The organism is Saccharothrix sp. DSM 118769, from assembly GCF_052936295.1.
In genome coordinates, this window is sequence record NZ_CP193627.1 from 8,977,476 (window position 1) to 9,434,619 (window position 457,144).

Annotated in this window: 437 protein-coding genes, 10 tRNA genes and 4 pseudogenes (2 of these 451 only partly in view); 161 read left to right on the forward strand and 290 right to left on the reverse strand. The window is 72.9% G+C overall.

Annotation, left to right across the window (positions count from 1 at the left end; all coding sequences use genetic code 11):
• Positions 1-237, reverse strand: the 5' end (the start) of a protein-coding gene (locus ACRAKJ_RS38315; RefSeq protein WP_438922935.1) for an SMI1/KNR4 family protein. It extends 330 nt beyond the left edge of the window; the window shows 237 of its 567 coding nt (coding positions 1-237); the start codon lies at positions 235-237; its stop codon lies off the left edge, out of view.
• 153 nt (positions 238-390) lie between these two features.
• Here ACRAKJ_RS38315 and ACRAKJ_RS38320 point away from each other — a divergent pair, with 153 nt between their 5' ends.
• The 5 genes from ACRAKJ_RS38320 to ACRAKJ_RS38340 all read left to right on the forward strand — a co-directional run bounded on the left by ACRAKJ_RS38320 (position 391) and on the right by ACRAKJ_RS38340 (position 4,070).
• On the forward strand, positions 391-714 hold the full coding sequence (locus ACRAKJ_RS38320; RefSeq protein ID WP_438922934.1) for a type VII secretion target: 324 nt from the start codon (positions 391-393) through the stop codon (positions 712-714).
• 1 nt (position 715) lies between these two features.
• Positions 716-1,894 carry an NlpC/P60 family protein gene (locus tag ACRAKJ_RS38325; protein ID WP_438922933.1) on the forward strand — a complete coding sequence of 393 codons (1,179 nt, stop codon included), beginning with the start codon at positions 716-718 and terminating at the stop codon, positions 1,892-1,894.
• Positions 1,895-1,898: 4 nt separating this feature from the next.
• The gene (locus ACRAKJ_RS38330) at positions 1,899-2,282 is read left to right on the forward strand and encodes a hypothetical protein (RefSeq protein WP_438922932.1); all 384 of its coding nucleotides are present in this window, start codon (positions 1,899-1,901) and stop codon (positions 2,280-2,282) included.
• A 22-nt stretch (positions 2,283-2,304) separates the two neighbouring features.
• Positions 2,305-2,793 carry a YbaB/EbfC family nucleoid-associated protein gene (locus ACRAKJ_RS38335; RefSeq protein WP_438922931.1) on the forward strand — a complete coding sequence of 163 codons (489 nt, stop codon included), beginning with the start codon at positions 2,305-2,307 and terminating at the stop codon, positions 2,791-2,793.
• Between the two features lie 65 nt (positions 2,794-2,858).
• Positions 2,859-4,070 carry a primosomal protein gene (locus tag ACRAKJ_RS38340; protein ID WP_438922930.1) on the forward strand — a complete coding sequence of 404 codons (1,212 nt, stop codon included), beginning with the start codon at positions 2,859-2,861 and terminating at the stop codon, positions 4,068-4,070.
• A gap of 54 nt (positions 4,071-4,124) precedes the next feature.
• On the opposite strand, the gene ACRAKJ_RS38345 is transcribed toward ACRAKJ_RS38340, so the two are convergent.
• Positions 4,125-5,186: an adenosine deaminase gene (locus ACRAKJ_RS38345; protein WP_438922929.1), complete on the reverse strand. Its 1,062-nt coding sequence runs from the start codon at positions 5,184-5,186 to the stop codon at positions 4,125-4,127.
• 383 nt (positions 5,187-5,569) lie between these two features.
• Here ACRAKJ_RS38345 and ACRAKJ_RS38350 point away from each other — a divergent pair, with 383 nt between their 5' ends.
• On the forward strand, positions 5,570-6,793 hold the full coding sequence (locus tag ACRAKJ_RS38350; RefSeq protein ID WP_447008822.1) for a hypothetical protein: 1,224 nt from the start codon (positions 5,570-5,572) through the stop codon (positions 6,791-6,793).
• A gap of 265 nt (positions 6,794-7,058) precedes the next feature.
• Here the strand turns inward: ACRAKJ_RS38350 and ACRAKJ_RS38355 are convergent, their stop codons facing one another.
• The 6 genes from ACRAKJ_RS38355 to ACRAKJ_RS38380 form a co-directional block, all read right to left on the reverse strand.
• A complete protein-coding gene (locus ACRAKJ_RS38355) occupies positions 7,059-8,333 on the reverse strand; it encodes a thymidine phosphorylase (RefSeq protein ID WP_438922927.1) in 1,275 nt (424 codons plus the stop codon).
• Complete coding sequence (locus ACRAKJ_RS38360) at positions 8,330-8,719, reverse strand: cytidine deaminase (RefSeq protein WP_438922926.1); 390 nt, start codon at positions 8,717-8,719, stop codon at positions 8,330-8,332. The genes ACRAKJ_RS38355 and ACRAKJ_RS38360 overlap by 4 nt, the downstream gene beginning before the upstream one ends.
• A complete protein-coding gene (locus ACRAKJ_RS38365; protein ID WP_438922925.1) occupies positions 8,712-9,977 on the reverse strand; it encodes an ABC transporter permease subunit in 1,266 nt (421 codons plus the stop codon). The genes ACRAKJ_RS38360 and ACRAKJ_RS38365 overlap by 8 nt, the downstream gene beginning before the upstream one ends.
• Positions 9,974-11,044, reverse strand: coding sequence for an ABC transporter permease subunit (locus tag ACRAKJ_RS38370; protein ID WP_438922924.1), 1,071 nt, complete (start codon positions 11,042-11,044; stop codon positions 9,974-9,976). Before ACRAKJ_RS38370 ends, ACRAKJ_RS38365 begins: the two co-directional genes overlap by 4 nt.
• Positions 11,044-12,591: an ATP-binding cassette domain-containing protein gene (locus ACRAKJ_RS38375; protein WP_438922923.1), complete on the reverse strand. Its 1,548-nt coding sequence runs from the start codon at positions 12,589-12,591 to the stop codon at positions 11,044-11,046. The genes ACRAKJ_RS38370 and ACRAKJ_RS38375 overlap by 1 nt, the downstream gene beginning before the upstream one ends.
• Positions 12,592-12,711: 120 nt before the next feature.
• Positions 12,712-13,848: a BMP family ABC transporter substrate-binding protein gene (locus tag ACRAKJ_RS38380; protein WP_438922922.1), complete on the reverse strand. Its 1,137-nt coding sequence runs from the start codon at positions 13,846-13,848 to the stop codon at positions 12,712-12,714.
• A gap of 415 nt (positions 13,849-14,263) precedes the next feature.
• Between ACRAKJ_RS38380 and ACRAKJ_RS38385 the strand changes: the two genes are divergently transcribed.
• The 7 genes from ACRAKJ_RS38385 to ACRAKJ_RS38415 all read left to right on the forward strand — a co-directional run bounded on the left by ACRAKJ_RS38385 (position 14,264) and on the right by ACRAKJ_RS38415 (position 45,050).
• Positions 14,264-14,764 carry a YbaB/EbfC family nucleoid-associated protein gene (locus ACRAKJ_RS38385; protein ID WP_438922921.1) on the forward strand — a complete coding sequence of 167 codons (501 nt, stop codon included), beginning with the start codon at positions 14,264-14,266 and terminating at the stop codon, positions 14,762-14,764.
• A 17-nt stretch (positions 14,765-14,781) separates the two neighbouring features.
• A complete protein-coding gene (locus tag ACRAKJ_RS38390) occupies positions 14,782-16,434 on the forward strand; it encodes a WXG100 family type VII secretion target (RefSeq protein ID WP_438922920.1) in 1,653 nt (550 codons plus the stop codon).
• A 3,599-nt stretch (positions 16,435-20,033) separates the two neighbouring features.
• Entirely contained in the window at positions 20,034-41,414 is a 21,381-nt protein-coding gene (locus tag ACRAKJ_RS38395) for a hypothetical protein (protein WP_438922919.1), read from the forward strand.
• 238 nt (positions 41,415-41,652) lie between these two features.
• On the forward strand, positions 41,653-42,081 hold the full coding sequence (sdhC, locus tag ACRAKJ_RS38400; RefSeq protein ID WP_438922918.1) for a succinate dehydrogenase, cytochrome b556 subunit: 429 nt from the start codon (positions 41,653-41,655) through the stop codon (positions 42,079-42,081).
• Between the two features lie 2 nt (positions 42,082-42,083).
• The gene (locus tag ACRAKJ_RS38405; RefSeq protein ID WP_438922917.1) at positions 42,084-42,494 is read left to right on the forward strand and encodes a succinate dehydrogenase hydrophobic membrane anchor subunit; all 411 of its coding nucleotides are present in this window, start codon (positions 42,084-42,086) and stop codon (positions 42,492-42,494) included.
• Between the two features lie 22 nt (positions 42,495-42,516).
• The gene (sdhA, locus tag ACRAKJ_RS38410) at positions 42,517-44,268 is read left to right on the forward strand and encodes a succinate dehydrogenase flavoprotein subunit (RefSeq protein WP_438922916.1); all 1,752 of its coding nucleotides are present in this window, start codon (positions 42,517-42,519) and stop codon (positions 44,266-44,268) included.
• Complete coding sequence (locus tag ACRAKJ_RS38415) at positions 44,268-45,050, forward strand: succinate dehydrogenase iron-sulfur subunit (protein WP_447008823.1); 783 nt, start codon at positions 44,268-44,270, stop codon at positions 45,048-45,050. Before sdhA ends, ACRAKJ_RS38415 begins: the two co-directional genes overlap by 1 nt.
• A gap of 72 nt (positions 45,051-45,122) precedes the next feature.
• Here the strand turns inward: ACRAKJ_RS38415 and ACRAKJ_RS38420 are convergent, their stop codons facing one another.
• Entirely contained in the window at positions 45,123-46,427 is a 1,305-nt protein-coding gene (locus tag ACRAKJ_RS38420) for a D-alanyl-D-alanine carboxypeptidase family protein (protein WP_447008824.1), read from the reverse strand.
• Positions 46,428-46,487: 60 nt separating this feature from the next.
• On the opposite strand from ACRAKJ_RS38420, the gene ACRAKJ_RS38425 reads away from it, so the two are divergent.
• On the forward strand, positions 46,488-46,712 hold the full coding sequence (locus ACRAKJ_RS38425; RefSeq protein ID WP_438922141.1) for an SCO4848 family membrane protein: 225 nt from the start codon (positions 46,488-46,490) through the stop codon (positions 46,710-46,712).
• Positions 46,713-46,737: 25 nt separating this feature from the next.
• Entirely contained in the window at positions 46,738-47,082 is a 345-nt protein-coding gene (locus tag ACRAKJ_RS38430; protein WP_438922140.1) for a hypothetical protein, read from the forward strand.
• Between the two features lie 46 nt (positions 47,083-47,128).
• Here the strand turns inward: ACRAKJ_RS38430 and yhjD are convergent, their stop codons facing one another.
• The 9 genes from yhjD to ACRAKJ_RS38475 all read right to left on the reverse strand — a co-directional run bounded on the left by yhjD (position 47,129) and on the right by ACRAKJ_RS38475 (position 56,920).
• Positions 47,129-48,139, reverse strand: coding sequence for an inner membrane protein YhjD (gene yhjD, locus ACRAKJ_RS38435; RefSeq protein ID WP_438922139.1), 1,011 nt, complete (start codon positions 48,137-48,139; stop codon positions 47,129-47,131).
• A 51-nt stretch (positions 48,140-48,190) separates the two neighbouring features.
• Positions 48,191-49,171 carry a tryptophan--tRNA ligase gene (gene trpS, locus ACRAKJ_RS38440; RefSeq protein WP_438922145.1) on the reverse strand — a complete coding sequence of 327 codons (981 nt, stop codon included), beginning with the start codon at positions 49,169-49,171 and terminating at the stop codon, positions 48,191-48,193.
• A gap of 108 nt (positions 49,172-49,279) precedes the next feature.
• Entirely contained in the window at positions 49,280-49,540 is a 261-nt protein-coding gene (locus ACRAKJ_RS38445; RefSeq protein ID WP_438922138.1) for a hypothetical protein, read from the reverse strand.
• A 125-nt stretch (positions 49,541-49,665) separates the two neighbouring features.
• Positions 49,666-52,221, reverse strand: coding sequence for a bifunctional FO biosynthesis protein CofGH (locus tag ACRAKJ_RS38450; RefSeq protein WP_438922137.1), 2,556 nt, complete (start codon positions 52,219-52,221; stop codon positions 49,666-49,668).
• 76 nt (positions 52,222-52,297) lie between these two features.
• Complete coding sequence (locus tag ACRAKJ_RS38455; protein WP_438922136.1) at positions 52,298-53,986, reverse strand: TIGR03767 family metallophosphoesterase; 1,689 nt, start codon at positions 53,984-53,986, stop codon at positions 52,298-52,300.
• Positions 53,987-54,095: 109 nt separating this feature from the next.
• Positions 54,096-54,902, reverse strand: a complete 807-nt coding sequence (locus ACRAKJ_RS38460) for an exodeoxyribonuclease III (protein WP_438922135.1) — start codon at positions 54,900-54,902, stop codon at positions 54,096-54,098.
• Positions 54,903-54,911: 9 nt separating this feature from the next.
• Entirely contained in the window at positions 54,912-55,130 is a 219-nt protein-coding gene (locus tag ACRAKJ_RS38465; protein WP_438922134.1) for a hypothetical protein, read from the reverse strand.
• Positions 55,131-55,146: 16 nt separating this feature from the next.
• Positions 55,147-55,461 (reverse strand): SH3 domain-containing protein, encoded by a 315-nt coding sequence (locus ACRAKJ_RS38470; RefSeq protein ID WP_438922133.1) that lies wholly within the window; start codon positions 55,459-55,461, stop codon positions 55,147-55,149.
• A 238-nt stretch (positions 55,462-55,699) separates the two neighbouring features.
• Positions 55,700-56,920, reverse strand: a complete 1,221-nt coding sequence (locus tag ACRAKJ_RS38475) for an NADP-dependent isocitrate dehydrogenase (RefSeq protein ID WP_438922132.1) — start codon at positions 56,918-56,920, stop codon at positions 55,700-55,702.
• 268 nt (positions 56,921-57,188) lie between these two features.
• On the opposite strand from ACRAKJ_RS38475, the gene ACRAKJ_RS38480 reads away from it, so the two are divergent.
• Both ACRAKJ_RS38480 and ACRAKJ_RS38485 read left to right on the forward strand, forming a co-directional pair.
• The gene (locus tag ACRAKJ_RS38480; protein WP_438922131.1) at positions 57,189-57,995 is read left to right on the forward strand and encodes a metal-dependent hydrolase; all 807 of its coding nucleotides are present in this window, start codon (positions 57,189-57,191) and stop codon (positions 57,993-57,995) included.
• Positions 57,996-58,132: 137 nt separating this feature from the next.
• Complete coding sequence (locus ACRAKJ_RS38485) at positions 58,133-58,666, forward strand: hypothetical protein (RefSeq protein ID WP_438922130.1); 534 nt, start codon at positions 58,133-58,135, stop codon at positions 58,664-58,666.
• Here the strand turns inward: ACRAKJ_RS38485 and ACRAKJ_RS38490 are convergent.
• From ACRAKJ_RS38490 to ACRAKJ_RS38500, 3 genes are all read right to left on the reverse strand, one after another.
• Positions 58,635-58,892, reverse strand: a complete 258-nt coding sequence (locus ACRAKJ_RS38490) for a Prokaryotic metallothionein (RefSeq protein ID WP_438922129.1) — start codon at positions 58,890-58,892, stop codon at positions 58,635-58,637. The genes ACRAKJ_RS38485 and ACRAKJ_RS38490 overlap by 32 nt on opposite strands.
• Positions 58,893-59,001: 109 nt before the next feature.
• Positions 59,002-59,075 (reverse strand) — tRNA-Pro (locus ACRAKJ_RS38495).
• A tRNA-Phe gene (locus ACRAKJ_RS38500) sits at positions 59,076-59,149 on the reverse strand.
• Positions 59,150-59,208: 59 nt separating this feature from the next.
• Between ACRAKJ_RS38500 and ACRAKJ_RS38505 the strand changes: the two genes are divergently transcribed.
• Both ACRAKJ_RS38505 and ACRAKJ_RS38510 read left to right on the forward strand, forming a co-directional pair.
• On the forward strand, positions 59,209-60,321 hold the full coding sequence (locus ACRAKJ_RS38505; protein WP_438922128.1) for a DnaJ domain-containing protein: 1,113 nt from the start codon (positions 59,209-59,211) through the stop codon (positions 60,319-60,321).
• Positions 60,322-60,512: 191 nt separating this feature from the next.
• Positions 60,513-61,085 carry a hypothetical protein gene (locus ACRAKJ_RS38510; protein ID WP_438922127.1) on the forward strand — a complete coding sequence of 191 codons (573 nt, stop codon included), beginning with the start codon at positions 60,513-60,515 and terminating at the stop codon, positions 61,083-61,085.
• Positions 61,086-61,412: 327 nt separating this feature from the next.
• Here ACRAKJ_RS38510 and ACRAKJ_RS38515 read toward each other — a convergent pair whose 3' ends face one another.
• Positions 61,413-62,174, reverse strand: coding sequence for a hypothetical protein (locus ACRAKJ_RS38515; protein ID WP_438922126.1), 762 nt, complete (start codon positions 62,172-62,174; stop codon positions 61,413-61,415).
• Entirely contained in the window at positions 62,174-62,437 is a 264-nt protein-coding gene (locus tag ACRAKJ_RS38520; RefSeq protein WP_438922125.1) for a hypothetical protein, read from the reverse strand. Before ACRAKJ_RS38520 ends, ACRAKJ_RS38515 begins: the two co-directional genes overlap by 1 nt.
• Before the next feature lie 140 nt (positions 62,438-62,577).
• Between ACRAKJ_RS38520 and ACRAKJ_RS38525 the strand changes: the two genes are divergently transcribed.
• The 8 genes from ACRAKJ_RS38525 (at position 62,578) to ACRAKJ_RS38560 (ending at position 68,482) form a co-directional block, all read left to right on the forward strand.
• On the forward strand, positions 62,578-63,144 hold the full coding sequence (locus tag ACRAKJ_RS38525) for an HhH-GPD-type base excision DNA repair protein (RefSeq protein WP_438922124.1): 567 nt from the start codon (positions 62,578-62,580) through the stop codon (positions 63,142-63,144).
• A 9-nt stretch (positions 63,145-63,153) separates the two neighbouring features.
• The gene (locus ACRAKJ_RS38530; RefSeq protein ID WP_438922123.1) at positions 63,154-64,680 is read left to right on the forward strand and encodes a protein kinase domain-containing protein; all 1,527 of its coding nucleotides are present in this window, start codon (positions 63,154-63,156) and stop codon (positions 64,678-64,680) included.
• Positions 64,681-64,820: 140 nt separating this feature from the next.
• Complete coding sequence (locus tag ACRAKJ_RS38535) at positions 64,821-65,129, forward strand: helix-turn-helix domain-containing protein (protein ID WP_438922122.1); 309 nt, start codon at positions 64,821-64,823, stop codon at positions 65,127-65,129.
• The gene (locus ACRAKJ_RS38540) at positions 65,126-65,551 is read left to right on the forward strand and encodes a hypothetical protein (protein WP_438922121.1); all 426 of its coding nucleotides are present in this window, start codon (positions 65,126-65,128) and stop codon (positions 65,549-65,551) included. The genes ACRAKJ_RS38535 and ACRAKJ_RS38540 overlap by 4 nt, the downstream gene beginning before the upstream one ends.
• 26 nt (positions 65,552-65,577) lie before the next feature.
• Positions 65,578-66,381: an ABC-2 family transporter protein gene (locus ACRAKJ_RS38545; RefSeq protein WP_438922120.1), complete on the forward strand. Its 804-nt coding sequence runs from the start codon at positions 65,578-65,580 to the stop codon at positions 66,379-66,381.
• An 88-nt stretch (positions 66,382-66,469) separates the two neighbouring features.
• Positions 66,470-67,171, forward strand: a complete 702-nt coding sequence (locus tag ACRAKJ_RS38550) for an ABC-2 family transporter protein (RefSeq protein WP_438922119.1) — start codon at positions 66,470-66,472, stop codon at positions 67,169-67,171.
• On the forward strand, positions 67,168-68,148 hold the full coding sequence (locus ACRAKJ_RS38555; protein WP_438922118.1) for a bacteriophage spanin2 family protein: 981 nt from the start codon (positions 67,168-67,170) through the stop codon (positions 68,146-68,148). The genes ACRAKJ_RS38550 and ACRAKJ_RS38555 overlap by 4 nt, the downstream gene beginning before the upstream one ends.
• A 109-nt stretch (positions 68,149-68,257) precedes the next feature.
• The gene (locus ACRAKJ_RS38560) at positions 68,258-68,482 is read left to right on the forward strand and encodes a DUF1918 domain-containing protein (RefSeq protein WP_438922117.1); all 225 of its coding nucleotides are present in this window, start codon (positions 68,258-68,260) and stop codon (positions 68,480-68,482) included.
• On the opposite strand, the gene ACRAKJ_RS38565 is transcribed toward ACRAKJ_RS38560, so the two are convergent.
• A complete protein-coding gene (locus ACRAKJ_RS38565) occupies positions 68,404-68,931 on the reverse strand; it encodes a WHG domain-containing protein (protein ID WP_438922144.1) in 528 nt (175 codons plus the stop codon). The genes ACRAKJ_RS38560 and ACRAKJ_RS38565 overlap by 79 nt on opposite strands.
• A gap of 65 nt (positions 68,932-68,996) precedes the next feature.
• Here ACRAKJ_RS38565 and ACRAKJ_RS38570 point away from each other — a divergent pair, with 65 nt between their 5' ends.
• Positions 68,997-69,341: a hypothetical protein gene (locus ACRAKJ_RS38570; RefSeq protein WP_438922116.1), complete on the forward strand. Its 345-nt coding sequence runs from the start codon at positions 68,997-68,999 to the stop codon at positions 69,339-69,341.
• 48 nt (positions 69,342-69,389) lie between these two features.
• Here ACRAKJ_RS38570 and ACRAKJ_RS38575 read toward each other — a convergent pair whose 3' ends face one another.
• Together ACRAKJ_RS38575 and ACRAKJ_RS38580 are read right to left on the reverse strand one after the other, a co-directional pair.
• Positions 69,390-70,205, reverse strand: a complete 816-nt coding sequence (locus ACRAKJ_RS38575) for an inositol monophosphatase family protein (RefSeq protein WP_438922115.1) — start codon at positions 70,203-70,205, stop codon at positions 69,390-69,392.
• A 100-nt stretch (positions 70,206-70,305) separates the two neighbouring features.
• A complete protein-coding gene (locus ACRAKJ_RS38580; protein WP_438922114.1) occupies positions 70,306-71,295 on the reverse strand; it encodes a malate dehydrogenase in 990 nt (329 codons plus the stop codon).
• 156 nt (positions 71,296-71,451) lie between these two features.
• Here ACRAKJ_RS38580 and ACRAKJ_RS38585 point away from each other — a divergent pair, with 156 nt between their 5' ends.
• A complete protein-coding gene (locus ACRAKJ_RS38585; RefSeq protein WP_438922113.1) occupies positions 71,452-72,051 on the forward strand; it encodes a pentapeptide repeat-containing protein in 600 nt (199 codons plus the stop codon).
• Positions 72,052-72,067: 16 nt separating this feature from the next.
• Here ACRAKJ_RS38585 and ACRAKJ_RS38590 read toward each other — a convergent pair whose 3' ends face one another.
• The 8 genes and pseudogenes from ACRAKJ_RS38590 to ACRAKJ_RS38625 form a co-directional block, all read right to left on the reverse strand.
• Positions 72,068-74,959 (reverse strand): glycohydrolase toxin TNT-related protein, encoded by a 2,892-nt coding sequence (locus ACRAKJ_RS38590; RefSeq protein ID WP_438922112.1) that lies wholly within the window; start codon positions 74,957-74,959, stop codon positions 72,068-72,070.
• A 77-nt stretch (positions 74,960-75,036) separates the two neighbouring features.
• Entirely contained in the window at positions 75,037-76,560 is a 1,524-nt protein-coding gene (locus tag ACRAKJ_RS38595; RefSeq protein ID WP_438922111.1) for a TNT domain-containing protein, read from the reverse strand.
• Positions 76,557-77,033: a hypothetical protein gene (locus ACRAKJ_RS38600; RefSeq protein WP_438922110.1), complete on the reverse strand. Its 477-nt coding sequence runs from the start codon at positions 77,031-77,033 to the stop codon at positions 76,557-76,559. The genes ACRAKJ_RS38595 and ACRAKJ_RS38600 overlap by 4 nt, the downstream gene beginning before the upstream one ends.
• Positions 76,996-80,493 (reverse strand): TNT domain-containing protein, encoded by a 3,498-nt coding sequence (locus ACRAKJ_RS38605; RefSeq protein ID WP_438922109.1) that lies wholly within the window; start codon positions 80,491-80,493, stop codon positions 76,996-76,998. Before ACRAKJ_RS38605 ends, ACRAKJ_RS38600 begins: the two co-directional genes overlap by 38 nt.
• Positions 80,494-80,798: 305 nt before the next feature.
• Positions 80,799-81,275 carry a hypothetical protein gene (locus ACRAKJ_RS38610; RefSeq protein ID WP_438922108.1) on the reverse strand — a complete coding sequence of 159 codons (477 nt, stop codon included), beginning with the start codon at positions 81,273-81,275 and terminating at the stop codon, positions 80,799-80,801.
• A gap of 1,372 nt (positions 81,276-82,647) precedes the next feature.
• A pseudogene (locus ACRAKJ_RS38615) lies at positions 82,648-83,037 on the reverse strand (WXG100 family type VII secretion target); the annotation flags it as partial.
• An 11-nt stretch (positions 83,038-83,048) separates the two neighbouring features.
• Positions 83,049-83,360: a WXG100 family type VII secretion target gene (locus tag ACRAKJ_RS38620; protein ID WP_438922106.1), complete on the reverse strand. Its 312-nt coding sequence runs from the start codon at positions 83,358-83,360 to the stop codon at positions 83,049-83,051.
• Entirely contained in the window at positions 83,357-83,857 is a 501-nt protein-coding gene (locus ACRAKJ_RS38625; protein ID WP_438922105.1) for a YbaB/EbfC family nucleoid-associated protein, read from the reverse strand. The genes ACRAKJ_RS38620 and ACRAKJ_RS38625 overlap by 4 nt, the downstream gene beginning before the upstream one ends.
• Positions 83,858-84,025: 168 nt before the next feature.
• Between ACRAKJ_RS38625 and ACRAKJ_RS38630 the strand changes: the two genes are divergently transcribed.
• The 4 genes from ACRAKJ_RS38630 to ACRAKJ_RS38645 are packed head-to-tail and all read left to right on the forward strand — an operon-like array spanning position 84,026 to position 87,343.
• A complete protein-coding gene (locus tag ACRAKJ_RS38630) occupies positions 84,026-85,234 on the forward strand; it encodes an MFS transporter (protein ID WP_438922104.1) in 1,209 nt (402 codons plus the stop codon).
• A complete protein-coding gene (locus ACRAKJ_RS38635; protein WP_438922103.1) occupies positions 85,227-86,156 on the forward strand; it encodes a DMT family transporter in 930 nt (309 codons plus the stop codon). Before ACRAKJ_RS38630 ends, ACRAKJ_RS38635 begins: the two co-directional genes overlap by 8 nt.
• A 16-nt stretch (positions 86,157-86,172) precedes the next feature.
• On the forward strand, positions 86,173-87,030 hold the full coding sequence (locus tag ACRAKJ_RS38640; RefSeq protein WP_438922102.1) for a bifunctional methylenetetrahydrofolate dehydrogenase/methenyltetrahydrofolate cyclohydrolase: 858 nt from the start codon (positions 86,173-86,175) through the stop codon (positions 87,028-87,030).
• 19 nt (positions 87,031-87,049) lie between these two features.
• The gene (locus ACRAKJ_RS38645; RefSeq protein ID WP_438922143.1) at positions 87,050-87,343 is read left to right on the forward strand and encodes a DUF3017 domain-containing protein; all 294 of its coding nucleotides are present in this window, start codon (positions 87,050-87,052) and stop codon (positions 87,341-87,343) included.
• A 285-nt stretch (positions 87,344-87,628) separates the two neighbouring features.
• On the opposite strand, the gene ACRAKJ_RS38650 is transcribed toward ACRAKJ_RS38645, so the two are convergent.
• Entirely contained in the window at positions 87,629-88,192 is a 564-nt protein-coding gene (locus tag ACRAKJ_RS38650; RefSeq protein WP_438922101.1) for a TetR family transcriptional regulator, read from the reverse strand.
• 75 nt (positions 88,193-88,267) lie between these two features.
• Here ACRAKJ_RS38650 and ACRAKJ_RS38655 point away from each other — a divergent pair, with 75 nt between their 5' ends.
• Positions 88,268-88,834: a dihydrofolate reductase family protein gene (locus tag ACRAKJ_RS38655; RefSeq protein ID WP_438922100.1), complete on the forward strand. Its 567-nt coding sequence runs from the start codon at positions 88,268-88,270 to the stop codon at positions 88,832-88,834.
• 108 nt (positions 88,835-88,942) lie between these two features.
• Here the strand turns inward: ACRAKJ_RS38655 and ACRAKJ_RS38660 are convergent.
• From ACRAKJ_RS38660 to ACRAKJ_RS38680, 5 genes and pseudogenes are all read right to left on the reverse strand, one after another.
• Positions 88,943-89,817 (reverse strand): annotated as a pseudogene (locus ACRAKJ_RS38660) (helix-hairpin-helix domain-containing protein); the annotation flags it as partial.
• Position 89,818: 1 nt separating this feature from the next.
• Positions 89,819-90,316 (reverse strand): annotated as a pseudogene (locus ACRAKJ_RS38665) (PHP domain-containing protein); the annotation flags it as partial.
• A 639-nt stretch (positions 90,317-90,955) separates the two neighbouring features.
• Positions 90,956-92,332: a Y-family DNA polymerase gene (locus tag ACRAKJ_RS38670; protein ID WP_438922099.1), complete on the reverse strand. Its 1,377-nt coding sequence runs from the start codon at positions 92,330-92,332 to the stop codon at positions 90,956-90,958.
• A 104-nt stretch (positions 92,333-92,436) separates the two neighbouring features.
• On the reverse strand, positions 92,437-93,150 hold the full coding sequence (locus tag ACRAKJ_RS38675; protein ID WP_438922098.1) for a hypothetical protein: 714 nt from the start codon (positions 93,148-93,150) through the stop codon (positions 92,437-92,439).
• Positions 93,151-93,496: 346 nt separating this feature from the next.
• Positions 93,497-93,676, reverse strand: coding sequence for a hypothetical protein (locus tag ACRAKJ_RS38680; protein WP_438922097.1), 180 nt, complete (start codon positions 93,674-93,676; stop codon positions 93,497-93,499).
• 138 nt (positions 93,677-93,814) lie between these two features.
• Here ACRAKJ_RS38680 and ACRAKJ_RS38685 point away from each other — a divergent pair, with 138 nt between their 5' ends.
• A complete protein-coding gene (locus tag ACRAKJ_RS38685) occupies positions 93,815-94,429 on the forward strand; it encodes a hypothetical protein (RefSeq protein WP_438922096.1) in 615 nt (204 codons plus the stop codon).
• Between the two features lie 55 nt (positions 94,430-94,484).
• Here the strand turns inward: ACRAKJ_RS38685 and purH are convergent, their stop codons facing one another.
• The 7 genes from purH to ACRAKJ_RS38720 form a co-directional block, all read right to left on the reverse strand.
• Positions 94,485-96,068: a bifunctional phosphoribosylaminoimidazolecarboxamide formyltransferase/IMP cyclohydrolase gene (gene purH, locus ACRAKJ_RS38690; protein ID WP_438922095.1), complete on the reverse strand. Its 1,584-nt coding sequence runs from the start codon at positions 96,066-96,068 to the stop codon at positions 94,485-94,487.
• Positions 96,065-96,700, reverse strand: coding sequence for a phosphoribosylglycinamide formyltransferase (gene purN / locus ACRAKJ_RS38695; protein WP_371320613.1), 636 nt, complete (start codon positions 96,698-96,700; stop codon positions 96,065-96,067). Before purN ends, purH begins: the two co-directional genes overlap by 4 nt.
• Before the next feature lie 55 nt (positions 96,701-96,755).
• Positions 96,756-98,363, reverse strand: coding sequence for a cell division protein PerM (locus tag ACRAKJ_RS38700; RefSeq protein WP_438922094.1), 1,608 nt, complete (start codon positions 98,361-98,363; stop codon positions 96,756-96,758).
• Between the two features lie 135 nt (positions 98,364-98,498).
• Positions 98,499-99,170 carry a DUF5336 domain-containing protein gene (locus ACRAKJ_RS38705; protein WP_438922093.1) on the reverse strand — a complete coding sequence of 224 codons (672 nt, stop codon included), beginning with the start codon at positions 99,168-99,170 and terminating at the stop codon, positions 98,499-98,501.
• Positions 99,171-99,356: 186 nt separating this feature from the next.
• Positions 99,357-100,247, reverse strand: a complete 891-nt coding sequence (gene sucD / locus ACRAKJ_RS38710; protein ID WP_438922092.1) for a succinate--CoA ligase subunit alpha — start codon at positions 100,245-100,247, stop codon at positions 99,357-99,359.
• Positions 100,248-100,249: 2 nt separating this feature from the next.
• Positions 100,250-101,419, reverse strand: coding sequence for an ADP-forming succinate--CoA ligase subunit beta (gene sucC, locus ACRAKJ_RS38715; RefSeq protein WP_438922091.1), 1,170 nt, complete (start codon positions 101,417-101,419; stop codon positions 100,250-100,252).
• 263 nt (positions 101,420-101,682) lie between these two features.
• Positions 101,683-103,311, reverse strand: coding sequence for a hypothetical protein (locus ACRAKJ_RS38720; protein WP_438922090.1), 1,629 nt, complete (start codon positions 103,309-103,311; stop codon positions 101,683-101,685).
• Positions 103,312-104,093: 782 nt separating this feature from the next.
• Here ACRAKJ_RS38720 and ACRAKJ_RS38725 point away from each other — a divergent pair.
• Positions 104,094-104,849, forward strand: a complete 756-nt coding sequence (locus ACRAKJ_RS38725; RefSeq protein ID WP_438922089.1) for a peptidoglycan DD-metalloendopeptidase family protein — start codon at positions 104,094-104,096, stop codon at positions 104,847-104,849.
• A gap of 372 nt (positions 104,850-105,221) precedes the next feature.
• On the opposite strand, the gene pcrA is transcribed toward ACRAKJ_RS38725, so the two are convergent.
• A complete protein-coding gene (gene pcrA, locus ACRAKJ_RS38730; protein WP_438922359.1) occupies positions 105,222-107,534 on the reverse strand; it encodes a DNA helicase PcrA in 2,313 nt (770 codons plus the stop codon).
• 217 nt (positions 107,535-107,751) lie between these two features.
• On the opposite strand from pcrA, the gene ACRAKJ_RS38735 reads away from it, so the two are divergent.
• Positions 107,752-108,057 (forward strand): chorismate mutase, encoded by a 306-nt coding sequence (locus tag ACRAKJ_RS38735; RefSeq protein WP_438922358.1) that lies wholly within the window; start codon positions 107,752-107,754, stop codon positions 108,055-108,057.
• On the opposite strand, the gene ACRAKJ_RS38740 is transcribed toward ACRAKJ_RS38735, so the two are convergent.
• Positions 108,026-109,123, reverse strand: a complete 1,098-nt coding sequence (locus tag ACRAKJ_RS38740; RefSeq protein WP_438922357.1) for a histone deacetylase — start codon at positions 109,121-109,123, stop codon at positions 108,026-108,028. The two genes, ACRAKJ_RS38735 and ACRAKJ_RS38740, sit on opposite strands and share 32 nt — an antisense overlap.
• A 64-nt stretch (positions 109,124-109,187) precedes the next feature.
• On the opposite strand from ACRAKJ_RS38740, the gene ACRAKJ_RS38745 reads away from it, so the two are divergent.
• The 6 genes from ACRAKJ_RS38745 (at position 109,188) to ACRAKJ_RS38770 (ending at position 116,046) form a co-directional block, all read left to right on the forward strand.
• Positions 109,188-109,505: a hypothetical protein gene (locus ACRAKJ_RS38745; RefSeq protein WP_438922356.1), complete on the forward strand. Its 318-nt coding sequence runs from the start codon at positions 109,188-109,190 to the stop codon at positions 109,503-109,505.
• Positions 109,506-109,713: 208 nt separating this feature from the next.
• A complete protein-coding gene (locus ACRAKJ_RS38750) occupies positions 109,714-110,622 on the forward strand; it encodes a hypothetical protein (RefSeq protein ID WP_438922355.1) in 909 nt (302 codons plus the stop codon).
• A gap of 254 nt (positions 110,623-110,876) precedes the next feature.
• The gene (locus ACRAKJ_RS38755; protein ID WP_438922354.1) at positions 110,877-111,572 is read left to right on the forward strand and encodes a hypothetical protein; all 696 of its coding nucleotides are present in this window, start codon (positions 110,877-110,879) and stop codon (positions 111,570-111,572) included.
• A 159-nt stretch (positions 111,573-111,731) separates the two neighbouring features.
• On the forward strand, positions 111,732-112,610 hold the full coding sequence (locus tag ACRAKJ_RS38760) for a hypothetical protein (protein WP_438922353.1): 879 nt from the start codon (positions 111,732-111,734) through the stop codon (positions 112,608-112,610).
• A gap of 358 nt (positions 112,611-112,968) precedes the next feature.
• Positions 112,969-114,324 (forward strand): protein kinase domain-containing protein, encoded by a 1,356-nt coding sequence (locus ACRAKJ_RS38765; RefSeq protein WP_438922352.1) that lies wholly within the window; start codon positions 112,969-112,971, stop codon positions 114,322-114,324.
• A gap of 105 nt (positions 114,325-114,429) precedes the next feature.
• Positions 114,430-116,046: a protein kinase domain-containing protein gene (locus ACRAKJ_RS38770; protein ID WP_438922351.1), complete on the forward strand. Its 1,617-nt coding sequence runs from the start codon at positions 114,430-114,432 to the stop codon at positions 116,044-116,046.
• Positions 116,047-116,076: 30 nt separating this feature from the next.
• Here ACRAKJ_RS38770 and ACRAKJ_RS38775 read toward each other — a convergent pair whose 3' ends face one another.
• Positions 116,077-116,970, reverse strand: coding sequence for a LysR substrate-binding domain-containing protein (locus ACRAKJ_RS38775; protein WP_438922350.1), 894 nt, complete (start codon positions 116,968-116,970; stop codon positions 116,077-116,079).
• 63 nt (positions 116,971-117,033) lie between these two features.
• On the opposite strand from ACRAKJ_RS38775, the gene ACRAKJ_RS38780 reads away from it, so the two are divergent.
• The 3 genes from ACRAKJ_RS38780 to ACRAKJ_RS38790 all read left to right on the forward strand — a co-directional run bounded on the left by ACRAKJ_RS38780 (position 117,034) and on the right by ACRAKJ_RS38790 (position 119,932).
• Positions 117,034-117,969 (forward strand): EamA family transporter, encoded by a 936-nt coding sequence (locus tag ACRAKJ_RS38780; protein ID WP_438922349.1) that lies wholly within the window; start codon positions 117,034-117,036, stop codon positions 117,967-117,969.
• Between the two features lie 184 nt (positions 117,970-118,153).
• On the forward strand, positions 118,154-118,564 hold the full coding sequence (locus tag ACRAKJ_RS38785) for an SsgA family sporulation/cell division regulator (protein WP_438922348.1): 411 nt from the start codon (positions 118,154-118,156) through the stop codon (positions 118,562-118,564).
• A 24-nt stretch (positions 118,565-118,588) separates the two neighbouring features.
• Positions 118,589-119,932: a protein kinase domain-containing protein gene (locus tag ACRAKJ_RS38790; RefSeq protein ID WP_438922347.1), complete on the forward strand. Its 1,344-nt coding sequence runs from the start codon at positions 118,589-118,591 to the stop codon at positions 119,930-119,932.
• Positions 119,933-119,983: 51 nt separating this feature from the next.
• On the opposite strand, the gene ACRAKJ_RS38795 is transcribed toward ACRAKJ_RS38790, so the two are convergent.
• Both ACRAKJ_RS38795 and ACRAKJ_RS38800 read right to left on the reverse strand, forming a co-directional pair.
• Positions 119,984-120,634, reverse strand: coding sequence for a response regulator (locus ACRAKJ_RS38795; RefSeq protein ID WP_306743570.1), 651 nt, complete (start codon positions 120,632-120,634; stop codon positions 119,984-119,986).
• 20 nt (positions 120,635-120,654) lie between these two features.
• Positions 120,655-121,914 carry a PspC domain-containing protein gene (locus ACRAKJ_RS38800; RefSeq protein ID WP_438922346.1) on the reverse strand — a complete coding sequence of 420 codons (1,260 nt, stop codon included), beginning with the start codon at positions 121,912-121,914 and terminating at the stop codon, positions 120,655-120,657.
• Positions 121,915-121,974: 60 nt separating this feature from the next.
• Here ACRAKJ_RS38800 and ACRAKJ_RS38805 point away from each other — a divergent pair, with 60 nt between their 5' ends.
• Together ACRAKJ_RS38805 and ACRAKJ_RS38810 are read left to right on the forward strand one after the other, a co-directional pair.
• Positions 121,975-123,186, forward strand: a complete 1,212-nt coding sequence (locus ACRAKJ_RS38805) for a PspC domain-containing protein (RefSeq protein ID WP_438922345.1) — start codon at positions 121,975-121,977, stop codon at positions 123,184-123,186.
• Positions 123,179-123,382, forward strand: coding sequence for a hypothetical protein (locus ACRAKJ_RS38810; protein WP_438922344.1), 204 nt, complete (start codon positions 123,179-123,181; stop codon positions 123,380-123,382). Before ACRAKJ_RS38805 ends, ACRAKJ_RS38810 begins: the two co-directional genes overlap by 8 nt.
• Before the next feature lie 83 nt (positions 123,383-123,465).
• Here the strand turns inward: ACRAKJ_RS38810 and guaA are convergent, their stop codons facing one another.
• Positions 123,466-125,025: a glutamine-hydrolyzing GMP synthase gene (guaA, locus tag ACRAKJ_RS38815; protein WP_438922343.1), complete on the reverse strand. Its 1,560-nt coding sequence runs from the start codon at positions 125,023-125,025 to the stop codon at positions 123,466-123,468.
• A gap of 51 nt (positions 125,026-125,076) precedes the next feature.
• Between guaA and ACRAKJ_RS38820 the strand changes: the two genes are divergently transcribed.
• A complete protein-coding gene (locus tag ACRAKJ_RS38820; RefSeq protein ID WP_438922342.1) occupies positions 125,077-125,787 on the forward strand; it encodes a phosphotransferase in 711 nt (236 codons plus the stop codon).
• Positions 125,788-125,822: 35 nt separating this feature from the next.
• On the forward strand, positions 125,823-127,268 hold the full coding sequence (locus ACRAKJ_RS38825; protein WP_438922341.1) for an aldehyde dehydrogenase family protein: 1,446 nt from the start codon (positions 125,823-125,825) through the stop codon (positions 127,266-127,268).
• Here the strand turns inward: ACRAKJ_RS38825 and ACRAKJ_RS38830 are convergent.
• Positions 127,258-127,821 (reverse strand): TetR family transcriptional regulator, encoded by a 564-nt coding sequence (locus tag ACRAKJ_RS38830; protein WP_438922340.1) that lies wholly within the window; start codon positions 127,819-127,821, stop codon positions 127,258-127,260. The genes ACRAKJ_RS38825 and ACRAKJ_RS38830 overlap by 11 nt on opposite strands.
• A 122-nt stretch (positions 127,822-127,943) precedes the next feature.
• Between ACRAKJ_RS38830 and ACRAKJ_RS38835 the strand changes: the two genes are divergently transcribed.
• Complete coding sequence (locus ACRAKJ_RS38835) at positions 127,944-128,735, forward strand: SDR family NAD(P)-dependent oxidoreductase (protein WP_438922339.1); 792 nt, start codon at positions 127,944-127,946, stop codon at positions 128,733-128,735.
• On the forward strand, positions 128,735-130,081 hold the full coding sequence (locus ACRAKJ_RS38840; RefSeq protein WP_438922338.1) for a cytochrome P450: 1,347 nt from the start codon (positions 128,735-128,737) through the stop codon (positions 130,079-130,081). Before ACRAKJ_RS38835 ends, ACRAKJ_RS38840 begins: the two co-directional genes overlap by 1 nt.
• Here the strand turns inward: ACRAKJ_RS38840 and ACRAKJ_RS38845 are convergent.
• The 4 genes from ACRAKJ_RS38845 to guaB all read right to left on the reverse strand — a co-directional run bounded on the left by ACRAKJ_RS38845 (position 130,062) and on the right by guaB (position 135,636).
• Positions 130,062-131,033: an MBL fold metallo-hydrolase gene (locus ACRAKJ_RS38845; protein WP_438922337.1), complete on the reverse strand. Its 972-nt coding sequence runs from the start codon at positions 131,031-131,033 to the stop codon at positions 130,062-130,064. The genes ACRAKJ_RS38840 and ACRAKJ_RS38845 overlap by 20 nt on opposite strands.
• Before the next feature lie 67 nt (positions 131,034-131,100).
• Positions 131,101-132,822, reverse strand: coding sequence for an FAD-dependent oxidoreductase (locus tag ACRAKJ_RS38850; protein WP_438922336.1), 1,722 nt, complete (start codon positions 132,820-132,822; stop codon positions 131,101-131,103).
• 108 nt (positions 132,823-132,930) lie between these two features.
• Complete coding sequence (locus ACRAKJ_RS38855) at positions 132,931-134,064, reverse strand: GuaB3 family IMP dehydrogenase-related protein (protein ID WP_306743583.1); 1,134 nt, start codon at positions 134,062-134,064, stop codon at positions 132,931-132,933.
• Positions 134,065-134,124: 60 nt separating this feature from the next.
• A complete protein-coding gene (gene guaB / locus ACRAKJ_RS38860; RefSeq protein WP_438922335.1) occupies positions 134,125-135,636 on the reverse strand; it encodes an IMP dehydrogenase in 1,512 nt (503 codons plus the stop codon).
• Positions 135,637-135,702: 66 nt separating this feature from the next.
• Here guaB and ACRAKJ_RS38865 point away from each other — a divergent pair, with 66 nt between their 5' ends.
• Positions 135,703-136,152: a DUF5319 domain-containing protein gene (locus ACRAKJ_RS38865; RefSeq protein WP_438922334.1), complete on the forward strand. Its 450-nt coding sequence runs from the start codon at positions 135,703-135,705 to the stop codon at positions 136,150-136,152.
• An 80-nt stretch (positions 136,153-136,232) separates the two neighbouring features.
• On the opposite strand, the gene ACRAKJ_RS38870 is transcribed toward ACRAKJ_RS38865, so the two are convergent.
• The 5 genes from ACRAKJ_RS38870 to ACRAKJ_RS38890 form a co-directional block, all read right to left on the reverse strand.
• The gene (locus tag ACRAKJ_RS38870; RefSeq protein ID WP_438922333.1) at positions 136,233-137,132 is read right to left on the reverse strand and encodes an anti-sigma-D factor RsdA; all 900 of its coding nucleotides are present in this window, start codon (positions 137,130-137,132) and stop codon (positions 136,233-136,235) included.
• Positions 137,133-137,168: 36 nt separating this feature from the next.
• Positions 137,169-137,741 (reverse strand): sigma-70 family RNA polymerase sigma factor, encoded by a 573-nt coding sequence (locus ACRAKJ_RS38875; protein WP_438922332.1) that lies wholly within the window; start codon positions 137,739-137,741, stop codon positions 137,169-137,171.
• Between the two features lie 228 nt (positions 137,742-137,969).
• Positions 137,970-138,566, reverse strand: a complete 597-nt coding sequence (locus tag ACRAKJ_RS38880) for a response regulator transcription factor (RefSeq protein ID WP_015805222.1) — start codon at positions 138,564-138,566, stop codon at positions 137,970-137,972.
• 80 nt (positions 138,567-138,646) lie between these two features.
• On the reverse strand, positions 138,647-139,543 hold the full coding sequence (locus ACRAKJ_RS38885; RefSeq protein ID WP_438922331.1) for a hypothetical protein: 897 nt from the start codon (positions 139,541-139,543) through the stop codon (positions 138,647-138,649).
• Between the two features lie 243 nt (positions 139,544-139,786).
• Entirely contained in the window at positions 139,787-140,782 is a 996-nt protein-coding gene (locus tag ACRAKJ_RS38890; RefSeq protein WP_438922330.1) for a MerR family transcriptional regulator, read from the reverse strand.
• Between the two features lie 186 nt (positions 140,783-140,968).
• Here ACRAKJ_RS38890 and ACRAKJ_RS38895 point away from each other — a divergent pair, with 186 nt between their 5' ends.
• Complete coding sequence (locus ACRAKJ_RS38895; RefSeq protein ID WP_438922329.1) at positions 140,969-141,265, forward strand: WhiB family transcriptional regulator; 297 nt, start codon at positions 140,969-140,971, stop codon at positions 141,263-141,265.
• A gap of 98 nt (positions 141,266-141,363) precedes the next feature.
• On the opposite strand, the gene groL is transcribed toward ACRAKJ_RS38895, so the two are convergent.
• Complete coding sequence (gene groL, locus ACRAKJ_RS38900) at positions 141,364-142,986, reverse strand: chaperonin GroEL (protein ID WP_438922328.1); 1,623 nt, start codon at positions 142,984-142,986, stop codon at positions 141,364-141,366.
• 80 nt (positions 142,987-143,066) lie between these two features.
• The gene (gene groES / locus ACRAKJ_RS38905; RefSeq protein ID WP_033428811.1) at positions 143,067-143,360 is read right to left on the reverse strand and encodes a co-chaperone GroES; all 294 of its coding nucleotides are present in this window, start codon (positions 143,358-143,360) and stop codon (positions 143,067-143,069) included.
• A 273-nt stretch (positions 143,361-143,633) separates the two neighbouring features.
• Between groES and ACRAKJ_RS38910 the strand changes: the two genes are divergently transcribed.
• Positions 143,634-145,154 (forward strand): alkaline phosphatase D family protein, encoded by a 1,521-nt coding sequence (locus tag ACRAKJ_RS38910; RefSeq protein WP_438922327.1) that lies wholly within the window; start codon positions 143,634-143,636, stop codon positions 145,152-145,154.
• A gap of 10 nt (positions 145,155-145,164) precedes the next feature.
• Here ACRAKJ_RS38910 and ACRAKJ_RS38915 read toward each other — a convergent pair whose 3' ends face one another.
• The gene (locus tag ACRAKJ_RS38915) at positions 145,165-146,031 is read right to left on the reverse strand and encodes an imine reductase family protein (protein ID WP_438922326.1); all 867 of its coding nucleotides are present in this window, start codon (positions 146,029-146,031) and stop codon (positions 145,165-145,167) included.
• A gap of 71 nt (positions 146,032-146,102) precedes the next feature.
• Between ACRAKJ_RS38915 and ACRAKJ_RS38920 the strand changes: the two genes are divergently transcribed.
• Positions 146,103-149,297, forward strand: coding sequence for a BTAD domain-containing putative transcriptional regulator (locus ACRAKJ_RS38920; protein WP_438922325.1), 3,195 nt, complete (start codon positions 146,103-146,105; stop codon positions 149,295-149,297).
• Positions 149,298-149,522: 225 nt separating this feature from the next.
• On the forward strand, positions 149,523-149,693 hold the full coding sequence (locus ACRAKJ_RS38925) for a hypothetical protein (protein WP_438922324.1): 171 nt from the start codon (positions 149,523-149,525) through the stop codon (positions 149,691-149,693).
• A gap of 21 nt (positions 149,694-149,714) precedes the next feature.
• Here ACRAKJ_RS38925 and tsaD read toward each other — a convergent pair whose 3' ends face one another.
• The 3 genes from tsaD to tsaB are packed head-to-tail and all read right to left on the reverse strand — an operon-like array spanning position 149,715 to position 151,889.
• The gene (gene tsaD, locus ACRAKJ_RS38930; RefSeq protein ID WP_438922323.1) at positions 149,715-150,767 is read right to left on the reverse strand and encodes a tRNA (adenosine(37)-N6)-threonylcarbamoyltransferase complex transferase subunit TsaD; all 1,053 of its coding nucleotides are present in this window, start codon (positions 150,765-150,767) and stop codon (positions 149,715-149,717) included.
• On the reverse strand, positions 150,760-151,218 hold the full coding sequence (rimI, locus tag ACRAKJ_RS38935; protein WP_438922322.1) for a ribosomal protein S18-alanine N-acetyltransferase: 459 nt from the start codon (positions 151,216-151,218) through the stop codon (positions 150,760-150,762). The genes tsaD and rimI overlap by 8 nt, the downstream gene beginning before the upstream one ends.
• Positions 151,215-151,889 (reverse strand): tRNA (adenosine(37)-N6)-threonylcarbamoyltransferase complex dimerization subunit type 1 TsaB, encoded by a 675-nt coding sequence (gene tsaB, locus ACRAKJ_RS38940; protein ID WP_438922360.1) that lies wholly within the window; start codon positions 151,887-151,889, stop codon positions 151,215-151,217. The genes rimI and tsaB overlap by 4 nt, the downstream gene beginning before the upstream one ends.
• Positions 151,890-151,991: 102 nt before the next feature.
• On the opposite strand from tsaB, the gene ACRAKJ_RS38945 reads away from it, so the two are divergent.
• The 4 genes from ACRAKJ_RS38945 to ACRAKJ_RS38960 are packed head-to-tail and all read left to right on the forward strand — an operon-like array spanning position 151,992 to position 155,257.
• Positions 151,992-152,363, forward strand: a complete 372-nt coding sequence (locus tag ACRAKJ_RS38945) for a MerR family transcriptional regulator (protein WP_438922321.1) — start codon at positions 151,992-151,994, stop codon at positions 152,361-152,363.
• Positions 152,351-152,665: a thioredoxin domain-containing protein gene (locus tag ACRAKJ_RS38950; RefSeq protein ID WP_438922320.1), complete on the forward strand. Its 315-nt coding sequence runs from the start codon at positions 152,351-152,353 to the stop codon at positions 152,663-152,665. The genes ACRAKJ_RS38945 and ACRAKJ_RS38950 overlap by 13 nt, the downstream gene beginning before the upstream one ends.
• Before the next feature lie 34 nt (positions 152,666-152,699).
• On the forward strand, positions 152,700-154,025 hold the full coding sequence (locus tag ACRAKJ_RS38955; protein WP_438922319.1) for an acyl-CoA synthetase: 1,326 nt from the start codon (positions 152,700-152,702) through the stop codon (positions 154,023-154,025).
• Positions 154,022-155,257, forward strand: a complete 1,236-nt coding sequence (locus ACRAKJ_RS38960; protein ID WP_438922318.1) for a carboxyl transferase domain-containing protein — start codon at positions 154,022-154,024, stop codon at positions 155,255-155,257. Before ACRAKJ_RS38955 ends, ACRAKJ_RS38960 begins: the two co-directional genes overlap by 4 nt.
• Positions 155,258-155,303: 46 nt before the next feature.
• Here the strand turns inward: ACRAKJ_RS38960 and tsaE are convergent, their stop codons facing one another.
• The 5 genes from tsaE to glmS all read right to left on the reverse strand — a co-directional run bounded on the left by tsaE (position 155,304) and on the right by glmS (position 161,423).
• On the reverse strand, positions 155,304-155,762 hold the full coding sequence (tsaE, locus tag ACRAKJ_RS38965; protein WP_438922317.1) for a tRNA (adenosine(37)-N6)-threonylcarbamoyltransferase complex ATPase subunit type 1 TsaE: 459 nt from the start codon (positions 155,760-155,762) through the stop codon (positions 155,304-155,306).
• The gene (locus ACRAKJ_RS38970; RefSeq protein ID WP_438922316.1) at positions 155,759-156,862 is read right to left on the reverse strand and encodes an alpha/beta fold hydrolase; all 1,104 of its coding nucleotides are present in this window, start codon (positions 156,860-156,862) and stop codon (positions 155,759-155,761) included. Before ACRAKJ_RS38970 ends, tsaE begins: the two co-directional genes overlap by 4 nt.
• On the reverse strand, positions 156,859-157,959 hold the full coding sequence (alr, locus tag ACRAKJ_RS38975; RefSeq protein WP_447008825.1) for an alanine racemase: 1,101 nt from the start codon (positions 157,957-157,959) through the stop codon (positions 156,859-156,861). Before alr ends, ACRAKJ_RS38970 begins: the two co-directional genes overlap by 4 nt.
• 182 nt (positions 157,960-158,141) lie before the next feature.
• Complete coding sequence (locus ACRAKJ_RS38980) at positions 158,142-159,545, reverse strand: NAD(P)H-hydrate dehydratase (protein WP_438922314.1); 1,404 nt, start codon at positions 159,543-159,545, stop codon at positions 158,142-158,144.
• Between the two features lie 15 nt (positions 159,546-159,560).
• On the reverse strand, positions 159,561-161,423 hold the full coding sequence (glmS, locus tag ACRAKJ_RS38985) for a glutamine--fructose-6-phosphate transaminase (isomerizing) (protein ID WP_438922313.1): 1,863 nt from the start codon (positions 161,421-161,423) through the stop codon (positions 159,561-159,563).
• A gap of 135 nt (positions 161,424-161,558) precedes the next feature.
• On the opposite strand from glmS, the gene ACRAKJ_RS38990 reads away from it, so the two are divergent.
• On the forward strand, positions 161,559-162,374 hold the full coding sequence (locus ACRAKJ_RS38990; RefSeq protein WP_438922312.1) for a poly(ethylene terephthalate) hydrolase family protein: 816 nt from the start codon (positions 161,559-161,561) through the stop codon (positions 162,372-162,374).
• Between the two features lie 54 nt (positions 162,375-162,428).
• Here the strand turns inward: ACRAKJ_RS38990 and ACRAKJ_RS38995 are convergent, their stop codons facing one another.
• The 15 genes from ACRAKJ_RS38995 to eccCa all read right to left on the reverse strand — a co-directional run bounded on the left by ACRAKJ_RS38995 (position 162,429) and on the right by eccCa (position 185,730).
• Complete coding sequence (locus ACRAKJ_RS38995; protein ID WP_438926824.1) at positions 162,429-162,899, reverse strand: hypothetical protein; 471 nt, start codon at positions 162,897-162,899, stop codon at positions 162,429-162,431.
• Positions 162,896-165,802, reverse strand: coding sequence for a WXG100 family type VII secretion target (locus ACRAKJ_RS39000; protein ID WP_438926823.1), 2,907 nt, complete (start codon positions 165,800-165,802; stop codon positions 162,896-162,898). Before ACRAKJ_RS39000 ends, ACRAKJ_RS38995 begins: the two co-directional genes overlap by 4 nt.
• A complete protein-coding gene (locus ACRAKJ_RS39005) occupies positions 165,802-166,104 on the reverse strand; it encodes a hypothetical protein (RefSeq protein WP_438926822.1) in 303 nt (100 codons plus the stop codon). Before ACRAKJ_RS39005 ends, ACRAKJ_RS39000 begins: the two co-directional genes overlap by 1 nt.
• Before the next feature lie 160 nt (positions 166,105-166,264).
• On the reverse strand, positions 166,265-166,606 hold the full coding sequence (locus ACRAKJ_RS39010) for a hypothetical protein (RefSeq protein ID WP_438926821.1): 342 nt from the start codon (positions 166,604-166,606) through the stop codon (positions 166,265-166,267).
• Positions 166,607-166,629: 23 nt separating this feature from the next.
• On the reverse strand, positions 166,630-167,964 hold the full coding sequence (gene glmM, locus ACRAKJ_RS39015; RefSeq protein ID WP_438926820.1) for a phosphoglucosamine mutase: 1,335 nt from the start codon (positions 167,962-167,964) through the stop codon (positions 166,630-166,632).
• Between the two features lie 138 nt (positions 167,965-168,102).
• Entirely contained in the window at positions 168,103-168,777 is a 675-nt protein-coding gene (gene rpsI / locus ACRAKJ_RS39020) for a 30S ribosomal protein S9 (protein WP_438926819.1), read from the reverse strand.
• Positions 168,774-169,217, reverse strand: a complete 444-nt coding sequence (gene rplM / locus ACRAKJ_RS39025; protein ID WP_438926818.1) for a 50S ribosomal protein L13 — start codon at positions 169,215-169,217, stop codon at positions 168,774-168,776. Before rplM ends, rpsI begins: the two co-directional genes overlap by 4 nt.
• 293 nt (positions 169,218-169,510) lie before the next feature.
• Positions 169,511-169,801 carry a WXG100 family type VII secretion target gene (locus ACRAKJ_RS39030; RefSeq protein WP_438920451.1) on the reverse strand — a complete coding sequence of 97 codons (291 nt, stop codon included), beginning with the start codon at positions 169,799-169,801 and terminating at the stop codon, positions 169,511-169,513.
• Between the two features lie 73 nt (positions 169,802-169,874).
• Positions 169,875-170,186 (reverse strand): WXG100 family type VII secretion target, encoded by a 312-nt coding sequence (locus ACRAKJ_RS39035; RefSeq protein ID WP_438920452.1) that lies wholly within the window; start codon positions 170,184-170,186, stop codon positions 169,875-169,877.
• Positions 170,187-170,321: 135 nt separating this feature from the next.
• Positions 170,322-170,750, reverse strand: a complete 429-nt coding sequence (locus ACRAKJ_RS39040; protein WP_438920453.1) for a hypothetical protein — start codon at positions 170,748-170,750, stop codon at positions 170,322-170,324.
• 31 nt (positions 170,751-170,781) lie between these two features.
• Positions 170,782-172,614, reverse strand: coding sequence for a type VII secretion-associated protein (locus ACRAKJ_RS39045; RefSeq protein ID WP_438920454.1), 1,833 nt, complete (start codon positions 172,612-172,614; stop codon positions 170,782-170,784).
• A 100-nt stretch (positions 172,615-172,714) separates the two neighbouring features.
• Positions 172,715-175,450 carry a BTAD domain-containing putative transcriptional regulator gene (locus ACRAKJ_RS39050; RefSeq protein ID WP_438920513.1) on the reverse strand — a complete coding sequence of 912 codons (2,736 nt, stop codon included), beginning with the start codon at positions 175,448-175,450 and terminating at the stop codon, positions 172,715-172,717.
• A gap of 67 nt (positions 175,451-175,517) precedes the next feature.
• Positions 175,518-178,268 carry a BTAD domain-containing putative transcriptional regulator gene (locus ACRAKJ_RS39055; protein WP_438920455.1) on the reverse strand — a complete coding sequence of 917 codons (2,751 nt, stop codon included), beginning with the start codon at positions 178,266-178,268 and terminating at the stop codon, positions 175,518-175,520.
• 220 nt (positions 178,269-178,488) lie between these two features.
• Positions 178,489-181,302: a BTAD domain-containing putative transcriptional regulator gene (locus ACRAKJ_RS39060; RefSeq protein WP_438920456.1), complete on the reverse strand. Its 2,814-nt coding sequence runs from the start codon at positions 181,300-181,302 to the stop codon at positions 178,489-178,491.
• 426 nt (positions 181,303-181,728) lie between these two features.
• Positions 181,729-185,730: a type VII secretion protein EccCa gene (gene eccCa / locus ACRAKJ_RS39065; RefSeq protein WP_438920457.1), complete on the reverse strand. Its 4,002-nt coding sequence runs from the start codon at positions 185,728-185,730 to the stop codon at positions 181,729-181,731.
• Between the two features lie 306 nt (positions 185,731-186,036).
• Here eccCa and eccD point away from each other — a divergent pair, with 306 nt between their 5' ends.
• Positions 186,037-187,431 (forward strand): type VII secretion integral membrane protein EccD, encoded by a 1,395-nt coding sequence (gene eccD / locus ACRAKJ_RS39070; RefSeq protein WP_438920458.1) that lies wholly within the window; start codon positions 186,037-186,039, stop codon positions 187,429-187,431.
• Between the two features lie 7 nt (positions 187,432-187,438).
• Positions 187,439-188,872, forward strand: coding sequence for a type VII secretion-associated serine protease mycosin (gene mycP / locus ACRAKJ_RS39075; RefSeq protein ID WP_438920459.1), 1,434 nt, complete (start codon positions 187,439-187,441; stop codon positions 188,870-188,872).
• Between the two features lie 56 nt (positions 188,873-188,928).
• Here mycP and ACRAKJ_RS39080 read toward each other — a convergent pair whose 3' ends face one another.
• The 3 genes from ACRAKJ_RS39080 to eccB form a co-directional block, all read right to left on the reverse strand.
• On the reverse strand, positions 188,929-190,050 hold the full coding sequence (locus ACRAKJ_RS39080; protein ID WP_438920460.1) for a WXG100 family type VII secretion target: 1,122 nt from the start codon (positions 190,048-190,050) through the stop codon (positions 188,929-188,931).
• The gene (locus ACRAKJ_RS39085; protein WP_438920461.1) at positions 190,050-190,418 is read right to left on the reverse strand and encodes a hypothetical protein; all 369 of its coding nucleotides are present in this window, start codon (positions 190,416-190,418) and stop codon (positions 190,050-190,052) included. Before ACRAKJ_RS39085 ends, ACRAKJ_RS39080 begins: the two co-directional genes overlap by 1 nt.
• A 61-nt stretch (positions 190,419-190,479) precedes the next feature.
• Positions 190,480-192,117: a type VII secretion protein EccB gene (eccB, locus tag ACRAKJ_RS39090; RefSeq protein ID WP_438920462.1), complete on the reverse strand. Its 1,638-nt coding sequence runs from the start codon at positions 192,115-192,117 to the stop codon at positions 190,480-190,482.
• Between the two features lie 129 nt (positions 192,118-192,246).
• Here eccB and eccE point away from each other — a divergent pair, with 129 nt between their 5' ends.
• The 4 genes from eccE (at position 192,247) to ACRAKJ_RS39110 (ending at position 196,823) form a co-directional block, all read left to right on the forward strand.
• A complete protein-coding gene (eccE, locus tag ACRAKJ_RS39095; RefSeq protein WP_438920463.1) occupies positions 192,247-193,623 on the forward strand; it encodes a type VII secretion protein EccE in 1,377 nt (458 codons plus the stop codon).
• A gap of 65 nt (positions 193,624-193,688) precedes the next feature.
• Positions 193,689-194,342, forward strand: a complete 654-nt coding sequence (locus tag ACRAKJ_RS39100) for a hypothetical protein (protein WP_238598838.1) — start codon at positions 193,689-193,691, stop codon at positions 194,340-194,342.
• 250 nt (positions 194,343-194,592) lie between these two features.
• Positions 194,593-196,155 (forward strand): S8 family serine peptidase, encoded by a 1,563-nt coding sequence (locus ACRAKJ_RS39105; RefSeq protein WP_438920464.1) that lies wholly within the window; start codon positions 194,593-194,595, stop codon positions 196,153-196,155.
• Between the two features lie 119 nt (positions 196,156-196,274).
• On the forward strand, positions 196,275-196,823 hold the full coding sequence (locus tag ACRAKJ_RS39110) for a Uma2 family endonuclease (protein WP_438920465.1): 549 nt from the start codon (positions 196,275-196,277) through the stop codon (positions 196,821-196,823).
• Here ACRAKJ_RS39110 and truA read toward each other — a convergent pair.
• The 37 genes from truA to rpsL all read right to left on the reverse strand — a co-directional run bounded on the left by truA (position 196,810) and on the right by rpsL (position 220,199).
• Complete coding sequence (gene truA, locus ACRAKJ_RS39115; protein ID WP_438920466.1) at positions 196,810-197,601, reverse strand: tRNA pseudouridine(38-40) synthase TruA; 792 nt, start codon at positions 197,599-197,601, stop codon at positions 196,810-196,812. The two genes, ACRAKJ_RS39110 and truA, sit on opposite strands and share 14 nt — an antisense overlap.
• Before the next feature lie 59 nt (positions 197,602-197,660).
• Positions 197,661-198,236, reverse strand: coding sequence for a 50S ribosomal protein L17 (gene rplQ, locus ACRAKJ_RS39120; RefSeq protein WP_438920467.1), 576 nt, complete (start codon positions 198,234-198,236; stop codon positions 197,661-197,663).
• A gap of 60 nt (positions 198,237-198,296) precedes the next feature.
• Complete coding sequence (locus tag ACRAKJ_RS39125) at positions 198,297-199,349, reverse strand: DNA-directed RNA polymerase subunit alpha (RefSeq protein WP_438920468.1); 1,053 nt, start codon at positions 199,347-199,349, stop codon at positions 198,297-198,299.
• A gap of 148 nt (positions 199,350-199,497) precedes the next feature.
• A complete protein-coding gene (gene rpsD, locus ACRAKJ_RS39130) occupies positions 199,498-200,103 on the reverse strand; it encodes a 30S ribosomal protein S4 (protein ID WP_077011048.1) in 606 nt (201 codons plus the stop codon).
• Positions 200,104-200,126: 23 nt separating this feature from the next.
• Entirely contained in the window at positions 200,127-200,534 is a 408-nt protein-coding gene (rpsK, locus tag ACRAKJ_RS39135; RefSeq protein ID WP_015105236.1) for a 30S ribosomal protein S11, read from the reverse strand.
• 33 nt (positions 200,535-200,567) lie between these two features.
• Entirely contained in the window at positions 200,568-200,948 is a 381-nt protein-coding gene (gene rpsM, locus ACRAKJ_RS39140) for a 30S ribosomal protein S13 (protein ID WP_380723443.1), read from the reverse strand.
• 220 nt (positions 200,949-201,168) lie between these two features.
• A complete protein-coding gene (gene rpmJ / locus ACRAKJ_RS39145; RefSeq protein WP_010148647.1) occupies positions 201,169-201,282 on the reverse strand; it encodes a 50S ribosomal protein L36 in 114 nt (37 codons plus the stop codon).
• A 52-nt stretch (positions 201,283-201,334) separates the two neighbouring features.
• A complete protein-coding gene (gene infA, locus ACRAKJ_RS39150) occupies positions 201,335-201,556 on the reverse strand; it encodes a translation initiation factor IF-1 (RefSeq protein ID WP_005166804.1) in 222 nt (73 codons plus the stop codon).
• A 388-nt stretch (positions 201,557-201,944) separates the two neighbouring features.
• A complete protein-coding gene (gene map, locus ACRAKJ_RS39155; RefSeq protein WP_438920469.1) occupies positions 201,945-202,721 on the reverse strand; it encodes a type I methionyl aminopeptidase in 777 nt (258 codons plus the stop codon).
• 47 nt (positions 202,722-202,768) lie between these two features.
• A complete protein-coding gene (locus tag ACRAKJ_RS39160) occupies positions 202,769-203,320 on the reverse strand; it encodes an adenylate kinase (RefSeq protein ID WP_438920470.1) in 552 nt (183 codons plus the stop codon).
• Complete coding sequence (gene secY / locus ACRAKJ_RS39165) at positions 203,320-204,630, reverse strand: preprotein translocase subunit SecY (RefSeq protein ID WP_438920471.1); 1,311 nt, start codon at positions 204,628-204,630, stop codon at positions 203,320-203,322. Before secY ends, ACRAKJ_RS39160 begins: the two co-directional genes overlap by 1 nt.
• 273 nt (positions 204,631-204,903) lie before the next feature.
• Positions 204,904-205,500, reverse strand: coding sequence for a LysE family transporter (locus tag ACRAKJ_RS39170; RefSeq protein WP_438920472.1), 597 nt, complete (start codon positions 205,498-205,500; stop codon positions 204,904-204,906).
• Positions 205,501-205,844: 344 nt separating this feature from the next.
• Positions 205,845-206,288 carry a 50S ribosomal protein L15 gene (gene rplO, locus ACRAKJ_RS39175; protein WP_438920473.1) on the reverse strand — a complete coding sequence of 148 codons (444 nt, stop codon included), beginning with the start codon at positions 206,286-206,288 and terminating at the stop codon, positions 205,845-205,847.
• Complete coding sequence (gene rpmD / locus ACRAKJ_RS39180) at positions 206,285-206,470, reverse strand: 50S ribosomal protein L30 (protein ID WP_141980311.1); 186 nt, start codon at positions 206,468-206,470, stop codon at positions 206,285-206,287. The genes rplO and rpmD overlap by 4 nt, the downstream gene beginning before the upstream one ends.
• A 2-nt stretch (positions 206,471-206,472) precedes the next feature.
• Positions 206,473-207,078, reverse strand: coding sequence for a 30S ribosomal protein S5 (gene rpsE / locus ACRAKJ_RS39185; RefSeq protein WP_037329520.1), 606 nt, complete (start codon positions 207,076-207,078; stop codon positions 206,473-206,475).
• Positions 207,079-207,112: 34 nt separating this feature from the next.
• A complete protein-coding gene (gene rplR / locus ACRAKJ_RS39190; protein ID WP_438920474.1) occupies positions 207,113-207,511 on the reverse strand; it encodes a 50S ribosomal protein L18 in 399 nt (132 codons plus the stop codon).
• Position 207,512: 1 nt separating this feature from the next.
• The gene (rplF, locus tag ACRAKJ_RS39195) at positions 207,513-208,052 is read right to left on the reverse strand and encodes a 50S ribosomal protein L6 (protein ID WP_053715225.1); all 540 of its coding nucleotides are present in this window, start codon (positions 208,050-208,052) and stop codon (positions 207,513-207,515) included.
• Positions 208,053-208,069: 17 nt separating this feature from the next.
• Complete coding sequence (gene rpsH, locus ACRAKJ_RS39200; RefSeq protein ID WP_438920475.1) at positions 208,070-208,468, reverse strand: 30S ribosomal protein S8; 399 nt, start codon at positions 208,466-208,468, stop codon at positions 208,070-208,072.
• 129 nt (positions 208,469-208,597) lie between these two features.
• Positions 208,598-208,783, reverse strand: coding sequence for a type Z 30S ribosomal protein S14 (locus tag ACRAKJ_RS39205; protein ID WP_053715226.1), 186 nt, complete (start codon positions 208,781-208,783; stop codon positions 208,598-208,600).
• Position 208,784: 1 nt separating this feature from the next.
• Positions 208,785-209,348, reverse strand: a complete 564-nt coding sequence (gene rplE / locus ACRAKJ_RS39210; RefSeq protein ID WP_438920476.1) for a 50S ribosomal protein L5 — start codon at positions 209,346-209,348, stop codon at positions 208,785-208,787.
• Positions 209,348-209,662, reverse strand: a complete 315-nt coding sequence (gene rplX / locus ACRAKJ_RS39215) for a 50S ribosomal protein L24 (RefSeq protein ID WP_033436722.1) — start codon at positions 209,660-209,662, stop codon at positions 209,348-209,350. The genes rplE and rplX overlap by 1 nt, the downstream gene beginning before the upstream one ends.
• Positions 209,663-209,664: 2 nt before the next feature.
• Positions 209,665-210,033, reverse strand: coding sequence for a 50S ribosomal protein L14 (gene rplN, locus ACRAKJ_RS39220; RefSeq protein ID WP_438920477.1), 369 nt, complete (start codon positions 210,031-210,033; stop codon positions 209,665-209,667).
• A gap of 65 nt (positions 210,034-210,098) precedes the next feature.
• Positions 210,099-210,380 carry a 30S ribosomal protein S17 gene (gene rpsQ / locus ACRAKJ_RS39225; RefSeq protein WP_438920478.1) on the reverse strand — a complete coding sequence of 94 codons (282 nt, stop codon included), beginning with the start codon at positions 210,378-210,380 and terminating at the stop codon, positions 210,099-210,101.
• On the reverse strand, positions 210,377-210,625 hold the full coding sequence (gene rpmC / locus ACRAKJ_RS39230) for a 50S ribosomal protein L29 (RefSeq protein WP_438920479.1): 249 nt from the start codon (positions 210,623-210,625) through the stop codon (positions 210,377-210,379). The genes rpsQ and rpmC overlap by 4 nt, the downstream gene beginning before the upstream one ends.
• Entirely contained in the window at positions 210,625-211,044 is a 420-nt protein-coding gene (rplP, locus tag ACRAKJ_RS39235; protein ID WP_306743638.1) for a 50S ribosomal protein L16, read from the reverse strand. The genes rpmC and rplP overlap by 1 nt, the downstream gene beginning before the upstream one ends.
• Before the next feature lie 3 nt (positions 211,045-211,047).
• Entirely contained in the window at positions 211,048-211,890 is an 843-nt protein-coding gene (gene rpsC, locus ACRAKJ_RS39240; protein ID WP_438920480.1) for a 30S ribosomal protein S3, read from the reverse strand.
• Positions 211,890-212,309, reverse strand: a complete 420-nt coding sequence (gene rplV / locus ACRAKJ_RS39245) for a 50S ribosomal protein L22 (RefSeq protein WP_438920481.1) — start codon at positions 212,307-212,309, stop codon at positions 211,890-211,892. The genes rpsC and rplV overlap by 1 nt, the downstream gene beginning before the upstream one ends.
• A gap of 36 nt (positions 212,310-212,345) precedes the next feature.
• Positions 212,346-212,627 (reverse strand): 30S ribosomal protein S19, encoded by a 282-nt coding sequence (rpsS, locus tag ACRAKJ_RS39250; protein ID WP_015105260.1) that lies wholly within the window; start codon positions 212,625-212,627, stop codon positions 212,346-212,348.
• Positions 212,628-212,645: 18 nt separating this feature from the next.
• Positions 212,646-213,479 (reverse strand): 50S ribosomal protein L2, encoded by an 834-nt coding sequence (gene rplB, locus ACRAKJ_RS39255; protein ID WP_438920482.1) that lies wholly within the window; start codon positions 213,477-213,479, stop codon positions 212,646-212,648.
• Positions 213,480-213,501: 22 nt separating this feature from the next.
• A complete protein-coding gene (rplW, locus tag ACRAKJ_RS39260) occupies positions 213,502-213,801 on the reverse strand; it encodes a 50S ribosomal protein L23 (protein WP_121009862.1) in 300 nt (99 codons plus the stop codon).
• On the reverse strand, positions 213,798-214,490 hold the full coding sequence (rplD, locus tag ACRAKJ_RS39265) for a 50S ribosomal protein L4 (RefSeq protein WP_438920483.1): 693 nt from the start codon (positions 214,488-214,490) through the stop codon (positions 213,798-213,800). The genes rplW and rplD overlap by 4 nt, the downstream gene beginning before the upstream one ends.
• A 2-nt stretch (positions 214,491-214,492) precedes the next feature.
• Positions 214,493-215,143 carry a 50S ribosomal protein L3 gene (rplC, locus tag ACRAKJ_RS39270; protein WP_438920484.1) on the reverse strand — a complete coding sequence of 217 codons (651 nt, stop codon included), beginning with the start codon at positions 215,141-215,143 and terminating at the stop codon, positions 214,493-214,495.
• Between the two features lie 52 nt (positions 215,144-215,195).
• Entirely contained in the window at positions 215,196-215,501 is a 306-nt protein-coding gene (gene rpsJ, locus ACRAKJ_RS39275) for a 30S ribosomal protein S10 (RefSeq protein ID WP_003938093.1), read from the reverse strand.
• A gap of 329 nt (positions 215,502-215,830) precedes the next feature.
• Positions 215,831-217,024, reverse strand: a complete 1,194-nt coding sequence (gene tuf / locus ACRAKJ_RS39280; protein WP_438920485.1) for an elongation factor Tu — start codon at positions 217,022-217,024, stop codon at positions 215,831-215,833.
• 135 nt (positions 217,025-217,159) lie between these two features.
• Positions 217,160-219,262: an elongation factor G gene (fusA, locus tag ACRAKJ_RS39285; RefSeq protein WP_438920486.1), complete on the reverse strand. Its 2,103-nt coding sequence runs from the start codon at positions 219,260-219,262 to the stop codon at positions 217,160-217,162.
• Positions 219,263-219,354: 92 nt separating this feature from the next.
• Positions 219,355-219,825, reverse strand: a complete 471-nt coding sequence (rpsG, locus tag ACRAKJ_RS39290; protein WP_306743645.1) for a 30S ribosomal protein S7 — start codon at positions 219,823-219,825, stop codon at positions 219,355-219,357.
• Positions 219,825-220,199, reverse strand: coding sequence for a 30S ribosomal protein S12 (gene rpsL, locus ACRAKJ_RS39295; RefSeq protein ID WP_030473471.1), 375 nt, complete (start codon positions 220,197-220,199; stop codon positions 219,825-219,827). Before rpsL ends, rpsG begins: the two co-directional genes overlap by 1 nt.
• Before the next feature lie 529 nt (positions 220,200-220,728).
• Between rpsL and ACRAKJ_RS39300 the strand changes: the two genes are divergently transcribed.
• From ACRAKJ_RS39300 to ACRAKJ_RS39310, 3 genes are all read left to right on the forward strand, one after another.
• The gene (locus ACRAKJ_RS39300; protein WP_438920487.1) at positions 220,729-221,613 is read left to right on the forward strand and encodes a phosphotransferase; all 885 of its coding nucleotides are present in this window, start codon (positions 220,729-220,731) and stop codon (positions 221,611-221,613) included.
• A gap of 39 nt (positions 221,614-221,652) precedes the next feature.
• Complete coding sequence (locus tag ACRAKJ_RS39305) at positions 221,653-221,946, forward strand: zf-TFIIB domain-containing protein (RefSeq protein WP_438920488.1); 294 nt, start codon at positions 221,653-221,655, stop codon at positions 221,944-221,946.
• A gap of 105 nt (positions 221,947-222,051) precedes the next feature.
• On the forward strand, positions 222,052-222,402 hold the full coding sequence (locus ACRAKJ_RS39310; RefSeq protein ID WP_438920489.1) for a hypothetical protein: 351 nt from the start codon (positions 222,052-222,054) through the stop codon (positions 222,400-222,402).
• Positions 222,403-222,554: 152 nt separating this feature from the next.
• Here ACRAKJ_RS39310 and ACRAKJ_RS39315 read toward each other — a convergent pair whose 3' ends face one another.
• The 15 genes from ACRAKJ_RS39315 to rplJ all read right to left on the reverse strand — a co-directional run bounded on the left by ACRAKJ_RS39315 (position 222,555) and on the right by rplJ (position 243,064).
• A complete protein-coding gene (locus ACRAKJ_RS39315; RefSeq protein WP_438920490.1) occupies positions 222,555-226,451 on the reverse strand; it encodes a DNA-directed RNA polymerase subunit beta' in 3,897 nt (1,298 codons plus the stop codon).
• 98 nt (positions 226,452-226,549) lie between these two features.
• Entirely contained in the window at positions 226,550-230,032 is a 3,483-nt protein-coding gene (gene rpoB / locus ACRAKJ_RS39320) for a DNA-directed RNA polymerase subunit beta (RefSeq protein WP_438920491.1), read from the reverse strand.
• Between the two features lie 517 nt (positions 230,033-230,549).
• The gene (locus ACRAKJ_RS39325; RefSeq protein WP_438920492.1) at positions 230,550-231,566 is read right to left on the reverse strand and encodes a hypothetical protein; all 1,017 of its coding nucleotides are present in this window, start codon (positions 231,564-231,566) and stop codon (positions 230,550-230,552) included.
• 16 nt (positions 231,567-231,582) lie between these two features.
• Complete coding sequence (locus ACRAKJ_RS39330) at positions 231,583-232,095, reverse strand: hypothetical protein (protein WP_438920493.1); 513 nt, start codon at positions 232,093-232,095, stop codon at positions 231,583-231,585.
• Positions 232,096-232,106: 11 nt separating this feature from the next.
• Positions 232,107-233,342, reverse strand: a complete 1,236-nt coding sequence (locus ACRAKJ_RS39335; RefSeq protein ID WP_438920494.1) for an MCE family protein — start codon at positions 233,340-233,342, stop codon at positions 232,107-232,109.
• A complete protein-coding gene (locus tag ACRAKJ_RS39340; RefSeq protein ID WP_438920514.1) occupies positions 233,339-234,502 on the reverse strand; it encodes an MCE family protein in 1,164 nt (387 codons plus the stop codon). Before ACRAKJ_RS39340 ends, ACRAKJ_RS39335 begins: the two co-directional genes overlap by 4 nt.
• Before the next feature lie 29 nt (positions 234,503-234,531).
• Entirely contained in the window at positions 234,532-235,701 is a 1,170-nt protein-coding gene (locus ACRAKJ_RS39345; protein ID WP_438920495.1) for an MCE family protein, read from the reverse strand.
• Between the two features lies 1 nt (position 235,702).
• Positions 235,703-236,749, reverse strand: coding sequence for an MCE family protein (locus tag ACRAKJ_RS39350; RefSeq protein WP_438920496.1), 1,047 nt, complete (start codon positions 236,747-236,749; stop codon positions 235,703-235,705).
• A complete protein-coding gene (locus tag ACRAKJ_RS39355) occupies positions 236,746-237,774 on the reverse strand; it encodes an MCE family protein (RefSeq protein ID WP_438920497.1) in 1,029 nt (342 codons plus the stop codon). The genes ACRAKJ_RS39350 and ACRAKJ_RS39355 overlap by 4 nt, the downstream gene beginning before the upstream one ends.
• Positions 237,771-239,102 carry an MCE family protein gene (locus ACRAKJ_RS39360; protein ID WP_438920498.1) on the reverse strand — a complete coding sequence of 444 codons (1,332 nt, stop codon included), beginning with the start codon at positions 239,100-239,102 and terminating at the stop codon, positions 237,771-237,773. Before ACRAKJ_RS39360 ends, ACRAKJ_RS39355 begins: the two co-directional genes overlap by 4 nt.
• Entirely contained in the window at positions 239,099-239,938 is an 840-nt protein-coding gene (locus ACRAKJ_RS39365) for an ABC transporter permease (RefSeq protein WP_438920499.1), read from the reverse strand. Before ACRAKJ_RS39365 ends, ACRAKJ_RS39360 begins: the two co-directional genes overlap by 4 nt.
• Before the next feature lies 1 nt (position 239,939).
• Complete coding sequence (locus tag ACRAKJ_RS39370) at positions 239,940-240,671, reverse strand: ABC transporter permease (RefSeq protein WP_438920515.1); 732 nt, start codon at positions 240,669-240,671, stop codon at positions 239,940-239,942.
• A 50-nt stretch (positions 240,672-240,721) separates the two neighbouring features.
• Positions 240,722-241,792: an ATP-binding cassette domain-containing protein gene (locus ACRAKJ_RS39375; protein WP_438920500.1), complete on the reverse strand. Its 1,071-nt coding sequence runs from the start codon at positions 241,790-241,792 to the stop codon at positions 240,722-240,724.
• A 266-nt stretch (positions 241,793-242,058) separates the two neighbouring features.
• A complete protein-coding gene (gene rplL, locus ACRAKJ_RS39380; RefSeq protein ID WP_438920501.1) occupies positions 242,059-242,445 on the reverse strand; it encodes a 50S ribosomal protein L7/L12 in 387 nt (128 codons plus the stop codon).
• A 61-nt stretch (positions 242,446-242,506) separates the two neighbouring features.
• The gene (gene rplJ, locus ACRAKJ_RS39385) at positions 242,507-243,064 is read right to left on the reverse strand and encodes a 50S ribosomal protein L10 (protein WP_438920502.1); all 558 of its coding nucleotides are present in this window, start codon (positions 243,062-243,064) and stop codon (positions 242,507-242,509) included.
• Positions 243,065-243,319: 255 nt separating this feature from the next.
• Here rplJ and ACRAKJ_RS39390 point away from each other — a divergent pair, with 255 nt between their 5' ends.
• Complete coding sequence (locus ACRAKJ_RS39390; RefSeq protein WP_438920503.1) at positions 243,320-244,096, forward strand: hypothetical protein; 777 nt, start codon at positions 243,320-243,322, stop codon at positions 244,094-244,096.
• A gap of 60 nt (positions 244,097-244,156) precedes the next feature.
• Here the strand turns inward: ACRAKJ_RS39390 and rplA are convergent, their stop codons facing one another.
• The 5 genes from rplA to ACRAKJ_RS39415 all read right to left on the reverse strand — a co-directional run bounded on the left by rplA (position 244,157) and on the right by ACRAKJ_RS39415 (position 246,900).
• Positions 244,157-244,873: a 50S ribosomal protein L1 gene (gene rplA / locus ACRAKJ_RS39395; protein ID WP_438920504.1), complete on the reverse strand. Its 717-nt coding sequence runs from the start codon at positions 244,871-244,873 to the stop codon at positions 244,157-244,159.
• Between the two features lie 82 nt (positions 244,874-244,955).
• Positions 244,956-245,390 (reverse strand): 50S ribosomal protein L11, encoded by a 435-nt coding sequence (gene rplK / locus ACRAKJ_RS39400; RefSeq protein ID WP_306743667.1) that lies wholly within the window; start codon positions 245,388-245,390, stop codon positions 244,956-244,958.
• An 85-nt stretch (positions 245,391-245,475) separates the two neighbouring features.
• On the reverse strand, positions 245,476-246,330 hold the full coding sequence (gene nusG, locus ACRAKJ_RS39405; RefSeq protein ID WP_438920505.1) for a transcription termination/antitermination protein NusG: 855 nt from the start codon (positions 246,328-246,330) through the stop codon (positions 245,476-245,478).
• Between the two features lie 64 nt (positions 246,331-246,394).
• On the reverse strand, positions 246,395-246,796 hold the full coding sequence (gene secE, locus ACRAKJ_RS39410; RefSeq protein ID WP_438920506.1) for a preprotein translocase subunit SecE: 402 nt from the start codon (positions 246,794-246,796) through the stop codon (positions 246,395-246,397).
• A gap of 31 nt (positions 246,797-246,827) precedes the next feature.
• Positions 246,828-246,900: transfer RNA gene (locus ACRAKJ_RS39415), tRNA-Trp, on the reverse strand.
• Positions 246,901-247,087: 187 nt separating this feature from the next.
• Here ACRAKJ_RS39415 and ACRAKJ_RS39420 point away from each other — a divergent pair.
• Together ACRAKJ_RS39420 and ACRAKJ_RS39425 are read left to right on the forward strand one after the other, a co-directional pair.
• Positions 247,088-248,329 (forward strand): aminotransferase class I/II-fold pyridoxal phosphate-dependent enzyme, encoded by a 1,242-nt coding sequence (locus ACRAKJ_RS39420; protein ID WP_438920507.1) that lies wholly within the window; start codon positions 247,088-247,090, stop codon positions 248,327-248,329.
• Between the two features lie 215 nt (positions 248,330-248,544).
• Positions 248,545-248,946 carry an MmpS family transport accessory protein gene (locus tag ACRAKJ_RS39425; RefSeq protein ID WP_438920508.1) on the forward strand — a complete coding sequence of 134 codons (402 nt, stop codon included), beginning with the start codon at positions 248,545-248,547 and terminating at the stop codon, positions 248,944-248,946.
• 39 nt (positions 248,947-248,985) lie between these two features.
• Here the strand turns inward: ACRAKJ_RS39425 and ACRAKJ_RS39430 are convergent, their stop codons facing one another.
• The 7 genes from ACRAKJ_RS39430 to ACRAKJ_RS39460 all read right to left on the reverse strand — a co-directional run bounded on the left by ACRAKJ_RS39430 (position 248,986) and on the right by ACRAKJ_RS39460 (position 254,019).
• Positions 248,986-249,405 carry a MaoC family dehydratase gene (locus ACRAKJ_RS39430; protein ID WP_438920509.1) on the reverse strand — a complete coding sequence of 140 codons (420 nt, stop codon included), beginning with the start codon at positions 249,403-249,405 and terminating at the stop codon, positions 248,986-248,988.
• Positions 249,402-249,851: an FAS1-like dehydratase domain-containing protein gene (locus ACRAKJ_RS39435; protein WP_438920510.1), complete on the reverse strand. Its 450-nt coding sequence runs from the start codon at positions 249,849-249,851 to the stop codon at positions 249,402-249,404. Before ACRAKJ_RS39435 ends, ACRAKJ_RS39430 begins: the two co-directional genes overlap by 4 nt.
• 74 nt (positions 249,852-249,925) lie before the next feature.
• Positions 249,926-250,090, reverse strand: coding sequence for a 50S ribosomal protein L33 (gene rpmG / locus ACRAKJ_RS39440; protein ID WP_015105301.1), 165 nt, complete (start codon positions 250,088-250,090; stop codon positions 249,926-249,928).
• A 74-nt stretch (positions 250,091-250,164) separates the two neighbouring features.
• A tRNA-Met gene (locus tag ACRAKJ_RS39445) sits at positions 250,165-250,237 on the reverse strand.
• Between the two features lie 42 nt (positions 250,238-250,279).
• A tRNA-Thr gene (locus tag ACRAKJ_RS39450) sits at positions 250,280-250,355 on the reverse strand.
• 64 nt (positions 250,356-250,419) lie between these two features.
• Positions 250,420-253,023: an EAL domain-containing protein gene (locus tag ACRAKJ_RS39455; protein WP_438920511.1), complete on the reverse strand. Its 2,604-nt coding sequence runs from the start codon at positions 253,021-253,023 to the stop codon at positions 250,420-250,422.
• A 492-nt stretch (positions 253,024-253,515) separates the two neighbouring features.
• A complete protein-coding gene (locus ACRAKJ_RS39460) occupies positions 253,516-254,019 on the reverse strand; it encodes a hypothetical protein (RefSeq protein WP_438920512.1) in 504 nt (167 codons plus the stop codon).
• Between the two features lie 239 nt (positions 254,020-254,258).
• Here ACRAKJ_RS39460 and ACRAKJ_RS39465 point away from each other — a divergent pair, with 239 nt between their 5' ends.
• Entirely contained in the window at positions 254,259-254,531 is a 273-nt protein-coding gene (locus ACRAKJ_RS39465; RefSeq protein ID WP_438925496.1) for a hypothetical protein, read from the forward strand.
• 81 nt (positions 254,532-254,612) lie between these two features.
• On the opposite strand, the gene ACRAKJ_RS39470 is transcribed toward ACRAKJ_RS39465, so the two are convergent.
• The gene (locus ACRAKJ_RS39470; RefSeq protein WP_438925497.1) at positions 254,613-255,458 is read right to left on the reverse strand and encodes a GNAT family N-acetyltransferase; all 846 of its coding nucleotides are present in this window, start codon (positions 255,456-255,458) and stop codon (positions 254,613-254,615) included.
• Between the two features lie 311 nt (positions 255,459-255,769).
• Between ACRAKJ_RS39470 and ACRAKJ_RS39475 the strand changes: the two genes are divergently transcribed.
• Positions 255,770-257,173, forward strand: a complete 1,404-nt coding sequence (locus ACRAKJ_RS39475) for a pentapeptide repeat-containing protein (protein ID WP_438925498.1) — start codon at positions 255,770-255,772, stop codon at positions 257,171-257,173.
• Positions 257,174-257,931: 758 nt separating this feature from the next.
• Positions 257,932-258,597 (forward strand): hypothetical protein, encoded by a 666-nt coding sequence (locus ACRAKJ_RS39480; RefSeq protein WP_438925499.1) that lies wholly within the window; start codon positions 257,932-257,934, stop codon positions 258,595-258,597.
• Between the two features lie 97 nt (positions 258,598-258,694).
• Here the strand turns inward: ACRAKJ_RS39480 and ACRAKJ_RS39485 are convergent, their stop codons facing one another.
• A complete protein-coding gene (locus tag ACRAKJ_RS39485) occupies positions 258,695-259,618 on the reverse strand; it encodes an NAD(P)-dependent oxidoreductase (RefSeq protein ID WP_438925500.1) in 924 nt (307 codons plus the stop codon).
• 48 nt (positions 259,619-259,666) lie between these two features.
• Positions 259,667-260,515 carry a GntR family transcriptional regulator gene (locus tag ACRAKJ_RS39490; protein WP_438925501.1) on the reverse strand — a complete coding sequence of 283 codons (849 nt, stop codon included), beginning with the start codon at positions 260,513-260,515 and terminating at the stop codon, positions 259,667-259,669.
• Between the two features lie 186 nt (positions 260,516-260,701).
• Between ACRAKJ_RS39490 and ACRAKJ_RS39495 the strand changes: the two genes are divergently transcribed.
• The 11 genes from ACRAKJ_RS39495 (at position 260,702) to ACRAKJ_RS39545 (ending at position 269,646) form a co-directional block, all read left to right on the forward strand.
• Positions 260,702-260,950 carry a hypothetical protein gene (locus ACRAKJ_RS39495; RefSeq protein WP_438925502.1) on the forward strand — a complete coding sequence of 83 codons (249 nt, stop codon included), beginning with the start codon at positions 260,702-260,704 and terminating at the stop codon, positions 260,948-260,950.
• 34 nt (positions 260,951-260,984) lie between these two features.
• Positions 260,985-261,650, forward strand: coding sequence for an NUDIX domain-containing protein (locus ACRAKJ_RS39500; RefSeq protein WP_438925503.1), 666 nt, complete (start codon positions 260,985-260,987; stop codon positions 261,648-261,650).
• Between the two features lie 94 nt (positions 261,651-261,744).
• Complete coding sequence (locus tag ACRAKJ_RS39505) at positions 261,745-261,915, forward strand: hypothetical protein (protein WP_438925504.1); 171 nt, start codon at positions 261,745-261,747, stop codon at positions 261,913-261,915.
• The gene (locus ACRAKJ_RS39510; RefSeq protein WP_438925505.1) at positions 261,908-262,348 is read left to right on the forward strand and encodes a RapZ C-terminal domain-containing protein; all 441 of its coding nucleotides are present in this window, start codon (positions 261,908-261,910) and stop codon (positions 262,346-262,348) included. Before ACRAKJ_RS39505 ends, ACRAKJ_RS39510 begins: the two co-directional genes overlap by 8 nt.
• A complete protein-coding gene (locus ACRAKJ_RS39515) occupies positions 262,345-262,638 on the forward strand; it encodes a hypothetical protein (RefSeq protein WP_438925506.1) in 294 nt (97 codons plus the stop codon). The genes ACRAKJ_RS39510 and ACRAKJ_RS39515 overlap by 4 nt, the downstream gene beginning before the upstream one ends.
• A complete protein-coding gene (locus ACRAKJ_RS39520) occupies positions 262,635-263,723 on the forward strand; it encodes a DUF2637 domain-containing protein (RefSeq protein WP_438925507.1) in 1,089 nt (362 codons plus the stop codon). The genes ACRAKJ_RS39515 and ACRAKJ_RS39520 overlap by 4 nt, the downstream gene beginning before the upstream one ends.
• Entirely contained in the window at positions 263,720-265,885 is a 2,166-nt protein-coding gene (locus ACRAKJ_RS39525; protein WP_438925508.1) for an FtsK/SpoIIIE domain-containing protein, read from the forward strand. Before ACRAKJ_RS39520 ends, ACRAKJ_RS39525 begins: the two co-directional genes overlap by 4 nt.
• A gap of 284 nt (positions 265,886-266,169) precedes the next feature.
• The gene (locus ACRAKJ_RS39530) at positions 266,170-266,787 is read left to right on the forward strand and encodes a DUF2742 domain-containing protein (RefSeq protein ID WP_438925509.1); all 618 of its coding nucleotides are present in this window, start codon (positions 266,170-266,172) and stop codon (positions 266,785-266,787) included.
• Positions 266,784-268,061: a DUF3631 domain-containing protein gene (locus tag ACRAKJ_RS39535; RefSeq protein WP_438925510.1), complete on the forward strand. Its 1,278-nt coding sequence runs from the start codon at positions 266,784-266,786 to the stop codon at positions 268,059-268,061. Before ACRAKJ_RS39530 ends, ACRAKJ_RS39535 begins: the two co-directional genes overlap by 4 nt.
• Positions 268,062-268,063: 2 nt before the next feature.
• Positions 268,064-268,249 (forward strand): helix-turn-helix domain-containing protein, encoded by a 186-nt coding sequence (locus ACRAKJ_RS39540; protein WP_438925511.1) that lies wholly within the window; start codon positions 268,064-268,066, stop codon positions 268,247-268,249.
• Positions 268,246-269,646, forward strand: a complete 1,401-nt coding sequence (locus ACRAKJ_RS39545) for a tyrosine-type recombinase/integrase (RefSeq protein WP_438925512.1) — start codon at positions 268,246-268,248, stop codon at positions 269,644-269,646. The genes ACRAKJ_RS39540 and ACRAKJ_RS39545 overlap by 4 nt, the downstream gene beginning before the upstream one ends.
• A 726-nt stretch (positions 269,647-270,372) precedes the next feature.
• Here the strand turns inward: ACRAKJ_RS39545 and ACRAKJ_RS39550 are convergent.
• Positions 270,373-270,453: transfer RNA gene (locus ACRAKJ_RS39550), tRNA-Tyr, on the reverse strand.
• 122 nt (positions 270,454-270,575) lie between these two features.
• Here ACRAKJ_RS39550 and ACRAKJ_RS39555 point away from each other — a divergent pair.
• The gene (locus ACRAKJ_RS39555; RefSeq protein WP_438925513.1) at positions 270,576-271,067 is read left to right on the forward strand and encodes a YajQ family cyclic di-GMP-binding protein; all 492 of its coding nucleotides are present in this window, start codon (positions 270,576-270,578) and stop codon (positions 271,065-271,067) included.
• On the forward strand, positions 271,064-271,939 hold the full coding sequence (gene rfbA, locus ACRAKJ_RS39560; protein ID WP_438925514.1) for a glucose-1-phosphate thymidylyltransferase RfbA: 876 nt from the start codon (positions 271,064-271,066) through the stop codon (positions 271,937-271,939). The genes ACRAKJ_RS39555 and rfbA overlap by 4 nt, the downstream gene beginning before the upstream one ends.
• A gap of 43 nt (positions 271,940-271,982) precedes the next feature.
• Here rfbA and htpX read toward each other — a convergent pair whose 3' ends face one another.
• Genes htpX through ACRAKJ_RS39580 form a run of 4 tightly spaced genes read right to left on the reverse strand, consistent with a single transcriptional unit; the run spans position 271,983 to position 274,436 of the window.
• Positions 271,983-272,843, reverse strand: a complete 861-nt coding sequence (gene htpX / locus ACRAKJ_RS39565) for a zinc metalloprotease HtpX (RefSeq protein WP_438925515.1) — start codon at positions 272,841-272,843, stop codon at positions 271,983-271,985.
• A 21-nt stretch (positions 272,844-272,864) separates the two neighbouring features.
• Positions 272,865-273,455, reverse strand: a complete 591-nt coding sequence (locus ACRAKJ_RS39570) for a 4Fe-4S binding protein (RefSeq protein WP_438925516.1) — start codon at positions 273,453-273,455, stop codon at positions 272,865-272,867.
• Complete coding sequence (locus tag ACRAKJ_RS39575) at positions 273,448-274,020, reverse strand: NADH-quinone oxidoreductase subunit C (RefSeq protein ID WP_438925517.1); 573 nt, start codon at positions 274,018-274,020, stop codon at positions 273,448-273,450. Before ACRAKJ_RS39575 ends, ACRAKJ_RS39570 begins: the two co-directional genes overlap by 8 nt.
• Entirely contained in the window at positions 274,017-274,436 is a 420-nt protein-coding gene (locus ACRAKJ_RS39580) for an NADH-quinone oxidoreductase subunit NuoB (protein WP_438925518.1), read from the reverse strand. The genes ACRAKJ_RS39575 and ACRAKJ_RS39580 overlap by 4 nt, the downstream gene beginning before the upstream one ends.
• Positions 274,437-274,677: 241 nt before the next feature.
• Here ACRAKJ_RS39580 and ACRAKJ_RS39585 point away from each other — a divergent pair, with 241 nt between their 5' ends.
• Complete coding sequence (locus tag ACRAKJ_RS39585) at positions 274,678-275,715, forward strand: LysR family transcriptional regulator (protein WP_438924470.1); 1,038 nt, start codon at positions 274,678-274,680, stop codon at positions 275,713-275,715.
• A 13-nt stretch (positions 275,716-275,728) separates the two neighbouring features.
• On the opposite strand, the gene ACRAKJ_RS39590 is transcribed toward ACRAKJ_RS39585, so the two are convergent.
• Together ACRAKJ_RS39590 and ACRAKJ_RS39595 are read right to left on the reverse strand one after the other, a co-directional pair.
• A complete protein-coding gene (locus tag ACRAKJ_RS39590) occupies positions 275,729-275,872 on the reverse strand; it encodes a hypothetical protein (protein WP_438924469.1) in 144 nt (47 codons plus the stop codon).
• Between the two features lie 81 nt (positions 275,873-275,953).
• Entirely contained in the window at positions 275,954-276,838 is an 885-nt protein-coding gene (locus tag ACRAKJ_RS39595; RefSeq protein WP_438924468.1) for an AraC family transcriptional regulator, read from the reverse strand.
• A 63-nt stretch (positions 276,839-276,901) separates the two neighbouring features.
• Here ACRAKJ_RS39595 and ACRAKJ_RS39600 point away from each other — a divergent pair, with 63 nt between their 5' ends.
• Positions 276,902-277,471: a TIGR03086 family metal-binding protein gene (locus ACRAKJ_RS39600; protein ID WP_438924467.1), complete on the forward strand. Its 570-nt coding sequence runs from the start codon at positions 276,902-276,904 to the stop codon at positions 277,469-277,471.
• 71 nt (positions 277,472-277,542) lie between these two features.
• On the opposite strand, the gene ACRAKJ_RS39605 is transcribed toward ACRAKJ_RS39600, so the two are convergent.
• Complete coding sequence (locus ACRAKJ_RS39605; RefSeq protein ID WP_438924466.1) at positions 277,543-277,773, reverse strand: DUF2188 domain-containing protein; 231 nt, start codon at positions 277,771-277,773, stop codon at positions 277,543-277,545.
• A gap of 74 nt (positions 277,774-277,847) precedes the next feature.
• A complete protein-coding gene (ddaH, locus tag ACRAKJ_RS39610) occupies positions 277,848-278,726 on the reverse strand; it encodes a dimethylargininase (RefSeq protein WP_438924465.1) in 879 nt (292 codons plus the stop codon).
• Between the two features lie 74 nt (positions 278,727-278,800).
• Between ddaH and ACRAKJ_RS39615 the strand changes: the two genes are divergently transcribed.
• The 4 genes from ACRAKJ_RS39615 to ACRAKJ_RS39630 all read left to right on the forward strand — a co-directional run bounded on the left by ACRAKJ_RS39615 (position 278,801) and on the right by ACRAKJ_RS39630 (position 283,173).
• On the forward strand, positions 278,801-279,241 hold the full coding sequence (locus ACRAKJ_RS39615) for an AsnC family transcriptional regulator (protein ID WP_438924464.1): 441 nt from the start codon (positions 278,801-278,803) through the stop codon (positions 279,239-279,241).
• Between the two features lie 35 nt (positions 279,242-279,276).
• Positions 279,277-280,044 carry an enoyl-CoA hydratase gene (locus ACRAKJ_RS39620; RefSeq protein WP_438924463.1) on the forward strand — a complete coding sequence of 256 codons (768 nt, stop codon included), beginning with the start codon at positions 279,277-279,279 and terminating at the stop codon, positions 280,042-280,044.
• Between the two features lie 193 nt (positions 280,045-280,237).
• Positions 280,238-282,121: a 2-oxoacid:acceptor oxidoreductase subunit alpha gene (locus ACRAKJ_RS39625; protein WP_438924462.1), complete on the forward strand. Its 1,884-nt coding sequence runs from the start codon at positions 280,238-280,240 to the stop codon at positions 282,119-282,121.
• Positions 282,118-283,173 carry a thiamine pyrophosphate-dependent enzyme gene (locus ACRAKJ_RS39630; RefSeq protein WP_438924461.1) on the forward strand — a complete coding sequence of 352 codons (1,056 nt, stop codon included), beginning with the start codon at positions 282,118-282,120 and terminating at the stop codon, positions 283,171-283,173. The genes ACRAKJ_RS39625 and ACRAKJ_RS39630 overlap by 4 nt, the downstream gene beginning before the upstream one ends.
• 79 nt (positions 283,174-283,252) lie before the next feature.
• On the opposite strand, the gene ACRAKJ_RS39635 is transcribed toward ACRAKJ_RS39630, so the two are convergent.
• The gene (locus tag ACRAKJ_RS39635) at positions 283,253-285,670 is read right to left on the reverse strand and encodes a sunset domain-containing protein (protein ID WP_438924460.1); all 2,418 of its coding nucleotides are present in this window, start codon (positions 285,668-285,670) and stop codon (positions 283,253-283,255) included.
• 196 nt (positions 285,671-285,866) lie between these two features.
• Here ACRAKJ_RS39635 and rarD point away from each other — a divergent pair, with 196 nt between their 5' ends.
• Complete coding sequence (gene rarD / locus ACRAKJ_RS39640) at positions 285,867-286,781, forward strand: EamA family transporter RarD (protein ID WP_438924459.1); 915 nt, start codon at positions 285,867-285,869, stop codon at positions 286,779-286,781.
• Positions 286,782-286,920: 139 nt separating this feature from the next.
• Here the strand turns inward: rarD and ACRAKJ_RS39645 are convergent, their stop codons facing one another.
• The 19 genes from ACRAKJ_RS39645 to ACRAKJ_RS39735 form a co-directional block, all read right to left on the reverse strand.
• Positions 286,921-287,922 (reverse strand): polyprenyl synthetase family protein, encoded by a 1,002-nt coding sequence (locus tag ACRAKJ_RS39645; protein WP_438924458.1) that lies wholly within the window; start codon positions 287,920-287,922, stop codon positions 286,921-286,923.
• A gap of 20 nt (positions 287,923-287,942) precedes the next feature.
• Positions 287,943-289,562, reverse strand: coding sequence for an NADH-quinone oxidoreductase subunit NuoN (gene nuoN / locus ACRAKJ_RS39650; RefSeq protein WP_438924457.1), 1,620 nt, complete (start codon positions 289,560-289,562; stop codon positions 287,943-287,945).
• Position 289,563: 1 nt separating this feature from the next.
• A complete protein-coding gene (locus ACRAKJ_RS39655) occupies positions 289,564-291,126 on the reverse strand; it encodes an NADH-quinone oxidoreductase subunit M (protein WP_438924456.1) in 1,563 nt (520 codons plus the stop codon).
• Positions 291,123-293,057 carry an NADH-quinone oxidoreductase subunit L gene (nuoL, locus tag ACRAKJ_RS39660; protein WP_438924455.1) on the reverse strand — a complete coding sequence of 645 codons (1,935 nt, stop codon included), beginning with the start codon at positions 293,055-293,057 and terminating at the stop codon, positions 291,123-291,125. The genes ACRAKJ_RS39655 and nuoL overlap by 4 nt, the downstream gene beginning before the upstream one ends.
• Before the next feature lie 10 nt (positions 293,058-293,067).
• Positions 293,068-293,367 carry an NADH-quinone oxidoreductase subunit NuoK gene (gene nuoK, locus ACRAKJ_RS39665; RefSeq protein WP_053715303.1) on the reverse strand — a complete coding sequence of 100 codons (300 nt, stop codon included), beginning with the start codon at positions 293,365-293,367 and terminating at the stop codon, positions 293,068-293,070.
• Positions 293,364-294,206 carry an NADH-quinone oxidoreductase subunit J gene (locus tag ACRAKJ_RS39670; RefSeq protein WP_438924454.1) on the reverse strand — a complete coding sequence of 281 codons (843 nt, stop codon included), beginning with the start codon at positions 294,204-294,206 and terminating at the stop codon, positions 293,364-293,366. Before ACRAKJ_RS39670 ends, nuoK begins: the two co-directional genes overlap by 4 nt.
• On the reverse strand, positions 294,203-294,769 hold the full coding sequence (gene nuoI / locus ACRAKJ_RS39675; RefSeq protein WP_438924453.1) for an NADH-quinone oxidoreductase subunit NuoI: 567 nt from the start codon (positions 294,767-294,769) through the stop codon (positions 294,203-294,205). The genes ACRAKJ_RS39670 and nuoI overlap by 4 nt, the downstream gene beginning before the upstream one ends.
• Entirely contained in the window at positions 294,756-296,087 is a 1,332-nt protein-coding gene (nuoH, locus tag ACRAKJ_RS39680) for an NADH-quinone oxidoreductase subunit NuoH (RefSeq protein WP_438924452.1), read from the reverse strand. Before nuoH ends, nuoI begins: the two co-directional genes overlap by 14 nt.
• Entirely contained in the window at positions 296,084-298,570 is a 2,487-nt protein-coding gene (locus ACRAKJ_RS39685) for an NADH-quinone oxidoreductase subunit G (protein WP_438924451.1), read from the reverse strand. Before ACRAKJ_RS39685 ends, nuoH begins: the two co-directional genes overlap by 4 nt.
• Positions 298,567-299,847 (reverse strand): NADH-quinone oxidoreductase subunit NuoF, encoded by a 1,281-nt coding sequence (nuoF, locus tag ACRAKJ_RS39690; protein ID WP_438924450.1) that lies wholly within the window; start codon positions 299,845-299,847, stop codon positions 298,567-298,569. The genes ACRAKJ_RS39685 and nuoF overlap by 4 nt, the downstream gene beginning before the upstream one ends.
• Before the next feature lie 12 nt (positions 299,848-299,859).
• The gene (gene nuoE / locus ACRAKJ_RS39695; RefSeq protein WP_438924449.1) at positions 299,860-300,660 is read right to left on the reverse strand and encodes an NADH-quinone oxidoreductase subunit NuoE; all 801 of its coding nucleotides are present in this window, start codon (positions 300,658-300,660) and stop codon (positions 299,860-299,862) included.
• Positions 300,657-302,060, reverse strand: a complete 1,404-nt coding sequence (locus tag ACRAKJ_RS39700) for an NADH-quinone oxidoreductase subunit D (RefSeq protein WP_438924448.1) — start codon at positions 302,058-302,060, stop codon at positions 300,657-300,659. The genes nuoE and ACRAKJ_RS39700 overlap by 4 nt, the downstream gene beginning before the upstream one ends.
• The gene (locus ACRAKJ_RS39705; RefSeq protein ID WP_438924471.1) at positions 302,057-302,755 is read right to left on the reverse strand and encodes an NADH-quinone oxidoreductase subunit C; all 699 of its coding nucleotides are present in this window, start codon (positions 302,753-302,755) and stop codon (positions 302,057-302,059) included. Before ACRAKJ_RS39705 ends, ACRAKJ_RS39700 begins: the two co-directional genes overlap by 4 nt.
• Before the next feature lie 110 nt (positions 302,756-302,865).
• The gene (locus ACRAKJ_RS39710; protein ID WP_438924447.1) at positions 302,866-303,414 is read right to left on the reverse strand and encodes an NADH-quinone oxidoreductase subunit NuoB; all 549 of its coding nucleotides are present in this window, start codon (positions 303,412-303,414) and stop codon (positions 302,866-302,868) included.
• Between the two features lie 11 nt (positions 303,415-303,425).
• Positions 303,426-303,791, reverse strand: a complete 366-nt coding sequence (locus ACRAKJ_RS39715) for an NADH-quinone oxidoreductase subunit A (protein ID WP_306743720.1) — start codon at positions 303,789-303,791, stop codon at positions 303,426-303,428.
• Between the two features lie 346 nt (positions 303,792-304,137).
• A complete protein-coding gene (locus ACRAKJ_RS39720) occupies positions 304,138-305,415 on the reverse strand; it encodes a geranylgeranyl reductase family protein (protein WP_438924446.1) in 1,278 nt (425 codons plus the stop codon).
• Between the two features lie 268 nt (positions 305,416-305,683).
• On the reverse strand, positions 305,684-306,373 hold the full coding sequence (locus ACRAKJ_RS39725; protein WP_438926466.1) for a demethylmenaquinone methyltransferase: 690 nt from the start codon (positions 306,371-306,373) through the stop codon (positions 305,684-305,686).
• 9 nt (positions 306,374-306,382) lie between these two features.
• The gene (locus tag ACRAKJ_RS39730) at positions 306,383-307,492 is read right to left on the reverse strand and encodes a glycosyltransferase (RefSeq protein ID WP_438926465.1); all 1,110 of its coding nucleotides are present in this window, start codon (positions 307,490-307,492) and stop codon (positions 306,383-306,385) included.
• Positions 307,489-308,592 (reverse strand): glycosyltransferase, encoded by a 1,104-nt coding sequence (locus ACRAKJ_RS39735; RefSeq protein ID WP_438926464.1) that lies wholly within the window; start codon positions 308,590-308,592, stop codon positions 307,489-307,491. Before ACRAKJ_RS39735 ends, ACRAKJ_RS39730 begins: the two co-directional genes overlap by 4 nt.
• A gap of 144 nt (positions 308,593-308,736) precedes the next feature.
• Between ACRAKJ_RS39735 and ACRAKJ_RS39740 the strand changes: the two genes are divergently transcribed.
• The gene (locus ACRAKJ_RS39740) at positions 308,737-309,561 is read left to right on the forward strand and encodes an inositol monophosphatase family protein (protein WP_438926463.1); all 825 of its coding nucleotides are present in this window, start codon (positions 308,737-308,739) and stop codon (positions 309,559-309,561) included.
• Between the two features lie 132 nt (positions 309,562-309,693).
• On the opposite strand, the gene ACRAKJ_RS39745 is transcribed toward ACRAKJ_RS39740, so the two are convergent.
• From ACRAKJ_RS39745 to ACRAKJ_RS39775, 7 genes are read right to left on the reverse strand one after another with little or no spacing between them, the layout of a single operon-like run.
• Positions 309,694-310,329, reverse strand: a complete 636-nt coding sequence (locus ACRAKJ_RS39745; RefSeq protein ID WP_438926462.1) for a hypothetical protein — start codon at positions 310,327-310,329, stop codon at positions 309,694-309,696.
• An 18-nt stretch (positions 310,330-310,347) separates the two neighbouring features.
• Positions 310,348-311,394 carry a 1,2-phenylacetyl-CoA epoxidase subunit PaaE gene (paaE, locus tag ACRAKJ_RS39750; protein ID WP_438926461.1) on the reverse strand — a complete coding sequence of 349 codons (1,047 nt, stop codon included), beginning with the start codon at positions 311,392-311,394 and terminating at the stop codon, positions 310,348-310,350.
• Entirely contained in the window at positions 311,395-311,889 is a 495-nt protein-coding gene (gene paaD, locus ACRAKJ_RS39755; RefSeq protein ID WP_438926467.1) for a 1,2-phenylacetyl-CoA epoxidase subunit PaaD, read from the reverse strand.
• Positions 311,883-312,773 (reverse strand): 1,2-phenylacetyl-CoA epoxidase subunit PaaC, encoded by an 891-nt coding sequence (gene paaC / locus ACRAKJ_RS39760; RefSeq protein ID WP_438926460.1) that lies wholly within the window; start codon positions 312,771-312,773, stop codon positions 311,883-311,885. Before paaC ends, paaD begins: the two co-directional genes overlap by 7 nt.
• Complete coding sequence (gene paaB / locus ACRAKJ_RS39765) at positions 312,770-313,054, reverse strand: 1,2-phenylacetyl-CoA epoxidase subunit PaaB (protein ID WP_438926459.1); 285 nt, start codon at positions 313,052-313,054, stop codon at positions 312,770-312,772. Before paaB ends, paaC begins: the two co-directional genes overlap by 4 nt.
• Complete coding sequence (gene paaA / locus ACRAKJ_RS39770; RefSeq protein ID WP_438926458.1) at positions 313,051-313,983, reverse strand: 1,2-phenylacetyl-CoA epoxidase subunit PaaA; 933 nt, start codon at positions 313,981-313,983, stop codon at positions 313,051-313,053. Before paaA ends, paaB begins: the two co-directional genes overlap by 4 nt.
• Positions 313,984-314,025: 42 nt before the next feature.
• Positions 314,026-314,511, reverse strand: coding sequence for a DUF3592 domain-containing protein (locus ACRAKJ_RS39775; protein WP_438926457.1), 486 nt, complete (start codon positions 314,509-314,511; stop codon positions 314,026-314,028).
• 12 nt (positions 314,512-314,523) lie between these two features.
• Here ACRAKJ_RS39775 and ACRAKJ_RS39780 point away from each other — a divergent pair, with 12 nt between their 5' ends.
• Genes ACRAKJ_RS39780 through ACRAKJ_RS39790 form a run of 3 tightly spaced genes read left to right on the forward strand, consistent with a single transcriptional unit; the run spans position 314,524 to position 317,457 of the window.
• The gene (locus tag ACRAKJ_RS39780; protein WP_438926456.1) at positions 314,524-315,753 is read left to right on the forward strand and encodes an isochorismate synthase; all 1,230 of its coding nucleotides are present in this window, start codon (positions 314,524-314,526) and stop codon (positions 315,751-315,753) included.
• Positions 315,750-316,355: a sigma-70 family RNA polymerase sigma factor gene (locus tag ACRAKJ_RS39785; RefSeq protein WP_438926455.1), complete on the forward strand. Its 606-nt coding sequence runs from the start codon at positions 315,750-315,752 to the stop codon at positions 316,353-316,355. The genes ACRAKJ_RS39780 and ACRAKJ_RS39785 overlap by 4 nt, the downstream gene beginning before the upstream one ends.
• Positions 316,348-317,457, forward strand: coding sequence for a CU044_5270 family protein (locus ACRAKJ_RS39790; protein WP_438926454.1), 1,110 nt, complete (start codon positions 316,348-316,350; stop codon positions 317,455-317,457). Before ACRAKJ_RS39785 ends, ACRAKJ_RS39790 begins: the two co-directional genes overlap by 8 nt.
• Positions 317,458-317,629: 172 nt before the next feature.
• On the opposite strand, the gene ACRAKJ_RS39795 is transcribed toward ACRAKJ_RS39790, so the two are convergent.
• On the reverse strand, positions 317,630-319,123 hold the full coding sequence (locus ACRAKJ_RS39795; RefSeq protein WP_438925637.1) for a M1 family aminopeptidase: 1,494 nt from the start codon (positions 319,121-319,123) through the stop codon (positions 317,630-317,632).
• A 57-nt stretch (positions 319,124-319,180) separates the two neighbouring features.
• On the reverse strand, positions 319,181-320,809 hold the full coding sequence (gene menD, locus ACRAKJ_RS39800; protein WP_438925638.1) for a 2-succinyl-5-enolpyruvyl-6-hydroxy-3-cyclohexene-1-carboxylic-acid synthase: 1,629 nt from the start codon (positions 320,807-320,809) through the stop codon (positions 319,181-319,183).
• Positions 320,810-320,971: 162 nt separating this feature from the next.
• On the opposite strand from menD, the gene ACRAKJ_RS39805 reads away from it, so the two are divergent.
• The 4 genes from ACRAKJ_RS39805 to ACRAKJ_RS39820 all read left to right on the forward strand — a co-directional run bounded on the left by ACRAKJ_RS39805 (position 320,972) and on the right by ACRAKJ_RS39820 (position 325,285).
• A complete protein-coding gene (locus ACRAKJ_RS39805; protein WP_438925639.1) occupies positions 320,972-321,883 on the forward strand; it encodes a 1,4-dihydroxy-2-naphthoyl-CoA synthase in 912 nt (303 codons plus the stop codon).
• Between the two features lie 4 nt (positions 321,884-321,887).
• Complete coding sequence (gene menE / locus ACRAKJ_RS39810; RefSeq protein ID WP_438925640.1) at positions 321,888-323,024, forward strand: o-succinylbenzoate--CoA ligase; 1,137 nt, start codon at positions 321,888-321,890, stop codon at positions 323,022-323,024.
• Between the two features lie 127 nt (positions 323,025-323,151).
• On the forward strand, positions 323,152-324,357 hold the full coding sequence (locus ACRAKJ_RS39815; protein WP_438925641.1) for a hypothetical protein: 1,206 nt from the start codon (positions 323,152-323,154) through the stop codon (positions 324,355-324,357).
• Between the two features lie 55 nt (positions 324,358-324,412).
• Entirely contained in the window at positions 324,413-325,285 is an 873-nt protein-coding gene (locus ACRAKJ_RS39820) for a 1,4-dihydroxy-2-naphthoate polyprenyltransferase (protein WP_438925642.1), read from the forward strand.
• A gap of 8 nt (positions 325,286-325,293) precedes the next feature.
• Here ACRAKJ_RS39820 and ACRAKJ_RS39825 read toward each other — a convergent pair whose 3' ends face one another.
• Complete coding sequence (locus ACRAKJ_RS39825) at positions 325,294-325,692, reverse strand: hypothetical protein (RefSeq protein WP_438925643.1); 399 nt, start codon at positions 325,690-325,692, stop codon at positions 325,294-325,296.
• A gap of 103 nt (positions 325,693-325,795) precedes the next feature.
• Positions 325,796-326,845, reverse strand: a complete 1,050-nt coding sequence (locus ACRAKJ_RS39830) for a PLP-dependent cysteine synthase family protein (protein WP_447008826.1) — start codon at positions 326,843-326,845, stop codon at positions 325,796-325,798.
• 68 nt (positions 326,846-326,913) lie between these two features.
• Between ACRAKJ_RS39830 and ACRAKJ_RS39835 the strand changes: the two genes are divergently transcribed.
• Entirely contained in the window at positions 326,914-327,921 is a 1,008-nt protein-coding gene (locus ACRAKJ_RS39835; RefSeq protein WP_438925645.1) for an ADP-ribosylglycohydrolase family protein, read from the forward strand.
• 49 nt (positions 327,922-327,970) lie between these two features.
• Here ACRAKJ_RS39835 and ACRAKJ_RS39840 read toward each other — a convergent pair whose 3' ends face one another.
• The 3 genes from ACRAKJ_RS39840 to ACRAKJ_RS39850 all read right to left on the reverse strand — a co-directional run bounded on the left by ACRAKJ_RS39840 (position 327,971) and on the right by ACRAKJ_RS39850 (position 330,069).
• Positions 327,971-329,128, reverse strand: a complete 1,158-nt coding sequence (locus tag ACRAKJ_RS39840; protein ID WP_438925646.1) for an alpha-lytic protease prodomain-containing protein — start codon at positions 329,126-329,128, stop codon at positions 327,971-327,973.
• Positions 329,129-329,320: 192 nt separating this feature from the next.
• Positions 329,321-329,590, reverse strand: a complete 270-nt coding sequence (locus tag ACRAKJ_RS39845) for a DUF4229 domain-containing protein (protein ID WP_438925647.1) — start codon at positions 329,588-329,590, stop codon at positions 329,321-329,323.
• 11 nt (positions 329,591-329,601) lie between these two features.
• Positions 329,602-330,069 carry an AsnC family transcriptional regulator gene (locus ACRAKJ_RS39850; protein WP_438925648.1) on the reverse strand — a complete coding sequence of 156 codons (468 nt, stop codon included), beginning with the start codon at positions 330,067-330,069 and terminating at the stop codon, positions 329,602-329,604.
• Between the two features lie 151 nt (positions 330,070-330,220).
• Here ACRAKJ_RS39850 and ACRAKJ_RS39855 point away from each other — a divergent pair, with 151 nt between their 5' ends.
• Positions 330,221-330,436: a BldC family transcriptional regulator gene (locus tag ACRAKJ_RS39855; RefSeq protein ID WP_438925649.1), complete on the forward strand. Its 216-nt coding sequence runs from the start codon at positions 330,221-330,223 to the stop codon at positions 330,434-330,436.
• 54 nt (positions 330,437-330,490) lie between these two features.
• Positions 330,491-330,673, forward strand: a complete 183-nt coding sequence (locus ACRAKJ_RS39860) for a hypothetical protein (protein ID WP_438925650.1) — start codon at positions 330,491-330,493, stop codon at positions 330,671-330,673.
• Positions 330,674-330,731: 58 nt separating this feature from the next.
• Here the strand turns inward: ACRAKJ_RS39860 and ACRAKJ_RS39865 are convergent, their stop codons facing one another.
• The 4 genes from ACRAKJ_RS39865 to ACRAKJ_RS39880 form a co-directional block, all read right to left on the reverse strand.
• Entirely contained in the window at positions 330,732-332,198 is a 1,467-nt protein-coding gene (locus tag ACRAKJ_RS39865; protein ID WP_438925651.1) for a nucleotide-binding protein, read from the reverse strand.
• A 178-nt stretch (positions 332,199-332,376) separates the two neighbouring features.
• The gene (gene ccsB / locus ACRAKJ_RS39870; RefSeq protein ID WP_438925652.1) at positions 332,377-333,318 is read right to left on the reverse strand and encodes a c-type cytochrome biogenesis protein CcsB; all 942 of its coding nucleotides are present in this window, start codon (positions 333,316-333,318) and stop codon (positions 332,377-332,379) included.
• Entirely contained in the window at positions 333,318-334,919 is a 1,602-nt protein-coding gene (gene resB / locus ACRAKJ_RS39875) for a cytochrome c biogenesis protein ResB (protein ID WP_438925653.1), read from the reverse strand. The genes ccsB and resB overlap by 1 nt, the downstream gene beginning before the upstream one ends.
• On the reverse strand, positions 334,919-335,695 hold the full coding sequence (locus ACRAKJ_RS39880; protein WP_438925654.1) for a cytochrome c biogenesis CcdA family protein: 777 nt from the start codon (positions 335,693-335,695) through the stop codon (positions 334,919-334,921). The genes resB and ACRAKJ_RS39880 overlap by 1 nt, the downstream gene beginning before the upstream one ends.
• A gap of 160 nt (positions 335,696-335,855) precedes the next feature.
• Between ACRAKJ_RS39880 and ACRAKJ_RS39885 the strand changes: the two genes are divergently transcribed.
• Positions 335,856-336,812, forward strand: a complete 957-nt coding sequence (locus ACRAKJ_RS39885; protein ID WP_438925655.1) for a M64 family metallopeptidase — start codon at positions 335,856-335,858, stop codon at positions 336,810-336,812.
• Positions 336,813-336,875: 63 nt separating this feature from the next.
• On the opposite strand, the gene ACRAKJ_RS39890 is transcribed toward ACRAKJ_RS39885, so the two are convergent.
• The 19 genes from ACRAKJ_RS39890 to ACRAKJ_RS39980 all read right to left on the reverse strand — a co-directional run bounded on the left by ACRAKJ_RS39890 (position 336,876) and on the right by ACRAKJ_RS39980 (position 353,226).
• Positions 336,876-337,451, reverse strand: coding sequence for a TlpA disulfide reductase family protein (locus tag ACRAKJ_RS39890; protein ID WP_447008827.1), 576 nt, complete (start codon positions 337,449-337,451; stop codon positions 336,876-336,878).
• Positions 337,448-338,074 (reverse strand): histidine phosphatase family protein, encoded by a 627-nt coding sequence (locus ACRAKJ_RS39895; RefSeq protein WP_438923892.1) that lies wholly within the window; start codon positions 338,072-338,074, stop codon positions 337,448-337,450. The genes ACRAKJ_RS39890 and ACRAKJ_RS39895 overlap by 4 nt, the downstream gene beginning before the upstream one ends.
• Complete coding sequence (hemL, locus tag ACRAKJ_RS39900; protein ID WP_438923891.1) at positions 338,071-339,375, reverse strand: glutamate-1-semialdehyde 2,1-aminomutase; 1,305 nt, start codon at positions 339,373-339,375, stop codon at positions 338,071-338,073. The genes ACRAKJ_RS39895 and hemL overlap by 4 nt, the downstream gene beginning before the upstream one ends.
• 11 nt (positions 339,376-339,386) lie before the next feature.
• Complete coding sequence (locus tag ACRAKJ_RS39905) at positions 339,387-339,761, reverse strand: hypothetical protein (RefSeq protein WP_438923890.1); 375 nt, start codon at positions 339,759-339,761, stop codon at positions 339,387-339,389.
• Positions 339,762-339,773: 12 nt separating this feature from the next.
• Positions 339,774-340,214, reverse strand: coding sequence for a hypothetical protein (locus ACRAKJ_RS39910; RefSeq protein WP_438923889.1), 441 nt, complete (start codon positions 340,212-340,214; stop codon positions 339,774-339,776).
• Entirely contained in the window at positions 340,215-340,733 is a 519-nt protein-coding gene (locus ACRAKJ_RS39915; protein WP_438923888.1) for a hypothetical protein, read from the reverse strand.
• A 13-nt stretch (positions 340,734-340,746) separates the two neighbouring features.
• Positions 340,747-341,163 (reverse strand): hypothetical protein, encoded by a 417-nt coding sequence (locus ACRAKJ_RS39920; protein ID WP_438923887.1) that lies wholly within the window; start codon positions 341,161-341,163, stop codon positions 340,747-340,749.
• Positions 341,160-341,669, reverse strand: coding sequence for a hypothetical protein (locus ACRAKJ_RS39925; protein WP_438923886.1), 510 nt, complete (start codon positions 341,667-341,669; stop codon positions 341,160-341,162). The genes ACRAKJ_RS39920 and ACRAKJ_RS39925 overlap by 4 nt, the downstream gene beginning before the upstream one ends.
• A 79-nt stretch (positions 341,670-341,748) precedes the next feature.
• Positions 341,749-342,375: a hypothetical protein gene (locus ACRAKJ_RS39930; protein WP_438923885.1), complete on the reverse strand. Its 627-nt coding sequence runs from the start codon at positions 342,373-342,375 to the stop codon at positions 341,749-341,751.
• 43 nt (positions 342,376-342,418) lie between these two features.
• A complete protein-coding gene (locus ACRAKJ_RS39935; RefSeq protein WP_438923884.1) occupies positions 342,419-342,970 on the reverse strand; it encodes a hypothetical protein in 552 nt (183 codons plus the stop codon).
• The gene (gene hemB, locus ACRAKJ_RS39940; RefSeq protein ID WP_438923883.1) at positions 342,967-343,944 is read right to left on the reverse strand and encodes a porphobilinogen synthase; all 978 of its coding nucleotides are present in this window, start codon (positions 343,942-343,944) and stop codon (positions 342,967-342,969) included. The genes ACRAKJ_RS39935 and hemB overlap by 4 nt, the downstream gene beginning before the upstream one ends.
• A gap of 83 nt (positions 343,945-344,027) precedes the next feature.
• Positions 344,028-345,560 (reverse strand): uroporphyrinogen-III synthase, encoded by a 1,533-nt coding sequence (locus ACRAKJ_RS39945; RefSeq protein ID WP_438923882.1) that lies wholly within the window; start codon positions 345,558-345,560, stop codon positions 344,028-344,030.
• Between the two features lie 14 nt (positions 345,561-345,574).
• Entirely contained in the window at positions 345,575-346,516 is a 942-nt protein-coding gene (gene hemC / locus ACRAKJ_RS39950) for a hydroxymethylbilane synthase (protein WP_438923881.1), read from the reverse strand.
• Entirely contained in the window at positions 346,513-347,835 is a 1,323-nt protein-coding gene (locus ACRAKJ_RS39955) for a glutamyl-tRNA reductase (protein WP_438923880.1), read from the reverse strand. The genes hemC and ACRAKJ_RS39955 overlap by 4 nt, the downstream gene beginning before the upstream one ends.
• A gap of 34 nt (positions 347,836-347,869) precedes the next feature.
• Positions 347,870-348,688, reverse strand: a complete 819-nt coding sequence (locus ACRAKJ_RS39960) for a redox-sensing transcriptional repressor Rex (RefSeq protein WP_438923894.1) — start codon at positions 348,686-348,688, stop codon at positions 347,870-347,872.
• A gap of 338 nt (positions 348,689-349,026) precedes the next feature.
• A complete protein-coding gene (locus ACRAKJ_RS39965) occupies positions 349,027-349,698 on the reverse strand; it encodes a fasciclin domain-containing protein (protein ID WP_438923879.1) in 672 nt (223 codons plus the stop codon).
• 79 nt (positions 349,699-349,777) lie between these two features.
• Positions 349,778-351,373, reverse strand: coding sequence for a molybdopterin-dependent oxidoreductase (locus ACRAKJ_RS39970; RefSeq protein ID WP_438923878.1), 1,596 nt, complete (start codon positions 351,371-351,373; stop codon positions 349,778-349,780).
• Positions 351,374-351,472: 99 nt separating this feature from the next.
• Entirely contained in the window at positions 351,473-351,709 is a 237-nt protein-coding gene (locus ACRAKJ_RS39975) for a glutaredoxin family protein (protein WP_306743781.1), read from the reverse strand.
• A 47-nt stretch (positions 351,710-351,756) separates the two neighbouring features.
• A complete protein-coding gene (locus ACRAKJ_RS39980; protein WP_438923877.1) occupies positions 351,757-353,226 on the reverse strand; it encodes an AMP-binding protein in 1,470 nt (489 codons plus the stop codon).
• Positions 353,227-353,397: 171 nt separating this feature from the next.
• Between ACRAKJ_RS39980 and ACRAKJ_RS39985 the strand changes: the two genes are divergently transcribed.
• The 3 genes from ACRAKJ_RS39985 (at position 353,398) to ACRAKJ_RS39995 (ending at position 356,219) form a co-directional block, all read left to right on the forward strand.
• On the forward strand, positions 353,398-354,051 hold the full coding sequence (locus ACRAKJ_RS39985) for a sigma-70 family RNA polymerase sigma factor (protein ID WP_438923876.1): 654 nt from the start codon (positions 353,398-353,400) through the stop codon (positions 354,049-354,051).
• Between the two features lie 83 nt (positions 354,052-354,134).
• Complete coding sequence (locus ACRAKJ_RS39990; RefSeq protein ID WP_438923875.1) at positions 354,135-355,289, forward strand: DUF5667 domain-containing protein; 1,155 nt, start codon at positions 354,135-354,137, stop codon at positions 355,287-355,289.
• A 39-nt stretch (positions 355,290-355,328) separates the two neighbouring features.
• Complete coding sequence (locus ACRAKJ_RS39995; protein ID WP_438923874.1) at positions 355,329-356,219, forward strand: HAD-IB family hydrolase; 891 nt, start codon at positions 355,329-355,331, stop codon at positions 356,217-356,219.
• Positions 356,220-356,326: 107 nt separating this feature from the next.
• Here the strand turns inward: ACRAKJ_RS39995 and ACRAKJ_RS40000 are convergent, their stop codons facing one another.
• The 20 genes from ACRAKJ_RS40000 to ACRAKJ_RS40095 all read right to left on the reverse strand — a co-directional run bounded on the left by ACRAKJ_RS40000 (position 356,327) and on the right by ACRAKJ_RS40095 (position 374,784).
• Positions 356,327-357,283, reverse strand: coding sequence for a 1-acyl-sn-glycerol-3-phosphate acyltransferase (locus tag ACRAKJ_RS40000; RefSeq protein WP_438923873.1), 957 nt, complete (start codon positions 357,281-357,283; stop codon positions 356,327-356,329).
• A 29-nt stretch (positions 357,284-357,312) separates the two neighbouring features.
• Positions 357,313-358,350, reverse strand: coding sequence for an NAD-dependent epimerase/dehydratase family protein (locus ACRAKJ_RS40005; protein WP_438923872.1), 1,038 nt, complete (start codon positions 358,348-358,350; stop codon positions 357,313-357,315).
• Positions 358,351-358,556: 206 nt separating this feature from the next.
• Positions 358,557-358,658: a 30S ribosomal protein bS22 gene (locus tag ACRAKJ_RS40010; RefSeq protein ID WP_015105422.1), complete on the reverse strand. Its 102-nt coding sequence runs from the start codon at positions 358,656-358,658 to the stop codon at positions 358,557-358,559.
• A 128-nt stretch (positions 358,659-358,786) separates the two neighbouring features.
• A complete protein-coding gene (locus ACRAKJ_RS40015) occupies positions 358,787-358,990 on the reverse strand; it encodes an excisionase family DNA-binding protein (RefSeq protein WP_438923871.1) in 204 nt (67 codons plus the stop codon).
• A gap of 120 nt (positions 358,991-359,110) precedes the next feature.
• Entirely contained in the window at positions 359,111-359,923 is an 813-nt protein-coding gene (gene proC, locus ACRAKJ_RS40020) for a pyrroline-5-carboxylate reductase (protein ID WP_438923870.1), read from the reverse strand.
• A 56-nt stretch (positions 359,924-359,979) separates the two neighbouring features.
• Positions 359,980-360,786 (reverse strand): acyl-CoA thioesterase domain-containing protein, encoded by an 807-nt coding sequence (locus ACRAKJ_RS40025; RefSeq protein ID WP_438923869.1) that lies wholly within the window; start codon positions 360,784-360,786, stop codon positions 359,980-359,982.
• 8 nt (positions 360,787-360,794) lie between these two features.
• The gene (locus ACRAKJ_RS40030; protein ID WP_438923868.1) at positions 360,795-361,676 is read right to left on the reverse strand and encodes a proline dehydrogenase; all 882 of its coding nucleotides are present in this window, start codon (positions 361,674-361,676) and stop codon (positions 360,795-360,797) included.
• A gap of 25 nt (positions 361,677-361,701) precedes the next feature.
• The gene (locus ACRAKJ_RS40035; RefSeq protein WP_438923867.1) at positions 361,702-362,487 is read right to left on the reverse strand and encodes a TIM barrel protein; all 786 of its coding nucleotides are present in this window, start codon (positions 362,485-362,487) and stop codon (positions 361,702-361,704) included.
• Positions 362,484-363,797: a hypothetical protein gene (locus ACRAKJ_RS40040; protein ID WP_438923866.1), complete on the reverse strand. Its 1,314-nt coding sequence runs from the start codon at positions 363,795-363,797 to the stop codon at positions 362,484-362,486. The genes ACRAKJ_RS40035 and ACRAKJ_RS40040 overlap by 4 nt, the downstream gene beginning before the upstream one ends.
• Complete coding sequence (locus ACRAKJ_RS40045; RefSeq protein ID WP_438923865.1) at positions 363,797-364,807, reverse strand: Ppx/GppA phosphatase family protein; 1,011 nt, start codon at positions 364,805-364,807, stop codon at positions 363,797-363,799. Before ACRAKJ_RS40045 ends, ACRAKJ_RS40040 begins: the two co-directional genes overlap by 1 nt.
• Before the next feature lie 27 nt (positions 364,808-364,834).
• Positions 364,835-365,515 carry a response regulator gene (locus ACRAKJ_RS40050; protein ID WP_438923864.1) on the reverse strand — a complete coding sequence of 227 codons (681 nt, stop codon included), beginning with the start codon at positions 365,513-365,515 and terminating at the stop codon, positions 364,835-364,837.
• Complete coding sequence (locus ACRAKJ_RS40055; RefSeq protein ID WP_438923863.1) at positions 365,512-366,726, reverse strand: ATP-binding protein; 1,215 nt, start codon at positions 366,724-366,726, stop codon at positions 365,512-365,514. Before ACRAKJ_RS40055 ends, ACRAKJ_RS40050 begins: the two co-directional genes overlap by 4 nt.
• A gap of 291 nt (positions 366,727-367,017) precedes the next feature.
• Positions 367,018-367,764 carry a phosphoglyceromutase gene (locus ACRAKJ_RS40060; protein WP_438923862.1) on the reverse strand — a complete coding sequence of 249 codons (747 nt, stop codon included), beginning with the start codon at positions 367,762-367,764 and terminating at the stop codon, positions 367,018-367,020.
• A gap of 129 nt (positions 367,765-367,893) precedes the next feature.
• Positions 367,894-368,136 (reverse strand): hypothetical protein, encoded by a 243-nt coding sequence (locus ACRAKJ_RS40065; RefSeq protein WP_438923861.1) that lies wholly within the window; start codon positions 368,134-368,136, stop codon positions 367,894-367,896.
• Between the two features lie 251 nt (positions 368,137-368,387).
• Positions 368,388-369,953, reverse strand: a complete 1,566-nt coding sequence (locus ACRAKJ_RS40070; RefSeq protein WP_438923860.1) for a 4-coumarate--CoA ligase family protein — start codon at positions 369,951-369,953, stop codon at positions 368,388-368,390.
• Between the two features lie 417 nt (positions 369,954-370,370).
• Positions 370,371-371,279, reverse strand: a complete 909-nt coding sequence (locus ACRAKJ_RS40075) for a DUF4349 domain-containing protein (protein ID WP_438923859.1) — start codon at positions 371,277-371,279, stop codon at positions 370,371-370,373.
• Between the two features lie 69 nt (positions 371,280-371,348).
• On the reverse strand, positions 371,349-371,843 hold the full coding sequence (locus ACRAKJ_RS40080) for a YbjN domain-containing protein (RefSeq protein WP_438923858.1): 495 nt from the start codon (positions 371,841-371,843) through the stop codon (positions 371,349-371,351).
• Positions 371,840-373,093 carry a D-inositol-3-phosphate glycosyltransferase gene (gene mshA, locus ACRAKJ_RS40085; RefSeq protein ID WP_438923857.1) on the reverse strand — a complete coding sequence of 418 codons (1,254 nt, stop codon included), beginning with the start codon at positions 373,091-373,093 and terminating at the stop codon, positions 371,840-371,842. Before mshA ends, ACRAKJ_RS40080 begins: the two co-directional genes overlap by 4 nt.
• Positions 373,090-373,530 (reverse strand): alpha/beta fold hydrolase, encoded by a 441-nt coding sequence (locus tag ACRAKJ_RS40090; RefSeq protein ID WP_447008828.1) that lies wholly within the window; start codon positions 373,528-373,530, stop codon positions 373,090-373,092. Before ACRAKJ_RS40090 ends, mshA begins: the two co-directional genes overlap by 4 nt.
• Positions 373,531-373,638: 108 nt before the next feature.
• Complete coding sequence (locus ACRAKJ_RS40095; RefSeq protein ID WP_438922361.1) at positions 373,639-374,784, reverse strand: Ig-like domain-containing protein; 1,146 nt, start codon at positions 374,782-374,784, stop codon at positions 373,639-373,641.
• A gap of 80 nt (positions 374,785-374,864) precedes the next feature.
• Between ACRAKJ_RS40095 and ACRAKJ_RS40100 the strand changes: the two genes are divergently transcribed.
• The gene (locus ACRAKJ_RS40100; RefSeq protein WP_438922362.1) at positions 374,865-375,596 is read left to right on the forward strand and encodes an SDR family NAD(P)-dependent oxidoreductase; all 732 of its coding nucleotides are present in this window, start codon (positions 374,865-374,867) and stop codon (positions 375,594-375,596) included.
• Here the strand turns inward: ACRAKJ_RS40100 and ACRAKJ_RS40105 are convergent.
• Complete coding sequence (locus ACRAKJ_RS40105; protein ID WP_438922363.1) at positions 375,550-376,545, reverse strand: hypothetical protein; 996 nt, start codon at positions 376,543-376,545, stop codon at positions 375,550-375,552. The two genes, ACRAKJ_RS40100 and ACRAKJ_RS40105, sit on opposite strands and share 47 nt — an antisense overlap.
• A gap of 103 nt (positions 376,546-376,648) precedes the next feature.
• On the reverse strand, positions 376,649-377,776 hold the full coding sequence (locus ACRAKJ_RS40110; protein WP_438922364.1) for a UDP-N-acetylmuramate dehydrogenase: 1,128 nt from the start codon (positions 377,774-377,776) through the stop codon (positions 376,649-376,651).
• Between ACRAKJ_RS40110 and ACRAKJ_RS40115 the strand changes: the two genes are divergently transcribed.
• Genes ACRAKJ_RS40115 through ACRAKJ_RS40135 form a run of 5 tightly spaced genes read left to right on the forward strand, consistent with a single transcriptional unit; the run spans position 377,763 to position 381,780 of the window.
• Complete coding sequence (locus ACRAKJ_RS40115) at positions 377,763-378,257, forward strand: DUF2505 domain-containing protein (protein WP_438922365.1); 495 nt, start codon at positions 377,763-377,765, stop codon at positions 378,255-378,257. The genes ACRAKJ_RS40110 and ACRAKJ_RS40115 overlap by 14 nt on opposite strands.
• Entirely contained in the window at positions 378,236-379,039 is an 804-nt protein-coding gene (locus ACRAKJ_RS40120; protein ID WP_438922366.1) for a class I SAM-dependent methyltransferase, read from the forward strand. Before ACRAKJ_RS40115 ends, ACRAKJ_RS40120 begins: the two co-directional genes overlap by 22 nt.
• Positions 379,040-379,049: 10 nt before the next feature.
• A complete protein-coding gene (locus ACRAKJ_RS40125) occupies positions 379,050-379,784 on the forward strand; it encodes a maleylpyruvate isomerase N-terminal domain-containing protein (protein ID WP_438922367.1) in 735 nt (244 codons plus the stop codon).
• Positions 379,785-379,796: 12 nt separating this feature from the next.
• Positions 379,797-380,675 carry a formyltetrahydrofolate deformylase gene (gene purU / locus ACRAKJ_RS40130; RefSeq protein ID WP_438922368.1) on the forward strand — a complete coding sequence of 293 codons (879 nt, stop codon included), beginning with the start codon at positions 379,797-379,799 and terminating at the stop codon, positions 380,673-380,675.
• 34 nt (positions 380,676-380,709) lie between these two features.
• Entirely contained in the window at positions 380,710-381,780 is a 1,071-nt protein-coding gene (locus ACRAKJ_RS40135; protein WP_438922369.1) for an SLOG cluster 4 domain-containing protein, read from the forward strand.
• Here ACRAKJ_RS40135 and ACRAKJ_RS40140 read toward each other — a convergent pair.
• Positions 381,777-382,325: a YbaK/EbsC family protein gene (locus ACRAKJ_RS40140; RefSeq protein WP_438922370.1), complete on the reverse strand. Its 549-nt coding sequence runs from the start codon at positions 382,323-382,325 to the stop codon at positions 381,777-381,779. The two genes, ACRAKJ_RS40135 and ACRAKJ_RS40140, sit on opposite strands and share 4 nt — an antisense overlap.
• A 71-nt stretch (positions 382,326-382,396) precedes the next feature.
• On the opposite strand from ACRAKJ_RS40140, the gene ACRAKJ_RS40145 reads away from it, so the two are divergent.
• Positions 382,397-383,155, forward strand: a complete 759-nt coding sequence (locus ACRAKJ_RS40145; RefSeq protein WP_438922371.1) for a TipAS antibiotic-recognition domain-containing protein — start codon at positions 382,397-382,399, stop codon at positions 383,153-383,155.
• A 59-nt stretch (positions 383,156-383,214) separates the two neighbouring features.
• Here the strand turns inward: ACRAKJ_RS40145 and ACRAKJ_RS40150 are convergent, their stop codons facing one another.
• The 5 genes from ACRAKJ_RS40150 to ACRAKJ_RS40170 form a co-directional block, all read right to left on the reverse strand.
• Positions 383,215-383,763 (reverse strand): type 1 glutamine amidotransferase domain-containing protein, encoded by a 549-nt coding sequence (locus ACRAKJ_RS40150; RefSeq protein ID WP_438922372.1) that lies wholly within the window; start codon positions 383,761-383,763, stop codon positions 383,215-383,217.
• Between the two features lie 9 nt (positions 383,764-383,772).
• Positions 383,773-384,435: an alpha/beta fold hydrolase gene (locus tag ACRAKJ_RS40155; protein ID WP_438922373.1), complete on the reverse strand. Its 663-nt coding sequence runs from the start codon at positions 384,433-384,435 to the stop codon at positions 383,773-383,775.
• Complete coding sequence (locus ACRAKJ_RS40160) at positions 384,429-384,719, reverse strand: DUF2516 family protein (RefSeq protein WP_438922415.1); 291 nt, start codon at positions 384,717-384,719, stop codon at positions 384,429-384,431. The genes ACRAKJ_RS40155 and ACRAKJ_RS40160 overlap by 7 nt, the downstream gene beginning before the upstream one ends.
• 110 nt (positions 384,720-384,829) lie before the next feature.
• Entirely contained in the window at positions 384,830-385,525 is a 696-nt protein-coding gene (locus ACRAKJ_RS40165; protein WP_438922374.1) for a hypothetical protein, read from the reverse strand.
• A gap of 5 nt (positions 385,526-385,530) precedes the next feature.
• Positions 385,531-385,905 (reverse strand): helix-turn-helix domain-containing protein, encoded by a 375-nt coding sequence (locus tag ACRAKJ_RS40170; RefSeq protein WP_438922375.1) that lies wholly within the window; start codon positions 385,903-385,905, stop codon positions 385,531-385,533.
• A gap of 111 nt (positions 385,906-386,016) precedes the next feature.
• Here ACRAKJ_RS40170 and ACRAKJ_RS40175 point away from each other — a divergent pair, with 111 nt between their 5' ends.
• A complete protein-coding gene (locus tag ACRAKJ_RS40175) occupies positions 386,017-387,138 on the forward strand; it encodes a methyltransferase domain-containing protein (RefSeq protein WP_438922376.1) in 1,122 nt (373 codons plus the stop codon).
• Here ACRAKJ_RS40175 and ACRAKJ_RS40180 read toward each other — a convergent pair.
• Complete coding sequence (locus ACRAKJ_RS40180) at positions 387,135-387,851, reverse strand: zf-TFIIB domain-containing protein (protein WP_438922377.1); 717 nt, start codon at positions 387,849-387,851, stop codon at positions 387,135-387,137. The two genes, ACRAKJ_RS40175 and ACRAKJ_RS40180, sit on opposite strands and share 4 nt — an antisense overlap.
• A 73-nt stretch (positions 387,852-387,924) precedes the next feature.
• Here ACRAKJ_RS40180 and ACRAKJ_RS40185 point away from each other — a divergent pair, with 73 nt between their 5' ends.
• Positions 387,925-389,856: an NACHT domain-containing protein gene (locus ACRAKJ_RS40185; protein WP_438922378.1), complete on the forward strand. Its 1,932-nt coding sequence runs from the start codon at positions 387,925-387,927 to the stop codon at positions 389,854-389,856.
• 47 nt (positions 389,857-389,903) lie between these two features.
• Here ACRAKJ_RS40185 and ACRAKJ_RS40190 read toward each other — a convergent pair whose 3' ends face one another.
• Positions 389,904-391,076 carry a pyridoxal phosphate-dependent aminotransferase gene (locus ACRAKJ_RS40190; protein WP_438922379.1) on the reverse strand — a complete coding sequence of 391 codons (1,173 nt, stop codon included), beginning with the start codon at positions 391,074-391,076 and terminating at the stop codon, positions 389,904-389,906.
• Between the two features lie 29 nt (positions 391,077-391,105).
• Here ACRAKJ_RS40190 and ACRAKJ_RS40195 point away from each other — a divergent pair, with 29 nt between their 5' ends.
• Positions 391,106-392,362, forward strand: coding sequence for a DUF445 domain-containing protein (locus tag ACRAKJ_RS40195; RefSeq protein ID WP_438922380.1), 1,257 nt, complete (start codon positions 391,106-391,108; stop codon positions 392,360-392,362).
• Between the two features lie 9 nt (positions 392,363-392,371).
• Here the strand turns inward: ACRAKJ_RS40195 and ACRAKJ_RS40200 are convergent, their stop codons facing one another.
• On the reverse strand, positions 392,372-392,908 hold the full coding sequence (locus ACRAKJ_RS40200) for a CGNR zinc finger domain-containing protein (protein ID WP_438922381.1): 537 nt from the start codon (positions 392,906-392,908) through the stop codon (positions 392,372-392,374).
• Positions 392,909-393,060: 152 nt separating this feature from the next.
• Here ACRAKJ_RS40200 and ACRAKJ_RS40205 point away from each other — a divergent pair, with 152 nt between their 5' ends.
• The 8 genes from ACRAKJ_RS40205 (at position 393,061) to ACRAKJ_RS40240 (ending at position 403,435) form a co-directional block, all read left to right on the forward strand.
• Positions 393,061-393,585 (forward strand): helix-turn-helix transcriptional regulator, encoded by a 525-nt coding sequence (locus ACRAKJ_RS40205; protein WP_438922382.1) that lies wholly within the window; start codon positions 393,061-393,063, stop codon positions 393,583-393,585.
• Positions 393,582-394,259 (forward strand): ATP-binding cassette domain-containing protein, encoded by a 678-nt coding sequence (locus ACRAKJ_RS40210; protein ID WP_438922383.1) that lies wholly within the window; start codon positions 393,582-393,584, stop codon positions 394,257-394,259. The genes ACRAKJ_RS40205 and ACRAKJ_RS40210 overlap by 4 nt, the downstream gene beginning before the upstream one ends.
• Complete coding sequence (locus ACRAKJ_RS40215; protein WP_438922384.1) at positions 394,256-396,565, forward strand: FtsX-like permease family protein; 2,310 nt, start codon at positions 394,256-394,258, stop codon at positions 396,563-396,565. Before ACRAKJ_RS40210 ends, ACRAKJ_RS40215 begins: the two co-directional genes overlap by 4 nt.
• Positions 396,566-396,975: 410 nt before the next feature.
• The gene (locus ACRAKJ_RS40220; RefSeq protein ID WP_438922385.1) at positions 396,976-399,153 is read left to right on the forward strand and encodes an FtsX-like permease family protein; all 2,178 of its coding nucleotides are present in this window, start codon (positions 396,976-396,978) and stop codon (positions 399,151-399,153) included.
• Between the two features lie 88 nt (positions 399,154-399,241).
• Positions 399,242-399,787: a sigma-70 family RNA polymerase sigma factor gene (locus ACRAKJ_RS40225; protein ID WP_438922386.1), complete on the forward strand. Its 546-nt coding sequence runs from the start codon at positions 399,242-399,244 to the stop codon at positions 399,785-399,787.
• A complete protein-coding gene (locus ACRAKJ_RS40230; protein ID WP_438922387.1) occupies positions 399,784-400,215 on the forward strand; it encodes a hypothetical protein in 432 nt (143 codons plus the stop codon). Before ACRAKJ_RS40225 ends, ACRAKJ_RS40230 begins: the two co-directional genes overlap by 4 nt.
• Positions 400,212-402,008 carry a CHAT domain-containing protein gene (locus ACRAKJ_RS40235; RefSeq protein WP_438922388.1) on the forward strand — a complete coding sequence of 599 codons (1,797 nt, stop codon included), beginning with the start codon at positions 400,212-400,214 and terminating at the stop codon, positions 402,006-402,008. The genes ACRAKJ_RS40230 and ACRAKJ_RS40235 overlap by 4 nt, the downstream gene beginning before the upstream one ends.
• Before the next feature lie 431 nt (positions 402,009-402,439).
• Complete coding sequence (locus ACRAKJ_RS40240) at positions 402,440-403,435, forward strand: hypothetical protein (RefSeq protein WP_438922389.1); 996 nt, start codon at positions 402,440-402,442, stop codon at positions 403,433-403,435.
• Positions 403,436-404,175: 740 nt separating this feature from the next.
• Here the strand turns inward: ACRAKJ_RS40240 and yczR are convergent.
• Positions 404,176-405,636, reverse strand: a complete 1,461-nt coding sequence (gene yczR, locus ACRAKJ_RS40245; RefSeq protein WP_438922390.1) for a MocR-like transcription factor YczR — start codon at positions 405,634-405,636, stop codon at positions 404,176-404,178.
• A gap of 61 nt (positions 405,637-405,697) precedes the next feature.
• Between yczR and yczE the strand changes: the two genes are divergently transcribed.
• Positions 405,698-406,327 (forward strand): membrane protein YczE, encoded by a 630-nt coding sequence (yczE, locus tag ACRAKJ_RS40250; protein WP_438922391.1) that lies wholly within the window; start codon positions 405,698-405,700, stop codon positions 406,325-406,327.
• Here yczE and ACRAKJ_RS40255 read toward each other — a convergent pair.
• Positions 406,296-406,829: a Clp protease N-terminal domain-containing protein gene (locus ACRAKJ_RS40255; protein ID WP_438922392.1), complete on the reverse strand. Its 534-nt coding sequence runs from the start codon at positions 406,827-406,829 to the stop codon at positions 406,296-406,298. The two genes, yczE and ACRAKJ_RS40255, sit on opposite strands and share 32 nt — an antisense overlap.
• On the reverse strand, positions 406,826-407,038 hold the full coding sequence (locus ACRAKJ_RS40260) for a helix-turn-helix domain-containing protein (RefSeq protein ID WP_077010893.1): 213 nt from the start codon (positions 407,036-407,038) through the stop codon (positions 406,826-406,828). Before ACRAKJ_RS40260 ends, ACRAKJ_RS40255 begins: the two co-directional genes overlap by 4 nt.
• 66 nt (positions 407,039-407,104) lie before the next feature.
• Between ACRAKJ_RS40260 and ACRAKJ_RS40265 the strand changes: the two genes are divergently transcribed.
• Complete coding sequence (locus ACRAKJ_RS40265; RefSeq protein ID WP_438922393.1) at positions 407,105-407,950, forward strand: hypothetical protein; 846 nt, start codon at positions 407,105-407,107, stop codon at positions 407,948-407,950.
• 44 nt (positions 407,951-407,994) lie between these two features.
• On the opposite strand, the gene ACRAKJ_RS40270 is transcribed toward ACRAKJ_RS40265, so the two are convergent.
• From ACRAKJ_RS40270 to ACRAKJ_RS40290, 5 genes are all read right to left on the reverse strand, one after another.
• Positions 407,995-408,068 (reverse strand) — tRNA-Phe (locus ACRAKJ_RS40270).
• A gap of 35 nt (positions 408,069-408,103) precedes the next feature.
• Positions 408,104-408,177: transfer RNA gene (locus tag ACRAKJ_RS40275), tRNA-Asp, on the reverse strand.
• A 37-nt stretch (positions 408,178-408,214) separates the two neighbouring features.
• Positions 408,215-408,287, reverse strand: a tRNA-Glu gene (locus tag ACRAKJ_RS40280).
• Positions 408,288-408,462: 175 nt separating this feature from the next.
• The gene (locus tag ACRAKJ_RS40285) at positions 408,463-409,089 is read right to left on the reverse strand and encodes a ScbR family autoregulator-binding transcription factor (protein ID WP_438922394.1); all 627 of its coding nucleotides are present in this window, start codon (positions 409,087-409,089) and stop codon (positions 408,463-408,465) included.
• A gap of 164 nt (positions 409,090-409,253) precedes the next feature.
• Positions 409,254-409,499, reverse strand: coding sequence for a hypothetical protein (locus ACRAKJ_RS40290; RefSeq protein WP_438922395.1), 246 nt, complete (start codon positions 409,497-409,499; stop codon positions 409,254-409,256).
• Between the two features lie 164 nt (positions 409,500-409,663).
• On the opposite strand from ACRAKJ_RS40290, the gene ACRAKJ_RS40295 reads away from it, so the two are divergent.
• The 3 genes from ACRAKJ_RS40295 to ACRAKJ_RS40305 all read left to right on the forward strand — a co-directional run bounded on the left by ACRAKJ_RS40295 (position 409,664) and on the right by ACRAKJ_RS40305 (position 411,005).
• On the forward strand, positions 409,664-410,188 hold the full coding sequence (locus ACRAKJ_RS40295) for a hypothetical protein (protein ID WP_438922396.1): 525 nt from the start codon (positions 409,664-409,666) through the stop codon (positions 410,186-410,188).
• Between the two features lie 47 nt (positions 410,189-410,235).
• Complete coding sequence (locus ACRAKJ_RS40300) at positions 410,236-410,442, forward strand: cation transporter (protein ID WP_438922397.1); 207 nt, start codon at positions 410,236-410,238, stop codon at positions 410,440-410,442.
• A 251-nt stretch (positions 410,443-410,693) separates the two neighbouring features.
• On the forward strand, positions 410,694-411,005 hold the full coding sequence (locus ACRAKJ_RS40305) for a hypothetical protein (RefSeq protein ID WP_438922398.1): 312 nt from the start codon (positions 410,694-410,696) through the stop codon (positions 411,003-411,005).
• Positions 411,006-411,093: 88 nt separating this feature from the next.
• On the opposite strand, the gene ACRAKJ_RS40310 is transcribed toward ACRAKJ_RS40305, so the two are convergent.
• From ACRAKJ_RS40310 to ACRAKJ_RS40320, 3 genes are all read right to left on the reverse strand, one after another.
• Positions 411,094-411,297: a cold-shock protein gene (locus tag ACRAKJ_RS40310; protein ID WP_015105489.1), complete on the reverse strand. Its 204-nt coding sequence runs from the start codon at positions 411,295-411,297 to the stop codon at positions 411,094-411,096.
• 215 nt (positions 411,298-411,512) lie between these two features.
• On the reverse strand, positions 411,513-412,340 hold the full coding sequence (locus ACRAKJ_RS40315; protein WP_438922399.1) for a glutamate ABC transporter substrate-binding protein: 828 nt from the start codon (positions 412,338-412,340) through the stop codon (positions 411,513-411,515).
• Between the two features lie 164 nt (positions 412,341-412,504).
• Positions 412,505-413,341, reverse strand: a complete 837-nt coding sequence (locus ACRAKJ_RS40320) for an oxygenase MpaB family protein (RefSeq protein WP_438922400.1) — start codon at positions 413,339-413,341, stop codon at positions 412,505-412,507.
• Positions 413,342-413,384: 43 nt separating this feature from the next.
• Between ACRAKJ_RS40320 and ACRAKJ_RS40325 the strand changes: the two genes are divergently transcribed.
• Both ACRAKJ_RS40325 and ACRAKJ_RS40330 read left to right on the forward strand, forming a co-directional pair.
• Positions 413,385-413,795 (forward strand): TIGR03618 family F420-dependent PPOX class oxidoreductase, encoded by a 411-nt coding sequence (locus ACRAKJ_RS40325; protein ID WP_438922401.1) that lies wholly within the window; start codon positions 413,385-413,387, stop codon positions 413,793-413,795.
• Positions 413,796-413,882: 87 nt separating this feature from the next.
• Positions 413,883-414,461 carry a hypothetical protein gene (locus ACRAKJ_RS40330; protein WP_438922402.1) on the forward strand — a complete coding sequence of 193 codons (579 nt, stop codon included), beginning with the start codon at positions 413,883-413,885 and terminating at the stop codon, positions 414,459-414,461.
• A gap of 159 nt (positions 414,462-414,620) precedes the next feature.
• Here the strand turns inward: ACRAKJ_RS40330 and ACRAKJ_RS40335 are convergent, their stop codons facing one another.
• A complete protein-coding gene (locus tag ACRAKJ_RS40335; protein WP_438922403.1) occupies positions 414,621-415,475 on the reverse strand; it encodes an exodeoxyribonuclease III in 855 nt (284 codons plus the stop codon).
• Positions 415,476-415,595: 120 nt separating this feature from the next.
• Positions 415,596-415,671: transfer RNA gene (locus ACRAKJ_RS40340), tRNA-Lys, on the reverse strand.
• Between the two features lie 150 nt (positions 415,672-415,821).
• Here ACRAKJ_RS40340 and dusB point away from each other — a divergent pair.
• The 5 genes from dusB (at position 415,822) to phoU (ending at position 423,122) form a co-directional block, all read left to right on the forward strand.
• A complete protein-coding gene (gene dusB, locus ACRAKJ_RS40345) occupies positions 415,822-416,967 on the forward strand; it encodes a tRNA dihydrouridine synthase DusB (RefSeq protein WP_438922404.1) in 1,146 nt (381 codons plus the stop codon).
• 1 nt (position 416,968) lies between these two features.
• Entirely contained in the window at positions 416,969-417,427 is a 459-nt protein-coding gene (locus tag ACRAKJ_RS40350; RefSeq protein ID WP_438922405.1) for a hypothetical protein, read from the forward strand.
• Positions 417,428-417,624: 197 nt separating this feature from the next.
• Positions 417,625-418,491 (forward strand): diguanylate cyclase, encoded by an 867-nt coding sequence (locus ACRAKJ_RS40355; RefSeq protein ID WP_438922406.1) that lies wholly within the window; start codon positions 417,625-417,627, stop codon positions 418,489-418,491.
• A gap of 321 nt (positions 418,492-418,812) precedes the next feature.
• Positions 418,813-422,376, forward strand: a complete 3,564-nt coding sequence (locus ACRAKJ_RS40360) for an LCP family glycopolymer transferase (RefSeq protein WP_438922407.1) — start codon at positions 418,813-418,815, stop codon at positions 422,374-422,376.
• An 80-nt stretch (positions 422,377-422,456) separates the two neighbouring features.
• Positions 422,457-423,122 (forward strand): phosphate signaling complex protein PhoU, encoded by a 666-nt coding sequence (gene phoU, locus ACRAKJ_RS40365; RefSeq protein ID WP_438922408.1) that lies wholly within the window; start codon positions 422,457-422,459, stop codon positions 423,120-423,122.
• A gap of 24 nt (positions 423,123-423,146) precedes the next feature.
• Here the strand turns inward: phoU and ACRAKJ_RS40370 are convergent, their stop codons facing one another.
• The 10 genes from ACRAKJ_RS40370 to ACRAKJ_RS40415 all read right to left on the reverse strand — a co-directional run bounded on the left by ACRAKJ_RS40370 (position 423,147) and on the right by ACRAKJ_RS40415 (position 432,449).
• On the reverse strand, positions 423,147-423,944 hold the full coding sequence (locus ACRAKJ_RS40370) for an ESX secretion-associated protein EspG (protein ID WP_438922409.1): 798 nt from the start codon (positions 423,942-423,944) through the stop codon (positions 423,147-423,149).
• Complete coding sequence (locus tag ACRAKJ_RS40375) at positions 423,941-425,542, reverse strand: hypothetical protein (protein WP_438922410.1); 1,602 nt, start codon at positions 425,540-425,542, stop codon at positions 423,941-423,943. The genes ACRAKJ_RS40370 and ACRAKJ_RS40375 overlap by 4 nt, the downstream gene beginning before the upstream one ends.
• A gap of 15 nt (positions 425,543-425,557) precedes the next feature.
• Complete coding sequence (locus tag ACRAKJ_RS40380) at positions 425,558-426,097, reverse strand: hypothetical protein (protein ID WP_438922411.1); 540 nt, start codon at positions 426,095-426,097, stop codon at positions 425,558-425,560.
• 13 nt (positions 426,098-426,110) lie between these two features.
• A complete protein-coding gene (locus tag ACRAKJ_RS40385; protein ID WP_438922412.1) occupies positions 426,111-426,512 on the reverse strand; it encodes a hypothetical protein in 402 nt (133 codons plus the stop codon).
• A 162-nt stretch (positions 426,513-426,674) separates the two neighbouring features.
• Positions 426,675-427,451 (reverse strand): phosphate ABC transporter ATP-binding protein PstB, encoded by a 777-nt coding sequence (gene pstB, locus ACRAKJ_RS40390; RefSeq protein WP_438922413.1) that lies wholly within the window; start codon positions 427,449-427,451, stop codon positions 426,675-426,677.
• 10 nt (positions 427,452-427,461) lie between these two features.
• On the reverse strand, positions 427,462-428,376 hold the full coding sequence (gene pstA / locus ACRAKJ_RS40395) for a phosphate ABC transporter permease PstA (RefSeq protein WP_438922414.1): 915 nt from the start codon (positions 428,374-428,376) through the stop codon (positions 427,462-427,464).
• On the reverse strand, positions 428,373-429,428 hold the full coding sequence (pstC, locus tag ACRAKJ_RS40400) for a phosphate ABC transporter permease subunit PstC (protein ID WP_447008829.1): 1,056 nt from the start codon (positions 429,426-429,428) through the stop codon (positions 428,373-428,375). The genes pstA and pstC overlap by 4 nt, the downstream gene beginning before the upstream one ends.
• A 34-nt stretch (positions 429,429-429,462) precedes the next feature.
• A complete protein-coding gene (gene pstS, locus ACRAKJ_RS40405) occupies positions 429,463-430,584 on the reverse strand; it encodes a phosphate ABC transporter substrate-binding protein PstS (RefSeq protein ID WP_438923895.1) in 1,122 nt (373 codons plus the stop codon).
• A 193-nt stretch (positions 430,585-430,777) separates the two neighbouring features.
• Positions 430,778-431,671, reverse strand: coding sequence for a mycothiol synthase (gene mshD / locus ACRAKJ_RS40410; protein WP_438923896.1), 894 nt, complete (start codon positions 431,669-431,671; stop codon positions 430,778-430,780).
• Between the two features lie 25 nt (positions 431,672-431,696).
• The gene (locus tag ACRAKJ_RS40415) at positions 431,697-432,449 is read right to left on the reverse strand and encodes a winged helix-turn-helix domain-containing protein (RefSeq protein WP_438923897.1); all 753 of its coding nucleotides are present in this window, start codon (positions 432,447-432,449) and stop codon (positions 431,697-431,699) included.
• A gap of 211 nt (positions 432,450-432,660) precedes the next feature.
• Here ACRAKJ_RS40415 and ACRAKJ_RS40420 point away from each other — a divergent pair, with 211 nt between their 5' ends.
• From ACRAKJ_RS40420 to ACRAKJ_RS40465, 10 genes and pseudogenes are all read left to right on the forward strand, one after another.
• Positions 432,661-433,386, forward strand: coding sequence for an alpha/beta fold hydrolase (locus ACRAKJ_RS40420; RefSeq protein WP_438923898.1), 726 nt, complete (start codon positions 432,661-432,663; stop codon positions 433,384-433,386).
• Entirely contained in the window at positions 433,383-434,177 is a 795-nt protein-coding gene (locus ACRAKJ_RS40425; RefSeq protein ID WP_438923899.1) for an LmeA family phospholipid-binding protein, read from the forward strand. Before ACRAKJ_RS40420 ends, ACRAKJ_RS40425 begins: the two co-directional genes overlap by 4 nt.
• Positions 434,174-434,647 carry a TlpA family protein disulfide reductase gene (locus tag ACRAKJ_RS40430; protein WP_438923900.1) on the forward strand — a complete coding sequence of 158 codons (474 nt, stop codon included), beginning with the start codon at positions 434,174-434,176 and terminating at the stop codon, positions 434,645-434,647. Before ACRAKJ_RS40425 ends, ACRAKJ_RS40430 begins: the two co-directional genes overlap by 4 nt.
• 65 nt (positions 434,648-434,712) lie before the next feature.
• Entirely contained in the window at positions 434,713-434,790 is a 78-nt protein-coding gene (locus ACRAKJ_RS40435; protein ID WP_411970356.1) for a putative leader peptide, read from the forward strand.
• Between the two features lie 105 nt (positions 434,791-434,895).
• A complete protein-coding gene (locus ACRAKJ_RS40440; RefSeq protein ID WP_438923901.1) occupies positions 434,896-435,333 on the forward strand; it encodes a DUF4395 domain-containing protein in 438 nt (145 codons plus the stop codon).
• A 28-nt stretch (positions 435,334-435,361) separates the two neighbouring features.
• Positions 435,362-436,207, forward strand: a complete 846-nt coding sequence (locus ACRAKJ_RS40445; RefSeq protein ID WP_438923902.1) for a rhodanese-like domain-containing protein — start codon at positions 435,362-435,364, stop codon at positions 436,205-436,207.
• Positions 436,208-436,209: 2 nt separating this feature from the next.
• Positions 436,210-436,512: a DUF1416 domain-containing protein gene (locus ACRAKJ_RS40450; RefSeq protein WP_438923903.1), complete on the forward strand. Its 303-nt coding sequence runs from the start codon at positions 436,210-436,212 to the stop codon at positions 436,510-436,512.
• Between the two features lie 347 nt (positions 436,513-436,859).
• Positions 436,860-437,453 carry an FABP family protein gene (locus tag ACRAKJ_RS40455; protein WP_438923931.1) on the forward strand — a complete coding sequence of 198 codons (594 nt, stop codon included), beginning with the start codon at positions 436,860-436,862 and terminating at the stop codon, positions 437,451-437,453.
• Between the two features lie 86 nt (positions 437,454-437,539).
• Positions 437,540-438,139 (forward strand): annotated as a pseudogene (gene pxpB / locus ACRAKJ_RS40460) (5-oxoprolinase subunit PxpB); the annotation flags it as partial.
• Positions 438,140-438,462: 323 nt separating this feature from the next.
• Positions 438,463-439,326 carry a 5-oxoprolinase/urea amidolyase family protein gene (locus tag ACRAKJ_RS40465; protein WP_438923904.1) on the forward strand — a complete coding sequence of 288 codons (864 nt, stop codon included), beginning with the start codon at positions 438,463-438,465 and terminating at the stop codon, positions 439,324-439,326.
• 31 nt (positions 439,327-439,357) lie between these two features.
• Here ACRAKJ_RS40465 and ACRAKJ_RS40470 read toward each other — a convergent pair whose 3' ends face one another.
• A complete protein-coding gene (locus tag ACRAKJ_RS40470; protein WP_438923905.1) occupies positions 439,358-440,200 on the reverse strand; it encodes an aminodeoxychorismate lyase in 843 nt (280 codons plus the stop codon).
• 34 nt (positions 440,201-440,234) lie between these two features.
• Between ACRAKJ_RS40470 and ACRAKJ_RS40475 the strand changes: the two genes are divergently transcribed.
• From ACRAKJ_RS40475 to ACRAKJ_RS40495, 5 genes are all read left to right on the forward strand, one after another.
• Positions 440,235-440,684, forward strand: coding sequence for a transcriptional repressor (locus ACRAKJ_RS40475; protein ID WP_438923906.1), 450 nt, complete (start codon positions 440,235-440,237; stop codon positions 440,682-440,684).
• On the forward strand, positions 440,681-441,775 hold the full coding sequence (ygfZ, locus tag ACRAKJ_RS40480; RefSeq protein WP_438923907.1) for a CAF17-like 4Fe-4S cluster assembly/insertion protein YgfZ: 1,095 nt from the start codon (positions 440,681-440,683) through the stop codon (positions 441,773-441,775). Before ACRAKJ_RS40475 ends, ygfZ begins: the two co-directional genes overlap by 4 nt.
• Positions 441,776-441,964: 189 nt before the next feature.
• Complete coding sequence (locus tag ACRAKJ_RS40485; RefSeq protein WP_438923908.1) at positions 441,965-442,813, forward strand: 3-keto-5-aminohexanoate cleavage protein; 849 nt, start codon at positions 441,965-441,967, stop codon at positions 442,811-442,813.
• A 60-nt stretch (positions 442,814-442,873) separates the two neighbouring features.
• On the forward strand, positions 442,874-443,455 hold the full coding sequence (locus tag ACRAKJ_RS40490; protein ID WP_438923909.1) for an RsiG family protein: 582 nt from the start codon (positions 442,874-442,876) through the stop codon (positions 443,453-443,455).
• Between the two features lie 46 nt (positions 443,456-443,501).
• Positions 443,502-444,704 carry an MFS transporter gene (locus tag ACRAKJ_RS40495; protein WP_438923910.1) on the forward strand — a complete coding sequence of 401 codons (1,203 nt, stop codon included), beginning with the start codon at positions 443,502-443,504 and terminating at the stop codon, positions 444,702-444,704.
• Here the strand turns inward: ACRAKJ_RS40495 and ACRAKJ_RS40500 are convergent.
• Positions 444,657-445,538, reverse strand: a complete 882-nt coding sequence (locus ACRAKJ_RS40500) for a hypothetical protein (RefSeq protein WP_438923911.1) — start codon at positions 445,536-445,538, stop codon at positions 444,657-444,659. The two genes, ACRAKJ_RS40495 and ACRAKJ_RS40500, sit on opposite strands and share 48 nt — an antisense overlap.
• 162 nt (positions 445,539-445,700) lie before the next feature.
• Between ACRAKJ_RS40500 and ACRAKJ_RS40505 the strand changes: the two genes are divergently transcribed.
• Entirely contained in the window at positions 445,701-445,886 is a 186-nt protein-coding gene (locus ACRAKJ_RS40505) for a DUF3073 domain-containing protein (protein ID WP_438923912.1), read from the forward strand.
• A gap of 73 nt (positions 445,887-445,959) precedes the next feature.
• Here the strand turns inward: ACRAKJ_RS40505 and ACRAKJ_RS40510 are convergent, their stop codons facing one another.
• The gene (locus ACRAKJ_RS40510; protein WP_438923913.1) at positions 445,960-447,024 is read right to left on the reverse strand and encodes an NADH:flavin oxidoreductase/NADH oxidase; all 1,065 of its coding nucleotides are present in this window, start codon (positions 447,022-447,024) and stop codon (positions 445,960-445,962) included.
• 333 nt (positions 447,025-447,357) lie between these two features.
• Here ACRAKJ_RS40510 and ACRAKJ_RS40515 point away from each other — a divergent pair, with 333 nt between their 5' ends.
• The 3 genes from ACRAKJ_RS40515 (at position 447,358) to ACRAKJ_RS40525 (ending at position 449,372) form a co-directional block, all read left to right on the forward strand.
• A complete protein-coding gene (locus tag ACRAKJ_RS40515) occupies positions 447,358-448,059 on the forward strand; it encodes a cyclic nucleotide-binding domain-containing protein (protein ID WP_438923914.1) in 702 nt (233 codons plus the stop codon).
• Between the two features lie 118 nt (positions 448,060-448,177).
• On the forward strand, positions 448,178-449,038 hold the full coding sequence (locus tag ACRAKJ_RS40520; protein WP_438923915.1) for a hypothetical protein: 861 nt from the start codon (positions 448,178-448,180) through the stop codon (positions 449,036-449,038).
• A 1-nt stretch (position 449,039) separates the two neighbouring features.
• Entirely contained in the window at positions 449,040-449,372 is a 333-nt protein-coding gene (locus ACRAKJ_RS40525; protein ID WP_438923916.1) for a hypothetical protein, read from the forward strand.
• Positions 449,373-449,406: 34 nt separating this feature from the next.
• Here ACRAKJ_RS40525 and iolD read toward each other — a convergent pair whose 3' ends face one another.
• The 8 genes in view from iolD to ACRAKJ_RS40565 are tightly spaced (at most 17 nt apart) and all read right to left on the reverse strand, a layout consistent with a single transcriptional unit that may run on beyond the window.
• Entirely contained in the window at positions 449,407-451,323 is a 1,917-nt protein-coding gene (gene iolD, locus ACRAKJ_RS40530; protein ID WP_438923917.1) for a 3D-(3,5/4)-trihydroxycyclohexane-1,2-dione acylhydrolase (decyclizing), read from the reverse strand.
• The gene (iolB, locus tag ACRAKJ_RS40535; RefSeq protein ID WP_438923918.1) at positions 451,320-452,216 is read right to left on the reverse strand and encodes a 5-deoxy-glucuronate isomerase; all 897 of its coding nucleotides are present in this window, start codon (positions 452,214-452,216) and stop codon (positions 451,320-451,322) included. Before iolB ends, iolD begins: the two co-directional genes overlap by 4 nt.
• Before the next feature lie 17 nt (positions 452,217-452,233).
• Complete coding sequence (gene iolC / locus ACRAKJ_RS40540) at positions 452,234-453,169, reverse strand: 5-dehydro-2-deoxygluconokinase (RefSeq protein ID WP_438923919.1); 936 nt, start codon at positions 453,167-453,169, stop codon at positions 452,234-452,236.
• Positions 453,169-453,948 (reverse strand): ATP-binding cassette domain-containing protein, encoded by a 780-nt coding sequence (locus ACRAKJ_RS40545; protein WP_438923920.1) that lies wholly within the window; start codon positions 453,946-453,948, stop codon positions 453,169-453,171. Before ACRAKJ_RS40545 ends, iolC begins: the two co-directional genes overlap by 1 nt.
• A complete protein-coding gene (locus tag ACRAKJ_RS40550) occupies positions 453,945-454,985 on the reverse strand; it encodes an ABC transporter permease subunit (protein ID WP_438923921.1) in 1,041 nt (346 codons plus the stop codon). The genes ACRAKJ_RS40545 and ACRAKJ_RS40550 overlap by 4 nt, the downstream gene beginning before the upstream one ends.
• On the reverse strand, positions 454,982-455,971 hold the full coding sequence (locus ACRAKJ_RS40555) for a sugar ABC transporter substrate-binding protein (protein WP_438923922.1): 990 nt from the start codon (positions 455,969-455,971) through the stop codon (positions 454,982-454,984). The genes ACRAKJ_RS40550 and ACRAKJ_RS40555 overlap by 4 nt, the downstream gene beginning before the upstream one ends.
• Entirely contained in the window at positions 455,968-456,888 is a 921-nt protein-coding gene (locus ACRAKJ_RS40560) for a TIM barrel protein (RefSeq protein ID WP_438923923.1), read from the reverse strand. Before ACRAKJ_RS40560 ends, ACRAKJ_RS40555 begins: the two co-directional genes overlap by 4 nt.
• Positions 456,885-457,144 carry the 3' end of a Gfo/Idh/MocA family protein gene (locus ACRAKJ_RS40565; RefSeq protein WP_438923924.1) on the reverse strand. The gene runs 745 nt beyond the window's last position, so 260 of the gene's 1,005 nt are visible here — the last part of the coding sequence; its start codon lies off the right edge, out of view — the gene reads right to left on this strand; the stop codon is at positions 456,885-456,887. The genes ACRAKJ_RS40560 and ACRAKJ_RS40565 overlap by 4 nt, the downstream gene beginning before the upstream one ends.

The window sequence follows — 457,144 nt, forward strand, 5'->3', positions numbered from 1 at the left end:
GTTCGACGGGCCGAGCGGCGTGTAGAACGGCGGCAGGACCTCGGCGAACGCCAGGTCGACGGTGCCGCCGCAGACCGTCCACCACGCGCGCAGGTCCTCGGGCGGGTCCAGGCCGGTGGCAGCGGACAGCGCCTCGACGGCGGCGGTGCCCTCGGGGGGCACGAACACCGATCCGGTCGAGGGGGCGTGGTCGTCCAGCCACGCCACGATCCGTTGCCAATGGCGCAAAACACCCACCCGTACATGATCAGGTCGCGATACCCCGGCGCGGTACCGCTCATCGGGGCACGATCCGCCGGAACGCCGCACGGGCGGGACCGGCATCGGGCAGGATCGTGGCCGCAGGGCGCCCTTCCGGGGCGCGAGAGGGCATCGCAGGGGGACGCGAACGTGGAACGGGGTTTCGGCGTCGACACCGCGGCGCTGTCGGCGTACGGCAGCGCTGCCTCGGGGTTGGCGGGCGAGGTCGGCGAGGTCGGTACGTCGACGTTGGCGGGCACGACGTCGTTGGCCGCCGGCAGCTTCGGCCGGATCGGCGACGAGGTGGGCCTGGGCGCGGCCTTCCAGCGGGCGGCGCAGGCCCAGGTGGACGGGGTGGCCGCCGCGGCGGCCGGGTTGACCGGGTTCGCCGACGCCGTGCGGAAGTCCGGCGAGGCGTACGTGGAGCAGGAGGCGCGCACGAGCGCCGACCTCGGCCGGACCTACCGGGTCTGACGTGGACGTCGGAGGTTTCCTCGCGGGCCTGGTCCAGCCGATGGAGGACCACCTGGCGCGGCTGGAGGGCGACACCGGCGGCGCGTCGGGCGCGGCCGACGCCTTCGGGCGGGCGTCCTCGGCGCTGGCCGAGGTCGACGGCCGGCACACCGGCGCCGCGAACGCCGCGCTGGCCGGCTGGTACGGCGAGAAGGCGAACGCGTTCCAGGAGCGGGTGTCCGCGTTCTCGACCGGCGTGGGCGCGCTGGCCCGCAACGCGACGACCACCCAGCAGGCGGTGACCACCGCCGTGGACGCGGTCACGTCCGGGCGCGCGGCGATCCGGGGGTTGATCGACGAGTTCACCGGCTGGGCCTGGCCCCGGCTCGCGGCGGCCGCGGCGGCGTCGGTGCTGGGCGGGATCGGCGCGGTGCTCGCGGTCGCGGCCGAGGTGACCGCCAAGGCGCGTGAGTACGAGGGGAAGACCGGCCGGGAGCTGGAGCGGGTCCGCACCGAGCTGACCGCCGCGGTCACCCGGTTGCAGGGGCTCCAGCAGCCGGACTTCGCCGGGCTGGGCGCGCCGTTGGGCGCGGAGAGCGGCGGGACCACGTCCACCTCGTCCGTCGGCGACGCCGGCGGCGGCAACAACGGCAACGGCAGCAACAACGGCAGCGGCAGCGGTAATGGTGGGAGCGGCGGCGGCAACGGGGCCGGTGGGGGTTCGGGTGGCGGGTCCGGTGGCGGTTCGGGCGGGGGTGGTGGCAGCGGGCCGCGGTTGCCGGTGGCCATCCCGCCCCAGCCCGGGACCGGCGTGGGCGTGAACCTGCCGGACGGCAGCTCCGCCGAGGCGCCCAACGAGACCGCGGCGCGGGCCGTGCGCAACGCGCTGTCGGCGCTGGGCACCCCGTACGTGTGGGGTGGCGCGAACCCGCCGCAGGGCACGGACTGCAGCGGCCTGACGCAGTGGGCGTACGCGGGCGCCGGGTTCGACCTGCCGCGGCCCGCGTCGTCGCAGGCGATGGGCGCGTCCGTGCCCGCCGACCAGCTGCTGCCCGGCGACCTGGTGGTCTGGGACGGGCACGTGGCCATGGTCATCGGCAACGGGCAGATGGTGGAGGCGGGCGACCCGGTGCAGGTGGGCGCGATCCGCACCGGCAACAGCGGCATGTCCTTCTACGGCTTCTACCGACCGACGGGCTGACGACGTGGACGAGGTGGACGGGGTGGGGAGGGCGGCCCGGCGGGTCGCGGACACCGGGCGGCGGGTCGCCGAGCACGTGGCGCGCACCGGGCCGGTGCTGGGCCGTGCTTCGTCGCCGGACGGCGCGGTCACCGTGGTGGCCCCGCCGGGGGGACCACCGCGCGAGGTGCGGGTGTCGCCGGCGGCGCTGGGCATGGGGCCGCGCGCGTTGGCCGACGAGATCCTGCGGGTGTCGCGGCGGGCGTCGCGGGACGCGGCGAGCCGGGCGCACCGCTCGCTGGAGCGGGTCGCCGGGCCGGAGGCGCTGGCCGCGCTGGCCGGGATCGGGTTCGAGCCCGGCCCGGAGCGCGGTGCCGACGACGACCTCGACGGGGGTTACCTGCGATGAGCTTCGACGGGAGTGGCCCGCGATGAGCGCGGAGGAGCGGCTGGCGGCCGCGGAGACCCTGACCTCGGTCCTCGCGCGGACGACGGGCAGCGCGGAGCACCCGTCGGGGCTGGCGCGGGTCACGGCGACGGCCAACGGCGACCTGGTGGCCCTCGACCTGCACCCGGCGGCGTTGGCGCGCGGACCGGGGGCGGTGGGCGCGCTGGTCGTGGAGACGGCGGCGCTGGCCACCGACGCGGCCGTGCAGAAGAGCTACGACGAGCTGGCGAAGTCGCTGGGTGACGGCGTGGCGATGGCGGTGGAGGCGTTCGCCGGACCGCCGCCGTTCGCGGTGCGCGGGAACCCGAACCGGGCGCGGGAGGCCGTGCCCACCGCACCCCCGGTGAGCCCGCCCGGCCCGCCGCCGCCCTGGGCAGGTCAGGTCGGGCGGGCCCCGCGACGGGGACGACCCGTCGAGCCGGAGGACGACGACGACTACTTCGCCGACCCTTTCCGTGGTCAACGGCAGTAGCCGGTGATCGACCCCGTAGTCTTGCCCCCGCATCGCAAAGGGGCATGGCGTGACCGGGAGGTCGGATGGCACAGGACATCGTCCCGATCGAGCTGGGGTTGACCCAGGGTGATGTCGTCACCCTGTGGGCCCCACGCTGGCGGGAAGAGGGCGAGGAGTGGGAGGCGTTCCTCGGCCACGAGGAGGACCTGTACGTCTTTCCCGACGCCGCCCACCTGGCGGCGTTCGTGCGCACGGCCGAGGAGCACGACCTGACCGACCACCCGGCGTGGCACGTGGTGCCCGCGCTGACGGTCGGTGAGCTGTCCCCGGACGACAACCACCAGTTCGACCTGGTCGGCGTGCCGGAGCTGGTCGCCGAGGAGCCCGACACCTGGGTGATCGGCGAGCTGGCGGACGTGATCTCGATCGTGCGGTCGCTGGCGGACGTGTGCGAGCTGGAGAAGGTGCACGAGATCCTGGACTCGGCGGAGGGCTTCGCGCTGCTGCCGCAGGGCACGCTGCCGTTCACCGGCCGCGAGGGCCAGGCGCTGTGGACCGAGATCGCCCAGGTCGTCTCGGACAAGTGGGACGAGGTGCTCGACGCGATCGACGAGGTCGTGACGACGCCCGACGTCGACGAGACGGTGCTGAAGGTGGCGCAGGAGGAGCTGGCCGCGTTCGAGGAGGCCAACGCCGCCGCCACGGCCGGGTCCGACGAGGACGACGAGGACGGCGACGACGAGCCGGTCGGCTTCTGGGGCGAGGTCGGCATCGACCCGATCAAGATCATCAGCGGCGCGGGCGAGTACTACACGCTGCGCTGCTACCTGGACGACCAGCCGGTGTTCCTGGGCCGCAAGGGCAAGATCGACGCGTTCGGCTCGCCGCGCGCGCTGGCCCGGTTCATCGTCGAGGCCGACGACAACGACATGACCGAGGTCTCGACCTGGGGCGAGCTGGTCACCAAGGCGACCGGCGGCGACCTGGAGGTCGAGGTCGACCCGGACAACGTCTACGTGCTCACCGGCCTGGACGAGGACATCGCCGACGGTCCGGACGCGGTGGACCCGACGCAGCTCGACCTGGTCGTGGAGCTGCTGGAGGACACCGGCGAGTGGGCCCACGACGACACCGTGAAGGTGGCGCTCAACGGGTCCGAGCGGCTGGGGTGGCTGGTCAACTACGTGCTCAAGCCGGACCCGACGCGACTGGCGCCCAGTGCGCCGTTCGACGACGAGGTGACGGCGTGGCGCGCGCTCGTGGCGCAGTTCGAGGACCGGTTGAAGGTCCACTAGCCGGGTGGTGACGCGGAACGGGGGGCGGCCTTGCGGGGTCGCCCCCCGTTCGCGTCAGACCAGCGCGTCGTAGGCGGGGTTGATCACGTTCCGGATCAGCGCGCGGCGCTCGTCGTGGGTGATGAACGCGGCCTTCGCGGCGTTGACCGCGAAGGTGCGCAGGTCCTCCCAGCCGAAGCCGAAGTGCTCGACCGCGGTGGCCAGCTCGCCGGTCATCGAGACCTGGCTCATCAGGCGGTTGTCGGTGTTCACGGTGACCCGGAAGCCCAGCTCGTGCATCCGCTTGATGGGGTGCTCGGCGAGGGAGCGCACGGCGCCGGTGTGCACGTTCGACGTGGGGCACATCTCCAGCGCGACGCGCCGGTCGCGCACGTAGGCGGCGAGGCGGCCGACCTCGTCGCCCTTGATGTCCTCGGCCAGGCGCACGCCGTGCCCGAGGCGTTCGGCGCCCGCGAGCTGCACGGCCTCCCAGGCCGACTCGGCGCCGGCGGCCTCGGCGGCGTGGATGGTGAAGTGCGCGTTCTGCTGCCGCAGGTACTCGAAGGCGGACAGCTCGCGGCTCGGCGGGAACCCGGCCTCGGGGCCCGCGATGTCGAAGCCGACGACCCCGGCGTCCCGGTAGCGGACGACCAGGTCGGCGACGCGCTGCCAGCCGTCGTTCTGGCGCATCGCGCAGAGCAGCGCGCCGACGCGGATCGTGCGGCCGGCGGCCTCCTCGCCCTTGCGGAAGCCCTCCAGCACCGCCTCGACCGCCTGCTCCATGCTCAGGCCCTTGGCGGTGAACAGCTCGGGCGCGAACCGGATCTCGGCGTAGACGACGCCGTCGGCCGCGAGGTCCTGGACCGCCTCCGCGGCGACGCGGACGAGCGCGGCCTCGTCCTGCATGACCCCGCAGGTGTGGGCGAAGCCCTCCAGGTAGCGGACCAGCGAGCCGGAGTCGGCGTTGTCGCGGAACCACCCGCCCAGCGCGACGGGGTCGGTCGTGGGCAGGCCCTGGTGGCCGGAGGCGTCGGCGAGTTCGATCACCGTCTGGGGTCGGAGGCCACCGTCGAGGTGGTCGTGCAGCAACACCTTCGGTGCGCTGCGGAGGGCCTCCTGGTTAAGCGGGGTCGGCATGGCCGTCACCGTATACGGGTCCGTCGGGTGACACGTCGTGTCGTTGCGGGCCGTGGTGATCTTGAGCCGGTATGATCACGGCTTTGACTCGGACGGGTGTGTGCAGAACCACTCGATCAGGTTCGTTTGGTTGTTGTGCAGTCGTGATGCAGAACTTTCCGCTACCTCGACCAGGGGTTCAGTCACTCGCACGGCGGATGCTCACGCGACGCAGTCAGGCACCGTCTGGCGGTTACCTTCGGGTAGGGTCGGTCGTTGTAACTCGAACGGACTACACGGAAGGTCTCTGCGGGCGGTCCCCCTCGGGGGCTGGTACAGCTCCGCGCCCCAACCTGGTTAGGCTCCCGGAGGTCTCCCCTCCCCTGGACGAAGGCACCCGAGCCGTGAACGAGAACAGCAACTCCACGATGTCCTTCGATCGGATGCGCAACATGCTCACGCGCGCCGCGGAGATCCGTGAGAGCGAACAGCAGCAGATCTTCGACGCACTGGACGAGATCCACGCGCGGATGTCCCCGCTCGAGTCGCTGGGTTCCGTTCGCAAGCGCCTGTCCGAGCTGCCCGACCGGACCGAGGTCAGCGTGCTGGCCGAGCGCCTGGACGAGGCGCTCGCCCGGCTGGAGGCGCAGGACAACGCCGTGCAGGGCATCGGCCGCGCCGTGGACGGGCTGGTCGACAAGCTCGCCAAGCCGTTCGCGCAGCTCGACGGCCGACTGGACGGGGTGGCCGGTCGGTTCGAGGGCGTCGCGGGCCGGATGGACGGCCTGGAGGACAAGCTCTCCCACATCCACAAGCGCATCGACGACCTCGACTCGCACCTGGAGAAGCAGGACACCAAGGTCGACCAGGTCCCGAACGCGATCATCGCGCCGCTGCGCGAGCGCATCGAGGCCCTGGAGGTCGCGCTGCGCGGTCGCCTGGACGAGGTCGACGAGGGCGTGCACGAGCACCTCGACGGCACCCGCGAGGCGCTCCAGCGGTCGCTCACCGACTCGACGAACGCGCTCCACGGCCGCATCGACGAGACCCGCGACAACATCAACAACACCCGCGACGGGCTGCACGGGGCGCTCACCGAGACGCGCGACTCGCTGCACTCGTCGCTGGCCGACACGCGCAGCACCGTGACCGGCAAGCTCGACGAGGCGCGCGAGGCGCTGCACGCGGCCCTGGACGAGACCCGCGACCAGGTCGACGCGACGGACCGGCTGGAGGCGCTGGCGCAGCGCCTGGAGCAGGTCACCTCGCGCCTGGACACCATGACCACGCGGCTCGACTCCGTGGAGGACGACTTCGCGACGCGGCTCGGCGAGCTGTCGGGCGTCGTGGAGCAGGGCATCGCCCGGGTCGAGGGCACGGTGTCGGCGCGTCCCGACTCGGAGTCGCTCGCGTCCATGGTGCGCCGCAGCAACCAGGAGTCGGAGCTGCGGATCGGCGGTCAGCTGGACGAGGCGATGGCCACGTTCGCGGAGCTGATCCTGGGTGGCGGCTCCCCCACCCCGCCCCCGCCGCCCACCGCGCTGCCCCGGCCGCAGCGGCGGACCCGGAAGAACGGGCCCAAGTCGGACGTCCGGGACGACGACGACCTCACGGCCGAGGGTGCTTGATCCGCATGGGGTGACGTAGTTCGGGTGCAAGGCTTTGCAGGGGTCCCCTCCCAGGGGGCCCCTGCTTTTATTTTGCCCTGGGGGTCTGACAATTTTTGTTTTGGTGCTGGTGGGGGCGGTGGCGGGGCGGGAGAAAAGAAAAAGAGGAAGAGTCCTCGCCGGACCGGCAGGCCGCCGAGGAGGGTGGGGCGCTCGCGTTCTCCCCGCACGGCCTGCCGGAGGCAACCGCGCGGGGAGAACGCGAGGGCCTGGGGTGCGGCTGCGCTCAGCCCCGGATCGTGTCGATCAGCAGGGGGGTGGGGGTGGGTGCCTCGTCGCCCACGCGGTGGGCGTCCGCCAGGGTGGCCAGGGCCGCGGGGAGGGCGTCCGGGGTGTCGGTGTACAGCTCCAGGAGGGGCTGGTCCGCCTCGACCCGGTCGCCCGGCTTGGCCAGGCAGAGGATGCCCGCGCCGGCCTGGACGGGGTCTTCCTTGCGCGCCCGGCCCGCGCCCAGGCGCCACGCGGCCACGCCCACCGCGTAGGCGTCCAGGGTGGTCAGGTAGCCGGTGGCACCCGCGGTGACGACGTGCTTGTGCTTGCCGCGCGGGAGGGGGGCGTCCGGGTCGCCGCCCTGGGCGCGGATCATGCGGGCCCACGTCTCGTACGCCTCGCCGGAGGCGAGCACGGCCCGCGGGTCGGCGGTGACGCCCGCCCTGGCCAGCATCTCCTCGGCCAGGGCGACGGTGAGGTCGACCACGTCCCGCGGGCCCCGGCCCTGGAGGACGTCCACGGACTCCTCCACCTCGACCGCGTTGCCGACCGCCCGGCCCAGGGGGACGGACATGTCGGTGAGCAGGGCGGAGACCTCCAGGCCGTGGTCCACGCCGATGGAGACGAGGGCGTCCGCCAGGGCGCGTGCGCGGGCTTCCGTCTTCATGAACGCGCCCGAGCCGACCTTGACGTCCAGGACGAGGGCTTCCGCGCCCTCGGCGATCTTCTTCGACATGATCGACGAGGCGATCAGCGGGATGGCCTCGACGGTGCCGGTCACGTCGCGCAGGGCGTAGAGCTTCCGGTCGGCGGGGGCGAGGCCCTCGGTCGCGGCGCAGACGACGGCGCCGACGGTGCGCAGCTGCGACTGGATCTCGTCCAGGGTGAGCTGGGCGCGCCAGCCCGGGATGGACTCCAGCTTGTCCAGGGTGCCGCCGGTGTGGCCGAGGCCCCGGCCGGAGAGCTGGGGGACGGCCGCGCCGCAGGCCGCGACCAGCGGGGCCAGGGGGAGGGTGATCTTGTCGCCCACGCCGCCGGTGGAGTGCTTGTCCACGGTGGGGCGGCCCACGTCGAGGTGGAGCCGGTCGCCCGAGTCGACCATGGCGCGGGTCCAGCGGGCCGTTTCGCGGGCGTCCATGCCGTTGAGCAGGATCGCCATGGCGAGGGCGGACATCTGCTCGTCCGCGACGCGGCCCTTCGTGTAGGCGTCGACCACCCAGTCGATCTGGTCGTCGGACAGGGCCTCGCGGTCGCGCTTGGTCCTGATGACGTCCACGGCGGTGTGGCTCACGGCAGGTCTCCGGGTCCGAAGGCGTCCGGCAGGACACCGGTCATCGGTGTGATGCCGGACGGGGTGTCGATCAGGCAGGTCGGGCCGCCCAGCTCGTAGATCACCTGGCGGCACCGGCCGCACGGCATGAGCAGCTCGCCCGTGCCGCTGCGGCAGGCCAGGGCGACCAGCCTGCCGCCGCCGGTGAGGAACAGCTGGCCCGCGAGGGTGCACTCGGCGCAGAGGCCGACGCCGTAGGCGGCGTTCTCGACGTTGCAGCCGGTGATGACGCGGCCGTCGTCGCAGACGGCCGCGGCGCCCACCTGGAGGTTCGAGTAGGGGCAGTAGGCGGCCTGGGCGGCCTCCACGGCCTTGGCGCGGAGGGCGTCCCAGTCGATGTCAACCACGGCGGTACACCACGCCGTCCGCCGCGGGCATCCGGAGCCGTTGGGACGCCACGGCCAGCACGATCAGCGTCACCACGTGCGGGGCGTAGGTGGTCAGCTCGGACGGCACCTCGTCGACGCTGTAGTACACCGCGTAGAGCAGGCCGGCGGCGACGAAACCGCCTGCGGCGGCGAACCAGCGGCGGCGGACGAGCTGCCAGACGACGATGACCACGAGGAGCAGGACCGCGCCGTAGACGAGGGAGAGGAACGTCTGGCCGCCGGAGCGCAGCTGGAGGCCGTCGGCGTAGCCGAACAGGGCCGCGCCGCCGAGGAGGCCGCCGGGGCGCCAGTTGCCGAAGATCAGCGCCGCGAGGGCGATGAAGCCGCGGCCGTTGGTCTGGCCCTCCAGGTAGCCGGGCTGGCCCGGGTTGAGCACGAGGGCCGCGCCGCCGATGCCGGCCAGGGCGCCGGAGGCGATGACCGCGACGTACTTGTGCAGGTAGACGTTGACGCCGAGGGACTCGGCGGCCACCGGGTTCTCGCCGCACGAGCGCAGGCGCAGGCCGAAGCGGGTCTTCCAGAGGACCAGGTAGCTGGCGACCACCAGGGCGATGGCGAGCATGGTCAGCGGGGAGACGCCGGTGATGAGGCCGCGCAGGATGCCGGCGACGTCCGAGAGGCCCACGCGCTGCTGCGCTTCGAGGTCGGCGAGCCAGTCGGAGACGCCCGGCGCGGAGTAGGTGTCGAACTTCGGCACGGCCGGGGACTCGCGCGGGTTGTTCGACAGCGGGAAGAAGATCAGCGTGGAGAGGTACTTCGTGAGGCCCGCGCCGAGCAGGTTGATGGCCACGCCGGACACGATGTGGTTCACGCCGAACGTGACCGTGGCGACCGCGTGCAGCAGGCCGCCCAGCGCGCCGAAGACGGCGGCGGAGACGAGGGCCGCCCAGGGACCCCACTGGTAGCCGGCCCAGGCGGCACCCCAGGTGCCCATGATCATCATGCCTTCGAGGCCGATGTTCACGACGCCCGCGCGTTCCGCCCACAGGCCGCCGAGGGCGGCGAGCAGGATCGGGAGCGCGAGGCGGACGGCGGTCTGGATGGTGCCGGTCGAGGTGAGCTGCGGCACGCCGGTCAGGTAGGACGTGGTCGAGAGCAGCACGACCGCGCCGGCCACGCCGAGCGCGCCGACCGCCCAGCCGGGGATCTTCCGGGACTTGCGGGGCGGCGGGACCGTGGCAGGTGCCTCGGAGGGGTTCATCAGGGAAGTACTCACGCCGCACCCACCGTTCCGAGCTGCTTGCCGACCTGGCGCTGCTGCGCGGCCAGTTCGAACCGCCGCACCACCTCGTAGGCGACGACGACGGAGAGGACGATCGCGCCCTGCATGATCGTCACGATCTCGCGGGGCACCCCGACGTTGTCCAGGGCGAGGCCCGACTTGTCGAGGAACGCCCACAGCAGGGCGCCGAACGCGATGCCGCCGGGGTGGTTGCGGCCGAGCAGCGCGATGGCGATGCCCGAGAACCCGAGACCGGCGGGGAAGTTCAGGTTGTACGTGTGGTCGCGGCCCAGGATCTCGGGCATCGAGACCAGGCCCGCGATGCCGCCGGAGAGCAGCATCGCGACGAGGACCATCTTCTTGGCGTTCACGCCGCCCGCGGCGGCGGCCGTCGAGGACTCGCCGGAGGCGCGCAGCTCGAAGCCGAAGCGGGTGCGGTTCATCATCACCCAGTAGCCGATGCCCAGCGCCGCGGCGAGGAAGACCAGGCCGAACACGGTGCCGGACGAGCCGAAGGGGATGCCGGGCACCCAGCCGCTCTCCGGGATCTCCGGGGTGCGGATGTTGTTGCCGCGCAGCTCGCCGAACACGTCGTCGCCGATCAGGTAGGCCGCGAGGCCCAGGGCGAGGCCGTTCATCATGATCGTCGAGATGACCTCGTTGACGCCGCGGGTCACCTTGAGCACCGCCGGGACCGCGGCCCACAGCGCGCCGACGGCGGCGGCGGTCAGGATGACCGCCAGGGCGTGCAGGCCGGGCGGCAGGACGATCGAGCCGCCGACGACCGCGGCCACGACGGCGGCGACCCGGTACTGGCCCTCGACGCCGATGTTGAACAGGTTCATCTGGAACCCGATCGCGACGGCGAGCGCCGCGATGTAGTAGGTGCCGGTGCTGTTGACGATGTCGACGGCGGTGGTGCCCTCGCCGACCTGCGACACCATGACCCCGAACGCCCGCAGCGGGTTGGCGCCGGACACGACCAGCGCGATGCCGCACAGCAGGGCGGAGAACAGGATCGCCAACACGGGCGGCAGCAGTTTGCCGCGCAGGATTCCCATCACTCGCCTTCCACTTCCGCACCGGCGGCGGTCGCACCCGCGCCCGCGCCGGTCATCGCGCTGCCGAGGTCCTCGGGGGTCACCGTGGCCGGGTCCGCGTCGGCCACGAGACGGCCGCGCAGCATCACCCGGATGGTGTCGGACAGCCCGATCAGCTCGTCCAGGTCGGCCGAGATCAGCAGCACGGCGAGGCCGCGCGCGCGGGCGTTCTTGATCTCGTCCCAGATCAGGGCCTGGGCGCCGACGTCCACGCCGCGGGTCGGGTGCGACGCGATGAGCAGGACCGGGTCGCCGGACAGCTCGCGGCCCACCACGAGCTTCTGCTGGTTGCCGCCGGACAGCGCGGCGGCGGCCACCTCGATGCCGAGGGTGCGCACGTCGAACTCGTCGACGATCCGCTGGGTGTCCTTCCTGGCCCCGGCGAGGTCGAGCCACTGGCCCCTGGCGACGGGGCGGCGCGTCTGGTGGCCGAGGATGCGGTTCGCCCACAGCGGCTGCTCCAGCAGCAGGCCCTGGCGGTGGCGGTCCTCGGGGACGTAGCCGATACCGGCCTCGCGGCGCTGGAGCGTGCCGGCCTTCGTCAGGTCGCGGTCGCCGAGCAGCACGCGGCCGTGGTGGGCGCGGCGGATGCCCATGATCGCCTCGACCAGCTCGGTCTGCCCGTTGCCCTCGACGCCGGCGATGCCGACGACCTCGCCCGCGCGGACCTCCAGGTCGATGCGGTCGAGGACGGGGCGGGTGCCCTCCTCGGCGACCAGGCCCAGGTTCTCGACCTTGAGCACGACGCGGTCGGTGACGGTGGACTCGCGGGTCTCCGGGCTGGGCAGCTCGCTGCCGACCATCATCTCGGCCAGCTGGCGGGAGCTGACGGCCTTCGGGTCGGCGGTGCCGACGGTGGTGCCGCGGCGGATCACCGTGACGGAGTCGGCGATGGCGCGCACCTCGTCGAGCTTGTGCGAGATGAACAGGAACGTGAAGCCCTGCTCCCGCATGCCGCGCAGGGTGGTGAACAGCTCGTCCACCTCCTGCGGCACGAGCACGGCGGTCGGCTCGTCCAGGATGACCACCTTGGCGCCCCGGTAGAGGACCTTGAGGATCTCCACGCGCTGCCGGTCGGCCACGCCGAGCCGCTCGACCAGGACCCCCGGGTCCACGGTCAGGCCGGTGGCCTTCGCCAGCTCCTGGATGCGCTTGCGCGCCCGGCCGCCGATGCCGTGCAGCGCCTCCGCGCCGAGCACGACGTTCTCCTGCACGGTGAGGTTGTCGGCGAGCATGAAGTGCTGGTGCACCATGCCGATGCCCGCCTTGATGGCGTCGGCGGGGGTGCGGAACCGGACCTGTCTGCCGGCCACCTCGATGGTGCCCTCGTCGGGCTGCTGCATCCCGTAGAGGATCTTCATCAGGGTGGACTTGCCCGCGCCGTTCTCGCCGCACAGGGCGTGCACCTCGCCGGCCCGCACGCTCAGGTGGACGTCGCTGTTGGCGACGACCCCCGGGAAGCGCTTCGTGATGCCCGACAGGACGACGGCAGGGGTGGTAGTGCTCATGGAAGCTCCGTCAGTTCTCCGGCTGCGCCGGGGCTAACCACGCACCGAGCCCTGCGAGGGTGCTCGCAGGGCCCGGTGCGCCGGAGGCCGGATGGGGTGGATCGGGTTGCGCCGGCTGGGTCAGGGCGCGGACTTGACGGTGATCTTGCCCTCGATGATCTGGGCCTTGTAGCCCTCCAGGACCGCCTGGAGCGCCGCGTCGATCTTGCCGCCGGACGTCGAGTAGCCGACGCCGTCCACCTTCAGGTCGAACACCTTCGGCAGGGCGGCCAGGTCGTTCTTGGCGACCGCGCCCACGAAGTCGTACACCGCGACGTCGACGCGCTTGAGCATGGACGAGACGATCACGTCCTTGGACTCCGCGACGGTGGTCTGGTTGTACTGGTCGGAGTCGACGCCGATGGCCTTGGCGTTGCCCGCCTTGGCGGCGGAGAAGACGCCCTTGCCGGACGCGCCGGCCGCGTGGTAGAGCACGTCGGCGCCGGCCTCGATCTGGCCGGTCGCGGCCTCCTGGCCCTTGGTCGGGTCCTGGAAACCGGTGAAGTCACCGGCCGGGGTGAGGTACTTCTCCTCGATCTTGATGTCCGGCGCGGCGGCCTTGGCGCCCTGCTCGAAGCCGGCCTGGAACTTCTGGATCAGCGGGATCTCCACGCCGCCCACGAAGCCGACGTGGCAGGACTTGGACTGGTAGGCGGCGATGACGCCGGCCAGGAAGGAGCCCTGCTCCTCGGCGAACACCAGCGGGGTCACGTTGGCCGCGCCCTCGACGGCGCCGTCGACGATGGCGAACTTGACGTTCGGGAACTCCGGCGCCACGACCTTCAGCGACTCGGCGTACGCGAAGCCGACGCCGATGATCGGGCTGAAGCCCTCACCGGCGAGCTGGCGCAGGCGGGTCTGCTTGGCGTCCTCCGCCTCGTTCGGGGCGGCGGTCAGCTCCTTGACGTTCTCCGGCTTGATGCCGTAGTCGGCCTTGGCCTTGTCCAGGCCGGCCGCCGCGGAGTCGTTGAACGACGCGTCGCCGCGACCGCCGATGTCGTAGGCCAGACCCACCTTCAGGGCGCTGCCGTCGATCTTCTCACCGGCGTTGGACGCGCTGGAGGTGGCCGAGGCGGCGGCCGGCTTGTCAGCCAGCTTGCAGCCCTCGGCCGTGTTGGTCGACCCGGACCCGGCGGTGTTGCCCCCGGTGTCCTTGGCGCACGCGGCCATCGACAGAACGCTGGTCAACGCGACCGCGGCCACCGCAAGGCCACGCATACGACGACGCACAGCTCGTCTCCCTCCCTGCTCACAGAGCAGACTTTCCCGACGGCCATGTCGGGTTCCGAGTGGCGAACCGTACCCCGTAGTAATGACGCCCGCGCACGTACCGGCCCGCCGTGACCTAATCGTTGGTGCCACCGGGCGACACCGCCACTCGACGTGATCCCGCGTGTTCCACGCGTCGTGGCCGGTCACGCAGCGTGAGCCGCTGAACGACCCGGTGGAGCGACGCGTAGTGCCTGGTGGAGGTCGGGACCAACGGCGGGGTCCCGGCCTCCGCCGCGCGTGCGGCGTTCCGCGGCGTCGTCGGCGTCCTCGGGCCGTTAGCCCGTTGGTGACGCGTTGGGCCCGCGTTGGCGGGTGGGGGTGCACTCCAGGCTGCACCGGTATCCACCCCAGGAGGTTGACCTTGGACCCCCAGCAGTGGCTCGACAACTTCGAGGCCAGGCTGGCCGACCTTCAGCGCAAGTCGGCGGACCTCCAGGAGAACTTCGAGAACTCCCAGGCCACGGCCACCAGCCCGGACGGTTCGGTGTCCGTCACGGTGGGCCCGAACGGCGGCCTGCTCAACCTCCAGCTGGGGCACCGCGCCGTCGAGCTGGGCTCCGCCCGCCTGACCGCGCTCATCCTCCAGACCGCCCGCACCGCGCAGAAGCAGGCCGCGCAGAAGGTCATGGAGGCGTTCGAGCCGCTCGGCGAGGGCACCGAGGCCATGCGGATGGTCAGCGACTCGATCCCGGACGACGACCAGCAGGTCGACGACCGCGACTACGCCGAGGCCGAACCGGAGCCGGAGCCCGAGCCCGTCCGCGCCACCCCGCCGTACGCGTCCCGGCAGATGCAGATGCCGGCGCGCCCGGCGCGCAGGTCGGCCGCGGTCGAGGACGACGACGAGAACCAGCCCTGGTGACGAGGAAGGTCTGAACCATGCCCGAAACCCCCATCGCCTCGCCTCCCGGGATGGAGATCACCGAGGAGAACAAGTTCAAGGGGTCCCTGTTCATCTCGGCCTGGGACGAGATGATCACGACCATCGGCAAGGACGCCGAGACCGAGACGGAGAAGGCGCTCGACATCACCTTCGCCGCGATCGGCACGGCGTCGTCGATGGCCATGCTCGCCGTGGACCCGTTCGGCACCATCCTCGGCGCGGGCATCGGCTGGCTGATCGAGCACGTGAGCTTCCTCAAGGAGCCGCTCGACCAGCTGATGGGCGACCCCGAGGAGATCAACGCCAACGTCGAGGCGACGAAGGCGCAGGCCGCCGAGATCCGGGTGCTGGCCGAGGACCACCGCAGCGGGCTGGCCACGTTCGACGGGTGGAGCGGCAGCTCGTCCGAGGCGTTCAAGTCGAACATGGACAGCATGGGCCAGGAGCTGGACGCGCTGGCCAACGCGGTCGAGCAGAAGGCGAAGATCGTCGCGATCTGCGGCGTGCTGGTGTCGGTGCTGCGCGACATCGTGCGCGACCTGATCGCCCAGCTGCTCGGGTCGCTGCTGGCGGGCGCCCTGATCGCCGCCGCCACCGCGATCATCACGTTCGGCGCGTCGATCGCCGCCTACATCGGCTTCGCGGTCGGCAAGGCCGTGGCGCTGGGCGTGAACATCGCGTCCCGCATCGCCCGCCTGACCGCCGCGCTCGCCCGCCAGATGGGCCGGATCAAGAACCTCGACGAGATCACCGAGAAGGTCGGCAAGGGCTGGAACCGGTTCGAGAACATCGCCGACGTCGCCGAGGTCGGCTACGAGTCGTGGAAGGCGCAGAAGGGCGTCGACCGCGAGATCGACAAGGCGCTGGCCAAGGACGTGCAGGACGACAAGGTCACCGAGGCCAACAACAGGGCCGAAGAGGCCAACAAGAAGTACGAGGACGCCAAGGCGGCGGAGACCAAGGCCGCCGAGGAGGCCAAGGCGGCCAACGAGTCGCTGAACACCGCCTCGGAGAAGGCCGCCGCCGCGAACGACAAGGTCGGCAAGGCCATCGACGAGGCCAACGCCGCCGCCGCGCGCGGTGACCAGGCCGGGTACGACGCCGCGATGGCGAAGTACGAGTCGGCCAAGGGCGAGGCCGAGTCGGCCCGCTCGGAGGCCGCGAAGGCCGCCGAGGCCGCCGCGAAGGAGAGCCGGGACGTCGCCGACGCGGCCAAGGCCAGCAACGACGCGCTGAACGCGGCGAAGCCCTCCGACGAGGCCGCGAAGGCCGCGTACGAGGAGTACAAGAAGAACAACCCGGGTCCGGAGGACCCCGCCCGCACCTCCGCCGAGACCGACATGTCGTCGAAGAACGACGCGGCGAAGGCGGCGAACGCCTCGTACGAGCGGGCCAACGTGGACTTCGCGGCGGCCAACGCGGCGGCGGCCGAGGCCAACGCCAAGGCGTTCGCGTCCGGCAGCGACGCCGACATCAAGGCCGCGGAGGAGGCGTCGAAGAAGGCCGAGCAGGCCGGCGACGCCGTGCAGCGGGCGGCGGACGACGCGAAGTCGGCCGGCGAGGCGGCGAAGTCCAGCTACGACGACTACCAGAAGAAGTACTCGCAGCCCGACACCAGCACGACGAGCACCGGTTCGGTGACGGTCTAGGTTCGGTCACGGTCCGAAGAGCGTCACGGTCCGAAGAGCGCGGAGAAGCATCCATGGCACGCGGTGGCGGCGCAGACCCCAATCCCACGGGCAACCCCTCGGGCAACCCGTCTTCGCCCCCGCCCCCCGCCCCGCCACCCCCGGCCGGTTCGCCGACCGGGGGTTCCGGCTTCGGCATGAGCAACGACTCGATGGACGGCCTCCAGCGCAAGGCCGGGGACTTCCAGGCCCGCCTCGCCGCCATCTCCAGCGGCCTGACCGGGTTGAAGCTCGGCCCGAACGCCCTGGGCCCCATCGGCATCGTCGCCGTCCCGGCCCTGAACAACTCGAACGACGCCTCGGTCAAGCAGGCGAACAACGCCTCGACCGCGATGGGCAACGTCCAGTCCGGCCTGAAGGCCACCGCGCAGACGCACGTGCAGAACGACCAGTTCAGCCGTGACCAGTTCAAGGCCATCGACCCGAACTCGAACGCCCAGCGCCAGCCGGGTTCGCCCGGCAACGGCCCGCTCGGCGTGAAGGGGCCGGGCGGTCCGCAGGTCTCGCCGAACAACGTCCAGCCCGGGGCGTCCGGGCCGAACGGGTCGGGTGGGTCGAAGACCGCCGGCGGGCCGTCGGTGAGCCCGGTGAAGAACGTGCCGGGGGCGTCCGGGCCCAACGGGTCGGGTGGGTCGAAGACGGCCGGCGGGCCGTCGGTCGGGCCGGTCAAGAACGTGCCGGGGGCCACCGGACCCACCGTGTCCGGTGGCGGGAGGACTCCCGGTGGGCCGGGCGTCGGCCCCATCGGCACTGTGCCCGGGGCTACCGGGCCCAACTCGCCCGGCGGCGGCAGGACTCCGGGTGGGCCATCGGTCGGGCCCATCGGCACCATCCCCGGCGCGACCGGCCCCAATGCCCCTGGTGGCGGCAAGACTCCGGGTGGTCCGGGCGTCGGGCCCATCGGCACTGTGCCCGGAGCTACCGGGCCCAACTCGCCCGGCGGCGGCAAGACCTCCGGCGGGCCATCGGTCGGGCCCATCGGCACCATCCCCGGCGCGACCGGCCCCAATGCCCCTGGTGGCGGCAGGACTCCGGGTGGGCCGGGCGTCGGGCCCATCGGCACTGTGCCCGGAGCTACCGGGCCCAACTCGCCCGGCGGCGGCAGGACTCCGGGTGGGCCATCGGTCGGGCCCATCGGCACCATTCCCGGAGCTACTGGACCCAACTCGCCCGGCGGTGGGAAAACCGCTGGTGGGCCGGGTGTCGGGCCCATCGGCAGTGTGCCCGGTGCCACCGGGCCCAACTCGCCCGGCGGCGGCAAGACCCCCGGTGGGCCGGGCGTCGGCCCCATCGGCAGCGTGCCCGGTGCCACCGGGTCCACCCCCGGTGGTGCGAAGGGCGCGGCCGGCGGTCCCGGTGTCGCCCCGGTCACGGGTGTGCCCGGCGCGTCCGGCAACGGCCAGGCGGTCAAGGGCGGCCCGACGCCGGGCGCGCCCCCGGTCACCGGTGTGTCCACGCAGCCCGGCGCGAACACGGCGGCGTCGAAGATCACCACCGCCCTCGGCGGCGGCACGCCCTCGCCCACGACCACCGCGCCGCCGATGGCGGGCGGCCCCATGGGCGGTGCGGCACCGGGCGCGGCGGGTGGTTCGGACCGGTCGAGCAGGTTCACCGGCGGCCCCGGCAAGGGCACGTTCGACGCGCCCAAGGCACCCGGCGGCGACGGCACGATCACGAAGTCCCCGCCCACCTCCTCGTCCACCCCGCCGCCGGCACCCAAGCCCACGGTCACCGTGCCGAGCAGTCCTGGTGCGGGCACCCCCGGCATCAGCACCCCGACCACCGGTGCCACCCCGACCGGCACCCCGCCGTCGACCACGGCCACGGCCCCGCCGGCGACGCCGAAGCCGACCGCCGGGACGCCGTCGATCGCCACCCCCGGCGCGGGCGTACCCCCGATGGCGGGCGCACCGGTCGCGGGGGCACCGGCAGCGGGTTCCACGGGCACGGACCGGTCGAGCAAGTTCACCGGCGGGCCGGGCAAGGGCACGTTCGACGCGCCCAAGCCCCCGGTCGCGGACGGCACGATCAGCAAGGCCCCGCCCACCTCGTCCTCCACCCCGCCACCGGCCCCCAAGCCGACGGCCGGCACCCCCATCACCACCCCACCGCTCACCACCCCACCACCGAGCACGGCCTCCCCGGCGGTCACCCCTCCCCCGGCGACCCCGGCCGCGACCACCCCGTCGCCGACCCCGACCCCGAAGCCGACCGCCACCACGCCCACCGCCACCCCACCGCCGCCGAGCGCCGCCTCGCCGTCGGTCACCTCGCCGTCGGTCACCCCTCCGGCGGTCACCCCGCCCCCCGCGGCCCCGGGCGTGACCACCCCGCCAGCCACCGCTCCCACCGCGAGCGGCACCGCGAAGCCGAGCGGCCCGAGCGGTGTCTTCGACGCGCCCAAGCCCCCGGCGGGCGACGGCACGGTCAAGTCGGCCCCGCAGTCGCCCCAGGCACCCCCGGCGGCCACGCCGAAGCCCACCATCACCCCGCCGATCACGGCACCGCCGATCACCACGCCGCCAGTCACGGCACCGCCAGTCACGCCGCCGACCACGAACACGCCGGCTGCGAACACGCCGGCTGCGAACACCCCGCCTGCGAACACCCCGCCGCCCGCCGCCGCGAACCAACCGGCTCCCGCGCAACCGGCGGTGAAGACGCCCCCGGTCTCGGCACCCCCGATTTCCGCGCCGCCGGCGAGCGCGCCGCAGGTCAGCACCCCGCCGGCCACGAGCCCCACCCCGCCGCCGGCCGCTCCCCCCACCACGACCCCGTCGACGAAGACGCCGCTGGTCTCGGCACCGCCGATCACCACGACGCCGGTTTCCACGCCCCCGGTCTCATCGCCGCCGGTCTCATCGCCCCCGGTGTCGACGCCCCCGGTCTCGGCACCGCCGAGCCCTCCGCCGACCACCGCCCCGGTGAACGCGCCCGCGGCCACCACCCCACCGGTTTCCACGCCCCCGGTCACCGCACCCCCGGCCGCCCCACCGGTCACCCCGCCGCCGGCGAACCCGCCCGCGGCCACCACGCCACCCGCCGCGAACACACCGCCGGCCAGCACGCCCCCGCCCGCCGCGCCGCGCCCCACCACGCCACCGGCGGTCCCGCCGGTGGTGAGCACGCCGCCGGTCACCCCGCCGCAGGCAACGACGCCGCAGGTCAGCACGCCCCCGACCGCGCCGCCGGTGAACACGCCGTCCGTCACCGCACCGCCAGTCGCTCCGCCGGCCGCCGCACCGCCGGTCGCTCCGCCGCCCCCGTCCGCGGCGAACACCCCGCCGCCCGCAGCACCGCCCGCTGCCGCACCGCCGGTCGCTCCGGCGTCCCCGGCCGTGGCGAGCACCCCGCCGACCACGGCACCCCCGGCCCCGAGCACGCCGTCCGTCACCGCACCGCCCGTCACCGCACCGCCGGCCGGTTCCCCGGTGGCGAACGCGCCCACCCCACCGAACACCGCGCCGAACACCGCGCCGCCGGCGGCCACGCCCGTCACGAACAACCCGAACACGGCACCGCCCGCCACCCCGGCGGCCCCGACGGCTGCCAAGGCGCCGGTGGCCGACCCGGCCGCCACCCCCGGCACGCCGCCGAACTCCGGCGCGCCCACCGCCACCGCACCGCCCACCGCCACCGCACCGCCCACCCCCGGGACGCCGCCGGCCCCCGCCCCCCGGACGCCGGCGGCCGACCCGGCTCCCGCGCCCGAGGTCAGGACCCGGCCGTCGCCGGACACCCAGGTGCAGACGCCCGCCGTGGCCGTGGTCATGACCCCGCCCGCGAGCACCACGCCCTCGGGCACTAAGCAGAAGAAGGTGCGCGGCGGCGGGGCTCCGCCCAAGTTGGACGCGCCCACCGGCCCCCGCGGCAAGGACGTCCTCGCCGACGAGTCCTGGCGGCACGACCCGGCCAGGACCGCCGACTGGTTCGCGCCCTCCGACCCCGTGTCACCGGACGTGTGGGCACCCCGCCGGGACGGCGCGCACGTCAGGACGGTGAACACGGAGGTCGCCGACGTCACCACCGACAGCACGCCGTCGAAGATCAAGGCCTACCAGGGCCTGATCAACTACGACCTGCGCCGCATCGAGGTCGCGCCCGGCAGGTTCGTGCAGGACTACACGGTCAAGGTCCACCTCAAGCCCGGCAAGGTCCCCCTCGGCCCCGGCGTGGACGTCGACGTCGACGCGCAGACGATCGCGGACGTCAAGGCGAACGCCCAGGCCGGCGTGGACACCCTGCTCAACCAGGGCTTCCGCCTCCCCAGCGGTGACCAGTTCCACCTGAACCTGGAGTTCACGAACGACCCGAACGACGCCCACGCCACCATCGAGGTCGGCAACACCGGCACCGACCAGAAGCACTGGAACCCGAACTCCAGCCCGAACGTCCTGGCCCACGAGACCCTGCACTACCTGGGCGTGCCGGACGAGTACAAGGACTCCACCCGGGTCTTTCAGCAGCACGACACGAACTCCGGCGTGCACGCCGACGACGGCGGCATGATGGGCCGCGGCATCCTCGGCGACGACCCCGGCCTGCGCCCCCGCCACCTGTGGCTGGTCGAGCGCGCCGCCCTCAGCCAGGTCGCGGTCCCGGACACGCTGCTCAACGACCCGGGCCCCGCGATCCCACCCCCGGCCCCGATCCCTGGCACCACCGCGCCGGGCACCGTCGCGCCGAGCAACCCGAGCCCGCCGAACGCCGACAGCCCGAACGCGCCGAACCCGAACGCGCAGCCCCCCGCCGAACCCGGCAGCCGGCCCGCGCCGAGCGACGGCAAGCGCAAGCGGGACGACGGCGGCGACCTCGACGGCGAGATGGACGTCGACACCGAGGTCCCCGGCGGCTCGAAGCGCACCCGCTTCGACGGCGAGTTCGACCCGGACGTCAACACCCCGCTCGACCCGCCGGCCGACGTCGAGATGACCGACGCGAACACCGCCGGCGACACCGACGCGGACGCGAGCACCGACACCGGCGCGCCCGCGCCGACCGGTCCGGTCGTCGACCTCCAGAGGGACGCGACGACCAAGTTCAACGACGCCTTCAAGGACCTCGCGAACGGCAGGCCGGTCCACGCGCCCACGCCGGGCGGCTACCTGGCCGACCTGGAGGCGAACGTCGAGAACGACCAGCCGGTCGCCTTCGTCGTCAACGCGATCGTGCCCGCGAGCGGCATCGACGCCGATTCCCTGCGGAACGTGATCGGCCAGATCACGGACGGTGCCACGGGCTTCGACGGCAAGGTCGCGTTCGTGATCGGCGTGAACGCCCGCGGCGACCTGGACCCGATCGCCGCGCAGGCCGACGTCGAGGCGAAGCTGGCCGAGCTGGAACCGGCGCTGGCGGGCCTGGACGTCCCGGTGGCGCTGACCGGTTTCACCTGGAACATGCCGTCGAGCAACAACCTGCCGTACGGCACGATGCGCAACGAGACGCTGACCAGCACGCCGAACCAGTTCGCCGTCTCGGCCATGGCGAACAACGGCAACCACCCGTACATCGCGGTGCAGGACTTCGACGAGGGCTCGCGCAGCGTGCCGTCCGGGCAGCACATCTTCAACCACGTCGTCGACAGCATGAAGAACCCGGACGGCCTCCCGCCGTCGCGCCCGCTGATGTTCAGCGGCGGCTACCGCACCCCGCCCGACCTCGACGCCCTGGTCCGCGACGCCGAGGCCAAGCGCGTCGAGACGATCGCCAAGCTCCGGGACAGCAACGACAGCAAGGCGCCGGGCGAGATCGCCAAGCTGGAGAAGGCCGGGCCGAAGCTCGCGAACGCGGAGAAGTTCAAGAGCGACTTCGCCCGCGAGATCACGCAGGACATGGACGCCCGCGTCGAGCAGGCCAAGACCAGCCCGATGCTGCCGTACACCCCCGAGCCGAACCTGTTCTTCGACGGCGTCGCGCCGATGGTCGACCCGAACGTGCGGTTCGGCGACGGCGGCGCGGAGTTCTCGATGCTCGGCAGGTCGCTGAACAACTTCTTCGCCAACGAGATCGGCACCGTCTACGACCAGAAGATCGCCGACATCGAGGCGAACGCCGACGCGGACGTCGACATGGACACCGACGTCGACGTGGCCGACCTCAAGCCCGACCCGAAGGCCGACCAGATCTCGAAGCTGTCGATCGACGCCCAGACCTACGGGCACCCGATCCGGACCGAGGCGTTCATCTCGGACTTCAAGGGCGCGGCGGTCGAGACGGACCTGACGCGCATCGCGCTCGGCTACGCCAAGACCGGCACGCTCCCCCAGACGCACGCCTCGCTGGGCGGCGTCGCGGACCGCTTCTTCGACACGAAGGACGACAAGGGCGGCACGAGCCTCGGCGGTTTCCGGGACAAGTTCCCGAAGCTCGCCGACATCAACCGCGACCCCACCACCCTCTCGGCCGCCCCCGACCCGGCGCTGAACCCGAACCCGGCGCCGACGCTCCCGCCCAAGGGGGACCCGACCGCGCCCCCGCCCCGGCCGACGACCGCGCCCCAGTTCAAGGAGAGCACCAAGGTCGTCAAGGATCTGGGCGTCGGCCGCGGGCACGACATCGACCAGGCGATGTCCAAGCCGGTGCCGAACCACCCCGGGATCACCGCGGGCATCGACCAGTCCAACCGGACGGCCAAGGCCGCGGCGGCGATCAACACCGCGACGTCCGGGCCGGAAGCGTCGATGCAGCGCAGGTTCGGGGCGATGAACAACATCGTGAACCTGCCCTCGACGCGCCCGCCCGCCCCGACCGGCCTGTACCAGGCGGTGAGCGACGTGAACGGCGTCGACCCGGCGACGCTGCGCAGCGGCCTGACCCAGTACGTGTCGTCGCTCAGCGCCGAGACGGGCAAGCTCAAGGGCCCGGCCAAGAAGGCGGCCGAGGCGGAGATCGAGATCCGCGAGCAGCTCGCGGACTTCATCACGAACAACCCGACCACCAACGGCGACCTGGTCAACTCGGTCGTGCAGCCGGGCCCGAACCCGGTGTTCGACCCGTCCACCATGCGGCCGGTCCCCGGCGCGGTGTCGCGCGACGTGATGGCGGGCAGCGACACCGCCCCGGGCAGCGGGCCGGTGGACACGGACCCGCTGCCGGACGTGCCGGACCCGGCGCGCGCGGAGGCCGACGCCAAGAGCGCGGCCAACGCCGACCACATCGCCGCGCAAGCGCTTGCGACGCAGCTCAAGACGCCGATCGTGGTGCACCACCCGAGCGGTCCGCCGACGACCTACGCGCCGTTCGGCAAGAACCTGCCCGAGGTGCCCCCGATCCGGGTCGACGCGGTCCCGGGGCCGGACGGCCGGAGCACCTACACGGCGCGCACCGCCCCGGACGCCGCGCCGAACGTCGTGGGCAGCCGGCCCGCGCCGACGCCGGACGTGCCCGGCACCCGACCCGCACCTACGCCGGAAGTGCCGGGCACCCGACCCGCACCCACCCCGGACGCCCAGAACACCCGCTCGGCACCCACCCCCGACGTGCCCGGCACCCGACCCGCGCCGACCCCGGACACCACCTCCCGGGCCGTCGACGCCGACGTCAGCACCAGCACGAACACCGACACCGACACCGACGCCGACGTGCAGCCGCCGAACGCGCCGCGCCCGCGCTTCCGGCCCACGCCGAACCCGGTCATCCCGATGGCCACGATCACCCCGCCCAGCCCGGGACCGGTCCTCACCACCAAGGCCCTCCCGGACTTCTTCCAGGGCAACCAGGCGCTGGGCACGATCGCCCCGGTCGAGGTGCGGGGCGCGGCGAAGGTGACCGAGGTCGTCAGCGGCCTGCGCGCCGACGACAAGGCCGCCATCGAGACCGCCCTGACCGCGGACTTCGAGTCGTTCCTCGGCAACGGCCGGAACTTCCAGGTCAAGATCGGCGGCAACTGGTTCGAGGCCAACGTCCAGGCCACGATGATGCCGCCGGCCGACCCGGACGCGGCGGTGACGACGCCGACCACGACCACCAAGGTCGACATGGCCGCGCAGAGCGGCGCGGCGACCTCCACCACGACCAACCTGACCACGGCGAGGGACGTCGGCGGCGCGGTCACCGCGGGCGTCGCGACGGGCCCGTACGGCTCGGCGGGCGGCAAGGCGCAGCTGGCGGCCCCGGCGACGAGCACCTCCAGCTCGACGTCCACCACCGACCAGCGGGTGATCCGGTCCGGCGAGGGCTCGACGACGGCGAAGGTGCCGGTCAGCTACCAGGTCACGCTGACCGACGCGCGGGGCGACGCCCGGCCGCCGATCACGGTCGACTCGGAGCCGGGCAGCCCGGTCGACGTGACCCTCCAGATCCCGGACGACCTGTCCACCATCGTGAACTCCGCCCCGACCCTCGCGACCAACCCGAACGCGCCGGGCGCGGACTGGGGCGCGCGCATCGAGCACCCGGTCCCCGAGGCCGTCACGAACGTCGACACGACCAAGGCGTTCGCGGACGTCGCGGCGAAGCTGCACCCGTCCATCACCAAGATCGGCTCGCCGGGCCGCACGGCGCTCCAGGCGTTCCTCAGCCCGACCACGATCCGCGACAACATGGGCGCGATGCTCACCGGCTGGGTCACCTCGCCGGACCTGGTCAGCCCGCACGCGAGCAAGGGCGCGGCGGTCCAGGCGCACGCGACCCTGAAGGACGCCCGGCTGATCGGCGTGCACGACTCGGCGCAGCTGCGCCTGCACGACTCCACGTCGTCCGGCACCGGCGTCACGGCGACGACCAAGGCCGGGTTCGACGCCACCGGTGGGTTCGGCGGCAACATCGGCCAGGCCGGCGTGCTCGGCGGGCAGGTCGGCGCGACGCTGACGTACTCGGCGCGCACCGCGGAGAGCTCCAACGCGGGCACGAACACCGTGAACAAGACCGGCATCCAGCTCAAGGGCGACACCGGCCTCTACGAGGTGACGGCGGACGTCGAGGTGCGCACGCCCAGCGGCGCGAACGTCACCGTGCCCGTCACCACCTACGTGCGGCTGGGCCTGCCGGAGGCGGCGGCGCTGAACCTGCCGGTGCCGGAGAGCACGCGCGCGGGCACCACCGAGCCGACCGCGACGAAGCGCTACGCGCCGCCCTACCTGGACGGCGCGTTCGCCGCGGGCAACGCCCGGGTCGGCGACTTCGAGCCGGCGAGCCGCGTGCAGGCGCAGGTCGAGGCCGCCATCAAGGGCGTGCCCGGGTTCAAGGACTTCCTGCCGAGCTGGAACGACCCGACGGCGAACCCGCGCAGCGGCAAGGGGCAGCACTTCTCGGACGTCGCGCAGCAGCTGGCGAACCAGCGCAAGCTGAACCAGCTGTCGCCGACCGCGCTCAAGTCCAGCATGGACAGCCTGATGGGACCGGGTGTCCAGGTCCAGCTGAAGAGCTCCGACGCCACCACGAACACCTACGTCAACATCACGGTCAAGGCGAAGGTCAGCGACCCGGAGCACCTCGGCCAGGCCGACAGCCGCAACGTGCGCGGCGCGTCGTCCAGCGGCCCGAAGCTCGACAGCTCCACCGCCACCACCAAGGGCTGGAGCGGCGGCGTCGAGGGCAAGGTCGTGATCCCGAAGAAGACCGGGGTCGCCGCGGTCACGCCCGCGCCGCAGGTGGGCGCGAAGTACAACCACTCGTGGACGACGAAGAACACCGGCGGCCCGTCGGTCAACTCGACGTCGCTGAACGTCGGCAGCCCGAACGCCCAGGTGTTCCGGGGGGACGTCGAGTTCGAGGTCGAGATCACCACGTTCACCCGCCCGCGCTCGTGGGTGCAGCGGGTCACGCCCGGCCTGCCCGGTCAGCACGCCCCGCAGCCGCGCCTCGTGGCCCGCACGGTGGGCGCGTCGCTCGACCCGAACGCCCGCGACAACCCGACGATCCTGCCCGCGATCAGCGGCAAGGTGAACGTGTGGGTGTCGGACGGCTCGGCGCTCACCGTGGACCCGAAGGGCTTCAAGCCCGGCGACCCGCAGGTCACGAAGCTCACCGACGCGCCCACGGTGAAGGACCTGCTCACCGGGCCCAAGCGGGAGTCGCCGGAGTTCCTGCACGTCGAGGCGGTCGCGAACACGACCGCGCTGCGGGACGAGGCGATCGACGCGCTCAACCGCGCGGCGAACGGCGACTCGGCGCTCACCGTGCCGGGCACCGAGTCGCGCAACCAGATCGACCGGATGTTCAGCCCGGAGAACATCAAGGCGAACCTGCGCAAGCTCGTCGAGACGGGGATGCAGGAGCAGGGCCTCAAGTACGACCGGCGGGTCACCGACCGCACCGGGTCGATCGGCGTGTCGATGTCGCTGGGCAACCCGAAGCTCGTGTCGATCTCCGACACCACGGCCACGGAGAACGCCGCCACCGGCGGCTACAAGGCGGGCGACTCGTCGTCCACGAGCCGGTCGGTCGACCTGACCGCCGGGGTGAACGTGCAGGTCAGGCCGAACCTCGCGCCGCCGCCCGCGGGCGAGCCGACCCCCGCGACGGGTGTCGGCGGCGTGGCCGCGGTCGGCAAGGTCACGCCGTGGTCGGACTCGACGTCGCACGCCCGCGAGGTCAGCGGCAGCGTGGACCGCAACGTGGTGACCCCCGGCGACGCGCGGACCGTGCTGATCCAGCTCGACGCGGACGTGACGATCGTCGGCGAGAGCCGCGCGGGCAACCTCGTCCACGGCGGCACGCCGCGCGCCGAGGGCGCCACCGTGTCGCTGCCCAAGTCGGTGTTCGTGCGGGTCAGCGAGGACGTGGCGCGCGAGCTGGGCGTGCTGCCGAACGTCGGCGCGACGGTGACGTCGCCGGAGTTCGGCGAGCTGGCGCCGCCGAAGACGGTCGCCGAGGGCGAGCCGGGCTCGCTCGGCCTGTCCGCGGTGGACCGGGTACCGGACCTGTCGGCCGCGGTGGACGACCTCGTGGCGCAGGTGAACGCGAAGACGTCGAAGCGGTTCGGCGACCCGCTGGTGCCCGACTCGGTCCTCAAGGACTCGATGAACAACCTCCAGCGCCTGGTCGACTTCTCCTCGCCGACCTCGGTGAAGGCGATGATCGACAGCGCGCTGGACGGCGGCGTGCCGCTGCTGGTGCACCAGCCGGGGACGTTCGGCAAGGACACGTTCCAGGTCACGCTGCGCGCGAAGGCGGGCGAGCCGAAGTTCGACCGGGTGGTCAACGACGGCGTGGACGTGGAGCACACGATCGCCGGGGCCGAGAAGGTCACCGACGGCCGGGGCCGCGGCAAGGGCTGGGGCGTCGGCTTCAAGGCGCCGGGCCTGGGCGCGCCGGGCAGCGCGAACCCGAACGTGTCCGGCACCGCGGGCGTCATCGCCTCGGTCAACTACGGGCACGCCACGTCGAACACCGTCACCGACGCCACGACGCGGCAGTTCGGCCACCTGCGGGCGGGCGGCGGCCCGGCCGCGAAGTACACCGTGCCGGTCGAGTTCGAGCTGGTCGTGGAGCGCGGCGACAAGGAGGTCGCGCGGGCGACCAGCGGCGCGCAGGAGATGGGCGTCCGGCTGCACGCGGACAACCAGCGCGTCGCCGACACCGCCGGGCCGAAGCAGCCGTACATGGCGGCGGCCATCAAGCGCGGCCCCGAGTTCGGCACGCCGGCGCAGGCGCGGTCGTGGCAGCGGGCGGGGTCGCCCACGTCGCTGCCGCCGACCGCGTCGGTGGAGAACCTGCGCGGCGCGAAGGACCTGCGGGACGCGGCGGTGAAGGCGCTGACCGACGCGGGCGCGAAGCCCGGCATCACCGGCAAGGGCAGCGGACCGCTGAACACCCTGCTGTCGACGCTCAGCTCGGAGAACCTCCAGCCGAGCCTGCCCGGGATGCTGGACGGGCCGCTGGACGTGCCCGGCCTGCACGAGGCCGCGCTCACCTTCGGCCAGGACGCCGACGTCAAGGTGTACGCGAAGCTGGTCAACCCGCGGCTGGGCGCGCTCAGCGACGGCGTGAAGCTGGAGAACCCGACCTCGACGGTCAGCACGACCAGCGGCGAGGCCAAGGTCAGCGAGAACGCCGACGTGTCGCTGGGGCTGGGCACCGGCGGCGCGGCGGTCAAGCAGGGCGCGGACCCGAAGGACACGATCAACTTCAGCGCGGGCGGCGTCGAGGTCCGGCAGGCGGCCGAGGACTCGATCGCGGTGTCCGGCGGCGCGACCGACAACAAGACCAACAACCTCAAGGCGCAGGGCCGCACCGGCCTGGTCGAGTTCGACGTCGAGTACCGGGTCGTCGCCACGATCGGCGGGAAGACCGGCGTGGTCGACCTGGCCGTGCCGGGCTCGGCCGCGGTGCGGATGCCCGCGCCCGAGGCGCAGGCCGTGCTGGGCAAGGACTTCGACCCGGAGCTGGCCAAGGCGCAGGACGACGTCAAGGACGCGGCGAAGAACTGGCGGGACGCGGAGGTCGAGGTCGACCAGGCCCGGCACGCCGCGCAGGACACCGTCAACGACGCCGCCGCCGAGCTGGCGAAGACCGACGCCGAGGTGAACGCCCTGTCCAACGACCTCAACGGCGTGATCACCGGCGACATCGCCGAGTCGGGCAAGGTCGACGGCCTGGCGAAGGCCGTGGACGACGCGCGCGGGACCGTGACGGACCTCCAGCAGCAGGTCAAGGACCTGAACACGCAGGTCGGCGAGCTGGACATCGCCGCGCAGAACGCCGACGAGGCGCTGCGCGACGCCACCGCGGACGTGGAGTCGTCCGCCGACACCGTCGCCGACCTGGAGCACCGCCTCGGTGAGGCGCGCACGAAGCTGGAGACCGCGGAGAAGGCGCTCGCCGCCGCCGGGAAGGCCCTCGCCGACCACCGCGCCGCGCCGCCGCCCGCCGAGGGCGCGCCGGCCGTCGACCCGGCGGTGGAGCCGGGCCTGGTCGGCGCGGTGGAGACCGCGACGACCACCCGTGACGGCGCGCTGGCCGACGTCGGCCGCCTCGGCCGCGAGCTGGACGACGCGAAGGTGCGGCACACCGCCGACCTGGACGTCCGGCGGGACGCGAAGGACGCCTCGGAGCGGGCCAACGAGGCCCTGGAGGTCGCCGAGCGCGACCTCGCCACCGCCCGGGCCGACCTGGAGACCGCGCGCGGCGGCCTCGACCAGGCCAAGACCGACCTGCGCGACCAGCAGCGGACCGTCCGCGAGACCAGGGCGGACCGCGACGCGAAGCAGGCCCGCTACGACGCCCTGCTCGCCGAGCGGAACGCGCACGAGGCCAGGATCACCGCCGCCGAGGTGCTGCTGAACGACCGCCGGCGGGCGGCGGACGTGCGGCAGCAGGCGTGGTGGGACGCCAAGCGCGCCGTCGACCTGCGGGTCGACACCTACAACGCGACCCCGGCTCCCGTCCCGGCTCCCCCGGACAGCGGCACCCCGCCGCCGCCCGGCACCGGCACCACCGCACCCGGCACCGACGCGGGCACCACCGCCCCCGAGGTCGGCGCGGACACCACCGCACCTGCGCACGACGCGAGCACCACGGCACCCGGGACCAGCGCGAACACCCCGGCGCCCGGGACCAGCGCGAGCACCGACACCGCGCCGCCGTCCGGGACGCCGCAGGTCTCGCCGCCGCCCGGCACCGGCACCACCGCACCCGGCACCGACGCGGGCACCACGGCCCCCGAGGCCGGCACGGACACCACCGCACCCGCGCACGACGCGAGCACCACGGCACCCGGGACCAGCGCGAACACCCCGGCGCCCGGGACCAGCGCGAGCACCGACACCGCGCCGCCGTCCGGGACGCCGCAGGTCTCGCCCCCGCCCGCCCCGCCGCTCGACCGCACGGCACCCGTGACCCGACCGGGCGTGCCCGAGGTGTCCCCGACGCCCCCGGCCGCGCGTGAGGTGCGCGGTCCCCGTCCCGAGCGGTCGTTCGACCTGCCGCCCGGCGCGGCGGACCTGCCCCCGGCCGACCGGGCGGTGCTCGACGGCCTGGCGAAGGACCTGGTCGAGCAGAACGCGACCCGCGACCGCAACGGCTACCAGCGGCCCACCGTCGAGGTCAGCGGCCCGGACGCCCGGCTGGTGGCCGACGCCCTGTCCGCGCACGGCATCGACGCGACCATCCGCGACACCGCGTCGCCGACCACGGACGTGCACGTCGACTGGGAGCTCAAGCGCCCCGACGGCTGGACCCCGCCGCCCGCGCCGGTCGGCGAGAAGGTCACCGACACGGTGATCACCTCGCCCGAACCCGCCGGACCGCACCCGGTCCTCGACGACCCGTCCTGGCGGCACAGCACCGCCCCCACCGCCGACTGGTTCGCCAACCCCGCACCCGCGGCGAACACCGACATCGAGACCGCCCGCGCCGACGCCCCGATCACCAGCCGCGTCCGCGGCGAGGACGGCGGCGTCATGAACACCACCACCGTCGGCCCCGACGGCGTGAAGATGAAGGCGTGGCGCGGCCCGATCGCCTACGACACCCGCGTGCTGGACGTCAACGGCACGCCGGTCCGCGACTTCACCGTCAGGGTGCACCTCGACCCCGCCGGCAACGCCGACCCCGCGCAGCTCACCGACGTGCGGAGCCGCACCCGCGAGGGCGTCGCGCACCTGTTCAACCAGGGCCACCGGCTGCCGAGCGGCGAGCAGTTCCACGTCACCGTCGAGTTCACCGACACCCCGGCCGACGCCCACGCCACGGTGAAGGTCGCCGCGCCGGACGGCCGCGCCAACCAGCTCAGCTGGCCCGTGGACACCGACCCGCGCCGCCTCGCGCACGAGGTCGGCCACTTCCTCGGCCTGCACGACGAGTACTTCGAGACCGGCAAGGTGCGGCCGATCTTCCAGCACCAGGACGGCAAGGGGCGCGTCGTCGCCGACAACGCCCCCATGACCGACGGCATCGACGAGGCCGACGCGAGCCTCAAGCCGCGCAACCTGTGGCTGGTCGAGAACCGGATGCACGCCCTGGAGCCCGCCCCGGCGGCCTCCGTGTGGACGGACCCGGGCGCCGTGCCGGACAGCGCGCCCCGGATCGACCACGAGCCGCCGCGCGTGTCGGACACCTTCGCCAAGGAGGTCTTCGACGCGGTCCAGTCGGACGTGGAGGCCGCCCCCCGGCCGCCGGCCCTGCGCGACGCGTGGGAGTCGCCGCGCCCCGACGGCGCGACCCCGTTGACGCCCGAGGTGCTCAGCGGCGAGTACGGGATGCCCGAGGTCAACCAGCGGCGCTTCCAGGACCTCGCCGACCGGTTCAACCTCACCTACGACGTGCGGCCGACGAACCCCGACTCGGTGCGGTGGCTGGAGCAGGGCGCGGTCCCGAAGCCGAAGGACATCAAGGCCAAGACGATCAACGAGCTGGACACGTACCTGGGCGCGTCGCCGGAGCACATCGGCCTGGTCGGCTACTTCCCGCCCGGCGCGCCCGACCCGGCGGTCCTGGCGACCCTCGACGAGGGCAAGCGGGCGCAGGTCGAGCAGCGGTACGCCAACCGGCAGCGGGAGTTCGCGGAGCTGGCGCCGGAGTTCGCGAAGTTCGCGCAGGACGGCGCGTACTCGGTGGACCCGGCGACCGGCGTGGTGCGGAAGTCCACCCCGGACGGTCCGAAGGACATCACCGGCGACCACGACGTCTACCACATCCGGCAGGCCGACGGCGGCGCCGCGCTGGCCGGCTACGACTACGAGCTGGACGTCTGGCGGCTCACCAAGCGCGACATGGGCGTGCAGCACGGCGCGCACATGTACTGGGAGCCGGAGGGCGACTTCCAGCACAAGATCTTCAACGACATCGTCGACCGGCACCAGCGGGCCGAACCGCTCATCCGCTTCAGCCCCGGCGAGCCGCCGAGCCTGGTGTTCGCCGACCCGCCGCCCGTCCGGGACCGGGGCGGGGCGACGACGCCCCCGCCGCCGATCGGCCCGGACAGCCCGACCCCCGCGGTGCTCGACCACGAGGCCCACGGCCGCCCGCTGCCGGACCTGGCGGCGCAGCGACCGGAGTTCCCGCCGACCAGGGCCGCCGCCTGGGACGCCTACACCCGCGCGAAGCGGGAGCTGGAGGGCGCCGCCCACGCGCGGGACGTCCTGGACGCCGCCGCGGGCGGGCCGAACGCCGACCGCGCCCGCGCCGCGCTCGACCAGGTGTGGCGCGAGGAGGCCGTGGCCCGGGTCCGGCTCGACCGCGCCGCCTCGGACCTGCGCACGTGGGGCAACGACCCCGCGCGCGTGCAGGCCCTGCTCGACGCGCAGCTCGACCGGTCGACGGCCCCGCCGGCCACTCCGGCCACCGCCCCGACGACCGGCCCGGCCACCGACACGACCGCGGACGCGGACGTGGACGGCGACGTGCAGCCGCCGAACGCACCGAGGTTCCACCGCGCCCCGGCGCCCATGCCGATGCAGATGATCGCCCAGTCGGTCACGCCCCCGGCCCTGCTACCCGGCAACGCCCCCGCGTTCCTCCAGCGGAACCAGGCGCTCGGCAGCGTCACCGCCCGCGACCCGCGCGGCGCGGACCGGGTCGTCACCGCCGTGGAGGCCCTGCTCCCGCAGGTCCCGGGCGCCACGCCGCAGGGCACGGCGAAGATCGGCGAGGAGATCACCGCCAACCTGGAGTCGTTCCTCGGCCACGGCCGCCGGGTGCAGGTGCGGGTCGGCAACCGGTTCTTCGACGCGCACGTCACCGCGGTCCTCAGGCCGCCCGCCACGGCACCCGCGCCGACCGCGTCGCCCAAGGTCGACATGCAGGTCAACACCGGTGCGACCAGCTCCACGACGACCACCCTGACCACGGCCGACGACGTGGGCGGGTCGATCACCGCGTCCCAGGGCCTCGGCGCGTACGGCCAGCTGGGCCTCAAGGCGCCGCTGTCCACCCCGGCCGTCACCGCGACGAACTCCAGCTCCACGGTCGACAACCGGATCATCCGCTCCGGCGGCGGTTCGGCGGACGTCGACGTGGACGTGGAGTTCACCGTCAACCTCTACGACGACGCGGGCCGCGTGGTCGGCTCCGACACGGTCCGGTCGACGCCGGCCGACCCGGTGGCGGTCACCCTCCAGGTGCCGAACGACCTCACCACCGACCTGGACACCGCGCACGCGTCACCGGTGGTCACCCCGCCCGCCGGGTGGGGCGCCGGGCTGGAGTTCCCGGTGCCCGAGGCCGTCACGGACGTGGACACCCAGGCCCTGTTCAACGACGTCAGGGCGACCCTGCACAACTCGCTCACCAAGCCGGGCGCGCCCGGCCGGGACACCCTGCGCGAGTTCCTCAGCCCCACGTCGATCCGGGACAACCTCGGCGCGATGATCGGCGGCTGGGTCACCTCGCCGGTGCTGACCAGCAAGAGCGACAGCTACGCGGGCTCGGTGCGGATGACCGCGTCGCTGACCGACGTGCGGCTGGTCGGCACGCCCGGCGCGTCGCAGCTCCGCCTGCACGACTCGGCCGTGACGAGCACGGGCGTCAGCGCGGGCACCAGCAGCGGGTTCGACCTCTCCGCCGCCGTCGGCGGCGGGATCGGCGCGCCCTCGGTGGGCGTCGGCTCGGCCGGCGTCTCGGGCGGCTACTCGGTGAAGAAGACCGAGTCGGTCTCGGCGGGCGCGTCGACCACGAACCGCACCGGCGTGATGATCAAGGGCAACACCGGCCTCTACGAGGTGGGCGCGGACGTCACCGTGGTCGGCCCGACCGGGCGGCCGGTGACCACGCGCGTCACCACCCACCTGCGGCTCGGCCTGGACGAGGTGGCCGCGCTCAACGCCCGGCTGACCGCCGCCGACCCGACCGCGCAGCGGCTGCCGGTGGCGCCCCTGGCGAACGGCGCCCAGCCCGGCCTGGTCGTGCCGCCCGGTCCGCTGACCCGCCACCAGCCGCCGTACCTGGAGGCGGGCCTGGCCGCGGGCAACGTGAAGGTGGGCGCGTTCGAGCGCGCCCAGGAGGTGCAGGCGCAGGTCGAGCAGGTCCTGCGCGACCGCCCGCAGCTGGCGTCGTTCCTGCCGGGCAACGACCCGGACGCCCGGCCGAACCGGTCCGGCAAGAACTTCGCCGAGCACCTGGAGCAGCTGGCCAACCAGCAGGTCCTGACCTCGAAGCTGTCCCCGACCGCGCTGCGCGCGCAGATGGACAGCCTGCTCGGGCCGGGCGTGCCGGTGGTGCTCAAGCAGCGCGGCAGGGCGCACAACCACTACGTGACCGTGCTGGTGAAGGCCAGGGTCGCCAACCCCGACTACAAGGGCGAGGCCGGGCTGCACTTCGTGCGCGGCTCGTCGTCGGCCGCGCCGAAGCTCGACGCCACCACCACGACCACCAGGACGTGGAGCGCGGGCGTCGAGGGCAAGGGCGGCGCGAACGTCAAGCCGGGCACCGCGAGCCTCACCCCGCAGGCCGGCGCGGGCGCCAGGTTCACCCGCGGCGACGCGCTGAAGACGACCTCGGGCCCGACGGTCGCCGGCACCTCCCTCAACGTCGGCAACGAGTTCTCGCACGTGTTCGAGAACGACGTCGAGTTCGACATCGAGGTGCAGACCCACAGCAGGCCGCGGGCGTGGGTGCAGCGGTCCTGGTTCGGCTCGCCCGGCGCGCAGGCGCCGCAGCCCACGACCGTCGCGAGGACCGGCACCGGGCCCGCCGACCTCCCGCCGATCGGCGGCAAGGTCAACCTGTGGTTCACCGAGGGCTCCACGATGACCGGCGACCCGGCGCAGTTCGCGCCCGGCACGCCGTCGGCCACCCCCGTCCCGGGCTCGACGAAGACCGTCAAGGACCTCGTCGACCCCGGCGACCGGGCGCCGAACGAGCACGACTGGCTGCACGTCGAGGCCGTGGTGAACTCGGGCAGGCTGCGCGACGAGGCCGTGGCCCTGCTGGACGACGCCGCCGACGGCGACCGCTCGCTGACCACCCTCGGCACGATCTCGCGGGCGCAGGTCGACGCGATGTTCAGCCCGGAGAGCCTGAAGGCGAACCTGCGCCGGATGACCGAGACCGGCGTCCAGGACGCCGACCTGCGCTACGACCGCCGCGTCGCCGACCGCACCGGCGGCCTGGGCGTGAAGGTGCGGCTGGGCGGGGCGAAGCTGGTCAGCGTCTCCGACGCCACCGGCACGGAGAACTCCGCGCAGGGCGGCGCGAAGGCGGGCGGCGGCACGTCGAGCACCAAGTCCGTCGACCTCACCGCCCAGGCCGGGTTCGGCGGGCGGCCCAACGCGAAGGACCCGAAGGGCGCGAGCGGTTTCCAGGCGCTGGCCAAGTGGACGCCGTGGTCGCGCACCAAGGGCACCGCGACGGAGCTGGCCGCGTCGGTCGACCGCAACGTGGTGACCGCGAACGCCACCCGCACCGTGCTGGTGCAGCTGGACGCGAGCTTCACCGTCGTCGCCGAGAGCCGCAACGCCAACGCGGTCGTCAACGGGCGGCTGCGCACCCGCGAGACCGTGGTCGACCTGCCGGGCGGCGTGTTCGTGCGGGTCAGCGAGCAGGTCGCGCGGGACATGAAGCTGCTGCCGGACGTGGACCCGCCCGCGCCGGCGGTCACCGACGCCATGCAGGCACCCAAGCGGGTCACGCCCGGCGCGCCCAGCGCGCTCGGCCTGAGCGCGGTGGACCGGGCGCCCGACGTGGGCGCGCTGGTCTCGGACCTGATCACCCAGGCAAACCGCCGCACCGGCGACTGGCGCGGCGGCAAGCTCGTGCCGGACTCGGTGCTGGACGACTCGATGCACAACCTCCAGCGCATGGTCGACCTCACCTCGCCGACCAGCGTGCAGGCGCTCGTGGACAGCGCCCTGGACGGCGGCGTGCCGCTGCTGGTGCACAAGCCGGGCGCGCTGTTCGGCAAGGACTCGTACCAGGTCACGCTCAAGGCGGTCGTCGACAGCGCCCCCGCGTTCCGGGGCGCGGTCAACGACGGCGTGGACATCGAGCACACCGTCAGCGGCTCGGTGAAGGACAGCGGGAGCCGCGGCAAGGGCCACGGCTGGTCGGTCGGCGCGAAGGTCCCGGCCCTCGCCCTGCCCACGCCCGCCGCGGGCAACCCGCTGTCCGGCAACATCGGCGGCCAGCTCGGCGCGTCCGTGGGCCGCGCCCACGCCTCGACCGTCACGGAGAGCACGACCACCCAGTTCGGCCACCTGCGCGCGGGCGGCGGCCCGGCCGTGAAGTACTCGGTGCCGGTCAAGTTCGAGCTGGTCGTCGAACGCAACGGGCAGCAGGTCGCGCGGCAGCAGTCGCCCACCGCCGTCGAGCTGGGCGTCCGGATGCACGCCGACAGCGTCCGCGCCACGCCGCGCCCGGACCCGGTCACCGCCCCCGACCGGCAGGTCACCCGCACCGCGGCCGAGGCGACGGACCAGGCGCTGACCGACTTCCGGACCGGCGCCACCACCACCGGCACCGTGGCGGACCTGCCGCCGACGGCGTCCGTCGAGGGCCTGCGCGGCGCGGACGCCCTGCGCAACGCCGCCCTGGCGGCGCTGACCGGGGCCGGCGCGGGCGCGGGCATCACCGGCCACGGCACGGGCTCCCGCGCCGCGCTGCTGTCCGCGCTCAGCTCGGAGAACCTCCAGGCGAGCCTGCCCGGGATGCTCGACGGGCCGCTCGACGTGCCGGGGCTCGCCGAGTCGTCGCTGACCTCCGGCAAGCGGGCGGAGGTCAGGGTCCACGCCCGCCTGGTGAAGCCGAGGCTGGACGCGCTCAGCGACTCGGTGAACCTGGAGAGCCCGCGGACCACCGTCCACGCCACGACGACGGACTCGAAGGTGTCCGACACCGCGGACGTGTCCGTGGCCGTCGCGACCGGCGGGTTCACCAAGAAGGCCGTGGACGAGCAGGGGCAGCCCGACCCGGTGAACACGCCGAACTTCGGCGCGTCCGGCCTGGAGCTCCAGCACAGGAGCGAGGACGGCACGACCAGGTCCGGCGGACCCACCGGCAACGAGGTCGACAACCTCAAGCCGGTCGGCCGCACCGGGCTCGTCGAGTACGACGTGGAGTACCGGGTCGTCGCCACCTACGACGGCACCACCTCCGTGGTCGACCTGGTGCTGCCCGGCTCGGCGGACGTGCGCGTCCCCGAGGCGGACCTCCAGGGCCTCCTCGGCAAGCCGGTCGACGCGCCGCTGGCCCGGGCGCAGACCGCCGTGAAGGCCGCGGCGGACGCGTGGCGGGCCGCCGAGGTCGCCGCGAACCAGGACCGCTACCGGGCGCAGGACCTGATCAACGGCGTGGCCGGCGACGTGGCGAAGTCCGACCGCGACCTGCCGGCCCTCCGGACCCGCATCGACGCGGCCACCACCGACCTGACCAGGGCCGAGGCCGACGTCAAGGACCGCACCAACGCCTTCACCGCCGCCACCGCGCGGGTCGAGCAGGCGCAGCGCGACCTCGACACGCTGACCGCGCTCGCCGAGGTCGACCCGGTGGCGCGGGACGGGCTCCCCGCCGCGCGGCAGCGCGTGCTGGACGAGCAGGCGGCGGCCGACGCGGTCGAGGCCGAGCTGGACGCGGCGGCGCGGGCCATCGGCCAAGCGCGCACCGACCTGCTCACCGCGAGCCAGGAGCAGGTCGCGGCCATCGAGCAGCGCAACGGCCTCGACCAGCGGGTGTTCGACGCGGAGCGCCGCGTGGCGCGCAGCCGTGCCGCCGCCCACCAGGCCGAGCTGGCGTGGTGGCAGGCGAAGCGGGTGGTCGAGGCGCAGGTGGACCGGTTCAACGGCAACACCCCGGCGCCGGGCTCGGTGCCGGTCGTCACGATCACGCCGCCGAGCGCACCACCCCCGGCGGGCACCGCGCCGCAGCCGCTCGCCGCGCCCGTGCCGCCGACCGGCCCGGCCACCCGTCCCGAGCGCGGCCCCCGGCCGGAGCGGTCCTACGCGGACCTGACCCCGGAGGCCCTGGCCGACCTCGACGTGCTGGTGGCGGACCTGGTCGAGCAGAACGCGATCCGCGACCAGAAGGGCTACCGGCGGCCGACCGTCGAGGTCACCGGCCCGGACGCCCGGGCGGTCGCGGACACCCTGGCGTCGCGCGGTGTCGAGGCGACCATCCGCGACACCGCGTCGCCGACCACGGACGTGCACGTCGACTGGGAGCTCAAGCGCCCCGACGGCTGGACCCCGCCGCCCGCACCGGTCGGCGAGAAGGTCACCGACACGGTGATCACCTCGCCCGAACCCGCCGGACCGCACCCCGTCCTCGACGACCCGTCCTGGCGGCACAGCACCGCCCCCACCGCCGACTGGTTCGCCCACCCCGCACCCGCGGCGAACACCGACATCGAGACCGCCCGCGCCGACACGCCGATCACCAGCCGCGTCCGCGGCGAGGACGGCGGCGTGCTCTCCAGCTCCACGACCACGCCCACGAACGTGGACCTGCACGCCTGGCGCGGCCCGATCGCCTACGACGTCCGCACGTTCGACGTCGGCGGCACCCCGGTCACCGACCTCACGGTGAAGCTGCACGTGGAGCCGGGCGCGGCCACGCCGGACCAGGTCGCCGCGCTCCGCGACCGGGTGCGCCAGGGCGTCGGGCAGCTCTACAACCGGGGCCACCGGCTGCCCACCGGCGACCAGTTCCACGTCACCGTCGAGTTCACCGACACCCCGGCCGACGCCCACGCCGCGGTCGCGGTCACCGCGCCGGACGGCCGCGCCAACCAGCTCAGCTGGCCCGTGGACACCGACCCGCGCCGCCTCGCGCACGAGGTCGGCCACTTCCTCGGCCTGCACGACGAGTACCTGGAGACGGACGCGGTCAAGCCGGTCTTCCAGCACCAGGACGGCCGCGGCCGGGTCGTGGGCGACAACGCGCCGATGACCGCGGGCATCGACGCCGCCGACGCGGGCCTCAAGCCGCGCAACCTGTGGCTGGTCGAGAACCGGATGCACGCCCTGGAGTCGTTCGCCCCGCCGGTGGCCGACGCGCCCGCCGTGCGGGACCCGGGCACGCGGCCCCCGAACGCGCCGAAGCGCAAGCGACCGGCGGCGGACGAGGGCCCGGCGCTGCCGGCGCCGCCGGCCCGGCTGCTCGCGGCCCTCTCGCTCCAGGACGCGGCCATGGACGTCGACGACGCCGAGGTGGCCGAGCCCGCGCCGCCGGTCGCGCTCGCCAACGACGGCGGCGTGCACAACGCGGCGTTCGCGTCCCTCGGCCGGGACCGGACCCTGACGCCGGTCGACCGCGGCAACTACCTGTCGCTCACCGACGAGAGCATCAGGAACGACGAGCCGCCCGCGTTCGTCGTGAACATGATCGTGCGCGCGGCCGACCTGGACGCGCAGAGCCTCCAGGACGTCCTGACGAGCGTCCTGGCGGGCGCCCCGGCGGACGTGCTCGGCAGGGTCGCCTTCGTCATCGGCGTCAACGCCGCCGACCAGGGCTCGATCGACGACGCCCTCCGGCGCGGCGCACCCGTGGTCGACGGCCGCCAGGAGCCGATCGCCCTGGTCGCGCTGCCGCCGCACGGCGGGTCGTTCAAGTTCGGCACGACCCGCAACCAGGTCCTGGACAGCAGCGCCCACCAGTTCGCGGTGACCGCGATGGCGCACAACGGGGCGCACCCGTACGTGGCCGTGATGGACTTCGACGTGGCCGACCGCCGCGTGCCGGACGGCCGTCACGTGTTCCAGCACGTCGCGGACGGTTTCGAGGTCGTCGACCAGGACGGCGTGAGCGCGCCGCTGCGCCCGCTGGTCGTCGGCGGCGGCTACCGGGTCGGCGACGTGGCCCGGCTGCGCGCCGACCTGCACCGGCGGGTCGACGAGGACGCCGCCACGTCGCCCGAGCACAAGCAGGAACTTCACGAACGGGTGAACGGGGAGGAGTTCGTCGCCGAGTTCGAGCACCAGGTCGCGGCGGACATGCACACCCGGCGCAACCAGGCGGCGGTCCACCCGCTGCTGCCGTACACGCCGGAGCCGAACCTGTTCTTCGACGGCCTGGCGGCGCTCGCCCACCCGCACGTGCGGTTCGGCGAGGGCCAGGCCGAGTTCGGGATGCTCGGCCGGCGCCTGAACGGCGTCAACGAGGTCGAGCTGACCAGCCTGCACACCACCCTCGCCGCGGGCGACCCGGCGCGGGCGCGCGAGGCGCTGAAGGTCGACGGCGAGAACAACCGGCACCCGCTGCGCGGGCAGTCGTTCACCGTCGACTTCGTGGACGGCGCGACCGACACCGACCTGTCCCGCCTGGCCCACGGCCTGCTGACCACCGGTTCCCTGCCCCAGTCGCACATGGGCTTCACCACCGTCACCGAGCGGTTCGTGGAGGGCAAGAGCGGCAAGAAGGGCACCAGGTTCGCGGGGCGGCGGGCCGCGCTGGGCACGAGCGCCTACGCCGACGCGGAGCCGCTGCGACTGCCCCCCGCCGGGGGCGGTCCGGTGCGGTGGGACCCGAACCCGGCCACGCGCCGCGAGATGGGCGGGTCGAGCGCGCTCAACCCGGCCATCTCCACCCCGGCCCGGGGCTTCCCCGGCGTCGACGTGGGCGTGTCGCGGCGGCACCAGGTGCTCGCCGCGCACGCCCTGCTGGCGTCCGACCACGTCAGCGAGGCCGTCCGGCACCTGCGGTTCATCACCGAGGACCTGCTGCCGACGGCCGCCCCGCCCGCGCCGGGCGGGCTGTACGAGGCGGTGGCGCGGGCACGCGGCCTCCAGCCCACCGCCCTGCGCCACGACGTGGTGGCGCAGGCGTCCGCCATCCCCGAGGAGGTGGCGCGGTTCACGGTGGACAACACCATGCGCAAGGGCCACCTCTACCGGGCGCTGGTGGAGAGCGACAACTGGGCGCTGAAGGGCGGCGACGAGGACGCCATGGCGGCCAACGCCCGCGACCTCGCCGGCCGCCTCCTGGCCACCCGACTGGGTGAGAACGTGGTCGTCTTCCGGCCCGGCGACCCGCAGCCGCTGCGCCGGTTGGCCCCGTTCGGGCCGGCGGTGCCGGGCGAGGTGCGGGTGGAGGTCGCCATCGTCGACGGCGTCGCGACCTACCAGCCGCTCTGACCCGGGGACGTCCCAGGTGGACGGTGCCGGTGACACACCCGTGTGACCGGCACCGCACAGCCCGCCCCCCGGGCGGGTGAGGCGAATCGATCCAGTGCCCGCCGGGTGTCTCGTCGCTCACAGACGGGTCGGGCCGTTGGGTCGGCCGATGTTCACGGGACTAGCATCGGATGGTCAAGGATTCCGGGTACCGACGTACCGGAGACCAGTCCACCACTGACGCTGGAGGCCGTAGCTCATGGCCGGCACCACCGCACCCGAGCGGGCGGGCAGCAGCTCCACAGGGGGCGGAACGCTCTACCGCGGCGACCTGGGCATGTGGTCCTGGGTCGCCCACCGCATCACCGGCGTGCTGACGTTCTTCTTCCTGTTCGCGCACGTCCTGGACACCGCGCTGGTGCGCGTGTCGCCGGACGCGTACGACAAGGTCATCGAGACCTACAAGAACCCGGTGGTCAACCTGTTCGAGGTGGGCCTCGTCGGCGCGGTGCTCTACCACGCGCTCAACGGCATCCGCGTGATGCTCGTGGACTTCTGGTCGAAGGGCACCAAGTACCAGCGCCAGATGCTCTGGGGAATCCTCGTCGTCTGGGTGCTGGTGATGATCCCCGGTACCTACTTCATGATGGTCCGCACGATCACGGACATGTTCGGCGGGGGTCACTGACCATGAGCGACCTGATCCTGGACAAGCCGCGCTCCCCGCGCCGCCCCGCCGCCCGCCGCAACAACTTCGAGCTGCACAGCTGGCTGTTCATGCGCATCTCGGGCGTCGCGCTGGTGGTCCTCGTGCTCGGCCACCTGTTCATCATGAACATCCTCGACGGCGGCGTGCACCGCATCAACTTCGGCTTCGTCGCGGGCCGCTGGGCGTCCCCCTTCTGGCAGGTCTGGGACCTGGCGATGCTCTGGCTGGCGCAGATCCACGGCGGCAACGGCCTGCGCACCGTGATCAACGACTACGCCCGCAAGGACGCGACCCGGTTCTGGTTGAAGATGCTGCTCGTCGTCTCCATGGTGCTGATCCTGTTCACCGGGACGTACGTGATCTTCACCTTCGACCCGAACATCACCGACTGACCCGCCGCGGGAGCAGACAGCCATGCAGTTCCACAAGTACGACGTCGTGATCATCGGCGCCGGCGGCGCCGGTATGCGCGCGGCGATCGAAGCCGGCCAGCGCGCCCGCACGGCGGTGCTCACCAAGCTCTACCCCACCCGCTCCCACACGGGCGCCGCGCAGGGCGGCATGTGCGCCGCGCTGGCGAACGTGGAGGAGGACAACTGGGAGTGGCACACCTTCGACACGATCAAGGGCGGCGACTACCTGGTCGACCAGGACGCCGCCGAGATCATGGCGAAGGAGGCCATCGACGCGGTCCTCGACCTGGAGAAGATGGGCCTGCCGTTCAACCGCACGCCCGAGGGCAAGATCGACCAGCGGCGGTTCGGCGGGCACACCCGCAACCACGGTGAGGCCGCCGTGCGCCGGGCCTGCTACGCGGCCGACCGCACCGGCCACATGATCCTCCAGACGCTGTACCAGAACTGCGTCAAGCACGGCATCGAGTTCTTCAACGAGTTCTACGTCCTCGACATCTGCCTCACCGAGACGGAGGACGGCCCCGTCTGCACCGGCGCGGTGGCCTACGAGCTGGCGACCGGCGAGATCCACGTCTTCCAGGCCAAGTCGGTCGTGTTCGCGACCGGCGGCTTCGGCAAGGTCTTCAAGACCACCTCGAACGCGCACACCCTGACCGGCGACGGCATGGGCATCGTGTTCCGCAAGGGCCTGCCGCTGGAGGACATGGAGTTCTACCAGTTCCACCCGACCGGCCTCGCGGGCCTGGGCATCCTGCTCACCGAGGGCGCCCGCGGCGAGGGCGCGATCCTGCGCAACGCCTCCGGCGAGCGGTTCATGGAGCGCTACGCCCCCACCATCAAGGACCTCGCGCCGCGCGACATCGTCGCCCGCTCGATGGCCCTGGAGGTCCTCGAAGGGCGCGGCGCGGGCCCGAACAAGGACTACGTCCTCCTCGACTGCACCCACCTGGGCGCCGAGGTGCTGGAGACGAAGCTCCCCGACATCACCGAGTTCGCCCGCACCTACCTCGCGGTCGACCCGGTGAAGGAGCCCGTGCCCGTCTACCCGACGGCGCACTACGCGATGGGCGGCATCCCCACCAACGTCCACGGCGAGGTGCTGCGGGACAACGACAACGTCGTCCCCGGCCTGTACGCCGCGGGCGAGTGCGCGTGCGTCTCGGTGCACGGCGCGAACCGCCTGGGCACCAACTCGCTGCTCGACATCAACGTGTTCGGCCGCCGCGCCGGCATCGCCGCCGCCGAGTACGCGAACGGCACCGAGCACGTGGACCTGCCGGAGAACCCGGCGGCGAACGTCGAGGCGCAGGTCGCCCTGGTCCTGTCCGAGCACGGCGAGGAGCGCGTCGCGGACATCCGCACCGAGCTCCAGGCCACGATGGACGCCAACGCGTCCGTCTACCGCACCGAGGACACGCTCAAGCAGGCGCTGCACGACGTGCAGGCGCTGAAGGAGCGCTACCAGCGGATCACCGTGCAGGACAAGGGCAAGCGGTTCAACACCGACCTGCTCGAAGCCGTGGAGCTGGGCTTCCTGCTGGAACTGGCCGAGGTCCTGGTCGTCGGCGCCCTGGCGCGCAAGGAGTCCCGCGGCGGCCACGCCCGCGAGGACTACCCGAACCGCGACGACACGAACTTCATGCGCCACAGCATGTACTACAAGCAGGGCGAGGGCCTGGCGTCCGACATCCGGCTCGACTACAAGCCCGTGACGTTCACCCGGTACCAGCCGATGGAGCGCAAGTACTGATGACCGCAACCGCTGAAGCGACCACCGGTTCCCGCGGCGACCAGCCCCCGGTGCCGGACGGCGCGATCACCGTCACGCTGAAGGTCCGCCGGTTCAACCCGGAGTTCGACGACGAGCCGCGCTGGGACAGCTTCGAGATCCCCGCGCTGCCCTCGGACCGCGTGCTGAACCTGCTGCACTACGTGAAGTGGTACCTGGACGGCACGCTCACGTTCCGCCGCTCCTGCGCCCACGGCATCTGCGGCTCGGACGCCATGCGCATCAACGGCGTCAACCGCCTCGCCTGCAAGGTGCTGCTCAAGGACCTCCTCGCGGGCGGCGGCAAGCGGACCGAGATCACCATCGAGCCGATCAAGGGCCTGCCCGTCCACAAGGACCTCCTGGTGGACATGGAGCCGTTCTTCGAGGCATTTAAGGCCGTCAAGCCGTACCTCATCACCTACGGCAACGAGCCCACCCGCGAGCGCGTGCAGTCCATCGCCGACCGGGAGCGCTTCGACGACACGACGAAGTGCATCCTGTGCGCCGCCTGCACCACCTCGTGCCCGGTGTACTGGACCGAGGGCAGCTACTTCGGCCCGGCCGCCATCGTCAACGCGCACCGCTTCATCTTCGACAGCCGCGACGAGGGCGCCGAGGAGCGGCTGGACATCCTGAACGACGTGGACGGCGTCTGGCGCTGCCGCACGACGTTCAACTGCACCGACGCGTGCCCGCGCGGCATCCAGGTGACGAAGGCGATCCAGGAGGTCAAGCGCGCGCTGCTGTTCAAGCGCGTCTGACCCGGACGACCCGGTGGAGGGGGCCCGGCCGGTCGGCCGGGCCCCCTCCGTCGTTCACCCGGGAGGTACCCGTCAGGCCGGCGGGCTGGTGCCCGTCGCCGCCGCGGCACGGCGGGCGCGGGCCGCCTTGGCCCGCTTCGACCGCAGGTACAGGACGAACGCCAGCACGACGCCCAGCCCGGCCACCGCCGTGATGGGGCCGCCGACGTTGCCGAACGCCTTGTGCATGGCCGAGTTCTTCGGGTCGTCGGTGGCGTTGGCGACCTGCCCCACCGCGGCGCTCGTCGCGCTCGTCGGCTTCGGCTCGGTCTCCTTCTTCCTCGCCTGGGGCGCGCCCTCGACGAGCCGCCCGACCGGGTTGCCCGCGGCGGCCGGCTCCAGCGCGAACCCGTAGTCGAGCAGCCGCGCCGCCTGGTCGATCATCCGGACCGGCTGCTGCTGGCCGCGCAGCAGCACGGCGACCAGCCGCTTCCCGCCGCGCTGGGCCGCGCCCACGTACGTGTGCTGGGCGTCGTCGGTGAACCCGGACTTGCCGCCCAGCGCCCCCTCGTACGAGCTGAGCAGGCGGTTGTCGTTGACCACCGGCACCGTGCCGTTGCCGTCCGGGGACGGGAAGTCGATGCGCTGCGTGGTGACGGCCTTGGCGAAGTCCGGGTACTTCAGGGCCGCGCGGAAGATCAGCGCCACGTCGTAGGCCGACGTGGAGGTGCCCGGCGCGTCCAGGCCGGACGGCGTCACGGCCCGGGTGTCCGCCGCGCCCAGCTCCTTGGCCAGCGCGTTCATCTTCCGGATCGCCGACGGGATGCCGCCGAGCCGCCGGGCCAGGGCGTGCGCCACGTCGTTGCCCGAGGCCATGACCAGCGCCTGGAGCATCTGCTCGACGGTGTACTCGGCGCCGACCCGCAGGTTGACGCACGTGCACTCCTGCGCGGCGTCCTCGGCGTTGACCGCCACGGTGGAGTTCGGGGCCAGCTCCTTGGCGACGACCATCGCCAGCAGCACCTTGATCACCGACGCGGGCCGCTGGCGGCCGTGCGGGTTGGTGGCGGCCAGCACGGCGCCGCTGTCCAGGTCGGCGAGCAGCCAGCTCGCCGCGGTGATGCCGTCCGGCGGGGGCGGCGCGTTGGGCGGGAGGACCAGCCCGCACTCGCCGAGGCGCTGACCGCCGACCGGGGTCTCCGGCACCTCCAGCGGCGGGGGCGCCTGCTGGCCGGGCGGGACCTGCTCGGACGTGTCCACCGCCGGTGGCGGCGACACCTCGTTCGCGCAGGCGGGCTGGGCGCTCGCGACCGGCACCGCGGCGAACACCGCGGAGGCCGTCAGCGCGCAGGCAGCCAGGACTGTGGCAACGGGCCGTCGGAACGCGGAGGAACGCACCCGTCCAGGCTAGCCACCCCGGATGAGTGACCTGCACCCGCCACGTCCGATACTGCTCGGGTGAAGCTCTCCCGCGGCGCGTCCTGGTTCCTGCTCGCCTTCGGGGTGTGGTCCTGGGTGATCTGGCCGACCTTCCTGCGCAACATCTGGAAGGACCCCCGCTCGTGGGACGCAGGCCCGACCGCGTTCTTCACCGTCCACCTGCTGCTCGTCGTCGCCTCGCTCACGTTCGGCACGGTCATCGGTGTGCTGGGCGTGCGCGGCGTGCGGGCCGCGCGCCAGTGACCCCACCACACCTGGAGGCTCCGCCGTGGAGTTCGTGCGCCTACTGCTGGTGTTCCTGCACCTGCTCGGCATGGCCGTGCTCGTCGCCATGTTCTTCGTCCAGCGCCGCGCCGGGGCGGACGCCCCGCTGAACAAGGGCTGGCTGCACGGCAGCGCGCTGCAGCTGCTCACCGGCGTCGCGCTGGTCGGCCTGGCGCCGCTCACCGACCAGGACTACGACCACGTCAAGATCGGGATCAAGACGCTGGTCCTGGTGGCCGTCGCCGCCCTGGTCGCGGTCAACCTGAAGAAGCGGCCCGCGTCCTGGCTGACCCCGGCGCTGGCCGGCCTGGTCGTGCTCAACGTGGGCATCGCCGTCTTCTGGACCTGACCGCCCGGAGCCGCCCCCCTGCTCCCGCTCTCCCGGACCCGACCGGTCACCGGCGCCGGAACAGGGCGCCGAGCAGCACCCCCGCGCCGACCAGCCCCACCGCGGCGCGGGGGCCGGGGCCGGACCGCACCTCCACCACCGGCCGGATCACCGCCGGTGGCGGCGGCGTCGGCGGGTCCTTGATCAGGTTCTCCCGCGCGGTGGCCGTCCAGGCCGTGATGAACAGCAGGAACTGCGCGACGAGGTTCGCGAAGAACAGCACGCCGATGACCGGGCCGAACGCCGCGCCCGCCGGCGACGCCGTGACGCTGCTCAGGTAGATCGTCCCGGCCTGCTTGAGCACCTCGAACCCGACCGCGGCGGCGGCGGCGCCCTTGAGCGCGCTGCGCCACCCCACGGGCTTGCGCGGCAGCTTGGCCAGCACCCAGAGGAACACCATCCAGTTCGCGACCAGCGCCAGCAGGATCGTGCCGACCTTCAGCAGCGCCTGCGCCCACCAGACGCCCTCCAGGCCGACCCAGCGCAGCACCAGCTCGGCGAGCCCGCTGCCCAGGGCCGTGAGGCCGAACGACACCACCAGCGCCAGGCCGAGGCTGACCAGGGCCAGCAGGTCCTTGAACGCCGTCTTCAGGAACGGCAGGTCCTCCTTGGCGTGCCCCCACTGCGCGGTGAGCGCGTCGCGCAGGTTCTGCATCCAGCCGAAGCCGGAGTAGACGGCGGTCAGCAGGCCCAGCACGCCGACCGTGCCCTTGCTGTCGATGGCCTGCTCGACCACCTTGTTGATGGTGTCGCCGAGCGCGCCGGGCACCGCCTCGGCGATGCTCACCTTCATCTCGTCGAGCAGCTGGGGCTGCGACGCCAGCACGAAACCGGCGACCGCGAACCCGATCATCAGCATGGGCACCAGCGACAGCACGCTGAAGTACGTCACCGCCGCGGCGTAGTGCACCCCGTACTGCGTCTGGTAGCGGTCGACGGCGCGGACCAGGTGGTCCAGCCACGGCTTCTCGCGCCGGAGCCGCTGGATCTTCGACTCGGCCTTCGCCTCTTCCGCCACACGGGGAACGCTAAGCGAGCGGGTGATCACCCGCCACTCGAACGGGGCAGGTCAGCCCGCGGACAGGAACCCGATCCGCTCGTAGGCCCGCGCCAGCGTCCGGGAGGCCACCTCGCGCGCCCGCTCGGCGCCCCGCGCCAGCACCTTGTCCAGCTCGGGCAGGTCGGCCAGGTAGGCGTTCACCCGCTCCTGCACCGGCGTGGCGAACTCGGTGAACACCTCGCCGAGGTCCTTCTTCAGGTCGCCGTAGCCCTTGCCGTCGTACCGGGCGACCAGCGAGTCGACCGACTCGCCGGTGAGCGCGGAGTAGATCACCAGCAGGTTGCTGACGCCGGCCTTGTTCTCCGGGTCGTAGGCGATCTCGCGGCCGGTGTCGGTCACCGCCGACCGGATCTTCTTGGCCGACCGCTTGGTGTCCTCCAGCAGCTCGACCACGCCCGCCGGCACGGACTTCGACATCTTCGCCGTCGGGTCCTGGAGGTCGTAGATCTTCGCGGTGTCCTTGACGATGTACGGCTCGGGCAGCCGGAACGTCTTGCCGTACCGGGTGTTGAACCGGTGCGCGAGGTCGCGGGTCAGCTCCAGGTGCTGCCGCTGGTCCTCGCCGACCGGCACGTGGTGCGCCTGGTAGAGCAGGATGTCCGCGGCCTGGAGGATCGGGTAGGTGAACAGGCCGACGCCGACGCCCGCCTCCTGCCGCGCGGACTTGTCCTTGAACTGGGTCATCCGGCCGGCCTCGCCGAAGCCGGTCAGGCACTGCATGACCCACCCCAGCTGGGCGTGCTCGGGCACGTGCGACTGCACGAACAGCGCGGACCGCTCGGGGTCGATGCCCAGCGCGAGCAGCTGCGCGGCCGAGACGCGGGTGTTCTGCCGCAGCACCTTCGGGTCCTGCTCGACGGTGATGGCGTGCAGGTCGACGACGCAGTAGAACGCGTCGTGCGTCTCCTGGAGGGCCACCCACTGGCGCAGCGCGCCGAGGTAGTTGCCGAGGTGGAACGAGCCCGCGGTGGGCTGGATGCCGGACAGCACCCTGGGGCGGCTCGCGGGGGCCGCGCTCCGGTCGTTCCCGGCGTTCTGGGTGCTCTCGGTGTTCCCGGCGGGGGTCTCAGGTGCCACGGGACGATCCTCCCAGGCGGATCAGACCCCGGTGGTGGCGGGCTGCACCTCGGCGGGCCGCTCGGCCGCGACGGCCGCCGCGCGCACCGAGGCGGCCCGGCGGTGGCGCACGAAGCCGGTCACCATCCCGACCACGCCGAACGCCACGGCGACGATGCCGACGGGGGCGTCGACCGACACCGGGGCGGCGGCGACGGCGTCGGCCGCCGTCGCGACACCCGGCAGGACCAGCGTCGACGCCGCACCCACCACAAGACCCAGGACCGCACCACGACCGCGCACGCGCCCAGCCTCCTCACCAACACCGTGTGCACCACTGAAGGGTGAACCTTGTTGACGGACGGCCGCGAACCTACCGAAGCTGTGGGGCTGTGGTGTTCGGTTCGGGTAAAGCGGCCGGCGGCAGACTAACCGCCCCTGTTTGACCCCTCGGCAACCGGGGTACGCACAACGGCGTCGACGCGCCCGTACGTGGTGGTCCGCTGCCTGGCCGGCCGCCCGGCGAGCGCCGCCGTCGCGGCCAGCTCCCGCGCGGTCCGCGCCGACCCGTGCTCCGAGCCGGCCATCCGGCTGATGGTCTCCTCCATGAGCGTGCCGCCCAGGTCGTTGGCGCCGCCGCGGAGCACCTCGGCCGTGCCCTCGTCACCGAGCTTCACCCACGAGCACTGGACGTTGTCCACCCGCCCGTGCAGCGCGAGCCGGGCGAACGCGTGCACCGCGCGGTTGTCCCGCCGGGTCGGCCCCGGCCGGGCGACGCCCGCCAGGTAGATGGGCGCGTTGCGGTGCACGAACGGCAGCCCGACGAACTCGGTCAGCCCGCCCGTGCGGTCCTGGAGCGCCGCGAGCGCCCGGAAGTGCCCGAGCCAGTGCCCGGGGTGGTCGACGTGGCCGTACATCATCGTGGACGACGACCGGATGCCCAGCTCGTGCGCCGTGCCGACGACCTCCAGCCAGGTCGCGGCGGGCAGCTTGCCCTTGGTGAGCACCCACCGCACGTCGTCGTCGAGGATCTCGGCGGCCGTGCCGGGGATGGTGTCGAGGCCCGCGTCGCGCAGCTCGGTCAGCCACTCGCGGACGCTCACGCCCGCCTTGGCGGCGGCGCTGACGACCTCCATGGGGCTGAACGCGTGGACGTGCATCCCGGGCACCCGCGCCTTGATCGCCCGCACGACGTCCGCGTAGTAGGTGACCGGCAGCTTCGGGTCGATGCCGCCCTGCATGCACACCTCGGTGGCGCCCTCGTCCCACGCCTCCCGCGCGCGCTGCGCGACCTCGTCCACGGACAGCCGGAACGCGTCGGCGTCCCGCTCCCGCTGCGCGAACGCGCAGAACCGGCAGCCGACGTAGCAGACGTTGGAGAAGTTGATGTTGCGGTTGACCACGTAGGTGACGTCGTCGCCGACCACCTCGGCCCGCAGCTCGTCGGCGAGCCGGGCCATGGTCTCCAGCGCCTCGCCGTCCGCCGTGAGCAGGGCCATCGACGCCCCGGTGTCGTCGAGCAGCTTCGCCGGGTCGCTCTCGGCCAGCCGCAGGGCGCGCTTGGCGTCCTCGGGCAGCCGCTCCGCGGCCACCGGCACCGTCAACGACGACCAGTCGCCGTAGACGCTGTCGAAGTCGCCCCGCCGGTCGCCGGTGCGGCCCTCGGTGTCGATCGCGGTGTTCAGGTCGGCCCGGCCGTAGGTGTCGAGGCCGCCGTCGGGCTCCTGCCACTCGCGGCCGACGACCGGCGCGCCCGGCTCGGCCAGGCCGTCCGGGCCGGCGAGCGCGGCGACGTGCGCCGCCAGCCGGGTGTCGATCCACTGCCCGGCGGTCGCGGTCACGTACCTCGGGTAGACGGCGAGCCGCTCGCGCAGCTCGTACCCGGCCTCGCGGGTGCGCTCCGCCAGCGCGTCGACCTGCGGCCACGGCCGCTCCGGGTTCACGTGGTCGGGCGTCACCGGGGACACGCCGCCCCAGTCGTCGACCCCGGCGCGCAGCATCAGGCCGAACTCGTCGCCGACCAGGTTCGGCGGCGCCTGCACGCTCGTCGACGACGGCATGACCAGGCGGGCCACCGCGATCGTGGCGGCGAGTTCGCGCAGGTCGGCGTCGGGCATCCCGCGCATGGCGGTGTCCGGCTTGGCCCGGAAGTTCTGGATGATCACCTCCTGCACGTGCCCGTACTGCCGGGCGACGGCCCGCATCGCCAGCAGCGACTCGGCGCGCTCGGTGACCGTCTCGCCGATGCCGATCAGGACGCCGGTCGTGAACGGCACGTTCACCCGGCCCGCGTCGGTGAGCACGCGCAGCCGGACGGCGGGCTCCTTGTCGGGGCTGCCGAAGTGCGGGCCGCCCTTCTCGCTCCACAGCCGCTCGGCGGTCGTCTCCAGCATCATCCCCATGCTGGCCGCGACCGGCCGCAGCCGCTGGAGCTCCTCCCAGCTCAGCACGCCCGGGTTGAGGTGCGGCAGCAGGCCGGTCTCCTCCAGCACCGCGATGGCGCTGGCCCGCACGTAGTCGAGCGTCGAGGAGTAGCCGCGCGCCTCCAGCCACTCCCGGGCCTGCGGCCACCGCTCCTCGGGGCGGTCGCCCAGCGTGAACAGGGCCTCCTTGCAGCCCTGCGCCGCCGCGCGGCGGGCGATGTCCAGCACCTCGTCGCGCTCCAGGAACGCGGCGGGCAGCTTGTGCGGGACGGTGGCGAACGTGCAGTAGTGGCACCGGTCCCGGCACAGCCGCGTCAGCGGGATGAACGCGTTGCGGCTGTAGGTGACGGTGCCCGGTCGCCCCTCGGCGAGCAGGTGGGCGTCGCGCACCCGTCCCGCCGCGTCGAGCAGGGCGTCCAGGTCGTCGCCGCGGGCGTGCAGGAGGACCGCTGCCTCGGTGAGGTCCAGGACGGCGCCGTCGGCGGCGCGGCGCAGGGCGCGCCGCATCGCCGACGGGCTCGGCGTCGGTTCGGGCGGGGTGATCGAGATGTCCACGGCCACGACAACGACCTTAGGTGCGGAAAATTCCTGATCACCCCCGGAGTGACGTCCGGCACGCCGGGTCACCCGCCCGCGTTCACCTCACCGGTGCCCGTCCCGCGACCACCAGTTCGGTGTTCCGGTCGGTGGGCGCCCCCACGGCGGCCGGGTCGGCGTGCGGGTCGTTGAACGCGAACTCGCGGGCCAGCGAGGCGAGTCCCGGGGCCGTGACGTCGTCGTACCCGGTCCGGTAGGGGGCGTCGCCCTCGACCAGCGCGGTGAACAGCGACAGCGTGCCGTCGGCGTTGTCGACCAGCTCGACGACCCGCGCGTGCTGCGGGTGGTCGACGTGCGCGGCGGTGTTGATCTCCCAGAACGCCCGGTCGCCCGTGCCGTGGGGCACGATCCGGTTCTCGTGCGTGTGGCCGTTGACCCAGGCCACCACGTTCGGGAACCGCTGGAGCAGGTCCACCAGCGCGTCGCCGTTCAACCGGGGGTCGAGCGGGCGGCGGCGGTCCGGCAGGAGGTTGGTCATGGTCCAGCTCGTGTGGTGGCTGAACAGCACGAACAGCTCGTCGGTCACGCCCTGGCGGTGCTGGAAGCCGAACGCGTCGTAGTACCGCGAGCTGTTGCGCTTGAGCACCCTCTCCAGCCACAGGTACTGGTGCAGCCCGATCGAGCCGTCGGCGAACCCGGCGTCGGTCGTGGTGTCGAGGCTGACGCCGGTCACGCCGGGGGCGATGCGGAAGGTGTAGAAGACGTCCACGCCGTCCGCGTTGTCCTGGGTGAACCCGTGCCCGACCGGACCGGGCCCGGTGTTGCGCGGGTCGAGGTGGGCGCGGACGAACTCGCCGGTGGTGAACGGCCTGCGCCGCGCGTCGGGCGTGACGGTCCGCACCAGCCCCGCCCCGCTCGCCAGCAGCGCCAGCGCGTCCGGCACGTACGCGGGGTCGCGCAGCGCCCGCCCGACGACGTCGGCCGCGGCCGGGTCGAACCCGAAGACCTTGCGGTCGCCGGTGTAGAGGGCGTCGACGAACGGGATGCCGTCGGGCAGCGAGCCGACCACGCTGTCGTCGTGGTTGCCGAACGTCGAGTACCACGGGACGCGCAGGCCGGGGCTGTCGAACGGCCGGCGCGCCGCGTCGAGCAGGCCGGGTACCAGCGGGAACCCCTTGGCCTTGTAGTCGTCCGGCGTGCCGCGGCCGGGGTTCCAGTAGGCGGTGGCGCCGGAGTCCTGCACCCCCTCGTACCGGCCGGGGTCCCCGGTGTCGGCGGTGATCCGACCGCCGTTGAGGAGCGTCAGGTACCACTCCAGCTCGATCAGCTCGTGGTTGTCGGTGTTGTCGCCGGTGGTCATCACGAGGTCGATCGGGCGACCGCTGAACGGCCCGGTGCGGATGTCGCCGACCTTGCGCACGAGCGCCGCCGAGGTGTGCTGGGCGAGCGTCTCGTGCGCCCGGAACGCCCCGGCACCCAGCAGCGGGTGCGTGTACTCGAACCGGGCGGGGCTCTGCGCGTCCACCACGTGCATGTCGCTGAACTGCACGAAGCAGGCGAGCGGCACGCGCCGGTCCTCGCGCCCGCCCTGCGGCGGCGCCAGGTCGGGCCGCACCACCAGCGGCCACCCGGGTCCGGCCTGGAGGCGCCGGTAGCCCGTCGTGCCCACCGCCTGGGCGGCGACGTCCAGCGTGGTGCCCGTGGTGGCGGCCCACGCGGGCCCGCCCCAGAGGAGGGAGCCCCCGGCCACCCCGCCCGCCTGCAAGAACCGCCGTCGGCTGATCCCCATCGACCCGCTCCCCACGTTCCGGTTGTCGTGAAAACTTCTCACGATCCCGTGAGGAGGTCACCAACCCGACGTGAAGTGGGTACGAACGGACGAAGTCGGAGGTCCGGTCTCAGGCCCTCGGCCAGTCGAAGCCCACCGTGACCGGCGCGTGGTCCGACCAGCGCTCGGCGTAGGTCGCGGCCCGCTCCACCACCGCGCTCGTGGCCGTGGCCGCGATGCCCTCGGTGGCGACGACCAGGTCGATCCGCCAGCCCGAGTCGTTGTCGAACGCCTGGCCCCGGTACGACCACCACGTGTACGGGCCCGCCACGTCCGGGTGCAGGGAGCGCATCACGTCGACGTACCGCGCCTCGCCGTACACGCGGTCCAGCCAGGCCCGCTCCTCCGGCAGGAACCCGGCCGACTTCTGGTTGGCCCGCCACGCCTTGAGGTCCTCGGGCCGGTGGGCGATGTTCCAGTCGCCGCACACCAGCACCTCGCGCCCGTCCGCCGCCGCCTTGTCACGCAGGTCCACCAGGTACGGCAGGAACGCCGCGGTGAACCGCTCCTTCTCGTCCTGGCGCGGCGTGCCGACGTCACCGCTGGGCAGGTACAGCGACGCGACCACCACGTCCGCCAGCTCGACCTCGACGTACCGGCCCGAGTTCTCGAACTCCGCCGCGCCGAACCCGACCCGCACCGACCGGGGCTCCTCGCGCGTCAGCACGGCCACGCCGTTGCGGCCCTTGACCTCGCAGTGGGCCCGCGCCACGTGCCAGCCCTCCGGCGAGCGCACCTCGTCGGGCAGCTGCCCCGGCTCGGCCCGCACCTCCTGGAGGCACACCACGTCCGCGGAGGTGGCGGCGAGCCACTCCACGTAGCCCTTCTTGGCGGCCGCGCGGAGCCCGTTGACGTTGACGGTGGAGACGGTCAGCACCCGGTCAGCCTAGCCGCGCCCGGTGGTCGCCCAGCCGTGCGGGTAAGTCGCGCCGCACCCCGTGCACGACGCCTCCAGCCCCAGCACGAGCACCAGCGGGCTGCTGCCGCCCGGCGACGGCACGCCCGCCAGCTCGTGCCCGTCGAGCGACGACCGCAGCCCCGGCCACTCGGGCTCGCAGGCGCACGTCACCACGTCCCGGCCGAACCGCCGCCACCTGAAGAACATGCGCCCATGACACCACTCAGGCGCACGAGCTGTCCGACGTGGGCGTCACGAACTCCTCCTTCACCCACCTGCCGTCGGCCAGCAGCCGGAACCCGTTCTCCACCCGCGGCGCGGCGTCGACCACCGCGTCGCGCCGGAGGGTGGCCACGACCGGCTGGGTGTCCGCCGGCCCGGACCGCACGTTGAGGACGTCGGCGACCACCGTGACCCGGCACGTGCCGCCGGCCGTCTCCTCCACGCCCATCTTCTGCCCGCCGTTGGCGACGTACATGACCCCGGCCGTCGCCAGCACCCCGGCGACCACGAGCCCACGCGTAGGAATCCCGAACACAACGCCTCCCCGCACCTCTCCCGAAGTGCAGATATAGCGCCTGCGGCGGTCCCCACACCCGCACCGCGCCCGATCCACCCGACCGTCGAACCGACCGGGTGACACCGTCACCCGGCGAGCACCCGCCGAGCACGGAGGAGTCCGGGCGCGGACGGGCGCGGACGGGCGGGACGGCCCGGAACGCCGGAGGGCCCGACCGCGCGAACGCGATCGGGCCCTCGGCGGAACGGGGGTCGGCTCAGCCGGCCATCCGCTTCTGGAGGTTCTCGTCCAGCGTGCCGAGGAAGTCCTCGGTGGTCAGCCACTCCTGGTCCGGGCCCACCAGCAGGGCCAGGTCCTTGGTCATCCGACCGCTCTCGACGGTCTCGACGACGACCTTCTCCAGGGTCTCGGCGAAGCCGGTGACCTCGGGGGTGCTGTCCAGCTTGCCGCGGTGCTTCAGGCCACCGGTCCACGCGAAGATCGACGCGATCGGGTTGGTGGAGGTCGGCTTGCCGGCCTGGTGCTGGCGGTAGTGGCGGGTCACGGTGCCGTGCGCCGCCTCCGCCTCGACGGTCTTGCCGTCCGGCGTCATCAGCACCGACGTCATCAGGCCCAGCGAGCCGAAGCCCTGCGCGACCGTGTCGGACTGCACGTCACCGTCGTAGTTCTTGCACGCCCAGACGTAGCCGCCCTCCCACTTCATCGCGGCGGCGACCATGTCGTCGATCAGGCGGTGCTCGTAGGTCAGGCCCGCGGCGTCGAACTGGCCCTTGAACTCCTCCTCGAACACCTTCTGGAAGATGTCCTTGAAGGCGCCGTCGTACGCCTTGAGGATGGTGTTCTTGGTCGACATGTAGACCGGGTAGTTGCGCTGGAGGCCGTACGCGAACGACGCCCGCGCGAAGTCCTCGATCGACTTGTTGAAGTTGTACATGCCCATCGCCACGCCACCGTCGGCGCCGTAGTTGGCGACGACGTGCTTGATCGGCTCGGAGCCGTCCTCGGGCGTGAAGGTGATGGTCAGCTCACCGGCGCCGGGCACCTTGAAGTTGGTGGCCTTGTACTGGTCGCCGTGGGCGTGGCGGCCGATGATGATCGGCTTGGTCCAGCCCGGCACCAACCGCGGGATGTTCGAGATGATGATCGGCTCGCGGAAGACCACGCCGCCGAGGATGTTGCGGATCGTGCCGTTCGGCGAGACCCACATCTTCTTCAGGCCGAACTCCTCCACCCGCGCCTCGTCGGGCGTGATGGTGGCGCACTTCACGCCGACGCCGTGCTTCTTGATGGCGTGGGCCGACTCGATGGTGACCTGGTCGTCGGTGGCGTCCCGGTGCTCGATGCCCAGGTCGTAGTACTCGAGGTCGACGTCCAGGTACGGGTGGATCAACTTGTCCTTGATGAACTGCCAGATGATCCGGGTCATCTCGTCGCCGTCGAGCTCGACGACGGTCCCCTGAACCTTGATCTTGCCCATACTCAGGGCGCTCCTCTCGCGACAATGCAAGCAAGACAAGCGTACTGCTATGTCGGGTTGCTTGCGTCCACCCCGGCCGAAAAGGGAACGGCGTCACACCGCCGGGCGGGGCGGCACGTGTGGTCCGGGCCAATACAACCAGTCGCCCGGCCGGCCCGCCCGAGGGGGCGCGATCGGGGCGCGGGTCGAACACGCGTTCGCCGAATCCCGCCGACCGCGCCGCCCGGGCGCTAACCTCGGACCCGGAAGAGTGATCAAGGGGGCAGTGTTGTCGACGGGTCCTACCCACGCCATGAGCGGTCTGCTGGCCTGGGCGGCGGTGACCGCGCTGGCACCGGGCCACGCCATCGGCCAGCTCTCGCCGCAGAGCTGGGCGGTCGGCGCGGTGCTCGCCACGGGCGCGGCCCTGCTGCCCGACCTGGACCACCCGTCGTCGACGATCTCGCGCACGTTCGGGCCGGTCAGCGCGGGCGCGTCGGCCCTGATCAACACGATCAGCTCGTTCGTCTACCGCACGACCCGCACCCGCAAGGACTCCAACCGCGACGGCGGCCACCGCGGGCTCACGCACACCGTCGTGTTCGCGGTCGCCGCCGCCGTCGGCACGACGGCCGTGGTGCAGCAGTCCCAGAAGTGGGCGCTGCCCGTGCTGATGTTCGTGTTCGCGGGCCTCGCCGTGCGCGGGATCATGAACGACTGGTGCCCGCAGAAGGACGCCCTGCTCATCACGGGGGTGTCGGCCGCCATCACGTTCGCCTGCGTGGCCTGGACGGCGCAGACGCCGGCCAGCGCGGCGGCGTGCGGGGTGGCCGTGGGCGTCGGCTGCGTGGCCCACTACCTCGGCGACGCGATCACCGAACAGGGCTGCCCGATGCTGTGGCCCATCCCGCTGGCGGGCAAGACGTGGTTCCCGGTCGCCCCGCCGAAGATCATGCGGATGAAGACCGGCGGCAAGGTCGAGATGGCGGTCGTCGGCCCGGTCATCACGGCCGCGAGCGCCTGGCTGTCCGCCGCCGCGCTCCAGCAGGCGGGTGCCCTGCCGTTCCTCGACGGCATCGACCTGCTCCCCCTCTGAGTTCGGCTACCGGCCATTCGGCGGCTACCACTACATCACCCGATCGGACTAGTCTCCACGAATCCCGACCCGCGCCGACCGCGCCGAGGAGGACTCGTGCCACACCCCACGCGCGACACCGTCGCCGGAGCGGCCGGATGACGACCTGGCTCGGCCTGAACGCCGGTCACGACGACCCGGCCACCGCCGACTCGACCGCCGTCTCGCTGTACGAGGCGCTGCTGTTCCACGCGCAGGTCGTGTGCGTGCACGCCGTGGACGACCGGCGGCACGCGATGTCGTTCAAGCTGGCCGAGGAGCCGTCGGAGAACACCGTGTCGACGCTCATCGAGCGCGGGTACGGCGTCGCCGTGCACAACGGCAGGCTCCAGCGCCTGGCCGGGCCCGAGGAGCTGACGCGCGGCGCGCTGCGGGCCGCCCTGGCCCACCGCGACCGGCGCGAGGGGCGCGCCCTGCGGTTCCCCGGCCAGCGCAGCCTGCGCGGTCGCTACGGCGTCTCGGACATCATCGCGTTCAGCGCGATCGAGGAGGTCCTGCCGCACGGCACCAAGAGCGTCGACGCGCGCGGCGAGCTCCGGCCGTCGTTCGTCAACGGCCGCCTGGTCCTGCACGCCGACTCGTCCCCGCCCGGTCCTCCCCCTACTGCGGTCGGGCGCCCACCGCGTCCTTGATCTGGGAGCCCAGGTCGGCGGCGCTGCGGGCGCAGTGGGCGCAGCAGAAGAACCGGCCCTCGACCTCGACGCCGTGGCCGAGGATGCGGCAGTCGCAGTGCTCGCAGCGCGGCGCGAGGCGCTGGGCCGCGCACTCGAAGCTGTCGAAGGTGTGCACGCCACCGCCGACCGTCCGCACCTCGAAGGCCATCCAGTAGTCGTTGCCGCACACGTCGCAAGTCGCCATGGCCGCAGCCTGCGCCGGCCGCACCGACCCGGCAACTCGACGCGCACCGACCCGGTGACCAGCGGATATCACCCGTTGGAGGGGTGTACGCCACTCCAACGGGGAGAAGCGGACCAGGCCGGACTCGAACCGGCGTCCTCCCTCCCAGGGGGAGGGCGCGTCAACCACTGCGCTACATGGTCCCGAGCCGGGCCGGATTCGAACCGACGTCCTCCCCCTGTTCGAGGGGGCGCGACAACCACTGCGCTACCAGGCTCCAGGCGACAACCCTAACCATTCCCCCACCCCGGGAGACAGTGCCGCTAAGGTCTGCCGCGTGCGCGGGGTCGACTACTACGAACTCCTCGGGGTCGGTCGCGACGCGTCCGAGGCGGAGATCAAGTCCGCGTACCGCTCCCTGGCCAAGGTCATGCACCCCGACGCGGGTGGGTCCTCCGGGACGTTCCGGATGCTCCAGGAGGCATATGACACGCTGCGCGATCCCGTGCGCAGGCGTGACTACGACCGGGGCTGGACGCACACCCGACCGGGTGCCCGGCCGTCCTCGCCGACCCGGCCGCCGCGGTCCGCGCGCACCGGCCGGGCGCGCCCCCTCGGCGACGACCCCGACTTCGTACCCCCGAAGCCGGCGGTGGACCTCGGCGGCGTCGCGTGGTGGCACCTGGTCGACGTCGGCCAGCGCGTCCGCTACGTGCCGACCTCCGGCCCCGGGCACGCGCCCGCCCTGGCCGCCGTGTGCGGCTGGTTCCTCCTGCTGCTGCCGGTGGTCGTCGTCGACTTCTCGCCGCTGGCGCTCGGCGTGTGGCTGCTCGTCGTGGCGGCGGCGGCCGCGGCCGCGTTCCGGCTGGTGCGCCGCTACCTGCGGGCGGTGCGCGAGGACCGGGCGTTCGCGCGCGAGACGGACACCGGGGTCGTGCACGGCACCACCGACGACCGGGTCGCCGAACACCTGACCGCCGACCTGCTCAGCCGCTACCTGACCCGCCTGCCCGGCGTGCGCGTCTTCCACGGCCTGGCCTGGCCGGGCTCGGTGTTCGCCGACGTGGACCACGCCGTGCTCTGCGGCCGGCGGCTCGTGCTGATCGAGTCCAAGTCCTGGCTGCCCGGCCACTACGAGGTGGAGGACGACGGCGTGGTGTGGCGCAACGGCCACCCGTTCCGCGGCGGCGGCACGAGGCTGCCCCGCAGCCTGGCCGTGTACCGCAAGCTCCTGCCGTGGCTCGACATCAGGTGCGCCCTGGTCCTCTACCCGAGCCGCGCGGGCACCGTGACGGCGGAGGACCCGTCGGACGCCGTCGTGCCGCCGATGACGCCCACCCAGTTCGTCGAGGACGTCGGCGACTGGCTGGCCGAGGACCCCGCCACCGTGGACCGCGAGGCCCTGGCCCTCCTCCTGCGCCAGGTCGTGCCGGTCGTGCGCACCTGGTGACCGGTCGTCCGGTTGTCCGGTTGTCCGGCGAGGACGTCAAGGCCCACGAGGACCAGGAGACGGACCGTTCCGCGCACATCGAGTCACGCGAGGCGTGAGCGCAACCGACTTCCCGACAGCGCCTGCGGCCGCCGAGTGGTCCGTCTTGCCTTCGAGGGCGCGCCGGAAGACGGAGGGCGGTAACGGCAAAGGTGCTCGCGGGCATCGGCACGGCGCTGTGCGTTCTCGGGATCGTCTTCACGGTCATCGCGCAGCAGGCCGCCGTGGCGGAGCTGGACGAGATCATCAACGGCACGACCGACCAGGGCCGGGTGAGCGACGGCGAGGCGGGCGACGACCAGGCGACCCAGGCCGACGCGGCGAAGACCCCGCCGGGTTGGGGCCGGCGCTGCACGTGGAAGAGCGGTCTGGCCGTGGACGTCTTCCCGCCCGTTGCCTGCACCCCCGGCGAGTACGCGTCGCCGCAGGGCGTCGAGCGGGCTGTCAAGATCACCGTCACGGTCACCGACGGCACGGACAAGGCGTTCGAGACGGCGGTGCTGACGATCGGCGGCGACGCCCAGTTCAACGGCAAGAAGGCGGAGCAGGTCTTCGACTCCGACGGCGAGTGCGGCGGCGGGGGCCTGGACAGCACCGCGGTCCTGCCGGGGAAGACGTACACCTACGAGGCGTCGTACTCGGTCGGCGCGCAGCCGGGCGAACTGCAGGTCGCGTTCCAGCCCGATTTCGGCTCGGACAAGGCGGTCTTCATCGGCCAGGCATGAGCGCCGGATGCACGTGGCCGTCTTCCACGAGACGGCCACCCGTCCGGGCGATCAGCCGGATGGACTCCGCCGGGTTCAATACCGGCCGGCCGTTCTTCGCCGAGCCGGCCCAATAGGGGATTTCACGGTGAAACCGACGCCTTCAACGAAATCCAGGGAGCCCCGCACCGGGTACGGCACCGTCCAGGCCACCGTGGCATCCTTCCGCGCATGAGCCCGAAGCTGTGCCTGGCCCAGGACCCGGACGCCGACGAACTGCTGTCCACCAACCCGTTGGCCCTGCTCTTCGGCATGCTGCTGGACCAGCACACTGCCTGATGTCGACCACTAGCCAGCTTCGCGCCCTTCGAGGAGCCGCAACGCCTCAGCGGGGTCCATGAGGTTGGAATACGCCTGCTCACCGGGGCGGAGTGGCCGATCCGGCATGACGAACTCGGGATACCAGCCACCCCGATCGCAGCCGGGCACGAGGCTCAAGACCACAGCCACCATGTCGCCCGGCACCGAACCGGTGATCCGCAGAGCTACGTACGTGCCACGTTCCTCCGAGCCCTGGACGAGCACTCCGAGTTCCGCACCCGCGACTTCACCGGCATGCTCATGCCCGTCCAACAGTGAAGCGCACACCAGTCGACGCACCGTGTCCCGCAGCATGCGCAGGATGCGAACGCCCGCTTCCGCCCGGTACCGGTCGCGGTCGTCCTCCGTGGGAAGCCACTGCTCACAGAACGTCTGCGATTTCAAAGGTGGACTGTGCTCGGCGTTGTACCGAGTACGTGCGGCTGCCGCCGCAGTGGCGAGCGCTTCGTAGAAGTCGTCCCGACTACCGTCCTCCCTCATCCCGGCTACCAGGAGCCAACTCGGCTCCACCGTTTCGACAACGGCTCCTCGCCACCGCTGGACCTTGACCTTGAACATGACCACGTCGTCCACAGACCGGATGCGCTCACGAGGTCCCGCCGGTACGGCGAACTGATCATTGGCCTTCCGGATCAGCGGATGGTCGATCTCATCCAGCGGATCGTCAGTCGGCGGCAGCGCGATTCCCAGGTCGTCGCGCAGGCACCGCAGAGTGGGGCGAACGGTCATCAGCTTTCTCGGACCCCACCGAGTTCATCGAGGCGTTCACGGGACATACCCGTCAGGACGGCCACCTGACTAGCTTCCGTACCGTCGATCGCCTGCATCGTGCGGCGCAGAGCGGCGTTGATCTCCTCCCGACGACCGCGCAGGTACTCGCGAACCGCCGCAGAGAGAAGATCCTTCTGCGACATGTGCAACGCGGTGGCGGCATGAGCAATCAGCGCATGCGTCTCTTGGTCGACCTTGACCGGAGCGGACTGGGCAGCCATGAACACCTCCAGGTACCCCAGGGTACTCGGGTACCAAGGTCCGTCAATCCAGCTGGACACGAACGCCCGAAGGCGTTCAGTCCCTTCCGACACGACAGCATCGTCCAGCACCTCATGACCAACGTGGCATCCTTCCGCGCATGAGCCCGAAGCTGTGCCTGGCCCAGGACCCGGACGCCGACGAACTGCTGTCCACCAACCCGTTGGCCCTGCTCTTCGGCATGCTGCTGGACCAGCAGATCGCCATGGAGAAGGCGTTCCGGGGGCCGAAGGACCTGGCTGACCGGATGGGTGGCCTCAGCGTGCACCGGGTCGCCGAGGCCGATGCGGACGAGTTCGCCGCCATCGTCGCGCAGAAGCCCGCCCTGCACCGGTTCCCGGGGGCGATGGCCAAGCGGCTCCAGGTCCTGGCCCGGCACCTGGTGGAGAACTACGACGGGCAGGCCGAGTTGATCTGGACGCGCGGTGAGCCGGACGGGCCCGAGGTGCTGCACCGGCTCAAAGCCCTGCCCGGGTTCGGGGAGCAGAAGGCGAAGATCTTCCTCGCCCTGCTCGGCAAGCAGTTCGACGTTCAGCCGGACGGGTGGCGCGAGGCGGCCGGCGCCTACGGGGAGGACGGGGCTCGGCGCAGCGTGGCGGACGTGGTGGACGCCGGCTCGTTGATCGAGGTCCGGGACTTCAAGAAGGCCGCCAAGAAGAACGGTTAGAGTCCCGGCGTGCAACTGCCGGGACTCACCGACCTCACCCCGCTGGGGCAGGGCGGGTTCGCCACCGTGTACCGCGCCCGCCAGGTCCAACTGAACCGCGAGGTGGCGGTGAAGGTCGACAACCGGGTGCTCCGGACCGAGCGGGACAGGCGGCGGTTCCTGCGGGAGGCCCACGCGGCCGCGCGGTTGTCCGGCCACCCGCACGTGGTGGGCGTGCACGACGCGAACTTCACCCCGCAGGGCACGCCCTACCTGGTGATGGAGCTGTGCACGGGCGGGTCGTTGGCGGACCTCGTCCGCCGGGACGGGCCGGTGCCCGCCGACCGGGTGCGGCAGCTCGGGGTGCAGCTCGCGGACGCGCTGGCCGCCGCGCACGCCGAGGGCGTGCTGCACCGCGACATCAAGCCCGGCAACATCCTGCTCGACCGGTACGGCACGGCGAAGCTCGCCGACTTCGGCCTCGCGGCCCTGCTGGACGCCGAGGGCTCCAGCACGGTCACCCGGGACTCGCTGAGCCCCAGCTACGCGCCGCCCGAGGCGTTCGCCATGGCCCACCCGACGCCGGCGGCCGACGTGTACTCGCTCGCCGCGACCCTCTACGACCTGCTCGCGGGCAAGCCGCCGCGGCCCGTGCCGTGGCCCATCGAGTCGTTCGACCACCTGGGCGAGGTGCTGCGCTCGCCGGTGCCGCCGGTGCCGGGCGTGCCCCAGGACCTGCACGACGTGCTGGTGCGCGCCCTGGAGCACGACATCGCCTACCGGACGCCCAGTGCCGCCCAGTTCCTGCGCGAGCTGGGCGGCACCCCGGCGCCGATCCTGCACGCGCCGCCACCACCGCCGGGTCCCGCGGTGCCGCCCCGTCCCCCGGTGCGGCAGCCGCACTTCGCGCCACCGCCCGCCCACTCCGGGCCGCCGCCGGGCCTGCACTCGGGGCCGCCGCAGCACCAGCCGCAGCCCTACCAGCCGCCGCAGTTCCAGCCGAAGCCCACGCGCAAGCCGTGGCCGCTGGTCATCGGGGCGGCGGCGCTGGCCACGGTCGTCGCGATCGGCACGTGGTGGTGGGCGGGGCGGGAGCGCACGTCACCCGGCACCGGGGACACCGGGGGCACCGCGCAGAGCTCCACCAGCCCGTCCGAGAGCAAGCGCCTGCCCCCGCCGCAGCTCGCGGAGTGCGGCACGGGCTACTGCGTCGCCGAACCCACCTGCTACCGCGGCATCGTGTCGATCGGCGGCCAGCCCGCGTCGGCCCGCCGCGTCGGCAACTGCTCGGAGGACCACTACTGGGAGGCGTTCGCGGGCGGCTGGCTGAACGGCCCCGTGCCGGACCTGGACTCCGACGAGCTGGCCAGGCAGCCGCAGGTCGCCGAGGTCTGCACGGCCGAGGCGATGAAGGCCAACACCCGCCCGAACGTGGACACGTCCGGCTGGCAGTTCACCGCGGTCGGGTTCACCGACGGCGAGGAGACCTACTTCCACTGCCTGGCGAGCCCGTCGGAGGGCGGCGAGACGGCGACCAGCGCCTTCGGCTCCGGCTGACGCCGACGCCGGGGCTGGGACCGGGTGAGCTCCGGCGGCGGGCAGGTGGGCACGGGTGCTCCCGGTCGAGGGAAGTTGGTTCGACAGGCACCGTACTACGACATCCATCAAAGTTCGACGAGTATCGTATTGTGCGTGGTATGACCACCTTGCCCGCCCACCCGGAGCGCGACGAGATCCGGATAGTCCCGGTGCTGCACGCGCTCGCCGACCCCGTGCGCCTGCGGATCGTGCGGGCGCTGTCCGAGCACGCCGAGGGCCTGTCGTGCGGGGTGCTCGACCTCGGCGTCACCGCGTCCACGCTCACCCACCACGTGCGGACGCTGCGCGAGGCGGGCGTGGTGCGGGTGCGCCCGCGGGGCACGTCGCGGATCAGCTCGCTGCGCCGGGACGACCTCGACGCGCTCTACCCCGGGCTGCTGGACGGCGTGCTGGCGGCCGGGCGATGAGCGCGGCGGCCGACAGGACGACGAACGGCGGAACGGCGGGCGGGCCGGCGGTGCACGACGCCAACGACTGGGAGTGGGTGCGCGTCACCGCGCAGGGCCGCGTGTACGACGACGGCCGACCGGCCGCGAACCGGCTGGCGTGGGCGGCGGTCGCCCTCGCGGCCTCGCACGGCGGCGAGCGCAGCGGCGTGCGCCGGGCCCGTGCCGTCGTCGACCGGTTCGCGCTGCGCGCCCGGCTCATCCGCAGCCTGGGACCGCGGGCCGCCGACCCGGACGCGCTGGCCGAGGAGGTCATGGCCGCGCTCGACATCCCGGACCGGCAGCGCCGCCTCGCGGCCCGCGCCCTCGGGCAGGTGGTGGACCAGGTCCGCGACGACGCGCTGCGCGCCCGCGCCGAGGACTGGGTGGCCTCGACCGCGTAACCGGTTCCGCCGATCCGGAAAACCGGTTGCCCGCCTTCCTGGGGTCGGAAGGCGTGCTCGCCTACGCGCACTTGGCGCTGGCCGGTTTCCGCAGGTACTCCACCTATCGACAGGCGATGTTCGCCGGGCTGGCGACGAACGTCGTCTTCGGGCTGCTCAGGATGGCCGTGCTCGTCGCGGCCGTCGCGCAGGGCCCGATCGCCGGGTACGACGTCGCCGCCACCGCCACCTGCGTGTGGCTCGGGCAGGGCATCATGGCCTTCGTCCTGCTCTGGGGCGACAAGGCGCTCGCCGACCGCGTCCGCTCCGGCGACGTCGTCGTCGACCTTTACCGCCCCTGGCACCTCCAGGCCGCGCTGTTCGCCGAGGACCTCGGTCGCGGCGGGTTCGCGCTGCTGGTGCGGTTCGTCCCGCCGGTCGTCTTCGGCGCGCTCCTCTTCCCGTTCCGCCGGCCTCGGCCGGAGACCTTCCCGCTGTTCGCGGTGAGCCTGCTGCTCGCGCTCGCGGTGAGCTTCGGGATGCGCTTCCTGCTCGACACCGCCGCGTTCTGGCTGCTCGACAACAAGGGCCTGCTCAGCATGTACGCGCTGGCCACCTGGCTGCTGTGCGGCCTCTCGGTGCCGCTGGCCTTCTTCCCCGGGTGGGCGCGGACGGCGCTGGCGTTCACCCCGTTCCCGTCGATCCTCCAGTCGCCGGTGGACGTGTTCCTCGAACACGGCCACGCCTGGACGACCCTCGCCCACCAGGCGGGCTGGGCCGTGCTGGTGTACGCCGCCGGTCACGTCGTGCTGCGCCGCGCCGTGCGCAAGGTGGTGGTCCAGGCTGGCTGAGCGCGTCTACCCGAGGCTCATCGCCGCACGGCTGCGCGGCCAGACGTCCTACCGGGCGTCGTTCGCGCTCCAGTGCCTGGCGTCCGGGTTGGGCCAGCTGGTCGAGCTGGCCGCCATCCTCGTCCTGTTCGGCCGCGTCAGCTCGCTCGGCGGGTTCTCCCTCGACGAGGTCGTGCTGGTGTACGCCCTGGCCGGGGTCGCGTTCGGCCTCGCGGACATGGTCGCGGGCCAACTCGACGAGCTGCCGGCGCAGATCCGCACCGGCGCGTTCGACGTGGTGCTCCTGCGCCCGCTGGGCACGCTCGCCCAGGTGATGGCCTCCGACCTGCACCTGCGGAAGGTCGGCCGGATCGGGGCGAGCCTCGTCGCGCTGGTCTGGGCGCTGGCGCGCAACGACATCGCGTGGTCGCCCGCCACCGCGCTGCTGGTGGTGCCGGCCCCGCTGAGCGGCGCGGTGATCTTCGGCTCGATCTGGGTGGTGGCCAACGCGGTGTGCTTCTGGCTGGTCGAGGGCCAGGAGATGGCCAACGCGGTCACCTACGGCAGCGGCACGTTCACCTCCTACCCCGTCACGGTCTACGGCCCGTGGCTGCGCCGGTTCTTCGCGTTCGTCGTGCCCGGCGCGTTCGTCGCCTACTACCCCAGCCTGGCGCTGCTCGGCCGCCCCGACCCGCTCGGCGGACCGGCGCTGCTCGGCTGGGTCTCACCGCTGGTCGCCGTCGCCACCGCCGTCGTCGCGGGCCTGGTGTGGCGGTTCGCCGTCCGGCACTACCGAGGGACTGGGTCGTGATCGAGCTCCGAGAGCTGCGTCGCGAGTTCACCGTCACCAGGAAGACCGGGCGGTTCCGGCGCGAGAAGCGCGTGGTGTGCGCGGTCGAGGGGGTGAGCTTCGACGTCGCGCGCGGCGAGGCGGTCGGCTACGTCGGCCCGAACGGCGCGGGCAAGTCCACGACGATCAAGGTGCTGACCGGCGTCCTGGTGCCCACCTCCGGGCACGTGCGGGTGTCCGGGGTGGACCCGTCCCGGTCGCGGCGCGAGCTGGCCCGGCGCATCGGCGTGGTCTTCGGCCAGCGCAGCCAGCTGTGGTGGGACCTGCCGCTGCGGGAGAGCTTCGACCTGCTCCGGGTCATCTACCGGGTGCCGCGCGGGGAGCACGCCGACCGCCTGCGCGAGTGCGTGGACCTGCTGCCGACACCACGGCCGCCCGGCTCATCACGGCGGTCGCGGCCCGCGCGGAGGTGCACGACCTCGTGGTGGAGGAGCCCGAAATCGAGGATGTGGTGCGTCGCCTCTGCGCGCGTCGGTAGAGTCGGACGAAACGGTCACGGGTTGTCACGTGGACCGAACTCTCAGATGAACCAGGAGCACCCCATGCGCGCAGGTCGTCCGGTCGCCACCATCCTGCTGGCCCTGGGGCTCGTCGGCTTCGCCACCGGCTGCGAGGCCGTGCAGGACGCGCAGAACACCGCGAACCAGGTCGGCCAGGCGGCGGACAAGGCGCAGCTGTGCATCGACGCGCTCCGGATCGCCGGGTTCACGCCGGACGCGACCGACCCGCAGAAGGCGGTGGAGGAGACCCAGCAGAAGGCCAAGGAGCTGGAGGAGCTGGCCGCGAAGGCGGGCGACGCCACGCTCAAGGACGCCATCACCGGGGTCTCCACCACGATGAGCCAGGTGACCCTGGACGACCTGAACCCGTCGAACATCGCGGCCTGGTCGCAGGAGAAGCTGGACCAGGTGGCCGCGCTGTCCAACGCCTGCGGCTGACCCGGGCGGGTATGCGCCCCACGGCCTGACCTGGGCCGGTGAGCGGAAAAACCACCCTGTCGGTACCTTCGGAACAGTCCTACGCTGTGACGCACCGGAGGTGTTGCAGATGCACGCGACAGTAGGCGACCGGTTGCACGTCCACCGCCGCACCGCGGGGCTCGACGAGAACATCGGCGAGATCCTCGAGGTGCGCGGCTCGGAGGGTGCGCCGCCGTACCTGGTCCGCTTCCTCGACGGCCACGAGGGGCTGGTCTACCCCGGCCCCGACAGCCTCGTGAAGCCCCGGACCCCGGAATCCCCCAGGATCAAGGACTCGACCTCGGCGCGGTAGAGCAGCGCCGGGTCGAGCCCCATCGGTCCGAACCGGCCCGTGACCTCCAGGCTGAGCACGCCGTGCAGCCTGGTGAAGGCGCGCAGGCCGGTGAGCAGCACGGCGGGGGGCGCGTCCCCCTCGCCGCGCGACCGCGCCCACGCCCGGAGCTGGCCGTCCAGAGTGGACTCGTCCGCCGCTCCCGGTGGTGGTGAGGGCGGGCGCGGCAGCACGGACAGCAGCAGGTACCGGTGGGGCTGGGTGACGCCCCCCGTCCGGAACGCCTCCCCGAACGCACGCACCCGATCGGCTGGTACCGCGCCCTCGCCCGCCGCCGCGGCGGCCTCCACGGCGTCGGCCAGGTCGTGCCACGCGTCGCGCACCGGTTCGGCCGGCAGGTCGTCGCGCCCCGCGAAGTAGCGGTAGAGCGCGGGCCCCGTCACGCCCATCCGCTTGGCGATGGTGTTGATCGAGACGCCCGGACCGGGCGGCGGCGCGCGAGGCGCTGGAGGGCGCGTCCCTCGTGCACCTGGCCGTGAGCGTGCCGTACCCGCGGTGGTCCGGCACGCTGCCCGGCGAGCCGGTGCTGAAGCCGCTCGCGCTGGGCGGGACCACGGTGTGGTTCGGGCCGCTGGACGTGCCGCACGCGTTCGCCTTCCTCGGCGACACGGCGCGGGCGCAGGTCGTGCTGGGCGACGACGGGCGCGCCGACGGGAAGGTCTGGCACGCGCCCGCCGCGCGGCCCCTGATCGCAGGGGAGTTCGCGGCGCTCGCCGGGCGGGTGATCGGCACGGCGCGCAGGCCGACGAGGCTGCCGACGTCCGCCGTCACCGCGGCCGCGTGGTACCGGTCCGGCGCGACCACCGGCGCGGCGGCGTGAGCGGAACGGCCACCTGGGAACGTTCCCGGTGACACCGGCCCGGGTGCGCTAACCCAGGATCGTGGCGATCAGCTCGTCGGCCAGGGCGGGTGTCGCGGCGGCGATGCCCGACCACCGGCGGGACAGGTCGTGGCCGAACGTGAGCGGCCGGCCGTGCAGGTCGAGCAGGACCCCGCCGGCGGCGGGCAGCGTGACCAGGGCGGCGATGAGGTCCATCAGCCGGTGGGTGTCCGAGCCGGGATCGGCGAAGGCGTCCACCGAGCCCTCCGCCACCAGCATCGTCTCCAGGCACGACGTGCACAGGACGCGGACGCGGTCGGCCTGGTTCGCGACCCGCATCCACGCGTCCTCGGTACCGCGCTTCGGGCGCAGGAGGCACACCGAGGCGCCCTTGAGGGCGGTGCGGCCGGTGGTCCGGAAGGACGTCCGCTCCCCCGCCCGCGCCGACCACGCGCGGCCGGTGTCGAACCAGACCGTCAACGCCTCCACGGGCTCCTCGTCCACCACGAGGGCACCGGCGAAGCACGACAGCGGCACGCCGAGCGCGGCGTTGGCGGACCCGTCGACGGGGTCGACCACGAGGGTGGCCGCGGAGCCGTTGTCGAGGAAACCGGCCTCCTCGGACAGCAGGTTCACGCCCGCCCCGGCCGCCGCCTCGGCGATGGCCGCCTCCACGACCGCGTCCACCCGCATGGTGGGCGTGCCGTCCGCGCCGTCGGCGACCTCCTCCCGCAGCTCGGCGCGGGTGAAGTCACCACGCGCCCCGCCGTAGGCGCGCGCCGCCGCGCGCACGGTCGCGGCGAGCGCCGGGTGCACGGTGTCGGGCAGCTGGGGTTCGGGCACCGGCCACGGGTTCTTCGTCACGCGTCCAGCCTCGCACAGGACAGCGGAACGCCCCCTCGTCCGATCGTCGGACCGTTCATCCGTCCGATCGTCCGACGAGGGGGCGTTCCGCCGCTCGGGCTCAGATCAGGCCGAGGGCCTTCACCGCGTCGCGCTCCTCGACCAGCTCGGCCACGGAGGCGTCGATGCGGGCGCGGGAGAAGTCGTCGATCTCCAGGCCCTGCACGATCGAGTACTTCCCGTCGGTCACCGTCACCGGGAACGACGAGATGATGCCCTCGGGCACGCCGTACGAGCCGTCCGACGGGATCGCCATCGAGACCCAGTCGCCCTCGGCGGTGCCGTTGACCCAGTCGTGGACGTGGTCGATCGCCGCGTTCGCCGCCGACGCCGCCGAGGACAGGCCGCGCGCCTCGATGATCGCCGCGCCGCGCTTGGCGACGGTCGGGATGAAGTCGTTCTCCAGCCACGCCTGGTCGTTCACGGTCTCGGCCGCGTTCCGGCCGTTGACCTCGGCGTGGAACAGGTCGGGGTACTGGGTGGCCGAGTGGTTGCCCCAGATGGTCAGCTTCTTGATGTCGGTCACCGACACGTTCAGCTTCTTGGCGAGCTGCGCCAGCGCCCGGTTGTGGTCCAGGCGGGTCATCGCGGTGAAGCGCTCGGCCGGGACGTCCGGCGCGTGCTGCTGCGCGATCAGGGCGTTGGTGTTGGCCGGGTTGCCGACGACCAGGACGCGCACGTCGTCCGCCGCGCCCGCGTTGATCGCCTCGCCCTGCGGCTTGAAGATGCCGCCGTTGGCCTCCAGCAGGTCGCCGCGCTCCATGCCCTTCGTGCGCGGGCGGGCGCCCACCAGCAGCGCCACGTTCACGCCGTCGAACGCGGTCTTGGCGTCGTCGGTGATGTCGATGCCGGACAGCAGCGGGAACGCGCAGTCGTCCAGCTCCATCGCGGTGCCCTCGGCGGCCTTGACGGCCTGCGGGATCTCCAGCAGGCGCAGGCGCACCGGGACGTCCGGGCCCAGCAGGTGGCCGGAGGCGATGCGGAACAGCAGTGCGTAGCCGATCTGGCCGGCCGCACCGGTGACGGTGACATTCACGGGCGTGCGGGTCATGTGCCTTCCCGAATGTTGTGGCTTCAGTCCTCGGGCACGCACCACCAGGCAGGCTGACGACCTGTCAGCGGCGGTCTCTACACCGGGACCGCGCGCCGGACGGGTTGCCCGGCAGGTCGGAGGTTACCAACTGGAGAACGATGACAAGGTGTGACAGTGGACATCATCGAAGCCGTCACCGACGAGGACTACTCCGACGCGAACCTGTACGAGCAGCGCTGGGAGGGTCGCTCGTTCGTGCGGTGCGACTTCACCGAGGCCGACATGCGCGGCCTGGTGACGTCGAACTGCACGTTCACCGACTGCGTCTTCGACCGGACCGACCTGGGCGAGTCGACGCACACCGCGTCCGCGTTCCGCTCCTGCAAGTTCACCCGTGCGGTGCTCGGCGACGCGGTGTTCCGGTCCTGCACGTGGCTCGGCTCGGTGTTCGCGGACTGCTCGATGCGGCCGGTCACCGTGGAGGAGACCGATCTCACCCTCGCCGGGCTCGCCGGCGCCGTGCTGCCGAAGGTGTCGCTGCGCGGGCTGCGGCTGCGGGAGGCGAACCTGGAGCGGGCCGACCTGCGCGAGGCGGACCTGCGCGAGGCCGACCTCACCGGCGCCCGCCTGCTCGGCTGCCGGCTTGACGGGGCCGACCTGCGCGGGGCGCGGCTGGACGCGGACGGGCTCGTGCAGGCGTCGCTGCGCGGTGCCCGGGTGGACCTGGGCACCGCGGTGGCGTTCGCCGGCGCGCACGGCCTGCGCGTGGACTAGCCGCGCCCCCGACCGGTCAGTGGGTGGGCGCCTCCTGGTTGGCGACCTCGACCAGGACGCCGTCGGCGAGCATGTCGTCGATGGTCTTGGGCATCAGGTACGCCGTGCCGCCGCCGGGCTGCTCGAACCACGGCACGGCGATGCCCGTCAGCACCTCGACCGGCCGGCGCAGCCGGTACACCTTGTACGGCCGGTTGATCCACGACGGCACGAGCGACCGCTCGGCGAACGGCGTGCCAGCGGCGTAGACGAGGTTGCCCGTGCCGTCGCCGAAGCGGTCGACCTCCACGCCGGGGGGCAGCTCGACCATCTTCTTGTGGCGGAAGAGGGTGAGCGGCGGCTCACCGTTCATCGGCTTGATCGGCCACGTCCGGACGGGCTTGGCCTCGCCCTGCTGGCCCGGCTGTTGCTGGCCCGGCTGCGGCTGCTGGACGGGCGGCTGCTGGACCGGCGGCGGGGGCGGGCCGGGACGGCGCGGCGGCTCGCCGCCGAACCCGTTGTTCATCGGCGGGCGGGGCCGCTGCTGCTGGGGCGGGGGCGGCGGGAGCAGCGGCGGGGCCGGGCGCGGCGCGCGGCGGTGGGTGAGGGCGAGCTTGCCCACCAGGTAGGCGGTGGCGTCCTCGACGCGCTCGAAGCGGACCGGGTTGGTCGGGCCGCGGTCGAACCACGACACCTCCCAGTCCTGGTCGTCGAGGCGCAGCAACCACGTGCGGTCGGCGGGTTCGCCGAACCGGTAGGCGGCGGGCGGCACGTCCAGCTCGTCCAGGGCTCGGCGGGTGCCGGCCAGCTCGCGCTCCTCGTCCGGGGTGATCTGGCGCGGTTCCCTCGGCGGCACGGGCGCGACCTGCACGGGCTGCACGGCCTCGGTGTACTGGGTCGGCGCCTGGTCCGCGAACGGCGGGGGCACCTGCTCGGCGAACGGCGCCTGCTCGGCGAACGGGGCGGGCGCGTCGTCCCGGTCCCCCTCCTCGGCCCGGCGGGGCTGCTCGTCGTGGCCGTCGTGGCCGTCGTGCTGCTCGTGCTCGGCGTGGCCGGCGTGGTCGGGGTGGCCGCCGTGATCAGGGTGGCCGGCGTGGTCGGCGTGGCCGCCGTGCTCGGCGTGGCCCTCGTGCTCGGTGTGGTCCCCGTGGTCGCGGTGCTCGGCGAACTGCCGCTCCGGGAACGGCTGCCCGGTGAACGACTGCTCCGCGAACGACTGGTCGGCGAACTGCCGCTCGGCGAACGGCTGGTCCGCGAAGGGCTGCTCCGCGAACTGCTGCTCGGCGAACGGCTGCTCGGCGTGCCGGTCGTCGCGCACCTCGTCGTCGTGCCCGTCGAAGCGCGCGTCCTCCCGCTCGTCGAAGCGGTCGTCGTCGTGCGCCTCGTGGTGGTGCTCGACCTCGCGGACGTCCTGGGACCGGTCGTCCTGGAGCCGGTCCTCGTGGGACCGGTCGTCGTGCGCCTCGTGGTGCGGTTCGGCCTCGTGCGCGTCGAAGCGGTCGTCGTCGTGCGCGGCCGGGGCGTAGAGGTGCTCCTGGCCGACCCCGAACTCGGCGGTCACCTCGTCGGGCGCGTGCCGGGCGTCCACTTCGGCCGGTCGGTCGTCGACCCGCGGCCCGTCGGCGACGGCCCCGACCTCGGCGGTCTCCTCGGCATCGGCGTCGGCGTCGGCCGGCTGGGGGTCCTCGTCCGCGAACGGGTTCCACGTCTGCGTGTCGCCCGGCTCCCGCTCGGGGCGCTCGTCCCGCTCGTCGCGGTCGGCGGGCTCCTCGCGTTCCTCGCGGTCGTACGCGGGCACCGGCGCGAACAGGTCCATGCCGTCCACGTAGGACTCGCGCCGGTACCGGTCGTCGATGACCGGGCCGTCCTCCTCGAACCGCACCCGGTAGGGCGGGCCCTCCTGGGCGTACTCGACGACGTCCGGCTTGAGGTCGGTGAGGTTCGCGGTCTGCTCGACGTCCGCGCGGACCGGTCCCCGGTCGTCGTCGGCGAGCAGCTCGGGCAGCGGCGCGGCGACCGTCGCGCCCACCTCCACCGGCGCTTCGACCGGCGCCTCGGGCGGCTCGGCGACCGGCAGCGCGGTGCCCTGCGGCGCGGCGGGCGCGCCCAGGTTCGCGGCGGCGGCGACCCGTGACTCCTCGGACACCTCGGGCAGCACGAAGTCCTGCTGCCGGGCCCGCTCCACCAGCTCCGGCTCCGGCGGCACGCCGTAGGCGCGCAGGTAGTAGCCGACGGCGGCGGGCCAGATCCACTGCCCGTCCGTCTGGAACGCCATCGGGACGACCTGCGGCGCGTCCGGGTTGAGCACGTCCGCGTCGAACCCGCGCCCGACCACGGCGACCGGCGCGCGGTCGAGGTAGCTCAGCAGCAGATCGCGGTCGGCCTCGGGGACCGGCGGGCGGTTCACCGAGGGACGCCCGCCGGGACCCGCGCCGTCGAACACGCGGGCCGAGCGGAACGCGCGCGGCGGCTGCCGGTCCTCGAACCCGGCCGCCGGCGCCGGCTGGAGCCTGCGGCGCAGCCAGTCCGGCACGTTGTCGTCCGTGCGCGGGAAGAAGCGCATCTCGTCGAGGTACGCCTGCGGCGGCGGTGGCGTCTGCCAGGACGGCTCGGCGCGGTCGAAGTCCAGGTTGTAGCTCGACGGGTGGTCGAGCTGGTAGCGGGCGTTGGACCAGCTGCCGCGACCCTCCCGGTACATGCCCGCGCGCAGCCGCGAGAACAGCTGCGCCACGTCCGGCGGCGGGGACCACGCGCGCGCGGCGCCGTCGGCCGACCGCACCTCGGCGGCCAGCTCGAAGTACCGACCGGTCGCGCGGTACTCGGCCGTCACGTGGCGCCACTCCTCGGGAGCGGCGCGCATCAGCGTGAGGCCGATCTGCTTGACCAGCGCATCCTGCTCGGTCGGGTTCAGCGGCTTCAGCTCGGACACGTGGACCATCTTCCCCCGCGACTCCCCGTGCCCGCACGGGACCCCGCTGGGCCGAACGGACTAATGACGCCCAGCGATCACCCCTGGACCTTCGGTGGCGGGGGCTGCGTCGTCGCTTCCGGCACCTCCACCAGGCTCCCGTCGGCCAGGAGGTCGCGCACCGCCGACGCCAGGAAGAACCCCGTGCCGCCGCCGACCTGCCCGAACCACGGGACCGCGACGCCCACCAGCGCGGGCACCGGCTTCTGCACCCGGTACACGTGGTAGCGGCGGTTCAGCCAATCCGGTGGCAGCGAGCGGTTGCCGAACATCGTGCCCGCCGCGTACACGAGGTTGCCCGTCTCGGCTCCGAACCGATCAAGTTCGGTGCCGGGCGGCAGCACGACGGGCTCGCGGTCGCGGAACAGCGACAGCGGGGGCTCGTCGGGCAGCGGCTGGATGTCCGGCACCGGCTGCACCACCGGCGCCTGGTTCGCGGTCCGCGCCCCGTCGAGGTCGGCCCGCCACAGCAGCTCGGCGAGCAGCACCTTCGCCGCGTCCACGGCGTGCTCGTACACGCGCGGCCGACCGTGCGGGCCGCGGCTGCCGTCCCAGAACTGCACCTGCCACCCGGACGTGCCGGGCGCGGGTTCGAGGACGAACGCGTCGGGCTTCGGGTCGACGATGCCGTACTCGGACTCGGCGACCCCGTAGTGGTCCAGCCGCTCCTTGAGGTGCTCCAGCGCGCGCCGGTCGGCGTCGTTGATCACCCGTTCGCGGTACTCCGGCAGGGGCGCGCCATCAGCCCGACCGGTCGCGACGGCGCTCGCCGCGTCCTCCTGCTCGGGGGTCACGGGCGGCACGGCGTAGCCGTTGTCCCGGATGTGCTGCACGAGCTGCGGCACCGGCGGCACGTGGTGCTCGCGCAGGTAGTGGGCCACGCCGCCCGGCCACACCCAGGTGCCGTCGGTGTGGAAGGACAGCGGCACGGACGGCTCCGCTCCCGGCGCGAGCGCGTCCTGCCCGTAGGAGCGGGCGGCCAGCACGACGGGCGCGCCCTCCAGGTAGGCGAGCACGTCGTCCCGCTCCTGCGGGTGCACGGACGGCCGGTGGTGCACGGGCGTGCCGTCGGGGGCGAGGCCGTCGAACACCGGAGCCTCGTGGACCGCGGGGGCCGGACCGGACGGGGTGGTGAGCCCCGCGCGCTCCCGCAGCCACGCCGGGACCGCGTCCGCGTCGCGCGGGTACAGCTCCAGCTCCTCGACGTGGTGCCGGGGCTCGGGCGCGTGCCTCCAGGCCGGCTCGCCGTCGCGGTCGAACGTCGCCGAGTACGTGTCCGGGTGCACCAGGTGGAACTTCACCGAGAACCACGTGCCCCGGCCCGGCACGGCCATGCCGTCGCGCAGCTGCACGAAGAACGGCAGCGCCTCCGCCGGCAGCTCCCACTCGAACGACGAGCCGTACATGGTCAGGCCGGACACCTCGGCCTCCAGGTGCGAGCCGACCATCCGGAAGTCGACCCACAGCTGCTCCCAGTCGCCCGGCAGGCGCTGCACCAGCAGCGTGGTGACCGAACCCAGGATGGCGTTCTGGTCCTCGACGTCCAACTGCGGGGCGGTCATGCGTTCTGCTCCTCGGTGCTGGCGCCCGCCTCGACGAGCCTGGCGCGCAGCCAGTCCGGGACGTAGGCGTCGTCGCGGGGGAAGACCTGGAGGTCACGGGCGAAGTCGGCGGCCGGCACCGGCGGGTCGAACAGCGGGTCGTGGTCGAAGTTGTACGTGATGTCGATGCGGACCGGCGCGTTGACCACGCAGCGCGCGGAGAACCACGTGCCCCGGCCCTGCCGGTACATCACCTGCCGCATCTCCTGGAACGCGGCGTTCAGGCCGTCCGGCGGGACCACGTCGGGCGTGGCCCCGTCCGGCAGGTAGACCTTCAGCGCCAGGTCCTGCACGGCCACCGTCATGCGCACCAGCAGGTCGACGCGGCGGAAGCCCTCCGGAGCAGCGTCCAGCAGCATGCCGCCGATGTGCTGGAGCAGCTCGTCGTGGCGCTGCTCAGAAGTCGGCCGGCCAGAGGGCTGCGTTGTGCTCATTCGGGTAGCTCCTGACGTAGATCTCGGTCGTGCCGTCGTCGAGCGTCACGCGCCAGCGGGTCTGGTACGTGTGCGGGTGGCGTTGCAGCGGGTCGCGCAGGGCGAAGGTGTCGATGATCTCGACCGTACCGCCGGCCCTCGTGAACGCCGCGCGGTCCCGCTCCATCCGGTGCCAGGTCTCCTCGGTGACGAACGCCGGCCGCTCGTTGCCCTGGTTCTGGTCGCGCTGCTGGCTCGACTGGTTCGCCGCCTCGCCCGGACCGCCGGTCTTGTTGCCCTGGTGGTGGCCGCCGTCGGACAACTTTCGCCCGTTCGAGTCGACTTCGCCGTGCGTGCCGACGTCGAGCTGGGCGGCGCTGTCGCGGCGGATCGCCCCGCCCGAGGACAGGTCCGGCCTGCCGGTCGTGGCGACCGTCTCGCCGTCGCCGTTCGTGCGACCGCGCCACGTGTCGTTGTCCGCGACCAGCACGGCGTTCGGCAGCGGGTTGTTCAGGTCCGCGCTGAACGGCCGGAACGTGTGGACGTGCGACGCGGCGCCGTCACCGCCGGTCTGGAACGTGCCGTAGCCCTGGCCCTGGTGGTCGTCCAGCACGAACCGGGTGCCCGGCGGCAGGTCGGTCCGCGCCGAGAACGGGTTCCGGTTGTCGTACGGCTGGAGCACGGCGTCGCGCTGCTGCGGCGTCCAGCCGCCGGTGTCGCCGCCGACCACCGCGACCGAGTACTCCCACCTGCCGTCGACCCTGGTGCGCTCCACCCGGAGGTGCACCTCGCCGTTGGCCGGGGCGGGCCAGGTCCGCGTCGGCTGCTCCGCCCGGCCGAGGCCGTAGAAGCCGTCCGAGGTGACCTGCGCGTTCGCCGGGGCCTGGGTGATCTCGTTGTTCACCCGGCTGCGCTGGCCCGAGTGGGTGTCCTCGAACACCACGTGCCCGGACTCGTCGGTGAGGAACCGGCCGCGGTGCTGGCCGTGCTCGTCGCTGACCACGTACTCGGTGTTCGCGTCGTGCACCTGGCCCGGTCGGCTGAACGGCTCGCCCTGGCCGAGGCCGGTGACCGGGACCTGCCGGGTCGTCGTCGGCTCGGTGCGCGCGACGGCGTCCTGCGGGTGGCCGTTCGCGTCGGTCCGGTACTCCTGGTGCAGCGGGCCGCGGTCGATGTTGTAGTTCGCGCCCTGCGAGGAGTGCATGACCTCGGGGTTGCGGGTGTCGTCCGCCAGGAAGTCCGGCGCCGCCACCCACCGCGGCCGGCCGTCGGCGTCGGTCTGCACCGTGCCGCGGTACGCGCCGTCGGTGCCGTGGACCTCCAGGCGGGTGTCCGCGGGCAGGTCCGTGCGGGCGGTGAACGCCTCGCCCGGCGCCGGCGCCAGCGGGTGGTCCGCGCCGACGACCTGGCGGCCGTTCGCGGGCTCCGGGACCGGCTCGATCGGTACGGCCCGCTCGACCTGCACCGTCCGGTCACCGACCCGGATGGTGTCCTGCGTGACGGCGCGCGTGCCGTCGGCGTTGGCCACGAACACGTCGTTCCGCTGCCCGACCTCCACCCGGTAGTGGGCGTTCGGGACCGGGTTGAGCACCTCGGGGTTGTCGCCGTGCCGGGTGTTCGGCGCGACCGCGTCCACGAAGACGTTGCCGTCCGCGTCGACGTGCACGACCGTGCGGACCCGGCCGTCCGCGCCCTCGACCGCGATGCGGGTGTCGCGCGGCAGGTCCTGGCCCTGGAAGAACGACTGGTCGTCGCCCAGCCGGACGGTCTGCTCGTGCCGGGTCCCCGGGGCCGACCACGGCTCCTGCACCTGCGGCTCGACGTCCTGCCGGCCGCGGTGGGCCTGGTCGCCGTCGCCCTGGCCCCCGTTCGCCAGGTCGCCGGTCGGCCGGTGGCCGGGCGGCATGCCGTTCTCGCCGACCGGGCCGTGCGCGCCGTCCGGCTCGAACGCGTGCCAGCCGCCGTCCGGTGGGATGCGCGGGCCGGTGCCGGACTCGTTCGGCGAGCTGGAGTAGACGTTGCCGTGCTGGTCGGACCACGCGAGGCCGTCCGGCGCGATCACCCGCTGCCCGGTCTCCCGGGAGACGTGCGCGGCCAGGCTGTCGGCACCGCCCGCGCCCGCGTCGCAGCCGACGAGCACGATCGGCCGGTCCACCAGGTTCGGGTGGTTGTCGATCAGCTCGACCAGCTCGGCGCGCGAGTAGCGCGTGTCGCCGATGCGGACGCCGTCGCCGTCGGTGTGGACGTCGAGGACGACGTGGTCGTCACTGGCCGGGATGCGGCTCGACAGGTCGCGGAGCCGGTCCTCGGTGTGCAGGGCGACGCCCGCGTCGGTGACCTGGCTGTTGCGGATCGCCTGGTCGACGCGCTGGGACACCTCGCCGACCGGGATCGGCCCGGTGTGCGCGACCGGACCGAGGTCCGGGTTCGGCGCGAGGTCGGTCGCCTGGTTCGCGGGGGCGTAGTCGTCGAACGCGCCGTTGCGGGCCTCGTCGACGCTGACCGTGTCGGGCCGGGAGACGTTCCCGTTCTCGTCGAACGTGCCGAAGTCCGGCGGCAGCACCCGGCCGTCCGCGGGCGGCACGTCCACCTCGCGCATCACGCCGAGGTCGATCAGCCGCTGCACGCTCATCCGCCCGGTGTTCGGGTCGGCGAGGTCCGCGCTCAGGACGGGCTGGAGCTGGCGCGCGCCGCCGGCCTGGTCGAACGCGGGCGCGACCGGCGCCAGCTCGACCGTGAGGGGCGCGTCGAGGACGTAGACGTGGTAGCCCTTGCCGAGGCTGTCCGGCATGATCGCGCGCTCGCCGAACCCGTACGCCTGACCGTCCGGGCGCAGCGGCGACAGGAAGTCCCCGCCGGGGCTGCCGAACCGGTCCAGCACCGTGCCGGCGGGCAGCTCGACGACCACCCGCGGCCCGCCCGCGCCCTGGTTCGGCGGCCAGTCGATGCCGCCGTCGGGCGTCGAGTGCGCCGCGCGGAACGGCTCGTAGCTGCCGTAGGGGCCGTAGGGCTGGTAGCCGGGCTCCACGATCGCGGCGGCGCGCTGGTCGTACGTGCCGACCGACTGGTCCCCGGGGCCCGTGGCCTCGTGCACCGAGTGGTAGGGGCCGTCGTGCGAGAAGCCCTCGACCACGCCCGCGGGCTGGTTCCAGACGTTCTTCTGCGGGAACGGGTCGGCGGTGGGGTCTGAAGTGGGGTTGGTGCCCGGGTCGGTGCCGGAGTCGGCGGGCCACTCGTGCGCGGCGACGGGCGAGTGCTCGTCACCGGGCACCCCGGCCGTGTCGCCGGTCGTGTCGCCGCTGCCGTCGGTCGGGTTGACCGGTTCGGTGCGCGCCGCGGCGCTGTCACCGGGAGCCGGACCGTCCGGGATCGGCGCGGTGGTGGGCGCGGTGGTGGGCGCGGGCGTCGGCGCGGGAGCAGGCCGGTCCGCACCGGGCGTGGTCCCGTCGCCGCCACGAGCGGCAGGGGCGGGACCGTCCACCCTAGGCGCGACGGGCCGAGGAGCCGGTTCCGGCGAGCGCGCGGGCGCGCCACCGTCCGGACGAGCCGGCGCAGCCGGACCACCAGGCTGCTGACCGGCAGGCTGCTGACCACCGGGCTGCTGACCCGCAGGCCCGTACCCACCGGCCGGAGGCGGATAACCCCCGGGCTGGGGCCCGAACCCACCGGGCTGCGGCCCGAACCCGCCAACCGGGTTCACCGGGGGCTGCTGCACGGGCGCGCCTCCGCGCTGCTCCGGCAACGCGACCGGCCCGGCGTGCTGCACCGGCTGCACCGGAACCCCGGTCAACGAACTGGCGCTGACCGCGTCCGTCCCGCGAACGTCATGACCCCCGCCGGCCCCGCCATCGGTGAAGAACTCCCCGCCGGAGTGCGCGGAAGGCCCACGCCCGCCACCGCCACCGCCGCCCCCACCCGCAGCCCCACCAGGAGGAGGCGCGAACCCGCCACCCCCCAGAGGAGCGGCCCCACCAGCGGGAACACCCCCGGCAGGCGCAGGCCCGCCACCAGGCGCGTGACCCCCGGCAGGCGCGTGCCCACCGGCAGCCGGCGGCACCCCGCCACCAGCAGGAGCAGCCCCACCACCAGGCGCGACAGGCGCAGCAGGAGCACCAGGCACAGGCCCACCGGTGGCCACCGGCCCACCGGCCGGCACCCCGCCCGAAGGCACGGGCCCACCAGCGGAGCCACCACCAACAGGCCCACCGGGAACAGGACCACCGGGAACAGCGCCCCCGACAGCAGGCCCGCCGAACGAGCCACCCCCGGGCAGGGGCCCACCGGCCCGAGGCCCGGACGGACCCCCCGCAGCCGATCCACCCGCAGTCGATCCACCCGGAGTCGCCCCGCCGGCAGCCGATCCGCCGGCAGAGGGCCCACCAGCGGCCGACCCGCCGGCGGCAGGCCCACCGGCAGCGGGACCACCAGCGGCGTGACTCCCACCGACCGACCCACCAGGCGCGGCACCGCCCACCGGCGCACCACCACCCGAGGACCCACCGACCGGAGAAGGACCGCCCGCGAAGGCCGACCCACCGGACACCGGCGCACCACCGGGCATCCGCGCGCCCGACCCACCGGGCGTCGAACCACCGGACCCACTGGGAGCGGAGCCCGCCGGTCCGCCCACCGAAGGACCACCGGCGGAAGGCCCACCGACAGCGGGCCCGCCGATCGGGGACCCACCACCCGGATGCCCACCAGCCGAATGCCCGCCGACCGAGGGCGCGACCACCGGCGGCGCGGCACCGGACGTCCCCAGCCTGCTACCGATCGAAGACCCTCCCCCACCGGCACCGGGAGCGGTCGGCAGCGAAGCCCGTCCACCACCCTGACCGGCGGGCGCACCACCGAACGACGACGGCGCACCACCACCGGTCGACGCCCCACCACCCGGCGACGAGTCGCCCACCGACGGCGGCGCACCCACCGAAGGCCCGGGAGCGGGCGGCGCGGCAACGGACGACGTGCCCGTCGTGCCCGCCGGCATCCGGTTCAACCCGTCGCGGCTCACCGAAGGCCCACCCGGCGCACCCGAGGCACCCGGACCGGCCGCAGGACCACCCGCGGCAGGACCACCCGCGGCAGGACCACCGGCGGTCGGTCCGCCCACGGTCGGCGGCCCCGGCACCGGCCCACCGACGGGCGGCCCACCGTCGGGCCCACCGGCGTTGACGCGCGGCGGCTCGACCGAGATGCCGTCCTTCGCCCCGCCGATCCCACCGGACACCGCACCCGCCGACGCACCCATGAGCACGTCGCGCGCCGAGATGTCCTGCCCCAGCGCGGCGGCCGTGCCGACGGTCGACACCGCGCCCTCGACGGCACCGCGCGTGGCACCGGCGGCCACCTGCCCGGCCAGCCCGCCACCCTCGAACTTGAGACCGCCCGACACGCCGCCGACCAGGCCCGACACCGCACCGGACACGGCGGCCTCGGTCGTCTTGCCCCAGTCCCACGACTGCCGGTCGCCGCGCGCCACCTGGATGCCCTGGATGGCCGCGTCGATGCCCACGGAGATCGCGACCTCCTTGAGGATCGCGATGATCAGCTGCCGGAACGTGAACTGCACGATCAACCGCGTCGCCTGCTGCGCGATCGGGATGCCCGCGGTGGACGCGCCGAACGTGCCGAACGCCGCGGCGATCAGCGCGGCGATCTCGATCGCCAGCGCGATCAGCGACGCGATGATCGACAGCTTGGTGTACTCCACCTCCAGCGCGGTGTTGTCGCAGCTCTCGGCCAGCTGGTCGCAGACCTTCTGGAGCTTCGGCAGGTACGAGTCGTCGCCCTCGGAGAACTTCTTCCAGTACTCCTCGAACGCCTTGACCGCGTCACCGGTCTGGCTGGCGTACACGCTGGACGCGGCGCCGTTGCCCTCGTCGATGACGGACTTCACGCCCTGCGCGGCCGTGCGGTAGGCGTCGGCCATGCGCCGCAACGCCGTCTCGTCACCCTCCGGCCAGCTCTGCCCGACCACGATCGGGAAGAGCCAGGTGACCTCGCTCGGGATCTCGATGCCCACCGCAGTGCCCCTCAGTAAGTCCGGGAGATCCCGGTCGCGTTGCCCTGGTCCGAACCCTCGTACGCGTCGGCGGTCTGCTCCACGGCCGTGCGGATGTCGTCGAGGGCCTGCGCGAGGCTCCCGAACGCCTCCAGCGTCGCCTGCGAGTTGGGCACGTACTGCTTGGCGAACGCCTGCCCCGACTCGTCACCGCCCCAGCACTGGCCCTCCGCCTGCAACGCGGAGTTCAGCGCCTGGAGCACGCCGTCGAGCGAATCGCCCGCCGCGCCGAACTGGCCCGCACCGCGGCGCAGGCCGGACACACTGACGTCGAAGCCGGTCACCAGCCACTCCTGTCCATGAAGCTGCCGCCCTCGTCGTCGTCACGGGGCGCGGGACGCCTGGGCGGCGTCGACGCCTGCGGCACGACCGGCGGCTTCGGGATGAGGTCGGACAGCGACGGCATGCCGGGCAGCATCTCCGACAGGTCGACGCTCGCGCCCTGCTGCGCCGGCGCCAGCACCTCGTTCAGCTCGGTCCGCGCCTTGGCGACGGCCTGCTGGACGGTCTCGGCGGTCAGGCGGGCCAGCCGGTCCGGGGTGGTGCGCTCGAAGGCGTTCGCGGAGAACTCCAGGGACGTCAACGCCCCCGCCGAGTCGACGGTGGCGCGCACCGACCCGTCCTTCGACACCGCGGTGGCCGTGATCGCCATGGCCTTGGCCTGGGTCTCGCGCAGTTCGGCGGTCTTCTTGTTCAGCTCGGCCAGGAGGGAGTCGACCTGCTCGCGCATGGCCGCGTTCCGCGCCTCCAGCTCGGCCCGTCGTCCGGTCGGATCGGTCACAGCTGTCCCCTCGTGAGCGGCGTCAGAGGTGCTGACGCTAACCGAGGCCCGCGGGTTCCCGCGGATGTTCGGCATCCCGCTGTCGGCACCGCCCCCGCTGACACCGCCCCTGCCCGTGCCGTCCTTGCCGGTGCTCCCGCTGTCGGTGCTCCCGGGCAGAGTGTGACCGTGCTGCGCCCCTACCGAGAGCTCGCCGGTGTCCCCCACCTCCCGTGGCTGCTGCTGTGGTCGCTGCTGGGCCGCATCCACCTGCCCGCGACACCGCTGGCGGTGTCGTTCCTGATAGCCGGGTGGACGGGGTCGTACGCGGTGGCGGGCGTGGTCGGCGGCGCCCTGACGCTCGGCATGGGCGTGGCCGGACCGGTGCGCGGACGGGCCGCCGACCGCAGCCCGGCGGGACGGTTGTTGCTGGTCACCGCCTTGGGCTACGGCACGGGCATCACGGTGCTGGGACTGCTGCCCGCGGTGCTGCCCGGCGGCGCGTGGCCGGTGGCGGTGGTCGTCGGCTTCCTGACCGGGCTGAGCACCCCGCCGGTGACGGCGATGAGCCGAGCGAGCTTCCCGCGCCTGGCGACGGGCACGGCGCAGTCGGCCGTGTTCACGGTCGAGGCGTCGATGCAGGAGGTCATGTACATCGTCGGCCCGGCGCTGGCCGCGACCGTGGTGGCGGTGTGGAACGCGCAGGCCGCGCTGTGGCTGTGCGGCGCGCTGGCGGTGTTCGGGGCGCTCGGGTTCGCCGCCGCGCTGCGCCGGGCCGGCCTCGACGAACCGGTGGCGCGGGAACGGGCGGCGGGCGGGCGGACGCTGCTGGCCGACCGTTCCCTGGCGCTCGCGCTGGTGACCGCGCTGTTCCTGGTCGCGTCCCTGGTGTCGATCGACATGGTGATCATCGCCTGGGCCCGCGACCTGGGCAAACCGGCCATGGCCGGGGTGTTGACGGCGGTGTGGGGCGTCGGGTCCGTGATCGGCGGCCTGATCGCGGGCGGGCTCACCGGGCGGGTCCGGTTCGCCCGGCGGATGCTGTTGATGGCGCTGGGCGTGGCACCGCTGGTGCTCGTCCTGCCGCCGGTGGTGGAGCCGTCGTCGGCGTGGCTGATCGGGCTCGTGCTCGGAGTGGGAGGGATGGCCATCGCACCCGCCATCGCGGCCAACAACCAGCGGATCAGCGGCCTCGCCCCGGACGACCGGAAGGCGGAGGCGTTCGGCTGGATGGGCACGTTCACCACGGCCGGCTCGGCGTTGTCGCTGCCGGTGGCCGGGACGCTGCTCGACCACGTCGGCCCCGCCGCCGCGGCGGGCGCGAGCGCGGCGTTGGCGCTGTTCGGGGCGTTCCTGGCGAGCCGGGTGCGCGACCGCGAGGTCGTGCCGGTTGGGTGACGGGGGTCGGTTCACCGGCGCGCTCCTCGCGGTCGTCGGTGGGGTGTTCCTGGCCGTCCAGGGCCGGTTGAACGGCGAACTCGGGCACGTCTTCGGCGACGGTTTCCTGGCCGCGCTCGTGTCGTTCGGCGGTGGGCTGGCGCTGTTGCTGCTGGCCGTGCCGATGTCCCGGAGCGGCCGGGCCGGGGTGGCACGGCTGGTCGCGGCACTGCGCGCCGGCCGCCTCCGCTGGTGGCAGTGCGCCGGCGGGGCGTGCGGCGCGTTCTTCGTGTCCGCTCAGGGCCTGACGGTCGCGACGCTGGGCGTCGCCGTGTTCACCGTGGCCGCGGTCGCCGCGCAGGCCGTGAGCAGCCTCGCGGTCGACCGCGCGGGCGTCGGCCCCGCCGGGCGCGTGCCGCTGACCCGCCCCCGCGTCGCCGGCGCGGCCCTCGCCGTGGTGGCGGTCGCGGTCGCCGTGTCCGACGAGATCGGCGACCCGGCCGGCCTGTGGCTCGCCCTGCTGCCCGCCCTGGCCGGCTTCGGCCTCGGCTGGCAGCAGGCGGTGAACGGCCTGGTCCGCGAGGCCGCGGACAGCACCCGGGTCACCACCATGGTCAACTTCGGCACCGGCACGGCCGTACTGCTCGTCGTCTGCGCGGTGGACGTGGCCGCACGCGGCCTGCCGTCCGCCGCACCCGCCGAACCCTGGTACTACGCGGGCGGCGCGCTCGGCGTCTTCACCATCGGCTCGGCCGTGCTCGCCGTCCGCCGGCTCGGCGTGCTGCTGGTCGGGCTGTGCCAGGTGGCGGGCCAGCTCATCGGCGCCCTCACCCTCGACCTCGTCGCCCCCGCCGCAGGTGGGCAGCTGTCCACGATGACCGTGATCGGCACGGCGTTGACGCTGATCGCCGTGGTGGTCGCCGCGCTGCCCACCCGCCGGTGATGAGAGGATGAGGCACGTGACTGCGACGATCCTCAACGGCAGGGCTACCCGGGACGCGATCTTCGAGGACTTGCGCGGGCGGGTCGCCGCCCTGGCCGAGCAGGGCGTGACGCCCGGCCTGGCCACCGTGCTGGTCGGCGACGACCCGGGATCGCACTCGTACGTGCGCGGCAAGCACCTCGCGTGCGCCAAGGTGGGCATCACCTCCCTCCGCCGCGACCTGCCCGCGGACACCACGCAGGAGCAGCTCGAAGCCGTCATCGACGAGCTGAACGCCGACCCGGCGTGCACCGCGTACATCGTGCAGCTGCCGCTGCCCAAGCACCTCGACCCGAACCCGATCCTGGAGCGCATCGACCCGCGCAAGGACGGCGACGGGCTGCACCCCGTCAACCTGGGCAAGCTCGTCCTCGGCGACGAGGCCCCGCTGCCCGCCACCCCGCGCGGCGTCGTCGAGCTGCTGCGCCGCTACGACGTGCCGCTGGCCGGCGCCAACGTGACCGTCGTCGGCCGCGGCGTCACCGTCGGCCGCCCGATCGGCCTGCTGCTGACCAGGCGCTCCGAGAACGCCACGGTCACCCTGTGCCACACCGGCACCAAGGACCTCGCCGCCGAGGTCCGGCGGGCGGACATCGTGGTCGCGGGCGCGGGCAGCCCCGGCCTGATCACCGCCGACATGGTCAAGCCCGGCGCGGCCGTCGTCGACGTCGGCATCACCCGCACCGACGCCGGCCTGGTCGGCGACGTCCACCCCGACGTGGCCGAGGTCGCGGGCTTCCTGGCCCCGATCCCGGGTGGCGCGGGACCGATGACCATTGCCATGCTGCTGACCAACACGGTCGAGGCAGCCGAGCGCAACCTCGCGACGGCCTGAGGCGGAAGCGGTGGAGTTGTTGCCGGAACAGCGCTGGCGGTCGGCGGCAGGTCGACACCTGCCGTTCGCCCTGGTGCTGGCTATCAGCCTCCTCGGTTTCGTGCGGATCGTGCAGTACCACTGGCGGCAGGGCGTCGTGCTGATCGGCCTCGCGCTGCTGGTCGCCGCCCTGCTGCGGGTGATGGTGACCGACGAACAGGCGGGCCTGATCGCCATCCGCAGCCGCAGCGTCGACGCACTGCTCTACACCGGCCTGGGCTTCGCCGTGATAGTGGTCGCCATGACCATCATCGGCGGCCCCCTGGACCGCTAGTACCCGCGGAGGACCGACGGCCGCCGACCCCCGCCTGGCTCGGTCCCGCCGGCCGAGCCGGTCAGGCCGCCACGCACTCGGCCCACCCGGACGCCCGCCTCCGGACGCCCACCCTTGGGCGACTCGGCCTTGGGCGACTCGGCCCGCCCGGACGCCTGACGACTCGGACGCCTGGGCCGCCTGAGCACCCGGTCCCCGCCGGGCGGCCGATCCGCCCGTCAGCCATCCGCCACCGGCGAGCAGCTCTCGCCCCGCGACCAGCTCCCCGCCGGCAGCGGGTCCCGGTCAGGCGCGCTCGACGAGCGCGGTGATCAATCGCGTCATCTCCTCCTCCGGCAGCACGTCGGGCAACGTCAGGTGCTCCACGACCAGTCCGCTCATCGCCAGGTAGAGCGACACGACCGTGGTGCGGTCACCGGGCAGGCCCGCGTCCAGGTGGAAGCGGACGTTCTCCTCCAGGGTCCGGCTGATCGTCTTGGTCAGCGCGGCCTGCAACTCGGGGCGCCTGGTCGCCTCCAGCCGCAGCTCCAGCAGGGCGAGGTACCCGGTCCGGTCGACCTGGAGCCGCCCGAGCAGCTCCTGGAGCAGCCGCACCACGAGACTCTTGTCCGGCGGCGAGTCCATGGTCTTGGCGAGTCGCACCGCGTCGGGCGTGAGGCGGACGTGGATGTGCTCCGCCACCTGCCTCAGCAGGTCGTCGCGGTTGGCGAAGTAGTTGGACGCCGTGCCCTTCGGCACGGCGGCCTCCACGTCGACCGCCCGGAAGGTCAACCCGCGCGCGCCGTCACGGGCGAGCACCTCGATCGCCGCGTCGACCAGCGCCGTTCGCCTGGTCGGGTTACTCGTCATGATCCCTCCTTGACAACCACTCCAGCCATAGTACTACAGTCGAAGTGGTTGACGCCAGACACGGAGGAATGAGCCATGCGGAACCTGACCTACTTCATCGCCACCTCGCTCGACGGGTTCATCGCCGACCCGACGGGCGGGTACGGCGACTTCCTCTTCGAGGGCGACCACATGACGGCCATCTTCGAGGAGTACCCCGACACCCTGCCGGGCCAGGCGCGCCAGGCGCTGGGCATCGACGCCCCGAACAAGGAGTTCGACACGGTCCTCATGGGTCGCGCCACCTACCAGGTACCGGGCGGGCCACCCAGCCCGTACCCGCACCTGCGCCAGTACGTGGCCTCCTCCAGACTCGGTTCCACCCCGCCTGACGTGCAGGTGGTCGCCGATCCCCTGGCGACGGTCCGCGAGCTCAAGGCCGAACCGGGCCTGGGGATCTGGCTGTGCGGCGGCGGCAGGCTGGCCGCCACCCTGCTGCCCGAGATCGACGAACTGGTCCTCAAGGTCCACCCGATCGTGTTGGGCAGGGGAATCCCTCTGTTCGCGGGCGACTTCCCGGCGGCGCGCTTCGCGGTGACGTCCACGAGGACCTTCGACACGGGCGTCGCGTTCACCACCTACAGCAGGGAGGACCCCACCTGACCGATCGAACCGACCCGCTCCCGCACGGCTGCCGACGCGTCCCATCGCGATCCCACTCGACGACCACACCCGCACGACCGTCGAGCAGCCTCCCCTTCCGCCACGCCGTCAGCGGAAGTCGCGGGAACGAGAAGGAATGCGCAGCTCCAGGCACTGGAGGCGTTCGGCGCGGACGCTGACAACTCCCCCTGCCGACTCGACGACGCCCCGGATGATCAGCGCCGGGCTCGTCCGGGCGACTCGACGGCAGCGGGACCAGGGGCCGGCGGTGCAGACGACGTTGACCATGCCCGTCTCGTCCTCGTTGTTGAGGAAGGTGACGCCGCCCGCGGTGGCGGGGCGTTGGCGGTGGGTGACGGCGCCCCCGACCAGCACCCTGGCGCCGTCGGGCACGTCGGGCACGTCGGGCACGTCGGCCAGGGCGGCGGTCGACAGGGCGCCCAGGGCGGTGAGCCGTTCCCGGACGAACTCGGTCGGGAAGCTGTCCGGGGACAGGCCCATCGCCCAGACGTCGGCGACGGCCAACTCCACCTCGTCCATCCCGGGCAGGGCGGGGGCGTCGGTGCCGACGGTGGTGCCGGGCAGGTGGCCGGGGCGGATCTTCGCCACGGCCCCGCCGCCCACAGCGCGGCACGCCGGTCGAGGCCGAAGCAACCGAAGGCGCCTGCGGTGGCCAGAACCTCGACCTGCGCGGTGGTGAGCCGGACACGGGCGCCGAAGTCCGCCACGTCCCGGAACGGGCCGCATCCCGTTGCGCGACAACGGCTTCGGCGACCTGTCGCCCGATGCCCCGGATACCGGCGAGGCCGATGCGGACGGCCTGGTCACCGTCGACGGGTTCGAGGGTGGCGTGGGTGAGGCCGGCGTTGACATCGGGACCGAGTACGCGCACGCCGTGGCGGCGGGCGTCGGCCACGAGTGATTGAGAGGAGTAGAAGCCCATGGGCTGAACGCAGCAGGGCCGCGCAGAACGCGGCCGGGTGCGAGCTGGCCGCTGGTGATGGTGCGGCACAGCGCGTGGTAGCCGTCGCGGCCGGTGGCGAGCAGCAGCAGGTGCTCGCCCTCCGGGTGGGGTGCGCCGTTCCGCGGTGCCGACAGGCCGAGGCTCAGCTCGGTGCCGAAGACCGTGCGCACGCCCAACTCCCTGGCGGCCTCGGCGAACCGCACCACGCCGTACATGCCGTCGTGGTCGGTCAGCGCTATGCCGTCCAGGTCGAGCTGCTGCGCGCCCTCGACCAGTTCCTCGGGGTGGCTCGCGCCGTCGAGGAAGCTGAAGTTGGAGTGGCAGTGCGGCTCGACGTACGGGACGCGCGAACGGGTGAGGCCCAGCTCGTCGACCTTGAGCCCGGCGGCGGCCGGTGCCTGGTACCGGTCACGGCGACGAGTCCACCCAGGCCCGTCGTCGCTGTCGGGCGCCTGGGGCTCGCCCGACAGCGCCCGCTCCAGGTCGGCCCACCGGACCGGCGGGTTGTTCCAGCCCATCAGCACACATCCGTCAGGGCAGGGTGTCCGGGGCGCGTCGGGGGGACGGGATCAGCGACAGGAGGTCGGGCGACTGCCAGGCGGAGAACTGCCGGGCGGAGGACGGCGTGCGCGGTGGCCGCCACGTGTGCGGGTGAGGGGCCGCCACCAGCGGGGGCAGAGGGGCCGCTGGTGGCGGCGGCTTCCGGGGGACGCGCCTGGGCAGTGGGGGCGCGGCCGATGTCGGTGGGTTCGGGGGTGGGGTCCAGCCGAAGTTCGTGGGGTAGGCCGGTTCGTCCGAGCGGTGTTCGGGTACGGAGCGCTGTTCGGGCATGTCGAACTCGGTCAACCAGCCGGCCAGTCCGTGAACGGGCCGGCCGTGGGCAGGCATGTCGTGGGCAGGAATATCGTCGGCGGCTCGGTCGTGGGCGGGCCGACCGTGGGCGGGCTGGCTGTAGGTGGCTTGGCTGTCGGCGGGTTGGGCGTGGGTGGGCCGGGGATGAATGGGCTGCGGGTGGGCGGGTTGGGCGTGGGTTGCCCGGCTCCGGTCGGCGGTGGTTGCCGGGCCGGGTGGTTCGGCGCGGTTCGACTCGCGCCAGGTGATCGGCGCGGCCGGTGTGGTGTTGTCCTTGTGGTGCTTGTGCTCGGGACGATCGGTCATCAGTCGTACACCCCTTCCACGGCCCACTTACCGCCCGCGCGGATCAGCAGGAATGCTTGTTCTTCGCCGTCCGGTGCGGTGCCCAGGACCTGGAGGCGGGCGGCGCGGAGGGCGGTGGTTCCGTCCCACCAGCGTTCGTCCACCGGCCACGGGCCCGACCAGGCGGTCACCTGTCGTGCCCGTCCCGCGTGGACGATGCGGTGCGGGTGGGCGACGAGTTCGGCGTAGCCGGTGACCACGACGTCCGGACCGAGCAGGCCCTGGACGTGCACCCTCGCCCTCGCCGCGTGTTCGGTCGCCTCACCCTGGTCCTGGCCCGCGCCCGGCCACAGGCCGGGTTGCAGGGCGGTGGTGGAGTCGACGATCTCTTCGGGGTCGAGTTGGAGCACTTCGATGCCGGAGGTGAGCGTGGCCCGGGTGAGCCACCCGTCGAGTTGCCGGCGCACCCGGTCCGCGATGCCCTGCGGGGTGGGCGGGTCGGCGCAGTGCCACACCCGGCGGAGTTGTTCGCCGTCCTCGGTGGTGGCCCGGATGCCCAGTCGCGTGCAGGCGAGGCCGTGGTCGGCGAGGACGGTGTGCAGGCGTTCGGCCAGTCCCTTGGCGGCGAACGCGGCCGCGTCGACCCGCTCCACGGGCGGGTCGAGGTGCTGGGTCACCGTCAGGTCGGGCGGTGGGCGGCGGCGTGACCTGGGGCGTTCCTCCCGACCGGCGGACTGGCGGTGGGCCGGCACGGCCTGTCTGCCGAAGCGGGTGGCGACGTCGCGTTCGGAGATCTCGGCGAACGCGCCCAGCGTGCGCAGGCCGAGGCGGCGCAGGAGGTCGACCAACCGGGTCAGGTCCTCGCGGTGGTCGGCGGGCTGGTCGGGTTCGTGGATGCCGAGCGGTGCCAGGAAGTCGGCGCTGCGGCCGGGTGGCACGACGACGCCCCGGTGAGCGGCCAGGGTCGACGCGAACACCTCGTCGGCGAAACTGACCTGGGCTTCGACGCCGGTGCGCGCGGCGACGTGGTCGACCAGGCGTTCGGCCGCTTGTTGGGCCGCTTGTTGGGCCGCTTGTTGGGCCGCTTGTTGGGCAGAGCCGTGGTAGCCGACCGGCCCTCGCGCCGCGACCGCGACCAGTCCGGCGCGGACCACCTCGATGTCCGGCGCGGGTTCCTCGACCGCCGCCGCGATCGGCTCGAACAGGCGGGTGTCGCGGGCCTCGACGTGGTCGAGGACGACCAGTTCGTGGCACTGCGCCTGTGCCGCGCGCTCGCGCATCCCTCGCCGCACGCCTTCGGCCCGTGCGACTGCCGAGCAGGCGATCCCCTCGCCCGAACCGATGACGGCGGCGGGCACGTGCGGCAGCAGGGCGGCCTCGGCGGACGCGGCGACCACCGGCCAGTCGGGACACCAGACAGCGAGCGTGTACAGGATTCACCCCTTGGGGGAAGTGGGAAGTGGGGGCAACGGAGCGGCGTGCGGGAGGGGTGGTGGAGGGGTCACACCACCTTGGGGTTGGCGGGTTTCGCCGGCACCGGTGTCAGGGGGCGGCGGTGGCGTGAGGGGGACGGGGCTGCGGTGCCCGGCAGGGGGAAGGTGGTGCGGCGTGGGCGCGCGGCGGCGCCACGGCCCGTGGCATGGACCGTGGTGGGGCGAGCGGTGAGGAGGCCGTGGCCTTGGGAGAGGCCGGTCCAGGGGTCGAAGGTGGCGGTCAGTTCGACGTCGGCGCCCGGCCACCTGGTGGCGAACGGGAGCAGGACGGACCTGCGCTGCCTGGCTCGGGCCGAGAGTGTGCGTGCTGCCGCGTGGGTCACCTGGGTGGCTACCACGACCAGGTCGAAACCGTCCGGGAGGGCGGCGGTCGTCTTCAGGGCGGCGGTCGTCTTCCCGATCTCGCTCCGGTCCCCGCCGGGGCGAGGGACCAGAGCGAGTCGGTGGACGGCCACCCCCGACTCGGCCGCCGCGAGCACCCCGCACCGCGGCAGGCCGACGACAGCCGCCCAGCATCCTTCCGCCGTCGCCGCGGCCATCAGCGCGAGCAGCAACGATGTCGACCCGCGCACCGACACCGTGCTGCCTCGCCGCAGGCCGCCCCACAGGAGGAGCTCTGCCAGTTCCCCGCGAACTGGCAGAGCCCGGACCGGTGCGTTGGTCAGCTCGCCCGCCGCGCCTACCCCGAGCGCGGTCAGCGTCGCCGTTGCCGACCTCGACACCCGCCCTCCCCTCCCACAGATCCGCGCGCACCCCTGTGCGCGGATCGCCGTGGGAAGTCGGCGACCTGTCTGTCGAACACTTGTTCGAACGACATGGTGATCTTATCGCTAGGGATGCCGTCCGTGTCAATGGCCGGCGACGCGATCACACGATCGGGAATCTGTGCGAGCAGGGCGAGGGACGCAACGCGTGCGTGGCAGGAAGAGAGCGGGCACGGCGCGGGGAGCGCAGCGGGACACGGAGCGCAGCGGGGACAGGAAGCCCGGCGGGGAGAGGGGGTGGCTGCCGGTTGGACTGGCAGACTGCTTCCGGCCCATCGACCGCAGCACGGGGGGAACCGTGAACTCACCTCAGGACTGGCACCGGCAGCAGCCGCAGCCTGGACAGCAACCTCAGGCCGGGCAGCAACCGCACCAGGCACAGCAACCGGCGCAGCAGCAACCGGTACCGCAGCAACCGGTACCGCCGCAGGGGGCGTCGGGGCAGCAGGGAGCGCAGGGGGCGTTGGGGGCGTACGGGGTCCAACCCGGGCAGGGGCCGGCCGGCGGGTACGGGCCGGGCGGCTACGGGCAGGGCGGGTATGGACCGGGTGGGGGCGGGTCGGGCGGGTACGGGCCGGGTGGAGGTGGGCCTGGCGGGCCTGGGTACGGGGGGCCGCCGCCGGTGCGGAAGAAGCGGACCGGGGTGGTCGTCGGGGTCGTGGTGGCGGTCGTCGTGCTGGTGGCGGCGGGGGTGGTGGGGATGCTCTACCTCGACTACGCCGAGGAGCCCGGGGGTGGGCCCGGCGGGGAGCCGGTCGCGCAGTGCGCGGTGAGCGACTCGCTGAAGCAGCAGGCGCACGTGAGCAGCTTCCGGCTGATCCAGGCCCCCGCCGACGCGGAGAAGGGGATGAAGCAGACGCACTGCGCCTGGGAGCAGACGAAGGGCAAGGACGGGCGCAACCCGCGGACGATCCACGTGCTGGTCTACGACTACGCGAAGTTCTCCGACAAGTCCGACCGGAACGAGGAGATGGCGGAGGGCAACTACACGAGCTTCACGTCCTACGCCTCGGGCTCGCAGGCCAAGCAGGTGGACGGCCTCGGCGACCAGGCGATGGTCGTGATCCCCTCCTCGTCGACGGACCTGACCGAGGTGAACCTGCTGGTGCGCAAGGGCGCGGTGGTGTGGAACATCCGCTACTTCGGCCGGGACAAGGGGTTCCTGAGCGACTCGGCGTTCCCGGTGGACGAGGCCGAGGCCGTGGTGCGCAGGACGGCCGAGGAACTGGTGCGCTGACAGCACGCGGGGGCCCGGCCGGGTCGTCCCGGCCAGGCCCTCGCGTGCTGCCGGTCTAGTGGGCGAAGTGCCGGGTGCCCGTCAGGTACACGGTGGCGCCGGCCGCCTCGGCCGCCGCGATGACCTCCGCGTCGCGGACCGACCCGCCGGGCTGCACGACGGCGCGCACGCCGGCCTCCAGCAGCACTTCGAGGCCGTCCGGGAACGGGAAGAACGCGTCGGACGCGGCCATCGCGCCCTTGGCCCGGTCACCGGCGCGGGTCACCGCGAGGCGTGCCGCGTCGACCCGGTTGACCTGGCCCATGCCCACGCCGACGGTGGCGCCGCCGGAGGCCAGCAGGATGGCGTTGGACTTCACGGCCCGGCACGCGCGCCAGGCGAACGCGAGGTCGGCGAGGCCCTCCTCGGAGAGCGGCTCGCCGCACGCCAGCACCCACTTGGCCGGGTCGTCGCCGTCGGCCTCGATGGTGTCGGCGGTCTGGAGCAGCAGCCCGCCGGAGACCGGCCGCAGTTCCGCCCCGCCGCGCCGCGGCTCCGGGGCGACCAGGACGCGGATGTTCTTCTTGCGGGTCAGCACGTCGACCGCGCCGTCGGCGTACGACGGGGCGATGATCACCTCGGTGAAGATGTCGGCGACCTGCTCGGCCATCTCCACGGTGACCTCGCGGTTGGCCGCGATCACGCCGCCGAACGCGCTCACCGGGTCGCACGCGTGCGCGTTGCGGTGGGCCTCGGCGACGGCGCCCGGACCGTCCACCTTGGACACCGCGATGCCGCACGGGTTGGCGTGCTTGATGATCGCGACGCACGGCAGCTCGTGGTCCCACGCGGCGCGCCAGGCGGCGTCGGAGTCCACGAAGTTGTTGTAGGACATCTCCTTGCCGTGCAGCTGCTCGGCGGTGGCGAGGCCGGGGCGCCCGTCGCCGCTCGTGTAGAGCGCGGCACCCTGGTGCGGGTTCTCGCCGTAGCGCAGCACCTGCTTGCGGTCCCACGTCGCGCCGACCCAGCCGGGGAAGCCGGAGCCCTCGTCGTCGGGCGCGACGACGCTGCCCAGGTAGGAGGCCACGGCCACGTCGTAGGACGCGGTGTGCCGGAACGCGTCGACGGCCAGCCCCTGCCGCTCGGCCAGCGTGAAGCCGCCCGCGTTCACCTGCTCCAGCACCCACCCGTAGCGGGACGGGTCGACCACGACGGCGACGCTGGCGTGGTTCTTCGCCGACGCGCGCACCATGGCGGGGCCGCCGATGTCGATCTGCTCGACGCACTCGTCCGGGGACGCGCCCGACGCGACGGTCCGCGCGAACGGGTACAGGTTCACCACGAGCAGGTCGAACGGCTCGATGCCCAGCTCGCGCAGGGTCTCCAGGTGGGCCTCGCGGCGGGTGTCGGCGAGCAGGCCCGCGTGCACGCCGGGGTGCAGCGTCTTGACGCGGCCGTCGAGCACCTCGGGGAACCCGGTCACGCTCTCCACGGGCGTCACCGGCACCCCGGCGTCCGCCAGCGCGCGCGCCGTGCCGCCGGTGGAGACGATCTCGACCCCGGCCGCGTGCAGGCCGGCGGCCAGTTCCAGCAGCCCCGACTTGTCGGACACCCCGATCAGGGCCCGACGAACCGGTCGCCTCTCGGCAGGAGTGGTCACGGGATGCTCACCTTTCGTCCGTTCACGGTGCAGCCCTCGCGGGCCAGGCGGGCGACCACGTCGACGAGCAACCGCCGCTCCACCACCTTGATGCGCTCGTGCAGGCTTTCGACGTCGTCGTCATCGGCGACGACGACCGCTTCCTGGGCCAGGATCGGCCCGGTGTCCACGCCGCCGTCCACCAGGTGCACGGTGGCGCCGGTGACCTTCACGCCGTAGTCGACGGCGTCACGCACCCCGTGCGCGCCCGGGAACGCGGGCAGCAGCGCGGGGTGCGTGTTGACCATCCGGCCGCCGAAGCGGGCCAGGAAGGCGGGTCCGAGGATCTTCATGAACCCGGCGGACACCACGAGGTCGGGCCGGTGCGCCTCGACGGCGTCGGCGAGGGCGACGTCCCACGCGGCCCGGTCGGCGTGGTCGCGCAGCTTCGCGGTGAAGGTCGGGACGCCGGCGCGCTCGGCGCGGGCCAGGCCCTCGATGCCGGCGCGGTCCGCACCGACGGCCACCACCTCCACCGGGTAACCGGGGTCGGCCGCCGCGTCCAGCAACGCCTGCATCAGGGTGCCGGAACCGGAGACGAGGACGACGACCCTGGCGGGGACGGGAAGCCGGAGTGTGGTCGCGGCGCTCAGCGTGCTCTCCTTGCTGGGGACTGTCACAGCAGCTCAAGAGCAGCCTAGGCGGTGCTCACCTCGGCTTGTCGGCCAGGTCCGGCTCCGCGTCCGGGTCCTCGTCCGGGCCGTCACCCGGGTCCTCGTCCAGGTCCTCGTCCGGCTCGGTGTCCGCGTCGTCGTCCGGCTCGGTGTCCGGGTCGTCCGCGTCGTCGTCCGGGTCGTCGTCCAGGTCGTCGTCCAGGTCGTCCGGGTCGTCCTCGGAGCCGTCGAGGTCGTCGGCGTCCTCGAAGTCGTCGGCATCCTCGTCGTCCTCGGCGTCCTGGAAGTCGGCGGCATCCTCGGGGTCGTCGGCGTCGAGGTCTTCGGGATCGTCGAGATCGTCGGTGACGTCGTCGAGGTCGTCCTCTTCCTCGTAGTCGTCCTCGTTCTCGTCGTCGTATTCCTCGTCGTCGTACTCGTCGTCCGCCTCCTCGGCGGTGCCGGGCTCCGCCTCGACGGCCTCGGTCACCGGTTCGGGCGCGGGCGCCGGGGCACGGACCGGGCGCGGGCCGGAGAACCAGGCCACGATCGCGCCGGGCACGCCGATCCACGCCAGCGTGAGCACGGCCAGCAGCCCGGCGGGGATGGTGACCGGGTTGAACGCGCCGCTGCCCAGCGCACCCCCCGAGACGGCGGCCAGCACGAGCAGGCCGACGGCCGCGGTGACCGCCGCGACCAGCACCGCGCGCACCCTCGCCCGGGGCGTCCCGGCGGCGTTGCGCAGCGCGAACCCGACCAGCACGCCGAGCGCGCCCGGCAGCACGAGCACCAGGGGCAGGTAGCCCGCCTGCTGCTCGGGCAGGGCGGCCAGCAGCGGCACGGCGGGCACCGGGCCGCCGACGAACTCCAGCGGGCGCACCACGACCGAGCCGAGGGAGAACCCGGCACCCACGACGTACGACAGCGCGCCGACGACCGCGTTCGGCAGGTAGGCCAGGCACAGCAGCCAGATGCCGAGGCCGGTGCCGATGGTGCCGCCGGTCTGGTCGAACAGCACGGCGGTCGTGGACCAGGAGAACAGCAGGCCGAGGGCCAGCACGAGGGCCCCCGCGGCGGTCAGCGCGAACAGCGCCAGCGCGCCGGCCCGCAGACCGCGCCGCGCCACCGGGTCGATGCGCTCGAACACGACCTCCACGAGGCCGCAGCGCTGGGCGACCCCCGCCACGGCCGCCACGGCGGACACCGCGGCGCACCCGAAGAACGCCACGGCGGGCGTCGCGCGCACCACGCCGTCGTCGCCCATCAGGAACGTGATCACGCCGCCGACCACGGCGTGCGTGCCGGAGATGCTGAACACCACGGACCTGGCCTGCAGCGGCTCGAACAGGCCGAGCCGGTCGGCCGCGCTCGCCGCGGCCCGGTACACCAGCAGCATCACCAGCGCCGTCGGCAGCAGCGGGAGCATCCCGAGCTGCCCCCCGTCGAACCGGATCGGCACGTGGTGCGCGACCAGCCAGCCGGGTGCGGCGGCGGTCAGCACGCCGGTGGTCGAGAACGACGCGTGCGCGGCGGTCGACGAGATCAGCGCGAGCAGCGCCGCGACGGCCGCGTACCCGACGACGACGGAGCCGGCGGCGGTCGTGGTGAGCACCCGCACGCGTTCCGCGCGGGAGAACTCGGGTGGGCGCACGGAGTCCGTCACGGCACCGTGGGAAGTCGTTTGCAGCACCGACATCTGTCCACCATCCCAGTCACGATGGGCCGTTCGGGTGAGGCACGCCGCGCACGCGAAGAGGGGTGGCACCGGCGCACCGGTGCCACCCCTCCACGACGTGCGTCAGCCCTGCTGCTGGGGACCGCCGAACCCGGCGGGCGGGGTGCCCTGGCCGGGCTGCTGGCCGGGCTGGCCGAACTGGCCCGGCTGCGGCATGTACGAGGTCGGCTGCGGCTGGCCGGGCTGCTGGCCGGGCTGCGGCGGCACCGGCGGCTGCTGCTGCTGGAACTGGCCGGACGGCGGGCCGTACTGCTGCGGCTGGCCCTGCTGCGGGAACGCGCCGGACTGCGGGTTCCAGCCACCGGGCTGCTGGCCGTAGGGGTTCGCGGGCTTCGGGGTGAACTTCACGACCCCGGTCTCCAGGAGCAGGCTGAGCACCACGGCGGCGGCGAGCAGCAGCGCCACGATCAGCAGCACGACCTGCATGCCCTGCACGTCGGCCTCGGTCTTGATCAGGGCCTGGAGCAGCTGGAGCGTGGGGATCAGCGCGAACGGCACGGCCGCGTAGAGCAGGCCGCGGGGCGCCTTCGGCAGGACGGACAGGCCGGCGAGGATGCCCGCCGCGTACAGGTACTCGATACCGCCCGAGGACGGCACGTCGTCGGCGAACGCGAGCAGGAACGCGATCAACGCCAAACCGGCCGCGACCAGCGGCAGGATCAGGTTCAGGTTCACGCCCACCGCCGGCTGCGCCGGTCCCGGCTGCTGCTGAGGGGCGCCGTACGGCTGGGACATGGTGCGGTCTCCTCCACCTGCGGGGTACTGATCGGGACGACAGAACGCTAGCCGATGCGCACTCTCCGACGACGACCGGACTCCCGTGGTTCCCCGCGGGGCCGCCCGATCAACCTGGTCGGGGTGTGCTGAAGGCCACCTCCGGGTGGGAGGTGGCCTTCAGTGTGTTCCACGAACGGGTGATTGTCAGCCGATCGACTGCATGATCTCCCGCATGAGGGCGGCGGTCTCGGACGGCGTCTTGCCGACCTTCACGCCGGCGGCCTCCAGGGCCTCCTTCTTCGCCTGCGCGGTGCCGGCCGAGCCGGACACGATCGCGCCCGCGTGGCCCATGGTCTTGCCCTCGGGCGCGGTGAAGCCCGCCACGTAGCCGACGACCGGCTTGGTGACGTTCTCCTTCACGTAGGCCGCGGCCCGCTCCTCGGCGTCGCCGCCGATCTCGCCGATCATCACGATCGCCGCGGTCTCCGGGTCGGCCTCGAAGGCCGCCAGGGCGTCGATGTGCGTGGTGCCGATGATCGGGTCGCCGCCGATGCCGATGGCGGTGGAGAAGCCGAAGTCGCGCAGCTCGTACATCATCTGGTACGTCAGCGTGCCGGACTTCGACACCAGGCCGATCTTGCCCGCGCCGGAGATGTTGGCCGGGATGATGCCCGCGTTCGACTGCCCGGGGCTGATCAGGCCGGGGCAGTTCGGGCCGATGATCCGGGTCTTGTTGCCGGTGGCGACGGCGTGCGCCCAGAACGCGGCGGTGTCGTGCACCGGGATGCCCTCGGTGATGACGACGGCCAGCTCGATGCCCGCGTCGATCGCCTCGATGACGGCGGCCTTGGCGAACGCCGGCGGCACGAAGATCACGGTGACGTTCGCGCCGGTGGCCTCCATGGCCTCGGCGACGCCGCCGAACACCGGGAGCACGTTGCCGTCGAAGTCGACCTTCTCGCCGGCCTTGCGCGGGTTCACGCCGCCGACGATGTTCGTGCCGGAGGCCAGCATCCGCTTGGTGTGCTTGGTGCCCTCGGCGCCGGTCATGCCCTGGACGATGACCTTGCTGTCCTTGGTGATGAAGATAGCCATCGTCAGACCCCCGCAGCCGCGAGCTCGGCGGCCTTGTCGGCCGCGTTGTCCATAGTGTCCACCACGGTGACCAGCGGGTGGTTGGCCTCGGCCAGGATGGCGCGGCCCTCCTCCACGTTGTTGCCGTCGAGGCGGACCACGAGCGGCTTGGCGGCCTCGTCGCCGAGGATGCCCAGCGCGGCCACGATGCCGTTGGCGACCGCGTCGCACGCGGTGATGCCGCCGAAGACGTTCACGAACACCGAACGCACGTCCGGGTCGTTCAGGATGATGTCCAGGCCGTTGGCCATGACCTCGGCGGACGCGCCGCCGCCGATGTCGAGGAAGTTGGCGGGCTTCACGCCGCCGTGCTTCTCACCCGCGTAGGCGACCACGTCGAGGGTGGACATCACGAGGCCGGCGCCGTTGCCGATGATGCCGACCTGGCCGTCCAGCTTGACGTAGTTGAGGCCCTTCGCCTTGGCCTTGGCCTCCAGCGGGTCCTCCGCCTGCTTGTCCACCAGCTCCTCGTGGGCGGGGTGGCGGAAGGAGGCGTTCTCGTCGAGCGTGACCTTGCCGTCGAGGGCGACGATCCTGCCCTCGGGGTCGCGGACCAGCGGGTTGACCTCGACCAGCGTGGCGTCCTCGGAGACGAAGGTCTCCCAGAGCTTCACGATGACGTCGGCCACCTGGTCGGCCACCTCGGCCGGGAACTTCGCGGCGGCGACGATCTCGTCCGCCTTCGCGCGGTCGACGCCCTTGATCGCGTCGACGGGCACCTTGGCCAGGGCCTCGGGCTTGGTCGCGGCGACCTCCTCGATGTCCATGCCGCCCTCGACGCTGGCCATGGCCAGGAAGGTGCGGTTGGCGCGGTCGAGCAGGAAGGAGAAGTAGTACTCCTCCGCGATGTCGGACGCGGGGGTCACCAGCACGCGGTGCACGGTGTGGCCCTTGATGTCGAGGCCGAGGATGGCCTCGGCCTTCGCCTGGGTCTCGTCCGGGTTCTCGGCGAGCTTGACGCCACCCGCCTTGCCGCGGCCGCCCGTCTTGACCTGGGCCTTCACCACGACGGTCTGGCCGAAGCGCTCGGCGATGGCCTTGGCCTCGGCGGGGGTGGTCGCCACGTCGCCCGGAAGTACCGGGACGTCGTGGGCGGCGAAGAGGTCCTTCGCCTGGTACTCGTACAGGTCCACTCGGGTCTCCTGCGACGTCGGTGTCGGACACCGCGCCTCTTCGTGCGGTCCTCGATGGTCCGGCGCTCCAGGCTGGCGCCTGGTGCCCTCACGTACCAGGCATCACCTGGAACGCCGGCATAGCCGTGGGGGGACCGGCTCGACGCGGCTGCGCAGAACACTATCGACCTGCTCGGAGTCCGCCGCACCCCACGCCCGTGAAGTCCGTCATAGAGGTGGTGAGGTCGATCACCACACCGATCCAGGGGACGGGCGGGGCGCGGTCAGCGGGCGGTCCGGACGGCCGCGGTGAGCAGGAGGGCGGCGGTGGCGGCGACCGCCAGCCACAGACCCGGTCCGGGCTCGGCGCCGGCGGCGCGGGCGGCGGTGAGCGGGTACTCCAGCGCCCTGGTGCCGGTGACCGCGGCGGCGCCGAGCAGCAGCGCCGCCCCGCGGCCCGGCCGGGCCCCGAGGGCGACGGCGGCGGCGCCGAGCACGGCCACCAGGGCGACCAGGAGCCCCCAGGAGCCGACGCGCAGGCCGAACGCGGTGATCGGCGCGTGGTCCGGAGCCTCCACCACGGGCAGCGCGAACGCGCCGACGGCGAGCAGGGCGGCGATGAGGGCGCCCGCGACCAGCGGCAGCGGCGCCTCCGCGCGCTCGACGCCCGCCTCGTCCCGCTCCACCGCGCCGGCCAGGGCGGCGGTGGCGGCGGCGGCGAGCGCGGCCACCACGGCGGCGGCGGTGAACCACGTGCCGGGGCCGGGCTGGACCGCATCGACGCGCGTGGCGGCGAACACGGCGTCGAGGGCGCCCCCGGCGGCGAGCGGGACGGCGGCGGTGGCCACGGCGAACGCCGGGCGGACCGCGCCCCTGACGAGCAGGGCCGCGCCGAGGGCGGCGGTGGCGACCGCGGCGGGCCAGAGGAGCCGGGCGGCGTAGGCGGTGGGCGCGGGCAGGCCGGCCGGGAGCACGAGCTGGTCGGCCAGCGCGCCCCCGACGGCGCAGGCCGCGGCGACGAGGCCGAGGACGCCCGCCGCGGCGTGCAGGCGGCGCAGGCCGGGCAGCTCGGGGTCGGCGCGGTCGGCGTTCCGCTCGCGGGCCCGCCCCGGCCACGCGAGCAGCACGGCGGCGGCGAGCACCAGGAACGGGCCGGGCGCGGGGTCGAGGCGGTCGACGGCCAGGCCGGCGGCGATCGGCGGGAGCGCGACGGTGACCAGGGTCGCGGCCAGGCCGAGCAGGCCGCCCCGGCGGACCTCGGGGGTGGGGGCGCCGGCGGCGAGCACGGCGAGGGCCGGCGCGGCCACGACGAGCAGCAGGCCGCCGAGCATCGGCAGGGCGGGCGAGTCGAGCGCGCCGCCCGCCGGGACCAGCGCGTCGGAGGAGGTGAACGGGGCGGCGACCAGGCCGGCGCCCGCCAGCAGGCCCGCGACCGCGGGGAGGACGAAGCCGGCGCGCCCGCCGCGCGCGTCCGGCTCGGCGGGGGCCGCCGCCGCCAGCGCGCCCGCGGCGACCAGCAGCACGTGGCCCGCGATCAGCAGCCACGCCCCGGCGGCGGGGGCGGGCGGGTCGAGGGCGGGCGGGCGGAACAGCTCGGGGCGCGCGGCGTCGAGGGGGCCGACGAGGACCTGGAGGTCCACGAGCAGCCGGCCGACGGCGAAGGCGGCGGGCGCGAGGAGGGAGGCGGCGGCACCGGCCCCGTGCCCGCGCGCGAGGAGGACCGCGGCCAGGGCGGTGGGCGCGAAGGCGAGGACGGCCAGCAGCGGCCACGCGGTGAACGCCGGGGGCGCGCCCGCGTCGACCACCCCGACCAGGGGTGCGGTCGCGCCGAGCAGCGAGCCGGCGAGGCCCAGCCCGACCGCCGCGCGCAGCCTCGTGGGCGTCGATGGGACCGGGTCCGCGGTTCGGATCACCGGTCGGACGCTAGCAAAGGCGGGAGGGGTGGTCGCGGCGCGCGGTCGGCCGGAGGTGGAGGGGTCGGGGGCGGGTGGGTCGAAGGGCGCATATGCGGGAATACGCGCGCGAGCCCGCCCGTTGTCGGGGGTGCCGGCTACCTTCACTCGTACGGGTGGTCTGGGGCGGTCGGTGGGGTCCGGCCGTTTCGGGGTCGGGAACGCCGGGCACCCGAAGTGCGCCGACCCACGGGGTAGCCGGTCACGGGACAGCCGGTTCACGGGTCGGAGGAGTGCGATCCGCCTCCGCGGTGCGGTCGGGGCACCGCGGCGGCGAGGTCGTCACGACGCTCGTCCGCGACGCCCGTCCAGGGCGTCCCGGACGCCTGCGCGGGGCCGGCGGATACGTGATTCAGGTCACCTTTGAGTATCGGTTGCCCGCGTCGCGCAACGCGCAGTAGTGACCCCGGCCACACGATCAGGTGATGGTGTAGACCACCCCATCATGCCTGTACGCACCGGGTTTCCCGACGGGTCGATGACTCATAGTCACAGTTGACAGTTCTCCGGGACCCCTGCGCCGCTAAGCGGTGGACATCGACCCAGGGGATTGCCCTTAAGGGTCTCGCCCCGTTATCTTCCCCCGGTCCGTTGTCACGGTCTGGTCACAAGCAGGACAGCGAGTCGGTTACCCCGACCGGCTCGACCGGGATCCCCCGCCCGGTGTCCGACCGGACTCCCCGAAGACGGAAGGCCAGGTTTTGTCCCGACACCGCTCCCCCGGCGGCCATACGAGTTCTGCTGTGCTCGACGAAGCGGTCGAATCCGCCTCGACGCGTGCGGTCAGCACCCACCGGCTCCCGCCGCCGCCCTCGGCGCTGCGCGGCCGGATCGTGGTCGCAGCCGTCGCCGTAGGCGCTTTCGCCGCCGCCGGCGCAGGCCAGACGCTCCACGCGCTCGGCTCCGACTCCCCCTCCTCCGCCGACGAGGTCACGCCCCTCGCGAACGCCGCCGAAGGCGCCGCCGCGTTCGGCGTCGGCGGCAGCGGACCCGCGTCACCGCAGGTCCTGCCCGTCGCGAAGACCGTCGACACGGCAGCCGAGGCCCAGAAGCTCGTCAAGAGCCAGCAGATCACCGAGAACCGCGAGGCCGCCGAGGCCGAGGCGCAGCGCCCCAAGTACGCGCGTCCCGCCGCCGGCTCCTTCACCTCCGGTTACGGCGGTCGCTGGGGCGAGATGCACTACGGCATCGACATCGCGGGCCCGATCGGCACGCCGATCCTGGCCGCCGCAGATGGTGTCGTGGTCGAGGCAGGTCCCGCAAGCGGTTTTGGCCTCTGGGTCAAGGTCGAGCACCCCGACGGCTCCACGACGGTCTACGGCCACGTGGACACCTACTCCGTCAGCAAGGGCCAGCGGGTCGCGGCGGGCGAGCAGATCGCCCGCATGGGCAACCGCGGCTTCTCCACCGGTCCGCACCTGCACTTCGAGGTGTGGAACGCGGAGGGCATGAAGATCAACCCGCTGAGCTGGTTGAACTCCAAGGGCATCAGCGTCTGACCCGGCCCCGCGGGGCCCGTGACGACAGAGGCCGGGCTGCTCGACGAGCAGCCCGGCCTCACCCCTTCGTCGTGCAACCGCCCCCCGGCGGTGTCACCCCTCGGTGCGGCCACCGCCCCGACGCGGTGGTGACGCACCACTTCCCCCCTCGCCACCGGCGGCTCCCCGATGCCCGCCCCGCCCCGAACGGCGCGGGCGTCCCGCTGGTGACACCCCTATAGACGCCCACTCGCCGCCCGGGTTGCACCCGAATCCGGATTTCCCCGATCGAGTGATCCCAGGCGGCTCGTGGAGCTTTCGGCGGCGCAGCCGAGCGCGGCAGGGCGGTCGAGCACGTGCAGAGCGGTCGAGCACGTGCGGGGAGAGGACCCCTCAGAGCTTCACGAGGGGCACGCCGCCGATGAGCATCAGCCGCACGGTGCCCGAGCCGCCGAAGTCGATCGTGGCGGTCGCCCGCGGCCCGGAGCCGTCCACGGCCACCACGCGCCCCAGCCCGTACTTGTCGTGGGTGACCCGGTCGCCCACGTCGAGCTTGATCGCGGGCGTGTCCTTCCACTGGTTGCCCGCCGGCGCGGGGCGCGACGAGGTCGACGACCGGCCCCACGACGTGGGCGCGGACGGCGCGGACCGCCGGGGCTCCACCCGCCGCCAGTCGACCAGGTCGGCCGGGATCTCGTCCAGGAACCGCGACGCGGGGTTCGCCGACGGCTGGCCCCACGCCGAGCGCACCAGCGCCCGCGACAGGTACAGCCGGTGCTGGGCCCGCGTGATGGCCACGTAGGCCAGCCGCCGCTCCTCGGACAGCTCCGCCGGGTCGCCCAGGGCCCGCATGTGCGGGAAGACGCCGTCCTCCCAGCCCGTGCAGAACACCACCGGGTACTCCAGGCCCTTCGCGGTGTGCACGGTCATCAGCGTGACCACGCCGTCGGACTCCGCGTCCGGCACCGAGTCGGCGTCGGCGACCAGCGACACCCGCTCCAGGAACGCGGCGAGCGAGCCCTCGGCGGGCAGCCCCTCGTCCTCCTCGGGGACCGGGACCGCCGTGCCCAGGTCGGTGAACTCGCGGGCCACCGTGACCAGCTCGTTCAGGTTCTCCACCCGGGTGTGGTCCTGCGGGTCGTCGCTGGCCTCCAGCTCGGCCCGGTAGGCGGTCTTCTCCAGCACCGCCTCCAGGACGTCGGCCACGTCGGCGCCGCGCTCGACCAGCACGCCCAGCTCGTCCATCATCTCGACGAACCCGGCGATGGCGTTGCGGGAGCGGGGGTTGAGCATCGGCACCTTGCCGACCACGGCGTCGCGCAGGGCCTGGGCGAACCCGACCCGCTCGCGCTCGGCGTAGGTCGACACGCACGCCTCGGCGCGGTCGCCGATGCCGCGCTTGGGCACGTTGAGGATGCGCCGCAGCGACACCGTGTCGTCCGGGTTGGACAGCGCCCGCAGGTATGCCAGGGCGTCCCGCACCTCGCGCCGCTCGTAGAACCGCACGCCGCCGACGACCCGGTAGGGCAGGCCGAGGCGGATGAAGATCTCCTCGAACACGCGCGACTGGTTGTTGGTGCGGTAGAACACGGCGATCTCGCCGTTGTTCGCCTCGCCGGAGTCGACCAGCCGGTCGATCTCGTTCGCGACGAACTGCGCCTCGTCGTGCTCGTTGTCCGCGACGTAGCCGACGATCTTCTCGCCGTCGCCCAGGTCGCTCCACAGCCGCTTGTCGCGCCGGTCCGGGTTGCGCGAGATGACCGCGTTGGCCGCGGACAGGATGGTCTGCGTGGACCGGTAGTTCTGCTCCAGCAGGATCGTGGTGGCCTGCGGGTAGTCCCGCTCGAACTCCACGATGTTGCGGATCGTCGCGCCGCGGAACGCGTAGATCGACTGGTCCGCGTCGCCCACGACGCACAGCTCGGCCGGCGGGACGCCGTCGGAGCCGGTGCCGACCAGCTCGCGGACCAGCGTGTACTGCGCGTGGTTGGTGTCCTGGTACTCGTCGACCAGCACGTGCTTGAACCGGCGGTGGTAGTGCTCGGCCACGTCCGGGTGGCCCTGGAGCAGCTCGACCGTCTTCATGATCAGGTCGTCGAAGTCGAGCGAGTTCGACTCGGTGAGCCGGCGCTGGTAGCTCTCGTAGACCTCGGCGACGCGGCGCTCCAGGTCGTTGGCCGCGCGGTCCTTGGCCGTGGCCGCGTCCACCAGCTCGTTCTTGAGGTTCGAGATGTGGACGGCGAGCGTGCGCGCCGGGTACCGCTTCGGGTCCAGGTCGAGGTCGCGGGCCACCAGGGTGATGAGGCGGCGCGTGTCGTCCGAGTCGTAGATCGAGAAGGTGGACGACATGCCCAGCACCTTGGCCTCGCGGCGCATGACCCGGACGCACATCGAGTGGAACGTGGACACCCACATCGAGCGGGCGCGCCCGCCGACCAGGTCGGCCACGCGCTCCTTCATCTCGGCGGCGGCCTTGTTGGTGAAGGTGATGGCCATGACCTCACCGGGGTGCACGTCGCGCTCGGACAGCAGGTACGCGATCCGGCGCGTGAGCACCCTCGTCTTGCCGGAACCCGCTCCGGCGACGACGAGCATCGGCGACCCGGCGTGCTCGACGGCCCGGCGCTGGGCCGGGTTGAGGTCGTCGAGCAGTCGAGCGGACCTGGGGGAGGGAGGACTTGCGGGCAAGTCGAACAAGGCGCTCATCGTCCGTCCACGTTACCGGGTGCCCCCGACAAGCCGGGGGCTGTGGCATAGTGGGGTTGTGCGCGCGACCCACTTCGAGTTTTTCTACGGGAACCGGACTCCGGCTCCCGTGGGACGCTAGCGCGCCAAGCCACCACGAAGCCCCGGAGTCCTCGGACCCCGGGGCTTTCGCCGCTTCCGGGACGGGGACTCCCCCGGAGTTCGAGAGGTCCTCACGATGAACAGCACCGACACCGCCCCCGCCGGCGCCAACCACGACGACGCCGACCAGGGCGACACCGACCACGACATCGACGCGCTGCGCCAGGAGATCGACCACTTGGACGCCGAGCTGCTGCGGCTGGTCAAGCGGCGGATCGAGGTCTCCAAGATCATCGGCGCGGCGCGGATGGCCGCCGGCGGCACGCGGATCGTGCACAACCGGGAGATCGACGTGCTCAACCGGTACCGGGAACTCGGCCCCGAGGGCCGCGACCTGGCCATGATCCTGCTCAAGCTGGGCCGCGGTCCGATGGGCCGCTAGTGCCCGCCCGGACGAACCCCCAGCCGGTGAGCGCGGCCCTGGCCCGCGCCAGGTCCGCGTCCACCAGCTGGGTGTCGTCCGGCACGTAGGCCAGCGGGTCCTCCAGCAGCTCCAGCCCCAGCAGGCCCTCCACGAGGGCGTGCAGGCACAGCGCGGCGTACCCGCGCAGGTAGCCGCCCTCCTGGGTGAGCACGGCGGGCGGGCCGAGGCCGGCCACCGCGCCGCCGATCCACCGGTAGCCGGCGGCGGTGAGGTTGTGCCTGCCGTTCGGGTCGAACGCCGAGCCGTCGAAGCCCGAGGCGCAGACCAGCAGGTCCGCGCCGTGCTCGGCGATCGCCGGGAACGCCACCTCCTCCAGCGCCCGCCGGTAGGCGTGGTCGCCCGCGCCCAGGGACAGCTCGACGTTGACGTTGCCCGGCCCGCTCTCCTCCGGCCCGCCGGTCTGCGCGTGGTTCGCCCCCCACGGGCCGTGCCGCATGTGCACGGAGACGGTGAGCACGTCCGGCTGGTCGCGGAACACCTCCTGGGTGCCGTTGCCGTGGTGGACGTCCCAGTCCAGGACGGCGACCCGGCGCCCGGCGCGGCGGGCCGTCTCGGCGACCAGCGCGGCGTTGTTGACCAGGCAGTACCCGTCCGCGAGGCCCGGCTGCGCGTGGTGGCCGGGCGGGCGGACCAGCGCGTAGGCCAGGCGCGTGCGGCCCGCGGCGACCGCCTCGTACGCGGTCAGCGCGGTGCCGGCGGCGGCCCGGACCGCGTCCCACGAGCCGGGGCCGACGACCGTGTTGACCTCGACGTTCGTCCGCCGCCGGCAGGCGTCGCGGAGGTCCGCGAGGTACTCGGGGGTGTGCACGCGGGCCAGCTCGTCGTCCGTCGCGAACCGGCCGGCCGACCACGTCAGGTGCTCCGCGACCGGGCCGTGCCGCAGGGCGTGCCGGAACGTGCGCAGCCGGGCGGCGCTCTCCGGGTGCGGTTCGGCGACGTCGAGCCAGTCCCACGAGCCCGGCAGCTCCCACAGGCCCGAGCCCGTGTCGTGCTCCAGGCAGGCGTCGTGCCAGAAGACCTCCACGACCGGTGGATATCAGGGCGATCACGGATGGTCCAGCGGGTTTGGCCGCGGGCACACTGTGCACATGGGAGTCATCGGTCTGATCACGGGCCTCGTCGCGATCCTGGGTGTGCTGGCCGCGCTGGCGCACGACGGGTACCTCGCGATGCTGGGCTCGGTCGCCAAGTCCAAGCGCGCCGCGGGCGCGCCCGTCGCGCAGTACGTCCGCAGCCGGTGGACCGTCGCCGGGGTGACCACGATCATCGCGCTGGTGGGCCTGCTCATCACGGCCGGCGAGGGTGTGTCCGGCGACGTCATCGGCGCGCTGATCGCGGGCGGCGCGGGGCTGGCCGCCACCAACGCGCTCCAGGGCACCCGGAAGCGGCTCAACAGCGGAAGCTGATCGATAAACCTCCAAAATTCACTCTTAAGTGTGGAGGTGGCCGTCACGGGGCCGGTCCGGGCGGCCCGGTGCCGACCCCGGACCTACGGTGAGGTCGATGCGGGGTTCACGACACCCACCCCCGGTGCCCCCGCAAGTCACTTGAGCCCACAGGTGAACCGCCCTTCCCGGGCCTCCGACCAGGGGGTGGGAGGGGTATGCGCGAACTATGGGCATCGGGGAACCGGGACGGTCGGGCAGGCACCGGGTCGAGGACGGGGCGGCGATCTGGCTGCCCGTGGGCGGCGAGCTGACGCGCACGTCCGCGCCGCCGGCCTCCCTGCCGGCGCAACGGGTGCGCGACCCGCTCGTCGACACCGACGCGGTGGGGTTGCGGAAGTTCAACATCGGGCTGGTGCCCGCCTCGGTGACGCCGCCGAGGACGTGGAAGCGGGCCGCGTGGTTCGCGGTGCTGTCCTCGGCGGGCGTGCTGGTGGGCCTGGCCATCGCCGCGGCGAAGCTGGTCGGGTCGGTCAACCCGGTGGAGCGCATCGGGATGCCCGGCTACCCGACCGACGTGCCGCTGCTGACCGGTTTCCCGAGCAGCTCCCCGTCGACGGCGGGCACGACGGCGGCCCCGGTCCCGCGCGACCAGCGCGCCCCCGCCGCCGGCCGGGCGGGTGAGGGCCTGCGCGCCGCCCAGGGCGACCGCTCCCCCGCCGGCGCGGGCGACCCGCCCGGCGGCTCGTCCGGGAGCCGCACCGCGACCGCGGTCGCCCCCGCCGCGCCCAGCGTCACGACCGTGCCCGGCGACTCGGCGCCGCTGGTCGACGCCGAGACCATCGCCGACCGCACGGAGCGGTTCTACGAGGAGGCGGTGCGCAACGCGGACACCGCCGCGGCGATGGTGTCGGAGGGGTTCCGGTCGACCGCGCGGGCGCTGGCCGCGGGGCGGTTCGCCGACGTGGCGCTGGTCGAGGTCGAGCGGATCAGCGTGGACCCGGCCCGGGGCGTCACGGTCAGCACCATCCGCGTGACGCGCGAGGACGGGACGACCAGCACCGAGCGGCGGGAGCTGGTGTTCACCACCGTCGGCGAGCTGCTGATCGACGCCGAGCGGCCCGCCGGGAGCGCCTAGCGGTCGTTCACGGACGCACAGCGGAACGCCGTTCCGTAGTGCTTCCCCCGATCGAGCGACAACTGTTGGCCACTCACCGCCACTAAAGGGTGAACTCATGCGCTGAACTGGCTTTCCGCTGGTCGGACGCGGTACGTGTCTTGCGTCGTCCAGCCGAGGAGTCGTCAGTGCAGCGCCCCACGACGAGCGGTCGCCGGCACAGCCGCGCGGGTTCGGTGTCCGTTGCCGAGCTCATCAGGAAGCAGCCGGCGCCGGTGCGCGTCCTTCCCCCCGGGCGGGCCGCGGCGCACGCCCCGGTGACCGGCCCGCTCGGCCCGGAGCCCGTCCCGCCGGCCCGCCCGGACCGGCGGGGCAGGCGGGCGCGGCTCGTCGGCGTGGCCGCCGGGGCGGCGCTGGTGCTGGCCTCCGCGACCGCCGCGTCGCTGCTGGCCGCGCACCGCGACCCCGGGCCGGGGGAACCGCGCGTCGAGGCGCCGGAGGCGATCAGCGGGGCGTCCGCGCTGCGCCCGGACGTGCTGGCGGACCGCCTGGGCGGCTTCACCGGCGACGACCCGGCCGACCAGCCGCCGCTCGCCGCGCCGCTCGCGGTCGACGTGCCGTCCCCGGTCGGGGAGGACGTGCGGGCCGTCCTGCCGATCGGGCCGAGGCCGCAGGTGGACACCGTGCGCCGGTTCTTCGAGCTGCTCCCCGCCCGGCCCGCCGACGCCTCCCGGCTGCTGTCGCCGGAGCTGCTGGGCGACGACGCCCGCGAGTTCGTGTCGGCGTGGCGCGGGGTGCAGGCGATCACGATCGAGTCGACCACCCTGCGCCCGGACGGCGCGGTCCTCGCCGTGGTGTCGATGCAGGAGCGCGGCGGCGGCTGGATGCGGGTCGAGCAGGTGTTCCGGCTGACCGACACGACGGTGCCGCGCATCCTCGACACGGAGGTCCTGTCCGCGCAGCGACATTGACGGTGAGTGACGATCCACCGCTGTCAGTTGACCGAATGTGCATGTCAACTGTGTTTATCAGCCAAACTTCCCCCAAAGGGGTTACGTACTCGGTCACGATTCGGTATCCATAGCCCGGTCAGCAGTGCAACGCACTCCACCGGGAGAGGTGTTCAAGCGGTGTCGAACGACGACAAACGCCGGCGGTTGGACGGTGATTCGACGGCGAAGCTGTCGGTCGCCGACCTGATCGCGCGGCGTGAGGCGGAGACGCAGCCGATCCCGAGGATCACCGACGCCGAGCCGGCGGGCGGGTCCGAGGAGACGGTGCGCTTCAAGCCCTCCGCGAACCTCTCCGGGCGCGAGCTGCACATCACCGAGCTGCTCAAGCGCGAGGGGCGCGCCGGCGAGGAGGAGCGCGGCGGCGGCGGGTTCTCCGTGCCGAAGATCGTCGCGATGGCCGGTGGCGGCGTGGTGCTCGCGGGCACCGTCGCGTTCACCGCCTCCAACCTGCTCTCGTCGCCCGACGAGCGACCGCTGGCGGAGGTGCGCTTCGACGCCCGCCCGGCCGCGCGGGCCACGAACACCCTCACCAAGGACCTCGGGGCCGCGGCGGCCAAGCAGCAGGAGACGCAGCAGGCGCAGGTCGAGACCACGACCGCCGCGCCGGAGCCGACGACCACCCAGCGGCAGCAGCGCACCCAGCAGCAGCAGGCGCCGCGCCAGCAGCCGGTGACCACGACGCCGCAGGCCCCGGCGACCACGACGCCGGCGCCGACCACCGCCACCGAGCAGACCACGCCGCCGCCGCCGACCACCGGCACGACGACGCCCGCGCCGCCGAGCGGCAGCACCCCGCCGTCCTCGTCCTCCACCGCGCCGCCGCCCGCCTCGGACGCGAGCACCCCGCCGTCCTCCTCGACCCCGCCGTCCTCCAGCGCCCCCTCCCCCGGCGCCCCCTCCTCCAGCGCGCCGTCCGCCGGTGTCGGGATCGGCCTGGACCTGGGCGCCGTGCTCGACCCGCTCGGCGGCTTCGACTTCTTCGCCCCGGCGAGCTGATCGCAGCACCCACCACACCACCCGCCGACCCGGGACACCCGGGTCGGCCGTTCGGCGTGCGCGTGACGGGCGTCGCCCCGCCCGTTGGGCCGTTCGGCCCCAATGTGCGCGTTCTTCACGCGAACGGCTGCCGTCCCGGGCCCGCGTCCGGTATCCCTTCCCGGTCGCCCCTCCCCCGGCGCCGCCCCGGCACGGGTGACCCGCACAACGGTGCGAAAGCGGCCGCCACCACCGAGGTAGGCTCTGCGGGCGAGCGGTGGCCTAGCCTGTTCCGCGCACCGACCCGCACGACGAGGAGCCCGAGCGTGAGACCAGCTGCCCTTGCCGCGGTCACGCAGCGCCCCAGCGAGGTGGTCCGGTGAGCAACGACGGTCGCGTGATCGCGGACCGCTACCGTTTCCTGGACAGGATCGGCAGCGGCGCGATGGGCGTCGTGTGGCGTGCCCAGGACGAGCGGCTCGGCCGCGTCGTCGCGGTCAAGCAGCTGCTGCTCCAGCCCAGCCTGGAGGCGCGCGAGAAGGACGAGGCCATCCAGCGCGCCATGCGCGAGGGCCGCATCGCCGCGAAGCTGCACCACCCCAACGCCATCGCCGTCTACGACGTGGTGGAGGAGGACGGCGCTCCGTGCCTGGTCATGGAGTACCTGCCGTCCTACAGCCTCGCCGACACGATGTCCGAGCACGGTCCGCTGGACCCGCTGGAGGTCGCGCAGATCGGCATGCAGGCCGCCTCCGCGCTGGCCGCCGCCCACGCCGCCGGGATCGTGCACCGCGACGTGAAGCCCGGCAACGTGCTGCTCGCCGACAACGGCCTGGTCAAGATCACCGACTTCGGCATCTCCCGGGCCAGCGACGACGTCACGGTCACCAAGACCGGCCTGATCGCGGGCACCCCCGCCTACCTGGCGCCGGAGATCGCGCGCGGCCAGGACCCGACGCCCGCCTCGGACGTGTTCTCGCTCGGCTCGACGCTGTACGCGGCGGTCGAGGGCGAGCCGCCGTTCGGGTTGTCGGAGAACACCCTGGGCGTGCTGCACGCGGTCGCCGCGGGCCGGATCAACCCGCCGACGGTCGACCACCCGCTGACCGACGTGCTGCTGCGGTTCCTCAACTACGACCCCGCGGACCGGCCGACCATGGCCCAGGCCCGGGACCTGCTCAACGCGGTCGCGCACGGCCGCAACCCGAGCCTGACAGGGCTGGCCCCGGCCACCTCCATCGGCCTGGCGCCGCTGGGCGCGGGCGCGACGACCGTGCTGGACGCCGACCGCACCCGCGTGGTGCGCCCCGGCCCGCGCACGGTCGGCCCCCGGACGACGGGCTCCATCCCGCCGGTGGCCCCGCCGCGGTCGAACAACAACCGGGCGCTGGCGATCGCCGCGGTCGTGCTGGGCGCCGTCCTGCTGATCGGTTTCCTGCTGGTCGCGCTCGACGTGTTCGACAAGGCCCCGGCCACCCCGCCGGCGGGCGGCTCCAGCTCGTCCACGCCCGCGCCGACGACCACCACGACGCCGTCGCAGGTGGTGACGACGACCCAGGAGGTGGTCCCCACGACCACGATCCCGGAGCCGACGACCACCACGACGCAGGAGCCGACGACCACCACCACGACGACCACCACGACCACGAAGCCGCCGGTGTCGACGCCGGCGGCGACCACGACGACCACCACGACGACGACGACCACGACGACTGCCGTCCAGGAGCAGCCGTGAACCTCGTATGGTGTGCGTCGAACCCAATCGGGTGATGCACCGTTCTTGTCCTAGTGGCGTCCGGTCGTTCGCCACAGAAGTCCTAGCACTTACTGGGAGCACGCCGTGACCGACGATGGCCGCCTGGTTGCCGGCCGCTACCGACTGGGCCAGCGGATCGGCAGCGGTGCGATGGGCATCGTCTGGCAGGCGCACGACGAGCGCCTGCACCGCACCGTGGCCGTGAAGCAGCTGCTGCTCCAACCGGGGCTGGCGGAAGCCGACACCGACGAGGCGAAGCGCCGCGCGATGCGCGAGGGCCGGATCGCGGCCCGCCTCCAGCACCCGCACGCCATCGCGGTGTACGACGTGGCGGAGGACGACGGCCAGCCGTGGCTGGTGATGGAGTACCTGCCGTCCAAGAGCCTGTCCACGGCGCTGTCGGAGCGCGGCACGCTGCCGCCCCGCGACGTGGCCTCCATCGGGCAGCAGGTGGCGTCGGCGCTCGCCGCCGCGCACAACGCGGGCATCGTGCACCGCGACATCAAGCCCGGCAACATCCTCCTCGGCAACGAGGGCACGGTGAAGATCACCGACTTCGGCATCTCCCGGGCCACCGGCGACGTCACGGTCACCGCGACCGGCATGCTCGCCGGCACCCCGGCGTACCTCGCGCCCGAGGTGGCCAAGGGCTACGACCCGGGCCCGCCGTCGGACGTGTTCTCGCTGGGCTCGACGCTGTACGCGGCGATCGAGGGCATGCCGCCGTTCGGCCTGAACGAGAACACCATCGCGCTGCTGCACCAGGTGGCGTCGGGCAAGGTCGTGCCGCCGAAGCAGGCCGGTCCGCTGACGGCGCTGCTGATGCGCCTGCTGCGCGCCGAGCCGGAGGACCGGCCGACGATGGCCGAGGCGCGCGAGGCGCTGGCGGCGGTGGCCGCGGGCCGGTCGGCCCCGGAGTTCCCGGTGCCGATGCCGCAGAGCCACCCGCCGTCGTGGCAGGGCGCGCCCGTGCAGGCGCCGGCCACGGCGACCCGTGCGATGACGCCCGCGTCCGGCGTCCCCCAGGGCCGCCAGGGCTCGCCCGCAGCGACGCGGGTGGCCGCCCCGGTCGCGCCGCAGCCCGCGCACCAGCCCCGGCCCGCGGCGTACGTCCCGCCGCCGGACCGCCAACGCGGCGCGTCGAGACCGGTCGGTCGCGGCGGCCCGCTCAAGGGCAAGCGCTCCGCCGTGATCACCGCGCTCGCCATCGCGGGCGCGGCCACCGCGGGCATCCTGCTGGCCAGCCTGATGTCCGACAGCGGTGGTCAGCCGAACGACCAGGCGGGGCCGGGCACCTCGACCACCGCGCCCGCCGCGGGCGGCGAGCCGTCCACGACGTCGACGCGGAAGGTGGTGGCCCCGCCCGCCACCTACACCAGCGCGCCGACCCAGCAGGACCAGGAGCGGACGGTCCGCGAGTACTACGAGCTGCTGCCGGTCGACCTGGACGCGAGCTGGGGCCGCCTGGCCCAGCCCATGCGGGACGCCAAGGGCGGGTTCGAGCAGTACAAGTCCTGGTGGAACCAGTTCGAGACGGTCGAGCTGACCGGTGTGACGAGGAACTCCGACTTCGCCTACGAGGTCGAGCTGACCTTCACCACGAAGAGCGGGTCGAAGGTCGTGGAGCGCAAGCTGATCGTGCTCCAGTGGGCGCAGCAGAGCCTGTTCATCTCCAACGAGCAGGACCTCGGCCGCCCGTAGGCGACCCCCGGGCGGCGACGCCCGGGAGGCTCAGGCGGCGGCCTCCGCCAGCGCCGCCAGCAGGCTGGCCACGGCGGGCGAGCCGGCGGCGTCCTCCCGCACGGCCGCGCAGATGGTCCTGGTCGGCTCGGGGCGGCGCAGCCTGCGCACCACCACGCCGGGGTGCACGACGCCCAGGCTGAGCTTGGGCACGACGGTCACGCCGAGCCCGGCCGCGATGAAGCCCTGCGCGGTCGGGTAGTCGTCGGCCTCCACCACGACGTTGGGCGCGAAGCCCGCCCCCGCGCACGCGTCGAGCACGATGTCGCGGCACGGCCCGGGCGGCACGACGGCGTCCACCCACTGCTCCCCGGCCAGGTCGGCGAGGTCGAGCACGCGCTTGCGGGCCAGTTCGTGCCCGCGCGGCAGCACGGCCAGGTACGGGTCGTCGAGCAGGTGCACGAGGTGCACGCCGCGCGGCGGCCCGCCGGCCGCGTGGTGCACGACGACGGCCACGTCGGCGCGCCCGGCACCCACCTCGACCACCGGGTCGTCCGGTTCGGTGAGCTTCAGGTCGAGCCGCACGTCCGGGTGGGCGGTCCGGAACGCGGCCACGGCGGGCGGCACGAGCGCCGCGCCCGCGGTGGCGAAGTACCGGACGCGCAGCAGCCCGGTGCGGCCCTCGCGCAGGTCGGCCAGCGCCGCCTCGGCCTCGACGAGCCGGTCGGTGATGTGGGCGGCGTGCTCGGTGAGCACCCGGCCCGCCTGGGTGGGCCGCACGCCGCGCCCCACGCGGTCCAGCAGCGGCAGCCCCGCCTGCCGCTCCAGGGCCGCCACCTGCTGGCTGACGGCCGAGGGCGTGTACCCGAGGTTCGCCGCCGCGGCGGTGATGGAACCGGTGGAGACCACGGCCCGGAGCACCTGCATCCGTCGCACGTCCAACATGACGTGATCGTACATTTCTGCTTAAAGGTCGTGCAGTTCTATTAACTTGTCCTTACGTTCCGAATGGCCCAGTGTAGGGCCGTGAACAGTCCTGCCACGCTGATCAGGATGGGTGTCCTGGCCCTCCTGTGGGGTTCCAGCTTCCTGTGGATCAAGATCGCCCTCACCGGCCTGTCGCCGGTCCAGATCGCCCTGGCGCGCACGGTCCTGGGCGCGGCCGTGCTCGTGGTGCTGCTCCGGGCGGGCGGGCAGCGCCTGCCGCGCGACCGCGCCGTGTGGGGCCACCTGGCCCTCGCCGCGGTGTTCGGCAACGTCATCCCGTTCGTGCTCTTCGCGGTGGGCGAGCAGACGGTGGACTCCGGCGTGGCCGGCGTGCTCAACGCCACCACGCCGCTGTGGGCGCTGGCGATCGGCCTGGTGCTGGGTTCCGAGCGGAACGGCGGCGCGGCGCGGGTCACGGGCCTCGCGCTCGGCTTCGCGGGCACCCTGCTCATCTTCGCGCCGTGGGAGAGGTCCGGGCTGGCGAGCTGGGGCGCGCTGGCGTGCCTGCTGGCCGCGGCGTCCTACGCGCTCTGCTACGCCTACGTGGGCCGCACGGTGGCCGGGCGCGGCCCCACGCCCCTCCAGCTCTCCGCCACGCAGCTGGTGGCCGCCTCGGGCCTCACGGCGCTCGTCGTGCCCGTGGGCGGCCTCCAACCGGTGCACCTCGACTGGCGCCCGCTGGCGGCCGTGGCCTTCCTCGGCGTGTTCGGCACCGGCGTGGCGTTCGCGCTCAACTACCGGCTCATCCAGGACGTGGGCGCGACCGACGCCACGACGGTCAGCTACCTGCTGCCGGTGGTGTCCGTCCTGCTCGGCGCCGCGTTCCTCGGCGAGCCCCTCGACGCGCGCGTCGTGGTCGGCACGGTGGTCGTCCTGGCGGGGGTCGCGCTGACCCGGAAGCGGCCCGCCGCGGTGCCCGCCGAGCCGGCGCGGGAGTTGGCGACTACGCTCAAGTGACCTGCGATAACACTGGGTTACCCGCCGGTATGGGCCAGTTGAGACACCCGTCCTGGGCAAACGGGTGGACTTGAGACCCAGGTCTCCCCCGATCGCGTGGTGTTCAGGCGAACCACGTCCCGATTCGCCCCCTCGGACGTCTCTTCACATGAAAGGGACGCACACCGGAGGGAACCCCCGAGTCATGAGCACCGAGAGCATCACCACCACGACGACGTTCCACCTCCTCGTCCCGGGGATCGCCCCGGCACCGGTGGAGGCCGAGCTGCACTACGAACCGGAGGACCCGTACGCGGTCGCCGTCCTGTTCCACACCGGGCAGGGCAAGGTCGAGTGGATCTTCGCCCGGGACCTGCTGGCCGACGGCCTGCTGACCCCGTCCGGCGAGGGCGACATCCTGGTCCGCCCGGCCGCCGACGACCCGGAGCGGGTCCTGCTGGAGCTGAACGCGCCGACGGGCTTCGCGATCCTGTCCGCCGAGGCCGAGCACATCGCCGAGTTCCTGGACCTCACCTACGACGTGGTGCAGCCCGGCGAGGAGGACCTGTGGATCGACTTCGACCGCGAATTGGCCAAGCTGGTCTCGACCAACTGACCCCGTCGCCTACCCTCGTAACCCGTGACGGGGTCCGGGGGGACGGTAGGCGGCGGTCGGTACGCGCTGGTCGAGCGGATCGGCAGCGGCGCCATGGGCGTCGTCTGGCGGGCGCACGACGAGCTGCTGGACCGCGAGGTGGCCGTGAAGCAGCTCCGGATGCCCGACCTGACGGCCGAGGAGGCCGAGGTCGCCAGGGCGCGGGCGATGCGCGAGGCGCGCAACGCGGCCCGGCTGCACCACCCCAATGCGGTCGCGGTCTTCGACGTGGTGGTCGAGGACGACCGGCCATGGCTGGTCATGGAGCACCTGCCCTCCCGCAGCCTCGCCGGGCTGCTGGCGGAGGACGGTCCCCTGGACCCGCCCGAGGTGGCCAGGATCGGCGGTCAGGTCGCCGCCGCGCTCGCCGCCGCGCACGCGGCGGGCATCGTGCACCGGGACGTGAAACCCTCCAACGTCCTCATCGGGCACGACGGCACGGTGAAGCTCACCGATTTCGGCATCTCCCGCGCCGCGGGCGACGGCACGCTGACCGACAGCGGCATGATCACCGGCACCCCGGCGTACCTGGCGCCCGAGGTGGCGCGCGGCGAGCAGCCGGGCATGGCCTCCGACGTCTTCTCCCTCGGCGCGACCCTGTACGCGGCGACCGAGGGCAAGTCACCCTACGGCGCCTCCGAGAACAGCTTCGGCCTGCTCTACCGGGCCGCCGCGGGCCGGATCGAGCCGCCGACCCGGTCGGGCGAGCTGACGGACCTGGTCACGCGCGTGCTGTCCGCGTCCCCGGAGGACCGGCCCACCGCGGCCGAGGTGGTGGACCTGCTGGCCGCGCACGGACCCCCGACCGCGCCGATGACCGCGCCGCCCGCGGCGGAACCCGGTCGGACCCGCCGCCCGCGCCGGCTGGCCGCCGCGGTCGTGGCCGCCGTGGTGGCCGTGCTGCTGGGCGGGGGCACGCTGGCGGCCGTGCGGTACTGGCCGGACCGCGCCGGGCCCCCCGCGGACGACCGCGCCGCGCCGTCGCCCGCGCCCGCCCGGGAGTCGGCCCCGCCCGCCCCCACCGCGGACGACGCGGTGGCCCTGGTGCGCGACCACTACCGGGCGCTGCCCGAGGACACGACCACGGCCTACCAGAACCTGGCGCTGTCGTTCCGGCAGCCGTTCGAGCAGTACCAGCGGTTCTGGGGGCAGTACGAGGACGTGCTGACCGACGACCCCCGGGTCGTGCGGCACGAGGGCGACGCCTACGCGGTGCGGGTCCTGGTGACGTTCGTGTCCGGCGGCACCAGCTCGTCCCTGCCCTACGAACTGGACGTGCGGCCGGCCGAGGGCAGGCTGCGGATCGCCTCGGCGGAGCAGCTGGAGTAGCCCCGCCGCGCCCCCGTCGGACCGGGCGCCCCGTCAGACCGGGCGCCCCCGTCAGACCAGGCGGCGGTCCGACGCCCAGCGCGACAGTTCGTACCGGTTGGACAGCTGCGTCTTGCGCAGCACGCTCGACACGTGCGTCTCGACCGTCTTCACCGAGATGAACAGCTCCGAGGCGATCTCCTTGTACGCGTAGCCGCGCGCCAGCAGCCGCAGCACGTCCCGCTCGCGCGGGGTCAGCAGGTCCAGCTCCGGGTCGCTGATCGGGGCCGCGCCCGGCCGGTCGGCGAACGCGTCCAGCACGAACCCGGCCAGCCGCGGGCTGAACACCGCGTCGCCCTCCGCGACCCGCACGACCGCGCGCACCAGCTCCTGGCTGGAGATCGTCTTCGTCACGTACCCGCGCGCGCCGGCGCGGATGACCGCGATGACGTCCTCGGCCGCGTCGGACACCGACAGCGCCAGGAACACCACCTCGGGCAGCGCCGTGCGGACCTGCCGCAGCACCTCCGCGCCGCCGCCGTCCGGCATGTGCACGTCGAGCAGCACCACGTCGGGCCGGTGGTGGCCGATGCCGACGACCGCCTCCCCGACGGAGCCCGCCTCGCCGACCACCTCGACCTCGTCGGTGATCGAGTCCAGCTCGGCCCGCACACCCGCGCGGAACAGCGCGTGGTCGTCCACCAGGAACACCCGTACCGCCACGGTCCGGCCCCCGTCCGTCACTAGTCGTACTTCCTCGGCATCATCAGCTGCACCTCCGTGCCCTCGCCGAGCGAGGTGCGGATGCGGACTTCGCCGCCGTGCCTCTCCATCCTCCCCCCGATGGAGTCCGCGAGGCCATGCCGGTCCTCCGGGACGGTCCCCGGGTCGAACCCCTTGCCCCGGTCGCGCACGAACACGGTGACGCGTTCCGGCTCCACCTCGCCGTACACGCTGATCTCCGCGACGCCCGCGTGCTTGGCCGCGTTGACCACCGCCTCGCGGGCCGCCTGCACCAGGGCGTACAGGTCGGGGTCCAGCTCGCAGTCGCCGACCACGACCTGCTGCACGGCCAGCGCGAACTGGTCCTCGACCTCGCCGGACGCCTTCGCGATGGCCGCGGACAGCGTCTTGGGCCTGCTGTTGTCCTCCAGGACGTTGCCGTACAGCCACTCGCGCAGCTGCCGCTCCTGGCCGCGGGCGAGGCGCTTGACCTCGCGCGGCTGCTCGGCCTGCTTCTGGATGAGCGCAAGCGTTTGCAGCACGGAGTCGTGCAGGTGGGCGGCGATCTCGGCGCGTTCCTCGGTGCGGATGCGGACCCGGCGCTCCTCGCCCAGGTCGTTGATCAGCTTGATCCACAGGGGCACGGTGAGCACCGCCACGCCGCCGAGCGTGGCGACCACGGCGAGCAGGGCGAACCGCAGCTGGTCGATGCCGTAGCTGTTGACCAGCAGCACGCCGATGCCGATGGCGACCAGCGCGACGCCCGCGAGCACCCGCACGAGCGTGGTGCGACCGCTGCCGAGGAGCCCGGACCGCGCGCCGTCCCGCCAGCGGCGGCGCTGCGCCTCGTCCGCCTCCCGCCACACCACGGCCGCGCCGACCATGGCCACCGCGAGCGGCCCGGTGATCCAGCCGCTGACCGGGCCGGAGAACAGGCCGGTGACGACGGCCGCGCCGATGCCCAGGGCCAGCAGGCCCAGCGCCTGCTGGCGCTCCCTCGGGTTCGGGGGCCGCTCGGGCACGTCGGCGGCCCGCTGCGGCACGAACAGCCACAGCAGGCCGTAGGCGATGACACCGACGCCGTTGAGCGCGGTCAGCGCGGCGAACACCGCGCGCACCCAGAACACCTCGACGCCCAGGTGCTCCGCGACACCGCCCGCCACACCCGCCACCACGCGTCCCGTGCGCCTGCGGCGGACCGGCTCCAGGGCCTTCGTCTCCACGCTCACCGCACGATCGTCACACGCGCGCGGGGGCCGGTCATCAGGGTTCCACCCCATGCCCGGTTCAGGGTGCGTCCCGGATGTGCCGGGCCCTCCCCGGCGGGCAAGCTCGTCACCGTGAGCGGGAACATCAGCGCAGCCGGCGTCGAGGAGACGCTGAAGGACTTCTGGGTCAGCCGACCCAGGCGGCCACACGACGGTCGCAAGATCGCGGGTGTCGCCGCCGGTATCGCGCAGCGGTACCAGATCGACCCGGTGATCGTCCGGGTGGCGTTCGTCGCGATGGCGCTGTGCAACGGCGCCGGGGTGCTCGTCTACCTGCTGGGCTGGCTGTTCCTGGCCCAGGAGGGCGACGAGTCGTCGGCGGCCGAGGCACTGGTGGGGCGCGGTCGCAGCTCGACCCCGACCCCGCTGACCGTGGCGCTGGGGATCGCCGTGCTGCCCGCGACGGGCTTCTTCGTCGACGGCGGGTTCACGATGGTCGGCGGCGTGCTGCTGTCCGTCGGCGGGATCTACCTGCTGCACCGCGGTCGCGGGCAGCTCAACCGACCGGACGCGCCACCGCCGCTGCCGGCCTACGACCCGGGGGTGCCGGTGCAGGAGCGGACGACCGAGCGGGTGACGCCACCGGCGTGGGACCCGCTGGGCGCGGCCCCCTTCGCGTGGGACCTGCCGGAGCCGGCGGGCTTGCCCGAACCGGTGGTGGCGCGGCCGGTGCGCCGCAGGTCCCGGGTCGGCGTGGCCACGTTCGGCGTGGCGATGCTGGTGCTGGCCGGTTCGGTGGTCGCGGCGGGCTACTCGGCCTGGTTCACCGCGCCGCACGTCATCGGGCTGCTGGTCGCGGTGATGGGCCTGGGCCTGGTGGCCGGCGCGCTGCGCGGCGGCGGCGGGGGCAAGGGCCTGCTGTGGTTCATCGTGCCGCTGTCGTTCGTCGGGGCCGGCATGACCGCCGCCGACCTGGACTCGATCAACACCGAGGGCATCGGCAGCAACCGGTCCGCCCCGACCTCCGTCGAGCAGGTGCTGGACCGCTACGAGACGGGTGTCGGCGAGGTCGACCTGGACCTGACCGGCCTGCCCGCCACGGGGACGGTGAAGACCTCCGTCGAGGTCGGCGTGGGCAGCGCCCGGGTGCGGGTGCCGGCCGGCGCGGACGTGGAGGTGACCTGCCGCACGGACCTCGGCTCGGTGCGCTGCCTGGACCGGGTGTCGGACGGCGAGGACCGGGAGGAGCGCGTCGAGGACGACGGCGCGGACGGTCCCGGTGGGCTGAGGATCGAGCTCGACGTGCGCAGCGACCTGGGAGAGGTGGAGGTGAGCCGTGGCTGACGGGGACTCGGTGGAGAAGCGGGGCGTCGACGTGGTCGGGCTGGTGTTCGGGGTCGCCGCCCTGGTCGCCGCCGCCTACATGCTCTCGGACGGCGCGTCGTGGCCCGACTTCCTCGACCTGAGGTGGGCGCTGGCGGGCGGGGCCGTGGTCATCGGCATCGGCCTGCTGGCGGGGTCGGCCCGGCGTCGCGGCTGAGGGTCCGGCGCCGCGGCCGGGGTTCAGGAGAAGCAGGAGGCCCGTCCCGGGTGGGACGGGCCTCCTGGCCGTTCAGGCGGGGATCACTCCCACTCGATGGTGCCCGGCGGCTTGCTCGTCACGTCCAGCACGACCCGGTTGACCTCCGCCACCTCGTTGGTGATGCGGGTCGAGATGCGCTCCAGCACGTCGTACGGCAGGCGCGTCCAGTCCGCCGTCATGGCGTCCTCGCTGGACACCGGCCGCAGCACGACCGGGTGGCCGTAGGTGCGGCCGTCGCCCTGGACGCCGACGCTGCGCACGTCCGCCAGCAGCACCACGGGGCACTGCCAGATCTGCCGGTCGAGGCCCGCGCTGGTCAGCTCCTCGCGGGCGATGGCGTCGGCCTTGCGCAGGATCTCCAGCCGCTCGGCGGTCACCTCGCCGATGATCCGGATGCCCAGGCCCGGCCCGGGGAACGGCTGCCGCTGCACGATCGTCTCCGGCAGGCCCAGCTCGGTGCCGACCCGGCGCACCTCGTCCTTGAACAGCGCGCGCAGCGGCTCGACGAGGGTGAACTGGAGGTCGTCCGGCAGGCCGCCGACGTTGTGGTGGCTCTTGATGTTCGCCGCGCCCGCGCCGCCGCCGGACTCGACCACGTCCGGGTACAGCGTGCCCTGCACGAGGAACCCGTAGTCGCCCTCGGCCTTGAGGTCGCGCTCGGCCTGCTCGAAGACGCGGATGAACTCGCGCCCGATGATCTTGCGCTTCTCCTCGGGGTCCGTGACGCCGGCCAGGGCGCCCAGGAACCGCTCGCGGGCGTCCACGGTCACCAGGTTCACGCCGGTCGCGGCCACGAAGTCGCGCTCGACCTGGGCGCGCTCACCGGCGCGCAGCAGGCCGTGGTCGACGAACACGCAGGTCAGGCGGTCACCGATGGCGCGCTGCACGAGTGCCGCGGCCACCGCCGAGTCGACGCCGCCGGACAGGCCGCAGATGGCCTTGCCGTCGCCGACCTGCTCGCGGACGCGCGCCACCTGCTCGTCCACGATCGACGAGGTCGTCCACTGGGGGCGGATGCCCGCGATCTCGTGCAGGAACCGGCGCAGCACCTCCTGGCCGTGCGGCGAGTGCCCCACCTCCGGGTGGTACTGCACGCCCGCGAACCGGCGCTCCCGGTTCTCGAACGCGGCCACCGGCGCGCCCTCGCTGGTCGCGGTCACGGTGAAGCCCTCGGGTGCCTTGGTCACCGAGTCGCCGTGGCTCATCCACACGGGGTGGCTGGCGGGCAGCTCCTCGTGCAGGAGGCCGCCGGACGCCCGCACGCCCAGCTCGGTGCGGCCGTACTCGCGGACGCCGGTGCGCTCGACCGTGCCGCCGAGGGCGCCCGCCATGGCCTGGAAGCCGTAGCAGATGCCGAACACCGGCACGTCGACGTCGAACAGCTTCGGGTCCACCTGCGGGGCGCCGGGCTCGTAGACGCTGGACGGCCCGCCGGACAGCACGATGGCGGCCGGGTCGCGTTCGAGCAGCTCCGCCACGGGTGTGGTGTGCGGGACGACTTCCGAGTAGACCTGCGCCTCCCGGACCCGTCGGGCGATCAGCTGCGCGTACTGCGCGCCGAAGTCGATGACCAGCACAGGGCGGTTGTTGCTCTCGGCCACTGCTGCAAAACCTCTCGTCTGGCGGATTCGCGCAGGTGAAGGATGTCATGCGTGGACGAGGAACTGCTCACCGGAGGCGGGCTCAACGAGGTGGTCCGGGTCGGGGCGACGGTGCGGCGCCCGACCGGGCCGTGGACGCCGAACGTGCACCGGCTGCTGGAACGCCTTGCGCCGCTTGGCATCGCGCCCCGCGCGCACGGCGTGGACGAGCGCGGCCGGGAGGTGCTGACCCACCTGGCGGGTGAGGTGGCCCACCCGCCGCTGCCGGGGTGGGCGCGCTCGGAGGAGGTGCTGGTGGCGGTGGCCCGGCTGGCCCGCCGGCTGCACGACGCGTCGGCCGGGCTCGCGCACGTGCGGGACGGCTGGCAGTTCCCGGCGCTGTCACCCGTCGAGGTGATCTGCCACAACGACCTGGCGCCGTACAACACGGTGTTCCGGGACGGCCTGCCGGTCGCGTTCATCGACTTCGACGGGGCCCGGCCGGGGCCGCGCTGGTGGGACCTCGCCTACACCGCGTACTGCCTGGTGCCGTTCTCGCCCGAGTGGGGGACACCCGACGAGCAGTGGCGGCGGGCGGAGCTGTTCTGCGCGGCCTACGGCACCGGGGTGACGGGCCTGGGGGCGCGCGTGCTCGCCCGGTTGGACGACATGGTGACCATGATCCGGGAGCGCCCGGAGTTCCACCGGCAGCGCGCGGAGCGCCACGACGAGTACTACCTCGGGCACGCGGTGTATGTGAAAGAGCACTTCCAAGATCGATAGGTAGAACCAACCCGGACGGGCATACGGTGTGGCCCATGGACGCGACCACCCCCGAGCCGAGGCCCTGCTGGATCGCCGGACACGCCGAGCAGGGCGTGCGGGCCATCACCGTCTTCCACCCGTTCGACGGCACGGAGGTGGCGTCGGTCGCGGTGCCGGGACCCGATCAGGTGGAGCGGGCCGTGGCCGCCGCGGCGGCCGTCGCCAAGGAGTTCCGGCGCACGCCGGCGCACGTCCGTGCCACCGCGCTGGTGCAGGTTTCCGAAGCGTTGGCCGAGCGCGCCGAGGAGATCGCCGAGACGATCACGGCGGAGAACGGCAAGCCGCTGCGGTGGGCGGAGATCGAGGTCCAGCGGGCCGTGAACACGTTCCGGTTCGCCGCCGAGGAGGCCCGCCGGTTCACCGGCGACCTCCAGCGCCTCGACACCGACCCGAACGGCGAGGGGCGGCTGGCCCTCGTGCGCCGGGTGCCGCGCGGCCCCGTGCTGGCCGTGGCGCCGTTCAACTTCCCGCTGAACCTGGTGGCGCACAAGGTCGCGCCCGCGCTGGCGGTCGGCGCGCCGGTGATCGTGAAGCCCGCGTCGGCGACGCCGCTGTCCGCGCTGCTGCTCGGCGAGCTGCTGGCGGCGACCGACCTGCCCGAGGGCGCGTTCTCCGTGCTGCCGGTGCGCGGCGGCGACATGAAGTCGCTGGTGACCGACGAGCGGCTGCCGGTCATCTCGTTCACCGGCTCGACCTCGGTCGGCTGGTCGCTGATGGACGACGCGCCGCGCAAGCACGTCGTGATGGAGCTGGGGTCGAACTCGGCGGCCGTCGTGTGCCCGGACTGGCCGGACCTGGACCTCGCGGCCTCGCGGATCGCCACGTTCGGCAACTACCAGGCCGGGCAGTCGTGCATCGCCGTGCAGCGGGTGATCGTGCACCGGGACGTGGCGGACGAGTTCGTGCCGAAGCTGGTGGCGGCCGTGCGGTCGCTGCGGACCGGCGACCCGCACGACCCCGAGGTCGAGGTCGGGCCGCTGATCGACGAGGACAACGCGCGCCGGGTCGAGGAGTGGGTGGCCGAGGCCGTCGCGGGCGGGGCGACCCTGCACGTGGGCGGCGGGCGCACCGGCACCACGGTCGAGCCGACCGTGGTGCAGGACGTGCCGGAGACGGCGAAGCTGTGGCACCAGGAGGTGTTCGGGCCGGTGCTCGCGGTGTCCGTGGTGGACTCGGTCGCGGAGGCGTTCGAGCAGGCCAACGCCACCGACTACGGGTTGCAGGCCGGTGTGTTCACCCGTGACGTGGCGGTCGCCTTCGAGGCGGCGGCCGAGCTGGAGGTCGGCGGCGTGATCATCGGCGACGTGCCGTCCTACCGGGCCGACCAGATGCCGTACGGCGGCGTGAAGGGCTCGGGCACGGGCCGCGAGGGCGTGCGGTCGGCGATGGAGGACTTCACCGAGGAGCGCACGATGGTGCTCACCGGCATCACCGTGTGAGCGCCTTGGCGACGGCCACGAGGCCGTCGACGAGCGCGCCGGGGTCGGAGCCGGTGGACAGGGCCCGCAGCTTGAGCCCCATCACCATGGCGACGACGGCCCCGGCGACCTCGTCGGCGACCTCGACGCCGATGGAGGCGAGCACGGTCGAGGCCAGCTCGTCGTACGCGGCGAAGCACTCGGCGGCGGCGGCGCGCAGCTCCGGGTCGCGCCCGGCGTGCAGGTACAGCTCGTAGGGGGCGATCCGGTCGCTGTCCGCCGGGGTCGCCTCGCCGACCTGGCACACCACCTCGACGACCTGCTCCAGGTCGGCGCACCCGGCCTGGTTCTCCCGCGCCAGGTCGGCGAACCGGCGCGTCTCCTCGGCGACGAAGTGCCGCATGCTCTCCCGCAGCAGGTCCTGCTGCGTGGCGAAGTGGTAGGTGATCGAGCCGAGCGAGACGCCCGCCTCCTGGGCGATGCGCCGGTTGGTCACGCCGGCGACGCCGTCCTCGCCGATGATCCGCAGCACGGCGCCGACGATCCGCTGCCGGGTTTCGACGGGCTTGGTCATAGCGCCATTCTCCCCTGCCGCCCGGTGTCCCCCCGCGCGCCCGCCGGATCGCTCCCGCTCCCCGCCGAACACCGCCGGTGATACTGTTCGTTCGAACGAACAATACGTCTCGGGGAGGGTCAATGCACGTCAGGGGAATGACCGCGCTGGTCACCGGCGCCTCCGGCGGGCTCGGGCAGGCCATCGCCCGCCGCCTGGCCGACGAGGGCGCGACGCTCGTGCTCACCGGCCGCCGGGTCGCCGAGCTGGAGCGGGTCGCCGACGCGACCGGCGCCCGCGTCGTCGTCGCGGACCTCGCCGACCCGGCCGACGTGACCCGGCTGGCCGAGGAGGCGGGCGAGGTGGACGTGCTCGTCGCCAACGCCGCGCTGCCCGCCAACGGCCCGGTCCTCGACTTCACGCCGGAGCAGGTCAAGCGCGCGCTCGCGGTCAACCTCGAAGCGCCGATCACCCTCACCCACGCCCTCGTGCCGGGGATGGTGGCGCGCGGGCACGGCCACGTCGTGCACATCGGCTCGCTCGCGGGCAAGGTCGCGAGCGCCTACTCCGCGCTCTACAACGCGTCCAAGTTCGGCCTGCGCGGCTTCAGCCTCGGGCTGCGCGAGGACCTGCGCGGCACCGGCGTCGGCGTCTCGGTCGTGGAGCCGGGCGTGGTGCGCGACGCCGGCATGTTCGTCGAGGCGGGCGGCGTGGCGCCCAAGGGCGTGCGGACCGTGTCGCCGGAGCAGGTCGCGGACGCCGTGCTCGCCTCGATCACCCGGGACCTGGCCGAGGTCACCGTGGCGCCGCCGGAGCTGAAGGCCGCCGCCGCGCTGGGCGGGACGTTCCCGGCGTTCTCGTCGTGGTTGCAGCGCCGGTTGGCCACCGGCGAGATGCAGCGCCGCATGGCCGGCCCGAACCGGGCGAAGCGCTGATGGCGGGCCCGGCCGCCCCGGCGCTCCCCCACCCGCGCTGGCGGGTGCCGGTCCTCGGCGACGTGGTGGGCCTGGACCTCCGCGCGCCCGTGCAGGACTCGATGCGGCACGGCCGCGAGCTGGGACCGATCTTCGCCCGCAAGTTCCTCGACCGGGAGATCGTGTTCGTCGGCGGCGCGGCGCTGGCCGCCGACCTGGCCGACGAGGCGCGGTTCACCAAGCACCTGGGCGTGGGCGTGGAGGCGCTGCGCGACATCGGCGGCGACGGGCTGTTCACCGCCTACAACGAGGAGCCGAACTGGAGGGCGGCGCACGACGTGCTGCTGCCCGGGTTCACCCAGGCCGCGATGCGCGGCTACCACCCGACGATGGTCGACGTGACCTCGCGGCTGGTGGCGAAGTGGGACCGCGGCGGACCCGTGGACGTGTCGGCGGACATGACCGCGCTGACGCTGGAGACCATCGGCCGGGTCGGGTTCGGGTACTCCTTCGACTCGTTCGAGCGGACCGGCGCGCACCCGTTCGTGAGCGCCATGACCGGCTCGCTGCGGTACGCGCAGCGCAAGGGCTTCACGTTCCCGCTGGTGCGCAAGCTGTTCGGCGCGCGGGCGGCGGAGCGGTACCGGCGCGACCTCGCGTACCTCGCCGAGGTGGTGGACGAGGTGATCCGGGCGCGGCGCGGGAAGGGCGGCGCGGACCTGCTGGCGCTGATGCTGGGCTCCGGCGCGCTGGACGAGGTGAACATCCGCAACCAGGTGATCACGTTCCTCGTCGCCGGGCACGAGACGACGTCCGGCGCGCTGTCGTTCGCCCTGCACTACCTGGCGCGCGACCCGGCGGTGGCGGACCGGGCGCGCGCCGAGGTCGACGCGGTGTGGGGCTCGGCGGAGGTCCCGGAGTTCGAGCAGGTCGCGAAGCTGCGGTACGTGCGGCGGGTGCTCGACGAGGCGCTGCGGCTGTGGCCGACCGCGCCCGCGTTCGCGCGCCAGGCGCGGCACGACACCGTGCTGGGCGGGCGGTACCCGATGAAGGCCGGCCACTGGGCGCTCGTGCTGCTGCCGCTGCTGCACCGCGACCCCGCGGTGTGGCCGTCGCCGGAGGAGTTCGACCCGGACCGGTTCGCGCCCGAGCGGGTCCGCGCCCGGCCCGCGCACGTCTACAAGCCGTTCGGGACGGGTGAGCGGGCGTGCATCGGGCGGCAGTTCGCGGTGCACGAGGCCACGCTGGCGCTGGGCACGCTGCTGCGCCGCTACGACCTCGTGGGGTCGCCGGACTACCGGCTGCGGGTCGCGGAGACGTTGACGCTCAAGCCCGAGGGGTTCACGCTCACGCCCCGTCGCCGCTGAGGCGGTCCGGGCCGCGGAGGGCGGCCAGCACCTCGCGCTCGTGCTCGGCGGTCCAGATCCGCGGCCAGTCCACGCCGTCGCACTCGTCCCAGTAGCGCTGCACGTCGAACGGCAGGCCGTGCTCGAACCCCGGCCACCGGCCGTAGCGCGGGGCGAGCGCGGCGCGCGCGGCCTCGTACGCGTCGCGCACCGAGCCGCCGGAGACGTGCGCCGTGCCGACGGTGCGGCGCAGCCCGTCCAGGTAGCGGCGGGACCGGGCGACGGCCGCCTCCACCTCGGCCCTGTCCCGCGCGGGCGCGCCCCGCCCGCCGACGAGCTGCTCCGCGCCCAGCGCCGCCACCCGGTCGAGGGTCGAGGTGGCCCACTCGTCGTGGAACGCCTCCCCGCCGCACGGCGCGGCGTGCGGCTCCACCAGGTCGCCCGCGAACAGGACGCGCTGGTGCGGCAGCCACACCACCGCGTCGCCCGCGGTGTGCCCGCGACCGGCGTGCCGCAGCTCGACCACGCCCCGGTCACCGCCGAGCGGGATGGTCAGCCGGTCGGAGAACGTCAGGGTCGGCCAGGTCAGGTCGGGGACGCCGCCGGGGTCCCCGAACAGCCGGGGCGACCGGGCCCGCGCCCGCTCCCGGTCCGCGCGACCGCGTTCGGCGATCAGCGCGCGGGTGTTCTCGTGCGCGACGACCTCGCGCGCGCCGAACGCGGGGGCGCCCAGCGCCCGCACCGCGTGGTAGTGGGTCAGGACGAGGTGGCGGACCGGTTTGCCGGTGCGCCGGCGCAGCACGTCGAGCCAGCGGCGGGTGGCGCCCGGCGTGGCGCGGGCGTCCACGCAGACCAGGAAGTCCTCCCCCTCGACGGCACCCACGTTCGGGTGATCCTCGGCGGTGAGGGCGTAGACGCCCTCGGCCAGTTCGACGAGGACCCCGTCCGCGGGGTCGGGCGCGAGCGGGGCCACACCCCCACCATAGGGGTGTTCCGGTCACACCGAGTGATTGCCCGTTGACGGGCCGGTCAGCGGGCCCTCAGGACGTCCTGACCTCCACGACCGGCAACCGCAGCGCGCCCGGCGCGTGCGCGGGGACGGCGGGGGCCTTCGGCGCCACGGGGGCGATCCGCCGGTACCCCTCCCCCTGCGCCGGGCGCCGGTCCGGTTCGCCCTTGTTCGGCCAGAGCGAGAACGCGCGCTCGGCCTGCGCGGTGATGGTGAGGGACGGGTTGACGCCCAGGTTGGCCGAGATCGCGGCCCCGTCGACGACCGACAGGGTCGGGTAGCCCCAGGCGCGGTGGTACGGGTCGATGACGCCCGCCGCCGGGTCGGAGCCGATGGGGCAGCCGCCGATGAAGTGGGCGGTGAGGGGGATGTTGACCAGCTCGCCCCAGGTGCCGCCCGCGATGCCGCCGATGATCCTCGCCGCCCGCGTGTTCGCCTCGTGCCCGGCCGGGATGAACGTCGGGTTCGGCTCGCCGTGCCCCTGCTTCGACGACAGCCCGCGGCGGCCGAACAGCCCTTTGCGGCTGTACGTGGTGATCGAGTTGTCCAGGCTCTGCATCACCAGCAGGATCACCGTCCGCTCGCTCCACCGGTGCACGGACAGCAGCCGCGCCAGGCGGACCGGGTGGCGGACCGCCTGCACCAGGAACTGGAGGATGCGCGGCGTGGACTTCGCGCCGTCCGTGGCCAGCGTCTGGAGCAGCCCCATGACGTTGCTGCCCCGGCCGTACCGCACCGGCTCGACGTGGGTCTGCTCGTCCGGGTGGATGGACGAGGTGATCGCCACGCCCCGGCTGAAGTTCCGCTCCTCGTCCACGGTGAACCGGCCCGCGCCGATGATCGCCTCGGAGTTGGTCCGGGTCAGCTCGCCCAGCCTCGGCGACAGCCCCGGCAGCGCGCCGGTGGCCTTCATCCGGTGCAGCAGCTGCTGGGTGCCCCACGTGCCGGCGGCCAGCACGACCTGTCCGGCGGTGATCGTGCGGCGGCCCCGGCGGACCTTGGCGCCCGTGCGCCGGGTGTCCACCGCCCACGTGCCGTCCGGCGCCTGCCGCAGGTCGGTGACGGTGGTGAGCGGCAGCACGGTGGCCCCGTTCCGCTCGGCCAGGTACAGGTAGTTCTTGACCAGGGTGTTCTTCGCGCCGACCCGGCAGCCGGACATGCACGCGCCGCACTGGGTGCAGCCGGTCCGGGCGGGTCCCGCGCCGCCGAAGTACGGGTCCTCGGCCCGTCGGCCGGGCTCGCCGAAGTACACGCCGACCGGCGTCGGGTGGTAGGTGTCGGCCACGCCCATCTCGGCCGCGACCTGCTGCATCACCACGTCCGACGGCGTGGTGGTCGGGTTCTCCACGACGCCGAGCACCCGCGACGCCTGGTCGTAGAACGGCGCCAGCTCGGACTCCCAGTCGGTGATGTGCGCCCACTGGCGGTCCTGGTAGAACGGCTTGAGCGGCCGGTACAGCGTGTTGGCGTAGACGAGGGACCCGCCGCCGACGCCGGAGCCCGCCAGCACCATCACGTTGCGCAGGGCGTGGATGCGCTGGATGCCGTAGCAGCCCAGGGCGGGCGCCCACAGGTAGCGGCGCAGGTTCCACGACGTCGTGGCGAACTCGTCGTCGGCGAACCGGCGACCGGCCTCGACGACGGCCACCCGGTAGCCCTTCTCGACCAGCCTGAGCGCGGCGACGCTGCCGCCGAAGCCAGAGCCCACGACCACGACGTCGAAGTCGGTGTTGTTACCGGCGAGTTCACCCATGCCCGCGAGGTTAGGCGTAACTTCCGGTAACAGCTAGTTCTCAATCGGTTCAGACGCCCGCACGCGAAAGGGCCCCCGCCGGAGCGGAGGCCCTCCGCGCACGACCGGTCAGCCGCGGATCGTCAGGCCGACCTTCTGGAACTCCTTCAGGTCGGAGTAGCCCGTCTTGGCCATCGCCCGGCGCAGCGAGCCGAACAGGTTCGTCACGCCCCGCGGGTCCACCGACGGACCGAACAGCAGGCTGCGCAGGTCCACGACCTGGTCCACGCCCGTCGACACGTGGCTGCGCGGCACCGAGGGGTGCGCCGACGCCGCCGTCCAGTACAGGCCCTGCGCGGGCGCCTCCGCCGCGGCGGCCAGCGGCTCGCCCAGCATCACCGCGTCCGCGCCGCAGGCGATCGACTTCGCCACGTCACCGCTGGTCAGCACGCCGCCGTCGGCGATCACGTGCACGTACCGGCCACCGGTCTCGTCCAGGTAGTCCCGGCGCGCGGCGGCGGCGTCCGCGATGGCCGTGGCCATCGGCACGCCGATGCCCAGCACCGCGTCCGTCGTCGTCACGCCCGGCGTGTAGCCGTAGCCGACGATCACGCCCGCCGCGCCCGTGCGCATCAGGTGCATCGCGGTCCGGTAGTCGCCGACGCCGCCCGCGATGACCGGCACGTCCAGGTCCGCGATGAACGACTTCAGGTTCAGCGGCTCCCCGTCGCGCGACACGTGCTCCGCGGAGATGATCGTGCCCTGCACGACCAGCACCTCCACGCCCGCCGCCAGCAGGTCCGGGGTCAGCTCGGCGGCCCGCTGCGGGCTGACCCGCACCGCGACCGTCACGCCCGACTCGCGCACCTGCTTGATCGCCTCGGCGATCAGGTCCATCCGGACCGGGGCGGAGTGCAGCTCCTGGAGCACCCTGACCGGCGCGGCCGGGTCGTCGGTGTCCTCCACCGACTGCACCAGGCGGAACAGCGCCTCCTCCACGTCGCCGTGCCGGGCCCACAGGCCCTCCGCGTTGAGGACGCCCAGGCCGCCCAGCTCGCCGATCGCGACCGCCGTGCCCGGCGACACGATGGCGTCGGTCGGGTGGGTGATCAGCGGGATCTCGAACCGGTAGGCGTCGATCTGCCACGCCGTCGAGACGTCCTTCGAGGACCGGGTCCTCCGGGACGGGATGATCTCGACGTCGTCCAGCTCGTAGGCCCGCCTCGCGGTCCGGCCCATGCCGATCTCGACCAGATCGCGCACCTCAGTCGTCCTTCCGTGGAACCAGCAGAACCAGTGGACCTTAGCTCAGCACCGCCCGGTTCAGCGGGTCGTGTAGTTCGGCGCCTCGACGGTCATGGTGATGTCGTGCGGGTGGCTCTCCTTCAGGCCGGCCGCCGTGATCCGCACCAGCTGCTTCTGCTGGAGGTCGGCGATCGTCCGGGAGCCGGTGTAGCCCATCGCGGCGCGCAGGCCGCCGGTGAGCTGGTGCACGACCGTGGACAGCGGCCCGCGGAACGGCGTGCGGCCCTCGATGCCCTCGGGCACCAGCTTGTCCTCGGACAGCACGTCGTCCTGGAAGTAGCGGTCCTTCGAGTACGACTTGCCCTGGCCGCGGCCCTGGAGCGCGGCCAGCGAGCCCATGCCCCGGTAGGTCTTGAACTGCTTGCCGTTGACCAGCACCAGCTCGCCCGGCGCCTCCGCGGTGCCCGCCAGCAGGCTGCCCAGCATGACCGCGCTCGCCCCGGCCGCGATGGCCTTCGCGATGTCGCCGGAGTACTGGATGCCGCCGTCGCCGATGACCGGCACGCCGGCCGGGCCGCACGCCAGGCTCGCCTCGTAGATCGCGGTGATCTGCGGCACGCCCACGCCCGCCACGACGCGCGTGGTGCAGATGGAGCCGGGGCCGACGCCGACCTTCACGCCGTCCGCGCCCGCGTCCACCAGGGCCTGCGCGCCGGCGCGGGTGGCGACGTTGCCGCCGACCACGTCCACCTCGTCGCCCAGCTCCTTCTTCACCCGGGCGACCATCTCCAGCACGTTGCGCTGGTGGCCGTGCGCGGTGTCGACCATGATCACGTCCACGCCCGCCTCGGCGAGCGCCATGGCGCGGGCGAAGCTGTCCTCGCCGACGCCGATCGCGGCGGCGCACAGCAGCCGGCCGTCCGGGTCCTTCGAGGCGTTCGGGTACTGCTCGGTCTTGACGAAGTCCTTGACCGTGATCAGGCCGCGCAGCTTGCCGTCGCCGTCCACGATCGGCAGCTTCTCGATCTTGTGCCGGCGGAGCAGGCCCAGCGCGGCGTCCGCGGACACGCCCACCTGGGCGGTGACCAGCGGGCCCTTGGTCATGACCTCGCTGACCCGACGCGAGTGGTCGACCTCGAACCGCATGTCGCGGTTGGTGATGATGCCCACCAGCTTGCCGCTCGCGTCGGTCACCGGCACGCCGGAGATGCGGTAGCGGGCGCACAGCTCGTCCACGTGCTTGATGGTGTCGTCGGGCGTGCAGGTGACCGGGTCGCTCACCATGCCCGCCTCGGAGCGCTTGACCGTCTCCACCTGGCGGGCCTGCTCGTCGACGGAGAGGTTGCGGTGCAGCACGCCGATGCCGCCCTGGCGGGCCATCGAGATGGCCATCCGGCCCTCGGTCACGGTGTCCATGGCGGCCGAGGCCAGCGGGACCCGGAGCGAGGTGTTGCGGGAGATCCTGGTGGCCGTGTCCACACCGCTCGGCACGATCTCGGATTCGGCGGGCAGCAGCAGTACGTCGTCGAAGGTCAGTCCCAGCATGGCGAACTTGGTCGGGACTCCGTCAGCGTTGAGCTCGCTGGTCATGGCGGCTGGCTTGCCTTCCGTCGTGCGGTGATCCCGCCGCCGCGGATCGGGTTTCCACAGGCGGCGATGGGTTCAGCCCATGGTATCTGGACGTGGTCGGGGGTCCGCCCGGTACCGTGCGGGGTCGTGCCGCACGACGCGTTGCCACCAGACCCGTTCGCGGGGGACCCGGACGACCCGGCCAGGGAGCTCGGCGAACCCGACCACGACCACGACCACCCGCCGATGGACGACGACGAGCGGGCCGAGCTGATCGGCGACCTCAGCGACCTCGCCGTCTACCAGGCGCTGCTGGAACCCCGTGCCGTGCGCGGGATCGTGGTCGACTGCGGCGAGTGCCAGGAGCCGCACTACCACGACTGGGCGCTGCTCCGGTCGAGCCTGGAGCAGCTGCTGGCCGACGGTCGGATGCGCCCGCACGAACCCGCGTACGACCCGGACCCGGCGTCCTACGTCAGCTGGGAGTACTGCCGCGGCTACGCGGACGGGGTCACCGCGACCGAGAGCGCCCGCTGACGGTGTGACGAAGCCCGCCCCCCGTGGGGGAGCGGGCTCGGTCACACCTCGTCGTGCCGCCCGGTCAGCCGGGCTCGGGGTCAGTTCTCCGGGACGTCCTGCGTGCCGGCCTCGCCCGGGGACTGGCCCGAGTTGCCCGGCGACTCCGTCTCGCCGCGCGTCCCGCCGGTCCCGCCCGTCGGGTCACCGCTCGACCCACCGGTCGGCTGGGGGTCCGGGCTGACGGTCGTGGTCGTGGTCTCCTCGGGCTGCACCACCGGGGTCGTCGTGGTCGACTCGGCCGGGACGGTCGTCTGGACCGGCAGGTCGGCCGACGGGACCGGGGCGACCGGCTGGGTCGACAGGGCGGGCGAGGGGGGCGTGCCCGTCGGCGTCTGCTCGGTGCTCTCCAGCATCTGCTTGAGCGACTCGTGCGTCTGGGTCAGGTCGCCCTTGTCGTCGTCGGAGACCGACTTCAGGATCTCCCCCGCCTTGTCGAGGATCTCCCCGGCCTCGTCGTAGCGGCCCTCGCGCAGTGCGGCGGTCGCCCGGCCCAGGTCGCCCTTGACCGTGACGGCGGCCTCGACCGACCGCGCGTGGTCGGAGTAGAGGACCCTCGTCAGGCCCCAGAGCGTGTCGCCGGGCTGGGCGTCCCGGGCGACCAGGCTCATCCCGGTGAACGCGATGGCCAGCACGGCCGCGGCGCTCGCGAGGGGGATGAGGAAGCGGTGCCTGCCCCGCTGCTGGGGGCGTGCCGCGGCGATGGTCGCCACGGCGGTGTCGGTGTCGACCAGCTCGCCCACCGGGCGGCTGTCCACCTCTCGCCGCCACGCGAGCAGCAGCGCGTTCAGCTCGTCCTCGACGAGCGCGTCCGCCTGCTCGGTGTCGCGCCCGCCGAGCGCGTCGAGCAGTGCGTCATCAGCTCGGATGCCCGCCAGGTCGTCCCCGGGGCCGACGACCGCGTCATCAGGTTGCGGCGGTCTCTCACCTCGTCCGCGCACGACTTCTCCGTTGCCCTTCCCGTGCTGGTCAACCACTCAGACCACCTCCTCCGACGCCAACGTCTTGCGCAAGCGGGCCAAGGCGCGGTGCTGCGCCACCCGGACCGCGCCAGGCGTGGACCCGACCGCATCGGCGGTCTCCTCGGCCGACAGGCCGACGACCACCCGGAGCAGCAGGATCTCCCGCTGCTTCTCCGGAAGGATCTTCAGGAGGACGGCCATCCGGTCGGACATCTCGCCCTGCATGGCCCGCTGTTCCGGGCCCGCCTCCGTTTCGGGGGCGTCGGGGACTTCCGGGACCGGCTCGGACCGGTTCCGGGCTGCGGAGCGATGAGCGTCGGCCACCTTGTGCGCGGCGATCCCGTAGACGAACGCCAAGAACGGCCGACCCTGGTCGCGATAGCTGGGCAGGGCCGTCAGCACCGCGAGACACACCTCCTGGGCCACGTCGTCCGCCGAAGCGAAAGACCTCTCCTGCCTTCCGACTCGGGCGCGGCAGTACCGCACCACCAGAGGGCGGATGGATGCCAGGAGCCGCTCGATCGCGAGGCGGTCGCCATCGACGGCTGCGCCCACTTCGGCGTCCAGTCCGTCCCCCAAGTTGGTCATCGCAGACAACAGCCCTGGTGTTACGCGTAGGCGTACCGACAACGAACGGCACGGGACGATCGACGTCGCCCGTACCGGTGACGCCTACCGTACCGGTCCGACCGCCCTCAGGAGGGCAACGGGTGCGCACTTCGCGCGTGACCAGCGGACACGCCGAGCGCAACGAGCCGGCCCGGCGACGATGACGTCGACCGGGCCGGCAAGAGGGAGGAACCGGTGTGACCCGTCCTACGAGACGAGGCCGCGCCGGAAGCCGTGCGCGACGGCCTGGGCGCGGTCGCGCACGCCGAGCTTGCGGAACAAGCGCCGCGCGTGCGTCTTCACCGTGTCCTCGGACAGGTAGAGCTCGCGCCCGATCTGCCCGTTGCTCTTGCCCTGGCTCATCCCGCGCAGTACCTGGAGCTCGCGCTCCGTCAGCTGCACGCCCGGGTCGGACGGCTGGCGCGGCGCGGGCACGCTGGTGCTCGCGAGCGTGTGCGCCAGCGCGGCCACCAACTCCGGGCGCGAGGCGTCCCAGCGGAGGTACCCGCGGGCCCCGCCGGCGATCGCGGCGGCGATGCTGCCCGCGTCGTCCGGTGCGCCGAAGACGATGACGTTTGCCTGCGGGTTGGCCGAGACGAGTCGCCGGGTCGCTTCGACCCCGGTCGGCACGGCGCGCTGGGTTCCCACCAGTACGACGTCGACCGGCTGCCTGGAGAAGCGCGCCAACAACTCGTCACCGTGCGCTACGCAGTCGATGCGGCTAACCCCGGGGACAGCCGACATCACGCGGGTGAGACCCTCCCGCACACTGCGCCGGTCGTCGCAAATAAGGACCGTGGTCACGGGGACTCCTTCCTGCAGCCGAGTGACGTTCCATATCCCCTATCGGACGCTAGGGGCCGAACCTTGACACGATCCGGTGCTTAATCCGTCAAGAACTTCGCCTCGGGGTCTGCGTTCGGGGGTTCCCCGGAACGGAGCAGCGATGTCGGGACCCAAGGCGAGCGCTCGGCCAATCGTCGGCCAATGGGATCGGCCCGTCTCAACACGCAGCTCAGAGCGCTTTTCGCACGATCTCTCATGTTCCAGCCATCCGCAGAAGTGCGGTCTGCCTGGGCGTTTGCGAGCACGAGTGCCGCTGGCCAGGACAACGACAGGAGGCCCGTTCGGTACGTGTGATTTAGGTCACAGTGCAGCATTCGGGTCCCCCTGTCAACGCTTTCGGGGGTCCCCAGGACCACCAGGGCGGTACCCAGGACGAGGTCCGACTTGAGGGTGTGGCGCAGGGCCCCGGCCTCGCGGGCGAGTGACGCGGCCACCTCGGCCGGAGCAACGGCTCGCTCCGCGTGACCACCGGCCAACTCGACCTCGGCGGCCACCCAGGCGTGGCGGACGCGCGTGCGCCAGCCCACCGGTTCGACCCGCGCGTGCAGCCGGCGGGCCTCGCCGAGCCTGCCCGCGCCCAGGGCGTCCGCCGCCAGGCCGAGCAGCGCGTCGGCGCGGGCGCCCGCCGCGTCCACGCCGTCGGGGTCCTCCGCTCCCCCGGCGGCGGGCGCGGTCGCGAGCGCCACGGCGTCGAGGCGGCGCGCGGCGGCGTGGCCACCGAGCTGGCGGCGGTGCGAGGCCAGCGCGGAGGCCGCCAGCGACCCGAACAGCCCGCCGCCCCGGACCAGCCCGCCCAGCGCCGACGCCGCCGCCGCGTAGTGCCCGCGCCCGCCGAGCGCGACGGCGGCGAGCCACCGCTCCTCCGGGCCGCCGCGCAGCCCGGCCCACACGTCGGCGTCGGGCCGGTCGCCGAACGCGGCTCGTCTCAGTTCCACTCCCCCATCCTGCAACCCACCCCCGACAGTCCCGACGACGAGCGCAGGACTCACCCGTCACGAGCGCATGACTCACCCGTCGCGAACGCAGGACTCAGGGGTCCTGAGCGTTGGACTCGCGGGGCCGGAACGTACGACTCTCGCGCGAGTCCGACGCTCGCGACGCGTGAGTCCAACGCTCAGGGCTCGTGAGTCCAACGCTCAGGGCGGGTGAGTTCTGCGTTCGAGGGGGGGAGGGGTGGGTCAGCAGACCGCTTGTTCCAGGCGGTCGGCGGCGGTGGGCAGGTCGGGCAGGCGCTCGGCCGGGCGGGGGACCGCGGCGCGCGCCCAGCCGGGGCCGCCGGCGAAGAAGCGGACCTGCTGGCGGGTCCGGGGCAGGGCGGTGACCAGGACCGGGTCGGCGTAGCGGGACAGCTGGGCCCACACGACCACGGCGGCGGGGGCGGTGCGGCGGACGGCGGCGACCAGGGCGTCCAGCGGGAGGGCGGCGCCCAGGTGGCGGACGCCGACGCCGCGCCGGGACAGTTCGGCGACGAGGGGGTGGAGGGGCAGGTCGTGCCGCTCGCCCGGGGCGCACGCCAGCAGCACCGGCCGGTGGTTGCGGGGCTCGGTGACGATCGGCGTGGCGCGGACCAGGGCAGCCCGGACGCACTCCTCCAGCAGGTGCGCCACCTCGACGCCCTGGCCCGACCGCTCCCGGCGGGCGGCGACGGCGGCCATCACCGGGCGGACCACCTCGTTCCAGGTCGCGACCACGCCGTCGGCCTCGACGGCGTCGGCGAGCAGGGTCTGCGCGGCCGCCGAGTCCAGCGCCAGCACGGCCCGGCCCACGCCCCTGGCCCGCCGGTTCGCGCCCCGCAGCCGCAGGCCGGGTCCGGCAGCCGAGGCGACGGGCCGGCCGGGAGCGGGAGCGGTGGGCGCGGGGCCGGTGGGAGCGGCGCCCGTGAGGGCGTACTCGGCGGCCTCGGCGGACGACGCGCCCCGCTGGAGGGCGCGCCGCATCAGCTCCAGGCGGGCCACGTCGTGCGGGCCGTACTTGCGGTGTCGCCCGGTCGTGTGATCACCAGGTCCGAGGCCGTAGCGCCGGTCCCAGGTACGGAGCGTGGCGGGCGCGACGCCCAGCCTGCGGGCCACGGCGGCCACCGACAGGGTCAGCGGGGGCGCGGGATCGCCCTCTGCCGCAACGGTTTCCCGCTCGCCCTCGGGCGTCGGTCCGGGCCGGTCGGCGGGCGTTGTCACACCGACATCGTGCGTTCACCCGAAGTCACCGGCAACCCCGGGTTTCAACCTCATTCCAACACCCTTCGAATGAATTGCCGCCAATACCTCCTCCGCCCTCTTGAACAAGTTTTGGCGCGGTTCTACGGTGGATCATCGTTAAGCCGAATGGAGCAGTGACGGCCATGGGCCAAGGAGGCGGTCTCGATGGCGGACACCCGAAGGCTTCCCGGTCCCAACGCGGATCTCTGGGACTGGCAGATGCGCGGCTCGTGCCGCGGGATGGACAGCGCGTTCTTCTTCCACCCGGACGGTGAACGCGGACCGGCAAGGGCACGGCGCGAGGCGAGGGCGAAAGCCGTGTGCCTCTCGTGCCCGGTACTGGAGATGTGCCGGCGGCACGCGCTGGCGGTGCAGGAACCGTACGGGATCTGGGGAGGGCTCTCCGAATCCGAACGGGACAGCATCATCAAGGCTCGGAAGAGGCACCTCACGCCGGCCTGACCGAAGAACGCCGAAGGGCGGCACCCGCGTGGGGTGCCGCCCTTCGGCGTCGGAACGCGACCGGGAGGTCCCGGCGGCCGTTCCTCGGTGGTCGTTGCTCAGTGGCCGTGCCCGTGACCGTGGCCGTGACCGGCCGAGGCGGGCTCGTCCTCCTTCTTCTCCACGATGGCGCTCTCCGTGGTGAGCACCATGCGCGCGATGGACGCGGCGTTGGAGACCGCGGAGCGGGTCACCTTCACCGGGTCGATGATCCCGGCCTCCAGCAGGTCGCCGTAGGTCAGGGTCGCGGCGTTGAGGCCGAAGCCCCAGTCGCCCTCGCGCACCTTGTTGACCACGACGGCGCCTTCGAGACCCGCGTTCGCGGCGATCCAGAACAGGGCCGAGCCCAGCGCCTCGCGGACGATGGCGACACCGGTCGCCTCGTCGCCCGACAGGCCGAGCCCGCCGTCGAGGACCTTGGCGGCGTGGATCAGCGCGGAACCGCCACCGGGGACGATGCCCTCCTCCACCGCGGCCTTGGTCGCCGCGACGGCGTCCTCGATGCGGTGCTTGCGCTCCTTGAGCTCGGTCTCGGTGGCCGCGCCGACCTTGATGACCGCGATGCCGCCGGAGAGCTTGGCCAGCCGCTCCTGGAGCTTCTCGCGGTCCCAGTCGGAGTCGGTCGCCTCGATCTCGCGGCGCAGCTGCTCCGCGCGACCCGCCACGTCGGCCTTGGTGCCGCCGCCGTCGACGATGGTGGTGTTGTCCTTGGAGACCACGACGCGGCGGGCGGAGCCCAGCACGTCGAGACCGGCCTCGGACAGCTTCAGGCCCACCTCGGCCGCGATGACCTGGCCGCCGGTGACGACGGCGAGGTCGTCCAGGAACGCCTTGCGGCGGTCGCCGAAGTACGGCGCCTTGACCGCGACGACGCGCAGGGTCTTGCGCAGGGCGTTGACCACCAGGGTGGACAGCGCCTCGCCCTCGACGTCCTCGGCGACGATGACCAGCGGCTTGCCGGCCTCGGCGACCTTCTCCAGGATCGGGAGCAGGTCGGCCAGCGCCGAGATCTTCTCGCGGTGCAGCAGGATGCGGGCGTCCTCGAACACCGTCTCCTGGGCTTCGAGGTCGGTGGCGAAGTGCGCCGACACGTAGCCCTTGTCGAACTGCACGCCCTCGGTGATCTGCAGCTCGGTCGCCATCGAGGAGGACTCCTCGACGGTGATCACGCCGTCCTCGCCGACCTTCTCGATGGCCTCGCCGAGCAGCGCGCCGATCGACTCGTCGCGTGACGACACGGTGCCGACCTGGGCGATGTTGTCGCGGCCCTTGACCGGGGTGGCCTTGCCCTTGAGGGCGTCCACGACGGCGTCGGCGGCGGCGCGGATGCCGACGCCGAGCGACATGGGGTTGGCGCCGGCGGCCACGTTGCGCAGGCCGACCCGGACCATGGCCTGGGCCAGCACGGTCGCGGTGGTGGTGCCGTCACCCGCGACGTCGTTGGTCTTGGTGGCCACGCTCTTGGCGAGCTGCGCGCCGAGGTTCTCGAACGCGTCGTCCAGCTCGATCTCGCGGGCGATGGTCACGCCGTCGTTGGTGACGGTCGGGCCACCGAACTTCTTGTCGAGCACCACGTGCCGGCCGCGCGGACCGAGGGTCACCTTGACCGTGTCCGCGAGCTTGTTCACGCCGCGCTCAAGAGCCCGACGAGCGTCCTCGTCAAAGCTGATCTGCTTGGGCATTGCTTACCTCTCCTGGATGCGAAACGCCCCGGTAGCCCCGGTCATGGGGTCGCCGGGGCGCCTTGCGTGACAGCCGGACGTCAGTTGATGACGGCCAGCACGTCGCGGGCGGAAAGGATGAGGTACTCCTCGCCGTTGTACTTGACCTCGGTGCCGCCGTACTTGGAGTAGATGACGACGTCGCCGACAGCCACGTCCACCGGGACGCGGTTGCCCTTGTCGTCGATCCGGCCGGGGCCGACCGCGAGGACCTTGCCCTCCTGGGGCTTCTCCTTCGCGGTGTCCGGGATCACGAGGCCGGAAGCGGTCGTGGTCTCGGCCTCGCTGGCCTGGACGACGATCTTGTCCTCGAGCGGCTTGATGTTCACGCTCACCGGGCTGACCTCCACGGTCGTCGAAAGCGTTGGCAGGTTGCGTTACGGCTCCTGCCACCCCGCCGTCGCGGGGGTCGGGGCGGTTGCTGGCGCCGTGCATCTAGCACTCTACCCATGCGAGTGCCAACGCTTCAACGACCCCCTGTCACTCGTCCCGGGGACCGGTCGCGCCACGCCGTCGAAACGGGGGGGAAGCGGACGTGCGGAACGCTCGACTTCCGGCGTCATGCTCCAGTTCACCCGTTCGCCACCACCGTCGACAACGGTGGGCGCATGACCACCGTTACCCGGCGTTCCCTGCTCATCGGCGGTGCGGCCCTGGCGGTCGCGGGAGCCACCGCGGGCGCGGGCTACCCGAAGCTCGACGACCCCTTCACGCTCGGCGTCGCCTCGGGCGACCCGAGCCCCGACGGCGTGGTGCTGTGGACGCGCCTCGCCCCGCGCCCCCTGGCCGAGGACGGCCTCGGCGGGATGCCGGACCGGGTCGTGCCGGTGCACTGGGAGCTGGCCGAGGACGAGCGGTTCCGGCGCGTGGTGCGCCGCGGCACCGCGGTGGCCCGGCCGGAGTCGGCGCACAGCGTGCACGTCGAGCCGTTCGGCCTGCGGCCCGGCCACGAGTACTTCTACCGCTTCCGCGTCGACGGGCACGTGTCGCCGGTCGGCCGCACCCGCACGACGCCGCAGCCGTGGGTGCTGGGGCAGGACCTGAGCATGGCGTTCGCGTCCTGCGCGCACTACGGGGAGGGCTACTTCACCGCCTACCGGCGGATGGCCGAGGATCACCCGGACGTGGTGCTGCACCTGGGCGACTACCAGTACGAGTACGCGGCGAAGGCGACCGACGTGCGCACCGTGCTCGGCCCGGAGACGCGCACGCTCGCCGACTACCGGCTGCGGCACGCCCAGTACAAGACCGACGCCGACCTCCAGCTCGCGCACTCGGTCGCGCCCTGGGTCGTCGTGTGGGACGACCACGAGGTCGAGAACAACTGGGCCGACGAGGTGCCCGAGCAGCCCGACCCGTCGTTCGCGGCCCGCCGCGAGGCCGCGTTCAGGGCCTACTACGAGAACATGCCGCTGCGCCGGGGCGCCCGTCCGAACGGGATCGACATGGAGCTCCACCGGCGCGTCGGGTGGGGCGGCCTGGTGAACTTCCACGTGCTCGACACCCGGCAGTACCGCGACGACCAGGCGTGCGGCGACGGCTGGAAGACGTGCGCGGACGCGGGCGCGCCGACCAGGACCATCACCGGCGTCGAGCAGGAGCGCTGGCTGCTCGACGGGTTCCGCCGGTCGCGGGCGCGCTGGGACGTCCTCGCCCAGCAGGTGTTCTTCGCCGAGCGCGACCGGAAGGACGGCCCGGAGAAGGAGGTGTCCATGGACTCCTGGGACGGCTACCTGGCCTCGCGCGACCGGATCACCCGCGGCTGGGTGGACGCGAAGGTGCGCAACGCCGTCGTGCTGACCGGTGACGTGCACGCGCACTACGCGGCCGACGTGAAGCTGGACTGGAACGACCCGGCGGGGTCGCGGACCGTCGGCACCGAGCTGGTCACCACGTCGGTGACCAGCGGCGGCGACGGCAACGACACCGTGGACGAGGTGCAGCTGCGGCTCAACCCGCACATCAAGCTGCACAGCAGGCGGCGCGGGTACGTGCGGACGAAGTTCACCGCGCGGGAGCTGCGGGCCGACTTCCGCACGCTGCCGTCCGTGCGCACGCCCGGGGCGGAGGCCACCACGCTCAGGTCGTTCGTCGTGGAGGACCGCAACCCCGGCCTGAACGCCGTCTGACCGACCCCGGCTAGACCTTCCCCCTGATCACGTCGACCAGGGCGGTCCAGTTGTCCCGACCCCGACCGGCCGCGACGGCGCGGTCGTAGAGCGACTGGACCGCCCCGGGCAGCGCGGTGTCGAGGCCGGCGGCCTCGGCGGCACCGGTGACGTGCGCGGCCGTGGCGCCCATCATCAGGACGTTCGCCAGGTCGCCGGGGTGCTCGCCCGAGTCGACGTTGCGCGCCGTCTCGTCCAGGTAGGTCCCGAGCGAGCCGACGAGGTCCCGCAGGTAGGGCGTGAACCGCTCGGCGGCGACGCCCGCCGTGCCGACGAGCGCCAAGCCGTGCAGGACGCCCGCCAGCGCGGTCAGGAAGACGTCGAGCTGCGCCTGGTAGAACAGCTGGGCGAGGCCGTGGTCGTCGCCGACGTGGTCCGGCCTGCCGATCACCGACAGCACGTCGGCGTACCGGTCGAACACCCCGCGCGGGCCGCTGTAGAACGCGTACGCGCCGTCCTCGCCGATCAGCGGCGGGGGCACCATCACGCCGCCGACCAGCAGTTCGGCCCCCCGCCGGGCGAGGTCCGCGGCGGCACCGAGGGTCTTGCCCGGCGTGTCGGAGCTGAGGTTGACGACGACCCGGCCCGCGAGGTCCGCCCCGTCGAGGACGGCGTGCGCGGCGTCGTAGTCGGTGAGGCTGAGCAGGACGAGCCGGTTCGCGGCCACGGCGTCGGCGGCCGTGGCGGCACGGGTGGCGCCCGCGGCGACCAGGTCGTCGGCGCGGCCCGGGGTGCGGTTCCACAGGGTGATCGGGTGGCCGTGCGCCAGGAACTTCGCGGCCATGGCCTGTCCCATGGGGCCGAGGCCGATGAGGGTCAACGGGGTCTTGTCGGTCATGCGGCCACGGTGCCGGGGGCCGCGCACGGAACGCCGACGGTCCGCTGGGGGTCGCCGGATACGGTCGTCCCGTGAGGTTCGGGGTGTTGGGGCCGCTCGCGGTGTGGGCGGCGGGCGGCGAGCCGGTGCGGGTGCCCGAGGCGAAGGTGCGGCTGCTGCTGGCGGACCTGCTCGTGCACGAGGGGCGGCCGGTGTCGGCGGACCGGCTGGCGTTCGACCTGTGGGGCGACGAGCCGCCCGGGAACCCGGTGAACACGCTCCAGACCAAGGTGTCCCAGCTGCGCCGCGCGCTGGGGGCGGCCGAGCCGGGCGCGCGGTCGCTGGTGCGGCACGGGCCGGCGGGCTACGCGCTGGCGGTCGGACCGGGCGGGCTGGACCTGCTCGCGTTCCGGGAGCTGGTGGCGGCGGGGAGGCCCGGGGAGGCGCTGGCGCTGTGGCGCGGCGCGCCGCTGGCCGAGTTCGACCTGTTCGGCGCGGTGACCGCGCGGTGGGAGGAGGAGCGGCTGGCGGCGGTGGAGGCGGTGGCCGAGGCCGGCGGGGCCGACCCGCTCGACCTGGCCGCCGAGGTGGCCCGGCACCCGCTGCGGGAGCGGCTGCGGGGTCTGCACATGCGCGCGCTGTACCGGGCGGGGCGGCAGGTGGAGGCGTTGGCGGCCTACGCCGAGCTGCGCGCCCTGCTGGCCGAGGAGCAGGGCCTGGAGCCGGGACCGGAGCTGACCGCCCTGCACCGCGCGATCCTCACCCACGACCCGGCCCTCACCCGCGATTCGGCCCTCACCCGCGACCCGGCACCCACCGGTCCCGCTCACGTGCGCGGCCCGGCACCCGCCCTCGGCCACCTCCCGGGCGCACGGCCCGCCGTCCCGGCTCCGGCTGCGGACCCGCCGGCGACCGCCGGCTCGGCGACCGTTGGCCCGGCGACCGTTGGCCCGGGAACGTCGCGGTCCACCCTGCCCCTCCCCCTCACCGGGCTGGTCGGCCGGGCCGGGGCGCTCGCCGAGCTCCCCGCGCTGCTCGGGCGCTCGCGGCTGGTGACGCTCACCGGACCGGGTGGCGTGGGCAAGACCAGCCTCGCCGTCGAGGTCGCCCGGCGGGTCGTGGACGACGGGGTGTGGGCCGACAGGGTGTGGCTGGTCGAACTGGCCGGGGTCGCGCGCGACGACCTGGTGACGGCGGCCGTGGCGGAGGTGCTCGGGGTGCGCGAGGACGGCGGTCCTCCCGGCGGCGACCTCGTGGACCGGGTCGTGGCGGCCTTGCGCGGGCGTGAGGCGCTGGTCGTGCTGGACAACTGCGAGCGCCTGGTGGAACCGGTGGCGGCACTGGTGTCGCGGCTGCTGCGGTCGGTCCCCGGGCTGCGGGTGCTCACCACGAGCCAGGAGCCGTTGGCGCTGGCGGCCGAGGTGGTGTGGCAGGTGCCGCCGCTCGACTTGGCCGACTCGGTGGAGCTGTTCGCCGCACGGGCCGCCGCGTCGGCTCCGGGGTTCGCCCTGACGCCCGCGAACCGGCCGGTCGTCGAGGAGGTCTGCCGCCGGCTCGACGGGTTGCCGCTGGCGGTGGAGCTGGCGGCGACGCGCGTGCGCGGCCTCGGCGTGGACGCGCTGCTCGACCGGTTGGCCGACCGGTTCCGGCTGCTGGCCGGCGGGCACCGGGACGCGCCCGCCCGGCAGCGCACGCTGCGCGCCATGATCGACTGGAGCTGGGACCTGCTCGACGAGCGCGAGCGGGCCGTGCTGCGCCGGTTGTCGGTGCACGTCGACGGCTGCTCGCTCGACGCGGCCGAGTTCGTGTGCGCGGGCGGCGCGGTGGCCGCCGAGGACGTGCTCGACCTGCTCACCGGCCTGGTCAACCGGTCGCTGGTGGTGGCGCCCGAGCAGGGCGGCGAGCCGCGGTTCCGGCTGCTGGAGTCCGTCGCCGACTACGGCCGCGAGCGGTTGCGCGAGGCGGGCGAGGCGGAGGGGGTGGCGCGGCGGCACGCCGGGTTCCACCTGGCCCTCGCCGAGCGCGCCGACCCGCTGCTGCGCACCCGCGACCAGGTGGGGTGGCTGCGGCGGCTGGACGCGGACGCGGCGAACCTGCGGGCCGCGCACGACGCCCTCGACCCCGCCGGCGCGGCCCGGATGACCCGGGCCCTCACCTGGTACTGGTTCCTGCGCGGCCGGCTGCGCGCGGCGCTGGACCGGATGACGTCGGACGACCCGGTGACCGCCGTGTGGCGGACCGCGTTCGAGCTGCTCGCGGGCGGGGCGGCGGACCCGGCGGTGGCGGACCTCCCGGCGGCGGTCGAGGACCCGGCGGAACGGGCGCGGGCGCGGTGGTTCCTCGGGTACGTGCTGTCCACGGTCGGCGACCCGCGCCGCGGCGAGGAGCTGAACGCGACGGCGCTGGCGGAGTTCGAGGAGCTGGGCGACGGGTGGGGTGTCGCGGTGGCGCTCAGCGAACGGGTCGGGCACGCGCTGGCGCACGGCCGGGTCGACGAGGCGCGGGAGGCGGCGGAGCGGAGCGCGCGGGCGCTGGCCGCGTCGGGCGAGCGGTGGGGGCAGTTGAAGGCGTCGTTCGCGCTGGGCGTGCTGGCCCAGCTGACCGGGGACTACGAGCGGGCCGCCGCCGTGCACCGGGAGGGGTTGCGGGTGGCCGAGGAGCTGCGGTCCTGGCCCGAGGTGTCGTACAAGCTGTCGTGGCTGGGGCGGGTGGCGCTGCTGGTCGGCGACCTGGCCGGGGCGCGGGAGCTGCACGGGCGCGCCCGGCGTGCGGCGGTGGAGCACGGGTTCGTGCCGGGTGAGGTGTTCGCGGTGACGGGGCTGGCGCTGGGCGCCCGCCGCGAGGGGCGGTTGGACGAGGCCGAGGAGCACCTGCGGTGGCTGCTGGCCCGCTACCGGAGGGCCGGGTTCGAGGCGGCGTCCGCGCTGGTGCTCGCCGAACTGGGGTTCGTGGCCGAGGCGCGGGGCGACGCGGTGGCGGCGCGGGGGTTCCAGGAGCGGGGGCTGGCCCTGGCGAGGGCGCACGGCGACCCGCGAGCGGTGGCGCTCGGGCTGGAGGGCCTGGCGGGCGCGCTGGTCCTGGCCGGGGACGCCGCCGGGGCCGCCCGGCTGCTGGGCGCGGCGGCGGCGACCCGCGACTCGGTCGGCGTCCCGCTGCCGGTGGGCGAGCGCTTCGACGTGGACCGGATCGCCGCCACCGCCCGCACCGCCCTGGGCGAACCCGACTACCGGGCAGCCTTCGACGCCGGGACCACCATGGACATCACCGACAACCTCGTTGGATCGTAGGATTGTTCAACAATCCTACGATCCAACGAGCCACCTGATCCGGATGGCAGTCACCGGCAGGCCGGGGATGGCGGTCACCGGCAGGCCGGGGATGGCGGACGGCGTCATCGGGGATGGCTCGACACCCGCCGCGACCAGGTGCGCGCCTGAGGCGGCGATCTCCGTCGGCGTCCTGCCGCCGATGGGGCAGGCGCTTCGACGGACGAGGACCTGGGCGCGGCGGCGGTGACCCGCGACTCGGTCGGCGTCCTGCTGTCGATGGGCGAGCGCTTCGACGTGGACCGGATCGCCACTGCCGCCCGCACCGCCCTGGGCGAACCTGACTACCGGGCGGCCTTTGACGCCGTGGCTGCTGCGGGCATGACTGGCGGGTTTGTTGGATCGCAGGATTGTTGAACAATCCTGCGATCCAACGACTTACTTGATCTGGATGGTGCTCACCGGCAGGCCGGGGGTGGTGGACAGGGTCATCGGGGACGGCTCGGCGCCCGCCGCGACCAGGTGCGCGCCCAGGGCGGCGATCATCGCGCCGTTGTCGGTGCACAGGCGGGGGCTGGGCACGCGCAGCTCGATGCCCGCCGCGGCGCAGCGCTCCGCCGCCAGACCGGAGAGGCGCGAGTTGGCCGCCACCCCGCCGGAGATCACCAGGGTGTCCACGCCCAGGTCCTTGCACGCCCGGATCGCCTTGGCCGTCAGCACGTCCGCCACGGCCTCCTGGAACGACGCCGCCACGTCGGCCAGCGGGATCTCCTCGCCGGCCCTCTCCTGCTTCTCCACCCACCGCGCCACCGAGGTCTTCAACCCCGAGAACGAGAAGTCGTACTTCGAGTCGCGCGGCCCGGTCAGCCCGCGCGGGAACGCGATGGCGCACCCGTCGCCCTGCTTGGCGAGCCGGTCGATGGGCGGGCCGCCCGGGTAGGGCAGGTCCAGCAGCCGGGCCACCTTGTCGTACGCCTCGCCCGCCGCGTCGTCGACGGTGGACCCGATCTCGGTGATCCGCTCCGCCAGCCCCTCCACCAGCAGCAGCTGCGAGTGGCCGCCGGACACCAGCAGCGCCAGGCAGCGCTTCGGCAGCGGCCCGTGCTGGAGGGTGTCCGCGGCGACGTGCCCGGCCAGGTGGTTCACCCCGAACAAGGGCTTGCCAAGCGCCGCCGCGTAAGCCTTGGCCGCCGACACGCCGACCAGCAGCGCGCCCGCCAGGCCCGGCCCGGCGGTGACCGCGATCGAGTGCACGTCGCGCAGCTCGACCCCGGCCTTCTCCACCGCCCGGCGCATGGTCGGGACCATCGCCTCCAGGTGCGCCCGGGACGCGACCTCGGGCACGACGCCGCCGAAGCGGGCGTGCTCCTCGACGCTGGAGGCGACCTCGTCGGCGAGCAGTTCCACCGCCCCGTCCGGGCCGAGCCGGACGATGCCGACGCCGGTCTCGTCGCACGAGCTCTCGATACCGAGGATGAGCCGGTCAGTCACGGTTCGCGGGCCTTCCCATCGTGTACGCGTCGGCGCCCGACGGCTGGTAGTAGCGGCGGCGCAGGCCGAGGTGCTCGAACCCGTGCGCCAGGTACAGGGTGATCGCGGGCACGTTGTCGGTCCGCACCTCCAGGAACACCGGCAGGCCCGCCTCGTCGGCCTTGGCCAGCAGGGTGCGCAGCAGCGCCTTGCCGACGCCGCCGCCCTGGTGGTCTCGGACCACGGCGATGGTGTGCACGCTGCTCTCGAAGTCGGTCAGGGCCAGGCCCGCGTACCCGATCAGCTCGCCGCCGAGGTACGCGCCGACGTAGTGGTTGCCGTGGTCCAGCTCGCTGCGGAACGCCTGCTCGCTCCACGGGTCGTCGCCGGGGAACAGGTCCTGTTCGATCTCCGCGCACCGCGCCGCGTCCTCGTGCCGCAGCGGGGCGATGGTGAGGGTGCGGGCCTTCACGCGCGGGTCACCCGCTTGCGGCCGACCGGTTCCACGGCGTCGGGCCGCCGCAGGTAGAGCGGGGTGAGGGCGGCCGGTCGGGCGCCGGCCAGCAGTTCGTCGGCCGCGGCGGCCACCAGGGACACCGGCGACGGGTGGCGCACCCCCACGACGGGCAGGCCCAGCACGTCGGCGTAGATCTCGGCGCCCTCGCCCGCGGCGGACGCCACGGCGGGCAGCTTCGCCACCAGGTCCGCGGGCCGGTCCACGTGCGGGCCGTCGGTGCGCCGCCCGGCCGCGTCGTAGGCCGCCCAGTAGACCTCCTTGCGGCGGGCGTCGGTGGCCACGAGCAGCGGCTTGCCGGTCGCCGCGTCGAGCGCGATGGCGTCGGGCGTGGGCACCGGGTAGACGGGCCGGTTGAGCGCCTGCCCGAGCGCGGCGGCGGTGACCAGGCCGACGCGCAGCCCGGTGAACGGCCCGGGGCCCGACCCGCACACGACGGCGTCGAGGTCGGCCAGGGTGCGCCCGGCCTCCGCCAGCGCCTCCTGGAGGTGCGGGGTGAGCAGCTCGCCGTGCGCCTTCGCGTTGACCGTCACCCGCTCGGCGAGCAGTCGCGGGGGCGAGTCGGGGGTCAGTTCCACGACACCGGCCGTCACGGCGGGGGTCGCGGTGTCCAAGGCGAGCACCAGCACAACGGACAAGGATAGAGGTGACCACCGCCACCCAGAACCCGGCGACCCGGTGGGCCGCTCACACTGGACTTGACGTGGACGTCAAGTCGGAGGATCGACACCGTGCGCATCGGAGAACTGGCGCGGCGGGGCGGGACGACCACCCGTGCGCTGCGCTACTACGAGTCCCTCGGCCTGCTGCCGGACCGGCGCGGGGCGAACGGGCAGCGGGAGTACCGCGAGGACGACCTGCGGCTGGTCGCCGAGATCCGGTCGCTGACCGGCATCGGGTTCGCCCTGGAGGACACCCGCCCGTTCGTCCAGTGCCTGCGCGACGGGCACGCCAGCGGTGACGCCTGCCCGGCGTCGGTCGCGGTGTACCGGCGCAAGCTCGCCGAGCTGGACGAGTGCATCGCGCGGCTGAACGAGGCCCGCGACCGGGTGCGCGCGCAACTGGACGACGCCGAGCAGAGGAGCAGACCGTGCGCACGCTGACCGAACTGACCGACGACACCTTCGCCGAGGCGGTGTCCACCGGGACCGTGCTGGTGGAGTTCCGGGCCGACTGGTGCCCGCCGTGCCGGATGCTCGAACCGGTGCTCGCCGAGATCGACGCCGAGCGCGACGACCTGACCGTGGTGAAGCTCGACACGGACCGGAACCCGCGCACGGCGCGCGACCAGCGGATCATGTCCGCGCCCACGCTCCAGCTCTACAAGGACGGCGAACTGGTGGCCCAGGCCGTCGGCGCACGGCCGAAGATCCACCTGATGGCGTGGCTCGAACCACACTTGTGATGCGCAGGGCGGTTCGGCCGGTCACTGTGGGTGGATGCTGCTGCCCGCGTTGGTCACGCCGTCGACGAAGACCGCCCTGCGCTTCCCCGACCGGGAGCTGACCTACGAGCAGGTGGCCGACGAGGCGCGCCGGGTCGCGTCCGGCCTGGCGGGGCTGCGGCGGGTCGCCGTGTGGGCCCGGAACACGCCGGAGACGTGCGTGACCGTCGTCGGCGCGCTGCTGGCGGGCGTGCCCGTGGTGCCGCTGAACCCGAAGATCGGCGAGCGGGAGCTGGCGCACGTCCTCGCCGACAGCGCGCCCGACCTGGTCGTGGACGACGAGCTGCCGTCCGGGCCGGCGCGCGACCTGCCCGAGCCGGACGCCGAGGCGCCCGCGCTGATCGTCTACACCAGCGGCACGACGGGCCCGCCCAAGGGCGTGGTGCTGCCGCGCCGGGCGCTGGCCACCAACCTCGACGCGCTGGCGGCGGCCTGGCGGTGGACCGCCGACGACGTCGTGGTGCACGGCCTGCCGCTGTTCCACGTGCACGGCCTGGGCGTCGGCGTGCTGGGGCCGCTGCGGCGCGGCGGCACCCTGCACCACCTGGGGTCGTTCAGCGTCGCGGCGGCGGCCGACGCGCTGGCGTCCGGCGGCACGATGATGTTCGGCGTCCCGACGATGTACCACCGGGTCGCGAACGAACCGGCGCACGCGGCGGCGTTCGCGGGGGCCCGGCTGCTGGTGTCCGGTTCGGCCGCGCTGCCCGCGACCGTGCACGAGCGCATCGAGCGGCTGACCGGGCAGCGCGTCGTCGAGCGGTACGGCATGACCGAGACGCTGATGAACACCAGCGTCCGCGCGGACGGCGACCGGCGGCCCGGCACGGTCGGCCTGCCGCTGGACGGCGTCGAGGTGCGGGTCGTGGGCGACGAGCCGGGCGAGGTCGAGGTGCGCGGCCCGAACCTGTTCCTGGAGTACCTGAACCGGCCCGACGCGACCGCCGAGGCGTTCCGCGACGGCTGGTTCCGCACCGGCGACCTGGCCGTGGTCGAGCCGGACGGGTACCTCCGGATCGTGGGCCGCCGCGCCACCGACCTGATCAAGAGCGGCGGCTACAAGATCGGCGCGGGCGAGATCGAGAACGCGCTGCTGGAGCACCCCGCCGTGGCCGAGGTCGCGGTGACCGGCGAACCCGACGAGGACCTGGGCGAACGGGTCGTGGCCTGGGTCGTGGCCCGCGGCGGCGCGCCCGCGCCGGAGGAGCTGGCCGACCACGTGGCGCGGCTGCTGTCGCCGCACAAGCGCCCGCGCGTCGTGCGGTACGTGGACGCGTTGCCGCGCAACGACATGGGCAAGGTGCTGAAGCGGGAGCTGCGGTGACCCCGGCCGATCCCCTCGGGTGGCCGGGCTACCGGGAGCAGCTGGCGCGGGCCCGGGCGCGCACGGGCGGGACCGAGTCGGTGTCGTGGCGGCGGGCCCGGCGGGCGGTGGAGGTCGTGTTCGACTTCCGGTTCCTCGGCGGCTCGGTCGGCGCGGCCACCGGCGACGTGGTCGAGGAGGCGTTCGCGCAGGCGCGGGCCGCGCGCCTGCCGGTGGTGTCGCGGATCGCCACCGGCGGCAGCCGGGTGCAGGAGGGGATGCTGTCGCTGCGGCAGCTCCAGCGGGTGGCGCGGCTGTGCGCGCGGCACCGGGAGGCCGGCCTGCCGCACGTGTCGGTGCTCGGCGACCCGACGACCGGCGGCCTGTGGGCGTCGCTCGGCGCGGGCGCGGACTACGTGATCGCGGTGGCGGGCGCGCAGGTCGGGTTCGCGGGCAGCAGGGTGCGCCCGGCCGACGACCTCGACGACCCCGCCTACACCGCCGAGGGCCAGTTCGCGGCGGGCGCGGTCGACGTCGTGGCGGAGCCGGGGGACGTGGACGTGCTGGTCGGCGCGGTCCTCGAACTGCTGACCCGCGGTGACGCCGTCCCGGCCGAGGTGCCCCGCGCCCTGGGCGCCGAGGACCTGCCCGCCGACGGGTGGGGCGCGGTGCTGCGGGCGCGCGACCCGGGGCGTCCCCGCGCGGCGCGGTACCTGGACGACCACTTCGACCTCCGGTTGCCGGTCAGCGGTGACCGGGCCGGCGGCGTGGACCCCGGGATGCTGTGCGGCATCGGCCTGCGCGGCGACCGGCCCGTCGCGTTCGCCGCGCAGACCGGCACGGCCACCACGCCCGCCGGGTTCCGCACCGCGGCCCGGCTGATCCGGTTGGCCGAGCGGTTCGCGCTGCCCGTGCTGACGCTGGTCGACACGCCGGGCGCGGCCAACGACGCGGCGGCCGAGCGCGCGGGCGTCGGCCCGGCCATCGCCGGGCTGTTCGCCGCCGTCGCCGGGAGCCGGGTGCCCGTCACGACCCTGGTGATCGGCGAGGGCGGCTCCGGCGGAGCGCTCGCGCTGGCCTCGCCCGAGCACACCTGGATCACGCCCGACGCCTACTTCTCGGTGATCGCGCCGGAACTGGCGGCGCACATCCTCAAGCGCGGCGACGTGCCCGCGCTCGCCGACGACCTGCGGCTGCGGCCGCAGGACCTGGTCGAGCTGGGCGTGGTGCGCGGGATCGCGTCACACGGGTAGCCCGCGGGTCACGGGCAGCCCGCGGGTCGCACCGGCGGTTCGCGGGTCACACCGGCAGTTCGCGGTCGGCCCACGCGCCGTGCGGGCTCAGGTGCGCCACCCGCACGTCGTCGTCGCGGCGCTCCAGGGTGATCAGCAGGTGGTCCTCGCTGAGGCGCTCGGCCACGCCCTCGCCCCACTCGACGGCGACCACGGCGTCCACCAGGTCGGTGTCGAGGTCGAGGTCGTCCAGCTCGTCGAGGTGCCCGCCGAGCCGGTAGGCGTCGACGTGCACCAGCGCCACGCCCCGGCCGCCCGGCGCGGGGTCGTGCACCCGGGCGATGACGAACGTCGGCGAGCTGACCCGCCCGGTCACGCCCAGGCCGGCGGCCAGGCCGCGCACCAGCGCCGTCTTGCCCGCGCCCAGCGGGCCGGACAGCAGCACGAGGTCGCCGCCCCGCACCAGCCCGCCCAACCTGCGCCCCAGGTCCTCGGTGTCCGCCACCTCGGGGAGCGTCACGCTCACGCCCGTCGCCACCACTGCCGTCCGCCCTCCACCCGTCCGGCGGCACTGCGCCGGACCAACCCGACCAGGTGCCCGGTGACCAGGTCCGCCTGCTCCAGCATGAGCATGTGGCCCGCGCCGGGCACGCGGACCAGCTCACCGTGCGGCATCTCCTCGGCCATCCGCTCGGCGTGCGAGAACGGCGTCAGCTTGTCCGCGTCGCCGCTGATCACCAGCACCTCGCAGTGCCGCAGACCGGCCAGCGCCTTGTAGCGGTTGTGCGTGCCGAGGGTGTCCAGGAACTCGGTGAGCGACTGGACCGTGACACCGTTGATCATCTTGCCCATCAGGTCCACCAGCGACGGGCTGACGTGCCGGTCGCCGAACGCCAACGCGCGGATGCCGCTCCAGGTGAGCGTCGACGCACGCCGCCGCACCCACTCGACCAGGCCCGGCTGGAGGCCGGCGAGGCGGCCGACGCCCATCGTCACCGGGTTGTGCCGGGACAGCACGGACTTGGGCAGCCCCGCGCCGCCGACCGCGCCCGCCGCCGTGCCGACGAGGGCGACGCCGAGCACCCGTTCGGCGAACAGCTCGGGCCGGTGCTCGGCCAGCGCCATGATCGTCATGCCGCCCATCGAGTGGCCGACGAGCACCAGCGGGCCGTCCGGGGCCATCGTGCGGATGACCGCGTCCAGGTCCTGGGCGAGCTGGTCGATCGTGCTGGCTTCGGCCGCGGAGCGGCCCGAGCGGCCGTGGCTGCGCTGGTCGTAGAGGACCTGCCGGACCCGCGGGTCGGTGAGCTTCGCCAGGTCGCGGCGCTGGAAGTGCCAGCAGCGGCGGTCCAGCGCGAAGCCGTGCACGAGGACGACCACCAGGTCCGCCGGGCCGCCGTCCACCGGGTCGACCTCCTCGACCGACAGCGGCACGCCGTCGTCGGCGGCCACAGTGGACTCGCGGTTCGGGGTGAGGCCGCCCAGCGGTTCGTCGGCGTGCGGGTCGTCGGCCTTGCGGTCGTCGGAGACCTTCTTCTGGTTCGCGGCCACGCCGACCGCCACGCCGGTCGCGGCGGCCCCGAGGATGCCGCCCGCCCAGCCGACGGCCTTCCACAGGGAGTTCACCGGTACACCCTGGTCACGCGGGGGCGGTACATGCCGGTGACGATCTCGTAGTCGATGGTGCCGGTGGTGTCGGCCCACTCGCGGGCCGTGGGCTCGCCGCGCCCGCCGGTGCCGAACAGCACGACCTCGGCGCCCTCGGCGGGCCGGTCGTCGCCGCAGTCGACCACGACCTGGTCCATGCAGACCCGGCCGACGACCGGTCGCCGCCTGCCGTCCAGCCACACGTGCATCCGGTTGGACAGGGCGCGCGGCACGCCGTCGGCGTACCCGACGGGAACCAGGGCCAGCGTGGTGTCGGTCTTCGCGGTCCAGGTCAGGCCGTAGGAGACGGACTCGCCGGCCGCGATGCGCTTGGTGAGGGCGACGGACGAGCGGAACGTCATCACCGGGCGCAGGTCGAGGGGGGTGGGCACCGGGTTGAGGCCGTAGACCGCGATGCCCGGCCGGACGAGGTCGAGGTGCAGGTCCGGGCGGGTGATGAGGGCGGCCGAGTTGGCCAGGTGGCGCAGCGGGTCCAGGCCGGCGGCGCGCGCCTCGCCCCAGGCGGCGGCGAAGCGCTCCGCCTGCATGTCGGTGGCCGGGTGGCCCACCTCGTCGGCGGCGGCCAGGTGCGACCAGACGGCGTGGACTTGCACGTTCGGGGTCCTGGCGGCCTTCTCGACCAGCTCGGGCCAGTCGGCGGGGGGACAGCCGCCGCGCGACAGGCCGGTGTCGACCTTGAGGTGGACGCGGGCGGGCCGGCCGACCCGGCTCGCCGCCGCCGCGATGTCGTCGAGCTGGCGGGTGGACGACGCCGACAGGTCGACGCCCTGCTCGACGCCGGGCGCGTAGTCCGTGCCGGGCGGGTCGAGCCAGGCGAGGACCGGCGCGGTGACGCCGTGTGCGCGCAGCCGCAGCGCCTCGTCCAGGGAGCACGACCCGAGCCAGGTGGCGCCGGCCTCCAGCGCGGCCCTGGCCACCTCCACCGCACCGTGGCCGTACCCGTCCGCCTTGACGACGGCCATGGTCTCGGCGCCCGGCGCGAGCGCGTCCAGGGTGGCGACGTTGTGCCGGAGGTTGTCGAGGTCGATCACGACCTCAGCGCGAGGAGCAGCCATAACACCGCTCATGGTGACACAGCCCGCCCACCGCCCCCGCGAGAGTCCAACGCTCAGGTCCCGAGAGTCCAACGCCCGGGTCCGGTGAGTTCTTCGTCCAGGTCCGGGGTGCCGGTCCCGAACGCAGAACTCAGGGGTCCTGGACGTTGGACTCTCGGGGCCTGGGGGTTGGACTCTCGGGGTCAGTGGGGGTGGGAGGTGCGGAGGGTGCGGATCGCGTCGGGGACGGCGTGGAGGAGGGCCGAGGCGGGGACGGGGGCGTTGGCGGCGGCCAGGGTGGCGGCGCGGGCGTGGAGGTGGGCGGCGGAGGCGGCGGCCAGGGGCGGGTCCAGGCCGGCGGCCAGGAGGGAGCCGAGGATGCCGGAGAGGACGTCGCCCGAGCCGGCGGTGGCGGCCCAGGAGTCGGGGGCCCGGTTGACCAGGGTGCGACCGTCCGGGGAGGCGATGACGGTGGTGCGGCCCTTGAGGAGGACCACGGCGTCGAACTTCTCGGCGGCACGCCGGGCGGCGGCCACGCGGTCCTCGCCGACCGGGCCGGCCAGGCGCTCGTACTCGCGGTCGTGCGGGGTGAGCACGAGCGGGGTGCCGGGGTCGCGCGCGTCCCACAGGTCGGGGTTGTTGGCGAGCATGGTGATGGCGTCCGCGTCGGCGCACACCGGGACACCCGCCTCCAGGACGGTGCGGAGGACCTGCTCGGAGCCGAGGCCCGTGCCCAGCCCGGGACCGACGACCCACGCCTGCACGCGGCCCGCGTCGGTGATCGACCCCGTGCAGATCGCCTCCGGCCAGTGCGCCCGCACGGCCCCCGCCGCCGCGCCCGCGTAGCGGACCATGCCCGAGGTGGCCAGCACGGCCGCGCCGGTCGAGAGCACGGCCGCGCCCGGGTAGGTGGACGAGCCGGCGGCGACGCCCGTCACGCCCTGGGTGTACTTGTCGGAGTCGGGCCCGGGGACCGGCCACGCCGCGCCCACGTCCTCCGCGTCCAGTTCGAGCAGGTCGGGGCCGTGCAGCTCACCGGTCAGGCCGATGTCCACCAGCCGCACGTCGCCGCAGTCGGCCAGCGCGTGCACGGGCTTGAGGCAGCCGAACGTCACGGTGGTGTGCGCCCGCACCGCGGGCCCGGCGACGTGGCCGGTGTCCGGGTCCACGCCGCTGGGCAGGTCCACGGCCAGCACCGGCGCGTCGAGCGCCGCCACGTGCTCGGCGGCGTCGGGTCGCAGCGGGCCGCGCGCCGACAGGCCCACGATGCCGTCCACCACCAGGTCCACCGGCCCCAGGCGGTCCACCACCCGGCCGCCGGCGCGGCGGAACGCGGCCAGCCCCTCGGCGTGCGCCCGCGACGGCGAGAGCAGCACCGCGGACACGGCCACGCCCCGCTTGCGCAGGTAGTAGCCGGCCCACAGCGCGTCGCCGCCGTTGTTGCCCGCGCCGACCAGCAGGCCGACCCGCCGCCGCCCGGCGAGCAGCTCCGCCGCGACGACGGCCACGCCGAACGCCGCCCGCCGCATCAGCGCACCCGGCGGCACGACCGCCAGGACGCGTTCCTCGGCCTCCCTGACCCGTGCCGTCGTCCACAGACCCCGCATGGGGTCCAGCCTGCCCTACTCGACGGTGACGGACTTGGCGAGGTTGCGGGGCTTGTCCACGTCGTACCCGCGGCTGCGGGCGATCTCCGCCGCCAGCACCTGGAGCGGCACGGTGGAGATCAGCGGCTGGAGCAGCGTCGGCACCGCGGGGATCTCGATCAGGTGGTCCGCGAACGGCCGCACCGTCTCGTCACCCTCCTCGGCGATCACGATCGTGCGCGCGCCGCGGGCCTGGATCTCCGAGATGTTGGACACCAGCTTCGAGTGCAGCTGCGCGCGGCCCTTGGGCGACGGCATCACCACGACGACCGGCAGGCCGGGCTCGATCAGCGCGATCGGGCCGTGCTTCAGCTCGCCCGCCGCGAAGCCCTCGGCGTGCATGTACGCCAGTTCCTTGAGCTTGAGCGCGCCTTCGAGCGCCACCGGGTAGCCGACGTGGCGGCCGAGGAACAGCACCGCCTTGGAGTCGGCCAGCTCGCGGCCGAGGGCGCGGACCTGCTCGACGGTGCCCAGCACCTTCTGCACGGCCTCGGGCATGGCCTCCAGCTCGTGGAACTCGCGGGCCACCTCGTCCGGGTACTTGGTGCCGCGCGCCTGCGCCAGGGCCAGGCCGACCAGGTAGTTCGCCGCGATCTGGGCGAGGAACGCCTTGGTGGACGCCACGCCGATCTCGGGGCCGGCGTGCGTGTAGAGCACGGCGTCGGACTCGCGCGGGATCTGCGCGCCGTTGGTGTTGCACACCGCCAGCACGCGGGCCTTCTGCGCGCGGGCGTGCCGCACGGCCTCCAGCGTGTCGGCGGTCTCGCCGGACTGGGACACGGCGACGACGAGGGTGTCGCGGTCGAGCACCGGGTCGCGGTAGCGGAACTCGGAGGCCAGCTCGACCTCGACGGGCAGCCGGGTCCAGTGCTCGATGGCGTACTTGGCGACCAGGCCGGAGTGGTAGGCCGAACCGCAGGCCACGACGAACACCTTGTCGACGTCGCGCAGGTCCTGGTCGGACAGCCGCTGCTCGTCGAGGACGATCCGGCCGTCGCGGAAGTGGCCGCGCAGCGTGTTGGCCAGCGCCTCCGGCTGCTCCTCGATCTCCTTGAGCATGAAGTACTCGTGGCCGCCCTTCTCTGCGGCCGACAGGTCCCAGTTGACCGTGAACGGCTTGGCGACGGCCTCCTCGCCGTGGAAGTCGGTCACCGCGTAGCCGTCGCGGTCGATGACGACGACCTGGTCCTGGCCCAGCTCGACGGCCTCGCGGGTGTGCTCGATGAACGCCGACACGTCGCTGGCCACGAACGTCTCGCCGTCGCCGACGCCCACGACCAGCGGGGACGAGCGGCGGGCGGCGACCACCAGGTCGGGCTGCTCGGCGTGCGTGACGACGAGGGTGAACGCGCCCTCCAGGCGGCGGACGACGGCGCGCACGCTGGCCGCCAGGTCGCCCTTGGTGTCGCCGTCGGCGTAGGCGCGGGCGACGAGGTGGGCGGCGGTCTCGGAGTCCGTGTCGCTGGCCATCTCGATGCCGTCGGCCTCCAGCTCGGCGCGCAGCGCGGCGAAGTTCTCGATGATGCCGTTGTGCACGACCGCGACCTGGCCGGTGGTGTCGCGGTGCGGGTGGGAGTTCCGGTCGACCGGGGCGCCGTGCGTGGCCCAGCGGGTGTGGCCCATGCCGGCGGTGCCCGCGAAGCCCTCGCGCCCGACCTCGTCGAGCCGGGCCTCCAGGTTGGTCAGCCGACCGGCCTTGCGCTCGACGGCCAGGCCGCCCGCGCCGTCCAGGACGGCGACGCCTGCCGAGTCGTAGCCCCGGTACTCCAGCCGTCGCAAACCGTCGAGCACGACGTCCAGCGCCGACCGGTGACCCACATATCCCACGATTCCGCACACGCCGCACAGCGTAACTAGACCAGCGGCATCACCCAAAAGAGCCACTTCAACGCGTTTGCGCAGGTCAAGACCACATTTGGTATAGACCAATCAGGAGGTGCGCCCCGAGTGGCGCGATCGACTACCGTTCACGCGGTGAGCGGCTACTCGGCGAAGCAGGTGCTCGACCAGCTCGGCAGGCCCGGCCCGCACCCCGTGCTGCGCGGCGACCTCGCCCTGGTCGGGCTCCCGGGCCTGGTCTACACGCCCGCGTCCGGGCTCGGCCTGCCCGCGGTCGCGTTCGGGCACGGCTGGTTGCAGCCCGTCGAGCGCTACCGGGCGCTCCTGCGGCACCTCGCGTCCTGGGGCGTCGTGGCCGCCGCCCCCGGCACCCAGCGCGGCCCCCTGATGTCCGCCCGCCTGCTCGCCGGGAACCTGCGCACCACGCTCGACGTGCTCACCGGCGTCCGGCTCGGCGACGGCGACATCAGCGTGGACGCCGAGCACCTCGCCGTCGCGGGTCACTCCATGGGCGGCGGGGCCGCCGTGCTGGCCGCCGCCGACGACAGCCGGGTGCGCGCGGTCGTGACGCTCGCCGCGTCCGAGACCCGACCGTCCGCCCTGGACGCGGCCCGCCGGGTCACCGCCGCGGGCCTGCACCTGGCCGCCGGCGAGGACCGCATCGCACCGCCCGTCGGGCACGCCGAGGCCATCGCCGACGCCTGGGCGGGTCCCGTGCAGCTGCGGTCGCTGCCCAAGACCAGCCACCTCGGGTTCGCCGAGGGCAGGCACTGGAGCGAACTGCTGCTCGACGGCAAGGGCGAGCGGGACGCGCAGCGCATCGGGCGGGCGCTGACCACCGCGTTCCTGCTGCGCCTGCTCAAGAACGACAGGCGGTGGGACGTCCTGCTCGACCACGACGTGAAGGGCGCCCCGCTGGGCTTCCAGCGGGGACCGCTCGTCCGCACCTGAGGTCCGCGCGCGCGACGGCCCCCGGTCCACTGCGGACCGGGGGCCGTCGCCGTCTCACGTCAGCCAGCTCTGCCCGCCGAAGTCCTCGTCGTCGTCCACCGGCGCGGGACGCCGGGGTGCCGGCCTCGCCGCGGGCGGCGGGGGCGGGGGCGACGGCGGGACCGGTGCGGCGGCGGGGAACGGCGTCGTCGGGGGCGTCGGCGCGGGCGTCGTCCACGCGGCGCCCGGTGCCGGGGCCTCGTAGGTCGGCTCGTCGTCCTCGGCGCCGAAGCGGTACTCGTCCGGCTTCTTCTGCGTCGCGGCCTGCGTGCCCCACCCGCCGGCGGCCTTCTGCCGCGCCTCGGTCTCCTCGATGCGCTCGACGACCTTCTGCGCGACCTGCCCCTGCTTGGAGAAGCTGTCGGCCGCCTTGTCCCTGGCCTCGCGCGAACGGCGCTCCCGCAGCTCACGCCGGTCGGCGTGCTCCCGCGAGATCTCGTCCATGCGGCTCTTGGCCGCGGCCAGCCTCTCCGACGCGACGCTCATCGGCGCTCCTCACCCAGCACGCCCTGGACCCGGCTCAGGGCGACGTCGTCGTCGAACAGCGAGCCGGTCGTGCGCCACTGCCCGGGGCTCCTGCGCTCGTCGTCACCGCCACCGCCCTGCTGACCGCCGGCGGCGGGCGTGCCGCCGGCCATGCCGCCCATCATGCCGCCGCCGACCGCCGACCCGCCCGGCTGGCCCGCGGTGCTGCCGTCGTGCATGGACGGCAGGGTCGCCGAACCGGCCTGGCCGGCCTGGGAGGCGTTGGTGTCCGACGCGAGGCCCTGGTCGGCGGAGTTCGGGGCGCTCCACGTGCTGTCCGAACCGGACGGCGAGCCGCCCAGCACCGAGTCCGCGCCGTTGAAACCGCTCGGGCCGCCGCCGAGGACCGACGCGCCGGACGCGGACGTGGTGCCCTCGGTGTTGTACTGCACGGGGCCGTCGAACGCGGGCGCCGCGCCGAACCCGCCGCCGCCACCGCCGTGGCCGCCGAAGCCGCCGCCACCGCCGCCGTCGAAGCCGGGGGCGGGACCGAAGGCCGGGCCGCCACCGCCGGGGCCGCCGGCACCGGGACCGCCGCCGAACCCACCGCCACCGCCGCCGTCGAAGCCCGGCGCGGGACCGAAGCCGGGACCGGGCTGCGGGACGCCGGCCGCGGGCGTCGGGGCGCCCTGGGGCTCGGTGAACCCGCCGAAGGCGCTCGCCGCCGGACCACCGTCCGCGACCGGCACGGGCGCGCCCTGCGGCTCGGTGAAGCCACCGGCGAAGCCGCTGTCCGCGACCGGCACCGCGGCCACCTCGGGCGCGGTGAAGCCGGGCGCCGCGCCGATGGCCGACTCCAGCCGGTCGGCCGGCGCGGGCATCGTGGTCACGTCGCCGGGCCGGTCCGCGCTCGGCAGGTTGGGGGTGGCCGCCGCGTCCGAACCGGCGTCGGGGTCGTCCTCGCCGAACTCCACGCCGTACTGCTCCGGCGACCCGTCGCCGTTGTCCACGCTCAGGTTGATCTCGCCGGTCAGCGGGTCGACCTCGGCCGTGATGGCCAGGCCGTCCAGCTCGATCAGCGCCTTGCCGTCGGCGCCCGCCTCGATCGGGATGGCGGCGTCAGACCCGCCCTGACCTGCGTTTTCGCCAGGGGCGAACAGGGTGTTGGCACCCGCCGCCGCGCCCGCGGCACCCGCCCCGGCGACGCCGCCGGACGCGGTGGTCGCACCCGCCAGCGCCCCGGCCAGTGCCGCGCCGCCGTTCTGGCCCATCAGCGCCTTGAGCGCGTCGGGGTTGTTGCTGAAGTCGACGTCGTACGTCTTCGGCTCGCTCTGCGGCGTGTCGACGGTGATCTTCACGTGGCCGTTCGCGTCCGGCTCGGTGATCTTGATCTCGTTGTCGCCGCTCTTGATGGTGACGGTCTCGGGGTTCTCCTCCTCGCCCTTGAGGCCGTCGGGCTTGCCGCCCTGCTGGTCGTCCGGCTTGCCGTCGCCGTCGAGGTCGTCGGGCTTGCCGTCGCCGTCGAGGTCGTCGGGCTTGCCGTCGCCGTCGAGGTCGCCCGGGACCTGGAGGGCGTCCGGCTTGCCGTCGCCGTCCTTGTCCAGCGGGTTCTCCGGCTTGGGCATCTCCGGCACACCGCCGCCACCACCGCTGCCGCTGCCGCCACCGCCGCTGGGCATGCCGCCACCGCCGCCGCCCGACCCCGTGCCGCCACCGCCACCGCCGGTGCCACCACCGGTGCCGGTGCCGGTGCCGCCGCCCGTGCCGTCGTCACCCGGGTCCGACGCGGGCGCCGGGAACGGGTTCTCGAACCCGGCCATGTAGTTGGCGAGCGTGTCCCACTTCGCGTCCACAGAGGACTTGGTTTCCGCGCAGCACTGCTTGAACTGCTCGTAGAGGCCCCAGAACTCGGTGTTGAACGAGTCCCTGATCCACTTCTTGCACTGGTTGATCGCGTAGTCGCGGTTCTCGTCGTTGAGCGTGCAGTCGTCGGAGTGGATGCGGTCCGCGATGTTGCTGCCGGTCTTCGAGTCGACCCAGCCCGCGATCTCCAGCACCCGGTCCTTGGAGTAGTCGCCCTCGCCGCGCGCGAACGAGACGACCTTCTCCGCCATGAACGTGTCCGCCTGGCCGATCTGCTCCCGGTACATGCCGAGGACCTCGTCGGCCTTGCTCTTGCACAGCTCGTACACGCCGCCGACCGCCGTGCGGGTCAGGTCCGCCGCACCGTTCAGGGCGTCGCCCAGCTCGGTGACCTTCGGCACCAGCTCGCCGCTGTAGTGCTCCTGCGACGCCTGGGCCGCCGCGCCCTCCCACTCGCCGTACAGGCCCTTGAGCTGCGCGTCCACCTCCGACTTCAGCTCGTCGACGCGGGACTTGGCGGCGCTGAACTCGTCGGCCTCCATGAGCAGCTTGTGGAAGTTGATCCCGCGCTGCTCGTCGTACGGCTTGTTGATGTGCTCGGCGAGGTTGAGGGAGTGCGTGTTGCCGACGCAGTCGCCCGGCCGGTTGTTCCAGATGGGCTCGAACTTCTCGAAGACCTTCAGCCCGGCCTTGCCCGCGTCGAACAGCTCGTCGGACAGCTTCACGCCCGTGCCGGCCGCCGTGGGCGGCTGCTTGCCGTCCAGCGCCTTCTCGCCGTCCTCGACGGCCTTGGTCTGCTCGCGCGAGTTGTAGCTGTTGGACTCGCCCTCGGCCTTGGCCTCGTCGTAGCGGCCCTGGAGGCCGTTGTCGGCGGACGCGCCGTCGCCCCAGTTCCAGAAGCTGGAGGTGTCGTAGCGGTCCTTGTAGGCGTTGGCGTCGTCGGGGATGCTCCACGGCGCGGTGTCGGAGACGTAGGCGTGCATCAGCTCCGCCTTCTTGTCCTCCGACACGTTCGGGTCGTCCAGGACGGCCTTGACGTCGTTCCAGCTCGGCGTGGCCATCAGTACTGGCTCCCCACGTTGCCCGCGTTGGTGGACTCGACGTCGTCGTAGGTCGCGGCGCCGGAGCCGATCTTCCCGGCGAACCCGGCCAGCACACCGGTCATGTTCGCGATGCCCTTGCCGAAGTTGTCGATCCCCGTCTTGTACTTGGCGAAGTGCTGCTGGTGCGCCTCGCCGAAATCACGGGCGATCGTCTCGGTCTGGCCGACCTTCTTCAACTCGTCGGCCGTGTCCTTCGCGGCATCCGAAATGCCCTTCGAGGCTTTACGCATCGCCTCGGTACTGGTGCCGTAACCGGCCACGGCGATCCACTCCCCTCCGTGGCACGACGGCCACGACCCTCTCAACCGACTCGCCCGGTACGACGCGGGCGTTCGGCACGCGGTTCCCATCGTGGCAGCTCGCACGGCCGGGCGAGCACCTTTTCCGGCCGGTCCTCGCAGATGTGGACGCCGGGGCGGGTCAGCCCTGCCGAGGGGGACCGGGCGGGTGGGGCGGCTGCCGGGGCGGGGGCGGCGGCGAGCCGGGCGGTGGGCCGTACGGCGGTCCGGGCTGCCCCGGCCGGCCGGGCGGCCCGTACGGCGGCCGGCCCTGCGGCTGCTGCCCGAACGGCGGCTGCTGCCCGTACTGCTGCTGCCCGTGCGGGGGCTGGCCGTGCGGGGGCTGGCCGTACTGCTGACCGGGGTACCCGGGCGGCGGTGGGGGGCCGGGGTTGCCCCGGCCCTTCTTCACCCGCACCACCACGAGCACGACGACGGCGAGCACCACCAGCGCGATGATCGCCAACGTGCTGTAGCCCAGCATCCGGACCCCCGGGACGTGAGACGTCAGTGCACCGAGGAAACCACACCGGCGAGGCGCTGGGCGGCGGACTCGGCCAGCTCGTGCGTCGCCGCCTCCACCATCACCCGGACCAGCTGCTCGGTGCCCGACGGGCGCAGCAGCACCCGGCCGGTGTCGCCCAGCTCGGCCTCCACGGCGGCCACGGCCTCGCCGACCGCCGCGTCCTGGGCCACCGCGGCCTTGTCGGCCACGACCACGTTCAGCAGCACCTGCGGCAGCCGGTGCATGACCGACGCCAGCTCGGCCAGCGGCCTGCCGGTCTCGGCCATGCGCGCCATCAGGCGCAGCGCGGTCAGCAGGCCGTCGCCGGTGGTGGCGTGCGCGGGCAGGATGACGTGCCCGGACTGCTCGCCGCCGAGGGCGAACCCGCCCGCGCGCAGCTCCTCCAGCACGTACCGGTCGCCCACCGCGGTCGTCTTCACCTCGATGCCGTGCTCGCGCATCGCGATGTGCAGGCCGAGGTTGCTCATGACGGTGGCGACCAGCGTGTCGTCGGTCAGCTCACCGGACTCCTTCATGCCCAGCGCCAGCACGGCCATCACCTGGTCGCCGTCCAGGTCGTTGCCGTCGGCGTCGACCGCGACGCAGCGGTCCGCGTCGCCGTCGTGCGCGATGCCCAGGTCCGCGCCGTGCTCGACGACGGCGGCGCGCAGCAGCGCCACGTGGTTCGAGCCCACGCCGTCGTTGATGTTCAGGCCGTTCGGCGCGGAGTGGATCTCCACGACCTCCGCGCCCGCCCGCCGGTAGGCGTCCGGGGCGGCGACGGACGCGGCGCCGTGCGCGCAGTCCACCACGACCTTCAGGCCGTCCAGGCGGTGCGGCGTCACCTTCAGCAGGTGCTGCACGTACTGGCCCTCGGCGTCCTCGATGTCGCGGACCCGGCCGATGCCCGCGCCGGTCGGCCGGTGGCGGCCCTCGCCCGTCTTCTGCTCGATCTCGTCCTCGACCGCGTCGGGCAGCTTGTGCCCGCCGGCGGCGAAGAGCTTGATGCCGTTGTCGGGCATCGGGTTGTGCGACGCGGAGATCATCACGCCCACGTCGGCGCCCAGCGCGGCCACCAGGTGGGCCACGGCCGGGGTCGGCAGCACGCCCGCGCGCAGCACGTCCGCGCCCGCCGACGTGAGACCCGCCACCACGGCCGCCTCCAGCATCTCGCCGCTGGCGCGCGGGTCGCGGCCGACCACGGCGACCGGCCGGTGGGACCGGTCGTGCTCGGCCAGCACGCGCGCCGCCGAGGCGGCCAGCGACAGCGCCAGCTCGGGGGTCAGGTCCGCGTTGGCGAGACCGCGTACGCCGTCGGTGCCGAACAGGCGAGGCATGATCGCCGTGACCTCCACGTGAATTGCGCAACACAGGGCTGGCAAGGCCGACAAAAACACCGCGGGAGCAGCAGTTCGACGTAGGACGAAGAACTGGCTGCTCCCGCGGGGTGGTGCTCGCTGGACCCGGAAGTGGGGTCAGCGCTTGCTGTACTGAGGCGCCTTGCGGGCCTTCTTCAGGCCGTACTTCTTCCGCTCCTTGACCCGGGGGTCGCGGGTGAGGAAGCCGGCCTTCTTCAGCACCGGGCGGTCCTCGGAGTCGACGGCGATCAGCGCACGCGCGATCGCGAGGCGCAGCGCACCGGCCTGGCCGGTGGTGCCGCCGCCGCGCAGGTTCGCGATGACGTCGAACGTCTCCGGCTTCTCCGTCGTCACCAGGGGCTCGCGGATGAGCTGCTGGTGCACCTTGTTCGGGAAGTACGCCTCGAGCGACTTGCCGTTCAGGGTGAACTTGCCGGTGCCGGGCAGGAGGCGCACGCGGACGATGGCCTGCTTGCGGCGGCCGACGGTCTGCGCCAGGTGGTGCGCACCCGCGTTCAGGGTGTGGCGCACGACCGGAGCGGCCTCGTCGGCATCGGCCTCGTCAGCGTCGGCCTCGTCAGCGTCCGCTTCGGTGGCGTCCGCTTCGGTGGCGTCGGTGTCGGCGTCGATGCCCTCGGCGTCGGTGCCCTCGGCCTCGGCGGCGTCGGCGGCCTCGGCGTCGGTGCCCTCGACAGCCTCGGGGGCGGTCTCGTCGGCGTCGGTCTCGACGGCGTCGAGGTCGGCCTCAGGGGTGGTCACGTCGATGTCCTCGGTCTGCTGCGGCTCGGTCACTGGGCGACCTTCTTGATCTCGTACTGCTGCGGCTGCTGCGCAGCGTGCGGGTGGTTCGGGCCCGTGTAGACCTTGAGCTTGCCCGCCATCGCGCGGCCGAGGCGGTTCTTGGGCAGCATGCCCTTGATCGCCTTCTCGACAAGACGGTCGGCACGGGTGTCCAGCACCTCGCCGAACGAGCGCTGGCTGAGGCCGCCCGGGAAGCCGGAGTGCCGGTACACGAACTCCTGGTCACGCTTCTTGCCGGTCAACGCCACCTTGTCCGCGTTGATGACGATGACGAAGTCACCGGTGTCAACGTGGGGGGCGTAAGTCGGCTTGTGCTTGCCGCGCAGCAGCGTCGCGGCCTGGGTGGCGAGCCGACCGAGCACCACGTCCTGGGCGTCGATCACGTGCCAGGCTCGGGTCACCTCGCCGGGCTTCGGGCTGTACGTGCGCACGGGTCTACCTCGTCGTCACTTGCGTCTGGGGTCATTGCGGCGGTTGCTCAGGCCAGAGACCCCAGGTGGGCAGAGGACCAGAACACGAGGCGCGCATAGAGCACACCAGGTACCGCACAACAACGTAGGAAGATACCGGGTGGGGTCGGGGCTGGTCAAAACGACCCCCCTTCACCCGGTGCCGGCACCCCTCGCGGAGGTCTCCGCGGGCGGCCGGTGGTGCTCTGGACCACACGTGCGCGGGCCCCGGGACCGCGTGGTCCCGGGGCCCGCGATGCGCGGTGAGGCCGGACTCAGCCCCAGCGGCCCTCGTTCTTCTTCTCCGCCGCGTTGTACGCGTCGTTCGCGGAGGCGACGGCGGTGCCGATGGCGGCGAGCACCTGCTGGAGGCCGGAGGCCGACTCGTTCCACTTGGCCTGCGCCTGGGCGTACGCGTCGGACGACGCACCCTGCCACTGGGCGATGACCGGGTCGATGCGGCTCTTCAGCTCGTCGAGCTGCTGCTGCACCTGACCGGCCTGGCCCGCGATGTCGCCGGCGGCCGTGGAGAGGGCCGCGAAGTTGACTGCGATGTTGTCGTTCATGATTTCCCCTCGGGGGTCGAATCAAGCAGAAGAGGTATTACGGGTGAAGCAGTGGAAAACGCGGGGAAAACCATCAGCCGCCGAGGCGACCCATGATGTTCGACATCTCCGCGGCCTGCTCCTCTTCCTGCTGGACGTAGGTCTGCGTCGCGCCGCTGATCTGCTCGGCGATCGAGACGAGCGCCTCCTGGAGCTTCGCGGCGTCGGCGTTGAAGCGATCCATCAGCCGGCCGAACGCGTCGGCCGCGCTGCCCTTCCACGCGCCGCTCACGGTGTCGATCGTGCTCCGGAGCTGGTTCAGCGTGGCCTGGGTCTGGTCGTTCACGTTCATGATGTCGGTAGCCGCGTTCGTCAGCTCCGGCACACCGGTTGCGTAACCGCTCATTGAGGTGACCCCCTAGGTCATGTCGATCAGGCGCTCGTGATCCGTACGCCTCTTCCGACGCAGACCCTGCCACGACCGGTTCCCGCTTGTCGCGACTTCTTCCCAAGTAGTTGCGCTAGTAAACGCGACTTCGGGTCAGTAGAGGATTCGCGCTTGCGAAAAGTCCTCGTCATCGTCGGTGCGGGGCGGCAGCTGACCCCGCGGGCCCGCTGCGGGTCGGGAACCCGAGAACGGCGTCGCAGGAACGGAATTTGCATTCGCGTCCGTTTGCTCTCGCGATTTCTCGGCGGGCGGGGTGAGCAGTTCCACACCGGTGGGCAGTTCTTCGACCGGCAGCCCGCGGTGCGCGCGGAACCCGGTGGCGACGCGCTGGACGTCCGGGGACGTCGGGGCGTGCCCCTCGGGCCGCACGCGCCGCTCGCGCGCCCGGTCGGCCAGCTCCCGGTTCCGGTCGCGCTGGGCGGCGGCCCTCGCGCCCGCCTCGGCGGCGGCGCGGCGCCCCCGCGTCACCGCCGCGTCGAGGTCCGAGCGGAACCTGGCCATGGCTTCCGGGATGCCGGTCATCACAATCCCCACGCGGTGTCGTCGGTCGGTCCTAACCGGTCACGGTCAGCGTGCGCACCACCTGCTCGCACGCGGGGCGGACCCGGTCGCGCCCGCCCTCGGGGTACTGGCAGCCGACGCTGACCTGGAACGAGTCCTGGAACAGCACGTACCACTCGATGGTCGCCGAGCCCGCCGCTTCCCGGTAGTAAACGACATCCTTGCCCGCGAAGCCCGCCGAAGCGTCGAAGTCGGACAGGTTCGGGCCCTGGTCGTACAAGGTGCGCAGCTCGGTCTCGGCGCGGGCGCGGTCGGCGGTGGCGTCGTAGGCCAGCTTCTGCTCCTGCACCGCGATGACGTCCAGGTCGAGGTCCGCCGAATCGGGCTTGAGCAGCACCTTGCGGGTCTCGACCTGGCCGCCGGTCTGCTGCCAGCCGACCGGCGCGGTGAAGCTGTAGTCGTACTGGGCGATCGTCCTGCCCCCGGCGGGCGCCGTCGTGCCGGTGGTCGTGCCGGTCGGCTGGGCCGTGCCGCCGCCGTCGTGCCGGGTCAGCGCGTACGCCACGGACCCGCCGACGACCGCGAGCACGAGCACCGCGCCGAGCACGACCAGCGGCAGGCGGTTGCGGTCCCGCGCGGGCGGTGGCGGCGGGGGCGGCGGGAAGTGGGCGGGCCGCGGGAACCCGGACGGCGGCGAGGGCGCCGGCGGCCCGACCGGGACCGGCGCGGTGATCTTCCGGGTGATCTTGCGGGTCCGGTCGTCGGTGATCTTCTGCGTCACGTCGCCCCGGGCCTGCGGCGGGATCGCGCCGGTGCGCAGCGGGTCCACCCGCACGGCCCGCAGCGCGCCGCGGGCGACCACGGTCTCCGGCTGGTCGATGCTCGTGGGCACGACCCCGGACTGCTCCAGCACGAGCCGGGCCACCAGCGGGATGCGGCTCGACCCGCCGACGAGGAACACGCCCGCGAGGCCGCGCGGTTCCAGGCCGGCGTCGCGCACGGCCGTGACGACCAGCGCGGCGGCCCGGGTGAGCGGGGTGGTGACGAGGCGTTCGAGGTCGGTGCGGGTGACGTGCGCGTCGGGGAACGGCGGTGGCATCGGCACGTCGGTGTAGGAGTGCCGGGACAGCGTCTCCTTCGCGCCCCGCACGTCCTGCCGCAGCACCCGCCGGCGCCGGCGGTCGATCAGCTCGCGGCCCTCGACGAGCTGCCGCCACGCGTCCGGGTCGCCGGGCGCGACGAGCGAGCCGATGTGCTCCAGCAGCGCCTGGTCGACGTCCGCTCCGCCGAAACCGGGGTCGCCCTTGGTCGCGAGGACCTGGAACGCGCCGCCCCGGCGGACCACGACGCTCGCGTCCGCCGTGCCGCCGCCGAGGTCGAGCACGGCCAGCGCCACGCCGTCCTGCACCGAGTGGGAGGCGGCGTGGAACACGGCCGCCGCGACCGGCTCGGGCACCAGCCGGACCTCCCGCCCCAGCCCGCGCCCGGCCTGGAGCAGCACGCGGGTGCGGATGGCGCCCCAGTCGGCGGGGTGGGTGAGCACGAGCAGGTCGACCGGCGCGCCGCCCGCGACCCGCCGGGCCTCCTCCACGGCCCGGCCGAGCACGGCGCGCACCACGTCCGCGACCGGCAGCACGGAGGTGCCGAGCAGCAGCTCGCCCTCGTCGACCCGGCGCTTCGGGTGGGGTTCGTAGCGGGCCGGGTCCACGGCCGCCTGCCGCTCCGCCTCCTGCCCGACGAACAGCGTCCCGTCGGCCGCGGCGAACACGGCGGAGGGCACGATCGGCTGACCGTCGACGACCACGACCTGCGGTTCCCGGCCGTTCAGCGACATGGCGACGCAGGTGCTGGACGTGCCGAAGTCCACCGCCACGTGCAAGGTCATCCGTCATCCCCTCGTCGGCCGGGGTCCGCCTGCCCGCATATGCATACCCCACGACCTGCGCCGCCCGTCGGCTAACCCGGCCCAGCCGCGGGCGGGGCCGTCAGCCGACGGACGTGCCGTGGACCAGCAGGCGCTCGCCCGGCTCGCGCATCTCCGGCGCGCCCAGCTCGCGGAAGATCACCAGGGCGTCGCGCCAGTGCCGGCGGGCGGCGGGGGTGTCGCCCGCCGCGTGCCGGACGTCGCCCAGGCGGGTCAGCGCGAGCGCCTCGTTGTGGCGGTCGCCGACGGCCCGGCTGTGCTCCAGGGAGCGGTCCAGGGCGAGGGCGGCGGCGTCCGGGTCGGACAGTTCGGCGTGGATGAGGCCCAGGTTGGCCAGGTTGATGCCGCACGAGTAGCGGTCGCCCGCGGCGAGGTTGAGGTCGAGGGCGCGTTCCAGGCACTCCAGGGCGCGCTCGCGCTCGCCGTCGGCGCGGTAGATCGTGGCGAGGGTGTCCAGCAGGATGCTCTCCCCCGGCCTGCCCTCCTGGCGGTGGCAGATCTCCAGGGCGCGCAGCAGGTACTCGACGGCCAGGTCGTTGCGGCCGGTCGCGCTGTGCGCCATGCCGAGGTTGTTGAGGGCCTTGCGCAGGATGCGGTCGTCGCCGATCGCCTCGCTCAGCTCCACGCACCGCGTCGAGTGCGCGATCGACTCGTCGAACCGGCCGAGCCTGCCGCACGCGCTGCTCAGGTTGATCCGGGTCTCCGCCTCGGCGTACCCGTCGCCGAGCCGCCGGGCCGCCTCGACGCCCAGCTCGCCGAGCGCCAGGATCTCGGCCCACTGCGACCGGGTGTTGAGGAAGTTCCACGAGGCCGCCGACATCGGCGGCACGTACTCGCACCGGTCGCGCTCGACGGCGGCGCGCGCCATCAGCACGAAGTTCTGGTGCTCGGCCTCGAACCAGGCGGTGGCCGCCGCGAACGAGTCGAACCCGTCCGGCCGCACGCCGTCGAGCACGGGGACGCGGGGTTCGACGTAGTCCCGCGTCAGCCACCGCTTGGCCCGGTGGGCGGTGTGCAGGTACCAGTTGAGGACGCGGTCGGCCGCCTCGTCGGCGTCGGCGTCCTCGGCGGCCGACAGCTCCGCCGCGTACCAGCGCAGCAGGTCGTAGGTGGAGTACCGGTCGGCGCCGTGCTCGAACAGCAGGTGGGCGCGGGTCAGCTCGTCGATGGCGGCGACCGCGCCGGGCAGCGGCACCCCGGCCAGCGCCGCCGCGGCGGACGTCGACAGCGTCACGCCGGGGTGCCTGCCGAGCAGCCGGAACAGCCGCGCCGCGGCCGGGCCCAGGCGCCGGTAGGACCAGGAGAAGACGTTGCGGACGCTCGCGTCCGGGTCGCCCGCGTCGAGGAAGTCGAGCCGGTCCTGCTCGTCGGCCAGCTCCTCGGCGACCAGGGCCAGCGGGAAGTGCGGGTTCACGGCGGCGCGCGCGGCGACCACGGCCAGCGCCAGCGGCAGGCCCGCGCAGTGCCGCACCAGGGCCTCGGTCGCGGCCTCGTCCTCCGCGAGCCGGTCCGGGCCGAGCCGGCGGGCGAGCAGGGCGCGCGCCTCGGCGTCGCCGAGCATGTCCAGGGTGAGCGGGTGGGCGCCCTCGGCGTCGCACAGCCCGCTGAACCGGCTGCGGCTGGTGACGACGACGAAGGTGCGCGGGCCGCGGGGCAGCAGCGGGTGGACCTGCTCGGCGTCGCGGGCGTTGTCCAGCACGACCAGCAGCCGCCGGTCGGCGACCGTGTCGCGGTACAGCTCGACCTGGCCCTCGGTGGTGGCCGGGACGCGGGCGGGCGGGATCTCGAACGCGTCGAGGAACCCGCGGACCGCCTCGCCCGGCGGCACGGGCTCGCCGCTCGGGTCGAACCCGCGCAGGTTCACGTACAGCCTGCCGTCCGGGAAGGCGTCGGCGACCTGGTTGGCCCAGTGCACGGCCAGCGTCGTCTTGCCCACGCCCGCGGTGCCGCTGACCACCACCATCCCGGCGCCGCCCGCCTGGCGGGCCCGCGCGGACAGCTCGGCCAGCGCGCCGTCGCGGCCCACGAAGTGCGGGTTGCGCGCGGGCAGCAGGTTCGGCACGGCCACCGGCTGCGGCCGGGGCGGCGGCGAGGGCACCAGGTCGGGGTTGGCGATCAGGATGCGCTCGTGCAGCTCCTTCAGCTCCGGCCCCGGTTCGACGCCCAGCTCGGCGGCCAGCAGCCGGTGCGCGGCCCGGTAGGCGGCCAGCGCCTCGGCCTGGCGGTCCGACCGGTACAGGGCGAGCATCAGCTGGCCGTGCAGCCGCTCGCGCAGCGGGTGCAGCCGGACCAGCGAGCGCAGCTCGGCCACCAGGTCGCGGGCGCGCCCGGCGGCGAGGTCGACGTCGACGCGGTGCTCCAGCGCGGCCGTGCGCTCCTCGCGCAGCGGCGCCACGTCCTCCGCGTGCAGCACGTCGGAGCGCACGTCCGACAGCGGCTCGCCGCGCCACAGCGCCAACGCCTCGGCGTACCGGCCCCGCCGCACGAGCGCCCGGAACCGGTGCAGGTCGAGGGCGTCGGGGGCGACCTCGGCGACGTACCCGCCGGGCGCGGTGCGGACCACGTTGGCCTCGCCGAGCGCCCGGCGCAGCCGGGTGACGGTCATGTGCAGCGTGGCGCGGGCGCGCGACGGGTCGGGCGCGCCGCCGTCCCACAGCCGGGCCACCAGGTCGTCCACCGGCACGACCCCGTTCGCGCGCAGCAGCAGCGCGGCCAGCAGCACGCGCGCCTTGCCCGCGGGCACGGCCACCGGCCTGCCCGCGTACCGGACCTCCAGGGGGCCGAGCACCTCGAACACAGCGGTCAACGAGCCCTCCCCCGGAAGCGACCCGCCACGAAGCGACCCGCCCAGTCTACCCGGGGGATCACCCGGCGTGATCAGGTCGCGACAGCCGGCTCATGTCCTCCCGCACGGCGGCGGCCCCCGCCGGGTCGAGGCCGTCGAACAGCTCCGCCGCGCGGGCCAGCGCGGTCAGGGCCGCCGCCGCGTCGCCGCGGTCCCGCTCGACGTGGCCGAGCCTGCGCAGCGTGCGGGCCTCCTCGTCCTTGGAACCGGTGTCGCGCCACAGCTCCACCGCCTCGCGGAACCGGGCCACCGCCTCGTCGTGCCGCCCGGAGTGGTGCAGCGCGTGGCCGAGGCTGTCCAGGGCGTTCGCCTGGCCGAACAGGTCGCCCAGCTCGCGGAACGCGGACAGCGCCTCCCGGCAGTGCTCCAGCGCCGCGCCGTGGTCGCCCAGCAGGCTGCGGAACCAGCCCACGGCGTTCAGCGCGCCCGCCAGGGCCGCCCGCTGCCCGGACCCGCGGAACAGCTCCAGCGCGCTCGCGGACTCGCGCAGCGAGTCCTCGTACCGGCCGCGCCGCTCGTGCACCGCGGCCAGGCCCCGGTGCGCGCGGGCGCGGCCGAAGTCGTCGCCGAGCCGGGTGGACAGCTCCAGCGCCCGCCCGTAGTGCCGGGCCGCGCCGTCCAGGTCGCCGGTCCTGATGCCCGTCAGGCCGATGGTGCGGTGCGCGCGGGCCTGCGCCTCCAGGTCGTCGAGCCGGAGTCCCGCGGCCAGCGCCACCTGCTGCGTGGCGAGCTGGTCGCGCCAGTGGCCCTGGCGCTGGAAGTACGTGGCGACCGCCCACGCGAGCTGCCACGCGTGCGCGTGGAAGCCCTCGTCGTGCGCCAGCTCCACCGCGCCGACCAGCACCGGGTGCTCGGTGGTGAACCACGCCAGCGCGGCGTGCCGGTCGGTCGGCACGACGGGGGCCGCGCCGGGCCCGGCGGGCACCAGGGCGACCGGGTCGCGCTGCGGGTAGAGCAGCCGGTCGGCCCGGTCGGCGCTGTGCAGCAGGTGGTCGAGCAGGCCGCGCACGGCGGCGCGGCGCTCGTCCCCCGTGTGGTGCCCGCGCGCCTCGTCGGCGGCGTAGAGGCGGATCAGGTCGTGGAAGGCGTACCGGCCGGGCGCGGGCTGCGCCAGCAGCCGGGACCGGACCAGCTCGCGCAGCGCCTCCTTCGCCGCCGCCTGCCCCACGCCCGCCATGCTCGCCGCGGCGGCGGGCGTCACGTGCGGACCGGGGTGCAGGCCGAGCAGGCGGAACACCCGCGCGGTCGGCTCGCTCAGCCGGCGGCACGACCAGGAGAACACCGCGCGCGCCTTCGTGGTCGGGTCGCCGGTGTCCAGCGCGGCCAGCCGGGTCCGCGCGTCGGCCAGCTCGGCGGCGAGCGCGCTCAGCGGCAGGCCGGGGTCGCCCGCGACGCGGGCGGCGACGATCGCCAGCGCCAGCGGCAGGCCCGCGCAGTGCGCCACCAGGGAGTCGAACGCGGCCGGTTCGGCGTCCCGACCGCCCGGTCCGATCCGCCGCTCCAGCAGGGCCCGCGCCTCCGGTTCGTCGAGCAGGTCGAGCGTCAGCGGCACGGCCCCCTCGCGCACCACCAGGCCGCTGAGGTCGTTGCGGCTGGTGATCAGCACGAGCGGCGCGGCGCCGCCGGGCAGCAGGGGGCGCACCTGCTCGCTGTCGCGCGCGTTGTCCAGCAGCACGAGGACGCGCCGGTCGGCGAGCACCGCCCGGTACAGCGCGGCCCGCGCGTCCAGGCCGACCGGCACCCGGTCGCGGTCCACGCCCAGCGCGTCGAGGAAGTGGCGGATCACCTCGTCGGGCCGCACCGGGTCGGTGGCCGGGTCGAACCCGCGCAGGTCCGCGTAGAGCTGCCTGTCGGGGAAGCGGTCGGCCACCTCGTGCGCCCAGTGCACGGCCAGCGACGTCTTGCCGATGCCCGCCGCGCCGCCGATCGCGGCGACCACCGCGGTGCCCTCGTCCACGTCGAGCAGGGCGTCCAGCGCGGCCAGCTCGGCGCGGCGGCCCACGAAGAACCCGGTGCGCGGCGGGAGCCGCCGGGGCGTCGCCGAGCGGGCCGCCGACAGCTCCCGGTGCAGCCGCTGGAGGTTCGGGCCCGGGTCGACGCCCAGCTGGTCGGCCAGCCGGGCGCGCAGCGCCGCGTACACGGCGAGCGCCTCGGTGCGGCGGCCCTCCCGCGCCAGGGCCGCCATCAGCAGGCCCCAGAACCGCTCGCGCAGCGGGTACCGCGCGACCAGGCCGCGCAGCTCCTGCTCCAGCTCGCCGCCGGCGCCGGCCTCCAGGTCGGCCTCGATGCGCCGCTCCAGCACCACCAGGTGCTCCTCCAGCAGCGGCGGCACGTCCTCGCGCCGCAGCACGGGCGACGCCACGTCCGCCACCGGCGCGCCGCGCCACAGCCGCAGGGCCGCCGCGAAGTCGCCCCTCGCGGCCCGCTCGCGGAACAGGTGCAGGTCCAGCGCCCCCGGCGGCACGTCCGCCGCGTAGCCGTTGGCGGTCGTGCGCACCACGTTCGCCTCGCCGAGCGCCTGGCGCAGCCGGGTCACGACCATCTGGAGCGTCGCCTTCGCCCGGTGCGGGGTGGGCGCGTCGCCGTTCCACAGCCGCGCCACCAGGTCCTCGACCGGCACGGGCTGGTTGGCGCGCAGCAGCAGCGCGGCGAGCAGCGCGCGGGCCCGGTCGCCCGGCACGGCGACCTCCCGGTCGCGGTGCCGCACCTCCAGCGGGCCGAGCACCGCGAACCGGACGTCCGGAGTCATCGCGTCCCGATCGGCAGCCACCCGGCATGTCTACCGCGACCGGGAGCCGGGCGCGCGCACACCGGGTGCGGATCGGGTGAGTACGCCGTGAGCGGATTGTGAGGGGCGCTCGGCAAGCTGGACCCCGTTCACCGCCACACCCCAGGGGGGGCGGGGACCGTGCCGGGGGGACGGTCCCGTGAAGCGGTGCGTCGCCGGGGGGCGGCGCGCCGTCCGCGGTGACGACCGGACCGCGGTGCCCTCACCTCCCCGTCGAGGGCCCCGCGGGATCGGGCGGGGGCTCGGGCGGGGGCTCGGGCGGGGAGCCGGACGGCGAGTCGGTCGGAGGGCCGGTCGGGGGGCCGGCCGCGTGGTCGGCGAGCCACCGGCGCAGCACCTCGGCCCGGCCCGGTTCGTACTCCTCGTAGACGGCCGCCGCACGGCCCCAGTGGTCGAGCGCCTCGTCCCGGCGGTCCAGGCACAGCAGGACGGTGCCCAGCTCGTCGAGCAGGATCGCCTCGCTGAACCGGTCCGTGAACTCGCCCAGCAGCTCCACGCCGCGCCGCAGCACCGCCTCCGCCTCGGTGAACCGGCCCAGCGCGCGGTGGGCCGCGCCGAGGGCCATCGAGGCCCGCGCGGCGTAGTAGCGGTCGCCGCGCCGGTCGAAGATCGCCACCGCCTGCGAGGCGTGCTCCAGCGCCTCCTCGTTGCGGTTCAGCGCGGCCAGGTTCGGCGAGAGGTTCGAGTGGGCCGCCGCCTGCCGGTGCTCGTCGCCCTGCTCGCGGGCCAGGGCCAGGCCCCGGAGCTGGTGGACGACCGCGTCGGCGTGCCTGCCCATCCGGCGGTAGGTGGTGCCCAGGTTCAGCTCGATCGCGCACTCCACCGGCTTGTTGCCCTCGGCGCGGGCGACGGCGAGCCCCTCGTGGTGCGTCCCCACCGCCTCCTCGTGCCGGTTGGCCTGCGCGTACACCCAGCCGAGGCGGTTGAGCACCTGGCTCTCCCGGTCGCGCGCGGTGCTGTGCCGCACCGCCTCGCGGCTGAGCCGGAACACCTCCACCAGGTCGTCGCCGCGCGGCACCAGCTCCGACATCCACCACAGCGAGTCGCTGATCCGCCACACCAGCTCGTGCCACCCGGCGCCGGCCGCCGCCCGGCACACCGCGAGCAGGTTGGGCATCTCGCGCCGGGTCCACTCGCCGGACTCGGCGGCGGTGCCGATCACCGGCAGCGACGCGTCCTCGGACGAGGCGGGCGCCCCCGCGACCCGGTGCGACGGCGACCGGGACGCGGCCAGCTCCGCCGCCCTCGCGTACCACTCGGCGACGGCGCGCAGGGCGGCCTTGCGGTCGTCGCCCGCGGCGTCGGACAGCTCGGTCGAGTAGGCGCGCAGCAGGTCGTGGAACTCGTAGCGGCCCGGCGCGCACGCGCCGATCAGGTGGTCGGACGTGAGGCGCTCCAGCCGGCGGCGGACCACCTGCCCCGGCAGCGCCGCGAGGGCGGCGGCGGCCTTGACGCCCAGGTGCGGCCCGGGGTGCGCGGACAGCAGGCGGAACAGGCGCGCCGCGTCCTCGTCCAGCGCCCGGTAGGACCAGGACAGCACGGTGCGCACGTCGGTGTCGTCGCCGTCGTCGGCGTTGAGCGCGTCCAGCCGGGACCGCTCGTCGGACAGCTCGGCGGCGAACTCGCCCAGCGGCGTGCCCGGGAACCTGGCCACCCGCTCGGCGAACACCCGCAGCGCCAGCGGCAGGCCCGTGCACCGCTCGACGACCTGCCTGCCCGCCGCCGGGTCGTCGCCGACCCGGTCGTCGCCGAGCACCGACGACAGCAGGTCCGTCGCCTCCTCCACGGACAGCTCGTGCAGCGGCACCCGGCGCACGCCGTGGTGGGCGGCCAGCCTGCGCAGCTGGTTGCGGCTCGTCACCAGCACGGTGGCGGTCGGCGTGCCGGGCAGCAGCGGGATCACCTGGTCGCTGTCGGCCGCGTTGTCCAGCACCACCAGCACGCGGCGGCCCGCCAGCGCCGAGCGCAGCGCCGCGGTGCGGGCGGCGAGCCCGGCGGGCACGTCCTCCGGGCGCGAGCCGAGCGCCACCAGCAGCGCCTCGGCGGCCGTGGCCGGTTCGACCGGCGGGCTGTCGGCGGCGAACCCGCCCAGGTCCAGGTGCAGGTCGCCGTCGGGGAACAGGTGGCGGCGGAGGTTGGCCCAGCGCAGCGCCAACGCGGTCTTGCCGACCCCGCCCGCGCCGTGCACCAGCACGACGCCCGGCCGGGCCGCGGCCTCGTCCAGCGCGGCCAGCTCCCGCTCCCGGCCGACGAACAGCGACACCTCCGGCGGCACATGCCGGGGCACGGCCCGGTCGCCGCCGTCGACCTCGTTGCGCAGGATGCGCTCGTACAGCTCGGTCAGCGCGGCGCCCGGGTCGACGCCCAGCTCCTCCACCAGCGCCCGGCGCACCGCCTGGTACGCGGACAGCGCCTCGGCCTGCCGCCCGGACCGGTACAGGGCGAGCATCAGCTGCGCCCAGAACCGCTCCCGCAGCGGGTGCTGCTCGGTCAGCGACCGCAGCTCGCCCACCAGCTCGCCGGTGCGCCCGGCCGCGAGGTCGGCGTCGACGCGGCGCTCCAGCACGACCAGCCGCTCCTCCAGCAGCGGCGCGACCTCCTCGCGGTGCAGCACGTCCGAGCGCACGTCGGGCAGCGGCGCGCCCCGCCACAGTTCCAGCGCCTCGGTGAACCGCCCGTCCGCCGCCAGGTCGCGGAACACGTCCAGGTCCAGCGCGCCCGGCGGCACGTCGGCCACGTACCCGTTGGTCGCGGTGCGCACCACGTTCGCCTCGCCGAGCGCCTGCCGCAGCCGGGTCACCACCATGTGCAGCGTGGCCCGCGCCCGGCGCGGGTTCGGCACGTCCTCGTCCCACAGCCGCTCGACGAGGTCGTCCACCGACACGGTCTGGTTGGCGCGCAGCAGCAGGGTCGCCAGCAGCGCCCGCGCCCGGCCCGCGGGCAGCGGCACGGCGACGTCCGCGTGCCGCACCTCCAGCGGGCCGAGGACGCCGAACCGGGTCCGCGGCCCGGTCACGACGGCAGCCCGGCGATCCCGGGCGCCGGGGTCGTGAGCGCGTCGCGGCGTCCCCGCACCTCGAACTCGTCCAGCACCGCCCGACCACCTCCCGCGACGGCAGAGCATAGGCCGGCCATGCGTTTCGCGAGAGCCTCGTGTGAGTCGAGTGTGAGGGCGGTGCGGCACAGTGTGCACAGGTCCACCGCGAGCGCGGGAACGGCGGTGAGGGGTACGGGGGGTATCGCCGTTCCCGCAGGTGGGGGGCTGTTCGCGGGGACCGGCACGGCCCGCGACCTGTTCGGCGATCGCCCGCCGAGCGGGCCGCGGGCCGTACTCGCGCCCGCCCGGCCCGCGTGACGAGGACCTCTCCGCGACCCGGTGGACCAGACCACCCGCAACGCGGGAGGGCCCCGCCGGAGCGGGGCCCTCCACGTGCGCGACGGCTCAGTCGGGGTCGAGCCAGGAGACCTGGATGCGCTGCTGGCCGAACTTGCGGGTCACCAGCGTGCCCCGGCCCGGCGGCTGCGGCGACGGCTTGAGGTTGCCCACGACCGCGCCCTCCTCCTTCGAGCCGGACCCCACCAGGAACGGCGCCGAGAGCTCCTTCAGCTTGCCCAGGATCGGGTCGAACAGCGCCCGGGACGCGCCACCCATGCGGCGGACCGCGACGATGTGCAGCCCGACGTCCTTGGCCTGCGGGATGAACTCGGCCAGCGGCGCGAGCGGGTTCTGCCCGCCCTGCGGCGCCACCAGGTCGTAGTCGTCGACCACGATGAACAGCTCCGGGCCCTTCCACCACGAGCGGTTCTTCAGCTGCTCCTGGGTGACGTTCGGGCCGGGCAGCCGGCCCGTCATCGAGCCGCGCACGTCCTTGATCATGTCCGTGAGCTGGGCCGACGACACGGCGTAGGACAGCAGGTGGTCCGTCTCGATGTACCCGAGCATGGTGCGCCGGTAGTCGACCAGCATGATCAGCGCCTCGGACGAGGTGTAGCTGTTCATGATGCCCCGCACGATGGTGCGCAGCAGGTTCGTCTTGCCGGACTCGCCGTCGGCCAGCGACATGAAGTGCGGGTCGGCGTTGAAGTCCAGGTAGACCGGCGCCAGCTCGTCCTCGTTGACGCCGATGGGCACCAGGTGGCCGCGGTTCGGGTTGAGCTGCTGCACCTGGTTCATGAAGTCCGCGTACGGCAGCACGTCGGGCAGCAGGCGGACCTGCGGCGCGCGGCGACCGCGCCAGGCGGCGTTGACCTTGGCCATCATGTCCTGCACGCCGCCGGCCACGGTCTCCGGGTCCGAGGACGCGTCGACGCGCGGCAGGGCGGTGAGGAAGTGCAGCTTCTGCGGCGACAGGCCGCGGCCCGGCCGGCCGGCCGGGATGTTGACGGCGACCTTGCGGTCCACGTCCGACTCGCTCGGGTCACCGAGGCGCAGCTCGAAGCGGGTGCCCAGGAGGTCCTTCATGGCGGGCCGGATCTCCGCCCACCGGTTCGCCGACACGACCACGTGCACGCCGTAGGACAGGCCCTGCGCGGTGAGCGCCTGGACCGCCGGCTCCAGCGCCTCGAACTCCTGCCGGAAGTTCATCCAGCCGTCGACGACGAGGAACGCGTCGCCGAACAGGTCGTCGCGGATCTCGCCGCGCCGCCGGCGGTTGCGGAACTCGACCATCGAGTCGATGCCCTGCGCCCGGAACCGCTGCTCGCGCTCGGAGATCAGGCCCGACAGCTCGGCCACCATGCGACGCGCCTTGTCCACGTCGAGGCGGGAGGCGAAGCCACCGACGTGCGGCAGGTTCTCCATCGCGGCGAGCGTGCCGCCACCGAGGTCGAGGCAGTAGAACTGCACCTCCTCGGGGGTGTGCGTCAACGCCATCGAGGTGATCAGGGTCCGCAGCATCATCGACTTGCCCGACTGCGGGCCGCCGACGACCGCGCCGTGGCCGGCCGCGCCGGAGAAGTCCGCCCACAGCAGGTCGCGCCGCTGCTCGAACGGCTTGTCGACCACGCCGAGCGGCACCTGGAGCTTGCCGTTGGAGAAGAACCCGGGCGCGGTGAGGCCGCGGTCCTCGGTCGCCTGGAGCGGCGGCAGGAGGGTGTCCAGCGACGGCGGCTCGTTCAGCGGCGGCAGCCACACCTCGTGCGCCGGCGGGCCCTGGCCCACCAGCCGCTCGACGATGACCTCCAGCTCGCTGGGCTCGTTCGAGTCCTCCTTCTTCTCCTGCTTGACCGGCTCGATCGGCCTGATCGGCTCCTTGGGGACCTCGATGTAGTCCGGCACGAAGAACCGGGGTCGCTTGTCGCTGGTCACCGGCGCGGACGGGCCCGCGACCTGGAGGCCGGCGGGCCGGTACGGGCCGGACACGTACAGCGCCTTGAACCGGGTCAGCGGCGAGCCCTGCACGCCCAGGTAGCCGGAGCCCGGGATGGGCGGCAGCTCGTAGGCGTCCGGCACGCCGATCGCCGCGCGCGACTCGGCGGCGGAGAACGTCTTCAGGCCGATCCGGTAGGACAGGAACGTGTCCAGGCCGCGCAGCTTGCCCTCTTCGAGGCGCTGCGAGGCCAGCAGCATGTGCATCTGGAGCGACCGGCCGACGCGGCCGATCTGGAGGAAGATGTCGATGAAGTCCGGCTTGGCCGTCAGCATCTCGGAGAACTCGTCGATGCAGATGAACAGCGCGGGCAGCGGGTCGAGGTCGGCGCCGTTCTCGCGGGCCTTCTCGTAGTCCCAGACGTTCTTGTAGTTGCCCTTCGCCAGGACCTCCTGGCGGCGCGACACCTCGCCGGCGATGGCGTCCTTCATGCGGTCGACCAGGGTCAGGTCGCCCGCCAGGTTGGTGATCGTCGCGGCGACGTGCGGCGCCTTGTCCAGGCCGAGGAAGGTCGCGCCGCCCTTGAAGTCGACGAGGATCATGTTGAGCGACGTCGACGAGTGCGTGGCGAGCATCCCCAGCACGAGGGTGCGCAGGAACTCGGACTTGCCGGAACCGGTCGCGCCGATGCACAGGCCGTGCGGGCCCATGCCCTCCATCGCGGCTTCCTTGATGTCCAGCTCGACCTGCTGGCCGTACTCGCCGATGCCGAACGGCACGCGGTAGCGGTCGCGGACCGGCCGGGGCCGCCACGCGCCCTGCACGTCGAACGTCATCGGGTCGCCGGGGACGCCCAGGAACTCCAGCAGCGGCGGGTTGTTGCTCATCGACAGCGGGTCCTCGTCGCTGCCGCCCGAGTCCACGCCGCCGATCCGGTACGGCGACAGCCGCCGGGCCAGCGCCTCGGCCTCGACCACGCTCAGCCAGTCCGGCGAGCCGAACCACTCGACGCCGCTGGCGCTGCGCGCGCCGAGCTTGCCGTCCTCGATGACCAGCCGCAGGCCGCGGCGGGCGGTGAGGTTGCCCAGGGACTCGGACAGGTCGAGCAGCGTGACGCCGACCAGGCCCTCCTCCAGGATGATCTGCTCTTCCCGGGTGACGTCGCCGTCGTCGATCAGGATGACCACGTGCGGCTGGTCGGCGGGCGGCGGCGCGTTGCGGGTGAACCGCTGTCGGTCGCGCAGCTGCTCGTCCAGCATCTGCTCGACCTCGGTGAGGGAGCCGGCCATCATCCGCATCTGGCCGATGCCGTCGACGATGTTCGGGTGCTGCACGTGCGGCAGCCACTTCATCCACTCCCACTCGGCCTTGGTGCGGCCGGTGGTGACGACGGCGATCAGCAGGTCGTCCGGCGAGTGGAACGTGGCCATCTGGGCCAGCAGGGCGCGGGCCAGGCCGCGCTTCTCCTCGATCTCGCCGAGCAGGCCGACGGCGGCGAAGCCGCGCAGCGCGATCGAGATGGGCAGGTCGGGCACCAGCGAGTGGGCGCGCACGAAGCGGCGCAGCGCCAGCGTCGCGATGGGCTCCAGCTCCTCGACCGGGCCGGTCTGCGGCGGCACCAGGCGGGTCGCCAGGCGCTGCGAGCCGCGGCCCGCGCGCAGGTGGCAGAAGTCGGGGTCGTTCTGCCGGCGCTCCCACATGCGCCGGGTCGTGGCCAGGGACCACAGCATCTGGGGGTCGGGGTGGACCCACTCGCGCTCGGCGCGCTGCTCGTTGGCGGCTTCGCGGGCGCGGTCGCGCATCTGGCCGAGGTAGCGCAGGTAGTCCTTGCGGTCCTCGTTCATCTCGGCCTTCTTCTGGCCCTTGCCGCTGCCCATGCCGCCGGCCATCATGCCGATGGTCGAGACCAGCATCATGCCGGGCATGATCATCGCAGCGGGGCTGCGCCCGCTGTAGCTGAACATCAGCACCATCATGCCGACGGACGACACGATCATGACGACGGGCATCGCCTTCATCATGATGTTGCCGGGGATGACGCGGGGCACCTCGGGCGGCGGTTCGAGGTGGACCTCACCGCCGGGCGGGCGGGGAGCAGCGAGGCGTGCCGTGCGCTTGAACTGCAACGTGCTCACCTGACAGGCACCTCTTCAAACTCGTTCGAGAACACCCTCGGGGCACGCGTGCGGGCGCGCGCCGCCAGTAGCAACCGACACTATTGCGCATCGATAAGGCCCGTGGCGGTGGGTCGGGGAAAAATCGCGGACGGGAGTGTTGCGCACGTGTTGTGCGGAACAGCACGTCCGCGCCACCCGGTGAGGCCATACTGGGCCCGCTCCACCGCGCCGGCTCCTCCCGGGGTCGGCAGGAGGGACCCCCGACCGGCGGAATAGGGTCGGGGCGGACCCACGGCACACACATCAGGACTTTAGGGGGCGCTGGTGGCGACCGGTACGACGGTGTTCAGCCGGGTGACGGTGGTTGCGCCGCGAACGCGTATCGACGTCGCGCTGCCCGCCGACGTCGCGGTGGCCGACCTGCTGCCGATGCTGCTGGACATGGCCAAGGAGGCCACTCCGGACGGCGGCGTGCGGCACGGCGGGTGGGCGCTGGCCAAGCTGGGCGACAGCCCGCTCGACCCCAGCCGCACGCTGGCCTCGCTCGGCGTCATCGACGGCGAGCTGCTCCAGCTGCGCAAGCGCAACGAGAACCCGCCGCCGCCGCTGTACGACGACGTGGTCGACGCCATCGCCGAGTCCGACCCCGACAGCTTCCGCCCGTGGACGAAGGACACCGCGCGCCGCTACGGCCACATCGCGGGCGCGCTGGCCCTGATCACGGCCGCCGTCGCGGTGCTGCTGGCCGGTCCGCTGGCCGGCGGCGGCAGCCTCGGCCCGGCGATCAGCGCGGGCGTCGTGGCGATCATCGCGCTGGCCGCGGGCGCGGTCGTCGCGCGGTCCTACAACGCGACCGGCACGGGCGTGCTCATCGCCGCCGCGGGCGGCCTGCCCATGGCGTACGTGGCGGGCCTCTACACCGTCCCGGGCGAGGTCGGCCGGCCGAACCTGCTGCTGGCCAGCGTGCTGGTGCTGATCTTCGCGTCGGCCGCCATCCTGCTCATCGGCCGCGGCATCACGGTGTTCATCGCCGCCGCCACGGCGGGCGCGCTGAGCGGCCTGGCGTTCCTCGTCGGCATCTTCGTCGACCACCCGGTCCAGGGCATCGCGGCGGCCACCGCGGCCGTCTCGCTCGCGGCGCTGTCCGCGCTGCCCCGGCTGACGATCCAGCTGGCCAAGCTGCCGCTGCCGACCGTGCCGGGCTCCGCCGAGGACCTCAAGGAGGACACCGGCTTCCCGGAGTACTCCGTCATCGAGCGCCGCACCGCCAACGCCCACGAGTACCTCACCGGCATGATCATCGGCTGCGGCGGCATCGCCGCGGTGTTCGGCGTGATCGCCGCCTCCGACGGCACCGTCTGGGGCCCGCTGCTGGCGATCGTGGTCACCCTCGTGCTGCTGCTGCGCGGGCGCTCCTACGCCAACGGCGCGCAGGCCGTGGCGCTGCTGGGCAGCGGCATGGTGGCGGGCGCGGGCGTGCTGGTCGGCTGGCTCCTCGGCTCCACGCCCGGCGACCGGCTGCTGTACGTGTTCGGCGCCCTCGTGGTCGTCGGCGCGGCGGCGCTGGTGCTCGGCGTGATCTTCCCCCACCAGAAGTTCTCCCCGGTCCTGCGCCGCACGGTCGACGTGCTGGAGGCCATCCTCATCGCGGCGGTGCTGCCGCTCGCCCTGGCGGTGATGGACCTGTACGTGGCCATGCGCCAGCTCATCCCCGCGTGAGGAACCGATGCGCATCCGCAAGCTCGCCGCGCTGAGCGCGGTGGCCTTCACCCTGGTCACCGCGCCGGGCGCGCACGCCCAGCCCGCTCCGACGCCCCCGCCGACCCGGCCGAACTCCCAGCCGCCGCCGGTGGACCTCGGGAAGTTCCTGCGGCCGCGGGCGGACCCCAAGGAGGACGTCGACTACAAGCAGTCCGTCCAGTGCATCGCCTCGGGCACGGGCGACCGGGCCATCCCGAACAAGCCGTGGGGGCAGATGCAGCTGCGCCTGGAGGAGGCGCACCGCTTCGCCACCGGCCGGGACGTGGTGCTGGCGGTCATCGACACCGGCGTCAACGAGAACCACCCGCGGCTCAAGGGCCGGGTGGTCCCGGGCGGCGACTACGTCGAGACCGAGAAGCGGGGCGTGTTCGACTGCGACGGCCACGGCACCGAGGTCGCGGGCATCGCGGCGGCCAGCCGGGACGAGGCCACCGGCTTCATCGGGGCCGCGCCGGACGCCAAGGTGATGGCGATCCGCCAGACCAGCGACCACTACAAGTTCGAGGACCCGGCGAAGGTCGACAACCGGGCGTCCGCGGGCAAGGTCGACACCCTCGCCAAGGCCATCATCGTGGCCGCGTCGGACGGCGCGGAGGTCATCAACATCTCGCTGACCGCGTGCGACCCGCCGCGCGAGCCGAGCACCGGCGAGCGCGAGCTGCAGGCCGCGATCAAGTGGGCGGTCGACGAGAAGGACGCCGTCATCGTCACCGCGGCGGGCAACATCGACCAGAACAGCGGCTGCCAGGCCCAGAACGACAACCAGGACCCGGCGAACGTCAAGGTGGTCGCCTCGCCGCCGTGGTACTCCGAGGACGTGCTGTCGGTGGCCTCGATGAACGAGAAGGGCGCCGTGTCGTCGTTCTCGGTGTGGGGCCCCTGGGTCAGCGTGGCCGCGCCCGGCGAGGAGATCGTGACCCTCGACCCGGCGGGCCAGGGCCTGACCGACGCGAAGACCAACCCGCAGAACAACCAGCTGGCCCGCATCCAGGGCACGAGCTTCGCCGCGCCGTACGTGGCGGGCGTCGCGGCCCTGGTGCGCGAGCGGTTCCCGGACCTCAACGCCCGCCAGGTGATGAACCGGATCAAGGCCACGGCGCAGCACCCCGGCAACCCGGAGGGCCGGGACCACAAGGTCGGCTTCGGCATGATCAACCCGGTCGCCGCGCTGACCGCCGAGCTGCGCAGCGAGGGCGAGGGCGGTCCCGCCGCCCAGCCGACCCAGCTGATGACGACCCTCGACCCGCTCAACCCGCCGGACAACACGCCGATGGTCGTGGCGCTGTCCGGCACCGGGGCGGCCGTGGGCGTGCTGCTGCTGACGCTGTTCGTCGTGCACACGGTCAACCGCAACCGCGCCCGGCGCGCCGCCGTGCCGGTGAAGCGCTCCGTGCTCTGACCCGCACGCGGAAGGGCCGCCCCCGGAACCCGGGAGGCGGCCCTTCTCCGTCGTGGTCAGTCCTCGCCGAGCACCGGCGGCGCGGACTTCTTGGGCCGGCCGAACAGCTCCTCGGTGGACCCGGCCAGGCGCACCTTCGCCTTGTGCTCCTTGTCGCCGCCCTGCTGCCCGCCGGCGGCGCCCATGCCGCCCATCACGCCGCCGCCCACCACCCCGGCACCCGCCGCGCCACCGGGGCCGGCCGGACCGGTGGAGGCAGCCGCCGCGGCGGGCCTCGGGGCCGGTTCCGCGGGGCCGGGCTCGGACACGCCGGTCGAGCCGCCCGGGGACATCCGCTCCGGTGCGTCGCCCCCCGGCACGCCACCGCCGGCGGGGACACCGCCACCACCACCGGGCACGCCACCGCCACCGCCACCCGGTGCCCCACCGCCGGCCCCACCGCCGGCGGACGCCGCGGCGGGCTTCGGTTCGGCGGGCCGGGGGTCGGCGGGCTTCGGTTCGGCGGGGTCGGCGCGGCCGTCGCCGGGCCGCGGCACGGCGGCCGACGGCGTCGCGGGCCCCGACCACGCCCAGTCCCGCTCGGGGTAGCGGTGCTCCACCGCCACGTCGGCGAAGTCGTCCGCCCCGGACACCCCGTCGCACAGCCGCAGGAACGCCTCCAGCACGTCCCGCACGGACTCGTGCAGCTCCTTGGCCGGGTCGTGCAGGTCGTCCAGGACCTCCACCACGCGCCGGTCGCCGTCCAGCGGCAGCGCCGCCGCGCCGGACACCGCCTCGGCCGCGTCGGCGAACACCCGGGACATGTCCTCGACGATCTCCCGGACGCCCTCCGCGGTGCGGTCCAGAGCCTCGCCCATGACGTGCATGGCGTCGGACAGGTCGTGCCCGGCCAGGCCGACCGCGCGCATGTGGTCGACGAACGCGTCGGCGTCCCGCCCCTGCCACGCCGAGTCGAGCCTGCCCAGCGGCGCGGTCAGGTCGCGCGTCACGTGCTCCGCGACGAGGCCGGCCCGGCGCCAGCGCTCGGCCTCCTCGTGCAGGTCGTTCCAGTCGCCCACGACGGGCGTGAAGTAGTCGGCGACCAGGTCGCGGACGCCGAGCCTGCGGCTGATCCCGGACAGGTAGTCCAGCTCCTCGCCCACCTCGGCCGCGACCTGCCTGCCGTCCTTGCCGCGCATCAGGCGCTCATCCCGCCGTGCCGCTCGACGCCCTTGACCAGCGCGGCGGCCTCCTCGTCCTGGGCGCCGTAGTGCTCGGCCACGTCGTGCAGGCCCTTCGCCGCGGCGGTCAGCACCCCGCACGCGCGGTCCAGCTGCTGCTGGAGCAGCCCGGCCGCCCGGCCGTAGGACTCGGCGCTGCGCAGGGTGCGGCCCAGCTCGCCGAAGCTCCGCGACCGCGGCGGCGCCTCGCGCAGCGCGTCCCGCGCCCGCGCCATCTCCTCGGCCGCCTCGTCGACGCGTTCCGCGTACAGCTCCAGCCAGCGGGGGTCGACCGACACCTTGCCCGTGCCCGTCGACGCCACCGGCCCGCGTGGGACCTCGTTCACCCCGACACCTCCGAACCCTGTGACGGCGACCGGCCCGCGCCGGTTCCGCCCCGCGCCGGGGTCAGCCGCCCTGCTTCTTCGCCTGCTCCTCGGGCAGCAGCCCGTTGCCCTTCGGCACCGGGATGGAGTCCCAGCTCCGCGCGGCGTCGTTGCGGTTGAGCTGCGGCCCGTTCGGCAGCAGCCGCAGGATCGACTCGGGACCGGGCGAGAAGCCGTCCGAGCCGAGCCCGAGCGCGCCCGCCGTGACCACGTCCGGGACGCCGTACTTCACGCCACGGCCGGTGATCAGGTGGATCGGGCCGCTGGCGAAGTCCTGGGTGGACGTCGCGCTGCGCACCACGGCGGCCTTGCCGGGGGCCATCGCGAACTGGCTCACGACCTCGCCGGTGGCGCCGACCTGGTTGATGCTCACCGGCGCGACGTCCGACGGGATCGGCAGCGACGGCGCGATGGTCACCTTGGTGTGCTGCGACTTGTTGGCCGAACCGACGTTCTGGGCCTGCCAGCCGAGGCAGACGACGCGGTTGTTCTGGTTCGGCTCCAGCGTCTCCGGCACCTCGGTCGGGTAGTCGTCGAAGTCGAGCTCCTTGACCGTCTTCGCGCCGTTGATGCGCGCGATGTCGACGGGCTTCGGCTTGGCGCCCTGCGCGTAGGTGGCGCGGATCAGGTCGCCGGCCGCCTTGCTGATCTCCTGGAGGCCGTCCTTGAGCGCCACGTAGAACACCGAGGGCGCGCCGGTGCGGGCGACCTCGATCACGTCGCCGACCTTGAGGTTCTCGCCCTGCACGTAGGACACGGCTTGGCCGCGGCCCGCGATCTCCGGCGCCACCAGCGGCTTGGCCTCGGGGATGGCGTTGAGCAGGCCGGAGCTGATCACGCGCGGGTTCTTCTGGCTCAGGCTGAGCGCGGTGACGACCTGCGGGTTGTCCAGGTCGACCTTGGCCCGCACGGTGGAGGTCGAGGTGACCTTCGAGTTCACCGGGGCCTTGTAGATCAGGTACGCCTGCTTGTTGTCGGTGCTCGCGCGCACCAGCAGGGCCTGGTTGCCGTCGAGCGGCTGGCCGCCGCCGCTGTACCCGGCGAGCACGGTGGTGGTCACCTTGCGGGTCGCCGAGGGGTCGTTCAGCGAGTCGTCGAGCGTGAGCGTGTCGCACACCGACCAGTCCGGGCCGATCCGGTCAGCCGGGGCGGGCAGCACGTCCGGGCCGTCCGGGATGCCGGTCAGCCGGCCCTTGGGCATCTTGGACAGGGCCTTCTCGCTGACCAGCTTGGGTTCGCCGCCCGCGACCTGCGGCGCCTGGTTCACCGCGCCGGCCGCCGCGTCGCCGCCGCCCTGGGCCTCGGTGCCGCCGTCGGGCTGCTGCTGCTGGAGCAGGAGCAGGCGCGCGGACGCGAGGTTGGTCATCGGGATCAGCGTGCGGGGCGAGCCGGTGCGCACCACGTAGACCTGGCCGGTCTCCTTGGAGATGGCGATCTGCGTGTCGTCGGTCACCTTCGGGTCGGGCGAGAAGAAGCCGAAGATGAGGAACCCGAGCAGGCCGATGACACCGAGGAGGACGCCCACCGCCGTGGCGCGCGAGTGCGTGCGCATGGGGTCGTGCAGCATCACCGCGTCCCGGCGCACCAGGGCGGACTGCATCCGGCGCAGCACGAAGCGGTAGGCCTGGACCTGTGACTTGGTGGTGGGTGTTGATGCCATTCTCGGCTCGCTGCTCTCCCAGTCGCGGTACGGTCTGCACGATAGCCGGACGGCGGGTGGTCCGTGTGCGGGTTGGCGAGACCCGGTCGGTCCACCCGGCGCACGCCGACGGAAAGAGAACCAGATCGGATGTCGGTCACTACTCCCCCTCCGGGCACACCACCCGTGGGCGCGGCTCCCCGGCCCGGAGGTCCCCCCAACCCCGCGGCGCCGCGGGCGCAGGCCCCCGGCGGCGGTGCCGTGCGGGCCGCGCTGCTGAGGGCCCGTCGCCGCACCGCCGGGGCGAGCCTGGGCGCGCTGCCCGTCGCCAACCTGGTCGTGCTGGAGGTCGGTGTCGCGGTCGGCCTCGTGCTGCTGGCCGTCGGCGCCACCGGTGACGGCATCGCCCCCGTGCCGATGTACGTCGCCGGCGGTGTGGTCCTCGTCGCGCTGGTCCTCGCGTTCACCCGGTCCCGGGGCCGCTGGCTGACCCAGTGGATCAACCTCGTGGTGCGCTACAACTTCCGCTCGCACAGCCGCACGGCCAAGCGCAGCGGCCCGGTGGAGATGAAGCCGCCGTCGGAGGAGGAGAACTCCGTCATCGGCCCGGAGGACCCGCGGGTGGCGCTGCTGCGCCTCGCGGTGCCGGACCTGGTGATCGCCAAGGGCGTGGACCACGAGCGCCGCCCGCTGGGCATGGCCTGGCACCAGGGCGCGTGGACCGCCGTGCTGCTGGTCGACCCCGCGCCGGGCCTCATCACCGCCGTGGGCAGCGCGCCGTCGCTGCCGCTGGGCGCGCTGGCGCCCACGCTGGAGGACCGCGGCGTGGTGCTGGACTCGATCTCGGTGATCTGGCACTGCTACCCGGGCAGCGCCGCGCTGCCGACGAACTCGCCCGCGCTCAACTCGTACCTGGAGGTGCTCGGCCCGCTGCCCGCGGCGGCCCGGCGCACCACGTGGATCGCCGTGCGGCTCGACCCGCGGCGCTGCGCGGCGGCGATCAAGGAGCGCGGTGGCGGCGTCGTGGGCGCCCACCGCGCGCTGATCGGCGCGCTGTCCCGGGTGCGCAACGCGCTGGAGTCGGCGGGCGTGTCGATCCGCCCCCTCGACCCCGACGAGCTGATCCGCGCCGGCATCTCCGCCGCCGAGCTGACCTCGGTGGCGGGCTCGAACAACGCGGTGTCGCTGCGCGAGAGGTGGAAGGGCGTCACGGCGGGCGGCGTGGGCCACGCCTCGTACGCGATCACCGGCTGGCCGTCCAAGGGGATGCGCAACAACCTCAACGCGCTCACCGGCGTGCGGGCGCTGTCGTCCACGCTGTCGATGACGATCTCGCCGAGCAGCGAGCAGGGCCAGGTCGGCCTGCGCGGCATGGTGCGGGTGAGCGCGCGGACGCCGTCCGAGCTGGACCGCGCCGACGACCGGCTCAAGGCGCTGGCCGACAAGCTCGACATCACGCTGACCCCGTTGAACGGCCTCCAGGTCTCCGGCCTGGCCGCGACGCTGCCGCTCGGAGGTGTGGCGTGACGAACGCGCGCCTGCTGGACTCGCACGGCCGGGGCGTCGCGCCGGAGTTCCTGGTGTCGCCGCAGATGCTGGACGTGGTCAGCCCGTCGGGCGACCGCGGCGGCATGGTGCTGGGCTCCGGGTTGCAGGGCGAGCCGCTGACGATCTCCGTGCTGCGGTCCGCGCCGACCCGCATGGTCGTCGTGGGCGGCCTCTACCTGGCCCGCCAGATCGCGCTGCGGGCCATGGCCACCGGCGCCTGGATCACCATCGCGACGGGCCGCCCGGCGGCCTGGCAGCCGGTGGTGCGCGCGGCGGGCGCGGGCGCGGACGGGCGCCCCTCGCCGCTGGTGCAGCTGCGCCGGCTCAGCCCGGTGGAGCTGCCGCGGCCGTCCGAGGACAGCCCGCTGCTGGTCGTGCACGACGGCGGCCACGTGCCGCAGGAGTTGTTCCCGCCGCGCTCCCCGTGGCAGACGACGATGTACGTGCTGCCCTATTTGCACCCCCAGGCGGCGACCACCGCGAATTCCGCGGACCTGGTGCTGCTCCAGCGGCTGCCGGTCGGCCAGGCGCAGTTGGCGTCGCAGATCTGGCGCCTGCCGCCGCAGATGGCGCACCAGCTCACCACGCTCAAGGACGACCAGGTCATCGCCCTCGGCACGAACCTGTGGCGCCCGCTCCGGCTCGTCACCACCCCCGGTGAGCAGCAGATCCTGGGTGCCGTCCGCCGCGGCGACTGAGCCCGCCGAAGCACGTGAGCCCCCGGACCCGCGAGGTCCGGGGGCATATTTTTTGCGCCTCGTCCAGTCACTCTCCGCAGCAATTCGTTCACAGCGCGAATAAAACTGTGGAGGAGCCATTTGTCGGCTGTTCTGCGCAATTCCTTGCGCGCTCACCCGCGGGCGAACTAGGAACGACCTCACCGTGTTCGGACGGTATCGGGGGCGACACGGTCCGAACACACCACCCGGTGAAGAGGAGATCCCGCCCATGGGAGACGTTCGCACGTCCTGGACGAGACGGTCGGTCAGCGCGGCGCTGGCCACGGGCACGGCGTTCGCGGTCACCGCCGCGCTGACCACCTTCACCTCCGCCGCGGCCGAGGGGGACATCCGCGGCCTCGGTGCGCCGAACGCGGTGAAGGACAGCTACATCGTCGTGCTCAAGGACGTGAGCACGAGCAGCGCGAGCGCGCTGGGCAGCAAGTACCAGGCCGACGTGAAGCACACGTACTCGTCGGCGCTGCGCGGCTTCTCGGCGACGATGTCCGAGGCGCAGGCGCGCAAGCTGGCCGCCGACCCGTCGGTGGCCTACGTCCAGCAGGACGGCGTGGTCTCCACCGCCGCCACGCAGGCGCCGACCCCGTCGTGGGGCCTGGACCGGATCGACCAGGCCGCGCTGCCGCTGGACAACTCCTACACCTACCCGAACGAGGGTGAGGGCGTCACCGCCTACATCATCGACACGGGCATCCGCTTCTCGCACAGCGACTTCGGCGGGCGCGCCACCACCGGCCGCGACACCGTCGACAACGACAACGACGCGTCCGACTGCAACGGCCACGGCACGCACGTGGCGGGCACCGTCGGCGGCACCGCGCACGGCGTGGCGAAGAAGGCCAAGCTGGTCGGCGTCCGGGTGCTGAACTGCGCGGGCTCCGGCACGTACGCGGGCGTCATCGCGGGCGTCGACTGGGTGACCGCGAACGCGGTGAAGCCGGCCGTGGCCAACATGTCCCTCGGCGGCGGCGTGGACGCCACGGTCGACCAGGCCGTGCGCAACTCCATCGCCTCGGGCGTGACCTACGGCCTCGCGGCGGGCAACAGCAACGGCGCGGACGCGTGCAACTTCACCCCGGCGCGCACCGCGGAGGGGATCACGGTCGGCTCCACGACCAACACCGACGCCCGCTCGTCGTTCTCCAACATCGGCACCTGCCTGGACATCTTCGCGCCGGGCTCGTCCATCACCTCGGCCTGGCACACCAACGACACGGCCACCAACACCATCTCCGGCACGTCGATGGCCACCCCGCACGTCGTCGGCGCGGCCGCGGTCTACCTGGCCGCGAACCCCACCGCGACCCCGCAGCAGGTCCGCGACGCCCTCGTGAACGGCGCCACCAACGGCGTCGTGACGGGCGCGGGCACCGGTTCGCCGAACAAGCTGCTGAAGGTCGTCGGCGAGGCCACCCAGCCGCCCGGCGGCTGCCCCGCGAAGACCAACGACGCCGACGTCGCCGTCCCGGACCTGGGCACCGCGTCCAGCCCGATCGCCGTGACGGGCTGCGGCGGCAAGGCGTCCGCCACCGCCACCGTCGAGGTGCACGTCAAGCACAGCTACCGCGGTGACGTGGTGATCGACCTGGTCGCGCCCAGCGGTTCGGTCAAGCAGCTCAAGGTGCAGTCCGGTTCGGACAGCGCGGACAACGTCGACGCCACCTACGCGCTGAACCTGTCGGCCGAGAACGCCAACGGCACCTGGAACCTGCGCGTGCGCGACGCGTACAGCCAGGACACCGGGTACATCGACAGCTGGACCCTCGACCTCTGAGACCAGCGCACCACCGGCCCGACAGCGGCCCCGAACCGGTACCCCCGGCCCGGGGTCGCTCCCGTTTCACCAGGTCAGGGGACTTCCCCGAGGAGCACGGAGTCGACAGGATCGCGCGCATGATGATCGGCTCGCACACCGTCGACGACTGGCTCACGGCCCCGGACCCGGAAGGCTGCCCGCACGGTGAGCTGATCTTCGGCCACCTCCGGTCCACGCCCCACCGCTCCGTCCGGCACCAGGTCGCGGTGGGGCGGCTGACGCACGCGATCAGGGACGCGGTGCACGCCGCGGGGCGCACCGACCTGCACGCCGTGTGGACGGTGAACGTGCGGTTCCCCATCGCCTCGCGGACGGTGCTGATCCCGGACGCGGTGGTCGTGCGGGAGCGGGTCCGGGGACTGATGTTCCCGGCCTCGGCGGTGGTGCTGTCGGTCGAGGTCTGGTCACCGGAGGACGAACCCGCCTACCGGGAGACGAAACTGGCCGCCTACGCCCTGGCCGGCGTGCCGTTCGTGTGGACGGTCGAGCGGGAAGCGGAGCTGACCGCGCACCGGCTCGTCCGGGGGAGGTACGTCGTCCAGAACGTCGTGCGGGGCGTTCCGACCGTCATCGGCGCGTCCCCGGTCCCCGTGGAGGTGGGCCCGGCCGACCTCATGGACCCGTGACCACCCGCACGTTGCGGGTCACCGCCGCGCGCGCCGCGAGTTCGTCGTCCGCCGGGTAGTCCACCCGGACGAGGGACAACCCGTGCGGCGGGGCCACGGTCACCTCGCTCGACCTCGCCGTCAGCGACAGCAGCGACGCCGGCCAGGCCACGGGCTTCCGCCCCTCCCCCACGGCCAGCAGCGCGCCCACCAGGCTGCGCACCATCGAGTGGCAGAACGCGTCCGCCGACACGAACGCCGTCAGCACGTCCCCCTCGCGCTCCCACACCAGCCGCTGGAGCTCGCGGATGGTCGTCGCGCCCTCGCGCCGCCGGCAGAACGCGCAGAAGTCCCGCTCCCCCAGCAGCAGCGCCGACGCCTCGTTCAGCGCGCCCAGGTCCAGCGGGCGGGGCCAGGACAGCGTGTCCAGCCTCCGCAACGGGTGCGCGCCGGACGGCGCGTCGGTCACCCGGTACTCGTAGTGCCGCCTCAGCGCGGCGAAGCGGGCGTCGAACTCCGCCGGCACCACCCGCGCCGAGAACACCCGCACGTCGGGCGGCAAGGCGCGGGCCAGGCGCTTGGGCAGGCCCGCCACGTCCACCGACGACGGCAGGTCGGCGTGCGCCACCTGCCCGGCCGCGTGCACGCCGGCGTCCGTCCGGCCCGCCACGGTCAGCGAGACGTCGTGCCGCAGCACGGTGGACGCCGTGTCCTCCAGCACCCCGCACACCGTGCGGCGGCCGGGCTGGCGCGCCCACCCCGAGAAGTCCGTGCCGTCGTAGGCCAGGTCCAGTCGCACGCGAACGAGCCCGTCACCCCCGGTGGGGGCGACGGGCTCGTCGGTGAAGTGCGCGTCCGTCAGGACTCGTCCTTCTTCTCGGCCTTCGGGGCCTCGGCGGACTCGTCGTCGGCGCCCTCGGCGGGCTCCTCGGTCGCGTCCTTGGTGGCGGACTCGGGCGCCTCGGCGTCCTGGTCCTGCACCTCGTCGGTCGTGGTCTCCTCGGCGGCAGCCGCCTTGGGGGCCTCGTCCTTCGCGAACTTCGTCTTCCGGGCGCGCTCCGCCTCGGAGGTGACGGTCTGCTCCGCGACCAGCTCGATCACGGCCATGGGGGCGTTGTCGCCCTTGCGCGGCAGCGTCTTGGTGATGCGGGTGTAACCGCCGGCGCGCTCGGCGAACTGCGGGCCGATCTCGGCGAACAGCTTGTGCACGATGTCCTTGTCACGGATGACCTTGAGGATCTCGCGACGGTTGTGCAGGTCGCCGACCTTCGCCTTGCTGATCAGCTTCTCGGCGTACGGGCGCAGCCGCTTCGCCTTGGCCTCGGTCGTGGTGATCCGACCGTGCGTGAACAGGGACGTGGCCAGGTTGGCCAGCATCAGCCGCTCGTGGGCCGGCGAGCCCCCGAGACGCGGTCCCTTGGTGGGGGTGGGCATCGAATTGCTCCTCGGATTTCTTCCTGATCCTCTGCTCCGGGCCGGCCGCTAGAGCGACCTTCAGAGCTGCTCGGTCTCCGCGTAGTCCTGGCCGTCGTCGTGGGAGTCCACGCTCGCGTCCGCGCCCCAGCCCTCGGCGGGGTAGTCGGACGCGGCGGCCGAGGGGTCGAACCCAGGGGGGCTGTCCTTCAGCGCGAGGCCGAGGCCGACGAGCTTCATCTTGACCTCGTCGATCGACTTGGCGCCGAAGTTGCGGATGTCCAGCAGGTCCGCCTCGCTGCGCGAGACCAGCTCGCCCACCGTGTGGATGCCCTCGCGCTTGAGGCAGTTGTAGGACCGGACGGTGAGGTCCAGGTCCTCGATCGGCATCGCGAACGCCGCGATGGTGTCGGCCTCGGCGGGCGACGGTCCGATCTCGATGCCCTCGGCGTCGACGTTCAGCTCGCGCGCGAGGCCGAACAGCTCCACCAGCGTCTTGCCCGCGGACGCGACGGCGTCGCGCGGCGTGATGGAGGGCTTGGTCTCCACGTCGAGGATCAGCTTGTCGAAGTCGGTCCGCTGCTCGACACGGGTGGCCTCGACCTTGTAGGTCACCTTCATGACGGGCGAGTAGATCGAGTCGACGGGGATGCGGCCGATCTCGGCACCGGCCTGCTTGTTCTGCACGGCGGGGACGTAGCCGCGACCGCGCTCGACCACGAGCTCGATCTCCAGCTTGCCCTTGCCGTTCAGGGTGGCGATGTGCAGGTCGGGGTTGTGCACGGTGACACCGGCCGGGGGCACGATGTCGCCGGCGGTCACCGCACCGGGCCCCTGCTTGCGCAGGTACATGGTCACCGGCTCGTCCTCCTCGGAGCTGACGACCAGCTCCTTGAGGTTGAGGATGATGTCGGTGACGTCTTCCTTCACACCGGGGACGGTCGTGAACTCGTGCAGCACGCCGTCGATGCGGATGCTGGTCACGGCCGCGCCGGGGATGGACGACAGCAGGGTGCGGCGGATGGAGTTGCCGAGGGTGTAGCCGAAGCCCGGCTCCAGCGGCTCGATGACGAACCGGGAACGGGTCTCGTTGACCGCTTCCTCGCTGAGCGAGGGGCGCTGGGAAATCAGCACTGGGTTCTTCCTCTTCTACTACCCCGACGCCCGCTATTTGACGCCGTGGGATGCCGGTCGCGGAGACCGGCGAACGCGTGCGGCACACCATTCCGTGCCGTCGCGGGACCCGACTGGAGGGGCCTCTCGCGAGGCCCCTCCAGGAGGATCACTTCGAGTAGAGCTCGACGATCAGCTGCTCGGTGACGGGCGTGTCGATCTGCGCCCGCTCCGGCAGCTGGTGGACCAGGATGCGCAGGTTGGACTGCACGACCTGGAGCCACGCCGGGATCGGCCGGTCGCCGAACGACGCGCGCGCGGCCTCGAAGGGCAGCGTGGGCAGCGACTTCGGCTTCACGTCGATGATGTCGAACTTCGACACCCGGTAGCTGGGGATGTTCACCTTGTGGCCGTTCACGATGAAGTGACCGTGGCTGACCAGCTGGCGTGCCTGGCGACGGGTGCGCGCGAGACCCGCGCGGTACACGACGTTGTCCAGGCGGGACTCCAGGATCTGGAGCAGGTTCTCACCGGTCTTGCCGGTGCGGCGGACCGCTTCTTCGTAGTAGCGGCGGAACTGCTTCTCCAGCACGCCGTACGTGTAGCGGGCCTTCTGCTTCTCCTGGAGCTGGAGCAGGTACTCCGACTCCTTGATGCGACCGCGGCCGTGCTGGCCGGGCGGGTAGGGACGGCGCTCGAACGCCTGGTCCCCACCGACGAGGTCGACCTTGAGGCGACGCGAGATGCGCGTGGCCGGTCCGGTGTAACGAGCCATGGTGTCTTACTCCTCCCCGTGCCTCAGACCCGGCGCCGCTTGGGCGGGCGGCAGCCGTTGTGGGGCTGCGGGGTCACGTCCTGGATGGTGCCGACCTCGAGGCCGGCGGCCTGCAGCGAACGGATCGCGGTCTCGCGGCCGGAGCCGGGACCCTTCACGAACACGTCCACCTTGCGCATGCCGTGCTCGGCGGCCTTGCGCGCGGCGTTCTCCGCGGCCATCTGCGCGGCGAAGGGCGTCGACTTGCGCGAGCCCTTGAAGCCGACGTGGCCTGCGGAAGCCCAGCTGATCACGTTGCCCAGCGGGTCCGTGATGGACACGATGGTGTTGTTGAACGTGCTCTTGATGTGGGCCTGGCCGTGCGAGACGTTCTTCTTTTCCTTGCGCCGGACCTTCTTGACCCCGGCGCCCGTGCGGGACTTGGGTGGCATCTTTGGGTGATCTCCTACGTAGTACGCGAGGTCTTACTTCTTGCCGGCCTTCTTCTTGCCCGCCACGGTCTTCTTCGGACCCTTGCGGGTGCGCGCGTTCGTCTTGGTGCGCTGCCCGCGGACGGGCAGGTTGCGACGGTGGCGCAGACCCTGGTAGGTGCCGATTTCCATCTTGCGGCGGATGTCGGCCTGAACCTCGCGGCGGAGGTCACCCTCGACCTTGAAGTTGTTCTCGATGTAGTCCCGCAGCTTCGCCAGGTCGGCGTCCCCGAGGTCCTTGACCCGCAGGTCGGGGGACAGCTCGGTCGCGGTCAGCACTTCCTTGGACCGCGTGCGCCCGATGCCGAAGATGTAGGTCAGCGCGATCTCCAACCGCTTTTCGCGGGGGAGGTCGACGCCAGCGAGTCGTGCCATACGGCGCTTGCTCCTAACAGTGGTGTCGCTCCAGGTCTGCTCCTCGCCCGGTCCCGGGACTGACTCGCTGTGTCAGTGTCCGGTCGCTCTCGCGACCGGGTGTCCCGGCCCCGGCCTGGAGTCCGGGGGTGTGCCTGGGCGTGGTGCTCCCCAGGCAGGTGCGAAGAGGCTTGCTACTGGTCGCGTCCGCGAAGACTCGACTCGTGCTCGACGGCTCTGGTCAGCCCTGGCGCTGCTTGTGGCGCAGGTTCTCGCAGATGACCATGACCCGGCCGTGGCGGCGGATCACCTTGCACTTGTCGCAGATCTTCTTGACGCTCGGCTGGACCTTCACGCCTGAGCTCTCCTGCGTCAGCCGGTGCACCCGTGCGAGGGCGCACCGGAGGTCACTTGTAGCGGTAGACGATGCGCCCGCGGGACAGGTCGTAGGGCGAGAGCTCCACGACAACCCGGTCCTCGGGGAGGATGCGGATGTAGTGCTGACGCATCTTGCCGCTGATGTGTGCCAGGACCTTGTGACCGTTCTCCAGCTCGACGCGGAACATCGCGTTGGGGAGCGGTTCGACTACGCGGCCCTCGACCTCAATGGCCCCGTCCTTCTTGCCCATAGCCTCCGCGTTTCGTGACGGTGGGTGTTCTTCGGAGTGCGGACACGCGCTGCCCCGACTCCGCGGTAAGGCCCTTGCAGAACCCTGCCCGCCGGGGTGAACCCCAGGCATGGCGGAACCGGCGCGACGTGTGCGCCACCGCTCCATACTACGCTCGTCGGCGCTCGTGCCCAAATCGGCCCGGGCCGGGGCGGCTCCGGAGCCTTTCGCGCAGGTCAGCGCGGTGCGCGCCCCACGGCGGGTGTCCCCCGGTGCGCGTCCCCCCGCGAGTGTCCCGCCGGCGGGTGATCGCGCGAACGGGTGGTGGCGCGAACGGGAACGGGAACGGGAACGGGGCCGGCGCCGTCGAACGGCTCCGGCCCCGCGGACGTCCCGGGACGTCGGTCGATCAGTCCCCTTCAGGGGCGGTCAGCACCCAGGGGCCGTCGTCGGTGATGGCGACGGAGTGCTCCCAGTGCGCCGCGCGCGAACCGTCGGCGGTGACGACGGTCCAGCCGTCCTCCAGCTCGACCGTGCGCTCGCTGCCCAGCGTCAGCATCGGCTCGATGGCGATCGCCATGCCGACCTTGAGGCGCGGGCCCTTGCCGGGCTTGCCGTGGTTCGGCAGGAACGGGTCCATGTGCATCTTGGTGCCGATGCCGTGGCCGCCGTAGCCGTCGACGATGCCGTACTCGACCCCGTGCTCCTCGCCGGCCAGGATCGTGGCCGACTCGATGGCGAACGAGATGTCGCTCAGCCTGCCGCCGGGCACGGCCGCCTCGATGCCCGCGAGCATCGAGCGCCGGGTGGCGTCCGACAGCTTCAGCTCCGCGTCCGTCACCGCGCCCACCGGGAGCGTGACGGCCGAGTCGCCGTGCCAGCCGTCGAGGATGGCACCGCAGTCGATCGAGATCAGGTCGCCCTCGGCGAGGACCTGGGACCGCGCCGGGATGCCGTGGACCACCTGCTCGTTGACCGACGCGCAGATCGACGCCGGGAAGCCGTGGTAGCCCTTGAACGACGGGACCGCGCCGGCGTCGCGGATGCTCTGCTCTGCCAGCTCGTCCAGCTCGGCGGTGCTGACCCCGGCCTTGGTGTGCGCGGCCAGCAGCGCCAGGGTGCGTGCCACGACCAGCCCGGCAGCCCTCATGGCTTCGAGCTGGCCGCGGCTCTTGATCTCGATCATGCGGTCACGACCGGGGACCACGCGTCGCAGCACATCGACGACACCGCTCACTTCACGGCGCGCAGGGCGGTGATCGCGCGCTCGCTGATCTCGTCGACCTCGCCCACCGCGTCGATCGCCACGACGATGTCGGCGTAGTGGTCGAGCAGCGGCGCGGTCTCCGTCCGGTAGACCTGCTGGCGGTGCCGGATCACGTCTTCCTTGTCGTCCGTGCGGCCGCGGGCGAGCAGGCGCTCGACCACGACGTCCTCGTCGACCCGGAACTCCAGCACCGCGTCCAGGGAGTGCCCGGACGCGGCCAGCATCTCGCCCAGCACGCCCGCCTGGGCCACGTTGCGCGGGAAGCCGTCGAGCAGGAACCCGCCCGTCGCGTCCGCCTGCGCCAGCCGCCCGCGGACCATCTCGTTGGTCACCTCGTCCGGCACGAGCTCGCCGGAGTCCAGGTACTCCTGGACCTCCTTGCCGAGGTCGGTCTGCTGGCTGATGTGAGCGCGGAAGAGGTCCCCGGTGGAGATGTGCGGCACGCCGAGCTTGGTGCTGAGGACCTGGGCCTGCGTGCCCTTGCCCGCTCCGGGCGGGCCGACGAGAACGAGTCGCACTAGCGGAGGAACCCTTCGTAGTTGCGCTGCATGAGCTGGCTCTCGATCTGCTTCACGGTGTCGAGGCCGACACCGACCATGATCAGCACCGCCGTGCCGCCGAACGGGAAGTTCTGGTTCTGGCCCTGACCGGTCAGGTCGAGGAACAGGTTCGGCAGGATGGCGACGATGCCCAGGTAGAGCGAGCCCGGCAGCGTGATCCGCCCCAGGACGAAGCGGAGGTACTCGGCGGTCGGTCGACCCGGTCGGATACCCGGGATGAACCCACCGAACTTCTTCATCTCGTCGGCGCGCTCGTCCGGGTTGAACGTGATGCCGACGTAGAAGTACGTGAAGAAGACGATCAGCAGGAAGTAGAGCGCGATGTGGATCGGGCTCGACTGGCTGACCAGGTGCGTCTGGACGAAGGTCTGCCACCAGCCGGGGGCCGAGCCGTCGTTCGAGGTCGTGAGCCGCGAGACCAGGTCGGGCAGGTACAGCAGCGACGAGGCGAAGATGACCGGGATGACACCGGCCTGGTTCACCTTCAGCGGCAGGTAGGTCGACGTGCCGCCGTACATCCGCCGGCCGATCATGCGCTTCGCGTACTGGACCGGGATGCGGCGCTGGGCCTGCTCGACGTAGATGACGCTGGCGATGATCAGCAGTGCCGCGAGGCAGACCAGGAAGAAGGTCAGGCCGCCGCGGTCCCAGATGATCTTGCCCTCGATCGGGATGCGGGCCGCGATGCCGGTGAAGATCAGCAGCGACATGCCGTTGCCGATCCCCTTCTCGGTGATGATCTCGCCGAGCCACATGATCACGCTGGTGCCGGCGGTCATCGTGACGACCAGGACGACGAGGCTGAAGATGCTCTCGTCGGGGATGACCGGCACGTCGCAGTTCTGGAACAGCTGGTCGCGCACGGCCAGGGCGATGATGCCCGTGGACTGGAGGACCGCCAGCGCGATGGTCAGGTAGCGGGTGTACTGGGTCAGCTTGCCCTGACCCGCCTGCCCTTCCTTCTTCAGCTGCTCGAACCGCGGGATGACCACGGTGAGCAACTGGATGATGATGCTCGCGGTGATGTAGGGCATGATGCCCAGCGCGAAGATCGAGAGGTTCAGCAGCGCGCCGCCGCTGAACAGGTTGATCAGCGAGTAGATCCCCTGCTGGTCGACCTGCTCGATGCACTGTTTGACGTTCTTGAAGGAGACGCCCGGCGCGGGCATGGTCGCGCCCAACCGGTACACCACGACGATCCCCAGCGTGAAGAGGATCTTCTTCCGTAGGTCCGGCGTCGCGAGAGCCGAGCGGAATGCGCCGAGCACGCGAACCTCCATCAGCGTTGCCGCCCCACTGGGGTCGGCATCTCTGCGGTACCGGCTGTGTTGCCGGCACGTCTAGCGGGCATACCGCCGGCGCTCGCCGACGGTGGCGGAAGCGACGGGTAGCCGCGACCGACCCGGAGGACATCCGGGTTCAGCCCGCGACTTTAACAGCCGCGAGGCCGATCGCCGTAGCCAGTCGTCCTTCACACTTCGTACCTGATCGACTACGGCGGTCGACAAGCCCCCGAACGGATCAAGTTCCGATGGACCCGGTCACGTGCGCGAACCGGCGAGCGCGCCCGCCATGCCCAGCAGCACGACCCCGGTCCCCCTGTCCAAGCGGGCCTTCGCGCGCTTCGTCAGGCCGGCCCGCCGGATGCCCGCACCGGCGAGGACGTACGCCGTACCGGCGACCACCTCGGCCACCAGGTAGACCGCGCCGAGGAGCGCCAACTGCGCCGCGACGGGACCGCGGGCCGGGTCGACGAACTGCGGCACGAACGCGGTGAAGACGAGCAGCGCCTTGGGGTTGGAGATCGCGACCAGGAACTCCTTGCGGAGCGGCGCGCCCCCGTGGGCTGCGGGTTTCGCCTCCCCCGGGGCGAGGAGGACGCGCAGCCCGAGGTGGAGCAGGTAGGCGACGCCGACCCACTTGAGGACGGTCAGCGCCACCTCGCTCGCGGCGAGCACGGGGCCCAGGCCGGCGACGGCGGCGGCGACCATCGCGGAGAAGGCCGCGACGCGCCCCAGGACGGCCGTGAGGGCCTTGGCGGGGCCGTGGTGGAGGGCGTGGTGCATGCCCAGGAGGTTGTTGGCGCCCGGCGTCAGTGCGACCAGCACGGAGGCGCCGAAGAAGACCGCGAGCCACATGCGCTTGAAGCTAACCACCGCCGCAAACGCTTTACGCCCTGCGCGAACACCCGTCTTGACCGTCCCCCCTGTTAAAAACCCGCTCACGAGCGCCCGACCCACCGTCCACGAGCGCATGACTCACCGCTCACGACCGCATGACTCGCGCGTCACGAGCGCATGACTCGCCCGCCCCCGCGAGTCATGCGGTGGCGACCCGCGAGTCATGCGTTCAGGGGCGGTGAGTCATGCGGTGGCGACCCGCGAGTCATGCGGTGGCGACGGGTGGGTCGGGCGTTCGCGGCCGGGACGCGGAACGGCCCCCGGAGCGGGAGGCTCCGGGGGCCGTTCGGCGTGCGCGTGCGTCAGAGCACGGTGTGCGTGCCACCGGCGGCGGCGATCTTGTCGACCGCGCTGCCGGAGAACTTGTTCGCCACGACGTCGACCTTCACGCCGTTCAGGTCACCGTCACCGAGGACCTTGACGAGCTCGTTCTTGCGCACCAGGCCCGCGTTGATGAGGGCGTCCACGTCCACCCGGCCACCGTCCGGGAACAGGCGGGCGATGTCGCCCACGTTCACGACCTGGTACTCGGTGCGGAACGGGTTGCGGAAGCCCTTCAGCTTCGGCAGGCGCATGTGCAGCGGCATCTGGCCACCCTCGAAGCGCGGGGAGACGTTCTTCCGCGCGCCGGTGCCCTTCGTACCGCGACCGGCCGTCTTGCCCTTGGAGCCCTCACCGCGACCGACACGGGTCTTCGCGGTCTTGGCGCCGGGGGCCGGACGCAGGTCATGGATCTTGATGGTCACGACTGGACCTCCTCGACGACCACCAGGTGGCGAACGGCCTGGATCAGGCCGCGCACCTGCGGCGTGTCCTCGCGGACCACCGACTGGCGGATCTTGCGCAACCCCAGGGTCCGGAGGGACTCACGGTGGTTGTGCTTGGTACCGATGCTGCTCTTGACCTGGGTCACCTTGAGCTGGGCCATGGTCACACCGCCCCTGCACGGGCACGGAGCATGCCGGCGGGAGCCACATCCTCGAGCGGCAGACCGCGGCGGGCGGCCACCTCCTCGGGACGCTGGAGGCCCTTCAGGGCCGCCACGGTCGCGTGCACGATGTTGATCGCGTTGTCCGAGCCCAGCGACTTGCTCAGCACGTCGTGGACACCGGCGCACTCCAGCACCGCGCGGACCGCGCCACCGGCGATGACGCCGGTACCGGCCGAGGCCGGGCGGAGCAGGACGACACCGGCCGCCTTCTCGCCCTGGATCGGGTGAGGGATCGTGCCCGCGATGCGGGGGACGCGGAAGAAGTTCTTCTTCGCCTCCTCCACACCCTTGGCGATCGCCGCCGGCACTTCCTTGGCCTTGCCGTAGCCGACACCGACCATGCCGTCGCCGTCACCGACCACCACGAGGGCGGTGAAGCTGAAGCGACGACCACCCTTCACGACCTTGGAGACGCGGTTGATCGCAACCACGCGCTCCAGGTGCGGGGTCTTCTCCTGGGCCGCGCCGCCGCGGCCGCCATCACGACGGTCGCGACGCTCTCCGCGCTCGCCCCCGCCGCCTTCGCGACGCGTGCGTCCTGGCATCAGGCGTCCCTCTCAATTCCAGTGATCTGCATTGTCAGAACTCCAGCCCCGCCTCGCGGGCGGCGTCGGCCAGAGCCGCGATCCGGCCGTGGTAGGCGTTGCCACCGCGGTCGAACACGACCTTGGTGACGCCGGCCTCCTTCGCACGGGCGGCGGCCAGCTGGCCGACCTTCGCCGCACGGGCCTTCTTGTCGCCGTCGATCGCGCGGACGTCCGCCTCGACCGAGGACGCCGCCGCCAGCGTGTGGCCGGCGAGGTCGTCGATGATCTGCACGGTGATGTGCTTCGACGACCGGTGCACCGCCAGGCGCGGACGCTCCGCGGTGCCGCTGACCTTCTTGCGGAGGCGGAAGTGACGGCGGGTCTTGGCGACGCGGCGGGTGGTCGAGATGTCCTTGCCCACCGGCTTGCGCTTCGTTGCAGTCTCGCTCATGTCACTTACCCGTCTTTCCGACCTTGCGGCGGATCTTCTCGCCCGCGTAGCGCACGCCCTTGCCCTTGTACGGGTCGGGCTTGCGCAGCTTGCGGATGTTGGCGGCGACCTCGCCCACGAGCTGCTTGTCGATGCCGGCCACGGAGAACCGGGTCGGGGTCTCCACCGCGAAGGTGATGCCCTCGGGGGCCTCCACCTTCACCGGGTGGCTGTAGCCCAGAGCGAACTCCAGGTCGGAACCCTTGAGAGCCACGCGGTAACCGACGCCGTGGATCTCCATCTTCTTCTCGTAGCCCTGCGTCACACCGACGACCATGTTCTGCACCAGGGTGCGGGACAGACCGTGGAGCGAGCGGCTACGGCGCTCGTCGTTCGGGCGCTTCACCTCGAGAGTGCCGTCGTCGGCCTTCTCGATGATGATGGGCTCAGCGATGTTCAGCGACAAGGTCCCCTTCGGGCCCTTCACGCTCACAGCCTGGCCATCGATGTTCACGTCGACCCCGGAGGGGACGGTGATCGGCAGCTTTCCGATGCGCGACATTGCCTAGTCCCCCTTCCTCACCAGACGTAGGCGAGGACTTCTCCGCCCACGCCCGACTTGTTGGCCTGGCGGTCGGTCATGAGACCGCCAGAGGTCGAGATGATCGCGACGCCCAGACCGCCCAGCACCTTCGGCAGGTTGGTCGACTTCGCGTACACGCGCAGACCGGGCTTCGACACGCGGCGGAGGCCGGCGATGCTGCGCTCCCGGTTCGGGCCGTACTTCAGCTCGATCACCAGGTTCTTGGCCACGTCGCCGGCTTCGTCGCGGTAGCTCGCGATGTAGCCCTCGCGCTTGAGGATCTCGGCGATGTTGGCCTTCAACTTCGAGTGCGGCATCACGACCTTGTCGTGGTAAGCCGAGTTCGCGTTCCGCAGACGCGTCAACATGTCTGCGATCGGGTCGGTCATCGTCATGGTGACCTGGTCAACCTTTCTCGCTGCGGTTCCCCAGCCAGGGTCCGAGCCGGCCCCGGGGGGCCGACTGGTCGTGGACGGGCCTACAGCGAAGTGAATGATCTAGAAAAACCTGCCGCCGAGCCGGACTTACCAGCTGGACTTGCTCACGCCGGGCAGCTCGCCCCGGTGGGCCATCTCGCGGAGGCAGATCCGGCACAGGCCGAACTTGCGGAACACCGAGTGCGGGCGACCGCAGCGCTGGCAGCGGGTGTAGCCCCGCACCTTGAACTTCGGCTTGGCCGCGGCCTTGTTGATCAGCGCCTTCTTGGCCATGTCAGTTCTCCCTGAACGGGAAGCCCAGCTGCTTGAGCAGCGCGCGGCCTTCCTCGTCGTTCGTGGCGGTGGTGACGACCGTGATGTCCATGCCGCGGGGGCGGTCGATGGCGTCCGGGTCGATCTCGTGGAACATCGACTGCTCGTTGAGACCGAACGTGTAGTTCCCGTTGCCGTCGAACTGCTTGCCCGAGAGGCCGCGGAAGTCGCGGATGCGGGGCAGCGCGATGGTCAGCAGGCGGTCCAGGAACTCCCACATGCGGTCGCCGCGCAGCGTCACGCGGGCACCGATCGGCATGCCCTCGCGCAGCTTGAACTGCGCGATGGACTTGCGGGCCCGGCGGACCTCGGGGCGCTGGCCGGTGATGATCGCGAGGTCCTTGACGGCGCCCTCGATCAGCTTGCCGTCGCGGGCGGCGTCGCCGACACCCATGTTGACGACGACCTTCACCACGCCGGGGATCTGCATGACGTTGGCGTACTCGAACTGCTTGCGCAGCTCGGCCACGATCTCCTCGCGGTAGCGAGTCTTCAGCCGCGGGATGGTCTTCTCAACGGTGGTCATCAGATGTCCTTCCCGTTACGACGGGAAATGCGGACCCGCTTGCCCTCGTCGTTGGTCCGGTAACCCACGCGGGTCGGCTTGCCGTCCGAGTCGACCACCATCACGTTGGACACGTGGATGGGGGCCTCCTGCGTCACGATGCCGCCCGACTGCGCGCCGCGCTGGGTCTGCGTGATCCGGGTGTGCTTCTTGATGCGGTTGACGCCCTCGACCAGGACGCGGTTCTCAGCGGGGTAGGCCATGATGACCTTGCCGCGAGCACCCTTGTCCTTGCCGGCGATAACCACGACGGTGTCGCCCTTCTTCACCTTCATGGTCAGAGCACCTCCGGCGCCAACGAGATGATCTTCATGAACTTCTTGTCGCGCAGCTCACGACCGACCGGGCCGAAGATGCGGGTGCCCCGCGGCTCGTTGTCGTTCTTGATGAGCACGGCGGCGTTCTCGTCGAACCGGATGTAGGAGCCGTCGGGACGGCGCCTCTCCTTCACGGTCCGGACGATGACGGCCTTGACGACGTCGCCCTTCTTCACACCGGCACCGGGGATGGCCTGCTTCACCGTCGCGACGATGATGTCCCCGATGCCCGCGTAGCGGCGGCCCGAGCCACCGAGAACACGGATGCAAAGGATTTCCTTCGCACCGGTGTTGTCGGCGACGCGCAGCCGCGACTCCTGCTGGATCACTTACCTTCTCCTGACCATTCCTGGCCCGCCAGATTGCCGACCTGACGGGCTCGGTCCCTAGAAAACTACTTGGCCTTCTCGAGGATCTCGACGAGGCGCCACCGCTTGGTGGCCGACAGCGGACGCGTCTCCATCAGCAGGACGCGGTCGCCGACGCCGGCGGTGTTGCCCTCGTCGTGCGCCTTCACCTTGGTGGTGGAGCGCATGACCTTCGCGTAGCGGCGGTGCTTCTTGCGGTCCTCGACCGCGACCACGATCGTCTTGTCCATCTTGTCGGACACGACGTAGCCCTCGCGGACCTTGCGGTCGTTGCGCGCCTCGGTCGTCACTTCGTTGCTCTCGCTCATGCCGCACCCTCACCAGTGGAAACCGTGTCGGGGGAGGTCGAGAGACCCAGCTCCCGCTCCCGCATCACGGTGTAGATCCGGGCGATCTCGTGCCGGACCGTGCGCAGGCGACGGTTGTTGTCGAGCTGCCCGGTGGCCATCTGGAAGCGGAGGTTGAACAGCTCCTCCTTGGCTTCCCGAAGGCGCAGCACGAGCTCTTCCTCGGTGAGCTCACGCAGCTCGGAAGCGGTGGTACCCGCTGCCATCAGAACTCACCACCCTCACGCGTAACGATGCGGCACTTCATCGGGAGCTTGTGGATCGCGCGGCGGAGCGCCTCGCGGGCCACAGCCTCGTTCGGGAAGCTCATCTCGAAGAGCACCCGACCCGGCTTGACGTTGGCCACCCACCACTCCGGGGAGCCCTTGCCGGAACCCATGCGGGTCTCGGCCGGCTTCTTGGTCAGCGGGCGGTCCGGGAAGATGTTGATCCAGACCTTGCCGCCGCGGCGGATGTGCCGGTTGATCGCGATACGAGCCGACTCGATCTGCCGGTTGGTCACGTAGGCCGGCTCCAGCGCCTGGATGCCGTACTCGCCGAACGTGACCCTCGTGCCGCCCTTGGCAGCACCGGACCGACCGGGGTGGTGCTGCTTGCGGTGCTTGACCCTGCGCGGGATGAGCACTACTCAGCCCTCCGTCTTCGCGACGTTCGGAGCGTTGTCCGCAGCGACGTCGCCAGTCGTCTGATCACTTGCCTGGGCGGCGCGACCCGCCTCGGTGCTCGTCGCCGTGGTGCCGCTGGCACCGGAACGACGGGCCCGGTTCGGGCGCTCGTTGCGGTCGCGGCGCGGCGCGCGCTCGGCCGACGGGGCGGCGTCGCGCTCGCGCTTGGCGCTGATGCCACCGACGATGTCGCCCTTGTAGATCCACACCTTCACGCCGATGCGGCCGAACGTGGTGCGGGCCTCGAAGAAGCCGTAGTCGATGTCCGCGCGCAGCGTGTGCAGCGGCACTCGGCCGTCGCGGTAGTGCTCCGAGCGGGACATCTCGGCGCCGCCGAGACGACCACCGCACTGCACGCGGATGCCCTTCACCTGCGGCGAGCGCATGGCCGACTGGATGGCCTTGCGCATCGCACGGCGGAAGGCCACGCGGTTGGACAGCTGCTCCGCCACGCCCTGCGCGACGAGCTGCGCGTCCGACTCCGGGCTCTTCACCTCGAGGATGTTGAGCTGCACCTGCTTCTTGGTGAGCTTCTCCAGCTCACCGCGGATGCGGTCGGCCTCGGCGCCGCGACGGCCGATGACGATGCCCGGCCGGGCGGTGTGGATGTCGACGCGGACCCGGTCACGGGTGCGCTCGATCTCCACCTTCGAGATGCCGGCGCGCTCCATGCCCTTCGAGAGCAGCTTCCGGATCTTGACGTCCTCGGCCACGTACTCGGCGTACTGCTTGTCGGCGTACCAACGAGACTTCCAGTCGGTGGTGATACCGAGTCGGAAGCCGTGTGGGTTGATCTTCTGGCCCACTACCGAGCCCCCTTCTTCCCATCAGCGCCGGCCTTGGCACCGGCCTTCTTGGGACGGCTCTCCACCTCGACGGTGATGTGGCTCGTCCGCTTGCGGATCCGGTACGCACGGCCCTGGGCGCGCGGGCGGAACCGCTTGAGGGTCGGACCCTCGTCGACGTAGACCTTCGACACCCAGAGGGTGTCGGGGTCAAGCGACAGGTTGTTCTCGGCGTTGGCCACGGCGCTCGCGAGCACCTTGCGGACCGGCTCAGATGCCGCCTGCGGCGCGAACTGGAGCACGGCCAGGGCCTCGCTGGCGCTACGACCCCTGATGAGCTCGACGACGCGGCGCACCTTCATCGGCGTGTCGCGGACGTAGCGAGCCCGAGCCACGGCGCGCGGGAACTCCGGCGCCTCAGCTTCGTTACGGGCGTTCATCGCTGCTTCCCCTTGCTCTTCCTCTAGTTCGTCGCCTTAGCGGCGGCGCGACTTCCGGTCGTCCTTGATGTGACCCTTGAACGTGCGGGTCGGGGCGAACTCGCCGAGCTTGTGCCCGACCATCGCCTCCGTCACGAACACCGGCACGTGCTTGCGGCCGTCGTGCACCGCGATCGTGTGGCCCAGCATGTCGGGGATGATCGTCGACCGGCGGGACCAGGTCTTGATGACGGTCTTCTTGCCCGACTCGTTGAGGACGTCCACCTTCTTGAGCAGGTGGTCGTCCACGAAGGGGCCCTTCTTAAGGCTGCGAGGCATCCTTCACTCCCTCCCTGCTCAGCGCTTCTTACCGGTGCGACGACGCCGGACGATGAGCTTGTCGCTTGCCTTGCGGCGGCGGGTACGGCCTTCGGGCTTGCCGGCCGGGTTCACCGGGTGGCGACCACCGGAGGTCTTGCCCTCACCACCACCGTGCGGGTGGTCGACCGGGTTCATGGCGACACCGCGGACGGTGGGCTTCTTGCCCTTCCACCGCATGCGGCCGGCCTTGCCCCAGTTGATGTTCTGGTGCTCGGCGTTGCCGACCTCGCCGATCGTGGCGCGGCACCGGACGTCCACGTTGCGGATCTCGCCCGAGGGCATCCGCAGCTGGGCGTAGGGGCCGTCCTTGGCGACGAGCTGGACGCTGGCACCGGCCGAGCGGGCGATCTTCGCGCCGCCGCCGGGGCGGAGCTCGATCGCGTGGATCACCGTGCCGACCGGGATGTTGCGCAGCGGCAGGTTGTTGCCCGGCTTGATGTCGGCCTTGGGGCCGTTCTCGATCCGGTCGCCCTGCTGGAGCTTCGACGGCGCGATGATGTAGCGCTTCTCGCCGTCGGCGTAGTGCAGCAGCGCGATGCGCGCGGTGCGGTTGGGGTCGTACTCGATGTGCGCGACCTTGGCCGGCACGCCGTCCTTGTCCGTGCGGCGGAAGTCGATCAGGCGGTAGGCCCGCTTGTGGCCGCCACCCTTGTGCCGCGTCGTGATCTTGCCCGACGCGTTGCGGCCACCGCGGCCGTGCAGCGGGCGGATCAGCGACTTCTCCGGCGTCGACCGAGTGATCTCGGCGAAGTCGGAGACGCTCGCACCGCGACGACCGGGGGTCGTCGGCTTGTACTTGCGAATGCCCATCTCTACGCAGTCCTCGTCGTCATCAGGCGGCCGGGCCGCCGAAGATCTCGATCGGCTTGCTCTCGGCGGACAGCGTCACGATGGCGCGCTTGGTGTCCTTGCGCTTGCCGAAGCCCGTCCGGGTGCGCTTGCGCTTGCCCTGGCGGTTGATCGTGTTGACGCTGACGACCTTGACGCCGAAGACCTTCTCCACGGCAATCTTGATCTGGGTCTTGTTCGCACCCGGAGCCACCACGAAGGTGTACTTGTTCTCCTCGAGGAGCCCGTAGGACTTCTCGGAGATCACCGGCGCGAGCAGGATGTCCCTGTGGTCGGGGATCACTTCGAAGCCTCCTCGTCGGTGTCGGACGACACCGCAGTGGCCTCGGCGGAACCCTGCCCGTGCTGGGCCTTGCTCGCGAGGAACACGTCGAGCGCGTCCTTGGTGAACACCACGTCGTCGTTGACCAGCACGTCGTACGTGTTCAGCTGGTCCGGGGCGATGATGTGCACGTGCGGCAGGTTGCGCAGGCTGACCCACGAAACCTCGTCGGTGCGCAGCAGCACGGCCAGCACGCGGCGGGCCTCGGTGACCGTCCCCAGCACCTTGCGGGCCGACTTGGTCGACGGGGCGTCGCCCTCGACGAAGCCGCTCACCACGTGGACCTGCCCGGCGCGCGCCCGGTCGGAGAGGGCACCGCGCAGGGCGGCGGCCTTCATCTTCTTGGGGGTGCGCTGGCTGTAGTCGCGCGGCTGCGGGCCGTGCACGACGCCACCGCCGGCGAACTGCGGCGCACGGGTCGAACCCTGGCGGGCGCGGCCGGTGCCCTTCTGGCGGTACGGCTTCTTGCCACCGCCGCGGACTTCGCCGCGGGTCTTGGTGGAGTGCGTGCCCTGGCGGGCCGCGGCCAACTGGGCCACGACGACCTGGTGCAGCAGGGCCACGTTCGCCTGCGCGTCGAAGATCGCGGCGGGCAGCTCGACGGAGCCGTCGGCCTGCCCGGCCGGGGTGCGGATCTCAACGGAAGTCATGATCAGGCACCACCCTTCGCAGCGGTCTTGATGAACACGGTGCCGCCCTTGGGGCCGGGAACGGCGCCCTTGATGAGCAGCAGGCCCGACTCGACGTCGACCCGGTGCACCTTGAGGTTCTGGGTCGTGACGCGCACGTGGCCCATGCGGCCGGCCATGCGCAGGCCCTTGAACACGCGGCCGGGCGTGGCGCACCCGCCGATGGAACCGGGCGAGCGGTGCTTGCGCTGGGTACCGTGGCTGGCGCCGAGGCCCTTGAAGCCGTGACGCTTCATGACACCCGCGGTGCCCTTGCCCTTGCTGGTGCCGACCACGTCGACCACCGCGCCGGCCTCGAAGACCTCGGCGGTGATTTCCTGGCCGACCGTGTACTCGGACGCGTCCGTGGTGCGCAGCTCCGCCAGCTGACGGCGGGGCGTGACGCCCGCCTTGGCGTAGTGGCCCGCAACGGGCTTGTTGACCTTGCGCGGGTCGATCGCGCCGAAGGCCAGCTGAACGGCCGAGTAGCCGTCGTTCTCCTGGGTCCGAACCTGGGTGACCACGTTCGGCTCGGCCTTGACGACGGTGACCGGAACGATCCGGTTGTTCTCGTCGAAGACCTGAGTCATGCCGAGCTTGGTGCCCAGGAGGCCCTTAACCTGCCTGTCAGACATGGGTCTCTTTGCTCTCCGCCCCAAATGGGATCAACACTGCCGCGTCCAACGCTTACTGGATGTTGACGTCGACGCTCGCCGGCAGGTCGATGCGCATGAGCGCGTCCACCGTCTTCGGCGTCGGGTCGAGGATGTCGATCAGACGCTTGTGCGTGCGCATCTCGAAGTGCTCGCGCGAGTCCTTGTACTTGTGCGGCGAGCGGATGACGCAGTAAACGTTCTTCTCAGTGGGCAGCGGCACAGGCCCGACGACCCGAGCGCCGGTGCGCGTCACGGTCTCGACGATCTTGCGCGCGGACGCGTCGATCGCCTCGTGGTCGTAGGCCTTGAGCCGGATGCGGATCTTCTGTCCCGCCATGATGGCTTGCCGTTCCTCTGCTTCTAGTACCGCTGCGGTGCGGGCACCTTTCGCGAGGTCACGGGACCTCCGGCGCGCTCCGCCCCCTATTCAGGACTGACACCCAGCGGTGTCACGGTGCCCGGTCCACGCGGTCGGGCGTGTCGCACCCTCTGGCACAGACCGGTCCCACTGATGAAACCTGTGGGATTTTGTCTTGCTCGATCAAACCCCGCTCGTGACGGGGCGGCCAGGTCCAGAACTCGGACCGGCCGCCCCGACGAGCAACCCGTCAATAGTTGCACACGGCCGTGCGCAAACCAAATCGGGGGGTGTGTTGTGGAGCTAGATCACTTGATGATCTTGGTGACCGAGCCCGCGCCGACGGTGCGGCCACCCTCGCGGATGGCGAACCGCAGGCCCTCGTCCATGGCGATCGGCTGGATCAGCTTCACGGCCATGGTCGTGGTGTCGCCCGGCATGACCATCTCGGTGCCCTCGGGGAGGGTCACGACGCCGGTCACGTCGGTGGTGCGGAAGTAGAACTGCGGGCGGTAGTTGTTGAAGAACGGGGTGTGGCGACCGCCCTCGTCCTTCGACAGGATGTAGACCTGCGCCTCGAACTCGGTGTGCGGGGTGGTGGTGCCCGGCTTGATGATCACCATGCCGCGCTCCACCTCCTCGCGCTTGACACCGCGGAGCAGCAGGGCGGCGTTGTCGCCCGCGCGGCCCTCGTCGAGGAACTTCTTGAACATCTCGATCGAGGTGACCGTCGTCTTCTTCGAGGTCTCCTTGATGCCGACGATCTCGACCTCTTCGTTGACCTTGACGATGCCGCGCTCGATGCGACCCGTCACCACGGTGCCACGACCGGTGATGGTGAAGACGTCCTCGACCGGCATCAGGAACGGCCGGTCGACCTCGCGCTCCGGCTCCGGGATGTTCTCGTCCACGGCGTCCATCAGGCCGATGAGCTTCTCGCCCCACTCGGCGTCGCCCTCCAGCGCCTTCAGCGCGGAGACGCGGACGACCGGCAGGTCGTCACCGGGGAACTCGTACTCGGAGAGCAGCTCGCGGACCTCGAGCTCGACGAGCTCCAGGATCTCCTCGTCGTCCACCATGTCGGCCTTGTTCAGGGCCACCACGATGTAGGGCACACCGACCTGGCGGGCCAGGAGCACGTGCTCCTTGGTCTGCGGCATCGGGCCGTCGGTCGCCGCGACCACCAGGATGGCGCCGTCCATCTGCGCCGCACCGGTGATCATGTTCTTGATGTAGTCGGCGTGACCGGGGCAGTCGACGTGCGCGTAGTGGCGCTTGTCGGTCTGGTACTCGATGTGCGCGATCGAGATCGTGATGCCGCGCTGCTTCTCCTCCGGCGCCTTGTCGATCTGGTCGAACGGCGTGAAGGGGTTCAGGTCCGGGTACTTGTCGTGCAGGACCTTGGAGATGGCAGCCGTCAACGTCGTCTTACCGTGGTCGATGTGACCGATGGTGCCGATGTTGACGTGCGGCTTCGTCCGCTCGAACTTCGCCTTCGCCACTGGATTGTCCTCCTGGACTCTGTTGCTTAATCCGGCGGGCGGACTGCTGCCCGCCGGACTTCACGTCTGGGTGGTGCGGACCCCAGGGACGGAACCCCGGAGAGCCCGCGCGGTGCTGCGGTGCTCCGGTTGGGGTTACTCGCCCGTCGCCTTCGCGATGATCTCCTTCGCGACGTTCGCGGGAACCTCGGCGTAGGAGTCGAACGTCATCGAGTAGTTCGCACGACCCTGGGTCCTGGACCGCAGGTCGCCGACGTACCCGAACATCTCCGACAGCGGCACCAGCGCCTTGACGACACGGGCCCCGCTGCGCTCCTCCATGGCCTGGATCTGGCCACGGCGGGAGTTCAGGTCACCGATCACGTCGCCCATGTAGTCCTCGGGCGTGGTGACCTCGACGGCCATCAGCGGCTCGAGGATGGCCGGGCTCGCCTGGCGAGCGGCTTCCTTGAGCGCCATGGAACCGGCGATCTTGAACGCCATCTCCGAGGAGTCGACCTCGTGGTAGGCGCCGTCGAGCAGCGTCAGCTTCACGCCGACCAGCGGGTAGCCCGCCAGCACGCCGTACTGCATGGCGTCCTGGGCGCCCGCGTCCACGGACGGGATGTACTCCCGCGGGATGCGACCACCGGTGACCGCGTTGACGAACTCGTAGAGAGCGCCGTCCTCGGTCTTCTCCAGCGGCTCCAGGTCGATGAGGACCTTGGCGAACTGGCCGGAACCACCGGTCTGCTTCTTGTGGGTGTAGGAGTACTTCTCCACCTTGCGGCGGATGGTCTCCCGGTACGCCACCTGGGGCTTGCCGATGTTCGCCTCGACCTTGAACTCGCGGCGCATGCGGTCCACCAGGATGTCCAGGTGGAGCTCGCCCATGCCGGCGATGATCGTCTGGCCGGTCTCCTGGTCCAGGTTGACCCGGAACGTCGGGTCCTCCTCGGCCAGCTTCTGGATCGCCGTGCCCAGCTTCTCCTGGTCGGCCTTCGTCTTGGGCTCGATCGCCACCTGGATGACCGGCTCGGGGAAGGTCATGGACTCCAGCACGATGGGCGACTGCGGGTCGCAGAGCGTCTCACCGGTGGTGGTGTCCTTGAGGCCGATCACCGCGTAGATGTGGCCGGCGATGGCCTCGTCGACCGGGTTCTCCTTGTTGGCGTGCATCTGGAAGATCTTCCCGATGCGCTCCTTGCGGTCCTTGGTCGAGTTGATGACCTGGGTGCCGGAGGCGACCTTGCCCGAGTAGACCCGGATGTAGGTCAGCTTGCCGAAGAACGGGTGGGCGGCGATCTTGAACGCGAGCGCGGCGAACGGCTCGTCGGTCGACGGCTTGCGGAAGGCCGGCGTCTCGCCGTCCTGGAGCGTGCCCTCGACCGGCGGGAGGTCCAGCGGAGCCGGCAGGTACTCGATGACCGCGTCGAGCATGGGCTGGACGCCCTTGTTCTTGAACGCCGAACCGCACAGCACCGGGTAGGCGGAGCGGTTCTTGACGATGTCGCGGATGCCCTTCTTGATCTGCTCGACCGAGAGCTCCTCGCCACCGAGGTACAGCTCCATCAGGGCGTCGTCGGTCTCCGCGACGGCCTCGACGAGCGCCTCGCGGTACTCGGCGGCCTTGTCGGCGAGGTCGGCCGGGATCTCCTCGACCGTGTAGTCCTCACCCTTCTGGACCTCGCCGCGCCAGGTCAGCGCACGCATCTCGACCAGGTCGACGACGCCGATGAAGTCGCTCTCCGACCCGATCGGGATCTGGATCGGCAGCGGCTTCGCGCCCAGGCGGTCCTGGATGGTGCGCACGGTGAAGTAGAAGTCCGCGCCGAGCTTGTCCATCTTGTTGACGAAGCAGATGCGCGGGACGTCGTACTTGGTCGCCTGGCGCCAGACCTGCTCGGACTGGGGCTCGACGCCCTCCTTGCCGTCGAACACGGCAACGGCGCCGTCGAGGACGCGGAGGTTGCGCTCCACCTCGACGGTGAAGTCGACGTGGCCCGGCGTGTCGATGATGTTGATCTGGTGGTTCTTCCAGAAGCAGGTCGTCGCGGCCGACGTGATCGTGATGCCGCGCTCCTGCTCCTGCTCCATCCAGTCCATCACCGCGGCGCCGTCGTGGACCTCGCCGATCTTGTAGCTGATCCCGGTGTAGAACAGGATCCGCTCGGTCGTCGTGGTCTTGCCCGCGTCGATGTGGGCCATGATCCCGATGTTGCGGACCTTGGCCAGGTCGGTGAGCACGTCCTGTGCCACGGCTGTCTTCCCCTGTCTTGAGCTCGCTGGTAGCAGGCTCACTAGGGCTGGGGGCGCCCCACCGGTCCTCGGGGAACCGGCGGGGCGTCACATCACCAGCGGTAGTGGGCGAAGGCCTTGTTCGACTCGGCCATCTTGTGCGTGTCCTCGCGGCGCTTGACGCTCGCGCCCAGGCCGTTGCTCGCGTCGAGCAGCTCGTTCATCAGGCGCTCGATCATGGTCTTCTCACGGCGCTGCCGGGAGTAGGTGATCAGCCAGCGCAGGGCGAGCGTGGTCGAGCGACCCGGCTTGACCTCGATGGGCACCTGGTAGGTGGCACCACCGACGCGGCGGGACTTCACCTCGAGCGCGGGCTTGACGTTGTCCAGAGCGCGCTTGAGCGTGACGACCGGGTCGGTGCCGGTCTTGTCGCGGGCGCCTTCGAGGGCGCCGTACACGATCCGCTCGGCCACGGAGCGCTTGCCGTCGACCAGCACCTTGTTGATGAGCTGGGTCACCAGCGGAGAGCTGTAGACCGGGTCGGAGATCAGCGGCCGCTTCGGGGCCGGTCCCTTGCGGGGCATCAGCTCTTCTCCTTCTTCGCGCCGTACCGGCTGCGAGCCTGCTTGCGGTTCTTCACGCCCTGCGTGTCGAGGGAGCCGCGGATGATCTTGTAGCGGACACCGGGGAGGTCCTTCACACGACCGCCGCGCACGAGCACCATCGAGTGCTCCTGGAGGTTGTGGCCCTCACCCGGGATGTAGGCCGTGACCTCGATGCCGCTGGTCAGCTTCACGCGGGCGACCTTGCGCAGCGCCGAGTTCGGCTTCTTGGGCGTGGTCGTGTAGACGCGGGTGCACACACCGCGCCGCTGCGGGCTGCCCTTGAGCGCCGCGGTCTTCTGCTTCGCGACCTTGTCCTGCCGGCCCTTGCGGACCAGCTGCTGGATCGTTGGCATACGCCGGCTGCTTCTTCCGTTCGAGCACTCGTCACCTTGGGGGTGTCGAGCACTGTTTACCTGGTCCCTCTCTGCACCCGAGGTCGGGCGTGTCGCGCCCCTCCGGCAGAACCGGTGGAGGTCAACGCCGTTGCCCCAGGTCCGCAGGCGACATCCCAGGACGCCCCTGCGTGTGGAGGTCACCGCGGCCGGCTTTCCAGCACGACTGGCGCGTAGGCACGCGGAGCGGCCCGACATGGGTCGGGCACGAGTACCAAAGATACCCCGCCCGCTTCCCACTGGTCAAAACGGGGTCACCGACGCCACCGACCGCGCTCCCGGGCCGGTCGGGGGGCTCGCGGGTCGCGGGGAGGCGGGTGCGGGTGGCCCGGGTTTCACCGGATCAGGTGGAAGTGGGCCCGGGTGTTCGGCGGCGGGCGTGCGGATGCGGGCGTCCGGCGGTGGAGGTGCGGGCGGCGGGTGTCCGGCGGCGGGCGTTCGACTGTGGACACTCGGCGGCGGGCGCCCGGCCTTGGGCGACACTGGCCGCGTGGACTCGGACCTGATCGCGGGGATGGCGGCGCTCGTGGACGCGGGCCCCGCGCCCGAGGTGCTGGCGGTGCGCGGGGACGTCGTGGTGGTGCGCGTCGGCGACGTGGTGCTCAAGGCGCACGAGCGCGGCACGGACGCCGCGGTGCTCGCGGACCGGCTGCGGCTGGCCGCCGACCCCCGGCTGGCCGACCTGGTGCTGCCGCCCGTGCCGCTGCGCGGCGCGCCGGGGCCGGTGCTGGTGCTGGGCCGGGTCGTCACGGCGTGGCCGCTGGGCGCGCCCGTGCCGCAGGCCGAGCCCGAGGACCTGCCGATGGAGGCCGCCGGGCGGCTGCTCGCGGCGCTGCACCGCCTCACCGCCGCCGACTTCGCGCCGCCCGTGCCGCCGGCGGGGGCCGTGCCGCGCATGGTGCGCGCCGTGCGGGACCTGGTGCTCGACACGCCCGCGGCGGCGCTGGTGCGGCGGGCGTTCGCGACCCTGCCGGAGCTGCCGGCGGGCGGCTCGGTGGTCGTGCACGGCGACTGGCACCTGGGGCAGCTGGTGCGGCGCGGCGGGTACCGGCTCATCGACCTGGACGACCTGGGCGCGGGCGACCCGGCGTGGGACCTCGCGCGGCCCGCGGCGCTGCACCTGTCCGGCGTGCTGGACGCGGCGACGTGGGGGCGGCTGCTCGGCGCGTACCTCGACGCGGGCGGGACCGGCGTGCCGGCCGACGACCCGTGGTCCGCGCTGGAGGTGCCGGCACGGGCGCTGGTCGTGCAGATGGCCGCGCGTGCCCTCGCGGCTGCGGACCGTGACGGGACCGGGTTGAACAGCGCCCAGGAAGCGCTGTTGGACGCCTGTGCCCGGATCGTGTCGGCACACGAACCCATTCAGCGTGGCTAATATCGGACACATCGCGTCAAGAGCAGGAGGCTCACCACGATGCAGTGTCCCAAGTGTCATGCGAACATGCGCACCTTCGACCGCATGGGCGTGCACATCGAGCAGTGCGATGGCTGCCGCGGGGTCTTCCTCGACTACGGCGAGCTGGAGGCCATCACCCGCCTCGAGCAGCAGATGGCCCCGCCGCCGCCCCCGCCGCCCGTCGCGCCGGCCCCCCAGGTGCACTACGTCCAGCAGCCGGTCCAGCCGGGCTGGGGCGCCGCCCCGGGCTACGGCCACGGCTACGGCCACCGCAAGCACCGCGGCCTCGGCGGGCTGTTCTTCTCGTCGTGACCTCCCGGCCGGTGGCCCCGCGCACGTGCGGGGCCACCGCCGCCGGGTGCGGCCACCCGTGTTGCCACCACCGAGGCCGCGCCGGTCCGTGACCTGTTCGAGCAGTTGGAGGAGGTCGAAGAGGTCGCGCTGAGCCCGGCCGAGGACGACGAGCGCCTGCACGAGGTGCCGCACGTCGTGTCCGGGCTGCGCCGCGCCGGCCGCAACCGCTCCCTGCTGGACGAGGTCCACCGCAGGTTGAGCGACGCGGCCCTGCTCGAACGCCCCGACCTCGCCGAGACAGCCTGGAGCAGGTGCACCGCGGCGAAGGGCGCGTGGTGCGCTGATCCAGGTCACGGCGCGGGTGCTGCTGGTCGGCCCGCAGCTCCCCCGGTGGCCGACAACGACCTTGGGGGACGACCTCGTGACCCGCGCCCGTTCCCCGGCCAAGTCCCGTCGCCGGTTCTGAGCGCATGACTCACGGGTCGTGAGCGCATGACTCGCCGGTTCTGAGTGCATGACTCGCCGGTCGTGAACGTAGGACTCGCGGGGCGTGAACGTAGGACTCGCGGAAGGGAAAGGCCCCCGGAGCGTGGCTCCGGGGGCCTTTCTCGGCACTACTGGCTTCGTCAGCGGTAGTCGCGGCCGAAGTCGTAGTCGTCCAGCGGGACCGCGGCACCGGTGCCCGTGCCGAAGACGTCCGGCGTGTAGTAGCCGTCGTCGTAGCTCGGGATCGCGTACGCCGCCGCACGCGCCTCCTCGGTCGGCTGCACCTGGATGTTCCGGTACCGGTTGATGCCGGTGCCGGCCGGGATCAGCTTGCCGATGATCACGTTCTCCTTCAGGCCGATGAGCTTGTCCGACCGGCCGTTGATGGCGGCGTCGGTCAGGACTCGCGTCGTCTCCTGGAAGGAGGCCGCGGACAGCCACGAGTCGGTCGCGAGCGACGCCTTCGTGATGCCCATCAGGACCGGGCGACCGGCGGCGGGCTCGCCGCCCTCGGCCACGACGGCCCGGTTGCCCGACTCGAACTCCGCGCGCTCGACGAGCGAGCCCGGCAGGAACTCGGTGGCACCCGAGTCGATGATCGTCACCCGGCGCAGCATCTGCCGGACGATGACCTCGATGTGCTTGTCGTGGATCGCCACGCCCTGGGCGCGGTAGACCTTCTGGACCTCCTGCACCAGGTGCAGCTGGGCCTCGCGCGGACCCATCACGCGCAGCACCTCGTGCGGGTCGGGCGTGCCCTCCAGCAGCTGCTGGCCGACGTGCACGTGGTCGCCGTCCTGGAGCGGGCCAGTGGCCGTGTTCGCGAGCCGCTGCCGCTTGGACAACTTCTCGAAGAGGATCTCCTCCGACCCGTCGTCCGGGATGAGGGTGATCTTCCAGAACCGGTCGCCGTCCTCGATCCGCACCCGGCCGTCGACGTCCGCGATGGGCGCCTTGCCCTTCGGCACGCGGGCCTCGAACAGCTCCTGCACACGGGGCAGACCGGTCGTGATGTCGTCACCGGCCACACCACCCTGGTGGAAGGTGCGCATCGTCAGCTGCGTGCCGGGCTCACCGATCGACTGGGCGGCGACGATGCCGACGGCCTCGCCGACGTCGACCAGCTGGCCGGTCGCCATCGAGCGGCCGTAGCAGGACGCGCACACGCCGACCGCGGACTCGCAGGTCAGCACCGAGCGGACCTTGACGCGGGTCACGCCCGCCTCGACGAGCGTGGCCAGGGCCGGGTCGCCCAGGTCGGCACCGCGGTTGAGGACGAGGTTGCCGTCCTTGTCCGTGATGTCCTCGGCGATGGTCCGCGCGTAGACCGAGGTCTGCGCGAACTCGGCCAGCACGACCTTGTCGCCCTGCCGCTCGCCCACGGTCATGTTCACGCCGCGGGAGGTGCCGCAGTCGACCTCGCGGATGATGACGTCCTGCGAGACGTCCACCAGACGACGGGTCAGGTAACCCGAGTCGGCGGTGCGCAGCGCGGTGTCGGCCAGGCCCTTGCGGGCACCGTGCGTGGCGATGAAGTACTCCAGCACCGACAGGCCCTCGCGGAACGAGTTCTTGATCGGCCGCGGGATGTACTCGCCCTTCGGGTTCGTCACCAGACCGCGCATACCCGCCAGCGAGCGGACCTGGGTCATGTTGCCCGCCGCCCCGGACGCCACGATCATGCGGATCGAGTTGTCCTCGGGGAAGTTGGCCTCCATGACCTCGGCGACCTCTTCGGTGGCCTTGGTCCACACCTTGACCAGCTCGTTGTTGCGCTCCGTGTGGGAGAGCTGACCGCGCTGGTAGCGCTTCTCGACCGCGTCCGCGAGCTTCTCGTACTCGTCGAGGATGCCCTGCTTGGCCTCGGGGACGAGCACGTCGGAGATCGCGACGGTCACGCCGGACCGGGTGGCCCAGTAGAAACCGGCGTCCTTCAGCTTGTCCAGCGTCCGGGCGACGGTGACCATCGGGTACCGCTCGGCCAGGTCGTTGATGATCGTGGCCTGCCGCTTCTTGGGCATGACCTCGTTGATGAAGGCGTAGTCCTGCGGCAGGACCTCGTTGAACAGCACGCGACCGAGGGTGGTCTCGGCCAGCCACGGCTGGCCGGGCTCCCAGCCCTCCGGCTCCTGGCCCTTGGGCGGGTTCTTGTCCGTGATCCGGATCTTCGCCATCGCCTGCAGGCCCAGGGCCTTGCGGTCGAACGCCATCAGCGCCTCGGCCGGCGAGGAGTACGCCTGGCCCTCGCCGATGTCGCCCTCCTTGAGGCGGGTCAGGTGGTACAGACCCGTCACCATGTCCAGTCGCGGCATGGCCAGCGGCTTGCCGGACGCGGGCGAGAGGATGTTGTTCGACGACAGCATCAGCACGCGCGCCTCGGCCTGCGCCTCGGCGGACAGCGGCAGGTGGACCGCCATCTGGTCACCGTCGAAGTCGGCGTTGAACGCCTCGCAGACGAGCGGGTGCAGCTGGATGGCCTTGCCCTCGACCAGCTGCGGCTCGAACGCCTGGATGCCCAGCCGGTGCAGCGTGGGCGCGCGGTTCAGCAGCACGGGGTGCTCGGTGATGACCTCTTCGAGCACGTCCCACACGGCGGGGCGCGCGCGCTCCACCATCCGCTTGGCGGACTTGATGTTCTGCGCGTGGTTGAGGTCGACCAGCCGCTTCATCACGAACGGCTTGAACAGCTCCAGCGCCATCTGCTTGGGCAGGCCGCACTGGTGCAGCTTCAGCTGCGGGCCGACCACGATGACCGAACGGCCGGAGTAGTCGACGCGCTTGCCGAGCAGGTTCTGGCGGAACCGGCCCTGCTTGCCCTTGAGCAGGTCGGACAGCGACTTGAGCGGGCGGTTGCCCGGACCCGTCACCGGCCGGCCGCGGCGGCCGTTGTCGAACAGCGCGTCGACGGCCTCCTGGAGCATCCGCTTCTCGTTGTTGACGATGATCTCGGGCGCGCCGAGGTCGATCAGCCGCTTGAGGCGGTTGTTCCGGTTGATGACGCGGCGGTACAGGTCGTTCAGGTCGGACGTCGCGAAGCGGCCACCGTCGAGCTGCACCATCGGGCGCAGGTCCGGCGGGATGACCGGGACGCAGTCCAGGACCATGCCCTGCGGGTTGTTGCGGGTCGCCTGGAAGGCGGCCACGACCTTGAGCCGCTTGAGGGCGCGCAGCTTCTTCTGGCCCTTGCCGCTGCGGATCGTCTCGCGCAGGACGTCGGCCTCGGCGTCCACGTCGTAGTCGCCCAGCAGCTTCTGGATGGCCTCGGCGCCCATGGCGCCGGTGAAGTAGTCGCCGTAGCGGTCGTACAGCTCGCGGTAGAGCATCTCGTCCGCGATCAGCTGGGCGCGCTCCAGCTTGGTGAAGGTGGACCAGATCTCGTCGAGCCGGTCCAGCTCGCGCTGGGCGCGGTCGCGGAGCTGGCGCATCTCGCGCTCGCCGCCCTCCTTGACCTTGCGGCGCACGTCGGACTTGGCGCCCTCCGCCTCCAGCTCGGCCAGGTCGGCTTCCAGCTTCTGCGCGCGGGCCTCGACGTCCGCGTCACGGCGGTTCTCGACGCGCTTGCGCTCGACCTGCATCTCGTTCTCGAGCGTCGGCAGGTCGTTGTGGCGCAGGTCCGCGTTCACGCCCACGATGACGTAGGCGGCGAAGTAGATGATCTTCTCAAGGTCCTTGGGGGCCAGGTCGAGCAGGTAGCCCAACCGGCTGGGGACGCCCTTGAAGTACCAGATGTGCGTGACGGGCGCGGCCAGTTCGATGTGGCCCATCCGCTCGCGGCGCACCTTGGCGCGGGTCACCTCGACGCCGCAGCGCTCGCAGATGATGCCCTTGAAGCGGACGCGCTTGTACTTGCCGCAGTAGCACTCCCAGTCCCGGGTGGGACCGAAGATCTTCTCGCAGAACAAGCCGTCCTTCTCGGGCTTGAGCGTGCGGTAGTTGATGGTCTCGGGCTTCTTGACCTCGCCGTAGGACCACTGGCGGATGTCGTCCGCGGTCGCGAGACCGATGCGGAGCTCATCGAAGAAGTTGACGTCGAGCACGTCTACTCTCTTCCCCTTTTTTGTTTCGGTGCTGCTCGGGAGCTGGCGGTGCGGTCACCGCGGGACGCGGGAGGCGTCCCGCGGTGACCGGCGAGGTACTAGTTGACGACGTCGTCCACGGACGGCGACTCGGACCGCGACAGGTTGATGCCGAGGTTCGCGGCCGCGCGCTCCAGGTCTTCGTCGTCGCCGTCGCGCATCTCGATCGCGGCGCCGTCCGAGGACAGCACCTCGACGTTGAGGCACAGCGACTGCAGCTCCTTGAGCAGCACCTTGAAGGACTCCGGGATACCCGGTTCCGGGATGTTCTCGCCCTTGACGATGGCCTCGTAGACCTTCACGCGGCCGAGCACGTCGTCGGACTTGATGGTCAGCAGTTCCTGGAGGGTGTAGGCGGCGCCGTACGCCTGCATCGCCCAGCACTCCATCTCACCGAAGCGCTGACCACCGAACTGCGCCTTACCGCCCAGCGGCTGCTGCGTGATCATCGAGTACGGGCCGGTCGAGCGGGCGTGGATCTTGTCGTCGACCAGGTGCAGCAGCTTCAGGATGTACATGTAGCCGACCGACACCGGGAAGGGGTACGGCTCGCCGCTGCGCCCGTCGAAGAGCTGCGCCTTGCCGTTCTCCTTGACCATCCGCTCGCCGTCGCGGTTCGGGACCGTCGAGCCCAGCAGGCCCGTGATCTCGTCCTCGCGAGCGCCGTCGAAGACCGGCGTGGCGGTCTTCGTGCCCGGCTCGACGTCGTACAGCTCCGCCGGCAGGTTCTTCGCCCAGTCCGGGTCGCCGTTGATGCTCCAGCCCTGCTTGGCGATCCACCCGAGGTGGGTCTCCAGCACCTGGCCGATGTTCATACGACGCGGGACGCCGTGCGTGTTCAGCACGATGTCGACCGGCGTGCCGTCCTCCAGGAACGGCATGTCCTCGACGGGGAGGATCTTGCCGATGACGCCCTTGTTGCCGTGGCGGCCGGCGAGCTTGTCGCCGTCCTGGATCTTGCGCTTCTGGGCGACGTAGACGCGGACCAGCTCGTTCACGCCGGGGGGCAGCTCGTCGTCGTCCTCGCGGCTGAACACGCGGATGCCGATGACCTTGCCGTACTCGCCGTGCGGCACCTTCAGCGACGTGTCGCGCACCTCGCGCGCCTTCTCGCCGAAGATCGCGCGGAGCAGGCGCTCCTCCGGGGTCAGCTCGGTCTCGCCCTTGGGCGTGACCTTGCCGACCAGGATGTCGCCGGGCTGGACCTCGGCGCCGATGCGGATGATGCCGCGCTCGTCGAGGTCGGCCAGGACCTCCTCGGAGACGTTCGGGATGTCCCGGGTGATCTCCTCGGCGCCCAGCTTGGTGTCCCGCGCGTCGATCTCGTGCTCCTCGATGTGGATCGAGGTCAGGACGTCGTCCTGCACGAGGCGCTGCGACAGGATGATCGCGTCCTCGTAGTTGTGGCCCTCCCACGGCATGATCGCGACGAGCAGGTTCTTGCCCAGCGCCATCTCGCCGTTCTCGGTGCACGGGCCGTCGGCCAGCACCTGGCCGTGCTGCACCCGGTCGCCCTCGTTCACGATGGGCTTCTGGTTGATGCAGGTGCCCTGGTTCGAGCGGCGGAACTTGTGCAGGCCGTAGGTCTGCCGCGAGCCGTCGTCGGCCATGACCGTGACGTAGTCGGCGGAGATCTCCTCGACCACACCGGTCTTCTTGGCGACGACCACGTCACCGGCGTCGACCGCGGCGCGCAGCTCCATGCCGGTGCCGACCAGCGGGGACTCGCTGCGCAGCAGCGGCACCGCCTGGCGCTGCATGTTCGCGCCCATCAGGGCGCGGTTGGCGTCGTCGTGCTCCAGGAACGGGATCATGGCGGTCGCGGCCGACACCATCTGGCGCGGCGAGACGTCCATGTAGTCCACGTCGGCCGGGTCGATCTGCTCGACCTCGCCGCCCTTCTTGCGGACCAGGACCTTGGCCTCGAGGAAGTTGCCCTCGGTGTCGATCTTGGCGTTCGCCTGCGCCTTGACGTAGCGGTCTTCCTCGTCGGCCGTCAGGTAGTCGATCTGGTCGGTGACCCGGCCGTCGACGACCTTGCGGTACGGCGTCTCGATGAAGCCGAACGGGTTGACCCGCCCGTAGGAGGACAGCGAGCCGATCAGGCCGATGTTCGGGCCTTCCGGCGTCTCGATCGGGCACATGCGGCCGTAGTGCGACGGGTGGACGTCGCGGACCTCCATGCCGGCCCGCTCACGGGACAGACCGCCGGGGCCCAGCGCCGACAGGCGGCGCTTGTGGGTCAGGCCCGCGAGGGGGTTCGTCTGGTCCATGAACTGCGACAGCTGGGAGGTGCCGAAGAACTCCTTGATCGCCGCCACGACGGGGCGGATGTTGATCAGGGTCTGCGGCGTGATCGCCTCGACGTCCTGGGTCGTCATGCGCTCGCGCACGACGCGCTCCATGCGGGAGAGGCCGACCCGGATCTGGTTCTGGATCAGCTCGCCGACGGTGCGCAGGCGGCGGTTGCCGAAGTGGTCGATGTCGTCGACCTCGACGGGCACCTCGGTCTCGCCGGGCTTCATCGTCGTCTCACCGGCGTGCAGGCGGACCAGGTACTCGATCGTCGTGACGATGTCGTCCTCGGTCAGCACGCCCGTGGAGATGGGGCTGTCCAGGCCCAGCTTCTTGTTGATCTTGTACCGACCGACCTTGGCCAGGTCGTAGCGCTTGTCCTTGAAGAACAGGTTCTCCAGGAGGGCCTGCGCGGACTCCTTCGTCGGCGGCTCGCCCGGGCGCAGCTTGCGGTAGATGTCGAGCAACGCCTCGTCGGTGCCCGCGGTGTGGTCCTTCTCCAGCGTCGTCAGCAGCGTCTCGGAGAACGAGAAGCGCTCGCGGATCTGCTCGGTCGACCAGCCCAGGGCCTTCAGCAGCACGGTGACCGGCTGACGGCGCTTGCGGTCGATGCGCACGCCGACGGTGTCGCGCTTGTCGACGTCGAACTCCAGCCAGGCACCCCGGGACGGGATGATCTTGACGCTGAAGACGTCCTTGTCGGTCGTCTTGTCGATCGCGGTGTCGTAGTAGACACCCGGCGAGCGGACGAGCTGGGAGACCACCACCCGCTCGGTGCCGTTGATGATGAACGTGCCCTTGTCCGTCATCATCGGGAAGTCACCCATGAACACCGTCTGGCTCTTGATCTCGCCGGTGGTGTGGTTGGTGAACTCCGCCGTGACGAACAGCGGGGCCGCGTACGTCATGTCCTTGTCCTTGCACTCCTCGGTCGAGGCCTTGACCTCGTCGAAGCGCGGGTCGGAGAAGGAGAGCGACATCGAGCCGGAGAAGTCCTCGATCGGGGAGATCTCGTTCAAGACCTCCTCGAGGCCGCCCGTGGGGGCCTCGTCACCCTCGTCGACGCGGCGCTGGAACCACGCCTCGTCGCCGGTGAGCCATTCGAACGACTGGATCTGCAGGTCGAGCAGGTTGGGCGTCTGAAGCGGTTCGTGGATCTTCGCGAAAGAGACTCGCTTCGGCGCTCCGGGAATCCCCGACGTGGAGTTGGTCGCAGCAGTGGCCTTGGTCGCGCGAGAGATCGCCAAGATGCGTCCTTCCAGGGACAGGTAGCTGGCTAGTCAGCGGAACTAGCACGGCTGTCAAGGGTGCGGCGATGCCCGGCAATCCAGCTCTCGGCGAAGGGCAAACGGAAAGAGGGCAGCGCAAAGGGGCAGTCTAGCCGCGCGCATGCCAACTGTCGAGAGGCACCCAGAAGGTCCTTTCTCGTGCTCACCGACAGAGTGACCCCGCCGACGCCCGCAGTCAAGATGCCACGCGGCGATCACCCCACTGGCGCAAGCGGTCATAACGCGGCGTTATCGCGCTGACCTGCGAAAATACACCGACGTGAGCAACGTGATCCGTTGGCGGGTCCCGCCGGGGCATCGGGAGCCCGTGGCGATTTCGTTCGGTCACCACCCCAAAATGAGTGACGCAGATCACGTTGTGCGGCGTATCAGGAGGGGCTCCGGGGTCCTCAGTGGACGTCCTGGGGTTGGCGGCGCCCCGGCGCGGGTAAGGAGGGGGCGGCGAAGGCGCGGGGAGAGGGGCGGGGGCCGGGGATCAGCACTTGGCGGTCTCGGCCGCCTGGTCCCCGCTCTGGCCGAACATCTCCATGTTGTCGACCTTCCACCGGCCGTCGACCTCCTGCGCGCCGACCCGCATCATCGCGATCCCGCCGCCGCTCTGGTTGTCGGTCGTGCGGGTGGTGACCTGGTCGACGAACAGCAGCACGGTGGCGCGGTCCCCGGACAGCGAGGTCACGCCGCTGGAGACCGCCTTCACGGTGACCACCAGCTTCTGCTCGGGCGCGAGCGTGCGGACCGGGCCGAAGATCGCGTTGTACTGGCACTTGGCCCGGCCGACCAGCAGCTCGTTGGCGGCGTTCTCGGTCGCGGCCACGTCGGCGAAGTCGTAGGAGAACGCCTTCTCGACCGCCTCGCGCGCCTGGCCCGCGACCTCGCTGGTGCGGGCGCTGTCGACGAGGGCCAGGTCGTGGTCGACGGCCCCGGCCCGCGCCTGGAACCACGCGCCGAGCCCGACCAGCAGCGCGGCGAGCACCAGCAGCGAGACCGGCAGGACCAGCCCCGCGCGGGCGGTCCGGCGGACCGGGCGGGGCTCGTGGTCGTCGTCGAGGACGCTCGCCGCCACGGCCTCGCCGGCGCGCCGGCGGCGACCGGACGGCCGGGGGCGGGGGCTCGGGGCGGGGGCCTCGTCGGCGTCCTCGCCGGTCCCGGGGGTCTCGCCGGTGCTCCCGTCGGTCTCGTCGGCGTCCTCGCGGGGTTCGATCAGCCCCAGGACCCGCGGCGAGCCCTCCTCGACCCGGTCGGCGGGCTCGACCCCGGCGGACTCGGCCTCGGTGGGCTCGACCCCGGGCCGGGCGGCCTCGGTCACGGCGTCGTCGGCGGGGCGCCCGGTGGGCTCGACGTGCCCGGCGGGCTCGGGGTGCTCGACGTGCCCGGCGGGCTCGACGGGCTCCGGGCGCTCGGCGGCGGGCTCGGTGCGTTTGCGCAGGCCGGCGACGCGGGGGCGACCACCGGTCGGGGTGGACGGGACGGGGCGGCGGCGGGACGGGGGCACTGTCATCTCCTCGCGATCACGCGCCGCCGGCCGCGACGGGGCCCAGCGCGCTCAGCTTCCAACCGGCGTCGGTGCGGGTCAGGTCGGTCTGGTACCGGTTGACCTTCTTCACCGCCTGGCCGCCCTCCGGGGTCACCGTGGTCTCCACCACGGCGATGAGGTGCGCCTTCCCGGCCCGCGAGTCGAGCTCGGTCACGGCCGCGTCGAGCACCCGGCTCACGGTGACCGTCCTGGCGTCCTCGATCTGCTTCTTGCGGGTGTCCCGCCCGCTCTCGATCTCCGACCTCAGGTCGCCGGTGGACGAGTCGAGCCACCGGTCCAGGTCCTGGTCGACCTTCTGGTAGTCGAGGGTGGTGAAGTTCGCGATGCCGACCTGGCCGACCCGCAGCACCTCGTCGCGCTCGCGCGAGAACGCCACCGACTCGCTGGACGAGGCGCTCCACCACGACACCCCCGCCCACACGGCGTAGCCCGCGGCGAGCACCGCGAGCACCGCGGCGACGGGCAGGGCCCAGCGTCGAACAGCCATGTCGTCCTCCCTCAGCCCGGCAGCCCGAGCAGCTGCCCCAGGCTGGTCAGCACCGGCGGCTCGGCCGCCTGCCCCCGGCCGGGCGCGGGCTCCTGGCCGGGCTGCGACGTCTCGTTGCCGGTGGGCGTGGTCGGGGTGCCACCGTAAGGCGCGTTCTGGGCGCCCCGCACGGCGGTGGCGCTGCCCCGGGCCAGCGCGCAGTACGCCTGCGTGTTCAGCGGGGCGGGCGAGGTGTCGGTGCCCTGCCGGATCGTCGTGCCCTCGTAGCCCACCGTGCACGGCGGCGGGTCGAACACGTTCAGGGCCAGGCCGAAGTGCGCGCCCGTGCCGTCGCCCTTCGCGACGGAGAAGCCGCCGCCCACCACGATCGGGTAGGTGACGGCGATCTGCTCCAGCCCGTCCAGCCGCGTGACCATGATGTTCCCGGTGGTGAGCAGGTTGGCCAGCACCACGCCCAGGTTCGGCCCGGTCTCCCGGAGCAGGGCGGACACCTGCTCGGCGGCCTGCGGGGACACCCCGATGAGCCGCCGGAGGTCGCCGTCGGAGTTCTTCAGCTGCTCGGCGAGCGCCCGCAGGTCCGCGGAGAACGACCTGATCGCGCTCCCCTGCTGCGCCTGCGTGTCGAGCACCACGAGCCCGCTGTCGAGCAGGGCCTTGGTCTGCGGCAGGTTGTCCGCGGCGGCCCGGGTGAACGAGCGGGTGTTGTCCAGCAGCACCTGGAGGTCGGGCCCGGTGCCGTCGAACGCGAGGGCCAGCTCGTCGACGACGGTCTTCAGCGAGTCCTCGGGCACGGACCGCGCGAACTCGTCGAGGTTGGTCAGCAGCCCGTCCACCGGGGGCGGGGTCTTCGTGGCCGACCTGGGGATGACCGCGCCGGCCGCCAGGTGGGGGCCGTCCTCGCCGCGCGGGCGCAGGTCGACGTACTGCTCGCCGACCGCGGACCGGTTCGCGACCACGGCCTCCAGGTCGGCCGGGATGGGCGGCGCGTCCGGGTCGATGCCCAGGTCCACCTCCAGCCCGTCGGCGGTGAGCCGCATCTGCCCGACCCGGCCCACGGCGACGCCGCGGTAGGTGACCTCGGCGTTGGTGAACACGCCGCCGGAGTCGGCGAGCTGCACCGTCACCACGTAACCGGACGACCCGACCAACCGGCCGAGGCCGGCGTAGCGGGCGCCCACGTAGCTGACGCCGACCAGCGCGATCAGCACGAACGCGATGATCTGCACCTTGGTCCTGCGGGGGATCACCGGCGCCCACCTCCGAGCAGTCCGCCGAGCAGGTCGCCCAACCCGGACTGCCCGGACACGCCCGGCAGCGGCAGGTTCGGCAGCGGGAGCGGCAGCGACGGCGCGGTGCCGGTGATGCCGGGCAGGGACGGCACCGTCGGCAGCGGCGACTGCCGGGACCGGCCCAGGTTGTCGACGACGTTGCCCAGGTCGAGGTCGATGTCGGCGTACAGGTTCGTGTAGTCGCCCTTGATGCCGTCGACCGCCGAGTCCGGGAACGGGTAGGTGAGCAGCAGCTCCAGCCCGTTGGGCAGGTTGGTGCCCGCCTCGACGAGCTTCCGCAGCGTGGGCGTGAGCGCCTTCAGGTCGGCCACGACGTCGTCCTTGGACCTGGTCACCGTGTCCACGGCGACGTCGGAGAGGGCGTCCAGCGACTGGAGCAGCGTCACGAGCTGGGTGCGCTGCTCGCCGAGCACCTTCAGGCCCGGCTCCAGGTTCTCCAGGACGCCGCCGATCTGGTCGCGCTGGGCGTCGAGCGTGCCGCCGAGCCGGTTGAGGCCGTCCAGCGCGCGGGTGATCTCGCCCTTGTGCGCGTCCAGCTCGCCGACCAGGGTGTCCAGGTTCGCCAGCAGCGACTTGATCTCGGGCTCGTTGCCCTCCAGGGCCGCGTTCAGCTCGCGGGAGATGTCCTGGAGCTGGGCGATCCCGCCGCCGTTGAGCAGCATGGACAACGCCCCGAACACCTCTTCGACCTCGGGGTTGCGGTTGGTCCGGTCGACGGGGATGACCGCGCCGTCGACCAGCGAGCCCTCCTCGGCGCCCTCGGCGGGGCCGGCCAGCTCGACGTACTTCTCGCCGAGCAGGGCGGACTGGCGCAGCCTGGCCACGGCGTTGCCGGGCAGCCGCACGTCGCCGTTGACCAGCACGGTCACCTCGGCGGTCCAGCCGTCGGGGGCCAGGCCGATGCGGTCGACCCGGCCGACCGGCACGTCGTCGACCTTCACGCCGGCCTGCGGGACGAGGTCGAGCACGTCCTGGAACTCGACCTTGACCCGGTACGGCCGGTCACCGACGTCCGCGCCGCCGGGCAGCGGCATGTTGTAGACGCCGTCGAAGCCGCCCGAGCCGCAGCCGGCCAGCAGCAGCGCGCCGACCGCGGCGACCGCGAGCCTCCTGGTCACCGCCGCGCCCGTCCCCACCGCGCCCGCCCTCACCGGGGGACCCCGGCGAGCGGCAGGGGCAGCGGCAGCTTGCCCTGGCCGAGGTCGGAGACGATCTTGCCCGGGTCGTTCAGCGGCACCGCGCCGGACAGGACGGGCTCCAGCTGCGCGCACGCCTGGGAGAGCGCGCCGGGCACGCGGCCCGGTTCGACGCCCTGGACCAGCTTGCAGACCAGCACGATCGGCGGCTGGCTCAGCTCGTTGATGTCGGCGCGGGTGTCGAGCGTGCCGGACGCCGCGTTGTAGGCGTTCTGGAGGTTGCCCAGGGCCAGCGGCGCGACGTCCAGGGTCTCGGCGAGCGCCGCCCGCTGGTCGACCAGCACCTGCGTGATGCCCGCGAGCTTGTCGACGTTCGACTTGAGCGCGGCCCGGTTGTCCTGGACGAAGCCCTGCACCAGGCCGAGCGCGGTGGCCAGCTCGTTCAGCGCCCCGCCGAGGTTCTCCCGCTCGTCGGCGAGGAACCCGGCGACGTCGGCGAGCTGCCGGTTGAGGTCGCGCACCTGGCTGTCGTTCGCGGCGAGCATCCCGGTGAACCGCTGGAGCTGGTCCACGGTGGCGAACAGGTCGCCCTGCGAGCCGGACAGCGTGCGGGTGGCGTCGCCGAGCTGCTGGATCGTGTCGCCGAGCGCCTGGCCGTTGCCCTCCAGGTTGTCGGCCGCCGAGTCCAGCAGGTCCGACAGCGCGCCGTCGCGGTTCGCGCCGTTCGGGCCGAGGGCGGTGGTCAGCTCGTCGAGGCTCGCGTACAGCTCGTCCAGCTCCACCGGGGTCGCGGTGCGCTCGCGCGGGATGGTCGCCCCGTCCGCCAGCCGCTCGCCGCCGGTGTAGGCGGGCGCCAGCTGCACGTACCGGTCGCTGACCACGCTCGGCGCGACCACGACGGCCTGCGCGTCGGCGGGCACCTCCACGGTGCGGTCGATCGACATCGTGACCTCGACCGCCGTGCCCCGCGGCTCGACCTCGTCGACCGAGCCGATCCGCACGCCGAGCACGCGCACGTCCGAGCCGGGGTACACGCCCACGGCCGAGCCGAACACCGCCGTCACCCGGTGGCTGTTGGCGCCCGCGAACACCCACCACACGGCGGCGGCGACGACGAGCGCGAACACGCACGCCAGGGCCGCGGCACGGGTGAGGTCGCGGCCGGTCCTGGTGGTCGCCACGTCAGTTGCCCCCCTGCGTCGGAGCGGAGCGCCGCACACCGGGCGGGAGGCAGCCCTCCTCGTTGAAGCCGACCACGCCGAGGTTCACCGACGGCGGCAGCAGGCCGCAGATGTAGACGTCGAACCAGCGGCCGTTGCCGAGGGTGTTCGCGAACACCCGGTAGAACGGCGCCATCAGCGCGAGGCTGCGGTCCAGCGTGTCCTGGTTGCGCTGGAGGACCGTCGTCACCCGGTCGAGCTGCTCCAGCGCGGGCCGCAGCTGCGCCTGGTTGTCGTCCACCAGGCCGGCCAGCTCGCGGGACAGCTCGCGGGTGCCGCGGAGCAGCGCGGAGATCGCGTCGCGCCGCTTGGCCAGCTCCGCCAGCAGCAGGTTGCCGTCCGCGAGGAGCTTCTCGAACTGCTCGTTGCGGTCGGACAGCGTCTTGGTGATCTCGTTGGTGTTGGCGAGCAGCGCGGCCAGCTCCTCGTCGCGCGACGAGATCGTCTTCGACAGCGCCGACAGGCCGTCCAGGGCGCCGCGGACGCTCTCCGCCGAGCCCCGGAAGGTCTCCGACAGCACCTGGAAGCTGTCCGCGAGCTGCTGGGTGTCGATGTCGCCGACCGTGGAGGCCAGGCCGTTGAACGCCTCCTGCACGTCGTACGGCGACAGGGTGCGCTCACGCGGGATCGGGTCGCCCGGGTCGAGCGGCTGCGACCCCTGCGGGTCCAGGGCCAGGTACTTCTGGCCAAGCAGCGTCTTGATCCGGATCGTCGCGGTGCTGCGGTCGCCCACCCAGGCGTCCTTGACCTTGAACGACACCAGCACCCGGTCGCCGGCCAGCTCGACGTCGGTCACCTTGCCGACCTTGACGCCCGCGACGCGCACCTCGTTCGACGGCACCAGGCCCGCGGCCTCGGAGAACTCCGCCGAGTACGTGGTGCCGCCGCCGACGATCGGCAGGTCGTCGGAGTAGAACGCGGCGAGCAGCAGCAGCGCGATGACGGTCAGCGAGACCGCGCCGACGGTGATCGGGTTGCGCTCCCCGCGCGGTGACTGGTCGTGCTTCACGGGCGACACCTCGCCTGGGTGACCGGCAGTGCCGTGATCGGGACGGGGTCGTTGATGATCGGCGGCACGGCCACCTGCCCGGTGCCCTCGCAGAGGAAGAAGTTGAACCAGGACCCGTAGGACGCGGTCCGGGTCATCGCCTCGATCTTGCCGGGCAGCCGCTGGATGACGCCCTCGACCACGGCCTCGTTGTCCGCGAGCGTCTGGGAGACCAGCCCGAGGTTCGCGATGTCGTCCTCGAGCGGCTGCCGCGCCTCCGCCAGCAGGCCGGCCGTGGCGGTGGTCAGGTCGCCGAGCGCGCTGATCGCCTCCCCGATCGGCTGCCGGTCGCCCGCGAGGCCCGTCGTCAGCTCCTGCACCGTCGTGACCAGCGTCGACACCTGCTCGCCGCGTGAGTTCACGGTGTCGAGCACCGCGTTGAGGTTCGTGACGACCTCGCCGATCACCTGGTCGCGGCTCGCCAGCGTGGAGGTCAGCGACGCGGTGTGCCGCAGCAGGCTGTCGATCGTGCCGCCCTCGCCCTGGAGGACCTGGACGATCTCGCTCGACAGCTGGTTGACGTCCTCCGGGTCGAGCGCCTGGAACAGCGGCTTGAAGCCGTTGAACAGCACGGTCAGGTCCAGCGCCGGCCTGGTGCGCTCCAGCGGGATGACGTCGCCGGGCTTGAGCGCCGCCGCGTCGCCCACGCCGTGCTCCAGCGCGATGTACCGCTGGCCGACGAGGTTGCGGTACTTGATCGTCGCGGTCGCCGAGACGGGCAGCGTGCGGTCGCCCTCCAGGGAGAACTCCACCTCGGCGACCCGGCGGTCCACCACCCGGATCTCCTCGACCTGGCCGACCCGGACGCCCGCGATGCGCACGTCGTCGCCCTCGTTGAGCGCGGTCACGTCGGTGAACCGGGCCGCGTAGCCGGTGCCGTCGGCGAAGTTCGCGTTCGAGATGGTCACCGCGAGCAGCGCCGTCGCCAGGACCGTGACGACGGCGAAGACGCCCAGCTTGACCAGGGGCGCGGCCAGCGACCTCATGCCGTCACCTCCGCTCCCCGGTACAGCGGGCCCAGCAGCAGGGCCGTGAAGCTGGGCATCTGCTCCTCCTCCAGACCGACCTCCGGCGCGAGCAGCGCGGCCAGGAAGTCCTGCTCGGCGGGCGAGTTGGCCAGCACCGGCGCGCCGTGGGACGAGGACACGACCGTGCCGTCCTCGCGGATCACGCCGGTGTTCGGCGGCAGCACGCCGTCGGTGGCCGAACGCGCGGGCGGCGGCGACGTGGAGCCGTCCTCCACCGGGCCCTCCGGCGGGTACTGCGGGAACGGGTCGGGCCGCGGCACGATGTCGTAGCAGCGGGGACCGCGCTTGTCGGCGTACTCCGGCTCGTCCTTGCCCGGCTCGTACTTGCCGCGGTTCGCGGTGACCTCCAGCGTGATGTGCAGGCCCGGCTCGTCCGTGCCCTTGCCGAACACCTGGTCCATGATCGGCTTGAACTCGGCCAGGCCCTTGAGCAGGCACGGGTACTCGGGCGCGTACTTCGCCAGCAGCTCCAGCGTCGGCCGCGACACGTCCGCGAGCTGGATCAGGTTGTTCTTGTTCACCGCGAGGAAGCTGTTCACGTCGACCGAGGTGGTGGTCAGCGCCCCGTACACGGCGAGCAGGTTCTCGCGCTGGTCGACCAGCGTGCGGCTGGTGACCGTGGCGTCGGACAGGGCGCGCACCAGGTCGGGCGCGGCGTCGGCGTAGGTGTTCGACACGTCCGCGAGCCGGCTGATGCCCTCCTTGAGCTTCGGCAGCTCGGGGTTCAGCTCCCCCAGGTACGAGTCGAGCTGCACCAGGGTCTCCCCCAGCGGCTCGCCCCGGTTCTCCAGCGCCTGCGACACCGCGGACAGCGTGGTCGCCAGCTTCTCCGGCTGCACCGCCTGGAGCACCGGCATCAGGTCGGCGAGCACCTGCTCCAGCTCGACCGCGCCGCTGGAGCGGTCCTGCTCGATGACGTCGCCCTCGCCCAGCGGCCCGTCCTCCCGCTCGGGCAGCACCAGGTTGACGTACCGCTCACCGAACAGGGTCTTCGGCAGCAGGCGCGCCGAGACGTTCGCCGGGATGTGCCCGACCTGGTCGGGGTCGAGCGCCAGGTCCAGCTCGGCGCCGTCGCCCGAGGTGCGGATGCCGTCGACGTGGCCGACGACCATGCCGCGGACCTTCACGTCCGAGTCGACCAGCAGCTGGTTGCCGACCCGGTCGGTCTTCAGCGTCACCTTCACGACCTTCGTGAACGCGTCGTTGTAGAGCGCCACCGTGAACGTGAGGAACAGCGCGATCACGGCGAGGAACACGACCCCGAGGAGTCGCCTCTTGAGCGTCATCCGGCGATCCTCACCGTCGTCGTCGTGCCCCAGATCGCCATGCTCAGGAAGAAGTCCAGCAGGCTGGTCGTGACGATCGCGGTGCGCACCGCGCGGCCGACCGCGATGCCCACGCCCGCCGGACCGCCGGACGCCCGGTAGCCGTAGTAGCAGTGCGTCAGGATGATCACCACGGAGAAGACGAGCACCTTGGCGAACGACCAGAGCACGTCCACCGGTGGCAGGAACAGGCTGAAGTAGTGGTCGTAGGTGCCCGCCGACTGCCCGTAGAACTCGACGGTGATGAACCTCGCCGCCAGGTAGCTGGTGAGCAGGCCGATCACGTACAGCGGGATGATCGCGACGAAGCCCGCGATGATCCGCGTGGTGACCAGGAACGGCATGCTGGGGATGCCCATGACCTCCAGCGCGTCGATCTCCTCGGAGATCCGCATCGCGCCGAGCTGGGCGGTGAAGCCCGACCCCACGGTCGCGCTCAGGGCGAGGCCGGCCACCAGCGGCGCGATCTCGCGGGTGTTGAAGTAGGCCGACACGAAACCCGCGAACGCCGACGTGCCGATCTGGTTGAGCGCGGTGAAGCCCTGGAGGCCCACGACCGTGCCGGTGAACACCGACAGGCCGACCATCACGCCGATGGTGCCGCCGATGACCGCCAGCGCGCCGGAGCCGAAGCTCACCTCGGCCAGCAGCCGCAGCGTCTCCCGCAGGTAGCGGGTCAGCGTGCGCGGCGTCCAGGCGAGCGCGCGCAGGTAGAACCACAGCTGGTCGCCGAACGTGTCGAGCACCGCCAGCGGCGCGTTCGCCGCCTTGCGGACCCGGTTGCCGATCGTGGCCACCTCAGCTCCCCTTCGCCGGGACGACCTGGAGGTAGATCGTGGTGAGGACGAAGTTCACGAAGAACAGCAGCAGGAACGTGATGACGACGGCCTGGTTGACCGCGTCGCCCACGCCCTTCGGTCCGCCCGCCGGGTTGAGGCCGCGGTAGGCGGCGACGATGCCCGCGATGAACCCGAAGATCAGCGCCTTGATCTCGGAGATCCACAGGTCGGGCAGCTGCGCCAGGGCGCTGAAGCTCGCCAGGTACGCGCCGGGCGTGCCGTCCTGGAGGATCACGTTGAAGAAGTAGCCGCCCATCACGCCGACGACGCTGACCATGCCGTTGAGCAGCACGGCCACCAGCATCGTGGCCAGCACGCGGGGCACCACCAGGCGCTGGACCGGCGAGACGCCCAGCACCTCCATCGCGTCGATCTCCTCGCGGATCTTGCGGCTGCCCAGGTCGGCGCAGATGGCGCTGCCGCCCGCGCCCGCGATGAGCAGGGCCGTCACGATCGGGCTGGCCTGCTGGATGATCGCCAGCACGCTCGCCGCGCCGGTGAACGACTGGGCGCCGATCTGCCGGGTCAGGCTGCCGATCTGGAGCGCGATGACCGCGCCGAACGGGATCGACACCAGCGCCGTGGGCAGCACCGTCACGCTCACCACGAACCAGCACTGCTGGATGAACTCCCGCAGCTGGAACGGGCGGCGGAACGTGCCGCGCACCACGTCGATGCCGAGCGCGAACATGCGGCCGGTCTCGCGCAGGGCCCCGGCGCCGGGGAACGTCGCCGGCGTGCTCACAGCACGCCCCCGTGCCGCGGCCACGGGCTGGGGCTCGCGGGGACCGGCCGGGTGGCGCCCGCCGGCACGCCGTAGTGGCGCTGCTCGTCGGGCGTGAGGCTCGCGATGATGCCCTTCTGCGCGTCCGGCGGCAGGGTGTGCAGGATGCTCATCACCCGGTCCTTGCGGCGGCGGACCGCGCCGCGCGGCGGCAGGCCGGGCGTCGGTTCGAGCTGCGGCACGACGCCGCGCACGTCCTCGTCGGGCGAGCCGTCCGAGTGGCCCGCCTCCTTGTGCGCCAGCTCGGCGGCCATCGTGGCCTGGTCCTTCTCCTCGGACATGCCGATCGGGCCGAGGCGGCGGCCGTTGAGGAACTGCTCCACGACCGGCTCGTCGCTGGTCAGCAGCACCTCGCGGGGCCCGAACATGACCAGCTCGCGGCGGAACAGCATGCCCAGGTTGTCGGGGACGGTGCGGGCCACCGTGATGTTGTGCGTGACGATCAGGATGGTCGCGTCGATCTGCGAGTTCAGGTCGATCAGCAGCTGGCTCAGGTAGGCGGTGCGCACCGGGTCGAGGCCGGAGTCCGGCTCGTCGCACAGGATGATCTCGGGGTCGAGCACCAGCGCCCGCGCCAAGCCCGCGCGCTTGCGCATGCCGCCGGAGATCTCGCCGGGGAGCTTCTTCTCCGCGCCGACGAGGCCGACCATCTCCATCTTCTCCAGCACGACGCGCCGGACCTCGGCCTCGGTCTTGCGGGTGTGCTCGCGCAGCGGGAAGGCCACGTTGTCGAAGAGGTTCATCGAGCCGAACAGCGCGCCGTCCTGGAACAGGACGCCGAACAGCTTCCGGATCTCGTACAGCTTGTGCTCGGAGCAGCGGACCAGGTCCGTGCCGTTGATGACGATCTTCCCGCGCTCCGGCTTGAGCAGGCCGACCAGCGACTTCAGGAAGACGGACTTGCCCGTGCCCGACGGTCCCAGCATCACGCTGACCTCGCCCGGCGGGAGGGACAACGTGACGTCCCGCCAGATGGTCTGCTTGCCGAAGGACTTCGTCAGGCCCTCGACGACCACCTCAGCGCCCATCACACCTCCCGGTCAACGGCACCGTGCCGACGCCGGCCAGGCCGCCGTCATACCGGTGCAACGAGGGCGTCGTGCCGTGGTTACTCGCCAGTTGGCCCAACGGTGTCTCAACTGGGTAACGACGTGACGCCCGCCACCGACCCGACCCTACCCACGAGTAGGCAACTTTTTCCAGTCCGGTCCGCCGACGCGCGCACCCCGTTGAACAGCACGAGGGCGGGCACCCGGTGTGGGTGCCCGCCCTCGGCGGTGCCTGGAGCGCTAGATCACTTGAGCGAGATCTTGGCGCCGGCGGCCTCGAGCTTCTCCTTGGCGGCGTCGGCGACGTCCTTCGCCACGTTCTCCAGGAGCGGCTTCGGAGCGGACTCGACGAGCTCCTTGGCCTCCTTCAGGCCCAGGCCCGAGACGACCTCGCGGACGACCTTGATGACCTGGATCTTCTTGTCGCCGGCGCCCTCGAGGACGACGGTGAACTCGTCCTTCTCCTCCTCGGCGGGGGCGGCAGCGGCGGCCGGGCCGGCAGCGGCAACGGCGACCGGGGCGGCGGCGGTGACCTCGAAGGTCTCCTCGAACTGCTTCACGAAGGAAGACAGCTCCAGGAGGGTCATCTCCTTGAACGCGTCGAGCAGCTCGTCGGTGCTGAGCTTCGCCATGATGGCGGTCCTTTCTTTCAACGCCCGAACTGCGGCCGGGACGCGGAGTTTTCGGGTGTGATCAGCTTTCGGCGGGAGCGTCGGCCTCGTCGGCGGCGGGCGCCTCCGAGGACCTCTTCTCCACCAGGGCAGCAGCCAGGCGAGCGACCTGGGAAGCCGGGGCGTTGAACAGACCCGCGGCCTTGGCCAGGTTGCCCTTCATCGCGCCCGCCAGCTTGGCGAGCAGCACCTCACGGGTCTCGAGGTCCGCGATGGCGGTGACCTCGTCGACCGAGAGCGGGCGGCCATCCATGTAGCCGCCCTTGATGACCAGGGCCTTGTTGTCCTTCGCGAAGTCACGCAGGGCCTTCGCCGCGTCGACCGGCTCGCCTTCGACGAAGGCGATGGCCGTGGGGCCGACGAGCAGGGCTTCGAGGCCCTGGACGCCCGCGTCCTCAGCGGCACGCTTGACCAGCGTGTTCTTCGCAACGGTGTACGTGGTGCCCGCGCCGAGAGCGCGACGCAGCGTGGTGAGCTGCGCCATGGAGAGGCCACGGTACTCGGTGACGACGGCGGCCGAGCTACCGCGGAACTTGTCCGACAGCTCGGCGACGGCCGAAACCTTGCTGGGCTTCGCCATGATCGCCTCCTCTCTGGGCTTTGGTGACCGCCGGGAGAGGGCTCCGCGCAACAAAAAACGCCCCTGCGCAGCAGCACGGGGCGTGACAGACCGGAACGGCCTGCTACTTCCTCGTTCTCCTGCGCGGGTCGCCCGCATCGCGGGGCCTTCGTTCTAAGTCAAATGACATGACTCGGATGACCAGCGGTCTTCGGTGAACCGTTCCCCAGCGTACGGCAGGTGGCAGGCGGCCTCCAAATCGGCATGATGTGACGCGTGACCGAAGAGCCGCCCCGGAACCCGCCGCCACCGGACCTCGACCCGGAACAGCTGAGGCAGTTCCAGGAGTTCCAGAGGTTCCAGGAGTTCCAGCGCTTCCAGCAGGCCCAGGGCGCCGGCGGCCCCCAGGCCCTCCCGCCGGGCCAGTCCCCACCCGGCCAGCCCCCGCCGGGCCAACTCCAGCAACCCCAGCCGTACCCGTACCCCCCGGTGGCCCCACCCCCGCCGCCACCGCGCAAGCCGCTGTGGAAAACCCTGCTGGGCAGCAAGCTCTTCCGCCGCCTGGTGTACCTCGTGGTCGCGCTGCTGATCGCGAACCACTTCTACGGGCAGTACTTCGGCGGCGACGACCCGGGTGACGTGGCGGTGGACAGCGGCGGCGTGGAGAACAACGTCACCGCGCCCCAGACCCCGTACGGCAACAACGGCACGATCGCCCTGTTCTACAAGCACGTCGGCACCGGTGACGGCGGCCAGGCGTGCTCGTACTTCAAGGACGACGGACCGGAGAAGGCGTTCGCGGAGGCATTCGGCGCACCCGACTGCGAGGCCGCGGTGGCCAAGCTGAAGGAGCGGGTGACGGACGTGAGCACCTACCGCCAGCTCGGCTTCCCCGCCGACATGCGCGCCGTGCCCGCATCGGGTTCGGTCGAGGTCAGCTCCTGCGCGCTCACCGTGCGCAGTGGTCCGGCGCTGGGCAAGTTCACGCTCACCAAGCAGCCCAGTTCGAGCTGGGCGATCACCGGCTACGAGGCCGAACCCGCCTGCCCCTGAACGCGGGAGCGCCCCCCGGCACGGGGCCGGGGGGCGCTTCGCGGAGCTGTCGAACCGAGGTCAGGCGGTCGCCTCGTCGGTCAGCAGGTTCCGGGTCCGGTTCGGGTCGACCGGGATGCCGGGGCCCATCGTCGTCGAGACGGTGACCTTCTTCAGGTACCGGCCCTTCGCGGCGGACGGCTTCGCGCGCAGGATCTCGTCCAGCGCGGCGGCGTAGTTCTCGACCAGCTTCTCCGGGTCGAACGACACCTTGCCGATGACGAGGTGCAGGTTGGCCTGCTTGTCGACGCGGAAGTTGATCTTACCGCCCTTGATGTCGACGACGGCCTTGGTGACGTCGGGCGTCACGGTGCCGGTCTTCGGGTTCGGCATCAGGCCGCGCGGGCCGAGGATGCGGGCGATGCGACCGACCTTGGCCATCTGGTCGGGCGTGGCGATCGCGGCGTCGAAGTCGAGCCAGCCGTCCTGGATGCGCGCGATCAGGTCCTCGGAGCCGACCGCGTCGGCACCGGCGGCCTCGGCCTCGGCGGCCTTGTCACCCGTGGCGAAGACGATCACGCGGGCGGTCTTGCCCGTACCGTGCGGCAGGTTCACGGTGCCGCGGACCATCTGGTCGGCCTTGCGGGGGTCGACGCCGAGCCGGATGGCGACCTCGACGGTCGCGTCCAGCTTGACCTTGGACGTCTCCTTGGCGAGCTTGGCGGCCTCCAGCGGCGAGTACAGCCGCTCCCGGTCCACCAGCTCGGCGGCGTTCTTGTACGCCTTGCTGCGCTTCATGCTTCTGTTCCTTAAGTGGATCAGTTGTGGTGGCGAGCCAGCGCGTGGCTCTCCCACGAACTACCGACGTACGGGGGGACGGTCAGCCTTCGACGGTGATGCCCATGGAGCGGGCGGTGCCGGCGATGATCTTCGCCGCCTGGTCCACGTCGTTGGCGTTCAGGTCGACCATCTTGGTCTGCGCGATCTCGCGGACCTGGTCCATGGTCACCTTGGCGACCTTGAGCCGGTGCGGTTCGCCCGAGCCCTTCTCGACACCGGCGGCCTTGAGGATCAGCTTCGCGGCCGGCGGGGTCTTGAGCTTGAAGTCGAACGAGCGGTCCTCGTACACGGAGATCTCGACCGGCACGACGGTGCCGCGCTGCGACTCGGTCGCGGCGTTGTACTGCTTGCAGAACTCCATGATGTTGACGCCGTGCTGACCCAGCGCGGGGCCGACCGGCGGCGCCGGGTTCGCGGCACCGGCCTTGATCTGCAACTTGATTACAGCTGCGAGCTTCTTCTTCTTGGGAGGCATCTCGGTTCCTTCATTGCGGTGTCCACGCGCGGCCCTGCCAGCCGCGGCGTGGCTGCCGACCTCCCCCGCGCACGGGGGAGCCGGATCAGATCTTGGAGACCTGGCTGAACGACAGCTCGACCGGAGTCTCGCGGCCGAAGATCGACACCAGGACCTTCAGCTTCTGGCCGTCCGCGTTGACCTCGCTGATCGTGGCGGGCAGCGTGGCGAACGGGCCGTCCATGACGGTGACGGACTCGCCGACCTCGAAGTCCACCTCGATGGTCGACTTCGTCGGGGTCGCGGCGGCCTTCTTGCCCGCGGCGGGCTTCTCCTCGACCTGGGGCAGCAGGAACTTCAGCACCTCGTCGATGGTCAGCGGCGACGGCTTCGACGTCGCGCCGACGAAACCCGTCACGCCGGGCGTGTTGCGCACCGCGCTCCACGAGGCGTCGTTGAGCTCCATCCGGACCAGGATGTAGCCGGGCAGCACCTTGCGCTGCACCTGCTTGCGCTGGCCGTTCTTGATCTCGGTGACTTCCTCGGTCGGCACCTCGACCTGGAAGATGAAGTCCTCCATGTCGAGCGTCTGGATGCGCGTTTCGAGGTTGGTCTTGACCTTGTTCTCGTAGCCCGCGTACGAGTGCACGACGTACCAGTCGCCGGGGGCGCGGCGCAGTGCGTCGCGCATCTCCTCGGCCGGGTCGGCGGGCTCGGCGTCGATGTCGGCGACCGCGACGGACTCGACGTCACCGCCGGACTCGATGTCGCCGCCGGACTCGATGTCACCACCGGACTCGGCGGTGTCCTCGTCGTCCTCGTCGTCGGCAGCAGCGGAAGCGGACTCCTCGATGGCCTCCGACGCCTCGTCCTGCTCGACGTCCTCGACTCCACCGTCGAAGTCCTGCTCGTCGGTCAGGTCGGTGTGCTCCTGGGCGTCAACGCCGTTCTCGGAGGTCACTGTGGGTCTCGCTTCCTCTCATGCATCACATGTCCGCCGCCACCGGGGCGGTGCGGAGTTCGGCTCAGCCGAACAGCCGGAACATGCCCCAGGCGAAGGCCGAATCCAGGCCGAAGACCAACGCCACCATGAAGGCCACGAAGACCAGCACGACCCCCGTGTAGGTGATCATCTGCTTGCGGGTCGGCCAGATGACCTTCCGCAGCTCGCTGACCACTTCACGGACGTAGCGGACGAGCCGGGCGAAGATGTTGGGACGCTTCTCCGTGTCCGTCCGCGAGCGCGTGGCGCGACCCTTCTTGTCCGCCTCGGCGTCGGAGTCGACCTCGGTCGACTTCTTCGCCTCGACGTCCTTGCGGCCCGCCGGTCGCGCGGAACCACGGCGCTCGCGCCGCGCTGCGGCGGTAACCGGCCGGGAGGCGCTCTCGCGCTCGTCCGGCTGGTCCTGCTCGCGGCCCTCGCTCATGCCGTCCTCCGCTCACGTTCGCGCTTCGACGCAGGGGCGACAGGACTTGAACCTGCAACCTGCGGTTTTGGAGACCGCTGCTCTGCCAGTTGAGCTACGCCCCTTTGAGGTCCCACCGTTGGAACCCCCTGGCTGGAGACGCCCCGCAGCGCCCTCACGTGGCTCGTGAGGCAGCGACTCGGCGTTCCGAGTTCCAGAGCATACGGCACGTCTCACCCCACTTTCCAACTGGCCCGGTCAGAGGGGGTGCCGGCAGGTGGCGCGGTTGTGCGATCTGCCACGATTGGGGCCATGGCCACGCCTGAGACGACCACCGAGTCCACCCCCTCCGAGCTGCCCCGGATCTCCGAGCGCATCGGGGGCATCGCCGAGTCCGCCACCCTCGCGGTGGACGCGAAGGCGAAGGCGCTCAAGGCGGCCGGTCGACCGGTGATCGGCTTCGGGGCGGGCGAGCCCGACTTCCCGACCCCCGAGGCCGTCGTCGCCGCCGCGCAGGCCGCGTGCGCCGACCCGAAGAACCACCGCTACACGCCCGCCGCGGGCCTGCCGGAGCTGCGGGAAGCCGTAGCCGCGAAGACGCTGCGGGACTCCGGCTACGAGGTGAAGCCCGCGCAGGTGCTCATCACCAACGGCGGCAAGCAGGCCGTCTACCAGGCGTTCGCCACGATCGTGGACCCGGGCGACGAGGTGCTGCTGCCCGCGCCGTACTGGACCACCTACCCCGAGGCGATCACGCTGGCCGGCGGCGTCCCGGTGCAGGTCACGGCCGACGAGACGACCGACTACCTGGTCACCGTCGAGCAGCTGGAGGCCGCGCGCACCGCGAGGACCAAGGTGCTGCTGCTGTGCTCCCCCTCGAACCCGACGGGCTCGGTCTACACCCGCGAGCAGGTCGTCGCGATCGGCGAGTGGGCGCTGGAGCACGGCCTGTGGGTGATCACCGACGAGATCTACGAGCACCTGGTCTACGACGGCGCGGAGTCGGTGTCGCTGCCGGCGGTCGTGCCCGCGATGGCGGACCGGACGATCGTGCTCAACGGCGTGGCCAAGACGTACGCGATGACCGGCTGGCGGGTCGGCTGGCTGATCGGCCCGGCGGACGTGGTGAAGGCGGCGGCGAACCTCCAGTCGCACCTGACCTCGAACGTGTCGAACGTCTCGCAGCGCGCGGCCCTGGAGGCCGTGTCCGGGTCGCTGGACGCGGCGCACGAGATGCGCGAGGCGTTCGACCGGCGGCGGCGCACGATCGTCGAGATGCTGTCGGCGATCCCCGGCGTCGAGTGCCCGACCCCGAAGGGCGCGTTCTACGTGTACCCGTCGGTGAAGGCGCTGATCGGCAAGGAGCTGCGCGGGACGACGATCACCGACACCGTGCAGCTGGCCGCGCTGGTCCTGGAGCACGTCGAGGTGGCCGTGGTGCCCGGCGAGGCGTTCGGCACGCCCGGCTACCTGCGCCTCTCGTACGCCCTGGGCGACGACGACCTCAAGACCGGCATCACCCGGATGGCGGAGCTGCTGTCCGAGGTGAAGTAGCGAGGACCGACCGACCCGTTCACGAGGCACCCCGACCGGGGTGCCTCGTGGCGTTTTCGAGCACGCCGCGGCGACGCGTGATCATTGGTGATCCGCATCACCCCGATGCCCCGTCGCACCCGACCCTCCGTAACCCGTTCGGGCGAAGCTGTAACCGCGGGTCGTGTCACACCGATGGTCCATTCAGCCCCACCGGTCCACGTCCGAGGAGACCCATGCCGGAGCCCGAACGGCCCGCACGACCGCGCTTCCGCACGTGGTCCGTTGTCGCAGGCGCGGCGGCGCTGGTGATCGGGGCGGTGGCCCTCGTGCTGTGGACCACCCGCCCGGTACCACCGGTCCGGGTGGTCTACGAGGTGCGCGGCGCGGTCGAGCGGGCCACCGTCACCTACTCGACGTTCCAGCGGGACGGCACCGGGACGCGCCGGGAGGAGCTGACCGCGCTCCCCTGGCGCAAGGAGCTGGTCGTGCCCGACGAGCCCGTCGGCGGCGTCCTCACCGTCACCATCGGCCAGGGCGGCGGGGACGTGGCGTGCGAGGTGACCGTGGACGGCGTCGAGCGGCGCTCGGCCACGGCCACCGGCGCGCACGCCAGCGCCCTTTGCGACGGCTTCTGAAGCCCTCGGGAGGGGCGCGGGAAAGGGTCGGGGAGGGCCCTAGCGCAGCCGTACGCGGGCCGACGCGCCGCCGAGGACCGACTTGCCCTCGAACGAGGCCGTCACGTTGACCTTGAACGTCCCGTCCTCCAGGACCTTGGTCACCTTGCCCGTCACCTCCACGAGCGCGCCCTCCTCGTCGTCGGGCACCGGGACGGGCCGCCCGAACCGCACGCCGTACTCGACGACGGCGCCCGGGTCGCCGGTCCACGCGGTGACGATCCGGCCGGCGAGGCCCATGGTGAGCATCCCGTGCGCGATGACGCCCGGCAGGCCGACCTCGCGGGCGAACCGCTCGTTCCAGTGGATCGGGTTGAAGTCGCCCGACGCGCCCGCGTAGCGGACCAGGTCGGCGCGGGTGATGCGCAGCGACAGGGGTGGCAGCTCGTCGCCCACGGACACGTCCGACGCCGTGATCACGAGCCCTCCCCGCGCACCACGAGGGTCGACCTGGCGGTGGTGACCGGTTCGCCGTCCTCGGTGGCGATCTCGGCGCGCAGCGCCAGCATGTCGTTGCCCATCCGGGAGGTGATGCCGTCCACGTGCAGCGACACGGACAGCCGGTCGCCCGCCGTGATGGGGCGGTGGTGGACGAAGGTCTGGTCGCCGTGCACCACGCGGCTGTAGTCCAGGCCCAGCTCGGGGTCCTCGACCAGCACGTCGTTGATCTTCAGCGACAGCACGACCGCGAACGTCGGCGGCGCGATGACGTCCCGGTAGCCCAGGGCGCGGGCGGCCTCCGGGTCGCGGTGCGCCGGGCTCGACTCCCCCACCGCGTCGGCGAACTCGCGGATCTTCTCGCGGCCGACTTCGTAGGGGGGCGACGGCGGGTAGGAACGTCCGACGTAGGACTGGTCGAGAGGCACGGCACGCAGGTTATACGCGACGAGGCCCGTCCCCACGCGGGGGACGGGCCTCGGTCGGAGGTGGTGCTACCGGCTCAGCGGGTTTCCTTGTGAGCGCGGTGGGTCTTGCAGTTCGGGCAGAACTTCTTGATCTCCAGGCGGTCCGGGTCGTTGCGCCGGTTCTTCCTGGTGATGTAGTTCCGGTGCTTGCACTCCTCGCACGCGAGGGTGATCTTGGGGCGTACGTCGGTTGCAGCCACGGTCCTTGCCTTCCTAGAGCGCGTGTACCCCGGTTCCCCAGTGCGGGCTTACCGCCTGGCGGGGATCTTGCGAGTAGCGGTGGCCGGACTTGAACCGGCGACACAGCGATTATGAGCCGCTTGCTCTACCAACTGAGCTACACCGCTGTACACAAGTCAGCCGCGATGCTTGAGCACCGCGGCCGGTTGTGGAGCCCCTTTACGGAATCGAACCGTAGACCTTCTCCTTACCATGGAGACGCTCTGCCGACTGAGCTAAAGGGGCTTGCTCTTGCAGCGAGTAGAACTCTACAACACCACTCGCGCAGAAGAGAAATCGGGGGTCCCGATCAATGCACCAACGTGAGCACCGTCTCATCCCGGGCACCCCTGACCTGCACCGTCCGCGCCCGCAGCCACGCCTCGAAGCGCTCCTCGGACAGCGGCCGGGAGATCAGGTAGCCCTGCGCCACGTCGCAGCCCATGGCCACCAGCTGGTCCCGCGCGGCGTCGTCCTCCACGCCCTCGGCGACCACGGTGAGGCCGAGCGAGTGGCCCAGCTCCACGATCGAGCGGACCACGGCCATGTCGCCGAGGTCGGTGCCCATGCCGAGCACGAAGCTCTTGTCGATCTTGACCTCGTCCACCGGGAGCTGCCGCAGGTAGGCCAGTGACGAGTAGCCGGTGCCGAAGTCGTCCACGGCCAGCACGACACCCATCTGGTGCAGGCGCCGCAGCACGGGCAGCGCGCGCTCCGGGTCGGCCATCACGCCGGACTCGGTCAGCTCGAACGTGAGCAGCTCCGGCGGCACCCCGTGCTTGACCAGGGCCGCCGCGACGCGGTCGGGGAACTCCTCGTCGGCGAGCGTGCGCACGGACAGGTTGACCGCGATGGACATCCGCAGCCCGCGGTCGATCCACCGCCGCACCCGCTCCAGCGCCTTGTCCATCACGAAGTCGGTGAGCACGTCGACCAGGCCGGTGGCCTCGACGGCGGGCACGAACTCGTCCGGGTCGACGCGGCCGAACTCCGGGTGCTTCCAGCGCACCAGCGCCTCGCCGCCGATGACCTGGCGGCTCGGCAGGGCGACCTTCGGCTGGTAGTGCACGGAGATCTGGCCGTTCTCCAGGGCCGAGCGGAACTGCGTGACGAGCTGGAAGCGGCGCAGGAAGATCTGGCCCATGCTCGGCGCGTACTGGCGCAGCGGCTCGTTCTCGCTGGTCGCCCGCACGGCCACGTCGGCGCGCTGGAGCAGGGCGTCGGGGTCGGGCTCCTCGACCTCGCAGTCCGCCGTGGTGGCCCAGCCGACGACGGCGCCCGCCTCGACGGTGAGCCGGTCGACGGGGTACGGCACGGACAGCGCGGCGCGCAGCCGTTCGGCGATCTCCCGGACCCGCCCGGTCTGCCGGTCCACCAGCAGCGCGGCGAACGCGCCGCCCTCCAGGCGGGCCAGCGGCACCTCGGGGCCCAGCTCGTCGCGCAGCCTGCGGCCGGCGGCGACGACCATCCGGTTGGCCCAGGTCTGGCCGAGCGCGTCGGAGACGGTGGACAGCACGTCGAGGTCCACGCGGACCACGACGGCCGTCTCGGCCTGGCGCATCGGCTCGCTCGCGGCCTCGCGGAAGCCGGGCCGGTTGAGCAGGCCGGTCAGCGGGTCGTGGTAGGCGTCGTGGCGCAGCCGGGCGAGCAGCCTGCGGTTGTCCACGGCGGTCGACAGGTGGCTGGCGAGCGTGCGCAGGAGCTGGATGTCGGCCTTGCCGAAGCCGCGCCACCGGCTGAGCCGGTCGTGCACCTCGACCGCGCCGAGCAGCTGGGTGGCGCCGCGCAGCGGCACGACCAGCGCCTCCTGCGCGTCGCGGCGGGCCAGGGCCTCGGCGGCCTCCTCGCCCGCGTCGACGACGCGGAAGTACCGCACCTGCGCGCCGGGCAGCTGGAGCAGGGCGTCCTCGCGCAGCACGCGCGGGTCGTCGCGGCGCATCCCCGGCGGCAGCGGCTCGCCCGACACGAAGCTGCGCATCGGCGCCTGCGGGTCGGTGCGCAGCCGCAGCACGACGCGGTTGGAGTTGAGCTGCTCGCGGATGCGGTCGGCGATCAGCTGCCACTCGTCGTCCTCGGCGTGGCCGTCGCCGGCGTCCGGGGCGGTGCCGCGCGGGCCGGTGGCGTGCCTGCCGGAGCGGGCGACGCGCAGCGAGACCTCGCTGAGCGCCTCCAGGTCCCGCTGCTCGCGCAGCAGGCCCGAGTAGGCGAGGTAGATGGCCGTGATGCCGGCGAAGACGAGGCCGATGAGCAGGCCGCCCCACGGCACGCGCGTCGCGACCTCGTAGCCGACCAGGCCGGCGGAGGTGTTCAGCAGCGCCACCACGAGGGTCTGCGCGACCAGGCGCACCGCCGGGCCGAGCCGCATGCCCTTGCGCATGATCCGCAGCGCGGTCAGGCCGAGCAGGCTGGCCAGCAGCGGCACGGCGATGGTGCCGACGAACGCGCCCGCCCAGATCGGGCCGCTGCGGCCGAGCAGGTCCTTGACCCACTCGGCGACCGCGAAGGCCACCGAGATCTCCATGAACATCAGGCCGGCGTTGTAGACCGCCCGGTCGAGCACGCGGCGGCCGAGCAGCGTGCCGACGCCCGCGACCACGTGCGCGGCGAGCACGACCTCGAACGGCGCGACGAGCAGGCCGAGCACGAGCGGGATCTCGGTGAACGAGATGGTCCAGGCCACGCCGCTGCGCACGTCGACGTTGATGGCGAGCTGCTCGGCGAGCAGGAAGCCGACGACGAGCAGCGGGCCGGTCCACAGCAGGCTCGGCGTGGCGGAGTTGTCGGGCAGCCAGGTGCCGACGGCGAACGCGGACAGCCCGCCCGCGACGAGGAGCAGGGCCGCGAACGCGCTGAAGGAGCGGTTCGTGGACCGGGACGGCGCGGTGGGCGCCTCGGCCGACGCGTCGTCGGACATCCAGCCTCCTCGTCGGCCGTCGTCTCGGTGGGCCGGGTCGCGGCCTGCGGGCTCCTGGCGTGACTGAGGGGTCCCGAACGTGGACCAGGACCCCTCCAAGGCTGCCAATGTACCCCGGTCGGGGGACGAAATGGCAGGTCGTAGGACGGATTACCACGAAAGGTGACGACGCCGTTCACACTTTCAGCAGCCCCCGCACCACCCCGACGACCGCTCCCGGAACCCCGTCCCGATCATGGCCGGGCAGGGTCCGGACCTGCCCGCGGCGGGGAGATGCCTGCTCAGCCGACGCGTCGCCGCACCCGGGTCGGAACGCCTGCCGCGGGACGCCCGGAACCGGTTACGGGAACCTCCGGGACTCCGCAGGGCCGCCCGCGTCACCCCATCCGGTTCCGGACGGTCACCGCGCGTTCACCGGAACGCGGTCACCGCGCCCGGTCAGCCGGACGCGGTCAGCCGGACGCGGTCACCGCGCGCCGGGCGCACCGCCCCTCAGACGCCGACCAGCTCCCGCCGGGCCACCCCCGGGTCGCGCCGCAGCGCGTCGCGGACACCCTCCAGCACCCGGCACGCCTCCGCGGCCGCCGCGTGCTGGGCGGCCCCGCTGCCGATCGCGTCGCGCAGCGCGAGCCACACCGCCGCCTCGTCGTCGCGGACCGCGCCGAGCAGGTCGTGCCGCTCGGGGTACGGGTGCAGCGCGATCTTGCCGACCAGCCCCCTGAGCGCGGCGAAGACGTCCTTGGGCAGGTCGCCCGCGAGCCGTTCGAGCTTGGCGGTCAGGTCCACGCCGGCCAGTTCGGACGACGACAGCGGTCCGAAGTTCAGCACCGCGGCCAGCCCGTACTCCAGGTCGTCCACGGCGTTGAGCAGCGCGCCGACGTCGGCGGGCGCGGCGGTCGTCCGCCGGGGCGAGCGACGGCGCCCCGGGAACCGGACGACCAGGCCGAGGGCCACGCCGGTCGCGAGGGCCGCGAGGGCGATGAGGGTTTCGCTCATGGCCCCAGTCTCGACCCGCCGGCGGCCCCCGCCCCGCCGGTCCGCGACAGCGGGTCGATCGGACCGGCCGACCGGTCGGCCGCACTTCGGTTGGGCCGATCAGCGGAACCGGTCGGCGTGCCACCGTCGTGCGAACCGGCCTCCCGACCGGGTGATGCCGCCTGGGCCACCCGAGTGAACTGGGGGCGGAGGGGTACTCGCGGCGCGGGGCCGGACCTCCTGTGGAACGAGGGGTAGCGATGATGGGCACAGCGGGCGAGGGGGTCGCCGTGATCGTGGTGAGGGAGCTGTCCGGGCGGGCCAGGTCCATGCTCCGGGCCGTCGCGGCGGGCAGGGCGCAGCTGTCGGGGGGGTGCGAACCGGACCTCTACGTGGACGGGCTGCCGTGCTGCGACCAGATGGTCACGCACGACCTGGTGCACGCGGGGCTGCTGCGGGCGCGCCGGGCGGTGGGCCTGGACGAGCGGGTGGACGCGGAGCTGACCGAGGAGGGCAGGGCCGCACTCGCATAGCCCTCGAACAAATGTTCGACATGGGTTATGCTGCAGGACGAGGCCGGCACGCAAGCGAGAGGAAGCGCTTGCGCGCCGGCCTCACCCCGTCGCGAGGTCGTACGGGGTGACGTCGGCGACCGGCACGTACCCGAGCCGCTGGTAGAGGGCGTTGCTGGTGGCGTTGGCGGGGTCCGCGAACAGCACGACGTGCGTCGCGCCCGCGTCCAGCGCGGCCCTGCTCACCTCGACCGTCACGGCCGCCGCGTAGCCGCGCCCCCGGAAGCGCGCCGGGGTGTAGACGGGGTCCACCCGCACCATGCCGCCGACCACCGCCGTCGAGCCCGCCATGGAGACCGGCGTGCCGTCCGGCGCCTCCCAGAACGTGTAGCGCTTGTCCGCGTAGCGCGTGCCCGCCCAGGCGTCGGCGTCCACGACGGGCTCCTCCCCCACCGCCTCCATGAACCCGGCGCACCACCGCACGACCTGCTCCCGGTCCCGCGGCGCCGCGCCCCGGCCGGCCGGGAACGGCTCCGGCGGGGTGAGCGCGCCGAGGCGGTAGAGGCGCACCCGCACGCCGGGCGTCGCCACCGCGCCCGTGCGCCGCCCCCAGGCCCCGGCGAACGCGACGGCCGTGCCCTCGACCGCGGAGACCCCGGAGAGGGTGAGGCCGAGGTCCGCCAGGTGGGCCGCGAGGCCGTCGGCCACCTCGGCGGGGACCGGGGTGAGGGCGAGGCGACCGGTCGCGCGCCGGCAGAAGACCGCGCGCACCCCGTCCGCCGACTCCAGCCGACCGAAGAGCACGTCCTCGCCCACTCCCCGCTCCCGCCACTTCGCGACCGTCGTCAGCAGCATCGTGTGCAGGTCGGGCCGCGACCGCAGGAAGTCCCACGCCCCGGCGGAGAAGTCGTCGACGTCGTCGGTGAGGTACCAGCCGTCCGGGCGCATGGCCCCATGATCACCCGCGCGCCCCGCCCACCGGCGGAGGACGCGAAAAAGCCCCCGTGACCGGTCGTGCCGGTCACGGGGGCTTTCACGTGGTGTGGCGGGTAGAGGATTCGAACCTCTGTAGCTTTCGCGACGGATTTACAGAGTCCCGCCTGAACCACACCTGACCAGCGCTTACAGCTCTCGGCACGGTCACTTCGGTACGTCCTCGGCACAGACGCCCACTGAACCCCTGCCTGCAGCAAGCCCCGTCCGGCCTGACTGGCGTGTCGTCAGGAAACACAGCCACGCCAACCGACGATGATGCGGACATGCCTGAGGACCGCCCCGCTCCGGTGCCGTTATCCAGCCCGGCCCCTGGCGAGCAATCCGCCACCCGTACGCCTGTGCCGCTGCCGACACCATCCACGTCACGCACGTCACTGGAGCCGATGCCGCGCAGGGTGATCGCGACCGTGGCGGCTGTGATTGCCACAGCAACGATCGGCCTGGTGGTGGCGCTGTGGTGGGTGGGCACCGCGGGCCTATCCGGCGCGGAGCTGGTGAACGCGCGATTCAACGCGCTGCGCACCGGGCTGAGCATCGGAGTAGGCGGAGGCGGGATCTTCGCGCTGTACCTGGCGTGGCGACGCCAATATGCCACCGAGATCGGGCTGGTACAGAAGGAACGCGACCAGGCCGACGTCGTCCGCGCCTACGAACTGCAACGCGAGGTCGCAGCCACAACCGAACGCGATGCCGAAGCACGCCGAATCACCGACCTGTACGCAAAGTCTGTGGAACAACTCGGATCGGACAAGGCTCCAGTACGTCACGGCGGCCTGTACGCCCTGGAACGCCTCGCACAAGACCATCCTGAAAAGCCAGCCTTGCGCCAAACCGTGGTCAATGTGCTCTGCGCCTACCTCCGCGCTCCCTTCGACATTCCTGGTGACCCGCCTGACGCGAGCGCCGATCAGGCCGCCCGCGTCGAACACCGCGAACGAGTTCAGGAACGGGAGGTTCGGCTAACCGCCCAACGCATTCTCACCACGCACGTGAATCCTGACAGCGACACAGACCAACCTACAATGACCTTCTGGGCAAACACCGATTTTGACCTCACCGCCGCGGTCCTCATTGACTGGGACACGCGTAAGTGCCTATTGCGTAATGCGACATTCCGTGGAGCCACGTTCACCGGGGATGCCACGTTCAGCGAAGCGACGTTCACCGGGAACGCCGCGTTCGATGAAGCGACGTTCACCGGAAACACCCGGTTCGACGAAGCGACGTTCACCGGGGACGCCGCGTTCAGTGAAGCAACGTTCACTTGGAACACCTCATTCATTAAAGCGACGTTCACCGGGGACGCCTTTTTCGACGAGGTGACGTTCACCGAGGACGCCTGGTTCGGCGGAGTGACGTTCACCGGGGATGCCTCATTCACCGGAGCGACGTTCACCAAGAACGCCGTGTTCATCAAAGCGACGTTCACCGGAAATACCTGGTTCAACGAAGCGACGTTCACCTGGAACGCCTTGTGCAAAGAAGCGACGTCCCGTCATGACCCTGCGGTCAAATCCTCTTACTCCAAATCATGGCCCGCCGGATGGCAACTCTCACTCGACCATACGGCCATCGAAGGCCGCCAGGGCACTTGGCATCGCATTCTGGCTACTGACGATGACTCCACCTCTCCCGAGGACCTTACTTTCGAGTCTATTGACGACTGATCCCCGGACTTCCGTACGAACCACAGTGACCACCGTCCACAGCTTACGACGTCGTCACTTCGGTACGCATCCGGCATGAGCAGTCCCGAGCGGGCCTCAAGCGACTTCCGACCACGTCGCGAGCGTCCGACAGATCTGCGGGAAACTCGCTGCCGTAGTCCATGCGGGGTCGCCTATAGGACCGGTAACCTCGGTAACCTCAGTAACCGTGCAGGTCAGAGTCTCCCAGGAAGGTGGCCAACCAAGATCGGGTTACCCACGGAACAGTAACTACACCGCGAAGCGCGGCTCTACAGTGCCCCGCGAGGCGCGAGAGCAAGCTAGTCCTTCATCACGACCATCACGCCAGCCATGGTTGCCATTCGATCGGTAACCGCAACTTGGTCGGTTACGCCTGAGCGAGCCGCTGACCTGCACAGTTACCGAAGTTACCGAAGTTACCGATCCTGGAGAGGGCCATGAACTACCCCCTAGTGTGTCGCATACCGAACTAGTTCGGCAGCACTTATCCATGTCCCGATGTGCAATTCGGTTTTATTTTAAGTAAATAAATGAAAGGTTCGCTGATGCCACTCGGACAGTCCTCAACAGAGCCTACATGGTGGCAGATAGTCCCAGCCGTAGTACAAAGTATCTTTTGGATTACCGTAGGCACAGTAACCGTCCTAACTTATCTACATGCAAAGAAAACCGTTCTACAGCCACTCAAAACGGAAGTTTACAAAGCCCAAATAGAACTAACCAAGGATCTAATAGCCTTGTTCGTCGACAAGACAGAGCATGATATCTACAATTACTTCGCCCTGGAAAAACTCTACTTTGCAAATATGCAAATGATGGTAGACGAGTACATCCTGACAAAGTTTGGAATCAAGGTCGACCAAAGTGCTCGCGCGTACAGTACCGACAAATGCCCCATTTGGCGGGTAAAAGCCGAGGCCATTGAGGCGGCAGATGAGTACACAACTCCTGAGAAAAAAGATATCCCACGCAAAGAGTGGGCAAGATACAAAAATATGTCAATCGCTATACCGAACGAAACAACAGCCGCTCTCAACGAAGTCGAAAAATTCTTGAAACACCCATTGCTTCCTAATGAATGCTCGATCGCCCTGCAGAAGCTAAAAGATGCGGTAGACCAGAAAATAGCAACCCTTGGAACGGCACTGGAGATTGCGGCACAAAAGATGGAAGAGGCTGTGCCGAACAAAGAAACGCTAGACAAGTTCCAGACCGGCTGGATTCACTATATCTGGAACTCGAACCACATAAGTCTCGAAACTCCAGTCAGCGAACTTATCGAATTTACGCGCGCCTACTTTGCGTCTGACCAATTCTTCTCCGGAAGCAAAAAGGGATTCAGTTTCAAGGTCTGGAAGGGGCGGCAAAATCCTAACTCGAAGATTCGGAAGACGAATAACTAAGCGATCTAAAATCCTAACTCCCCTCTCTTTTTAAAACGATCCGACAAACGATTGAACAACCATGCATCAGCCGCCCGAAATCTGTCTCAAGCTAGTATCACCGCGTCACAGCGTTGGAAGGCATGCCACCAGCCGTCAAGGTCCTGACCTGCTCCACAGCGACCGAGTAGCACAGGCTGTTGGTACCCGGAACCGTGCGCGCGGAGTGAGGGCTAATGATGAGCCCCGGACAGGTCCACAATGGATGTCCCGACGGCAGCGGCTCCGGATCTGTGACGTCTAGAGCAGCGCGCAGTCTGCCGGCTCGGAGTTCGGCAATCAAGGCGTCGGTATCCACGATTTGGCCGCGCGCGACGTTCACCAACAACGCACCATCATCCATCGCTGACAGAAAGGCATCGTTCACCAGTCTGTGCGTTGCAGCGGTTAGCGGCGCGGTGATGACGACGATATCGTGACCTTTGACGAGGCTTGGAAGTTCGGAGGGGGCGTGAACGCCCTCACGGGCAGTGCCCGCTACGAGGGTTGATGTCGCGTTGAACGCCATGAGTCGCTTAGCCACCGCAAGACCGATATGCCCAGCACCCACGATAAGGGTACGTTTGCCGTCGAGCGTATCCGCCTGGAATCGACGGTGTGCCCACTCCCTTTCGTCTTGGAACCTTACAAGCGCTGGCCACTGCCGCAACTGTGTGAGTATTGCCGAGAGGACCCACTCAGACACCGGGCCAGCGTGAGCACCACGGGCACTTGAGAGAGTCACATGCGCCGGCACATGACTAGCCCATTCGTCCACCCCTGCTGACAGGAGTTGGACCATACGCAGGTTCGGCAACTGTTCGAGCAGTCGGATCGGACGGTGACTACTCCGGTACGGGGGAATCAGGATTTCGGACTCGCGTTGCCTGTCCGTCAACTCGGAGACGTTCGGGTCATAAGTACACACCTCGATGCCGTCCAGGCTCGACAGCTTCTCCACTCCGACTTCGTCATCAGGTTCGTTGCTGACGAGCACTCGCATCGTCTCTCCACTACAGCGCGTCGGTCTACTTGAGCAAGCTACTTCAGGTTAAGCACTACCGGCCAAGGCCTTGACCAGCTCACGCGCTTGATCCTGTAGCGGCGCACCCGACGCGCTGTTGTCGATAACGGAGTGCTCGACCGGCGGACGGAAGTCAACGTCGATCGCGGACAAATACTCCCTCCAGTTGCTCAGCTTGGCCGCATCGCGCGCTGCTCCACGATGCCGGATGTAGGTGTGCATGGTGTCCGCGTCGCAGTAGACCCACACAACAGACACCTTCGCGCCCACCTCACGGCAGGTCGCTTCAATGCGGTTCAGCCACGCAAGGTCTTTGAACTCCTTGATGAACGGCGCTGTCACGATGGCGCTGTTGCCGCACTGGACGTTCTCCGTCAACGCGTTGATGAGCGCTTCGTACTCACGCGGCCGGATGCGGGACAGGTACTCCGCCGACTCCCTATCGTGGGGGGAGCACCCGAGGATCTCCAGCGCCGCTTCAACGACCGGACGCGTCAACGTGTCCTTGTCGAGCATCGGCCACCCGGTCTCACGGGCCAGCACGCGCCCCAGCTCGGTCTTGCCGCTCCCCGCATACCCACCGACCAGCAGCACGTGCGGGGCGGTCGTCCGCACCTCGGCGTGCGCGGCCTGGTCCGGCGCGTTGACGACTCGTCCTGCCCGCGGCTTGCTGGTGATGACGTTCTCGCTGGCGAGCAGCTTCATGGCTTCGTTGATCGTGAAAACGCTGACGTCCCACTGCTGGGCCAGCTCACGTGTGGACGGCAGCGGCTGACCGTCTCGCAGCAGGCCGGCCGCTATCTGGTTCCGGATGTTCCGCGCCACCTGCTGGTGCAGGGACTCGCCACGCGACACGCGTGGGTTCTGGCTGGACATGCCACCTCCGGTCCACTCGATGTGGAGCCTCAGCATACCAGCGACCTAACAGAGCGCTGACCAGCATCACCGCAGGCAGAACGCATATTTGCGGAGAGTTCCCACCTAACAGTTGACCTGCTTACCATTCAACTGTTAGCTTTCTCTCGTCGCCACTGTGGCGACGACCACACGGGAGGAAGTGCGATGTACCTCGAAGAGGACGAGTACCGGTTCAGCCCGGACGGGCTGACGGAAGACTCGATCGACGCCCTGATCGCGACCGTCGCCGACGAACTGACCGAGCTGCCCACCGCCACAACGGCGCTGCTGGACGGCACGGCCCGCCACCAGCGCGACCGGCGAACCGTCGAACGCAAGCTCGGCGGCATCGTGCGCGTTCTGCGCATCTACGGCCCGGTGTTCGAGAACGACTCCACCGCGTCCGCTGCCTAATCCCCTCACCAGCAACGAAAGCGAGCACGCAGCCATGAGCACGATCCGTCTGACCTCCGACGCCGTCCTGTTCGCCAAGCACGACGACCGCCTGTTCCTGCTGATGATCGAGCGCGGCTGGGACCCGTACGCGGGCAAGTGGGCGCTTCCGGGTGGCCACGTGGACGGCGATGAGGACTTCGCCGACGCCGCCGCGCGGGAGCTGGTGGAAGAGACCGGCCTGACGATGCCCGCAGGTGCCGAACTGGTCGGCGTGTACGGCACGGCGGGGCGCGACCCGCGTGGCCGCTACGTGTCCTGGGCCTACATGTCGGTCCTGGACCACCTGCCGACGCCGCACGCCGCCGACGATGCCCGCGCCGCCCGCTGGGTGCCGCTGGCCGAGGTCATCACCGACCTGGAGTCGCTGGCGTTCGACCACGACCGCATCGTCATCGACGCCCTGGCCCGGCTGGGCATCGTCCTGCGCTTCGGCAACGTCATGAAGATGACCAATCGCCTGGAGCCCGGCGACGTGGTCACCCGCGACCACCCGGAGTTCTCGCCGACCTGGTGGCGCATCGACAGCCCCGCCGGCACCGACGACGCGGGGGTCATGCACTTCGCCGCCGAGTGCGTCGGCAGCCCCGACGCCGCCTTGATCGGCCAGTGCGGGCTGTTCAGCCACCCCGGCAACCGCACGGCCTACCTCAAGCACTGACTTTGCCCGGACCGGCGGCCCACTCCCGCGAAGAAGACGCCGCCGGTCCGGCCCACCCAACACCGCCCCAGGGGCGGGTCAGGAGATCCCGAGCATGTCACGCACGACGAACAACGGCACCGCAGTGTCGCGGGTTGAACCTGCGGCACGCGCCGCCTACGAGAACGCCCGCCCCGGCCGCTCGTGGGAGTCGGCCCCGGCCTGGCAGCGCGACCACGCCCGGCTGGTCGAGCGGCAGCGTGCGGGGGTGGCCGACGATGAGTGAGCCCACCACCGCGGCCCTGCACGTCATCTCGTTCGGCTACCTGCACGGTCAGCCGCCCGTCGCCGACCTGGTGGTCGACGTCCGGGAACTGCTGCGCGACCCGGCCCGCGCTCGTAACGGCGGGTTCCTCGACCTCGACGGCCGCCACCCGGTGGTCCGCGACGCCGTGATGACCACGCCCGGCGCGCTGGATCTGGCGGGCGGCGTCTACTTCGCGGCCTTCCAGCTCCACACCGTCGCGGGCAAGCCGGTGACCCTCGCGTTCGGCTGCGCCGGTGGTCGTCACCGCTCCGTCGCGCTGGCCGAGCACGTCGCCAACCTGTTCCTCAACGACCCCGAGGGCGACGACATCCCGGTCCGGGTGTCCCACCTGCACGTCCACCTGCCCCGCGTGCTGCGCGACGGCGACGACCGGCGGGAGGGCACGCGATGACCTCGAAGCTGATCACGTCGGTTCCGACGCCGTTGCTGTTGCTGGCCGCGCTGCTGGCGCTGGTCGCGGTGATCGCGCTGTGGAAGGTCGTCGCCACCGCGGGGCTCATCGGGCTGGGTCAGTGGGTGCTGATCACGCAGACCGGTGACCAGGGTGTGGCGGTGCTGGCGCTGGCCGTTCCCGCGCTGGTGACCACGCTCGTGGTGTTCCACCTGTTCTCCCGTCCCGGCAGCGCCATGAGCCGGCGGTTCGGACTGGGTTCCACGGCTCGTGTGGAGGTGTCCCGATGAGCACGTGGGCCGAGAACCGTCGCGCGGACAAGGTGGTGGCCGCCGAGCAGCGGCGGGCCGACCAGGCACTGTTGTTCGAGCAGCGCCGCACCGACCGGGAGGCCGAGGCCCGGTTGAAGCAGGCCCAGGCCGACGCGGCTCGCGCCCGTCGCGCCGAGCTGCGGACGGCGCTGACCGGGTGGCTGCGCGCCCATACCCTCGACCTGCTGTTCGTGCCCGTCATCGTGGTCCCGGCGGTGCTGGCGTGGACCGCGATGGCCGCCTACGGCCAAGAGGTGTTCGGGCCGGTCGGCACGCTGCTGCCGCTGTTCTCCGAAGGCGCGATGTGGACGTTCGCGTTCGCCGTGCCGATGGCCCAGCGCGCGGGCCGCTCGACCGGGTGGCTGCACCTGGGCGCGTGGGTGTTCGCCGCGGTGGCCGCCGTCCTGAACTACGTGCACGGCTCGACCGTCGCGCACGGCATCGTCATGGCGCTGGTGTCGGTCGGTGGCGTCGTCGTCCACCAGCTCGTCACCGCGTCCCCTGCCGGCAAGCGCCGGAGCCGCGCCGAGCGGGACGCCCAGCGGCTCGAACGGCAGGCCGCTCGCCGGGTGCTGGCGGTGCGCCGCGCGGCACTGGACCAGGCGGTGGCCGAGCTGGCCTCGGACGGCACCGCCACGCTCGTGCACCGTCCCGGCCTGGTGGCCTACCGGCGCCGGTTCGGCCGCGCCCGGTTGGTGCCCGCCACCGTTCCCGGTCTGCCCGTTCCCGACTCCGACGACGTGCTCGGCGACGACCTGGCCGCCGAGATCAGCGAGTACCTGACCGCCCTGCCCGCGCCCCGGCCGTCCGTCGAGCGGAACGCCCGGAACACAGCCGGTAGTGCGGAAACGGCCCCGGCGGAGATCACGGACAAGGTCGCGGGGTACGCGGCCAAGGTCCGTGCCGCGATCGACGCCCAGCAGCTCCCGGCGCGTCCGTCGCAGACCCAGGTGCGCAAGTTCCTGCGCATCCGGGGCGCGGTCGCGGTGGAGGTGCACCGCGTGCTGTTCCCGACCGACACCGACCCCGGTGACGACGACCCCCGTCAGGCGGTGTCCGCATGAGCGCCCCCAACCCCACCGACGACATGACCAACGTGGTGCCGCTGCGCCGCGCCGAGTCCACCCGCGCCGCGCTGCCCGCTGCGGACGTGGAGACGGACACGGCGGTGGCCGGTGAGCTGCTGACCGCCGAGCGGGAAGCCGAGCTGGCCAACCGGCGGACCGCCGAGGGCGACGAGCGGACGCGCGCCGACGTGGTGCGCGCCGCGGCGACGACGCTCGGCAAGGCCGCGCTGCGCGCCGGGTACCGGGTGTACCGCGGGCACGAGCAGTGGCTGACGCACGCGGTGCAAGCCGCGACGTACGCCCACTACCGCGAGCGCATCGCGGCGGCACGGGCGCAGGGTGACGCGGCCGGTATCGCCGAGTGGCAGGACCGGTTGCGGCAGGCCAAGGCCGACCGGCGCGACCGGATCGCCGGTGCTCCCCGGACGGTGCTGGCGCTGGTGCGCACGGTGCTGCTGGCCGTGATCGTGCTGTTCGCGGTGCTGCTGATGGTCGGGGTGGCCGTGCACCTGTGGGCCGGTGGCTGGACCTGGTCGGAGTGGTGGGGCTTCGTCACCGCCACCGGCGACGTGCTGGGCACCGTGCTCATGCTCGGTGTCCAGGCCGCCATCCTCGGCGTGCCGGCGGTGTGGCTGCTGGCCGCGCACCGCGCCGGTTCCTCCGCCGCCGACGTGCCCGCATGGGCCATGTCGCCCACGCAGCGGGAGGAGACCCACCGCGTGGTCACCCCCGGCGGCATCGGCGAAGCCCTGGTGCACCTGGGCATCCCGGCGCTGAACAAGGCCATCAAGTCGGGGTGGACGGTCGAGTTCGCCACCCCGCCGGTGCGGGTCAACCAGCGCGGCTACCAGGCCACGTTCTCCCTGCCGCTCGGCGTGACCCCGGACATGATCAGCGACAAGCGCGACGTGCTGGCCCGCAACCTGCACCGCGACCCGATGGAGGTCTGGCCCAACGCGGCCGAGCGTGCCGGGTTCGTGGACCTGTGGGTGGCCGACCCCGGTCTGTCCACCAAGGCCGCGCCGCCCTACCCGCTGCTGTCCGCCGGCACGGCCGACGTGTTCACCGGCGTGCCGCTGGGCGTCTCCCAGCGCGGGGACGTCGTCGCGCCCGCGCTGGTCTCGGCGAACGTCGTGTTCGGCGGGATGATGGGGCAGGGCAAGTCCAACGCCGCCCGCGTGCTCATGCTCGGCGCGGCCCTGGACCCGCTCGCCGAGCTGTGGGTGTTCGTGTTCGCGGGCAACGGCGACTTCGACGCCTACCGGCCCCGCTTGGCGCGCTACGAGCGCGGCACGGACGCCACCGTGGTGGACTCGGCGGTGGAGTCGCTGCGGGAGCTGTACGACGAGGTAGGGCGTCGTGAGGCGCGGTTGGCCGAGCTGGGCGCGAAGAAGGTCACGCGCGGGCTCGCCGAGAAGCACCCGGACCTGCGGCCGATCGTGGCGCTGTTCAGCGAGTGCCACGAGCTGTTTGGCAGCGCCCAGGGCGAGGAAGCCGCGGAACTGGCGGTGCAGACTCTCCGCCGTGCCCGCAAGACCGGCATCATCCTGGGCTTCGACACCCAGTCGTCGCGGGCCGACGCCATCCCGCCGAAGATCGTGGAGCTGGTGCAGCTCAACGCGTGCTTCGCGGTGAAGTCGTGGCGCTCCAATGACGGCTTCCTGGGCGACGGGTCGTTCCAGGCCGGCATCCGCGCGACCGAGCTGCGTCCGGGCAAGGACCGGGGCACGTCGATCCTCACCGGCGCGACCGCCGAGCGGTTCGAGGTGCTGAAGTGGTTCTTCATCCAGGTCAACGACGACACCGGGTGGGACGCGGCCACCGAGGTCATCGAGCGCGCCATGACCAAGGTCCACCCGGCCGTGGTCACCGGCACCCCGGAGCGCGCCGCGCCACCGGCTCCCCGCGACCTGTTGGAGGACGTGTCCGAGGTGCTGGGCCACGACACCGTGCCCGCCGCCGACGTCCCCGCGCTGCTGGCCAAGCACGCGCCCGACTGGAGCCCGTACCGCAAGCTCACCGGCAAGCAACTGCGGGAACTGCTGGCCGCCGAGGGCGTCAAGGTGCCCTCGACCGGCAACCGCTACCCGGTCGATCCGGTCACGGTGCGTGAAGCTCTGGCCAAGCGCGCCACCCGCGACCTGGACGACGAGGACTAGCCGCACCGGCACCGGGTTAGGTCCCGAGCTTCGCTCCACAGCCCTTGGAACGACCCTTGACCAGGGCTTCCACGGCGGGACCTAACCCGGCTCACCGGCTAACTAACTCCAGCTCACGCACATGATCACGCTTGCGGGCACCGCGAGTTAGGAACCTAACTCGGTTCCGGCGACCTAACTGCGCCCGCTCCCCCTCCGCGCGTCCGACGCGACAACGCCCCTCGGTTGTCGTGTCGACCCCGCGCACCCACGCACCGTCACACACAGTGACAGAAGGGGTTGTCATGAGCGACGACAACCAGCCGAACACCGCCCCGAGGAGCCCGGTCATGAGCAGCCGCGCCCGACGCCCGTTCTGCGACCCGGACGCCGTGCGCCCGTGGAATCGCGCGCCGGAGTTCGACGTCGACGCCGTGCGCCGGTGGGCCGAACCGCTGCTGCGCCGCGCCTACGCCGCCGCACCGCGCCGTCCGCTCACCGGCCCGCACAGCCTCATCCCGCGCGCCGGCAGCCCGGAGTGGGTCGCGCTGGCCGACTCCGACCCGCGCAAGCCCGCCGCTGTGGTGCTGGCCGCGCTGGCGCGGCTGGAGGAGTCCACGGCGCACGCCATCGCCCGGCAGGTGGCCGCGGACTGGGCCGACGCCCAGGTCGGTCACCGCGAGCGGGTCCGGGACACCGTCACCGCGCCGGACCGGCTCGCGCACATCGTCGGACACCTGCCGTTCTGCCTGTCCGCCAAGCGGAAGCTCGTCAGTGACCTCCCGTGTGGACACCCCGGCTGCGACACCACCGTGCGGTTCGTCCACCCGCTGGCCGACGAGCTGGCCGCGCGCCTGCCGGACACGTCGTGGGTGCGCTGCGCCCGCCACGACGGCACCACGGCGTTGGCGGTGGCCGCGTGACCGAGGCAGCACACACCACCCCGGGGTCGCCGCTCGTCACCTGGGAGACCGTCGAGCACCAGGCCCGGAAGGGGCACGGCATGAGCACCGCCACCGACACGACGGTGACGCACCACGGCGAGGCCGACCGACCGGGGCTGCGGCTGCTGCCCACCGACTCGACCGAGGGCGCCGCTCGGCAGCTCGACGGTGCGCGGGTGCTGGACGACGTCCGGGAGTTCCTGGCCCGCTTCTCGGCGTTCCCGCACGAGCACTGCGCCCCGATGCTGGCGCTCTGGTACGCCCACACGTGGGCGGTGGAGCACTTCTACGTCACGCCGCGGCTCGTGCTGTCCTCCGCCGAACCCGGATCGGGCAAGACCCGCGTCCTGGAGGTCGGTCAGTACCTGGTCAAGTCGCCGGAGATGACGTTCTCGGCGAGTCCGGCCGCGCTGTTCCGCATGGTCAGCCACGCGCCGATCACGATCCTGTTCGACGAGGTCGACGCCATCTTCGCCAAGAACGGCAGCGGCAACGAGGACCTCCGCGCGCTGCTCAACGCCGGTTACAAGCGGTCCGCCACCGTCGCCCGCTGCAAGGGCGACGCCAACAACATGGTGGTGGAGCGGTTCGCGGTCTACGCCCCGGCCGCGCTCGCCGGGATCGCCGGTGGGATGCCCGCCACCATCACCACCCGCGCCATCACGGTCAACCTGCGCCGCCGACGCCGTGACGAACAGGTGGAGGCGTTCCGCGAACGCCTGGTGGCCATCGAGTCGGCACCGATCCGGGAAGCGCTCGCCGAGTGGATGGCGGGTGTCGGTGAGGAGGTCGGCGCGGCCACGCCGGTGATGCCCGAGGGCGTCACCGACCGACCGGCCGAAATCTGGGAACCGCTGCTGGCGATTGCCGACGCGGCCGGTGGGCATTGGCCGGACACCGCGCGTGCCGCGTGCCGCTACTTCGTGGAGGAAGCCACCAAGGTGCCCGTGTCGGACGGCATCCGGTTGCTGGCCGACCTGCGGACGCTGTTCACCGAACGGCGCACCGACCGGATGAGCACCGCCGAAATCCTGCTGGCGCTCCACGCGCTGGACGAATCGCCGTGGTCCGACTTCCACGGCAAGCCGCTCAACGCGCACGGGTTGGCCGCCGAGCTGCGGACCTACGGCGTGCGGGTCAAGACGTTCAAGCACAACGGCGCTTCCGCCAAGGGCTACACGGTCACCGGGGAGAACGGGCTCGCCGACGCGTGGTCGCGCTACCTGCCCGCCGTGCACGAGGGGGCGAACTAGACATGGCACGACGTGAGCTGCTGACCGTCGCCGAGTTCTGCGCCGAGTTCAAGGTGGCGCGCTCGACCTTCTACGACTGGCTGGCCAAGGGCACCGCCCCGAAGGTCCGGAAGCTGCCGAACGGGCAACTGCGGATCGACCGGCGCGACGTCGACGCGTGGTTCGACGCCCAGGAGGTGGCCGCGTGACCGACACGAGCTATGACGTGCGGATTTACGTGATCGACGTCTACCAGGGCAAGCGGAAGACGACGCACTGGGTGCAGTGGTCGGTAGCCCGGCAGCGGTTCAAAGAGCCGTTCCGGACCTCGGCGCTGGCCAAGAGCTTCCGCGGGGACCTGGTGAGCGCGGCGAACAAAGGCGAGGCGTTCGACCGGGCGACCGGCCTGCCCGTGTCGATGGTGCGCAAAGCCACTCCCACGACGTCGTGGTTCGTGTTCGCGTGCTCGTTCGTGGACATGAAGTGGCGCGACTCTTCACCGGGGCAGCGCCGGACGATTGCCGACGCGCTGACGCCCATCACGTCGGCGCTGCTCACGGGAACGCGCGGCAGGCCGGACGGCGCTGTTCTCCGCAGGGCTATGCGGGTGGCGTTCAACACCAGCCGTCGCGAATCTAGGCATCCGGCGGACGTAGCCGCGGCGCTGGCATGGCTGTCGCAGAACACCCGGCCGGTGGCCGACCTGGCGAAACCGGACGTGCTCCGGGCGCTGCTGGCCGACGTCGAACGCAAGTTGGACGGCACGCGGGCCGCGCCGGACACGATTCGGCTCCGCCGGATCACGCTCGGCAACGCGCTGAACTACGCGGTGGAGAAGGAGCTGCTGTCCGCGAACCCGCTGAAGGAGGTGACCACGAAGAAGCGCAAGAACGTCGCCCACCAGGTCGACCGGCGGTCGGTGGCCAACCCCGTCCAAGCCCGGACGCTGCTCAACGCCGTGGGCGGCATCGGGCGCACCGGCGGCAAGCTCGTGGCGTTCTTCGGGCTGATGTACTTCGCGGCCCTGCGCCCCGAGGAAGCCTCCGTGGTGCGTCGCAGTGACCTGGTCATGCCGCCGAGGGAGTGGGACGACCAGGCGGGCCGCTGGCGGGTCACTCAGTGGGGTGACATCCACCTGGCCAAGGCAGCACCCGAGATCGGCGCTGAGTGGACCGACAGCGGCCGGCGGAGCGAGGAACGGGGGTTGAAGCACCGGGAGGACGGTGAGGGCCGCACGGTGCCGCTCTCGCCCGAACTGGCGGTGCTGCTCTACGAGCACTTCGACCGGTTCGGCACCGCGCCGGGTGGGCTGCTGTTCGTGGCCGAGCGCGGCGGGCGGATCGGCAGCTCGACGTACGGGCGGGTGTGGGCGCTGGCGCGTGAAGCGGTCTTCACGCCCGACGTGGTGGCCTCACCGCTCGCCAAGCGTCCGTATGACCTCCGTCACGCCTGCGTCTCGACGTGGCTCAACCTCGGCGTGGAGGCACCACGGGTCGCCGAGTGGGCGGGTCACAGCCTCAACGTCCTGATGCGGGTCTACGCGAAGTGCCTCGACGGTGGGGAGGAACGCGCCCGGCAGCTCGTTCAACGAGGACTCGCCAGTTAGTCCACCTAACGCGCACGTGCTCGGTGAGAGACGACGTCTCTCACCGAGCACCTACCAGCGCCGAAGGTAGGCAAGCTAGCTAGTTCAGAATGCCAAGTTCGTTAAGCTTGATCACAGCCGTGGCCATCCCAGGGCCAAGCGCCCCAGCGCCCCAGATGTAGCTACAGAGCCGGATAGCGTCGTTTCGGTGCGCACGGTTCCCGGAGGTGGCGACAACACCGATCAACCGGTGCGTCATGAAGGCAGCGCAGGCGAACCCGACGAGGTGAGAGGCCAACATAGTCAGAGACTCCTCGATTCCGCTGGTCGAGGAGAGGACAGCTCAGCTCGACCAGCACGGTGTACTGGTGTCACTGAGCCGTCCGCCTGCAAACGGACTCGCGTGTTACCAAACTCTGTCATGCCGGACAGCCCTACCGACTGCCCTTCGCAGGCGTCCCACGGCGTACCGCGAGTGCACTAAGCGTACACATGCTCTCCAGAGGCAGAGCTGAGCGGTGAAGCAGGCTCACCCATGCGTTGACGCTGTGGCCCGGCTCTCACAAAGCCGCCTCGGCCACAGGGCTCATGGCCGCGCATCGCCGCGACCTCGCAGACGCCCTACGCACTTCGGTACGTCCTCGGTACAGCCACCCGTAGCGGGCCGGTCCCGGCCGGACGCAGTCGGACACCAACGAGAAGACCCCGTGACCTGTCTTGCCTGGTCACGGGGTCTTCGTCCTGCTGTGGCGGGTAGAGGATTCGAACCTCTGTAGCTTTCGCGACGGATTTACAGTCCGCTCCCATTGGCCGCTCGGGCAACCCGCCCCGCTCCCGGTCTCCCGGGTGCGGAAGAGACAATACATAACCCCGTCCGGGCCCGTGCAACCGGGATACCCGAGTAGGCTTCCGGGCGGTTCCAGACCCACCGACGCGGAGGTACCGGGCACGTGGCAGACCCGTCGTTCGACGTGGTGAGCAAGGTCGACCGCCAGGAGGTCGACAACGCGCTCAACCAGGCCGCCAAGGAGCTGAGCACGCGCTTCGACTTCCGGGGCACGGAGACGCACGTCTCCTGGGCGGGCGAGGAGGCGATCACCTTCGAGTCCCAGACCGAGGAGCGCTGCCGGGCGGCGATCGACGTCTTCCAGGAGAAGCTCATCAAGCGCGGCATCTCGATGAAGGCGTTCGAGGTGGGCGACCCGGCCGTCTCCGGGAAGGTGTTCAAGGTCACGGGCACGCTCGTGCAGGGCATCTCCAGCGAGAAGGCCAAGGAGATCGCGAAGAAGGTCCGCGACGAGGCGCCGAAGGGCGTGCAGGCGCAGATCCAGGGCGACCAGCTGCGCATCTCCGGCAAGAAGAAGGACCACCTCCAGGACGTGATCGCCCTGCTCAAGGGGTCCGACTTCGGCATCGCCCTCCAGTTCACCAACTACCGGTGAAGGGCATCGTCCTCGCGGGTGGCAGCGGCACGCGGCTGCACCCGATCACGCAGGCGGTCTCCAAGCAGCTGCTGCCGGTCTACGACAAGCCGATGGTGTACTACCCGCTGTCGGTGCTGATGCTCGCCGGCGTGCGCGAGGTGCTGCTGATCTCGACGCCGGTCGACCTGCCGCTGTTCAAGCGGCTGCTGGGCGACGGCTCGCAGTTCGGCCTCGACATCTCCTACGCCGAGCAGGCCCAGCCGAACGGGCTGGCCGAGGCGTTCGTCATCGGCGCGGACTTCGTCGGCGACGACGACGTGTCCCTCGTGCTGGGCGACAACATCTTCTACGGCCACGGCTTCTCGAGGGTCCTCCAGGAGAACGCGGCGAAGCTGGACGGCTGCGTGCTGTTCGGCTACCCGGTCAAGGACCCGGAGCGGTACGGCGTCGGCGAGGTCGACGACACCGGCAGGCTGGTCTCCATCGAGGAGAAGCCCGCGCAGCCGAAGTCGAACAAGGCCATCACCGGCCTGTACTTCTACGACAACCAGGTCGTGGACATCGCGCGGAACCTCAAGCCGTCGCCCCGCGGCGAGCTGGAGATCACCGACGTCAACCTCGCGTACCTGCGCGAGGGCCGGGCGAACCTGGTGGACCTCGGGCGCGGCTTCGCGTGGCTCGACACCGGCACGCACGACTCGATGCTGGAGGCGGGCCAGTTCGTGCAGGTGCTGGAGCACCGGCAGGGCGTGCGCATCGCGTGCCTGGAGGAGATCGCGCTGCGGATGGGGTTCATCACCCCGGATGAGTGCTACGCGCTCGGCGAGCGGCTCGCGAAGTCGGGGTACGGCCAGTACGTGATGAGCGTCGCACGGGAAGTGCGCCCGTAGGTTCCCGGGCGCGCCGGCAGCGGGCGGTGCGGCTGCGGGCGGCTCAGCGCCGCCGCGCCAGCTCCTCCAGCCGGCGCACCCGGTCCGCGATCGGCGGGTGGGTGGAGAACAGCCTCGCGAGGTTCTCCCCCGCCCGGAACGGGCTGGCGATCATCAGGTGCGACTGGGACACCACGGCGGGGTCGGGCGCGAGCGGGGCGACCTGCGCGCCGTGCTCGATCTTGCGCAGCGCCGAGGCCAGGGCCAGCGGGTCGCCGGTCAGCTCCGCGCCGGACTCGTCGGCCTGGTACTCCCGCGACCGGCTCACCGCCATCCGCACGATCCCGGCGGCGATCGGGCCGAGGACCGCGACCAGCAGCACGGCGAACGGGTTGGCGCGGTCGTCGTCGTCACCGCCGAACACGCTGGCGAACACGGCCAGGTTGGCCAGCGCGCTGACCGCGCTCGCCAGCGCGCCCGCCACGCACGAGATCAGGATGTCGCGGTTGTGCACGTGCGACAGCTCGTGCCCGAGGACGGCGCGCAGCTCGCGCTCGTCGAGCAGGTCGAGGATGCCGGTCGTGCAGCACACCGCGGCGTTGCGCGGGTTGCGGCCGGTCGCGAACGCGTTGGGCGCGGCCGTGGGGCTCAGGTAGAGCCGGGGCATGGGTTGGCGGGCGGTCTGGGCCAGCTCCCGCACGATGCGGTACATCGCGGGCTGCTCGACCTCCGACACGGGCCGCGCCCGCATGGCCCGCAGCGCGAGCTTGTCGGAGTTGAAGTACGCGTAGGCGTTGACGCCCAGCGCCAGCAGCAGGCCGAGGACCAGGGCGGTCCGGCCGAACAACGAGCCGACCGCCACGATCAGCCCGCTCGTGGCACCGAGGAGCAACGCGGTCTTCACCCCGTTGTAGTGCTTGTGCACGGTGCTTCGCCTCCGGCTGTTCTACGTCCTCCCCCTCAACGCTCCCGGCCGGCGAGCGGTTCCGGCACCGGGGCGTGCCGGTCGTGCGGCGGTGGTCTCCGGCGCGGGCTCCGCACCCGCGTCGAGCTGCGGCGGAGGCGGCACGTGCGACACCCAGGAGCCCAGCACGTCGCGCTCGTGGACGAGTTCGGCGACCGCACCGTCCCCCGTCGGCGTGCCGGTGCCGGGGTAGGAGAAGTCGGGCGCCCAGTGCAGCGCGTCGAACGGGCACGCCTCGACGCAGATGCCGCAGTAGAGGCACTGGCCGTAGTCGATGGCGAACCGGTCGAGCACGTTGCGGGCGCGCGGGCGGGACGAGCCGGGGACCTGCTCGACCTCGGTGTGCGAGTCGATGTGGATGCACCAGTCGGGGCACTCGCGGGCGCAGATCATGCACACCGTGCAGTTGGCCTCCAGCAGCGCGATGACGCCCCGGGTGCGCGGGGGCAGGGCGGGCGCGGGCTGGGCCGGCGCGGGCTGGGCGGGTGCGGGCTGGGCCGGCGCGGGCTGGCCGGCTGCGGGCTGGTCGGGCACGGGCTGGGGGCTCGGCGTGCCGCCCGGGGTCTCACTCATCGGCGTTCTCCTCGTAGCGCGGGCCCCACGACGGGTCGGGCACGCCGGGCGGGGCGGCGCGGCGGCGGCTGGGCGCGGACGTGCCGTCCTCGCCCGGTTCGAGCCTGCCGGGCCAGGGGCGGACCACGCGGGAGGCCAGCACGAAGTCCTTGCGCAGCGGGTGGCCGGCGAACGAGTCGGGCAGCAGCAGGTGGTCGACCTCGCGGTCGAGGGCGAGGCCGAACATCTCGACCGCCTCGCGCTCGTGCCACGCCGCGCCCGCCCACAGCCCGGCGACGCTGGGCAGCCGCTGCCCGGCGTCCACCTCGGTGCGCAGCAGCACGCCCTGCCTGGTCCCGGGGTGCAGCACGTGCAGCAGCACGGCGTGCCGCGCGCCGACCGCGCCGGGGCGTCCGGCGTCCTCGACGCCCAGCCAGTCGAACTGGGCGCAGCCCAGGTCGTCGCGCACGTGGCGGGCGGCGGCGAACCAGCCGTCGAGCGGCACGTGCGCGGTGGTCTGGCCGAACGCGGTCCGCACGTCCGCGCCGGGGACGCGGGCGGCCAGGTCCTGCGACGCGGCGCTCACGACACGAGCCGGTGCAGCGCGGCGAGGCCGTCGAGCAGCGCCTCGGGGCGGGGCGGGCAGCCGGGCACGGCGACGTGCACCGGGAGCACCTGGTCGATGCCCTTGGTGACGCTGTAGGAGTCCCAGTACGGGCCGCCGGTGTTGCTGCACGCGCCGACCGACAGGACGTACTTCGGCTCGGGCATCTCGTCGTAGGTCGCGACCACGGCGGGCAGCATGGCGTCGGTGACCGTGCCGGAGACGACGAGCACGTGGGCCTCGCCCGCGGCGTGCACGGTGTCGACGCCGAGCGCTTCGAGGTGTTCCGGGCGGTGGCCCTCCAGGGCGGCCATGACCTCGACGCCGCAGCACGCGAGGCCGAGGTCGAGCACGGTGACCCGGTAGGTCGTGCCCCAGTCCAAGGTGGAAACCGTCACGACCGTTGAGGCTAATACGTGGGGGCCCGCCGAGCTGCCGCCCGGCGGGCCCCCAACCCCCCAATACCCCCCTGATTGCCCCCACGTGAACAAGCACCTGGTTGCGGCAGAAGTCTCTTACGGATCGCGCATAGCTGTCCAGGGATAAGGCCAAGATCTTCGGATAATTTCACCACGAACTGTGGCCAAGTTCAGTACAACTAATCAGTAGAACACCACGTCCCGACCCGAGAGGCCCTGCATGTCGACCTCGGCACAGCTGCTCCTGCCCGCCGGCACCCGGCTCAGCAGACTCCTGCACACCTCGCCGCTGCTGCTGGACACCACGTTGGACCAGCTCAGGACCTTGATCGCGGTGTACGAGACGCGGTCGGCGCTGCGCGCGGCCCGGGTCCTCGGCCGCGAGCAGTCCAGCGTGCAGAAGCAGGTCGACACGCTCAACCGCAACTTCAAGTCGCTGTGCGGCGAGCCGCTGGTCGTCAAGCAGGGACGTGGAAAAGACGTGCTGATCACACCGACCGGCGAGGCACTGGTCGAATTGGCGCGCACCACGTTGACGGAGTGGCTCGATTCGATTCACGAGTGCCGGCGCAAGCTCGGCACCACGCTGACCGTGGGCACCACCCGGTTCATGCTCGACCCGCTGGCCAAGGCGTGGCACCACGTGGCCGACGACTTCCGCCGGCGGGACGTCGAGCTGAAGGTCGTGCACATCCGCACGAAGGACATCTGGACCTCGCTGGGGTCCAAGGAGGTCGACATCGTGTGCGGGAGCGTGGTGACGCCCGCAGGGCGGAGCACCGGGTTCGACGACTTCGACGTCATCGAGTGGCGGCGGGGCGGGTTGGCGCTGCTCACGAACCTCCCCGAGCACCGGTTGCCGGGCCGCGTCGGCACCGGCGAGCTGCCGAAGCTGCCCCTGGTCGTGCCGGGTGACGGCCTGATCGCCGAGTTCCTGCGCGGCTGGTTCGGGCCGGACTACCGCAACGAGCTGGACATCGCGGCGGAGATCGACGAGATCCAGTACGGCATGTCGCTGCTGCGGTCGGGGCTCGTCGAGGGCTGCATGATCGTCACCTCGGGCCTCGGCGTGGTCGCCGCGAACGGCGACCTGCGCGAGGGTTCGGGCCTGCGCGTGGTCGAGCTGAAGAACGACCGGAAGCCGCAGCTGGAGCGGCTGGTCGGGGTCTTCGCCCGCAAGGAGGAGCGGGCGAAGTTCCCGTCCGACCACCCGTTGAACCTGCTGTGGGCCGCGTTCCAGCGCGAGGTGGCCGACTAGCGGCCCGGGCCGACTAGCGGGGCTGCCTGCGCTTCGCCTGCCGGGCCAGCCACTCCAGCCCGGAGAGCCGCTCGGGGGCCTCCCGCGCCCGCCGCTGTGCGGGCTCCTCCTCGTGCTGCGGGTGAGGTGACGGGCGCTGGGCGTCGAGCTCGTTCATGGGCGCGCTCCCTACCTTGGTCGACAGCGAGTGCCGTCGATCGGAACACCACCGGGGCCCTTCGCGCCAGACCGCTCAGCCCTACGGGTGACGGCTGCCGCGGTCGTCGCCGGCCCCCTCGGCGGGGGTGCCGTAGCGCGCCGCGTACCGGGTCGGTGTCTCGCCGGTCATCGCCGTGAAGTCGCGGACGAAGTGGGGTTGGTCGGCGTAGCCGAGGTCCGCCGCCAGGGCCGCCCAGTCGATCCGGCCGCCCTCGGCCATGCGCTGGGTGACCTCGTGCAGGCGATAGCGGCGGATCACCCACTTGGGGGTCACTCCCACGTGATCCGCGAAGAGGCGCTGGAGGCCGCGGACGGTGGTGCCCAGCTCGGTCGCCAGGACGTCGACGCGCGTGACGCGCGGGTTCCCGGCGATCAGGTCGACGATCCCGACCGCCTCGCGCGACCTCGGGTCCGGGTCGGGCAGGACGCGGCGCAGGGCGTCCTCGACGTCGGGCGCGCCGGGGTCCTCGGGCAGGTCCCGGAAGGCGTCGCCGAAGACCTCGGACGCCGGGACGGTGCGGTCGGTGATGGACTGGACCGGGGCGCCGAGGAACGGCCGGAACGCGCCGGGGCGGAACGCGACGCCGAACGCGCGGCCCGTGCCGTCGAGGTCCTTGACCACGTGGCCGCCGCACACGCCGTGCACCTCGGCGCGGCCGGCGCGGAAGCTGAGCTGGACGTTCGGGTAGGGCACGATCAGCTGCCGGTACGGCCGCTCGTAGGACCACTCGACGGCCCAGTAGCGGGCGACGTGCGGCGCCAGGTCGGGCGAGGGCGCGTGGAACTCGTGGCTCTGGTGACGGCGCCACGCCAGCTCGCGCTCGTCCCGACCCCGTTCCTGCTCCCGGCCCTGTTCCCGGCCCCGGCGCTGCTCCTGGTCCCGGCCCTGCTCCTGGTCCCGGCCCTGCTCCCCCACCGCGGTCACGGCGCGAGCGTATGTCGCCTTTGTTCAAGACACCCCGGGGCGGCTCTCCCTACGGTGTGCCGCATGTCCCGTGAGCAGTTGATCAGCCGAGCAGTGACGACCGCGTTGGGCGTCGTCGAGGGCGTCGGGCCCGCGCAGCTCGACGCGCGCACGCCGTGCGCCGAGTTCGACGTCCGAGCCCTCGTGAACCACCTGCTGTTCTGGGGGCCGTCCCTGGAGGCGGCCGGGCGCAAGGAGCTGGTGCCCCCGCCGGCGGGGGCCGAGTCCGACGTCGACCTGACCACCGGGGACTGGGCGGCGGAGCTGAGCACCCGGTGGCGCGCCCTCGCCGACGCGTGGGCCGCGCCGGGGGCGTGGGAGGGGACGACGCGCATGGGCGGTCCGCACGAGATGCCCGCGGCGGTGGTCGGCGGCATGGTGCTCGGCGAGGTGGTCGTGCACACCTGGGACCTGGCGCAGGCGACCGACCAGCACCCGGTGTGGGACGAGGACCTGCTGGAGCACGTCCACCAGGGCCTCGTGCCGACCGCGCGGATGGGCAGGGACATGGGCATCTACGGGCCGGAGGTCCCGGTGCCCGACGACGCCCCGCTCCTGCACCGCGTGCTCGGCCTGACCGGCCGCAAGCCCTGACCCACCCCCGCGCGTCGGAGGCCCCGGTGACCCGAACCGGTCACCGGGGCCTTCGACGCGGTCGACCCGGCTCAGCCCGCGGGCGGGTTCGGGTCGCGCTCGCGGGGGTAGGTGTTCTTCTCCGCGATCCTGCCGTCCAGGTTCTTGATGACGTGCTCCACGCCGCGCTCCTGGGCCATCAGGCGGCCTTCGGCCTGCGCCTCGGCCTTGGTGGCGTAGGTGTGGGACGCGCGCTCGTTGCCCTCGACCTTGTTCTTCCAGCGGCCGTCTTCGTGGTAGGTCTCCACGTCGCCCTGAGCCATGTTCAGCACCTCCTCGGAGTTCACCCGATGGGGTGGTCATTTCGAGCGACGCCTACACATCGGCACCGAACGAATCAGTCCCGCAGCTCCATCGTGCAGCACTTCGGCCCGCCGCCCGACTTGCGGAGTTCCGAGATGTCCACGAAGTGCGGCTCGAAGCCGCGGCGGGCAACCTGGTCCGCCAGGTGGGTCGCCTCCACCGGCAGGACCACGTTGCGACCGTCCGAGACCGCGTTGAGACCGAGGCACGCCGCGTCGGCCTCGGTCGCGATCACCGCGTCCGGGAACAGGCGGCGGAGGACCTGGCGGCTGCCGGGGGAGAAGGCGTCCGGGTAGTAGGCGACCAGGTCGTCCGCCAGGACGAACAGGGCCACGTCCAGGTGGTAGTAGCGGGGGTCGGTGAGCTGGAGGGAGACGACCGGCACGCCCAGCACCTCCTGCGCCTCCGAGTGGGCCAGGGGGTCGGTGCGGAAGCCCGTGCCGGCGAGCAGGTAGCGGCCGGTCCAGGCGAGGTCGCCCTCGGCCTCGTTGGTGCGCTCCGGCATGACCACGGACCGGTACCCGTTCTCCAGGAACCAGCGGCGGAAGTGGTCGGCCTCGGCGGCGCGCTGGGGCGCCCGGAAGCGGGAGCCCAGGACCCGGCCGTCGACGACGGTGCCCGAGTTGGCCGAGAACACCATGTCGGGCAGGCCGGGGACGGGGTCGATGACCTCGACGCGGTGGCCGAGGCGCTCGTAGGTCTCCTTCAGCTCCGTCCACTGCGCCATGGCCAGCGCCGTGCTGACGGGCCGGGTGGGGTCCATCCACGGGTTGATCGTGTACTCCACCGCGAAGTGCTCGGGCGGGCACATCAGGTACCGGCGGGTGGTCGGCACGCGGAGCGGCGCGGCCGGCTCCGCCACGTCCAGCACGATCGGCTCGTCGCCGGGACCCACGAGGGAAACCGAAGTCATAATCGAAATGTAGATGGCCTTCTGACCAGCGAACAACGCCGCGATATTGCGTCTCTTAGGGCAGTATGTTGCGTGTGGACTCGATCGACCAGCGGATCATTTCGTGCCTCATGGCCAACGCGCGCTCCAGCTACGCCGACATCGGCAAGGAGGTGGGCCTGTCCGCTCCCGCGGTGAAGCGGCGGGTCGACAAGCTGCTGGACACGGGCGTGCTGCGCGGCTTCACGGCGGTCGTCGACCCGGAGCAGCTCGGCTGGGGCACGGAGGCGTTCGTCGAGGTGCACTGCCGGGGCAACGTGGCGCCGCACGACATCCAGCAGCGGCTCGAACCGATGGCCGAGGTGATGGCCGCCTACACGGTGTCGGGCGCGGCGGACGCGATAGTGCACCTGCGCGCGGCGAACATCCACCACCTGGAGACGGCGCTGGAGCGGCTGCGGGCGGTGGAGATGATCGAGCGGACCGTGTCGACGGTGGTGCTGTCGCGCCTGCTGGACCGGCCGCCGGCACCCTGACCCGCGCCGGGGGGCGGCCCCCTAGAGTCGGCGGCATGGCCGAAGTACTGCTGGCGCGCGAGGGCCGCGTCGCGGTCGTCACCGTGCACGACCCCGAGCGGCGCAACGCGCTCACGCTCGACCTGTCCGACCGGCTCGTCCGCGCGGTCGAGGAGTGCGAGCGGGACGACGGCGTGCACGCCGTGGTCGTCACCGGCGCTCCCCCGGCGTTCTGCGCGGGCGCGGACCTGACGGCGCTCGGCGAGGCGCGCGAGGAGGGCCTGCGCCGCATCTACGCCGGGTTCCTCGCGGTGGCGGGCTGCTCGCTGCCCACGATCGCGGCCGTCGGCGGGGCGGCGGTCGGCGCCGGGCTGAACCTGGCGCTGGCCTGCGACGTGCGGTTGGTGGGCCCGGCGGCGAGGTTCGACGCCCGGTTCCTGCAACTGGGCATCCACCCGGGCGGCGGCATGACGTGGATGCTGCAGCGCCTCGTCGGCCCGCAGACGGCGACCGCGATGACGCTCCTCGGCCAGGTCCTCGACGCGGACGCCGCGGTGGCGCGGGGGCTGGCCTGGGACCGCGTGGACGGCGGCCACGACGAGCTGGTGGCGTCGGCGGTCGCGCTGGCGGGCGCCGCGGCCGACGCGCCGCGCGACCTGGTGCGGACCACCAAGTCCACCATGCGGAGCACCGCGGCGATGGACGAGCACGCGCGGGCGGTGGACGCCGAGCTGGTGCCCCAGTCGGCCTCGATCGGCACCCCGGAGTTCCAGGCGAAGCTGGCGGCGGTGAAGGCCAGGATCAGCGGCGCCGACCGGAGGTAGCTGCGACTCCAAGTAACAGTTACCGTCAGGTGTAGGAAAAGTCCCTCTGTTCGCGACGGGTTGCACCTGGTGGGACCACTTGTCCCGCAGCGTGGTACGGCGAAGACCGGTTCGAGGCCGGGCACGACTACCCTCGAAGAGGGGGAGGGGCACCAGCCCCTAGCGGGTGTGAGGAAAGGGATCGGCCCAGGACATGACTACCGACGTTGGTAACGGCGCCGCGCCAGGTGGTGCGGAGGTCCGCAAGCTCGACCGCGTGGTGATCCGGTTCGCCGGCGACTCCGGCGACGGCATGCAGCTGACGGGTGACCGGTTCACCTCCGAGGCCGCCGCCTTCGGCAACGACCTCGCGACCCTGCCCAACTTCCCGGCCGAGATCCGGGCGCCACAGGGCACCCTGCCCGGCGTGTCCAGCTTCCAGCTGCACTTCGCCGACTACGACATCCTCACCCCCGGCGACCGCCCCGACGTGCTCGTGGCGATGAACCCGGCGGCGCTCAAGGCGAACATCGGCGACCTGCCCAAGGGCGGCACGCTGATCGTCAACACCGACGAGTTCACCAAGCGCAACCTGGTGAAGGTCGGCTACGCGGCCGACCCGCTGGAGGACGGCTCCCTGGAGGCGTACCAGGTGCACAAGGTGGCCATGGCCACCCTGACGATCGGCGCCCTGGAGAACACCGGCCTGGGCAAGAAGGACGCGGAACGGGCGAAGAACATGTTCGCCCTCGGCCTGCTGTCCTGGATGTACCACCGGCCCACCGAGGGCACCGAGCGGTTCCTGCGCGAGAAGTTCGCCAAGAAGCCCGACATCGCCGAGGCCAACGTGCTGGCGTTCCGGGCGGGCTGGAACTACGGCGAGACCACCGAGTCGTTCGCCGTCACGTTCCAGGTCGCCCCCGCCAAGCTCAACGAGGGCACGTACCGCCAGATCACCGGCAACACCGCGCTCGCCTACGGCATCGTCGCCGCCGGTCAGCGGTCCGGCCTGCCCGTCGTGCTGGGCACCTACCCGATCACGCCCGCCTCGGACGTCCTGCACGAGCTGTCCCGGCACAAGCAGTTCGGCATCACCACCCTCCAGGCCGAGGACGAGATCGCGGGCATCGGCGCGGCGCTCGGCGCCTCGTACGGCGGCGCGCTCGGCGTGACCAGCACGTCCGGTCCCGGCATCGCGCTCAAGTCCGAGACCATCGGCCTGGCCGTGATGACCGAGCTGCCGCTGATCGTCATCGACGTGCAGCGCGGTGGCCCGTCCACCGGCCTGCCCACCAAGACCGAGCAGGCCGACCTGCTCCAAGCGATGTACGGCCGCAACGGCGAGTCGCCGGTGCCGGTCATCGCGCCGCAGTCGCCGGCGGACTGCTTCGACGCCGCCCTGGAGGCCGCGCGGATCGCGCTGGTCTACCGGACGCCGGTGCTGCTGCTGTCCGACGGGGCCATCGCCAACGGCTCCGAGCCGTGGCTCATCCCGGACGTCGAGGACCTGCCGGACCTGTCCGTGGCGTTCGCCACCGAGCCCAACGGCCCGGACGGCGAGTTCTGGCCCTACCTGCGCGACCCGGAGACGCTGGCCCGCCCGTGGGCGGTGCCGGGCACGCCGGGCCTCCAGCACCGGATCGGCGGCCTGGAGAAGGCCGACGGCACCGGCAACATCTCCTACGACCCGGCCAACCACGACCACATGGTGCGGCTGCGCCAGCGCAAGGTGGACGGCATCGCGGTGCCGGACGTCGTGGTCGACGACCCGTCCGGCGAGGCCAGGGTGCTCGTCGTCGGGTGGGGCTCGTCGTACGGCCCGATCGGCGCGGCGGCACGGCGGGTGCGCAAGCTCGGCATGCCCGTGGCGCACGCCCACCTGCGGCACCTCAACCCGTTCCCGCGCAACCTCGGCGAGGTGCTGGCCCGCTACGACAAGGTCGTCGTCCCGGAGATGAACCTCGGCCAGCTGGCGCTGCTGCTGCGCGCCAAGTACCTGGTCGACGCGATCAGCTACACCAAGGTGCAGGGCCTGCCGTTCAAGGCCGAGGAGCTTCAGGACGTGCTCGCCGACGTGATCAAGGGAGCTTCGGAATGACCGCAACGGATCTGGGCCTGCCTGGCCTGGGGGGCCTCGCGGGCGTGCCCACCTCCGACGAGCCGCAGAAGGCCAAGGACTACAAGTCGGACCAGGAGGTCCGCTGGTGCCCCGGCTGCGGCGACTACGTGGTGCTCAACGCCGTGCAGTCCTTCCTGCCCACGCTGGGCCTCAAGCGCGAGAACATCGTGTTCGTGTCCGGGATCGGCTGCTCGTCGCGGTTCCCGTACTACATGAACACCTACGGCATGCACTCCATCCACGGGCGCGCGCCGGCCATCGCGACCGGTCTCGCCGTGGCGCGGCCGGACCTGTCGGTGTGGGTGGTGACCGGTGACGGCGACGCGCTGTCCATCGGCGGCAACCACCTGATCCACACGCTGCGCCGCAACGTGAACCTCAAGATCCTGCTGTTCAACAACCGGATCTACGGCCTGACCAAGGGCCAGTACTCGCCCACCTCCGAGGCGGGCAAGGTCACCAAGTCCACGCCGCAGGGGTCGCTGGACCACCCGTTCAACCCGGTGTCGCTGGCGCTGGGCGCGGAGGCCACGTTCGTGGGTCGCGCGGTCGACTCCGACCGGGCCGGGCTGACCGAGGTGCTGCGGCAGGCCGCCGAGCACCGCGGGACGGCGCTGGTGGAGATCTACCAGAACTGCCCGATCTTCAACGACGGCGCGTTCGACGTGCTCAAGGACGCCGACGAGGCGTCCCAGCGGATCATCAACGTCGTCGACGGGCAGCCGATCACCTTCGGCGGCGGCGAGTACGCCGTGGTCCGCGAGGGCTTCGGGCTCGCCGTGGCCAAGACCTCCGAGGTCGAGCCGTCCGAGATCGTCGTGCACGACGCGTCCGACCTGAACCTGTCGTTCGCGCTGTCCCGGCTCTCGACGCAGGACCTGCGGCACACCGTGACCGGCGTGTTCCGCAACACCGCCCGCACCACCTACGACGACGCGGCCCGCGAGCAGGTCGAGCAGGCCAAGGCGGCGAAGGAGCCGGACCTGGCGGCGCTGCTGCGCGGCAAGGACACCTGGACCGTCGCCGGCTGATCCCCGCGCTCGACCCCCGATCGTCGGAAGACCCCTGTTCCGCCTCCCGGAACAGGGGTCTTCCGCTTCGCCGGGCGGATCAGGGCGCCTCGCGGAAACCCGCCTTCTCGGCGTCGGACGTCGTGCGGAACCAGACGTCGGCGCGGGTCTCGCGGAAGTTCGCCGAGCCGTTGGTGAAGTAGCGGCGACCCGTCAGGGTGGCCTTCACCTGGAACTCGGGGGCCGGGGCCATGCCGTCGGACTTGGGCAGCACCGAACCCGGGCCGAACGGGGAGCGCGGGTTGAAGCCCTCCTCCTGGTCGCGGTACCGGGTGCTGCCGGCGCTCGGGGCGGGCCGGCCGCCGGTGCTCGGGCTGAACCCGACCGGGCGCGGGCGGACCGGGCGCGGCGGGGTCGGGGCGGCCGGCTTGGGCGCGGACAGCGGGGGCGGCGTCGAGCGCCGTTCGCCCGACTGGCGGGTGGGGCGCTGCGGCAGGCCGGCGGGGTTGGTGCTCTGCTGGTTCGTGGCCGCCAGCAGCTCGGGCGCGAGCGTGGGCACGAACGGCTGGTCGCCGCCCGGCGTCGGCGGCGGGGTCGGGCGGGTCGTCTCGGGCAGCTCGTCGTCCGTGGTGACCAGCGGCTCGAACAGGCTGCGCGGCCGGACCGGGCCGTCCTTCTTCGGCGCGGGCGCGGGTGCCGGCTCGGGTTCGGCGCTGCGGACCACCAGCGGCTCGCCGGAGTCGACGAACGTCGGCTCGAACGGCACGTCGACCCGGGGCTCCGGCTCGGCCGCCACCGGCTCGGGCTCGGGGCGCGCCGGCCTGACGAGGGGTTCGGCCGACTCGACGAACGTGGGCTCGAACGGCACCTCGGCCGTCTGCTCGACGGCGGCGGGCGGCTCGGCCACGGGGTGCTCGACGGCAGGACGCTCAGCCCTGGGACGCTCGACGGCGGGGCGCTCGACGGCGGCATGGGTGACGGCGGTCTGCTCGACGGCGGGCGGCTGCTCGGCAACGGGCGGCTCGAAAGCAGGCGGTTCGAAAGCGGACCGCTCGGGGGCAGGCGGCTCGAAAGCGGACCGCTCGGGGGCAGGCGGCTCGAAAGCGGACCGCTCGACGGCGAACCGCTCGACGGCGGGCCGCTCAACGGCGGGCGACTCGACGACGGGCTGCTCGGTGGTCGGCTGCTCGGTGGTCGGCTGCTCGGCGGCGGGCTCGACGGCCGGGCGCTCGGTGGAGTGCCGGTCGCCACCGCCCTGGAGGTGGGCGAAGAACTGCTCGTCGGCGAGCTGGTGGTCGGCGAGCGTCCGGCCGCCGGAAGAACGGTCCTCTTCAGCCCGGCCCGCGTCGCCCCAGCCCGCACCGGTTCGGCCCGGGTCGCCCCGGCCCGCGTCGGCCCGGTCGTCGGCGAACGGGGTCAGGGCACCGTTGCGGGGCTCGTCGTCCTCGTCCCGGACCTCGGGCAGCGTCGTCGTGACCGGCTCGGTGGTCTCGGGCCGGACGGGCCTCATGACCTCGGTCCGCGGGCCCTCCTCGGGCACGTTCACCGGCTGGAAGTGGCCGGTCAGGTCGTGCTCGGGCCAGACCTGGGGCTCCTCGCGCGACTCACCGCGGTCCACCTCGGCGATGGCCTCGGCCAGGGCGGTGGCCGGGATGAGGGCGGTCTCCTCGGCGGCCCTGCGCTCCGGCTCGTCCTCCTCCTCGCGACCCTCGGTCACCTCGTCCTGGTAGACCTCCCGGACGGGCTCGTCGCGCCACACCTCGCGCGGGTGGAACGCCTGCACCTCCGGCGGCGCGGTCGGCTCCTCGCGGCGCGGCGCGACCTCGGCGACCGGCGCGGCGGGCACGGCCGGCAGCAGGTTGGTCTCCTCGGCGGGCAGCTCCGGCTCGTCGTCCGGGCGCGAGCGCTCGGCGCGCGGGAACGGCTGGGGCACCACCCGGGTCGCGGGCTGGGCCTGCACCGACTGGGCCTGCACGGACTGCGCCTGCACCGGCTGGTCGTGCGGCCGGGGCTTCGGCTCCAGCGTCTCGTGGGTGTCGGCCCCGCTGCCCAGGCGGTCGAACAGGCTGCGCGGGCGCTCCTCCTCGAACTCCGGGAAGTCGTGCGACTCCTCGAAGTCCGACAGCGGCCGGTGCTCGTCGTCCAGCTCCTCCAGCAGCTCGTCGCGCTTGTCGAGCTTCATGTTCGCCACGTCGTAGCGCGGCGGGTCCTCACGGGAGTGCTCCACCGGTTCGGGCTGGTCGAAGCGCGGCTGCTCGGCGTCGAAGCGCGGCTGCTCGGTGACGACCGGCTGCACGTCCGACAGCGACCGGGACGCCTCGACGTGCCAGCTGTCGAACTCGTCGCGCGCGGCCTTGGGCGCGGACGACGGGGCCGGGCGCGGCGACGTGAGGAGGCGCTCCTCCAGGTCCTCCAGCTCCTTCTTGGCCGGGCGCACCAGGACGAGCCAGGTCAGTGCGACACCTGCCACGAAGGACAGCAGGCTCCACAGCCACACCTGCCCGAAGAGCGAACTCACGGGAGACCCTCCCACTGCTGCTTGTCACGCCCCGACACGCTCCGCTTCCGGGCCTTCACCCGGTTGGGGAAGCGGTGCAAAACTACCCTGACGCGCCGCTCCGGCGCGTGGGGCCGGCCGGACCTGTGCCCAGTGTGTGACACTGGGCCGTTCGGAGCAACCGACCAGCCAAAACGGTCGGCGTACAGTACTCCCCGTGCCACCGTTGACGAACTCCGCCACTGGTCAGGCGGGTGTCGACCAGACGAACAAGGGGATCGCCCTCGGTGCCGGCGCCTACCTCCTCTGGGGCATGGTGCCCGCCTACTGGCCGCTGCTCCAGCCGGCCGGGTCGGTGGAGGTCCTCGCGCACCGGATCGCCTGGTCGCTGGTGTTCATGGTGGCCGTCACCGCCGTCCTCGGCCGTTGGGCGGGCATCCGCCGGCTGTCCGCGCGCGGCTGGCTCATGGTCACCGCCGCGTCGGCGCTGATCGCGGTCAACTGGGGCGTCTACATCCACGCGGTCAACACGCGGCACGTCGTCGAGGCCGCCCTCGGCTACTTCATCAACCCCCTGGTCAGCGTGCTGCTCGGGGTGTTCGTGCTGCGGGAGCGGCTGCGCCTGGCCCAGGGCGCCGCGCTGGTGATCGCGGTCGCCGCCGTCGTCGTGCTGGCCGTCGACTACGGCAGGCCGCCGTGGATGTCGCTGGTGCTGGCCTGCTCGTTCGGCCTCTACGGGCTGCTGAAGAAGACGGTGCCGCTGGACGCGACGGCCAGCCTCACCGCGGAGAGCATGGTGCTCACGCCGGTCGCGGTCGGCTACCTGCTCCTGCTCGGCAACGCCGGGACGTTCCACGACGGGGGCTGGGCACACGCGCTGTGGCTCGTCTCGTCCGGCGTGGTCACCGCGGTCCCGCTGATCATGTTCGGCGCGGGTGCGCGGCGCGTGCCGCTGATCACGATGGGGATGCTCCAGTACCTGACGCCGGTGCTCCAGTTCGCCTGGGGCGTGTTCGTGGTGCACGAGCCGATGCCCGCGTCGCGCTGGTTCGGCTTCGCCCTGGTCTGGCTGGCCCTGCTGGTCTTCACCGCGGACACCCTGCGCAACAGCCGCAAGCGCCCCGCTCACTGAACTCCCACCACGCGAGGCCGCGTCGGCCTGTCGGGCCGCGTTCCGGAAAAATCACGCCCTTCGATTTTTCCGGAACACGTCCCGATGGGCCGACTCCAGGCGGCCGAGCCCGCCGCCTGCGGAGCAGCGGCAATCCAATTCAGTGCGAGCGGGTGACCACGTACTCGCTGACGGACTCCAGCGCGTCCCGCGCGGTGCCCGGCGGCAGCACGTGCAGCAGGCCCCGGGCCCGCTCGGCGTACTCGTCGAGCGTCTTGCGCGCCCGCGCCAGCCCGTTGGAGGCCCGCAGCAGCTCCAGCGCCTCCAGCACCTCGCCGTCGTCCTCGACGGGTCCGGCGAGCAGGGCGGCCAGCCGGGAACCCGGCTCGTCCTCCAGGGCGTAGAGCATGGGCAGCGTCTTCACGCCCTCGCGCAGGTCGGTGCCCGGCGTCTTGCCCGACTCCTCCGACGGCGAGGCGATGTCGATGACGTCGTCGGAGATCTGGAACGCCGCCCCGATGACGTCGCCGTAGGCGCGCAGCGCGTCGACCTGCTCGGGGGTCACGTCGGAGAACATCGCGCCGAAGCGGGCGGCGGTGGCGATCAGCGACCCGGTCTTCTCGGCGATCGTGGTCAGGTAGTGGGCGACCGGGTCCTCGCCCTCGCGCGGACCCATCGTCTCGCGCATCTGGCCGGTCACCAGCTCGGAGAACGTCTCCGCGATGATCCGGGCCGCCCCCGTGCCCAGGTCCGCCACCAGCGCCGACGCGTGCGCGAACAGGTAGTCGCCGGTGAGGATGGCGATGCTGTTGTCCCACTTGGCGTTGGCCGACTCCGCGCCGCGGCGCATCGTGGCCTCGTCCATCACGTCGTCGTGGTAGAGGGTGGCCAGGTGGGTCAGCTCCACCACCGCCGCCGCCTTGACCACGTTCTCGCGGTCCCAGGTGCTGCCGAACTGCGCGGACAGGATGGTGAACAGCGGGCGGATGCGCTTGCCGCCCGCGTCGACCAGGTGCAGGGAGGTCTCCATCACCGGGTGGAACTCGCTGCGCACGACCTTGCGCAGCAGCTCCTCCACCTCGTCGAGGCCGCCCTGAACCAACTCCGCGAGCACGGGGTCCGCAAACCGGAACCCCGTCCCCGCCCGCTCGCTACTGGTCACGCCTCAGAGCCTACGTACCACTAGAAGATGAACGCGCCGGCACCCGCCCATTCGAGGGCGGGGGTCGGGTAGACGCCGAGCGCGAGGGTCACCGCGGTGCCCAGGGTGATGGCCATCGTGGTGAACGCGCCGGGCACGCTCACCGCGGGGCCGTCGGCGGCCGGCTCGCTGAAGTACATGAGCACGATCACCCGCAGGTAGAAGAACGCCGCGATGGCGCTGGCCACCAGGGCGAGCACCACGAGCGGCGTCATGCCCGCCTCCACGGCCGCCGCGAACACCACGAACTTGCCGACGAAACCGCTGGTCAGCGGCAGGCCGGCCAGGGCGAGCAGCAGGAACGTGAACACGGCCGCGAGCACCGGCGACCGCTTGGCCAGCCCCGCCCACTGGGACAGGTGGGTGGCCTCGCCGTCGGCGTTGCGGACCAGGCTGATGACGCCGAACACGGCGATCGTCGTGAAGCCGTAGGCCAGCAGGTAGAACATCGTGCCCGACAGGCCCTCGGGGTTCAGCGCGATCGCGCCGACCAGCAGGAAGCCCGCGTGCGCCACCGACGAGTAGGCGACCATGCGCTTCACGTCGGTCTGGGTCAGGCCGATGATCGCGCCCACGAACATGGAGACGACGGCGACGCCCCACAGGACGCCCTCCCACTCCCAGCTGGAGCCCTCGAACGCGCCGTAGAGGACGCGCAGGATGCCGCCGAACGCGGCGACCTTCGTGCAGGCCGCCATGAACGCCGTGACCGGCGTGGGCGAACCCTGGTACACGTCGGGGGTCCAGGCGTGGAACGGGCCGACCGACGCCTTGAACAGCAGGCCGACGACGAGCAGGCCGAAGCCCGCGTAGAGCAGCGTGTCGGACCGGTCGGTGGCCGTGGTGGCGCTCGCGATGTCGGCGAGCTTCACCGAGCCCGCGTAGCCGTAGAGCAGGGCCACGCCGTAGAGGAAGAACGCCGACGCGAACGCGCCGAGCAGGAAGTACTTCACCGCGGCCTCCTGCGACAGCAGGCGGCGGCGGCGGGCCAGGCCGCACATCAGGTACAGCGGCAGCGACAGCACTTCCAGCGCGATGAACATGGTGAGCAGGTCGTTCGCCGCGACGAAGACCATCATGCCGCCGAGCGCGAACAGCGTCAGCGGGAACACCTCGGTCTGCATCCCGAAGCGGCTCGCCTGCTCCCGGGTCAGCACGGCCGCCGCCGCGCGCCCGGTGGTCTTGTGGACCGCGTCGGCGCCGCCGGGCAGGCCGCCGCCCGCCGAGCCCTCGGGCACGAACGCGCCGCCGGGCTCCACGGACCGGTCCGCGATCAGCAGCACCGAGGCCAGGCCGAGCATCAGCAGCGTCCCCCACAGGAACACCACCGGCTGGTCGACCGAGATCGTGCCGGAGAACGTGGTCTCGCCCTGCTCCGGGGTGTCGTCGGCCAGCCCGTAGAAGACCAGCGAGACGCCCGCGGCGGCCAGCGTGAGCAGGACCAGCACGACCTGGCTGCCCCAGCGCTGCGCCTTCGGCAGGAACGCCTCGACCAGCACGCTGAGGCAGGCCGCGCCCAGCACGATCAGCAACGGCGCGACGGCCCCGTAGTCGATCTCCGGGGCTTGCAGCCGCTCCACCTGCGAGAGGAACGTCGTCACGTCACTTGCCTTCCTGCGCGACCGGGTCGGCCACCCCGACCTCGCTGAGCGTCGCCCCGACGGACGGGGTGATCACGTCCAACACCGGCTTCGGGTAGAAGCCGAGCACCAAGATCAGCGCCACGAGCGGTGCGAGCACGGCCAGCTCGCGCTTGTTCAGGTCGGGCACGGTGGCGCGCTCCGGGTCGACCGCCGCACCGGGTCCGCCGGCCAGGTCGACCAGCGCCGTGCCGCGCACCGGGCCCTGGAAGACCCGCTGGTACAGCCACAGCACGTACAGCGCGGCGAGCACCATGCCGACGGCGGCCAGGATCGTGTAGACCGGCTCGTTCGGGTAGGAGCCGATCAGCACCAGGAACTCGGAGACGAACGAGTTGGTGCCGGGCAGCGCCAGCGACGACAGGCCCGCCACGAAGAACAGGCCGCCGAGCACCGGGGTGAGCTTGGCCATGCCGCCGTAGTCCTCGATCAGGCGCGACCCGCCGCGGGCCATCACCATGCCGACGACCAGGAACAGCATGCCGGTCGAGATGCCGTGGTTGACCATGTAGAGCACCGCGCCCGTGCCGGCCTGCGAGCTGAACGCGAAGATGCCCAGCGCGATGAAGCCGAAGTGCGCGATCGAGGTGTAGGCCACGAACCGCTTCATGTCGGACTGGCCGACGGCGAGCAGCGAGCCGTACAGGATGCCGACCACGGCGAGGACCAGCACGACCGGCGCGAGCTCCTTGCTGGCCGCCGGGAACAGCGGCAGGCAGTAGCGCAGGAAGCCGAACGTGCCGATCTTGTCCAGGATGCCGACCAGCAGCACGCCCGCGCCCACCGGGGCCTCGGCGCCGGCGTCGGGCAGCCAGGTGTGCAGCGGCACCAGCGGCGCCTTGATCGCGAAGGCGATGAAGAAGCCGAGGAACAGCCAGATCTGGGTGGACAGCGGGGCTTCCCGCGTCACCGTGACCAGGGTCGCCCAGTCGAACGTGCCCTGGCCGATCTTGTCCGCGCTGACCACGTACAGGCCGATCACGGAGGCCAGCATGATGAGGCCGCCGAGCAGCGAGTACAGGAAGAACTTCATGGCCGCGTACTGCCGGTTCGGCCCGCCGAAGCGGCCGATCAGGAAGTACATCGGGACCAGCACGGCCTCGAAGAACACGTAGAAGACGAACACGTCGGTGGCGGCGAACACGCCGACCATGCCGGTCTGCATCGCCAGCAGCAGCGCGAAGAACCCGCCGGCGCTGCGGCCCTCGGGCAGCTTGTCCGCCCACGAGCCGCCGATGACGACCGGCACCAGGAAGGCGATCAGCGCGATCATCACCAGCGCGATGCCGTCGACGCCGAACGACAGGTGCACGCCCAGCGAGGGGATCCAGTCCGCCGAGCTGGTCAGCTGGAGCCGGTCACCACCCGGGTCGAACGCGGTCCACGCGAGCACCGCGAGCACCAGTTCGACCAGCGAGAACGCCAGCGCGACCAGCTTGGCGACGCGGTCGTTGCGCCGCAGGAGCGCCACCACGAGGCTGCCGGCCAGCGGCAGCACGAGGAGCGCGATCAGCACCCAGCTCACGAGAACCTCACCATCAGCAGCGCGCCCAGGACGAAGACCGCACCCAGGAGCATGGAGAGCGCGTACGAGCGCACGAACCCGGTCTGCAACCTGCGCAGCCGGCCCGAGCTACCTCCGAGCAGCGCCGCCGACCCGTTCACCAGGCCGTCGACGCCCTTGTTGTCCACGAACACCAGCGCGCGGGTGAGCCAGGTGCCCGGCCGCGCGAACAGCGCCTCGTTGAGCGCGTTGCCGTACAGGTCGTTGCGCGCGGCGCGGACCGGGAACGACACCCGCAGCGGGCGCTCCACCGGCTGCGGCTTGCGGCCGAACAGCAGGTAGGCGACCAGCACGCCGAGCGCGGACAGGCCGAGCACCAGGAAGTTGACCACGCCGTGGTCCAGCACGCCGTGCTGCTCCCGCAGCTCGCCCAGGGACGGGGTGAGCCAGCCCGCGAGGTTGTGGTCCGACTCGAAGAAGAAGCCCGCGCCGACCGAACCGAACGCCAGCACGATCATCGGCACCGTCATCGACAGCGGCGACTCGTGCGGGTGGTACTCGCGGCCGTCGGCCGACTTCAGCTCGGTGTACCGGGGCTTGCCCAGGAAGACCAGGATCAGCAGGCGGGTCATGTAGAAGGCGGTGATGCCCGCGCCCAGGGCGGCCACGCCGCCGAAGACCCAGCCGCGCCACCCCTCCATGCTGAACGCCGCCGCGATGATGGCGTCCTTGGAGAAGTAGCCGGACAGGAACGGGAAGCCGATCAGGGCCAGGTAGCCGAGCCCCCAGGTGACGAAGGTGATCGGCATCTTCTTCGCGAGGCCGCCCATCCGCCGGATGTCGCCCTCGTCGTTCATGCCGTGCATGACCGAACCGGCGCCGAGGAAGAGGCCCGCCTTGAAGAAGCCGTGCGTGAGCAGGTGCATGATGCCCAGCGCGTAGCCGATCGGGCCGAGGCCGACGGCGAGGATCATGTAGCCGATCTGGCTGACCGTCGAGTAGGCCAGCACCTTCTTGAAGTCGTCGTAGGCGCAGCCGATGACGCAGCCGATCAGCAGCGTCACCCCGCCGATGATCATGACGACGAGGCGCCCGTCCTCGGACAGGTTGTAGATCGGGTTCGAGCGGGCGATGAGGTACACGCCCGCGGTCACCATCGTGGCCGCGTGGATCAGGGCCGAGACCGGCGTGGGGCCGGCCATGGCGTCGGGGAGCCACGCCTGGAGCGGGAACTGGCCGGACTTGCCGCACGCGCCGAGCAGCAGCAGGAGCGTGATGGCCAGCACCTCGGCCGAGGACAGCTCGCCGACGCGGGCGAAGACCTCGGTGTACTGGGTGGTGCCCAGCTCCTTGAACATGATGAAGATGGCGATCGCGAGGCCCAGGTCGCCGACCCGGTTCATCAGGAACGCCTTCTTCGCGGCCGACGCCGCCTCCGGCTTGTGCTGGTACCAGCCGATGAGCAGGTAGGAGGCGAGGCCCACGCCCTCCCAGCCGAAGTACAGCGTCACGAAGCCGTTGCCCAGCACCAGCAGGAGCATCGCGGCGACGAAGAGGTTCAGGTAGGCGAAGAACCTCCGCCGCCCGGCCTCGTGCGCCATGTAGCCGATCGAGTAGACGTGGATCAGCGACCCGACACCGGTGATCAGCAGCACGAACGTCAGCGACAGCGGGTCGAGGCGCAGCCCGAACTCCACGTCGAGCGCTTCGACCGGGATCCAGTCGAACAGGTGGACCTCGGTGCTGCGGTTCTCCGGGCCCTGGCCCAGGACGTCGAAGAACAGCGCGACGCCGTACGCGAACGCGGCGATCACGGTGGCGCAGCCCAGCAGGTGGCCCCACTTGTCGGTGCGCTTGCCACCGACGAGCAGCACCAGCGCGCCGAACGCCGGGAGGGCGAGCAACAGCCAGGCGAGACTCCCGATCCCGCTGGCGACAACAGGTTCCGTCACCGGTGACCCCTCAGTACTTCAGCAGGTTGGAATCGTCGACCGAGGCCGAGCGACGCGTCTTGAAGATCGCCATGATGATCGTCAGGCCGACCACGACCTCGGCCGCGGCCACGACCATCACGAAGAACGCCATGACCTGGCCGTCCAGCCCGCCGTTGATGCGGGCGAACGTGACCAGGCTGAGGTTCACCGCGTTGAGCATCAGCTCCACGCACATGAACACCACGATGGCGTTGCGCCGCACCAGAACGCCGACCGCGCCGAGGCTGAACAGCAGCGCGGACAGCAGCAGGTAGTACGTAGGGGTCACGACGACTCTCCCTTGAGCGCGCGCGCGTCGGGCTCGTGCCCGGTGCCGGACACCTCCGCCACGTCATCGTCGAGACGTTCCCTGGCGGTCGTCTCGATCAGCTCGGACAGGGACTCGGCGGCGACCGAGCCGTCCGGCAGCAGGGCGGGCGTGGCCACCGAGTTGGCGGTGGCGAACACGCCGGGGCCGGGCAGCGAGCCGGGGCGGTCGCCGCGGAAGCGCTCCTCGACCAGCTCGCGCTGCGTCTTCTTCACCGCGGTGGTGCGGGAGGCGAAGGCCAGCACCATCGCGCCGACCGCGGCCGTGATCAGCAGGGCGGAGGTCAGCTCGAACGGGAACAGGTAGTCGGTGAACAGCGCCTCGCCGATGTTGGCGACGTTCCCGCCGTTCGTGCTGTTCTGCTCGGCCAGGCCGATCGCGTCCACGTCGGTGAGCGCGCGGGCCAGCGAGCCGACCACGAGGGCGGCGAAGCCGATGCCGAGCGCGGTGGCGGCCAGGCGCTGGCCGCGCAGCACCTCGACGACGGAGTCCGAGCTGTCCCGGCCGACCAGCATCAGCACGAACAGGAACAGCATCATGATCGCGCCGGTGTAGACGATGATCTGCACGAAGCCGAGGAACGGCGCCTGCTGGACCATGTAGAGCACGCCGAGGCTGAGCATGGTGAGCACGAGCCACAGCGCGGAGTGCACCGCGTTGCGGGCGAACAGCATGCCCAGCGCGCCGGCCAGGGCCAGCGGGCCGAGCACCCAGAACGCGACGGCCTCACCCGTGGTGATGGTGTCGACCGCGCGCTGGACGGCGTCGGGCTGCTGGAGCAGGAACGACGTGGGGCTCACTTCGCCGCCTCCTCGGGCCCTGTCTCGACGGTCTGCCCGGCCGGCACGCCGGCGGCCTTGGCGAGCTGCGGCCCGTTCACGTAGTAGTCCTGCTCGTTCTCGCCCAGCCGCATCGGGTGCGGCGGCTGCTCCATGCCGGCCAGCAGGGGCGCGAGCAGGTCCTCCTTGGTGAAGATCAGCTTCTGCCGGGAGTCGTCGGCCAGCTCGTACTCGTTGGTCATGGTGAGCGAGCGGGTCGGGCACGCCTCGATGCACAGGCCGCAGCCGATGCAGCGCAGGTAGTTGATCTGGTAGTCGGCGCCGTAGCGCTCACCCGGGGAGTAGCGCTCCTCCTCGGTGTTGTCGCCGCCCTCGACGAAGATCGCGTCCGCCGGGCACGCCCAGGCGCACAGCTCGCAGCCGACGCACTTCTCCAGCCCGTCCGGGTGCCGGTTGAGCTGGTGGCGGCCGTGGAACCGCGGCGCGGTGACCTTCTTGACCTCGGGGTACTCCTCGGTGACGACCTTCTTGAACATGGTGCCGAAGGTGACGCCGAAACCCTTGACTGGATCAAAGACCCCCATCGCCGGCCTCCTTTCCCGCCGAGGTGGACGTGACTGACGCCGGTTCCCTGGTCTGGTCCGTGGTCGGCAGCTCCGCGACCGGCACCTGCCGGCGCGGCGGGGCCTTCGGGACCTGGAGGTCCAGCGGGGGCACCGGGAAGCCGCCGCCGGTGAGCGGGACGGCGTCGGGGTCGTGCGGCTCCCGCTTGTCGGGGAGCAGGAACGCGATCAGCAGCACGATCGCGAGGACCGAGCCGATCACGATGAGCGCGGTGGAGGTGTCGAGGCCGCTGTTGGCCTCCCACTCCTGGCGCAGGTAGCGGGCGAAGGCCACCGCGACGAACCAGACCAGGGCGATCGGGACCAGGAACTTCCAGCCCAGCCGCATGAACTGGTCGTAGCGCAGGCGGGGCAGCGTGCCGCGCAGCCAGATGAACAGGAACAGGAAGCCCAGCGTCTTGACCACGAACCAGAGCAGGCCGAACCAGCCGCTGTTGAGCAGGTGGTCGTCGCCGACGAACGGGAACTTCCAGCCGCCCAGGAACAGCGTGGTGGCCAGCGCCGAGACGGTGACCATGTTGACGTACTCGGCGAGGAAGAACAGCGCGAACTTCAGCGAGCTGTACTCGGTGTGGAAGCCGCCGACCAGCTCCGACTCGGCCTCGGGGAGGTCGAACGGGGCGCGGTTGGTCTCGCCGACCATCGACGTGACGTAGATGAGGAAGCTGACCGGCAGCAGGTAGAAGTACCAGCCGCTGGACTGCGACTCGACGATGTCGGAGGTGGACAGCGAGTGCGAGTGCATGACGACCGCGACGATCGACAGGCCCATCGCGATCTCGTAGGAGATCACCTGCGCGGCCGAGCGCAGCGCGCCCAGCAGCGGGTAGGGCGAGCCGGACGCCCAGCCGGACAGCACGATGCCGTACACGCCCAGCGAGGAGCAGGCCAGCACGACCAGCACGCCGACCGGCAGGTCGACGAGCTGGAGGGCGGTGCGCTCGCCGAAGATCGAGACCTCGCCGCCGATCGGGATGACCGAGAAGGCGACGAACGCGGGGATGCAGGAGATCACCGGGGCGAGGAAGAACACCCACTTGTCCGCCAGGACCGGGCGGATGTCCTCCTTGAACGCCAGCTTGAGGCCGTCGGCGAGCGACTGGAGCCAGCCGTTCGGCCCGACCCGGTTGGGACCGGGCCGCTGCTGCATCCGGGCGACGACCTTGCGCTCCCAGTTGATCATGAACAGGGTCATGACGACGAGGAACGCGAAGATCCCGACGACCTTGACGACGATCAGCCAGAGCGGGTCGTCGGCGATCAGTTCTGCGGTGCTCATGCCTTGCCTCCGGGCGAGGTGATCTTCTCCGCGGTGCCCGTGACGACCGGCGCGACCGCGACCACGGAGCCGTGCCCCGCGACCAGGTTGCGCCGCACGGTGACCGCGCCCGAGTTGCCGGGCAGCCACACGACGCCGTCGGGCAGGTCGGCCGCCTCGACGGGCAGCACCACCTCGCCCCGGTCGGTGGAGACGGTGATCTCGCCGCCCGGGTGGACGCCCAGGTGCGCGGCCGTGGCGGCGGACAGCTTGGCCACCACCGGGCGCGCGGTGCCCGCCAGGTTCGGCTCGTCGTCCTGCAGCGAGCCGTTGTCCAGCAGGCGGCGCCAGGTGGCGAGGACCGCCTGGCCCTCCCGGGGCTGGGTCAGCAGCGGCGCCGGGACGGTCGGCGCGGGCGCGGTCACCGCGGCCGTGCCGAGGCGGGCCAGGTCGGCCGCGGCGGACGCCGGGGTCTGCGTGAACAGGTCCGCGTCCATCTCCACGGCCAGCGTGTCCAGCACCCGGCAGTCCGGCAGCGCGCCGGTGCCCTCCAGCGTGGTGCTGAACGGGCGGGGGCGGCCCTCCCAGTTGAGGTAGCTGCCCGCCTTCTCCACGGCCGGGGCGACCGGGAGCACGACGTCGGCGCGCGCGGTGACCGCGCTGTGCCGCAGCTCCAGGCTGACCACGAACCCGGCGAGGTCGAGCGCGCGCTCGGCCAGCCCCGGGTCCGGCAGGTCGGACGGGTCGACGCCGCCGACGACCAGCGCGTCCAGGCCACCGCTCGCGGCGGCGGTCAGGATGCCCGCGGTGTCGCGGCCGGCCCGCACGGGCAGCGCGCCCGCGTCCAGGCCCCACGCCGCCTCGACCTCGGCACGCGCCGCCGCGTCGCCGACCGGGCGACCGCCCGGCAGCAGCGTGGGCAGCAGGCCCGCTTCGAGGGCGCCGCGCTCACCGGCCCGGCGGGGCACCCAGGCGACCTTCGCACCGGTGCGCCCGGCCAGCGCCGCGACCGCGGAGAACAGGCCCGGGACCTCGGCGGCGCGCTCGCCGACCAGGATCACCGCGCCCGGCTTCGACAGGTCCTCGACCACGTCGGCGGCGTGCTCGGGCAGCGCGTTGAGCGCCGACGGCTCCTGGCCGGGGACGCACGCGAGCAGCACGCCGTTGGTCTTCTCGACCGCCGGGGTCGTGAACTGGCCCAGGTGGAACACCCTGGTCCGGTTCTTGCGGGCGGCCTTGCGGAGCCGCAGGAAGACGATCGGCGACTCCTCCTCCGGCTCGAACGCCACCAGCAGCGCGGCCGGGGCGGACTCGATCGACGCGTAGGTCACGCCGCCGTTGTCCGGGTTCGAGCCCAGCACCGAGGCGGTCAGGAACTCCAGCTCCTCGGCCGAGTGGGCGCGGGCGCGGAAGTCGACGTCGTTGGTGCGCAGCGCGATCCGGGCGAACTTCGAGTACGCGTAGGCGTCCTCGACGGTGAGCCGGCCACCGGCCAGCACGCCGACGCCCTTGCCGTCGCGGGCCTTCGCCAGGCCCTCGGCCGCGCGCTGGAGCGCCTCGGTCCAGGACGTCTCGCGCAGCTCGCCGGTCGCCTCGTCGCGCACCAGCGGGCGGCGGACGCGGTCCTCGGCCGTGGCGTAGCGGAACGCGAAGCGGCCCTTGTCGCAGGTCCACTCCTCGTTGACCTCGGGCTCGTCGGCCGCCAGCCGGCGCTGCACCTTGCCGCGCCGCCAGTCGGTCCGCGTGGCGCAGCCCGACGAACAGTGCTCGCAGACGCCCGGCGTGGACACCAGGTCGAACGGGCGGGCGCGGAACCGGTACGCGGCGCTGGTCAGCGCGCCCACCGGGCAGATCTGGATGGTGTTGCCGGAGAAGTAGGACTGGAACGGCTTCTCCTGCGCCACGCCGACCTGCTGCTGCGAACCGCGTTCCAGCAGCTCGATGAACGGGTCGCCGGCGATCTGCGCCGAGAACCGCGTGCAGCGCTGGCACAGCACGCACCGCTCCCGGTCCAGCAGCACCTGCGTGGAGATCGGGATCGGCTTCGGGAACGTCCGCTTGTGCTCGTGGAAGCGGGAGTCCGCGCGGCCGTGCGCCAAGGCCTGGTTCTGCAACGGGCACTCGCCGCCCTTGTCGCAGATCGGGCAGTCCAGCGGGTGGTTGATGAGCAGCAGCTCCATCACGCCCTGCTGCGCCTTGTCCGCCACCGGCGAGGACAGCTGCGTCTTGACGACCATGCCGTCGGCGACCGTCATCGTGCAGCTGGCCTGCGGCTTCGGCATCGGCCGGCCGCCCATCTCCACCTCGACCAGGCACTGCCGGCAGGCGCCCGCGGGCTCCAGCAGCGGGTGGTCGCAGAAGCGCGGGATGACGGTGCCGAGCCGTTCCGCGGTGCGGATCAGCAGCTCGCCCTTGGGCGCGACGACCTCGACGCCGTCGATGACGAGCTTCACGTGGCCCTCGGGGACCACCAGCTCCGTGCTCTTGTCAGGGGCGATCGTCATGCGCCAGCACCTGCCAACACCTTGGAGTTCTGGTCGCACAGGGCCAGGAACTCGTCCTTGAAGTACTTGATGCCGCTGGTGATCGGGCTGACCGCGCCGTCACCGAGGGCGCAGAACGAACGGCCCAGGATGTTGTCGCAGACGTCCAGCAGCGTGTCGATGTCACTGGCCGTGCCGTTGCCCGCGACCATCCGCTGCAGGATCTGCACGAGCCAGTAGGTGCCCTCGCGGCACGGCGTGCACTTGCCGCACGACTCGTGCTTGTAGAACTCGGTCCACTTCATGACCGCCCACGGCACGGACACCGTCTCGTTGAAGATCTGGAGCGCGGTGGTGCCGAGCATCGAGCCCGCCTCGGCCGCGCCCTCGAAGTCCAGCGGCACGTCCAGGTGCTCCGCGGTGAACAGCGGGGTGGACGAGCCGCCCGGCGTCCAGAACTTCAGCGGGACGCCGTCCTTCATGCCGCCCGCCATGTCCAGCAGCTCGCGCAGCGTGACGCCCATCGGGGCCTCGTACTGGCCGGGGCGCTCGACGTGGCCGGACAGGGAGAAGATCTTCGGGCCCGGGGACCGCTCGCGGCCCATGGTGCGGAACCAGTCCGCGCCGCCGTTGACGATGTACGGGACGCTGGCGATCGTCTCGACGTTGTTCACCACGGTCGGCGAGGCGTACAGGCCGGAGGTCGCCGGGAACGGCGGCTTGAGCCGCGGCTGGCCGCGACGGCCCTCCAGCGAGTCGAGCAGCGCCGTCTCCTCGCCGCAGATGTACGCGCCGGCGCCGGCGTGCACGACCAGGTCGAGGTCGAAGCCCGAGCCCAGGACGTCCTTGCCCAGGTACCCGGCCTCGTACGCCTCGCGCACGGCGGCGTGCAGCCGGCGGATGACGTGCAGCACCTCGCCGCGCACGTAGATCGCGGCGAAGTTCGCCCGGATCGCGTACGAGGTGATGATGATGCCCTCGATCAGCGAGTGCGGGTCCGCCATCATCAGCGGGATGTCCTTGCAGGTGCCCGGCTCGCCCTCGTCGGCGTTGATGACGAGGTAGTGCGGCTTGCCGTCGTTCTGCGGGATGAAGCCCCACTTCATGCCGGTGGGGAAGCCCGCGCCGCCGCGCCCGCGCAGCCCGGAGTCCTTGCACTGCTGGATCAGCTGGTCCGGGTGCGCGGTCAGCGCCTTGCGCAGCGCCGTGTACCCCTCCAGCTGCTCGTAGGTCCTCAGCGTCCACGAGCGCGGCGACAGCCAGCGCTTGGTGAGGACGGGAGTCAAGGAATCAACCACGTCGACCTCCCCCTACTTCTTTTCCGGCAGCGGCGGGAACTCCGCGTTGTCCGGCATCGCCGGAGCCGTCCACCCGCGCTCGGCGGCCAGGGCCGCGCCGCGCACCGTCTCGGGGGCGGCCGACGGGCCGTCCAGGTCCGCCTCCCGGCCCTCGAAGAACCCGGCCAGCTGGAGCTCCGCCTGGCGGAAGTCCGTCAGCGGCGCGCCGCGCGTCGGGTGGGGCTTCTCCCCCGCCTGGAGGGACTTGACCAGCTCCAGCGCCTTCTCGGGCGTCTGGTTGTCGAAGTACTCGTAGTTCACCTGGAGCACCGGGGCGAGGTCGCACGCGGCGAGGCACTCGGCGTGCTCCAGCGTGATCGAACCCGGCGCGCCCGGCTCGCCCGAGGTCTCCTCGTGGCCGAGCGGCCTGCCGTTCGAGCCCAGGTGCTCGCGCAGCCCCGCGTAGATCGCGTCACCGCCGAGGGCGGCGCACAGGGTGTTCGTGCAGACGCTCACCAGGTGCTCGCCGCACGGGCGGCGCTTGTACATGGTGTAGAACGTCGCGACCGCGCTGACCTCGGCGTTGCTCAGGTCGAGCTGGTCGGCGCAGAACGTGATGCCCGCCTGGCTGACGTACCCCTCGACCGACTGCACGAGGTGCAGCATCGGCAGCAGCGCGGAGCGGGCCACCGGGTAGCGGGCGATGATCGCCCGCGCCCTGGCCGCGGTCTCCTCGTCGAACACGCTCGTGTCGACGTGGCCCTCGGTCGCGGTGGCCTGCGTCGCCACCGGGTCCAGCGGCGAGGCCGCGAGGACGTTCTCGGGAGTGCTCATCGGTCACAACCACCCATCACCGGGTCGATAGAGGCCACCGCGGCGATGACGTCGGCGACCATGCCGCCCTCGCACATCGCGGGCATCGACTGGAGGTTCACGAAGCTGGGTTCGCGCACGTGGACGCGCATCGGCCGGGTGCCGCCGTCGGAGACGACGTGGTAGCCCAGCTCGCCGCGCGGCGACTCGATCGGCACGTACACCTGGCCCGCCGGCACCGCGAAACCCTCGGTGACCAGCTTGAAGTGGTGGATCAGGGACTCCATGGACTGGCCCATGATCTTGCGGACGTGCTCCAGCGAGTTGCCCATGCCGTCGGCGGCGATGGTCAGCTGCGCGGGCCAGGCCACCTTGGCGTCCTCGACCATGACCGGTCCGGGCACGAGGTTGTCCACGGCCTGCCGGATGATCCTGAGCGACTGGTGCATCTCCTCCAGGCGCAGCCGGTAGCGCGCGAAGGAGTCGGCCGCGTTCGACGTGGGCACGTCGAAGTCGTAGTTCTCGTAGCCGCAGTAGGGGTCGACCTTGCGCAGGTCCCACGGCAGGCCCGCGGAGCGCAGGATCGGACCGGTGATGCCGAGCGCGAGGCAGGCGTCCACCGGCAGGTAGCCGACGCCCTCCAGCCGGTTGCGCCAGATCGGCTGGCCGGTGAGCAGCTTGTCGTAGTCGGGCAGCCGGGAGTCCATCACCTTGATGAAGTCCGCGATCTTCTGCTCCGCGCCCTGCGGCAGGTCCTGCGCGAGGCCGCCGGGGCGGATGAACGCGTGGTTCATCCGCAGTCCGGTGAGGAACTCCAGCAGGTGCAGGACCTCCTCGCGCTCGCGGAAGCCCGACGTCATGCCGGTGAGCGCGCCCAGCTCCATGCCGCCGGTGGCCAGCGCCACCAGGTGCGAGGAGATCCGGTTCAGCTCCATCAGGACGACCCGGATCACCTGCGCGCGCTGCGGCACGGTGATGCCGAGCAGCTTCTCGACCGCCATGCAGTACGCGGCCTCGTTGTGCAGCGGCGCCAGGTAGTCCATGCGCGTCACGAAGGTGACGCCCTGGGTCCAGTTCCGGTACTCGACGTTCTTCTCGATGCCGGTGTGCAGGTAGCCGATGACGCTGCGGGCCTGGGTGACGGTCTCGCCCTCCAGCTCCAGCACCAGGCGCAGCACGCCGTGCGTCGACGGGTGCTGCGGACCCAGGTTCATGATGATGCGCTCGTCACCCGCGGCCTCGGCCAGCACCTCGTCCCAGTCGCCGCCGGTCACCGTGTAGACGGTGCCCTCGGTCGTCTGCCGGGCCCCCGCGTAGGAGTCCGGGTTCGGGGTGGTGCGGTTGGCCTCGTACGAGTCGCTGTCACGGCCGGCCGCGCTGGTGTCGGTGCCCGTGTTCACGTCGGAAAGACGTTCGGTCATGAGTAGGACCGCCTCTGGTCTGGCGGGGGGATCTCCGCGCCCTTGTACTCCACCGGGATGCCGCCGAGCGGGTAGTCCTTGCGCTGCGGGTGGCCGTCCCAGTCGTCCGGCATGAGGATCCGGGTCAGGCCCGGGTGGCCGTCGTAGACGATGCCGAACATGTCCCAGGTCTCGCGCTCCTGCCAGTCCGCGGTCGGGTACACCGACACCAGGCTGGGGACGTGCGCGTCGTCCACGTCGACCGCGACCTCCAGCCGGATGCGCCGGCGGTAGGTCATCGAGGTCAGGTGGTAGACGGAGTGCAGCCGCTGCGCGACGTCCGTGCCGTAGTCCACGCCGGACACCGAGCTGCACAGCTCGAAGCGCAGCGCCGGGTCGTCGCGGAGGATGCGGGCCACCTCGACCAGGTCGTCGCGGCGCAGGTAGAAGGTGATCTCGCCGCGGTCGACGGTGATCTGCTGGACCGTGTCGGCCGGCAGCCCCTTCTCCCGGATGGCGGCGAGCAGCTCGTCGGCGACCTCGTCGAACCAGCCGCCGAAGGGCCGCTCGGAGGGCGCGGCGACGTGGGCGGGCAGCCGCAGGCCGCCGAAGCCCGACGTGTCACCGGAGCCGGAGGTGTTGAACATGCCCCGGCGCGCCCGGCCCGCGGCGACACCGCCGCGCGCCTGGTGCTCCTCGTGCTGGGCCTCGCTCATGGTCGACGAGCTGAGGGCCTCGCCGTTGTCCGGGGTGCCCGCGCCGGGGGTCTTGGCGACCTCGCCCGGCGCGTTCCTGTCCTCGGCGCTGTTCTCGTTGGGCATACCGCTCACTTCTTCGCAAAGCGCTGGGACGACGGGATCAGCTCGGTGCGGTGGCCCTGCTCGGCCAGCAGCGCGGCGCGGGCCGGGCCCAGCGGCTCGTCCATGATCTTCGCGTGGATCTTGAGGATCGCGTCGATCAGCATCTCCGGCCGCGGCGGGCAGCCGGGCAGGTACATGTCGACCGGCACGACGTGGTCCACGCCCTGCACGACCGCGTAGTTGTTGAACATGCCGCCGGAGGAGGCGCACACGCCCATGGCCAGCACCCAGCGCGGCTCGGGCATCTGGTCGTAGATCTGCCGCAGCACCGGGGCCATCTTGTTGGTGACCCGGCCCGCGACGATCATCAGGTCGGCCTGGCGCGGCGAGGCCCGGAAGACCTCCATGCCGAAGCGCGCGAGGTCGTACCGCGGGGCGCCGGTGGTCATCATCTCGATGGCGCAGCAGGCCAGGCCGAAGGTCGCCGGCCACAGCGAGGACTTGCGGGTCCAGTTGACCAGCTTCTCGACGCTGGCCAGCATGATGCCGTTCGGGAGCTTCTCCTCGAGGCCCATGGTCTTCCCCCTCAGTTCCAGTCGAGGCCGCCGCGACGCCAGACGTAGGCGTACGCGAAGCCGACCGTGGCGACGAACAGTGCGATCTCCACCAGGCCGAACAGGCCCAGCCGGTCCGCGGAGACCGCGAACGGGTAGAGGAAGACCATTTCGATGTCGAACAGGATGAACAGCATCGCCGTGAGGTAGTAGGCGACCGGCATGCGGCCACCGCCCACCACGGGTTGCGGCGACGGCTCGATGCCGCACTCGTAGGCGTCCAGCTTCGCGCGGTTGTACCGGCGGGGGCCGATGTACGGCGCGGCCGTCACCGAGAACAGCGCGAAGGCGCCGGCGAGGGCGAACATCAATACGAGGGGGAGGTAAGCGTCCAGCACTCTCCGTCGTCCTTTCCTCGCTGTCGCGGTGGTGGTGCACCGCTGACCGTTGCGCACCCTATGGGGTGTTCTTGCGCCCTCCGGGAGTTAGGCACGCCTAACAATCCGCAGGTCGCTTGTGAAACACTTCACAAGGCATCACAGCCGGTTGTGAACTGATTCACAAGACCTGCGGGCCAGTGTAGAACGTCACACAGAGGCGTGACACACACCCCCCACACCGTTCCTGACCTGGGCTTACGCGGTGTAGATCACCAGTTGGGACGGTCGGGGGTGAACGGGAGCACACTGAATACGAAACAGCGCCGTCCCGAAGGACGGCGCTGAGACGTTCGAGTGACGGAGATTAGGCCGTTGGGGTGACCTTCGTGGCGGCGGTGATGATGCGGTCGAACGAGTCACCGTCCTTCGGGTCGTACAAACCGGCCAGCAGCTTGAGCACCAGCTTCATCAGGGTCTTGCGGGGCAGCCCGTACTTGGTCGCCGTGCGCATGATCGTGGGGTTGCCGATGAGCTTGCTGAAGACGTTGCCGAGCCGGTAGTAGCTGCCCAGGGCCTGTTCGATGCGCACCGGGTAGCCGTGCAGCGCGCGCTCGCGGCTCGCGCCCCCGCGGGCCAGGGCCTGCACGGCGCTCTCGGCGGCGATCCGCGCCGACTCCATGGCGTAGCCGATGCCCTCGCCGTTGAACGGGTTCACCATGCCGCCCGCGTCACCCACCAGGAGCAACCCGTCCCGGTAGTGCGGCTTCCGGTTGAGGCCCATCGGCAGGGCCGCGCCGCCGATCTTGCCGGTGGCGTTCTCCTCGCGGAAGCCCCACTCCTCCGGGGTGCCGTCGAGCCAGCTCTTGAGCAGCGCGCGGTAGTCGGTGGTGCCGTACGCCTTCGACGTGCTGAGGATGCCCAGGCCGACGTTCACCGTGCCGTCGCCCATGCCGAAGATCCAGCCGTAGCCGGGCAGCAGCACGTCGTTCTGGCGGTCCCACAGCTCCAGGTGCGACTCCAGGTAGTCGTCCTTGGTGCGCGGGCTGGCGTAGTAGCGGCGGACCGCGACGCCCATCGGCTTCGCGTCGTCCTTCTGGATGCCGACGCTCAGCGCGAGGCGGGCGGACACGCCGTCGCAGGCCAGGACCAGCGGCGCGCGGTAGGTCACCGGCTCCTTGCCCGGTCCCTGCTTCGCCTGCACGCCGACCACGCGGCCGTTCTCCACGAGCGCGCCCGTGACGGTGGTCTGCTCGTGCATCCGGGCGCCCGCCGCGACGGCGGCCTTCGCCAGCATCTCGTCGAAGTCCTGCCGGGGGCGCACCACGCCGTAGGGCGGGAACGTGGCCAGCTCGGGCCAGTCCAGCTCCAGCGTCACCCCGCCGCCGACCACCCGCAGGCCGCGGTTGTGCAGCCAGCCGGCCTCTTCCCGGGTGTCGATGCCCAGGTCGATCAGCTGCTTCACGCCGCGCGGCGTGAGGCCGTCACCGCAGACCTTCTCGCGGGGGAAGGTGCTCTTCTCCAGCAGCACCACGTCCAGGCCGGCCCGTGCCAGGTAGGTGGCCGCGGTGGACCCCGCGGGCCCCGCGCCGACCACGATCACCTCGGCGTCCTCGCCTGCCTTGCGGCGGCTGGGAGTCGTCATCCCCGCTCCTTGTGCCCGTGTTCACAAAGTCCCACCCGAGTCTACTTGCGCCTCCCTGAGACCCCCACCACCCGCGAGAGTCCAACGCTCAGACCCCGAGAGTCCAACGCTCAGGTCCCGAGAGTCGTACCTCCAGGACCCCTGAGTTCTACGTTCCGGACGTAGAACTCAGGGGTCCTGGGCGTTGGACTCTCGCGACCTGAGCGTTGGACTCTCGAGGCCCCGGCGTTGGACTCTCGGGGCCTGGGGGTTGGACTCTCGGCGGGGGTCAGGCGGGTTTGGTGGCGCGGTGGAGGGCGACCATGCCGCCGGTCAGGTTCATCCAGGCCACGTCCTCCCAGCCGGCGCGGGCGACGACCTCGCCCAGCGCGCGCTGGTCGGGCCACGTGCGCATCGACTCGGCGAGGTACTTGTAGGCGTCCGGGTTGGACGAGACGAACTTCGCGATGAGCGGCAGGACCTTGAGCAGGTGGCGCATGTAGACGTACCGGAACGGCCGGAACGTGGGCGTCGACACCTCGCACACCACCAGCCGGCCGCCGGGCCGCACCACGCGGGCCATCTCGCGCAGCGCCGCCTCGGTGTCGTTGAAGTTGCGCAGCCCGAAGCTGACCGTCACCGCGTCGAACGCGCCGTCCGCGAACGGCAGGTGCAGCGCGTCGGCGGCGACCTTCGGCACGTCCCGGTGCCGCCCGCCGAGCAGCATGCCGACGGAGAAGTCCGCCGCCACGCACCACGCGCCGGACGCCGCGTACTCCACCGTGGACACCGCCGTGCCCGCCGCGAGGTCCAGCACCTTCTCACCGGGGCGGGCGTCGAGCACCCGCCTGCTCCACTCGCGCCAGCGCCGGTCGAACCCCAGGGTCATGACCGAGTTCGTGCGGTCGTAGCCCTTGGCCACGCCGTCGAACATCTCGGCGACCTCGCGGGGGTTCTTGTCCAGACCTGCGCGCGACATGAAAACAGCCTAGGTGACGCGCAGAGCGGCCAGCATCCCGTCCACCGCCGCCTGCCACGGGTACTCCTCGGCACGTGCCCGCGCCGCGCCCCGGCGGGCCGGCTCGGGGTCGTCGAGCAGCGCGTTCACCGCGCCCGCGAACGCCGGCGCGTGGTCGGCCACCGCCGCCCCGCACCCCGGCCGCACGATCTCCCGCAGCGCCGACGACGCCGAGACCACCACCGGCGTGCCGGAGGCGAGGGCTTCGAGGGCGGCCAGGCCGAACGTCTCGTGCGGGCCCGGCGCGAGGGACACGTCGGCGGCGGCCAGCAGGTCCGCCACGGCCGCGCGGTCGCCCAGGAACCCGAGGAACGTCACCGGCAGGCCCGCGGCCCGGCGTTCCAGCGCCTCCCGGCGCGGTCCGTCGCCCGCGACGACCAGGCGGACCCGGTGCCCGGCGGCGTGCAGCTCGGCGGCGGTGTCGACGCTGCGCTCGACGTGCTTCTCCGCCGAGAGCCTGCCGCAGTGCACGAGCAGCGCGTCCGCGCCCCGCGCGAGGTCGGCCCTGAGCGACCGGTCGTGCCGCGCCGGGGTGAACGTGCGCAGGTCCACGCCCAGCGGCACGCGCACGACGTTGCGCGCCCCGATCCGGTCGAACTCCTCGCGGGCGAACGCCGTCGTGCACACCACCGCGTCGTAGGAGGCGGCCATGCGGGCGTTGGCCGCGTCCGCCACCCGGCGCGCCACGCCGGCGGGCACCAGGAACTGCTCCAGCAGCCGGTCCAGCCGCTCGTGCGAGATGACCACGCCGGGCACGCCGCGCTCCGCCGCCCAGCGGCCCATGCCGCGCAGCGTGAGCCGGTCGGACACCTCCAGCCGGTCCGGCGCGAGCCGGTCGAGGAGCGCCCGCACCCGCCACGGGTCGACCGCGCGGTAGCCGCCCGTGCCGGGGATGCGCGGGGCGGGCAGCGTGACGCGGCGCACGCCGCCGGCCAGCCGCTCGTCGGCGTGCGCGGGGCCGGGCACCACCAGGACGACCTCGTGGCCGTGCGCGGCGTACCCGGCGCCCAGGTGGTGCAGGGCCGTGCGCAGGCCACCGGAGCGGGGGCCGTAGAAGTTGGCCAGCTGCACGATCCTCACGCGGCGCGCCGCTCCTGGACGTCCAGCACGGCCGCGTAGTGGCCCAGCAGCTCGTCGCACACCGCCGCCCACGTCCGGCCGCGCACCCAGCGCCGCGCCGCCTGCCCGTACTGCCGGCGGCGCAGCGGGTCGCGCAGGTCCTCGACGGCTGCGCGCAGCCCGTCGTCGTCGATGAACAGGTAGCCGGTGTTCGGTCGCACGAGGTCGCGCGGCCCGCCCGCGTCCGGCGCCACCACCGGCACGCCGCTGGCCAGCGCCTCCTGCACGGCCTGGCAGAACGTCTCGTGCGGCCCGGTGTGCACGAACACGTCGAGGCTCGCGTACGCGGTCGCCAGCTCCGCGCCCGACCGGAAGCCCAGGAAGGCCGCGCCCGGCAGCTCCCGGCGCAGCCGCTCCTCCTCCGGCCCGTCGCCGACGACCACGAGCCGGACGCCCGGCAGGTCGCGCAGCGCCGCGAGCCGGTCCACCCGCTTCTCCGGCGACAGGCGGCCGACGTACCCGACCAGCAGCTCACCGCCCGGGGCGAGCGCGCGGCGCAGCGCGTCGTCGCGGCGGTCCGGGCGGAACAGCTCCACGTCCACGCCCCGGCCCCACCGGTGCACGCGCGGCACGCCGTGCTCCTCCAGGGCCGCCACCGCCCAGGTCGACGGCGCGAGCGTGCGGTCGGCGCGGGCGTGCAGCCGGCGCGTCCACCGCCACGCGGCGCGCGCCGTGAGCCCGAGGCCGTAGTGGCCCGCGAACCCGGCGACGTCCGTCTGGTAGACCGCGACGGTCGGCACGCCGAGCGCGCGCGCCGCCGACAGGCCCCGCGCGCCCAGGACGAACGGGCTGGCCAGGTGCACCACGTCGGGCCGGAAGTCGTGCAGGGCGGTCAGCACGCGGCGGGTCGGCACGCCCACCGGCAGCGAGCTGAACCGCGGCAGGTCCACCGCCGGGACGCGGACGACGGGCGTGCCGCCGTGGTCCTCGGGGCCGGGGCCCGGCGCGACGACGAGGGCCTGGTGACCGCGTGCCCGCAGGTGCTCCAGCACGCGCAGGACGGAGTTGGTGACGCCGTTGACCCGGGGGAGGAAGCTCTCGGTGACGATCGCTACGCGCACGCCGACCACCCTGCGGGCCGGAGGACACGTCGGCGTGACACCTCGGCGAACGCCCGCGGAACTCCGCGCGACGGCGTTGACGTTGGCCGCGGTTTCACCTGGAGTACGCGTCGCGGCCACACTCTGCGGTGACACTAGGTCGGCATGACCGTCTTGTCGTCCCGACCCGCGCAGCCCGTCGATCCCGGCCTGGTGTCGATCGCGCTGGAGGTCGCGGGTCGCCTGGCCAACGACGCGTCCGACGTCATCATGGCGACGGCGGGGCGCGGTGCGCGACCGGACGACGACGCGTCGCCGTTCGACTGGGTGACCGACACCGACCGCACGCTGGAGCGCCACACGCGGCGCGTGCTGACGGCGGAGTTCCCCGACATCCCGGTGCTCTGCGAGAACGTCGACACCGACGTCGCCGCGGACGTGCCGTTCCGGTGGGTGGTGGACCCGGTGGACGGCACCGCGAACTACGTGGCGGGCGTGCCGTGGTGCGCCTACAGCCTCGCCCTGGTCGACCGGTGGGGGCCGGTCGTCGGCGTCGTGGCCGACCCGTACCGGGCGCAGATCTACGCCGCGGCGCGGGGGCGCGGGATGAGGGCCAACGGCACGCCCGTGAAGCTGGGCGACCAGGCCGTCAGCGCGATCGTGTGCACGGAGATGACGAGGACCGGGCCGTGGCCGGGGATGGGCGAGTTCATCTCGCGCGCGGCGGTGGCGGGCACCGGGGTGCGGGTGCTGGGCTCGAAGGCGCTGGCGGTCGCGCAGGTGGCCCTGGGCCACGCGGCGGCGGCGGTCCTGCACAGCTACCACGAGTGGGACGTGGCGGGCGCGGTGGCGCTGGCGGTCGAGTCGGGCGCCGTCGTGCTGGACCGGAGGGGCGAGGACGCCCCGCTGCCGGTGGACGGCCTGCTCGTGGCCATGCCGGAGGTGGCGGAGGAGGTCCTCGGGTGGTGGCAGTCGTCGATGGCCCGTTAGGCCGTTTGACGCAGGGCCCGCTCTGCGCCAGAGTTGTCCCCGCCGGGTCCAGTAGGACCCGGAAGTGGACCCGGTTCACCGTCCGGACGGTCGGTTGCCGGGTTTCGCGCTGTCCGGACGCCTACCGGCCCGTCAGCTGTTGCCCAGGTGCGGTAGCTGCTGCTCCAGCACCTCCAGGTGCACGCGGGCGTTGTCGAGGGACGGCTGGGTGAACATCCGGAGCGCCACGCGGCCCACCTCGTCCTCGAACGCGGTGAAGTCGTGCACCGCCGCGGCGAGGCGTTGGGACACCGGGTGGTCCTGGCCGGCGCCCAGGGCGCGACCGAGGTCGGCGATGCGGCGGACGTCCCCCAGCTCCGCGCCGAACTGGGCGGCGATGCGCTGGAACCACTCGCGGGCCGGGGAGAGGGGGACGGTGGCCACCGCCGCGTTGACCCGGCTGACGGCCAGCTCGCACCTCGCGACCATCGCGGACCAGCGGTCGTTCGGGGGCGGGGGCGCCAGGCGCGGCGGGGGCGGCAGGGGCGGCAGGGGCGGGTGGGCCAGGGGTGGGTGGACCTGGTGGCGCGGGCGGCGGGCGGCGCCCACGACCAGGCCGAGCAGGGTGCCCGGCACGCCGCCGATCAGGGTGCCGAGCATCAGCGAGGCGATGAGGCTCGCGACGACGTTGACCTCGTCGTCGGCCGTAGGCAGGGCGAGGCCGAACATGAACAAGGCCGTCATCAGCACCGTGCCGATGAGCAGTCCCCACAGCGCCGACCGTCCCATGTGCACCAATGTGCCAGATCAGGCGTCGAAATCGACCGTGATCGCCGTGGTCCGCGCCACCGACTGGCAGGTCAGCACGAAACCGGCCTCCACCTCGCGCGGCTCCAGGGCGTAGTTCCGGCGCATCTCCACCTCGCCCGACACGACCAGCGCGCGGCACGTCCCGCACACGCCGCCCTTGCAGGCGAACGGCAGGTCGGAGCGCACCCGCTGGGCCGCGTCGAGGATCGGGGTGTCCGCGGGCAGCGGCACGTCGGTGGACCGGCCGTCCAGCACGACGGTGCACGTCGCGGCGGCCACCACCGACTCGTCGGCGCGGCGCGGCGCGGGCGGCGGCTCGTCCACGTGGAACAGCTCGTGGTGCACGCGGTCGTCCGCGACGCCGAGCGAGGACAGCACCGACCGCGCGTCCGTCACCAGCCCGTACGGGCCGCACAGCCACCAGTCGTCCACGTCGGCCCACGGCACGACGGTCCCGAGCAGCGCCCGCAGCTTCGCCGCGTCGAGCCGGCCGGAGAACAGCTCGACGTCCCGGGGTTCCCGCGACAGCACGTGCACGAGCTGGAACCGCGCCGGGTACCGGTCCTTGAGGTCGGCCAGCTCGTCGCCGAACATCACCGTGTCGGCCCGCCGGTTGCCGTACAGCAGCGTGACGCGCGCCCCGGCGGCCAGGACGGTGGCGGCGATCGACAGCGCGGGCGTGATGCCCGAACCGGCGACGACCAGCGCGTGGTGGTCGCCGGGGGCAACGAGGTCGCGGGGGGTGAAGTTCCCGGCCGGCGGCAGCACCTCCAGCACGTCGCCGGGCTGCACGCGGTCCACCAGCAGCGTCGAGAACAGCCCGCCGTCCACCCGCCGCACGCCGATGCGCAGCGGGGTGCCGACGGCCGCGCAGATCGAGTACGACCGGCGCTCGTCGCCGTTGCGCAGGGTCACGAACTGCCCGGCGCGGAAGGCGAAGACCTCCTCCAGCGCGGCGGGCACGTCGAACGTCACCGCCACCGCGTCGGAGCACAGCCCCTCGACGGAGGCGACGGTCAGCTTGTGGAACCCCGGCCGCGCCACTCAGATCTCCTTCACGTGCTCGAACGGCTCGGCGCAGTCCAGGCACCGGCGCAGCGCCTTGCACGCCGTCGACCCGAACCGGGACAGCTCGGCCGTGCGGGACGACCCGCAGCGCGGGCAGGCCACCCGGGCGGGCGGCGGCACCAGGTTCAGCGGCACCGGTCCGACGGCGCGGGGCCCCAGCCGGGACGGCGGCGCGATGCCCGCCTCCCGCAGCTTGCGCAGGCCGTCCTCGCTGATCCAGTCGGTGGTCCACGCGGGCGACAGGGAGGTCCGCACCTCCACCGGCCCGTACCCCGCGGCCGACAGCGAGCGGCGCAGGTCGGCGCCCATCTCGTCGAGCGCGGGGCACCCCGAGTAGGTGGGCGTGATCGTCACCGACACCCGCCCGTCCGGGGCCTCGGTCACGTCCCGCAGCACGCCGAGGTCGGCGAGCGTCAGCACGGGCAGCTCGGGGTCGCGCACGCCCGCGGCCACGTCGTAGGCGGTCACCAGACGGCCCCCGGCAACGACCGGTGCAGGTGCTGCATCTCGGCCAGCAGGTAGCCCATGGCCTCGGTGTGCACGCCGTCGCGCCCGGCCCGGCCGTTCACCCGCGCCGCGGGCACGTCCGCGGGCCGCTCCAGCCCGGCCGCCGACAGCACGGCGTCGAGCACCCCGTCCACCTCGGCCCGCAGCCCGGACGGGTCCACCGCGACGCCGGCCAGCCGCAGCTCGACGGCGTGCGGCGCGAACAGCTCGTCGACGAACGGCCACACCCGCTCCAGCCCGGCCCGCATCCGCCGGTGGGACTCCTCGGTCCCGTCGCCGAGCCGCACGGTCCACTGCGCCGCGTGGTCGCGGTGGTAGGCCAGTTCCTTCAGGCCCTTCTCGGCGACGGCCGCGAGCACCGGGTCCGCGCTGCCCCTCAGCCGCGAGTAGGAGGCGACCTTCCAGGAGGAGAACACCAGCAGCCGCGCGATCGTGGTGGCGAAGTCGCCGCCGGCGACCGGGCCGCACTCGATCTCGGCGAGGTGCACGTTGCGGAAGTCCCGCTCGTCGCGCAGGAACGCCAGCGCGTCCTCGTCCCGACCCGCGCCCTCGACCTCGCCGGCCCGGGTGAGCAGCAGCCTGGCCTGGCCGAGCAGGTCGAGCGCGATGTTGGCGAGGGCGACGTCCTCCTCCAGCTCCGGCGCGCGCGAGGTCCACTCGGCCAGCCGCTGGGACAGCACCAGGGCGTCGTCGCCGAGCATCAGGCAGTACGCGGCCAGGTCGGCGCGGTCGACGCCGGCGGGCACCTCGCGGTCGACGCCGGTCAGCGGCTCGGCGAACCCGGTGCCGAACGCCCAGTGCGCGTCGTCCTCGCCCAGCAGGGACTCGTACGCGTTGTCGAAGCTCATAGGTGCGGCACGTCCTCGGGGATGTCGTAGAACGTCGGGTGCCGGTAGACCTTGTCGCCGCTGGGCTCGAAGAACGGGTCCTTCTCGTCCGGCGAGGACGCGGTGATCGCCGCCGCGGGCACCACCCAGATCGACACGCCCTCGTTGCGGCGGGTGTAGACGTCGCGCGCGTTGCGGACGGCCATCTCGGCGTCCGGTGCGTGCAGCGAGCCCACGTGCACGTGGTTCAGCCCGCGCTTGCCGCGGACGAACACCTCCCACAGCGGCCACGACGAGCTCATGCGACGTCCTCCCGAACAGCCCTCTTGGCGGCGTGCGCCCCGGCCGCCGCGCGCACCCACTCGCCGTCCTCGTGCGCCCGCCGCCGGTGCTCGACGCGCTGCTTGTTCGCGGGCCCGTTGCCGCCGACGACCTGCCAGAACTCGTCCCAGTCCGGCTGGCCGAAGTCGTGGTGGCCGCGCTCGGGGTTCCACCGCAGCTCCGGGTCGGGCAGCGTCACGCCGAGCTTCTCGGCCTGCGGCACGGTCATGTCGACGAACTTCTGCCGCAGCTCGTCGTTGGTGTTGCGCTTGATCCGCCACGCCATCGACCGCTCGGTGTTGGCGCTCTCCGCGTCCGGCGGGCCGAACATCATCAGCGACGGCCACCAGAACCGGTCGACGGACTCCTGCACCATGGCGCGCTGCGCGTCGGTGCCGCCCATCATCGTCATCAGCAGCTCGTAGCCCTGCCGCTGGTGGAAGGACTCCTCCTTGCAGATGCGGATCATCGCCCGCGCGTACGGCCCGTAGGACGTGCGGCACAGCGGCACCTGGTTGCAGATGGCGGCGCCGTCCACGAGCCACCCGATCACGCCGACGTCGGCGTAGGACAGCGTCGGGTAGTTGAAGATCGAGGAGTACTTCTGCCTGCCCGAGATCAGCTTCCCGGTCAGGTCGCCGCGGTCGGCGCCGAGCGTCTCGGTCGCGGCGTACAGGTAGAGGCCGTGGCCGGCCTCGTCCTGGACCTTGGCCAGCAGGATCGCCTTGCGGCGCAGCGAGGGCGCGCGGCTGATCCAGTTCCCCTCCGGCTGCATGCCGATGATCTCGGAGTGCGCGTGCTGCGCGATCTGCCGGATCAGCGTCTTGCGGTAGCCGTCGGGCATCCAGTCGCGCGGTTCGACGCGCTGCCCTGCCGCGACGGTGCGCTCGAACTCCGCCTCCAGGTCCATGGAGGCGATGTTACACCTGAACGCTGTTTTTGAGGAGAACTGTCACAAGCGGCGGCGCAGCCACCAGACCAGCGGCAACAGCACCGCCCACACGGCGAGCAGGAACGTGCCGATGGGCAGCAGGGCGAGCACGGCGGTGCGGCCCGCGACCCGGGCCACCTCGGGGTCGGCGGTGTCGTACTCGATGCGCACGAGCTGGCCGGGCTCCAGGCCGTCCGGGTAGAGCAGGCCCTGCGACGGGCTGTGCACCGCGCCGTCCGGGGTCGCGAAGCGCACGACCGTGCGCTGGAACGAGACGGAGACCACCTCGGCGGTCGCCTTGCCCAGCCGCCCCTCGATCATCAGGTCGTCGCGCCAGCACGCCGCGAGCAGGATCACCCCGATCAGCGTGACGACCGCGCCCAGCACCAGCAACGCCCGGCCGACCAGGAGCTTCACCTTCGGGCGGGCACCCGTGCGCACTGCGTCGTCCACCACAACCGAGGAGTCTAGGACGGTCCTCACCCCGTCTCTCAGGGACGACTCCATACCCTCGTTGGTGTGACATCGGCTCCTGCCTCTCGAACACGACAGCGGCTGCGCGTGCACACCGGGCGCACGTCCGGCGACGACCTCGTGGGCGCTCTGCCCTCGCCGACCGGCGCGCTGAGCTGGGTCCGCGACGGCTCGGGGCTGGTCGGCTGGGGCGAGGCGGCGCGGTTCGAGGCGTCGGGGCCCGATCGGTTCGCCGCCGCCGACCGCTGGTGGGCCGAGTTCACCGCGTCGCTGGACGTGGACGACGAGCTGGGCGTGCCCGGCAGCGGGCCGGTGGCGTTCGCGAGCATGGCGTTCTCCGACCGGCCGGGCCGCTCGGTGCTGGTCGTGCCCGAGGTCGTGGTCGGCCGGCGCGGCGGCCACACCTGGACCACCACCGTCGGCGCGCCGCGGCACCACGGGGTGCGGCCCGTGCGGCGGCCGACCGGGGTGCGCTACGCCGACGGCGAGCTGCCCGTGACCGCGTACCGCGAGGCCGTGCGCGCCGCCGTGGCCCGGATGCGGGCGGGCGAACTGGACAAGGTGGTGCTGGCGCACGACCTGCTGGCCGTCGCGGACGAGCCGATCGACCACCGGTTCGTGCTCGCCGGCCTGGCCGAGCGCTACCCCGAGTGCTGGGTGTACGCGGTGGACGGCCTGATCGGCGCGACCCCCGAGCTGCTGCTGCGCCGCACCGGGTCCGTGGTCGACTCGCGCGTGCTGGCGGGCACCACGTGGCCGCACGACGGGATGTCCGACGACGAGCTGGCCGGCGCGCTGATGTCCTCCGGCAAGGACCGCGAGGAGCACGGGTACGCGGTGGCGTCGCTGGTCGAGACGCTGCGGCCGTTCTGCTCGTCGCTGTCCGTGGACGGCCCGTCCGTGCTGCGGCTGCCGAACGTCTCGCACCTGTCCAGCGACGTGATCGGCGAGCTGAGCGGCACGCCGTCGCTGCTCGCCCTCGGCGCGGCGCTGCACCCCACGGCCGCGGTCGGCGGCACGCCCCGGGCCGACGCGATCCGGGTGATCGAGGAGCTGGAGGGCCTGGACCGGGGCCGCTACGCCGGTCCCGTGGGCTGGGTCGACGGCGACGGCAACGGCGAGCTGGGCATCGCGCTGCGCTGCGCGCGGGTGGAGGGCCGCACGGCCCGCCTGTTCGCCGGGTGCGGCCTGGTCGCCGAGTCCGACCCCGACACCGAGGTGCGCGAGGCGCACGCCAAGATGCTGCCGTTCCGCGAGGCCCTCGAAGGGCTGTGACCGAGGTCACCGGGACGCCGGGCGGTGCTCCGGCCAACCGGTACGTGACCACAGCACTGGACGACCCACCGGACCTCCGCGGGCCCGACGTGACGGCCGCGTTCGCCGAGCTGTTCGACGCGCACGCGCGGCAGCTGCGCGGCTACCTGGCCGGCCGGGTGGGCGACTCGGCGGCGGACGACCTGGTCGCCGAGACGTTCCTCGTGGCGTTGAAGCGGCGGCGCAGCTACGACCCGGGGCGCGCGCCCGTCAAGGGCTGGCTCTACGGGATCGCCACGAACCTCGTGCGCGAGCACCTCCGCCGCGAGACCAGGGGCAGGCGGGCCGGGCTGCGGCTCGTCGGCCGCCCCGAACCCGACCACGGCGCCGCCGTCGCGGACCGCGTGGACGCCCAGCGCAGCACCGACGTGCTGGCCCGCGCCCTCGCCGGGCTGCGCGACGAGGACCGCGACGCGCTGCTGCTCACCTCGTGGGCCGGGTTGTCCCCGGCCGAGGTCGCCGCCGCGCTCGGCGAGAACGACAGCACCGTCCGCTCCCGGCTGCACCGGGTCCGCACCAGGCTCCAGGCCCTGCTCTCCGAGGAGACCACCCGCGATGCGTGAACTCGACGACGCCCTCGCCGACCTGAACCGGGACGCCCGCGCGTCCGACGCCCCGCTGGACGCCGTGCGCGCCCGCGTCCTGGCCGCCGCGGCGGCCGAGTCCGCCGCCCCGGAGCGCCCCGCGCCCCGCCGCTGGTACCTGCCGGTCGCCGTCGCCGCGGCCGCCGCGCTGGTCACCGGCGTGGTGGCGGTGGGCACCGGCGGCCCCGGCACCCGGCAGGTCGCCGAACAGCCGGCCACCGGCGTCCCGGAGTCCGAGGTGCCGCCGGTCCGGCTGCTGTCCGCGCGGGAGTACCTGACCATGGCGGCCGACGCGATCACCGCCGTCGACCAGCCGCTCGCGCCCGGCCAGTACCGCTACGTCGCCGCGCACGAGTGGAACCAGCGCGGCGTGGCGGTGGGCACCCCCGTGGGCGAGCCGAACCCGACGCCGGCCGGCTACGACTACCTGGTCGAGTCGCGCACCGAGACCTGGATCCCCCACGACATCACCCAGGAGTGGCTGAACCGGCGCACGCCGCTGGAGGGCGCGAAGTTCCTGGGCGGTTCGGTGCCGCGGTCCGAGGCCCCGCTGCCCGAGCCGGACGTGACCGCGAAGGGCGAGCGGCGCGGGAAGTGCGGCGACTTCTTCCCGAACGCGCAGCCGAGGAAGGTCTGCGGCGACCCGCGGGACTGGGACAACCCGGACTTCTACACGGGCCTCCCCCGCGACCCGCAGGCCCTCGCGCAGTGGCTGCGCGACGCCACCGCGCACCGCGGCGGCGCGCCGACCGCGGCGTTCCACTGGGCCGTGCAGCTGCTGCACACCGGCCTCGTGCCCGCCGACCTGCGGGCCGCGCTGTACCGGGCGCTGGCGACGCTCGACGGCGTGGCGGTGACCGACGGCAACGTGAACCTGGACGGCCGCGTCGGCGTCGCCGTCGCCGTCGAGAGCCCGAACGAGCACCGCGAGCTGATCGTGGACCCGGCCACCGGCGACTTCATCGGCGAGCGCACCGTCGCCGGCCCGGAGCCGCACAGCCCGTGGATCGCGCCCGGCACGGTGACCGGCTACTCCGCCATCACCACCAAGGTCGTCAACGCCCTGGGCGCGACCTCCTGACCGCGACTCCCGCGGGGCCGCCCACCCGGGCCGGCCCCGCGGGAGTCCAACGCCCAGACCCCGGGAGTCCAACGCCCAGACCCCGGGAGTCCAACGCTCACGACCCGCGAGTCCTACGCTCACGACCGGTGAGTCCTACGCTCACGACCCCTGAGTTCTGCGTTCGCGACCCTCAGTGGTCGTGCGCGGCCAGCAGCCGCCGGGTCTCGCGGATCTTCTGGTACGACTTCGGCTCGACCGGGGCCGCCGCCGTCCGGAGCCCCGCCGAACCCGGCGCGGCGGCCGGCTTCTCCGGCGTGAACAGCCAGATCCGGAACAGCTCGTCGAGCTGCTCGCCGGACACCCGCTCGGCGAGCGCCACGAAGTCCTCGATCGACGCGTCGCCGTTGCGGTGCTCGGTGACCCACTCCTCGAGCAGCGCGAAGAACGCCTCGTCGCCGATCTCCGCGCGCAGCGCGTGCACGGCCAGCGCGCCGCGGTCGTACACGGCGCCGTCGAACTGGTTCTCCGCGCCCGGGTCACCCGGCAGCACCGTCCAGAACGGGTCGTCGGCCGGGTAGAGCGAGTACAGGTAGTCGGCGTTCTCCTGGGCCGTGCCCTCGCCCACGTGCTCCGACCACAGGAACTCCGCGTAGCTGGCGAAGCCCTCGTTCAGCCAGATGTCCCGCCACCGCCGCACGGACACCGAGTCGCCGAACCACTGGTGCGCGACCTCGTGCGCGACGACGTAGGTGTTCGAGCCGCGCCGGAAGAACGCGGCGTCGTAGGTCGACCGGGTCTGGTTCTCCAACGCGAAGCCGATGCCCGGCGTCGCCACGCCGCCCTCCGCCTCGAACGGGTAGGGACCGAAGGGCCCCTCCAGGAACTCCGTCACCTCGGACGTCCGCTCGACCGACGCCACGGACGCGCTGTAGTCCGCGCCCAGCCGCTCCGAGTAGGCGTTGAGCACCGGACGCCCGCCCGGCGAGGTCGACTGGCGGATCTCGAACTGCCCGATCGCCACGAACGCCAGGTAGGTGGCCTGCGGCTGGAGGCTGCGGTAGCGCCAGCGGGTCCAGCCGTTGATCTGCTGGGTCGTGCCGTTGAACAGGCCGTTCGAGATCACCTCGACGCCGCTCGGCACGGCCACCGACACGTCGAACGTGGCCTTGTCGGTCGGGTGGTTGTTGCTCGGGAACCACCACGGCGCGATGTCCGGCTGGTCGATCGCGAGCGCGCCGTCCGGGGTGCGCTTCCACGACGTGTAGCCGTCGACCGCGTGCGTCGAGGGCACGTCGGAGTAGGTGACGACGATCGTCAGGTGGGTGCCCGCGCGCAGCGTGCCGCGCGGGTCGACCACGAGTTCGCCGCCCGCCTGCGAGAACTGCGCGACCCTGTTGTTGATCCGGACCGAACTCGCCTTCAGCAGGAAGTCCAGGTTGAACCGGGTCAGGTCCTGGGTGGTTTTGGCCAGGATCGTCGTGGTGCCGGAAAGGTTGTCGTTCGCCGGCTGGTAGTTGAGCCTGATGTCGTAATGGGAAACGTCGTACCCGCCGTTGCCCGCATTCGGGTAGTACGGGTCTCCGATGCCCGGCGCGCCTGGTTGTGCCGCCGTCGCCGTACCGGCGAGCAGCAGCAGGGACGCCGCGGTGGCGGTACCGAGGGTCAGCTTCGCTCTCAGGGACATGCCCGGCAAGCTATCCCCGGCACCGGGGCCGGTATACCCCCGTACGTAGGTTTTCGGCTATTGGAATGCGGTTGACACGACGGCCCTCAACCGCGTGTGCAGATCGCGCAATTCGTTCCGCTCCGCCCGGATTTCGACCACTTTGATTCCGTCCGGACGGCCCAGTTCGCGCCTCAGCGCGTCCGCCGTCGACACCCGCGCGTGCGGCACGTGGTGCGCGGCGCAGAGGGCCGCCAGGTCCACGCCGTGGGGCGTGCCGAAGACGCGCTCGAACGTCGTCGCGTGCTCCGGCGCGCCCTGCTCCAGCAGCGCGAAGATGCCGCCGCCGTCGTCGTTGAGCACCACCACGGTCAGGTCCGGGCGCGGCTCGCCGGGGCCGATGAGCAGGCCGTTGGCGTCGTGCAGGAACGTCAGGTCGCCGATCAGCGCGATCGTCGGCCCGGCGGTCATCGCGAGGCCGGCGGCGGTGGAGACGCTCCCGTCGATGCCCGCCACGCCCCGGTTGGCGAACGAGGCGACGTCCGGGCGCGGCGCGGCGACCAGGTCGACGTCGCGGATCGGGTTCGACGAGCCGAGGAACAGGTTCGCGCCCGCCGGGAGCGCCGCCACGACGTCGCGGGCCACGTGCAGGCCGGTCGGCCACGGCTGGTTGGCGAGCAGGTCGTCCACGACCTCGGACACCACCTTGTCGGCGTGCCGCCAGGAGGTGAGCCAGTCGTCGTCCACCTCGTGCTCGCCCAGCACCAGGTCGGTGGAGGTGTGCGTGGCGGCGAACTGCGGGTCCGGCCAGTCGAGGTCGCGGCTGAGCACGTGCACGACCGGGGTGCGGGCGATCAGCCGCAGCACGCCCCTGGTCAGCGTGGGGCGGCCCACCACGACCAGGGCCCGGGGCTCCAGGTGCGCGGGCAGGTCGGCGTTGAGCAGCAGCGAGCCGTGGCGCAGGGCCTGGCCGGAGGGGCCGGTGGGTTCGGCGACGACCGGCCAGCCCGCCCGTTCGGCGAGGTCGGTGACGTCGATGTCGGTGTCGCCGACCACGACCAGGGTGCGCGGGCCGAGGTGGTCGGCGGTGTGCAGCGAGGTGGTGGTGCGCTCGGCCACGCGGGTCCACGGCACGTCGAACGGGCGGCCGGCCAGGTCCTCCGGCCAGTCGTCGTCCCCGGCGGGCACCAGCGGGTCGCGGAACGGCACGTTCAGGTGAACCGGGCCCTGCTCGCGGGCCGTGGCGACGGCGCGGCACACCAGGGAGCGCCACAGGCCGTTCTGGCCCGCGCGGCGCTCGGCGATGGGGAACTGGAGGGTGTCCAGGCCGAACACCCGCTGCTGGTCGACGGTCTGGCTGGCGCCCGTGCGGTACAGCTCGACCGGGCGGTCGGCGGTGACGGCGATGACCGGCACCCCGGCGTGCCGCGCCTCCAGCACCGCCGGGTGCAGGTTGGCCACCGCCGTGCCGGAGGTGCAGGTCACGGCGACCGGGTGGCCGCCGCCGCGGGCCAGGCCGAGGGCGAGGAAACCCGCCGTGCGCTCGTCGACGCGGACGTGGAGGGTGATCCGCCCGGCGACGGCCGCCTCGTGGAGGGCGAACGACAGCGGCGCGTTGCGCGATCCGGGGCTCAGCACGACGTGCCGGACGTCGTTGCGGATCAGCTCGTCGACGAGCACCCTGGCCTGCGCGGTGGACGGGTTCACCGATCCATTGTCGCTCAGTGCACGATGGGGTGATTCCCCTTGCTGAGTCGAACGTGAGTTCGAACACTGGAGTCATGACCCGCTACCAGGCCACCTCCACCACCCGACCTCGCCGCAGGGCGGTCCCGTTCTCAGCTCCGGCTCGGGCTTATTGTCCCTGGCGTGGCAGACCAGGACGTTTCCGAGCTGTTCGACCCCACCCGCTGGAAGCGGGTCGAGGGCTTCGACTTCACCGACATCACGTACCACCGCGCGGTCGACCAGGGCACGGTGCGCATCGCGTTCGACCGGCCGGAGGTGCGCAACGCGTTCCGCCCGCACACGGTCGACGAGCTGTACCGCGCGCTGGACCACGCGCGGATGAGCTCGGACGTGGGCTGCGTGCTGCTGACCGGCAACGGGCCGTCCCCCCGTGACGGCGGGTGGGCGTTCTGCTCGGGCGGCGACCAGCGCATCCGCGGGCGCAGCGGCTACCAGTACGCCTCGGGCGAGACGGCCGACACCGTCGACCCGGCGCGGGCCGGCCGGCTGCACATCCTGGAGTGCCAGCGGCTGATCCGGTTCATGCCGAAGGTCGTGATCGCGGTCGTGCCGGGGTGGGCGGCCGGGGGCGGGCACAGCCTGCACGTGGTGTGCGACCTCACCCTGGCGAGCGCCGAGCAGGCGAAGTTCAAGCAGACGGACGCCGACGTGGGCAGCTTCGACGGCGGCTACGGCTCGGCGTACCTGGCGCGGCAGGTCGGCCAGAAGTTCGCCCGGGAGATCTTCTTCCTGGGTCGGACCTACAGCGCCGACGACATGCACGCGATGGGCGCCGTCAACGCCGTGGTGCCGCACGCCGAGCTGGAGTCGACGGCCCTGGAGTGGGCGAAGGAGATCAACGGCAAGTCCCCGACCGCGCAGCGGATGCTGAAGTACGCGTTCAACCTGATCGACGACGGCCTGGTGGGTCAGCAGCTCTTCGCCGGCGAGACGACCCGCCTCGCGTACATGACCGACGAAGCCGTGGAGGGCCGTGACGCCTTCCTGGAGAAGCGGGAGCCCGACTGGTCCGACTACCCCTACCACTACTGAGCCGATGATCACGCTCACGGCGCTCGACGCCGCACTGGCCCCGACCCTCGCCGCCACCGGGTCGCCACCCGGCCCACCCGGCCCGCCCGGCACCCCGGACGTGGCGCTGCCGCTGGTGGCCCAGCCCGAGGCGTCGGGGGACGGCGGGCCGCCCGCCCTCCGGGGCTGGGAGACCGAGGCCGTCCTGGCGGTGGGCACGTCCGGGTCCACCGGCACGCCCAAGGTGGTCCTGCTGTCGGCGGGGGCGCTGGTGGCCTCGGCGCGGCTGACGCACCAGCGGCTGGGCGGGCCCGGCACGTGGCTGCTCGCGCTGCCCACCACGCACATCGCGGGCATCCAGGTGCTCGTGCGCTCGGTCGTGGCCGGCACCGCGCCCGGCGTGGTGGACCTCTCCGGCGGGTTCCGGGCGTCGGGGTTCGCCACCGCCGCGCGGGGCGTCCTGGCCTCGTCCGGGCCGCGCTACACGGCGCTGGTCCCGACCCAGCTGGGTCGGCTCGTGGCCACCGAGGGGCCCGGCCTGGAGGCGCTGCGGCAGTTCGACGCCGTGCTGCTCGGCGGGGCCGCCACGCCGCACGCGCTGCTGGAGAGGGCGCGGGCGCTGGGCGTCCGGGTGGTCACCACCTACGGCATGAGCGAGACGTCCGGCGGGTGCGTCTACGACGGGTTGCCGCTCGACGGCGTCCACGTGCGGCTGGTCGGGGGCCGGATCGAGGTGCGCGGGCCGGTGCTGGCGCTCGGCTACCAGGGGGGCGAGCCGTTCGGCGAGTGGTTCCGCACCGGCGACCTGGGGCGCGTCCGGTCCGACGGCACGCTGGAGGTCCTCGGCCGGGCCGACGACGTGATCATCAGCGGTGGCGAGAACATCGCCCCGCTCCAGGTCGAACGGGCGCTCACCGCGCAGGCGGGGGTGCGCGAGGCGTGCGTGGTGGGGCTGCCCGACCCCGAATGGGGGCATGTGACGGCCGCCGCGGTGGTCCCGGAGGATTTCGGGAACCCACCGGACGTCGAGGCGCTGCGTGCGGCGGTCGGGGACACGATCGGGCGGTTCGCGATCCCGAAGCGGGTGGTCTTCGTCCGCGAACTGCCCCTCCGGGGCCCCGGCAAGGTCGATCGACGGGCGATCGCCAACTCCTTCGGGTGACTTTCTCGCAAGCTCGATTCACTGTTGGTTGACAGGTAACACCTGTAGGCGATTGGCTCGGCAGGCCGTGACGCGCGGCCCTGCCGCGGTCCCCTCCGCACCGCGTGTCCGGACGAGGAGTGCTGCGATGACCAGGCGCTACCTGTTCCCGCTCACCCTCGCCACCGTCCTCACCGCAGGGCTGGCGGCCCCCGCCGCAGCCGCGGGGGAGGCCGGGTGGCGAGCCGACCTGACCACCGTGAACGCCGACGACACCGGGGTGGCGTCGCGGGACGGCGCGATACGCCTCGACCGCGCCGCGCCGGTGCCCGCCAGCGCGCGGGCCGCGGCGCGCTCCGGCTTCCTCCTGCTCGACCCGCACGAGCTGGGCGCACCGGCCAACGCCGTGGCCGCGAGCGTCAGGAGCACCGTCCCGGCCGGCGCCGAGGTGGCCGTCGACGTGCGCGGCGCGCTCGGCCACGACCGGTGGACGGAGTGGGTCGAGGCCCGCCCCGACGCGCCGGCCGTGCTGCCCCGGGCCGTGCGGACCGTGCAGGTCCGGGTCGCGCTGACCGCCGAGGGCGAGAGCCCGGAGGTGAACCGGCTCGACCTGCGGGCGTTCACCGCGCCCGCGAAGAGCGACGGCGTCACCGCCGAGGCCGCGGGCCTGTCCTACCGGGTGTACGCCACCCGCGAGGGCCTCGTCGGCGGCACGACCGCGAACGGCCACGTGATCGTCTCGCGCGACCACTTCGTCGCGCTGCCGTCCCGCCGCGGCCTGAGCGCCAAGGGCACCGGCACGTACAGCGTGCGGGTGTGCGCCTCGAACGGCCGCTGCGAGTGGGCGCCGGTGTGGGACGTCGGCCCGTGGAACACCAAGGACGACTACTGGAACCCGTCGGCCACCCGCGAGATGTGGAAGGACCTCCCGCAGGGCAAGCCCGAGGCGCAGGCCGCCTACGAGAACGGCTACAACGGCGGCAAGGACCAGTTCGGGCGCGTGGTCGCCAACCCGGCGGGCATCGACCTGGCCGACGGCACGTTCTGGGACGGCCTGAAGCTGACCAACAACGCGTGGGTCACCGTCACCTACCAGTGGACCGGGTCCGGCCCGGCCGGGTTCGTCCGCACCGAGGCCCAGAACGGCACGGTGAACGTCCGCGACGGCGCCACCTCGACCGCCGCGCAGGTCGGCATCGCCGCGAACTACGCGCAGGTCAGGGTCGAGTGCCAGGTCACCGGCCAGTCGGTCACGGGCACCCAGGGCACGTCGAACCTCTGGTACCGGATCGCGTCGGGCAAGTTCGTCGCCCGCGCCTACGTGTCGGGCGTCTCGGGCGCGACCGCCTGCTGACGGCCGGAACCACCCGGGAGCGGGTCCCCGTTCACCATGTCGGAGGATGTCCGGCATGGCCACAGTCGCCCAGTGGGTATCGGGGACCCGCCCCCGCACGCTGCCGAACTCGATCGCGCCGGTCCTGGTCGGCGCGGGCGCCGCGCACCACGTCGGCGGCTTCCACGCCACGTGGTCGGCGCTGGCGCTGCTGGTGTCGGTGGCGCTCCAGGTGGGCGTGAACTACGCGAACGACTACTCGGACGGCATCCGGGGCACGGACGCCGACCGCGTCGGCCCGTTCCGCCTGGTCGGCTCGGGCTCGGCCGACCCGAAGGCGGTGCGGGCGGCGGCGTTCGCGGCCCTGGGCGTCGCCGCCGTCGCGGGTCTCGCGCTGGTCGTGCTGTCCGGCCGCTGGTGGATGGTCGCGTTCGGCGCGGTGTGCCTCGCCGCCGCGTGGTTCTACACCGGCGGGCGCAAGCCGTACGGGTACGCGGGCCTGGGCGAGCTGGCCGTGTTCGTGTTCTTCGGCCCGGCGGCGGTGCTCGGCACGCTGTACGTGCAGACCGGCGAGGTCACCGGCATCGGCATCGGCGGCGCGGTCGCGATGGGCGCGTTCTCCACCGGCGTGATGGTCGCCAACAGCCTGCGCGACATCCCCACCGACCTGCGGGCGGGCAAGCGGACGCTGTCGAGCACCCTCGGCGACCGGGACGCCCGCCGCCTCTACCTGGCGCTGGTGACCGTCCCGTTCGTCATCACCCTGGCGATCGGCCTGCGCGTCCCGCTGTCCCTGGTCGGTTTCCTCGCCCTGCCCCTGGCCCTGCTGGGCGCGCGGCGGGTGCTCAAGGGCGCGACGGGCCGCGACCTGATCCCGGTGCTGCGCGACACGGGCCTGGCGATGCTCGTGTGGGGCATCGCCGTGCCCGTCGCGCTCGTCCTGGGCTGAGCCCCGCCCTACCAGGCGTCCTCGGTGAACGACAGCGGCTCGTCGTCGTCCCGGGGCGGTGGCTTCGGCGCGGCGACGCGCGGTTCCTCGCCCCGGCACAGCGCGGCCAGGGCGACCCGGTCGGCCTCCAGCGCCGCCTTCACGCCCCGGTCGTCCGCCGCCTCGCCGAGCAGCACCTGCCGCCAGCTCAGGTAGCCGCCCGCGATGCGCCGCTGCAACGCCCTCAGCTCGGGCGACGCCTCGTTCGACTTGGCGTACCGCATCACCCGCCGCACGTCCTCGGCCGACGGCTCGCGCTGCGGGTAGCGCAGCTTCGCCGCCTCGCGCATCGCCTTCTCCGCGTCGGCGACCGACCTCGTCAGGACGTCCTCGGCCGTCAGCACGTCCGCTGTCCGCCAAGCGCTCACCGCTCGCCCCTTCCGACACCACGCCGCAGATCACGCTGCGACGCACGGCGGCCCCCGCGCGTTCCACCCGGTCCGCACAAACGTGCGTGAGCAAACGGGCGCGTCACGTCGCCCAGGTGCCGGTGACGAGGAACTCGTCGAGCGTCTTCAGGTGCGGCGCGAGGTCCATGCCCTGCGCGGCCACCCACTCGTCCGAGTAGTACGTGTTCGCGTACCGCTCGCCGCCGTCGCACAGCAGCGTCACGACGCTGCCCCGCTGCCGGGACGCGCGCATCTCCGCGACCAGCTGGAACGCGCCCCACAGGTTGGTGCCGGTGGACCCGCCGACGCGCCGCCCGAGGACGTCCTCGACGCGCCGGATCGTCGCGACCGACGCCGCGTCCGGCACCTTGACCATGCGGTCGATGACGTGCCCGATGAACGACGGCTCGACCCGCGGCCGGCCGATGCCCTCGATCCGCGAGCCCCGCGACGAGGTCAGCGTCGGGTCCCCGTCGCGCCAGGCGTCGAAGAACACCGAGTGCTCGGGGTCGACGACGGCGAGCCGCGTCCGCAGCCTCCGGTAGTGCACGTAGCGGCCGATGGTGGCGCTCGTGCCGCCGGTGCCCGCGCCGACCACGACCCACTCGGGCTCCGGCGCGTCCTCCAGCTCCATCTGCTGGAACACCGACTCGGCGATGTTGTTGTTGCCGCGCCAGTCGGTGGCCCGCTCGGCGTGCGTGAACTGGTCCATGAAGTGGCCGCCCAGCTCGGTCGCGAGCCGCCGGGACTCGTCGTAGATCGCGGTCGGCTCGTCCACGAAGTGGCACCGGCCGCCCTGGCGCTCGATCAGCGCGATCTTCTCCGGGCTGGTCGAGCGGGGCATGACGGCGATGAACGGCAGGCCGAGCAGCCGCGCGAAGTACGCCTCGGACACGGCCGTCGAGCCGGACGACGCCTCGATGACGGGCGTGCCGCCGACGACCCAGCCGTTGCAGATCGCGTAGAGGAACAGCGAGCGCGCGAGGCGGTGCTTGAGCGAGCCCGTGGGGTGGGTGGACTCGTCCTTGAGGTACAGGTCGATCCCCCACTCCAGCGGCAGGGGGAAGCGCAGCAGGTGCGTGTCGGCGCTGCGGTTGGCGTCCGCCTCGATGATGCGGACGGCCTCGCACACCCACTCCCGGGTGCGGGAACAACATCGGTCTACCGAAGTACTCACGCCGGCACGATAACTTCTGCGGCGTGAACCCACTCCTGAGCAGCTCCGTCCGCGGCAGCCTCCTGGCGGGCGCCGTCGGTGACGCGCTCGGCGGTTCGATCGAGTTCGACCGGATCGACCGCGTCCGCGACCGGTTCGGCCCGTCGGGCCTCACCGACTACGCGCCCGCCTACGGCCGGCTCGGCGCGATCACCGACGACACGCAGATGACCCTGTTCACGCTGGAGGGCCTGCTCCTGGCCCGGCGGCGGGGCGGCGACCCGGTGCACGAGGTGCGCGCCGCCTACGGGCGGTGGCTGCGCACGCAGGGCGGGCCGGAGGTGCCGGACGACGGGTGGCTGCTGGGCGTCCGCGCGCTGCACGAGCCGCGCGCGCCGGGGAACACGTGCCTGACCGCGCTGCGCTCGGGCGCGCTGGGCACGGTCGACGACCCGATCAACGACTCGAAGGGCTGCGGCGCGGTGATGCGCGCCGCGCCGGTGGCGCTGTGGTCGGACGACGCGCGCGAGGTGTTCGGGCTGGCCGCGGCCACCGGGGCGCTGACCCACGGGCACCCGAGCGGCTACCTGTCGACGGGCGTGCTGGCGGTGCTCGTGCAGCAGCTGCTGGCGGGGCTGGAGCTGCTGCCCGCGATCGAGGTGGCCCGCGCCGAGCTGGTCCGGTGGGACGGCCACGAGGAGCAGCTGGTGCTGCTGGACCTGGCCGTGGGGACGGCCGCCGAGCTGGCCGCCGAGGGCGCGCGGCCGACGCCGGAGGCGATCGAGGCGAGGTTCGGCGGCGGCTGGGTGGGCGAGGAGGCGCTGGCCATCGCGGTGCTCACCGCGCTCACCGGGCGGGACCTCGCCGACGGGCTGCTGCTCGCGGTCAACCACTCCGGCGACAGCGACTCGACGGGCGCGCTGTGCGGGAACCTGCTGGGCGCGCGGGACGGCGCCGAGGCGATCCCGGCGCACTGGCTGGGGGCGCTGGAGCTGGCGGACGTGGTGGAGCGCCTGTCCGCCGAGGCGGTGGAGGTGTTCGGGCGGGCCTGACCCGGCCCCCGCGGAGGGGCCGGGCCAGGTCCTGCCGTCAGGTCCGCGGTCAGGTGAGGATCAGCGACAACCCGTAGGCGGACAGGATCGGGTTGACCTCCTGGTAGTAGGTCGTGCCGCCGGACGAGCAGTTGCCCGAGCCGCCCGAGGTCACGCCCTGCGCCTGGTTGGAGCTGAGCCACGAGCCACCCGAGTCGCCGGGCTCCGCGCACACGTTCGTGCGGGTCAGGCCGTAGACGACCCCCTGCGGGTAGTTCACGGTCTGGCCGCGCCCGAGGATGTAGTTGCACCACATGCCGGTGGTCGAGCCGGAGCGGCACACGCCGGAGCCGACCGGCACCTGCGCGGAGCCGCGCACGTAGTACCAGTAGCCGTCGTAGCCCTCCATGTACCCGTAGAGGTTCACGCCGGCGCTCGCCTGGACCCAGGCGTAGTCGTAGTAGGGGAACGTCGACCCGGCGAAGTAGCCGAGCAGCGCGCCGGCCTGGTCGCTGGCCGACGAGCCGGGCGTGCCGCAGTGGCCCGCGGTGACGAAGCCGCCGTACACGGCGAAGCCGACCGAGCAGCGCCCGCCGTAGTTGATCCAGTACGGCCAGCCGCCGACGACGTCGGCCTGCGGCACGGGCGAGTGCTCCTCCTCCACGACGCGCACGGCGTCGTGGGTGGCCCGGGCCGCCTCGACGAACTTGGTGACGGCGTCGTCGACGCGGTGCCGGTTGACGGTGACGACGACGGTGTTGGTCTTGACGTCGACGTACCAGCTGTTGACGCCCGCCGGGGCGGCGCGGCCCGCCTTCCGGTCGAGGGCGGTCTTGGCGGCGTCGAGCTGGGCGTAGGTGTGCGCGACGGGCACGACGGTGATGTCGAGGCCGGTCGGCGCGGTGGCGGCGGGCCCGGCGACGGCCACGGCGAGCTTCCCGGTGGCCGGGTCGAACCAGCTGCCCGCGTAGGACGAGCCGTAGAGCGTGCGGGCGACGGTCTCGGCGCCGCGGGCCTTCTCCTCCTGGGCGAGGCGCGTCCGCACGCCGTCGGCGGTGAGGCCGAGGTCGCGCTGCATGGCCAGGGACATGCCCTGGGCGACGCGCGGTGCGGAGGTGGCGGAGGTGGCGATCGCGTCGGAGGCGGAGGCGGCGGTGAGCGAGGTCGCGGCCAGGCCGAGTGCGAGGACGACCGCGCCGGTTAATCGAGCGGCGTGGGAACGGGTCACTGAACAGCCCCTTCAGCAGGATGGAGGCAGATCACCGGATGGCAGGACAGAACGGTACTTTTCAACCACGCCCCGTCATACCGCCGAGACGGTGGACGCGCTCCCACGTGCCGGCGCGGATCGGGCGTCGCGGAACCGCCCGACCGGATCGCCCGACCGGAACCGCCCGGCCGGATCGGCCGCGCCCGGGTGCTACGCCTGCTCGGCCGGGGTCTCGCCGCGCAGCTGGGCGCGCAGCTTGTCGCGTTCCGCGCGGCGCACGGCCTGCTTGGCCTCCAGCCCCCGCGCGACCCGCGTGCGCAGGCCCTTGAAGACGAACAGCGACAGCGGCAGCGCCACGACGACGCCCACCGCGAGCGCCACCAGCAGCGGCACGTTGACCAGCACGAGCAGCGCGGTGACCGCGGCGACCATGCCCAGCCGCGCGCCGACGTAGAGCGTCACATCACGACCCAGGTGCACGGTTGCCCAGGTTACGCGCCCGCTCCGGGTCCGGTCGCCCCGGTGTTCGGGCGTCCCTCGAAGCGGGTGGAGAGCACGACCGTCGTGCGGGTGCGCGCCACGCCCTGGATGCGGCGGAGCCTGCCCAGCGAGCGCTCCAGGTCGTCCACGGTGGCCACCCGCACCTTCACGATGAACGACTCGTCGCCCGCCACCCGGTAGCACGACTCGACCTCGACCAGCTCGCCCAGGGAGACGGCCAGCTCGTCGTCGTCGGCGGTGTCCGTGGGGTGGATGCTCACCAGGGCGGTGACGCCGAGGCCGACGGCGCTCGGGTCGACCACGGCGTGGTAGCCGACGATGACGCCGGTGGCCTCCAGCTTGCCGACCCGCTCGTGCACGGCGGAGGCCGACAGGCCGACCTTGCGACCGAGGTCGGCGTACGTGGCCCGACCGTTGACCCGGAGGGCGGCGATGATCTGGCGATCAAGAGCGTCCACCGGCCACAGCCTAGGCCCACCCGGGGCGATGTCCGAACCGCACGCTTCGTCCCTTTGCTACCTCTTTACCATCACCCAAGCGTTCGAGTACCCGAAGGGTGGGATGCCACGATGCGTCCGGTAAGTCTGCTCGTCATCGGGGAGGATCACCGTGACCGTCACAGCACACGCGGGGGAACGACTGCTCACGCCGGGCGAGGTCGCCAACCTGTTCCGGGTCGACCCCAAGACCGTGACCCGGTGGGCCACCGCGGGTCGCATCGGTTCCATCCGGACGCCCGGTGGTCACCGCCGGTTCCGCGAGTCGGAGGTCCAGGAGCTGTTGTCGCAGCTCACGACCGAGGCGACCGAACCCGTCAGGCACTGACGCCGAACACCTCCTGAACGCGGGTAATCTCGTGGCAAAGGAGGTGGCGACCACATGTTGTACCTGCTAGCGGTGGTCGGTGCACTGACGATCGCCGTGCTGCTGTGGCGCTCGTTCGGACCGGACCGGGTCGATACCGCCCCCAGCCGCCGGTTCGTCGCACCCGACGACGACCCCGACTTCCTGCGCAAGCTCGGTGAGCAGCGCAAGAAGAAGAAGCCGGAAGAAGAAGAGTGACCGCGAAGGGGCCCCGTCGACCGGGGCCCCTTCGTGACGCCCGGTCGCCCGGGGACGCCTAGTTGTTCGGGAAGTCGTCCGCCACGGTGGCGGCCAGCTCCAGCAGCGCGAGCCGGGTGTCCGGGGCGAGCTTGTCCAGCTCGATCTCGGCCCCCTCCTCCAGGTGCTGGTCGAACGGGATGCGCACCACGGCGCGGCAGCGCTGGGCGAAGTGCGCGGCCAGCTTGTCCAGGTCGACCTTGCCCGAGCCCGGCCGCACCGAGTTGATCACCGCGACGGACCTCGCGACCAGGTCGCGGTACCCGTGCGCCTCCAGCCAGTCGAGCGTGGCCGCCGACGTCTGCGCGCCGTCCACCGAACCGGACGAGACGAGCACCAGCGAGTCGGCCTGGTCGAGCACGCCCTTCATGGCCGAGTGCATCAGGCCGGTGCCGCAGTCGGTCAGCACGATGTTGTAGAACAGCTCCAGCAACGCGACCGTGCGCAGGTAGTCCTCGTCGCTGAACGCCTCGGAGACCGCCGGGTCCTGCTCGGACGCCAGGATCTCCAGCCGGCTCGGCGACTGGGACGTGTAGGCGCGCACATCGCTGTACCGGGTGATGCGGGACGCGTCGCGCAGCAGGTGCCGCACGGTCGCCGTGGTCTCCCTGGGCACCTTCAGCGCCAGCGTGCCGCGGTCCGGGTTGGCGTCCACCGCGATGACCCGGTCACCGCGCAGCGACGAGAACGTGGAGCCGAGCGTGGTCGTCGTCGTGGTCTTGCCGACGCCGCCCTTCAGGCTCAGCATCGCGATCTTGTAGCAGCCGCGCAGGGGCTGGTTGATGCGGCCGATCAGCTCGCGCCGGCGCAGGTCGGCCGGGCTCTCGCCCAGGTTGACCAAGCCGCCGGTCATCGAGTGCAGGGTCTTGCGCCAGCCGGACTGCGGCGGTCGCTTCGCCCGCTTGATCAGCTGCTGCGAGGACACCTCGTTGGCGTTCGCCTGCGGGGGCTGCGGCTGCTGGGGGCCGACGCTCTGCGGGAAGTTGTTCGGGAACCCGCCCTGGTACTGGCCCTGGTACTGCTGACCGGGCGGCACCTGGTACGGCCCCGACTGCTGGCCCTGCACCGGGTAGGCGCCCGACGGGCCGCCGGAGACCTGGTAGGCACCGGACTGCTGACCGGGCGGCACCTGGTACGGGCCGGACTGCTGCCCCTGCACCGGGTACGGCCCGGACTGCTGGCCCTGCACCGGGTAGGCGCCGGACGGGCCGCCCGAGACGTGGTAGGCGCCGGACTGCTGACCGGGGGGCACCTGGTACGGGCCGGACTGCTGGCCCTGCACCGGGAACCCGCCCGACGGCGGCCCCGACTGGACCTGCCCGCCCTGCACCGGACCGGACTGGACCTGCCCCGACTGGGCCGGGTCCAGGTAGACCGTCGGCGGCTCGGTGTACTGCGGCTGCGGCTCGGGGGTGGTGGTGGGCTGCCCCTCAGCGCCTGCCGGCGGCTGCCACGACGGCTCAGGATTCTCGTAGCGACCGGTCACCGCTGGGGTCCCTCCCTGAGCGAGAAAAGAGTCGGGACGTCCCCGACCCCACGCGTTCGACGGTAGTCAACCACCAGCGGTTCCTCGACACTGGGTGTGCGCTCACCCACGTGCGCGCGAGCCTCGGCAGGCGCGCGACGTGGGCGAACGGTCATCGCGCAGGTGGTGGTCTACGCGATCAGGAGACACCCGCGTACGAGTGCAACCCAGTCGTTACGAGGTTGATGAAGAACAGGTTGAACACGGTCAGCGCGAAACCCAGCGAGTTGATCCACGCGGCGGGCCTGCCGCGCCAGCCCGCCGTGGCGCGGGCGTGCAGGTAGGCCGCGTAGACGACCCACGACACGAACGCCACGGTCTCCTTCGGGTCCCAGCCCCAGAACCGGCCCCAGGCCGCCTCGGCCCAGATCGCGCCGCAGATGATGCCGATGGTGAACAGCGGGAACGCGAACACCGTGCTGCGGTAGGCGAGCCGGTCGAGCACGTCGGCGTCGGGCAGCTTCGCGAACCGCGACCGGCCCGAGGACTTGAGCAGGTACAGCACGCTGGCCACGCCCGGCACCAGCAGCACCCCGCTGGAGATCGAGATGACCGAGACGTGCACCACGAGCCAGTAGGACTGGAGCGCGGGCTGCACGGGCGCGGCGTCGGCGTAGAGCACCGTGCCGCCGAGGAACATGAGGATCACGATCGGCACGAGCACGAAGCCGCCGAGCCTGCGCACCGGGAAGGTGCGGGTCAGCACGAGCCACGTGACGACGGCCGCCAGCGTGAGCAGCGAGCCGTACTCGTACATGTTGCCCCACGGGGCGCGCCCGGTGGCGAACCCGCGCAGCACCAGGGAGATCGCCTGGAGCAGTGCGCCGAGGACGGTGAGCGCGAGGCCCATCGAGCCCAGGCGCTCGGCGCGCGAGCGCTGCGCCTTGGTCACCAGGCCGGGCGTCCACGTGCCGTCGGCCCGCGTCCCGCCGGCGGTGGCGACCAGCTCGCGCTCCCTGGCCTTGGCGGGCTTCGCGAACGCCGCCTCGCACAGGGACAGGAGCGCGGCGAAGAAGTAGACGGCGACGGCCGCGCCGTACGTCCAGTCGCTGTAGGTCGACAGGGCCGAGTTGACCGGCATCAGCTCTTCTCCTCCTTGGCCAGCAGGTCGCGCGAGAGTCCGGTGAACTCCTCGCCGTACCCGGCCTGATCGGTCCGCGCGAGGCCGCCGACCTCGACCACGGTACGCCCGTCCTCCCCGACCGCCGCCCGCACCCAGACGCGGCGGCGCTTGATGCTCAGCGACAGCCCCAGACCCACGATGACCAGGATCGCGAACACCAGGACCCACACCTGGGTCGGGTCGTGCGACACCTGGAGCGCGACCCAGTCGCGGACGCCGTCGAACCGGACCACGGTGCCGTCGTCGAGGGTCAGCTGCTCGCCGGCGCGCAGGTTCTGCCGGGCGACCTTGACCAGCTTGCCCTCCTCGACCATCTGCTGGTTGATCGAGAAGATCGACTGGCCGCGCCCCGAGTCGGTGCCCAGGTCGCCGCGGTAGACGTCGATCGCGACCGCCGGGTCGTTCGCCGCGGGGAACGCCGAGTCGAGCAGGTCGCCGCGGAACACGGCGGTCGGCGCGAGCAGGCCGGTGATGGCGAGCTGGCTCCTGCGGCGCTGCTCGGGGTCGGTGACGCCCGGCGGGTCGAGCTTGGTCGCGCCCTCGGAGGCCATGGTGACCGGGTTGACCGGCCGCCACTGGACGGTGCCGGTGCGCACCTGGCCGTCCGGGAAGGTCACCGTGAACAGCGGCGTGTAGCCGTGGTCGATGAGGTAGACCCGGTCGCCGGCGGTGCGCAGCGGGCTGTTGACCTCCAGCGCGTACGGCCGCCACGTGCCGGTCGCGAGGTCCTCCCCCGACTGGTACTCCAGGTCCGCGCGGTAGCTCTCGGCCTGGCCGCTGTGCAGGTAGGTGGCGCTGAAGTCGCCCACCTTCACGCAGAACTGGCTCAGGTCGGTGCCGTCGACGCGCAGGCCGGGCCGGAAGGAGTCGTAGTTGTAGACGCCGGAGTTGCAGAACTGGCCGCCGCCCGCGGGCACGATGACCTGGCCCTCGTAGCCGAACATCTTGCCCAGCGCGAAGGCGATCAGCAGGCCCAGCAGCGAGAAGTGGAACACCAGGTTGCCGGTCTCGCGCAGGTAGCCGCGCTCGGCGCTGACCGTGCGGCTGCCGTCGGGCTCCTCGCGGGTGACGCGGCGCCAGCCCCGGAGCCGCCGCTCGGCGTGCGCGACGACCTCCTCGGGGGTCCGCTCGGTCACGCCGGTGGCGTGGTGCGGCATCCGGGTCAGGTTGCGCGGCGTCAGCACGGGCTTGGCCCGCGCCTGCCGGAGGTACTCCCAGGTGCGCGGCAGCAGGCAGCCCACGAGGGAGACGAACAGCAGCACGTAGATCGCGGAGAACCAGGCGCTGGCGTAGACGTCGTAGAACTGGAGGTCGTCGAGGAGCCGGCCCCACCAGCCGTTCCCGGCGATGTGCTCGTCCACCTTGGTGGCGTTGAGCGAGCGCTGCGGCAGCAGGGCGCCGGGCATCGCGCCGAGGGCGAGCAGGAACAGCAGGGTCAGCGCGGTGCGCATGGCGGTGAGGCCGCGCCACGTGTTGCGCAGGAAGGCGAGGACGGCGCGGGCCGCGCCGGGCGGGCGCCGGGACGGGGGCGCGGGCGGGACGTCGGTGGTGGTGGCCATCAGAGCGGCAGCACCACGTCGCTGACCACGGCGTCCCGCAGCCAGCCCACGAAATCGCCCCACAGGCCGGTGACCAGGGCGACGCCGACGGCGATGAGCAGCGCGCCGCCGAACACCTGCACCTGGCGGACGTGCCCGCGCAGCCAGCCGGTCGCCCGCACCGCCCAGCGCGCGCCGAGCGCGATCAGGACGAACGGCAGGCCCAGGCCGAGGCAGTAGGCGAGCACGAGCACGACGCCGCGCACGGTGGTCGAGCCGACCTCGGTGCCGCTGGCGAGGATGAGGACGCCGGAGAGGGTCGGGCCGAGGCACGGCGTCCAGCCGAGCGCGAACACGCCGCCGAGCAGCGGCGCGCCGAGCAGGCCGGCCCGGGGCACGCGGTGCAGGCGGACGTCGCGCTGGAGGACGGGCACGAGGCCGATGAAGACCAGGCCCATGGCGATGGTGACGACGCCGCCGATGCGCTGGAGCAGCTCCCCCTGGAGCCAGAAGACGTCGGTCAGCCCGAGGACCACGAACGAGGTGAGGGCGAACACGACGGTGAACCCGAGCACGAACAGCAGCGCGGCGCCCGCGACCCGCCAGCGACCGGTCTTGGGCGCCTCCCCGCCGGTGACCGCTGGCGCCTCCGCGCCGACCAGCCCGGCGAGGTACGCGAGGTAGCCGGGGACGAGCGGGACGACGCACGGTGACGCGAACGAAATGGCCCCGGCCAGCAGTGCGACCCCCGTGGCGAGCAGGATGGGGCCCGAGGTGGCCAGGTCGGTCGGGTTCACGCGTCCAGGGTAGGTAAGTGCCACTTGACGTCGCTCACCGGTGTCCCTTATGGGCGATCCAGCTCACACACCCACGCGTCACGCATTACCCATTCGTGGCGAATCGAAACCCGACCATCCACCCTTGCCGACGAGTGACCCACTTCATAGCGTGACGTGCATGCGTGCACACCGGCTGTTGTCCCTGCCGCTGGCCGTGGTCCTCGCGGTCGCCGCCGCCCCCCTGCCCGGCGGCGCCGCGGAGCCCGACGTGGAGTGGGTGGAGGTGTTCTCCCCGGACGGCTCGATCACCCGGACCGCCGTCGCGAGAACCGTCGAGGCCGCCGCCGCGCCGGACGAGGTGGCCGCCGAGGTCGTCGCGGTCCAGCAGACCGGCGCCCCCGACCAGCGCTTCGACCTCGTTTTCGTCGGTGACGGCTACACCGCCGCCGACGCCGATGCCTACCACTCGCACGTGGTGGGCAAGTGGGACGAGCTGTCCGCCGTGGAGCCGTTCAAGTCCTACAAGCAGTACTTCAACGTGTGGCGGGTCGACGTCGTCTCGAACCAGTCCGGCGTGGACAACGACCCGGCGCTCGGCAGCGCCCGCGACACCGCGCTCGACATGGGCTTCTGGTGCCAGGGGCGCGACCTCCAGACCGAGCGGCTGCTGTGCGTGAACCAGACCAAGGCCACCCAGTTCGCCGCGCTCGCGCCGGGCGCCGACCAGGTCGTGGCGCTCGGCAACACCGCCAAGTACGGCGGCGCGGGCGGCGGCGTCGCCACCGCGGCCGGCGCGAACGACCTGGCCGGGCAGATCGCCGTGCACGAGCTGGGCCACTCCATCGGCGGCCTCGCCGACGAGTACGACTACCCCTACGAGACCTACACCGGGACCGAGCCGACCGAGGTCAACGTGACGAGGGACCCGACCGGCGCGAAGTGGTCGGCCCACCTCGGGCAGCCGTCACCCGACGGCGGCGCGGTCGGCGCGTTCGAGGGCGCGAGGTACCACCGGACCGGGCTCTACCGGCCCACCTCGGACTCGATCATGCGCACCCTCGGCCGCGAGTTCAACCTCGTCGGCCGGGACGCGATGGTCGACGCCTTCCGGGCCAGGGTGCCCGAACTGCGCTGACGGGCGGGACCTGACGGCCGGGACCTGACGGGCGCTGCCGGGCGGGGCCCGGCCGCCGGGGCGTCACGCCTCGGCGGCCAGGTCCCGCACGATCGGCAGCAGGTCGGTGGCGATCACGCCGCCCAGGAACGCGGCGGCGACCCGGTGCTGCTTGTCCAGCACGAACGTGGACGGCACGGCGTTGGGCGGCAGGCCCTTGAACGACAGCATCGCCCGCCCCGACTCGTCGTAGATCGACGGGTAGGTCAGCTGCCGGTTGGCCATGAAGTCGCGCGGCAGCTCGGTCGACGTCTCCTTCACGTCCACGCCCAGCACCTGCACGCCCAGCGGCCCGGCCTCGTCCTGCACCTTCTGCAGCTCCGGCGCCTCGGTGCGGCACGGCGGGCACCACGCGCCCCAGATGTTGACCACGACGACCTTGCCCGGGTAGTCGTCCAGGGAGACGGTCGCCCCGTCCTCCATCAGGCTCGGCCCGGTCAGGCCCACGACCTTCTTGCGCTCGTCGCCGTCGTAGCGGAGCTTGGTCTCCCCGTTGGGCGCGACCAGCTGGAACTCGCCGCCCGTGGCGACCGCGTCGTCACCGGTGGCGCAGCCGGCGAGCAGCAGCAGGGCCACCAGGGCGGCCGCGACCGACCTCATGCGCCGGTCACCCTCGGGTCGGTCGCGCCGGCCGGCTCGGTGTAGACCACGCGGACCAGTTGCTCGTCCTCGAACACCAGGCTCGTCAACGACGCCAGCGAGCACTCGCGGCGACGCGGGTCGTGCCACATCCGCTTGCCCTCCAGGAACCGGCGCAGCGTCCAGATCGGCAGCTGGTGCGACACGCACACCGCCTCGTGGCCCTCGGCCGCCGCCCGCGCCCGCTGCACCGCGCCCAGCATCCGGTGCGCGATCTCGACGTACGGCTCGCCCCACGACGGGCGGAACGGGTTCACCAGCTTCGGCCAGTGCTCGGGCGAGCGCAGCGCGCCGTCGCCGACCGCCACCTTGAGGCCCTCGAACTTGTTGTCGGCCTCGATCAGCCGCTCGTCGGTGGCCAGCTCCAGGCGGTGCGAGTCGGCGATCGGGGACGCCGTCTGCTGCGCCCGGTCCAGCGGGGACGCGACGACGTGGGCGATGTCGTGGTCGCGCAGGTGCTCGGCCACGGTCAGCGCCTGCTTCTGGCCGCGCTCGGAGAGCCGGAAGCCGGGGATGCGGCCGTAGAGGATGCCGGTCGGGTTGTGCACCTCGCCGTGCCGCAGCAGGTGGACGACGGTCTTCACTTCGCGGCCTTTCCGGGGGTGGCCGCCGCGGCGGCGCGGGCGGCGTGCGGCAGGGCGTCGGCGATCTGCTCGAAGTCCCGCTCGGTCATGGCCGCGTTGACGAACCACGCCTCGAACGCGCTCGGCGGCGGGTACACCCCGCGCTCCAGCAGGGCGTGGAAGAACGGCGGGAAGCGCCACGTCTCGGCGGCCTGCGCGCCCGCGTAGTCGGTGACCTCGTCGGCGCTGAAGAACACGCTGACCATGTTGCCCGCGAACTGCACTCGGTGCGCCACGCCCGCCTCGGTGAGCGCGGCGGTGAACAGCGCGCCCAGCCTGGACGCGTTCGCGTCGAGCGCGCGGTAGACGTCGTCGCCGGCGGCGCGCAGCGTGGCCAGGCCCGCGGCCACCGCCACCGGGTTCCCGGACAGCGTGCCCGCCTGGTAGACCGGCCCGGCCGGGGCGAGCCGCGCCATCACGTCCGCCCGCCCGCCGAACGCCGCCGCCGGCAGGCCGCCGGACATGACCTTGCCGAACGTGTAGAGGTCGCCGGCGACGCCCTCCAGGCCGTACCAGCCGGCGCGCGAGACGCGGAAGCCCGTCATGACCTCGTCCATGACCAGCAGCGCGCCGTTCGCCTCGCACAGGGCCTTCAGCTCGGCGTTGTGCCTCGGGGCGATCGCGCCCATGTTGCCCGCCGCGGCCTCGGTGATGACGCAGGCGATCAGGTCGGGGTGCTCGGCGAACACCCGCCGGACGGCCTCCAGGTCGTTGTACGGCAGCACGATCGTGTCGGCGGCCTGCGCGCCGGTGACACCGGGCGAGGTGGGCAGGCCGAGCGTGGCGACGCCGGACCCGGCCTGGGCGAGCAGCGCGTCCACGTGCCCGTGGTAGCAGCCCGCGAACTTGACGACCTTCGGCCGGCCCGTGAAGCCGCGGGCGAGGCGGATCGCGCTCATCGTGGCCTCGGTGCCGGAGTTGACCAGGCGCACCTGCTCGACCGGGGCGACGCGGTCGACGATCTCCCGGGCCAGCTCGATCTCGCCCTCGGTGGGCGTGCCGAACGACAGGCCGCGCACGGCCGCCGCCCGCACCGCCTCCACCACGTCGGGGTGGGCGTGGCCGAGGATCATCGGCCCCCAGGAGGAGACCAGGTCGACGTACCGGTTGCCGTCGGCGTCCCACAGGTGGGGTCCCTCGCCGCGCACCATGAACCGGGGCGTGCCGCCGACCGAGTGGAAGGCCCTGACCGGGGAGTTCACGCCGCCGGGGATCACCGCCGCCGCGCGCTCGAACAGTTCCTGGGATCGCGTCGCTGTCACGCCGTCCAGTCTCACACGCCGGGTTCGGCGTCCTGCTCCCAGCCGTCCTGTCGCCCGTCGTCGCGCGACCGGTCGTCACCCTTCGGGGTGCGGGTGCGCACCGCGAGCACCACCTGCCGCACCGCGTCGAGCAGCAGCACCCCGGCCACCAGGACCAGCCCGGCGGCGGCGCCGACCCAGTTGCCCTTCACCCGCGTCGACTCCAGCGGCGCGTGGTCGGGCACGGGGTAGCTGTAGCGCAGGATGCCGCGCTGCCAGCACCACACCGCGAGCGCCACCAGCGCCACCGCGAGCACCACCTCGCCGACGGCGACGAACGCGCGCCGGGGCTGGTGCAGCCGGGGTTCGGCGGTGTCCGGCTCGGTCTCCACGGTGGTGGCGGTCACGTGGTCAGCTTCTCACGACCGGCGCGTGGCGAGCAGCGCGGCCACCTCGGCGCGCAGCGCGTCGGCGTCCCGCGCCCACGCCGTCACGACCCGCCCGTCGACCAGCTTGAGCGGCACCGCCTCGGTGCCGCGCGGCAGGGTCCAGCCGCCGCCCAGGATGGGGGCGCCCGAGCGCGGTTCCACGCCCTCGACCTCGGCCACGTCGCGGAGCTGGAGCTCCTCGCGGCCCGCGTGCAGGGCCACCGGGGTGAGCCGGACTGCGTAGAGCCGCCGCCTGCCCTGCACCCACAGCAGCGTGGGCAGGAACAGGGCCACCGCCACCAGCGACCACAGGACCGGTCGGAACGCGTCGGTCAGGGCCTCGACGCCCAGGCCGAGCAGGGCGAACACCGGCCCCCACAGCAGGGGCCACCAGGACGCGCCGGGTTCGGCGTAGACGGTCGGCTGCTCCACCTAACCGAGGTTCCCCGCGAAGAAGTACCGGGTGCCCGGCAGGAAGCTGACCGCGGACGCGGCGACGAGCAGCACCAGCCGCAGCACGACCACGACCCACGAGGCGGGTTCGAGGCCGTCGCGCGCCCCCACCAGGACCGCCGCGACGGCCAGGACGCCGATCACCAGCGCGCTGCCGCACAGCGCCAGCCTCGCGTGGTAGCTGCCGCGCAGGAACGCCACCGCGCCGAGCACCCCGCCGAGGGCCAGGCAGCCGGTGCCGAACAGGGTCAGCACCGCCCCGGCGCCGACCAGCCCGCCGTCCTCGGCGACGAACCGCACGACCGTGCCGACCGGCCACGACAGCGACGCGAACACCCACAGCACGAACGCCGCCAGGACCACCGGGGGCCGCACGAGCGCCGTCGTGCGCTGGTCCACGCCGCGCATCTGGCCCGGGTAACCGGGCAGCGGGCCCGCCTGCGGCTGGTGCACCGGTCTCATCGGCGTGCCGTACGGGTCGAACGGTGGCTGGGTCATGTCGTCTCCGCGGCTAGTGCTGCTTCACCCACTGTGCCGTACGGGGCAGCCACGTGAGGGCCAAACCGATCGTGATGAGCAGCAACGTCACCAGGTTCACCGCGCTCGCGCCCGGCAGCACGATCCACAGCACGTGCAGCACGGCGACCGCGGACAGCACGGCCCGCGCCCACCGCCTGCCGCGCCGCAGCAGCAGGCCGCCGCCGACGTACCCGACGCCGAACAGCACGGCTACCAGCGTCAGCTGCGCGAAGATGCCGCCGACCAGCGCCGGGTCGTCACCCGCGCGGGCCGCGGCCTGCTCGAACTCGGCGCGGCGCAGCCACAGCACGACGTTCTCCAGCAGCAGGAACGCGCCGAGCGCGCACCACACGGCGGTGGCCGCGCGCACGACCGGGGGCGGCGCGACCCGGGACGGCGCCCCGCTCACCCGGCGCGCTTGAGGGAGTCGAAGTACGCCTTCGAGCTCGGCAGGTACAGCGTGACGATCGCCGCGCCGACGACCAGCACGATGAGCAGGCCGACCAGCGAGAACCCGAGCAGGTGGTAGACGAACACGACGGCGCCGAGCACGGTCAGCGCGATGCGCGCCCAGGTGCGGCCGGCGCGCAGCCGGTACGCGAAGAACGCCATGAGCAGGCCGAGCGCGACGCCGACGGCCGTCACGAACACCAGGCTCGCCTTCACGGCGGCCTGGAACTGCTCCTCGGTCAGGCCCTGCGTGCCGCCGGGGCTGTTGCGGGCGGCCTCCGCGGCGGCGTCCTGCTGGGTCAGCACCAGCAGCGAGGACAGCACCAGCAGCGCGGCGCCGGCGATCCACAGCCAGAACGACGCGCGGACCTCGCGCGGTTCGGCGGGACGGGCGGGGCCGGCGGGCTCCCAGGCGGGCATGGGCATGGGCCGGACCGGGTCGTTGTCGTCCTGCGGAGTCGTCACGCGGGAGAACGCTAGGGGCGGCCCCGGCCCGCTGTCCACCGCGACAGGCGGTGGGCAGCGGACCTGTGGCCGCCGGGTCTCAGCTGGCCTTGAAGAAGTGGTTCGAGTCGGACTTGAACATGAAGACGATCGCACCGATGATCGCGACCAGCTGGACCAGGCTCAGCAGCGCCTGGATCGCGCCCAGGAAGCCGACCGAGAACAGGATGCCGATCACGGCCAGGCCGATGAGGCCGAACAGCACCGAGAGGGCACCGAGGACGGTCAGCAGGATGCGGGCCCAGTTGGCGCCCTTGCGCATCTGCATCACGACGAGGACCCACAGCACGGCGATGACCAGGCTGACGATCAGGCTGCCGTAGCTCGGCTGGATGTCGCCCATGAGGGACGGGTCCACGCCGAGGGAGCGGGCGGTCTCCTCCGCCACGGCCTGCGCGGTGGCGAAGCCGAGGAGGCTGCCGAGGATGCCGAGGCCGGCCGCGACCAGCCAGAGCAGGTAGGCGGTGTCCACGGACTTCGGACGCGCGGGAGCCGCCATCTCACCGTGGCTCAGCGGCGGGGCCGGCTGGTAGCCGCCCTGCTGGGGGTAGCCCTGGGGCTGGCCGCCCTGGGGGTAGCCGCCCTGCTGCGGGTAACCGCCCTGCTGCGGGTAACCGCCCTGCTGGGGGTTGTTGCCCTGGTTGTAGGGGTCGTTCGGAGTGGTCATGCGACGGACCGTAGGAGTGCGCGGGGTCGCAGTCGACCGGAAATCACAATCCGTTAGCTACCTGTGGTGGCTTTACACTGACTGTACGCACTGATCGGAAGTGCCCGGAAACTGATGGCGAGAACACCAGCACCACGGCGACCACGTCGATGATCATCGTGACAGTGCCGAAGGCCAGGTCAAGCGGGTCGACGGCCAGGCCGAACGCCGAGGCGAACCCGGTCGCGACGGCCAGCAGCCGGATCACGCCGAGGAACGCGCCGCCCGCCGCGAGCACGGTCAGCGCGATGCGCGCCCAGTTCCGGCCGGACGCCACGCGGTTCGCCAGCAGCACGTACAGCAGCAGCACGCCGAACACCAGCAGCAGGCCGAACACGACGCCACCGGTCGCGGCGGCGTCCAGCTCGTCCTGCCCGAGGCCGGGTTGGCGGGCGCGCAGCTCGCCGATCAGCATCTCCCGGTCGCCGAGCTGCACCACGAACCGGGCCGCGCCGACGAGGGCGCTGAGGATGAACAGCCACCGGGCCAGGTCGACGCGCTTCGGCGGGGCCGGCCGGTCCGGCTTCGCCTTCGTCTTCGGTGCGGGCGCGGTCATCCCCGGTCCAGCCAGCCCGCGGCCTCCACCGCCCAGTACGTGAGCACGACGTCCGCGCCCGCGCGGCGGATCGAGGTGAGCATCTCCAGCACGGTGCGCTCGCGGTCGATCCAGCCGTTGCGCGCCGCTGCCTCGACCATCGCGTACTCGCCGGAGATCTGGTACGCCGCGACCGGCACGTCCGAGACCTGCGCCACGGCGGCCAGCACGTCGAGGTACGGCAGGGCGGGCTTCACCATGACCATGTCGGCGCCCTCGGCGAGGTCGAGCGCGACCTCGCGCAGCGACTCGCGGATGTTCGCCGGGTCCTGCTGGTAGGTCTTGCGGTCGCCCTGGAGCTGCGACTCCACCGCGTCCCGGAACGGCCCGTACAGCGCGGACGCGTACTTGGCGCTGTAGGCGAGGACGCCCGTGTCGGTGTGCCCGGCCTCGTCCAGCGCGGCCCGGACCACCCCGATCTGGCCGTCCATCATGCCGCTGGGGCCGACCACGTGGGCGCCCGCCTCGGCCTGGGCCACGGCCATCTCGCCGTAGACCTCCAGCGTGGCGTCGTTGTCCACCGCGCCGTCCGGCGTGAGCAGGCCGCAGTGGCCGTGGTCGGTGAACTCGTCGAGGCAGAGGTCCGACATGAGCACGGTGCTGTCGCCCAGCTCGGAGCGCAGGTCGCGCAGGGCGGCGTTGAGGATGCCGTCCGGGTCGGTCGCGCCGGACCCGACCGCGTCGCGCTCCGCCGGGACGCCGAACAGCATGATGCCGCCGACGCCCGCCTGCACCGCCTCCACCGCCGCCTTCACCAGCGACTCGCGGGTGTGCTGGTGCACGCCCGGCATGCTGGCGATCTCGGTGGGCCGCGACGCGCCCTCCTTGACGAACATCGGCAGCACGAGCTGGCGCGGCCGGACGGTCGTCTCGCTGACCAGGCGCCGCATGGCGGGCGTGGTGCGCAGCCTGCGGGGCCGGTGGGCTGGGAACACGGCGGTACTCCCTCGTCGGAAAACGCGCCGGGGCCACGCGAAGGTGGCCCCGGTCGCACTGCCTCTCACTGCGGAACAGCTGGTCAGGAACGGCGCAGGCGCTTGGTCTTGCGCGGGGGCGGCAGCGCGCCCTCGGCCCGCAACCGGGCCGCGTGCTGGGCGAGCGCGTCCACCAGGGCCGGCACGTTGGCGTCCTCCGGCTGCACGTCGACCCGCAGGCCGAACTCGCGCGCCGTCTCCGCCGTCTGCGGCCCGATGCACGCCACCAGCGTGCGGGCGTGCGGCTTGCCCGCGATGCCGACCAGGTTCCGGACCGTGGACGACGAGGTGAAGCACACCGCGTCGAACCCGCCGGACTTGATCATCTCGCGGGTGTCCGCGGGCGGCGGGGCGGCCCGGACGGTCCGGTAGGCCGTCACGTCGTCGATCTCCCAGCCGCGGTCGCGCAGACCGGCCGCCAGGGTCTCGGTGGCGATGTCGGCCCGCGGCAGCAGCACGCGGTCCACCGGGTCGAGGATGTCGTCGTACGGCGGGAAGTCCGCCAGCAGGCCCTCGGACGACTGCTCGCCGCTCGGCACCAGCTCGGGGATGATGCCGAACGAGCGCACCTTCGCCGCCGTGGACTCGCCCACGCAGGCGATCTTCACGCCGGAGAACGCGCGGGCGTCCAGGCCGAACTCGCGGAACTTCTCCCACACCGCGCGGACGGCGTTGGTCGAGGTGAACACCACCCACTGGTAGCGGCCGTCGACCAGGCCCTTCACCGAGCGCTCCATCTGCGCCGGGCTGCGCGGCGGCTCCACCGAGATGGTGGGCACCTCCACCGGGATCGCGCCGTGCGAGTGCAGCCGGTCGCTCATCGCGCCCGCCTGCTCCTTCGTCCTCGGCACGAGCACGCGCCAGCCGTACAGCGCGCGCGACTCCCACCAGGACAGCTTCGGCCGCCCGGCGACGCCCGCGCCGACCGTGACGACCAGCGGGCCGCCCAGGTCGCTCGCGTCGGCGGCGAGGGAGGCCAGCGTGGTGTCGACGGTGCGCTGGCCGAAGCCGGTGCCGTCCGCCGTCACCGCGACCGGGGTCTGCGGCGCCAGGCCGTGCTCGACCAGCGAGGACGCCGCCTCGGCCAGGTGGCCGCCGGTGGCGTGCAGGACGAGCGTGCCCGGCGCGGCCGCGAGGCTCGCCCAGTCGGTCACGCCCCGGACGTCGGCCTCGGTGTGCACGGCGCCCAGCGCCACGCCCGCGTAGGCGGGCACGGCGGTGCCGCCGGGCACGCCCGGCACGACGTCGAACGCGATCGTGGTCTTGGAGACGGCCTGGGCCTCCTTGACCACGGAGTCCTGGGTCAGCGGGTCGCCCGCCACCAGGCGCACCACGGCGAGGCCGTTCTTCGCCTCGGCGACCAGGTCCTTCGCCACGTCGGCGGGGTCGCCCACGGCGGGGCGGACCTCGACGCCGTCCGGTACCAGCGCCACCACCTCGCCCGGTACGTCCGGATCGGTCACCACGAGCTCCGCCTTGGCGAGCAGGTCTCGGGCCCGGACCGTGAGCAGCCCGGTGTCGCCGGGGCCGGAGCCCACGAAGGCGACTCGGCCGGGGGTCTTGCGCGCGCGGGTCATCAGGGCACTCCCCATCAACTACGCCCCGCCGGCGACGCAGCGGCGTGGCCGGAGAGGTCGAGCAACTCGGCGGCCAGCGCGCGGCCGAGTTCCTCTGCTGCGGTCAAGTCACCGGTGGCAGACGCACGGAGGAGGTCGCCGTCCTCCGTCGCCATGACCCCGCGCAGGGACAGGCGGAGAACCTCGGTCCCGTCCTCGGCGAGGTCTTCCACCACATCGGCCAGTGCGCCGACCGGCGCGCTGCAACCCGCCTCCAGCGCGGCCAACAGGGCGCGCTCGGAGGCGACAGCGGCCCGACTGGCCGAGTCGTCCAGAGTGGACTGGAGGAGGTGTTCGGCGTCGACGTCGTCGACCCGGCACTCCACTGCGAGGGCGCCCTGGGCGGGCGCGGGGAGCATCTGGATGGGCTCCAGGGTCTCGGTGATCTCGGCCGTGCGGCCCAGGCGGGCGATGCCCGCGCGGGCCAGCACGACGGCGTCCAGCTCGCCGTCGACGACCTTGCGGATGCGGCTGTCGACGTTGCCGCGGATCGCGACCACCTCGATGCCCAGGCCCAGCGCCTCCAGCTGCGCGGCGCGGCGCGGCGAACCGGTGCCCACCCGCGCGCCGGGCGGCAGCTCGCCCAGGGTGAGGCCGTCGCGGGCGACGAGCGCGTCGCGCGGGTCCTCGCGGGGCGGCACGGCGGCCAGCGACAGGCGGTGGTCGGGGGCCGTCGGCAGGTCCTTGTACGAGTGCACGGCGACGTCCACCTCGCCGTTGGCGAGCGCGTCGCGCAGCGCCGAGGTGAACACGCCGACGCCGATCTCGGCGATGGGCGCGTCCGACCGGTCACCGGGGGTCGAGACGGTGACGATCTCCACGTCGGCCCCCGCCGCGCGCAGCGCGTCGGCCACGTGGCCGGTCTGCGCGAGCGCGAGGGCGCTGCCGCGGGTGCCGATCCTCAGGGTGCGGTTCACCGCTTCTCACCTTTGGGTTGCGTCGAATGGGGTGTGCTGACTGCGGACGGCGCCTGCGGGTCGAGCCCGAACAGCTCGCGCAGCGCCTCGGCGTAACCGGCGCCCCCGGGTGCCGCGGCCAGCTCCTTCACCCGCACGGTGGGGGTGTGCAGGAGCTTGTCCACGACCCGGCGCACGGTCTTCGCCAGTTCGTCGCGCACCGCGCCGTCCAGCTCGGGCAGCCGCGAGTCCAGTCGCAGCAGCTCGGCGTCGACGACCTCGGCGGCGCGCTTGCGCAGTGCCGTCACGGTGGGCGTGACCCCGGCCGAGCGCTGCCCCGCCAGGTAGGCGCGGACCTCCTCGGCCACGATCTCCGCCGCGCGCAGGGCGTCCTGCCCGGTCGGGGCGTCGGACAGCCTGCGCTGGAGGGTCTCCAGGTCGACCACGCGGACGTTGTCGAGCAGCGTCGCGGCGGGGTCGACGTCCTTGGGCAGGCCGAGGTCGCAGACGACCAGCGGCTTGCCCGGCTCGCGGTCGCCGATCAGCTCGGCGCCCACGACCGTGTCGACGGAGCCGGTGCAGGCGAACAGCACGTCCGCGCCGGCGATCTCGTCGGCCAGGTGCTCCAGGCCGGTGGAGCGGGCGGTCACGCCGTCCGCGCGCAGCGCCGAGGCCAGCCGCTCGCCGTTGACGGCGGTGCGGTTGGCGATGGCGACCTCGCCGATGCCGGCGCGGCGCAGGTGCGCGGCGGCCAGGCCGCCCATCGAACCGGCGCCCACGATGACGGCCTTGCGGCCGGTCAGGCCGCCGAGGACGGTCGCGGCGTCGCCGAGGGCCTCGGACACGACGGACGAGCCCGCGTGGTCGATGCCGGTGTCGGTGTGGATGCGCTTGCCGACCCGCAGGGCGTGCTGGACCAGCTCGTGCAGCGTGCGGCCGACCACGCCCGCCTCGTCGGCGGCGTTGTAGGAGCCGCGCAGCTGCCCGAGGATCTGGGCCTCGCCGACGACCATCGAGTCGAGGCCGCCCGCCACGGAGAACAGGTGCTCGACCGCGGCGGCGGCGTAGTGCACGTAGAGGTGCTCGAACAGGTCGCCGGGCTCGGCGCCCGCCTGCTCGGCGAGCACCTCGACGACCTCGTTCATGCCGCCGTGGAAGGTCTCGACGACCGCGTACACCTCGACCCGGTTGCAGGTCGACAGCAGCACGGCCTCGGACACGCTGGGCGCCCTGAGCAGCCGGTCGAGGACCTTGGCCCGGTCGGCGTCGGCGACCGCGACGCGCTCCAGCACCGGGACGGGGGTGGTCCGGTGGGACAGACCGACGACGAGCACGCTCATGCGGCCACCACCGGCCGGCTCGCTACCCGCACGATCACGGGCGAATCACCACCCCGTCCACTCCCACGCCGTTGACCACGTCACCGGCGGCCTCGTCCGCCCGCCGCGCGACGTGGAACGACAGGATCTGCATCTCGACCGCCAGGTCGACCTTGCGCACCTCGACGTAGTCCGGGACCTGGAGGACGACGGGTGCGAAGTTCAGGATGCACTGAACGCCCGCCGATACCAAACGGTCACAGACGGCCTGAGCGGCCTGAGGAGGCGTCGCGATGACGCCGATCGACACTTCGCGTTCCGCGCAGACGGACGTGATGTCGTCGATGTGGTCGACGGGTATGCCGCCTACCGGCACTCCCGTGAGATCCGGGTCGATGTCGAACAGCGCGGCGACCGGGAAACCGCGGCTGGGGAAGCCGCCGTAATTGGCGAGCGCGTGACCAAGATTACCGATCCCGACGACCGCCACCGAGTGCTTGCGGGTGAGGCCGAGGATGCGCTCGATGTGGCTCACGAGCACCTCGACGTCGTAGCCGACGCCGCGCGTGCCGTACGAGCCGATGTAGGAGAGGTCCTTGCGGAGCTTCGCCGAGTTCACCCCGGCCGCGCCCGCCAGCTCCTCGCTGGAGATGGTCGTCACCTGCTGCTCGACCATCCCGGACAGCACCCGGAGGTAGACCGCCAGCCGCGCGACCGCCGCCTCGGGGATGGCCCGGGCCCGCTCGCGGACCTCCGCGGTGGTCTCCGCGGCGGCCACCTTCGGTGCGGCCGTCTTCGGAGCGGTCGCCTTCGGGCTGGTCACGGCACCGTCACCACGCCCCCGCCGATCCGCCACGCCAAGACTCCTCGACATCCGTCGCACCGACCCGCCGGGCACCGCCACCAGCGGGGTGATGCGACCACCGTACCGCTTGTGAACGCTTGCACAAAGTTGACGGACGCCGTCGGTGCCCACTTCGTCACCCCCGCGAACGGCGTGTCGTCCCGGGTGGACGCCCCCCGCGCGAAACAGGTGAGCCGCGCCGCCCCGTGGATACGGGGGGACGCGGCTCACCTCGGGGCGAATTCCCGAGGTCTTTCCTACGACCAGTCGGGAAATCGCGGTACCGGATCGGGCGACGCCGATCCGAGCGGGTCGGGCGGTGGGAGCGGCCCGATCCGCCGGGCCGCTCCCACCTGGTCGGTTGCCGGTCAGGCGGCCGGCGGGGTGAGGACCTTGCCGATGACGAACACGGTCGCGTTCGCGGTCGGGACGTTGCCGCACAGCACGGGGGCACCGTTCACGGTCATCGAGTCGCCGGTGCCGGCGATGGTCAGCTGCTTGCCCTGGAGCGAGTCGACGGAACCGGCCGCCTCCAGGCCCTTGGCGTCGTAGCGCTTGCCGACGACGTGGTACTTCAGGATGTCGCCCAGCACGGCCGGCTGGCCCGCCAGCTCGGCGAACTTCGCGTCGCCCAGCTCGGCGAACGCCGGGTCGGCCGGCGCGAACACGGTGATCGCCTTCTGCGAGTTCAGCGTGTCGACCAGGCCGGCCGCCTGCACGGCGGCCACCAGCTTGGTGAGCAGCGGGTTGTTGGACGCCGCGGTGGCCACCGGGTCGGTCACCATGCCCTGCAGCGAGCCCTTGTTCGCCGGGTCGGTCGGGACCTGGGCGCAGCCGGCGCCGAAGACGTCCGTGGTCTCCGTGACGCCGTCGCCGCCCGACGCCATGGCGGAGGACGAGCTGGTGGCGGTGGTCGTGGCGGCGGCCGGGGCCTCGCTGCTGCCGGAGCCGGTGGAAGCGGTGTCGCTGCTGCTGCAGGCGGTGACCGACAGGGCGGCGGCGGCGATGGCACCGATCATGGCGAGCTTGGGGTTCCGCACAGCGGATCACTCCTCGTTGTTTACCGGGTTCGGTAGTCACTAAGACATTCGAAGCACCGGCCCATCCGGTTCGCCCGGATCACCCGACGGTGAAAAAAACCGAGTGCCACCCGGTCGCGCCGTCCGGCACGGGCGCGACGCGCGCCTGCGGCTGCGTGACGCCGGACGCGCTCGTGGCCCGCACCTCGACCAGGTGACCGCCCGGCGGCAGGTCCAGCTCGGCGCGCCACATCCGCCACGTCGAGCCGTTGACCTCCGCCGCCAGCCGCGCGGCCTGCCACGGCCCCCCGTCGGAGCGCAGCTCGACCTTCGCCACGCCGTCCGGCTGCGCCCACGCCACACCGGTCACCACCGCCGGACCGGAGACCGTGGCCAGGCCCTCGGGGCTGTCGATGCGGGACATGACCTTGATCGGCCCGCGCTCGCCCCAGCCGCGCTCCAGCCAGTACGCCCTCTTCGCGGCGAACGTGGTCAGCTCCAGGTCCACCACCCACTTGGTCGCCGACACGTAGCCGTAGAGGCCGGGCACGACGAGGCGCGCGGGGAAGCCGTGCTCCACGGGCAGCGGCTCGCCGTTCATGCCCAGGGCGATGAGCGCGCCGCGGTCCTCCTCCAGCACGACGTCGACCGGGCTGCCCGCGGTCCAGCCGTCGGCGCTGGTGGAGAGCAGCTGGTCGGCCCCGTCCCGGACGCCGGCCTCCAGCAGCACGTCGCGCAGCGGCACGCCGACGAAGTTCGCGGTGGACACGTACGGGCCGCCGACCTCGTTGGACACGCAGGTCATCGTGATCGTGCGCTCGACCAGGTCGCGGCGGCGCAGGTCGTCGTAGCGGAGGTTCAGCTCGCGGTCGACCAGGCCGTGCACGCGCAGCACCCAGTCCTCGGCGCGCACGCGCGGGACGCTCAGCGCCGTGTCGACGCGGTAGAAGTCCCGGTTCGGGGTGATGAACGACGGGGTGCCCTCGCCCGCGAAGTCGACGCCGGCGGGGATCGCCGGGGCCGGCCGGGCGGGGGTGAGGTCGCCGACGGCCCGGCGCGACGCCTCGACGTCCACCCGGTTGCCCAGGAACTGCCCGCCCGCGCCCGCGACGACCGCGCCGACCGCCGTGGCGCCCGAGGCGACCAGGAACCGCCGCCGGTCCGCCGAGGCGACGCCGGGCGTGCTGTCGCCGGTCGTGTCGCCGGTCGTGTCGCCGGTCGTGCTGTCGGTCGTGTCGCCGGTCGCGGTCCCCTCGGCGGGGGCCCCGGCCGCGGCGAGGGCGCGGGCGTGCAGCAGGCGGAACACGAGGACGCCCGCCACCAGGCTCGCGATCGGCGAGAGGACGGAGAGCTGCCCCAGGTCCGGCCGGTACAGCACCGCCGCGACGCCCAGCAGGCCGAGCACCACCGCGAGCACCGTGCCGGGCAGCGGCGAGCGGCGCGACAGCAGGCCCGCCACCAGCGCGGCGACGACCAGCACGACCGCCATGCCGAGCAGCAGCACGAGCTTGTCCGCCGTGCCGAAGGTCCGGACCGCGAAGTCCTTGACCGGGCTCGGGGTGAAGTCGATCGCGGTGTTGCCGACCGCGAGGAACGGTGACGACGGGGGTCCGACCAGCGCCGCGACCAGGTGTCCGGCCGCCAGCGCGGCGGCCACCCCGAGCAGTCCGACGAGTGCCGCGGTCCAGCGCTTCATGAGGGTGATTCGACACCCGCGCCCGACCGGTTCACCGAATCCGTAAGCGGTCGGTAATCGGACCCGCCGACAACCGGACCGGGTCGGGCCGGGCCGGGGTCAGGCGAGGGCGGCGCGCAGCCGGTCCTCCTCGACCGACCAGTACCCGTGCTCCTCGCCGTCGACCAGGATCACCGGCACCCGGTCGCCGTACTCGGCGCGCAGCTCGCGGTCCGCGTCGACGTCCTGGACGTCCCACGGCACGCCCAGCTCGCCGCAGATCCGCTCCAGGTCCGCCCTGGCCCGCTCGCAGGCGTGGCAGTCGACCCGGCTCATCAACGTGACGTGGTGGCTCACGGCGCCCAGGTTAGGGCCACCGGGTCGGGCCCCCGGGTCGAGGGCCGTCAGGTCTGGGGCAGCCGCAGCCGGGCCCGCGCCAGCTTCCCCGTGGGCGAGTGCGGCAGGGCCTCGGCGAACTCCACGGCGGTCGGCACCTTGAACTTGGCCAGGTGCGCCGCGCAGTGCTCCCGCACGTCGTCCTCGGTCAGCTCGGCGCCCTCGGCGAGCACCAGCACGACCTTCACCGACTCGCCGGTGCGCTCGTCGGGCACGCCGACCGCCGCCGCCTCGGCCACGCCGGCCAGCTCGCGCAGCACCTGCTCGACCTCGTGCGGGTAGACGTTGAACCCGTTGACGATGATCAGGTCGCCCGCCCGGTCCACGAGGTGCAGGTCGCCGTCCTCGTCGAGGTAGCCGACGTCGCCGGTGCGGAACCAGCCGTCGGCGTCCGGGCCGTGCGCGCCGTCCGGCCAGTAGCCGCTGAACAGGTTGTCGCCCTTCGCGGCGACCAGGCCGGTGCCGGGCTCGTCCTCGTCCTGGTCGAGCGGGCGGCCGTCGGTGTCGACCAGCCGCACCTGCACGCCGGGCAGCGCGCGGCCGACCGAGCCGGGCTTGGGCGTCCCGCCGGCGAGGGTGCTGGTGAGCACGGGACCGGTCTCGGTGAGGCCGTAGCCCTCGTAGACGGGCAGGCCGACCGCGCGGCGCACGGCGTCGAGCACGCCGGGCGCGAGCGGCGCGGCGCCGGAGGTGAACAGGCGGACCGTCGCCAGGTCCTCGCGCAGCCGCTCGACGGGCTGGGCCAGGATCGCCGCGTACATCGGGGGCACGCCGACGAGCGTGGTCACCCGGTGCTCGCGGATCGCGGTGAGCGCCAGGTCGGGGTCGAAGCGCTCCAGCAGCACGGCCGTCGCGCCCGCGCCCGCCACCTGGAACAGGCCGGGGCCGAGGCCGTAGACGTGGAAGAGGGGCAGCGCGAGCAGCACCCGGTCGCCCGCGGTGACCGGGGCGGGGCGCAGCGACGCGCACTGCTCGACGTTCGCCAGCAGCGCCCGGTGCGACAGCATCGCGCCGCGCGGCGAACCGGACGTGCCGGAGGTGTAGCCGAGGACGGCCAGGTCCTCGCCGGAGGCGCGCGCGGCGAACTCCTCGCCCGGCTCCAGCGTCGGCTCGGGCAGCACCTCGGCGTCGCCGCCGGCGCCGTCGCCGATCAGCAGCCGCGCGCCGCTGTCGGCCACGAGGCGTTCGAGCTCGCGGGCGGGCTGGCCGGGGGCGGCGGGCACCACGACGCCGCCGGCGCGCAGCACGCCGAACACGGCGACGCAGAACGCGAGCCCGGTGGGCATCCGCACGACCACCCGGTCGCCGGGCTCCACGCCCGCTCGGACCAACCGGTGCGCCTCACCGTCCACGGCGGCGTCGAACTCCGCCCAGGTGAGGCTGTTCGCAGTCGTGACATCGACCAGTGCGACGTGCTTGGGTCCACGGTGCGCGGAGGCGCGAACCAGGTCGGCGACGTTGCGGGCGGAAGCTGCCAACTCGACCTCCTGGGGAACCACGGCGTACCTCAGCGCAGTCTGTCACGTGCGGGCGACGTCACGCAGTGCCGCCTTCCGCACCGCGGGCTGGAGACCACTTGCCGCTACCTACTACGGAGTAACAACACGTATGCTGCCGGCACGGCGACTCTGTGGAGGTGCCGCGAGCCGATGACCGCACGGGCACGCGAGAACTCCGTCCGAACCAACCGGACACTCCGCTCCAGGTGGAGCTCGGGAGGGCAGTCCAGCACGATCGAGAGCGTGGGGAGCGACGCGGCCGAGGAGCCGTGGAACCTGGTCCGGGCCGCGCAGGACGGCGACGCGGACGCGTTCGGCGCGCTCTACGACCGGTACGTCGACGTCGTGTACCGGTACGTGCTGTTCCGCGTGGGCGACCGCACGTTCGCCGAGGACGTCACCAGCGAGACGTTCCTGCGCGCCCTGCGCAGCATCCGCTCGATCAGCTACCAGGGCCGCGACGTCGGCGCGTGGTTCGTCACCATCGCCCGCAACATCGTCTTCGACCACGTGAAGTCCAGCCGCTACCGGCTGGAGGTCACCACGGCCGAGCTGACCGACAACCGCGAGGTCGCCGACGGCCCGGAGCAGGAGGTGCTGACCGGCGCGGCCAACGCCGAACTGCTCCGCTGCGTCGCCCAGCTGGGTGACGACCAGCGGGAATGCATCACCCTGCGCTTCATCCAGGGCTTGTCCGTCGCGGAGACGGCCGCGAGGATGGGCCGCAACGAAGGCGCCGTCAAGGCCCTGCAACACCGGGCGGTGCGCCGGTTGGCCCAACTGCTGCCGAGCTGGCTGCGGTGACCGCCGTCGCGCCGCCCGGACGTGCGTAACCCCGGGACCGCCCGGTTCGTTAGCCGGTGCAGGATCGTTCGAAACGGTGCGGGATGGTGGGCAGAGGGATCACGCCGTTGTGGCGTCACAGGCAGCGCGAGCAGTTCGCCCGCGCGGTCGACGCGCACCCCGGGGAAGCCGGGCCGGACGGTGCGGAGGACGCGGACGACGCGTTCGCCGACGAGCTGGCCGTCGTGGCGCTGTTGCGGAAAGCCGCAGCCACCTCCGGGCCGGACGCCGAGACCAGGGCGAGGATGCGCGAGCGCGTCCTCGGCGCGAGCCCGCCGCCGCCCACCAAGGTCGACCTCGTCCGCCCGCACCGCACCGGGGCGCGCGGGCGATTAGCGGTCGCGCTCGCCGCCGCGCTGTGCCTGCTGTTCTCGCTCGCCGGGATGAGCCTGCTGCTCAGCCGCGACGCGCTGCCCGGCGACGCCCTGTACGGGGTGAAGCGGACCGCCGAGTCCGCCTCCCTCGGCCTCACCTTCGGCGAGCAGCCGAAGGGCTACAAGCGCCTGGAGTTCGCCACCGCGCGCCTGGACGAGGTGGAGACGCTCGTCGAGCGCTACCGCGAGTCCGGCGGCGGGCCGCTCGGGGCGTACCTGACCGCGCTGGCCGACTTCGACGCCGACGCCGCGGCCGGTTCCCGCGTGCTGACCGCGCTCGGCGCGGACTCGGACCGGGGCGCGCTCGACGGGCTCCGCGACTGGGCGCTGTCCCAGGCGCGGCGGCTCGACGGGCTGCGGGCGTCGCTGCCCGCCGACGCCGCAGCGCGCGCCGACGGGTCTCGGGACCTGCTCGACCGGATCGCCGAGCGCGCGACCGCGCTGCGCGACCGCGGGTCGTGCGGGGCGGTCGCGTCGGACCAGGTCGACCAGGTGGGTCCGCTGCCCGCCCAGGACGACTGCGCCGCGTCACCCGCCCCGGCCGACCCCACCGCGCCCACGACGGTCACGCCGACCGCGCCGGGGTCCACGGCGGTCGTCGTGCCCACCGCGCCCGGCGGCCTGCCCGGCACCGGCACCGGCACCGGTACCGGCACCGGGACCCGGCCGGAGCCGACGGGCGTCGAGCCCCCCGCGCCGGGCGGCGTGCCGACCGCGCCCGCGCCGCCGGTGCCCGTCCCGCCGGTCACCACCACGCCCGGTCCGCTGCTGCCGCTGCCCACCCTGACGATCCCGTCGCTGCCGCTGCCCGGCCTGGGCGGCTGATCGCTACCCTGTCCCCATCGGACCGCGGGAGGCGCTGACGTGGCGAAAAGGCGTGTGGTGGAGGGTTCGGCCGAGCGGGAGAGGCTCGCCGCGCTGGCCGGCGAGGCGTCGGCCGAAGCGGCGCTGGCGGTCGTCGACCCGGCGGGGAGCGCGTCCACCGACCTCACCGCCGCCGCCTTCTTCGACGTCGACAACACCATGATGATGGGCGCGTCGATCTTCCACTTCGCCCGCGGCCTGGCGGCCCGCAAGTACTTCAAGAACTCCGACCTCGCGGGCTTCGCCTGGCAGCAGCTGAAGTTCCGGGTGGGCGGCCGGGAGGACCCGCAGAGCGTGGCGGCGTCGCGGGAGCAGGCGCTGTCGTTCGTCGCGGGCCGGTCGGTCGCCGAGATCGTCTCCCTCGGCGAGGAGATCTACGACGAGCTGATGGCCGACCGGATCTGGACCGGCACGCAGGCGCTGGCCCAGATGCACCTGGACGCCGGCCAGCGGGTGTGGCTGGTCACCGCCACGCCGGTCGAGCTGGCCCAGATCATCGCCCGCAGGCTCGGCCTCACCGGCGCCCTCGGCACGGTCTCCGAGAGCTCCGACGGCGTCTACACGGGCCGGCTGGTCGGCGACCTCCTGCACGGCCGGGCCAAGGCGCACGCCGTGCGCGCCCTGGCCGCCAAGGAGGGCCTGGACCTGCGCCGCTGCACCGCCTACTCGGACTCGGTCAACGACGTGCCGATGCTGTCGGTCGTCGGCACCGCGGTGGCCGTGAACCCGGACTCGGGCCTGCGCGAGACCGCCCGCAAGCGGGGCTGGGAGATCCGCGACTTCCGCACCGGCCGCAAGGCCGCGAAGATCGGCGTCCCCTCCGTGCTGGGCGCGGGCGCGCTCGCCGGCGCGGTGGCCGCCACCATGGCCTACCGCCGCCGCCTGCGCTGAAGGGCCGCCCGTCCAGGGGCCGCCCGTCGCGGGACCGCCGCCGCTGCCGGCCGCCGCCTGCGCTGAGGGGCCGCCACCGCGGGAGGCGCCGCCGCGGGAGGCCGCGGTCAGCCCAGGAACACGTTCCGGCGCTGGGTGAGCAGCCGGTAGAGGGTCTGCTGGATCGTCTCGCGCACCTGGTCGGTCAGGTTGAACACCAGCATCGGGTCGTCCGCCGCCTGCGCGCCGTGCACGTCGGTGCGGATCGGCTCGCCGAACTCGATGTACCACTTCGACGGCAGCGGGATCGCGCCCAGCGGCCCCAGCAGCGGGAAGAACGGCGTCACCGGGAAGTAGGGGAACCCGAACAGCCTGGCCAGCGCCTTGATGTCACCGATCTTGGGGTAGATCTCCTCGGCGCCCACGATCGAGCAGGGGATGATCGGCACGCCCGTGTTCAGCGCCGCCGACACGAACCCGCCGCGCCCGAACCGCTGGAGCTTGTAGCGGTCCTTGAACGGCTTGCCGATGCCCTTGAACCCCTCGGGCCACACGCCGACCAGCTCGCCGGAGGTCAGCAGCCGCTCGGCGTCCGGGTTGCACGCCAGCGTCTGGCCGGACTTGCGCGCCAGCGCGCCCAGCACGGGCGTCCTGAACACCAGGTCCGCGCCGAGCATCCGCAGGTGCCGGTGCTTCGGGTGGTCGTTGCGCAGGGCGAACGCCGTCATCAGCGCGTCCAGCGGCAGCGTGCCGGAGTGGTTGGCGACGATCAGCGCGCCGCCCTCGGCGGGCACGTTGTGCAGGCCGAGCGGCTCCACCCGGAACCACTTCTCGTACAGCGGCCTCAGCGGCGGCATGAGCAGCGTGTCGGTCAGGTCGCGGTCGAAGCCGAACTCGTCGACCCGGTAGTCGCCCTGGACGCGGCGGCGCGCGAAGGCCAGCAGGTCCGCCAGCCGCCGCTCCCAGTCCGCCGGCCGCTGCCCCGGCGTGGGCAGCGGCGTCACCGTGCCACCCGCTCCCGGGCCGCCCGGTCGCCGGCCGGCCCGCTCCGCGCCGTGCAGGGGGATGACCCGCGCCTCCGCCACACCCGCCTCCTCTCCGGCCGAACCGGCCGTCAGCGGAACCTCGCGGCCACGTCGAGCACACCGCGCTCGACCGCCGCCACCAGCTCCGGGTCGATGAGCGGCGACAGCGCGCGGCCGCTCACGTAGTCGTCGAACGCCTGCTGGGTGGTCCACCGCGGCGTGAAGCCGAACTCGGTCTTCAGCAGCGTCGTGTCCACCACCCGGCCCCAGTTGAGGAACCTCATCTGGTCCGGGGAGAAGTCCACCAGCCGCGCGCCGCGGAACAGCCGCCCCACCGAGGGCACCGCCGGGCTCGGCACGCGCAGGTTCACCCGCCCGGCCCGCCGGATGGCCTGCGAGAGCAGCAGCACGCCGTCACCGCCCACGTTGTAGACGCCGGGCAGGTCGTGCAGGGTCGCGCGCTCCAGGACCGCCAGGGCGTCCTCGGAGTGCAGCAGCTGCACCCGCGCGTCGTAGCCGAGCACCGTCGGCACCACCGGCAGGGCGAAGTACCTGGTCAGCACCGTGTCGATGCGCGGGCCGATGAAGTTCGTGAAGCGCAGCGACGTGACCGACACGTCCGGGCGGCGGCGCGAGAAGCCGCGCACGTAGCCCTCGACCTCGACCGCGTCCTTCGCGTACCCGCTGGACGGCAGGTCCTTGGGGCCCATGTCCTCGGTGAACACCGCCGGGTCGCGCGAGCTGGACCCGTACACCGCGCTGGTCGACTTCACGACGAGCTTGCGCACGTGCGGCGACTTCTGGCACGCGGCCAGCAGCTGCATCGTGCCGATGACGTTCATCTCCTTCATCGCGGTGCGGCCGGTCGGCCCGGCCGGGTTCGCGGTCACCGACGCGTGGACGACCGTGTCGACCTGCGCGGTGGCGATGACCTTCGCGATGAGCGGGTTGCGGATGTCGGCCCGCACGAACTCCGCACGCCCCATGCGGCGCAGCACGTCGCGCGGGGGCGGCTCGGTGTCCACGCCGAGCACGCGCTCGACGTCCGGGTTCGCCGCGAAGCGCGCGGCGAGGTGGCCGCCGAGGAAGCGGCTGCATCCGGTGACGAGGACGACCTTGGGCGCCATGCGACTCCATCTGCGGGGGGACTGGCGACGATGCTAGTCCCGTTCCGCGCGGCGCGACCGCCGGCGGGGCGGCACCTTGACGCAGCTCACCGGAGCTCCCCCGCGATTCACCCGAACGGCGGGGTGACGCGGGGCCCCGGGAACGGCGACACCGCCGGTCCCGCGGCACGAGGCCGGGGCCGGCGGTGTCCGAGAACCCGCAGGGGTTACTTGCCGCGCTTCCTGCGCTGCACCCGCGTCTTGCGAAGCAGCTTGCGGTGCTTCTTCTTCGACATGCGCTTGCGGCGCTTCTTGATGACCGAGCCCATGCGGGTCCCTCTTCACTTCTCGACGTCGGTTGTCTGTCTCCACGCGCCGGTGGAGACACCCGTCAAGTGGGCGCGCCGACACCAGGCACGAACGGCCTATGAGTTTACCCGGCCGCCGGCACGGCCCTTCACCCGGCGTCGAAGTAGGCGTTCCGCAGGTACTCGTCGACCGCTTTTTCCGGCACCCTGAACGACTTGCCCACCCGCACCGCGGTGAGCTCTCCCGAGTGCACCAGCCGGTACACCGTCATCTTCGACACGCGCATCACTAGCGCGACCTCGGCGACCGTCAGGAACTTGACTTGGCCGAGCGCGTTCTCCTCCGCAGGCATGGATCACCGCGTCCTTCGACACGCGTCGTGCCGTCGGCTTCCCCACCGACGGTTCGACACGCACGTGCTGCCCTGAGGGTAACGGGACAGGTGGGACTGGTGCGACGGCCAATGGCGGGATCAGTCCGCCTCGTGGGCGCGTCCCAGCTCCACCGAACGGTCGCGCGCGGCCTCCAGGGCCGCCAGCATGGCCGCGCGCACGCCGTGCCGCTCCAGCTCCCGGATGGCCATGATCGTGGTGCCCGCGGGCGACGTGACGGCCTCGCGCAGGATCGTCGGGTGCTGCCCGCCCTGGCTCAGCATGGTGGCCGCGCCGACGGCGGACTGGATGATCAGGCTGCTCGCGAGGTCGCGCGGGATGCCCAGCAGGATGCCCGCGTCGATCATGGCCTCGACCAGGTAGAAGAAGTACGCGGGGCCGGAGCCGGACAGCGCGGTCACGGCGTCCTGCTGGCTCTCCGGGACGCGGGCGACCCGGCCGACGGTGCTCAGCAGCTCCTCGACGAGGTCGAGGTGCTCACCGGTGGCGTAGCGGCCCGCGGAGACCGCGCTCATGGCCTCGCCGACCACCATGGGCGTGTTGGGCATGACCCGGACCACCGGCGTGCTGTCGGGCAGCCGGCGCTCGAACAGCGAGGTCGGCAGGCCCGCGCACAGCGACACGACCAGCGTGCCGGGGGTGAGGGCCGGGGCCAGCTCGTCCAGCAGCGGTTCGATGTCCTGCGGCTTGACCGCGACCACGAGCACGTCGGCCCGGCGCGCGGCGGCGGCCACGTCCAGCGCCTCGACCCCGTACTGCGCGGTGAGCGCGGCGGCCCGGTCCGGGTGCTTCTCGGTGAACAGCAGCTCGTCGGCCTTGCGGCCACCCTGGAGCAGGCCGGAGAGCAGCGCCTCCCCGATCTTGCCGGCGCCCAGCACGGCGATCGTCGTCATGGCGCCCAGCCTGCCACGCGCGGGCAACCCCGAACCCGGCCGCCCGGGGCCCGCCGTCAGCCCGCCGGGGTCAGGGCCAGCTGCCGCGCCTGGCACACCAGGCGGCCCGTCGAGTCGATCACCACCGCGTCCTCGTCGAACCACTGGCCGTGGACCGCGCTGCACGACACCCTCATCCGCAGCCAGCCCGGCGCCGGGTCGGCGCGCAGCAGGGCCGTCAGCTGGACCGTGGGCGACCAGCCGAACCGACCGAGGTTGAACGTGACCGGCATCGAGATGTCGCCCGCCACCAGCGCGAAGTACGGGTCGGGGCGCTCGCCGTGCGGCCTGGCCCACAGCCGCAGCACCAGCGGGTCGCCGGTGCGGCCGTTGAGGAAGCCCGCCCCCTCCTGGTCGAGCCGCACGTCGCACACCGAGCCGAGCTTGTAGACGCCGCCGGGGCCCAGGGACGCCAGGTCGACCGAGTTCGCGGGCGGCACGGCGGGCATGTCCGGCAGGTCGGTGTACTCGGGCCGGGCGGTCGGCATGCGGCCGACGGTCACCGACGCCTCGACGCACCCGCGCCCGCGCTGCTCCAGCACCGCCGTCACCACGGTCGCCGTGCGCCCGGCCTTGCGCACGTCGGTCCTGATCAGCACCGGCCCCACCTCGGGGGCGCGCAGGAACTGGGCGCTCACCGACAGCGGCGCGAGGCCCTCGGCGCCCGGCACGGCGGCGCCGGCCGCGTGCACCGCCGCACGGGCCACCAGGGCGAGCAGGAACCCGCCGTGCGGCTTGGGGCCGACCGTCCACTCGGCGGACAGGCCGGCGGTGTACGTGCCGTCGCCGAGGGGGCGGACGGCACTGGCTGTCGAGAACGGCACGGGGCTCCTCACGAACGGCCGACCAGCGAGCGCAGGAAGGACGCGACGTCGGCCGGGCGCTCGGCCAGCCGACGCGCCAGGTGGCCGTACCACCCGCCGCCGAACGGCACGTGGACGCGCACGACGTGCCCCTCGGCCGCGAGGCGCGCCTGCCCGGCGGGGCGGACGCCGTGGCGCACCAGGTACTCGAAGCCCTCGGGCGGGCGGCCGTACCACTTGGCCCGCTCGCCGACGACCTCCACCAGCCTCGGGTCGTGGGTGGCGAACACCGGGCGGCCGGCGCCCGCGAGCAGGGCGTTGGCGCAGCGCACGTAGTTCAGGGCGACCTCGTGCGGGTCGCCGAACGCCGCCGGCGACCCGTCACCGACGCCCCCGCGCAGCCGCACGCGGGTGTCGGCGAGGGCGCGGCAGTCGTCGGGGGTGCGCCGCAGGCACGCCCGCAGCACGACCCCCGTGCCCGGCCACGTGCGGCGCAGCTCGGCGAGCAGGCGCAGCGCCGCGTCGACGTCGAGGTCCCCCGGGTCGAGGGTGACCGAGGTCCCGGCCCGCTCGGCGGCGGCGCACACGCGCGCGACCTGGTCGAGGGCGTCGTCCGGGGACCCGTCGAGGGACGACAGCCGCACGTCGACCTCGGCGTCCGCCGCCAGGCCCACGGCGCGCAGCCGGTCCGGCAGCTCCAGGAGGGGGCGCACGCCGCCGGGGCCGGGGTGGTCCAGGGCGACCCGCAGGCCGCGGTCGACCAGCTCACCGGTCACGTCGACCGCGTCGGCGGCGGTCCCGCCCGCCACGAACCAGCGCACCACGTCCCGGCTCACGGGCGCGGTCGTGACGAACCGGCGCAGCGCGTCGCTGTCCGCGGCGGCCAGGACCGACGTGCGCAACGGGTTCACGATCAAGACAGTAGCCGCCGCGAAGTCACAGGTGGAGCCGGGCGAACAGCAGCGACTCGGCGAGCATCTCGACCCGTTCGGCGGGGGTCCTGGCGCGCCGGGTGTTGACCTCCAGCACTACCTGCCCGGTGAAACCGGTCCGGCCCAGGTGGGCGAGCAGCTCGGCGCACGGCTGCGTGCCGCGGCCCGGCACGAGGTGCTCGTCCTTCGGCAACCCGGAGCCGTCGGCCAGGTGCACGTGGGTCAGGTTGTCGCCCATGCGCTTGGCCATCTCCATGGCGTCCGTGTGCGCGGCGGAGGCGTGCGACAGGTCCAGGGTGTAGTTGCGGTGCCCCACGTCCGTGGGGTCGATCGACGGGCGGAACGCCGTGACCTGCACCGACCGGCCGCGACCGAGGGGGCGGCGGACCGGGAACATGTTCTCCACGGCGATGGCGACCCCGGAGGCGTCCTCCTCCTCGGCCACCAGGTCGGCGAAGCCCTCGGCGTAGCGCTTCTGCCACAGGAACGGCGGGTGCAGCACGACGGTGCGGGCGCCGAGGTCGGCCGCCGCGCGCACGCTGCGCCGCAGGCGCTCCGCCGGGTCGGGCGACCACACGCGCTGGCTGATGAGCAGGCACGGCGCGTGCACGGCCAGCACGGGCACGCCCGTGCGCTCGGACAGCCGCTCCAGCGCGTGCACGTCCTGGCTGACCGGGTCGGCCCACACCATGACCTCGACGCCGTCGTAGCCCAGCTCGGCCGCCGCCTCGAACGCCGCGGTCGCGGGTTGCGGCCACACGGCGGCCGTGGACAGCCCGACCGGGATCAAGACTTCACCAGCAGCATGGCCGCCGGCGAGACCGTCACGATCAGGCCGACCAGCACGGCGAGCACGGTGGTCTGGAGGTCGTCCGCCCGGCGGATCTTGCGCACCATCAGCACGAGACCGATGGTGACACCCAGCGCCACGACGAGCGCGGCGGGCGCGAGGGTCCGCCACAGGTAGTTGAAGCCCAGCCACAGGGCGGCGCCGCCGACGACGCCGACCGCGAGCTGCCCGAGCATGACCAGCCACTCCTTGCCGGCCGACCGGTCGCCCGGCGGGAGGTCGTCCTCGTCGTCGACGTCGGCGGCGTCGGTGAGCCCGGCGGGCTCCTCGTCGTCCTCGAACCGGCGACCGCGGGCCGGGGGCGCGGACGGGTAGTCGTCGCCGTCCTCCTCGTCGAGGTCGACGTAGGGGTGGAAGGCCGTGCTCTCCTGCTCGCGGGGGCCGCGCGGGCCGTTGGGTCCGCGCGGGTCGTCCTCGTCGTCGCCGAACCAGTCCTCGGCGCTCTGGTCGGGCAGCGGCTCCGGCAGCCTGGGCGGCGCGGGCGGCACGATCAGCACCGACTCGGTCGGCAGCGACTCCAGCGGCACGTTCGGCGTGAGCTTGTCCGTGATGCGCGGCATCACCTCGGTCACCGGTTCGCGCGGCGGCGCGGCGACCGGCGCGGCGACCGGCGGCTTGCCCATCGGCACCGGCCGACCGGGCGGCGGTCCGGCCGGCGGCACGGGGGCCGGCGACTGCGCGGGCGGCGGCACGGGCAGGGGCGGCACGGGCAGGGGGCGGGCCGGCTCGCCCGCGTAGTCGTCGACGATCGGCGCGACGACGCGCGTCTCCTCGGCCGGGTCGACGTCGGGCGCGCGACGGCGGCCGGAGCCCTCGTTCTTGGGCTTCGGCGGGTCCAGGCGCGGAGAATCCAGGCGCGGGGAGTCCAGGCGCGGCGGGTCCGAGCGCGGCGGGTCCAGGCGCGGCGCGACCGGCTCGGGGCGCGGGGTGACCGGCGGCTGGTAGGCCGTGCGCTCCAGCTCGGGGTCCGGCTGCCGCTGGCGCTGCGGCAACGGCGGCGGCGCGGGCGGCGCGGCGACCGGGGGCGTGACGGTCGTCGGGGGCTGGGGTTCGGGTTCGTCCCTGATCGGCAGCAGCCGGCCGCTGTCCGAGTTGACCCGGTCGATGATCGCCTGGGGGGCGGTGTCGGTCGGGTCCTCGGCACGGCGGCGGCGCCGCCGCGGCTGCACGTCGCCGGAGCCCCCGCCGTACTGGGCGAGCAACTCCGCGACCGTGCGCTGGGTCTGCTCCGACTCGCTCTCTCGACTCATCAACTCCACCGTGCCCCGTGGCGGCCAGTCCGTCCAGTGTCACCCGTCCGGCGGGTGCGTTCCGCGGGGGTGTCCTGGTCCAGGCCGTTGGTGTGGTCCAACCGTCGCAGGATGACCCCTTCCCGCAGCGCCCAGGGGCAGATCTCCAGCTCGGTGAGTGACAGGGCTCGCATCGTGGCCTCCGCCACCAGCGCGCCCGCCACGAGCTGGTGAGCCCGGCTGGGGCTCACGCCTTCCAGCTCGGCGAGGTCGGTCGCGGACATCCGGGAGATGAACGCGATGAGCTGCCGCAGCCCGGCGTCGGTCAGCACGCGTCGGGCGCGCGGACCGGCAGATGATGGCGCGGCACCGGTCAACCGCGCCAGCGTCCGAAAGGTCTTTGACGTCGCAACCACCCGATCGGGTGGTCCGACGCGCTTGAGCTTCTTCACCACCGGCGCCAGCTGCTCGGCCAGCCATTCGGTGGTGTCGCGCACCTCGGACTTGGCCGGCGGGTCCTTGCGGAACCGCGTCCGGGTCAGCCGGCCCGCGCCCAGCGGCACCGAGAACGCCTCCTCGGGCGCCTCGTCGACGCCGACCGCCAGCTCCAGCGAGCCGCCGCCGATGTCCAGGCACAGCAGCCGGCCCGCCGACCACCCGTACCAGCGGCGCACCGCGAGGAACGTGTAGCGCGCCTCGTCCTCGCCCGACAGGACCTGGAGGTCCACGCCGGTCTCGGTGCGGACGCGCTCCAGGACCTCGGCCGAGTTGCCCGCCTCGCGCACCGCGGACGTGGCGAACGCCATCAGGTCCTCGCAGCCGAAACCGGCCGCGGTCGCCTTGGCCGCGGCCACCGCGCGGACCAGCTGGTCCGCACCCGCGCGCGACAGGTCGCCGGAGCCGTCCAGCTGCTCCGCGAGGCGCAGCACGGACTTCTCCGAACTCATCGGCTGCGGGTGGGCACCACGATGAGCGTCCACCACCAAGAGGTGGACGGTGTTGGACCCGACATCAAGCACCCCGAGGCGCACGCGGTGCACCGTACCCGGTCGGGGTGGTCAGGACTCGAACTTGTATCCCAGTCCGCGCACCGTCACGAGGTGGCGCGGGGTCGACGGGTCGGGCTCGATCTTCGACCGCAGGCGTTTGACGTGCACGTCCAGGGTTTTCGTGTCGCCCACGTAGTCGGCGCCCCACACCCGGTCGATCAGTTGGCCGCGGGTCAACACCCGTCCCACGTTGCGCAGCAGGTACTCCAGGAGGTCGAACTCCTTGAGCGGCAGGCTCACCTCGCCGCCGTCGACGGTCACCACGTGCCGCTCGACGTCCATCCGCACCGGGCCGGCCTCCAGGACCTGCGGCAGCAGCTCCTCGTTCTCGCCGCCGCGGCGCAGCACCGCGCGGATGCGGGCGATCAGCTCGCGCGCCGAGTACGGCTTGGTGACGTAGTCGTCCGCGCCCAGCTCCAGGCCGACGACCTTGTCGATCTCGCTGTCCCGCGCGGTCACCATGATCACCGGCACGGCGCTGCGGGCGCGCAGCTGCTTGCACACGTCGGTGCCGCTCATGCCGGGCAGCATGAGGTCCAGCAGCACGATGTCGGCCCCGTTGCGGTCGAACTCCTCCAGCGCCTCCGGCCCGGTGGCCGCGAGGGCCGCGGTGAAGCCCTCCTTGCGCAGCAGGAAGGCGAGCGGATCGGCGAAGGACTCCTCGTCCTCCACGATGAGCACCCTGGTCACAGCTCTCCTCCGTCGTTGCCGGCCGCGCCGCTGGGGACGCGGGTGGCCAGCGCCTGCCCGTCGAGTCCCCCCGCGGTCAGGTCCTTGGTGGGCTCGTCCTGGTCCGGGTGGGCCGGGACGCGCAGGGTGAACGTGGAGCCGGTGCCGGGCAGGCTCCACAGCTTCACCTCGCCGCCGTGGTTGTTGGCGACGTGCTTGACGATCGCGAGACCGAGGCCGGTGCCGCCGGTGGCGCGCGACCGGGCCTTGTCGACGCGGTAGAAGCGCTCGAACACCCGCGTCTGCTGGTCCTCGGCGATGCCGATGCCGCGGTCGGTCACGGCGATCTCGACGAACCCGTCCACGAGCTTGCGGCTCACCGACACCGGGCTGCCGGGCGGCGAGTACGCCACCGCGTTCTCCAGCAGGTTGCTCAGCGCCGTGACGAGCAGCGTCCGGTCGCCCTCGACCTCCAGGCCGCTGGGCTCGTCCGTGGTGACCTCGATGTTCGCGGACTCGGCGGAGAGCTTCGAGCGGCTCATCGCCTCGCTGATCACGACGTCCACCTCGACCCGGCCGAGCTCCGGCAGCCGCTCCGCGCCCTGGAGGCGGGACAGCGCGATCAGCTCGGTGACCAGGGTGCCCAGCCGGGTGGCCTCCTGCATGATCTTGGCGCTGAACCGGCGGACCTGCTCCCGGTCGTCGGAGGCGTCCAGCACCGCCTCGGCGAGCAGCGCCAGGGCGCCCACCGGCGTCTTCAGCTCGTGGCTGACGTTCGCCACGAAGTCGCGGCGGGTCGCCTCCAGCCGCACGGCCTCCGACTCGTCGGAGGCGTCGACCACGACGAACCCCTCGGTGAGCACCCTGACCTCGGCGTGCACGGCGGTCGGCTGGCGGCCCTTGATGACCTCCAGCGACGACAGGTCGACGCCGACGACCCCGCCGTTCTCGCGGGCGAGCGCGGCGGCCCGCCTGGCCCGGTCGTCCACCCGGTTGTTGCGCACGACGCCCAGCTCCTCGGCGCGGGCGTTGTGCAGCACGACGTCCCCGAAACCGTTGAGGACGGCGATCCCGTCGTGGGAGGAGCGGACGACCATGGCCATGAGGTCGGCGACGGTGAGGCCCTTGGGGCGGCTGTCCCGGGGCCGGGCGGTGGCCCGGCCGGCGAGAAAAGCGGCACCGCCGATCAGCAGGGCGCCGATCGACAGGACGAGGTAACCCGATGCGGTCACAAGCGCATGGTAAGCAGGTCAGGCCCGGTACGGCCTAGTGCGCGCGCGTGGTTCGTGACACCCGCGACACCTGCCGGCAACGATGTTCTCCCGCAGGTCGATCGCAGTTCACCCAATCGTGTCCAATTGAGTCGGGTCCTGTTCGGACAGGCGCACACCGGGCGACGCGGAGTCCTCCTCCGGGTGACGGGTGGGGGACGTGCCGGGGGCCGAACGGACGCGGCGGCGGCACGCGGCCGGGGGGTGTCCCCCGACGCGCGTGCCGCCGCCGCGTGGTCGAACGGGTGCGGGCTACCGGCCCTGGTTGGCCACGGCCTTGATCGCGTCCGCCGCCGCGTCCGGGTCGAGGTAGGTGCCGCCCCGGGTGACCGGCTTCAGGTCCTCGTCGAGGTCGTAGCGCAGCGGGATGCCGGTCGGGATGTTCAGGCCCGCGATGTCCTCGTCCGAGATGCCGTCGAGGTGCTTGACCAGGGCGCGCAGCGAGTTGCCGTGCGCGGCGACCAGGACCGTCCGCCCGGCGCGCAGGTCGGGCACGACGGCCGACTCCCAGTAGGGGATCATCCGCTTCACGACGTCCAGCAGGCACTCGGTGAGCGGCAGGTCGGGGCCGAGGTCCGCGTAGCGCGGGTCGGCGTCCTGGCTGAACTCGGTGCCGGGCTCGATGGGCGGCGGCGGGGTGTCGTAGGAGCGGCGCCAGAGCATGAACTGCTCCTCGCCGAACTCCTCCAGCGTCTGCTTCTTGTTCTTGCCCTGGAGCGCCCCGTAGTGGCGCTCGTTGAGCCGCCAGTCCCGCTTGACCGGGACCCAGTGGCGGTCGGCCGCGTCGAGGGCCAGGTTCGCGGTGCCGATCGCGCGGCGCAGCAGGGACGTGTGCACCACCTCGGGCAGCACACCGGCCTCGCGCAGCAGCACACCGCCGCGCGTCGCCTCCTTCACGCCCTTCTCCGACAGGGGGACGTCCACCCAGCCGGTGAACAGGTTCTCCGCGTTCCACACGCTCTCGCCGTGGCGGAGCAGCACCAGGGTTCCGACAGACATGGCCGTCAGCCTGCCAGATGCGCCGTGCCTGTTCACGACGGCGGTGCGTGTGATCTTGATCGGTGCAGCACCGGCGGTGCGGTGCGGCGGCCCGGCCGCTCCTGCCGCCCCGCCACACCGCTCACGGCGTCAGCCGCCGAGGCCGGTACCACCGAGGCCGGTACCGCCGAGCAGGCCGCCGAGCACACCGCCGGCCACCTCGTTCACGACCGGCACGTTGCCGACGAGGGGCACGCCGAGCTTCGGCTGGGCCTCCTGGGACGACGAGGCGACTTCCTTCACGTCCGCGTCGGCGGCGTGGGCGGCGGGGGCCGCCAGCAGGACGGCCGCCGTGGCGCCGGCCGCGAGGGCCAGCTTCCCGATCATGCGCATGCGTGTGTCTCCAAAGGTGTCGGGCCGAGTTGCACGGACATGTTCGTGGTCGCCCGCCGTCCCGGTGCGGCCCGAATCGCCGGAGCCACACCATCGGATGACAACCACCCCCCGCCGGGGGACACGGCGCTCAGGGGACACGGCGCTCAGGGGACACGGCGCCCGGGGAACACGGCGCCCGGGGAACACGGCGCCGGAACGGAAGAGGCCCCCGGCGCGATCGCACCGGGGGCCCCGACCGGGGGTCCGCCCTACGAGGCGGCTTCCCGCGCCCGCAGGTCCTTGCGCAGGATCTTGCCCGCCGCCGACTTGGGGATCGCCTCGATGAACTCCACCACCCGCACCTTCTTGTGCGGCGCCACGTGGGCGGCCACGAAGGACATCACCCCCGCCGCGTCCAGCGACGCGCCCGGCTGGAGCACGACGAACGCCTTCGGCACCTCCTCGCCCTCCTCGTCGCGCACGCCCACGACGGCCGCGTCCGCGATGGACTCGTGGGTGAGCAGCAGGGCCTCCAGCTCGGCCGGCGGCACCTGGTAGCCCTTGTACTTGATCAGTTCCTTGACCCGGTCGACGATGCTGACCAGGCCGTTCTCGTCGATGACGGCCACGTCGCCGGTGTGCAGCCAGCCGTCGGCGTCGAGGGTGGCGGCGGTGGCGTCCGGGTTGTTCAGGTAGCCCTTCATGACGTTCGGGCCGCGGCACCACAGCTCGCCGCGCTCGCCGACGCCGACGTCCTCGCCGGTGGCCGGGTCGATGAAGCGGCACTCCATGTTCGGGGCGATGACGCCGACCGTGCCGACGGAGATGTCGTCGCGGCCGTCCGGGATGGCGTGGCTGACCGGGCTCATCTCGGTCATGCCGTAGCCCTGCGAGACGCGGCAGCCCAGGCGCTTGGCGACGGCGGCGGCGAGGTCGACGTCCAGCGGCGCGGCGCCGGAGAAGATCGTGCCGACGCCGGACAGGTCGTACTGGTCGACCAGCGGGTGCTTGGCCAGCGCCACGGCGACCGGCGGGGCGATGTAGACGCGGTCGGTGCGGTGGTCCTGGATGACGCGCAGGAACTCCGGCAGGTCGAACCTCGGCATCGTGACGACCGTCGCGCCCACGTGCAGGCCGTTGTTCATCAGCACCTGCATGCCGTAGATGTGGAAGAACGGCAGCACGGCCAGGATCTTCGTGTGCTCGCCGACCTCCAGCAGCGGCCGGCACTGGACGATGTTGGCCACCAGGTTGCGGTGGGTCAGCATGACGCCCTTGGCCCGCCCCGTCGTGCCCGACGAGTACGGCAGCACGGCGACGTCCTCGGCCGGGTCGAGGGCGACGACCGGCGTGGGGGCCGCGGTGCCGAGCAGGGACGCCAGGCTCGGGTAGCCGTCGGCGGCGTCGAGGAGGACCACGTCGGCGACGCCGGCCTTCTCCGCGCCGGGCGCCGCGTTCGGCAGCAGCGCCGAGACGGTGAACAGCATCTTCGCGCCCGCGTCGGACAGCTGGTGGGCCACCTCGTCCGCGGTGTAGAGGGCGTTGATCGTGGTGGCGGTCGCACCGGCCCGCAGCACGCCGTGGAACACGACCGCGTAGTACGGGGTGTTCGGGCTGAGGATGCCGACCACGTCGCCCTTGCCGATGCCGCGCTCGGCGAGGGCCGCCGCGAGGCGGTCGACCGCCCCGGCGAGCTGCGCGTAGGTCAGCGACGCGCCGGACGTGCCGTCGACCAGCGCGACCCGGTCGGCCCGGTCGCCGAGGTCGGCGAACAACAGCTCGTGCAGCGTGACGTCCGGGACCTCGACATCGGGGAACGGACTGCGGAAGACCATGCGGCTGCCTCATTCGTACAGGGGCGATGATCCCGCCATCGTGAGCCAAGCCACACCGGTGGTCAAGACACGGGGCGTACACGAGCCAGCGTTACTTAATTCCGCTAATAACACTCGAACGGAGTAACGCGGGGCCTTGTGGTCATCACCGCGGATCTGCCAAGTTGGCAGGGCTCCACGGGTCGGCTCCCACGCACTCCGACGGCCCGTGCGGCACCACCGCGGTGTCCGATCCCCCCGTCGAACCGCGGCCCGCTTGGAACTTCGGGCTCCCCCCTGCCCGGTTCCACCGCAGCGGGGACTGACGCGGGGCGGCTTGACTCGCGACTCCCCCTCTCTCCCAAGCCGCCCCGCGCTCCCCGCGGGGCAATGCCACTCTCAGTAGAATTTCCGCCAGGGAACGCTCAGCCGGCCGCCCTACGGGGTGACGGCGGCCTTCCGGCGCCGGCGCCACCACAGGTAGCCGAACGCGGGCACGCCCAGCACCACCGCGAACGGCAGCACGGCCCCCAGCACGACGAGCAGCCAGCCGACGGTGGTCACCAGCGCGCCCCAGCCCCCGTCGAGCGCGTCGAGGAACCCGGGGTCCTCCGCCGCGGCGACCGGCGCGTCCCGCGACGTGATCGAGACGGTCAGCGTCGACAGCGCGACCCGGCCCTTCAGCGCGTCGTACCGGCGCTGCAACGACTCCAGCTCGGACTGCCGCTCGGTCAGCTCGGCCTCGATGCCGGTGATCTCCGAGGTGGACCCGGCCCGGTCGAGCAGCGCCCGCACCCGCTCCACGCTCGCCCGCTGGTTGGCCAGCCGCGCCTCGACGTCCACGACCTGCTCGGTGACGTCCTCGGTGCGCACCTCGCGGCGGACCACCTCGACGCCCTCGACCTCGCCGATCCCCCGCAGCACCCGGTCCAGCTCCTCGACGGGCACCTCCAGCGTCACCGAGGCGCGCGTGAGCTGGGCGTTCTCCTGCGACGAGAACCCGCCCGCGCCGAGCGCCACGTCCTTCACGCGGGACAGCGCGCCCTCGACGTCCGCGGCCCGCAGGTCCACGGAGGCGGTGCGCACGAGCTGCCGGCTGTCGACGACCGGCGTACCGCCCGGCTGCGACTGCCCCTGTCCCTGCGGTTGCCCCTGTCCCTGCGGTTGCCCCTGGCCCTGCGGCTGACCCTGGTCAGGACCCGCCTTGCCCTTCAGCGCGCCCTCCTGCGGCGCGCCGGCCACCTGCTCCCGCGCCGGTGTCGACGCCGAGTCCGACGTGTTCGCGGCGCACCCCGCCAGCGCCAGCGCCGCGAACGCGACCGGCACCCACCCCACCCGTCTGCCCATCTACCCCTCCCGGTGTCGAAGCTCACCGGGTGGACGGTGCGCGGGATCAGCCCAGTTGCGCGGGGGCGATCACGATTCGGACACCAGGTGCCGGAACGCCTGGAGGTTGGCCAGCGACTCGCCGCGCGACACCCGCCAGTCCCACTCCCGCTGGATGGCCCCGGCGAACCCGATCTCCAGCAGGGTGTTGAAGTCGCCGTCCGCGGCCTCCACCACCTGCCCGAGCACGCGGTCCAGCTCGTCGGCCGTCACGGCGTGGTGCGCGATCCGGCCCACCAGGTAGATGTCGCCGGTCGTGTCGATCGTGTAGTGCACGCCGTAGAGCTTCGCGTTGCGGCGCAGCAGGAACCGGTACACGTCCTCGTGCGCCTCGTCCGGCTTGCGGCACACGAACGCCTCCACGACGAGCGCGTGCCTGCCCGCCACGAGCCAGCAGTTGGTCTGGAGCTTCTTCGTCCCCGGCAGGGTGACGAAGAACTTCCCGGGCTCCTTGTGCTCGTAGCGCAGCTCGCGGTCGTCCAGCGCGGACGTGATGACCTCGTCCAGGCTCGTCGTCGGGCTCAAGCGAAGACCTCCTCGCGGAACACGTCCCCGGCCTCGGCGTACCCGGCCAGGAGTGATTCAGTCGTCCGGTCCCAGGAGAACCGGCGTGCGTGGCCGACCGCCTGCCCGGCCAGCTCCTCGCGGCGGCCGGGGTGCAGGGCGACGTCGGACAGGGCGCGCGCCCACCGGCCCGGGTCGTGCCCGTCGACCAGGACGCCGGACACGCCGTCGCGCACCGCCACCGGCAGCCCGCCGACGGCCGCCGCCACGACGGGCGTGCCGCACGCCTGCGCCTCCAGGGCGACCAAGCCGAACGACTCGTTGTGGCTGGGCACGGCCACCACGTCCGCCGCCCGGTACACCAGGGCCAGCGACGGCCCGGCCTGCGGCGGCAGGAACCGCACCACGTCGGACACGCCCAGCTCGGCCGCGAGGCGCACCAGCTCGTCGGGCGTCCTCATGCCCGAGCCGGACGGCCCGCCGACCACGAGCACCACCAGCCGCGCCCGCAGCGCCGGGTCCAGCGCCACCATCTCGGCGGCGGCGCGCACCAGCACGTCCGGCGCCTTGAGCGGCTGGATGCGGCCGACGAACGCGAGCACCACGGCGTCCTGCGGCAGGCCGAGCGCGGCGCGGGCGGCGGCGGAGTCCCCCGGCGTGAACCGCTCCAGGTCCACGCCCGGCGGCACGACCAGCACCTTGCCCGGGTCGGCGTCGTAGAGGTCCACCAGCTCGGCGGCCTCCACCTCGGTGTTGGCGACCAGCCGGTCGGCCTCGGCGACGACCTGCTCCTCGCCGATCACGCGCATCCGCGGCTCGGGGGCGTCGTCGTCGGCGAGCGCCAGGTTCTTCACCTTGGCCAGGGTGTGCGCGGTGTGCACCAGCGGCACCGCCCAGCGCTCCCGGGCGAGCCAGCCGACCTGCCCGGACAGCCAGTAGTGCGAGTGCACGACGTCGTAGTAGCCGGGTTCGTGCCGCGCCTCGGCCCGCAGCACGCCCGCGGTGAACGCGCACAGCTGGCCGGGCAGCTCCTCCTTGCCCAGGCCCTCGAACGGGCCGGCGACGACGTGCCGCACCTTCACGCCGGGCGCCAGCTCGGCGACCGGCGGCAGCTCGGACGACGTGGCGCGGGTGAAGATCTCGACCTCGATGCCGCGCCGGGCCATGCGCGTGGCGGTCTGCACGATGTAGACGTTCATGCCGCCCGCGTCGCCCGTGCCGGGCTGCTCCAGCGGCGAGGTGTGCACGGAGAGCACGGCCACCCGCCTCACCGGGCCACCCCCGCGACGGGGCCCGCCGGGTCGTCGGCGAGGCGCTCGGGGCGGTGCGGGGACGGCGCGTGGCCGGTGCGGTCGTAGCGGCGCAAGTCGGCTCCGGGGATCAGGGCCGCCGCGTGCTCCCCGGCGGCCGGGTCGACCACCTCGTCGGCGGTGCCGTGCACCACCAGTGTCGGCTCGTCGGGGCCCTTCCACACGGCGGTGCCGCCCACGTCACGCCGGAACGGCCCGCGGCGCACCCGCGGCGGGACGCGCGGCACCGCGCCGATCGGGCGTCGCGCCGGCTCGCCGGGCAGGTCGGGGGCCTGGTCCCGGCAGGACCGCGCCGGCGCGGGCACGGCCGGCGCCGGGGCGGTCCCCGGTCCGGGTTCGCGGACCGGGGGTCGCACGCCTTCGGCGCCGAGGAGAGTTGTCACCACGACCTGTGCCAACAACCCCGTCGTCCGGGAGCTTCCCGGGGGAGGCGAGCCCGCACGGTGGAGGGCCCCGCCGGGGCGGGGCCCTCCACCCGCGTCACGGCGTTGCGGCGCGGACGCGGGTCACAGCGCGGACATGGTCTGCCACTGCGCCCACGGGACCTGCCAGTCGTACCAGTCGTACTGCGCGGGCAGCGTGGTGATCGAGCCGGTCACCTCGACCGGGTCGCCGACCAGCGCGCTGTCGTAGTACGCCTTGGCGTCGGCCTCCAGCAGGTTCGCGCACCCGTGCGAGGTGTTGTTCGAGCCGATGTTGGCCGCGTTGTCGTTGTTCTCGTGGATGAACTCGCCGTGGTTGGAGAACCGGACGGCCCACTTCTTCAGCACGTTGGTGTAGCCGTAGCGCGGGTTGTCGAAGCTGAACTGCTCGAACTTCTGCATCACCACGAACGTGCCGTTCGGCGTGGTCAGCTCGGCGTCGTCGGGCTTGCCGAACGACGCCGGGTAGCTCGCCACGGTCTGCCCGTCCCGCTGCACGACGAGCTGGTGCGTCGGGTTGTCGATCTTCACGACCTGGTTGCGGCCGATGGTGAAGTCGCTGGTCACGTCCGCGCGGCCGTACGCGCCGCCGCCGTAGGGGACGCCGTAGAGCTTCGCCTCGACCTTGATCTTCGTGTTCGCGGGCCAGTAGTTCTCCGGCCGGTAGTGCACCTCGCGGGGGTTGAGCCACGCCCAGCTGCCCTGCACGCCCGCCGAGTTGGTCACGGTGAGCGCCTTCTCGACGGTGGCCCGGTCGGCGACGTCCACGTCGAACTCGACCTTGATCGGCACGGCGACGCCCATCACGTCGTTGTCGCCGGGGAACAGCGTGGCGCGCACCTCGCTGGTCGGCGTGACCGTGGTGAACGCGCCCTTCAGCTCGACCGGCTTGCCGTCGGTGCCGGTGGCCCGGCCGGCGTAGGTGTAGCTCTTGCCGTACCCGAGCACCTCGGTGGTCGTCCACGACTTCCTGTCGTCCGCGACCTCGCCCGCGACGGCCTTGCCCTCGGGGTTGGTCAGCGTGACCTCGTCGATGGTGCCCTCGGCCACGGTGACCCGCACCGGCGCGTTCACCGGCGCGTCGGCGGCGCCGTCCGCGGGCGCGGTGGTGAACTTCGCGACGGGCGGGTTGTCGCCGCCCGCCGGTTTCGCGGTGCCCTGCTGCACGTCCGCCGAGCAGCCGGCGAGCAGCGCCACGCCGGCCAGCAGTGCGGCCAATCTCCTACGCACGTTGCGACCTCCTGGTGGAAGGACGTCCGGCACGGCCTTTCGGTGCAAGTGACCTGTGTCACACACCTAGGATCGGTGTCGTGAACCGTCCTATCGCAGTCGTGACCGGAGCCAGCGCGGGAATCGGTGAGGCCACCGCCCGCAGGCTCGCCACCGAGGGCTTCCACGTGGTGCTGGGCGCCCGGCGGTTGGACCTCCTCAAGACTATCGCGGCCGAGGTGGACGGGACCGCGATTGAACTGGACGTCACGTCCGCTTCTTCCGTCGCGGCGTTCCTCGACGCCGTCCCGTCGGCGAAGGTGCTGGTCAACAACGCGGGCGGGGCGCGCGGCCTGGCGAGCGTCGCCGAGGCCGACGAGGACCACTGGCGCTGGATGTGGGAGACGAACGTCCTCGGCACGCTCCGCCTGACCAAGGGCCTGCTGCCGAAGCTCGTCGACTCCGGCGACGGCCACATCGTCACCGTGACCTCGGTCGCCGCGTTCGAGGCGTACGACAACGGCTCCGGCTACACCTCGGCCAAGCACGCCCAGTCGGCGCTGCACCGCACCCTGCGCGGCGAGCTGCTCGGGCAGCCCGTGCGGGTCACCGAAATCCTGCCGGGCATGGTCGAGACGGACTTCTCGGTCAACCGCTTCGACGGCGACACCACCCGCGCCGCCGCCGTCTACCAGGGCGTGGTCCCGCTGACCGCGGACGACGTGGCCGACGTCATCGCGTTCGCGGTCACCCGGCCGTCGCACGTCAACCTGGACCGGATCGAGCTCAAGCCCCGCGCCCAGGCGTCGGCGTCCCGCGTGCACCGGGGGTGAGCAGGTCCACGTCGAGCTGGTCGAGCACCGGGCCGACGGGGTTCGCGAACCCCCGGTCCGGGCTCCCGCCGCAGTAGAGGCCCACGACCAGGTTGGCGTCGTCGAGCAGCACCGCCCCGGAGTCGCCGTGGTCGGCGAACCGGGGCGTCTCGATCCGGATCTGGTCGCGCAGGGTCCGCACGCCGAGCCCGACGCCGAAGTCCAGCGTGATCGCCGCGTCCGTGGACGCGACCACGCCCACCGTGGCGGCCGTCGTGCGACCGCGCTTGCGCACCCGCTGCCCGACCACCGCCGCGCCCGCGCCCAGCACCGGCCCCAGCCCCAGGACCTCCGGCCGCGCCCGCGCCCGGGTCAGCATGATCGCGGCGGCGTCCACCCGGCCGGACAGCGCGGCCCGCGCCAACGCGCCCACCCGGTCGCGCACGGGGTGCCCGCCGTCCACCCGGGACGGGTGCACCATCGGGTCGCCGACCGCCCACGCGTCGTCCACGCAGGCCACGTGGAACGAGGTCAGCGCCATCACCATCCGCCGGCGGCGCGGCGTGACCAGCGCGCCCAGCGTGCCCGCGACGACGTAGTCGTCCACCACGGCCACGTCCGGCGGCACGAACCGGATCGCCCGGCTGGGCCCGATCCCGATGCCGCCGACCAGCTCCTCGTGCCGCTCCGCGCCGTTCACGCCCTCCGACGAGGCGATGGTGTGGTGCGGCGAGAACGCGTCCTGCACCACGTCCGTGGGCACGCCCAGCACGTCCGGCGGGATCGTGAACTGCGCGGCCGGGCCCTTGCGCCGCACGTACACGACGATCGCCAGCTCACCCGTCACCCGGCCGCGGACGACCTTCTCGCCGAGGTCCACGCCCACCACGCCCGGCCGGCCCAGGAAGTCGTCCTCGACCAGCCTCTTGATCGGTCTGACGGCCGCGCGCTCGTCGTCCGGGTAGGCCATGACGACCTCCAACAGGTGCCTCTACCACCATGAAACGCGCGGAGTGAGCTTTCGTCACACGGAGTCACCCGTTCGGCCGTTGAGCCTGTCCGGTGGCGGCGCGTCACCCCAGTTCGCAGCCCACCATCACCGGCTCCGGGTGCAGCTCCACGCCGAACGCCGAACGCACCCCGTCGCGCACCTCGCGGGCCAGGTCGAGCAGGTCCTCGGTGGACGCCCCGCCCCGGTTGGTCAGCGCCAGCGTGTGCTTCGACGACAGCGCCACGCGGTGCCCGGCGTGACCGCGCGCGAACCCGGCCCGCTCGATCAGCCACGCGGCCGACAGCTTGGCGAACCCGGCGCCCGCCGGGTAGGTCGGCACGTCGACGTGCGGCCCGAGGCGCTCGGCGACCCGGATCAGCACACCGGCCAGCGTCGAGTCGTCCAGCAGCGGGTTGGTGAAGAACGAGCCCGCGCTCCACGTGTCGTGGTCGGCCGGGTCGAGCACCATGCCCTTGCCGCGCCGCAGGTCGAGGACGGCCGCGCGGGCCGCGTCCACGGGCACCCGGTCGCCCTGCGCGACGCCCAGGACGCGGGCCAGCTCGGCGTAGCGGATCGGGGCGGACTGGCCGCCCGCGGTGAGGGCGAAGCGGGCGCGCAGCACGACCGCGCGGTCCGTTCCCTTCAGGACGGACGTGCGGTAGGCGAGGCCGAGGCCGTCGGCGGACATCTGCTGCACGCGACCCGTGCGGCGGTCGAGCAGGTCGATGGAGGTCAGCACCTGGGAGATCTCGACGCCGTACGCGCCGACGTTCTGCACGGGCGTCGCGCCGACCAGGCCGGGGATGCCGGACAGGCACTCCAGCCCGCCCAGGCCCTGCCCGACGGCCTCGGCGACGACCGAGTCCCAGTCCTCGCCCGCCTCGACGGTGAGCTGCACGAGGCCGTCGCCGAGCGGGTCGAGGCGGCGGCCGGACGTGCCGACCTGCACGACGGTGCCCGCGAACCCGGCGTCGGCGACCACCAGGTTCGACCCGCCCCCGAGGAGCAGCACGGGGTCACCGGCGGCGTCCAGGGCGCGGACGGTCTCGACGAGCTCGGCGGCTGTGGTGGCGCGCGTGAACCGCGCGGCCGGGCCACCGAGCCGTAGCGTGGTGCACTCGGCGAGCGGCACCCTGGCGCGCACCTGAGCACTGGACAGCGGGGTGGTCACGGGCGTCAACGGTAGCCTCCGCGCCATGGCACGCCGCATCGAGCACCGAACGACGTCACCACGACCTGCGGCGGAGGTGTACGCCGCCCTCGTCGACGAGGGGTACCTGCGGGACCGCCTGGCCGTCCTGGGCGGCCGGGACGCCGAGCTGGTCGCGTTCGCGAAGACGGACCGGAGCACGACGTACCAGCTCAAGCAGGGCGTGGCGGCGGAGCACCTGCCGTCGTTCGCCCGCGGCGTGCTCGGCGGCGACCTGGTGATCACGCGCACCGAGACGTGGACCGAGGCGGGCCTCACCGGCACCATCGAGGGCCTCCTCAACGGCGTGCCGGGCCGCCTGGAGGGCACCATCACGCTCGCCGACACCGGCTCCGGGAGTGAGATGACCCTCGTCGGCCAGGCCAAGGTCGGCATCCCGTTCGTGGGCGGCAAGGTCGAGGCGCTGATCGCCGAACAGGTCGCCGTGCTGCTCGACAAGGAGAGCGGGTTCACCGCCGAATGGCTCGCACGCCGCGCCTAGCCGCGGGCCGGGCCCGCGCGCTCGGCCTGCCCACCAGGGGCACGACCAACCCGAACCGCCTGCGCCGGGTCGACCGGTGGGTGGCGCACGCCCACCGCGACCTGCTCCTCGACGGGGACCCGCTGGTGGTGGACCTCGGCTACGGCTCGTCCCCGGTCACCACCGTCGAGCTGGCCGCGCGGCTGCGCGCGGTGAACCCGGGCGTGCGCGTGCTCGGGCTGGAACTGGACGCCGAACGGGTCGCCGCGGGCAAGGAGGTCGCCGACCCGCCCCGGCTGGACTTCCGGCGCGGCGGGTTCGAGCTGGCGGGCGCCCGGCCGGTGCTGCTGCGCGCGTTCAACGTGCTGCGGCAGTACACCGAGGAGCAGGCCGCCGAGGCGTGGGCGACGATGCTGGGCCGGCTCGCACCGGGCGGGGTGCTGGTCGAGGGCACGTGCGACGAGATCGGCCGCCGCTGCTGCTGGGTGGCGCTGGACGCGGGCGGTCCGCGCACGTTCACGCTGTCCTGCCTGCCCGCCGACCTGGAGGCGCCGTCCGACCTGGCCGAACGGCTGCCGAAGGCGTTGATCCACCACAACGTGCCCGGTGAGCGGGTGCACGCCCTGTTGGGCGAGCTGGACGCGTGCTGGGCCACCGCCGCGCCGTTCGCGCCGTACGGGCCGCGCGCCCGCTGGGTGGAGGCGGTGCGGCTGTTCGCGGGCCGCGGCTGGCCCGTGCTGGACGACCGGCGGCGGTGGCGGCTCGGCGAGGTCACGGTGCGCTGGGACGCGGTGAGTCCCTAGGGTGTGCGGTGTGGATCACGCGGACTTCGTGGAGCACCTCAGGACCGAGTACACCGCGCTGCGCGCCGCGGCCGAGGCCGCCGGGCCGGACGCGCCGGTGCCGACCTGCCCGGGGTGGACGGTCAAGGACCTGGTCGACCACCTGGGTCGCACGCACTCGTGGACCCTGAAGGCCCTGGCCACGCCGCCGGACGGTGAGCGGCCGCAGTTCGACGAGCGCCCCGCCGGCTGGTCGGAGCTGCTGGACTGGTGGACCGCGCGGGTCACCGAGCTGGCCGACACCCTGGCGGGCACCACGTCCAACACGCCGGCCTGGACGATGACCGGGCCGGGGACGTTCGCGTTCTGGTCCCGCCGGCAGGCGCACGAGACCGCGATCCACCGCCTGGACGCCGAGCACGCGCTGCACGGCGGCGAGGTGCCGTCGCTGCTGTTCGACGTGGAGTTCGCCGCCGACGGCGTGGACGAGCTGCTGGGCGTGCTCTCGCCGTACATGGCCGGGCGCAAGCCGGTCGACCGGGCCGGGCGGCTGCTGTTCCACGCCGCCGACGCGGGCCGCACGTGGGAGGTGCGGCTCACCCCCGGCGAGCCGCCGGCCGTCGGGCCGGTCACCGACTCGGGCACCGACGAGGACTTCGTGCTGGCCGGCACGGCCGACGCGCTGTACCGGGCGGTGTGGGGCCGGCCGAGCGGGGCCATCGCATCGGGTGACAGGTCGCTGCTGGATTCGCTGCCCCGACCGTAGATACTTCCGGGCGTGCCTCTCCCCGAACGACGCTTCGTGATCACCTTCGGCTGCCCCGACCGCACCGGCATCGTGGCGGGGATCTCCTCGTTCCTGGCGGAGCACGGCGGGTGGATCGTCGAGGCGGCGTACCACACCGACCCCGCCACGAACTGGTTCTTCACCCGCCAGGAGGTGCGCGCGGACTCGCTGCCGTTCGACGTGGACGAGCTGCGGTCCCGGTTCGCGGTGGTGGCGCGGGACCTGGGCGCGACGCCCGGGTCGTGGCGGGTGGGCGACACCGGCGAGAAGCGGCGCGTGGTGATCCTCGTGTCCAAGGAGGGGCACTGCCTGTACGACCTGCTCGGCCGGGTCGCCTCGCACGAGCTGGACGTCGAGGTCGCCGCGGTCATCGGCAACCACGCCGACCTGGCCGGCATCACCCGCGCGCACGGCATCCCGTTCCACCACGTGCCGTTCCCGGCCAACGACCCGGAGGGCAAGCGGGCGTCGTTCGCGCAGCTGCGGCAGCTCGTGGACGCGCACGACCCGCACGCCGTGGTACTGGCGCGGTTCATGCAGGTCCTGCCGACCGAGCTGTGCGCGGACTGGGCCGGGCGGGCGCTGAACATCCACCACAGCTTCCTGCCGTCGTTCATCGGCGCGCGGCCGTACCACCAGGCGCACCTGCGCGGGGTGAAGCTCGTCGGCGCGACGTGCCACTACGTGACGGCCGAGCTCGACCAGGGGCCGATCATCGAGCAGGACGTGATCCGGGTGGACCACGACGACTCGGTGCCGGACATGGTCCGCAAGGGCCGGGACATCGAGAAGGTCGTCCTGGCGCGCGGCCTGCGGTGGCACCTGGAGGACCGGGTGCTGGTGCACGGCACCCGCACGGTCATCTTCTGAGCCCCGCCGCGCGGCCGGGACGTAGGCTGCCGCGGTGCGCACCGAGTACACCGACCTCGACCGGGTCCTCGCCGCGGGTGACCTGCGGGGCGCCGTCCTGGTCGGCCTGGACCTGACCGGCGTCGACCTGCGGGCGCCGGTGGACGGCGCGCTGTTCCTCGGCTGCGCGTTGTCGCCGGTCGGCCAGCGGCGGGCGGCGGCGGCCGGGGCGCTGGTGTTCCCCGCCATCCCGGACCTGCCGTACGACGTGTACCGGTCGCGGCTCTACACCCCGGCCGAGCTGTTCGCGGGCTTCGACCCCGACGACCCCGCGTCCTACGCGGACACGCCGGACGCCCGGACCTACCGGCACAGCCGGGCACAGGGGCACAACCCGGACCCGCTGCACGCGCTGGCCGAGCGGTTGCACGACCACGCGATCACCGAGGCGCTGGCCGACGCGCTGCCCGAGCGCCCCGTCGCCGTGATGGGCGGGCACGCCGTGGCGCGCGGCACCGACGGCTACCGGCGGGCGGCGGCCCTGGGCGCGGGTCTCGGCGAGGCCGGGTTCACCGTGCTGACCGGCGGCGGGCCCGGCGTGATGGAGGCCGTGCCGCTGGGCGTGCGGGTCGGCGTGGACGACGGCGTGCTCAAGGACCTCGCGAAGGTGCCCGGGTTCGGCCACGACGCCGAGTCCGTCGGCCGCTGGCTGGCCGCCTTCCCGACCGACCTGCCGGTGGCGGGACGGCCGCGCACGATCGGCATCCCCACCTGGTTCTACGGGCACGAGCCGCCGAACCCGGCGTGCGAGCTGCACGCCAAGTACTTCGCGAACTCGGTGCGCGAGGACGGCCTGCTCACCATCGCCACCGGCGGGATCGTCTACACGCCGGGCAGCGCGGGCACCGTGCAGGAGGTCTTCCAGGACTACTGCCAGAACCACTACGGCTCGGTCGGCCCGGCCGCGCCGATGGTGTTCCTGGGCCGGGACTTCTGGGTGGACGAGGTGCCCGCCGCACCTCTCGTGCAGCGGTTGGCGCGCGGGCGCGAGGCGGAGCGCTGGGTCCTGGTCACCGACGACCAGGACGAGGCGGTCGCCTTCCTGCGCGAGTACGCGGACGCCTAGCGGGCCAGGCCCTCGACGACCTCGGCGCCCGGCAGCTTCGCCAGCACGTCGCCCGGCACCAGCAGCTTGCTGCCCCGCACGCCGCCGCCGATGATCAGCTCCGGCGCGGCGGCCACCTCGGGCGAGAGCAGCACCGGCCAGTCCGCGGGCAGGCCGACGGGCGTGATGCCGCCGTGCTCCATGCCGGACAGCGACACCGCCTCGTCCATCGGCGCGAACGACGCCTTGCGCGCGTCCAGCCGCTTGCGCACGACCCCGTTCACGTCCGCCCGCGTGGTCGCGAGCACGACGCACGCCGCGTACCGGACCGCGTCGCCGCGCTTGCCCGCGACGACCACGCAGTTCGCCGACGCCGACAGCGGCACGCCGTAGTGCGCGCAGAACTCGGCGGTGTCGGCCAGCGAGGCGTCGATCTCCGCCACCGCGAGCCGGTCCGCGTCGGCCATCGCCCGCAGCGCCACCGCCACCGGGTCGGCGACCAGGTCGAGCCGGTCGAGGGCGGGCACGGGGCTCAGGGTTCCGGCGATGGTCCACACGTCGACCATCCTGCCAAACGCGGCTTGACGTTGACGCAGCGTCAACCCCTAGCGTCGTCCGGGCAGGGAGGGAGGCGGGAATGGCCTGGTCGATCGCGCAGGTCGCGCGGATGTCGGGGGTGACGTCGCGGACGCTGCGGCACTACGACGCGATCGGTCTGCTCGCACCGGCGTGGACCGGCGGCAACGGCCACCGGTACTACGAGCGCGAGCAGCTGCTCCGGCTCCAGCGGGTCCTGCTGCTGCGCGACCTGGGGCTCGGCCTGGACACCGTGGCCGAGGTCCTGGACGGGCGGCACGCGACCGTCGACGTGCTGCGCACCCACGCGCGGTGGCTGGCGGCGGAGCAGGAGCGGCTGGCGGCCCTGGCCCGGACCGTCTCCCGGACGATCGAGGAACTGGAAGGAGGTGGTCGCATGAAGGTGGAAGAGCTGTTCGAGGGGTTCGACGCCGACCGGCAGGCCCGCTACGAGGCGGAGCTGGTGGAGCGCTGCGGCGAGGGCGCGCAGGCGCACGTCGACGAGAGCAGGCAGCGGATGCGGTCGTGGACGAAGGCCGACGCCGACGGGTTCACGGCCGAGTGGCGCGGGATCGAGGCCGCGTTCGCGGAGCTGTTCGACGCGGGCGTCGCGCCCGACTCGCCGCGGGCGCTGGAGGTGACCGACCGGCACCACGCGTGGTTGTGCCGGAGCTGGACGCCGGACCGGGAGTCCTACACCGGTCTGGGGCGGCTGTACGTGGACGCGCCGGACTTCAAGGCGCGGTTCGACGCGCACGCCGAGGGCTTCGCCGAGTACGTCCGCGACGCCGTGGCCGCGTACGCGCGGGCCCGGCTGTAGCCGGGTGAGGGGTGACCGCGGGGAGGTGCACATCCCCGCGGTCGGTCACCCCGGTGTTCCTACTGGAGCCCGAACGCCTTGAGCGCCTCGCGGTTGAACGCGGGCAGGTCGTCGGGGTTGCGGCTGGTCACGAGCGTCCAGCCGTTCATGTCGCAGACGCGGACCTCCTCGTCCGCCCAGTCGCCGCCCGCGTTGCGGATGTCGGTCGCCAGGCTCGGCCACGAGGTGAGCATCTTGCCGCGCACCACGTCGGCCTCGACCAGCAGCCACGGGCCGTGGCAGATCGAGGCGACCGGCTTGCCCGCCTCGACGAACCGCTTCACGAACCCGACCGCGTCGGCGTCCATCCGGATGAAGTCGGAGTTCGCGACCCCGCCCGGGATCACCACGCCGTCGTAGTCGTGCGGGTCGGCCTGGGCGAACGTGAGGTCGACGGTGAACCGGTCGGCGGGCGTGAGGTGGTGGAACGCCTGGACCTCACCGAGCTCCGGCGCGAGCAGCCTGGGCACCGCACCGGCCTTCTCGACGTGCTGCCAGGGATCGGTCAGCTCCGCCTGCTCGATGCCCTCCGAGCTGACCAGGAACGCGATCTTCTTCTGTTCGGCCATGGCCTTCGGCTACCCGTGCAGGAAGTCGGCCAACCACGCGCGCACGTCACCGCGGTGCGTCAACCAGGACGGCACCAGCTCCAGCCGGCCGTTCGGGAACGCGGCGGCGACCTGCTTCGCGACCTCCTCCGGGTGCAGCGGGTCTTCGGTCGCGCCGATCACCAGCACCGGGGCGGTGACCCGGGCCAGGGCGGCGCGGTCGGGTACCGCGACCTGCCCGGGGAGCCGGTCGAGCGCGCCGCGCAGCCGGGTGAACGCCGCCCGACGCCGGGCCCGGTGGTCCGGCGGGCCGCCCACGGAGTCGACCACGTCGTCGAGCGGGAGCGCCGGTCGCGGCTCGTCGAGCACCGCGGGCAGCAGCAGCACGACCCGGTCGAACGCGTCGGGTTCGTCGGCGAGCAGCGCGAGCAGGGCGCCCGCCGTGAGGGACACGCCGATCGCGCGCGTCGCCCCGGTCTCGCGGGCGACCCCGCGCAGGTCGGCGGCGATCCGCCGGTAGTCCCAGTAGTCGTCGGGGGCGTCCGGCGCGTCGCCGTGGGAGGGGAGGGTGACCACGACCCTCGTGCCCGGCAGGCCGGAGGCGGGCAGCCTCGCCTCACCGGGTGTCGCACCGAGGCCGTGGCCGACGAGGGTGACGGGAAGACCGGAGCCGTGGCCCCGGTGGGTCACCACCGCGGGCCGCGCTGGACCTCGATGAGCCGCGGGCGCACGTCCACGACGTAGACGGTGACCGCGACGAGGCCGGCGAGCCAGAACATGGCGCCGGCCGAGAAGGGGTGGAACAGCAGCAGCGCGAACGCGCCACCGCCGGTGATGCCGAGCCACGCGGGCTTGGTCATGCGCTCCGCCGCCGTGTAGGCGTCGGCCCGCTGCGAGAGCGCGTGCGCGAACGCGAACACTCCCATGACCAACGCGGCGTAGTACGCCGCGAACATGACCCAGTAGTCCAGGTACATCGGGCTGAAGGGCGGGAATGGGGGCAACACACACCCAGACTACGTGCGCGGCGCGCTCCCGGTACAGCCGAAACGGGGCGCCCCTGGTGGGACGCCCCGTTTCGGTGCGGTCACTTGCCGGTGGTGCCGGGCTTCCCCGCCGCGGTCGACCGCGTGGTCGCGGTGCCGGTGGCGGCGGTCTTGGCCGGGGTGGCGGGCTTCGCGGCGGGCTTGGCGGCGGTGGTCCGGGTGGCCGCCTTGCGGGTGGTGGCGCGCACCTCGTGGGCGACCTCGCCACCGGCCTCGACGACGGCCTCGGCCAGCTTCTCGGTGGCGTCCTCGACCTGCTCGGCGGCCTTCTCGCCGGCGGAGCGGGTGCGGCGGGTGACCTTGCCGAGCACGTCGTCGGCGAGCACGCGGGCGTCCGCGGCGGCGGCGCCGGTGCGCTTCTGCGCGACCTCGACCGCCTCCTCGACCTGGTGCAGGGCCTTCTGGAGCTGCGGCTGGGTCTGCGTCCTCAGCTTCTCCAGCGCCTCCTCGCCCTGCTGGGCGAAGAACTGGTAGAGGTTCAGCGCCGACTGGGTGTAGGCGTCGACGACCTTCTTCAGCTCGGCCGGGTCGAGCCGGTCGCGGAAGTCCTTCAGGTCGGCCGCCTCGGCGGCGGTCTTCGCCGACTCGGCGCGCTCGCGGGCCTTGCCGAGCGCCTCGATGACGGCCTTCGCGGCCAGGTCACCGGCGCCCAGGGCGGCGAGCAGCGGGGTGCGCGCGGCGGCCACGGCCTGCTCGCCCGCCTTGCGCAGTTCCTCGGTGGTGGGCAGGTTCGGCATGGGACTCACTCCTCCTGACCGGCGGTGTTCTCCCGCCGGAACGACTCGTACACGTCGAGCAGCACCTGCTTCTGCCGCTCGGTCAGGTCCGGGGCGGTGACGATGGCGTCGGTCAGGGCCCCACCCTCGCGCTGCTCCAGGATTCCGGCCTCGACGTAGAGCGCCTCGGCCGAGATCCTCAAACCCTTGGCGATCTGCTGGAGGATCTCCGCGCTCGGCTTGCGCAGGCCCCGCTCGATCTGGCTGAGGTACGGGTTGGAGACGCCGGCGAGCTTGGCCAGCTGCCGCAGCGAGATCTTCGCGGTGCTGCGCTGCTGGCGGATGTACTCGCCGATGCCGCGGCCGAGATCGGCCACCGCCTCGTCGATCGACTTGTCCAACTTTGCGGCACCTCCTCGATCCGTATTCGACGGTACCCGGGGGTGCTAGCAGTTGCAAGCGGGCTGCTAGCGATCGGCACGTGTGCTCGCCCACAGCGCTACCGTGGGGGCGTGGACCCCGCCGCAGACCTCCGCGATGAGCTCGTCGACTCGCTCATCGCCGTGAACGTGCTGCGCGCACCGCACTGGATCGCGGCGTTTCGGCAGGTCCCGAGGGACGCGTTCCTGCCGGGCTTCTTCGCCCAGCGCCCGGACGGGGCGTGGGAGGCGGTCACCGCGGACCACCCGGACCACCTGGCCGCGGTCTACCGGAACCAGGTCTGCGTGACCCAGCTCGACGGCGACGACCGCGCGTGGCAGCAAGCACTCACCACCGGTGCCGTGCACGGCGTGCCCACCAGCTCGTCCAGCATGCCGACGATCATGGCGATCATGCTGGAGGCGCTGGACGCCGCGCCCGGCGACACCGTGCTGGAGATCGGCACCGGCACCGGCTACAACGCCGCGCTGCTCGCCCACGCGCTCGGCGACGACGCGGTGACCTCGATCGACGTGGACCCCGGCGTGCTGGCCAGGGCGACGGCGCGGCTCACCGCCGCCGGGTACCACCCGACGTGCGTGGAGGGCGACGGCGAACGGGGCCACCCGCCGCGCGCCCCGTACGACCGGGTGCTCGGCACCTGCGCGGTGGCGCGGGTGCCGACCGCGTGGCTGGAGCAGACCGCGCCGGGCGGGCTCGTCGTGACCACGTTCACCCGGGCCATCGGCGCGGGCCTCGTGCGGCTGACCGTGCGGGACGGGGTGGCGACCGGCCGCGTGCTGCCGGAGGACGGCCGGTTCATGCCGCTGCGCGCCCACGACCAGGCGTGGGCGGTGGAACCGCTGGTCGGGGCGGCGACCGCGCCGGCGGGGACCTCCCGGACGACCCTGCTGCCCGCGCGCGCCGTCGTGGACCCGGCCAGCGGCTTCGAGTTCTTCGCCGGGCTGGAGCTGTCGGGCGTGGCGGTGGCCGGCGACCCGGTGCGCCTGGTCCACCCCGACGGCTCGTGGGCGCGCCACCGGGGCGCGGTGGTCGACCAGGGCGGCCCGCGCGCGCTGTGGGACGTCGCCGAGGCCGCCTACCGGCAGTGGAAGACGCTGGGCAAGCCGAGGCGGCAGCACTTCGCGTTCACCGCGGGCCCGGACGGGCAGCGCTTCCGGCTGGACGGCACCGACCTGACCTGGTCGCTCTAGTCGAGCAGCTCTTCGAGGAAGCTCCGCCGGCGCGGCGGCGGGTACCCCGGTTGGGCGTAGTACCCGGGGTGCGCGGCCGGCGGGGGCGCGCTCCCGGGCGGGGGCTGGTAGGCGGGCACCGCACCGCCGGGCGGGGGCTGGTACGCGGCCGGCGGCTGGTAGGGCGGCGGCGGCCCCTGCTCCGCGGCGGGCGGGGGCGCGACCTGCGTCGGCTGCTCGACCACCGGCTGTTCCGGAACCGGCTGTTCAGACACCTGCTGTTCCGGCACCGGCTGCCCGGCCCGGTCACCGGGGTCGCCCGGCCGCTCGTCCGGCTGGTCCGCGCGCTCCTGGCCCTGGTCCTGGCCTTGGCCTTGGTCCGGCTGCGCGGTGGGCGCGAGCTGCGTCGGCTGCTCGACCGCCTCCGGCACCGGGACCACCGAGGTCGCCTGCGCCACCGGGACCGACGTCACCGGGGTCATGGGCACCGGGGTCATCGGCACGGGCGTCATCGGCACCGGCGTCATGGGCACCTGACCGTGCGGGACCGGCGAGTAGGGCGGCGGCGCACCCGCCGCCTGGTGCGGCAGCGCGTAGTGGGCCCGCTCGGCGGCGATGATCTGCTCCAGCTCGCCGCCGTCGAGGAAGACCCCGTGGCACCTCTCGCACTGCTCGATGTGCACGGACCCCCTGCTGATGGTCCTCATCAGGTCGTGGCATTTCGGGCAGATCACGTCTTCGAGGGTACGCACGACACAGGGGTGACCGCGTCGCCACCTTCGGTGACCGGTCCGCCATGATGCCCAGGTGTCCAGATTCCGCCAACGGGCCGTGCTGATCGGGTGCGTGCTGGCCGCCGTCCTCGCGGTGGCCGGCCTCTTCGTGACCGACCACGGCATCGACCCGGACCTGTGGCTGACCGGTCTGGCCCTCGGGTTCCTGGCGCTGCTCGCCGCGCTGGACCCGTGGCTGCACCGCAAGCGCGCCGCGGGCCTCGCCACCGACGCCAACCTCGACGCCGCCGCGAACGACCTCGTCAAGGCCCTGCGCGGCCAGTGGAACGAGGAGTGCCGCGCCCGCGGGCTGTCCGAGCACCTCCTCGACCTGCACTGGAGCGCGGTCGAGGGCGAGCCGGGCCACAGCGACGCCGTCGTGGGCTCGTTCCTGCGCAGCAGCCGCATGGTGTTCCTCGGCGAGGCCGGCGCGGGCAAGAGCACGACGGTGATGCTGCTCACCCTCGGCATGCTCGACCGCCACGCCGACGGCGCGCCGGTGCCGTTCCTGCTGCCGCTGTCCACCTGGGACCCGGACGCGGAGGACGTGCGCACCTGGATGACCCGCCGCCTGTACGAGGACCACCCGGCGCTGCGCAACACCGAGCTGTACGGCAGCTACGCGGGTGACCTGCTGGTCGAGCAGCGGCGCGTGTTCCCGGTGCTCGACGGCCTCGACCAGGTCCCGGCCGACCGCCGCGCGGACGCCGTGGACCGCATCAACCGGGCGTTCCCGCACACCGTCCCGCTGGTGCTGACCTGCCGGGCGGACGAGTTCGAGGAGACCGGGGCGGAGGTCGTGGCCGCGCACGTGGTGCAGCTCCAGCCGCTCGACCACGAGGAGATCGCGGGCTACCTGCGGTCCACCTCGGACCCGGTGGCGGCGGCCCGCTGGGAGCCGATCTTCCTGCACCTGCGCGACGAGCCGGACGGGCGGCTCGCCGAGGCGCTGTCGACGCCCCTCGCGGTGTGGCTCGCGGCCGGCGCGTACGCCCACGGCGAGCCGAGCGAGCTGCTCGACCGCACCCGCTTCCCGGACCGCCGCACCGTCGAGGAGCACCTGGTGGACGCCCTGGTCACGGGCGCGTTCGGCGACCGGGGCGCGGCGCACCGGGTCCGGGCCAGCCAGGTGTGGCCGCAGGACCGGGCACGGCGGTGGCTCGCGTTCCTGGCCCGCGAGATGCACGCGCGCGGCGTGCGCGAACTGGGCTGGTGGGACCTGCGGCGCGCGGTCGGCCGCACGTGGCTGGCGTTCCTCGGCGCGCTGGTGCTGGGCCTGATCGGCGGCTTCGGCGTGATGTGGCTGATGGCGTACGCGAGCACGCCGGACCTGGCCCCGGTCACCGGCCTGGTGGCCGGGCTGGCGGTCGCGGTGGCCGCGCTGTACGCGTCCGGGCAGCGCGAGCGCAAGCCCCGGCTCGGGGTGTGGCGCAGCCTGGTCGTGGTCAGCGGCGTGCTCGGCGGGGCGGCCGGCCTGGTGTTCGGCGCCCTGTACGGGCTGTCCGCGGGCCTGGTCGTCGGGCTGGGCATCGCGGTGGCGGTGGCCCTGCGGTTCGCGCTGGGCAGCACCGCCGAGCTGAGCCACCCGTCCAGTCCGAAGTGGACGATGACGCGCGACCGGGTCGCCGTGTGGACCGGCTCGCTGGTGCTGGCCGTGGTGTTCGGCGCGGCGGCGGGCCTGGTGTTCGGGCCGTACCAGACGGGCATGGTCGGGCTGGGCCTGGCGTGCGGCCTGATGCTCGGCTTCACGCTGTCCGTGCTGCACCTGCGCTGGTGGTGGTACACGGTCGCGCGGATCTGGCTCGCGCTGCGCGGGAAGCTGCCGTGGGAGCTGACCGTGTTCCTGGAGGACGCGCGCAAGCTCGGCGTGCTGCGGCAGGCGGGCGCGGCCTACCAGTTCCGGCACGCCCTGGTGCAGGACCGGCTGGCCGCCGACACCCGCCGGCCGGTGAAGTCCGACGCCTAGCGGTCAGGGGTCAGGCAGCCGGGCCGGCAGCGGTCAGGGGTCAGGGGTCAGGGGCGCAGCCCGTGCAGCCGCCGGATCGCCTCGTCCAGCACCTCGTCGCGCTTGCAGAACGCGAAGCGCACGAGGTGCTGCCACGCCTCGGGGTGGTCGGTGAACACCTGCACCGGCACGCCCGCGACGCCGATCCGCCCCGGCAGCTCCCGGCACAGCTGGAGGCCGTCGGTGAAGCCGAGCGGCCGGACGTCCGCGGTGATGAAGTAGGTGCCCTCGCTGGGCCGCACCGCGAACCCGGCCTCGGCGAGCCCCGCCGACAGCCGCGACCGCTTGTCCTCCAGCGACGCGCGCAGGTCGGCCACCCAGCCCAGCTCGTGGCGCAGGGCGTGCGCCACGGCGGGCTGGAACGGCGCGCCGCCCACGAACGTGAGGAACTGCTTCGCCGCCCGCACCGCGCCCACCAGCGCGGCGGGCGCGCACACCCAGCCGATCTTCCAGCCCGTGCAGTTGAACGACTTGCCCGCGCCGGAGATCGTCACGGTCCGCTCCCGCATCCCGGGGAACGCCGCCAGCGGCACGTGCTCGCGGTCGTCGAACACCAGGTGCTCGTAGACCTCGTCGGTGATCGCGACCAGGTCGTGCTCGACGCACAGCCGCGCGACGGCGGCCAGCTCGTCGCGGGTGAACACGGTGCCGGTCGGGTTGTGCGGCGAGTTGACCAGGACCGCCCGGGTCCTCGGCGTGACCGCGGCGCGCAGGGCCGCGACGTCCAGCCCCAGGCGGCCGGTGCCGGGCTCCTCGACCAGGCCCACGGACCGCCGGGTCGCGCCGGCCAGCGCCACGGACGCCGCGTACGAGTCGTAGTACGGCTCGACCAGCAGGACCTCGTCGCCGGGCTCGACCAGCCCGAGCAGCGCGGCGGCGATGCCCTCGGTGGCGCCGACCGTGACCAGGACCTCGGTGTCGGGGTCGTAGTGGGTGCCGTAGCGGGCGCGGTGCTCGACGACCGCCTGCCGCAGCTCCGGCGTGCCCGGCCCCGGCGGGTACTGGTTGAGGCCCGCGTCGATCGACTCCTTGGCCACCCGCAGCATCGACGCGGGGCCGTCGGTGTCCGGGAACCCCTGCCCGAGGTTCACCGCGCCCGTCCGGTTCGCCAACGCGGTCATCTCCGCGAAGATCGTCGAGGTGAACGGCCTCATCCTGGTCACGAGCGCTGGTTCCCGCACGACTCCGAATCTTCACGGACAATGGCGGTGTGGAGCAACTGACCGCCGCTGACCAGCTCAAGCGCCAGGGCCTGCGCCGGATGAAGCTCGTGGCGACGGGCTTCTTCCTCGCGGCCACCGTGATCTTCGTCGTCGCCCTGCTCTTCGAGGAGGGCGGACCGGCCTGGGTCGGGTACGTCCGCGCCGCCGCCGAGGCGGGCATGGTGGGCGCGCTCGCCGACTGGTTCGCGGTGACCGCCCTGTTCCGCAGGCCGCTGGGCCTGCCCATCCCGCACACCGCGATCATCCCGACCCGCAAGGACACCTTCGGCGACGCGCTCGGGTCGTTCGTCGGGCAGAACTTCCTGGCCGAGGCGGTGGTGAAGGACAAGCTGCGCCGGGTCGGCGTCGGCCGCCGGCTCGGCGAGTGGCTGGTCAAGCCGGAGAACGCCGAGCGCGTCACGTCCGAGCTGGCCAACGTCGTCAAGGGCGCGGTGACCGTGCTGCGGGACGAGGACGTGCAGGCGGTCGTCGAGCAGGCGGTCGTGCGGCGGCTCGTGGACCGGCCGTGGGGCCCGCCGCTGGGCACGCTGCTCGGGCAGGTGCTGGGCGACGGCGCGCACCACAAGCTCGTGGACCTCATGTGCGACCGGGCGTACGACTGGGTGCGCGACAACTACGACAAGGTCATGGGCGTGGTGTCGGACCGCGCGCCGTCGTGGTCGCCGAGGTTCGTCGACTCGATGCTGGGCGACAAGGTCTACACCGAGCTGCTGAACTTCGCCTGGGCGGTGAAGACCGACGTCAACCACCCGATGCGACAGGCCGTCGACCAGTTCCTGGTCGAGTTCGCCTCCGACCTCCGGACGGACCCGGCCACGATGCAGCGCGCCGAGCAGGTCAAGCAGCAGGTCGTCGGCCACCCCGACGTGCAGCGGCTCATCGGGTCGGCGTGGGGCACGGCGAAGAAGATGCTGCTCGACGCCGCCGAGGACCCGTCGTCCGAGCTGCGCCGCCGGGTGCGCGAGGGCCTGGTGTCCTTCGGCGCGCGGCTGGTCGCGGACGAGTCGATGCGCGCCAAGGTCGACGGCTGGCTGGAGGGCGCGGCGGGGTACGTGGTGACCCACTACCGCGACGAGATCACCACGTTGATCACCGACACCGTCGAGCGCTGGGACGCCGAGGAGACGTCGCGCAAGATCGAGCTCCAGGTGGGGCGCGACCTCCAGTTCATCCGCATCAACGGCACGGTGGTGGGCGCGCTCGCCGGCCTGGCGATCTACACCGTCGGCCGGCTGGTGACGTGAGGACGGGCCTCAGGTCACGCTGAGCGCGCGCCGCTCCCGCCAGTTGCGCGCCTTCTCCCGGTTGCCGCACGTCTGCATCGAGCACCACGTGCGCGAGCGGTTCCGGGAGCGGTCGAAGAACGCCCAGCGGCAGTCGTCCGCCTGGCAGATCTTGAACCGCTCCCACGACCCGAGGACCGCGAGCCGCGCCGCCGCGCCGAGCACCGCGCCCAGGGCGTCGGCACCGGACATGGTGGGCACCCCGCGGCTGAGGTCGACCCGGACGAGCCCTGCGGCGGGGGTGGGGTCCGGGCCCTCGTGCCGCTCCCCGAGGGAGGCCCGCAGCGAGGCGCGGGCGGCCTGGACCTCGGTCAGGTCGCCGGGTGCGCCCAGGCCGCGTTCGGTGACCCACGCCCGCCAGGCGGCGGCGCTGTCCAGGACGTCGGTGCCGAGTTCGAGGTCCCGGGTGTTGAGGAAGGCGAGCAGCAGCTCCACATCGTGTTCCGCATCGCCGGCTCGACCCTGCGCAAGAGCTGCGTGGTCCCAGCCGGCCGCCAGACCAGTCACCCCTCCACTGTAGGCGTCGATTTGCCCCGATGTGGCGAAGTAACCGCCGACCACAGTTCACCGGTTACCCCGGTTGCCCGTTCGGAGCAGTGACCCCATTCCTCCGATCGGGCTATGAACCCGGTGTATACACCGTGTGTATAGTCGGTCCCATGTCGATCGGACACACCCTGCTGGGCCTGCTGGAGAAGGGCCCTCGCCACGGGTACGACCTGAAGAGGGCCTACGACGAGCGCTTCGGCCAGGACCGGCCGCTGCACTACGGGCAGGTCTACACCACGCTGTCCCGCCTGCTCCGCAACGGCCTCGTCGAGGAGGCCGGCGTCGAGGCGGGCGACGGGCCGGAGCGCAAGCGGTACGCCATCACGGACGCGGGCGTCACCGACGTGGAGCAGTGGCTGGGCACGCCGGAGAAGCCCGAGCCCTACCTCCAGAACACGCTCTACGCGAAGGTCGTGCTCGCCCTGCTGTCCGGCCGCAGCGCCGACGACGTCCTCGACGTCCAGCGCGCCTCGCACCTGGCCACGATGCGCGAGCTGACGAAGCGGAAGGCCGACGGCGACCTCGCCGACCAGCTGATCTGCGACCACGCCCTGTTCCACCTCGAAGCCGACCTGCGCTGGCTGGAGCTCACCGCCGCGCGCCTCGGCCTGCTGAAGACGGCGGTGACCCGGTGAACCCGATCCTGGAAGCGGTCGACCTGCGCAAGTCGTTCGGCCCCACCCCCGCGCTGGACGGCGCCGGGCTGCGGGTGAACGCGGGCGAGGTCGTGGCCGTCATGGGGCCCTCGGGCTCCGGCAAGTCGACGCTGCTGCACTGCCTGGCGGGCATCCTGACCCCCGACTCGGGCGTCGTCCGGTACCGCGACGCGGAGCTGAGCGCGATGGGCGACGGCGCGCGCAGCGAGCTGCGGCGCACCGACTTCGGGTTCGTGTTCCAGTTCGGGCAGCTGGTGCCGGAGCTGAGCTGCCTGGAGAACGTGGCCCTGCCGCTGCGCCTGGGTTCGGTCAAGCGCAAGGAGGCCGAGTCGCGGGCCCGCGAGTGGCTGGAGCGGCTGGAGGTCGCCGACGTCGCGGACAAGCGGCCCGGCGAGACCTCCGGCGGCCAGGGGCAGCGCGTCGCCGTGGCGCGCGCCCTGGTGACGGGGCCCCGCGTGGTGTTCGCCGACGAGCCGACCGGCGCGCTCGACTCGCTCAACGGCGAGCGGGTGATGCAGCTGCTGGTCAGCGCGGCGAAGGAGACCGACGCCGCGGTGGTGCTGGTGACGCACGAGGCGCGGGTGGCCGCCTACTCCGACCGCGAGGTCGTGGTGCGCGACGGCCGTTCGCGCGAGATGGAGCCGGCCAGGTGAAGCGGTGGCTGTCCGACCTGGCGCTCGGCGTCCGGTTGGCCACGGGCGGCGGGCGCACGTCGTGGGTCCGCCTCGCGCTGACCGGCGCCGGCATCGGCATCGGCGTGGCCGTGCTGCTGGTCGCGTCGTCGATGACGACGATCCTGGCGGAGCGCGGTGCGCGGTCGGCCGCCGGCGAGGCCGTGCAGGCCGGGTCCGTCGACGGGCGGGACGTGCTCTACCGGGCGTTCTACAACACCGAGTACCGGGGCGAGACGCTCTCGGGGTGGTACCTGCTGCCCGAGGGGGCCGCCGCGCCGGTGCCGCCGGGCGTGCCGGGGGTGCCCGGCGACGGCGAGGTGTTCCTGTCGCCCGCGCTGGCCGAGCTGCTGGCGTCGCCCGAGGGCGAGCTGCTGCGCGACCGGTTCCCGCAGCGGGTGGTCGGCACCATCGGCCGGGAGGGCCTGAACGCGCCGCACGACAAGGTGTTCTACGCGGGCGACGCGACCGTGCAGCGGGACCCGGAGTCGGCGGTCGTCGCGTTCGGCGGCGAGCTGCGGGAGCGCGAGCTGGACCCGGTGCTCCTGCTGCTGGTCATGGTCGGCGTGGTGGCGCTGCTGTTCCCGGTGCTGGTGTTCGTCGGGATCAGCACCCGGCTCGCGGGCGCCGAGCGCGACCGGAGGCTGGCGGCCCTGCGGCTGGTCGGGGCGGGCGCGCAGCGCGTGCGGCGGATCGCGGCGGGCGAGGCGCTGCTGGGCGCGTTCGTCGGCCTGGCGGTGGGCGTGGCGCTGTTCCTGTTCGGCCGGCTGTTCGTGGAGGACCTCCGGCTCCTCGGCATCAGCGTGTTCGGGAGCGACCTGACCCCGTCGTTGCCGCTCGCGGTGCTGATCGGCGTGCTGGTGCCGGTGCTCGCGGTGGTGACCTCCGTGGTGGCGATGCGCCGCACGGTCGTCGAGCCGCTGGGCGTGGTGCGCCGCACGAAGCCGGTCCGCCGCGTGCTGTGGTGGCGGACGCTGCCGATCTTCATCGGCTCGGCGGCGCTGCTCACGCAGACCGGCGCGCTGGGCGGCGAGGAGGCCGACGTGTCGGAGGCCGCCGTGATCGGCGGCATCATGATGCTGCTGCTCGGCATCCCCGTGCTGCTGCCGTGGGTGGTCGAGCGGGTCGTGGGCCGGCTGCGCGGCGGGGCGCCGTCCTGGCAGCTGGCGATCCGCCGGCTCCAACTGGAGAGCGGCACGGCGGCACGCGTCGTGGGCGGCGTGGCGGTGGTCCTGGCCGGCGGCATCGCGCTCCAGTCGGTGATGGCGAGCGCGGAGAGCAGGCTCGTCGACCGGCCCGTGTCGGAGGTGGACGAGGGCCGGATGCTGGTCCGCGTGCGCGACGCGCCACCCGAGATGACGCAGCAGGTCGTGGGCCTGCTGGAGCGCTCGGTGGGCGTGGAGCGGGTGCACTCCCTGCGGTCCGTGCAGTTCACCCGGGGCGGGACCGACCAGCAGGGGGCGACCGTCGGCACGTGCGAGGCGCTGCGCACCCGCGCGGTCCTGCCGTCGTGCCGGGACGGCGACGCGTTCTTCGTCGCGGACGACCCCGGCACGACGTACGAACCTGACTACCAGCCGCTCGAACCGGGTCAGCGGGCCACGATCACCCAGGGGTACGGCGAGGACGAGAAGCGCGTCCGCGACTGGGTCGTGCCGCCGTTCACCGTGGTGGAGGGGATCGAGAACACGGTCGACCGCTGGTTCGGCCTGATGCTCACCCCGGCGGCGCTGGGCGACGTGCCGCCGACCGCGGACCACTCCACGATCGTCGTGCTCGTCGACCCGGCGCAACCGGACATCGCGGAGCACGTGCGCAACGCCCTGGCCCCGATGACGTGGCGCACCTACACCTCGTACTTCGGCGAGACCGGCGTCCCGCGCCAGGTCGAGCAGTTCCGCAGCATCCGGCAGGGCCTGCTGGCGGGGTCGTTGATCACCCTCCTCCTGGCGGGCGCGAGCCTCCTGGTCATGGCGCTGGAACAGGTCCGCGAACGCCGCCGGCCCCTGGCGGTGCTGGCCGCCAGCGGCGTCCCGCGGGGCGCGCTGGGTCGCTCGCTGCTGTGGCAGAACGCCGTGCCGCTCCTGCTGGCCCTGGTGGTGGCGGTCGCGGTGGGCGGTGGCCTGGCGGTCCTCCTGCTGCGGATCATCTCCGAGCCGATCGTCCTCGACTGGCCGGGCATAGCCCTGCTCTCCGGCGCGGCCGCCTTCCTGGTGGTGGCGGTGACGATCGCCTCCCTGCCGTCCCTGTACCGCGCCACCGGCGCCCTGGGCCTGCGCTCGGAGTAGCCACCCCGATCCGGCGCCGCCCCGACCAGCCCCCCGACTCCCGGCGGCGGCGCCGCCCACCCCCAACCGCCCACTCCCCAGCCACCGCCTACCCCTCAGCCGCCCCCCGCATCCACGCCGCGCCGTCCACGCCACCCCGTCCGCGCCACCCCGTCCGCGCCACCCCGTCCGCGCCGCCCCGTCCGCGCCACCCCATCCACGCCGCGCCGTCCCCGCCACTCCCTCCACGCCCCGTCCACGCCGCCCTGTTCCACCGCCCTGTTCCGCCGGACCGTGATCAGGTCGGCGGAAGCAGGCCACGCGAACGGCCTTCCGAGCGTCTGAAGAGGTGTGACGATTTCTCCCCACCAACACCCCCACGACGTCCCGCACACCGAGGCGGGCGACCGGAGCGCACGGGGCGCGCTCCGATGAGGTGGGCCGCCGACCTGGTCCTGGGCGTCCGACTGGCCGTCGGGGGCAGCCGGACGTCGTGGGCCAGGTTGGCGCTCACCGCGGCGGGCGTCGGCCTGGGCGTCGCGGTCCTCCTGCTCGCGGCCTCCGTCGGCCCGGCCCGGGAGGCCAAGTCGCAGCGCGTGCAGGACGCGGCCCTGACCGCCGGGGGCGACCGGCCCACCCTCAAGTCGCGGCAGGTCACCGTCACCTGGCAGGGCCGCACCATCCGCGGCGTGGAGCTGGCCGCCACCACCCCGGACGCGCCGGCGCCGCCCGGCGTGGGCCGCATCCCCGGGCCGGGCGAGCTGGTCGTCTCCCCCGAACTGCTCGACCTCATGCTCTCCGACGACGCGGTCCGCGCGCGCTTCCCGGAGAGCGTCATCGGCGTCATCGCCGACGCGGGCCTGCCCCGCCCCAAGTCGCTGCTGTTCTACGCGGGCCTCCCGCCGTCCAGCGAGGCCGACGCCGTGCTCGCGACCGGGTTCGGCGGCGACCTCCCGGAGGCGACCCTGCTGCCGGTCTACCGCCTGCTGGTGGTCGCCGCGATCAGCGCGCTCCTCGTGCCGCTGGGGATCTTCGTCCTGGTCGCCACCCGCCTCGGCGCGACGGGCCGCGCCCGGCGCCTCGCCGCGATCCGCCTGGTCGGCGCGTCCCGCACCCAGGTCCGCTGGATCGCCGGCGGCGAGACGTTGACCGGGGCCGTCCTCGGCCTGCTGGTCGGCGTCGCGCTGTTCTTCGCCGTGCGCCCGCTCGCCCGGTTCATCGAGGTCGAGGGCGTCGGCTTCTTCCCCACGGACCTGCTGCCCGACCCGCTGCTGGGCGTGCTGATCGCGCTCGGCGTACCGGTGGTGGCGGTGCTGTCCGCGCTGCTGGCCCTGCGCACCGAGGAGGTCGGGCCGCTCGGCCCGCACCGCACCGCCGAGATCCCGGTGCGCCGCGCGTGGTGGCGGTTCGCGCTGATCGGCGTCGGCGCGGCGGTCGTCGTCGTGCTGTCCGCGACCGGGACGTTCCGGGGGTTCATGTCGGACACGCCCCTCGCGCTCGGCCTGGGCCTCGGCATCGCCCTGGTCCTGGCGGGCACGGGCGCGGTGCTGCCGTGGCTGGTCGCCAGGGTCGCGCACGGCGTCGAACCGGAGAACGTGCCCCGACTCCTGGCCCTGCGCACGCTGCGGTTCGACGACGGCACGCCGCGCGTCCTGTCTGGGGTGGTGGTGGTCCTGGCCGGTTCGCTCACCCTCCAGGTGCTGCTCGGCGTCGCCGCCCAGTTCACCGCGGCCCCGCCGAGCCGGACCCCGGACCGCTGGGTGCTCCAGCTGTCCCCGCACACCCCGGTGCGCTCCCTGGAGGAGGCGATCGCGCTGACCGGCGGTGTGCGGCGGGTCAGCGAGGTCCGCACGCACCTCGCCGACCGGGTCACGTTCATCACCAGCACGGACTGCGCGGAGATCGCCGAGCGCCTGGACGTCACCGACTGCGCCCCCGGCTCGGCCTACCTGCGGGGACCGGGTCCCGCGCCGGGCACGAAGCTCACCGTCAACGGCCGCGAGTGGACCGTCCCGCGCTACCGGACCACCGACGTGGGGCCGCGCGGCCTGCTGGTCGCGGACGGCGCGGACCCCGTGCTGGCGTCCGCCACCCCGTCCGAGCTGGTGGTGCGCGGCGACCCGGACGCGTCGTTCGCCGACCGCCTGCTGTCCGCGACGGGCCGCGTCGACCGGGGCGTCACGCTGCGCCGCGCCGAGTTCCAGGCCGGGCAGGTGGAGCTGTTCCGGTCGCTGCGCAGCGGCGTGATCGGCGGGTCGGTGCTGCTCACGCTGCTGGCCGTGATCGGGTTGGCGGCGGCGGCGGTCGACCAGGTGGTGGAACGCCGCCGGCCCACCGCCGTGCTCGCCGCGAACGGCGTGCCGCGGCGGGTGCTCGTCCTGTCGGCGCTGTGGCAGTCGGCCATCCCGACCGCCCTCGGCACCACCCTGGCCATCCCGATCGGCCTGGGCACGGCGTGGCTGGTGGTGCCCGCCGACCTGTTCCGCGTCGACTGGGGCGAGATCGCCACCACGGTCGCCGCGGCCGCGGTCATCGTGCTCGTGGTGTCGGCGTGCACGCTGCCCGCGCTGCGCTCGGCGATCCACCCGAGCGGCTTGCGAACCGAGTAACGACGCACCGAAACGATCTTCGGTTCCCGATACCACTCCATCGTGCGGCTCGGGTATCCGCAGGTCAGACCGCACGCTCCTGTGGTGCGTGCATGATCGACAGAACGCCGAACTGCTGACCCTCGCCCACCGGGGCGACCGGTCCGCGTGGCAGGAGCTCGTCCGCCGCTACGTCCGGCTCGTCTGGGCGGTGCCCCGGTCGCACCGCCTGGCGCCCGACGACGCGGCGGACGTCTGCCAGACCACGTGGCTCGCGCTCGCCGAGAACCTCCAGCGCATCCACCACCCGGACCGGCTGGGCGCGTGGCTCGTCACCACCGCCCGGCACGAGTCGCTGGCCGTGCTGCGGCTGCGCGGTCGCGAGGCCCCGGGCGAGGTCTGGGACGTGCCGGACGACGGGGTGACACCCGAGCACTCCGCGCTGACGAACGAGACCCGCACCAGGCTCTGGCTCGCCTACGCCACCCTGACCGACCGCTGCCGCGAGGTGCTGAGGCTGGCTGCCTTCGCGCCGGAGCTGTCGTTCTCCCAGGTGGCGGAGGCGGTCGGTGTCCCGCTCAACAGCCTGGGCCCCACCCGCGCCCGCTGCCTCGCGGTGCTGCGCCGCCGCCTCGGCGTGGAGGTGGCCCGGTGAGCACGGACCGCGAGCTGCTCGACGCCCTGGCCCACCTGGTCGACCGGCTCGACCCGATCCCCGAGGTCCTGGCCCACCACGCCAGGTCCGCCCTGGCCGAGCGCACCGACGCCCTGCCGATGCGCCTGCTCACCGACTCGGCGCGCACCACCCCGCCGGGCGTGCGCGGGCGCGGCGCCACCAGGACGCTCCGCTTCGCCGGCCTGGACCTGCACCTGGACCACGGGGAGACCGGCCTGCACGCCACGGGCCTGACCAGCCCCACCACCCGCGCCGGCGTGGTCCTGGTGTGCAGGCCGGGCAGCGAGACCAGGGTCCAGGTCGACCCCTCCGGCTGGTTCCACGCGGACCACGTCCCGTCCGGCCCGATCAGGTTCGTGCTGACCGGCCCGAGCCACGACCTGACGACCCCGTGGTTCACCGCGTGACCGCCCACAGGAGCCCCACCCCTCGCACCCCCGACCGGCACGAGCCCGACACCCACGAGCCCGACACCCACGAGGCGGCTTACCGCGAGCGCGCCGTCCGCACCCTCACCCTCGCCCGCTCCCTCCTCACCACCGGCCTGGTCCGCGACGCGACCGCCGTCCTCCGCCCGGCCGTGGCCTCGCGCCTGCCCGAAGCCCTGCTGCTCGCCGCCCGGTGCGCCCTGCGCGCGGGCGACCGCACGACCGCCCTCGCCCTGGCCACCGACGCCGAAGCCCTGTTCCGCGAGCACGACCCGACCTGGGTACCGGCGGCCCAAGCCGTAGCCCTGCTGGCGGGCAACCCCGACTCCCCCACCGCCGCCCTTTCCTCCACCACCGCCACCACCTCTGCCGCCGCCCCCGCCCCATCCGCCGCCACCACCTCCGCCGCTACCGCCACCCCATCCGCCACCGCCGCCACCATCGCCGCCACCTCCACCCCATCCGCCACCGCCGTTACCACCACCATCGCCGCTACCGCCATCACCGTCGCCGACGCGTGCGACCGGTACGGCCACCACGACGACGCCGCCGATCTGCGCCTCACCCACGCCCCCGAGCAGGCGGCGGCCCGCAGGCACCGGGGCACCGACCGGGCGAGGGCCATCGGCTGGCTCGCCCGCGCCCGCCTCGCGACCACCCGGCGCGACGCCGTCGCCGCCTGCCGCGCGGGACTCGCGCTGCACGAACCCGACACCCGTGGAGACCTGGTGGACATCGCCCTCGACCACGCCCTGACCAGTCGCGACGCCCGCTCCGCGTGGCGGTGGAGCGAGCGCCGCCGCACCCCCGAGCCCGTGCCCACCCCGGAGGCCGCGGACGCCGGCGCCGAACTCCGCCGCGCCCGCGCCCGGGCCGACCACGCCCGCGTCGCCCTGCTGGAACGCGAGATCCGCCGCCTCTCCCGGGCCGGGTCGGCGCAGCGCGCCGTGCCGCTGACCGACGTGGTCGACGCGCTGGGCGACCACGCCCTGCTGGTCTTCCTCAGCCACCGGGGCAGGCTGGTCGCGGTGTCCGTCGCGGCCGGGCGCGTGCGGCTGCACGACTTCGGCGAGGCGGCGGCCACCGCCCGGCACGTCCGCGCGCTGTCGCTGGCGGACGCGCCGCAGGCCGTGGCCGGGCTGGACCGGCTGCTGCGCCCGGCGGGCGACCGACCGCTGGTGGTCGTGCCGAGCCCGGAGCTGGCGCGGGTGCCGTGGGCCGCGCTGCCGTCCGCGCGGGGGCGTGCCGTGTCGACCGCGCCGTCGGCGACCTGCTGGTTCCGCGCGGACCAGCGGCCACTGGCCGTGGCCGACCGGCTGTGGGTGGCCGGTCCCGACCTGCGGCACGCCCGGTACGAGGTCGACGTGCTGCGGCGGCGGCACGGCGGCCGATTCCGCTCCACTGTGGACGAAACGCTGCACTGCATGCTCGACGCGGACGTCCTGCACGTCGCGGCGCACGGCGTGCACCGGGACGAGCCGTTCTCGCACCTGCACCTCGACGACGGCCCGCTGCACGGGCACGACTTCGCCGCCCTGCCGCGCGTGCCGGCGGTGGTCGTGCTGTCGTCGTGCGCGTCCGACCTGGGGCGCGTGCTGCTGCGGCGCGGGGCGCGGGTCGTGGTGGAGAGCGTCCGGGTCGTGCCCGACGACCGCCGCGTGGTGGACCTGATGATCGACCTGCACGCGGGCCTGGACCGGCCGGCGCAGGCGCTCGCCGATGCGCAGGCGAAGCACGGTGACCTCGGCTTCGTCTGCGTCGGGGCCGGGTGAACGCGTGCACCGGGACCTGGCTCGGGCACCAACGCGAGCGACGTTCGGATCACCCGGCCCGCCCAGTACTCGCTCACCCGAACGGTTGAATCACTTCGGGGGTAACGGAGCCCTCGGCGACGATCACCGCGGTCCTGCGCTCCACCCCAGCCCACCGCAGTTCATGCAGCAGGGAGCGATGTGGACCGTCGCGTTCGGACGATCGCCGGTCCGTCCACAGCGGACGCGAGGGTTCTTCACCCGATGCGGTGGGTACGACGGACGGTGTTCACGGACGGGTACGACAACCCGGACAGCCGCACCACACCGCCCTTCCGAGTGGGTTCCGCGCGAGAACGTTCGAAAATCAGGTGACCAGTGCTAGACATAGCACAACGTCGACCTCGAACGGTCCGTCCCGTTCGCCTCACCCGGAACGGTGGTGATCAGCAGTGGCAGTCTCCGACGCGGTGCGCCGCAGCGGGTCGCTGCTGCTGCGGGCGCTCGCGGTGGGCGGACTGGCGACGGCGGCGTGGTTGACGTGCGCGGGTTCCGCCTCGGCGGACGCCGCGGATCACCCGGACGAGGTGTCGACGGCCCTCGACGCGGTGAACACCACCGTGGACGAGCAGCACGCGTCGGCCATCGAGCAGTTGGCCGCCGCGCTGCCGGACCACGACCCGCTGGCGGTGTCCGACCTGTTCCCGACGGTCCTCGACGTGCCCCGGCACCCGGTGGAGAACCCGCTGTTCGACCTGGCCCAGGGCGGTCTGACCGCGCAGGCCCTGACCGACAGCGGCCTGTCGGCGCACAGCCTGACCGGCACCGCCGCGCTGGGCCCCGCCCAACTGGGGTCGTCCCCGCTCTCCGCCGCGCCCTCCTTCGAGGTCGAGGCGGCGGACGAGCAGCCGTACGACTACGACTACGACTACGAGGCCGAGCACAGCGGCTTCTCCGGCTACACCTACTCGGGTCGGGCGAGCAACGTGATGCCCGTGGCCGCGTACGAGGCGAAGGTGGCCGCCAAGGTGGCGGCGAGGGAAGCCGCGGTGTCGGTGCCCCTCGCCCCGCCCGCGGCCGAACCGGCGGCACCCGAGCCGGCAGCCCTCGAACCGGTGGCCGTTCCCCGGACGGACCCGTGGGTGGCCTCGCCGATCGCCGCGTTCCAGCAGGTGACGGCGACGTCCCCGGTCGCGGCGAACGCCGAGGTGATCTGGGAGGCGCCGGAACCGAGCGCCCCCGCGCCCGCGCCGAAGCACGCGCCCGCCGCGCCGAGCGCGTCGTCGAACAGCACCACCGACAGCGGTGGCGGCCACCGCGGCGGCGTGATCGCGTCGTTCACCACCGAGTCGACGCCGTACCCGCTCACCGCGCTGGCGGTGGAGCGGCGGAACGACCGGCGGTCCCCGGGCAGCATCCCCGGGCTGCCCAGCACGTCACCCGACTGAGCACCACGGCACCGGTCTGCCCGTCCGGGCGACACCCCGGTGACCTCGCGTTCCCGCACCTGCTCATGAGCCGTGCGGATGTCCTCCACGCAGCGCCCGAGCGCTGACGCACACCCCAGCACCACCCCCCAAAGCTCCCCGTTCCTGCCGACCGCGCCCCGGCACGAACGGGTGAAGGTCCCGTCGCAGCGCTGCCCCCGCGGCGATCGGGACCGCACAGGAACCTGCGGCAGGGGACGCCAATCCCTGGAGCGTCCCCCGCCGCAGGTCCTACCACCGCCGTCGGGTTCCGGCTCATCGAGGGGCTGTGCCGGAACCCGACGGGACACACGATCGGGTGATCATCGCCCCGAACATGTACGTAAACGGGGTCTCGCTCATCGGTTGACATGAGGAATCCCCGAGCGACCACCCCCCAACCCACCAGCCACCACCGCCGCCCCACCGCCAGCCCACCCACCGCCAGCCCACCGCACCACCACCTGCCACACCACCGCCTGCCCCCCACCCGCAGCCCACCAGCGCCGCCCCCCGCGCCCATCCGCGCGACAGGGTCAGCCGCAGCAGGTAGGAGCGCGAAAGGTGAGGTAGGAGTCGAGCGGAAGCCAGGTCGAAGCTGGACCGACCAGCGCGAGCGGAGAGCCGACCGAGCGGAACCAGGCCGAGTCGGGCCAGCGCAGGGAGGATCGGGCCAAGGGGGCGGATCGGGGGCGGCGCAGGTCAGGGCGGATCAGCGCAGGTCAGGCCACCGGGACGGCGAGGTCCGATTCGACCGGCACGCCGACCCCCGTCACCGAGGCCGCCACCAGGCCCAGGCGTTTCGCCGCGTCCCGGAGCACGTCCGGCGGCTGGACGAACGGCAGGCGCAACCAGCGCTCCAGCCCGCCGTGGGCGCCGAAGCGGGCGCCCGGGGCCAGGCGGATGCCGTGGTTCTGGGCGACGACGGCTATCCGGGTGCTGACCGGCGCGTCCAGCTCGCACCACACGCTCAGCCCGCCGGCCGGGCGGCGGAAGCGCCAGGTCGGGCAGTGCTCGCGCAGGCCGGCCATGAGGACGTCGCGGCGCTCGGCCAGCTCCGCCCTCCGCTCGCGCAGCGCCGGGTCCGGGTCGGCGAGCAGCTCGGCCAGCACCAGCTGGTCGACCACCGCCGACCCCAGGTCGAGGGCGGTCCTCGTGGAGATCAGGCGGTGGACGACCTCGGGGGTGGCGCGGATCCACCCGATCCTCAGGCCGCCCCAGTGGGACTTGCTCGCCGAGCCCAGGGTGATGACCAGGTCCTCGGCGAACTTCGCCATCGGCGGTGGTCCGTCCAGCGGGTCGCCGTCGAGGTCCAGTTCGTAGACGGTCTCGTCGACGACGAGCGGGGTGCGGGCGCGGCGGGCGGTGTCGGCCAGTTCGGCCCTGCCCCCCGCGTCCAGCCGGTGCGCGGTGGGGTTGTGGAAGTCCACGACCAGGTACGCGAGGCGCGGCGCGGCTTGGCGGAGGGCGGCGGCGATGCCGGGGAGGTCCCAGCCGGTGTCGGTCATGGCCACCGGGACGGGGATGGCGGACACGGACTTGATGGCGTCCAGGGCGTTCGGGTAGCTCGGCTGCTCCACGAGCACCCGGTCGCCCGGGCCGGTGAGCAGGCGCAGGACCAGGGCCAACGCGTGCTGCGCGCCGCTGGTGACCACGATCTGGTCGGGTGACGTGGGCAGGCCGCGGGCTTCGTAGCGGGCGGCGATGGCGCGGCGCAGGTCGGGGTGGCCGTGCTCGTAGTAGCCGTGGTCGGCGAGGTGCTCGGGCAGGCGGCGGCGCACCGAGTCGAACGCGGCGAGCACGCCGGGCAGCGCGGGCGGGGCGGCGCGGGCGAAGTCGACCATGCTGTGCCCGACGAGCGGGGTGTCGGGGAGGATGCCGAGCGCGCCGGTGGGCAGGCTGATCCACGACCCGGCGCCGCGGCGGCTGGCGACGAGCCCTTCCTCGCGCAGCTGGTCGAGGGCCGCGGTGATCATGGTGCGGCTGACGGGGAGCGCGTCGGCCAGTTCGCGCTCGGCGGGCAGCCGGGTGCCGGCGGGCAGGCGGCCGTCGAGCACGAGCAGGCGGATCGCGGCGGCGAGGTCGGCCGAACCCTGCCGGGCACCGCGGCGACGCCACTCGCCGAGCAGCCGCGCCAGGCGGAACCCGGAAATACGTCCACCTGGCGGGATTTCAGTGCCCATGAGGCCAATTAATCAGCATTGGCCCTGGAATACAAGGCCAATGAGGACGAAGTATGGCCACATGCTCGCCGCACTCACCCAGGTCCCCGTCACCGTCTCCCCGCTCCGCCGCGTTCCCCAGCTCCTCGCGGGCCTGTGGCTCTACGGCGCGAGCATGGGGTTGCAGATCCGCGCCACCCTGGGCCTCGACCCGTGGGACGTGCTGCACGAGGGGTTGACCGAGCGCACCGGGCTGAGCTTCGGCACGGTGACCGCGCTGGTCGGCGTGCTGGTGCTGCTGTGCTGGATACCGCTGCGCCAGCGCCCCGGCGTCGGCACGGTGAGCAACGTCGTCGTGATCGGTGTCGCGGTGGACGTGACGCTCGCGATCCTGCCCGCGCCGCACGAGCTGCTGCCGCGCGTGCTGTTCCTGGTGTCGGGCATCGTGCTGAACGGCCTGGCCGCCGCCGTCTACATCGGCGCGCGGCTCGGTCCCGGCCCGCGCGACGGTCTCACGACCGGGTTCTGCGCGCGGACCGGGACGTCGCTGCGCCTGGTGCGCACGGTGGTGGAGCTGACCGTGCTGGCGGTCGGGTGGCTGCTCGGCGGCACCATCGGCATCGGCACCGTCCTGTACGCGGTGTCCATCGGCCCGCTGACCCAGGCGTTCCTGCCCCTGGTCACCTGGGTGAGCGCGCGACCAGCTTCCTGACCTCGGCGTACTCGACGCCGCGCGCCCCCAGCACCTCGGTGACGAGGTCGTGGGCGGAGAGCAGCGCGAGGACCAGGTGCTCCTGGCCGAGGAAGTCGTGGCCGAGGTCGCGCGCTTCGACGAGGCTGCGTTCGATGGTCTTCTTGGCGGCGGCGGTGAACGGCAGGTGGTTGCCGAAGAACCTGCGCCGGCGGCGGGGCGCCACGGCCAGCGCGCCCTCGCCGTGGGTGCGCTCGACCGAGGCCACGATGGCGTCGACGTCGATGCCGAGCCCGCGCAGCGCCCGGGTGTCGGCGTCGCTGAGCCCGCCCTTGCGGCGGGCGGCGGCGAACGCCTCGACCACCTCGTCGCGGGGCAGGTCGAAGGTCACGAGCACCGGCGCGTCGAGCAGCGCGAGCGCCAGGTGCTCGGGTCCGATCTCGTGGGCGTCGAGCCGTTCGGCCTCGACGACGGCGTTGCGGACGGCCCTCCGCGCCTCCCTGGTGAACTTCTCGCCGATCATCGGTCTCCCCCGTGCTTCTTGTGGACGGCCTGCCGGGTCACGCCCAGTTCGGCCGCGATCTCCTGCCACGACCAGCCGCGGGCGCGGGCGTTGCGCACCTGCACGGCCTCCAGCGTCTCCAGGAGCCGGCGCAGTGCGCTGACCGCTCGCAGCCCGACCCTGGGGTCCTGGTCGCCCGCCGCCGAGGCGAGCTCCGTTGCCTCTGTCATGCCGTCAACCTTGGTTGACAAAACCGGTGTTGTCAACCCAGGTTGACGCACTAGGCTCGACCACCGATGACACGAGCACCAGGGCCACGAGCACCAGGGCCACGAGCACCAGGGCCACGACCGCCGGGGCCACGGCCCCCGAAGCCCGAGATCACCACCGCCGAACGCGCCGGGGTCGGCCTGGACGGCCTGCCGCGCCCCACCGAGGACCGCGTCGTCGTCCTGCCGAACGCCGTCGTGCTCCTGGACGGCGCCACCTCGCCCACCCCGCGCGAACGCGACGGCGGCTGGCACTCCCGCCACCTCGCCGAGCAGCTGACCGGGGCGGACGGCCTGCACGGCGACCTCGCCGACGAACTGGCCGCCGCCATCACCCGGTTGCGCGACGAGCACGGCCTCGTGCCCGGCGCCGCGCCGTCGTCCACGGTCGCGATCGCGCGGTGGACCGAGGCGACCGTGGACGTGCTCGTGCTCGCCGACAGCCCGGTCGTCGTCTTCACCGGCGCGGCCACGGCCACCGGCACCGCCGCGCACGTCGTCGCCGACACCCGGCTGCGGGACCTGCGCGGCGCGGTCGACCGGATCACCGACTGGCGCAACCGCGAGGGCGGCTGGTGGGTCGCCGAGGCCGACCCGGCCGCCGCGCACCGGGCCGTGCGGCGCACCTGGCCCCGGCACGAGGTGCGGGCCGTCCTGCTCGCCACCGACGGCGTGTCGTGCGGGGTGGACGACTACGGCCTCTTCACCGACTGGCACGAGGTGGCGCACATCACGTCGGAAAAAGGGCCGGACGCGGTGCTGGACGCGATTCGCGTCGCTGAACGGGGTGATGCGGATCGCACGAAGTGGCGACGGTCGAAAGTGCACGACGACCAAGCGCTCGCGCTCGTCCGGTTCGCCCCGGGAGAATGAAAAAAGCCCCCGCGGAATTCTGCGGGGGCTTTTTCGCGTGAGCGTGGCCAGGGGCGGGGTCGAACCGCCGACCTACCGCTTTTCAGGCGGTCGCTCGTACCAACTGAGCTACCTGGCCAGGCAGCGGCCCGGCCGTATAGCCGAACTGCCTTGCGACCCAGACGGGACTCGAACCCGCGACCTTCGCCGTGACAGGGCGACGCGCTAACCAACTGCGCCACTGGGCCTTGCTGTACTGCGCACTGCTGATCCTACTGTACTACGTGCCCCCAACGGGATTCGAACCCGCGCTACCGCCTTGAAAGGGCGGGGTCCTAGGCCGCTAGACGATGGGGACCCAGTTCCTCCGGCAGCCCTTGGGCCACCTTTTTCCCAGGCCCTCCACGCTGTCCGGTGGAAGCATCGTAAGCATAGGGCACGATGCCCCGCAGCTCCAAAACGGGGGTCCGACAAACGCCTGACCTGCGATTCCGTCCCGCCGGAAGCGCTCCGGAAGCGCTCCGGAAGCGCGTTCAGGGCGCGTCGAGGAGCCGCTCGGCCGCCGCGCGGGACTCCGGGGCGGCCAGTCCGGGCAGGACCAGCCGCCACACCTCGCGCATCCGTTCCGGGTAGTCGGCGCAGCGGGACGCGGCGACGGAGATCAGCCGGGCGCCGAGGGCCGCGGAGCACAGCGCCCGCGCGGCGGCGGCCGGGTCGACCCCGGCGAGCAGCAGCCCCTCGGCGCGGGCGTCGCCCAGCAGCTCGCCGACGACGGCCTCCCAGCGCAGGTGCGAGGCGGCCAGGCCGGGGTGGTCCAGCTCCCGGTCGGCCGCGAGCCGCACGCCGGCGCGCAGCACGACGTCGCGGGAGAGCCGCTCGGCGGCGTCCTGGACGAGACCGACCGCGGTGGACAGCGGGTCGAGCCCGCGGGCGCGCCACTCGCCCGCCAGACGTGGCCACAGCTCCTCCTGGAGCCGGACGAGCACCGCGGCCAGCGCTTCCTTGGACGCGAAGTGGAAGTAGAAGGCGCCCTTGGTGACGCCGCCGCGGTCGAGGACGGCGCTCAGCGCCGCGCCCTCGTAGCCGAGCCGGTCGAACTCCTCGGCCGCCGCGCGCAGGATCGCGTCACGGGTGGCCACGGCGCGGTGCTGCTGGGGCATCGGGGCTCCGGTGGGTGTGATTGGTCACCCCGGAGCCTTCGCCCAGGCACGGCCCCACCGCAAGGGCGTTGCCCGGAAAAAGACCGCTCGGTATGTTCCTGAGCGACCCACCCGAGACGCGCTTCCGGGGGGTGCGCGTCTCGGATGGGTCGCCACCTGCGCGTCTACCGTTGAACGGGTGGCAGGCCCCCGTCCTCACCCGGCGACAGCCCGAGCATGTCGAGCAGCAACCGGCAGTCCTCGGCGCTGGTGGCTCCCCGCGCGACCGACAGCCGCGCCTTGTGCACCTGCTCGTCCGAGATCCGCGATGGTTCGCCGGTGCGCTGGGCGGGCACTCCGGCTCCGCCCGGCCTGGACATGGTGTCGTCCTGGTTCCACAGGAACTGACGTACTTCTAGGGACCCGCTCATGACGCCTCCCCGACTTGAGGTTGGCGCGAGGCTAAGCGAGCCCGTCGAACCGCCGCAGCCCCCCGGAGAGTGATTCGGGGGCGACGGAGCGTCACTTTCCGTGTAGGCCACTTGGTGTCAAGCGCCGCGTGATGTGCTTGTCGTGAACGAGGAGGGCAGGACCCATGACCGAACCGGTACCGGGCCAGACGCCGGAACCAGCGGTGACGGACGCAGCGGCGGCGACGCGCCCGGGCGCGGGCACGTCGTCGGCGGACCGGCCGCACGCCGAAACGCCGAACGCCGACCGGCCGGACGCGGGGTCGCCGGCCGCCGGGCGGAGCACCGAGCCGGCCGCCGAGCGGGCCGGCGGGCCGTTGCCGGGCACGACGGGTGCCGCCCAGGCCGCGCCCGTGGAGGCCGCACCCGACCGGGCGCCCGATTCCGCGTCCGATTCCGCACCGGACCACGCGGCCGGCCACGCCCCGGACCCCGCGGCGGACCCCGCCCCCGAACCGGCACCGGCGGCCGGCCAGGACGTGTTCGGCGGCCTCTCGCTGGCCGCCATCGAGGCCGACATCGACCGCTTGATGAGCGACAAGATGAGCGAGCTGGACGGGATGCTCGCGGGCCTGGAGGAACTGGTCCAGCGGCTGGAGGGCGAGATCACGCAACTGGAGCCCCCGGGAGAGGACACCTCTACCCCCTAGGGGTATCCTCGAAGGCCAGAGCACCGACGAGGAAGACGAGGGGCGCCATGTCCGTCACCAGCACCTACACCGTCACCGGCATGACCTGCGGGCACTGCGTCAGCTCGGTCACCGAGGAGCTGACCGCGGTCGACGGGGTGACCGGCGTCGACGTGGCGCTCGACTCGGGCGCGGTCACCGTGACCAGCACCCGGGAGCTGTCGCGCGACGAGGTGGGCGCCGCGGTCGAGGAGGCCGGGTACGCCCTGGCCTGACCCGTCCCACCGGTCGCCGCCGCGACGGGTCCGGGGGGAGGTCGCGGGCCGAAGATTTACCGCGAACCCACTCCCCAGCTCCCCGTGCGCGTGCAACAATCCGATTTGCTGACACACCCCCGGTCAGCACCTGTGGAGATCCCCTCCGGCCCCCGCGTTCCTCCCCCTGGCGCGGGGGCCTCTCCATGCACACAAGTGTGACCCAGGCCACAGTTCGTACGCTTCCGCAATCCAACCGTTATCGTGGCGCGGTGCCTCTTGGATCGCTAGGACGCTCGAAGTCCGGCCGGCATCGCCCGCCACACCGTGAACAGCCCGAGGAACTGCTCCCCGACGAGGAGCTGGCGTCCTACCTCGCCGCGCTGGCCCCGGAGACCGCGGACGCGGAGACCACCGCCGGCACCAGCTTCGGCAACGCGCAGGTCTACCAGCTCCGCCTCCAGCTGATGGCGAACGAGCAGCTGAAGGAGATGGCCGCCGAGCGGCAGACGTCCCCCCAGGCGCTGGCCACCGAGTGGGTCATGCAGCGACTGGAGTGGGAAGCCCGCCAGCGCGGCTACTAGGACCGGAAACCCCCGCACGACGGCGAACAGGCCCCCGACCGAACCGGTCGGGGGCCTGCGTCACGCTCGTGGGGACCAATCGGGAAGATCAGACCTTGCGCACGTTCTGGGCCTGCGGTCCCTTGGTTCCCTGCCCGATCTCGAACTCGACCCGCTGGTTCTCCTCCAGGGTGCGGAACCCCTGGCCCTGGATCTCCGAGTAGTGCACGAAGACGTCCGGTCCGCCGTTCTCCTGGGCGATGAAGCCGAAGCCCTTCTCGGAGTTGAACCACTTGACAGTGCCCAGTGCCATGTACCTGCCTCCATCGCAGGGAAGCTTGGGGCTGCACCGTGCAACCCCGGCCGTCCCGGGGGCGTTTCCCCCGCTGCCACCAGCGGGGACGGCACGCCCGCGTGTCGTTCCGCGAGCGTGAGACACGAACACAGAAACCACGGCCTGCGTTGCCGAGGGTATCGGTTGGGTGACCTTCAGCACTACCGTTCGGACCCCATTGGTCAACCCGGGATCTACTTCTCGGTCACCTCGGGCGGTTCCGGCAGCTCGATGTCGGCCTGGCCGATGTTGCGCTCCAGGGCCGCGAGCCACTCGCCGGAGCTGATCATCTTCTCCAGGGCGGCGTTGACGTCGGCCCGCCCCTCGCCGTCGCCCTTGAGCAGCCCCACGCCGTAGCGCTCGGTGGTGAACGGCTGCCCGACGAGCTTGAGCAGCTCGGGGTTCTCCGCCACGTACCCGGCGAGGATGACCTCGTCGGTGGTGACCGCGTCGACCTTGGACGCCAGCAGCGCCGTGACGCAGTCGGAGTACTGGCCGTACTCGACGAGCTGCACGCCCTGCGCGAACTGGTCCTTGACCTTCTGCGCGGACGTCGAGCCGGTGACCGAGCACAGGCGCTTGCCGTCGAGGTGGCCCGGGTCGGTGATGTCGGCCTCGGTGAACCGCACCAGCAGGCCCTGCCCGGTCTGGAAGTAGGGACCGGCGAAGGACACCTGCTCCTTGCGCTTGTCGGTGATCGAGTAGGTGGCGACGACGAAGTCGACCTCGCCCTCGGCGATCAGCCTCTCGCGGTCGGCGGAGCGGGCCTCCTTCCAGGTGATGCCCTTCTCCTCGACGCCGAGCTGGGCCGCCACGTACTTGGCGACGTCCACGTCGAAGCCGACGAACTTGCCGTCGAGCCTGCGCTGGGCCAGGCCGGGTTGGTCGAAGCGGATGCCGATGGTGAGGCTGCCGTCCTCGGCCCTGCCCTCCAACGTGTCGTCGCTCGCACCGCCGCACGCGGCGCTGGAGAACAGGGCCGCCACCACGGCGGTCGCGGGCAGCAGTCGTCGCGACAACATGGGTTGCGTACCTCTCGGGTGCTCGGGAAACGCGGTGCGGATCGGCGCACCGGACTTTTCCCATGCTAAGCAAACCGGTCGGTAACTCCGGTGCGACGAACGTCGCACCGGACCTTTCCGCTGCGCCGTTCGGAGCAGTGCGGCCTGTGAGGCGCGCGACCCCGTCACCGGGGCAGCAGGCCGCGCCTCGGCACCGCGCGGACCCCGAGCCGCCGCACGGCCCTGTTCACGTGCCCCTCGGGCACGCGCCACCGGAGCGGCGCGGGCACCAGCAGCGCCGCGGCCCGCACCGACCGCAGCAGTCCCGTGGCGACCGGTGCCGGGTACGGGCGGTGGCCGTGCAGGGCGACGGCCCACGGCGGCAGCACGGAGTACGCGAGGCGCCCCAGCAGCGGCTCGTAGGCGCCCAGGCCCAGGCGCAGCGCGCCGGGCAGCGGCGGTCGGAGCAGGAACCGGCGGACGACCTCCGAGTCGGCGGTGCGCCGCAGCTCCGGCAGCACGCCCGCGAAGTACGCGGCCATCCCCGCCGCGCTGCCCGGCACCTCGTCGGCGCGCAGGCCCACCAGGGCGGCCGTGCGGCGCTGCTCGTCGTAGTAGCGGTCGACCTGGGCGTCGGTGAGCCGGTAGCCGGCGCGGCGCAGCACGGTGGCGAACGAGTGCACCTCGGCGCAGTGCACCCACAGCAGCAGCTCCGGGTCGTCGACGCGGAACGCGCGGCCGGCGGCGTCCCGGGCGCGCAGGGAGCGGTGCACCCCGCGCACCCGTGCCGCGGCCCGGCGCGCCTCGTCGGTCGAGCCGTAGCTGACCGCGCCGACGAAGCCGGCGGTGCGCAGCAGGCGACCCAGCGGGTCCCGCCGGAAACCCGAGTTCTGCACCACCCCGGCGACGGCCCTCGGGTGCAGCGCCTGGAGGTGGAGGCCGGCGATGCCCGCCACCCACATCGCCGGGTCGGCGTGCAACTGCCACGTCACGGAGTCCGGGCCCATCAGTCCGACGTCCACCCGACCGATCGTGGCACGGCGCGGGCGGCGGCAGGATGGGTCCATGGACCTGGACCGCGCAAGGGACTTCATCCGCCGCAACCCGCGCGCCGTGCTGCTGGCGCACCGGTCGGACGGCACGCCGCAGATGTCGCCGGTGCTGGCGGCCGTCGACGACGAGGGCCGCGTCGTGGTCAGCACCCGGGAGACGGCCTACAAGACGCGCCAACTGCGCAACGACCCGCGCGCCGCGCTGTGCTTCCTCACCGAGGGCTTCTTCGGCGACTGGCTCCAGGTCGAGGGGCCGGCCACCGTGGTGCCCCTGCCGGAGGCGATGGAACCGCTGGTCGACCTGTACCGGCGCATCTCCGGCGAGCACCCCGACTGGGACGAGTACCGGGCGGCGATGGAGCGCGAGCGGCGCGTCGTGATCAGGGTGGAGATCGAGCGCGCGGGACCCGACGTGAGCGGCTGATCACCCGCAGTGGGGGGCCGGGCGTAACGCACCGGCACGCGCGACCGATTCCACGTGACACCGTGGAACGCTGGAGCGGGTGCTGGGATGAGCAGTGGCAGACGGATCGGCCTGGCCGGCGCGGCGCTCGTGCTGGCGTCCGCCGGGCTGGTGGCGCTCGCCCTGTCGGTCGACCGGCCGCGCCCCGTGGACGCGCACCGGGTAGCCGTCGCGCCGGTGGGGCCGGGCGTGCTCAGCGCGACCTTCACCACCACCGTCGAGGTGGTGCGGTCCACGACCCCCGTCGTGGTGCTCGCACCGCCGCCGCAGCGCCCCGAACCCCCGCCGCCACCACCCCCGTCACCGTCGCCGGCGGGCGAGCGGCAGCCGGTGGGGGACGTCCCGGACGAGACGCCCCCGCCGCACCACCCGCCACCACCGCACCACCCGCCGCCGCACCCCCCACCGCCCGGACCGCCGCCCGTGCCCGAGTCACCGCAGGGCTGGGACTGCCACCCCTCGTACACCACGGACGGGGTCTGCGTACCGCTGCGCTTCCCGCGCGGCGTGTGGGACCGCTGCCGCTGGCTGCACGACCAGGGCGTCACCCGGATCGAGGTGCACGGCCGGGACCGCCACCACCTCGACCTGGACCGCGACGGCGTGGCCTGCGAGCGGTTCGACTAGCCGGGCCACCGGCGCCCGAGGTCGGCGTCTGCACCTCACCCGCGCAGCGGTCGTCCACGACGGCGTCCGGCTCGGCGTCGTCCATTCACCGGCACCGCCGCTCCATAACCCCGCGCAGGTCCTCATCGTCATGATGGCGGCGCCGTGCGGTTCACGTGCTCAACGCGGAACCTTGGCCGTCTTGCGCGCACGCGGCGCGGAGGGCGGCGGCACGACCGGCCCGATGTCGCCGTCCGGCGCCTCGTCCAGGTCCACCACCACCGGCGCGTGGTCGCTGGGCGAGGTCCCCTTCCGGGCCTTCCGGTCCACCCAGGCCGCCTCGGCGCGCGCCGCCACACCGGCCGAGGCGAGCACCAGGTCGATCCGCATCCCGAGGTCCTGGTGGAACATCCCGGCCCGGTAGTCCCAGTACGTGTAGATCCGCGAGTCCGGCCACCGGTCGCGCACGACGTCGTGCAGCCCCAACGCCTGCAGCTCCCCCAACGCGGCCCGCTCCACGTCCGTGACGTGCGTGTGCCCCGCGAACGCGGCCGGGTCGAACACGTCGGCGTCCGCCGGGGCGATGTTCACGTCGCCGCACACCACGACGTCCTCGGGCCCACCCGCCACCACCCGCCGGAGCGCCGCCAACCACTCCAGCTTGTAGCGGAAGTGCTCCGAGTCGACCTCCCGCCCGTTCGGCACGTAGACGGAGTGCACCCGCACACCCCCACAAGTGGCCGACACCGCCCGTGCCTCCTGCTCCGGGAACCCGGGCCCGCCGGGCAACCCGACGACGACGTCGTCCAGCCCGACCCGCGAGAGGATCGCCACCCCGTTCCACTGCGCCTGCCCGTGCACGGCCACCCCGTACCCACGCGTCCGGAGCTCATCGCCCAGCAGCGCGAGGAACGCCTCGTCGGCGAGCTTGGTCTCCTGGAGGCACACCACATCAGGGGCCCGCTCGTCGAGCCACCCCAACAACCGGGGCATCCGCTGCTTGACCGAGTTCACGTTCCAGGTAGCCAGCCGCACGAGACCAAGCTAACCGCCACCCCACCCCACCGCGCGCCAAGTCGACCACGACCTCACGTGCGCCGAAGCCCCGACAGCGATCGTGAACAGCAAAACCCCCAGGCCGTTGACCTGGGGGTTTGGTGGGCCGCCAGGGGCTCGAACCCTGAACCCGCGGATTAAAAGTCCGCTGCTCTGCCAGTTGAGCTAGCGGCCCGCGGTCGAGGGTAGTGGACGTCGGGGGTGGGGTTCGACGGTGGCTGCGGGGTGTCGCGGGACACATCTTGGTTGCGGGGGGCGGCGGGCAGGGGGTCGGTCCGCGGTCTGTGGCGACCGCCACTGGCGTCGCTGGGTGACAATGGGAGCGATGTCGACCGCGCTGCACGCCACCAAGCCCCTGAAGATCGGCCAGTACCTGGTCGATCCCGCCGTCGTGCTCGCACCGATGGCGGGCATCACGAACGTCGCGTTCCGGCAGCTCTGCCGCGAGTTCGGCAGTTCCAGCTCGCTCTACGTGTGCGAGATGATCACTGCCCGCGCCGTCGTGGAGCGCGACTCCAAGACGATGCAGATGATCACCTTCGGCGAGGGCGAGCGCCCCCGTTCGATGCAGCTCTACGGCGTGGACCCGACGTCCATGGCGGAGGCGGTGCGGATCATCGTCGGCGAGGACCGGGCCGACCACGTCGACATGAACTTCGGCTGCCCGGTGCCCAAGGTGACGCGCAAGGGCGGCGGGGCGGCGCTGCCGTACAAGAGGCAGCTGTTCCGGCGGATCGTGCGCGCCGCCGTGCGGGCCGCCGAACCGGCGGGGGTGCCGGTGACGGTGAAGTTCCGCATCGGCATCGACGACGACCACCTCACCTACCTGGACGCGGGGCGCATCGCCGCCGATGAGGGCGCCCAGGCGGTCGCGCTGCACGCGCGGACCGCGGTGCAGCGGTACTCCGGGCAGGCCGACTGGTCGGCGATCGCCCGGCTGAAGGAGGCCGTCACCGACGTCCCGGTGCTCGGCAACGGCGACATCTTCAGCGCCCGCGACGCCCTGCGCATGGTCGCCGAGACCGGCTGCGACGGCGTCGTCGTCGGGCGCGGCTGCCTGGGCAGGCCGTGGCTGTTCGGCGAGCTCCAGGCGGCGTTCCGGGGCGAGCCGATCCCGCCCGGCCCCCGGCTGGGGCAGGTGGCGGAGATCCTGCGCCGGCACGGCGCGCTGCTCGCGGACTTCCTCGGCGAGGACAAGGGCGTGCGCGACCTGCGCAAGCACATGGCCTGGTACCTGAAGGGCTTCCCGGTGGGCGCGGACCTGCGGCGCAGCCTGGCCATGGTGTCCACGCTCGCCGAGCTGGACGACCTGGTCGGCCGGCTCGACCCGGACCTGGCGTTCCCGGACAGCGCCGACGAGCCGCGCGGCCGGCAGGGCTCGCCCGCCAAGGTCGTGCTGCCCGAGGGCTGGCTGGACGACCCCGAGGACGGCATGGTCCCGGACGCCGAAGACATGCACTCGGGTGGGTGACGTGCGGTTGCGCGGCGCCACGGCCGCCGCGATGTGCGCCCTGCTGCTCTCGTTGACCGCGTGCGGTCCCTCGGTGGCCGGCACGCCGCGCCCGCTCCAGGTGGGCGACGTGGAGCGCGACATGGTCACGGGCTACTTCAACGACCTGAACGAGGCGGGCGCGCAGGGCGCGACCGAGCAGCGCGACCTGCTCACCACCACCCAGCACCCGGACTTCCGCGACGACGACTGCCGGCTGCCGTCCGGCACGATCGAGGTGCACCCGACGATGTCGACGCTGCGCCTGGACCCGGAGTGGGCGCCGCCCGGCTCGGACGAGCACCCGCGCGGCGTGGTGCTGGTGGTGGCGGTGACGCTGACCGTCGTGCAGGACGGCACCGAGGTCGGCAGCCAGATCGGCTCGCAGCACGTCGTGCTGCTCAACGGCAAGGCGTACGGCTTCGCCCCCTGCGCGAACTGACCGGCCCGAGGGCCGTGACCGGCCCGAGGGCCGTTCGACCACGCTCAGCACACGGCGATCCCTATAGATCGTCGAACGTCACCAGTTCGGAGCAGTGCACGGTCAACCAGTAGAGGGAAATCACTAGTAGACGCGTCTTGCCGGCTCAAGCGCCGCGTCGTAACAGACGACACCTGGCAAGTAAGGAGGTGAGCGCGATGACCGCACTGCGACCCGAAGTCGCCGAGTTCGACAGCGACGGCCGGCCCGCAGCGGGTGAGCCCGCGTCGTCCCGGGGCGAGGGCGGCGGCCTGGTGCAGCTGCACGAGTCCATCGCCACGCTGCTCGCCTCCCGGGGCCAGTGGCGGCAGGCGTACCAGCACCTGCGCTCGGCGTTCGACCTGGTCTACGCGGACCAGGACGACCAGCCCCAGGTGCCCGAGCAGCTGCGCCGCGAGGTCGACCGGCTGCGCCGCGAGCACGCCGAGGCGCGGGAGCAGAGCCTCCGGGACAGCCTCACCGACAGCTACAACCGGCGCTACCTGGACGAGCGCCTCGTCGACATGGTCGCCGAACGCGGCACGGCGGCCTCCGGCCTGGCCATCGCGCTGATCGACCTCGACTGGTTCAAGCAGGTCAACGACACGTTCGGGCACGTCCTGGGCGACCGGGTGCTGCAACGGGTGGTCGAGCTGCTCCAGGAGGAGCTGCCGGAGGGCGCGTTCTGCGCCCGGTACGGCGGCGAGGAGTTCGTGCTCGTGCTGCCGGACGTCGAGGCCGTGACGGCCATCGGCGTGGCCGAAGCCGCGAGACTGCGTGTCGAGCGTCACTCCTGGTCCTCGCTCGCGCCGGGGCTGCGGGTGACGGTGAGCGTCGGGCTGGCCTACGAGCCGCCGGCCACCGACCCGTCGACGCGCCCGCCGGTGTCCCCGGAGCAGCAGTTGCTGCGCGCGGACAGCCTCCTCTACACGGCCAAGCAGTCAGGACGGAACGCGGTGGCGTACCGGGAGAACGGTCGCGTGCGCCTCGCCGGTCCCGCTTCCGGGCGACGCGGTATAGCCGAATCGCGGGTTGCCGGTTACTGATCCCTACTGGTTGCTCACCCTTTCGGGCGTAGTCTGCTGCGCACTTCCGAGTACTGCCGACCCCTGTATCACCGGGAGTGGTCGTCAGGACTGGCGGTCATCCGTAGTATCGCCAGGGCAAGTGACACGCCGTTGGTGCAACCACTGTGTCCTTGCTGTCGTCAACTCGTGATGACGACCCACTAGTGACCGAAGCTGAAGGGAGACCGGGTGCCCGACGAGCCCCGCCGTGGCGGCCCCGGACCCGGTGGAGACCACGCCCCCCAGGACGACCAGCCGACCGGACGTCGCCGCAGGTCACTGGACGATGGCGGGCTGAGCGTGTCCGACCTGCTCGAACAGCACAGCCGCACGAACATCCCGAGGCCGGTTCCGCCGGGCCCCGCGGACACCGGCCGCCGGGCCGCGCCCGAACCCGAACCGCCCCGCGGGCCCGCGCCGAACGGCACGCGCCCGCCGGAGGCCACCGGCCGCCGCGCCGCGCCCGACCACTTCACGCCGTCCGCGGACGGCCCGGAGCCGCCGAGGCGCCAGGCCCCCCCGAACGACTTCTTCGCCCCCGCGCAGGAGGGCACCGGCACGCGCGCGCCGCGCCCGGCACCGGAGGACGGCCCGCGACGCGCGGCGCCGAACGGCCACCCCGCCCCCGCCGACGCGAGGCGCCCCGGTGAGGGCACCGGGCGGCGGGCGCGGCCGGAGCCGCCGGACGCCCCCGGCCGCCGCGCCGCCGAACCGCCGCGCCGCTACCCCGAGGGCGACCCGAACGCCCAGCGCCCGGTCCCGCCGCCCGTGCACCCGGAGGGGCCGCGACCCGGTGAGCACACCGGTCGACGCGCACGTCCCGCCGCGCCGCCGGAGGCACCTCGCCCCGACGCCTTCCGGCACGACGGGCCGCGTCCGGACGTGCCGAGGCCGGATGCGTACAGGCCGGACGTGCCCAGGCCGGACTTGCACAGGCCCGATGTGCCCAGGCCCGACGCGTCCAGGTCGGACGTGCCGAGGCCGGACGTGCCCCGGCCGGACGCCTTCCGACCCGACGTGCCGAGGCCGGACATGCCGCGGCCGGACGTGCAGAGGCCCGACGCGTCCAGGTCGGACGTACCGAGGCCCGACGTGCCCCGGCCCGACGCCCCCCGCTCGGACGCCTTCCGGCCCGACGTGCCCAGACCGGACACGCCCAGGGCCGAGGTGTCCAGGTCGGACGTGCCCCGCCCGGACCCCCGCCGCCCCGTGGACGGGGTGGCCGACGTGCCGCACCGGGTTGGCGAGAGCACCGGTCGCCGGGCCCGGCCCGAACCGCCGGACGGTCCTCGCCGACCGGCGCAGCGCCCCGAGGACCTCGACCCCCGCCGCGCCCCGGACGGCGGCCCGCGCCGCCGGCCCGAAGGCGTGCCGGGTGAGCCCCCCGGCCGCCGGTTCGCCGAGGACGGGCCCGAACCGCCCGTGCGCCCCGGCGAGGGCACCGGCAGGCGCCCGATGGGCCGCCCGGTCGGCCCCGCCGACGTGGACGGCCCGCACGGTGACGGCCCCCGGCGGCTCGCCGAGGACGCCGCTCCCGGCCGCCGCCCCGCCGGACCTCCCCGCCCGGACGCCCGTCGTCCCGGCGATCCCCGCCGCCCCGCCGGCCCGCCCGTGGACGACCAGGGCGTGCCCGGTCGCCCCGTGGACGACCAGGACCGGGGCAGCGCACCGCGCCGCCTCGCCGGTGGCCCCGCCGACCCGCGCCGGCCCCTCGGTCACCCGGTGGACGACCAGGACCGCGGCAGCGCGCCCCGTCGCCTCGCCGGTGGACCGGGTCCGCGCGGCCTGGCCGGCGCGCCCGTCGACGGCATCGACCAGGGCGGCGCGCCGCGCCGGCTCGCGGGTGGCCCCGCCGACGAACCCGGCCGTGACCCGGGCCGTGAACCCGGGTTCGGACCGCGTCGTCCCGCCGGTCCGCCGGTGGACGACCAGGACCGGGGCAGCGGCCCGCGCCGGCTCGCCGACGGGCCGCAGGTCGCGCCCGACGCGCCCGGCCGCCGCTTCGCCGAGGACCCGGCCGAGCAGGCACCTCCCATCGCGGACCGCCTCGGCAGCCAGGCGCCCCCGGCGCCGGTCGCCCCGCCGAGCGGCCCCGAACCGCGCGAGCAGATCGACCCGGCCAGCCTCACCACCGAGATGGAGGCCATCAGCGACGACGTCAAGAAGCGTCGCGAGGTCGACCACACGCTGGCCCGCTTCTCCGCCGTCCACGACGAACTGGCCGAGCAGGAGCGCATCCGCAAGGAGCGCCGGCAGAAGCTGATGCCGTGGAAGGCCGACCACGACGAGGACGCCACCGAGTACGCCGCGCCCGTCGACGTCCTCGACGACGACGGCGACGGCCCGCGCCGCCGCGGTCGCACGGCCAAGCACAGCAGGATCGTGCGCAGCGTCAAGGTCGTGTCGCTGGCGGCGGCCGTGCTGGTGTTCGTGTCCACGGGCCTCGGCTGGGGCGCGATGCTCTACATCGACAGCAAGATCGTCGAGGTCGACGCGCTCGGCTCGAACTCCGCGGCCGTCCACGAGGCCGAGAAGCAGCTCGGCGACGAGAACTTCCTGATCATCGGCTCGGACACCCGCGCGGGCGCCAAGGCGCAGGACGGCGTCGGCGACACCGACGCCGTGCAGGGCGCGCGGTCCGACGTGCTGATGCTCGCCCACATCCCGGCCGACCGGAAGCGGATGGTCGTCGTCTCGGTGCCGCGCGACCTGACGGTGACGCGGCCCGCGTGCGAGCAGTGGGACTCCAGCACCGGCCAGTACACCGGCACGCAGCTCGAAGCGCAGGAGGGCGCGAAGGCCAACACGGCCTACTTCGACGGCGGTCCGCGGTGCGTGGCGAAGTTCATGACCGAGCTGACCGGCCTGGAGATCAACCACTTCATCAGCGTGGACTTCAACGGCTTCCGCGGCATGGTCGACGCGGTCGGCGAGGTCGAGGTGTGCGTGCCGAAGCCGATGGTCGACGACGAGCTGGGCACGATCTTCGACAAGGCCGGCCGGTTCCAGGTCAACGGCGGCAAGGCGCTCGACTACGTCCGCGCGCGCAAGGTGTCCGGTGAGCAGTTCGGCGACTACGACCGCGTGACGCGGCAGCAGAAGTTCCTGTCCGCGCTGCTCCGCAAGGCGCTGTCGTCGGAGATCCTGCTGAACCCGGGCAAGCTCAACGGTTTCCTCAACGCGTTCGCCGCGGCCACCGTGGGCGACAACATCGGCGTGAACGACATGCTCACGCTCGCGCAGTCGCTGCGCAGCCTCGAAGCCGGCCGGGTCAGCTTCGTGACCGTCCCGCACTACACGGACGAGGGCCCGACGCTGTCGAACGACGACAACGTCGAGATGCTGCGCGAGGCGGAGACCAGGGCGCTGTTCCAGTCGATCATCGACGGCACGCCGCTGCCCGACGAGAAGCCGGACACCTCGGCGCCCGCGACGGGCGCGCCGACCCCCGCGCCCGTCGGGCCCAAGCCGGGCAAGGTCGTCGACCCCAAGGGCGTCAAGGTCCAGGTCCTCAACGGCGACCCCGACTCCACCGGCCTCGCGCTGTACGCGACGACCGAGCTGGAGGACCTCGGGTACGACGTGGTCATCACCGGCAACGGCGAGACGACCGACAAGACCGTCATCAAGTACCACACGGGCGGCGAGGACGCCGCGGCGACGCTGGCGGCGTCCATCCCGGGCGCGGTGCTGGTGGCCGACCCGTCCATGGGCGGCGCGGTGCAGCTGCTCATCGGGCCGAACTGGGACGAGGTCGTGCGGGCCCCGCAGGCGGGTGGTGGCGCGGCACCGCCGGACGCCGGCACGCCGCAGCCGCCCAAGGACCTGGAGGTCGTCAACGCCGCGGCGGACCCCTGTGCGTGAGCCGACTGGACGTTTCGGGTTCACCGCCGGTTCACCGGGGTGGGTCGTTACCGCGACGACCCGCACGTAGGCTGACCGCCATGCGTGAGGCTTACCACGACCAGCTCGGACAACTCGCCGGGCAGCTCGCCGACATGTGCGCGATGGCGGGTGAGGCCATGGAGCGCGCCACCTCGGCGCTGCTCGACGCGGACCTCGCCCTCGCCGAGCAGGTGATCGGCGACGACGTCAAGATCGACGACGTCCGCGCGGCCATCGAGGAGCAGTCGTACGCGCTGCTCGCGCTCCAGGCGCCGGTCGCGACGGACCTGCGCATCGTGCTCGCGGTGATCCACGCCGCGGAGAGCGTCGAGCGCATGGGCGACCTGGCGCTGCACGTGGCCAAGGCCGCGCGTCGCCGGCACCCGAACCACGTGCTGCCCGACACCGTGCAGCCGTACTTCTCGGAGATGGGCCGCATCGCCGTCGAGCTGGCGCGCGAGGCGACCGACATCATCCGCACGCAGGACGCGGCGCGGGCGCGGTCGCTGGAGGACGCCGACGACGCGATGGACGACCTGCACCGCCACCTGTTCACGGTGATCATGGACAAGGAGTGGGCGCACGGCGTCCCGTCCGCGGTGGACACCACGCTGCTCGGCCGGTTCTACGAGCGGTTCGCCGACCACGCCGTGTCGGTGGCGAAGCGGACCGTGTTCGTCGTGACCGGGCGGATGCCCGGCTACGGCGGCTCCGACGAGAGCTGAGCCCTTCCCGGGTCGGGGAAGGGCTCAGCCCAGCAGGCCGTTCAGCTCCTGGGTGAGCTGGGCGGCGATGCGGGGGTTGTCGGCGGGGGCGTGGGTGAGCCACTTCTGGCCGTCCGGCCCCTGCCGGGTCTGCGACATGTAGCGGCCCTGGTCGTTGTCGAACCACGCGACCTGCGGGGCGCGCTGCTCGCGGCCGTGCCTGCCGCGGACCGTGACGCCGAACTGGCCGGCGCGCAGCCGCTGCCGCTCGAACACCGCCTCCAGGGCGCGCACCTGCGTGGCGGCCGTGCTGCGGGGCGCCATGGCCCGGGTGAACGTCGCGTTGCCGAAGTCGTCGTCGCGGCGCGGCGGCGGGGGCGGCGCCGAGGACGGCATCGGCACCGTGATCGACTGGCCCGGTCCCGGGCGGTTGCCCGGGACAAGCTCCACGACCGAGCGCACCAGCGTGGCCGAGCGCAGCAGGTCGACCTTGATCTGCCGGTCGTCCATGACGGCCAACGCCGCGTTCTCCTTCGCCGCGCCGGCGCGCGCGAGCAGCTGGCGCTCGACGTTGCGCGGGTCGAGCGAGGCGATGGCGCTGAGCGAGTAGTCGAACCGGACGAGCAGGGTGAGCGCTTCCTCCACCTCGGGCACGACCCGGCCGCGGCGGGCCAGGCCGCGCGACTCCAGGTCGCGGTACACCGCGTTACGGATGCCGCGCCGCTCGTCGAACGTCTGCCCGAGGTAGGGGAAGTCGAACGGGTAGGGCCGGCTGCCGAGCTTCAGGTCCTCCCAGACCATGTCGGCCGCCGCGTGCGACAGGGCGAACGAGAACACGCTCACCCGCCGATGACCGGCGGGGCGACCATGGTGCCGTCGCCGAAGACGTCCTCGGTCTCCACGAGGTACGACGCCGCCTTGTGCTCCTTGTCCTCTTCCCCCTGGCCCTGACCGGCGCCCGCGCCCATGCCGCCCACGCCCGGCGCGCCACCGCGACCGGCCGCGCCCGCCGCGCCGCCGGGCCCGAAACCGCCGCTGCCGCCGGGGCCGAAGCCGCCCGCGCCCGTGCGCCCGGCCTCGCCGAGCGCGCCCGTCGTGCCGCCGGGCCCGAAACCGCCCATGCCGCCCACGCCACCGGCGCCGCGACCGGCCGCCGCCATGCCGCCGGGCCCACCGAGCCCGCCGCCACCACCGCCACCGCCGCCGGGCATGCCGCGACCGCCGAGGCCACCGGGGCCGCCGCCGGGCATGCCCCGACCGCCGAGGCCGCCGGGACCGTTCTGGCCGGGGCGTCCGCCGGGGACGGGCACGCCGGGACGTCCGCCGGGGGGCGTGCCACCGGGCGGGAAGACACCGGGCGGGTAGATGCCGCCGCCACCGCCGCCGTTCTGGCCGCCGCCGCCGCCACCGCCGCCGCCTCCACCACCGCCACCGCCGCCGCCGGGGGGCGTGATGCCGCCGCCGTTCAGGCCGGACTGGTTGGTGTTGCCGCCGCCGCCACCGCCGCCGGGGATGGTCACGTCGCCGAACGAGCCGCTGCCCGTGCCCGTGCCGGTCCCGGTGCCCGTACCCGTCCCGGTGCCGACACCGCTGGGCACGGTCGGGCGGCTGCCGATCCCGCTTTCACCCGTGCCGGTGGACTCACCGCTCCCCCCGGCGCCGCTCATCGGCGGGGGCGGCGAGAAGGCGGGCATCGTGGAGCCGGACTCCTGGAAGCTGGTGGACATGGTCGTCATGACCTCGGCCGCCCGCTCGTGGGCCTGCTGCTTCTCCTCGAACTTCTGCTCGATCTGGTCGATCGTGTCGGCCCACTTGAACGGGTTGGGCTCGGAGAAGAACATCTTGTAGGCGTCGGCGGTGCTGAAGTCGACCGGTTCGGGCATCGAGTTCTTGGCCGCCTCGGCCGCCTGGCTCTGCGTGTAGAGCTTGTTGCCGGTGAGCTGCGCGCCCTGGGCCGCGTTGCCGGACCAGGTGGCGACGTTGGTGAAGTACCCCTGGGCCGCCTCGGCCGCCTTGCCCTGCCACGCGCCCTTGCTGGCGTTCGTGGCACTGGTGAGGTCGGCCTGGAGCTGGGCCAGCGTGTTGCCGACCTTGGTCCACGCCTCGCCCTGGTCGTTCGCGGTGCCGGGGGCCATGTTCGTGGTGACCATGTCCTTGAGGGCCTTGTGGTCGTACCCCATGTAGAACGACCCGGCGGGCGTGAGCGGGGGCCGGTAGTTCTCGACCGCCTGCTCGAGGTTGCGCTCCTGCTCCTGCTGGTACTGCGCGGACTGCTGCTTGTAGCGGATGTAGTCGTCGAGGGTCGTGATGGCCCCGAAGAAGCCCGGGTTCTCGGTCCGCGCACGTTCGTATTCCGCGCGCAGTTCGGCCTCGGTCTGCCCGGCGTAGGTGACCTGGGTGGCCTGGCTGTTCTGCTGCGAGTTCGAGTTCGGCGGTGCCACGACGTTCTCCTTGGACTACTTGGGCAGCGTCGGTTCGATGGCGTTGGCGACCCGCGTCGCGGCGTCGCACGCCTTGTCCAGCGACGTGTTGTCGGACGAGGCGATGTCGACCCTGTCGGTCGGAGTCACCTCGATCGCGACGAGGCACGAGGTGTCGGAGGCCGGTGCCTTGACGAGCTTGGCGTCCCGAGAGCCCACGGAGATGCTGGACACGTCCTTGCCGACCGCCTCGTCGATCTTGAGGTCCGGTTCGGGCTTCAGCGACACCGCGTTGGTGGTTCCCAGGATGGCGTCGCACGCATCCCCGTCGGGCTCGATCTCGGTCAGGCTCACCTGGCCGGCGACCGATTCCAGCACGTCGCACGCGTCGAAGCCCGCGAACACGTCACCGCCGGTCGCCGGAGTGCTGGTGGTCGTCTCCACCGCGTTGCCGGTCGTGCTCGACGCGGTACCGCCCGGCGTCGGGTCACCCGGTTCCTCCGTGGTGCAGCCGGTGGCCACCGCGGCCACGACCGCGAAGGCCAGGAGGACGCGTGACGACAATCCCTCGCTCAACTGACTTCCACCCTCAGTAGCGGTTGTAGGTTCCGGCGGCAGACGTGTCCACCTCGCGGTAGTTCTCGATCGCCTTCTGGATCGCCTGCCGTGCTTCCGTCAACGCGGACCGCAGTTGGTTGATGGCCGGGACTATGCCGGTCGTCCCCGCCCCGCCCTCGACGCTCTCCTGGTTGTAGCGGGTGATCGCCTCGGCGTCCGGGCTGGTCCCGAGCTTGGCGCGCTGCTGGAGGTGCGACAGGTTGTTGTCGAGCTTCTGGAGGTCCATCAGCGCACTGTCGATCGCCTTCAGGTACGCCTCCGCCCCCGACTGGCTGATCGCGAACGAGCCCGAGTCCGCCGCGGCCTTCAGGCCCTGCATGTTGGCCGTCATGGCCTGCATGGACTGGACGCTCCACGCACCTTCCGGCGCCACGATTACCCCCTGCGAGTCTGCCGATCCCAGCCGTCACGGTACCCCCGGACGGAGGACCGTGTCTCGATTTTGACGGTCGCCGCCAACCGCCGGTTCCCGCATCACCCGAACGCGCGAGAGCCCTCCCACCGCAGGTGGGAGGGCTCTCGACCGGGGGACTGCTCAGCCGAAGCGGCCCGAGATGTAGTCCTCCGTGGCCTTCTGGCTCGGGTTGCTGAAGATCTTCTCCGTGTCGTCCACCTCGATCAGCTGACCCGGCTGGCCGACACCCAGCAGGTTGAAGAACGCGGTCTGGTCGGAGACCCGCGCCGCCTGCTGCATGTTGTGGGTCACGATGACGATCGTGTACTCCTTCTTCAGCTCGGTGATCAGGTCCTCGATCGCCAGCGTGGAGATCGGGTCCAGGGCCGAGCACGGCTCGTCCATCAGCAGCACGTCGGGCTGCACGGCGATGGCGCGCGCGATGCAGAGGCGCTGCTGCTGACCACCGGACAGGCCGCCGCCCGGGCGGTCGAGGCGGTCCTTGACCTCGTTCCAGAGGTTCGCGCCCCGCAGCGACCTCTCGGCCACCTCGTCGAGCTTCTTCTTGTTCCGCTCGCCCGCGAGCTTGAGGCCCGCCACCACGTTGTCGCGGATCGACATCGTGGGGAACGGGTTGGGCCGCTGGAACACCATGCCGATGGTCCGGCGCACCTGCACCGGGTCGATGGACGAGGCGTAGATGTCCTCGCCGTCCAGCAGCACCTTGCCCTCCACGCGGGCTCCCGGCGCCACCTCGTGCATGCGGTTCAGCGACCGCAGCACGGTGGACTTGCCGCAACCGGAGGGTCCGATGAACGCGGTGACGTTCTTCGGCGGCACGGCCAGGGAGACCTCCTGGACGGCGTGGAACTTGCCGTAGAAGAGGTTGAGGTCCTTCACGTCGATGCGCTTGGCCATGACCGCCCGCTCACTTCGTCTTCGGAGCCAGCCACCGCGAGATCACGGTAGCCAGCAGGTTGAACAGCGTGATGATGAGCACCAGGGTGATCGCCGCGCCCCAGATGCGATCGAAGCCCGCCTGCGTCGGGTTGTTCCGCTCGGACGTCATCAGCAGCGGCAGCGACGCCATCGGGCCGTCGAACAGGTTGTAGTTGATGTACGGCGCGTACGCGGCCAGCACGAGCACCGGCGCGGTCTCGCCCATGACGCGGGCGAGGGCCAGCATGATGCCGGTGACGATGCCGGACAGCGCGGTGGGCACGACGACCTTGACGATCGTCTTCCACTTCGGGATGCCCAGCGCGTAGGACGCCTCGCGCAGCTCGTCGGGGACGATCTTGAGCATCTCCTCGGTGGTCCGCACGATCACCGGCACCATGAGCAGCACCAGCGCGAGGGACACCGCGAACCCGCTGCGGCCGAAGCCGAAGTAGGTGATCCACAGCGTGTAGACGAACAGGGCGGCCACGATGGACGGCACGCCGGTGAGGATGTCCACCATGAACGTGGTGGCCTTCGACAGCTTCGACCGGCCGCCGTACTCGACGAGGTAGACGGCGACGAACAGGCCGATCGGCACCGAGATCAGGCCGCAGACGAGGCCCTGCACGAGGGTGCCGTAGATCGCGTGGTAGACACCGCCGCCCTGCTGCCGCGAGAGCAGCCCGGACAGCGACTTCTGCCACCAGTCGGCGTCGAGGATGACCGGGAAGCCGCGCTGGACCACCACGAACAGCACCCAGACCAGCGGCACGATGGCGATCAGGAACGCGCCGTAGACCAGGGTGGTGGCGACGGCGTTCTTGAACTTCCGCGAGCCGCTGACGCTCTGGAACGTCGGCGGCGTCGCGAGGCGGTCGAGGTCCGCCGTGTCGGTCGTCATTCGTACTCCTTGTGACCGGCGACGATGGACCGGGCGATGGCGTTGACGCCGAACGTGAGCACGAACAGCACGAGGCCGGCGGCGATGTAGGCGCCGGCGATGCGCGGGTCGTTGAACTCGGGCGCGGCCAGCGCGATCTTGGACGCGAACGTCGCGCCGCCGTCGAACAGGCTCCACCCGAACGTCGCGGCGGTGCCGCTGAGGATGATCGTGAGCGCGATGGTCTCGCCGAGCGCGCGGCCGAGGCCGAGCATGGAGGCGCTGACGTAGCCGGCCTTGCCGAACGGCAGCACGGTGGTCCGGACGACCTCCCACTTGGTCGCGCCGAGCGCGATGGCGCCCTCGACGTGGGTGGGCGGGGTCCGGTCGAACACCTCGCGGCTGACCGCGGTGATGATCGGCAGGATCATGACGGCGAGCACGATGCCGGCGGTGAAGATGGTGCCGCCGATCTCGATGCTGACGTTGCCCTCGGCGAACAGGAAGATCCAGCCGAGCTTCGCGGTGAGCCACTCGCCGATGGGCGTGAGCACCGGGCCGAGCACCAGCAGGCCCCACAGGCCGAAGATGATCGACGGCACGGCGGCCAGCAGGTCGATGACGTACGCGAACGGCCGGGCGAGCCTGCGCGGCGCGTACTGGGTGAGGAACAGGGCGATGCCCAGCGCGATGGGCATGGCGATGACCAGCGCGAACGCCGCCGACACCACGGTCACCAGGAGCAGGTCCAGGATGCCGTAGCGCATGTTGTTGACGTCGCTGGTGGACCACTCGCGACTGGTCAGGAAGTTGACCTTGTCCAGCCCCAGCGAGGGGATGGCCTGGATCAGCAGGAAGATGCCGATGGCCCCGATGAGGACCACGATGAAGATGCCCGAGCCGGTGGCGAGACCGGCGAAGATCCGGTCACCCGGCCGGACGTGCTTCTTGTTCTCGGCTTCCGCGGTCGGGGGAATCGGAGCCTCCGAGTCGGGTCGAGCGGCCGGAACGCCCCCGCGGGCACCGCTGTCAGCGGTGCCCGCGGGGCGCTCGACCACGGTGCGGTCGTTCATCGCCTCAACGCCTGCGTGGAGTCTGCCGGCCTGATCAGGCGATCGCCTGGATGGCGGTCAGGATCTTGTCCTGGAACGCCTTGGGGAGCGGAGCGTAACCCGCGTCCGCCAGGCCGGCCTGGCCGTCGGTCGCCGCGACCGTGAGGAACGCCTTGACGGCCTTCGCGGTGTCGGCGTCGTAGCCCTTGGAGCAGACGATCTCGTAGGTGGCGAGCAGCAGCGGGTAGGCGCCCGCGGTGGACGAGCCGTAGATCGAGTTCAGGTCGAGGACCAGGTCGTTGCCGGAGCCCTTGACGGTGGCGCCGTCGATGGCCTTGCCGACCGTCTCGTTGGTCAGCTCGACCGGGCCGGAGCCGTTGTCGATCTTCGCGATGGACAGCTTGTTGTCCTGGGCGAAGGACAGCTCGACGTAGGTGATGGCGCCGTCGATCGAGCCCGCCGCCTGCGCGACGCCGGCCGACTTCTCCTTGCCCTCGCCGATGCCGCCCTTGAACTGCTTGCCGGCGCCCTGCGTCCAGGCGCCCTTCGAGGCGGCCTGGAGGTAGAGCTGGAAGTTGTCGGTGGTGCCCGACTCGTCGGAGCGGTAGACGACCTTGATGTCCTTGTCGGGCAGCGACGCGCCGGAGTTCAGCGCGGCGATGGCCGGGTCGTTCCACTTCTTGACGGAGCCGTTGAAGATCTTGGCGGCGACCTCGCCGGTCAGCGTGAGGTCGGCGACGCCCTCCAGCTTGTAGCCGAGCGCGACCGGGCCGAAGACCAGCGGCAGGTTCCAGGCGGGGTTGCCCTTGCAGCGCTCGGCGGCGGCGGCCACCTCGCCCTTGCTCTCGGACAGCGGGGAGTCGGAGCCGCCGAAGTCGACCTGGCCGGCGTTGAAGTTCTTCACGCCCGCGCCGGAGCCGGAGGCGTTGTAGGCGACGTTCGCGCCGGCGCACTTCTGCTGGTACGCCTGGATGAACGTGTCGATCGCGTTCTTCTGCGCGGAGGAACCCTCTGCGTTCAGGTTGGACTTGCCACCGCACTCGACGGGCGTCGACGACTGGCCCGCCGCCGACGTGGTGCCCGCACCACCGGTGTTGTTGTCGCTGCCGCACGCGGTGAGCAGAAGCGCACCGGCCGCGATCAGGCCGAGAACGGCGCCGTGTCGCTTGGTCTTCACCTGGGTCCTCCAGCTGCGAAAAACGGTGTCGCGACGAACCTCCGCCGCTCGACACGGACGGTAGGCAGCGAGGGTGGACAGGCGCCCAGGACAAGGTGAACGAGAGGTGAACTCCATACGGGAGGTGACTGGGGACACCGCCTTTTGGGTGGTCCCGTGACCTGCACGTTTGCATGACGTGATGGCTTCGTCACTACCGGGCGTATTGGGCGTCCGAATCCCACCGGGCGAACCCCAACCGGGTGTACACGGCCAGTGCCGCCGCGTTGTCGGCCTCGACGTACAGCATCACCTCGGTGAGCCCGGCGTCCCGCAGGTGCGCCAGCCCGGCGAGGGTGAGGGCCTTGCCCAGCCCGCCGCCCTGCGCGCCCGGGTCGACGCCCACCACGTAGACCTCGCCGAGGGTGGCCGAGTGGACCTTCGTCCAGTGGAAGCCGAGCAGCCGCTCCTCGGCGTCGACGGCCAGCAGGAAGCCGGCCGGGTCGAACCACGGCTCCTCCTCCTTGTGCCGGACGTCCTCGATGCTCATCGCGCCCTGCTCGGGGTGCCAGGAGAAGGCGCGGTGGTTGACGTAGACGACGGCCGCCTCGTCCCGGCCGGGCACGAACGACCGCAGCCGGACGCCCTCGGGCAGGACCGGCGACGGCAGGCCGGCGTCGAGGGGGCGGCGCAGGCGGAGCAGCTCGCGGACCTTGCGGTGGCCGAGCTTCGCCGCCAGGGCCTCCTGCTCGGGCCGGCCGCCGTGCGCCCAGACGCGCAGGGGCGCGTCCCCCAGGAGGGCGACGCGCTCCTGGGCGGCGGCGAGCAGGGCGGTGGCGGTGCCGCGCCGGCGGTGCTCCGGGTGGACGGCCAGCTCGGCGACCTTGTTGCCGTCGGCGTCGCCGAAGACGTCCAGGTGCAGGTAGCCCGCCAGGACGCCGTCCACGCGCGCCAGCAGGTGGGCGCTGCCGCGGGCGCCGGGGCGCAGGCGCAGGACGACGGCCTCCCCCACGGGGGCCACGCCGTCGGCCGCCTCAACGGCCCCGAGCAGGCCGGAAACCTCTCCGGCCTGCTCGGGGGTCAGCTCTTCGAACCAGGTCGATTCCACGTCGGGAAACCTACCGGGAGCCCGGTCACGCCCTGAAGATCAGCTCCGCGTCGTCGATCGTCGTCTCCGGCGCGTCCAGGTGCTCCACGCGGCGGGCCGAACCCGGGCGCGGCGGGCGGACGAACTTGTAGCCCACGTTGCGCACGGTGCCGATGAGCGACTCGTGCTCGGGGCCGAGCTTGGCGCGCAGGCGCCGGACGTGCACGTCCACGGTGCGGGTGCCGCCGAAGAAGTCGTAGCCCCAGACCTCCTGGAGCAGCTGGGCGCGGGTGAAGACGCGGCCCGCGTGCTGCGCGAGGTACTTGAGCAGCTCGAACTCCTTGTAGGTGAGGTCGAGCGGGCGACCGCGCAGCCGGGCGGTGTAGGTCGCCTCGTCGATGACCAGCTCGCCGAGCTGGAGCGAGCCGTCGCCACCGGGCTGCTGGGTGCCGCGCCGGGAGCGCACGAGGCGCAGGCGGGCGTCCACCTCGGCCGGGCCGGAGGTCGGCAGGAGGATCTCGTCGACGCTCCAGTCGGAGTTGACCGCGACCAGGCCGCCCTCGGTGACGATCGCCACGACGGGGACGTCCACGCCGCTGGAGTCGAGCAGCCGGCACAGGCTGCGCGCGGCGACCAGGTCGGTCCTGGCGTCGACCAGGACGATGTCGTGCGGACCGGCCTCCAGCAGCGCGGAGACCTCCGGGCGCAGCGGTCGCACCTCGTGCGGCAGGAGCGACAGCGCGGGGAGGACCGCCTCGGGATCGGAGTCGGTGGTCAGCAGCAGCACGTCGATGCTCATCGCGGCGCCCTCTCGTTCGGCCGGTGTGAGGTCACCGGACCAGGCAGCGCGAAGTACGGTGACCGGGCCCCGTTGCCTGCGGATGACGGAGACGATACCGGTGCGCACCGCAAAAGACCCAGGTCAGCAGGTCAGGGTCACAGTTGTTTCCACAAGCGTCACGCCTGTTACATCCATGTCACACGACGCCGTCCGTTTGGACGGTGTGCACGTGAGGTCGACACGGTCCGTGACCGACCTGGCGTTCGTGGTGGGTCACGGCTTCACCAACCACGTGCGGAAACCGTTCGTGTCACGAGTGCTGCGCCGCCTCGCCGGGCACGGCGGGGTGGTCGCGCTGGACTTCCGCGGCCACGGCCGCTCCGGCGGCGCGTCCACGGTCGGCGGCGACGAGGTGCACGACCTCGCGGCGGGCGTTTCGCTGGCCCGCGAACTGGGGTACCGACGCGTGGTGACCGTCGGGTTCTCCATGGGCGCCTCGATCGCCCTGCGCCACGCCGGCCTGCACGAGGACCGCCCGGACGCCGTGGCGGCGGTCAGCGCGCCCTCCCGCTGGTGGGTGCGGGAGACCCCGGCCATGCGCCGGGTGCACTGGCTGCTGGAGCAGCCGCACGGCCGCCTCGCCGCCCGCGCGCTGGGCGTCCGGCTCGGCGCGCCGTGGACCACGCCCCCGGAGAGCCCGCTGGAGGTCGTGCACCGCATCGCGCCGACCCCGCTGCTCATCGTGCACGGCGAGCAGGACCACTACTTCGGCCCCGCGCACGCCGTGGCGCTGCACCGCGCGGCCGGCGGCGACGCCGAGCTGTGGCTGGAACCCGGCGTGCGGCACGCCGAGTCGGCCATGACGCCGGCCCTCGTGGACCGGATCGCAACCTGGCTGGACCGCCGCACGTCCCCCGAAGCGACCCACCACGCGACCGCGGAAGAAGGACCATGACGGCGACCGGGACCAAGCGCCGCCCCACCAGGGGACGCAAGATCGTCATCGCCGCACTCGTGCTCGGCGGCCTGCTGGTCGCCGCCGACTTCGGGCTGGCGGCGGCGGGCGAGTACCAGGTCGCGCAGAAGATGCGGGACAAGTTCCGGCTCAGCGAGGACCCTTCGGTCCGCATCAACGGCTTCCCGTTCACCGCCCAGGCCCTCGCCGGCGACTACCGGGACATCGAGATCAGCGCGACCGGCGTGCCGGTGGCCGACCAGCTCCGCGACCTGGAGATCCGGGCCAACCTCTACCACGTGCGCATCGGCCTGTCGGACCTGCTGTCGGGCAACACCCGCGACGCCAAGATCGACCAGGTGCGCGGCAGCGTGAAGATCCAGGCGGCCGACCTGAACCGGCTGGTCGACCAGGTCACGCCGTTCTCCGACATGGCCATCGAGCCGGACACCCGCACCGAGCCGCCCGCGGGGCAGGCGCCGAACCCGACGGTGGCCGCGGTGAAGCTGTCGGGCACCACGACGGTCGCGAGCCGCGAGATCCGGATCGCCGCCTACGGCACGGTGTCCCTGGTCAACGGCCAGGTCGCCATCGCGATCAACGACGTCGAGCTGGACGACACCGCGCTCGCCGGCCTGGACGCGGTGCTGGGCGTGGTGCGCGAGGCGCTGAGCGTCACGATCGACCCGGGCGTGCTGCCGTTCACCGTGACGCCGACCGCGGTGAAGGTGGAGAGCGGCGCGTTCACCGTCGAGGGCACCATCAACGACATCCCGCTGGACCAGCAGTGACCGGTGCCTGGGCGCTGCTGGGCGCGGTGCTGGTGGTGGCGCTGGTCGGCGTGCTGCTGAAGCGGCGCGACGGCCGGGTCCGCGCGCCGGCCCCGCCCCGTGACGGCGGGCCGCGCGACGGGCTGCCCCGTGACGGGCTGCCGCGCGACGATCTGCCGCGCGAGGTCCGCGACCTGCTCGACCCGGGCACGCCGGTGACCCTGCTCCAGGTCTCCACGTCGTTCTGCGCGAACTGCCGGCGGGCGGGCGCGCTGCTCGGCGCGCTCGCCGGGCGGACCGAGGGCCTGCGGCACGTCGAGCTGGACGTGACCGACCTGCCGGAGGTGGCGAAGGCCCTCGGCGTGCTGCGGGCGCCCACGACCCTCGCGCTGGACGCGTCGGGCGCGGAGCTGTTGCGGGTCGGCGGCGTACCGCGACCGGACGTCCTCGTCGCGGCGTTGCGCCCGCACCTGCCTGACCCGAACGGGTGAAGCCGGATTTCCCACCACATGGGCGGTACTCCCGACCAGAGGGACGACCGACTACCCTCGCCCCCATGACCACGCTGCTGACCAAGCGACTCGCGGTGGACCTGTGCCGCGTGCGCAGCAGCCTGTGTCGCGCGACGAGCTGACCGGGCGGTCCCGGCCGGCCCCGTGCCCTTGACGCACGCGCGCCGCGCCTCTACCACCGCCTGAGACGGACTACCAGGTCTTGTCCCCGTCAGGAGGTCGTCGCCGTGTCGAAAGATGCCCCAGTTGACCCTCGCGGTCCGCGCTTCAGCGCCTGGATCACCACCGCCATCCTCGCGGTGGTGCTGCTGACCGGCTCGTGGCGGTTGCTCGCCGCGCAGACCGTGCTGTTCGGCCTGTGCGCGTTCGTCTCGCTCAAGCTCAACCCGTGGGGCCACGTCTACCGGTACGCCGTCCAGCCGAGGATCACCCCGACCGCCGAGCGCGAGGAGGCCGCCCCGCTGCGGTTCGCGCAGGGCGTCGGCTTCGTGTTCGCGCTGGTCGGCACCATCGGGTACGCCACCGGACTCACCGCGCTCGGGGTCGCCGCCACCTCCGCCGCGCTGGTCGCCGCGCTGCTCAACGCCGCGCTCGGCCTGTGCCTCGGCTGCGAGGTGTTCCTGCTCCTGCGCCGCTACGCACCCGCCCTCGCCCGCCCCCAGTAGTACGAACGAAGAAAATTGGAGCAGCTCGATGAGCCGTGAAGACGTCCTGGTCTCGGCCGCGTGGTCCGAGGAGAACCTCACCGCGCCCGGTGTGGTGTTCGTGGAGGTCGACGAGGACACGACCGCCTACGACGGCGGCCACATCCCGGGCGCGGTGAAGATCGACTGGAAGAACGAGCTCCAGGACCCGGTCCGCCGCGACTTCGTCGACCGCGCCGGCTTCGAGAAGCTGCTGTCGGCCAAGGGCATCGCCAACTCCGACACCGTGGTCCTCTACGGCGGCAACAACAACTGGTTCGCGGCCTACGCGTACTGGTACTTCAAGCTGTACGGCCACGACGCGGTGAAGCTGCTCGACGGCGGCCGCAAGAAGTGGGAGCTCGACGGCCGCCCGCTCGACAAGGAGCCGGTGCAGCGCGAGGCCACCACGTACACCGCGCAGGAGCAGGACCTGGCGATCCGCGCGTTCCGCGACGAGGTCGTGGACGCGATCGGCAACAAGAACCTGGTCGACGTGCGCTCGCCCGACGAGTTCTCCGGCAAGCTGCTGGCCCCCGCCCACCTGCCGCAGGAGCAGGCGCAGCGCGGCGGCCACATCCCGAGCGCGATCAACGTGCCGTGGAGCAAGGCGGCCAACGAGGACGGCACGTTCAAGTCGAACGAGGAGCTGGCCGAGATCTACGGCGAGGCCGGGTTCGACGGCTCGCGCAAGACGATCGCGTACTGCCGCATCGGCGAGCGCTCGTCGCACACGTGGTTCGCGCTGCACGAGCTGCTGGGCCACGAGGACGTGAAGAACTACGACGGTTCGTGGACGGAGTACGGCTCGCTGGTCGGCGTGCCGGTCGAGCTGGGCGACGGCAAGGGGAACTGATCATGAGCCTGGACGGTTGCGGTGCGCCCCAGCAGGGCGTCGACATCGCGGTGGGTGCGAACGAGGTCGTGCTGAGCGGCAAGGTCACGTCGGGCGACGGGCCGGTCGGCGGCGCGTTCGTGCGGCTGCTGGACTCGACCGGCGAGTTCACCGCCGAGGTCGTGTCCTCGCCGGAGGGCGACTTCCGCTTCTTCGCCGCGCCCGGCACCTGGACGGTCCGCGCCCTGCACCGCTCGGGCAACGGGCAGGCGTCGGTCAGCGCCGACGGTCCCGGCGTGCACTCGGTCGCGGTCGCGGTGGCCTGACGGTCCGCTGCCGATCCGGTCGCCCGGGTCGCTGTTCTCCCCGGTCCCGGTGGCGTTCGCCACCGGGACCGGCGGCGTCCGGGGCGAGGGCGATAAACTCGGCTGGTGGAACACTTCTTCACAGGGCTCCTGGTGTTCGTGTCCCTGCTCGTCGTGTGGTTCGCCGGGTACGTCGTGTACCGGCTGTTCTCCGACCAGCGGTGAACGGCCCCGGCGTGGACGGTCCGGGCGTGAACGACCCGGCATCGAACGGTCCGGCCGCGAGCGGTCAGGCTGCGAACGGTCCGGCCGCAAGCGGTCCGGCCGCGAACGGCGGGGCGCCCGTCCCGGGCAGCGGTGACGCGGCCGTGCAGGCCGCCGCGGCGCGCGCGTCGGTGACGGGCGGGCGCAACCTGCCGCAGTTCGACGACCTGCCGATCCCGGCGGACACGGCGAACCTGCGCGAGGGCCCCTCCCTGCACGACGCGTGCCTGGCGCTGCTGCCGCTGATCGGCGTGTGGCGCGGCGAGGGCGAGGTCGTGTACCCGACGATCGAGGGCCCCTACCGGTTCGGCCAGCAGATCACGTTCGCGCACGACGGCCGGCCGTTCCTGTACTACGAGGCCCGGTCGTGGCTGCTCGACGAGAACGGCGCGGTGATCCGCCCGGCGGCCCGGGAGACCGGGTTCTGGCGCCCGCAGGCGGACGACACGATCGAGCTGCTGCTGACGCACAACACCGGGATCGTGGAGCTGTACTACGGCAAGCCGCTCAACCCGACGTCGTGGGAGCTGGGCACGGACGCGGTGGTCCGCACGGCGACCGCCAAGGACGTCACCGGGGCGCAGCGCCTGTACGGCATCGTCAACAGCGGCGACCTGGCGTACGTCGAGGAGCGGGCCATGATGGGCCAGCCGCTCCAGCCGCACACCTCGGCGCACCTCAAGCGCATCGTGGGCTGAACGTCCGATCGTTGAACATCCCCCTTGTTGGGACGTTCTCCGATTGGATTGTTCAACAATCCTCATCTTGGCCGTAAGCTGTCGGCATGCGGCTGCGGCGTTGCGGCACCCACGCGGTGCTCGTCGAGGTGGACTCGCTCGGCGAGGTCGAGGCGGTGCGCGCCGCGCTGGCGGCGGCCGAGCTGCCGGACGTGGTCGAGCTGGTGCCGGCCGCGCGGACGGTGCTGGTCGGGACGAGGCCGGGCGGGTTGCGCGCGGTGCGCGAGGTGCTGGCCGGGGTCGACTTGGCGCACCGGGTGGGGACGGCGTCCCGCGAGGTGGTGATCCCGGTCCGCTACGACGGGCCGGACCTGGACCTGGTCGCCGAGACGGCGGGGCTCACCCCGGCCGAGGTGGTCGAGCTGCACACCGGTGCCGAGTACCAGGTGGCGTTCTGCGGGTTCGCGCCCGGCTTCGCCTACCTGGTCGGCCTCCCCGAGCCGCTGCGCCAGCCCAGGTTGGACTCCCCGCGCACGAAGGTCCCGGCGGGCTCGGTGGCCGTGGCCGGCGAGTACACGGCCGCCTACCCGAGGGCCACCCCCGGCGGTTGGAGGCTGATCGGCAGCACCGACGCGCCCCTCTTCGACCCCCGACGCCCGGAACCGGCCCTGCTGGCCCCCGGCCACCGGGTCCGCTTCACAGCCGTCGGCCACCTCGGCACCCCCCGCACCACCCCCCACCCCGCCGAGCCCAACCACACCAACTCCAACCGCGCCGAGGCCGAACGCCCTGAGCCCGCCTGCGCCGAGCCCGACCGTCCAGAAGCCGACCGCCCCGAGCCCGCCTGCTCCGGGACCGGCCACGCCGAGTCCGGCCGCGATGAGGCTGGCCGTGCCAGGGCCAGCCGCGCCGAGTCCGACCACGCCGAGGGCAGCCGCGATGAGTCCGACCGTGCCGATACCGGCCACCCCGCGACCGGCTACTACCCGAAGGCCACCCGCTCGGATGCCGCCGGTTCCGGGGCTGCCCGGTGAGCGCGCGCACCCTCACCGTCCTGCGCACCGGACCGCAGACCCTCGTCCAGGACCTCGGCCGGCCCGGGAACGCGCACCTCGGCGTGCCGCCCTCCGGGGCGCTCGACGCACCGTCCCTGGCGCTCGCCAACCGCCTGGTCGGCAACCCCGAGGGGGCGGCCGGTCTCGAAGTGCTGCTCGGCGGCCTCGTCCTGCGCGCTGGCGCCTCCTGCACGGTCGCGGTCACCGGGCCGGTCACGCCCGCGCTGGTGAACGGCGTGCCGCGCGACTCCCCGCTGCACCTCGCCCCCGGCGACACGCTCGCCCTCGGGGCACCCTCGGGCGGGCTGCGGTGCTACGTCGCCGTCTCCGGTGGCGTCGCGGTGCCTGCCGAGCTCGGCAGCCGGTCCACCGACCTGCTCTCCGGCCTCGGCCCGGCGCCGCTGGCCCCCGGTGACGAGCTGCCGCTCGGGGAACCGACCGGCGTCCCGGTGGGCGTGGACGTGCTGGTGCCGGTCCGGGTGCCGGACGTGCTGGTCGTGCCGGTGCTGCTCGGCCCGCGCGACGACTGGTTCACCGACCCCGCGGGCCGGTTGCGCGCCGGGCGGTGGGTGGTGTCGGACCGCAGCAACCGGGTCGGCCTCCGGCTCACCGGGACGGCCCTCGAACGCGACCCGCGCCGCGCGGGGCGGGAGCTGCCGAGCGAGGGCCTGGTGACGGGCGCGGTGCAGGTGCCGGCGGACGGGGCGCCGGTCGTCTTCCTCGCCGACCACCCGACGACCGGCGGCTACCCGGTGATCGGCGTGGTGCCGGCCGACGCGCTCCCGCTGCTCGGCCAGGCCGCCCCGGGCACCGCGCTGCGGTTCTCCCCGCAGGGGTGACCGGGGCGGGGGTGACCGGGGCCGCCGCCGCTCAGTACTCCGACTCGTAGAACCCGTCGAGCACGGCGTGCAGCGCGGTCGAGTCCGGCAGCACCTTGCCGTCCAGCGTGTGCACGCGGGTGATCTTGCGGACGCTCGACACGAGGAACACGCCGTCCGCCGGGTACAGCTCCTCGACCTCGATCGGCGCGACCTCGACGGTCCAGCCGTCGCGCTCGGCGGCCCGGAACAGCGCGGCCTGCGTGGTGCCCGGCAGGATGCCCAGCGTCGACGGCGGCGTGGTCAGGGTCCGCCCGCGCGCCAGGACCAGCGTGGACGTCGGCCCCTCCAGCACCGAGCCGGACGAGGTGGTGAACACGACCTCGTCCGCGCCGCGCCGCTCGGCCTCGCGCAGCGCCGCCATGTTGACCGCGTAGGACAGCGACTTCGCGCCGAGCAGCAGCCACGGGGCGCGCTCGGCCAGACCGGGTTCGATGCCCCGGTCGAGGGTGATCGCGGCGATGCCCTCGGCGCGCTGCGCGATGACCTTCGGCGAGATGTCCGCGGCCAGGGCGAACCCGGTGGGCGTGCCGTCGCCGCCCTCGACACCGCGCGTGCAGACGAGCTTCAGCGCGATCTCGGGGCCGCCCGACCAGGTGCTCAACACGAGGTCGACGGCGCGCTCGAACGCGGCGCGGTCGGGTTCGGGCATGTCGAGCATCGCCGCCGAGCGGGCCAGGCGGTCCAGGTGGGGGCCCAGTTCACGGGGTTCGCCGCCGACGACGAGGATCGTCTCGAAGACGCCGTCGCCGCGCAGGAGACCGAGGTCGTCGACCCGGATCAGCGGGGCGTCGGGGTCGGCCAGTGTTCCGTCCAGGAGTGCCAGCACGCGCATACCGTGAGACTACTCACGCCCTACCATGGCTTTCGTGGACACCGCCGGCGGCCCGAAAGCCCTGCGCAAGACGCTGCACGACCGCGGCATGCGCATGACGCCCCAGCGCCAGCTCGTGCTCGACGCGGTGCGCGAACTGGGGCACGCGACGCCCGAGGAGATCTGCCGCCGCGTGCAGGTCACCGCGCCCACGGTGAACATCACGACGGTCTACCGCACCCTCGACCTGCTCGACCGGCTCGGCATGGTCCGGCACACCCACCTCGGCCACGGCGCGCCGAACTACTCGGTCGACGCGCACGAGCACGTGCACCTGGTGTGCCACCGCTGCGGCCGGGTCGACGAGATCCCGTGCGGGCTGCTGTCCCCGCTCGGGGGAACACTGGCGGCCGAGTACGGGTTCGAACTGGATGCGAGCCACCTCGCGCTGTCCGGCACGTGCCGCGAGTGCCTCGCCGAGGTCGAACCGAAGGAGTCCGAGTGAACTCACCGCTGCTGACCGCGCCCGGCGCGGTCGCCCCGTTCGACGGCAACCCCGACCAGGGCGTGCCGTGGCACTTCGGCGACCCGTTCGCGGAGCAGCGGGCGGCGGTGCGCTCGGTGGTGGTGGTGGACCGGTCGAACCGGGCCGTGCTCGCGATCTCCGGCGAGGACCGGCTGACCTGGCTGCACTCGCTGACGAGCCAGCACTTCGAGGCGCTCGGCGAGGACCGGGCCACCGAGGCGCTGATCCTCGACGTCCAGGGCCGGGTCGAGCACCACGCCGCCGCGGCCAACGTCGGCGGCGTCGTCTACCTCGACACCGGCTCCGAGCGGGCCGGCGACCTGCTCGGCTACCTGACCAAGATGGTCTTCTGGTCCAAGGTCGAGCCGCGCGACGCCTCCGCCGACCTGGCGGTGCTGTCCGTGATCGGCCCGGAGATCGTGGGATTGTTCAACAATCTGAATGTTCCCTTGCCGGACGATCCTCATGGCGTGGTCGCGCTCGACGGCGATGGGTTCGTCCGCCGCACGTCGTGGCCCGGCCGGCACGCGGCGGACCTGGTGGTGCCGCGCGCCGCGCTCGCCGACTGGTGGGGCCGGCTGACCGGGGCGGGGGCGCGGCCGGCGGGGAGCTGGGCGTTCGAGGCGCTGCGCGTGGAGTCCCTGCGGGTGCGGCTGGGCGTGGACACCGACGAGAAGACCATTCCGCACGAGGCGAACTGGGTCGACGAGGCCGTCCACCTGAACAAGGGCTGCTACCGGGGCCAGGAGACCGTCTCCAAGGTCCACAACGTCGGCCGCCCGCCCCGCCGGACGCTGCTGCTGCACCTGGACGGCTCCCGCGAGGTCCAGCCCGAGACCGGTGACCCGGTCCTGGTCGACGACCGCGTGGTGGGCCGCGTCGGCACCGTCGCCCTGCACCACGAGCTGGGCACGGTCGCGCTGGCCCTGGTCAAGCGCTCGGTGTCCCCGGAGACCGAGCTGCTGGTGGGCACCGAGGACCGCCGCGTGCAGGCCGCGATCGACCCCGACTCGGTGCCGCCGGACACCCCGGGCCTGGGCCGCGAGGCGGCCCGCAACCTGGGGCGCTGACCCGGGGCCCGACGGCGGGACACCGGCAGCGGGACACCGGCGGCACGCACCGACAGCGGGGCACCGACAGCGCGCACCGGTCCGGCCGTCCGGACCGGAAAACCGGCAACACCCCCGACCTGCGGCGGAGCGGAGGACCCGCCCCGCCGCCGCGCTGGTCCGAACGGGTTCTGTGCCAGGATCACCGGCATGTCCCGACCCGGTTCCCACGGCACGCTGCTCACCGTCGCCCCCACCGGGGCCGAGCACGCCAAGGCCGACGTGCCCCGGCTCCCGGTCACCCTGGACGAGCTGGTCGCCACCGCCCGGGCCTGCGAGCAGGTCGGTGCGGCCGTGGTCCACGTGCACGTCCGGGGCGCGGACACGCGGCCGACGCTCGACCTCGGCCTGCTCAAGGAGACCGTGGCCGCGCTGCGGCAGAGCACCGACCTGGTGGTGCAGCTCTCCACGGGCGGCGCGGTGACGGACCCGGAGGCCGACCGGCTGCGGGTGCTGGACGCGCTGCCCGACTCGGCGTCCTGCACGATGGGCACGGTCAACTTCGGCGACGACGTGTTCCTGAACCGCTGGGAGTTCGTCGTCGCCCTGCACAAGGGGATGCAGGAGCGGGGCATCGCCCCCGAGTACGAGATCTTCGACCTGGGGCAGCTGGCGTCGCTGCGCAGGCTGCTGGACCAGCACGGCCTGCCCGCGGGCGGCAAGGTGCACGTCGACCTGGTGATGGGCGTGCCGGGCGGGATGCCGGGCGACGCCGAGACGCTCACCTCCGCGCTGCGGCTGCTGCCGGAGGGCGCGTCGTTCTCCGCGACCGGGATCGGGCGCACCACCCTCCCGGTGATGTTGACGGCGCTCGCCGCGGGCGGGCACCTCCGGGTGGGAATGGAGGACACCATTTCCTACGCGAAGGGACAGCCGGTCCGGGACAACGCGCAGTTGGTGGCCCGTGCGGCCGGGTTGGCGAAGATCGCGCAACGCCCGCCGCTCCCGTGTGCAGATGCACGTGCACTTTTGGGCGTGCGCAGTCCGGTACAGGTTTGAAACAACTTTGGAAGCAGGTTTGTGTTGGCGGGTGGGCAGGAACTACCTCAGGATGAGTACGTGATCGAGGTGCGTCCTGGCGGGCGCCGCCGTATCGACCGGGTGCTCGCCCCCGACTACGCGGAGGGGGTCGAGCAACTCCCGCTCGCCGACGTGCGGGCGCTGCGCGACGAAGCGGCGCAGGAGGAGACCGACCTGTCGTACCTGAGGCGGCTGCTGCACGCGCGGATCGACATCGTGCGCGCCGAGCAGGAGCGCCGGATCTCGGGCGGGTCGGCCGTGGTGGACCAGTTGGCGACGATCCTGTCGTCGAACGCGGTCGGACCGGCGACGGGCCTGGGTCGCTACCAGACGCAGGAGCCGTCCCGGGCGGAGGCGCACCGGCGGCACGTCGAGGCGCTGGTCTCCGACGTGGACCTGTCGGACGTCAGCGCGCTGTCGGACGACAAGCTGGTCCTCGCCCTGCGGGTGTTCGTCGGCGAGGAGGCGTCGGTGTCGGGGCGGCGGCGCGAGGTGCAGGCCGTGGTCGACCGGCTCAACGCCGAGATCGCGGGCCGCTACCAGAGCGGCAGCGCGTCGGTGGACGAGCTGCTGGCCGCCGAGCGCGGGTGGCCGAACAACCCGGGGCGTTCCAAGGAATAGGATCACACTCCCGCCATCCGGACAGGCCGCCTACCGTGGCCGCTTGATGGCACAGCGGAGCCCGACGATCCCGCCCACCCGGTACCGCTGGGTGGTGCTGGCGGTCGGCGCGCTGGCCCAGGGCACCAACGCCGCGGTGTTCCTGGGGCTGCCGGCGATCTCGCCGCAGCTGCGCGACCACTTCGGGCTGTCGCTCCCCCAGGTCGGCCTGCTGCTCGGCGCGGTCAACCTGGGCACCATGCTCACCCTCGTGCCGTGGGGCGCGATGGCCGACCGGCGCGGCGAGCGGCTCGTGATGACTGTCGGCGGGGTCGGCGCGGCCCTGTTCCTCGCCCTGGCGGCGCTCGACGGGGCCGTGGTCGCCGGGATCGCACTGGTCGGCGTGGGGCTGTTCGGCGCGAGCGTGAACGCGGCGAGCGGCCGGGCCGTGCTGACCTGGTTCCCGCCGGACCGGCGCGGGCTGGCGATGGGCCTGCGGCAGACCGCCACCCCGCTGGGCGCCGCGCTGGCCGCCGTCGTGCTGCCGGTGCTGGCGCTGGGTGCGGGCGTGCCGGTGGCGTTCCTCGCCCTGGCCGGGTTCACCGGGTTCGTCGCGCTCGCCGTCGCCCTCCTGGTGCGCGAACCGCCGTGGAACGTGCGGTCCACCGGCCGGGGGCACGGCGTCGTGCTGAAGGACCGGAACCTCATCCGGCTCTCCGCCGCCAGCGGGCTGCTGGTGGTGCCCCAGTTCACCGCCGCCGCGCTGATGGTCGAGCTGCTGCACGAACACCGCGGGCTGGCGGTGGGCGCGGCGGCCGGGCTGTTCGCCGCCGCCCAGGTCGCGGGCGGGCTCGGCCGGCTCGTGGTCGGCGTCTGGTCGGACCGCTCGGCGACCCGGGTGGGCCCGCTGAAGGTGCTCAGCGTGCTGGTGGCGGTCGGGTTCGCGCTGTGCGCGGCGCTCGACCGGGCGCCGGTGCCGGCGCTGGTGGCGGTCCTCGTGCCCACGGCGGCCCTGGCGCTGTGCTGGAACGGCGTCGCGATCACCGCCGCGGGTGAACTCGCCCCGCCGGGCCGCACGGGCACCGCGCTGGGGATGCAGAACACCGCCAACTACCTGTCCGCGACCGTCACGCCCCCGCTCGCGGGCTGGGTCGCCGTCACGATCGGGTGGTCTTCGGCCCTGCTGCTGGCCGCCGCGGCGGCGGTGGGGGCCCGCCTGCTGCTATCCGTGCCGTTCGCGCCGCGCGAGCTCGCCCCAGAACTCCCGTAGCCGCTCGTAGCGCAGCGCGACCTCCTCGGCGTCGCCCGCCTCCAGGGCGTCCACGACGGCGTTCACGTCCGCCGCCGAGGTGTCCTCCAGCAGGTCCTCGTCCTCGACGAGCTGCACCAGGCCGCCGTAGTCCAGCTCCACGGCCGAGCCGGGCGCGAAGTGGTCGAGCCACCGCTTGGTGTCGGCGAGGACCTTGGCGGGCCCCTCGTCGCCCAGGGAGCCGGACACCACGCGGTGCGCCCGCGCCACCCGCTCCCGCGCGTCGGCCATCGCCACCCGCCACGACACCTGCCGCTCCGGGTCGTCCCGGGGCGCCAGGACGATCCGCCGCGCCTCCGGCTCGACCAGCGCGAACCACGGCAGCGGCACCGTCCAGGTGGTGGAGATGACGTGCACCGCCCCGCCGGCCAGCTCGGCCATCACGGCGGCGGCGCGGGCCCGGACGGCGTCCGGTTCGACGGCCACCGCCTCGTCCTGGAGCGGGCCGGTGGAGGTGGCGAGGAAGCCGATGAGGGCGGCGGCCGAGCGGGCGCGGAGGTCCAGCGGGCAGACCAGGGGTCCCGGGCCGACCTCCCCCGGCACCTCGGCGGGGCTGATGGTCATCACGTCGAACGGCGCGTCGGGCGCGACGCCGCCGTCCGGGCGCTCACCGGGCAGGAGGCGACGCGGTCGGGTGAGTTGTGACCGCAACCACAGCTCCCGTTCCCGCGCGCCGACGTCCGCCCGGCTCAAGGGCCCGTTCTCCAGGGCTTTTCGCACCTGATCGGCCAACGGTGCGTCAAGAGCCGACAGCGGTTCGTACACCCTGAGGTAGGCGACGAACGGTCGAGGCACCCGCGCATCCTCCCATGGTGAGATTTGGCGGCACGTGTCACGCCTACCGCGTCGCGAGGAACCCCTTCGACACGGTACGGTAGTTACCAGGAACTAGTTGTCGAGACGAGTGGGGCCGCCGTTCCCCCGGCCGCCCCCGTCCCTGTGCGAGGGGGTCGAGCCATGGGGCGCGGCCGAGCGAAGGCCAAGCAGACCAAGGTGGCGAGGGAGCTCAAATACAGCTCTCACTCCATCGACGTCGACGCCTTGCAACGCGAGCTGTCCAGCGGCGAGTCCGCCGCAGGTCGCCGGAGCGAAGAACGCTTCGACGACCCGGTGGACGACGAATACGACGACTACCGTCGCTGACGCGTCACAACACCCGCTGTCAGAGGTTGGGCTGCCGGAACACCACCGGCAGCCCGACCTTTGGCACGGGCACCTAGAACGCCCTGGCGTACTGCCGCGGCGGGTTGAGCCGCACCCCGAGCTGCTGCGCCGCGTGCAACGGCCAGTAGGGGTCGCGGAGCAGCTCACGCGCCAGCAGCACCAGGTCGGCTGAGCCGTCCGCGAGGACCTGCTCCGCCTGCCGGGCGTCGGTGATCATGCCGACGGCCCCGGTGGGCACGTCGGCCTTCCGCCGCACGGTCTCGGCGAACGGCACCTGGTACCCGGGTCCGGTCGGGATGTCGGCCTGCGGCACGTTGCCGCCGGTGGACACGTCGACCAGGTCCGCACCCAGGGCCGCGAGGTCGCGCGCCAGCACGACGCTGTCCTCCGCGGTCCAGCCGCCCTCGACCCAGTCGGTGGCGGAGATGCGCACGAGCACCGGCACGTCCTCGCCCACGGCCTCCCGGACGGCGGCGGTGACCTGGCGGGTGAGCCGGGTGCGGTTCTCCAGCGAACCGCCGTGCTCGTCGGTGCGGTGGTTGCTGAGCGGCGAGAGGAACTCGTGCAGGAGGTAGCCGTGCGCGGCGTGCACCTCGACGACCTGGAAGCCGGCCTCGACCGCGCGGCGCGCCGCCGCGGCGAAGTCGGCGACGACCCGCGCGATCCCGTCGGCGTCCAGCGCCTCCGGCCGCCGGTACGACTCGTGGAACGCCTCCGCGCTCGGCGCGACGGGCGTCCAGCCGCCGTCCGCGTCGGCGACCCCGCCGCGCCGCTCGGCGAACGGGGCGTAGGTGGACGCCTTGCGCCCGGCGTGGGCGAGCTGCACGCCCGCGACCGCGCCGTTGGCCTTGACGAACTCGACGACCGGCCGCCACGCCTCGGTGTGGGCGTCGCTCCACAGGCCGGTGTCCTCGGGCGAGATCCGGCCGACGGCCTGCACGGCGGTCGCCTCGGTGAGCACCAGCCCCGCGCCGCCGACCGCGCGGGAGCCGAGGTGCACCAGGTGCCAGTCGTTCGGCAGGCCGTCGCGGGCCGAGTACTGGCACATCGGGCTGACCGCGATCCGGTTGGGCAGGGTGACCGAGCGGAGGGTCAGCGGGCTGAACAGCGGGCTCACGGGGCGGCTCCTCGGGGGGTCCGGTGGGTGACGGGCCGTTCGGCGCGTCTACAGGTCCAAGGTCCCGGATCGGACAGCTTGTTCCCCCGCGTGTCGACCGTCTCACGTCGCGGGAGCTGCGCAATTCCATTCGGATCGGTATTGCGCGTGCATTCGCACGTGATCTTCACGAGGGGGTCGGCACGCAAAACGCCGGACAAGAGGGGGCCAGTTACGCCCATTCGGGTGTACTGTCCGCAGCACGTTCGGGGAGACCATCACTTGCCACCTGACGCAGGTCGGCCCATTCGAAGTCCCGCCGGTCACGACAGTAACAGGACCCCCATGCTGCCCATGCCGACCACCACGTTCGCACATGATCCAGCGTGGCCCAGCAACAGCCTGCTGGGCCGCCTCCGGGAGAACACCCGCCAAGAGCTGCTGAACATCGGCACGGTCGTGCGGTACACGGCCGACCGCGAGGTCATCGAGCAAGACGCGAAAGACACTCACGTCCTACTGCTGCTCGACGGTGTGGTCAAGGTGCAGACCACCGACGAGACGGGCGACACGGCGCTGCTCGCCATCAGGGTGGCGGGCGACCTCGTGGGCGAGATGGCCGCGCTCGACCAGAAGCCCCGCTCCGCCACCGTGGTCACGTGCGGCGACGTGGTCGCCAAGCTGATCACCAGCGGTGAGCTGATGAGCTTCCTGCACCGGCGGAACGACGTTTTCGTCGAATTGATCGGAATGATCAACGACCGCCTCCGCTGGGCGAACCAGCGCCGGCGCGATTTCCTGTCCCACCCCGCCGCCGAGCGCGTGGCGCGGGTGCTCGCCGAATTGGTGCAGACGTACGGCCGGGAAGAAGCGCACGGGTGGACGCTGGGAATTCCGCTCACGAAGGTCGAACTCGCCTCCATCGCGGGGATGAAACCCAGGACGGCCGAGAAGGCGTTCTCCGATCTGCGGAAAGCGGGGGTGGTGGTCAGTCACCTGAGGCGTGACGTGCTGGTGCCGGACCTGGCCGGGTTGCGGAAATTCGCGGGTATCTGAGGCCGAACCGCAGTTCTGCGGGATTGACGCCGATGTCGTACTCCACAGTGACCCTGCGCGGCCGTGCGTGCGCGCGGTCGCGCCACTCCCGTACCCGCACGTCGAAAGGGTCGAACCCATGAGCTTCCAGCGCGGTCTGCTGGTCTGTTGCGACCTGAGGAGCTACAGCTCGGCCGACGACCGGCTCCAGCGCGAGTTGCAGGACCTGCTGGTCCGCACCCTGGACCGGGCGGGCGCCGCCGCCGGGATCGACCGGTCGCAGTGGGTCCGGCAGCCCAAGGGCGACGAGGAGTGGGCCGTGGTGCCCTCCACCACGGCCGAGGACGCCGTGGTCGACGGCTACGTGCGCGCCCTGGCGTCCGAGCTGGAGCACGTCAACGCCTACCGGGTGCCGCACGCCCGGCTCCGGATGCGGATGGCCATCCACCACGGCATCACCGCCGAGGGCGCCAACGGCTACCCCGGGGCCGACTCGGTGCTGGTCAGCAGGCTGCTGGACAGCAAGGCCGCCCGCGCCGGGCTGGAGCAGACCGACGCCGACCTGGTCGTGGTGCTGTCCGAGGTGGTCTACAGCTCGCTCGTGCAGGGCGGGTACACGACGCTGCGGGCCGCCGACTTCCGGCGCGTCGAGGTGCGGGTGAAGACGTTCACCGGGCACGGGTGGCTGTGGATACCGCAGGGCGACGCGCACGCCGTGCGGCTGGAGGAGGAGGGCGCGCCGCCCGCCGCCCCGGCCGACGCCACCGCCGCGCCCGACGCCGTGCCCGACGACGCCGTGCCGGCGCCCGTCGCCGGTCCGCCGGCCCCGACCGGCGGGATCACCCAGACCGCGCGGGCCGAGGGCGGTTCGACGGTCATCCAGGGCGGCCGGGACGTGTACGCCTCGCCGCAGCGCGCCGACGTGATCCAGAACTTCGACCGCAACGACCAGCGGGGATCGCACTTCGGGCCGGGGTACCGCCGGGACGAGGGGGCGTGAGGTGCGCGAGGAACCCCTGAGGCTGCTCGCCGGCGCGACCGCGGGCGCGCTGGCCGGGGCCGCGGACACCGAGCTGTGGCCGGACCTGCGCACCCGGGTGGCCGCGGCGCTCGCCCCCACCCGGTGCGAGCTGGTCTGCGAGCGCATGGAGGAGGCCCGCAGCAGGCTCGTCGCCGTGCCGCGGGTCCGGATGGAGCTGGCGCGGGCCGAGTTCGCCACCGAGTGGCGGGGGTCGATCCACACGATGCTGTGGGAGAGGCCCGAGGCGGCGCGGGCGCTGCGCGCGGTGCTGCACGACGTGGGCCCGGGGCTGCCCCGCGCCCGGCTCACCTGACCCGGCTCACCCGACCCGGGTCACCCGACCCGGCTCACCCGCCCGGTCCAGTTCCGCCCGGTCCCGTTCCGCCGCTCCGGCGCAGGTAGCGGACCTGCCGCCGCCGGCCCTCCGCCAGCTCACCGCGCGCGGCCTCGACCTGCGGCCGGTGGGCGACCTCGGGCACGCCGACCTCCCACCAGGCGCCCGCGTCCGTCCACGACGACGGGTGCGTGCGGACGACGACCACGGCCGGCCGGTGCTCGGCCGCCGCCGCGGCACGGGCGTCGAGGTAGGCGGTGCGGAGGTCGTCGACCCCGTCCGCCCGGAACACCGCGCAGCCCAGGGCGGCGGCGTGCGCGGCGAAGTCGGCGCGCGGCGGCTCGGCGTGCCGGGTGCGGACGTCGGCGTAGAGGTTGTTGAACGCGGCCCCGCCCTGCGCCCGCTGGAGCCGGTCGATCACCGCGTAGCCGTCGTTGTCGCAGACCACGGCCACGAAGCCGTGCCCGGCGAACGCCGCCGAGAACAGCTCGGAGTTCAGCATCAGGTACGAGCCGTCGCCGAGCAGGGTGGTCACCACGCCCCCGGTGCGCGCGATCGCCGCGCCCCACGCGCCCGCCAGCTCGTAGCCCATGCAGCTGAACCCGTACTCGACGTCCATCGTGGCCTCGCCGACCGCGCGCCAGCCGCCGACCAGCTCGCCCGGCAGGCCGCCGGACGCCGTCAGCACGTAGTCGGCCGGCCCGGACAGGTCGTTGACCACGCCCACGACCTGCGCGTACGTCGGCGTGCCGGACGGGGCGCCGGAGGGGGTGCCGGACGGGGCGCGCAGGTGGTCGACGTACGCGTCCCACCTCGCGCGTTCGTGCGCGGCCCGCGCCGTCCACCGGGGGTCGGCCCGCCAGTCGCCCAGGGCGTCGGTCAGCTCCCGCAGGCCCTCGTCGGCGTCGGCGACCAGCTCCAGCGCGCCGTGCTTGACCGCGTCGAAGCGGGCGGCGTTGAGCGCGACGAGGGCGGCGCCGGGGGCGAACGCCGTCCACGACGCGGTGGTGAAGTCCTGGAGCCGCGTGCCGGCGGCGAGCACCGCGTCCGCCTCGGCGGCCAGGGCGTTCGCCGAGGACGAGCCGGTGACGCCGAGCGGGCCGGCGTGCAGCGGGTGGTCGTGCGGCACGAGGGTGCGGCCGGCGGTGGTCTCCACGACCGGGACGCCGTGCCGCTCGGCGAAGCGCACGGCCCGGCCCGCGGCGCGCGAGTACCGGACGCCGCCGCCGAGGACGAGCAGCGGCCGTTCCGCCCTCCTCAGCACGTCCGCGGCCTCGCCCAGGGCGCGGGCGTCGGGGCGCGGGCGGTGCGGGCGGTGGGTGGTCGGGGCGAACAGGGCGTCCGGGAAGTCGAACGCCTCGGCCTGCACGTCCTGCGGGAGGGCGAGGGTGACCGGGCCGCAGTCGGCCGGGTCGGTCAGGACGCGGGCGACCTGCGGGAGGGCGTTCAGGAGCTGCTCGGGGCGGGTGATGCGGTCGAAGAAGCGGCTGACCGGCCGGAACGCGTCGTTGACCGTGGTGGTCGGGTCGCCGAAGTGCTCGACCTGCTGGAGGACGGGGTCGGGCGCGCGGCTGGTGAACGCGTCGCCGGGCAGCAGGAGCAGCGGCAGGCGGTTGGCGTGCGCGACGCCCGCGGCCGTGACCATGTTCAGCGCGCCGGGGCCGAGGGAGGAGGTGGCGACGCCGACCTGGCGGCGGTGGGTGGCCTTGGCGATCCCGACGGCGGCCAGCGCCATGCCCTGCTCGTTGTGCCCGCGCCACACGGGCAGGTGATCTTCGACCTCCTCCAGGGCGGTGCCGAGGCCGAGCACGTTGCCGTGGCCGAAGATCGCGAAGACGCCGGGGAACAGCGGGGCCGCGGCGCCGCCGTCGAGTTCGGTGCGCTGGGCGAGCAGCCAGCGGACCAGGGCCTGGGCGGTGGTGAGCCTCACCGGCGCCTCCCCCTGGCGGTGGTGACCGGGCAGCGCGGGTCGGTCGGCTGCGCGGCCCAGGTGTCGCGGACCCAGGAGTGGGCGGGGTCGTCGCAGGACGCCATCGACCTCGTCGGGCCGGGACCGGCCAACACGTTCAGGTAGTACAGCGGGTAGCCGGGGGCGGCGACGCACGGACCGTGGTAGCCGCGGGGGACGAGGAAGACGTCGCCGTCGCGGACGACCACGTCCTCGTCGAGCGCGCCGTCGTCGGTGTAGGTGCGGTGCAGGCCGAACCCCTCGCGCGACGGCGTGACCTGGTCGCGGCCGGCGACGCGGAAGTAGTAGACCTCCTCGTTGGCGACGTCGCACGTGCCGTCGTGCTTGTGGGGCGGGTAGGACGACCAGTTGCCGTCCGGGGTGATCAGCTCGCAGGCCATCAGGCGGTCGGCGTGGTCCCAGGCGCCGGGGACGCCGAAGTTCGTGACCTGGCGGGTGGCGCCGGCCGCGCCCCGGACCTCGACGGGCACGTCCTCCGCCGGGCCGTAGCGGGGCGGCAGCGGGCGTTCGCAGCGGGCCATCGGGAGGGCGACCTCGACGCCGTCGCGGGTGGACAGGCGGACCTCGGAGTCCCGGCCGACGTAGGCGAAGTCGGTGACCCGGGTGAAGACCGACTCCCGGCCGACCAGGTCGAACCGCTCGACGGCCCCGTCCGCCGCGGTGACCTCGACCGCGCAGCCGCCCGACAGGGGCAGGACGAACGCCTCGAACCCGCCCGTGCGCACGGTCAGCTCCCGGCCGGCGTGGAGCAGCAGCACCCGCAGCGCGACCCGCTCCCACCCGGCGTCGTCGGGCGTCAGCTCGACGGGGTGCCCGCCGCGGGCCAGGCTCCCGAGCGGTCGGTGCAGCTCCACGCGTGGACCTCCCGGTGTCACAGGTGCTCCTCGATCTCGCGCGCGGTGGGCATGGCGTCCGCGCACGCCAGCCTGCCCGCGACCAGTGCGCCGGCCACGTTGGCGTACCGCGCGGTCCGCGGCGGGTCCCAGCCGGACAGCAGGCCGTGGACCAGGGCGCCGCCGAACGCGTCACCGGCACCCAGGCCGCACACCACGTCCACGGGGTGCGGCGGCACGGTCCAGGCCCCGGCCCGGGTCGCGACCAGCACGCCCTCCGCGCCCTTCTTCACCACGGCCAGCTCCACGCCCCGGTCCAGCAGGCGGGCGGCGGCCTCGTCGGGGTCGGCGGTGCCCACGGCGACCTCCACCTCGGCCCGGTTGCCCACGGCGACCGTGACGTGGTCGAGCATCCAGCCGATCTCGCGGCGCGCGGACCCGCCGTCCGGCCAGAACGCCGGGCGGTGGTCCAGGTCGAGCACGGTGTGCGCCCGGCGGGCGCGGTGGCGGAGGACGGCGCGCTGCGTGGCGCGGGCGGGTTCGGCGGCGACGCCGGTGCCGGTCACCCAGAGCAGGGGCACCTCGGCCACCAGGTCCCACGGCACGTCGGCCGGCTCCAGCGCCAGGTCGGGGGCGAGGGGTTCGCGGTAGAACAGCAGCGGCGGGTCCTCGGGCGGGTCGAGGGCGCAGAACACGACGGGCGTCCGCAGGCCGGGGGCGGTGCCGACGAACTCTGCCGACACGCCGAACGAGGTGAGCGCGGACCGCACGTACGGGCCGAAGCCGTCGGGGCCGACCTTGGTGAGCACGGCGGCGCGCCGGCCGAGGCGGGCGGCGGCGACGGCGACGTTGGTGGCGGTCCCGCCGAGGGACTTCGCGAACGTGCGGACCTCGGCCAGCGGCACGCCGCTCTGCTCCGGGTACAGGTCGACGCCCACCCGGCCGATGGCGAGCAGCTCCGGCGGCGCGCCCATCAGGTCGTGCCCCGCAGCTCGTGGGTCAGCGCCTCCAGCTCGGGGCCGCCCGCCATCTGCCGGGTCAGCTCGTCCAGGCCGATGTCCGCCTTGTCGTGCGTGCCGAGCGGGCGACCGCGCTTGAGCAGCAGGAACCGGTCGCCGACGGGGTAGGCGTGGTGCGGGTTGTGGGTGACGAGCACGACGCCGAGGCCGCGGTCGCGGGCCCGCGCGACGTGCTTGAGCACGAGGCCCGCCTGCTTGACGCCGAGCGCGGCGGTGGGCTCGTCGAGGACGAGGACCCGGGCCCCGAAGTGGACGGCGCGGGCGATGGCGACGCACTGGCGCTCGCCGCCGGAGAGCGTGCCGACGGGTTGCTCGACGTCGCGCAGGTCGATGCCCATCCCGGCGAGGGCGGTCCTGGTGGTCTCGCGGGCGCGGCGGCGGTCGAGGAAGCGGAACGGGCCGACGCCGGTGGTGGGTTCGGCGCCGAGGAAGAAGTTGCGCCACACGCTCATCAGCGGCACGACCGCGAGGTCCTGGTGGACGGTGGCGATGCCCAGGTCGAGGGCGTCGCGGGGCGACCCGAACCGGACGGGTTCGCCGGAGACCAGGAACTCGCCGGTGTCGTGCCGGTGCACGCCGGAGAGGATCTTGATCAGGGTGGACTTGCCCGCGCCGTTGTCGCCGAGCACGCAGGTGACCTCGCCGGCGTCGACGACGGCGGACACGTCGCGCAGGGCCACGACGCTGCCGTGGGTCTTGCCGACACCGCGCACCTCGATCAGCGGGACGCTCATCGCCGCACCCTCTCCGCCCGGCGCCGCAGGGCGTTGTTGACGAGCACGGCGGCGAGCAGCATCACGCCGAGGAACAGCTGGAACCAGTCGGAGTTCCAGTTGGCGTAGACGATGCCCTGCCGGGCCATGCCGAAGATGAGCGCGCCGATCGCCGCGCCGACCGCCGAGCCGAACCCGCCGGTGAGCAGGCAGCCGCCGATGACGGCCGCGATGATGTACTGGAACTCCAGGCCGATGCCCTGGTTGGCCTGCACGCTGGTGAACCGCAGGATGTTGATCGACCCCACGACCCACGCGGCGAACGCGGTGGTGGTGAACAGGGCGACCTTGGTGCGGAACACCGGCACGCCGACCGCCCGCGCCGACGGCGCGGAACCGCCGACGGCGAACGTCCAGTTCCCGAAGCGGGTGCGCAGCAGGACCGCGGAGGCGACGACCGTGAACAGCACCCACCACGCGATCGACGCGTAGAAGGCCGTGCCGCCGATCGTGACCGTCGAGGCGAACAGGAACCCAGCGGACGCGTAGCCGTCCGCGGACCTCATGCCGGACACCTGCACGGTGCCGGTGACCAGGCGCGTCACGCCGAGGTTGAGGCCCTGGAGGGCGAGGAACGTGCCGAGGGTGACGATGAAGCTGGGCAGGCCGGTGCGCAGGACGAGCCACCCGTTGAGCGCGCCGACGCCGAGGGCGAAGACGAGGGACGCGAGCAGGGCGAGCCACACGTTCCAGCCGAGCCGGGTCGCCAGGATCGCGGTGACCAGGGCGGTGGAGGCGGTGAGCACGCCGGCGGACAGGTCGAACTCGCCGCCGATCATGAGCAGCGCGACGGCGACGGCCATGATGCCGAGGGTGGACGCGTCGTCCAGCCAGGTGGCGACGCCGCCGACGCTGAGGAACCGCTCGGTGGCCACCGAGAAGAACGCGAAGACCAGCAGCGCGCCGAGCAGCGAGCCGATCTCGGGGCGGAGGACGAGCCGGTCGAGCGGACCCCGCGACCGGGTGCGCTCGTCGGCCGCGGCGGGCGCGGTCGTCACCGGGTGCCGCGCTCGGCGTACTCGGCGACCTCGTCCACGTTGGACCCGTCGACGAACCCGGGCCCGGTGAGCACGGGCTTGCCGCCGCCGACGGTGTTGGCGTTGTCGCGGTACAGCTTGAGCATCACGACCGGCAGGTAGCCCTGCTCGTACTGCTGCTGGTCGACGGCGAACAGCACGTCGCCCGCCTTGATCGCGGCGGTGACGTCGGCGTTGAGGTCGAACGCGGCGACGACGGCCTTCGACGAGGCGCCCTTGACGGCGTTGACGGCGGACCCGGCGACCTGCGGGTTGAGCGCGAGGACGGCGTCGACGGAGGTGTCGGTCCGGAGCGCGCCCCGGATGCGGGCCTCGGCGTCGGTGGGGTTGTTGATGTCGACCTGGAGGGTGGTGACGTCGCCGCCGAAGCCGGTGCGCGCGCCGTCGCAGCGCTGGTCGAGGCCGATGTTCCCGGCCTCGTGGATGACGCACAGCAGCTTGCGCTTGCCCGCGTCCCTGAGCTTCACGCCGGCCTGCTCGCCGGCGACGGTCTCCTCCTGGCCGACGTGGGCGAGCGCGCCGAACTCGGCGGACCGCGCGGAGCCGGAGTTGATGGTGATGACGGGGATGCCCGCCTTGACGGCGTTCTCGACGGAGGTCCTGAGCGCGTCGGGGTTGGCCAGGGACACGACGATGCCGCCGACCCGCTGGGACACGGCGTTGTCGACGAGGGTGGCCTGGCGGCCGGGGTCGCCGTCGGAGTTGTAGTCGACGGTGACGCCGAGCTGCTTCCCGGCGTCGGTGGCGCCGTTCTTCACCACGTTCCAGAAGGCGTCGCCCGCGGTGCCGTGGGAGATGACGGCGACGCGCAGGTCACCGGTCGGGGCCTGGGCCGCGCCGGTGCCGGTGCCGTCGGTGCTGGTGGCGGCGGGGCCGCTGCACGCGGCCAGCAGCGCGAGGCCGGCCAGGGCGAGGCCGGCGCGCACCGCCGTTCGGGGGGACGTCATCGTCGCTCCAGTTCGGGGATCAGGGTGGCGAGGTGGGCGAGGCTGCGCGCGGTGTCGTGCAGCGGGCCGGCCGGGGCTTCCCGGGTGCCCTGGGCGGCCCAGGTGCTCGGGGTGCCCGGGGTGTCGTCGGGGTCGAGCGCGGTGTCCTGCTCCAGGACCCACCAGCCGGTGTAGCCGGCGGCGCGCAGGGTGGTGACGAGGGCCGCGACGTCCACGTCGCCGTCGCCCAGCGGCGCGTACAGGCCGTGCCGGACGGCGTCGGCGTAGGTCGTGGCGCCGGAGCGCACGGTGGCCGCGACGTCGGCCCGCACGTCCTTGAGGTGCACGTGCCCGACGCGGTCGGGGTGGCGGCGGGCCAGGTCGACGGGGTCGGTGCCGCCGATGAGGAGGTGGCCGGTGTCGAGGCAGAGCGGCAGGTCGGAGTCGGCGAGGAACCGCTCGACCTCGGCCGCCCGCTCGACGTGCGTGCCGACGTGCGGGTGCAGGGCGGTGCGCAGGCCGTGCGCGGCGGCCCGGTCGCGGACCCGCGCGGCGCCGGCGACGAGGGCGCGCCACTCGTCGCCGGTGAGGTCGGGGCGGTCGTCGTAGCCGTCGAGGCCGGTGGCGGCGGCGAGCACGAGCACCTCGGCGCCGCCGGCGGCGAGCAGGGCGGCGACCCGGTCGGCCTCGGCCTCGGCGGCCGGGTCGCCGGTGTGCAGCGGCACGGCGAGGAAGCCGCCGACGAGCGCGAGGCCGTGCCCGGCGAGGAGGTCGCGCAGGGCCCGGGGGTCGGCGGGCAGGTAGTCGGGCGGGCCGAGTTCGGTGGCGCGCAGGCCGAGGGACGCCATCTCGGCGAGCACGGTGGCGGGGTCGAGGACGCGGCCCCAGCCGGGGACCTCGCACACGCCCCACGAGATCGGGGCCCCGGCGAGCCTCACGCGACGGCCTCCTGCTCGACGCGCACGGGCGCGCGACCGCGCCGGGACCGCTCGCACGCCTCGGCCAGCCGCAGGCTGACCAGGCTGTCCCGCACGGGCGAGGGGTTGGCCGCCGTGCCGGCGACGACGCGGGTGAACACGGCCACCTCGTTGAGGTAGGCGCGGTGGAAGCGCTCCGGGAAGCCGGGGTAGGCGTCGGCGCCGGCCTTCGGCCCGTCGGGTTCGAGCGAGGTGAGCGGGGTGCGCGGGTCGAGGC

Coding starts and splice junctions, on each gene's coding strand:
- ACRAKJ_RS40485 (WP_438923908.1), top strand. CDS start 441,965: ATGTCCCGACCCGGTTCCCACGGCACGCTGCTCACCGTCGCCCCCACC.
- ACRAKJ_RS38520 (WP_438922125.1), bottom strand. CDS start 62,437: ATGGCTGCCCAGTCCGCTCCGGTCAAGGTCGACCAAGAGACGCATGCG.
- ACRAKJ_RS39630 (WP_438924461.1), top strand. CDS start 282,118: ATGACCGCAACGGATCTGGGCCTGCCTGGCCTGGGGGGCCTCGCGGGC.
- ACRAKJ_RS40260 (WP_077010893.1), bottom strand. CDS start 407,038: ATGACAGAGGCAACGGAGCTCGCCTCGGCGGCGGGCGACCAGGACCCC.
- ACRAKJ_RS40145 (WP_438922371.1), top strand. CDS start 382,397: ATGGCCTGGTCGATCGCGCAGGTCGCGCGGATGTCGGGGGTGACGTCG.
- paaB (WP_438926459.1), bottom strand. CDS start 313,054: ATGAGCTCGTCGTGGCCGCTGTGGGAGGTGTTCGTCCGCGGCAAGCGC.
- ACRAKJ_RS39705 (WP_438924471.1), bottom strand. CDS start 302,755: ATGAGCGAGGCCCAGCACGAGGAGCACCAGGCGCGCGGCGGTGTCGCC.
- proC (WP_438923870.1), bottom strand. CDS start 359,923: ATGACGACGATCGCCGTGCTGGGCGCCGGCAAGATCGGGGAGGCGCTG.
- yczR (WP_438922390.1), bottom strand. CDS start 405,636: ATGGGCACTGAAATCCCGCCAGGTGGACGTATTTCCGGGTTCCGCCTG.
- yczE (WP_438922391.1), top strand. CDS start 405,698: ATGCTCGCCGCACTCACCCAGGTCCCCGTCACCGTCTCCCCGCTCCGC.
- ACRAKJ_RS38475 (WP_438922132.1), bottom strand. CDS start 56,920: ATGGGCAAGATCAAGGTTCAGGGGACCGTCGTCGAGCTCGACGGCGAC.
- ACRAKJ_RS39915 (WP_438923888.1), bottom strand. CDS start 340,733: ATGACCCAGCCACCGTTCGACCCGTACGGCACGCCGATGAGACCGGTG.
- ACRAKJ_RS39990 (WP_438923875.1), top strand. CDS start 354,135: ATGGTGGGCAGAGGGATCACGCCGTTGTGGCGTCACAGGCAGCGCGAG.
- ACRAKJ_RS38600 (WP_438922110.1), bottom strand. CDS start 77,033: ATGAGCACAACGCAGCCCTCTGGCCGGCCGACTTCTGAGCAGCGCCAC.
- secE (WP_438920506.1), bottom strand. CDS start 246,796: ATGAGCGAGGGCCGCGAGCAGGACCAGCCGGACGAGCGCGAGAGCGCC.
- ACRAKJ_RS40555 (WP_438923922.1), bottom strand. CDS start 455,971: ATGACGTCCCCCCGAACGGCGGTGCGCGCCGGCCTCGCCCTGGCCGGC.
- rpsE (WP_037329520.1), bottom strand. CDS start 207,078: ATGCCAGGACGCACGCGTCGCGAAGGCGGCGGGGGCGAGCGCGGAGAG.
- ACRAKJ_RS39470 (WP_438925497.1), bottom strand. CDS start 255,458: ATGCGCCCGGACGGCTGGTACCTCACCGACGACGTCGACGACTTCTCC.
- rpsH (WP_438920475.1), bottom strand. CDS start 208,468: ATGACGATGACCGACCCGATCGCAGACATGTTGACGCGTCTGCGGAAC.
- ACRAKJ_RS39525 (WP_438925508.1), top strand. CDS start 263,720: ATGAGCGCCCCCAACCCCACCGACGACATGACCAACGTGGTGCCGCTG.
- ACRAKJ_RS39360 (WP_438920498.1), bottom strand. CDS start 239,102: ATGACGCTCAAGAGGCGACTCCTCGGGGTCGTGTTCCTCGCCGTGATC.
- dusB (WP_438922404.1), top strand. CDS start 415,822: ATGTCGACCGCGCTGCACGCCACCAAGCCCCTGAAGATCGGCCAGTAC.
- ACRAKJ_RS40330 (WP_438922402.1), top strand. CDS start 413,883: ATGAGCAGTGGCAGACGGATCGGCCTGGCCGGCGCGGCGCTCGTGCTG.
- ACRAKJ_RS38595 (WP_438922111.1), bottom strand. CDS start 76,560: ATGACCGCCCCGCAGTTGGACGTCGAGGACCAGAACGCCATCCTGGGT.
- ACRAKJ_RS40495 (WP_438923910.1), top strand. CDS start 443,502: ATGGCACAGCGGAGCCCGACGATCCCGCCCACCCGGTACCGCTGGGTG.
- ACRAKJ_RS39860 (WP_438925650.1), top strand. CDS start 330,491: ATGTTGTACCTGCTAGCGGTGGTCGGTGCACTGACGATCGCCGTGCTG.
- ACRAKJ_RS39305 (WP_438920488.1), top strand. CDS start 221,653: ATGCAGTGTCCCAAGTGTCATGCGAACATGCGCACCTTCGACCGCATG.
- rpsD (WP_077011048.1), bottom strand. CDS start 200,103: ATGGCTCGTTACACCGGACCGGCCACGCGCATCTCGCGTCGCCTCAAG.
- ACRAKJ_RS38490 (WP_438922129.1), bottom strand. CDS start 58,892: ATGGCGACTTGCGACGTGTGCGGCAACGACTACTGGATGGCCTTCGAG.
- ACRAKJ_RS40120 (WP_438922366.1), top strand. CDS start 378,236: ATGGCTCGCACGCCGCGCCTAGCCGCGGGCCGGGCCCGCGCGCTCGGC.
- ACRAKJ_RS39375 (WP_438920500.1), bottom strand. CDS start 241,792: ATGGGCGCTGAGGTGGTCGTCGAGGGCCTGACGAAGTCCTTCGGCAAG.
- pstB (WP_438922413.1), bottom strand. CDS start 427,451: ATGGCCAAGCGCATCGACGTGAAGGACCTCAACCTCTTCTACGGCAAG.
- ACRAKJ_RS39475 (WP_438925498.1), top strand. CDS start 255,770: ATGCCTGAGGACCGCCCCGCTCCGGTGCCGTTATCCAGCCCGGCCCCT.
- alr (WP_447008825.1), bottom strand. CDS start 157,959: ATGGCTGCTCCTCGCGCTGAGGTCGTGATCGACCTCGACAACCTCCGG.
- rplB (WP_438920482.1), bottom strand. CDS start 213,479: ATGGGCATTCGCAAGTACAAGCCGACGACCCCCGGTCGTCGCGGTGCG.
- ACRAKJ_RS38560 (WP_438922117.1), top strand. CDS start 68,258: ATGCACGCGACAGTAGGCGACCGGTTGCACGTCCACCGCCGCACCGCG.
- pstC (WP_447008829.1), bottom strand. CDS start 429,428: ATGAACGACCGCACCGTGGTCGAGCGCCCCGCGGGCACCGCTGACAGC.
- ACRAKJ_RS38655 (WP_438922100.1), top strand. CDS start 88,268: ATGCGGAACCTGACCTACTTCATCGCCACCTCGCTCGACGGGTTCATC.
- rplF (WP_053715225.1), bottom strand. CDS start 208,052: ATGTCGCGCATCGGAAAGCTGCCGATCACCGTCCCCTCCGGGGTCGAC.
- glmM (WP_438926820.1), bottom strand. CDS start 167,964: ATGCCTCGCCTGTTCGGCACCGACGGCGTACGCGGTCTCGCCAACGCG.
- ACRAKJ_RS39590 (WP_438924469.1), bottom strand. CDS start 275,872: ATGAACGAGCTCGACGCCCAGCGCCCGTCACCTCACCCGCAGCACGAG.
- ACRAKJ_RS40060 (WP_438923862.1), bottom strand. CDS start 367,764: ATGTCTGTCGGAACCCTGGTGCTGCTCCGCCACGGCGAGAGCGTGTGG.
- ACRAKJ_RS39040 (WP_438920453.1), bottom strand. CDS start 170,750: ATGACCGGCATCCCGGAAGCCATGGCCAGGTTCCGCTCGGACCTCGAC.
- nuoI (WP_438924453.1), bottom strand. CDS start 294,769: ATGGGGGTCTTTGATCCAGTCAAGGGTTTCGGCGTCACCTTCGGCACC.
- ACRAKJ_RS38915 (WP_438922326.1), bottom strand. CDS start 146,031: ATGACCGACAAGACCCCGTTGACCCTCATCGGCCTCGGCCCCATGGGA.
- paaA (WP_438926458.1), bottom strand. CDS start 313,983: ATGGACCTGGAGGCGGAGTTCGAGCGCACCGTCGCGGCAGGGCAGCGC.
- rplQ (WP_438920467.1), bottom strand. CDS start 198,236: ATGCCCACCCCCACCAAGGGACCGCGTCTCGGGGGCTCGCCGGCCCAC.
- ACRAKJ_RS38910 (WP_438922327.1), top strand. CDS start 143,634: ATGACCACCGTTACCCGGCGTTCCCTGCTCATCGGCGGTGCGGCCCTG.
- ACRAKJ_RS38415 (WP_447008823.1), top strand. CDS start 44,268: ATGACCGCAACCGCTGAAGCGACCACCGGTTCCCGCGGCGACCAGCCC.
- map (WP_438920469.1), bottom strand. CDS start 202,721: ATGATCGAGATCAAGAGCCGCGGCCAGCTCGAAGCCATGAGGGCTGCC.
- ACRAKJ_RS40425 (WP_438923899.1), top strand. CDS start 433,383: ATGACGGCGACCGGGACCAAGCGCCGCCCCACCAGGGGACGCAAGATC.
- ACRAKJ_RS39105 (WP_438920464.1), top strand. CDS start 194,593: ATGGGAGACGTTCGCACGTCCTGGACGAGACGGTCGGTCAGCGCGGCG.
- ACRAKJ_RS39330 (WP_438920493.1), bottom strand. CDS start 232,095: ATGGCTGTTCGACGCTGGGCCCTGCCCGTCGCCGCGGTGCTCGCGGTG.
- ACRAKJ_RS39510 (WP_438925505.1), top strand. CDS start 261,908: ATGAGTGAGCCCACCACCGCGGCCCTGCACGTCATCTCGTTCGGCTAC.
- ACRAKJ_RS39010 (WP_438926821.1), bottom strand. CDS start 166,606: ATGCTGGGCTACAGCACGTTGGCGATCATCGCGCTGGTGGTGCTCGCC.
- ACRAKJ_RS39370 (WP_438920515.1), bottom strand. CDS start 240,671: ATGTTCGCGCTCGGCATCGACGTGGTGCGCGGCACGTTCCGCCGCCCG.
- rplR (WP_438920474.1), bottom strand. CDS start 207,511: ATGAGCGAGACTGCAACGAAGCGCAAGCCGGTGGGCAAGGACATCTCG.
- ACRAKJ_RS38370 (WP_438922924.1), bottom strand. CDS start 11,044: ATGGGAATCCTGCGCGGCAAACTGCTGCCGCCCGTGTTGGCGATCCTG.
- ACRAKJ_RS39740 (WP_438926463.1), top strand. CDS start 308,737: ATGACCGTCTTGTCGTCCCGACCCGCGCAGCCCGTCGATCCCGGCCTG.
- ACRAKJ_RS39460 (WP_438920512.1), bottom strand. CDS start 254,019: ATGAGCGAAACCCTCATCGCCCTCGCGGCCCTCGCGACCGGCGTGGCC.
- ACRAKJ_RS39540 (WP_438925511.1), top strand. CDS start 268,064: ATGGCACGACGTGAGCTGCTGACCGTCGCCGAGTTCTGCGCCGAGTTC.
- ACRAKJ_RS40010 (WP_015105422.1), bottom strand. CDS start 358,658: ATGGGCTCGGTCATCAAGAAGCGCCGCAAGCGCATGTCGAAGAAGAAG.
- rpmD (WP_141980311.1), bottom strand. CDS start 206,470: ATGGCCCAGCTCAAGGTGACCCAGGTCAAGAGCAGCATCGGTACCAAG.
- ACRAKJ_RS39585 (WP_438924470.1), top strand. CDS start 274,678: ATGTCGACCTCGGCACAGCTGCTCCTGCCCGCCGGCACCCGGCTCAGC.
- ACRAKJ_RS39970 (WP_438923878.1), bottom strand. CDS start 351,373: ATGAAGCGCTGGACCGCGGCACTCGTCGGACTGCTCGGGGTGGCCGCC.
- ACRAKJ_RS39100 (WP_238598838.1), top strand. CDS start 193,689: ATGCTGGACGTGGTCAGCCCGTCGGGCGACCGCGGCGGCATGGTGCTG.
- ACRAKJ_RS40040 (WP_438923866.1), bottom strand. CDS start 363,797: ATGAGTCGAGAGAGCGAGTCGGAGCAGACCCAGCGCACGGTCGCGGAG.
- ACRAKJ_RS38340 (WP_438922930.1), top strand. CDS start 2,859: ATGGCACAGGACATCGTCCCGATCGAGCTGGGGTTGACCCAGGGTGAT.
- paaC (WP_438926460.1), bottom strand. CDS start 312,773: ATGAGCTTCGACAACGCGTACGAGTCCCTGCTGGGCGAGGACGACGCG.
- rplD (WP_438920483.1), bottom strand. CDS start 214,490: ATGACTTCCGTTGAGATCCGCACCCCGGCCGGGCAGGCCGACGGCTCC.
- sdhC (WP_438922918.1), top strand. CDS start 41,653: ATGGCCGGCACCACCGCACCCGAGCGGGCGGGCAGCAGCTCCACAGGG.
- ACRAKJ_RS39000 (WP_438926823.1), bottom strand. CDS start 165,802: ATGGCCACGCCGAGCTGGAACGACGTCAAGGCCGTCCTGGACGACCCG.
- ACRAKJ_RS39890 (WP_447008827.1), bottom strand. CDS start 337,451: ATGAGGTCGGTCGCGGCCGCCCTGGTGGCCCTGCTGCTGCTCGCCGGC.
- ACRAKJ_RS39600 (WP_438924467.1), top strand. CDS start 276,902: ATGTCCCGTGAGCAGTTGATCAGCCGAGCAGTGACGACCGCGTTGGGC.
- ACRAKJ_RS39530 (WP_438925509.1), top strand. CDS start 266,170: ATGAGCGACGACAACCAGCCGAACACCGCCCCGAGGAGCCCGGTCATG.
- ACRAKJ_RS39425 (WP_438920508.1), top strand. CDS start 248,545: ATGCCGGAGCCCGAACGGCCCGCACGACCGCGCTTCCGCACGTGGTCC.
- ACRAKJ_RS40415 (WP_438923897.1), bottom strand. CDS start 432,449: ATGAGCATCGACGTGCTGCTGCTGACCACCGACTCCGATCCCGAGGCG.
- ACRAKJ_RS38380 (WP_438922922.1), bottom strand. CDS start 13,848: ATGCGTGGCCTTGCGGTGGCCGCGGTCGCGTTGACCAGCGTTCTGTCG.
- menE (WP_438925640.1), top strand. CDS start 321,888: ATGATCACGCTCACGGCGCTCGACGCCGCACTGGCCCCGACCCTCGCC.
- phoU (WP_438922408.1), top strand. CDS start 422,457: ATGCGTGAGGCTTACCACGACCAGCTCGGACAACTCGCCGGGCAGCTC.
- ACRAKJ_RS39485 (WP_438925500.1), bottom strand. CDS start 259,618: ATGCGAGTGCTCGTCAGCAACGAACCTGATGACGAAGTCGGAGTGGAG.
- mycP (WP_438920459.1), top strand. CDS start 187,439: ATGCGCATCCGCAAGCTCGCCGCGCTGAGCGCGGTGGCCTTCACCCTG.
- ACRAKJ_RS40140 (WP_438922370.1), bottom strand. CDS start 382,325: ATGGTCGACGTGTGGACCATCGCCGGAACCCTGAGCCCCGTGCCCGCC.
- ACRAKJ_RS40105 (WP_438922363.1), bottom strand. CDS start 376,545: ATGGCCTACCCGGACGACGAGCGCGCGGCCGTCAGACCGATCAAGAGG.
- ACRAKJ_RS40150 (WP_438922372.1), bottom strand. CDS start 383,763: ATGGCCGAACAGAAGAAGATCGCGTTCCTGGTCAGCTCGGAGGGCATC.
- pcrA (WP_438922359.1), bottom strand. CDS start 107,534: ATGAGCGCCTTGTTCGACTTGCCCGCAAGTCCTCCCTCCCCCAGGTCC.
- ACRAKJ_RS40220 (WP_438922385.1), top strand. CDS start 396,976: ATGAGGTGGGCCGCCGACCTGGTCCTGGGCGTCCGACTGGCCGTCGGG.
- ACRAKJ_RS40255 (WP_438922392.1), bottom strand. CDS start 406,829: ATGATCGGCGAGAAGTTCACCAGGGAGGCGCGGAGGGCCGTCCGCAAC.
- rpsL (WP_030473471.1), bottom strand. CDS start 220,199: ATGCCAACGATCCAGCAGCTGGTCCGCAAGGGCCGGCAGGACAAGGTC.
- ACRAKJ_RS38375 (WP_438922923.1), bottom strand. CDS start 12,591: ATGAGCACTACCACCCCTGCCGTCGTCCTGTCGGGCATCACGAAGCGC.
- ACRAKJ_RS39465 (WP_438925496.1), top strand. CDS start 254,259: ATGATGGGCACAGCGGGCGAGGGGGTCGCCGTGATCGTGGTGAGGGAG.
- ACRAKJ_RS38995 (WP_438926824.1), bottom strand. CDS start 162,899: ATGAGCGTCGCGTCGGAGAGGCTGGCCGCGGCCAAGAGCCGCATGGAC.
- ACRAKJ_RS39685 (WP_438924451.1), bottom strand. CDS start 298,570: ATGACGATCGCCCCTGACAAGAGCACGGAGCTGGTGGTCCCCGAGGGC.
- ACRAKJ_RS39620 (WP_438924463.1), top strand. CDS start 279,277: ATGGCCGAAGTACTGCTGGCGCGCGAGGGCCGCGTCGCGGTCGTCACC.
- ACRAKJ_RS40355 (WP_438922406.1), top strand. CDS start 417,625: ATGACCGCACTGCGACCCGAAGTCGCCGAGTTCGACAGCGACGGCCGG.
- ACRAKJ_RS38830 (WP_438922340.1), bottom strand. CDS start 127,821: ATGACCAAGCCCGTCGAAACCCGGCAGCGGATCGTCGGCGCCGTGCTG.
- ACRAKJ_RS38800 (WP_438922346.1), bottom strand. CDS start 121,914: ATGGGGTGGAACCCTGATGACCGGCCCCCGCGCGCGTGTGACGATCGT.
- resB (WP_438925653.1), bottom strand. CDS start 334,919: ATGGCCACCACCACCGACGTCCCGCCCGCGCCCCCGTCCCGGCGCCCG.
- rpsJ (WP_003938093.1), bottom strand. CDS start 215,501: ATGGCGGGACAGAAGATCCGCATCCGGCTCAAGGCCTACGACCACGAG.
- rpmC (WP_438920479.1), bottom strand. CDS start 210,625: ATGGCAGCGGGTACCACCGCTTCCGAGCTGCGTGAGCTCACCGAGGAA.
- ACRAKJ_RS40450 (WP_438923903.1), top strand. CDS start 436,210: ATGAGCCTGGACGGTTGCGGTGCGCCCCAGCAGGGCGTCGACATCGCG.
- ddaH (WP_438924465.1), bottom strand. CDS start 278,726: ATGACTTCGGTTTCCCTCGTGGGTCCCGGCGACGAGCCGATCGTGCTG.
- ACRAKJ_RS40070 (WP_438923860.1), bottom strand. CDS start 369,953: ATGGTCTTCCGCAGTCCGTTCCCCGATGTCGAGGTCCCGGACGTCACG.
- ACRAKJ_RS39080 (WP_438920460.1), bottom strand. CDS start 190,050: ATGCGCGGCAAGGACGGCAGGCAGGTCGCGGCCGAGGTGGGCGAGGAG.
- ACRAKJ_RS38455 (WP_438922136.1), bottom strand. CDS start 53,986: ATGGGGATCAGCCGACGGCGGTTCTTGCAGGCGGGCGGGGTGGCCGGG.
- sucD (WP_438922092.1), bottom strand. CDS start 100,247: ATGGCTATCTTCATCACCAAGGACAGCAAGGTCATCGTCCAGGGCATG.
- ACRAKJ_RS39355 (WP_438920497.1), bottom strand. CDS start 237,774: ATGAGGTCGCTGGCCGCGCCCCTGGTCAAGCTGGGCGTCTTCGCCGTC.
- ACRAKJ_RS39625 (WP_438924462.1), top strand. CDS start 280,238: ATGACTACCGACGTTGGTAACGGCGCCGCGCCAGGTGGTGCGGAGGTC.
- rplL (WP_438920501.1), bottom strand. CDS start 242,445: ATGGCGAAGCTCAGCACCGACGAGCTGCTCGACGCGTTCAAGGAGATG.
- ACRAKJ_RS39790 (WP_438926454.1), top strand. CDS start 316,348: ATGCGTGAACTCGACGACGCCCTCGCCGACCTGAACCGGGACGCCCGC.
- ACRAKJ_RS39795 (WP_438925637.1), bottom strand. CDS start 319,123: ATGTCCCTGAGAGCGAAGCTGACCCTCGGTACCGCCACCGCGGCGTCC.
- ACRAKJ_RS38840 (WP_438922338.1), top strand. CDS start 128,735: ATGGCGGGCCCGGCCGCCCCGGCGCTCCCCCACCCGCGCTGGCGGGTG.
- ACRAKJ_RS39170 (WP_438920472.1), bottom strand. CDS start 205,500: ATGTGGCTCGCGGTCTTCTTCGGCGCCTCCGTGCTGGTCGCACTGACG.
- ACRAKJ_RS40265 (WP_438922393.1), top strand. CDS start 407,105: ATGACACGAGCACCAGGGCCACGAGCACCAGGGCCACGAGCACCAGGG.
- groL (WP_438922328.1), bottom strand. CDS start 142,986: ATGCCCAAGCAGATCAGCTTTGACGAGGACGCTCGTCGGGCTCTTGAG.
- ACRAKJ_RS38525 (WP_438922124.1), top strand. CDS start 62,578: ATGAGCCCGAAGCTGTGCCTGGCCCAGGACCCGGACGCCGACGAACTG.
- rplX (WP_033436722.1), bottom strand. CDS start 209,662: ATGAAGGTGAAGAAGGGCGACACCGTCGTGGTTATCGCCGGCAAGGAC.
- ACRAKJ_RS40110 (WP_438922364.1), bottom strand. CDS start 377,776: ATGCGGCGTGCCATGGCGCGGAGGCTACCGTTGACGCCCGTGACCACC.
- ACRAKJ_RS38895 (WP_438922329.1), top strand. CDS start 140,969: ATGGCGGACACCCGAAGGCTTCCCGGTCCCAACGCGGATCTCTGGGAC.
- rpsQ (WP_438920478.1), bottom strand. CDS start 210,380: ATGAGCGAGAGCAACGAAGTGACGACCGAGGCGCGCAACGACCGCAAG.
- ACRAKJ_RS38825 (WP_438922341.1), top strand. CDS start 125,823: ATGGACGCGACCACCCCCGAGCCGAGGCCCTGCTGGATCGCCGGACAC.
- ACRAKJ_RS39520 (WP_438925507.1), top strand. CDS start 262,635: ATGAGCACGTGGGCCGAGAACCGTCGCGCGGACAAGGTGGTGGCCGCC.
- ACRAKJ_RS40065 (WP_438923861.1), bottom strand. CDS start 368,136: ATGCGCATGATCGGGAAGCTGGCCCTCGCGGCCGGCGCCACGGCGGCC.
- ACRAKJ_RS38345 (WP_438922929.1), bottom strand. CDS start 5,186: ATGCCGACCCCGCTTAACCAGGAGGCCCTCCGCAGCGCACCGAAGGTG.
- pstA (WP_438922414.1), bottom strand. CDS start 428,376: ATGACGACCGACACGGCGGACCTCGACCGCCTCGCGACGCCGCCGACG.
- iolC (WP_438923919.1), bottom strand. CDS start 453,169: ATGGGCGCGCCGCCGGAGCTGCTCGCCATCGGCCGGGTGGGCGTCGAC.
- ACRAKJ_RS39205 (WP_053715226.1), bottom strand. CDS start 208,783: ATGGCCAAGAAGGCGCTGATCAACAAGGCCGCGGCCAAGCCGAAGTTC.
- rpsG (WP_306743645.1), bottom strand. CDS start 219,825: ATGCCCCGCAAGGGACCGGCCCCGAAGCGGCCGCTGATCTCCGACCCG.
- ACRAKJ_RS39955 (WP_438923880.1), bottom strand. CDS start 347,835: ATGAGCGTGCTCGTCGTCGGTCTGTCCCACCGGACCACCCCCGTCCCG.
- ACRAKJ_RS38835 (WP_438922339.1), top strand. CDS start 127,944: ATGCACGTCAGGGGAATGACCGCGCTGGTCACCGGCGCCTCCGGCGGG.
- ACRAKJ_RS40515 (WP_438923914.1), top strand. CDS start 447,358: ATGCCGACCACCACGTTCGCACATGATCCAGCGTGGCCCAGCAACAGC.
- ACRAKJ_RS39570 (WP_438925516.1), bottom strand. CDS start 273,455: ATGAGTGAGACCCCGGGCGGCACGCCGAGCCCCCAGCCCGTGCCCGAC.
- sdhA (WP_438922916.1), top strand. CDS start 42,517: ATGCAGTTCCACAAGTACGACGTCGTGATCATCGGCGCCGGCGGCGCC.
- ACRAKJ_RS40325 (WP_438922401.1), top strand. CDS start 413,385: ATGGACCTGGACCGCGCAAGGGACTTCATCCGCCGCAACCCGCGCGCC.
- ACRAKJ_RS39455 (WP_438920511.1), bottom strand. CDS start 253,023: ATGTCCGACGACGCGTCGGCCGAGGCGCCCACCGCGCCGTCCCGGTCC.
- ACRAKJ_RS39720 (WP_438924446.1), bottom strand. CDS start 305,415: ATGACGACTCCCAGCCGCCGCAAGGCAGGCGAGGACGCCGAGGTGATC.
- ACRAKJ_RS40295 (WP_438922396.1), top strand. CDS start 409,664: ATGACCGAACCGGTACCGGGCCAGACGCCGGAACCAGCGGTGACGGAC.
- ACRAKJ_RS40005 (WP_438923872.1), bottom strand. CDS start 358,350: ATGGCGCCCAAGGTCGTCCTCGTCACCGGATGCAGCCGCTTCCTCGGC.
- ACRAKJ_RS38750 (WP_438922355.1), top strand. CDS start 109,714: ATGGGCATCGGGGAACCGGGACGGTCGGGCAGGCACCGGGTCGAGGAC.
- ACRAKJ_RS39045 (WP_438920454.1), bottom strand. CDS start 172,614: ATGACCTTGCACGTGGCGGTGGACTTCGGCACGTCCAGCACCTGCGTC.
- eccE (WP_438920463.1), top strand. CDS start 192,247: ATGTCGGTCACTACTCCCCCTCCGGGCACACCACCCGTGGGCGCGGCT.
- ACRAKJ_RS40445 (WP_438923902.1), top strand. CDS start 435,362: ATGAGCCGTGAAGACGTCCTGGTCTCGGCCGCGTGGTCCGAGGAGAAC.
- ACRAKJ_RS39815 (WP_438925641.1), top strand. CDS start 323,152: ATGACCAGGCGCTACCTGTTCCCGCTCACCCTCGCCACCGTCCTCACC.
- ACRAKJ_RS38780 (WP_438922349.1), top strand. CDS start 117,034: ATGGCCCAGTGTAGGGCCGTGAACAGTCCTGCCACGCTGATCAGGATG.
- ACRAKJ_RS40505 (WP_438923912.1), top strand. CDS start 445,701: ATGGGGCGCGGCCGAGCGAAGGCCAAGCAGACCAAGGTGGCGAGGGAG.
- ACRAKJ_RS40310 (WP_015105489.1), bottom strand. CDS start 411,297: ATGGCACTGGGCACTGTCAAGTGGTTCAACTCCGAGAAGGGCTTCGGC.
- rplK (WP_306743667.1), bottom strand. CDS start 245,390: ATGCCTCCCAAGAAGAAGAAGCTCGCAGCTGTAATCAAGTTGCAGATC.
- ACRAKJ_RS38465 (WP_438922134.1), bottom strand. CDS start 55,130: ATGTTCTTCAGGTGGCGGCGGTTCGGCCGGGACGTGGTGACGTGCGCC.
- ACRAKJ_RS40290 (WP_438922395.1), bottom strand. CDS start 409,499: ATGAGCGGGTCCCTAGAAGTACGTCAGTTCCTGTGGAACCAGGACGAC.
- infA (WP_005166804.1), bottom strand. CDS start 201,556: ATGGGCAAGAAGGACGGGGCCATTGAGGTCGAGGGCCGCGTAGTCGAA.
- ACRAKJ_RS39935 (WP_438923884.1), bottom strand. CDS start 342,970: ATGACCGCGCCCGCACCGAAGACGAAGGCGAAGCCGGACCGGCCGGCC.
- ACRAKJ_RS39030 (WP_438920451.1), bottom strand. CDS start 169,801: ATGAACGACAACATCGCAGTCAACTTCGCGGCCCTCTCCACGGCCGCC.
- nuoE (WP_438924449.1), bottom strand. CDS start 300,660: ATGAGCACTCCCGAGAACGTCCTCGCGGCCTCGCCGCTGGACCCGGTG.
- ACRAKJ_RS38535 (WP_438922122.1), top strand. CDS start 64,821: ATGACCACCTTGCCCGCCCACCCGGAGCGCGACGAGATCCGGATAGTC.
- ACRAKJ_RS38850 (WP_438922336.1), bottom strand. CDS start 132,822: ATGGGTGAACTCGCCGGTAACAACACCGACTTCGACGTCGTGGTCGTG.
- ACRAKJ_RS38405 (WP_438922917.1), top strand. CDS start 42,084: ATGAGCGACCTGATCCTGGACAAGCCGCGCTCCCCGCGCCGCCCCGCC.
- rpsK (WP_015105236.1), bottom strand. CDS start 200,534: ATGCCACCCAAGTCCCGCACGGGCGCCGGGGTCAAGAAGGTCCGGCGC.
- ACRAKJ_RS40315 (WP_438922399.1), bottom strand. CDS start 412,340: ATGTTGTCGCGACGACTGCTGCCCGCGACCGCCGTGGTGGCGGCCCTG.
- ACRAKJ_RS39745 (WP_438926462.1), bottom strand. CDS start 310,329: ATGGGACGGTCGGCGCTGTGGGGACTGCTCATCGGCACGGTGCTGATG.
- ACRAKJ_RS40545 (WP_438923920.1), bottom strand. CDS start 453,948: ATGAGCGTCCCGCTGATCGAGGTGCGCGGTGTCGGCAAGACCCACGGC.
- ACRAKJ_RS38650 (WP_438922101.1), bottom strand. CDS start 88,192: ATGACGAGTAACCCGACCAGGCGAACGGCGCTGGTCGACGCGGCGATC.
- ACRAKJ_RS39420 (WP_438920507.1), top strand. CDS start 247,088: ATGGCCACGCCTGAGACGACCACCGAGTCCACCCCCTCCGAGCTGCCC.
- ACRAKJ_RS39960 (WP_438923894.1), bottom strand. CDS start 348,688: ATGTCGAGGAGTCTTGGCGTGGCGGATCGGCGGGGGCGTGGTGACGGT.
- ACRAKJ_RS38705 (WP_438922093.1), bottom strand. CDS start 99,170: ATGTCCCAGCCGTACGGCGCCCCTCAGCAGCAGCCGGGACCGGCGCAG.
- rplE (WP_438920476.1), bottom strand. CDS start 209,348: ATGACCACCGTTGAGAAGACCATCCCGCGGCTGAAGACTCGCTACCGC.
- ACRAKJ_RS39605 (WP_438924466.1), bottom strand. CDS start 277,773: ATGGCTCAGGGCGACGTGGAGACCTACCACGAAGACGGCCGCTGGAAG.
- ACRAKJ_RS40075 (WP_438923859.1), bottom strand. CDS start 371,279: ATGGGCAGACGGGTGGGGTGGGTGCCGGTCGCGTTCGCGGCGCTGGCG.
- ACRAKJ_RS39775 (WP_438926457.1), bottom strand. CDS start 314,511: ATGGAGTCGTCCCTGAGAGACGGGGTGAGGACCGTCCTAGACTCCTCG.
- ACRAKJ_RS39710 (WP_438924447.1), bottom strand. CDS start 303,414: ATGGGCCTCGAGGAGAAGCTCCCGAACGGCATCATGCTGGCCAGCGTC.
- ACRAKJ_RS40115 (WP_438922365.1), top strand. CDS start 377,763: ATGGCACGCCGCATCGAGCACCGAACGACGTCACCACGACCTGCGGCG.
- ACRAKJ_RS38580 (WP_438922114.1), bottom strand. CDS start 71,295: ATGACCCGCACGCCCGTGAATGTCACCGTCACCGGTGCGGCCGGCCAG.
- nuoH (WP_438924452.1), bottom strand. CDS start 296,087: ATGAGCACCGCAGAACTGATCGCCGACGACCCGCTCTGGCTGATCGTC.
- ACRAKJ_RS39515 (WP_438925506.1), top strand. CDS start 262,345: ATGACCTCGAAGCTGATCACGTCGGTTCCGACGCCGTTGCTGTTGCTG.
- ACRAKJ_RS40160 (WP_438922415.1), bottom strand. CDS start 384,719: ATGTACCTGGACTACTGGGTCATGTTCGCGGCGTACTACGCCGCGTTG.
- ACRAKJ_RS38980 (WP_438922314.1), bottom strand. CDS start 159,545: ATGCGGGGTCTGTGGACGACGGCACGGGTCAGGGAGGCCGAGGAACGC.
- ACRAKJ_RS40015 (WP_438923871.1), bottom strand. CDS start 358,990: ATGCCTGCGGAGGAGAACGCGCTCGGCCAAGTCAAGTTCCTGACGGTC.
- ACRAKJ_RS39505 (WP_438925504.1), top strand. CDS start 261,745: ATGTCACGCACGACGAACAACGGCACCGCAGTGTCGCGGGTTGAACCT.
- ACRAKJ_RS39885 (WP_438925655.1), top strand. CDS start 335,856: ATGCGTGCACACCGGCTGTTGTCCCTGCCGCTGGCCGTGGTCCTCGCG.
- rplV (WP_438920481.1), bottom strand. CDS start 212,309: ATGAACGCCCGTAACGAAGCTGAGGCGCCGGAGTTCCCGCGCGCCGTG.
- ACRAKJ_RS38335 (WP_438922931.1), top strand. CDS start 2,305: ATGAGCGCGGAGGAGCGGCTGGCGGCCGCGGAGACCCTGACCTCGGTC.
- ACRAKJ_RS40520 (WP_438923915.1), top strand. CDS start 448,178: ATGAGCTTCCAGCGCGGTCTGCTGGTCTGTTGCGACCTGAGGAGCTAC.
- ACRAKJ_RS39035 (WP_438920452.1), bottom strand. CDS start 170,186: ATGAGCGGTTACGCAACCGGTGTGCCGGAGCTGACGAACGCGGCTACC.
- ACRAKJ_RS38775 (WP_438922350.1), bottom strand. CDS start 116,970: ATGTTGGACGTGCGACGGATGCAGGTGCTCCGGGCCGTGGTCTCCACC.
- ACRAKJ_RS40300 (WP_438922397.1), top strand. CDS start 410,236: ATGTCCGTCACCAGCACCTACACCGTCACCGGCATGACCTGCGGGCAC.
- rpsM (WP_380723443.1), bottom strand. CDS start 200,948: ATGGCACGACTCGCTGGCGTCGACCTCCCCCGCGAAAAGCGGTTGGAG.
- ACRAKJ_RS40205 (WP_438922382.1), top strand. CDS start 393,061: ATGTCGATCGGACACACCCTGCTGGGCCTGCTGGAGAAGGGCCCTCGC.
- ACRAKJ_RS40470 (WP_438923905.1), bottom strand. CDS start 440,200: ATGCGCGTGCTGGCACTCCTGGACGGAACACTGGCCGACCCCGACGCC.
- ACRAKJ_RS40435 (WP_411970356.1), top strand. CDS start 434,713: ATGACCACGCTGCTGACCAAGCGACTCGCGGTGGACCTGTGCCGCGTG.
- ACRAKJ_RS39945 (WP_438923882.1), bottom strand. CDS start 345,560: ATGACCCGCGCGCGCAAGACCCCCGGCCGAGTCGCCTTCGTGGGCTCC.
- ACRAKJ_RS40285 (WP_438922394.1), bottom strand. CDS start 409,089: ATGCCCCAGCAGCACCGCGCCGTGGCCACCCGTGACGCGATCCTGCGC.
- rplC (WP_438920484.1), bottom strand. CDS start 215,143: ATGTCTGACAGGCAGGTTAAGGGCCTCCTGGGCACCAAGCTCGGCATG.
- ACRAKJ_RS39930 (WP_438923885.1), bottom strand. CDS start 342,375: ATGACCACTCCGAACGACCCCTACAACCAGGGCAACAACCCCCAGCAG.
- ACRAKJ_RS39500 (WP_438925503.1), top strand. CDS start 260,985: ATGAGCACGATCCGTCTGACCTCCGACGCCGTCCTGTTCGCCAAGCAC.
- ACRAKJ_RS38540 (WP_438922121.1), top strand. CDS start 65,126: ATGAGCGCGGCGGCCGACAGGACGACGAACGGCGGAACGGCGGGCGGG.
- ACRAKJ_RS38485 (WP_438922130.1), top strand. CDS start 58,133: ATGACGACCTGGCTCGGCCTGAACGCCGGTCACGACGACCCGGCCACC.
- guaB (WP_438922335.1), bottom strand. CDS start 135,636: ATGACCAGCGAGCTCAACGCTGACGGAGTCCCGACCAAGTTCGCCATG.
- ACRAKJ_RS39110 (WP_438920465.1), top strand. CDS start 196,275: ATGATGATCGGCTCGCACACCGTCGACGACTGGCTCACGGCCCCGGAC.
- rplA (WP_438920504.1), bottom strand. CDS start 244,873: ATGAAGCGCAGCAAGGCGTACAAGAACGCCGCCGAGCTGGTGGACCGG.
- ACRAKJ_RS39490 (WP_438925501.1), bottom strand. CDS start 260,515: ATGTCCAGCCAGAACCCACGCGTGTCGCGTGGCGAGTCCCTGCACCAG.
- ACRAKJ_RS39985 (WP_438923876.1), top strand. CDS start 353,398: ATGACCGCACGGGCACGCGAGAACTCCGTCCGAACCAACCGGACACTC.
- ccsB (WP_438925652.1), bottom strand. CDS start 333,318: ATGCCGGTCAACTCGGCCCTGTCGACCTACAGCGACTGGACGTACGGC.
- ACRAKJ_RS38875 (WP_438922332.1), bottom strand. CDS start 137,741: ATGACCAACTTGGGGGACGGACTGGACGCCGAAGTGGGCGCAGCCGTC.
- ACRAKJ_RS38745 (WP_438922356.1), top strand. CDS start 109,188: ATGGGAGTCATCGGTCTGATCACGGGCCTCGTCGCGATCCTGGGTGTG.
- ACRAKJ_RS38955 (WP_438922319.1), top strand. CDS start 152,700: ATGCTGCTGCCCGCGTTGGTCACGCCGTCGACGAAGACCGCCCTGCGC.
- eccB (WP_438920462.1), bottom strand. CDS start 192,117: ATGGCATCAACACCCACCACCAAGTCACAGGTCCAGGCCTACCGCTTC.
- rpsS (WP_015105260.1), bottom strand. CDS start 212,627: ATGCCTCGCAGCCTTAAGAAGGGCCCCTTCGTGGACGACCACCTGCTC.
- ACRAKJ_RS38865 (WP_438922334.1), top strand. CDS start 135,703: ATGGGTTCAGCCCATGGTATCTGGACGTGGTCGGGGGTCCGCCCGGTA.
- ACRAKJ_RS38515 (WP_438922126.1), bottom strand. CDS start 62,174: ATGACCGTTCGCCCCACTCTGCGGTGCCTGCGCGACGACCTGGGAATC.
- ACRAKJ_RS39725 (WP_438926466.1), bottom strand. CDS start 306,373: ATGTCGCGCGCAGGTCTGGACAAGAACCCCCGCGAGGTCGCCGAGATG.
- ACRAKJ_RS38390 (WP_438922920.1), top strand. CDS start 14,782: ATGCCCGAAACCCCCATCGCCTCGCCTCCCGGGATGGAGATCACCGAG.
- rplJ (WP_438920502.1), bottom strand. CDS start 243,064: ATGGCGAAGCCCAGCAAGGTTTCGGCCGTCGCCGAGCTGTCGGACAAG.
- ACRAKJ_RS39495 (WP_438925502.1), top strand. CDS start 260,702: ATGTACCTCGAAGAGGACGAGTACCGGTTCAGCCCGGACGGGCTGACG.
- ACRAKJ_RS39700 (WP_438924448.1), bottom strand. CDS start 302,060: ATGACCGAACGTCTTTCCGACGTGAACACGGGCACCGACACCAGCGCG.
- ACRAKJ_RS38735 (WP_438922358.1), top strand. CDS start 107,752: ATGAACAGCACCGACACCGCCCCCGCCGGCGCCAACCACGACGACGCC.
- ACRAKJ_RS38785 (WP_438922348.1), top strand. CDS start 118,154: ATGAGCACCGAGAGCATCACCACCACGACGACGTTCCACCTCCTCGTC.
- ACRAKJ_RS39820 (WP_438925642.1), top strand. CDS start 324,413: ATGGCCACAGTCGCCCAGTGGGTATCGGGGACCCGCCCCCGCACGCTG.
- ACRAKJ_RS40165 (WP_438922374.1), bottom strand. CDS start 385,525: ATGCCGAACCTGCCCACCACCGAGGAACTGCGCAAGGCGGGCGAGCAG.